General features: G+C 72.2%; 364 protein-coding genes and 5 pseudogenes (1 of these 369 only partly in view). 188 read left to right on the plus strand and 181 right to left on the minus strand.

All coding sequences use genetic code 11. From position 1 onward, the window contains the following. Positions 1-154 precede the first annotated feature (154 nt). Positions 155-313, minus strand: a pseudogene (locus ACH4ZA_RS03775) (TetR/AcrR family transcriptional regulator); the annotation flags it as partial. A 512-nt stretch (positions 314-825) separates the two neighbouring features. Here ACH4ZA_RS03775 and ACH4ZA_RS03780 point away from each other — a divergent pair. Then, complete coding sequence (locus ACH4ZA_RS03780) at positions 826-1779, plus strand: hypothetical protein (protein ID WP_398427846.1); 954 nt, start codon at positions 826-828, stop codon at positions 1777-1779. A 187-nt stretch (positions 1780-1966) separates the two neighbouring features. Here ACH4ZA_RS03780 and ACH4ZA_RS03785 read toward each other — a convergent pair whose 3' ends face one another. Further along, positions 1967-4165, minus strand: coding sequence for an MMPL family transporter (locus ACH4ZA_RS03785; RefSeq protein WP_319281370.1), 2199 nt, complete (start codon positions 4163-4165; stop codon positions 1967-1969). 347 nt (positions 4166-4512) lie between these two features. Here ACH4ZA_RS03785 and ACH4ZA_RS03790 point away from each other — a divergent pair, with 347 nt between their 5' ends. The 3 genes from ACH4ZA_RS03790 (at position 4513) to ACH4ZA_RS03800 (ending at position 7217) form a co-directional block, all read left to right on the plus strand. Further along, a complete protein-coding gene (locus ACH4ZA_RS03790) occupies positions 4513-5937 on the plus strand; it encodes an FAD-dependent oxidoreductase (RefSeq protein ID WP_319281369.1) in 1425 nt (474 codons plus the stop codon). Between the two features lie 35 nt (positions 5938-5972). Further along, positions 5973-6458: an SRPBCC family protein gene (locus ACH4ZA_RS03795; protein WP_319281368.1), complete on the plus strand. Its 486-nt coding sequence runs from the start codon at positions 5973-5975 to the stop codon at positions 6456-6458. A 171-nt stretch (positions 6459-6629) separates the two neighbouring features. Further along, entirely contained in the window at positions 6630-7217 is a 588-nt protein-coding gene (locus tag ACH4ZA_RS03800; RefSeq protein WP_319281367.1) for a TetR/AcrR family transcriptional regulator, read from the plus strand. A gap of 148 nt (positions 7218-7365) precedes the next feature. Here ACH4ZA_RS03800 and ACH4ZA_RS03805 read toward each other — a convergent pair whose 3' ends face one another. From ACH4ZA_RS03805 to ACH4ZA_RS03815, 3 genes are all read right to left on the minus strand, one after another. Next, the gene (locus tag ACH4ZA_RS03805; RefSeq protein ID WP_319281366.1) at positions 7366-8136 is read right to left on the minus strand and encodes a helix-turn-helix domain-containing protein; all 771 of its coding nucleotides are present in this window, start codon (positions 8134-8136) and stop codon (positions 7366-7368) included. A gap of 87 nt (positions 8137-8223) precedes the next feature. Continuing rightward, on the minus strand, positions 8224-9201 hold the full coding sequence (locus ACH4ZA_RS03810) for an alpha/beta hydrolase (protein ID WP_398427848.1): 978 nt from the start codon (positions 9199-9201) through the stop codon (positions 8224-8226). A 266-nt stretch (positions 9202-9467) separates the two neighbouring features. Next, positions 9468-12263, minus strand: a complete 2796-nt coding sequence (locus tag ACH4ZA_RS03815) for an AAA family ATPase (protein ID WP_398427850.1) — start codon at positions 12261-12263, stop codon at positions 9468-9470. Positions 12264-12650: 387 nt separating this feature from the next. On the opposite strand from ACH4ZA_RS03815, the gene ACH4ZA_RS03820 reads away from it, so the two are divergent. Then, positions 12651-13412 (plus strand): phosphatase PAP2 family protein, encoded by a 762-nt coding sequence (locus tag ACH4ZA_RS03820; protein ID WP_398427852.1) that lies wholly within the window; start codon positions 12651-12653, stop codon positions 13410-13412. A gap of 39 nt (positions 13413-13451) precedes the next feature. Here the strand turns inward: ACH4ZA_RS03820 and ACH4ZA_RS03825 are convergent, their stop codons facing one another. The 22 genes from ACH4ZA_RS03825 to ACH4ZA_RS03930 all read right to left on the minus strand — a co-directional run bounded on the left by ACH4ZA_RS03825 (position 13452) and on the right by ACH4ZA_RS03930 (position 42544). Next, the gene (locus tag ACH4ZA_RS03825; RefSeq protein WP_398427854.1) at positions 13452-14786 is read right to left on the minus strand and encodes a glutamate-1-semialdehyde 2,1-aminomutase; all 1335 of its coding nucleotides are present in this window, start codon (positions 14784-14786) and stop codon (positions 13452-13454) included. A 7-nt stretch (positions 14787-14793) separates the two neighbouring features. Continuing rightward, on the minus strand, positions 14794-15345 hold the full coding sequence (gene rfbC, locus ACH4ZA_RS03830; RefSeq protein WP_319281362.1) for a dTDP-4-dehydrorhamnose 3,5-epimerase: 552 nt from the start codon (positions 15343-15345) through the stop codon (positions 14794-14796). Further along, a complete protein-coding gene (locus ACH4ZA_RS03835; protein ID WP_398427855.1) occupies positions 15342-16628 on the minus strand; it encodes a polysaccharide pyruvyl transferase family protein in 1287 nt (428 codons plus the stop codon). Before ACH4ZA_RS03835 ends, rfbC begins: the two co-directional genes overlap by 4 nt. Further along, positions 16625-17572 (minus strand): glycosyltransferase family 2 protein, encoded by a 948-nt coding sequence (locus tag ACH4ZA_RS03840; RefSeq protein WP_319281360.1) that lies wholly within the window; start codon positions 17570-17572, stop codon positions 16625-16627. The genes ACH4ZA_RS03835 and ACH4ZA_RS03840 overlap by 4 nt, the downstream gene beginning before the upstream one ends. Continuing rightward, complete coding sequence (locus tag ACH4ZA_RS03845; protein WP_398427857.1) at positions 17569-18867, minus strand: hypothetical protein; 1299 nt, start codon at positions 18865-18867, stop codon at positions 17569-17571. Before ACH4ZA_RS03845 ends, ACH4ZA_RS03840 begins: the two co-directional genes overlap by 4 nt. After that, the gene (locus ACH4ZA_RS03850; protein ID WP_398427858.1) at positions 18864-20147 is read right to left on the minus strand and encodes a DUF4910 domain-containing protein; all 1284 of its coding nucleotides are present in this window, start codon (positions 20145-20147) and stop codon (positions 18864-18866) included. The genes ACH4ZA_RS03845 and ACH4ZA_RS03850 overlap by 4 nt, the downstream gene beginning before the upstream one ends. After that, positions 20135-21160: an SDR family oxidoreductase gene (locus ACH4ZA_RS03855; protein WP_319281579.1), complete on the minus strand. Its 1026-nt coding sequence runs from the start codon at positions 21158-21160 to the stop codon at positions 20135-20137. Before ACH4ZA_RS03855 ends, ACH4ZA_RS03850 begins: the two co-directional genes overlap by 13 nt. Positions 21161-21163: 3 nt before the next feature. Continuing rightward, the gene (locus tag ACH4ZA_RS03860; protein WP_319281581.1) at positions 21164-21811 is read right to left on the minus strand and encodes a PIG-L deacetylase family protein; all 648 of its coding nucleotides are present in this window, start codon (positions 21809-21811) and stop codon (positions 21164-21166) included. After that, the gene (locus ACH4ZA_RS03865) at positions 21808-22617 is read right to left on the minus strand and encodes a glucose-1-phosphate cytidylyltransferase (RefSeq protein ID WP_319281583.1); all 810 of its coding nucleotides are present in this window, start codon (positions 22615-22617) and stop codon (positions 21808-21810) included. The genes ACH4ZA_RS03860 and ACH4ZA_RS03865 overlap by 4 nt, the downstream gene beginning before the upstream one ends. Continuing rightward, positions 22614-23849 (minus strand): class I SAM-dependent methyltransferase, encoded by a 1236-nt coding sequence (locus ACH4ZA_RS03870; protein ID WP_319281585.1) that lies wholly within the window; start codon positions 23847-23849, stop codon positions 22614-22616. Before ACH4ZA_RS03870 ends, ACH4ZA_RS03865 begins: the two co-directional genes overlap by 4 nt. Beyond that, complete coding sequence (locus ACH4ZA_RS03875; RefSeq protein WP_319281587.1) at positions 23846-25054, minus strand: glycosyltransferase; 1209 nt, start codon at positions 25052-25054, stop codon at positions 23846-23848. The genes ACH4ZA_RS03870 and ACH4ZA_RS03875 overlap by 4 nt, the downstream gene beginning before the upstream one ends. Before the next feature lie 2 nt (positions 25055-25056). Next, a complete protein-coding gene (locus tag ACH4ZA_RS03880; RefSeq protein WP_319281589.1) occupies positions 25057-26304 on the minus strand; it encodes an O-antigen ligase domain-containing protein in 1248 nt (415 codons plus the stop codon). A 1-nt stretch (position 26305) separates the two neighbouring features. Beyond that, a complete protein-coding gene (locus ACH4ZA_RS03885; RefSeq protein ID WP_398427859.1) occupies positions 26306-27835 on the minus strand; it encodes a right-handed parallel beta-helix repeat-containing protein in 1530 nt (509 codons plus the stop codon). A gap of 14 nt (positions 27836-27849) precedes the next feature. After that, positions 27850-29790 (minus strand): alginate lyase family protein, encoded by a 1941-nt coding sequence (locus ACH4ZA_RS03890; RefSeq protein WP_398427860.1) that lies wholly within the window; start codon positions 29788-29790, stop codon positions 27850-27852. Continuing rightward, positions 29787-31991, minus strand: coding sequence for a bi-domain-containing oxidoreductase (locus tag ACH4ZA_RS03895; RefSeq protein WP_398427861.1), 2205 nt, complete (start codon positions 31989-31991; stop codon positions 29787-29789). The genes ACH4ZA_RS03890 and ACH4ZA_RS03895 overlap by 4 nt, the downstream gene beginning before the upstream one ends. A 28-nt stretch (positions 31992-32019) precedes the next feature. Then, a complete protein-coding gene (gene asnB / locus ACH4ZA_RS03900; RefSeq protein ID WP_319281597.1) occupies positions 32020-33945 on the minus strand; it encodes an asparagine synthase (glutamine-hydrolyzing) in 1926 nt (641 codons plus the stop codon). Positions 33946-33948: 3 nt separating this feature from the next. Then, entirely contained in the window at positions 33949-35469 is a 1521-nt protein-coding gene (locus ACH4ZA_RS03905; protein WP_398427862.1) for a Wzz/FepE/Etk N-terminal domain-containing protein, read from the minus strand. Beyond that, a complete protein-coding gene (locus tag ACH4ZA_RS03910; protein WP_319281601.1) occupies positions 35466-36842 on the minus strand; it encodes a Wzz/FepE/Etk N-terminal domain-containing protein in 1377 nt (458 codons plus the stop codon). Before ACH4ZA_RS03910 ends, ACH4ZA_RS03905 begins: the two co-directional genes overlap by 4 nt. After that, entirely contained in the window at positions 36832-38103 is a 1272-nt protein-coding gene (locus ACH4ZA_RS03915; RefSeq protein ID WP_398427863.1) for a glycosyltransferase family 4 protein, read from the minus strand. Before ACH4ZA_RS03915 ends, ACH4ZA_RS03910 begins: the two co-directional genes overlap by 11 nt. Beyond that, the gene (locus ACH4ZA_RS03920) at positions 38093-39409 is read right to left on the minus strand and encodes a nucleotide sugar dehydrogenase (RefSeq protein ID WP_319281605.1); all 1317 of its coding nucleotides are present in this window, start codon (positions 39407-39409) and stop codon (positions 38093-38095) included. Before ACH4ZA_RS03920 ends, ACH4ZA_RS03915 begins: the two co-directional genes overlap by 11 nt. Before the next feature lie 82 nt (positions 39410-39491). Continuing rightward, on the minus strand, positions 39492-40970 hold the full coding sequence (locus tag ACH4ZA_RS03925) for a sugar transferase (protein ID WP_398427865.1): 1479 nt from the start codon (positions 40968-40970) through the stop codon (positions 39492-39494). Between the two features lie 977 nt (positions 40971-41947). Continuing rightward, positions 41948-42544 carry a MarR family transcriptional regulator gene (locus tag ACH4ZA_RS03930; RefSeq protein ID WP_319281609.1) on the minus strand — a complete coding sequence of 199 codons (597 nt, stop codon included), beginning with the start codon at positions 42542-42544 and terminating at the stop codon, positions 41948-41950. A gap of 112 nt (positions 42545-42656) precedes the next feature. Between ACH4ZA_RS03930 and ACH4ZA_RS03935 the strand changes: the two genes are divergently transcribed. From ACH4ZA_RS03935 to ACH4ZA_RS03970, 8 genes are all read left to right on the plus strand, one after another. Next, positions 42657-43172 (plus strand): YceI family protein, encoded by a 516-nt coding sequence (locus ACH4ZA_RS03935; protein ID WP_319281611.1) that lies wholly within the window; start codon positions 42657-42659, stop codon positions 43170-43172. 149 nt (positions 43173-43321) lie between these two features. After that, positions 43322-43711, plus strand: coding sequence for a cell division protein SepF (locus ACH4ZA_RS03940; RefSeq protein ID WP_057575626.1), 390 nt, complete (start codon positions 43322-43324; stop codon positions 43709-43711). An 82-nt stretch (positions 43712-43793) separates the two neighbouring features. Further along, on the plus strand, positions 43794-45233 hold the full coding sequence (locus tag ACH4ZA_RS03945; RefSeq protein WP_398427867.1) for an ATP-binding protein: 1440 nt from the start codon (positions 43794-43796) through the stop codon (positions 45231-45233). Next, positions 45230-45559, plus strand: coding sequence for a nucleotide pyrophosphohydrolase (locus ACH4ZA_RS03950; RefSeq protein WP_398427868.1), 330 nt, complete (start codon positions 45230-45232; stop codon positions 45557-45559). Before ACH4ZA_RS03945 ends, ACH4ZA_RS03950 begins: the two co-directional genes overlap by 4 nt. Positions 45560-45838: 279 nt before the next feature. Next, positions 45839-46318: a DUF6099 family protein gene (locus ACH4ZA_RS03955; protein WP_398427870.1), complete on the plus strand. Its 480-nt coding sequence runs from the start codon at positions 45839-45841 to the stop codon at positions 46316-46318. A gap of 216 nt (positions 46319-46534) precedes the next feature. Beyond that, on the plus strand, positions 46535-47458 hold the full coding sequence (locus ACH4ZA_RS03960) for an LLM class F420-dependent oxidoreductase (protein WP_398427871.1): 924 nt from the start codon (positions 46535-46537) through the stop codon (positions 47456-47458). 344 nt (positions 47459-47802) lie between these two features. Then, positions 47803-49296: a 3' terminal RNA ribose 2'-O-methyltransferase Hen1 gene (locus ACH4ZA_RS03965; RefSeq protein WP_398427872.1), complete on the plus strand. Its 1494-nt coding sequence runs from the start codon at positions 47803-47805 to the stop codon at positions 49294-49296. Then, positions 49293-51863 (plus strand): polynucleotide kinase-phosphatase, encoded by a 2571-nt coding sequence (locus ACH4ZA_RS03970; RefSeq protein ID WP_398427873.1) that lies wholly within the window; start codon positions 49293-49295, stop codon positions 51861-51863. Before ACH4ZA_RS03965 ends, ACH4ZA_RS03970 begins: the two co-directional genes overlap by 4 nt. Positions 51864-52210: 347 nt before the next feature. Here ACH4ZA_RS03970 and ACH4ZA_RS03975 read toward each other — a convergent pair whose 3' ends face one another. Both ACH4ZA_RS03975 and ACH4ZA_RS03980 read right to left on the minus strand, forming a co-directional pair. Then, on the minus strand, positions 52211-53125 hold the full coding sequence (locus tag ACH4ZA_RS03975; RefSeq protein ID WP_398427874.1) for a hypothetical protein: 915 nt from the start codon (positions 53123-53125) through the stop codon (positions 52211-52213). Next, positions 53122-54285 carry an SPFH domain-containing protein gene (locus ACH4ZA_RS03980; RefSeq protein ID WP_398427875.1) on the minus strand — a complete coding sequence of 388 codons (1164 nt, stop codon included), beginning with the start codon at positions 54283-54285 and terminating at the stop codon, positions 53122-53124. The genes ACH4ZA_RS03975 and ACH4ZA_RS03980 overlap by 4 nt, the downstream gene beginning before the upstream one ends. A gap of 162 nt (positions 54286-54447) precedes the next feature. Between ACH4ZA_RS03980 and ACH4ZA_RS03985 the strand changes: the two genes are divergently transcribed. Then, the gene (locus ACH4ZA_RS03985) at positions 54448-55671 is read left to right on the plus strand and encodes an arginine deiminase (RefSeq protein ID WP_398427877.1); all 1224 of its coding nucleotides are present in this window, start codon (positions 54448-54450) and stop codon (positions 55669-55671) included. A 59-nt stretch (positions 55672-55730) separates the two neighbouring features. Continuing rightward, the gene (argF, locus tag ACH4ZA_RS03990; protein ID WP_398427879.1) at positions 55731-56756 is read left to right on the plus strand and encodes an ornithine carbamoyltransferase; all 1026 of its coding nucleotides are present in this window, start codon (positions 55731-55733) and stop codon (positions 56754-56756) included. Positions 56757-56933: 177 nt separating this feature from the next. Here the strand turns inward: argF and ACH4ZA_RS03995 are convergent, their stop codons facing one another. Beyond that, on the minus strand, positions 56934-57395 hold the full coding sequence (locus ACH4ZA_RS03995) for an ATP-binding protein (RefSeq protein ID WP_319278262.1): 462 nt from the start codon (positions 57393-57395) through the stop codon (positions 56934-56936). A 326-nt stretch (positions 57396-57721) separates the two neighbouring features. Between ACH4ZA_RS03995 and ACH4ZA_RS04000 the strand changes: the two genes are divergently transcribed. Together ACH4ZA_RS04000 and ACH4ZA_RS04005 are read left to right on the plus strand one after the other, a co-directional pair. After that, positions 57722-58549: an enoyl-CoA hydratase family protein gene (locus ACH4ZA_RS04000; RefSeq protein ID WP_319278260.1), complete on the plus strand. Its 828-nt coding sequence runs from the start codon at positions 57722-57724 to the stop codon at positions 58547-58549. Positions 58550-58848: 299 nt separating this feature from the next. Beyond that, complete coding sequence (locus ACH4ZA_RS04005; RefSeq protein WP_398427881.1) at positions 58849-61209, plus strand: bifunctional salicylyl-CoA 5-hydroxylase/oxidoreductase; 2361 nt, start codon at positions 58849-58851, stop codon at positions 61207-61209. Between the two features lie 232 nt (positions 61210-61441). Here ACH4ZA_RS04005 and ACH4ZA_RS04010 read toward each other — a convergent pair whose 3' ends face one another. Further along, positions 61442-62254: a PaaX family transcriptional regulator C-terminal domain-containing protein gene (locus tag ACH4ZA_RS04010; RefSeq protein ID WP_319278241.1), complete on the minus strand. Its 813-nt coding sequence runs from the start codon at positions 62252-62254 to the stop codon at positions 61442-61444. Between the two features lie 15 nt (positions 62255-62269). After that, positions 62270-63874 carry an AMP-binding protein gene (locus ACH4ZA_RS04015; protein WP_398427882.1) on the minus strand — a complete coding sequence of 535 codons (1605 nt, stop codon included), beginning with the start codon at positions 63872-63874 and terminating at the stop codon, positions 62270-62272. Between the two features lie 431 nt (positions 63875-64305). On the opposite strand from ACH4ZA_RS04015, the pseudogene ACH4ZA_RS04020 reads away from it, so the two are divergent. Further along, positions 64306-65433, plus strand: a pseudogene (locus ACH4ZA_RS04020) (acyl-CoA dehydrogenase family protein); the annotation flags it as partial. A gap of 272 nt (positions 65434-65705) precedes the next feature. Further along, positions 65706-66107, plus strand: coding sequence for a Rid family hydrolase (locus ACH4ZA_RS04025; protein WP_319278237.1), 402 nt, complete (start codon positions 65706-65708; stop codon positions 66105-66107). 286 nt (positions 66108-66393) lie between these two features. On the opposite strand, the gene ACH4ZA_RS04030 is transcribed toward ACH4ZA_RS04025, so the two are convergent. Beyond that, the gene (locus tag ACH4ZA_RS04030; protein ID WP_319278235.1) at positions 66394-66588 is read right to left on the minus strand and encodes a DUF5999 family protein; all 195 of its coding nucleotides are present in this window, start codon (positions 66586-66588) and stop codon (positions 66394-66396) included. A gap of 229 nt (positions 66589-66817) precedes the next feature. On the opposite strand from ACH4ZA_RS04030, the gene ACH4ZA_RS04035 reads away from it, so the two are divergent. Further along, positions 66818-67243, plus strand: a complete 426-nt coding sequence (locus ACH4ZA_RS04035) for a DUF6299 family protein (protein WP_319278233.1) — start codon at positions 66818-66820, stop codon at positions 67241-67243. A gap of 158 nt (positions 67244-67401) precedes the next feature. Here the strand turns inward: ACH4ZA_RS04035 and ACH4ZA_RS04040 are convergent, their stop codons facing one another. The 4 genes from ACH4ZA_RS04040 to ACH4ZA_RS04055 all read right to left on the minus strand — a co-directional run bounded on the left by ACH4ZA_RS04040 (position 67402) and on the right by ACH4ZA_RS04055 (position 71342). Continuing rightward, on the minus strand, positions 67402-68931 hold the full coding sequence (locus tag ACH4ZA_RS04040; protein WP_319278230.1) for a UDP-N-acetylglucosamine 1-carboxyvinyltransferase: 1530 nt from the start codon (positions 68929-68931) through the stop codon (positions 67402-67404). Positions 68932-68995: 64 nt separating this feature from the next. Next, complete coding sequence (locus ACH4ZA_RS04045; RefSeq protein ID WP_319278227.1) at positions 68996-69196, minus strand: DUF4236 domain-containing protein; 201 nt, start codon at positions 69194-69196, stop codon at positions 68996-68998. Between the two features lie 421 nt (positions 69197-69617). Next, entirely contained in the window at positions 69618-70415 is a 798-nt protein-coding gene (locus ACH4ZA_RS04050; protein WP_398427883.1) for a helix-turn-helix domain-containing protein, read from the minus strand. A gap of 93 nt (positions 70416-70508) precedes the next feature. After that, positions 70509-71342 carry an alpha/beta fold hydrolase gene (locus ACH4ZA_RS04055; RefSeq protein WP_398427884.1) on the minus strand — a complete coding sequence of 278 codons (834 nt, stop codon included), beginning with the start codon at positions 71340-71342 and terminating at the stop codon, positions 70509-70511. Between the two features lie 340 nt (positions 71343-71682). Between ACH4ZA_RS04055 and acnA the strand changes: the two genes are divergently transcribed. Together acnA and ACH4ZA_RS04065 are read left to right on the plus strand one after the other, a co-directional pair. Beyond that, positions 71683-74400 (plus strand): aconitate hydratase AcnA, encoded by a 2718-nt coding sequence (gene acnA / locus ACH4ZA_RS04060; RefSeq protein ID WP_319278223.1) that lies wholly within the window; start codon positions 71683-71685, stop codon positions 74398-74400. Positions 74401-75034: 634 nt separating this feature from the next. Continuing rightward, positions 75035-76111, plus strand: coding sequence for a lytic polysaccharide monooxygenase (locus tag ACH4ZA_RS04065; RefSeq protein WP_398427886.1), 1077 nt, complete (start codon positions 75035-75037; stop codon positions 76109-76111). A 398-nt stretch (positions 76112-76509) separates the two neighbouring features. Here the strand turns inward: ACH4ZA_RS04065 and ACH4ZA_RS04070 are convergent, their stop codons facing one another. Further along, positions 76510-77502 carry an acetylxylan esterase gene (locus ACH4ZA_RS04070; protein ID WP_398427887.1) on the minus strand — a complete coding sequence of 331 codons (993 nt, stop codon included), beginning with the start codon at positions 77500-77502 and terminating at the stop codon, positions 76510-76512. Between the two features lie 278 nt (positions 77503-77780). On the opposite strand from ACH4ZA_RS04070, the gene ACH4ZA_RS04075 reads away from it, so the two are divergent. From ACH4ZA_RS04075 to ACH4ZA_RS04100, 6 genes are read left to right on the plus strand one after another with little or no spacing between them, the layout of a single operon-like run. Beyond that, positions 77781-78776, plus strand: coding sequence for an ABC transporter permease (locus tag ACH4ZA_RS04075; RefSeq protein ID WP_398427889.1), 996 nt, complete (start codon positions 77781-77783; stop codon positions 78774-78776). After that, positions 78773-79687, plus strand: coding sequence for a carbohydrate ABC transporter permease (locus tag ACH4ZA_RS04080; protein ID WP_398427891.1), 915 nt, complete (start codon positions 78773-78775; stop codon positions 79685-79687). Before ACH4ZA_RS04075 ends, ACH4ZA_RS04080 begins: the two co-directional genes overlap by 4 nt. Positions 79688-79720: 33 nt before the next feature. After that, entirely contained in the window at positions 79721-81376 is a 1656-nt protein-coding gene (locus tag ACH4ZA_RS04085) for an extracellular solute-binding protein (RefSeq protein WP_398427893.1), read from the plus strand. After that, on the plus strand, positions 81373-83025 hold the full coding sequence (locus ACH4ZA_RS04090) for a xylan 1,4-beta-xylosidase (RefSeq protein ID WP_398427895.1): 1653 nt from the start codon (positions 81373-81375) through the stop codon (positions 83023-83025). The genes ACH4ZA_RS04085 and ACH4ZA_RS04090 overlap by 4 nt, the downstream gene beginning before the upstream one ends. Further along, positions 83022-83741, plus strand: coding sequence for a hypothetical protein (locus ACH4ZA_RS04095; protein ID WP_398427897.1), 720 nt, complete (start codon positions 83022-83024; stop codon positions 83739-83741). The genes ACH4ZA_RS04090 and ACH4ZA_RS04095 overlap by 4 nt, the downstream gene beginning before the upstream one ends. Beyond that, positions 83738-85783, plus strand: coding sequence for a beta-galactosidase (locus ACH4ZA_RS04100; protein WP_398427898.1), 2046 nt, complete (start codon positions 83738-83740; stop codon positions 85781-85783). Before ACH4ZA_RS04095 ends, ACH4ZA_RS04100 begins: the two co-directional genes overlap by 4 nt. On the opposite strand, the gene ACH4ZA_RS04105 is transcribed toward ACH4ZA_RS04100, so the two are convergent. From ACH4ZA_RS04105 to ACH4ZA_RS04115, 3 genes are all read right to left on the minus strand, one after another. Further along, on the minus strand, positions 85777-87831 hold the full coding sequence (locus tag ACH4ZA_RS04105; protein WP_398427899.1) for an alpha-glucuronidase: 2055 nt from the start codon (positions 87829-87831) through the stop codon (positions 85777-85779). The two genes, ACH4ZA_RS04100 and ACH4ZA_RS04105, sit on opposite strands and share 7 nt — an antisense overlap. Before the next feature lie 80 nt (positions 87832-87911). Continuing rightward, positions 87912-88436 carry a hypothetical protein gene (locus ACH4ZA_RS04110; RefSeq protein ID WP_319278207.1) on the minus strand — a complete coding sequence of 175 codons (525 nt, stop codon included), beginning with the start codon at positions 88434-88436 and terminating at the stop codon, positions 87912-87914. Between the two features lie 107 nt (positions 88437-88543). Further along, complete coding sequence (locus ACH4ZA_RS04115; protein ID WP_398427900.1) at positions 88544-92380, minus strand: GH92 family glycosyl hydrolase; 3837 nt, start codon at positions 92378-92380, stop codon at positions 88544-88546. A gap of 594 nt (positions 92381-92974) precedes the next feature. Between ACH4ZA_RS04115 and ngcE the strand changes: the two genes are divergently transcribed. From ngcE to ACH4ZA_RS04160, 9 genes are all read left to right on the plus strand, one after another. Next, on the plus strand, positions 92975-94375 hold the full coding sequence (gene ngcE / locus ACH4ZA_RS04120) for an N-acetylglucosamine/diacetylchitobiose ABC transporter substrate-binding protein (protein WP_319278255.1): 1401 nt from the start codon (positions 92975-92977) through the stop codon (positions 94373-94375). A 45-nt stretch (positions 94376-94420) separates the two neighbouring features. Continuing rightward, entirely contained in the window at positions 94421-95347 is a 927-nt protein-coding gene (locus ACH4ZA_RS04125) for a carbohydrate ABC transporter permease (RefSeq protein WP_398427901.1), read from the plus strand. A 2-nt stretch (positions 95348-95349) separates the two neighbouring features. After that, complete coding sequence (locus ACH4ZA_RS04130) at positions 95350-96282, plus strand: carbohydrate ABC transporter permease (protein WP_398427902.1); 933 nt, start codon at positions 95350-95352, stop codon at positions 96280-96282. 850 nt (positions 96283-97132) lie between these two features. After that, entirely contained in the window at positions 97133-98332 is a 1200-nt protein-coding gene (locus ACH4ZA_RS04135; RefSeq protein WP_319278254.1) for an ROK family transcriptional regulator, read from the plus strand. A gap of 134 nt (positions 98333-98466) precedes the next feature. After that, positions 98467-99555, plus strand: coding sequence for a sugar ABC transporter substrate-binding protein (locus ACH4ZA_RS04140; protein WP_398427904.1), 1089 nt, complete (start codon positions 98467-98469; stop codon positions 99553-99555). Positions 99556-99872: 317 nt separating this feature from the next. Next, positions 99873-100664: an ATP-binding cassette domain-containing protein gene (locus ACH4ZA_RS04145; protein ID WP_079041026.1), complete on the plus strand. Its 792-nt coding sequence runs from the start codon at positions 99873-99875 to the stop codon at positions 100662-100664. Then, on the plus strand, positions 100661-102034 hold the full coding sequence (locus tag ACH4ZA_RS04150) for a sugar ABC transporter permease (protein ID WP_398427905.1): 1374 nt from the start codon (positions 100661-100663) through the stop codon (positions 102032-102034). Before ACH4ZA_RS04145 ends, ACH4ZA_RS04150 begins: the two co-directional genes overlap by 4 nt. Positions 102035-102297: 263 nt before the next feature. Beyond that, positions 102298-104217, plus strand: a complete 1920-nt coding sequence (dxs, locus tag ACH4ZA_RS04155; RefSeq protein ID WP_398427906.1) for a 1-deoxy-D-xylulose-5-phosphate synthase — start codon at positions 102298-102300, stop codon at positions 104215-104217. 157 nt (positions 104218-104374) lie between these two features. After that, positions 104375-105895: an amino acid permease gene (locus ACH4ZA_RS04160; RefSeq protein WP_398427907.1), complete on the plus strand. Its 1521-nt coding sequence runs from the start codon at positions 104375-104377 to the stop codon at positions 105893-105895. 256 nt (positions 105896-106151) lie between these two features. On the opposite strand, the gene ACH4ZA_RS04165 is transcribed toward ACH4ZA_RS04160, so the two are convergent. Next, positions 106152-106523, minus strand: a complete 372-nt coding sequence (locus ACH4ZA_RS04165) for an NTP pyrophosphohydrolase (protein WP_398427908.1) — start codon at positions 106521-106523, stop codon at positions 106152-106154. Positions 106524-106772: 249 nt separating this feature from the next. On the opposite strand from ACH4ZA_RS04165, the pseudogene ACH4ZA_RS04170 reads away from it, so the two are divergent. Together ACH4ZA_RS04170 and ACH4ZA_RS04175 are read left to right on the plus strand one after the other, a co-directional pair. Then, positions 106773-107956, plus strand: a pseudogene (locus ACH4ZA_RS04170) (hypothetical protein). Between the two features lie 284 nt (positions 107957-108240). Further along, a complete protein-coding gene (locus tag ACH4ZA_RS04175) occupies positions 108241-108798 on the plus strand; it encodes a DUF3291 domain-containing protein (protein ID WP_398427909.1) in 558 nt (185 codons plus the stop codon). Positions 108799-109063: 265 nt separating this feature from the next. On the opposite strand, the gene ACH4ZA_RS04180 is transcribed toward ACH4ZA_RS04175, so the two are convergent. From ACH4ZA_RS04180 to ACH4ZA_RS04195, 4 genes are all read right to left on the minus strand, one after another. Then, complete coding sequence (locus ACH4ZA_RS04180; protein WP_398427911.1) at positions 109064-111196, minus strand: 3-hydroxyacyl-CoA dehydrogenase NAD-binding domain-containing protein; 2133 nt, start codon at positions 111194-111196, stop codon at positions 109064-109066. Then, positions 111193-112413, minus strand: coding sequence for an acetyl-CoA C-acyltransferase (locus ACH4ZA_RS04185; RefSeq protein WP_319278193.1), 1221 nt, complete (start codon positions 112411-112413; stop codon positions 111193-111195). The genes ACH4ZA_RS04180 and ACH4ZA_RS04185 overlap by 4 nt, the downstream gene beginning before the upstream one ends. Positions 112414-112570: 157 nt before the next feature. Further along, positions 112571-113608, minus strand: coding sequence for a LacI family DNA-binding transcriptional regulator (locus tag ACH4ZA_RS04190; protein WP_319278191.1), 1038 nt, complete (start codon positions 113606-113608; stop codon positions 112571-112573). Beyond that, entirely contained in the window at positions 113605-116025 is a 2421-nt protein-coding gene (locus tag ACH4ZA_RS04195; protein WP_398427913.1) for a glycoside hydrolase family 2 protein, read from the minus strand. Before ACH4ZA_RS04195 ends, ACH4ZA_RS04190 begins: the two co-directional genes overlap by 4 nt. Positions 116026-116195: 170 nt before the next feature. Here ACH4ZA_RS04195 and ACH4ZA_RS04200 point away from each other — a divergent pair, with 170 nt between their 5' ends. The 3 genes from ACH4ZA_RS04200 to ACH4ZA_RS04210 are packed head-to-tail and all read left to right on the plus strand — an operon-like array spanning position 116196 to position 119349. Continuing rightward, on the plus strand, positions 116196-117518 hold the full coding sequence (locus ACH4ZA_RS04200) for an extracellular solute-binding protein (RefSeq protein ID WP_398427914.1): 1323 nt from the start codon (positions 116196-116198) through the stop codon (positions 117516-117518). Between the two features lie 56 nt (positions 117519-117574). Beyond that, complete coding sequence (locus tag ACH4ZA_RS04205) at positions 117575-118522, plus strand: sugar ABC transporter permease (RefSeq protein ID WP_319278251.1); 948 nt, start codon at positions 117575-117577, stop codon at positions 118520-118522. Continuing rightward, entirely contained in the window at positions 118519-119349 is an 831-nt protein-coding gene (locus ACH4ZA_RS04210) for a carbohydrate ABC transporter permease (protein ID WP_319278186.1), read from the plus strand. The genes ACH4ZA_RS04205 and ACH4ZA_RS04210 overlap by 4 nt, the downstream gene beginning before the upstream one ends. 75 nt (positions 119350-119424) lie before the next feature. On the opposite strand, the gene ACH4ZA_RS04215 is transcribed toward ACH4ZA_RS04210, so the two are convergent. The 3 genes from ACH4ZA_RS04215 to ACH4ZA_RS04225 all read right to left on the minus strand — a co-directional run bounded on the left by ACH4ZA_RS04215 (position 119425) and on the right by ACH4ZA_RS04225 (position 122432). After that, entirely contained in the window at positions 119425-120711 is a 1287-nt protein-coding gene (locus tag ACH4ZA_RS04215; protein WP_398427915.1) for an HRDC domain-containing protein, read from the minus strand. Between the two features lie 191 nt (positions 120712-120902). Next, positions 120903-121562: a response regulator transcription factor gene (locus ACH4ZA_RS04220; protein ID WP_057575736.1), complete on the minus strand. Its 660-nt coding sequence runs from the start codon at positions 121560-121562 to the stop codon at positions 120903-120905. A gap of 243 nt (positions 121563-121805) precedes the next feature. Beyond that, the gene (locus ACH4ZA_RS04225; RefSeq protein WP_057575738.1) at positions 121806-122432 is read right to left on the minus strand and encodes a DUF3000 domain-containing protein; all 627 of its coding nucleotides are present in this window, start codon (positions 122430-122432) and stop codon (positions 121806-121808) included. Between the two features lie 282 nt (positions 122433-122714). Between ACH4ZA_RS04225 and hemE the strand changes: the two genes are divergently transcribed. Then, positions 122715-123782 carry a uroporphyrinogen decarboxylase gene (gene hemE, locus ACH4ZA_RS04230; RefSeq protein WP_319278184.1) on the plus strand — a complete coding sequence of 356 codons (1068 nt, stop codon included), beginning with the start codon at positions 122715-122717 and terminating at the stop codon, positions 123780-123782. A gap of 1 nt (position 123783) precedes the next feature. Here the strand turns inward: hemE and ACH4ZA_RS04235 are convergent, their stop codons facing one another. Then, positions 123784-124596, minus strand: a complete 813-nt coding sequence (locus tag ACH4ZA_RS04235) for a rhomboid family intramembrane serine protease (RefSeq protein WP_398427916.1) — start codon at positions 124594-124596, stop codon at positions 123784-123786. A gap of 124 nt (positions 124597-124720) precedes the next feature. On the opposite strand from ACH4ZA_RS04235, the gene ACH4ZA_RS04240 reads away from it, so the two are divergent. After that, on the plus strand, positions 124721-124990 hold the full coding sequence (locus ACH4ZA_RS04240; RefSeq protein ID WP_319278180.1) for a hypothetical protein: 270 nt from the start codon (positions 124721-124723) through the stop codon (positions 124988-124990). Between the two features lie 183 nt (positions 124991-125173). Here ACH4ZA_RS04240 and ACH4ZA_RS04245 read toward each other — a convergent pair whose 3' ends face one another. Next, complete coding sequence (locus tag ACH4ZA_RS04245) at positions 125174-126556, minus strand: FAD-dependent oxidoreductase (RefSeq protein ID WP_319278179.1); 1383 nt, start codon at positions 126554-126556, stop codon at positions 125174-125176. Positions 126557-126583: 27 nt separating this feature from the next. Continuing rightward, positions 126584-127747 (minus strand): DUF4349 domain-containing protein, encoded by a 1164-nt coding sequence (locus ACH4ZA_RS04250; RefSeq protein ID WP_398427917.1) that lies wholly within the window; start codon positions 127745-127747, stop codon positions 126584-126586. Positions 127748-127919: 172 nt separating this feature from the next. Here ACH4ZA_RS04250 and hemG point away from each other — a divergent pair, with 172 nt between their 5' ends. Further along, positions 127920-129377: a protoporphyrinogen oxidase gene (gene hemG / locus ACH4ZA_RS04255; RefSeq protein ID WP_398427919.1), complete on the plus strand. Its 1458-nt coding sequence runs from the start codon at positions 127920-127922 to the stop codon at positions 129375-129377. Positions 129378-129382: 5 nt separating this feature from the next. Continuing rightward, positions 129383-130114, plus strand: coding sequence for a hydrogen peroxide-dependent heme synthase (gene hemQ / locus ACH4ZA_RS04260; protein WP_319278172.1), 732 nt, complete (start codon positions 129383-129385; stop codon positions 130112-130114). 96 nt (positions 130115-130210) lie between these two features. On the opposite strand, the gene ACH4ZA_RS04265 is transcribed toward hemQ, so the two are convergent. From ACH4ZA_RS04265 to ACH4ZA_RS04285, 5 genes are all read right to left on the minus strand, one after another. Further along, positions 130211-131812 (minus strand): alpha/beta hydrolase, encoded by a 1602-nt coding sequence (locus tag ACH4ZA_RS04265; RefSeq protein WP_398427920.1) that lies wholly within the window; start codon positions 131810-131812, stop codon positions 130211-130213. A gap of 341 nt (positions 131813-132153) precedes the next feature. Beyond that, positions 132154-132930, minus strand: coding sequence for a DUF4142 domain-containing protein (locus ACH4ZA_RS04270; RefSeq protein ID WP_398427922.1), 777 nt, complete (start codon positions 132928-132930; stop codon positions 132154-132156). 478 nt (positions 132931-133408) lie between these two features. Then, entirely contained in the window at positions 133409-133729 is a 321-nt protein-coding gene (locus ACH4ZA_RS04275) for a hypothetical protein (protein ID WP_398427924.1), read from the minus strand. A 266-nt stretch (positions 133730-133995) separates the two neighbouring features. Next, on the minus strand, positions 133996-135570 hold the full coding sequence (locus tag ACH4ZA_RS04280) for a DUF692 domain-containing protein (protein ID WP_398427925.1): 1575 nt from the start codon (positions 135568-135570) through the stop codon (positions 133996-133998). A gap of 195 nt (positions 135571-135765) precedes the next feature. Further along, positions 135766-136467 (minus strand): peptidyl-tRNA hydrolase, encoded by a 702-nt coding sequence (locus tag ACH4ZA_RS04285; RefSeq protein WP_398427926.1) that lies wholly within the window; start codon positions 136465-136467, stop codon positions 135766-135768. Positions 136468-136504: 37 nt separating this feature from the next. Here ACH4ZA_RS04285 and ACH4ZA_RS04290 point away from each other — a divergent pair, with 37 nt between their 5' ends. Both ACH4ZA_RS04290 and ACH4ZA_RS04295 read left to right on the plus strand, forming a co-directional pair. Continuing rightward, entirely contained in the window at positions 136505-137368 is an 864-nt protein-coding gene (locus ACH4ZA_RS04290; RefSeq protein ID WP_398427928.1) for an ATP-binding cassette domain-containing protein, read from the plus strand. After that, positions 137365-138036 carry an ABC transporter gene (locus ACH4ZA_RS04295; protein ID WP_398427930.1) on the plus strand — a complete coding sequence of 224 codons (672 nt, stop codon included), beginning with the start codon at positions 137365-137367 and terminating at the stop codon, positions 138034-138036. Before ACH4ZA_RS04290 ends, ACH4ZA_RS04295 begins: the two co-directional genes overlap by 4 nt. Positions 138037-138191: 155 nt before the next feature. On the opposite strand, the gene ACH4ZA_RS04300 is transcribed toward ACH4ZA_RS04295, so the two are convergent. From ACH4ZA_RS04300 to zapE, 8 genes are all read right to left on the minus strand, one after another. Beyond that, a complete protein-coding gene (locus tag ACH4ZA_RS04300) occupies positions 138192-138380 on the minus strand; it encodes a hypothetical protein (protein WP_057575758.1) in 189 nt (62 codons plus the stop codon). 207 nt (positions 138381-138587) lie between these two features. Beyond that, the gene (locus ACH4ZA_RS04305; RefSeq protein WP_319278157.1) at positions 138588-139526 is read right to left on the minus strand and encodes a polysaccharide deacetylase family protein; all 939 of its coding nucleotides are present in this window, start codon (positions 139524-139526) and stop codon (positions 138588-138590) included. Between the two features lie 135 nt (positions 139527-139661). Next, positions 139662-141035: a PhoX family protein gene (locus tag ACH4ZA_RS04310; protein ID WP_319278155.1), complete on the minus strand. Its 1374-nt coding sequence runs from the start codon at positions 141033-141035 to the stop codon at positions 139662-139664. Positions 141036-141124: 89 nt separating this feature from the next. Beyond that, the gene (locus tag ACH4ZA_RS04315) at positions 141125-142102 is read right to left on the minus strand and encodes a slipin family protein (protein WP_398427932.1); all 978 of its coding nucleotides are present in this window, start codon (positions 142100-142102) and stop codon (positions 141125-141127) included. 146 nt (positions 142103-142248) lie between these two features. Then, positions 142249-143781 (minus strand): SulP family inorganic anion transporter, encoded by a 1533-nt coding sequence (locus ACH4ZA_RS04320; protein WP_398427934.1) that lies wholly within the window; start codon positions 143779-143781, stop codon positions 142249-142251. A gap of 8 nt (positions 143782-143789) precedes the next feature. Further along, a complete protein-coding gene (locus ACH4ZA_RS04325) occupies positions 143790-144371 on the minus strand; it encodes a carbonic anhydrase (protein ID WP_398427936.1) in 582 nt (193 codons plus the stop codon). Between the two features lie 90 nt (positions 144372-144461). After that, positions 144462-144869, minus strand: coding sequence for a hypothetical protein (locus ACH4ZA_RS04330; RefSeq protein ID WP_398427937.1), 408 nt, complete (start codon positions 144867-144869; stop codon positions 144462-144464). 184 nt (positions 144870-145053) lie between these two features. Continuing rightward, entirely contained in the window at positions 145054-146160 is a 1107-nt protein-coding gene (gene zapE / locus ACH4ZA_RS04335; RefSeq protein ID WP_319278144.1) for a cell division protein ZapE, read from the minus strand. A gap of 37 nt (positions 146161-146197) precedes the next feature. Between zapE and ACH4ZA_RS04340 the strand changes: the two genes are divergently transcribed. From ACH4ZA_RS04340 to msrB, 4 genes are all read left to right on the plus strand, one after another. Beyond that, positions 146198-147025 (plus strand): pyrimidine reductase family protein, encoded by an 828-nt coding sequence (locus ACH4ZA_RS04340; RefSeq protein ID WP_319278142.1) that lies wholly within the window; start codon positions 146198-146200, stop codon positions 147023-147025. Between the two features lie 191 nt (positions 147026-147216). Further along, positions 147217-147690, plus strand: coding sequence for an indole-3-glycerol phosphate synthase (locus ACH4ZA_RS04345; protein ID WP_319278140.1), 474 nt, complete (start codon positions 147217-147219; stop codon positions 147688-147690). A gap of 311 nt (positions 147691-148001) precedes the next feature. After that, on the plus strand, positions 148002-149387 hold the full coding sequence (gene murC / locus ACH4ZA_RS04350) for a UDP-N-acetylmuramate--L-alanine ligase (protein WP_398427938.1): 1386 nt from the start codon (positions 148002-148004) through the stop codon (positions 149385-149387). Positions 149388-149400: 13 nt separating this feature from the next. Beyond that, positions 149401-149805 carry a peptide-methionine (R)-S-oxide reductase MsrB gene (gene msrB / locus ACH4ZA_RS04355; protein ID WP_319278136.1) on the plus strand — a complete coding sequence of 135 codons (405 nt, stop codon included), beginning with the start codon at positions 149401-149403 and terminating at the stop codon, positions 149803-149805. A 237-nt stretch (positions 149806-150042) separates the two neighbouring features. On the opposite strand, the gene ACH4ZA_RS04360 is transcribed toward msrB, so the two are convergent. The 3 genes from ACH4ZA_RS04360 to ACH4ZA_RS04370 form a co-directional block, all read right to left on the minus strand. Beyond that, positions 150043-151071 (minus strand): YbhN family protein, encoded by a 1029-nt coding sequence (locus ACH4ZA_RS04360; protein WP_398427940.1) that lies wholly within the window; start codon positions 151069-151071, stop codon positions 150043-150045. 509 nt (positions 151072-151580) lie between these two features. After that, positions 151581-153086: a sensor histidine kinase gene (locus tag ACH4ZA_RS04365; RefSeq protein WP_398427941.1), complete on the minus strand. Its 1506-nt coding sequence runs from the start codon at positions 153084-153086 to the stop codon at positions 151581-151583. Continuing rightward, positions 153083-153835, minus strand: a complete 753-nt coding sequence (locus ACH4ZA_RS04370) for a response regulator transcription factor (protein ID WP_319278130.1) — start codon at positions 153833-153835, stop codon at positions 153083-153085. The genes ACH4ZA_RS04365 and ACH4ZA_RS04370 overlap by 4 nt, the downstream gene beginning before the upstream one ends. Before the next feature lie 92 nt (positions 153836-153927). On the opposite strand from ACH4ZA_RS04370, the gene ACH4ZA_RS04375 reads away from it, so the two are divergent. The 6 genes from ACH4ZA_RS04375 to ACH4ZA_RS04400 all read left to right on the plus strand — a co-directional run bounded on the left by ACH4ZA_RS04375 (position 153928) and on the right by ACH4ZA_RS04400 (position 159369). Further along, positions 153928-155265: a ferredoxin reductase family protein gene (locus tag ACH4ZA_RS04375; RefSeq protein WP_319278129.1), complete on the plus strand. Its 1338-nt coding sequence runs from the start codon at positions 153928-153930 to the stop codon at positions 155263-155265. 10 nt (positions 155266-155275) lie between these two features. Then, entirely contained in the window at positions 155276-155683 is a 408-nt protein-coding gene (locus ACH4ZA_RS04380) for an FMN-binding protein (RefSeq protein ID WP_319278127.1), read from the plus strand. A 1-nt stretch (position 155684) separates the two neighbouring features. Beyond that, complete coding sequence (locus ACH4ZA_RS04385) at positions 155685-156446, plus strand: FAD:protein FMN transferase (protein WP_398427942.1); 762 nt, start codon at positions 155685-155687, stop codon at positions 156444-156446. Between the two features lie 393 nt (positions 156447-156839). After that, positions 156840-158012 (plus strand): ABC transporter ATP-binding protein, encoded by a 1173-nt coding sequence (locus tag ACH4ZA_RS04390; protein ID WP_319278123.1) that lies wholly within the window; start codon positions 156840-156842, stop codon positions 158010-158012. Then, positions 158009-158704: an ABC transporter permease subunit gene (locus ACH4ZA_RS04395; RefSeq protein ID WP_319278121.1), complete on the plus strand. Its 696-nt coding sequence runs from the start codon at positions 158009-158011 to the stop codon at positions 158702-158704. The genes ACH4ZA_RS04390 and ACH4ZA_RS04395 overlap by 4 nt, the downstream gene beginning before the upstream one ends. Then, on the plus strand, positions 158701-159369 hold the full coding sequence (locus ACH4ZA_RS04400; protein WP_319278119.1) for an ABC transporter permease: 669 nt from the start codon (positions 158701-158703) through the stop codon (positions 159367-159369). Before ACH4ZA_RS04395 ends, ACH4ZA_RS04400 begins: the two co-directional genes overlap by 4 nt. A 412-nt stretch (positions 159370-159781) precedes the next feature. On the opposite strand, the gene ACH4ZA_RS04405 is transcribed toward ACH4ZA_RS04400, so the two are convergent. From ACH4ZA_RS04405 to ACH4ZA_RS04420, 4 genes are read right to left on the minus strand one after another with little or no spacing between them, the layout of a single operon-like run. Then, complete coding sequence (locus ACH4ZA_RS04405) at positions 159782-160381, minus strand: ATP/GTP-binding protein (RefSeq protein WP_319278117.1); 600 nt, start codon at positions 160379-160381, stop codon at positions 159782-159784. Continuing rightward, positions 160368-160811: a DUF742 domain-containing protein gene (locus ACH4ZA_RS04410; protein WP_319278116.1), complete on the minus strand. Its 444-nt coding sequence runs from the start codon at positions 160809-160811 to the stop codon at positions 160368-160370. Before ACH4ZA_RS04410 ends, ACH4ZA_RS04405 begins: the two co-directional genes overlap by 14 nt. A 31-nt stretch (positions 160812-160842) precedes the next feature. Next, on the minus strand, positions 160843-161319 hold the full coding sequence (locus ACH4ZA_RS04415; protein WP_057575808.1) for a roadblock/LC7 domain-containing protein: 477 nt from the start codon (positions 161317-161319) through the stop codon (positions 160843-160845). After that, positions 161316-164399 carry an ATP-binding protein gene (locus ACH4ZA_RS04420; protein ID WP_398427944.1) on the minus strand — a complete coding sequence of 1028 codons (3084 nt, stop codon included), beginning with the start codon at positions 164397-164399 and terminating at the stop codon, positions 161316-161318. Before ACH4ZA_RS04420 ends, ACH4ZA_RS04415 begins: the two co-directional genes overlap by 4 nt. Positions 164400-164785: 386 nt before the next feature. Here ACH4ZA_RS04420 and ACH4ZA_RS04425 point away from each other — a divergent pair, with 386 nt between their 5' ends. Both ACH4ZA_RS04425 and ACH4ZA_RS04430 read left to right on the plus strand, forming a co-directional pair. Then, a complete protein-coding gene (locus ACH4ZA_RS04425) occupies positions 164786-165745 on the plus strand; it encodes an ABC transporter substrate-binding protein (RefSeq protein WP_319282314.1) in 960 nt (319 codons plus the stop codon). Between the two features lie 40 nt (positions 165746-165785). Then, positions 165786-167900: an aromatic amino acid lyase gene (locus ACH4ZA_RS04430; RefSeq protein ID WP_398427945.1), complete on the plus strand. Its 2115-nt coding sequence runs from the start codon at positions 165786-165788 to the stop codon at positions 167898-167900. Between the two features lie 24 nt (positions 167901-167924). Here ACH4ZA_RS04430 and ACH4ZA_RS04435 read toward each other — a convergent pair whose 3' ends face one another. Next, a complete protein-coding gene (locus ACH4ZA_RS04435; RefSeq protein ID WP_319282308.1) occupies positions 167925-169295 on the minus strand; it encodes a glycoside hydrolase family 43 protein in 1371 nt (456 codons plus the stop codon). Positions 169296-169507: 212 nt separating this feature from the next. Here ACH4ZA_RS04435 and ACH4ZA_RS04440 point away from each other — a divergent pair, with 212 nt between their 5' ends. Further along, positions 169508-169924 (plus strand): ankyrin repeat domain-containing protein, encoded by a 417-nt coding sequence (locus tag ACH4ZA_RS04440; RefSeq protein ID WP_398427946.1) that lies wholly within the window; start codon positions 169508-169510, stop codon positions 169922-169924. A 32-nt stretch (positions 169925-169956) separates the two neighbouring features. Here ACH4ZA_RS04440 and ACH4ZA_RS04445 read toward each other — a convergent pair whose 3' ends face one another. From ACH4ZA_RS04445 to ACH4ZA_RS04475, 7 genes are all read right to left on the minus strand, one after another. Further along, positions 169957-170562, minus strand: coding sequence for an ATP/GTP-binding protein (locus ACH4ZA_RS04445; protein ID WP_319282302.1), 606 nt, complete (start codon positions 170560-170562; stop codon positions 169957-169959). Beyond that, positions 170549-170911, minus strand: a complete 363-nt coding sequence (locus tag ACH4ZA_RS04450; protein ID WP_319282299.1) for a DUF742 domain-containing protein — start codon at positions 170909-170911, stop codon at positions 170549-170551. The genes ACH4ZA_RS04445 and ACH4ZA_RS04450 overlap by 14 nt, the downstream gene beginning before the upstream one ends. Before the next feature lies 1 nt (position 170912). Continuing rightward, entirely contained in the window at positions 170913-171344 is a 432-nt protein-coding gene (locus tag ACH4ZA_RS04455; protein ID WP_319282297.1) for a roadblock/LC7 domain-containing protein, read from the minus strand. An 11-nt stretch (positions 171345-171355) separates the two neighbouring features. Next, on the minus strand, positions 171356-174169 hold the full coding sequence (locus ACH4ZA_RS04460) for a nitrate- and nitrite sensing domain-containing protein (RefSeq protein ID WP_398427947.1): 2814 nt from the start codon (positions 174167-174169) through the stop codon (positions 171356-171358). A 47-nt stretch (positions 174170-174216) separates the two neighbouring features. Then, positions 174217-175230, minus strand: coding sequence for a substrate-binding domain-containing protein (locus ACH4ZA_RS04465; RefSeq protein WP_398427948.1), 1014 nt, complete (start codon positions 175228-175230; stop codon positions 174217-174219). A gap of 620 nt (positions 175231-175850) precedes the next feature. Next, positions 175851-176312 carry a DUF6114 domain-containing protein gene (locus tag ACH4ZA_RS04470; RefSeq protein WP_319281406.1) on the minus strand — a complete coding sequence of 154 codons (462 nt, stop codon included), beginning with the start codon at positions 176310-176312 and terminating at the stop codon, positions 175851-175853. Further along, positions 176312-176977, minus strand: a complete 666-nt coding sequence (locus ACH4ZA_RS04475) for a DUF6230 family protein (protein WP_319281407.1) — start codon at positions 176975-176977, stop codon at positions 176312-176314. The genes ACH4ZA_RS04470 and ACH4ZA_RS04475 overlap by 1 nt, the downstream gene beginning before the upstream one ends. Before the next feature lie 682 nt (positions 176978-177659). Here ACH4ZA_RS04475 and ACH4ZA_RS04480 point away from each other — a divergent pair. Continuing rightward, on the plus strand, positions 177660-178301 hold the full coding sequence (locus ACH4ZA_RS04480; protein WP_319281405.1) for a Tat pathway signal sequence domain protein: 642 nt from the start codon (positions 177660-177662) through the stop codon (positions 178299-178301). A 40-nt stretch (positions 178302-178341) separates the two neighbouring features. Here the strand turns inward: ACH4ZA_RS04480 and ACH4ZA_RS04485 are convergent, their stop codons facing one another. Beyond that, positions 178342-179286, minus strand: a complete 945-nt coding sequence (locus tag ACH4ZA_RS04485; RefSeq protein WP_398427949.1) for a lytic polysaccharide monooxygenase — start codon at positions 179284-179286, stop codon at positions 178342-178344. 381 nt (positions 179287-179667) lie between these two features. On the opposite strand from ACH4ZA_RS04485, the gene ACH4ZA_RS04490 reads away from it, so the two are divergent. From ACH4ZA_RS04490 to cyc2, 4 genes are all read left to right on the plus strand, one after another. Then, positions 179668-181482, plus strand: a complete 1815-nt coding sequence (locus ACH4ZA_RS04490; RefSeq protein WP_319281403.1) for a S8 family serine peptidase — start codon at positions 179668-179670, stop codon at positions 181480-181482. A gap of 510 nt (positions 181483-181992) precedes the next feature. After that, positions 181993-182643, plus strand: coding sequence for a ScbR family autoregulator-binding transcription factor (locus ACH4ZA_RS04495; protein ID WP_319281402.1), 651 nt, complete (start codon positions 181993-181995; stop codon positions 182641-182643). A gap of 111 nt (positions 182644-182754) precedes the next feature. Then, a complete protein-coding gene (locus ACH4ZA_RS04500) occupies positions 182755-183957 on the plus strand; it encodes a damage-control phosphatase ARMT1 family protein (protein WP_319281401.1) in 1203 nt (400 codons plus the stop codon). A gap of 242 nt (positions 183958-184199) precedes the next feature. Continuing rightward, on the plus strand, positions 184200-186371 hold the full coding sequence (gene cyc2 / locus ACH4ZA_RS04505) for a germacradienol/geosmin synthase Cyc2 (protein WP_398427950.1): 2172 nt from the start codon (positions 184200-184202) through the stop codon (positions 186369-186371). Positions 186372-186406: 35 nt separating this feature from the next. Here the strand turns inward: cyc2 and ACH4ZA_RS04510 are convergent, their stop codons facing one another. Further along, complete coding sequence (locus ACH4ZA_RS04510) at positions 186407-187126, minus strand: hypothetical protein (RefSeq protein WP_319281399.1); 720 nt, start codon at positions 187124-187126, stop codon at positions 186407-186409. Positions 187127-187220: 94 nt separating this feature from the next. Here ACH4ZA_RS04510 and ACH4ZA_RS04515 point away from each other — a divergent pair, with 94 nt between their 5' ends. From ACH4ZA_RS04515 to ACH4ZA_RS04535, 5 genes are all read left to right on the plus strand, one after another. Next, on the plus strand, positions 187221-188093 hold the full coding sequence (locus ACH4ZA_RS04515) for a LysR family transcriptional regulator (protein WP_398427952.1): 873 nt from the start codon (positions 187221-187223) through the stop codon (positions 188091-188093). Positions 188094-188259: 166 nt separating this feature from the next. Continuing rightward, positions 188260-188985 carry a PDZ domain-containing protein gene (locus ACH4ZA_RS04520; RefSeq protein ID WP_319281397.1) on the plus strand — a complete coding sequence of 242 codons (726 nt, stop codon included), beginning with the start codon at positions 188260-188262 and terminating at the stop codon, positions 188983-188985. Positions 188986-189090: 105 nt separating this feature from the next. After that, complete coding sequence (locus ACH4ZA_RS04525) at positions 189091-189738, plus strand: LysE family translocator (RefSeq protein WP_319281396.1); 648 nt, start codon at positions 189091-189093, stop codon at positions 189736-189738. A gap of 173 nt (positions 189739-189911) precedes the next feature. Beyond that, entirely contained in the window at positions 189912-191039 is a 1128-nt protein-coding gene (locus tag ACH4ZA_RS04530) for an aminopeptidase P family protein (RefSeq protein WP_319281394.1), read from the plus strand. A gap of 47 nt (positions 191040-191086) precedes the next feature. Next, positions 191087-192061 carry an aminoglycoside phosphotransferase family protein gene (locus ACH4ZA_RS04535; protein WP_398427954.1) on the plus strand — a complete coding sequence of 325 codons (975 nt, stop codon included), beginning with the start codon at positions 191087-191089 and terminating at the stop codon, positions 192059-192061. 60 nt (positions 192062-192121) lie between these two features. Here ACH4ZA_RS04535 and treZ read toward each other — a convergent pair whose 3' ends face one another. Next, entirely contained in the window at positions 192122-193867 is a 1746-nt protein-coding gene (gene treZ, locus ACH4ZA_RS04540) for a malto-oligosyltrehalose trehalohydrolase (protein WP_319281392.1), read from the minus strand. Positions 193868-194031: 164 nt separating this feature from the next. On the opposite strand from treZ, the gene ACH4ZA_RS04545 reads away from it, so the two are divergent. The 3 genes from ACH4ZA_RS04545 to ACH4ZA_RS04555 all read left to right on the plus strand — a co-directional run bounded on the left by ACH4ZA_RS04545 (position 194032) and on the right by ACH4ZA_RS04555 (position 196483). Further along, positions 194032-194583, plus strand: coding sequence for a DUF1707 and FHA domain-containing protein (locus tag ACH4ZA_RS04545; RefSeq protein WP_319281391.1), 552 nt, complete (start codon positions 194032-194034; stop codon positions 194581-194583). A 140-nt stretch (positions 194584-194723) separates the two neighbouring features. Next, positions 194724-196028 (plus strand): M14 family zinc carboxypeptidase, encoded by a 1305-nt coding sequence (locus ACH4ZA_RS04550; protein ID WP_319281390.1) that lies wholly within the window; start codon positions 194724-194726, stop codon positions 196026-196028. Next, entirely contained in the window at positions 196025-196483 is a 459-nt protein-coding gene (locus ACH4ZA_RS04555) for an SSI family serine proteinase inhibitor (RefSeq protein WP_398427956.1), read from the plus strand. The genes ACH4ZA_RS04550 and ACH4ZA_RS04555 overlap by 4 nt, the downstream gene beginning before the upstream one ends. 166 nt (positions 196484-196649) lie before the next feature. On the opposite strand, the gene ACH4ZA_RS04560 is transcribed toward ACH4ZA_RS04555, so the two are convergent. The 3 genes from ACH4ZA_RS04560 to glgX all read right to left on the minus strand — a co-directional run bounded on the left by ACH4ZA_RS04560 (position 196650) and on the right by glgX (position 202856). Then, positions 196650-197900 (minus strand): M14 family zinc carboxypeptidase, encoded by a 1251-nt coding sequence (locus ACH4ZA_RS04560; RefSeq protein WP_398427957.1) that lies wholly within the window; start codon positions 197898-197900, stop codon positions 196650-196652. Between the two features lie 284 nt (positions 197901-198184). Next, positions 198185-200536: a malto-oligosyltrehalose synthase gene (gene treY / locus ACH4ZA_RS04565; protein WP_398427958.1), complete on the minus strand. Its 2352-nt coding sequence runs from the start codon at positions 200534-200536 to the stop codon at positions 198185-198187. A gap of 211 nt (positions 200537-200747) precedes the next feature. Further along, positions 200748-202856, minus strand: coding sequence for a glycogen debranching protein GlgX (gene glgX, locus ACH4ZA_RS04570; RefSeq protein ID WP_398427959.1), 2109 nt, complete (start codon positions 202854-202856; stop codon positions 200748-200750). Between the two features lie 193 nt (positions 202857-203049). Between glgX and ACH4ZA_RS04575 the strand changes: the two genes are divergently transcribed. The 4 genes from ACH4ZA_RS04575 to ACH4ZA_RS04590 all read left to right on the plus strand — a co-directional run bounded on the left by ACH4ZA_RS04575 (position 203050) and on the right by ACH4ZA_RS04590 (position 207501). Further along, positions 203050-203868 carry a Tat pathway signal sequence domain protein gene (locus tag ACH4ZA_RS04575; RefSeq protein WP_398427961.1) on the plus strand — a complete coding sequence of 273 codons (819 nt, stop codon included), beginning with the start codon at positions 203050-203052 and terminating at the stop codon, positions 203866-203868. Positions 203869-203986: 118 nt separating this feature from the next. Continuing rightward, positions 203987-205327 (plus strand): copper amine oxidase, encoded by a 1341-nt coding sequence (locus ACH4ZA_RS04580; protein ID WP_398427962.1) that lies wholly within the window; start codon positions 203987-203989, stop codon positions 205325-205327. 102 nt (positions 205328-205429) lie between these two features. Next, on the plus strand, positions 205430-206668 hold the full coding sequence (locus ACH4ZA_RS04585; RefSeq protein WP_398427963.1) for an SAV2148 family HEPN domain-containing protein: 1239 nt from the start codon (positions 205430-205432) through the stop codon (positions 206666-206668). 107 nt (positions 206669-206775) lie between these two features. Next, positions 206776-207501: a 3'-5' exonuclease gene (locus ACH4ZA_RS04590; RefSeq protein WP_398427964.1), complete on the plus strand. Its 726-nt coding sequence runs from the start codon at positions 206776-206778 to the stop codon at positions 207499-207501. 99 nt (positions 207502-207600) lie between these two features. Here the strand turns inward: ACH4ZA_RS04590 and ACH4ZA_RS04595 are convergent, their stop codons facing one another. After that, positions 207601-208464 carry a phosphotransferase enzyme family protein gene (locus ACH4ZA_RS04595; RefSeq protein ID WP_398427966.1) on the minus strand — a complete coding sequence of 288 codons (864 nt, stop codon included), beginning with the start codon at positions 208462-208464 and terminating at the stop codon, positions 207601-207603. 200 nt (positions 208465-208664) lie between these two features. Here ACH4ZA_RS04595 and mgt point away from each other — a divergent pair, with 200 nt between their 5' ends. After that, positions 208665-209870, plus strand: coding sequence for a macrolide-inactivating glycosyltransferase (mgt, locus tag ACH4ZA_RS04600; RefSeq protein WP_398427968.1), 1206 nt, complete (start codon positions 208665-208667; stop codon positions 209868-209870). An 82-nt stretch (positions 209871-209952) separates the two neighbouring features. On the opposite strand, the gene ACH4ZA_RS04605 is transcribed toward mgt, so the two are convergent. Continuing rightward, positions 209953-212220: an MMPL family transporter gene (locus tag ACH4ZA_RS04605; RefSeq protein ID WP_398427970.1), complete on the minus strand. Its 2268-nt coding sequence runs from the start codon at positions 212218-212220 to the stop codon at positions 209953-209955. 394 nt (positions 212221-212614) lie between these two features. Between ACH4ZA_RS04605 and ACH4ZA_RS04610 the strand changes: the two genes are divergently transcribed. The 3 genes from ACH4ZA_RS04610 (at position 212615) to ACH4ZA_RS04620 (ending at position 215370) form a co-directional block, all read left to right on the plus strand. Further along, the gene (locus tag ACH4ZA_RS04610) at positions 212615-213163 is read left to right on the plus strand and encodes a DUF1697 domain-containing protein (protein ID WP_398427971.1); all 549 of its coding nucleotides are present in this window, start codon (positions 212615-212617) and stop codon (positions 213161-213163) included. A gap of 559 nt (positions 213164-213722) precedes the next feature. Beyond that, positions 213723-214745 carry a ketopantoate reductase family protein gene (locus ACH4ZA_RS04615; protein ID WP_398427973.1) on the plus strand — a complete coding sequence of 341 codons (1023 nt, stop codon included), beginning with the start codon at positions 213723-213725 and terminating at the stop codon, positions 214743-214745. 25 nt (positions 214746-214770) lie between these two features. After that, complete coding sequence (locus tag ACH4ZA_RS04620; protein ID WP_398427974.1) at positions 214771-215370, plus strand: TIGR03086 family metal-binding protein; 600 nt, start codon at positions 214771-214773, stop codon at positions 215368-215370. A 172-nt stretch (positions 215371-215542) separates the two neighbouring features. Here the strand turns inward: ACH4ZA_RS04620 and ACH4ZA_RS04625 are convergent, their stop codons facing one another. From ACH4ZA_RS04625 to ACH4ZA_RS04695, 15 genes are all read right to left on the minus strand, one after another. Beyond that, on the minus strand, positions 215543-216298 hold the full coding sequence (locus ACH4ZA_RS04625; RefSeq protein WP_398427976.1) for a sirohydrochlorin chelatase: 756 nt from the start codon (positions 216296-216298) through the stop codon (positions 215543-215545). Positions 216299-216303: 5 nt separating this feature from the next. Further along, a complete protein-coding gene (locus ACH4ZA_RS04630; RefSeq protein ID WP_398427977.1) occupies positions 216304-217308 on the minus strand; it encodes an ABC transporter permease in 1005 nt (334 codons plus the stop codon). Beyond that, positions 217295-218107 (minus strand): ABC transporter ATP-binding protein, encoded by an 813-nt coding sequence (locus ACH4ZA_RS04635; RefSeq protein ID WP_398427979.1) that lies wholly within the window; start codon positions 218105-218107, stop codon positions 217295-217297. Before ACH4ZA_RS04635 ends, ACH4ZA_RS04630 begins: the two co-directional genes overlap by 14 nt. Next, entirely contained in the window at positions 218104-219234 is a 1131-nt protein-coding gene (locus ACH4ZA_RS04640; protein WP_398427980.1) for an ABC transporter substrate-binding protein, read from the minus strand. Before ACH4ZA_RS04640 ends, ACH4ZA_RS04635 begins: the two co-directional genes overlap by 4 nt. A gap of 236 nt (positions 219235-219470) precedes the next feature. Next, positions 219471-220805, minus strand: coding sequence for a sulfate adenylyltransferase subunit 1 (locus tag ACH4ZA_RS04645; protein WP_398427982.1), 1335 nt, complete (start codon positions 220803-220805; stop codon positions 219471-219473). Positions 220806-220807: 2 nt separating this feature from the next. After that, positions 220808-221746: a sulfate adenylyltransferase subunit CysD gene (gene cysD / locus ACH4ZA_RS04650; protein ID WP_398427984.1), complete on the minus strand. Its 939-nt coding sequence runs from the start codon at positions 221744-221746 to the stop codon at positions 220808-220810. Further along, positions 221743-222351 carry an adenylyl-sulfate kinase gene (gene cysC, locus ACH4ZA_RS04655; RefSeq protein WP_398427986.1) on the minus strand — a complete coding sequence of 203 codons (609 nt, stop codon included), beginning with the start codon at positions 222349-222351 and terminating at the stop codon, positions 221743-221745. Before cysC ends, cysD begins: the two co-directional genes overlap by 4 nt. A gap of 5 nt (positions 222352-222356) precedes the next feature. Then, complete coding sequence (locus ACH4ZA_RS04660; RefSeq protein ID WP_398427988.1) at positions 222357-223067, minus strand: phosphoadenylyl-sulfate reductase; 711 nt, start codon at positions 223065-223067, stop codon at positions 222357-222359. Beyond that, positions 223064-223252, minus strand: coding sequence for a hypothetical protein (locus ACH4ZA_RS04665; RefSeq protein ID WP_057575907.1), 189 nt, complete (start codon positions 223250-223252; stop codon positions 223064-223066). Before ACH4ZA_RS04665 ends, ACH4ZA_RS04660 begins: the two co-directional genes overlap by 4 nt. Next, positions 223249-224946 carry a nitrite/sulfite reductase gene (locus ACH4ZA_RS04670; RefSeq protein ID WP_398427989.1) on the minus strand — a complete coding sequence of 566 codons (1698 nt, stop codon included), beginning with the start codon at positions 224944-224946 and terminating at the stop codon, positions 223249-223251. The genes ACH4ZA_RS04665 and ACH4ZA_RS04670 overlap by 4 nt, the downstream gene beginning before the upstream one ends. 172 nt (positions 224947-225118) lie before the next feature. Next, positions 225119-225202, minus strand: a complete 84-nt coding sequence (locus tag ACH4ZA_RS04675) for a putative leader peptide (protein WP_309486338.1) — start codon at positions 225200-225202, stop codon at positions 225119-225121. Positions 225203-225353: 151 nt separating this feature from the next. Continuing rightward, entirely contained in the window at positions 225354-225926 is a 573-nt protein-coding gene (locus tag ACH4ZA_RS04680; protein ID WP_398427990.1) for a GNAT family N-acetyltransferase, read from the minus strand. Positions 225927-225942: 16 nt separating this feature from the next. Then, a complete protein-coding gene (locus ACH4ZA_RS04685) occupies positions 225943-227274 on the minus strand; it encodes a hypothetical protein (protein ID WP_398427991.1) in 1332 nt (443 codons plus the stop codon). 166 nt (positions 227275-227440) lie between these two features. Next, positions 227441-228718 carry a GAF domain-containing protein gene (locus ACH4ZA_RS04690; protein ID WP_398428241.1) on the minus strand — a complete coding sequence of 426 codons (1278 nt, stop codon included), beginning with the start codon at positions 228716-228718 and terminating at the stop codon, positions 227441-227443. Between the two features lie 333 nt (positions 228719-229051). Continuing rightward, positions 229052-230701, minus strand: a complete 1650-nt coding sequence (locus tag ACH4ZA_RS04695) for an acyl-CoA dehydrogenase family protein (RefSeq protein WP_398427993.1) — start codon at positions 230699-230701, stop codon at positions 229052-229054. 123 nt (positions 230702-230824) lie between these two features. Here ACH4ZA_RS04695 and ACH4ZA_RS04700 point away from each other — a divergent pair. Next, positions 230825-231949, plus strand: a pseudogene (locus ACH4ZA_RS04700) (YihY/virulence factor BrkB family protein); the annotation flags it as partial. 1031 nt (positions 231950-232980) lie between these two features. Beyond that, positions 232981-233757, plus strand: coding sequence for a helix-turn-helix domain-containing protein (locus tag ACH4ZA_RS04705; RefSeq protein ID WP_398427995.1), 777 nt, complete (start codon positions 232981-232983; stop codon positions 233755-233757). A 60-nt stretch (positions 233758-233817) separates the two neighbouring features. Here the strand turns inward: ACH4ZA_RS04705 and ACH4ZA_RS04710 are convergent, their stop codons facing one another. Beyond that, positions 233818-234213, minus strand: coding sequence for a VOC family protein (locus ACH4ZA_RS04710; protein WP_398427997.1), 396 nt, complete (start codon positions 234211-234213; stop codon positions 233818-233820). 378 nt (positions 234214-234591) lie between these two features. On the opposite strand from ACH4ZA_RS04710, the gene ACH4ZA_RS04715 reads away from it, so the two are divergent. After that, positions 234592-235242, plus strand: coding sequence for a ThuA domain-containing protein (locus ACH4ZA_RS04715; RefSeq protein WP_398427998.1), 651 nt, complete (start codon positions 234592-234594; stop codon positions 235240-235242). A gap of 264 nt (positions 235243-235506) precedes the next feature. Further along, positions 235507-236427, plus strand: a complete 921-nt coding sequence (locus ACH4ZA_RS04720) for an oxaloacetate decarboxylase (protein WP_398427999.1) — start codon at positions 235507-235509, stop codon at positions 236425-236427. Positions 236428-236618: 191 nt separating this feature from the next. Here ACH4ZA_RS04720 and ACH4ZA_RS04725 read toward each other — a convergent pair whose 3' ends face one another. From ACH4ZA_RS04725 to ACH4ZA_RS04735, 3 genes are all read right to left on the minus strand, one after another. Further along, complete coding sequence (locus tag ACH4ZA_RS04725; RefSeq protein ID WP_398428000.1) at positions 236619-237674, minus strand: LacI family DNA-binding transcriptional regulator; 1056 nt, start codon at positions 237672-237674, stop codon at positions 236619-236621. Positions 237675-237954: 280 nt separating this feature from the next. Beyond that, positions 237955-239079, minus strand: coding sequence for a LacI family DNA-binding transcriptional regulator (locus ACH4ZA_RS04730; protein ID WP_398428001.1), 1125 nt, complete (start codon positions 239077-239079; stop codon positions 237955-237957). A 181-nt stretch (positions 239080-239260) separates the two neighbouring features. Next, positions 239261-240274: a hydroxyacid dehydrogenase gene (locus ACH4ZA_RS04735; RefSeq protein WP_398428002.1), complete on the minus strand. Its 1014-nt coding sequence runs from the start codon at positions 240272-240274 to the stop codon at positions 239261-239263. Positions 240275-240866: 592 nt separating this feature from the next. Here ACH4ZA_RS04735 and ACH4ZA_RS04740 point away from each other — a divergent pair. Beyond that, positions 240867-242609, plus strand: coding sequence for a carboxylesterase/lipase family protein (locus ACH4ZA_RS04740; protein ID WP_398428003.1), 1743 nt, complete (start codon positions 240867-240869; stop codon positions 242607-242609). 301 nt (positions 242610-242910) lie between these two features. Here ACH4ZA_RS04740 and mmuM read toward each other — a convergent pair whose 3' ends face one another. Beyond that, positions 242911-243852, minus strand: coding sequence for a homocysteine S-methyltransferase (mmuM, locus tag ACH4ZA_RS04745; protein ID WP_398428004.1), 942 nt, complete (start codon positions 243850-243852; stop codon positions 242911-242913). 68 nt (positions 243853-243920) lie between these two features. Then, on the minus strand, positions 243921-246125 hold the full coding sequence (locus tag ACH4ZA_RS04750) for an autotransporter-associated beta strand repeat-containing protein (protein ID WP_398428006.1): 2205 nt from the start codon (positions 246123-246125) through the stop codon (positions 243921-243923). A gap of 369 nt (positions 246126-246494) precedes the next feature. Here ACH4ZA_RS04750 and ACH4ZA_RS04755 point away from each other — a divergent pair, with 369 nt between their 5' ends. Continuing rightward, a complete protein-coding gene (locus ACH4ZA_RS04755; protein ID WP_398428008.1) occupies positions 246495-247907 on the plus strand; it encodes an RICIN domain-containing protein in 1413 nt (470 codons plus the stop codon). Between the two features lie 7 nt (positions 247908-247914). On the opposite strand, the gene ACH4ZA_RS04760 is transcribed toward ACH4ZA_RS04755, so the two are convergent. Beyond that, positions 247915-249594 (minus strand): rhamnogalacturonan lyase B N-terminal domain-containing protein, encoded by a 1680-nt coding sequence (locus ACH4ZA_RS04760; protein WP_398428010.1) that lies wholly within the window; start codon positions 249592-249594, stop codon positions 247915-247917. Between the two features lie 188 nt (positions 249595-249782). Between ACH4ZA_RS04760 and ACH4ZA_RS04765 the strand changes: the two genes are divergently transcribed. The 4 genes from ACH4ZA_RS04765 to ACH4ZA_RS04780 all read left to right on the plus strand — a co-directional run bounded on the left by ACH4ZA_RS04765 (position 249783) and on the right by ACH4ZA_RS04780 (position 254466). Further along, a complete protein-coding gene (locus ACH4ZA_RS04765) occupies positions 249783-250829 on the plus strand; it encodes a rhamnogalacturonan acetylesterase (protein WP_398428012.1) in 1047 nt (348 codons plus the stop codon). A gap of 90 nt (positions 250830-250919) precedes the next feature. Then, positions 250920-252788, plus strand: coding sequence for a DUF2264 domain-containing protein (locus tag ACH4ZA_RS04770; RefSeq protein WP_398428013.1), 1869 nt, complete (start codon positions 250920-250922; stop codon positions 252786-252788). 341 nt (positions 252789-253129) lie between these two features. Beyond that, positions 253130-253501, plus strand: coding sequence for a VOC family protein (locus ACH4ZA_RS04775; RefSeq protein WP_398428014.1), 372 nt, complete (start codon positions 253130-253132; stop codon positions 253499-253501). 185 nt (positions 253502-253686) lie between these two features. Further along, complete coding sequence (locus ACH4ZA_RS04780) at positions 253687-254466, plus strand: isocitrate lyase/phosphoenolpyruvate mutase family protein (protein ID WP_398428015.1); 780 nt, start codon at positions 253687-253689, stop codon at positions 254464-254466. A 44-nt stretch (positions 254467-254510) separates the two neighbouring features. Here ACH4ZA_RS04780 and ACH4ZA_RS04785 read toward each other — a convergent pair whose 3' ends face one another. Next, positions 254511-255110 carry a TetR/AcrR family transcriptional regulator gene (locus ACH4ZA_RS04785; protein WP_398428016.1) on the minus strand — a complete coding sequence of 200 codons (600 nt, stop codon included), beginning with the start codon at positions 255108-255110 and terminating at the stop codon, positions 254511-254513. A gap of 865 nt (positions 255111-255975) precedes the next feature. Here ACH4ZA_RS04785 and ACH4ZA_RS04790 point away from each other — a divergent pair. Continuing rightward, entirely contained in the window at positions 255976-257103 is a 1128-nt protein-coding gene (locus ACH4ZA_RS04790) for a hypothetical protein (RefSeq protein WP_398428017.1), read from the plus strand. Between the two features lie 92 nt (positions 257104-257195). On the opposite strand, the gene ACH4ZA_RS04795 is transcribed toward ACH4ZA_RS04790, so the two are convergent. The 9 genes from ACH4ZA_RS04795 to ACH4ZA_RS04835 all read right to left on the minus strand — a co-directional run bounded on the left by ACH4ZA_RS04795 (position 257196) and on the right by ACH4ZA_RS04835 (position 269455). Beyond that, positions 257196-257996, minus strand: a complete 801-nt coding sequence (locus ACH4ZA_RS04795) for an ABC transporter permease (RefSeq protein ID WP_398428018.1) — start codon at positions 257994-257996, stop codon at positions 257196-257198. A gap of 6 nt (positions 257997-258002) precedes the next feature. Next, on the minus strand, positions 258003-258806 hold the full coding sequence (locus ACH4ZA_RS04800; protein ID WP_398428019.1) for an ABC transporter permease: 804 nt from the start codon (positions 258804-258806) through the stop codon (positions 258003-258005). Then, entirely contained in the window at positions 258806-259801 is a 996-nt protein-coding gene (locus tag ACH4ZA_RS04805; protein WP_398428020.1) for an ATP-binding cassette domain-containing protein, read from the minus strand. The genes ACH4ZA_RS04800 and ACH4ZA_RS04805 overlap by 1 nt, the downstream gene beginning before the upstream one ends. A 130-nt stretch (positions 259802-259931) precedes the next feature. Next, positions 259932-262808, minus strand: coding sequence for a glycoside hydrolase family 2 TIM barrel-domain containing protein (locus tag ACH4ZA_RS04810; RefSeq protein WP_398428021.1), 2877 nt, complete (start codon positions 262806-262808; stop codon positions 259932-259934). Between the two features lie 12 nt (positions 262809-262820). Then, positions 262821-263717 carry a carbohydrate ABC transporter permease gene (locus tag ACH4ZA_RS04815; RefSeq protein ID WP_398428022.1) on the minus strand — a complete coding sequence of 299 codons (897 nt, stop codon included), beginning with the start codon at positions 263715-263717 and terminating at the stop codon, positions 262821-262823. Further along, positions 263714-264679 carry a carbohydrate ABC transporter permease gene (locus ACH4ZA_RS04820; RefSeq protein WP_398428023.1) on the minus strand — a complete coding sequence of 322 codons (966 nt, stop codon included), beginning with the start codon at positions 264677-264679 and terminating at the stop codon, positions 263714-263716. Before ACH4ZA_RS04820 ends, ACH4ZA_RS04815 begins: the two co-directional genes overlap by 4 nt. Before the next feature lie 16 nt (positions 264680-264695). Continuing rightward, positions 264696-265961 (minus strand): ABC transporter substrate-binding protein, encoded by a 1266-nt coding sequence (locus tag ACH4ZA_RS04825; RefSeq protein WP_398428025.1) that lies wholly within the window; start codon positions 265959-265961, stop codon positions 264696-264698. A gap of 835 nt (positions 265962-266796) precedes the next feature. Beyond that, on the minus strand, positions 266797-268050 hold the full coding sequence (locus ACH4ZA_RS04830; RefSeq protein WP_398428026.1) for an ROK family transcriptional regulator: 1254 nt from the start codon (positions 268048-268050) through the stop codon (positions 266797-266799). A gap of 160 nt (positions 268051-268210) precedes the next feature. Then, a complete protein-coding gene (locus ACH4ZA_RS04835) occupies positions 268211-269455 on the minus strand; it encodes a D-arabinono-1,4-lactone oxidase (protein ID WP_398428027.1) in 1245 nt (414 codons plus the stop codon). 149 nt (positions 269456-269604) lie between these two features. Here ACH4ZA_RS04835 and ACH4ZA_RS04840 point away from each other — a divergent pair, with 149 nt between their 5' ends. From ACH4ZA_RS04840 to ACH4ZA_RS04860, 5 genes are all read left to right on the plus strand, one after another. Then, the gene (locus ACH4ZA_RS04840; RefSeq protein ID WP_398428028.1) at positions 269605-270924 is read left to right on the plus strand and encodes a radical SAM protein; all 1320 of its coding nucleotides are present in this window, start codon (positions 269605-269607) and stop codon (positions 270922-270924) included. A 247-nt stretch (positions 270925-271171) separates the two neighbouring features. Further along, entirely contained in the window at positions 271172-272653 is a 1482-nt protein-coding gene (locus ACH4ZA_RS04845; RefSeq protein WP_398428029.1) for a cellulose binding domain-containing protein, read from the plus strand. Positions 272654-273316: 663 nt separating this feature from the next. Continuing rightward, positions 273317-274429, plus strand: a complete 1113-nt coding sequence (gene rsgA, locus ACH4ZA_RS04850; RefSeq protein ID WP_398428030.1) for a ribosome small subunit-dependent GTPase A — start codon at positions 273317-273319, stop codon at positions 274427-274429. Between the two features lie 242 nt (positions 274430-274671). Then, positions 274672-276093, plus strand: coding sequence for a DNA-3-methyladenine glycosylase 2 family protein (locus ACH4ZA_RS04855; protein WP_398428031.1), 1422 nt, complete (start codon positions 274672-274674; stop codon positions 276091-276093). A 353-nt stretch (positions 276094-276446) separates the two neighbouring features. Next, positions 276447-276920 (plus strand): methylated-DNA--[protein]-cysteine S-methyltransferase, encoded by a 474-nt coding sequence (locus ACH4ZA_RS04860; RefSeq protein ID WP_398428032.1) that lies wholly within the window; start codon positions 276447-276449, stop codon positions 276918-276920. A 329-nt stretch (positions 276921-277249) separates the two neighbouring features. Here ACH4ZA_RS04860 and ACH4ZA_RS04865 read toward each other — a convergent pair whose 3' ends face one another. The 3 genes from ACH4ZA_RS04865 to ACH4ZA_RS04875 all read right to left on the minus strand — a co-directional run bounded on the left by ACH4ZA_RS04865 (position 277250) and on the right by ACH4ZA_RS04875 (position 279668). Beyond that, a complete protein-coding gene (locus tag ACH4ZA_RS04865; RefSeq protein ID WP_398428033.1) occupies positions 277250-277732 on the minus strand; it encodes a DUF456 domain-containing protein in 483 nt (160 codons plus the stop codon). 67 nt (positions 277733-277799) lie between these two features. After that, a complete protein-coding gene (locus tag ACH4ZA_RS04870; RefSeq protein WP_398428035.1) occupies positions 277800-278783 on the minus strand; it encodes a helix-turn-helix domain-containing protein in 984 nt (327 codons plus the stop codon). A gap of 702 nt (positions 278784-279485) precedes the next feature. Further along, positions 279486-279668: a hypothetical protein gene (locus ACH4ZA_RS04875; protein ID WP_398428037.1), complete on the minus strand. Its 183-nt coding sequence runs from the start codon at positions 279666-279668 to the stop codon at positions 279486-279488. 600 nt (positions 279669-280268) lie between these two features. On the opposite strand from ACH4ZA_RS04875, the gene ACH4ZA_RS04880 reads away from it, so the two are divergent. Next, positions 280269-281810, plus strand: a complete 1542-nt coding sequence (locus ACH4ZA_RS04880) for a protein phosphatase 2C domain-containing protein (RefSeq protein ID WP_398428243.1) — start codon at positions 280269-280271, stop codon at positions 281808-281810. A gap of 62 nt (positions 281811-281872) precedes the next feature. Further along, entirely contained in the window at positions 281873-283615 is a 1743-nt protein-coding gene (locus ACH4ZA_RS04885; protein ID WP_398428038.1) for a pyruvate dehydrogenase, read from the plus strand. Positions 283616-283762: 147 nt separating this feature from the next. Here ACH4ZA_RS04885 and ACH4ZA_RS04890 read toward each other — a convergent pair whose 3' ends face one another. Next, positions 283763-284743 (minus strand): hypothetical protein, encoded by a 981-nt coding sequence (locus tag ACH4ZA_RS04890; RefSeq protein ID WP_398428244.1) that lies wholly within the window; start codon positions 284741-284743, stop codon positions 283763-283765. Positions 284744-285055: 312 nt separating this feature from the next. Then, a pseudogene (locus tag ACH4ZA_RS04895) lies at positions 285056-285220 on the minus strand (helix-turn-helix domain-containing protein); the annotation flags it as partial. Positions 285221-285560: 340 nt separating this feature from the next. Here ACH4ZA_RS04895 and ACH4ZA_RS04900 point away from each other — a divergent pair. The 3 genes from ACH4ZA_RS04900 to ACH4ZA_RS04910 all read left to right on the plus strand — a co-directional run bounded on the left by ACH4ZA_RS04900 (position 285561) and on the right by ACH4ZA_RS04910 (position 288653). After that, a complete protein-coding gene (locus ACH4ZA_RS04900; protein WP_398428040.1) occupies positions 285561-286193 on the plus strand; it encodes a hypothetical protein in 633 nt (210 codons plus the stop codon). A gap of 364 nt (positions 286194-286557) precedes the next feature. After that, complete coding sequence (locus ACH4ZA_RS04905; protein WP_398428041.1) at positions 286558-287079, plus strand: hypothetical protein; 522 nt, start codon at positions 286558-286560, stop codon at positions 287077-287079. A 1091-nt stretch (positions 287080-288170) separates the two neighbouring features. Then, positions 288171-288653 carry an ATP-binding protein gene (locus ACH4ZA_RS04910; RefSeq protein WP_398428042.1) on the plus strand — a complete coding sequence of 161 codons (483 nt, stop codon included), beginning with the start codon at positions 288171-288173 and terminating at the stop codon, positions 288651-288653. Positions 288654-288867: 214 nt separating this feature from the next. Here the strand turns inward: ACH4ZA_RS04910 and ACH4ZA_RS04915 are convergent, their stop codons facing one another. Then, complete coding sequence (locus ACH4ZA_RS04915) at positions 288868-289935, minus strand: DUF2637 domain-containing protein (protein ID WP_398428043.1); 1068 nt, start codon at positions 289933-289935, stop codon at positions 288868-288870. Positions 289936-290258: 323 nt separating this feature from the next. Continuing rightward, positions 290259-291107 carry a (2Fe-2S)-binding protein gene (locus ACH4ZA_RS04920; RefSeq protein WP_398428045.1) on the minus strand — a complete coding sequence of 283 codons (849 nt, stop codon included), beginning with the start codon at positions 291105-291107 and terminating at the stop codon, positions 290259-290261. A 155-nt stretch (positions 291108-291262) separates the two neighbouring features. Between ACH4ZA_RS04920 and ACH4ZA_RS04925 the strand changes: the two genes are divergently transcribed. Further along, on the plus strand, positions 291263-292246 hold the full coding sequence (locus ACH4ZA_RS04925; protein WP_398428245.1) for a GntR family transcriptional regulator: 984 nt from the start codon (positions 291263-291265) through the stop codon (positions 292244-292246). 290 nt (positions 292247-292536) lie between these two features. On the opposite strand, the gene ACH4ZA_RS04930 is transcribed toward ACH4ZA_RS04925, so the two are convergent. Both ACH4ZA_RS04930 and ACH4ZA_RS04935 read right to left on the minus strand, forming a co-directional pair. Next, positions 292537-293316, minus strand: coding sequence for a hypothetical protein (locus tag ACH4ZA_RS04930; protein WP_398428046.1), 780 nt, complete (start codon positions 293314-293316; stop codon positions 292537-292539). Positions 293317-293503: 187 nt separating this feature from the next. Beyond that, the gene (locus tag ACH4ZA_RS04935) at positions 293504-295213 is read right to left on the minus strand and encodes a PucR family transcriptional regulator (protein WP_398428048.1); all 1710 of its coding nucleotides are present in this window, start codon (positions 295211-295213) and stop codon (positions 293504-293506) included. 379 nt (positions 295214-295592) lie between these two features. On the opposite strand from ACH4ZA_RS04935, the gene ACH4ZA_RS04940 reads away from it, so the two are divergent. The 5 genes from ACH4ZA_RS04940 (at position 295593) to ACH4ZA_RS04960 (ending at position 302369) form a co-directional block, all read left to right on the plus strand. Next, positions 295593-296483, plus strand: coding sequence for an FAD binding domain-containing protein (locus tag ACH4ZA_RS04940; protein ID WP_398428049.1), 891 nt, complete (start codon positions 295593-295595; stop codon positions 296481-296483). Next, on the plus strand, positions 296483-297085 hold the full coding sequence (locus tag ACH4ZA_RS04945) for a (2Fe-2S)-binding protein (RefSeq protein ID WP_398428050.1): 603 nt from the start codon (positions 296483-296485) through the stop codon (positions 297083-297085). The genes ACH4ZA_RS04940 and ACH4ZA_RS04945 overlap by 1 nt, the downstream gene beginning before the upstream one ends. Positions 297086-297090: 5 nt before the next feature. Continuing rightward, positions 297091-299475, plus strand: a complete 2385-nt coding sequence (locus ACH4ZA_RS04950; RefSeq protein WP_398428051.1) for a xanthine dehydrogenase family protein molybdopterin-binding subunit — start codon at positions 297091-297093, stop codon at positions 299473-299475. Between the two features lie 185 nt (positions 299476-299660). Next, complete coding sequence (locus ACH4ZA_RS04955) at positions 299661-301115, plus strand: NCS2 family permease (protein ID WP_398428052.1); 1455 nt, start codon at positions 299661-299663, stop codon at positions 301113-301115. 63 nt (positions 301116-301178) lie between these two features. Continuing rightward, entirely contained in the window at positions 301179-302369 is a 1191-nt protein-coding gene (locus ACH4ZA_RS04960) for an XdhC family protein (protein WP_398428053.1), read from the plus strand. A gap of 110 nt (positions 302370-302479) precedes the next feature. Here the strand turns inward: ACH4ZA_RS04960 and ACH4ZA_RS04965 are convergent, their stop codons facing one another. From ACH4ZA_RS04965 to ACH4ZA_RS04995, 7 genes are all read right to left on the minus strand, one after another. Further along, positions 302480-302920 (minus strand): SRPBCC family protein, encoded by a 441-nt coding sequence (locus ACH4ZA_RS04965; RefSeq protein ID WP_398428054.1) that lies wholly within the window; start codon positions 302918-302920, stop codon positions 302480-302482. A 95-nt stretch (positions 302921-303015) separates the two neighbouring features. Beyond that, positions 303016-303804 (minus strand): polysaccharide deacetylase family protein, encoded by a 789-nt coding sequence (locus tag ACH4ZA_RS04970; RefSeq protein WP_398428055.1) that lies wholly within the window; start codon positions 303802-303804, stop codon positions 303016-303018. A gap of 344 nt (positions 303805-304148) precedes the next feature. Beyond that, positions 304149-305570 (minus strand): family 43 glycosylhydrolase, encoded by a 1422-nt coding sequence (locus tag ACH4ZA_RS04975; RefSeq protein WP_398428246.1) that lies wholly within the window; start codon positions 305568-305570, stop codon positions 304149-304151. A gap of 68 nt (positions 305571-305638) precedes the next feature. Next, positions 305639-307129, minus strand: a complete 1491-nt coding sequence (locus ACH4ZA_RS04980; RefSeq protein WP_398428056.1) for a family 43 glycosylhydrolase — start codon at positions 307127-307129, stop codon at positions 305639-305641. 261 nt (positions 307130-307390) lie between these two features. After that, the gene (gene katG / locus ACH4ZA_RS04985) at positions 307391-309613 is read right to left on the minus strand and encodes a catalase/peroxidase HPI (RefSeq protein ID WP_319281928.1); all 2223 of its coding nucleotides are present in this window, start codon (positions 309611-309613) and stop codon (positions 307391-307393) included. A 128-nt stretch (positions 309614-309741) separates the two neighbouring features. Then, entirely contained in the window at positions 309742-310179 is a 438-nt protein-coding gene (locus ACH4ZA_RS04990; RefSeq protein ID WP_057576024.1) for a Fur family transcriptional regulator, read from the minus strand. Between the two features lie 172 nt (positions 310180-310351). Beyond that, positions 310352-311557, minus strand: a complete 1206-nt coding sequence (locus ACH4ZA_RS04995) for a cysteine desulfurase-like protein (protein ID WP_319281925.1) — start codon at positions 311555-311557, stop codon at positions 310352-310354. A gap of 660 nt (positions 311558-312217) precedes the next feature. Here ACH4ZA_RS04995 and ACH4ZA_RS05000 point away from each other — a divergent pair. Both ACH4ZA_RS05000 and ACH4ZA_RS05005 read left to right on the plus strand, forming a co-directional pair. Beyond that, positions 312218-313345 (plus strand): enoyl-CoA hydratase/isomerase family protein, encoded by a 1128-nt coding sequence (locus ACH4ZA_RS05000; RefSeq protein ID WP_398428248.1) that lies wholly within the window; start codon positions 312218-312220, stop codon positions 313343-313345. Positions 313346-313520: 175 nt separating this feature from the next. Further along, a complete protein-coding gene (locus ACH4ZA_RS05005) occupies positions 313521-314630 on the plus strand; it encodes a winged helix DNA-binding domain-containing protein (RefSeq protein ID WP_319281922.1) in 1110 nt (369 codons plus the stop codon). Positions 314631-314842: 212 nt separating this feature from the next. Here ACH4ZA_RS05005 and ACH4ZA_RS05010 read toward each other — a convergent pair whose 3' ends face one another. The 3 genes from ACH4ZA_RS05010 to ACH4ZA_RS05020 all read right to left on the minus strand — a co-directional run bounded on the left by ACH4ZA_RS05010 (position 314843) and on the right by ACH4ZA_RS05020 (position 319816). Then, positions 314843-315634, minus strand: coding sequence for a S1 family peptidase (locus ACH4ZA_RS05010; RefSeq protein ID WP_398428057.1), 792 nt, complete (start codon positions 315632-315634; stop codon positions 314843-314845). A gap of 261 nt (positions 315635-315895) precedes the next feature. Then, positions 315896-318712, minus strand: a complete 2817-nt coding sequence (locus tag ACH4ZA_RS05015) for an AAA family ATPase (protein WP_398428058.1) — start codon at positions 318710-318712, stop codon at positions 315896-315898. A 243-nt stretch (positions 318713-318955) separates the two neighbouring features. Continuing rightward, a complete protein-coding gene (locus tag ACH4ZA_RS05020; RefSeq protein ID WP_398428060.1) occupies positions 318956-319816 on the minus strand; it encodes a response regulator transcription factor in 861 nt (286 codons plus the stop codon). A 124-nt stretch (positions 319817-319940) separates the two neighbouring features. Here ACH4ZA_RS05020 and ACH4ZA_RS05025 point away from each other — a divergent pair, with 124 nt between their 5' ends. After that, positions 319941-321608: an AMP-binding protein gene (locus ACH4ZA_RS05025; protein ID WP_319281911.1), complete on the plus strand. Its 1668-nt coding sequence runs from the start codon at positions 319941-319943 to the stop codon at positions 321606-321608. Positions 321609-321730: 122 nt separating this feature from the next. After that, positions 321731-323296 (plus strand): AMP-binding protein, encoded by a 1566-nt coding sequence (locus tag ACH4ZA_RS05030; protein WP_398428250.1) that lies wholly within the window; start codon positions 321731-321733, stop codon positions 323294-323296. Positions 323297-323350: 54 nt separating this feature from the next. Here ACH4ZA_RS05030 and ACH4ZA_RS05035 read toward each other — a convergent pair whose 3' ends face one another. Then, positions 323351-324250, minus strand: coding sequence for a hypothetical protein (locus tag ACH4ZA_RS05035; protein ID WP_398428061.1), 900 nt, complete (start codon positions 324248-324250; stop codon positions 323351-323353). A gap of 289 nt (positions 324251-324539) precedes the next feature. Here ACH4ZA_RS05035 and gcl point away from each other — a divergent pair, with 289 nt between their 5' ends. Further along, positions 324540-326324: a glyoxylate carboligase gene (gene gcl, locus ACH4ZA_RS05040; protein ID WP_398428063.1), complete on the plus strand. Its 1785-nt coding sequence runs from the start codon at positions 324540-324542 to the stop codon at positions 326322-326324. 257 nt (positions 326325-326581) lie between these two features. On the opposite strand, the gene ACH4ZA_RS05045 is transcribed toward gcl, so the two are convergent. From ACH4ZA_RS05045 to ACH4ZA_RS05055, 3 genes are all read right to left on the minus strand, one after another. After that, the gene (locus tag ACH4ZA_RS05045; RefSeq protein WP_319280745.1) at positions 326582-326824 is read right to left on the minus strand and encodes a hypothetical protein; all 243 of its coding nucleotides are present in this window, start codon (positions 326822-326824) and stop codon (positions 326582-326584) included. A 772-nt stretch (positions 326825-327596) separates the two neighbouring features. Then, positions 327597-328487, minus strand: a complete 891-nt coding sequence (locus ACH4ZA_RS05050; RefSeq protein WP_398428064.1) for a 2-hydroxy-3-oxopropionate reductase — start codon at positions 328485-328487, stop codon at positions 327597-327599. 37 nt (positions 328488-328524) lie between these two features. Next, positions 328525-329355 carry a TIM barrel protein gene (locus tag ACH4ZA_RS05055; RefSeq protein ID WP_319280750.1) on the minus strand — a complete coding sequence of 277 codons (831 nt, stop codon included), beginning with the start codon at positions 329353-329355 and terminating at the stop codon, positions 328525-328527. Between the two features lie 275 nt (positions 329356-329630). On the opposite strand from ACH4ZA_RS05055, the gene ACH4ZA_RS05060 reads away from it, so the two are divergent. The 6 genes from ACH4ZA_RS05060 (at position 329631) to ACH4ZA_RS05085 (ending at position 333836) form a co-directional block, all read left to right on the plus strand. Further along, the gene (locus tag ACH4ZA_RS05060; RefSeq protein ID WP_319280752.1) at positions 329631-329912 is read left to right on the plus strand and encodes a hypothetical protein; all 282 of its coding nucleotides are present in this window, start codon (positions 329631-329633) and stop codon (positions 329910-329912) included. Continuing rightward, positions 329909-330280, plus strand: coding sequence for a helix-turn-helix domain-containing protein (locus ACH4ZA_RS05065; RefSeq protein WP_319280754.1), 372 nt, complete (start codon positions 329909-329911; stop codon positions 330278-330280). The genes ACH4ZA_RS05060 and ACH4ZA_RS05065 overlap by 4 nt, the downstream gene beginning before the upstream one ends. Positions 330281-330421: 141 nt before the next feature. Then, positions 330422-330931 carry a 2-oxo-4-hydroxy-4-carboxy-5-ureidoimidazoline decarboxylase gene (uraD, locus tag ACH4ZA_RS05070; RefSeq protein ID WP_398428065.1) on the plus strand — a complete coding sequence of 170 codons (510 nt, stop codon included), beginning with the start codon at positions 330422-330424 and terminating at the stop codon, positions 330929-330931. Between the two features lie 8 nt (positions 330932-330939). Beyond that, positions 330940-331338: a hydroxyisourate hydrolase gene (uraH, locus tag ACH4ZA_RS05075; protein WP_319280758.1), complete on the plus strand. Its 399-nt coding sequence runs from the start codon at positions 330940-330942 to the stop codon at positions 331336-331338. Positions 331339-331343: 5 nt separating this feature from the next. Beyond that, positions 331344-332333 (plus strand): factor-independent urate hydroxylase, encoded by a 990-nt coding sequence (gene pucL / locus ACH4ZA_RS05080; RefSeq protein WP_319280760.1) that lies wholly within the window; start codon positions 331344-331346, stop codon positions 332331-332333. A gap of 123 nt (positions 332334-332456) precedes the next feature. Further along, complete coding sequence (locus ACH4ZA_RS05085; RefSeq protein ID WP_398428066.1) at positions 332457-333836, plus strand: 8-oxoguanine deaminase; 1380 nt, start codon at positions 332457-332459, stop codon at positions 333834-333836. 208 nt (positions 333837-334044) lie between these two features. Here ACH4ZA_RS05085 and ACH4ZA_RS05090 read toward each other — a convergent pair whose 3' ends face one another. Next, positions 334045-334833: a helix-turn-helix domain-containing protein gene (locus ACH4ZA_RS05090; RefSeq protein WP_398428068.1), complete on the minus strand. Its 789-nt coding sequence runs from the start codon at positions 334831-334833 to the stop codon at positions 334045-334047. A 96-nt stretch (positions 334834-334929) separates the two neighbouring features. Here ACH4ZA_RS05090 and ACH4ZA_RS05095 point away from each other — a divergent pair, with 96 nt between their 5' ends. Continuing rightward, a complete protein-coding gene (locus ACH4ZA_RS05095) occupies positions 334930-335781 on the plus strand; it encodes an NAD(P)H-binding protein (protein WP_398428069.1) in 852 nt (283 codons plus the stop codon). 79 nt (positions 335782-335860) lie between these two features. On the opposite strand, the gene ACH4ZA_RS05100 is transcribed toward ACH4ZA_RS05095, so the two are convergent. The 3 genes from ACH4ZA_RS05100 to ACH4ZA_RS05110 all read right to left on the minus strand — a co-directional run bounded on the left by ACH4ZA_RS05100 (position 335861) and on the right by ACH4ZA_RS05110 (position 338388). Then, a complete protein-coding gene (locus tag ACH4ZA_RS05100) occupies positions 335861-336283 on the minus strand; it encodes an acyl-CoA thioesterase (RefSeq protein ID WP_319280767.1) in 423 nt (140 codons plus the stop codon). Between the two features lie 104 nt (positions 336284-336387). Next, a complete protein-coding gene (locus tag ACH4ZA_RS05105; protein WP_319280771.1) occupies positions 336388-337023 on the minus strand; it encodes a hypothetical protein in 636 nt (211 codons plus the stop codon). Between the two features lie 156 nt (positions 337024-337179). Beyond that, the gene (locus tag ACH4ZA_RS05110) at positions 337180-338388 is read right to left on the minus strand and encodes a pyridoxal phosphate-dependent aminotransferase (RefSeq protein WP_398428070.1); all 1209 of its coding nucleotides are present in this window, start codon (positions 338386-338388) and stop codon (positions 337180-337182) included. Between the two features lie 86 nt (positions 338389-338474). Here ACH4ZA_RS05110 and ACH4ZA_RS05115 point away from each other — a divergent pair, with 86 nt between their 5' ends. After that, positions 338475-339143 (plus strand): winged helix-turn-helix transcriptional regulator, encoded by a 669-nt coding sequence (locus ACH4ZA_RS05115; RefSeq protein ID WP_398428071.1) that lies wholly within the window; start codon positions 338475-338477, stop codon positions 339141-339143. A 55-nt stretch (positions 339144-339198) separates the two neighbouring features. Here the strand turns inward: ACH4ZA_RS05115 and ACH4ZA_RS05120 are convergent, their stop codons facing one another. From ACH4ZA_RS05120 to ACH4ZA_RS05130, 3 genes are read right to left on the minus strand one after another with little or no spacing between them, the layout of a single operon-like run. Next, positions 339199-340026, minus strand: a complete 828-nt coding sequence (locus ACH4ZA_RS05120) for a hypothetical protein (protein WP_398428072.1) — start codon at positions 340024-340026, stop codon at positions 339199-339201. After that, positions 340026-341288 carry a VWA domain-containing protein gene (locus tag ACH4ZA_RS05125; RefSeq protein WP_319280778.1) on the minus strand — a complete coding sequence of 421 codons (1263 nt, stop codon included), beginning with the start codon at positions 341286-341288 and terminating at the stop codon, positions 340026-340028. The genes ACH4ZA_RS05120 and ACH4ZA_RS05125 overlap by 1 nt, the downstream gene beginning before the upstream one ends. A 43-nt stretch (positions 341289-341331) precedes the next feature. Next, entirely contained in the window at positions 341332-342870 is a 1539-nt protein-coding gene (locus ACH4ZA_RS05130; protein WP_319280781.1) for an IucA/IucC family siderophore biosynthesis protein, read from the minus strand. Positions 342871-342973: 103 nt separating this feature from the next. Here ACH4ZA_RS05130 and ACH4ZA_RS05135 point away from each other — a divergent pair, with 103 nt between their 5' ends. From ACH4ZA_RS05135 to ACH4ZA_RS05145, 3 genes are read left to right on the plus strand one after another with little or no spacing between them, the layout of a single operon-like run. Further along, complete coding sequence (locus ACH4ZA_RS05135) at positions 342974-344605, plus strand: IucA/IucC family protein (protein WP_398428075.1); 1632 nt, start codon at positions 342974-342976, stop codon at positions 344603-344605. Between the two features lie 20 nt (positions 344606-344625). After that, a complete protein-coding gene (locus ACH4ZA_RS05140; RefSeq protein WP_398428077.1) occupies positions 344626-345540 on the plus strand; it encodes a HipA family kinase in 915 nt (304 codons plus the stop codon). Then, positions 345537-345821 carry a SelT/SelW/SelH family protein gene (locus ACH4ZA_RS05145; RefSeq protein ID WP_319280787.1) on the plus strand — a complete coding sequence of 95 codons (285 nt, stop codon included), beginning with the start codon at positions 345537-345539 and terminating at the stop codon, positions 345819-345821. Before ACH4ZA_RS05140 ends, ACH4ZA_RS05145 begins: the two co-directional genes overlap by 4 nt. On the opposite strand, the gene aceB is transcribed toward ACH4ZA_RS05145, so the two are convergent. Further along, a complete protein-coding gene (gene aceB, locus ACH4ZA_RS05150) occupies positions 345811-347436 on the minus strand; it encodes a malate synthase A (protein WP_398428078.1) in 1626 nt (541 codons plus the stop codon). The genes ACH4ZA_RS05145 and aceB overlap by 11 nt on opposite strands. 183 nt (positions 347437-347619) lie before the next feature. Continuing rightward, positions 347620-348270, minus strand: coding sequence for an NTP transferase domain-containing protein (locus ACH4ZA_RS05155; protein ID WP_398428080.1), 651 nt, complete (start codon positions 348268-348270; stop codon positions 347620-347622). A 192-nt stretch (positions 348271-348462) separates the two neighbouring features. On the opposite strand from ACH4ZA_RS05155, the gene ACH4ZA_RS05160 reads away from it, so the two are divergent. Beyond that, complete coding sequence (locus tag ACH4ZA_RS05160) at positions 348463-348777, plus strand: DUF5955 family protein (RefSeq protein ID WP_319280793.1); 315 nt, start codon at positions 348463-348465, stop codon at positions 348775-348777. A 36-nt stretch (positions 348778-348813) separates the two neighbouring features. Here the strand turns inward: ACH4ZA_RS05160 and ACH4ZA_RS05165 are convergent, their stop codons facing one another. Then, positions 348814-349614, minus strand: a complete 801-nt coding sequence (locus ACH4ZA_RS05165) for an IclR family transcriptional regulator (RefSeq protein WP_319280796.1) — start codon at positions 349612-349614, stop codon at positions 348814-348816. Positions 349615-349891: 277 nt separating this feature from the next. On the opposite strand from ACH4ZA_RS05165, the gene allB reads away from it, so the two are divergent. Next, positions 349892-351229, plus strand: coding sequence for an allantoinase AllB (gene allB / locus ACH4ZA_RS05170; protein WP_398428081.1), 1338 nt, complete (start codon positions 349892-349894; stop codon positions 351227-351229). 91 nt (positions 351230-351320) lie between these two features. Next, positions 351321-352436 (plus strand): allantoicase, encoded by a 1116-nt coding sequence (gene alc, locus ACH4ZA_RS05175; protein ID WP_319280800.1) that lies wholly within the window; start codon positions 351321-351323, stop codon positions 352434-352436. Positions 352437-352493: 57 nt separating this feature from the next. On the opposite strand, the gene ACH4ZA_RS05180 is transcribed toward alc, so the two are convergent. Beyond that, positions 352494-352694, minus strand: coding sequence for a hypothetical protein (locus tag ACH4ZA_RS05180; protein WP_319280802.1), 201 nt, complete (start codon positions 352692-352694; stop codon positions 352494-352496). A 202-nt stretch (positions 352695-352896) separates the two neighbouring features. Between ACH4ZA_RS05180 and ACH4ZA_RS05185 the strand changes: the two genes are divergently transcribed. Together ACH4ZA_RS05185 and ACH4ZA_RS05190 are read left to right on the plus strand one after the other, a co-directional pair. Next, positions 352897-354147 (plus strand): histidine kinase, encoded by a 1251-nt coding sequence (locus ACH4ZA_RS05185; protein ID WP_319280804.1) that lies wholly within the window; start codon positions 352897-352899, stop codon positions 354145-354147. A 49-nt stretch (positions 354148-354196) separates the two neighbouring features. Continuing rightward, positions 354197-354892: a response regulator transcription factor gene (locus ACH4ZA_RS05190; RefSeq protein ID WP_319280806.1), complete on the plus strand. Its 696-nt coding sequence runs from the start codon at positions 354197-354199 to the stop codon at positions 354890-354892. Between the two features lie 254 nt (positions 354893-355146). Here ACH4ZA_RS05190 and ACH4ZA_RS05195 read toward each other — a convergent pair whose 3' ends face one another. Beyond that, on the minus strand, positions 355147-356163 hold the full coding sequence (locus ACH4ZA_RS05195; protein ID WP_319280808.1) for a Gfo/Idh/MocA family oxidoreductase: 1017 nt from the start codon (positions 356161-356163) through the stop codon (positions 355147-355149). A gap of 128 nt (positions 356164-356291) precedes the next feature. Here ACH4ZA_RS05195 and ACH4ZA_RS05200 point away from each other — a divergent pair, with 128 nt between their 5' ends. The 6 genes from ACH4ZA_RS05200 to ACH4ZA_RS05225 all read left to right on the plus strand — a co-directional run bounded on the left by ACH4ZA_RS05200 (position 356292) and on the right by ACH4ZA_RS05225 (position 367096). Next, positions 356292-357029, plus strand: coding sequence for a GntR family transcriptional regulator (locus ACH4ZA_RS05200; RefSeq protein ID WP_319280812.1), 738 nt, complete (start codon positions 356292-356294; stop codon positions 357027-357029). 265 nt (positions 357030-357294) lie between these two features. Next, the gene (locus ACH4ZA_RS05205) at positions 357295-358443 is read left to right on the plus strand and encodes an ROK family glucokinase (protein WP_398428082.1); all 1149 of its coding nucleotides are present in this window, start codon (positions 357295-357297) and stop codon (positions 358441-358443) included. A 218-nt stretch (positions 358444-358661) separates the two neighbouring features. Beyond that, positions 358662-359255, plus strand: a complete 594-nt coding sequence (locus ACH4ZA_RS05210; protein ID WP_319280810.1) for a sugar kinase — start codon at positions 358662-358664, stop codon at positions 359253-359255. 135 nt (positions 359256-359390) lie between these two features. Further along, positions 359391-362243, plus strand: a complete 2853-nt coding sequence (locus ACH4ZA_RS05215; protein ID WP_398428252.1) for a DEAD/DEAH box helicase — start codon at positions 359391-359393, stop codon at positions 362241-362243. 620 nt (positions 362244-362863) lie between these two features. Next, positions 362864-364975, plus strand: coding sequence for an SWIM zinc finger family protein (locus ACH4ZA_RS05220; RefSeq protein WP_398428253.1), 2112 nt, complete (start codon positions 362864-362866; stop codon positions 364973-364975). 141 nt (positions 364976-365116) lie between these two features. Continuing rightward, on the plus strand, positions 365117-367096 hold the full coding sequence (locus ACH4ZA_RS05225) for an ABC transporter ATP-binding protein (protein ID WP_398428083.1): 1980 nt from the start codon (positions 365117-365119) through the stop codon (positions 367094-367096). 219 nt (positions 367097-367315) lie between these two features. Here ACH4ZA_RS05225 and ACH4ZA_RS05230 read toward each other — a convergent pair whose 3' ends face one another. The 3 genes from ACH4ZA_RS05230 to ACH4ZA_RS05240 all read right to left on the minus strand — a co-directional run bounded on the left by ACH4ZA_RS05230 (position 367316) and on the right by ACH4ZA_RS05240 (position 370943). After that, entirely contained in the window at positions 367316-369628 is a 2313-nt protein-coding gene (locus tag ACH4ZA_RS05230; protein WP_319281479.1) for an FtsX-like permease family protein, read from the minus strand. Positions 369629-369729: 101 nt separating this feature from the next. Then, complete coding sequence (locus ACH4ZA_RS05235) at positions 369730-370422, minus strand: ABC transporter ATP-binding protein (protein WP_319281477.1); 693 nt, start codon at positions 370420-370422, stop codon at positions 369730-369732. Further along, positions 370419-370943 carry a PadR family transcriptional regulator gene (locus tag ACH4ZA_RS05240; RefSeq protein WP_398428084.1) on the minus strand — a complete coding sequence of 175 codons (525 nt, stop codon included), beginning with the start codon at positions 370941-370943 and terminating at the stop codon, positions 370419-370421. Before ACH4ZA_RS05240 ends, ACH4ZA_RS05235 begins: the two co-directional genes overlap by 4 nt. A 69-nt stretch (positions 370944-371012) precedes the next feature. Here ACH4ZA_RS05240 and ACH4ZA_RS05245 point away from each other — a divergent pair, with 69 nt between their 5' ends. From ACH4ZA_RS05245 to ACH4ZA_RS05290, 10 genes are all read left to right on the plus strand, one after another. Beyond that, a complete protein-coding gene (locus ACH4ZA_RS05245; protein WP_398428085.1) occupies positions 371013-371222 on the plus strand; it encodes a hypothetical protein in 210 nt (69 codons plus the stop codon). Positions 371223-371448: 226 nt separating this feature from the next. After that, positions 371449-371538, plus strand: coding sequence for a K(+)-transporting ATPase subunit F (kdpF, locus tag ACH4ZA_RS05250; RefSeq protein WP_018566520.1), 90 nt, complete (start codon positions 371449-371451; stop codon positions 371536-371538). Positions 371539-371546: 8 nt separating this feature from the next. Next, the gene (gene kdpA, locus ACH4ZA_RS05255; RefSeq protein WP_398428086.1) at positions 371547-373211 is read left to right on the plus strand and encodes a potassium-transporting ATPase subunit KdpA; all 1665 of its coding nucleotides are present in this window, start codon (positions 371547-371549) and stop codon (positions 373209-373211) included. After that, positions 373208-375343 (plus strand): potassium-transporting ATPase subunit KdpB, encoded by a 2136-nt coding sequence (gene kdpB / locus ACH4ZA_RS05260; protein ID WP_398428087.1) that lies wholly within the window; start codon positions 373208-373210, stop codon positions 375341-375343. Before kdpA ends, kdpB begins: the two co-directional genes overlap by 4 nt. Before the next feature lie 5 nt (positions 375344-375348). Next, positions 375349-376017 carry a potassium-transporting ATPase subunit C gene (locus tag ACH4ZA_RS05265; RefSeq protein ID WP_398428088.1) on the plus strand — a complete coding sequence of 223 codons (669 nt, stop codon included), beginning with the start codon at positions 375349-375351 and terminating at the stop codon, positions 376015-376017. A 376-nt stretch (positions 376018-376393) separates the two neighbouring features. Continuing rightward, positions 376394-377722 (plus strand): alpha/beta fold hydrolase, encoded by a 1329-nt coding sequence (locus ACH4ZA_RS05270; protein ID WP_319281468.1) that lies wholly within the window; start codon positions 376394-376396, stop codon positions 377720-377722. A gap of 43 nt (positions 377723-377765) precedes the next feature. Then, positions 377766-378401 carry an MBL fold metallo-hydrolase gene (locus ACH4ZA_RS05275; protein ID WP_319281478.1) on the plus strand — a complete coding sequence of 212 codons (636 nt, stop codon included), beginning with the start codon at positions 377766-377768 and terminating at the stop codon, positions 378399-378401. A gap of 30 nt (positions 378402-378431) precedes the next feature. After that, positions 378432-379211: an exodeoxyribonuclease III gene (locus ACH4ZA_RS05280; RefSeq protein ID WP_319281467.1), complete on the plus strand. Its 780-nt coding sequence runs from the start codon at positions 378432-378434 to the stop codon at positions 379209-379211. 76 nt (positions 379212-379287) lie between these two features. Then, positions 379288-379707, plus strand: a complete 420-nt coding sequence (locus ACH4ZA_RS05285; protein ID WP_319281466.1) for a DUF6278 family protein — start codon at positions 379288-379290, stop codon at positions 379705-379707. A 172-nt stretch (positions 379708-379879) separates the two neighbouring features. Then, positions 379880-380623, plus strand: coding sequence for an amino acid ABC transporter ATP-binding protein (locus ACH4ZA_RS05290; RefSeq protein ID WP_319281465.1), 744 nt, complete (start codon positions 379880-379882; stop codon positions 380621-380623). A gap of 51 nt (positions 380624-380674) precedes the next feature. Here the strand turns inward: ACH4ZA_RS05290 and ACH4ZA_RS05295 are convergent, their stop codons facing one another. Both ACH4ZA_RS05295 and ACH4ZA_RS05300 read right to left on the minus strand, forming a co-directional pair. Then, positions 380675-382243 (minus strand): alpha/beta fold hydrolase, encoded by a 1569-nt coding sequence (locus ACH4ZA_RS05295; RefSeq protein WP_319281464.1) that lies wholly within the window; start codon positions 382241-382243, stop codon positions 380675-380677. Between the two features lie 79 nt (positions 382244-382322). Beyond that, positions 382323-383069, minus strand: coding sequence for a hypothetical protein (locus ACH4ZA_RS05300; RefSeq protein ID WP_319281463.1), 747 nt, complete (start codon positions 383067-383069; stop codon positions 382323-382325). 143 nt (positions 383070-383212) lie between these two features. Here ACH4ZA_RS05300 and ggt point away from each other — a divergent pair, with 143 nt between their 5' ends. Beyond that, the gene (ggt, locus tag ACH4ZA_RS05305; protein WP_398428092.1) at positions 383213-385024 is read left to right on the plus strand and encodes a gamma-glutamyltransferase; all 1812 of its coding nucleotides are present in this window, start codon (positions 383213-383215) and stop codon (positions 385022-385024) included. Between the two features lie 3 nt (positions 385025-385027). Here the strand turns inward: ggt and ACH4ZA_RS05310 are convergent, their stop codons facing one another. Next, on the minus strand, positions 385028-387577 hold the full coding sequence (locus ACH4ZA_RS05310; protein WP_398428093.1) for an ATP-dependent Clp protease ATP-binding subunit: 2550 nt from the start codon (positions 387575-387577) through the stop codon (positions 385028-385030). A gap of 204 nt (positions 387578-387781) precedes the next feature. After that, positions 387782-388552, minus strand: a complete 771-nt coding sequence (gene map, locus ACH4ZA_RS05315) for a type I methionyl aminopeptidase (protein WP_398428094.1) — start codon at positions 388550-388552, stop codon at positions 387782-387784. Between the two features lie 32 nt (positions 388553-388584). On the opposite strand from map, the gene ACH4ZA_RS05320 reads away from it, so the two are divergent. The 9 genes from ACH4ZA_RS05320 (at position 388585) to ACH4ZA_RS05360 (ending at position 399727) form a co-directional block, all read left to right on the plus strand. After that, positions 388585-388836 (plus strand): helix-turn-helix transcriptional regulator, encoded by a 252-nt coding sequence (locus ACH4ZA_RS05320; RefSeq protein ID WP_319281458.1) that lies wholly within the window; start codon positions 388585-388587, stop codon positions 388834-388836. 166 nt (positions 388837-389002) lie between these two features. Then, positions 389003-390574: a hypothetical protein gene (locus ACH4ZA_RS05325; RefSeq protein ID WP_398428096.1), complete on the plus strand. Its 1572-nt coding sequence runs from the start codon at positions 389003-389005 to the stop codon at positions 390572-390574. A gap of 181 nt (positions 390575-390755) precedes the next feature. Further along, positions 390756-391598: a nitrilase-related carbon-nitrogen hydrolase gene (locus tag ACH4ZA_RS05330; protein WP_319197005.1), complete on the plus strand. Its 843-nt coding sequence runs from the start codon at positions 390756-390758 to the stop codon at positions 391596-391598. Next, positions 391595-392878 (plus strand): aspartate aminotransferase family protein, encoded by a 1284-nt coding sequence (locus ACH4ZA_RS05335; RefSeq protein WP_398428098.1) that lies wholly within the window; start codon positions 391595-391597, stop codon positions 392876-392878. The genes ACH4ZA_RS05330 and ACH4ZA_RS05335 overlap by 4 nt, the downstream gene beginning before the upstream one ends. A 29-nt stretch (positions 392879-392907) precedes the next feature. Further along, a complete protein-coding gene (locus tag ACH4ZA_RS05340; RefSeq protein WP_398428099.1) occupies positions 392908-394491 on the plus strand; it encodes a PucR family transcriptional regulator in 1584 nt (527 codons plus the stop codon). A 189-nt stretch (positions 394492-394680) separates the two neighbouring features. Beyond that, the gene (locus tag ACH4ZA_RS05345; protein WP_398428100.1) at positions 394681-395523 is read left to right on the plus strand and encodes a nitrilase-related carbon-nitrogen hydrolase; all 843 of its coding nucleotides are present in this window, start codon (positions 394681-394683) and stop codon (positions 395521-395523) included. A gap of 94 nt (positions 395524-395617) precedes the next feature. Then, positions 395618-397021, plus strand: a complete 1404-nt coding sequence (gene hydA, locus ACH4ZA_RS05350) for a dihydropyrimidinase (RefSeq protein ID WP_398428102.1) — start codon at positions 395618-395620, stop codon at positions 397019-397021. Between the two features lie 11 nt (positions 397022-397032). Further along, a complete protein-coding gene (locus ACH4ZA_RS05355) occupies positions 397033-398052 on the plus strand; it encodes a TIGR03842 family LLM class F420-dependent oxidoreductase (RefSeq protein WP_398428103.1) in 1020 nt (339 codons plus the stop codon). Between the two features lie 145 nt (positions 398053-398197). Continuing rightward, a complete protein-coding gene (locus ACH4ZA_RS05360; RefSeq protein WP_398428104.1) occupies positions 398198-399727 on the plus strand; it encodes an NCS1 family nucleobase:cation symporter-1 in 1530 nt (509 codons plus the stop codon). 79 nt (positions 399728-399806) lie between these two features. Here the strand turns inward: ACH4ZA_RS05360 and ACH4ZA_RS05365 are convergent, their stop codons facing one another. Then, positions 399807-400475 carry a hypothetical protein gene (locus tag ACH4ZA_RS05365; RefSeq protein WP_398428106.1) on the minus strand — a complete coding sequence of 223 codons (669 nt, stop codon included), beginning with the start codon at positions 400473-400475 and terminating at the stop codon, positions 399807-399809. A gap of 326 nt (positions 400476-400801) precedes the next feature. Between ACH4ZA_RS05365 and ACH4ZA_RS05370 the strand changes: the two genes are divergently transcribed. The 4 genes from ACH4ZA_RS05370 (at position 400802) to ACH4ZA_RS05385 (ending at position 406052) form a co-directional block, all read left to right on the plus strand. Continuing rightward, positions 400802-402628, plus strand: a complete 1827-nt coding sequence (locus tag ACH4ZA_RS05370) for a gamma-glutamyltransferase family protein (RefSeq protein WP_398428108.1) — start codon at positions 400802-400804, stop codon at positions 402626-402628. A gap of 121 nt (positions 402629-402749) precedes the next feature. Continuing rightward, positions 402750-403637 carry an inositol monophosphatase family protein gene (locus ACH4ZA_RS05375; RefSeq protein WP_398428110.1) on the plus strand — a complete coding sequence of 296 codons (888 nt, stop codon included), beginning with the start codon at positions 402750-402752 and terminating at the stop codon, positions 403635-403637. A 458-nt stretch (positions 403638-404095) separates the two neighbouring features. Continuing rightward, entirely contained in the window at positions 404096-405508 is a 1413-nt protein-coding gene (locus ACH4ZA_RS05380) for a phytoene desaturase family protein (RefSeq protein ID WP_398428112.1), read from the plus strand. A gap of 34 nt (positions 405509-405542) precedes the next feature. After that, positions 405543-406052: an O-acetyl-ADP-ribose deacetylase gene (locus ACH4ZA_RS05385; RefSeq protein WP_398428114.1), complete on the plus strand. Its 510-nt coding sequence runs from the start codon at positions 405543-405545 to the stop codon at positions 406050-406052. 182 nt (positions 406053-406234) lie between these two features. Here ACH4ZA_RS05385 and ACH4ZA_RS05390 read toward each other — a convergent pair whose 3' ends face one another. Then, positions 406235-408181 carry a M1 family aminopeptidase gene (locus ACH4ZA_RS05390; RefSeq protein WP_398428116.1) on the minus strand — a complete coding sequence of 649 codons (1947 nt, stop codon included), beginning with the start codon at positions 408179-408181 and terminating at the stop codon, positions 406235-406237. Between the two features lie 527 nt (positions 408182-408708). Here ACH4ZA_RS05390 and ACH4ZA_RS05395 point away from each other — a divergent pair. Further along, the gene (locus ACH4ZA_RS05395; protein WP_398428255.1) at positions 408709-412941 is read left to right on the plus strand and encodes a molybdopterin-dependent oxidoreductase; all 4233 of its coding nucleotides are present in this window, start codon (positions 408709-408711) and stop codon (positions 412939-412941) included. Between the two features lie 178 nt (positions 412942-413119). Next, positions 413120-417067: a glycoside hydrolase family 2 TIM barrel-domain containing protein gene (locus tag ACH4ZA_RS05400; RefSeq protein ID WP_398428118.1), complete on the plus strand. Its 3948-nt coding sequence runs from the start codon at positions 413120-413122 to the stop codon at positions 417065-417067. A 135-nt stretch (positions 417068-417202) separates the two neighbouring features. Here ACH4ZA_RS05400 and ACH4ZA_RS05405 read toward each other — a convergent pair whose 3' ends face one another. Next, positions 417203-417529, minus strand: coding sequence for a DUF6980 family protein (locus tag ACH4ZA_RS05405; protein WP_319277860.1), 327 nt, complete (start codon positions 417527-417529; stop codon positions 417203-417205). 85 nt (positions 417530-417614) lie between these two features. Here ACH4ZA_RS05405 and lpdA point away from each other — a divergent pair, with 85 nt between their 5' ends. The 5 genes from lpdA to ACH4ZA_RS05430 all read left to right on the plus strand — a co-directional run bounded on the left by lpdA (position 417615) and on the right by ACH4ZA_RS05430 (position 422975). Continuing rightward, a complete protein-coding gene (lpdA, locus tag ACH4ZA_RS05410) occupies positions 417615-419027 on the plus strand; it encodes a dihydrolipoyl dehydrogenase (protein WP_319277859.1) in 1413 nt (470 codons plus the stop codon). Between the two features lie 132 nt (positions 419028-419159). Further along, positions 419160-420446, plus strand: coding sequence for a hypothetical protein (locus ACH4ZA_RS05415; protein WP_398428121.1), 1287 nt, complete (start codon positions 419160-419162; stop codon positions 420444-420446). Then, positions 420443-420928, plus strand: coding sequence for a hypothetical protein (locus ACH4ZA_RS05420; RefSeq protein WP_398428123.1), 486 nt, complete (start codon positions 420443-420445; stop codon positions 420926-420928). Before ACH4ZA_RS05415 ends, ACH4ZA_RS05420 begins: the two co-directional genes overlap by 4 nt. Before the next feature lie 49 nt (positions 420929-420977). Beyond that, positions 420978-422468 (plus strand): AlkA N-terminal domain-containing protein, encoded by a 1491-nt coding sequence (locus ACH4ZA_RS05425; protein WP_398428125.1) that lies wholly within the window; start codon positions 420978-420980, stop codon positions 422466-422468. Positions 422469-422477: 9 nt separating this feature from the next. Next, positions 422478-422975, plus strand: a complete 498-nt coding sequence (locus ACH4ZA_RS05430) for a methylated-DNA--[protein]-cysteine S-methyltransferase (protein WP_319277856.1) — start codon at positions 422478-422480, stop codon at positions 422973-422975. Between the two features lie 30 nt (positions 422976-423005). On the opposite strand, the gene ACH4ZA_RS05435 is transcribed toward ACH4ZA_RS05430, so the two are convergent. Next, entirely contained in the window at positions 423006-423740 is a 735-nt protein-coding gene (locus ACH4ZA_RS05435) for an SIR2 family NAD-dependent protein deacylase (protein ID WP_398428127.1), read from the minus strand. Positions 423741-423834: 94 nt separating this feature from the next. Continuing rightward, the gene (locus ACH4ZA_RS05440; protein WP_319277854.1) at positions 423835-424332 is read right to left on the minus strand and encodes an NUDIX hydrolase; all 498 of its coding nucleotides are present in this window, start codon (positions 424330-424332) and stop codon (positions 423835-423837) included. A gap of 179 nt (positions 424333-424511) precedes the next feature. Here ACH4ZA_RS05440 and ACH4ZA_RS05445 point away from each other — a divergent pair, with 179 nt between their 5' ends. Beyond that, positions 424512-425630, plus strand: coding sequence for a glycerate kinase (locus ACH4ZA_RS05445; protein ID WP_319277880.1), 1119 nt, complete (start codon positions 424512-424514; stop codon positions 425628-425630). 113 nt (positions 425631-425743) lie between these two features. On the opposite strand, the gene pssA is transcribed toward ACH4ZA_RS05445, so the two are convergent. From pssA to ACH4ZA_RS05490, 9 genes are all read right to left on the minus strand, one after another. Then, positions 425744-426562 (minus strand): CDP-diacylglycerol--serine O-phosphatidyltransferase, encoded by an 819-nt coding sequence (gene pssA, locus ACH4ZA_RS05450; RefSeq protein ID WP_319277877.1) that lies wholly within the window; start codon positions 426560-426562, stop codon positions 425744-425746. Positions 426563-426584: 22 nt separating this feature from the next. Further along, positions 426585-427241, minus strand: a complete 657-nt coding sequence (locus ACH4ZA_RS05455; protein ID WP_057582234.1) for a phosphatidylserine decarboxylase — start codon at positions 427239-427241, stop codon at positions 426585-426587. 170 nt (positions 427242-427411) lie between these two features. After that, entirely contained in the window at positions 427412-428617 is a 1206-nt protein-coding gene (locus ACH4ZA_RS05460) for an acyl-CoA dehydrogenase family protein (protein ID WP_398428129.1), read from the minus strand. 2 nt (positions 428618-428619) lie between these two features. Further along, the gene (locus ACH4ZA_RS05465; RefSeq protein WP_319277852.1) at positions 428620-429189 is read right to left on the minus strand and encodes a MaoC family dehydratase; all 570 of its coding nucleotides are present in this window, start codon (positions 429187-429189) and stop codon (positions 428620-428622) included. A 5-nt stretch (positions 429190-429194) separates the two neighbouring features. Next, positions 429195-430154, minus strand: coding sequence for a CoA ester lyase (locus ACH4ZA_RS05470; RefSeq protein ID WP_319277851.1), 960 nt, complete (start codon positions 430152-430154; stop codon positions 429195-429197). Then, a complete protein-coding gene (locus ACH4ZA_RS05475; protein ID WP_319277850.1) occupies positions 430151-432199 on the minus strand; it encodes a protein meaA in 2049 nt (682 codons plus the stop codon). Before ACH4ZA_RS05475 ends, ACH4ZA_RS05470 begins: the two co-directional genes overlap by 4 nt. A 17-nt stretch (positions 432200-432216) precedes the next feature. Continuing rightward, a complete protein-coding gene (ccrA, locus tag ACH4ZA_RS05480; RefSeq protein ID WP_319277874.1) occupies positions 432217-433554 on the minus strand; it encodes a crotonyl-CoA carboxylase/reductase in 1338 nt (445 codons plus the stop codon). A gap of 415 nt (positions 433555-433969) precedes the next feature. Beyond that, positions 433970-434788 (minus strand): TetR family transcriptional regulator, encoded by an 819-nt coding sequence (locus tag ACH4ZA_RS05485; protein ID WP_057582271.1) that lies wholly within the window; start codon positions 434786-434788, stop codon positions 433970-433972. Positions 434789-434924: 136 nt separating this feature from the next. Next, positions 434925-436730 carry a 3-hydroxyacyl-CoA dehydrogenase family protein gene (locus ACH4ZA_RS05490; protein ID WP_319277849.1) on the minus strand — a complete coding sequence of 602 codons (1806 nt, stop codon included), beginning with the start codon at positions 436728-436730 and terminating at the stop codon, positions 434925-434927. A gap of 382 nt (positions 436731-437112) precedes the next feature. On the opposite strand from ACH4ZA_RS05490, the gene ACH4ZA_RS05495 reads away from it, so the two are divergent. Beyond that, entirely contained in the window at positions 437113-437688 is a 576-nt protein-coding gene (locus ACH4ZA_RS05495) for an adenylosuccinate lyase (protein ID WP_319277848.1), read from the plus strand. A 154-nt stretch (positions 437689-437842) separates the two neighbouring features. Here ACH4ZA_RS05495 and ACH4ZA_RS05500 read toward each other — a convergent pair whose 3' ends face one another. Both ACH4ZA_RS05500 and ACH4ZA_RS05505 read right to left on the minus strand, forming a co-directional pair. Next, a complete protein-coding gene (locus tag ACH4ZA_RS05500) occupies positions 437843-439420 on the minus strand; it encodes an alpha/beta hydrolase (RefSeq protein WP_398428133.1) in 1578 nt (525 codons plus the stop codon). A 598-nt stretch (positions 439421-440018) separates the two neighbouring features. Next, positions 440019-440225, minus strand: coding sequence for a hypothetical protein (locus ACH4ZA_RS05505; RefSeq protein WP_319277846.1), 207 nt, complete (start codon positions 440223-440225; stop codon positions 440019-440021). 337 nt (positions 440226-440562) lie between these two features. Here ACH4ZA_RS05505 and ACH4ZA_RS05510 point away from each other — a divergent pair, with 337 nt between their 5' ends. The 4 genes from ACH4ZA_RS05510 to ACH4ZA_RS05525 all read left to right on the plus strand — a co-directional run bounded on the left by ACH4ZA_RS05510 (position 440563) and on the right by ACH4ZA_RS05525 (position 445437). Beyond that, positions 440563-441006, plus strand: a complete 444-nt coding sequence (locus ACH4ZA_RS05510; RefSeq protein ID WP_319277845.1) for an SRPBCC family protein — start codon at positions 440563-440565, stop codon at positions 441004-441006. A 571-nt stretch (positions 441007-441577) separates the two neighbouring features. Next, a complete protein-coding gene (locus ACH4ZA_RS05515; RefSeq protein ID WP_398428136.1) occupies positions 441578-444103 on the plus strand; it encodes a SpoIIE family protein phosphatase in 2526 nt (841 codons plus the stop codon). Between the two features lie 166 nt (positions 444104-444269). Next, a complete protein-coding gene (locus tag ACH4ZA_RS05520) occupies positions 444270-444995 on the plus strand; it encodes a class I SAM-dependent methyltransferase (protein WP_398428138.1) in 726 nt (241 codons plus the stop codon). A gap of 100 nt (positions 444996-445095) precedes the next feature. Then, the gene (locus ACH4ZA_RS05525; RefSeq protein WP_398428140.1) at positions 445096-445437 is read left to right on the plus strand and encodes a DoxX family protein; all 342 of its coding nucleotides are present in this window, start codon (positions 445096-445098) and stop codon (positions 445435-445437) included. Positions 445438-445487: 50 nt separating this feature from the next. Here ACH4ZA_RS05525 and ACH4ZA_RS05530 read toward each other — a convergent pair whose 3' ends face one another. Next, positions 445488-446411, minus strand: a complete 924-nt coding sequence (locus tag ACH4ZA_RS05530; protein WP_398428142.1) for a sigma-70 family RNA polymerase sigma factor — start codon at positions 446409-446411, stop codon at positions 445488-445490. A gap of 205 nt (positions 446412-446616) precedes the next feature. On the opposite strand from ACH4ZA_RS05530, the gene ACH4ZA_RS05535 reads away from it, so the two are divergent. The 6 genes from ACH4ZA_RS05535 (at position 446617) to ACH4ZA_RS05560 (ending at position 452638) form a co-directional block, all read left to right on the plus strand. After that, positions 446617-447450 (plus strand): M55 family metallopeptidase, encoded by an 834-nt coding sequence (locus tag ACH4ZA_RS05535; RefSeq protein ID WP_319277840.1) that lies wholly within the window; start codon positions 446617-446619, stop codon positions 447448-447450. Further along, a complete protein-coding gene (locus ACH4ZA_RS05540) occupies positions 447443-448747 on the plus strand; it encodes a M20/M25/M40 family metallo-hydrolase (RefSeq protein ID WP_398428144.1) in 1305 nt (434 codons plus the stop codon). Before ACH4ZA_RS05535 ends, ACH4ZA_RS05540 begins: the two co-directional genes overlap by 8 nt. Before the next feature lie 29 nt (positions 448748-448776). Beyond that, positions 448777-450771 carry a S9 family peptidase gene (locus tag ACH4ZA_RS05545; RefSeq protein ID WP_398428257.1) on the plus strand — a complete coding sequence of 665 codons (1995 nt, stop codon included), beginning with the start codon at positions 448777-448779 and terminating at the stop codon, positions 450769-450771. Next, positions 450768-451688 (plus strand): LD-carboxypeptidase, encoded by a 921-nt coding sequence (locus ACH4ZA_RS05550; protein ID WP_319277838.1) that lies wholly within the window; start codon positions 450768-450770, stop codon positions 451686-451688. The genes ACH4ZA_RS05545 and ACH4ZA_RS05550 overlap by 4 nt, the downstream gene beginning before the upstream one ends. Positions 451689-451799: 111 nt before the next feature. Further along, positions 451800-452054: a LapA family protein gene (locus tag ACH4ZA_RS05555; protein ID WP_319277837.1), complete on the plus strand. Its 255-nt coding sequence runs from the start codon at positions 451800-451802 to the stop codon at positions 452052-452054. Between the two features lie 20 nt (positions 452055-452074). Next, positions 452075-452638, plus strand: a complete 564-nt coding sequence (locus ACH4ZA_RS05560) for a GNAT family N-acetyltransferase (RefSeq protein WP_398428146.1) — start codon at positions 452075-452077, stop codon at positions 452636-452638. Here the strand turns inward: ACH4ZA_RS05560 and ACH4ZA_RS05565 are convergent. Beyond that, positions 452598-452957: a DUF6204 family protein gene (locus tag ACH4ZA_RS05565; protein WP_319277835.1), complete on the minus strand. Its 360-nt coding sequence runs from the start codon at positions 452955-452957 to the stop codon at positions 452598-452600. The genes ACH4ZA_RS05560 and ACH4ZA_RS05565 overlap by 41 nt on opposite strands. A gap of 106 nt (positions 452958-453063) precedes the next feature. Continuing rightward, positions 453064-454017 carry an LLM class F420-dependent oxidoreductase gene (locus ACH4ZA_RS05570; RefSeq protein ID WP_398428148.1) on the minus strand — a complete coding sequence of 318 codons (954 nt, stop codon included), beginning with the start codon at positions 454015-454017 and terminating at the stop codon, positions 453064-453066. Between the two features lie 316 nt (positions 454018-454333). Here ACH4ZA_RS05570 and ACH4ZA_RS05575 point away from each other — a divergent pair, with 316 nt between their 5' ends. From ACH4ZA_RS05575 to ACH4ZA_RS05615, 9 genes are all read left to right on the plus strand, one after another. Then, on the plus strand, positions 454334-454741 hold the full coding sequence (locus ACH4ZA_RS05575; protein ID WP_398428150.1) for a hypothetical protein: 408 nt from the start codon (positions 454334-454336) through the stop codon (positions 454739-454741). A gap of 4 nt (positions 454742-454745) precedes the next feature. Beyond that, positions 454746-456593 carry a transketolase gene (locus ACH4ZA_RS05580; RefSeq protein ID WP_398428152.1) on the plus strand — a complete coding sequence of 616 codons (1848 nt, stop codon included), beginning with the start codon at positions 454746-454748 and terminating at the stop codon, positions 456591-456593. Continuing rightward, positions 456590-457522 (plus strand): non-homologous end-joining DNA ligase, encoded by a 933-nt coding sequence (gene ligD, locus ACH4ZA_RS05585; protein WP_319277830.1) that lies wholly within the window; start codon positions 456590-456592, stop codon positions 457520-457522. The genes ACH4ZA_RS05580 and ligD overlap by 4 nt, the downstream gene beginning before the upstream one ends. A gap of 48 nt (positions 457523-457570) precedes the next feature. After that, the gene (locus tag ACH4ZA_RS05590; RefSeq protein ID WP_398428259.1) at positions 457571-458074 is read left to right on the plus strand and encodes a gas vesicle protein; all 504 of its coding nucleotides are present in this window, start codon (positions 457571-457573) and stop codon (positions 458072-458074) included. Between the two features lie 67 nt (positions 458075-458141). Continuing rightward, a complete protein-coding gene (locus ACH4ZA_RS05595; RefSeq protein WP_319277829.1) occupies positions 458142-458585 on the plus strand; it encodes a gas vesicle structural protein GvpA in 444 nt (147 codons plus the stop codon). After that, positions 458582-459340 carry a GvpL/GvpF family gas vesicle protein gene (locus tag ACH4ZA_RS05600; RefSeq protein WP_319277828.1) on the plus strand — a complete coding sequence of 253 codons (759 nt, stop codon included), beginning with the start codon at positions 458582-458584 and terminating at the stop codon, positions 459338-459340. Before ACH4ZA_RS05595 ends, ACH4ZA_RS05600 begins: the two co-directional genes overlap by 4 nt. Positions 459341-459347: 7 nt before the next feature. After that, positions 459348-459611 carry a gas vesicle protein GvpG gene (locus ACH4ZA_RS05605; protein WP_398428155.1) on the plus strand — a complete coding sequence of 88 codons (264 nt, stop codon included), beginning with the start codon at positions 459348-459350 and terminating at the stop codon, positions 459609-459611. Next, complete coding sequence (locus ACH4ZA_RS05610; RefSeq protein WP_398428157.1) at positions 459608-460321, plus strand: DNA primase; 714 nt, start codon at positions 459608-459610, stop codon at positions 460319-460321. Before ACH4ZA_RS05605 ends, ACH4ZA_RS05610 begins: the two co-directional genes overlap by 4 nt. After that, positions 460318-461373, plus strand: partial view of an SRPBCC family protein gene (locus tag ACH4ZA_RS05615; protein WP_319277826.1) — the 5' portion only. The gene runs 192 nt beyond the window's last position; 1056 of the gene's 1248 nt are visible here — the first part of the coding sequence; it begins with the start codon at positions 460318-460320; its stop codon lies beyond the right edge, outside the window. Before ACH4ZA_RS05610 ends, ACH4ZA_RS05615 begins: the two co-directional genes overlap by 4 nt.

Here is a 461373-nt window from a genome sequence, read left to right on the forward strand (position 1 = left end):
CTACACCATGGTCATCGGCTACCGACCAGCGTGAGTACTCGAGCCTTCACTCACACCAGACCCGTGACCTGCGCAATCACGATGCACGCAACTCATTGCGTCTGAGGGGGCGACAGAGGTTCCGCTCGGCGCGGTCATGACGTCGGACGCGGCAGCGCACGCCTGCCGCGTCGAGCAGGGTGGTCACGGTGGGGGCGATGAGCCCGGCCTGCGTTTCGGCTTCGGTGCCCGCACGGGCGCTCGCGCCGTCGAAGACCAGGATCCGCTGCCGGGCGAGCAGGTCCGGGTCGATCGCCCCGCCCGCTTCCTCGTCGCGGCCCGCTCGCGTACCCCGGGATCAAGGCGCCCGTCCACCTCGTCCACGGGGGAGAAGGACCGGTCCCGCCCCTCGGACCGGGAAGCCGACAGACGACTGCTTCCGGCCGCCGACTTCACACAGGTCGCCGGCGCCGGCCACTTCATCGCCCTGGAACGCCCCGACGTGCTGGCCGGCCTGCTCGACGCGGTGGCCTGACCCTCGCGACCGTCGGCCCGGGGAGCAGGGGCGCGGCTCCCGCACCCTGGGTTCGGCATTTCCGCAGCGATCACCGTCATCGGAGCCGGAGCGATCGGGCGCGACAGCCGCCCTCGGCCCTCGGCGCGGGCACTGCTCGGTCCGGGTGGGCGCCGGCGTGCCGTCGGACGGATCCGGTTCGGGGCGGAGGGTGCATCGGCGGTGACGATATGCTTACATGCCCGTTCGGAAACCCCGCCTGCCCTCGTCGAGGGCGTCGGAGGGGGAGTGGCAGCCGGTCGGGCCGGGCACGGCCAGGGGGAGGCGATGGGATGCGGCAGGCAGGCGTGCTCGACGTCGGGTGCCACAGCGCCCTGCTGACGGTGATGCGGCGGCGTCCGGGCACGGTGCTGGAGCCGGTGTACTCCCGCAAGGTCCGGCTGAGACTGCACGAGACCCTCGACCGCAAGGGGCGTGTGGGCAAGGTCGGCGTGCAGAGTGTCGAGCGGGCGGTGGCCGAGGCCGTCGCCGCCGATCCGGGTCTGTCCGGACCGGAGGTGTTCGCGTTCGCGACCTCCGTGATCCGGGACGCGCCCAACCGCGAGGAGATCATCGCGCAAGTGGCGCGCACCACCGGCACCCGGCTGCGCGTGCTGCCCGGCGAGGAAGAGGCGCGGCTGGCCTATGTGGCCGCACGCCGATGGGCCGGCCCGACGGCCGGGCAGTTGCTGGTCCTGGACATCGGCGGCGGCACCGTGGAGATCGCCGCCGGCACCGGGGACCAGCCCCGCCTCGTCCACTCGCTGCCGCTGGGCGCCCGCAGGATCACCCGCGACCGGCTGCCCGGCGGCACGGTGCCGTCCGGCCAGAGTCCGGCGGAGATCCTGCAACACCTCCGCCGGTCCCTGGCAGCCGTCCCCGACCTGCCGCAGGCCGAGCCGGGAGGGCGGGTGCTGGCCTGCTCCAAGACCTTCGAACAGCTGGGCCGGCTCGCCGCCGCGCAGGGCAGGAGGCAGCGGGCCCGAGGGCGGCTGACGCTGCCCCGACTGCGGACGGCGGTCTCCCTGCTGGCCGACACGGCGACGTCCCGACGTGCCGAGCTGCCGGGCATCTCCCGGCACCGCGCCGAGCAGTCCCTGGCCGGAGCCCTGATCGCGCAGGCGCTCATGGAGGCCTGCGGGGCCAGGAGTGTCGAGGTCTGCCCCTGGTCCACCCGGGAAGGGCTGCTGCTCGAACGCCTCGGCATGGTCCCCGCCCCGGCCGGCCGGCCCCGCCTCGCCGGCTGAGCGGGGCGGCGCGACTCCTGCGGCCCGTCCGACGGGCGGCCGCCCTCCCGTCGTGGCGCCGTCGTCCCGGTGACCTCGCCGGGCTGTGCCGGTACGGGGCGAGGCCCTGGCCCGGAGGTCGCGCCCCTCCGGGCCAGGGCCTCGCCCTGTGCGCGGCCGGCGCGTTCGCCGGGTGCGCCCTGCCGGTTCAGGAGACTCGCTCGGGTTCCCTGGGCTCCTCTTCCGGGGCCTTCTCCAGGCGCGTGCCCTCGACGTCGAGGTCGGGCAGGACGCGGTCCAGCCAGGCGGGGAGCCACCAGGCGTGCCGTCCGGCGAGGGCGAGGACCGCCGGGACGAGGGTCAGACGGACGGCGAAGGCGTCGATGGCCACGCCCACGGCGAGCGCGAAGGCGATGGGCTTGATCAGGGCGTCGTCGAGCGGGAAGAAGCCGGCGAAGACGGTGAACATGATCAGGGCGGCCGCGGTGACGACCCGGACGCTGTGCCGCGCGCCGTCGGTCACCGAGCGCCGGGCCTCGCCGCTGTGGACCCATTCCTCCCGCATCCCGGAGACGAGGAACACCTCGTAGTCCATGGCGAGGCCGAAGAGCACGCCGATCAGGATGATCGGCAGGAAGCTGACGACGGGGCCGGTGTGTGCGAGGCCGAGGACGTCCGCCAGCCAGCCCCACTGGAACAGGGCGACGACCGTGCCGAGCGAGGCGGCCACCGACAGCAGGAATCCGACGGCGGCCTTGAGCGGGATGACCAGCGAACGGAACACCATGGTCAGCAGGACCAGGCTCAGGCCGACGACGATCGCCATGAACGGCAGCAGGGAGTCGCTGAGACGGTTGGAGACGTCGATGTTGACGGCGGTGGCGCCGGTGACCGCGAGGGTCGCTCCCGTGGCGTGGTGGATGTGCGGGCCCGCGGAACGGATGTCACGGACGAGCCGGGCCGTGCCGGCCGTGTCGGGACCGGTCTCGGGCACGATCTGGATGACGGTCTGCGCGGGATCGTGGGTGGGCTGCGGCGGCAGCACCGCCTCGACCCCCTCGAGGTCTCGCAGCCGGCGTGCCACCTCGGCGCCGGCCTGAGCCCCGGACCGGCCGTCGGTCTCGGTCAGTACCAGCAGCGGACCGTTGAAGCCGGGACCGAACTTCTCGCCGACCGTGTCGTACGCCTTGCGTTCGGTGGAGGCGACCGGCGCCGAGCCGTTGTCCGGCAGCGCCAGGCGCAGGTCCGCCGCGGGGAGCGCGAGTGCGACGAGGACGCCGGCGACCGCCAGGACGGTGAGCAGGGGCTTGGCGACGACGGCCCGCACCCAGCGGGCGCCCAGGGTCGCCCTGCCCGAGGATCCGTCGGGATCCAGGGCCCGCCGGGCCTCCTTGCCGCCGGGCTTCGGGGTCAGCCGGGCGCCGGCGAAGCCGGCGAGGGCCGGGAGGAGGGTGATCGCGGCCAGGACCGCGACGAGCACGGCTCCGGCGGCACCGAGACCCATCACCGTCAGGAACGGGATGCCGATGACGCCGAGTGCGGCCAGGGCGATGATCACGGTGCTGCCGGCGAAGACGACCGCGCTGCCGGCCGTGCCGGTGGCCAGCGCGACGGACTCCTGCGGATCGATGCCGCGGGCGAGCTGCTGGCGGTGCCGGGACAGGATGAACAGGATGTAGTCGATGCCCACGGCCAGCCCCAGCATCAGCGCGAGCGTGACGGCGGTGGACGAGATGCCGACCGCCGGAGTGAGGGCGAGCAGCCCGGCGAGCCCCACGGCCACACCGAGCAGGGCGGGCAGCAGTGACATGCCTGCGGCGAGCAGGGAGCCGAAGGTGACGACCAGGACGAGCAGGGCGACGGCGACGCCGATGACCTCGGACGGCCCTATGTGCACGCCGTTGCTGCCGTAGGCGCTGCCGCCGACCGAGGTCCTGAGCCCGTTCCCCTCGGCGGCCTCGGCCGCCCCCTCGATCACGTCCAGGGACGACGGGCGTACCTCGGCCCGTTGCACGGAGTACCGCACCTGCACGATCGCCGTGCTCCGGTCGGCCGAGACGGCTCCCGTGGCCGCCGGGCCCATGACGGCCTTGACCTGGGGCGCCTTCGCGGCCGTCGCCTCGGCCCGGGCGATGGCCGCGGTGTAGCGGGCCTCGGTGACGCGGTGGCCCTCGGGTGCGACGAAGACGATCTGGGCGTCCGCTCCGGAGGCCTCGGGCAGTGTCCTGCCGAGCGTGTCCAGCGCGCGTTGCGACTCGGTGCCCGGCACGGTGAAGCGGTCGTCGAGCCTGCCGCCGAAGACGCCGACGCAGGTGATGAGCGCGGCGAGGACCACGAGCCAGATGCCGAGCACCAGTCGGCGATGGCGGTAGGCGCTTCGGCCCAGCCGGTGGAGCAGGACAGCCATGGCGAACTCCCAAGGTCGGTAAGGGATCTGCCGGACGTCTCGTCGCGTCGCGAGCGGACGCGGGACGAACGGCGCAACGGGTGGCCTGCGCCGCAACGGCTGCAGGCATGAGGCGTTCCGATGCCGTGGCCCGGCACCCGGCTGCTTCGGCAGCGACTTTATCACCTGCTCAAGTCGAGTGACCAAATCACTCAACCGAGACGTTCGACATTGTCACTCGACCATGTCGTCTGTATGGTGAGGTCACCGGAGCGCACAGCCCCGGGGAAGAGCCAGGTCATGGGCCTGTGCCGTCCCGCGGTGCAGGTCCTCGGCGCCCGGACCCACCCGCACGACAAGGAGTGATCATGAGCGGCACGATCGGCACGGACGGCGCGCAGAACCCGGGCGGCGCCACGTCGCACGCGGCGCGCCGGGCGGACGCGGTGGTGATCGGTGCGGGGCTGGCCGGTCTGACGGCGGCGCGGGAGCTCGTCGCGTCGGGCCGGTCGGTGGCCGTGCTGGAGGCCCGCGGCCGGGTCGGTGGCCGGCTGCTCAACCACCACCTCGGCGACGGTCGAGTGACCGAGATCGGCGGGCAGTTCGTGGGCCCCACCCAGGACCACATCCTGGCGCTGGCCAAGGAGGTCGGCGTGGACACGTACCAGGCCGCCGTGCCCGGCGACGCCGTCTACGTCCACGACGGCAAGGCCAAGCGGTTCACGGGACACACCCCTCCGGACCTGTTCGCGCTGCCCGACATCGGCATCGCCCTGGCCCGCATCGGCCGGGCCGCGGCCAAGGTGGACCCGGCCGCCCCCTGGCAGGCCCCGAACGCCCGTGAACTGGACGGAATGACCTATGAGACCTGGCTGCGCAAGGCCGAGATCACCGGCGACGCCGTCGACCTGGTCAACCTGTTCCTGAACTCCGCCTACGGCGGCGAGGCGCGCGACGCGTCCGCGCTGTTCAGCCTCTGGTACGTCTCGACGTTCGGCGACGAGACGCACCCCGGCACCATGGAACGCGGCACCGGCACCACGGGCGGCGCCCAGGACAGCCGATTCGTCGGCGGCTCACAGCTCGTCGCCCAGCGGCTCGCGGAGGAACTCGACGGCCGTGTCCATCTGTCGGCGCCGGTGCGAAGGGTCAGCCAGGACTCCTTCGGCGTCACCGTGGTCTCCGACGCCGGCGACTGGCGGGCCGACCGGGTGGTCGTCGCCGTCCCGCCGATGGTGGCGTCGCGGATCCGGTGGGACCCGCTGCTGCCGGCCCAGCAGGACCAGCTCCACCAGCGACTGCCGTTCGGCACGCTCATGAAGTGCGTGGCCGTCTACGACAAGCCGTTCTGGCGGGAGGACGGGTTGTCCGGCATGGGCCTGCTGCGCGGCGGCTCCCCCCTCCGCGAGATGTTCGACAACACCCCGCCCGACGGCGGCCCGGGCGTCCTCATGGGCTTCCTCGGCGGCACGGAGTGGCGCACGTGGGCGCACCGTCCGGCCGCCGAGCGTCGCGGCGCCGTCCTGCGCTGCTTCGCCCAGGTCGTCGGGGAGCGCGCCTTCGACACCGCCGACTACGTCGAGCAGGACTGGACCGCCGAGCAGTGGACCCTGGGCGGCCCCACCTCCGTCGCCGCACCCGGCGTGCTCAGCGAGTTCGGCCGGTGGATGGGCCGCCCCCACGGCCGCGTGCACTGGGCGGGCGCCGAGTTCTCCCCCTACTGGAACGGCTACATGGACGGCGCGGTCCGCTCCGGCCGGCACGCCGCCGCCGAACTCCTCCACCGGATCTGAGTGCGAGAAGCACCTTCGAACAAGGGATTCCTGTCATGAACCGTTTCGTCGTCGCCGAGACCGCCGTCATCGACGCCCCCCTAGGGCGGGTGTGGGACGTCGTCTCCCGCACCGACCGCTACGCCGAGTGGGTCGCCGGCGCCATCGAGGTCACCGACCACCACGGCGTCGCCACCGTCGGCAGGACCTACGCCGAGCGCAACCGCACCCTCGGCCCGCTCAGGACCGCATCGGTCTGGACCGTGAGGGAGATCGAGCCGTTCAAGCGCCGCGTCGACACCGGCACCGGCTTCGCCCCGCTCCAGGACATCACCAGCACCTTCGAGTTCCGCCCGGTCCAGAGCGCCGACGGCCGTGAGGTGACGGAGATGCTCTACCAGGTCGAGTACGCCATCGCCCTCGGCCCGCTGGGCCTGCTCCTCGACGCCGTACAGCAGCCCGCGATGCGCGCCGGCATGCGCACGTCCATGGCCAACCTGAGCACCCTGCTCCGTTCCGAGGCGCCGAGGAACGCACGCTGAGAGGCCGCGGACCCCACCCGGGCCGGTCGCCCGACCGGCCCGCATCATGTACGCGGGGTGCACCCGGCGCGCACCGGGGACATACCGGAGGCGTACCGGAGACCCACCAGCGACGTACCGAGCATTGTCGAGCGACCTGTTCGACAGACTGAGTCGGATAGGATCGATGACATGGCTCATGTGTCCGCGGCGGAGCGCCGTCCCCAACTGATCAAGGCGGCCATCGGGCTCATGGCCAGGGAGGGCGTCGCCGCCGGCAGCACCCGCGCCATCGCCGCGGAGCTCGGCGTGGCCCAGGCGACCGTGCACTACACCTTCGGCACGAAGGAGGAGCTGTACCGGGCCGTCATGGAACAGCTCACGCACGACCTGGTCGACCAGGTGACACGGGCCGCGCCCACGGACGCGAGCTTCGAGGAGACCGTCGTCGCCCTGGCCGAGGCGCTCTGGCGCACGGTGCTCGAACAGCCCGCCTCGCACCAGCTGCTCGGCGAGCTGAGCATGTTCGCGCTGCGCACGCCGCACCTGAAGGAGGCCCTGCAGAGCCACTACGGCGAGGTCCTTGCGGTGACGACGAAGCTGGTCGACGAGGCCGCCGCACGCACCGGTCACCGGCTCGCCACGCCCGCCGGGACCATCGCGAGGTTCTTCCTGGCCGGTTTCGACGGACTGACGATGCAGCACCTCTCCCTGCCGGACGAGGAGGCCGAGAGCGTCTGCCTGCGGGCCCTGGTCTCGTCCGTCCTGGCCATGGCCTGAGGCCGCCGGGTCGGCCGTCGAGTCGTCGTCGCCCGCGACGGCCGCCGGCCCCGCCGCCGGGCCCGCCGCCGGGCCCGTGCCCTCGCACGACCGGGCCCACGGCCCGGCACGCCGTTCGGCTCGCCGGCGGGTGACGGCGCGCTCCCGGTCAGAGCACCGAGTTCTGCCACTGCTTCGGGGACAGGCCGTAGGTCTGCCGGAAGACGCGGCTGAAATGGGAGGGGCTGGTGAACCCCCAGGACTGGGCCACCACGGCCACGCTGCGGCGGCGCCGGCGGAGTTCGAGACGGCAGGCGGCGAGCCGGTGCTGTCTGATCCAGGCGCCGACGGTGGTGCCGCTGGTCCGGAAGAGCTTGTGCAGGTAGCGCACGGAGATGTGGTGCGCCCGGGCTATGGAGTCCGGTGACATGCTGCTGTCCGCGAGGTTCTCCCGGATGTGCGTCTGGACCCGCGCCAGCAGCTCGTGAGCGGGATCGGCGAGAGCGCCGGCGCCGGCGCTCTCCTGGACTTCGGTGAGCAGCAGGGCGACCAGGTCGGCGGTGTTCAGGGCGAGCCGCCCGCCGACCGCCGGGACCCGGTGCCGCGAAGTCCTCGCGAGCGCCGACAGGAACAGCGAGACGCATTCCGCCAGGCCGTCCCCGCCGTCCACCCGGATCACGGGAGCACACCTCAGGGCTTCCTCCGGCACGTCGAGGAGGAAGCGCGGCACCCGGAAGAAGGCCACTTCCTCGGCGAGGTCGCCGGCAGGCGGGACCGTGCCCCAGACCACGAGGTCGCCCGGTCCCAGCACGTGCGGGGAGCCCGGACGCAGGGGCAGGCTGCTGTCGGACAGATTGACGCCCAGGTGCAGATGTCTGCCGTCGCCTCCGGCGGGCCAGGGCATCTCCACGAACGGGCGGGATCGTTCTCCTCGGGGCATCTGTGTCGTGGTGGCCTTCCTGTGCGGGACTGCCGCCGAAGGCGGCCTCACGCCTCTCACCCTCGCAAGCGGCCCCCGCCGGGCGCATCAGTAAGCTGACGGTCCGTCTTCGACGGGAGCCGAAGCCGGGTCGGCGAGCAGCCGTTTGAGGAACTGGCCGCCCTGCTCGATCGCCGCCACGGTCGGCGGACTGTCCCGCAGCACGCTCAAGGACACGAAGTCGTGCACGGTTCCGAGGTACCGGGTGGCGGTCACGGGGACGCCGGCCCGTCGCAGCAGCCGGGCGTACTGCTCGCCCTCGTCCCGGACGACGTCCGCCTCGGCCGTGACGATCAGGGCGGGCGGCAGTCCCGTGAGGTCCGCCGCGGTCGCGCGCATCGGCGAGGCCGTCGGCTCGGCGAGCGCGTCCGCGTCGTCGGCGTACTGGCGCCAGTACCGGTCCAGAGCCTCGCTCGGCAGCAGGTAGCCGGAGGCGAACTCGTCCCGCGACGGGGTGGCGGCGTGCGGATCGGTCATCGGGTAGTACAGCAGCTGCGCCCGGATGCGGGGGCCGCCCCGCCGTTTGGCCAGCATGGTGAGCGCCGTGGCCAGCGTCGCGCCCGTGCAGTCGCCGGCCAGCGCCAGCCTGCGGCCGTCCAGACCCAGTTCGTCGGCCTGCTGTGTCACCGCGTTCAGGAGCGCGTACGACTCCTCCAGCGCGACCGGGTACCGGGCCTCCGGGGCGCGGGTGAACTCGGGCACCACGAAGGCGGCGCCGCTCAGGTCCGACAGCTGCTCCGTCAGACGCGCGTGCGTCCGGGCGTCGCCCAGCATCCACCGTCCGCCGTGCAGGTACACGACGACGGGAAGCGGCCCTCTCTGCCGCGCCGGCCGGAACAGCCAGAAGCCGACGAGCCCGCGCGGGCCCACCGGCGCCACCCGGAACTCGGCCTCCGGGCCGGAGCCTTCGAACGCGTGCCCCTGCATCTCCAGCAGGGCCTGCCGCCCGTCGGCCGGTCCCAGCCCGTGCAGGTAGGGCGGGCCGGCGCAGGCGTCGACGAGTCGCTGCACGAGGGGGTCGAGCACGACGGAAGGGCGCTCCCGCCCGCCGCGGGGCCCTGCGGGTTCGGAGTTCAACGGCGCACGTCCTTCCTCGTCGTGACCGGCTGTCCGGAGCACACGCGCACCCGGCCTCGGCTACCCCACGGGGCGGCGACGACACCGGGGCCGCGACGACACCGGGCCCCGACGGCACCGGGGGGAGCGGGCCCGCCGGTGCGGCCCGCCGCGCATCACCGATCGTGGGTCACAGGTCTCACAGGTCTCACAGGTCATGGGTCACACGTCGTGGGTCACAGGTCGTCGAACAGGTCGCGGAGCTGGTTGCGGCTGCTGACACCCAGTTTCGGATACACGTTGTAGAGATGGGAGCTGACCGTGCGCGGCGAGAGCAGCAACCGCTCCGCTATCTCCCGGTTGCGCAGCCCCCGGGCCGCCAGCCTCACGATGTGGCGCTGCTGCGCGGTCAGTTCGGACAGCGGATCGGCCGGGGCGGGAGCGGTGGCCACGCCGCTCGCCCGCAGCTCGGCGCGTGCCTCCTCGGCCAGACCCGACGCGCCGAGCCGGGTGAACGTCTCCAGCGCCGTGGCCAGGAGCGGACGGGCGTCCAGGAGCCGCCGCTGTCTGCGCAGCCACTGCGCGTAGTGGAGCCGTGCCTGGGCCCGGGCGAGCGGCCACTGGTCGCCCACCGGGTTCACCGTGGCGAGCCGGAAGTGGTGTTCGGCGTCCTTCGCCTCGCCGGTCAGCGCGGCGGCGTGGTGCATCAGCAGCGTCATCCGGGTCGTCGGACGTTCCCCCGCCGCCGCGCGCACCGCGTCGAGGACCAGCCGGGCCTGCGCCTGGCGGCCCGTGCGCTGGGCCGCAGCGGCGAGATCGGCGACCGACCGGGGGGACAGGAAGTAGTGCAGCGCCGTGCCGTCCTCGTCGAACAGGGAGCGGAAGTGCCGGTACGCGGCGTCGAAGTCGCCGGCCGCCCCGGCGGCCGTGCCGGCGGCCCTCGACAGCCACGCGCGGGTGGCGCGGTTCTCCTCCAGCGCGACCGCCGTCCACGCCCCGTCCGCCGGCGGGGACCCGGGCTCGCCCCGCAGCGCCCGCAGGATCGCCTGAAGCGCCTCGACGTCGATCTGCATGTGCCGCCACTTGTGCACGGCCGCCAGCGTTCCTGTCGTCTCCAGATGCCGGTCGGCCTCCGCCCACCGTCCGGTGTCGATCAGCGTCGCGGCCATCGCCATGAGCGAGGGCGCGGCGGAGCCCATGGCGCCGTGGGCGCCGAGCGCGCGGTAGCCCCGGCGCAGGGACTCCACGCACAGGTCGGACTCGTCGGCGTACCAGGCCAGCGCGCCGACGCCGAGGATCCGGGTCGTCTCGGCGATGTCGGGCGACTGCCGCCCGGGCGACGCCGGCCGTCGGCGGACGTCCCGCAACAACGCGGCGGCATCGGCCGGATCGGCTCCGGCCAGGGTCGCTGCCACCACGGCGTCGGCGGCGTCGGTCGTCTTCAGCTCGGCGTACACGGTGTCCCGGCTCCCGCCCCGCACCCCGCGCAGCAGCGCCGCTATCGGCCGCCTGACCTCGGGCAGGCCCGACTGGTACGCCACCGCGTTCAGCACGCTGGTCAGGGCGAGCACCGTCATGGCGTCGCCGGGCGGGTTCGGCTCCAGCGCGTTCATCAGCACCTGGAAGGCCTCGCGCTGGCGGCCGAACAGGGACAGGGCCATGCCCGCGGCGCAGGCCGCCATGCCCAGCAGGTCCCGGTCCTCGGTCAGCGCGGTGATCCGGTCGTAGAGTTCGCCGACCCACGAGGGGTCGCCGGCGTTCTGGGCGGCTCGCAGCGCCTTCGCGTAGCGCCGCGCCCGGTCGGCGGCCGCGGGGCTGCACTCGGCGGACCGTTGCAGGGCCTCGCCCGCCGCGAAGAACCCGCCGAGCCGTGCGGCGAGTTCGGCGGTGTCCTCCAGAGCCGCCGCCACGGACTCGTCGTGACCGACGCAGGCGGCGGCCAGGTGCCACGCCCGCCGGGCCGGGTCGGCCGTGAGGGCGGCCGCGAGGTCCCGGTGCGCCTGCTGCCGGAGATAGGCCGGCGCCGCGTGGTAGGAGGCGGCGCGTGCCAGCGGATGGCGGAAGACCACCCGCCCGTCCAGGACGGTCACCAGGCCCGCCTCCTCGGCCGAGGCCCATGCCCACAGGTCCGGCCCGGCGCCCGCGGCCGCCATGATCGTGTCGAGGTCCTCGTACTGCGACGCCGCCGCGTAGAGGATCAGCCGCTGGGTCATGCCCGGCAGGTCGCGCAGACGGGCGGCGTACAGCTCCTGGATGCGCTCGGTCTGCGGCAGCCCGCCGCCGGGCAGCATGCCCGTGCCGCCGTCCGCCGCCGCGGCGCGGCACAGTTCGATGACGGCCAGCGGGTTCCCGCCGGCCTGTCGCAGCAGTTCGATCCGCGTCCGGCCGGTGGGCACGTGCGGCTGGGCGTCCGCGAGTTCGGCCGCGGCCCGTTCGGTCAGGGGCCCCAGCAGCACGGAGGGCAGGGCCTCAGGCACCCCCTCGGGCGGTGTCTGTCCGCGGGCCGCCAGCAGCACGTGGACGTCGGCGGTGGTGAGGCGGCGCATCACGAAGCCGAGGACGTCGAGGGAGTCCCGGTCGAAGTGCTGGACGTCGTCGATCGTCAGCAGGACGCGCCGCCGGCGTGCGACGTCGGTCAGCAGCGTGAGCACCGCGACGCGCAGCAGCATGGGGTCGGACGGTCCCTGCGCGGGAGCGACGCCGAACGCCGTCTCGAGCGCCGTGCGCAGATGTCCGGCCAGCGCGGCCGCCTCGGGCAGGACGGGGAGGAGCAACTGGTGCAGGGAGGCGAAGGACTGGCGCGACTCGGCCTCCGTGCCCTGGCAGGCCAGCACGAGCGTTCCGCTGTCCCGGGCGTGGCCGACGGCGACCGCGAGCAACCGTGACTTGCCCGTGCCGGCCTCGCCGAGCAGGATCAGCATCCGCTGTTCGCCGCCGCCCTCCACGCTCCGGAGCAGTCGGGCGATCTCCGCCTGCCGGCCCACGGGGGGCGCCTGCGGTCCGGGCGTGGTCCCGCCGCCGCTAGTTCTCATGCCGGGCCACGCTCGTCACGCATGCGCGGTGTAAGGGGGGAACGCCCCCGAACGGTTCGGCCACGATGATTCCTCGCCCTCATGTGCGGCACCCCGGCCGGTCAACGACGAGCGAGGCGGATGACGGTCATTTTGTCATCCTCGTGGCGCGGGGACGGTCCTGTCCGCCGCCGGGGCGGACGTGCCGACCGCGGTGCACGGCACGGCACATGGATGTTCCGGCCGCCGTGGGACGCGACCGCGTCGTTGTTAGGCTGGCGGCAAGGACTGGCTCCCGGGCGGGCCACGTCGGACACGACGGGGGGTTCGTCGGTGGGGAGTCGGCAGGAGGGACGCGCGGAACGCGGGGCACGCCCGCAACGCGTCGGGCCGGTGAACGACAGGCCGGTGAACGACGGGCCGGTGAACGCCCGGTCGTCGCACGCGGCGCTGCCCGCGTCACTGCGTTCGACGCTTCGGCCGGTCGCGGGGCTCGCCGCGCTGGTGGTCGTCGTTCTCGGGGTGCTGTACGCCGGCGCCGGCGTACCCGGCAGAGTGGACCGGTGGCTCGTGCGGCCGACGGCGGACAGCGTGCGGCCGCCATGGCGGACCGTCGCACTCGCCCTGGACTTCCTGGGGGAGCCCGTGGGGGCGGCACTGCTGCTCGTCGCCGTCGCGTCGGGCTGCCTGCTGTTTCGGCGTCCTCGCTCGGCGGTGCTCGTCGTCGTCGGCGCCGCCCTGACCGTGGGGGCGGCGACGCTGCTCAAGTCCCTGGTGGGACGCACCATCCACGGCGCCGACAACCTGTCCTACCCGAGCGGGCACACCGCCTTCGCCACCGCGCTCGCCCTGACGGCGGCGCTGCTCGCGGCCGGCCGGCTCGGCCTCGCCAGGGCGGCCGGCACGTCACTCGTGCTCACCGCGGCGCTGGTCGCGGGCGCGGCCATGGGCTGGGCGCAGGTCGCGCTGGGCGCGCACTATCCGACCGACGCCCTCGGCGGCTGGTGCACCGCGCTGACGGTGGTGCCGGCGACGGCGTGGCTGATCGACCGGACGGCCGACCGGTCGGCGAACCGGTCGGCGAACCGGTCGGCGGGCGGGCCGGCCGACCCGCCGGACGGTCCCGTCGCCGCTCCGCCGGCCGACGCCGGTCGGCGGGAGCGGCACTGACGTCACGGCCCGGCCGGGCCACACCGTGCCGGGCCCGTGTCACGCCTGGCGGCGGAACACGGGCTTGACCGGACGTCCGGCCATCCAGGGGCTGGGGTCACCGGCGTCCAGGGCCTTGCGGTACACCGCGCACGCCTGGGCCACCACGTCGACGGTGTGATCGATGTCGGCGTCGCTGACCGCGCTGCTGACCACGAAGGACGGGGCCAGCACACCGCCCGCGAGGAGCCGGCGCAGGAACAGGGTGCGGTACTCCTGCGACGGCCGCCCGTGCTCGTCCAGGGTGGCGAAGACCAGGTTGCTGGCCCGGCCCCGGACGACGACGTGGTCGCCGACGCCCATGCCGGCAGCGGCGTCGCGGACACCGGTGGCCAGCCGCTCGCCGAGGGAGTGCAGCCGCGCGGTGACACCCTCTTCGGCGTAGGTGTCGAGCACCGCCATCGCGGCCGCCAGGGAGTGCGTCTCCGCACCGTGCGTGGTGGACAGCAGGAACACGCGGTCGCCCGAGTGGCGCAGCCCGCCCTGCTCCATCAGGTCACGGCGTCCGGCCAGCGCGGAGACGGCGAACCCGTTGCCCAGGGCCTTGCCGAACGTGGAGAGGTCGGGGACGACGCCGTACAGGCCCTGGGCGCCCGCCTCGGACCAGCGGAAGCCGGTGATCATCTCGTCGAAGACGAGGACGCAGCCGTGCCGGTCGGCCAGTTCACGCAGACCTTCGAGGTACCCGGGCGGCGGCTCGGTGTGGGTCGCGGGCTCGAGGATCAGACAGGCGATGTCGTCGGGGTGGCGGGCCAGCAGCTCCTCGGTGGCGGCCAGGTCGCCGTAGGGGAACGCGACGGTGAGCTCGTTGGTGGCGTCCGGGATGCCGGCCGACATCGGCGTGGTGCCGATGAACCAGTCGTCGGTGGAGAAGAACGGGTGGTCGGCGCAGAGGGCCACCCGCCGGCGTCCGGTGGCGGCGCGGGCCAGGCGCACCGCGGCGGTGGTGGCGTCGGAGCCGTTCTTCGCGAACTTCACCATCTCGGCGGTCGGCACGGTGGCCAGGAAGCGCTCCGCGGCCTCGACCTCCACGACGGACGGCCGGACGAAGTTGCTGCCGCGGTCGAGTTGCCGTCGCACCGCCTCGACGACCCGGGGGTGGGCGTGGCCGAGGCTGACCGAGCGCAGTCCGGAGCCGTACTCGACGTACCGGTTGCCGTCGACGTCCCACACATGGGCGCCCCGGCCGTGGCTGATGACCGGGGCCAGGTTCTCGGGGTACTGGTCGTCGCCCTTGGCGTAGGTGTGCGCGCCCCCGGGGATCAGGGCGTGCAGTCGCTCGTTCGCCGCCCGCGACCGGGGCAGGAGGAGCTCTGCGGTGTCTTCGGTGTCCACGCCGGCCTCAACTCTCCTTGTGCTTCAGGACTTCGGCGAGGCTCGGCGCCTCCCGGTCCCGCTGGGACATCGATGTGACCGGCAGCGGCCAGGGAACGGCCAGCTCCGGGTCGTCGAAGGCGATCGTCACGTCCTCGGCCGGATCGTGCGGGCGGTCGATCCGGTACGAGGTGTCGGCGGTCTCGGTCAGCGCCTGGAAGCCGTGCGCGCACCCGGCCGGGATGTACAGGGTCGTCTGCGTGTCGCCGGACAGCTCGAAGGAGGCCACGTTGCGGAAGGTCGGCGAGTGGGGCCGCAGGTCCACGACGACGTCGAAGATCCTTCCGTACGAGCAGCGCACCAGCTTGGCCTCGCCGGCGCCGGAGCGCAGATGCAGGCCGCGCAGCACGCCGCCGGCCGAGCGGGACAGGCTGTCCTGGACGAAGGCGTCCGGGTCGAGGCCCACCGAGCGGAGCACGTCGGCGTCGAAGGTGCGGCAGAAGAAGCCGCGCTCGTCCGCGTACGGCGTCGGCTCGAACAGGTATGCGCCGGAGATCTCCGGGACTTCGATCGCTTTCACGGAGTCTCCTGCCGGGTGCGGGCCTGAGCCCGGGCGTGGTCGGGGTCGGTGTCGTGGTCGTCGTCGGTGTCGGGGGTGCGGCCGGGCGACGGGAACAGGGCCGCGGTCAGGGCGGTGAACTGGTCGTCGAGTCGCCGGGCGGCGGCCCGGTTCCGCTCGGCGAGCGTCTGCCGCAGTTTTGCCGATCGCCGCTCCAGCGACCGGAACTGCTCCAGCAGCCGGTCGGCGTCGACCTCGCGCGCCGGATGGCAGTACGCGCCGAGACCCATCTCCGCCATGAGCGCGTCGCTCTTGGCCGCATAGCTGAGTGCGAGCGTCGGGGCGCCGACCCTCAGTGCGCAGACCAGGTTGTGGTAGCGGGTGGCCACCACGGCGTCGGCAGCCGCCGTCTCCTTCATGAGATCGGCGAGCGAGGCCGTCTCCGCGGCGGTGACCAGCGGCGAGTCCACCGCGTCGAGGATCGCCGTGACCACCGGCGCGTCGCAGGCGTCGCCGGTGAGCAGCCGTACCGGCCTGCCGTCCTCGACCAGCGCGCGGACGAAACGGGTCGTCCCGTCCAGGTAGCGCCGGTGGATCTCCTCGGCGCGGTCGCGGTCGTCGTCGCCGCCGTGGAAGTCCATCACGCCGACGCAGACGAGCCCCGGCGGCCCCGAGGGCTCGTCCGCCGGCGGCGCCGGCAGGGCGAACGCGAGGTCCGGGTGGACCTCGTCGCGTGCGGTGTCCACGCCCATCGCCCTCATCGCGTCGCGCGACTGGACGTCCCGGTAGGACCGGTAGGCGGCGAGCCGCGCCGACCGGCGCACCAGCGCCCGGGTCGACCGGTTGGCGATCGGGGCGGCGCCGACGCCGACCAGCGCGACCCGGGCGCCGGACAGCCGGCCGCTCGCGCAGAGCAGGAACAGCGCGTACGGGAAGCCCCACGGCCGCAGCGGCAGCGTGGCCTCCAGGACGCCCATGCCCGGAACGATCACCACGTCGTGCCGGCGCACCCAGGCGGCGGTGCGGAAGGCGTCGACGAGTTTGCCCAGCCCCTTCCCGGCGATCGCGCCCGCACGCGACGCGGTCCGGTACTCCCCGCGGTACCAGTGCAGCCGCGTCGCGGGAATCCCGTACCGGTCCTCGACGACCTCGGGTCCCCCGCACAGCGCGTCCACGACCGCCTCCGGGTGCCGCGCGCGGAGGTACCCGAGCACCGCCTCGAGCGACCCGTCGTTGCCGAGGTTGCCGGAGCCGAGCAGCCCGAACACCCCGACACGCACCGGCGTTTCGCCCGCGGACGTCATGACCGCCGCCCCTCGCGGCCGGCGACGAGTGCGTCGACGGACACGGTGAGCCGGGCCGGATCGACCGGGGCGCGGTCCTCCACCCGCTCGCCGGCGCCCGGCCGGACCCGGCTGGTCATCCACGAGGCCAGGTGGCCGTAACAGGCACGCCGGTCGGCCGGGGACAGCGGCGCCCGCCGGATCGCCGAGACGAAGCCCCAGACGTACTCGGCGAGCAGCCGGGGCGTCGGGTGCAGCGGACCTGCCCGGCGGGGGTCCAGGTTGACGCACCGGGACCGCTTGGACGGGTTCGCCCGCTCGGCGCGGGTGGGATGGTCGCGGCGGAAGTACAGCAGCTCGGGCACCTGGTGGAAGGGCCCGTGCAGGGTGATCTCGGCGACGAACGTGCGGTCCGCGTGGTGGTAGCTGTCGTGCGGCTTCACCCGGCGAAGCATGTCGGCCCGCATCACCCCGTAGAAGTCGTCGCCGCCGGGCTCGAAGAGCAGGCTGCGGAAGCGCTCCGGCGCGTGCGGCGAGTCGGTGGCGAGCCCGTACTCGTAGGGGACCTTCACCCGGCCGTCGCCGTCGATGACCGCCTGGCCGCTGTGCGCGAGGACCACGTCCGGCCGTTCGTCCAGCGCCTCCACGCAGCGCAGCAGCAGGTCCCGCGCGTACAGGTCGTCGTGCGAGGCCCACTTGAACAGTTCGCCGCGGCACTCGGTGAACACGTAGTTGTGGTTCGGGGCTGCGCCGATGTTCCGGGGCAGCCGGATGTAGCGGATGCGCGAGTCCTTCGCGGCGTACCGGCGGCAGATGTCCTCGGTCCCGTCCGTCGAGGCGTTGTCGGAGACGACCAGCTCGAAGTCCTCGTAGGTCTGGCCGAGCAGGGCGTCGAACGACTCGGCCAGGTACTCCTCGCCGTTGTACACGGGCAGGCCGATGCTCAGCCTGGGGTGGGCGGTCATGAGGTCCTCACTTCGCTGGTGGTGTTCCGGTGGCGCTCGCGCGACGCCGAGTGCAGCTGCAGCCACCACACGGCCGAGCTGCCGACGGTCGCGGCGGCGACGCCCCAGGCCGAGCCGACCGTGCCGGCCACGGCCGCCCCGCCGAGTCCGCCGCCGACGTAGCAGGCGGAGGCGAACAGTTGACAGCGCAGGCTGCGCCGGGCCGCTGCGAGCGCCCGCAGCCCGGCCGCCGCGCCGGTGCCGAGGCCGGCGCCGGCGACGCCGAGCGTGGCGGGCACGATGAGCTGCGAGGCGGAGGGCCACACGTCGCCGAGCACGAACGCGCCGGCCCGGTCCGGCATCAGCAGCAGCGCCCCGCCCCAGAGCAGCGCGGCGGCCGCCTGCCCGCCTCCCAGCAGCAGACAGAACCGGCTCAGCCGGTGCGGCGCCCGCCGCAGCACGCGCGCCGCCTCCGCGACGGTGACCAGCGACAGGCCCATCAGCAGGGCGAGGAACGGGCCGAGCAGCAGCTCCGCGCCCCGCACCGCGCCCACCGCGCCGACGCCGACGATCGCGCCGAGCCCGTACGCCCGCAGCTGGCTCGCGCCGCTGAGGCTGACGTTCTCGACCAGGTACCGGTAGCCGAGGTCGCGCTGCTCGCGCAGCCAGCCGCGCGTCCTGCTCGTCCGGGGCCGGATCCCGGACTGGAGGCAGCCGTACCCCGCGGCCACCGCGGCGGACGCGCCCCAGGCGAGCACGAACGCGGCGACACTGTCCACGCGGGCCGCCACCACCATCGCCGGGACGAGCGCGACGCCCCACACGAGGTCGTTGACGAACGCCTTGCGTCCGGCGCCGGCGGCGAAGAACGCGAACCGCCAGGCGTCCTGCAGCAGCAGAGCCGGCAGCACCACGCCGAGGCAGGCGAACGCGGGCCCCACACGGCCGCCGAGGCCGAGCCCGACCAGCAGGCACACCGCGCCGAGGGCGGCGCCGACGCCGAGCGCGGCGCCCGACGACCGGGCGGCCGCCGCGCGCCACGTCGCCTCCGGCACGCCGCTGAAACGCACCACGAGCGGATCGGTGGCCAGCCCGCGGGCGACGTTCAGCACCACGCCGTAGGTCAGCCAGGCCAGGCTGAACACGCCGAACGCGGTCACGCCCAACGAGCGGGCCACATAGATCCCCACCGCGAAGTTGGTCATGCTGGAGGCGGCCTGGTCGGCCAGCCCCCAGGACAGCCGGCCGACGACGGCCCGTCTGGCGGACCCGGCCGGCGCCGTCGCCTCCTCCTCCCCGGCGGTCATCGGCGTCATGCCTTGATCAGCTCGGCGTCGTGCAGGGCGTCCGCCGCCGCGGCGACGGTGTCGAACGGCAGCCCGGACCGCTCGGCGACGTCCAGCAGACTGTGCCGGCCGTCGGAGAGGCTGAGCACCCAGAGCATGGCCATCTGGGCCTCTTTCGCGTCGCTGCGGCCGCCGAGCGAGTCGTACAGCCCGCGCCTGCCCAGCTGCGGCTCGCCGTAGGGGCTGAGGTTGACGTAACACCGGTTGCGGTCGAGGACGGCGAACGCCTCGCTGCACACGGCGAGGGTGTCCTCCATCGCCTCCGGGGTGACGAAGTCCGGGTTGTCCGCCGAGGTGTGGTACTCGGGGTAGCCCGCGTACGGGGTCCGGCTGAGCGAGCCCACGCCGAGATCGAATCCCGGCGAGCAGTACTGCCGCTCGTCGTAGCCGTACGGGGTGAACTCCTTGACGTCGTGCGGGCGTCCGGAGACGGCCAGCACATGGCGCAGCACCCGGTCGATCTCCGCGTCGCCGCGCCTGCTCTGCTTGTACGTCAGATGTCCCCGGTCGCCCGCGCAGGCCAGCACCAGCCCGTGCTTGACCCGCCGCACCCGTTCCGCGTTGCGGGCCAGCCAGGTGATCGCCCCGATGGTGCCGGGCGCGAAGATGAACCGGTAGGTGTAGTACGGGGTCCGCTCCGCCAGCGCCCGCGCGAGGAACACCGCCACCGCGACGCCGGCCAGGTTGTCGTTGGCCAGCGACGGGTGGCAGACGTGGCAGGACACGATCACCTCGTCGGCGACCTGCCCGGGGACCACGTGCTCGGCGTAGGTGAGGTGGCCGTCGGTGAGCGTGGAGTCGACGCGGACCTCGTACTCGCCGTCCGGCAGCGCGTCCAGGGTCTCCTGGGCCAGGCAGAACCCCCACTCCGGCTTGTAGTAACTGGTGCGGTAGGGCACCCAGGACGGGTGCTCCGGCAGCGTGTGCAGGTGGGCGCGCAGCTCGGCCAGCGGCATGGTCGCCGACACCGGCACGCTGTAGCCGAGCACGTGCAGGCTGGACGCGGCGAAGTCGACGACCCGCTTCCCGGCGGCGTCGGCGATGTACGCCTCCCGGATGTTCCACTCCTGCGGCACCGTCCAGTCGAGCACCTGCGTCCCCGTCGGCACCTCGTGCACCTGCAGCGGGACGTACTCGCCGACGATGTCCAAGGTGGCGCGCACACCGTCGCCGGTGATGCTCCGGCACAGCGGGTACAGCCGCTCCACCAGCGCGTGCATCTCCTCGCCGGCCACGGTCATCGGCGCCACCGCAGGGTGTCGTCGACGGCGCCGGCGTCGGAGGCCGCGCGCAGCACTGCGAGCCGGGTGAAACGCTGCTCGAAGGCCTCCCGGGTCAGCCCGTGCTCGCGGTAGGCGTCGGCGAGTTCGAGCGCGCCCCGCTTCACCGTCCACTCGCAGTCGAAGCCGGGAACAGCGGCGCGGAACCGGGAGAAGTCCACCCGGTAGGACCGCGGATCGGCCCCGTTCTCGCCGGTGATCACCACCTTGGAGCCGGCCACCGCCTCGGCGACCTGCTCGGCGATCTCGGCGACCGTGACGTTGTTGGTCTCGCTGCCGATGTTGAACGCCCGGTCGTGCACCGCCTCGCGCGGCGCGACCAGCGCGGCCGCGAAGGCCCGCGCGATGTCGGCGGCGTGCACCAGCGGGCGCCAGGGCGTGCCGTCGGAGAGCACGAGCACCTCCCCGGACAGCAGGGCGTGCCCCACCAGGTTGTTCAGCACGATGTCGGCGCGCAGCCGGGGCGAGAAGCCGAAGGCGGTGGCGTTGCGCATGAACACCGGGCTGAAGTCGCCGTCGGCGAGCGCGTGCAGGTCGTCCTCCACCCGCACCTTGGACTCCGCGTACGGGGTGACCGGGCGCAACGGGGCGTCCTCGGCCACGAGTTCGTCGCCGCCGGCGGCGCCGTACACGGAGCAGGTCGACGCGTACAGGAAGCGCCGCACCCCGGCCTCGCGGGCCAGCCGGGCCAGCCGCACGGACGCGTGGTGGTTGATGTCGTAGGTGAGGTCCGGCGCCAGCGCCCCCAGCGGGTCGTTGGACAGCGCGGCCAGGTGGATCACGGCGTCCACCCCGGCCACGTGCTCGGCCGTGACGTCGCGCAGGTCCACCCGGCGCCCCGGCGGGTCCTCGGGCGCCGGGCCGAGCACGCAGTCGGCGAACAGGCCGGCGTCGAGACCGACGACCTCGTGCCCGGCGGCCGCGAGCACGGGCGCCATCACGGTTCCCAGGTAGCCCTGGTGTCCGGTCAGCAGTACGCGCATGGTTCATTCCCCCAGGTCGAGAGTGAGTTTGGTGACGGCGAACGCCTCGGCGTAGCGCGTATGACATTCGATGCCGCGGATCCGGGCCAGCCCGAGGAAGGCCTCCCGGTCGTACCAGGGCCGGTGCCGCTGCGAGGGGTAGTGCTCCTGCAGCAGCCGCACCTTCTGCTCGGCGGTCTCCGTCGTCAGCGGCTGGTAGGCCGTCGGACGGCCGAGGTCGCCGTCCCACTTGACGATCTCGTAGCCGAGGACCAGGTGGTCGCGGAACGCGGTGGGTATCAGCTGCGCCAGGCCTCGGTGGTCCTGGTGCGCGTCGTCGGTGCGCGGGGCCAGGACCAGATCCGGGTCGCTCCCCAGACGCAGCTCCTCGACCGCGGCCTTGGCCTCCTCCCAGTACGCGGGCAGCCGGCCGTCCGGCAGCTTGTGCACGGTCAGCCGCAGATCGGCGCCCGGGCAGAAGGCGGCGAGCGCGGCCCGCTCCTCCTGCTCCCGGTCGGTCCCGCCGCCGGACAGCACCAGCGCGTCGACGCGGATGCCGGGCCGCGCGAGGCACAGCGTCAGCAGGGTGCCGCCGGCGCCGATGGCGATGTCGTCGCAGTGCGCGCCCACCGCGACGATCCGCTCCGGCCGCCGGGCGCCGAGCCGGATCACAGGGCCCCCGCCCCGGCGCTCGCCCCGGCGCCGTCCCGTTCCCACACGGCCCACGGACGCTCGCCCCGCGTGTAGGCGTCGTCGAGCGCCGCCCGCTCCTTCACCGTGTCGGTGGGCTTCCAGAAGCCGCGGTGCTGGTGCGCCACCAGCCGCCCGCGCTTGGCCAGTTGGGCGCAACCGTCGGCCACCAGGTCACCGCCCTGCGGGATGTGGTCGAAGACCTCCTGGCGGAGCACGAAATAGCCGCCGTTCTCCCACAGCGGCATGTCGCTCACCGCGGTGATGCCCCCCACCAGGCCGTCCTCGCCCAGATCCACGCAGTGGAACGAGGACTGCGGCGGCACCACCATCATCGACGCGCCGGCGTCACGCCGGGCGAAGTTGTCGATCATCTCCGGCAGCGGGGCGTCGGTCAGCACGTCGGCGTAGTTGGCGAGGAACATCTCGTCGCCGTCCAGGTGGTGCCGCACCCGGCGCAGCCGCTCCCCGATCGGCGACTCGATGCCGGTCTGCGCGAACGTGATCGTCCAGTCCGCGATGTCGGTGGACAGCAACTCGGTCCGCCCGCCCCGCAGCACGAAGTCGTTGGACGTCGTCTCCTCGTAGTTGAGGAAGAAGTCCTTGATGTGGTGGGCTCCGTAGCCGAGGCACAGGATGAACTCCTTGTGCCCGAAGTGCGCGTAGTAGCGCATGACGTGCCAGATCAGCGGCCGCGGGCCGACCATCGCCATCGGCTTGGGCACGTCGTCCGCGGCGCCGCTGCGCATCCGCATCCCGTATCCGCCGCAGAACAGTACGACCTTCATGACGTGACCTCGACGATGCTCAGTTCCGGTATGGGAAAGACGAGTCGGCCGCCCCAGGCGTGCACGAACGACAGCTGCTCGACCAGCTCGGCCCGCAGGTTCCACGGGAGGACGAGGACGTAGTCCGGCCGGTCGAGCGCGATCTGCTCGGGCGCCAGGATCGGGATGCGGGTGCCCGGGGTGAACCTGCCGTGCTTGTAGGGGTTGCGGTCGACCGTGTAGGGGAGCAGGTCGGGCCGGATGCCGCAGTGGTTGAGCAGGGTGTTGCCCTTGCCCGGGGCGCCGTAGCCGACGACCGTCTCGCCGCGCTCGGCCGCCTCGATGAGGAACTTGAGGAGGTCCCGGCGCACCTTGGCCACCCGGGCGGAGAACTCGGTGTACCCGGACAGCTCCTGCAGCCCGGCGGCCTTCTCCCGGTCCAGCACCTCCGCCACCCGCCGGGTCGGCTCGCCCGCCGCCTCCGCGGGCCTCGCCCACAGCCGGATGGAGCCGCCGTGCGTCGGCAGCAACTCGACGTCCACCAGCGTGAGTCCGCCGCTCGCCAGCGCCCGGATCGCGGACGCCACCGTGTAGTACTGGAAGTGCTCGTGGTAGATCGTGTCGTACTGGTTCTCCTCGATCAGGGTCAGCAGGTGCTGCACCTCGATCGAGACCCAGCCGTCGTCGGCGACCAGCGAGCGCAGCCCCTCGGTGAACCCGACCACGTCGGGGATGTGCGCGTACACGTTGTTGGCCACGACCAGGTCCGCCGGACCGTGCTCGGCGCGCACGGCCGCGCCGGTGGCCGGGTCCAGGAACGCGGTGAGCGTGGGCACCCCCGCGTCCCGTGCCGCGGCCCCCACGTTCACCGAGGGCTCGACGCCGAGGCAGCGGATCCCCCGGTCCACCACATGCCTCAGCAGGTATCCGTCGTTGCTCGCGACCTCGACCACGAAGGCGTCGGGGCGAAGGCCCACCCGCTCCACGGCGTCGGCGACGAACGTCCGCGCGTGCTCCACCCACGAGGTCGAGAACGAGGAGAAGTACGCGTACTCCTTGAACGTCTCCTCCGGCGTGATCAGCGGAGGGATCTGCGCGAGCCAGCAGTCGGTGCACACCCGCAGATGCAGCGGGTACGCCGGCTCCGGATCGTCCAGCCGGTCCGCGGCGAGGAAACTCTCGCACGGCGGGGTCGCCCCCAGATCGACGACGCTCGCCAGCGCCGCCGAGCCGCACAGTCGGCATCGTGTCATCTACTGCCCCCCATTGATTCCGTCCGACCCGCGATCGCGGTGCGGTACCCCTCCACCAGGCGCTCCAGGCCGACGGCCGGGCTGAAGCCCTGCTCGTACCGCCGCCGGGCCGCCCGGCCCATCTCCTGGTTGCGGACCGATCCGTCCGCGATCCGGCGCAGACACGACGCGAGCGAGGCCGCCTCGCCCGGCCGGTGCAGCAGCCCCGTCGTCCCCTCCTCGACGAGTTCGACGAAGGCGCCGTGCCCGGCGGCGACGACCGGGACCCCGGCCGCCATCGCCTCCACCACCACCAGGCCGAACGCCTCCAGCCACGTGGAGGGGGCCACCACGGCCACCGACCGGGCGACGGCCTTGCGGCACTCCGCCGAGTCGTACAGGCCGACGTACCGCACGTCGCCGCGGCCCGCCGCCCACGTGGCCACCTCCCGCTCCAGCGGACCCGTGCCGGCGATCACGAGCGGCACGCCCACCCCGCCGCCGGCGGCGACCTCGTCCCAGGCGGCCATCAGCAGCCGCACGCCCTTGGCCTCCGCGAGCCGGCCGAGGTAGAGCAGATGCTCGCCGTCGCCCACGCGGCGCTCGTCCGGATCGGGCACGAAGTTGTGCTTCACCGCCAGCCGCTCGGCCGGCATGCCGGCCCGCGCCAGCACGTCGCGCTGCGCCGCGGAGATGCAGAAGAACCGCTCCACGCCGGACCACCAGCGCCGCCGGTTGACGGACAGGCTGATCGCGAGCGGCGCCGTCGCCAGCCGGGAGCCCCGGTAGCAGCCGTGCCGGACGGCGGGCAGCGGCGCGGACCCGACGCACTCGGTGCACGGACGGCCGTCCCGCTGCAGCGTGCCGGGCGGGCAGACCTGCGTGTAGTTGTGCAGCGTGGCGACGGCGGGCACACCGGCGTCGGCGCAGGCCGCCAGCACCGCGGGCGACAGGAGCGGGAAGACGTTGTGGACGTGCACCACGTCCGGCCGCTCGGCACGCAGCCGCGCGGCGAGTTCCCTGCGGACCGCCGGATTCCACGGCACCAGCAGCGGTATCGCGGCCTTGCCCGGCAACGACCGGGCGGCGATGTCGTCGCTGCGCCGCTCGAACAGCCCGACCCGGTGTCCGGCCCCGCGCAGCAGCGCCACCTCCTGGTCGACGACCTTGTTCTCCCCGCTCGGCTGCGCCGAGGCGTAGCGGTTGTGCACCACGAGGACGTGCATGCTCAGGTCACCTCCGATGTACGGGCCCAGCGCGGGACGGAACGCCGGGGGACTTCGGGCCCCGGCGGGGGAGCGGGTTCGGCGGGCGCCGCCAGCAGTGAGGCGGCCACGGCCAGATGCAGGAGATACGGCGAGGCGTCCCCGAGACCGGCCTCGGTGTACGAGGCGATCGCGCAGTAGCTGATCAGGAAGATCGCGCAGGCCCTCGACAGCGACGGCGGCCGCAGCAACGCGACGCCGCCCAGCACGATGATGATCGCCGCCACCAGCGCGATGCCCGTCACGCCCTGCTCGTTGTAGACGGCCAGCCAGCTGTTGTCGATCGGCAGCCCGCCGAACGACTTGTCGCCCAGACCCGTGCCGAACAGGTGCTCCGAGGTCGTGCGGGGCGCCGCCAGCAGGGCGTGCCAGACCTTGGCCCGGCCGGTGAGGCTGGCGAAGTTCTCCTGGCTCTGCCCGCGCAGGAACCACGCCTGGACCGCGGAGCTGAACCCCACCGCGGCCACCGCGGCGCACAGCACCGCCCAGGAGAAGACCCGGCGGGCGGCGGCGCTGGTCAGCACGAGGGAGGTGATCGCCAGCACCAGCGCGATGATCAGCCCGAGTGTGGCCGTGCGGGTGTGGGTCAGCGCGAGCAGGGCGAGGGAGGGCACGACGACCACCGCCGCGCTCGTCCGGTCGGTCCGGCGACCCAGGAGGAGCAGCACGGTCAGCCCGGTGATCACCGCGGCGTACTGACCGATCTGCGGCGGGGTGAGCGGCCACAGCGCGCCCACCAACCGCCCGCCGTAGAGGTCGGGCATGGCGGCGCCCGGTGAGACGAGCAGGCCCGCGGCCACCGACCCGAGCACCGCGAAGTACATCCGGATGTGGTGCCGGACGAACGTCGGACCGCCGTCCCACCAGCGGCTGAGCAGCCACAGCGTGCACACGAAGAGAGCCAGCCGGAAGCAGCGGAACAGCGCGCCGAGTCCGGCCCCCTGGTGCACGCTGGAGATCAGGCTCGGCACCAGCAGCAGGGTGAGCAGGAACACGTAGGCGCTGGGCCGGATGCGCACCCGGGGGTTGACCAGGAGCGCCAGCGCGAACGCGGCGACCAGCGAGCCCATGGTGACCATCTGGATCAGGGAGCGGGGCAGCGGGACGATGGTCACGGCCCCGGCGGAGCCGAGGGTGTTGAGCACGAGCAGTCCCCAGACCGTCGCGACGATCTTCGACGTGGGGTCGGTGCGGGTCTTCGCGGACCTCATCTCACCCACCGTCCTTGGCGCGGAAGGCGCTGCCCGCGTCCTGCCGGTACGGCGCGGCCTGCCACTCCTTGACGTTCACCGTCCGGCTCGCGTCATGGACGACGAAGGTCCACGGTCCGACGTAGACGTTGTCGTGCCAGCGGTTGTGCTGCCGGTCGGTGATCGCCTCCGCCACCCGCTCGCCCTGGTACGGCGACCAGTCCGGATAGGTGCCGTAGTTGGAGAGCACCGCCATCAGGCCGCACTTCGCCGTGCAGCCGACGACGGACTTGTCCAGCACGAAGCGGTTGTCGTGGATGTCCACCCGCTGGGTCTTCCACCGGCAGTCGGAGTACAGCGGCTCCTCGGCGATCGCGGGCTGCACACAGCTGCCGGTGTTCTTCACCAGCAACGTGCAGTCACCGGACGAGGTGTTGGCCGGGCTGTTGCAGAACCGGTCGGCGTTCTCCCACAGGGTGATCCCGGACCAGTTGTCCTCCAGCACGTTCCGATAGATCTCGATCTTGTCCGTCCGGGCCCGGACCCGAGGCTCGCCCCCGGACTCGGAGACATAGACCGTCGCGAAGGGGAAGGTGTCGCCGGCCGCCGCGTAGGCGCGGCCCTCGACCCAGTTGTTCCGCCGGATCGTGTTGTTCCGGATGATCGCGTTGTAACTGATCTCGTAGATCAGCGCCGCACCGTCGTTGCCCTCGATCAGGTTGCCCTCGATGAGGAAGTCGTTGTTGTTGGTGTCCGCCCACAGCCCGGTCCCACGGTTGCCGTGCACCCAGTTGCCGCGTACGACCGCGCCGTTCACGGCCCAGAACTTGACGCCCCCGCTGCAGCCGCAGTCCGGCCGCTGCCGCTCCCAGTCGTCCGTGTTGTTGCCCACGATCTCGTTGCCCTCGACCACCAGGCCGCTGACATCGCCGGCCTTGTACGCGTTCATCCCGTACTGGCCGTTGTCGCGCAGGCAGCTGGCGCGGACCTGCTGGCGGGCTCCGGCCATCAGCCCGGCGCCCGAGTTGTTCCGGATCGTCGCGTGCTCGATCACCCATCCGTCGGCCGAGTCGTGATTGACCACGCCCTCGTCCCGGGGCGCGACGAAGTTCTGCACGGTCAGGGAGCGGATGGTGACGTCGACGGCGGCGCCGCCGAACGCGTAGTGGTTGCTCCGCCGTCCGTCGAGCACCGCGCCCGGCGCCCCCACGTAGACGTCGCCCTCCTTGGGGATCACCTGGTCGTAGCGGTTCGACAGGAGGGTGTGCCTGCCCGGCCGCAGCCAGAAGGTGGAGTGCGGGGGACTGCTCTCGGTCTTCGCGGCCAGGTCGCCGGGCACCGCGGGGTCGACCGTCACCGCGCCCGCCGGCGCCTTCGCCGGCCCGGCGACGGGCTCGGCGCACACGCGGGCCGCGGACGCCGGGGGCGCGGAGGGCGCGGCGGTCGGTCTCGGCGTCGCGTCCGTCGTCCCGCCGTCGCAGCCGGTCGCCGTCAGCAGCGCCAGCGCCAGCGATGCCGCCGGCAGAGCCCGGCGCCGCCACCTGATCCCCACGCGCCCTCCCCTCCCTAACCCTGGAACCTGAGCACGGTGGTGAAGCCCTCCGCGCCGTCGGTGAAGCCGGCGCCCACCAGCGCGGTGGCGGGCTCCTTGCGCCCGAAGCCGGCGGAATACCAGCCCAGCGGCGGCTCGCTCTCCCCGCGGTGCGCCTCCCACGTCAGCTCTCCGGGCAGGTCGAGCACCGCGGAGCGGTCCTCGCCGTCCCGGGTCCAGGTCAGCCGCGCCCGGTTCCCCGCCAGCTCCGCGGTGATCGCCGGACCGAGGTGGAACGCCAGACGCACGGCCCGCCGAGGGCCGCGCACCTCGTCGACCACCCGCAGCTCCCCGCTCGAGGGCGTCAGCTCCACCCGGCGGCGGTGCACGGAGCCCTCGTAGCCGTCGTGCTCGGCACTCCAGCGGGTCACGTCATCGCCGGAGTCCACGGTCAGGACACGCGTCCTGGCGTGTCGGGTCCACAGGAACGGCCCGCCGGAGACGGACTGGTCGGCGCCGTCCAGCTGGAGGGTGTTGTGACCGAGGGTCGAGCGGAAGTACCGCCGCCACTCGGGCTGGCCGTGGTAGCAGTACGTCCCCGGGTCGGCGAGGACGTCGATCCCGTCGTGCCGGACCTCCACGGACAGCGCGTCCGCGTGGGCGTGCGCGGCGATGGACAGGAAGCCGTGCGGACCACCGTCGCAGCGGCACCAGATCTCCCCGGGCCCGCGCAGGATGGTCATGCCCGCGTCGGCGAAGTGCGCCGGCCTCCGCGCCGGACGGCGCGTGGAGGGCTCGGTGCGTGCGACGAGCGCGGCCAGCAGCGGGGTGCGCACGTCGGTGCCGGTGACTTCGGGCCACCAGGCCAGCCGGCCGAACACGGCGTCCCCGGTGGCCAGCAGCGAACCCCAGCGGTCGGTGCCCGCGCCGTCCACGACCAGGCCGTGACCGTCGTCCGCGTCGCCCTGACGCGGCGGCCGCAGCCGGTTGTCGACGACGGCCGCGAGCGCGTCGCTCATCCGCAGCAGCACCAGACGGACAGACGCGGGGACCGGTACGCCGGCGGCGTCGGCCTCGGCCACGGCGGCCAGGCCGAGCTCGAGCACGAGCCCGTGGTACTCGGTCGCCAGCTCACGGTTGAGGCCGCAGACAAAGGTGTTGCCGCGCAGGTGCCGCTCCAACGACTTCAGCGCGTCGGCCCGCCAGCGCCCCGACGAGGGGAACCAGCCGAACGCGCAGGCCGCGGCGAACTGACCGGCGGCCTCCGCGATGACGTGGTTGTTGGCCGAGGATCCCCGGCTGGGGAAGGCCGCCAGCCAGCGCTGGTGGTGCCAGATCTGGTTGAGCGCCACCGGGTTGTCCTCGAACAGGGGGGCCGCGCCGGACCAGCCGTCCAGCAGCCGGCGGATCCACACCCAGGACAGCAGCCGGATGCCCAGCTCGATGCCGCTGATCCAGTGGACGCCGCGCAACGGCGGGTTGGTCTCCCACCAGGACCGCAGGTGCTCGGCCACGCGCTCGGCGTACCGCTCGTCCCCGGTGACCGCGTAGGCGGCCGCGAGCTGGGTGAGGTACTGGTGCCGGGACGGCTCCCAGATCTGCTTGATGTCCCCGACCGCGTCCTCGCTGCGGTACGGCACGTCGAAGGCGTACCCCCCGGGAGCCCGGCGCCCTGTTCTGGGGTCGCGCCACCAGTCGGGGGCGGTCAGGTCGTCGCGGACCACGCCGAAGTACTCGGCGTGCCCGTCCATGAGCCGGTCCGCCTCGGCGACGAGACGTTTCACGGCGTCGGCGGGCACGGCGGCGACCGTCCCGGCCGGCAGGACCGCGGTGAACCTGGCCCCGGTCACGCGCGGGCAGTCGGGCGGCGCCGACCGCCAACGGCGCCGGCGCACCGCGTCGCCCACCCTGCCCGCGACCTCCTGCGGCCCCATCCGGGACAGCCGCCGCAGGTACCAGCCCGCGCTCATGGTCATCGCGCGCCCGCCAGCGTCACCGGCGCGCCGCCGGCGATACCGGTCTGCACGGCGAGGGTGGCCGTCGTCGTGGCGACCAGCGACTCCAGCGGCACCGGCATCGGCCCGCCGGTCCGCACGGCCCGCACGAACGCGGCCAGTTCGGCGGACTGGCCCTTGTCCCGGGCCTTGGGCAGCCGCGAGCTGACCCACCGCTTGCGCCCGTAGACCGAGGCGCGGACGAAGTCGTCGAGCCGCAGCACCTTCCCGTCCGCGACCAGGTCCAGCGTCTCCTTGGGGAAGCCGGGCGCGCCGGTGGTGACATAGCTGACGGTGGCGGTGGACCCGTCCGGGTAGCGCAGCACGACCTGGAGGTCCTCGTTGCCGGGCGCGGCCGTCGCGTACACCGAGACCGGATCGGCGTCCAGCAGCCAGCTCGCCGTGTCGATGAAGTGGCCGCCCTCGCCGGCGAACCGCGAACCCTCGGTGCCCTGCCTCAGGTACCAGCTGCCGTGATCGAGACGGCCCGCGTTGACCAGGTAGCGCAGGCTCGCCGGTCCGGTCCGGGCCCCGAAACGCTTGCGGGCCTCCGTGAGCAGCGGCGCGAAGCGGCGGTTGAAGCCCACCTGCAGCCGGTCGTTGCCGGACTCCTCCACCGCGGCGAGCACACCGGCGAGTTCGTCCTCGGACAGCGCCAGCGGCTTCTCCACGAACACCGTCTTGCGGGCCAGCAGCGCCTTGCGGGTGAGTTCGGCGTGCGAGCTGTGGCGGGTGACCACGAACACCGCGTCGACGGACGGGTCGCCGAGCACCGCGTCGAGATCGGTGGTCGCCGCGGCGAAGCCGAACTTGCGCTGCGCGTTGGCCGCGGACAGCGCCGTCGTGGTGACGACCGTGGACAGCTCGACGCCCTCACGCTGCGCCAGATGCGGCAGCAGCATCGACGTCGCGTAGTTCCCCGCGCCGACGAACGCCAGCCGCACCGGCGCCCCCGCGGCCCGGGCCGGGGAGGACGCCGCCGTGCCCCGGCGCACCGCGGGCGCGGTCACCGCGGGCACGGTCACCGAGGGGACCGCCGCCGTGTGCGCCGCCTCCTCCTGCCCCGGGTACCGGAACAGCACGGCCACCGCCTTCAACTCGCCGTCCTTCAGGCGCTGATACGTCTGGACGGCGTCGTCGAAGTCGGCGATGTGGGAGATCAGGGGCTCCACGTCGACCCGGCCGCGGGCGGCGAGGTCGAGGAAGCACGCCAGGTTGCGGCGCTCGGTCCAGCGCACATAGCCGATCGGGTAGTCCCGCCCCTCCAGCTCGTACGCCGGGTCGTAGCGCCCGGGCCCGTACGAACGCGAGAACCGGACGTCGAGCTCCTTCTCGTAGTACGCGTTCCACGGCAGGTCCAGACGGCACTTGCCGATGTCGACGACCCGGCCGCGGTCCCGGCTCAGCCGGGCGGCCAGCTCGACGGGCTGGTTGCTGCCGCCGCCGGCGGCGAGGTACACCTGATCCACGCCGTGGCCGTCGGTGAGTTCGGCGACGGCGTTCTCCACGGCCGCCGAGGCGGGATCGCCGCAGGCCGCTGCGCCCAGACGCTCGGCGAGCTCGCAGCGCACCGGGTCGGGGTCGGCCCCGACGACGCGGACCCCCGAGGCGGCGAGGAGCTGCACCACCAGCTGCCCGATCAGCCCGAGACCGACGACCAGGGCCACTTCGCCGAGCCGCGACTCGCCCTGCCGCACACCCTGCATCGCGATCGACCCGACGGTGCCGAACGCCGCGTGCCGCGCCGCGAGGCCGTCGGGCACCGGCGCGTAGAGGTTCTTCGGCACCCAGTTCAGCTCGGCGTGCAACGCGTGCTCGTTGCCTGCGCAGGCCACGAGGTCGCCGACCTTCACGTCGTCGACACCGGCGCCGACCTGCTCGACCACCCCGCACAGCGAGTAGCCCAGCGGCGTGTACGAGTCCAGCTTGCCCATCACCTTGCGGTAGGTGGCGGGCACCCCGTTGGCGGCCACGCTCTGCACCACCTTGGCCACCTGGTCCGGCCGCGAGCGGGCCTTGCCCACCATCGACATGCCCGCCTCGGACACCTTCATCAGCTCGGTGCCCGTCGAGATCAGCGAGTAGGCGCTCCGGACCAGCACACCCCCCGGCTTGCACCCCGGCGCCGGCACGTCGAGCAGCGCCAGCTCACCGCTCTTGTAGTTCTGTACGACCTGTTTCACCCGAAGTCCTCTTGTCTCTACGCCGTCGTCAAAGGGAGGTCCGGCCGGACCCGGAGGTCGCGCCGCGATACCAGTGCTCGAGGGTCAGCACATGCCACAGATGCTTGGAGAAGTCCCGCTGCCCGGCGGCGTCCTCGGCGACCATGCGCGCCAGCGCGTCGCGGCGCAGGATCCCGGAACGCACCAGCTCGCCGTCGTTCACCACCTCGCGCACCAGCGGCGCCAGATCCCGGCTCATCCAGGCCCGCAGCGGTGCGCTGAACAGACCCTTGGGCCGGTAGACGATCTCCCGGGGCAGGACCGAGACGGCCGCCTCCTTCAGGACCGCCTTGCCCTGCCGTCCGACGATCTTGCGCGCACCGGGCACGGCGAACGCCGCCCTGACCACCTCGACGTCCACGTACGGCACCCGCACCTCCATCGACGCGGCCATGCTCGACCGGTCGGTGTAGGCGAGGTTCAGGCCCGGCAGGAACATGCGGGCGTCGCCCAGGCACATGCGGTTGACGAAATCGTCGAGGTCGTTGTCCCGGTAGACGTCCGCGTGCTCGGTCAGCACGTCGTCGACCGTCCCGGCCAGGTCCGGATCGATCAGGTCCAGCAACTCGCCACGGTCGTACATGGTGTAGCTGCGCCGGAACGCGGTCTCCTCCGGCAGGTCGGCGAAGGACAGGAACCGCTTCGCGAAACGCACCGACCGGTACCCGCGCCGGGCCGTGGCGACCGGCAGCCGGTCCACGGCCGCGGACAGGCCCCGCCGCAGCGGACGCGGGACGCGCTGGTAACGCAGCGCGATCAGGTTGGCCAGGTGCTTGCGGTAACCGGCGAACAGCTCGTCGGCGCCCATCCCCGAGAGCATCACCTTGACCCCGGCCTCCCGGGCGGCCGAACAGATCAGGAACGTGTTGATCGCGGCCGGGTCGCCGATCGGCTCGTCCAGGTGGTACGTCATCTGCGGCAGCAGGTCGAGCACGTTCGGGGCGATCTCGATCTCGTGCAGGTCGACCCCGTACCGCCCGGCCACCTGCCGGGCGTAGCGCAGGTCGTCCGGCATCGCCTCGAACCGGGCGTCCTCGGCGCGGAACCCGATCGTGTACGCGGAGATCCCGGGCCGGTCACGGGCCGCCAGCGCGGTCAGGTAGCTGGAGTCGAGCCCCCCGGACAGGAACGTCGCCACCGGCACGTCGGAGATCAGATGGCGCCGGGTCGACTCCTCGACGACGGCCGCCAGATCCGGCTGTTCGCCGCTGCGCGCACGCTCCTGCCCCTCGGCGGCGACGTCCTTCAGACGCCAGTACCGGCCGCGCTCCACCCGGCCGTCGGGCCGGCACCTCAGCCAGCTCCCCGGCGGCAGCTTCTCCGCCTCGCGGAACGCGCACCGCGAGTCCGGCACCCAGTAGTACAGCAGCGAGGCCACCAGCGCCGCGTGGTCCACCTCGAGCGATCCGCCCGTCACGGCGGCGAGCGCCTTGAGCTCGGAGGCGAACACCAGGCCCTCGCCCCGCCGGAGCAGGAACAGCGGCTTGATGCCGAGCTGGTCGCGGGCGAGGACCAGCTCACCGGTGCGCTCGTCGAAGACCCCGAACGCGAACATGCCGCGCAGCCGGGGCAGACAGTCCGTGCCCCAGCGCCGCCAGGCCTCCAGCAGCACCTCGGTGTCGGACGTCCCCCGGAAGCGCACCCCGGCCGCCGTCAGCTCGGCGCGCAGCTCGGGCGCGTTGTACAGCTCGCCGTTGTACGTCAGCACCAGGCCGTCCGAGACCATCGGCTGGGCGCCGGTCTCGGACAGGTCGATGATCGCCAGCCGGCGGTGCCCGAGGTGCACCTCGCCGTCGCCGACGGCGTGGCTGTAGCGGCCCGCCCCGTCCGGACCGCGGTGCGCGAGGGTGTCGGTGAGCCGGTCGGTCACGACCTTTCCGTCCGGCCATCGGTACGTTCCTGCGATGCCACACATGTGCTACTGAGCCTCCTGGTCGCTGTCCGGCACCCGTGCCGCCCACATCGGCTGCCGCTCCGCCCGCCGCGGGACCGTGCCCTTGTGCCGCACCGGCCGCTCGCTGCGGTCGCGCGGCGTGCCGGGCGGCCCGTCCCACAGCGTGCCGTCGGTCCGGTCCCGCGGGTCGGGGTCGATCAGCACCACGCCGATCACCCCGATGCGCTGGTCCGCGAGCTGCCGGGCCACCGTGTGCAGCCATGCGGCGCTGCCGTGCCCGGCCCGCACGACGAGCACGGCCCGCGTGCCGAGGTACTGCAGGTCGGTCCACGCCGTGCCGGGCGCCACCGAGCCGACGCCGATCCTGCGCCCCGGCGGCGACTCGGCCGCGGCACGCTCGCCGGTGACCACGGCCGGGTCCCCCGGCTTCGGGCGGCGATCGGCGAGCTGCCGGCCCGGCAGACCGTCGACGACGACCACCGGGCCCTCCGCCGCCAGCGCCCCCGCGAGGTCCAGGGCGATCGCGCTCGTGTTGCGCGCGCAGCCCAGTTCCAGCAGCGACACCGGCTCCCCGCCACCGCGCACGGCACGGGCCAGGGACGTCGTGAGCCGTTCGCGCGACGCCCGGACCCGGCGGCTCCGCCACCGCCCGCCCGGCCGGTGCGGCAGCTCCGCGATGACCGAGGCGCCGAGGTTCGTGGCGATCTCCCGGCGCAGCACGGGACGGTCCGCCACCACCGCGCCGACCGCGGCGAGCGCGAGCCCGAGGAACAGCCCGAGGAACAGCCCGATCGCGGCGTCCGTGGCGGCGGTCCTGGGCAGCGAGTGCCGCACCGCGTACGGCGCGTCCACGATCTGCGTGCCGGCGACGAGCCGGGGCGTGCCGATGCTCGCCTCCCCGGCGCGCTGACTGAAGTCGGTGATCTGCGAGGTGAGTTCGGCCCGGCGGGCGTACAGGGACTCCAGGTCCGCCGACGCCCCCGGACCGCGCGCCTCCGTCCCGTCCCCGATCGTCCTGTTGACCTGGGACAGCTGCTTCTTCAGTTCGTCACGCTGGTCGAGCAGGGCCTTGGCCTCGGCCTTCGAGGCCTCCTGTATCCGCCGCACGTGGTCCGCGACGAACGCGTCGGCCAGCGCCCCGGCACGGGCCACCGCCTCCGCGTCGCTGTCACCGGTCACGGTGATCTGCAGCATGTTGTTGGTGATGCCCATGCCGCTGTAGTCCTGCATGAAGTCCTCGGGCTTCTCCCCGGACCGCAGCGCCTTCAGGGCCTGCTCGGCGATCCGGGTGGTCTGCAGCAGCGCGACGTCGGTGCGGATCAGCGTTCCGGGGTCGTTCGGCTGGTCCTCCTCGTGCGCGACCAGCACCTTGGTCACCGCGGTCGGCGGCGGCGGCAGCAGGAACGCCACCGTCGCGCCGGCCAGCAGCCCCAGCAGGGCGAGGGAGCACCACAGGCGGCGCCGCCGGCGCACCGCCGCCACCAGCGCCTGCAGATCCAGCAGCGGAGCGGCGGCCGACGACTCCGCGGCCGTACTCGTCGTCACCCTGTGACTCCTGTCGCGTCGTCCCGTTCGCCCTCGAGGCCCGCACCCGCGGGTACGGCGGTGCGCCGCGGGCGGTCGGCCGGACGCGCCGCCCGGACCGGACCGGCGAGGACCACGCCGACGACCGCGTGCTTGGCGTCCGCACACGCCTCGGAGATGCCGGCGAGCTCCGCCGCGGTCCAGCTGCCGGCGCTGAGCACGACCAGGGCCCCCGACTCGCGTTCGCGGTCCGGCACCATCGGCCGGGACACCGGCACCGGCACCGCCCGCAGCAGGGGATCGGTCCCGGCCACGGCGACGAGCTGCCCCGCCGCCCGGCGGGCGATCTCGTCACCCTCGGGGAAGACGACCAGCAGCCGCTGCGGGGCCGGCAGCCGGTCCCGCAGCCGCGAGCACACCCGCCGGTAGCGGATCTGCCTGCTGGCCTCGTCGCCGGACATCTGCGGCGCCGGAATGTCCCACCGGACGTCGAGGCCCAGCAGCCGGCGCAACCACGACCGCGGGCCACGGCCCCCGGGCCGGTGCGTGGGCCGGTCGACGGCCACGTCGACGGTGCCCAGCAGCGCCGAGCCCAGCGCCGCGGTGATCTCGGACTCGCCGCGCAGCCGACGGCTCATCCGTCCGGCGGCGAGATGACCGATGACCGCGAAAAGGAGGAACAGCAGCGCCCCGCCGCCGACGAGCTGCGTCCTCGTCGGCGGCGCCTCGCCGGTCGGCCGGGCCGCCGACCCCATGACGACCATGTTCTTCGCCTCGTCGTCCACCGGGTCCGCCTGCTTGATGGTGCTGATGGCCTCCCGCAGCGCGGTGCGAAGCTTCTCCAGCTCCGTGCGGGTCTGCACGCTCTCGACCGTCTCTCCCGGGTCGGTCGCGTCGGCGAGCTTGCTGATACGGCGGCTGGTGTCCTCCACCGACTGCTGGAGCGCGGCGAGCTCCTCCGCCGCCCCCGGGTCGGCGGTCTCGCTCGCGATCCGGGTGGCGTAGGAGACGAACTCCTTCGCCACCTGGTCGGAGAGCCGCTGCGCGCGCTCCGGGGTGTCGGCCGTGCCGGAGATCTTGATGATGTTCCCGTCGGTGGCCTTGGCGGCGACCTGCTCCCGCAGGTCGCCGCCGCTCACGCCGGTCCAGCCGAGCGTCGCGGCCGCGCGGTCGACCACCACCGAACTGGTCGCCACCTCCGTCTGCGTCAGCAGCTCGCGCTCCTCCCACGTCCCCGGCAGCAGCACCGACGTCGAGGTCGTGTAGCGCGGCGGGAACAGCAGCGACGCGCCGTACCCGACGAGCGCGCCCAGCAGGGCGAACACGGTGAGCAGCCGCCAGCGCCGGCGGACAATCCGCCCGATGGTGACCAGGCGTATCGTGTCATCGCTCAAAGGTGCGGCCTTCCCCTGCCTCGTCAGGGTCGCGCGCCGTCACCGCAGCCCGGTCACCGCAGGCGGCCTCGTAGGCGGCGAGCAGCGATCGCTGGGAGTTCCGCCAGGACAGCGGACCGCCGATCCGTTCCTGGCCGATCTTGCCCATCAGGGCCCGCTTCTCCGGGTCGTCCAGCAGCAGGGCGACGAGCCGGGCGAACTCGCCCTCGTCGTCGGCGGCCGCGTACACGGCGGCCTCGCCGGCGGACACCCGCGCCTCCCGGAGGTCGAACGAGACCACAGGCCGGCCCATCACCATGTACTCGAGGACCTTGTTCATGGTCGACACGTCGTTGAGCGGATTGTTCGGGTCGGGGGAGAGGCACACGTCCGCGGTGGACAGGTAGCGCACCAGGTCGGCGTCCGGGATGCGCCCGGTGAACTGCACCTGGTCCGAGAGCCCGAGCCGTCCGGCGAGCTCCACCATCGCGTCGAACGTGTCGCCGCCGCCCACGAACACCGCGTGCCAGTCGGTCCGCCCGACCTCGTCGCGCAGCTTCGCCAGCGCCCGCAGGGCGTAGTCGACCCCGTCCTGCGGGCCCATCACGCCGAGGTAGCAGAGCAGATGAGGCTTGCCGCGCTTCAACTCCGGCTCGGGCGGCACCGGGTGGAACCGCTCGACGTCGGGCGCGCTGCGCACCACGAAGACGTCCGCCGGCCGCTTGCCGCCGCGGCGCACCGCGACGTCCCGGTAGCTCTCGTTCGTGGCGAGCACGACGTCGGCGGCCCGGTACGTCCGCCGCTCCAGCGCGCACACGGCGCGGTAGAGCAGGTCCTTGCCCCGGCCGAACCGTGAGAGGTACAGCTCGGGCACCAGGTCGTGCTGGTCGAAGACGAACCGCGCCCCGCGCCGCTTCAGCCACAGGGCCGGCAGGAACAGCAGGTCCGGCGGGTTGCAGGCGTGGACCACGTCGACCGGGCCGACCCTGCGGGCGAGCCGGACCGTGTGCCACAGCGCCGATCCGTACTCCCGCAGGTAGCCGGCCGGCCCCCCGGTCGCCGCCCGCAGCGGGTAGCGGTGGATCCGCACCCCGTCGATGACGGCCTCCGCCTCCGTGTCCCGCTTGCTGCCCTGCGGACAGATGACGTGCACCGTCCAGCCCGCGTCGCGCAGCGTCGTGCACTCCTGCCACACCCGCCGGTCGAACGGCACCGACAGGTTCTCCACCAGGATCAGCGCGCGTCGGCCCGGCCGGTCGCCGCTTCCCGCATCACCACGCAAGGCCCACGTACCCCTGTTCGGCCCGGCGCGCGTCCGCGTCGGGAAGGTGGACGAGATCGATGATCACCGGGGCGTCGCCGTGCGGCAGCGCCGCCAGCACGGCCGGATCCTTCGTCCCGACCAGACACACCTCGGCGTGCTCGAGCACCTCCTCGACGGAGTCCGCGAGCAGTTGCGCGAGGTGCGGCAGCCGGGTCTCGATGTACTCGCGGTTCGCGCCGAGCAGCCGGGACAGGCTCACGTTGGCGTCGTAGATCTTCAGGTCGTACCCCTTGCCGAAGAGCCGCTCCGCCAGCTCGACGAGCGGACTCTCGCGGAGGTCGTCGGTGCCGGGCTTGAAGGACAGCCCGAACAGGCCCGCCCGGCGTTTTCCGGTGCGCTCGACCAGCTCCACCGCGCGCTGCAGATGGTCGGCGTTGGACGGCAGCACATGGGACAGGATGGGCACCGAGACGTCGGCCCGCTGCGCGGCGTGGACCAGGCTGCGCAGGTCCTTGGGCAGGCACGAGCCGCCGAACGCGAAGCCGGGCCGCAGATAGGCGGGGCTGATGTTCAGCTTGCGGTCCGCCAGGAAGACGTCCATCACCTGGTGCGAGTCCACCCCGAGCGCCTGGCACACCGCGCCCAGCTCGTTCGCGAAGCCGATCTTCAGTCCGTGGAACGCGTTGTCCGCGTACTTGATGGCCTCGGCCGTCGGGACGGGCACCCGGAACACCTCGCCCGGCAGGTCCTCGTACAGCGCCGCCACCGCGTCGCCGCTCGCCGCGTCGAGCTCGCCGATGACGGTCTTCGGCGGGTCGAAGAAGTCCCGCACGCTCGTGCCCTCGCGCAGGAACTCGGGGTTGACCGCGACCCCGACGTCCACCCCCGCCGTGCCGCCGACGTACTTCTCCAGGATCGGCACCAGCAGGTTCAGGCAGGTGCCCGGCAGCATGGTGCTGCGGAACACCACCGTGTGCCGCCCGCCCCGCTCGGCCAGGGCCGCGCCGATCTCCTCGGTGACCCGCTCCAAGTACGTCGTGCACAGGCTGCCGTTGGGCTCCGACGGCGTGCCCACGCAGACCAGCGAGATCTCGCTGTCCATGATCGCCTCGCGGACGTCGCGGGTGGCGCGCAGCGCCCCGGTCCGCACCACGTCGGCGATGAGCTCGCCGATCCGCTCCTCGACCACCGGGGCCTTGCCGTCGTTGACCAGGTCGACCTTCACCTGGTTGACGTCGACCCCGATGACCTCGTGGCCCATGCTGGCAAGGCACGCGGCCGACACGCAGCCCACGTAGCCGAGCCCGAAAACGCTGACCTTCATGACCCGTTCCTCCCCCCGCGCAGGCCCTCGCGGCCTGCGGTCCGCACGTCGGCGGGACCGCTGGGTCCCGGCCCCCCGCGCATCAGTAGGCCCCCTGGCCGTAGAGCACCGCACGCAGCGTCTTCCACAAGATCACCGTGTCCAGGGCGAGCGACCAGTCCTCCACGTACCGCAGGTCCAGCCGTACCGCCTCCTCCCACGACAGGTCGCTGCGCCCGCTGATCTGCCACAGACCGGTGAGCCCGGGCTTGACCAGCAACCGCCGCCGGATGTCCGGGCCGTACGCGGCCGACTCCTCCGGCAGCGGAGGCCGCGGACCGACCAGCGACATCGATCCGGTGAGCACGTTGAACAGCTGCGGGAGTTCGTCGATCGAGTACCGGCGCAGCACCGCTCCCACCCGGGTCACCCGCGGATCCCGGCGGAGCTTGAACAACGGCCCGGCGCCCTCGTTGAGATCGGCCAGCTGGGCACGCGCCCGGTCGGCGTCGGCGACCATGGTGCGGAACTTGAGAATCGTGAACTCGCCGCCGTCCTTGCCGACTCTGCGCTGCCGGTAGAACACCCCGCCCCGGCTGTCCGTCAGCACCAGCAGCCCGACGACCGCCATCAGCGGTGCGAACAGGACCAGCAGGACCGCCGCGCCCATCCGGTCGACGACGCCCTTGACCGCCCTGCGCCCTCCGGTGAAGGTCGGCATGCTGACCCGGAGCAGCGGTATCCCGAGCACCGCGTCGATGTGCAGCCGCGGGCCGGCCACCTCCATCAGCACGGGGGCCACGACCATCTCGGCCTCGGTGCCCTCGAGGTTCCAGGCCAGCCGCTGCAGCCGATGCGGCGACCAGTGCGGATCCGGGGTGACGGCGACGACGCGGTAGCCGTCCCCGTGGACGTGCTTGGCGACGTCCCCCAGCGTGCCCACCACCGGCACTCCGTCCAGCAGGTCGCCGTCGACCCCGGGACCGTCCGTCGTGCACACCGCGTCGACCCGCCAGCCGAGGTGCGGGAACTTGCGGGTGCGGGTGATCAGGTCGTGCACGGTGGCCGGGCTGCCGGCGGCGAGCACCGGGCGCAGGCACAGGCCTTCCTTGCGCTGTTTGTGCAGCGAGAGCCGCAGCACATAGCGCGCGGTCATGGTGACGAGCGCGATCGCGGGAATCGCGACGAAGATCCAGAGCTTGATGTTGCGCGAGGTGAGCGCGATCCCGCCGAGTGCCAGGACGACGGTCGCCGCGAACAGCGAGCGTCCGAGCCGGCGGAACTCCTCGGCGCCCTGGCCGAGCACGGCCGGCGCCCACGACCGGCTGACCGCCAGCGCCCCCAGCACCAGCAGTTCGGTGCCGAACGCGAGAATGCCCCATTTCTCATGCCAGTTGGCCGCGTCCCGGGCCCCGAAGAAGTTGCCGATGCCCGCCACCACGAAGGCGGTTGTCACGGTGTCGCTGATGATCACGGTACGTCTGTACCGTTGTTCCCAGTCGAGCGCGGGCCGGCTGACCGTGTCGTTCTCCAGACGCCCGCGTGCCGACGGAAACGGGCTGACTAGCTCGCCTTGCCGCACAGAACCCCCCAGGTTCCCCAGTGGTTCGACGTGTTCGCCTAACACTGATCCCTCCCCCCGGGAGGCCCCCGCCCCCCGTACTGTCCCTCCCCTCGGGAGGCCCCCGCCCCCCGTGTCGCGCTGTTCCTCCCGCGGCAGGCCCCCGCCTCCCGCGCATGACTTCCCGGATTTCCAGCGCTACGTGAACACCCACCCCGGCGGCAAATGGACGCATGCGTCCTGCACGTCCTTCGAGGTGCGCGGCGACCCGGCGAAGACCTCGGATGCTCCCCGCATCCAAGCTCCTCCAGGGCCCGAAGAATTGATCACCCCCACGTCCGGCGTCGAGGACCGCTCACCGGCCTCGCGCAGTGCCAGACCAATAGATCATTACGGGTCGCCTCGTGTTCGAACGGCCGAAGCAAGGTCAATCTAGACCATGAAGAGCCGGTATGAAGAGAGGATGTGCGTAATTTGTGTTTAAGGTTTGGGGCTGATCAGTCGGCGGGTGACCGCCCACGGGTTCGTTGTGGCCGACGCGCGTTGCAGCAGCTCGTCCGGCCCTTGGCTGCGGCTTCCGCGCGTCGGCGGGCGGCGCGCCGCAACGGGGTTTCCCCGCGCCGGGGTTCGGAGGCGCCCGCAGCGCGTTCGCACGGCGTTCGCACAACTCGGCGTGCCGCCGCGGGTGTCCGAGGTGGCGGGCGATCGACCGGACGCCGCGACCGCAGATCAATTGATCACGAACGGACTGCGACGCCTTCCCCGACGGGGGCGAAACCCGTATGGGCCTTCCGTCCTACGGGCCGACGGCCGACGGGCGGCGAATCTCTCCGGACTTGCGTTTGGAATATGCCAAAGGCAATTCACTTCACTTATGTCGTCCCGGGAAGGCGGAGGCGCCAAGGGGGGTGACCGGCTTGCTTCACGGGCTGGGAAACCGCCGGCGATCGACCGGGCGACGGGGGCGTGTTCGAGGGCGCTCCGCGTGGGTGGGGTCGTCAGTCGCAGGGCGTCGGGTCCGGATCCGCGCCGGCCCGGGCAGCGGCCCCGGTGTCCGCCCTGGCGTGTGCTGCGGCGTGCGCTTCGCCAGGTGCTTCGACCCCGGCTCCGGCGTCGGGCAGCAGACCGCTCAGGGCGGCGCACTGCTCGGGGCCCATGACCTGGTCCAGCGCCGCGGTGACCGTCTCGGCGAGCGTCCCGGAGGCTTCCTGCAGCAGCCGGCGGGCCTTGTCGGTGAGGGCCACCTCGACCCCCCGCCTGTCGCCGCAGACCGACTGACGGGTGACGAGGCCGGCGTGCTGCAGGCAGGCGATCTGGTACGTCAGCCGGGTCTTGGGGCGTCCGAGCAGCTCGGCGACACGGGTCATGCGCAGGCCCTGTCCGGGCTGCTCGGCCAGCAGGCACAGGACCAGGAACTCGTCGTGCGAGACGTCCAGCCGGTCCTTGACCACGGAACGCAGCCGTTGCTCCACCGCTCCCGTCGCCGCCAGCAGCAGCATCCACCCGCGCAGTTCGGGAGGCAGCAGACCACCGCCGGAGCCCTGCGCGGACGGGCAGGCGGGCAGGTCGGCGGGGTGCTCAGCGGGTTCTGCCATGGGGCCCAGTGTATCCGTGGTCCAAATTTGCACGACTTTGTTGTTCAGATTTGGATTACCGGCTAGCGTGGTCGGCACGTCATCCAAATTTGGACCACCAAGGAGTACCGCCATGACCGTCGCCGTGGAAACCGGACTGTGGCAGCTCGACGCGGGCGCCTCCACCGTCGCCCTCGCGCACCGGACGATGTGGGGCCTGGTCACCGTCAAGGGCGTGTTCACCGCCGTCGACGGCGGGGGCGAGGTGGCGGCCGACGGCACCGCCACCGGCGCCCTGACCCTGAAGGCGGCGTCCCTCGACACGAAGAACGCCAAGCGGGACGCCCATCTGCGCGGCGCCGACTTCTTCGACGCCGACAACCACCCCGAGATCACCTTCGTGGTGCGTTCCGCCGAACTCGGCGCCGACGGGACGGCCGAGGTGACCGGTCAGCTCACCGTGCGCGGCATCAGCCGGCCCCAGTCCGTCACCGCGCGCGTGAGCGGAGCGGACGCCGACGCCGTCACCCTGGACACGGAGTTCGCCGTGGACCGCGCCGAGTTCGGCCTGGGCTGGAACCAGCTGGGCATGATCCGCGGAACGGCCGCCGTCACCGCCACCCTCCGCTTCACCCGCAGGCCGGCCTGACGAGAGCCGGACCCGGCGAGGCGGGGCGGACGGGGCCCGTGAGCGGACCGGTGCGGTGGCGGTCCGTGTCGCTGTTGGGCCGAACGGGTGACTTGGCGTAAGAATTGACTGGTGCACGCATTGAAGGCGAGTCAGTTCTGGGGGTGCCGGTGAACCGTTACGACGTCACCGATGAACAGTGGGAAGGGCTCGCACAGGTCGTTCCGCTGCGCGGCCGGGACGCGTGGCCCTCGGCGGTGGACCACCGCTCGCTCCCGGACGCCGAGACGGAGACCCGGCGCCGCTTCGTCGTCCTGCGGGTCAACGTCTTCGCGGACGCCCGCGAGGTCGCCGAGACGCTGATGGCGGGCATCCCGGTGCTGCTCGACCTGACCGGAGCGGAGACCGACACCGCCAAACGGGTGCTGGACTTCTCCACGGGGGTCGTCTTCGGCCTGGCCAGCGGCATGCATCGGGTCGACCGCAACGTCTTCCTGCTCACCCCGCCGGGCACCGAGGTCGGCGGGATCATGGAGGGGGCGGGCGCCCCGGGGGTCTGAGAGCGCGGGGCACGTCGCTCGATGGTGGGAAGCTCGTTCGGGCGTAACGGTTCGGCTGACGGCGGAGTCCTACCGTCCGGACATGCCCTCCTCGCTTCCCTCCTCCGCCCCCCGGCCGCACACCGCGCCCGCGCCGCACACCGCGCCCGCGCCGCACACCGCGCCCGCGCCGCACACCGCGCCCGCGCCGCACACCGCGCCCCGGCCGCACGCCGCGCCCGACAGGGCGCCGACCGGGGACGCGCCCCCCACCGTGCCCGCGCAGGCACAGGCCCACTGCGGGGCGGAGCAGCAGGCCGCGCCGTGCGGCGGCGTGCGGACGGCGACCGTCGGCGGGCTCGCACCGCCGCGCGCCCGCCCGGCGTCCGAGCCCGTCGAGACCACCCCCGCACCCGCGCGGTACCCACGGTCCTGCGTCACCGAACTGCGGCTCTCCGCCTTCGCCGGACATCGGCGCGCACGGTTCCAGCTGGGGGCCGTCACCTTGTTCACCGGCGCCAGCGGCAGCGGCAAGAGCACCGCGCTGCGGGCGTACGAGGCGCTGGCGCGGCTCGGGGGAGGGGCGCGGCTGGCCGCGGTGTTCCCCGATCCGGCCGCGTGCGTACCGCAGGGGGCGCGGCCGGACGCCCAGCGCCGTCGGGGGTTCCGCATCGGCTGCACGGCCGACGGCCCCGCGGGGCCGGTCAGGCTCGACGTCGCCGTGCAGGCCGAGCCGGAGCTGCGCATCGTGGGCGAGCGGCTGAGCGCGGGCGGCGTCGTGCTGCTGGAGACGGCGCTGCGCGATCCCGGACGGCGCACCGTGCAGGCCGCCTGGCACACCGGCGGCTCCGCGCCGGTGACGCGCGCCCCGCTGCCCGACGACCGGCTCGGCACCGCGCTGCTGCCGCTGCGGGTGGCGGGCAGGACCGAGGGCCAGCGGCAGGTGCTCGCCGCCGCCGAGCAGATGGTGGTCGCCCTGCGGTCGGTCTTCGCCTGCGACCCGCAGCCCGACTGGATGGGCGTCCCCGTCCCCACCGGCTCCGGCCGCCTGCTGACCGGCTGCGACAACCTCGCCGACGTCCTGTGGCGCACCCGCGAGGAGTGCGGGCGGCGGCACGCGGCGCTGGTGGCCGCGCTGTCCGCCGGATCCGCAGGACCCGCGGGGCCGGTGGTGGACCTGCGTGCCGAACCGCTGCCCGACGGCACGGTCCGCGCGGTGCTCGACCGCGCCGGCGGCGGGCGCACGGAACTCGCCCGGCTGGGATACGGCGAACTGCGCTACCTCGCCCTCGCCCTGGTGCTGCTCACCGGGCCGGGCGTCCTCGACGTGGACCCGGCCGGCGAGGTTCCGGCCGCGACGCAGACCCTCACCCTGCTCGCCGACGGCCTGGACCGCGGCCTCGACGTCCGGCAGCGCGCCGAACTGCTGCGCCTGGCGGTGCGGATGGCCGAACGCGGGCACATCCGCTGCGTCGGCGCGGTCGGCGACGGCTCCTGGGCCGCCCGTACGGACGGGGTGACAGTGGTAGACCTGGGTCCGTGACAGAACGACACCTGGATGTGGCGAAACTGCAGCGCAGACTGGCCGAGTTCGCGGCCGTGCGGAACTGGCAGCCCTTCCACACGCCCAAGAACCTCGTCGCCGCCCTCAGCGTGGAGGCGTCGGAACTCGTCGAGATCTTCCAGTGGCTGACGCCGGAGGAGTCGGCCCGCGTGATGGACGACCCGGACACCGCCCACCGGGTGACGGACGAGGTCGCCGACGTGCTCGCCTATCTGCTGCAACTGTGCGAGGTGCTCGGCATCGACCCGCTGGCGGCGCTGGACGCGAAGATCGACCGCAACGAGCGCAGATTTCCCGCTCCTTAGCGCCGCTCCGCCCGGCCGCTCCGCCCGGCCGCGCGGTCCGTCGACGCGGTCCGTCGACGCAGTTCCTCGGCGCGGTTCCTCGGCGGCGTGGGGACGTCAGCGGAGCTCCCCAATCCGCTTTCACTCTCCGCAGTCGAACGGCGGATCGAAATCGATTTGTTGTCCACAGATTTCCGTCATCCTCTGGCTTTTCGCCCCTTGCACCCTCACTCTGGGTAGTGGACAAGGGTGTTCGGGCGGACGTGCGATCCAGCACGTCGGGGACAGACGGGGCGGCGTATGGACGCGGTGCGGCTCATCCTGACGAGCAGACGCGAGCTGGCGGGCAGCGGCGAAGGTGCGGAGATCCTCACGCAGGTGTGGCAGGCGCAGGCCCTGGCGCAGGCGATCGGCAGTCGCCTCGCCGTCTCGGGTCCGCCCGAACTGCGCGGCGAGGCGCTGGGCCTGACCGAGCTGGCCGGCCGGGGCTGCGGTGTGCTGGGCGCTCCGGACCTCGATCCGGGTGACCTGCTCGCCGCCCGGCTGACCGAGCTGGAGGACGCCCGCCAGGCGCTGCTCGATCTGGCCGGCCTGCTCGGCGAGGTCGGCATCGCCCTGGTCGGCCTGGCGAGCTCGGCGGACGACCAGGGCACGTACTGGAAGTGCATGGAGGCCATCGACGCGGCGGACGAGTCCAGGGACCGGGTCCTGGAGATGCTGCGCAAGCTGACGGCGCGAGAGGAGCGCGAGGAGCGGGAGGCCGCCTTACCGGAGCGGTGAGAGCACATCGCCGGGACGGCTCGACCCGCGTCCTCGGCCCGCGTCCTCGACCCGCGTCCTCGGCCCCGGCCGGTCACAGGCCACGCACGCCGCAGACCGCAGACGATTCTCGACCTTCCCGAATCGGCGGCGGCCGGCGCGAATCGGCGGCGGCCGGACCGGCGGGGTCGACGGGCCGATGGCGTCGACGGGCCGGCCGGCGTGCAGGATGGGGACATGGATCTCCGCATCTTCACCGAGCCCCAGCAGGGGGCGACCTACGACACCCTCCTCACGGTGGCGAAAGCCACCGAGGACCTTGGGTTCGACGCCTTCTTCCGGTCCGACCACTATCTGAAGATGGGCGACGTGAGCGGTCTCCCGGGCCCCACGGACGCCTGGATCACCCTCGCCGGTCTCGCCCGGGAGACGAAGCGCATCCGCCTCGGCACCCTGATGACCGCCGGCACCTTCCGGCTGCCCGGCGTGCTCGCCATCCAGGTGGCGCAGGTGGACCAGATGTCCGGCGGACGCATCGAACTGGGCCTGGGCGCCGGCTGGTTCGAGGAGGAGCACACGGCGTACGGCATCCCCTTCCCGAAGGAGAAGATCGGCCGGCTGGAGGAGCAGCTGGAGATCGTCACGGGCCTGTGGGCCACCGAGCCCGGCAAGACCTTCGACTTCCACGGGACGTACTACGAGCTCACCGGTTCGCCCGCACTGCCCAAGCCCGCACAGGCGAAGGTCCCCGTGCTGATCGGCGGCAACGGCGCGACCCGCACCCCGCGGCTCGCCGCCCGGTTCGCCGACGAGTTCAACATGCCGTTCGGCACGGTCGAGGACAGCGAGCGGCAGTTCGGCCGGGTGCGGGCGGCCGCCGAGGAGATCGGACGCGACGCGGACACGATCACCCTGTCCAACGCCCTCGTCGTCTGCGTCGGCAGGGACGAGCAGGAGCTCGCCCGGCGGGCCGCCGCGATCGGCCGCGAGGTCGACGAGCTCCGCGCCAACGGGCTGGCCGGCTCCCCGGCCGAGGTCGTCGACAGGATCGGCCGCTTCGCCGAGGCCGGTTCCCGGCGGATGTACCTCCAGGTCCTGGACCTGCACGACCTGGACCACCTGGAACTGATCTCCGCCCAGGTGCAGACGCAGCTGCCGTAGGACCCCGCCTGAGCCCAGGCCCGGGACGCCGGTGGTCGGCGGTGGGCGGTCGGTGGTGGGCGGTCGGTGGTCGGCGGTGGGCGGTCGGCCGGTGGGCGGTCGGCCGGTGGGCGGCGGTCGGCGGGGTACGGACCGTCCCCGGTGACCGTCCCCCGCCGGGCCCGCGTCCCGATCCGCTTCCGTCTCCGAGGTGACCACGGCTGACCGGGCTGACCAGGGCCGACGGCCGCCGGGCGGCGCCGAAATTCCCGCGTGCCGACGAGGGGATGTCGATAGGTTGGAGGGCGCGTGAGCATGCGACAAGCGCCCCCGCACCCCATCCGCACTCTTCCGAGGCATCCACCGTGTTCCTGACGATCAGCACCACCGGCGTCCCCGAACGCCCCGCCACCGACCTGGGCTTCCTGCTGCACAAGCACCCCGAGAAAACGCAGGCGTTCGGGACCTCCTACGGCACGGCCCATGTCTTCTACCCACAGGCCGACGCCGAGCGCTGCACCGCGGCGCTGCTGCTGGAGGTCGACGCCGTGGCGCTCGTCCGGCGCGGCAAGGGCAAGGGCCGCGGCGGCGCCCCGGACGCGGCTCTCGCCCAGTACGTCAACGACCGCCCCTACGCGGCCTCCTCTCTGCTCGCGGTGGCGCTCAGCGGCGTGTTCTCCAGCGCGATGCGCGGCGTCTGCGCGGCAAAACCGGAACTCCCGTCGCAGAAGAGGCAGTTGCGTATCGAGGTGCCCGCGCTGCCCGCTCGCGGCGGCCCCGGCCTGGTTCGCGCCCTGTTCGAACCGCTCGGCTGGACCGTGAGCGCCGAACCGGTCCCCCTCGACACGGAGTTCCCGCAGTGGGGGGACTCCCGGTACGTGAGCCTGGTCATGGAGTCGCAGAGCCTGACCCTCGCCGAGGCCCTGCGCCACCTGTACGTCCTGCTGCCCGTCCTCGACGACGCCAAGCACTACTGGGTGTCCTCCGACGAGGTCGACAAACTGCTGCGCGCCGGCGAGGGCTGGCTGCCCGACCACCCCGAGCAGAAACTGATCACCAGCCGGTATCTCTCCCGCCGCTGGTCGCTGACCCGGCAGGCGATGGAGCGGCTGGAACTGGTCCGGCTCGCCGAGGCCGACGACAGCGAGGTCGACGAGATCGACAACGCGGTCGGCGCGGAGGCCGAGACGGAGGACAGGCCGACCCCGCTGGCCGTGCAGCGCCGCGACGCGATCGTCGCCGCGCTGACCGAGGCGGGCGCCGCCCGGGTCCTCGACCTCGGCTGCGGCCAGGGCCAGCTGGTGCAGGCGCTGCTCAAGGACCCGCGGTTCACCGAGATCGTCGGCGTCGACGTGTCGATGCGCGCGCTCACCATCGCCTCCCGCCGGCTGAAACTCGACCGCATGGGAGAGCGGCAGGCCTCGCGCGTGCGGCTCCTGCAGGGCTCCCTCGCGTACACCGACACCCGTCTCAAGGGCTACGACGCCGCCGTCCTCAGCGAGGTGATCGAACACCTCGACCTGCCCCGGCTGCCCGCCCTGGAGTACGCGGTGTTCGGCTCGGCCCGCCCGCGCACGGTCCTCGTGACCACCCCGAACGTCGAGTACAACGTGCGCTGGGAGAGCCTCCCTGCCGGTCACGTCCGGCACGGCGACCACCGCTTCGAGTGGACCCGCGAGGAGTTTCGCGGCTGGGCGTCCCAGGTCGCCGAGCGCCACGGGTACGACGTCCGGTTCACCCCCGTCGGACCGGACGACCCGGAGGTCGGCCCGCCCACCCAGATGGCCGTTTTCGAGATGAGCACCGCCGGCGCCGGCTCCGGCTCCGGCGACGAGAAGAAGGAGGCGAAGGCAGCATGACCGACACCGAGGCTCCCCCGAAGCAGGGCCGTACGCTGCCCGTCACCGACCTCTCCCTCGTCGTGCTCGTCGGCGCGTCCGGGGCCGGCAAGTCCACCTTCGCCCGCCGCCACTTCAAGCCCACCGAGATCATCTCCTCCGACTTCTGCCGGGGCCTCGTCTCCGACGACGAGAACGACCAGAGCGCCACCCGGGACGCCTTCGACGTCCTGCACTACATCGCAGGCAAACGGCTCGCGTCCGGCCGCCGCACGGTCGTCGACGCGACCAGCGTGCAGCCCGAGTCCCGACGCCAACTCGTCGACCTGGCACGGCAGTACGACGTACTGCCCATCGCCGTCGTGCTGGACGTGCCGGAAGAGGTGTGCGCCGCACGCAACGCCGCCCGCACCGACCGCGCCGACATGCCGCGCCGCGTCATCCAGCGCCACATCCGTGAACTCCGGCGCTCCCTGCGCGGCCTGGAGCGCGAAGGCTTCCGCAAGGTGCACATCCTGCGGGGCGTCGAGGACGTCGAGAACGCCACCGTCGTCACCGAGAAGCGCTTCAACGACCTGACCCACCTCACCGGGCCTTTCGACATCATCGGCGACATCCACGGCTGCGCCTGCGAACTGGAGTCGCTGCTCGGCAAGCTGGGGTACGCCGACGGCGTCCACCCGGAGGGCCGGCAGGCCGTGTTCGTCGGCGACCTCGTCGACCGGGGCCCGGACAGCCCGGCCGTGCTGCGCCGTGTGATGTCCATGGTCAAGTCGGGCAACGCCCTGTGCGTCCCCGGCAACCACGAGAACAAGTACGGCCGGTTCCTCAAGGGCCGCAACGTCCAGCACACCCACGGACTCGCCGAGACCATCGAGCAGATGGACGGCGAGAGCGACGAGTTCCGCGCCGAGGTACGGGAGTTCATCGACAAACTGGTCAGCCACTACGTCCTCGACGGCGGCCGGCTGGTGGTCTGCCACGCGGGTCTGCCGGAGAAGTACCACGGCCGTACCTCCGGGCGCGTCCGCTCGCACGCGCTCTACGGCGAAACGACCGGCGAGACCGACGAGTTCGGCCTGCCGGTGCGCTACCCGTGGGCCGAGGACTACCGGGGCCGCGCGGCCGTGGTGTACGGGCACACGCCCGTGCCCGAGGCCACCTGGCTGAACAACACCATCTGCCTGGACACCGGCGCCGTCTTCGGCGGCAAGCTGACCGCGCTGCGCTGGCCGGAGCGCGAGCTCGTCGACGTCCCGGCGGAGCAGGTCTGGTACGAGCCGGTGAAGCCGCTGAGGTCCGAGGCTCCGGGCGGCCACGACGGCCGTCCCCTGGACCTGGCGGACGTCCACGGCCGACGCATCGTCGAAACCCGTTACGACGGCCAGCGCCGCATATCGATCCGGGAGGAGAACGCCGCCGCGGCCCTCGAGGTGATGAGCCGGTTCGCCGTCGACCCGCGCCTGCTGCCCTACCTCCCGCCGACCATGGCCCCCACTGCCACCAGCCGGGTGGACGGCTACTTGGAGCACCCGGCGGAAGCGTTCGCACAGTACGCAAGCGACGGCGTCGCGCGGGTCGTGTGCGAGGAGAAGCACATGGGCTCGCGCGCGGTGGCCCTGGTCTGCCGGGACGAGGAAACGGCCCGCAAACGTTTCGGAACCGTCGGCGGCGGCCAGGGCCCGACCGGGTCTCTCTACACCCGCACCGGGCGCCCGTTCTTCGACGACGCGAAGGTCACCGAGCAGGTCCTCGGCCGGATACGGACGGCGGTGGACGCGGCCGGCCTCTGGACCGAGCTGGACACCGACTGGCTGCTGCTGGACGCCGAGCTGATGCCGTGGTCGCTGAAGGCGTCCGGCCTGCTGCGCTCGCAGTACGCGGCCGTGGGCGCCGCGTCCGGCGCGGTCTTCCCGGGTGCGCTCGCCGCGCTGGACGGCGCCGCCGCCCGGGGCGTCGACGTCGCGGACCTCCTCGCCCGCCAACGTGAACGCGCCTCGGACGCGGCGGCGTTCACCGAGGCCTACCGGCGCTACTGCTGGACGACGGACGGCCTCGACGGCGTGCGCCTCGCCCCGTTCCAGATCCTCGCCGTCCAGGGCCGCAGCCTCGCCGCCCTGCCGCACGACGAACAGCTGTCGCTCCTCGACCGGCTGGTGGAGCACGACACCACGGGCCTGCTCCGCACCACCCGCCGCCTCTACGTCGACACCGCCGACCCCGAGTCGGTCCGGGCCGGCGTCGACTGGTGGCTGGAGATGACCGGACGCGGCGGCGAGGGCATGGTCGTCAAACCGCTGGGCGCCCTGTGCCGGGACGGGGAGGGCCGTCTGGTGCAGCCCGGCATCAAGTGCCGGGGCCGCGAGTACCTCCGGATCATCTACGGCCCGGAGTACACCCGCCCCGACAACCTCGCCCGCCTGCGCGGCCGCTTCCTCAACCACAAGCGGTCGCTGGCGATCCGCGAGTACGCCCTCGGCCTGGAGGCCCTCTCCCGGATGGCGGAGGGCGAGCCCCTGTGGCGCGTCCACGAGGCGGTCTTCGGAGTCCTCGCCCTGGAGTCGGAACCTGTGGACCCCCGACTGTGAGCTCGTAGCCCACTTCGCCCGCCCCCGCCCCGGTCCACCGGGTCCGACCCGGTGGACCGGGGCAGCCCCGGTTCGCCTCGTCCGGCTGGGGCAGCCTAGGCCCGACCTTTTCGACCGGGCAGCCCGTCCGACCGGGTTCAACCCGTCCGGCTGGTTCAACCCGTACGGCCCGTCCCGCCCGTCCCGCCCGTCCCGCCCGTCCGGACGGTCCGGACCGTCCCGCGACGCACCGCGTGGGGTTGCGGTGGCGGCGTCGGGGCGGGCCGTGAGCGTGCCCCGCCCGAGCCGCGCGGTGGATCGCCCACTCCGGTCGGCCGGGCCACCGGCCCCGGAACGCCGACGCCCGGTCACCCCGCCAGCCGCAGCCGCTCCCCGCACACCCCCACCCGCACCCGCTGTCCCCACGTCAGTTCCAGCGCGTCGCTCTCGATGCCGTCGCCGAAGGCGATGAGGCGCTCCGACTCGACCGTCAGCGTCAGCCGGCCGTCGGCCGCGAGCTCTCCCGCGACCAGGGACGTTCCGGTCGCCGGCGACGGCCAGGCCTCCCGGACGAACCACACCAGCCGGTCCTCCGTCGGCCCCGGCAGCCGCAGGCGACCCTCGCCCCCGGCCCCGCCCCGCTCCTGCCACACGGAACGGAGCCAGCCGGTCGCCCCGGTACCCGTGCCCACCAGCACCCCGGAGGAGGCCTGGGCCTCGACGGCACCCCCGTCGCCGTCGAGGCCCAGGCGGTATCGGGCGGTCTGATGACCGGCGGCGCCCAGGTAGATCTCATTGAGCGCCAGCAGCCGCTGGGTGTCGTCTGCGACCGCCTCGACCATGGTCAGCTCGTCCGTGCCGGCGCCCGCAGCCGCCACCGACCGCAGGAGCGACGCGGCGTCCTGCGGCCGGTGCCGCACCAGGACGCCCGGGTTGCGGCCGGGGTCGCTGTCGATGCCCACCACCGGTTGCCCCGTCAGGTACTTGGCGACGTTCGCCACCAGGCCGTCCTGGCCGACCACGACCACCACGTCCTCCGGCGCGAACAGAAAACGGTCCAAGTCGCCCCGCTCGACCCGTGTCTGACGCCATGTCAGAGGAATGGCGGCCGTCACCTCAGCCAGCGCCCGCCGGGTGCGCCGATGCCGTTCGGCGACCTCCTCGATGTCCCGGCCCCGCGAGGAGAGGAAGAACGCGGCCTGGCCGTGCGTGCCGTGCCGGGCCGTCAACTCCTCGTACTCCGTGGTGCGATGGACCAGCACGGCCCGCGGGGCGAGACTCACCGGGCTGCTCCCAGCTTGGCGAGCAGCCCCGTGAGCACGTCCGGCGAGATCGTCACGCTGTCGATGTGCGGCAGGTTCTCCGCGAGCCGCGTCCCGGTGAGGGCGTGCAGCGTCGCCACGTCGACGTCCCCGTGCACCCGCAGCCACGCGGCCTGCGCCTGGGCGCGCGCCTCGCCGACCTCGCGTGCCGCCTCCGCCTCGGCGCGGGCGAGCCGCACCGAGCGCGCCGCCTCCGCCTCGGAGAGCCGGGCCAGGCGCACCGCCTCCGCCTGCGCCAGCCGCTCGGTGCGCAGCCCTTCGGCGTCCGCCAGCTGGATCTGCTTCGCCGCCTCCGCCTCCGCGAGCTTCACCGACCGGGCGGCCTCCGCCTCCGCGAGCCGCACGGTCCGCGTCGCCTCGGCCTCGGCCCGGACCTTGTCGGCGGCCGCGCTCTCCTCCGCCTCACGACGGGTGTTCGTGCCGCGCTGCTCGACCAGCTGCTCCTCGCGGCGGGCCAGCTCGATCTTGCTGGCCAGCTCGTTCTCGGCGATCGTCCGCTCCCGCTCGACGGCCACCGCCCGCCGCTCGTACGTCGCCCGGTCGGCCTCCTGCTGGATCAGCTCGCGCGCCGGAGTCCGCAGCGCCCGCTCCACCTCGGGCTCCGGGCGGAGCGCCACCACCCGGACGGCCACGATCTCGATGCCGGTGGCCGGCAGCCGCGGCTCCGCCGCCAGGCCCGCGGCGACCCGCTCCCGGACCGCTGTCGCACCGTCCACCAGCGCCGACGACAAAGAGGTGCGGGCGAGGACGTCCAGCGCGTGCTGCTGCGCCGTCTCGGTCAGCAGGGTGCCGAGCTGTTCGAGCGGCGCGCCGCGCCACGCCCCGGTGTCCGGGTCGATGGAGAAGTCCAGACGGGCGGCCGCCACGGCCGGGTCGCTGATCCGGTACGTCACCGTGGCCTGGACCGCCACGTCCTGGAAGTCGACGGTGCGGGCGTGGAACGTCATGGCCAGCTCGCGGTCGTCGACCGGGACCTCGGAGAGTGCGGCGCTCAGCGCGCGGTACCAGAAGCTGAGCCCCGGCCCGTCGTGCGCCAGCTTGCCGGAGCGGTGGTGGCGTACGTGCGCGGTCGGAGCGCCGCGCAGATGGCGCCAGCCCAGCCGCCGGGTGATGTCGGCCATGAGTGACCCCCCTCGGTCTCGATTCTCGTCAAAGCGACGATAAGAAAACGATAGTCCGCCCTCCCCTTGTCGTCAAGAGGACGAAAACAAGGAGTGGAACAAGCCCGCGCGGAAACGGTCCAGTAGCGGGTGAAGGCGGTCCTCGGTGGTCAGGATGGAGGCATGGGATTCCATGTCGACTCCGAGGCCGGGCGCCTGCGCCGCGTCATCCTGCACCGGCCGGATCTCGAGCTCAAAAGGCTCACACCCAGCAACAAGGACGCACTTCTCTTCGACGACGTGCTCTGGGTCCGCCGGGCGCGCGCCGAGCACGACGGGTTCGCCGACGTGCTGCGCGACCGCGGCGTCGCCGTCCACCTCTTCGGCGACCTGCTCACGGAGGCCCTGGCGATCCCGGCGGCCCGCGCGCTCGTCCTGGACCGCGTCTTCGACGAGAAGGAATACGGGGTGCTCGCCACCGACCACCTTCGCGCCGCCTTCGAGGACCTCCCCGCCCCGCAGCTGGCCGAGGCCCTCGTCGGCGGCATGACCAAACGGGAGTTCCTGCAAGCGCATCCCGAACCGACGTCCGTGCGCTTCCACGTCATGGAACTCGACGACTTCCTCCTCGACCCGCTCCCCAACCACCTCTTCACCCGCGACACCTCGGCCTGGATCTACGACGGCGTCGCCATCAACGCCATGCGCTGGCCGGCCCGGCAGCGCGAGACCGTCCACTTCGAGGCCATCTACCGGCACCACCCCCTGTTCCGCGGCGAGACGTTCCGCGTCTGGTCCGAGGGTCAGGCCGACTACCCCTCCACCATCGAGGGCGGGGACGTCCTCGTCATCGGCAACGGCGCCGTGCTGATCGGCATGAGCGAGCGCACCACCCCCCAGGCCGTCGAGATGCTCGCCCACAAGCTGTTCGCCGTCGGCTCGGCCCAGACCATCGTGGCGCTCGACATGCCCAAGCGGCGGGCCTTCATGCACCTGGACACCGTCATGACGATGGTCGACGGCGACACCTTCACCCAGTACGCGGGCCTCGGCATGCTGCGCTCCTACACCATCGAACCGGGCGTCGGCGAGAAGGAGCTGAAGGTCACCGACCACCCGCCGGAGCACATGCACCGCGCCATCGCCGCGGCCCTCGGCCTCAGCGAGATCCGCGTGCTCACCGCCACCCAGGACGTGCACGCCGCCGAACGTGAGCAGTGGGACGACGGCTGCAACGTGCTCGCCGTCGAACCAGGCGTCGTCATCGCCTACGAGCGCAACGTCACCACCAACACCCACCTGCGGAAACAGGGGATCGAGGTGATAGAGATCCCCGGCAGCGAACTCGGCCGGGGGCGAGGAGGCCCGCGCTGCATGAGCTGCCCGGTCGAACGCGGCCCTGTATAGAAATGCCAATCTTCGTATAGAGTTCCAGTGTCCTGTTCTCGTACCTCTGGAGCGCCCCCATGGCGACTGTCCCGACCGCCCTCGCCGGCCGCCACTTCCTCAAGGAGCTGGACTTCACGCGGGAGGAGTTCCGCGGCCTGGTCGAGCTGGCCGCCGAGCTGAAGGCCGCCAGGAAGGCCGGGACCGAGGTGCAGCACCTGCGCGGCAGGAACATCGCCCTCGTCTTCGAGAAGACCTCGACGCGCACCCGCTGCGCGTTCGAGGTCGCCGCCGCCGACCAGGGCGCCTCGACCACGTATCTGGACCCGGCCGGCTCGCAGATCGGCCACAAGGAGTCGGCGAAGGACACCGCGCGCGTGCTGGGCCGCATGTACGACGGCATCGAGTACCGCGGCGACAGCCAGCACAAGGTCGAGGAGCTCGCCGCCCACGCGGGCGTACCGGTCTTCAACGGGCTCACCGACGACTGGCACCCCACCCAGATGCTCGCCGACGTGCTGACGATGACCGAGCACTGCGCGAAGGGCCTGGACGGCCACATCGCCTTCGCCTACCTCGGCGACGCGCGCTTCAACATGGGCAACTCCTACCTGATCACCGGGGCGCTGCTCGGCATGGACGTCCGCATCGTCGCGCCGAAGGAGTACTGGCCCGCCGACGAGGTCGTCGCCAAGGCCCGCGAGCTCGCCGCGGACAGCGGGGCCGCCGTCCTGCTCACCGAGGACGTCGCCGAGGGCGTGCGCGGCGCCGACTTCGTCGCCACCGACGTCTGGGTCTCCATGGGCGAGCCCAAGGAGGTCTGGGGCGAGCGGATCGCCGCCCTCGGCCCCTACGCCGTCACCATGGACGTCCTGCGCGCCACCGGCAACCCGGACGTCCGGTTCCTGCACTGCCTGCCGGCCTTCCACGACCTGGGCACCGCGGTCGGCCAGGAGATATTCGAAAGCCACGGCCTCGACTGCCTCGAGGTGACCGACGAGGTCTTCGAATCGGAGCACTCCGTCGTCTTCGACGAGGCGGAGAACCGTCTGCACACCATCAAGGCCGTGCTGGTCGCCACCCTCGCAGGACACCCGCGTCGCTGAACCGGAACGCGTCGCTGAACCGGCACGCGTCGCTGAACCGGAACGCGGCGCTGAGCCGGGAGGCGGCCCTCACGCCGGACGCGCCGCTCACGCCGGACCAGGCGATCACGCTGGACCTGGCCCTCACGCCGGACGCGCCGCTCACGCCGGACCAGGCGATCACGCTGGACCTGGCCCTCACGCCGGACGCGGACCGCGCTGCGGCGGCACCGCGGCCAGCCTGAACCACACCGCCTTGCCCTGATCGGTGGGCCGGTGCCCGCAGGACGAGCTGAGCGCGCGGATCAGCAGCAGCCCGCGTCCGTGCTCCTGCCAGGGGTCGGGCTCCCTGCCGGACGGACGGGTGAGGTCGCCCGGCGGCTCCGGGTCGGCGTCGTGCACCTCGACCTGGCAGCCGCCCGGATGCAGCTCCACGACCAGCTCTATCGGCGCGTCCCCGGCGGTGTGCTCCACGGCGTTCGCCACCAGCTCGGCCGTGAGCAGCTCCGCCGTGTCGCTGTCCGCCCCGTGCTTCAGCTCGGCCAGCGCCGTACGGACCAGTGCACGCGCCACCGGCACGGCCGCGGCAGAGTGCGGCAGTGCGATTCGCCAGGAGGCGGCGGAGTCGGAGGGGCGTTCGTGCAAGGCGAGTCCGTTCATGGCGCAGGTTCCCGTGATCGACATCAGGCGGTCCTGCCTTCAATTTCAGGAATGGTACGGCGACCTCCGGCAGAGGCGCTCGGCGGGCACCGTGCGGGACGTTCAGACCCCGCTGTCGGGCGGCTTACCCGCGCCAACGCTCTCCCTCTCGCACCTGATCCGCTTGTTACCGCCTTATCGACGACCGGTGACGTGTGTGACGGGCGTACGCCGTGCGGTGACACGGCGGCACAGGGCGATTCTGCCCCCCTCGCATATCGCGCACTCATGACGACAGTCACAGGAGAGTGATAACTTCGAAGGCGACCGTCGAGGAGGCCGCCCTCATGAGTCCCTTCACCGGCTCCGCCGCACGCACCCCCGACTGGCGTCATCTGCACGTCGAGCACACCGACGGCGTCGCCACCGTCACCCTCGCCCGCCCGGAAAAACTCAACGCCCTCACCTTCGGCGCCTACGCCGACCTGCGCGACCTGCTCGCCGAGCTGTCCAGGGAGCGGTCGGTCCGCGCCCTGGTGCTGGCCGGCGAAGGCCGCGGCTTCTGCTCCGGCGGCGACGTCGACGAGATCATCGGCGCCACCCTCGGCATGGACACCGCCCAGCTCCTCGACTTCAACCGGATGACCGGCCACGTCGTACGGGCCCTGCGGGAGTGCCCGTTCCCGGTGATCGCGGCCGTGCACGGGGTGGCCGCCGGCGCCGGCGCGGTCCTCGCACTGGCCGCCGACTTCCGGGTCGCCGACCCCGGCGCCCGCTTCGCATTCCTCTTCACCCGCGTCGGCCTCTCCGGCGGCGACATGGGAGCCGCCTACCTGCTGCCCCGGATCGTCGGGCTCGGCCACGCCACCCGGCTCCTCATGCTCGGCGAACCCGTCCGCGCCCCCGAGGCCGAGCGGATCGGCCTGATCAGCGAACTGACCGAGGAAGGACAGGCCGACGAGGCCGCCCACGCCCTGGCCCGCCGCCTGGCCGACGGCCCGGCACTCGCCTACGCCCAGACGAAGGCGCTGCTCACAGCCGAACTGGACATGCCGCTCGCGGCCTCCGTGGAACTCGACGCCGCCACCCAGGCCCTGCTCATGAACGGCGAGGACTACGCCGAGTTCCACGAAGCGTTCACCCAGAAACGCCCCCCGAAGTGGCGAGGCCGATGAAACCGCCTTCGAGAACAACCCCTCCCGCGACACCGGTTTCCGAAACAACGCCTTCGGGGAAGCCGGTTTCCGAAACTACGCCTTCGGGGAAGCAGGTTTCGGAGACGGCAACGTCGAGGAAACCGCTTACGGAATCGGCAAGGGCAACGGCAACGGCAACCTTTGTGAAGCCGGTTTCCCCGACCACGGCTCCCGAGGCGGTGCACTCCGAGACACCGGTTTCAGAAACGGCAACCCCGGCGACACCGCTTTCCGGAACGGAGAGCGGCCGGACGTCGGCGTCGGCGGCGACGTCCTCCGTGCTGCGGAGAGACGCCGGCGCCGCGACCCGCCGCAGCCCGCGACGGGCCCCGTCCGGCCACCCGCAGCCGTCCGCCCCGGCCGGCCGTGCCCGGCGGATCGCGATCATCGGCGGCGGCCCCGGCGGCCTCTACGCGGCGGCCCTGCTCAAACGCCTCGACCCCGGCCGCGAGATCACCCTCTGGGAGCGCAACGCACCCGACGACACCTTCGGCTTCGGCGTCGTCCTCTCCGACGAGACCCTGGGCGGCATCGAGCACGCCGACCCCGTCGTGTACCGCTCCCTGCGGGAGGACTTCGTCCGGTGGGACGACATAGACATCGTCCACCGCGGCGTACGCCACACCTCCGGCGGACACGGCTTCGCCGCGCTCGGCCGCCGCAGACTGCTGGAGATCCTGCACGAGCGCTGCCGCTCCCTCGGCGTCGACCTGCGTTTCCGCACGCAGGCGCCCGCCCCGGCCCGCCTGGCCAAGGAGTACGACCTCGTCATCGCCGCGGACGGAGTGCACAGCGCCACCAGGGAGACCTACGCGGAGGTGTTCGAGCCGCGGGTGACCGGCCACCGCTGCCGTTACATCTGGCTCGCCGCGGACTTCGCCTTCGACGCCTTCCGTTTCGAGATCGCCGAGACCGAGCACGGCGTGATGCAACTGCACGGCTACCCCTACGCGACCGACGCCTCGACCGTGATCGTCGAGATGCGCGAGGAAGTGTGGCGAGCAAGCGGTTTCGACGAACTCGACGAATCCGAGTCCGTCGCGCGCTGCGCCAAGATCTTCGCCGACGCGCTCGGCGGACGGGCCCTGAGATCCAACAACTCCGCCTGGACCACCTTCCGCACGGTCGTCAACGCACGGTGGTCGCACCGCAACGTGGTCCTCCTGGGCGACGCCGCACACACCGCCCACTTCTCGATCGGCTCCGGCACCAAGCTGGCCGTCGAGGACGCGCTGGCGCTCGCCGCCTGCCTGGACGAACACCCCGACCTCCGCACGGCGGCAACCGCTTACGAGGAGGAACGCCGACCCGTCGTCGCCTCCACCCAGCGGGCTGCCCGCGCCAGCCTGGAATGGTTCGAGAACCTCGGGCTCTACCTCGGTCAGCCGCCCCGACGGTTCGCCTTCAACCTGCTCACCCGCAGCCGCCGCGTGACCCACGACAACCTGCGGCTGCGCGACCCTCGTTTCACCGGAGCCGTGGAGCGCGAGTTCGGCTGCCCGCCCGCGACGCCCCCGATGTTCACCCCGTTCCGGCTGCGCGGTCTGACCCTGCGCAACCGTGTCGTCGTGTCACCCATGGACATGTACTCGGCGGTGGACGGTCTTCCCGGCGACTTCCACCTCGTCCACCTCGGCGCCCGTGCCCTCGGCGGAGCCGGACTGGTGATGACGGAGATGGTGTGCGTGTCCGCGCCGGGGCGCATCACCCCCGGCTGCACCGGCCTCTACACCGACCGGCAGGCCGACGGCTGGCGGCGCGTCACCGACTTCGTGCACGAGCACGCACCGGGAGCCGCGATCGGCGTGCAGCTCGGCCACTCCGGACGCAAGGGTTCGACGAGGCTGATGTGGGAGGGCATGGACGAACCGCTGCCGGACGGCAACTGGCCGATCGTGGCCGCGTCCCCCCTGCCGTACAAGCCGGGCAGCCAGACACCGCGCGAACTCGGCCGCGACCAACTGCTCGAAGTGCGCGACCAGTTCACGGCGGCCGCTCGTCGGGCCGCACGAGCCGGCTTCGATCTTCTCGAACTGCACTGCGCGCACGGCTACCTGTTGTCCGGCTTCCTCTCCCCGCTCACCAACCGCCGCACGGACGCCTACGGAGGCTCTCTCGACGGCCGGCTGCGCTTCCCGCTCGAGGTCTTCGACGCGGTCCGGGAGGTCTGGCCCGGCCGGCGACCCATGACCGTCCGCATCTCCGCCGCCGACTGGGCCGAGGGCGGCACGTCGGCCGACGACGCCGTCGGCATCGCCCGAGCGTTCGCCGAGCACGGCGCCGACGCCGTCGACGTCTCCACGGGACAGGTGGTGGCCGAGGAGCGGCCCGACTACGGGCGTTCGTACCAGACGCCGTTCGCCGACCGGATCCGTCACGAGGTGGGCGTCCCGGTCATCGCGGTCGGCGCCATCTCTTCCTGGGACGACGTCAACTCACTTATCCTCGCGGGCCGTACCGACCTGTGCGCCCTCGCCCGGCCTCACCTCTACGACCCGAACTGGACCCTGCACGCGGCCGCGGAGCAGGGCTACACCGGCCCGGGCGCCGACTGGCCCGCGCCGTACCGTGCGGGCAGCAGACCCCCGCGCACCGGCCGCGCCGACGCCCCCAAACCCCGCCTGAACCTCGGAAGATGAAGTCGGCCCGCCCCGAGCGGGAAGAGGACTGTGCGGGATCGGACCGGGCTGCACCGGACAGTGCCGGCCCGGAGTATGCCGGCCTGGGCCGTGCCGGACCGTGCCGGAGCGTGGCCGGACCAGGCCGGGCTGGTCCGGCACGCAGGAGCACAGGCCGAAATCCGGCCGGCCCATTGCCGAGACAGGGCCGGGACAGGGCCGAACCCGGGCCGAACCCGGGTCGAGCCCGGGCTCAGACCCCGACGAACTCCGCGCCCGCGTCGCGCAGCCGCTCGTGCAGCCCCTGGAAGACGGCCGCCGAACGCGTGCCCGGCCAGTCCCGCGGCAGCAGCCGGGCGGGCAGGCCGGGGTCGACGTAGGGCAGATGACGCCAGGAGTCCAATGCGAGGAGGTAGTCGCGGTAGGCCTCCTCGGGCGGAGTGTCCGGCCGTCGACTCCAGTCCCGCAGCACCCGCTCGTGGCGGTCGAGGAACGTCTCGTGCTCCTTGGCGATGGCCGCCAGGTCCCACCAGCGGGCGACGGCCTCGACGGTAGGCGCAAAGCCGAGATGCTCGCCCCGGAACAGGTCGACGTACGAGTCCAGGTGCAGCCGTCGGAGCGTGTGCCGGGTCTCGTCGTGCAACCGTGCCGGTGCGATCCAGACCCCCGGAGCCGCCGTGCCGAACCCCAGCCCCGCCAGCCGCGAGCGCAGCACATGCCGTTTCTGCCGTTCCGACTCGGGCACCGAGAACACCGCCAGCACCCAGCCCTCGTCCGCGCCGGGCGTCGTGCCGTAGACGCGCCGGTCACCGTCCTCCAGCAACAGCCGTGCCTCGACGGACAGTTCGTAGCCCGCGGCGCCCTGCGCGGTACGCGCCGGCAACAGCAGTCCGCGGCGTTTCAGCCGCGAGACCGAAGAGCGCACAGACGGCGCGTCGACGCCGACCGCGGCGAGCAGCCGGATCAGCTCGGCGACGGGCACGGGCCCTGGGACGAAGCGGCCGTACGCCCCGTAGAGCGTGACGATGAGAGACCGAGGTGCGGGCTGGTCGGACACGTTGATCATCTTAGGTCTTCGGCATCACGGCTGGTCACCTTCGGTGAAACCGTTTGCGCGCAGCCGGAAACGCTGGAGCTTGCCGGTCGCCGTGCGCGGCAGCGCCTCCAGGAAGACCACCTCGCGCGGGCACTTGTAGGGCGCGAGCTCCTCCTTCAGGAAGGCGCGCAGGGTCTCGGCGTCGCGCCGCGCACCCTCCCGCAGGACGGTGAACGCGACCACCGACTGCCCGCGCCGCTCGTCGGGCCGCCCCACGACCGCCGCCTCGAGCACGTCGGGGTGACGCAGCAGCGCCTCCTCGACCTCGGGCCCGGAGATGTTGTACCCGGCCGAGATGATCATGTCGTCCGCTCGGGCCACGTACCGGAAATAGCCGTCGGACTCGCGGACATAGGTGTCACCGGTGACGTTCCAGCCGTCGCGGACGTACTGCTGCTGCCGTGGGTCGGCCAGGTACCGGCAGCCCACCGGGCCGCGCACGGCGAGCAGTCCGGGCTCGCCGTCGGGCACGGGCGCACCGGACGCGTCCTGCACGCGCGCGTGCCAGCCGGGCACCGGAACGCCGGTGGTGCCGGGCCGGATCCGCTCGTCCGCGGCGGAGATGAAGATGTGCAGCAGCTCCGTGGCCCCGATGCCGTTGATCAGCCGCAGACCGGTCCGCTCGTGCCAGGCGCGCCAGGTGGCAGCGGGCAGGTTCTCGCCGGCGGAGACGCAGCGGCGCAGGGACGACACGTCGTGGTCGTCGAGATCGTCGAGCATCGCGCGGTAGGCGGTAGGCGCGGTGAACAGCACGGACACGCGGTGCGCGGCGATCGCCGGCAACAGCTGCCGGGGACCCGCCTGCTCCAGCAGCAGCGCGCTCGCGCCGGCCCGCATGGGGAAGACGACGAGGCCGCCGAGGCCGAAGGTGAAGCCGAGCGGTGGGCTGCCCGCGAAGACATCGTCCGCAAGCGGTTTCAGTACGTGTTCCGAGAACGAGTCGGCTATCGCCAGCACATCCCGGTGAAAATGCAGGCACCCCTTGGGACGACCGGTGGTGCCGGACGTGAACGCGATGAGCGCAATGTCGTCGGAAGCGGTTTCGACAGCCCGAAAGGGCTCCGCCGACGACGGCCGGTTCAACAGATCGTCGGCGTCGTCGCCGCCGTATGTCGTGATCCGCAGACCCGGTGCCTCGGCCTTTGCGAGGTCGTCGACGGCCCGCACGTCGCACAGCGCGTGCCCGACCCGGGCGATCTCGCACATGGTGCGCAGTTCGTGCGGTCGCTGCTGGGCCAGGACGGTAACCGCGATCGCACCCGCTTTCAGCACGGCCAGCCAGCAGGCCGCCAACCACGGCGTGGTGGGCCCCCGCAGCAGCACCCGGTTGCCGGGGACGACCCCCAGGTCTCCGGTGAGCACATGCGCGATCCGGTCGACCCGGGCACGCAGACCGCCGTACGTCCACGACGGCCCGGACGCGGTGTGGAACACCGGTCGCTCCGGCGCGGCCCCGTCGAGCAGCTCGACGGCGCAGTTCACCCGGTCCGGGTAGTTCAGCCCGGGCAGGTCGAAGCGCAGGTCGGGCCAGTGGTCGGGCGGCGGGAGGTGGTCGCGCGCGAAGGTGTCGACGTGGGCCGAGACGTTCATGGGTGTTCGCCCCCTTGCCTGGATGGACTGTCCGGCTGGGCTGCCCCGGAGGGCGTCGTCATCGTCGTGGGACCGCGCAAGGAGCGTATCGCGTTGGTGACGACAGTCAACGGTACGCGATACGGTGGGGGAGGAGCGCGGACGGCGCGACCGTGCGGACCCCTCCCAGGGGCACCGCGCGGACGGTCGACAGGCCGCACGGTCGGCCCTCCCGGACACGGGAGGACTGCGCCGCAAGGACGAAGCCGCAGACCGTGGCGGCCGGCCGCCAGTTGCCGGCCGCCGGCAGTCAGCGGCCAGGGGACAAGGGAGGGCCGGTCCGCACGGACGGCAGCGGAAGGCCGCGACGGCCGTACGCGACCGCGCGGACCAGTCATGGCACAGGGGATCAGTCACGACTCAGGGGATCGTCACGGCACAGGGGAGAGGCGATGACCGCAGGGACGCCCGCGTTCTCGATCGATCCGGCACGGACCGCTTGGTGCGCCGAACTGCGCACGCTGGCCGCCGACCGGCTGCGCCCGCTCGCCGAGAAGGGCGAACCGGGCCGGGTCAACCGGCCGCTCGTCGCCGAACTCGGCCGACTGGGGCTGCTGTCCCGGCTCTTCACCTCCGGCGCGGTCGACCTCTGCCTGATGCGCGAATCCCTCGCGTACGCCTGCACCGAGGCCGAGACGGCACTCGCGCTGCAAGGCCTGGGCGCCCATCCGGTCCACGCGCACGGCACCCCCGCCCAACGCCGCCGCTGGCTGCCCGAGGTCGCCGCCGGCACCGTGGTGGCCGCGTTCGCGCTGAGCGAGCCCGGCGCGGGATCCGACGCGGCCGCGCTGTCACTGGCCGCCGAGCGCGACGGAGCGGACGGCTGGCGCCTGACCGGCGAGAAATGCTGGATCTCCAACGCGCCCGAAGCCGATTTCTACACCGTTTTCGCCCGCACCACGCCCGGGGCCGGCGCGCGGGGCGTCACCGCCTTCCTGCTCCCCGCCGACCGCCCCGGCCTGACCGGATCCGCCCTCGACATGCTCTCCCCGCACCCCATCGGCGCCCTCCGCCTCGACGCCGTCCCCGTCACCGCGGACGACGTGCTCGGCGAGCCCGACCGCGGCTTCCGCGTCGCCATGGGCACCCTCGACCTGTTCCGTCCGAGCGTCGGTGCGTTCGCCGTCGGCATGGCCCAGGCCGCGCTCGACGCCACCCTCGCCCACACCGCCCGGCGCGACGCGTTCGGCGGCAAGCTGCGGGATCTGCAAGCGGTTTCGCACCAGGTCGCCGAGATGGCGCTGCGTACGGAGGCGGCCCGGTTGATGGTCCACGCGGCGGCCACCGCGTACGACGCCGCCGCTCCGGACGTCCGCCGGCGCGCCGCGATGGCCAAGCTGCTCGCCACCGAGACGGCGCAGTACGTCGTCGACGCGGCCGTCCAGCTTCACGGCGCGCGCGCCCTGTGCCGTGGCCACCTGCTCGAACACCTCTACCGGGAGGTACGCGCACCACGGATCTACGAGGGCGCCAGCGAGGTGCAACGCGGCATCATCGCAAGGGAGTTGTACGCGGAACTCGCACAGTGGGCGGACCACGGGGAACCGCCCGCGCCCGCCGGGCAAGTGCGTCGGGACGCCCCCGCCGGTCCGCCTGACCGGATCGCCGGGACCGACCGGAGTGCGCAGTCGGACCGGGTCGCCCGGTCCGACAAGAGCGCGCAGTCGGACCGGAGTGCGCAGCCAGGTCGGTTCCTGGGGGCCGAGGAGACCGCGGGAGGCGGCCTGACGGGAGTGCGGACCGCACGGTCGCCACACGTCGCACAGCCCGAGCGAGCCGACCGGGAGGCCGAGTGACTGCGGAGCGCGTCAACCCGCCCGGGCTCTCGCCGCCCACCGGCTTCTCCCACGCCGTCGTCGCCACGGGCAGTCGCATCGTCTTCCTGGCCGGCCAGACCGCGCTGGACGCCGACGGGACGGTGGTGGGGGAGTCGTTGCCGGAACAGTTCTCGCGGGCGCTCACGAACCTGCTGGCCGCGCTGACGGCGGCCGGCGGCACGGCATCCGACCTGGCGCGCGTCACCGTCTACGTGACGGATGTCGCCGCCTATCGTGTGCACGCCGCGGAACTGGGCGCGATCTGGCGGCGGTCGGCCGGCCGTGACTACCCGGCCATGGCGGTCGTCGGAATCGTCCGCCTCTGGGACGAGCGGGCACTCGTCGAACTGGACGGATTCGCGGTGCTGGACCACTGACCGACCGGGTTCACGACCCGCGGCGCAGCCCCGCGATCACCGGACGCCCGACCGGCGATCCCCTCCCCGGACCGGCGATCCCCTCCCCGGACCGGCGACGCCCCCTCCCCGGACCGGCGGGCGCGACCGCCACCATGGTGGAACGCGGGTGACCGGGAGCGGATCGGCCGGGCGTTCTGATCAAGTGGGTCGGACCCGGCGGATCGGGTCGAGTGGGTCGGGCCGACTGGGTCGGACCCAGCGGGTCGGACCGGACGGGCCAGGTCGGGTGGGTCAGGTCGGCCGGTCAGGCCGCGACGGCGAGCTGGTGCACCGTCACGCGGTGCGGGGCCACGACACGCCCGTCGGGAAGCAGTTCGCCCGAGTCGTCGAAGACGATCGTGCCGTCGCACAGCAGGTTCCAGCCCTGCTCGGGGTGCGCGGCGACGACGTGCACGGGACGGACGTCGGCAGCAGCGCCGGGAAGCTGGTGGGAACACATCGTGCACCTCCACGTCGGCGGGGTCGGCCGTCCGGTCGGCCCGCATGGATAGACCATGCGCTCGGCCGGGCACCGCCGCCAGGGCGCGGCCGAAAGCGTGACAGCACCAGGACAACTCCCGGACGGTACGTCGACGACCGGTGCGGACTCGCCACCGAAGGAGTGACGATCACCGCCCCGGACGCGCGCGCCCGGTACCAGTGGAGCCCCCACAACAGGAGGTTCTGCCATGTTCTTGCGCCCCGCCCTGTCCGCGGCCGCCGGTGCCGCCCTGCTTCTGCTGGCCGCCCCCGCGGTCGTCGCCGTCGCCGACCCGACGGAGTCCGTCACGGTCGACCCGGTCGGCCGCATCGCCGCCGACGGCACCGTCACGCTCTCCGGCACCTACCGCTGCGTCGCCAACACGGGCCCGGTCTTCCTCAGCTCCTCGGTCGGCCAGGCCTCCGACGTCACGCACGGCATCGGCGGCACCCGTGCCGTGTGCGACGGCGCCGAGCACACCTGGAAGAACTCCGGCAAGGCGACCCCGAACGACCTCGCCCCCGGCACGGCACGCGTCGAGGCCACCCTGATGGAACTCCGATCCGACGGCGGCCTGCCCCTGCCCCGCTTCCACGCGTCACAGAAGCGGGACGTCACCCTGACCGGGAGCTGAGCCTCGCCCCTGCCGCGCGGCGGTCCCCGGAGCGGGCCGACGGTGCACACCGGCGGTCCGGGCGGCGACCGGGACCGCCGAACGCGGTGCCGACCTCACGGTCCGGTCCGCCCCCGTCGGCCGCGATCACCGTCCCTCGCGGTCGTCCCCCTGACCCCTCAGATGTCCCGGAAGATCTCGATCTGCGCGCCGATCGAGTTCAGCCGCTCGGCCAGATCCTCGTAACCGCGGTTGATCACGTACACGTTGCGCAGCACGGAGGTGCCGTCCGCCGCCATCATCGCCAGCAGGACGACCACCGCGGGCCGCAGGGCGGGAGGGCACATCATCTCGGCGGCGCGCCAACGCGTCGGACCTTCCACCAACACGCGGTGGGGGTCCAGGAGTTGCAGGCGTCCACCGAGCCGGTTGAGGTCCGTCAGGTAGATGGCGCGGTTGTCGTACACCCAGTCGTGGATGAGGGTCTTGCCCTGGGCGACGGCCGCGATGGCCGCGAAGAACGGGACGTTGTCGATGTTGAGGCCGGGGAACGGCATCGGATGGATCTTGTCGATCGGCGCCTCCAGCTTGGAGGGCCGGACCGTGAGGTCCACCAGCCGGGTGCGGCCGTTGTCGGCCGGGTACTCCGGCGTGCGGTCGTGGTCGAGGCCCATCTCCTCCAGGACCGCCAGCTCGATCTCCAGGAACTCGATGGGCACCCGCCGCACCGTCAGCTCCGACTCCGTGACGACGGCGGCGGCCAGCAGGCTCATCGCCTCGACCGGGTCCTCGGAGGGGGAGTAGTCCACGTCCACGTCGATGTCCGGGACGCCGTGCACGGTGAGCGTCGTGGTGCCGATGCCCTCGACCCGGACGCCGAGCGCCTCCAGGAAGAAGCACAGGTCCTGGACCATGTAGTTCGAAGAAGCGTTGCGGATGACGGTTACCCCGTCGTACCGGGCGGCCGCCAGCAGCGCGTTCTCGGTGACTGTGTCCCCGCGCTCGGTCAGCACGATCGGCCGGTCCGGACGGACGGAGCGGTCGACGACGGCGTGGTACTGCCCTTCCGTCGCCGCGACGTCCAGCCCGAACCGGCGCAGGGCGATCATGTGCGGCTCGATGGTCCGGGTGCCGAGGTCGCAGCCGCCCGCGTAGGGCAGCTTGAAGTGGGTCATCCGGTGCAGCAGCGGGCCGAGGAACATGATGATGGAGCGCGTGCGCACGGCGGCCTCGGCGTCGATCGCCGCCATGTCCAGCTCGGCCGGCGGCACGATCTCCAGGTCGACGCCGCCGTTGATCCAGCGGGTCCGTACGCCGATGGAGCCGAGGACCTCGAGCAGCCGGTAGACCTCCTCGATGCGGGCGACCCGACGCAGCACCGTGCGCCCCTGGTTGAGCAGCGAGGCGCACAGCAGGGCCACACACGCGTTCTTGCTGGTCTTCACGTCGATCGCGCCGGACAGCCGACGGCCGCCCACGACCCGCAGATGCATCGGCCCCGCGTAGCCCAGAGAGACGATCTCGCTGTCCAGGGCTTCACCGATTCGAGCGATCATCTCAAGGCTGATGTTCTGGTTGCCCCGCTCGATGCGGTTGACGGCACTCTGGCTGGTTCCGAGCGCCTCGGCCAGCTGTGCCTGTGTCCAGCCCCGGTGCTGCCGGGCGTCACGGATGAGCTTGCCGATGCGTACGAGGTAGTCGTCTGCCATGAGGCTGAGGTTATCTCACATATGAGATGGCGCCTCTTGAGGGGGCTGTTCGGGTGACATGCCGTCAACGCTGCCTGGCGCGACGGGTACGGCGCCACCCGAAAGGTCCGGGCAAATCCATTGATGTCGTGCGACGTCCGGTACTGCTGTGCGTGTGACGCGGCCCGTGCCGGCCGCCTCCGGTCGTGATCGACCAGGAGTGCCGGTTGATGTTCAGCCGCACCCCGGGAAGGATGCGGAAACTCTTGCGGAAGGTGAGGGGCATCGAGCCTCCTTCGTCGCGAAGCGTCCGTCGGTCGACGTCTACCCCGGCTCGGCGTACCCATGGCCGGGACGCTCGAGCGGCGCGCGTTCGGCACGCCTCCAACGCGCCCGTTGCGCACCCGACATGCCGCTGGAGGCGTCCACGGCGAGGAGCGGGTGCCGGCTTCCGTGCCTTCCGCTCGGTGCGTGGCGGAGATCACGGACGGTGCGCGCGCCACCGGCGGCAGACTCGTGTCCGCCCCTGACGGGAGGGGCCCGGCATGGTGGGCCGTGCGTGGAATGCGGCGTTCCCCGGCAAGGGGGCGGCGATGTCCTTTGACAGCCAAGTTAGTCCGGTGCGATGCCCTGACCTGGCGCGACTAGGTTGGATGTCAAAGGACAGTTATCGGTCGGGAGCAAAGTGCGGGCCGCGGCTGGGCGGTTCAGCGCTGGCCGGAACCGCGTGCGCCACCTGCCACGGGCCTCCCTGCCCGCCAGGAGGCCGGCCACGCGACGTCGTCGATCGCCAGCCACGGCGCGGCGGCGACGGCAGTCGGCGTGAGCCCCGTAAAGGCCTTCACTTCGCGGTGCAGATGGGACTGGTCGACGTAACCGCTCTCGGCCGCGACACCGGCGGGAGGGACACCCGCCGCGAGCAGATGGGCTGCATGGTCGAACCGCACCAGCTGGGCGGCCCGCTTGGGGGTGACGCCGAGCTGCGCCCGGAAACGCGCCCACAGACGCTTGCGGCTCCAGCCGACCTCGTCCGCCAGGCCGTCGATACGCATCCGGCCCCTGCTGGCGACCGTCCGCCCCCAGATGTGAACGACCTCCGGATCGACCCGCAGGCCGTCCCCGATCCGCCGGCGGACGGCGTCCGCCGCCATCGCGAACCGCTCGTCCCACGATCCGGCTGTACGCAGCCGCTCCTCGAAGCGCCCGGCGTCGCGGCCCCAGACGTCCGCCAAGGACTCCACGCTCCCGCTGCCCCCGGCCGACGAGCCGAGCACTGCGGCCGCCACAACCGGCTGCAGCCGGATCTGCAGGCACTCGCCCACCAGGCCGGACGCCCGCAGCTCCCCGGGGGCCAGGCCGATCACGACACTGCCGCGTCCGTGCCGCCCCTGCGTGTCGCAGACCAGACCGTCATCGCCGCTCAGATCGATGAGCAAGGTGACGGACGGATGCGCGACCATCGCGATGTCGACGGGCGCGGGGACACGGTGGCGGAATCCGGCCATGCTGATGCCCGGCAGCCGGTCCGAAGGCTCCGGTACTGCGATGTCAACGCCCGACCACGCGGGTGGCACGCCCTGCGACAACACGGCGCCAGTCTAGGCCGGGCCTGCCGGCGGGCTTCCGGCGCACAGGGTCGCGAAGTCCAGCAGCAGCCGGCCCACCGGCTCGGGCGCTTCCAGCATGGGCATGTGCCCAACGCCCGGCAGCATCTCGACCCGCACGCCCGGCACGACGTCGTACTGGCGCGCCGACGCCGGATCCCACCGGGGATCGGCGCCGCCGAAGACCACGAGCACCGGGAGCCCGAGGGTGGCGAGCCGCTCGGGCACGGACTGCTCGGCGAGGTACGCGGTGTTCTCGCGCAGCACCTTGCGGAACGCGCGGTACGTGGTGCTCCGCGCGTCGGCGACCATGCCGGGCGGAATGGGCGCAGGCCCGGCGAGCGTGGCGCCGATGCCTTTGCGGATCATCGCATCCGAACGCTGCCACCACAGCAGCGGCCCGAAGGGCGGTGCCAGCATCACGCGGAGGATGGCCGGCTGCGGCAGGAGCGCGTCGGGGTGCGGGCCGGTGCTGATCATCGCCAGCGAACCCACCAGGTCGGGGCGCTGCTCCGCGAGCGCGGTGGCGACGTATCCGCCGCTGGAGTGGCCGGCCACGGTGACGGCGCGCAGCCCGAGTTCGTCGAGCAGCGCCGCCACGCGGCCCGCCTGCGCCGGAACGTCGTAGGACGTGGCGCGCGGGGACTGGCCGCAGCCCGGGAGGTCTATCCGGACGACATGATGACGGTCGGCGAGGGCCGGGACCACCGGCCCCCAGGAGGCGCCCGAGGCTCCAGATCCGTGGATGAGCAGCACTGGCGGCGCGTCCCGCGGTCCGTCACGGTCCACATGCATCGGCTGCGCGTGCTGTGCGTCGTGGGCGTTCATGGAGCGATAGTGCGGGGGGCGGCGGCTGCCGGTCTTGTACGAATGTCGCCAATGGCCCGTGGCGGGCGCGCCCCGCACGACTAGGTTCGCTGCCAAAGAAGCCGAAACGGCTGGGTTCGCTGTCAAACGACTCGGTTGGATGACAAGGGACAGGCGAGCCCGGGCATGACCATTCCGCGCCCATGTACTAGAGTTATCTCGACATCGAGATATCTGCCGAGGCGCACCGCAGCCGCCACGCCAGTAAGGCTTGCCTAACTTAGCTTGCCCTGAGCTGATCGGCCAAGTCCGCGTGACGGCAGGATGCGGTGGTACGCGCACATCAATGAAGGAGACTGTCGTGTCGGCGAACAGCTTCGACGCCCGCAGCACGCTGCAGGTGGGCGACGAGTCGTACGAGATCTTCCGGCTGGACAAGGTGGAAGGCTCGGCTCGCCTTCCGTACAGCCTGAAGGTGCTGCTGGAGAACCTGCTCCGTACCGAGGACGGCGCGAACATCACCGCCGACCACATCCGTGCCCTCGGCAGCTGGGACTCGCAGGCCCAGCCGTCGCAGGAGATCCAGTTCACGCCGGCCCGCGTGATCATGCAGGACTTCACCGGCGTGCCCTGCGTCGTCGACCTCGCCACCATGCGTGAGGCCGTCAAGGAGCTCGGCGGCGACCCGGCGAAGGTCAACCCGCTCTCCCCGGCCGAGCTGGTCATCGACCACTCCGTCATCGCCGACAAGTTCGGCACCAACGACGCGTTCGCCCAGAACGTCGAGCTGGAGTACGGCCGCAACAAGGAGCGCTACCAGTTCCTGCGCTGGGGTCAGACCGCCTTCGACGACTTCAAGGTCGTCCCGCCGGGCACCGGCATCGTCCACCAGGTGAACATCGAGCACCTCGCTCGCACGGTCATGGTCCGCAACGGCCAGGCCTACCCCGACACCCTGGTCGGCACCGACTCGCACACCACCATGGTCAACGGTCTCGGCGTGCTGGGCTGGGGCGTCGGCGGCATCGAGGCCGAGGCCGCGATGCTCGGCCAGCCGGTCTCCATGCTCATCCCGCGCGTCGTCGGCTTCAAGCTCACCGGCGAACTTCCCGCCGGCACCACCGCCACCGACCTCGTCCTCACGATCACCGAGATGCTGCGCAAGCACGGCGTCGTCGGCAAGTTCGTCGAGTTCTACGGTGAGGGCGTCGCCGCCACTTCCCTCGCGAACCGCGCCACCATCGGCAACATGTCGCCGGAGTTCGGCTCCACCGCCGCGATCTTCCCGATCGACGACGAGACCCTGAAGTACCTCAAGCTCACCGGCCGCTCCGAGCAGCAGGTCGCGCTCGTCGAGACGTACGCCAAGGAGCAGGGCCTCTGGCTGGACCCGAAGGCCGAGCCGGACTTCTCCGAGAAGCTCGAGCTGGACCTGTCCACCGTCGTCCCCTCGATCGCCGGCCCGAAGCGCCCGCAGGACCGCATCGTCCTCGCGAACGCCGCCGAGCAGTTCAAGAACGACGTCCGCAACTACGTCGACACCGCCGACGAGGCCGGCAAGGAGTCCTTCCCGGCCTCCGACGCCCCGGCCAACCACCCCAACGGCTCCCCGTCCAACCCGGTCACCGTGACCGCCCCCGACGGCTCGACGTACGAGATCGACCACGGTGCGGTGACGGTCGCGGCCATCACCTCCTGCACCAACACCTCCAACCCGTACGTCATGGTCGCCGCCGCGCTCGTCGCGAAGAAGGCCGTGGAGAAGGGCCTGACCCGCAAGCCGTGGGTCAAGACCACCCTCGCCCCGGGTTCCAAGGTCGTCACCGACTACTTCGACAAGGCGGGCCTCACCCCGTACCTCGACAAGGTCGGCTTCAACCTCGTCGGCTACGGCTGCACCACCTGCATCGGCAACTCCGGCCCGCTGCCGGAGGAGGTCTCCAAGGCCGTCAACGACCATGATCTCGCGGTGACTTCGGTCCTCTCCGGCAACCGGAACTTCGAGGGCCGCATCAACCCCGACGTCAAGATGAACTACCTGGCCTCCCCGCCGCTGGTCGTCGCGTACGCCCTCGCCGGCTCCATGAAGGTGGACATCACCAAGGACGCCCTGGGCATCGACCAGGACGGCAACCCGGTCTTCCTCAAGGACATCTGGCCCTCCGAGGCCGAGGTCAACGACGTCGTGGCGAACGCCATCGGCGAGGACATGTTCAACAAGTCCTACCAGGACGTCTTCGCGGGCGACGCCCAGTGGCAGGCGCTGCCGATCCCGACCGGCAACACCTTCGAGTGGGACTCCGAGTCGACCTACGTCCGCAAGCCCCCGTACTTCGAGGGCATGACGATGGAGACCACCCCGGTCTCCGACATCACCGGCGCGCGCGTGCTGGCCAAGCTGGGCGACTCGGTCACCACCGACCACATCTCCCCGGCCGGCGCCATCAAGGCCGACACCCCGGCCGGCAAGTACCTCACCGAGCACGGTGTGGAGCGTCGTGACTTCAACTCCTACGGCTCGCGCCGAGGCAACCACGAGGTCATGATCCGCGGCACGTTCGCCAACATCCGCCTGCGCAACCAGATCGCGCCGGGGACGGAAGGCGGCTACACCCGCGACTTCACGCAGGACGGCGGTCCGGTGTCGTTCATCTACGACGCCTCCCGCAACTACATCGAGCAGGGCGTCCCGCTGGCCATCCTGGCCGGCAAGGAGTACGGCTCGGGCTCCTCGCGCGACTGGGCCGCAAAGGGCACCGCGCTGCTCGGCGTCAAGGCCGTCATCGCCGAGTCGTACGAGCGCATCCACCGCTCGAACCTCATCGGCATGGGCGTCCTCCCGCTGCAGTACCCGGAGGGCGCCTCCGCCGAGTCCCTCGGTCTGACCGGCGAGGAGACCTTCTCCTTCACCGGCGTCGAGGAGCTCAACAACGGCACCACGCCGCGCACGGTCAAGGTCACCACCGACACGGGCGTCGAGTTCGACGCGGTCGTCCGCATCGACACCCCCGGTGAGGCCGACTACTACCGCAACGGCGGCATCATGCAGTACGTGCTGCGCAGCCTGATCCGCAAGTAAGGAGCACGGCAAGCGGTTCGGAAACTGATCCGCACGTAGCAGGTACGGCAAGCGGTTCGGAAACTGATCCGCACGTAACTGGCACGGCAAGCGGTTGGGTAACCCGATCCGCAAGTAACGGGCACGGCAAGCGGTTCGGAAACGGAAATCGCTGACGAAGCGCGTGCGAAGTGCTGCTGGAGGGCCGCATCCCCGATGACGGGGGTGCGGCCCTCCGTCGTGTCCGGTACCGCTTCCATGGACCGGTTCGTGGGCGGAGCGCAGGATCTCGCGCCCGCTGGGGGCAGAATCCGGACAGGGCTGGCGTCCCCGGTCCGCGATGGTGCCGCTGAAAGTTTCTGCGTAGCCCACGAAATGTTGCGCCCACCGTTTACAAGTGAGCCGTACGGCGCTACCTTCCGCCACAGGTGGAGTGGGAGCGCTCCCATATGTTCGCGTCCGGCGGACCGGAACCTGCCGGACCGGGCCGGGGCGCTCCCGCTTCGCCGAGCCGACATGCCGGGACGGCGCTGCACGCAACCCGCAACGTCCTGGAACCCCTGTCGAACCGCGTCACCCGTCCCCGCATCCGCAGTGCACCCCTGCATGCACGGTCCGTACACGGAAGGCGGACTCATTGAGCATGAAAACTGTCATGATCGCGTCAAGCTCGAACGCGGGCGCAAGGTCGCGCCTGCGCACCAAAGCCCTCCTCTTGGTCCTCCTGGCCCTGCTGGCCACGGTGCCCGCTCTCGGCCTCATCGTGACCGCCGGCGGGGAGGCCCAGGCTCATGGAACCCCCATGAAACCCGGCAGCCGCACTTTCCTGTGCTGGCAGGACGCGCTGACCAACACCGGTGAGATCAAGCCGATCAATCCGGCCTGCAAGAACGCACAACAGGTAAGCGGTACCACACCGTTCTACAACTGGTTCTCGGTGCTGCGTTCCGACGGGGCGGGCCGCACCCGCGGCTTCGTACCGGACGGTCAGCTGTGCAGCGGTGGCAACACCAACTTCACCGGGTTCAACGCGGCCCGCAACGACTGGCCGCTCACCCATCTCACCTCGGGTGCGACCGTCGACTTCTCCTACAACGCCTGGGCGGCGCACCCGGGTTGGTTCCACGTCTACGTCACCAAGAACGGCTTCGACCCCACCCGGACGCTCGGCTGGAACGACATCGAGGACCAGCCCTTCCTCTCCGTCGACCACCCGCCCCTCCACGGCAGTCCCGGCACGGTCGAGGCCAACTACTCCTGGACCGGGAAGCTTCCGGCCAACAAGTCCGGCCGCCACATCATCTACATGGTCTGGCAGCGTTCCGACAGCGCCGAGACCTTCTACTCCTGCTCCGACGTCGTCTTCGACGGCGGGAACGGCGAAGTGACCGGCATCCACGAGCCCGGCAACCCCAGCGAGCCGGTCCCCGGGACCTGTACCGCGTCCCGCAGGACCACCACCACCTGGAGCGGCGGCTACCAGTCGGAGGTGACGGTCACCAACTCGGGTGATGTCCCGATGCTCGGCTGGATGGTGGACTGGACGCTGCCCGGCGGTCAGTCGGTGGTGAGCCTCTGGAGCGGCAACGCGACCTACAACGGCCAGGCGGTGATGGTCCACAACGCGGACTGGAACGGTTCGCTGAGTCCGGGCCAGAGCGCGACGTTCGGATACGTGGTCTCAGGCGCGGGAGGTGACACCGCCACGAGCCTCCCCTGCAGAGTCGGTTGAGCGACAGCAGCTCCGAGCGGACGCTCCGAGCGGAGCCGGTGGGCGCGCGAGCCGTGCCCACCGGCAGGCACCGTGGGCAGGAGGACCGCCCACGGTGCCTGCCGCACAGCTCGACGATGTGGCCGCGGCGCGCCGGACAGGACGTTCCCGGACTGCGGATCCGGTCATGGCCAGGGCTCCCCGGGCGAGCGGGGCCGGCAGGCCGACGGGGGCGTACAGCCTGCCGGCCGCTGTACTCGGGGCTGTGCGAACCGGGTCGCCGGGATGCGCCGGTGACCGAGTCGTCGTACGCGCGACGGCCGATGAAGCTCCCCTGTCCGGTGAGGCCGCCCGTGAACCTGCTTCGGCGGTGCCGCGGCCGGACGGCTTCGGCGGTGCCGCGGTCGTCCGGCGGTCGTTCAGCGGACCAACCAGGCTTCCAGCCAGCCCAGTTGTCGTCTCACCTGTTCGGCCTCACCCCCTTCGTGACCGTTGAACGGGTAGACGTGGATCTCCTTGTGAGGTTGCGCGCCGCCGCTCAGCTCGCCGTACCGGTTGAACGCCGCGTACACCCCGCTCGGCGGGCAGACCGTGTCGCGCAGGCCCGTGCCGAAGTGGGCGGGAGCCTGCGCACGACGCGCGAAGGACACGCCCTCCACATACGAAAGGGTTCGGTAGGCGGTTTCCTCGCTGCCGCGGCGGACGGAGAGGTAAGCGGAGATCTCGCCGTACGGTCCCGCGTCCGTGAGCTCCAGCGACCGCCGGATCCCGCACAGGAACGGAGCCGTGACGAGCACGGCCGTCAGGTCGCCGACCAGGCCCGCGACCGCCAGGGCCAGTCCGCCGCCCTGACTGTTGCCGACGACGGCCGTGCGCGCCGGGTCGACGCCGGGCAGCGACCGTACCGCCGTCACTGCGCGCACCGCGTCCGTGATCAGACGCCGATAGTGGTAGTCGGGCGGGGAGAGAAGGCCGCGGACGGCCGGCCCGGGGCCGCCGGACACGACGGTGTGCGGGTCGGGGGTGTCGCCCCCGCTGCCGTACTGGTCGCCCTGGCCGCGGTTGTCCATCAACAGATGGGCGTAGCCTGCGTTCACCCAGGTCAGCCGTTCATGGGGGAGACCGCGCCCACGCCCGTAACCGATGTACTCGACGACTGCGGGCAACGGTTCCTGAGCGTCCGCCGGGAGGCTGAACCAGGCCCGGATCGGATCGCTCGCGTAACCCCGGAACGTCACATCCCAGGTCCGCGTCAGTCGGAGACCGGTTTCGACAGGTCGTACCGACACCAGGGGGTCCCGCTGCGCGGCTTCCTTCCGGGCCGCAGCCCAGTAGGCGTCGAAGTCGTCGGGCTCGTCGGGTTCGGGGCGATGGCGCTCCAGATCCCGTAGCGGCAGGTCGAACGCAGGCACGAGGGCTCCTCACAGGGCGTGGGCCAACGATTGTTGCGCTGATCGTCCAGAAATTTGCGAAGGACCGTAGCGCTCGGCTCCTCGCACGCTCACTGGTTCTACCCCGTCCCGCAACGGATTCCACGCCGCGGAACTCCCATCAGTCCGCCGCGCAGCACCCATTGACAGCGCTTTCCGTGACCCCGTACGTTGCCGCAGAGTTACCGGTAAGGGCACGAAAGTTTCGAGATCCCGCGTTGAGATCCGAGTGTTTCGAGAACGCCCCGGGAGGCCCGAGCATGAGCACCTCCACCACATCGGCCCCACGCCCCGACACCCAGGACCCGGGCCCCGCTGCGAAGCCCCCGCACCGCGCGGCGCGCGCTGCGGCGCAGCGCGGCTGGCGGAGGGCGTTGCGCCGCGACTGGCAGCTGTACTCGCTGGCCGTCCTGCCTCTGCTGTTCTTCGTGGTCTTCCGCTACGTGCCGATGATCGGCAACGTGATCGCCTTCCGCCGCTTCGAGCCGGGCGGTTCGATCCTCGGGGAGCAGTGGGTGGGGCTGCGGTACGTGCGGATGTTCCTGACCGATCCCACCTTCTGGCAGGTCTTCCGCAACACCCTGTGGCTCGGCGGGCTGACGCTGCTCTTCTGTTTCCCCCTGCCCCTCGTCCTGGCGTTGCTGCTCAACGAGGTACGCCGGCGTTCCCTGCGACGTTTTGTGCAATCGGTTTCGTACCTCCCGCACTTCCTGTCGATCGTGATCGTCGCGGGCATCACCCTGCAGATGCTGGCCACGGACGGTCCGGTCAACCACGCGCTCGGCCTGCTCGGCCACGACCCGGTGCGGTTCATCCAGGAACCGGGCTGGTTCCGTACGGTCTACGTCGGATCGGAGATCTGGCAGACCGCCGGCTGGGGCACGATCCTCTACCTCGCCGCGCTCACCACGATCGACGAGGACCTCTACGAGGCGGCCCGCATCGACGGCGCGAGCCGCTGGCGGCAGATCTGGCACGTCACGCTGCCCGGAATCCGCCCCACCATGATCACCTTGCTCATCCTGAACATCGGCACGTTCATGGCGGTCGGGTTCGAGAAGGTCCTGCTCCTGTACAACCCCCTGACCTATCCGACGGCCGACGTGGTCTCCACCTACCTCTACCGTGCCGGCGTCGAGTCCAACAGCTTCAGTTATGCCGCCGCGATCGGGCTGTTCGAAGCGATCATCGGTCTCGTCCTGATCACGAGCGCGAACCAACTGTCGCGCCGCACGGTGGGGACGAGCCTGTGGTGAGCCTCCTGACGTCCCGCCCTCCGCGTCCGCGCACGTCCGTCAGCCAGCCCACGCGCGGATACCGCGTGTTCCAGGGCGTCAACGGGGTGATTCTCACCCTCGTCGTCCTGGTGACCCTGTATCCCTTCGTCAACATCATCGCCCGGTCCTTCAGCGGTGAAAGGCACATCCGGGCAGGCGAAGTGGCCCTGTGGCCGAAGGGATTCAACCTCACCACGTACAGGATCGTGTTCCAGGACTCGATGTTCTGGCGGAACTACGGGAACACCGTTTTCTACACGGTCGTCTCCACGGTCATCGCCATGGTTCTGACCACGTGCTACGCCTACGTGCTGTCGAAGCGGAACCTGAAGGGGCGCGGGCTGCTGGTCGGCGTCGCGGTGTTCACCATGTTCTTCACCGGCGGGCTGATCCCCAACTATGTTCTCGTCACCAGCCTCGGCCTGAAGAACTCCGTCTGGGCCATCGCCGTGCCGAACGCGATCAGCGTCTTCAACCTGCTGGTGATGAAGGCGTTCTTCGAGAGCCTGCCGACCGAGCTCGAGGAAGCAGCCGAGATCGACGGACTGAGCACGTACGGAATCCTGCTCAGGATCGTGTTACCGCTGTCCAAGGCCGTCGTCGCGACGATGGTCCTCTTCTACTCGGTGTCCTTCTGGAACTCCTGGTTCTCGGCCTACCTCTACATGGACCGCACCGAGCTCATGCCGGTCACCGTCTATCTGCGCAACCTCATCGCGGGGGCCACCACCGGGGGCAACGCCGGTGCCGCAACCGACCAGCTGAGCCAGGTCGGGGCGAACATCCAGGCGGTCACGATCGTGCTGACCTCGCTGCCGATCCTCTGCGTGTACCCGTTCGTCCAGCGCTTCTTCGTCTCGGGCGTGATGCTCGGCGCGGTCAAGGGCTGAGATCCGCACCCCCTACGGAACAAAGGAGCAACCGTGAAGAACGCCGGTCAGTTGTCTCGACGTCAGCTGCTCGCGGCCGCAGGCCTCGTCGGCCTCGCTTCTCTCACCGGCTGCGGGAGCGGCGACGAGGGTGAGGACGGCAAGGACCTGGCCAAGAAACAGAACGGGGCGATGAAGGAGTACCGGGCCGGCGAGCAGTTCAAGGCGTCGAAACCGCTGTCTTTCTCTCTTCTGCACAACAACAACCCCGTCTATCCGATGAAGGACGACTGGCTGTTCTGGAACGAACTGACCAGGGGCACCGGCGTCACCCTGAAGCCGATCGCCGTCCCGTTGAGCGACTACGAGAAGAAGCGCAGTGTCCTCATCGGCGCGGGGGACGCACCGTTCCTGATTCCCAAGACGTACCACCCCTCGGAGGTCGCCTTCGTCTCGTCGGGCGCGATTCTCCCGGTCAGCGAGTACACGCATCTCATGCCCAACTTCCGCGACAAGGTCAGAAAATGGAAGCTGGAGCCGGAACTCGACTCCATCCGGCAGTCCGACGGGAAGTACTACCTCCTGCCGGGCCTGCACGAGAAGGTGAAGTCCGGCTACTCGTTGTCGCTGCGCACCGACGTCCTGGGCAAGCTGGGACTGAGCCTGCCCACCACATGGGACGAGGTGTACGACGTCCTGAAGGCGATCAGGGCCGAGTATCCGGACCGGTACCCCTTCTCCGACCGGTGGAGCACCAACACCCCGTTTCCCGCAGCGGCGCTGTGCAGCTACCTCGGCCAGTCCTTCGGTGTGCGGGCCGGCTGGACCTACGACAACATCAGCTACGACGGCACGAAGGACGCGTTCGTCTTCACCGGCGCGACGGACGGCTACCGCCAGATGGTCGAGTACCTGCGGAAACTCGTTGCCGAAAACCTGATGGACCCGGAGAGCTTCACCCAGACCGACGACGACGCCTTGCAGAAACTGCTCGCTCAGAAGTCCTTCGCGATCAGTGCCAACCCGCAGGAGCTGGTCCAGAGCTACCGCTACAACCTGGAGAAACAGGTCAAGGGAGCGAAGATCGAGATGATCCCGGTTCCGCTCGGCCCGGCCGGACCCGTGCTGCTGGGCGGAGCCCGCCTGGAAAACGGTCTCATGATCTCCACCAAGGCCCTCAAGAGCGACAGCTTCGTCGCGATGATGCAGTTCGTCGACTGGCTGTGGTACTCGGACGAGGGGCAGCGGTTCGCCAAGTGGGGTGTGCAGGGCACCACCTACACCCTGGCCGGCGGGCGGTATCAGCCCAAGCCCGGGATCAGCCTCATGGGCTCGGCCCCGGACGCCCCGAAGGACCTGCAGAAGGACTACGGATTCTTCAACGGCGTATTCACCTACGGCGGGAGCTGGGCACTCGTCTCGTCCTCCTTCAGCCCGGACGAGAAGAAGTTCCAGGACGCGATGTCCCAACGCAGGCAACTGCCCGTCGGGCCGGCTCACCCGCTGCAGTCCGTGGAGCAGGAGCAGGCCTCCCTCTGGGACACGCCGCTGAGGGACCACGTCACCCAGAACACCCTCAAGTTCGCCCTCGGCAAGCGTCCGCTGTCCGAATGGGACGACTACGTGACCGAGCTCAAGGCGAAGAACATGGACCGCCTCGTCGAGCTTCACAACAAGGCGCGCGAGCGGTTCGAGAAGGAGAAGGCGTGATCCGGGTACCCGAGGAGCCCGTGGGCCGGCACACCGGTGCCTGGCGTCACTGTGTCGGCACCGGCCGCATCGAACTCGCCCTGCGCCGCGACTACCAGGACTCCCTCGCCCTGATACAGCGTGACATCGGTTTCCGGTATATCCGAGGCCACGGCCTGCTCAGTGACGGCATGGGCGTGCACCGGCCGTACGAGCACGAGGGCGCGCGCCGCGTGCATCATGCCTTCACCTACGTCGACCAGGTCGTCGACGCCTACCTCGAGGCCGGTCTGCGCCCCTTCGTCGAACTCGGTTTCATGCCGTACGAACTCGCCTCGGGTTCGCAGACGGTCTTCTGGTGGCGCGGCAACGTCACCCCGCCGCGCTCGTACCGCGAGTGGGCGGACCTGGTGCGGGCGGTCGTCGTCCATCTCGTGGACCGATACGGCATCGAGGAGGTCCGCACCTGGCCGATCGAGGTGTGGAACGAGCCCAACCTGCCCGACTTCTGGCAGGACGCGGATGAAAAGGCGTATCACCGTCTCTATGAGGTGACCGCGCACACCGTGAAGGACGTGGACGCCGGCCTCCAGGTGGGCGGTCCGGCGATCTCTCCGGGCGCCGACGACTGGCTGGAACGGTTCGCGGACTTCGTGGAACAGCGCGAGGCCCCTGTCGACTTCGTCTCGAAGCACGCCTACACCTCAGGGCCCTCGCAGCACGTCCCGTTCGGCGTTCACCAGACGCTGGCTCCGGCGTCCGAGCTGCTCGACCAGTTCGCCACACCGCGTGAACGCCTCGAAGGCACCCGGTTGGCCGGCCTGCCGGTGCACATCACCGAGTTCAACTCCTCCTACCGCCCGGACAACCTGATCCACGACACCGCTTTCCACGCCGCCTACCTGGCACCGGTCCTCGCGCACGGCGGTGACCTCGCGGACTCCTTCTCGTACTGGACGTTCAGCGACATGTTCGAGGAGGCCGGCGTCCCCACCGGCCTGTTCCACGGCGGCTTCGGGCTGCTGACCCACCGGCAGGTCAGGAAGCCCACGTACCACCTGTACGCGTTCATGGCCCGGACCGGTCCCGAACTGCTCGCCCGCGGCGACGACCACCTGGTCACCCGGCACCCCGACGGCAGGGTCGCGGTCCTGGCATGGGCGCCCGTCGACCCGACCGGCGAGACCGCGGGCCCCGACCGCCACGAGCTGCGTCTCTCCCTCCCCTTCACGACCCGAAATTCCTCCGGGGCGCCAGAGGCCGTCGGGACCGGCGAAGCCGACGCCGCCCGCCAGGCCCTGGAAACCCGGAGGAACGGTGTGCGAAAGCCCCTCGGCGCCGACGCCGACGCCGACGTGGGCCATGTGACCGGAGACGTCCAGGAAGTCTTCGTCCGCCGTTCCAGCGTCGACGAAGAACACGGAAACGCTTACACAACCTGGCGGCACCTGGGCAGCCCGCGCTCACCGAGGCTCGCGCAGCTGGACGTCCTGCACCAGGCGTCCGAACCCGGCCGCAGCCACCGCAGGCTGCCCGTGCGTCAGGGCAGGGCCGAGCTGGACCTCGTCCTGGCCCGCCACGAGATCACCCTCGTCGAACTCACGCCCGTCGTGGACGAGACGCCGCCCTGGTGGGACGAACGCCGCCTGCTCGGCCGGACGGCTCCATGACCCCCACGAGCCCCATGACCCCCAAGAGCCCCAGCGGCACGGTGCGCGCCGCAGGCTTCGGCACCGGTCCTCTCTCCCGGGCCGCCGCCCTGCTGCACACCCTCCTCGTCGTCGAGGCCCTGTTCCTCGCGGCGGCCGCCCCAGGGTTCGCCGGCCTGCTGCTCCTGGGCCCCGATCCGGCCAACCTCCCACTCGCCGCGGTCTGCCTGCTGCCCCTCGGCCCGGCCGGCTCGGCGGCGCTCTACGCCCTGCACCACCGCAGCAGTGACCTCACCGATCTCCACCCGGCCCGCGCCTACCTGCGGGGGTGGCGTCTCAACGCGCTGCCGGCGCTGCGGATCGAGGCGCCCCTGCTGGCCTGGCTGACGGTGATCGTCTTCACGCTCACGCATTTCACCGCCTCCGGACTGCCCGGCTGGTGGGCGGTACTGCTCGGGGCCGTCGGCGTGGCCTCGCTCCTGTGGGGGGCCCACGCGCTCGTCCTCACCTCGTTGTTCACGTTCCGCGCCCGCGACACCGCCCGCCTCGCCGCGTACTTCCTGCTGCGCCGGGGGAGCGCCACCGCAGCCGCGGCCTCCCTGTTCGTCCTGACGGGCTGCCTGACCGCGCTGTTCACGGAGGCCCTGCCCGCCCTGCTGGCCGCCCCGCTGCTGCTCTCCCTGCTGCGCTCCAGCCGCCCGGTGATCGTCGAGACCCAGGAGGACTTCACCGCATGACCGCGCCCCGCACCGGAGACGACGGCCGACTCCCGCACACCGGCAGAATCCCGTACGGCGGGGACTACAACCCCGAGCAGTGGCCCGACGAGATCCACGACGAGGACCACCGCCTGTTCACGCTGGCCGGCGTCGACACCCTCACCGTCGGGGTCTTCAGCTGGTCCCTCACGCAAACCGCCGAAAACGATTACGACTTCACGATCCTGGACCGTGTCCTCGACCGCGTCGCCGCCGAGGGACGCCAGGTCTGCCTGGCCACCGGCACGGCCGCGCTCCCGCCCTGGCTTGCGAAGAAGTATCCGGAGGTCAACCGAACCGACTTCGAAGGCCGCCGGCACCGCTACGGCCAGCGGCACAACTTCTGCCCCAGCTCGGCCGAGTACCGGAGGCTGTCCACGGCCCTGGCCGGCCGCCTCGCCGAACGGTACGCCGCACATCCGGCCCTGCTCGCCTGGCACATCAACAACGAGTACGGAGGCGCTTGTTACTGCGAGCGCTGCGGTGACGCGTTCCGCGTCTGGCTGCGCGCCCGGCACGGCACGCTCGACGCCCTCAACGACGCCTGGTGGACCGCTTTCTGGTCCCACCGTTTCACCGACTGGGACGAGATCGAGCCCCCCAGCGCACTCACCGAGCACTGGCGCGGCCCCGACCACACTGCCTTCCAGGGCATCACCCTCGACTACCGGCGCTTCATGACCGACGCCCTGCTCGGCTGCTTCACCGCGGAGAAGGAGGCCATCCGCGCCCACGACCCGGACACACCGGTGACCACCAACCTCATGGGCGCCTACCAGCCCCTCGACTACCACCGCTGGGCGCCCCAGCTGGACTTCGCCTCCTGGGACAACTACCCGCCCCTGGACGCCCCGCCCACCCGTCCCGCACTGGGCCACGACCTGATGCGCGGTCTCAAGGGCGGCGCGCCCTTCTGGCTGATGGAGCAGACCCCGTCGACCACGGCCTGCCGCGACGTCAACCCCCTGCGCCGCCCCGGCGAACTCCGCCTCGCCACCTGGCAGGCCATCGCCCACGGCGCGGACGCCGCCCTCTATTTCCAGATGCGCGCCCCACGCGGAGCGTGCGAGAAGTACCACGGCGCGGTCATCGGCCACGCGGGCCGCGACGACACCCGGGTGTTCCGCGAGGTGGCCTCACTCGGCGAGGAGCTGCGCGCACTGGGCCCGCTCACCCTGGGCGGCCGGACCCCCGCCCGCACCGCCCTGCTGTTCGACTGGGCCAGCTGGTGGGCCCTGGAGATCTCCGACGGACCCTCCCGCCTCGTCCGCTACACGGACGTCGTACACGCTTACTACCGGGCGGCGCGCGAGGCCGGCGTCGACGTGGACGTCGTGGCCGTGACCGCGGACCTCACGCCGTACGACGTGGTCCTCGCCCCGGTGCTGCACCTCGTCGGGGCGGATCTCGCATCCCGCCTCGAGGAGGTGGCGCGCCGCGGCGGAACCGTGCTCGCCACCTTCCTCACCGCCCGCTCCGACGCGCACGACCGGGCCTTCCTCACCGACGTCCCCGGGCCGCTGGCCCCGCTCCTGGGCATCCGCGTCGACGAGTGGGACGCACGGCCCGCGGACGTCGAGAACCCGGTGCGGTTCACCAGGTTCACCGCACGGGCCCGCCTGGTCTTCGAGATCGTCCGGCTGCGCGGAGCCGAAGCGGTGGCCCGCTACGAGAGCGACTTCTACGCAGGGGCCCCGGCCGTGACCCGCAACGGTCACGGCGCCGGTCAGGCCTGGTACGTGGCGACCGCCCTCGACCAGCCGGGCGTCGACCACGTCGTCCGCAGCGTCCTCGCCCGCCACGATCTGATCGGCCCCCACGCAGCCCACCGCGACGTGGAGAGCGCCACCCGGATCACCCCGGACGGCACGCGCCTCCTCTTCCTGCTCAATCACGGCGCCGAGCACGCCCGTCTCACCGCTCACGCCGCAGCCACCGACGTCCTCACCGGCAAGCGGCACGACCGGGGCGGAACGCTGGTGCTGGACCCGCGGGGCGTGGCCGTTCTTCGGCTTCAGTAGATCGTGCGACCCCGTTCGTCGGGGACCCCGGACTTCCGCAGGAAGTAACTGTTCACCTGGTCGCGCCACTCGCGCGCGCAGCGCACCTGCTCCTCGTACCGTTCGGCCACCCGCGCATGGCGCCCCGGCTCGACCAGGTCCGCGAGGCCCGCCCACACCCGGCGGGCCTCTTCGGCCTCCTCCACACCCTCGAAATGGGTGTCGTAGATGTGTTGCACAACCGTCTTCCCGCTTTTCAGCACATGCCCGTACGGCACGTGATGGAAGAACAGCAGCAGCTCGTCCGGACAGGAGTCGGGGGACTCGTACAGCCCGGCCCACGGCTCGGCGTACTGCGCCGCGTACCCGGTGCCGGTGGCGGCGCTCCGGTCGACGCCGATCCCGTCCCGGTCCGCGAAGTGGTACGTCCCCCAGGGGCTGTACTCGTACCCGTCGACGCCGGGCCCGTAGTGGTGCCCCGGCTGCACCATGAAGCCCACGCCCAGCGGCGCGGTGTACTTCTCGTACGTTCGCCACGAGCCGTGCAGCACCGTGCGCAGCCCGTCCACCAGGCGCTCGGCGGCCGCCGGGAAGGTCAGCGCGATCCATTCGTCCAGGACCCGGCGGGGGTCGGCGTCCGGTTGCCAGGCCAGCCGGCCGAAGGTGTAGAGGTTGGCCTGCGCCAGCGGATGCCCGGTCCAGAACCGGTCGTCCCCCGCGTTGGACACGGCGACCATGCCACCCCGCGTCAACTCGCCGACGGAGAAGCCGTGTTCGCCCTCGGGCCGGAACCGCAGCACCTCGCTCCACATCGGTCCGAGCCAGCACACATGCCGCTGCTGCCCGGTGTACTCCTGCGTGGCCTGCACCTCCACGGCGACCCGGGTGCGGGGCAGCGCGCCCAGCACCGGCGAGACCGGCTCGCGCACCTGGAAGTCCATAGGCCCGTGCTTCACCTGCAGCACGGCGTTGTCCGCGAACTGCCCGTCCAGCGGGGCGAAGTGGTCATGGGCGGCACGCGCCCGGTCCGAGGAACGGTCCCGCCAGTCCTGCCGGTGGTCGTACACGAACGCCCGCCAGTGGACGGTGCCGCCGTGCGGCGCGAGCGCCGCGGCCAGCATGTTCGCGCCGTCCGCGTGGGATCGGCCGTAGGTGAACGGACCCGGCTGCCCCTCGGAGTCCGCCTTCACCACGAACCCCCCGAAGTCCGGGACGACTGCGTACACCCCGCGCGCCGCCTCCGCCCACCACTCGCACACCGCCTCGTCCAGCGGATCGGCGCTGGGCAGCCCCCCGAGCAGGACCGGTGAGGCGAAGTTCACCGACAGATGCGTGCGGACGCCGTAGGACCGCAACGCGTCGGCGATGCGGGCCACTTCGCCGACGCGGTCGGTGAGCAGGTGCGCCTCGGCCTCGTGCACGTTGACGTTGTTGACCGAGACGGCGTTGACGCCGCAGGCGGCGAGCAGCCTCCCGTACGCCCGGACGCGGTCCGTGTCCGCACGGGCCCGCCCGTCCTGCCAGAACAGCGAGCCGCCCGCGTACCCGCGCTCCACCTGGCCCATGACCGGGTGCACGGCGACGTTGTCCCAGTGGTCCAGCATCCGCAGGTCCGTCGCGGGGCGATGCGCCTCGGACGGGCGCTCACCCCGGAAGGCGTCCTCACCGAGCCGCACGAGGTGGAACAGCCCGTACAGCAGGCCCCGTTGACCGCACGCCGTGACCCTGGTCGTACCGTCTGCCCGCTCGTGGACGAATCCCTCCTCGCCCAGGCCGTCGAGGAGAGCGCGGTCCGTGCGCCCGCCGGCGCCCCCGTCGTCGTGGAGCACACGCAGCACGAGATCGTACGAGCCGTCCGGGCCGCCCGGAACATCGGGCGCGCCCCCCATGCCGCGCACGACCGTCCCGCCGTGGAGGGCGCACCCCCGGGCCACCTCGCCGTGGACCGTCTCCACCAGCGGCCCCGAGCCGTCCACCAGCGTGCGACGGGCACCCAACGGGCGCCACACCTCCCACGGCAGCCAGGCGGGGTCGACCTCCGCCGGCAGCACGGGCACGGTGATCGGCATGGTTCCTCCGTTCTGCGCGGGCACGCCCGGGATCTGCCCCGATACGGCTCGAACGCGCTTTCAGGACCCCGGAATGGGCTCTAGGCGACGGCTGCTCCGGAGCCGCGGGCGGCTCCGATGAGGTCCGTGAGTCCGGCGTCGTCGTACACCGAAATGTCGACGTAAGCGCCTTCGGGCAGATCGAAGTCCTCCACCTCGTAGTCGAGCACCGCGGAGGTCCCGGGCGGGCTGAACGTGCCCAGGGTGTGCGTCGTGCCGCCGAAGGTGTAGCTGACGCGCACGTAGTACGTGTCACCGTCGTTGGCGGTGTCGTACACCCACAGCTTCTCGTCGTTCGGGTGGAACTCCACCTTGCCGACGAACGCTCCGGAGTCGGTCAGCTCCATCTTCACCGCGTAGCCGCCCGCGTCGTTCGCGAAGTACGTGTTGTCGAACGGGTCCGTGAGGTTGCCGCCGCTGCAGGGGCAGGCGTCGGTGTCGTAGTAGTACGCGCGGAACGTCGGGTTCGGGCTGTAGGCCTGCGCCGGAGCCGCTGTCGCGAACAGGGCCCCCGCCCCCAGCACCGCGCCCGCCAGCAGTCCCGTGCACCGCTTGACGAAGTCCATCGTCGCCTGCCCCTCCATGAAGGACCGCCCGCTGCCCGGGGCGGCCCGTCCACCGTGGGGCACGGGTGACGGCCCGGCACGGTGGGCGATCGCTGTCCGTCACCACATCATGACAGCAACTCCACCTCGGACAAGCGCACTTGACCCACTGCGCCGCTCCTTTTGCTCGGCTCCCGCCCGCCGCCTGCATCGTCCAGGACCAGCCGGTAGGACGTGTACGTCCCCGGGCGGGCGACGGTGAACGGGCGGGTCTGGCGGTCCCAGCGGAAGGACTCCGCCGACCGTCGGTCCAGATCGGTCCACGTCACTGCGTCATTGGAACCCTGAAGGCTCCAACTCCGCGGAGCCGAGGCGTGGTCGGCGGACGTCAGCGTGTACTGCACCGCCCTGGCGCCGGAGGGGACCGGCAGTGCGAGCGCGCCCCTGACCGATTCCTGTGTCGCCGAGGTGTCGTCGAACAGGGCGCCGTCGCCCTTCAGCACGTCCGTGCGCGGCGCCGGCGCGCTGTCGTCCCGGGTGATCGAGACGGGACCCGCGTTCCCGCCCGATCCCCATGCCGAGGGCCGCGGCCCCATCGCGAACTCCAGGACCCCGCCCCCGGCGAGCAGCGCGTGGGGGAGCGATGTCGACGCCCAGCGGCGTCCGTCGACCTTCAGGCCCTGCACGTAGACGTTCCTCGCGCTGTTCCCGGGCGCCCTGACCACCAGGTCCCTGCCGTTCTCCAGGTGCACGGTCGCCTTCGTGAACAGGGGGGAGCCGACGGCGTACTCGCCGCTGCCCATCACCAGCGGATAGAAGCCGAGCGCGGAGAACAGGTACCAGGCCGACTGCTCGCCGTTGTCCTCGTCGCCGTGGTACCCCTGCCCGATCGAACTGCCGGTGTAGAGCCGCGCGAGTACCTCGCGGGCCTTCGCCTGGGCCTTCCAGGGCTGCCCCGCCGCGTCGTACATGTAGATCGCGTGATGGGCGACCTGGTTGGAGTGCCCGTACATGCCCATCCGCACGTCCCGTGCCTCCGTCATCTCGTGGATGACTCCGCCGTACGATCCCGCAAACTCGGGGGAAGCGGTTTCCGGGGTGGCGAAGTAGGCGTCGAGCTTCTTCGCCAGACCGCCGCGGCCGCCGTACAGGTTCGCCAGGCCCCGGCTGTCCTGCGGGACGCTGAAGGCGTAGCCCCAGCCGTTGGTCTCGGTGTAGTCGTAGCCCCAGATGCGCGGGTCGTAGCTCTCAGGCGCCACCCGCCAGGCGCCCCTGTCGTCCTTGCCCTGGAAGAAGCCGGCCCTCGGGTCGAAGAGGTGGACATAGCCCTGTGCGCGGTTGAGGAAGTACGCGGACTCCTCCCGGTAGCGGCGCTCTCCGGTCCGCCGGTGCAGGGCCTGGGCCATACGGGCGATGCCGTAGTCGTTGAGGAAGCCCTCGAGCGCCCATGACAGTCCCTCGTGGGTGGCCGTGCTCGTGTACCCGAGGAAGGGGGAGGTCGCCATGCCCTTGCGGCCCACCCCGGAGGCCGGCGGCACGACCGTCGCGTTCTTGACGGCCGCCTCGTACGCGGCCCTCGCGTCGAACCCGACGCCCTTGACGAACGCGTCCGCGAAGGCCACGTCCGACGACGTGCCGGTCATCAGGTCGGCGTACCCGGGGGAGGACCAGCGGGAGGTCCAGCCGCCGTCCTTGTACTGCTGCACGAAGCCGTCGGTCAGCACGCCCGCCCGAGTGGGGGTGAGGAGCGCGTAGGCGGGCCAGCTGGTTCGGTAGGTGTCCCAGAAACCGTTGTTGACGTACACCTTGCCGTCCACGATCTTCGCGCCGGTGTGGGTCGGTGTGTCCGGCCCCGGCCTCGGCGAGAAGGGGGACGCGTACCGGTACGCCGGGCCGACCCTCTCGAAACCGGAGTTGGGATACAGAAACAGCCGGTAGAGGCTGGAGTAGAGCGTGGTCAGCTGGTCCTGACTCGCGCCCTCCACCTCGACAGTGCCGAGCAGCCTGTCCCACTGCTGCCGGGCGCGCGCTTTCACCGTCTCGAAAGCGGTGTCCTCCGGGATTTCCCGGCGGAGGTTGTCACGGGCCTGGTCGATGCTGATCAGGGAGGTCGCCAGCCGCAGGGTGACGGTGCGGTCGGCACCCGCGTCGAAGCGCAGGTAACCCTTTACTCCGCTGGACGCCGCCTTCGTCACGGGCGCGTCGAAGGCGCCGTACACGAAGAGCCGGGTCGCGCCGGCCGACACTCCCGACCTGACGTCGGACCAGCCGGTCACGACACCGGCTTCTGCGTCGAGGGTCAGACCCGCCTGGTCCGTGACGTTGTCGAAGACGACGCTCGCGTCCGGTCCGGGATAGGTGAACCGCAGCGCTGCCGCATGATCGGTGGGGGCCATCTCGGCCGTGAGACCGTTTTGGAAACGCACTCCGTAGAAGTACGGGCGGGCCGTTTCGTCGGAGTGGCGGAACGCCAGGGCGCGGGCGGTGCGGCCGGTGTCGGGGACCCCGGCCGCGGCGGACGGCATCACCTGGAACGTCTGACGGTCGCCCATCCACGGACTCGGCTCGTGGCTCGCGCTGAACGCCTGGATGGTCGGCAGGTTGTCCGCGTTGGCGGCCCGTGCGTAGTCGTACAGCCAGCCCAGTGAGGACGCGTTCGTCACAGGCGTCCAGAAGTTGAAGCCATGCGGGACAGCCGTTGCGGGAAACGTGTTTCCGCGCGAGAAGCCGCTGCTGGAGTTCGTGCCGCGGGTGGTCACCGCGTAGTCCGAAAGATGTGCTTTCCTTGTTTCCGGCGCGACGGTGCGCAGCGCGATGTCGTCCACCCAGCCCCGGAACCGCGCCGGTCCGCCCGCGGAGTCGTAGGCGACGAGAATCCGGTCGACCGTCCTGCCCGCCGCCACCGCCCCGATCCCGGACATCACGTCGTTCCACTGGTTGACGTACAGGATCTTCGCCGCGCCCTGGCCGTGAGGCGACAGCGGGAAGCCGTGCTGGTCGCTCGCCCCGAGATCGCTCAGATACGTTCCGTCGGTGAAGGCCAGGTCCACGGAGACGTTCGTGGCGGCGTAGTCGCGGTCGCCGTCCGCCATGGACGGGAAGATCCGGTACGAGAGCCGGGTACGCGCGCCGACCCGTACGTTCACGTCGAAGATCTTGTTGTACGAGTAGGCCCGCCCCGACACGGTGTGCCGGCCCGCGTAGCGCAGAGCCCGCCGCCCGGTGAATCCGGCGCCGGCCTTCGCGGTGGGCGAACCGCCGGGACCGCGGTCGACGACCGTGAGCATGTCCGGCGGCACGGGCCCGTCACCGCCGCCCGTGCCGAACCGGACGTCGGCGAGCTGCAGGATCGCCGCGCCGTGGTTCCTGGTGAGGTCCAGCCGGAAATGCCGGTACGCGGCCGGGGCGGTGAGACGGAAGGCGCGGGTCTGCAACCGTTGTGAGAACGCTTCCCCGGTGCGTCTGTCGAGGGGCGTCCAGTCGGCGCCGTCCACGGAGCCGGAGAGGGTCCAGTCGGCCGGGTCGCGTTCGGCTGCGTCGTTCGCCGAGGTGAGGGCGTAGGCGTTGACGGACGCGGGTTCGCCGAGGTCGAACTCGACCCATCCGGTGGTGGCGAAGGCCAGCCACTTGGTGCTCGCCTCGCCGTCGGCGAGGTTCTCCTTCACTTCGCCGCCGGCGGTGTTCTCGGCGCTCGCCCGGACGTCCGTCACCCGGTCGGTCACGTCGCCGGGGAGCCCGCCACCGTATCCGCCGTCCACCCCCGAGGCGCGGCGGCTGCCGCCGGGCGTGGTGTCGACGGTGCTCCGCCAGTCGGGGGCTGCCTCCCCCGTCTCGAAGGACGAGGCGAACTCCCGGCCGGGGAGCGGGACGGGAGGCGGCAGCGCCGTGGCCGTTCCCGGTGCGCCGACCGCCATGACCACCGCGACCGTGACCACGGCCGTCCGCAACCGCCTCAACCGCTGCATGCGTGAGCACCCTCCCGCCTGCGGACAACGCCCCGGACAACGTTGTCCTCCTGCCGCGCTGGAGTCAGTAGGGGGCCAAGTGGACAGCGATGTCAAGGGCGTTGATTGCGTCGAACGGGGTTCATATCGTGCAGTTCTCCGGAAAGGCGTCCATCCGTCTTTCATATTTCCGTGAGGTCTCAACTCGGAAAAGACCCATGGCCGACCCTGCATTCGATCTTGCCTTGCCGGTAAGGAATGGACTATACCTGTCGGCACTTCACTGTCGATCCGGCGATCCGGCGATCCGTCGGTACGCCGAATCCGCGCAAACTGCCGAATCCGTGACGGCCGTCGAATCTTTCGAGACCTGTGCGCGCCACGCGATGTCCGCACGACCCTGCTTGACCTGATCGCGGTGCCGGGAAGGATCCGGTTCACCGCCTGAGTCCTGGAGAAGGCGAGGACTTGAGCATGGGATCCCCCTCCGAGAATCACGGCTTTGAGACCAACGGCTCCGAGACCAACGGCTCCGAGACCGACCGCTCCGAGACCGACGGATTCAAGACAAGCGGTTACGGGAACAACGGCGCCGCGGGCGTCGGCCGCCGGGAGATGTTGCGGAGATCGGCGGCGCTCGGCCTGATCTCCGTTCCTGCCATCGGTTTTCTGTCCGCCTGCGCCAGCAGCGGCGGCGGGGGCGGTGAGGACAAGGCCAAGGCGGGAAAGAAGACCGGAAAGAATCCTCTTGCGGTCAACGAGACGGCTCAGATGGAATTCGTCGTGTTCGACGGCGGTTTCGGCAAGGAGTACGCCGAGGACGCGGTGAGGATCTACGAGAAGAACCTCCCCCGGGTGAAGGTGAAGTTCTCGGCCACCCAGAAGATCCAGTCCACGCTCCAGCCCCGGTTCAACCAGGGCGCCCCGCCGGACCTGATCGACAACTCCGGCGCCGAGCAGATGGACATGGGCGTCCTGGTCGGCAAGAACCAGCTCGCCGACCTCACCCCCCTGCTGGACGCTCCGTCGTACGACGATCCGGGCAAGAAGGTGCGCGACACCCTGCGTCCCGGAATCGTCGAGATGGGCCAGTTCGACGGCGACCCGGTCTGGATCATGTACTACGCCTACACGGTCTACGGCGTCTGGTACTCGCAGAAGGCCCTGGACTCGCTCGACGCCGCGTACCCGCAGACCTGGGACGAGATGCTCGCGGTCTGCGGGAAGGCGAAGAAGAAGGGCATTGCGGGCTGGACGTACGCGGGTAAATACCCCTATTACCTACCCTTCTCGCTGTACGCGATGATCGGCAAGGTGGGCGGTCGCGAGGTCCTCGACGCCATCGACGACCTGGAGCCGAACGCCTGGAAGCACCCTGCCGTGAAAGCCTGTTTCGACGCCTATTACGAGCTCTACCGCAAGGGTTACGTCCTCAGGGGCACCCCGGGGCTGGACCACATCCAGTCGCAGACCGCCTGGGCCAAGGGCAAGGCCCTGTTCATCCCGAACGGTTCCTGGGTGGAGAACGAGTCGGCGGACGTCATCCCCGCCGACTTCGACCTCGCGGTCTCCGCGCCCACCGGCGTCGACTCCTCCGACAAGATGCCCTTCGGCACCATCTGGGCCTCAGGGGGCGAGCCGTTCGTCGTCCCGGCGAAGGCGAGGAACGTGCCGGGCGGCATGGAGCAGTTGCGCATCATGCTCAGCGAGGGGTCCTCGAAGAACTTCACCTCCAAGGTCAAGTCGCTGACCGCCTACAACGGCGGCACCGACGGCATCAACCTCACCCCCGGTCTGAGGTCGGGTGTTGCCGCCCTCGAGAAGGCGGGCGGCAACGTGGTGAATCCACGGCTGCAGGACTGGTACGTCCAGTTGCAGAAGGAGAAGATCGGGGTGTCCGGACTCGGCGAGATGATGGCCGGCCGGCTGACTCCGGCCGAGGCGATCAAGAAAATCCAGGGATACGCCGACGCGGCGGCCAAGGACACGTCGATCAAGCACTACAAGCACCAGTGACGGCGAGAATCACGGGGAAGCGTCCATGAAAGCACCGGAGTGGCGATGCAGCACGGCAAGTACCGGTTCATCGTGGGGTTCCTGGCGGCGCCCCTCGGTCTGTACGCGCTCTTCGTGGTGTGGCCGTTCGTCCAGTCGATCTACTACTCGTTCACGGACTGGACCGGCCTGAGCCCCGAATTCAGAACGGTCGGCCTGGCCAATTACCGCAGGATGCTGGACGACGACATCTTCTGGAAGGCCTTGCAGCACAGCCTGCTGTTCGCGCTCGTGGTGCCCCTGGTGACGATCGGGCTGGCGCTGTTCTTCGCCTTCATGATCAATGTCGGTGGACGGAGGAGGAAAGGCGGCCCGGTCGTCTCCGGCGTCCGGGGCTCCTCCTTCTACAAGATCGTGTATTTCTTTCCGCAGGTGCTCTCGATCGCCATCGTCGCGCTGCTGTTCGCCTTCGCCTACAACCCGGACAGCGGCGCCGTCAACTCGTTCCTGCGGGGAATCGGACTGGGCGGCGTCCAGCCCCTCTGGCTCGGCGATCCGGACCTCGCCCTGTGGTGCGTGATGGCCGTGCTCGTCTGGTCCACGGTCGGCTTCTTCGTGGTGCTGTTCTCGGCGGGAATGGCGTCCATCCCGGCGGATCTGTACGAGGCCGCCCTGTTGGACGGCGCGACCCGGGCCACGACCTTCTTCCGCATCACCCTGCCGCTGCTGTGGGACACGGTGCAGTCGGGCTGGGTCTACATGGGCATCCTCGCGCTCGGCGCCGAGTCGTTCGCGGTCGTGCAGATCATGACGACCGGGCCGGGCGGCCCCGACTACTCGACCACCGTCATGGTCCTGTACGTGTACCAGAAGGCGTTCCGGGACGGTCAGGCCGCCTACGCCACCACCATCGGCGTCGCCCTGCTCGTCGTGACGCTGGCCTTCGCCGCGGTCGTGATGCGGATCGGGCGACGCGAGCGGCTGGAGTACTGACGATGAAGACGACCGAAAGCCCCGCACCCCGGCCGGCCGAGTCCGGCTCCGGCCTCGTCGTCACCAAGGTCGACGTGCGGTCCGGGAAACCGCCCACCAGGAAGAAAAAGGAAGGAAAGGTCCTCAACGTCTTTTCTCATGGCGTTCTGGTCATCTGGGCGGTGATGGTCGTGTTGCCGTTGCTCTGGGCGGTGATGACCTCCTTCAAGGACGACAGTTCCATCTTCGGTTCGCCCTGGTCGCTGCCGGACCGGCTGCACTTCGACAACTGGTCGCGGGCCTGGACCGAGGCCGACATGGGCGACTACTTCCTCAACACCGTCCTGGTGGTGGGAGGTTCGCTCGTCGGCACACTGGCGCTCGGCTCCATGGCCGCCTACGTGCTGGCCCGTTTCGACTTCCCCGGCAACCGGTTCATCTATTTTCTGTTCGTCGGGGGCATGAGTTTCCCGATCATGCTGGCGCTGGTGCCGCTGTTCTTCGTCGTGAACAACATGGGACTGCTGAACACCATCCACGGCCTGATCCTCGTCTACATCGCGTACTCGCTGCCGTTCACGGTCTTCTTCCTGACGGCCTTCTTCCGCACGCTGCCCTCGTCGGTCGCGGAGGCGGCCTTCGTGGACGGCGCCTCGCACAGCCGTACGTTCTTCCAGATCATGCTGCCGATGGCCAGGCCCGCCCTGATCAGCGTCGGCATCTTCAATTTCCTGGGCCAGTGGAACCAGTACATGCTGCCGACGGTCCTCAACACGGACCCCGACAAGCGCGTCCTCACCCAGGGCCTGGTGCAACTCGCCGTCAGCCAGGGTTACAAGGGTGACTGGTCGGGTCTCTTCGCGGGCCTGGTGATGGCCATGCTGCCCGTGCTGGCCGCCTACGTCGTCTTCCAGCGTCAGGTGGTGCAGGGCTTGACCGCGGGCGCGCTGAAGTAGGGCCTGTCCGGAGCCGACGGCACACCACCGCCACCGCCACCGCCACCGGACGACCGACGCCCCGCCCCGGCGCCGCGACCGCCCCGCCCCGGCGCCGACCCCCCGCCCACTGCCGCGACCGCCCCGCCGTGCCACCCGCTGCTCGCGACCGCTCCGCCCCCTGCCGCGGCCCGGGGCCACCCGCCGCCCTTCGCCCCGGGCCTGCCACACCGCACCGCGACCTACTGCACCGCACCGCACGTCAACGCGGCCCGCCCGCCGGCTTCCAGGGTGACGCCACCTCGCGGACCCCGCGAAGGAGCCGTCGCGCCAGCCACGCCCCACCCGGGGACGCCCCATCCGGGGCGCTCCATCCGGGGCGCTCCGCCCGGGACACTTCACCCGAGACGCTCCACCTGGCACGCTCCACCCGGCGATGTCGCGCGTCACCGTCCGGCCGATCCATCCGGCGGGTCCGCCCTCCTGGCACTCCCGCCCCCGTCCCTCCCGCCCCCGCTTCTTCCGCCCCCGTTCCTCCCGCCCCCGCTCCTCCTGCCCGGTCCACCTACCCGCCTCACCCGGCGGCCGCCCGGCCACCCGCTCGTCATGTCATCGGCGCTCGCCCGGCGGCGGCCGCCCCGGGGCGCACTCCGGACTTTCACACCCCGGCGCGCGATCCCTTGCGCAACCCCCTGCGCCCGCCTCCGTACCGTCCGTTACCGATCGTTTCGCCACACTCCGTGTCTCTCTGCAACCGGGCGGATACTGTTCAACCTCTTGACGGGAGGCAACGCGAACGGCTCAGCTTAGAGTTCACTAGTTGGACATAGACGGGGTCTCATCGCTGCGGCCCCGCGCGCAGGAGGTCGTCGTGGAGACTCCGGGGTCGCAGTCGTCGCTGCACCGAGCCAACCTGGAGCGGGTCGTACGCGCCGTGCGTCTGGCCGGGTCCCTCACACAGGCGGAGATCGCCCGGGCGACGGGCCTGTCCGCCGCGACCGTCTCCAACATCGTGCGTGAGTTGAAGGACGGCGGCACCGTGGAGGTGACGCCCACCTCGGCCGGTGGGCGAAGGGCCCGCAGTGTCAGTCTGAGCGGCGACGCAGGCATCGTCATAGGGGTCGATTTCGGGCACACGCACCTCCGGGTGGCCGTGGGCAACCTGGCCCATCAGGTCCTCGCGGAGGAGTCCGAGCCGCTGGACGTGGACGCCTCGTCGACGCAGGGCTTCGACCGGGCGGAACAGCTGGTCAGCCGGTTGATCGAGGCCACCGGGGTGGATCGCTCGAAGATCGCGGGCGTCGGTCTGGGCGTGCCCGGCCCGATCGATCTGGAGTCCGGCACGCTCGGCTCGTCCGCCATCCTGCCCGGCTGGATCGGCACCAGGCCGGCGGAGGAGATGAGGGGCCGGCTCGGGGTGCCCGTGCACGTGGACAACGACGCCAACCTCGGGGCCCTCGGCGAGATGGTCTGGGGCAGCGGCCGGGGGGTGCGCGACCTCGCGTACATCAAGGTCGCCAGCGGTGTCGGAGCCGGTCTGGTGATCGAGGGGAAGATCTACCGCGGGCCCGGCGGAACCGCAGGGGAAATCGGACATATTACACTTGACGAGTCCGGCCCGGTCTGCCGCTGCGGAAACCGGGGCTGCCTGGAGACCTTCGCGGCCGCGCGCTACGTGCTCCCGCTCCTCCAGTCCAGCCACGGCACGGATCTGACGATGGAAGGCGTGGTGCGGCTGGCCAGGGACGGTGATCCGGGCTGCCGTCGGGTGATCGCCGACGTCGGCCGACACGTCGGCAGTGGAGTGGCCAATCTCTGCAATCTGCTGAACCCGAGCCGGGTGGTCCTGGGCGGTGATCTCGCCGAGGCGGGAGAGCTGGTGCTCGGTCCGATAAGGGAGTCCGTCGGCCGCTATGCGATCCCGAGTGCGGCGCGTCAACTCTCCGTTCTCCCGGGGGCACTTGGTGGCCGTGCGGAGGTGCTCGGAGCGCTCGCTCTCGCGCTGAGCGAGATGGGCGATTCGACCCTTTTGGACGGCACTCTGACTGCAGCGACACCTGCCTTCACTTAGAGAACGAATGACGCTGTTGCCATCTCGTTAAGTATTTACTTCTTGACGCCGAACTTGCGGCCGAGTTGACTTCGAGCCACCTCGGCCGCAGCGCTGCGGCCCTGTCAGGGAGGCACACCCCAATGAACGCAACGATGCGTAGAGTCGTGATCGGCGCCACCGCCGTGTCCATGGCCCTGTCGATTGCCGCGTGCGGCAAGGCGGGCGACGACAAGGACAGCGACTCCGGCAGCAGCAGCTCGGGCGACAAGTCCATCGGCCTGCTGCTTCCCGACAGCGTCACCGCGCGGTACGAGAAGTTCGACAAGCCGTACTTCGACGCCAAGGTCAAGGCGCTCTGCTCCGACTGCAAGCTCGAGTACGCCAACGCCGCGGCCGACCCGGCCAAGCAGGCGCAGCAGGTCAGCAGCATGGTGACCAAGGGCGTGAAGGTCATCGTGATCTCCGCCCAGGACTCCGCCGCGATCAAGTCCTCGATCCAGTCCGCGGTCAACAAGGGCGTCAAGGTCGTCGCGTACGACCGTCTCGCCCAGGGCCCGGTCAGCGCCTACGTCTCGTTCGACAACGTCAAGGTCGGCGAACTCCAGGGCCAGGCCCTGCTCGACGCCCTCGGCGCGAAGGCGACCCCCGCCTCCAAGATCGTCATGATCAACGGTGACGACGCCGACCCGAACGCCGGCCAGTTCAAGCAGGGCGCGCACAAGGTCCTCGACGGCAAGGTCGACATCGCCTACGAGCAGTCCGGCCTGTGGAAGGACACCGTCGCCGCCCAGAAGATGTCCGCGGCCATCACCCAGCTGGGCGCCAAGAACATCGCGGGCGTCTACGCCGCCAACGACGGCATGGCCGGTGGCATCGCCAACACCCTCAAGGGCGCGAAGATCAGCGGCATCCCGCTGACCGGCCAGGACGCGGAGCTCGCGGGCATCCAGCGCATCGTCGCCGGCACCCAGTCCTCCACCGTCTACAAGGCCTTCAAGCCGGAGGCCGAGGCCGCCGCCCAGCTCGCGGTCGACCTGCTCAACGGCAAGGACATCAAGGGCACCGCCTCCGAGACGCTCACCAGCGGCTCCGGCGACAAGGTCCCCTCGCAGCTGCTGACCCCGGTGTCCGTCACCAAGGCCAACATCAAGGACACGGTCGTCAAGGACGGTCTCTACACCGTCGCCGACATCTGCACCGCCGAGTACGCCGCCGCCTGCAAGGCCGCCGGCCTCCAGTAGCGGCTCCCGGTCCCGAGGGCCCCGCCCGGGACGCGCCGCACACGAGCGCCGCTCCCCGGAACCGGCCTTCGGGACCGCCGACCGCCCCGCGGTCCCATGAGACCTGTCCGACGCCTGCCCCACTTTCACACCCCGCTGCCGGGGCGGGCGTCGGACGGAACCGCTGCCCAGCGAGAGAACCGTTGCCAAGCGCAGCGGATTCACGCATGTTCATCTTGTAAACCTCGTGCGTCGACGTCGCGTCCCGCGCCGTCGTCCACATCCCTCCGCGCCTGTTCTTTGCGCGCGGCATCCCCGCCGGTCAGGCGGCGAAGGAGATGGTTCACGTGTCCGCTACGCCCGTGCTGGCGTTGCGCGGAGTCTCCAAGCGATTCGGTGCGGTGCAGGCACTCACCGACGTCGAGCTGGAGGTCCACGCCGGAGAAGTGGTCGCCCTGGTGGGCGACAACGGCGCAGGGAAGTCGACCCTGGTCAAAACGATCGCCGGTGTCCACCCCATCGATGAGGGCGTCATCGAGTGGGAGGGCCGGCCGGTCAGCATCGACAAGCCGCACGACGCCCAGGGACTCGGCGTCGCGACGGTCTACCAGGACCTCGCGCTGTGCGACAACCTCGACGTCGTGGGCAACCTGTACCTCGGGCGCGAGCTGCTGCGCCGCGGCGTCATCGACGAGGTGTCGATGGAGAAGAACGCCCGCGAGCTGCTCTCCACGCTCTCCATCCGCATCCCCAGCGTCCGCATCCCGATCGCGAGCCTCTCGGGCGGTCAGCGCCAGGTCGTCGCGATCGCCCGTGCGCTGATCGGCGACCCGAAGGTCGTCATCCTCGACGAGCCCACCGCGGCGCTCGGCGTCGAGCAGACGGCGCAGGTCCTCGACCTGGTAGAGCGGCTGCGCGAGCGCAACCTCGGCGTCATCCTCATCAGCCACAACATGGCCGACGTCAAGGCGGTCGCGGACACCGTCGCCGTCCTGCGTCTGGGCAAGAACAACGGCTCCTTCCCCGTGAAGGACACCAGCCACGAAGAGATCATCGCCGCGATCACCGGTGCCACGGACAACGCCGTGACCCGTCGTGCGGGGCGTCGCACCGCGGAGGCGGCCAAGTGAGCGACACGTCGAAGACCGTGAAGAGCGACTCCACAGAGCCCGGTAGGACCGAGACGGACGCCAAGCTCGAGAAGACCCGGGGCGTCGTCGAGGAGCAGACGACCGTCGCGCCCGCCGACGACCCCACGGCCGCGCCCGTCTCCGTCGTCGACCCGCGCCTGCTGGTCCGCGAGGAGGGCCTCAAGGGCTACGTCACCGAGTTCAAGCGCAAGGTCAAGAGCGGGGAACTCGGGCAGCTCCCCGTCGTCCTCGGCCTGATCGTCATCTGGACGATCTTCCAGCTGAAGAACGACCGCTTCCTCAGCGCAGACAACCTCTCCAACATCAGCTACTTCCTGTCGGCCACCGGCATGCTCGCCATCGGCCTGGTGTTCGTGCTGCTGCTCGGCGAGATCGACCTGTCGGTCGGCTCCGTCAGCGGTCTGGCGTCCGCGGTGTTCGCCGTGTTCGTGGTGGACCACAGCATGAACCCATGGCTGGCGCTCGCCCTGACCGTCATCACGGGCATCGCCATCGGCGCGCTGCACGGATGGTTCTTCGCGAAGATCGGCGTACCGGCCTTCGTGGTCACCCTGGCCGGTCTCCTCGCCTGGAACGGTCTGATGCTGTGGCTGCTGGGTTCCAACGGCACGATCAACCTGCCGTCGGACTCCGGCCCGATCCACCTGCTCGGCCAGAACTCCTTCTTCATGGACCAGGCCATCATCGGGGCCTACCTGCTGGCCGGCCTGGCCGTCGTGCTGTCCCTCGTCGGCAACTTCGGCGAGCAGCGCCGCCGCCGGGCCGCGGGCGTCCCGCACCGTGCGACCGGTGAGATCCTGCTGCGCGTGGGCGCTCTCGCCGTCGCGGCCTTCGCCTCCGCCGCGGTGCTGAACAACGCCTCCGGCGTCTCCAACGCACTGGTCATCTTCCTGGCCGCGCTGGTGGTCGTGGACTTCGTGCTGCGTCGCACCACGTACGGCCGCAAGGTGTTCGCGGTCGGCGGCGGCATCGAGGCCGCCCGCCGGGCCGGCATCAACGTGCCGATGGTCCGGATCACCGTGTTCGCCATCTCCGGCGGATTCGCGGCGGTCGGCGGCATGTTCTTCGCCGGCCAGACCGCGGGCGCGTCGCTGAGCGCCGGCGCCGGCGACACCCTGATGCTCGCCATCGCGGCGGCCGTCATCGGCGGCACCAGCCTCTTCGGCGGCCGCGGCACCGTCTGGTCCGCCCTCCTCGGCATGCTGGTCATCCAGTCGATCCGGACCGGTCTCGACCTGCTGAACATGAACACCTCGATCCAGTACATGATCACCGGTGGTGTTCTGCTCGGCGCCGTCGTCATCGACTCGGTGTCCCGCAAGAGCCAGAAGGCGGCCGGCCGAGGCTAGTCCCTCGGCACGACCAGTACGACCAGTACGACCCGTATAGCGCTTACGGTCCGTACGACCCGTACCCGCATGACCCGCACGACCCCCTGTGCCCGGCGTCCGTTCAGATGCCGGGCACAGTCGTGTCATGGGGACGGCCGATCGTGGGTACGGCCGTTCGGGTGACGTATGACGCACGGGCCGGACTCCGGCCGCCCCGGCGGAACATTAGACTCGACAAGCCCGGCAACAGCTCGATCAGCTTTTACTGCAAGGAGGCACGGGTGCCGCTGCTGACCCGCATCAGGGGACCGCGCGATCTGGACCGGCTCAGCCTGGAGGAGCTGGACCAGCTGGCAGGGGAGATCCGCACCTTCCTCGTGGACGCCGTCTCCAAGACCGGCGGCCACCTCGGCCCCAACCTCGGCGTGGTCGAGCTCACCCTCGCCCTGCACCGGGTCTTCGAGTCGCCCAAGGACAAGGTCCTGTGGGACACCGGACACCAGTCCTACGTGCACAAGCTGCTCACCGGCCGGCAGGACTTCTCCCGGCTGAAGATGAAGGGCGGCCTGTCCGGCTACCCCTCGCAGGCCGAGTCCGAGCACGACGTCATCGAGAACAGCCACGCCTCCACGGTGCTCGGCTGGGCCGACGGCATCGCCAAGGCCAACCAGATCCTCGAACGCGACAGCCACGTCGTGGCGGTCATCGGCGACGGCGCGCTCACCGGCGGCATGGCCTGGGAGGCCCTGAACAACATCGCCGACGGGGACCGCCCGCTGGTCATCGTCGTCAACGACAACGAGCGCTCGTACGCGCCGACCATCGGCGGCCTCGCCAACCACCTCGCCACCCTGCGCACGACAGACGGTTACGAGCGTTTCCTCGCCCGCGGCAAGGACCTCCTGGAGCGCACGCCCGTCGTCGGCAAGCCGCTCTACGAGACCCTGCACGGCGCCAAGAAGGGCCTGAAGGACTTCATCGCCCCCCAGGGCATGTTCGAGGACCTCGGCCTCAAGTACGTCGGACCGATCGACGGCCACGACATCGAGGCGCTCGAGTCCGCGCTGGCCCGCGCCAAGCGCTTCGGCGGCCCCGTGATCGTGCACTGCCTGACCGAGAAGGGCCGCGGCTACCAGCCCGCCCTCCAGGACGAGGCCGACCGCTTCCACGCCGTCGGCAAGATCCACCCCGACACCGGCCTGCCGATCGCCACCTCCGGCGCCGACTGGACGTCCGTCTTCGGCGACGAGATGGTCAGGCTCGGCGAGGAGCGCACGGACATCGTCGCGATCACCGCCGCCATGCTCCAGCCGGTCGGACTCGACAAGTTCGCCAAGGCCTTCCCCGACCGGGTCTACGACGTCGGCATCGCCGAGCAGCACGGCGCGGTCTCCGCCGCGGGCCTGGCCCACGGCGGGGTGCATCCGGTGTTCGCGGTGTACGCCACATTCCTCAATCGTGCCTTCGACCAGGTCCTCATGGACGTCGCCCTCCACAAGTGCGGTGTGACATTCGTACTGGACCGGGCGGGCGTCACCGGCACCGACGGCGCCTCCCACAACGGCATGTGGGACATGTCGATCCTCCAGGTCGTTCCCGGTCTGCGGCTCGCCGCCCCGCGCGACGCCGACCAGGTCCGCGCCCAGCTGCGCGAGGCCGTCGCCGTCGACGACGCGCCGACCGTCGTCCGCTTCTCCAAGGGCGCCGTCGGCCCCGCCGTGCCCGCCGTGGGCCGCGTCGGCGGGATGGACGTGCTGCGCGAGAGCGGCGTCGACACCCCCGACGTGCTGCTGGTCTCCGTGGGCGCACTCGCCCCGATGTGCCTGGAGATCGCCACCCTCCTCGACCGGCAGGGCATCACCACCACCGTCGTCGACCCGCGCTGGGTCAAGCCCGTCGACGAGGCCATGGCCCCGCTCGCCGAGCGGCACCGCGTGGTCGTCACCGTCGAGGACAACTCCCGCGTGGGCGGCGTCGGATCGGCGATCTCCCAGGCCCTGCGCGACGCGGGCGTCGACGTCCCGCTGCGCGACTTCGGCATCCCGCCCCGCTTCCTCGACCACGCCTCCCGCGCCGAGGTCATGGCCGAGATCGGCCTCACCGCGCCCGACATCGCACGTCAGGTCACCGGCCTCGTCTCCCGGCTCGACGGACGGTACGGCAGCGCGGCGGCCGAGTCCGTGGAGCCCGCCCGCGACTGACGCGGGCGCAGGCGACCCGAGCCGCCCGGATGGACCGGTTCCACCACTGTGAAGAGTGGTGGAACCGGTCCATTCGCGTTAACCGGCCCGCGGCGGGGCATACGGTCTACGCCCCCTCTCGATCATGTCGAGGACGACACAGCGTGGGAGGTACCCCGTGAGCAGCACCCTCTTCCGGACGAAGAAGGTCGAGCAGTCCATCCTCGATACCGAGGAGCCCGAGCACGCGCTCAAGAAATCCTTGTCCGCGCTCGACCTGACCGTCTTCGGCGTCGGCGTCATCATCGGCACCGGCATCTTCGTCCTCACCGGCACGGTCGCCAAGAACAACGCCGGACCGGCCGTGGCCCTGGCCTTCGTGGTGGCCGGAGTCGTCTGCGCGCTCGCCGCGCTCTGCTACGCCGAGTTCGCCTCCACCGTCCCGGTGGCGGGCTCCGCGTACACCTTCTCCTACGCCTCGCTCGGCGAACTGCCCGCCTGGATCATCGGCTGGGACCTGGTCCTGGAGTTCGCGCTCGGCACCGCGGTGGTCGCCGTCGGCTGGTCCGGCTACATCGCCTCCCTGCTCGACAACGCCGGCTGGCACCTGCCGGCGGCGCTCGGCAGCCGCGACGGGGCCGACGGCTTCGGCTTCGACATCCTCGCCGCCGCGCTGGTCCTGGTGCTCACCGCCATCCTCGTACTCGGCACCAAGCTCTCCGCGCGCGTGACCTCGATCGTGGTCGCCATCAAGGTGACGGTCGTGCTGACGGTGATCATCGCCGGCGCCTTCTTCATCAAGGGCGACAACTACGACCCGTTCATCCCCAAGGCGCAGGCCGTGGAGGCCGGCGGGGGCCTGAACTCCCCGCTCATCCAGCTGATGTTCGGCTGGGCCCCCTCCAACTTCGGCGTCATGGGCATCTTCACCGCCGCCTCGGTGGTGTTCTTCGCCTTCATCGGCTTCGACGTGGTCGCCACGGCCGCGGAGGAGACCAAGCACCCGCAGCGGGACATGCCCCGCGGCATCATCGGCTCCCTCATCATCTGCACCACGCTGTACGTGCTGGTGTCGATCGTCGTCACGGGCATGGAGCACTACACCAGGCTGTCCATCACCGCCCCGCTCGCCGACGCCTTCAAGGCCACCGGGCACCCCTGGTTCGCGGGCTTCATCAGCTTCGGCGCCGCCGTCGGCCTCACCACCGTCTGCATGATCCTGCTGCTGGGCCAGACCCGCGTCTTCTTCGCGATGAGCCGCGACGGACTGCTGCCCCGCTTCTTCTCCCACGTCCACCCGCGCTACAAGACCCCGCACCGGCCCACCATCCTGCTCGGCGTGATCATCGCGATCGTCGCCGGCTTCACCCCGCTGAGCGAACTCGCCGAGCTGGTCAACATCGGCACCCTGTTCGCCTTCGTGGTCGTCGCGATCGGCGTGGTCCTCCTGCGCAGGTCCCGCCCCGACCTGCACCGGGCCTTCCGCACCCCGTGGGTGCCGTTCGTCCCGATCCTGTCGGTGCTCGCCTCGCTCTGGCTGATGCTCAACCTGCCCGCCGAGACCTGGCTGCGGTTCGGCATCTGGATGGTCATCGGATGCGTCGTCTACTTCCTCTACGGCCGCTCGCACAGCCGCCTCGCACGACGCGAGTCGTCCACCGCCCCCATCCCGGGCCCCGGCGGCGCCGGCCCCGTCTGACGCACCCCCCGAGCCCGGCCCCGGCGGCGACCCGCCCGGCGCCGGGCTCGCGGCTGCACCGCTCCCGCCGCGAGACGTGCGTCGGCGGTGTCGTCGGTGTCGGCGGTCTCGTCGGTTTTGACGCACCGGCGGCATGTCGTGCGGGCACCCGGCCGCACGCGGGTGAGGTCCCCGTCCATGCGGCCCCGGGGCAGCACCCTCGCGGTCTGCGGTCTGCACCCGTCGCGCATCGCGCGGTGTCCGGCCCGCCGTCGTCTCAGCCGCGTACCGCGCGCGGGCCCGTGACGTCCGCGCCGAGGTCCGTCACACGGCGGCGCAGTTCGCGGTCGGCGGTGACGACCAGACGGGGGCGGCCGGCGGCCTCGGCGACCAGTTCGACGATACGGTCGTCCCCGCTCCCGGGGGCCGCCTCCACCCGTACCCCGGGCGCCGGTTCCACACCGCGGGCCGTGCCCTCGACGACGAGGACGATGTCCACGGGCCCGGAGTGCCCCGGCAGGCCGTCCGCGGCCAGCCGGTCGCGCAAACGCTCCGCCGCGCCCCGCCGGTCCCGCCACCATCCGTCGGGGACCGATCCGACGACGTTCGCGGCGTCGACGATCACGAGCAGCGCGGTGGTGTCGTCCATGCGGACCAGCGTCGCACGGACGGCCCCGCGACCGGGACCCGCGAGCAGCACCCGCGCCCGTGACGCGGGTCCGAGTCCCGAGGGCAGGACCCGCGCACGAGGGCCTGCGGCCTGCCCCGCGGACCTGCCCCGCGGAGGGGGACCGGCGGACGAGATCGACGGACGAGATCGACGGACGAGATCGACGGACGAGATCGACGGACGCGATCCGCGACGGGCGTCGTCGGGGCCCCGACATAAAGTGATCGGGTGAACGGCGACTGGCTCATACGCGGCCGCGACGGGCGGCTGGCTGTCTATCTGATGTCGGACGACGCCGTCCTGTGCCGGGCGGAACACGTCCCGGGCGGCCCCTGGGAGGCCCCGCGCCGGATAGGCGGGGACCGGGGACCGCGCCAGGTCCTCGCCGTCGGCCAGGGCGTCAACGGTTACGCCCACCTGGCTTCCTGGCGGCCCACCGCGGGGGAGGCGGCGACGCTGGTGCACTCGACGCACTTCCGGCCCCTGCTCGCCCCGCTGGACTGGTCTCCCGTCGGCCATCCCGACAAGAAGGGCGGCCGGACCGGGACGCCCGCGGTGGCGGTGGACGCCCAGGGACGCGCGCACGTCTTCGTCCGCAACGCCGGCGCCGGACTGTCCATGGTCGCCCAGAAGGAGAAGGGCGGCTGGGACCCCTGGCGCGACCTGAAGGGACAGGGCGTCGAGGGGACGCCCGCCGCGGCGGCGGGGGACTCCGGCCGGGTGGAGGCGTTCGCCGTCGGGTCCGAGGGTCTGCTGCACTGGCGGCAGGAGGAACCGGGGGCCCAGCCGGTGCTGCGGGAGCCGGTCAGGACGCCCGTCCGGCCCGGCACGCTGCGGGCACTTCCCACCTCGGCGGACCACGTCACGCTCTTCTACACGGACGGCACCGGCGACCTGTGCGCCTGGCGTCCCGGATCCGGGCCCGTCGCCCTGCTGTCCGCCGCCGGACCCGGCCCCGGGGGGGGGGGCCCCCCCCCCCCCCCCGGCCCCCCCCGCCCCCACCCAGCCCCCCGCCCCCCGCGCCGGCGCCCCCGGGGGGGGCCCGCCCCGCCCCCGGCGACGTGGCCGCCGGGCGTCCGGGACCGGGGCCCGGCGCCCGGGGGCCCCCCGCCGCCCCCGCCCCGGGGCCCGCGACCCCCCCCCGTACCGCCGCCCACGACTGCACACTGCTCGCCCAGCGCTCCGCGAGCGGCCGCGTCGCGTTCGCCGCCTACCCGACCGAACAGGAGTCGGCCGGCGCCTGGTGGGCCGAGTCCGGCCCCCAACTGCCCGCCGACGCAGGCGTGGCGCTCGCGAAGGACCACGAGGACCGGGTGGTCGCGGCCGCCCTGTCCCCGTCGACCGGCCTGTTGCAGCTCACCCGACGCAAGGACGAGCCGGGCCTGGCCCTCACGGCCTGGCAGACGGTCTGAGCCGGCCGGACACCGCCCCCTCGGCGCCCACCCCCCGCACCAACCTGTGCGGGAGGCCACGCCGACAGGGAGAACGCAACTTCGACATGGCCCTGGCGAGGCGGCTACCTTCACCTGGCCTCCGGCGGCCGCCCACGGTCGTCCATGGGATTCCCCAGGGACAAGCCGCCCGAGACGGAACGAGCCGGCACCTCCCATGAGCACGCCCCGCGCAATCTCGGCCCCCCCGGCGCAGGCCACCGACGCAGGTCTGCACCCGGGCACCTCCGACCAGGAAGAGACACATGCCTCGTCTCGCTCTGTACACCTTCGGCGTCCTGAAGTCGCCTCTCGCCGATCCCGCACCTCTCACACGCGAGTTCTACGACGTCGGTGAGGCCGTCTACCGGAAGATCGGTCGGCACCCCGGCCACCTCGAGCATGCCGAAGCGCCCGCCGGTGACCGGGGCGCGCTCTTCGACGCGGACTGGGGCGCATGGGGGGAGTTCGCCGTACCGGCCTGGTACGGCAAGGGCCGGACGCGGGACACCACCGCCCTGGCCGCGACCCTCTCCCTCTGGACCGGCGTGCGCCCCGCCTTCGACGCCGTCCACACCGGGCCGCACCGCGACGCGCTGAAAAGGCGTGCCGACTGGTTCGAGAGGACGGCACACCCGAATCACGTGTGCTGGTGGGTCCTTGACGGAGTGACGCCCACCTGGCGGGACGGGGTCTCCCGGCTGGAGCACCTCGACGCCCACGGCTCCGCGCCGCAGGCTTTCACCTTCCACCGCTCGTTCGCCCCGGACGGAACGCCGACCAGGATCAGCGACATCGGGCCGAAGAGCGACCAGGTTCAGTGACTCGGTGTCAGGCCGCCGGCCGTCCGGGGCCTCGGCCGGCCGTCCAGCCGTCCAGCCGTCCGGCCGTCCGGCCGGACCCTCGGCGAGTGCGAGTGCGAGTGCGCGTGGGAGCACGAGTGCCAGTGTGAGGGCTGTACGAGAGAGGGCCCCCGCCATGAGCGGAGGCCCTCGTCACGTCGCCCTGCCCCCGAAGGCCGGGGGCAGGTCGTTTGCCGCTACGACCGCGTGACGACCGTTTCGGCGGCAGCAACTCTTACGGCAACCGTTACGCCGGCACCGACGCGACACCCGGCGCCAGGAACTTCCTGCCGTTCACCCGCTCGGAGACGCCCTCGCGGTCCAGGTACGGCGTGATGCCGCCCAGGTGGAAGGGCCAGCCGGCGCCGGTGATGAGGCACAGGTCGATGTCCTGGGCCTCGGCGACGACGCCCTCGTCGAGCATGAGCCCGATCTCCTGCGCCACCGCGTCCAGGACGCGCGCCCGCACCTGCTCCTCGGTCAGGACGCTGTCGCCCTGCTGCAGGAGCGCCGAGACCTCGGGGTCCAGCTCCGGCTTGCCGCTGTCGTAGACGTAGAAGCCGCGCTTGCCCGCCTTGACGACGGCCGCGAGGTTCGGGGAGACCGTGAAACGGTCCGGGAACGCGCGGTTGAGCGTTTCCGAGACGTGCAGACCGATCGCGGGACCCACCAGCTCGAGCAGCACCAGCGGGGACATCGGCAGGCCGAGCGGCTCCACCGCCTTCTCCGCGACCTCGACGGGGGTGCCCTCGTCGATGACGTTCTGCACCTCGCCCATGAAACGGGTGAGAATGCGGTTCACGACGAACGCCGGGGCGTCCTTCACCAGAACCGCGGTCTTCTTCAGCTTCTTGGCGACGGCGAAGGCCGTGGCCAGCGAGGCGTCGTCGGTCTGCTCACCGCGCACGATCTCCAGCAGCGGCAGGATCGCGACCGGGTTGAAGAAGTGGAAGCCCACGACCCGCTCGGGGTGCTTCAGCTTCGACGCCATCTCGGAGACCGACAGCGAGGAGGTGTTCGTCGCGAAGATCGCGTGCGCCGGGGCGACGGCCTCGACCTCCGCGAACACCTGCTGCTTGACGCCGATCTCCTCGAACACGGCCTCGATGACGAAGTCCGCGTCGGAGAAGCCCTCGGCCTTGTCCAGGACGCCGGACACCAGCGCCTTGAGGCGGTTGGCCTTGTCCTGGTTGACCCGGCCCTTGGCGAGCAGCTTGTCGATCTCGGCGTGGACGTAGCCCACGCCCTTGTCGACGCGCTCCTGGTCGATGTCGGTCAGCACGACCGGCACCTCCAGGCGGCGCAGGAACAGCAGCGCGAGCTGCGAGGCCATCAGGCCCGCGCCCACGACGCCGACCTTGGTGACCGGACGGGCCAGGGACTTGTCCGGGGCGCCGGCCGGACGCTTGCCGCGCTTCTGCACCAGGTTGAACGCGTAGATGCCGGAGCGCAGTTCACCGCCCATGATCAGGTCGGCGAGCGCGACGTCCTCGGCGTCGTAGCCCTGCTGGAGATCGCCGTTCTTGGCGGCGGCGATGATGTCCAGCGCGCGGTAGGCGGCCGGGGCGGCGCCGTGCACCTTGCCGTCCGCGACGAACCGGCCGCGTGCGACGGCCTGGTCCCAGGCCTCGCCGCGGTCGATCACCGGGCGCTCGACGACGATCTCACCCTTGAGGACGGACGCCGTCCAGATCAGCGACTGCTCCAGGAAGTCGGCGCCCTCGAACAGGGCGTCGGCGATGCCCAGTTCGTAGACCTGCACGCCCTTGAGCTGCTTGTTCTGGTTGAGCGAGTTCTCGATGATCACCGAGACGGCCTTGTCGGCGCCGATCAGGTTCGGCAGGAGCGTGCAGCCGCCCCAGCCGGGGACCAGGCCGAGGAAGACCTCGGGCAGCGAGAACGCGGGCAGCGCCGCGGACACCGTGCGGTACCGGCAGTGCAGACCGACCTCGACGCCGCCGCCCATCGCCGCGCCGTTGTAGTACGCGAACGTCGGGACAGCGAGGCCCGCGAGGCGCTTGAAGACCTCGTGCCCGCCCTTGCCGATGGCGAGCGCGTCCTTGTGCTCCTTGAGGAGCTCGACGCCCTTGAGGTCCGCGCCGACGGCGAAGATGAACGGCTTGCCGGTGACGCCGACGCCGACGATCTCGCCCGCCGCGGCCTCCTTCTCGACCTGGTCGATCGCGAGGTCGAGGTTGGCGAGGGACTGCGGGCCGAAGGTGGTCGGCTTGGTGTGGTCGAAACCGTTGTCCAGCGTGATCAGGGCGAAGCGCCCCGCGCCGAACGGCAGGTCCAGGTGGCGTACGTGCGCCTGCGTGACGACCTCGTCCGGGAACAGCTCGGCCGCGCCCTTCAGAAGCTCAGCGGTGGTGGTGCTCACTTGTCGCCTCCGTCGAAGTGCGGGTTCTCCCAGATGACCGTCGCGCCCATGCCGAAGCCGACGCACATCGTGGTCAGGCCGTAGCGGACCCCGGGCTGCTCCTCGAACTGGCGGGCCAGCTGCGTCATCAGACGGACGCCGGAGGAGGCGAGCGGGTGGCCGAAGGCGATCGCGCCGCCGTACTGGTTGACGCGCTCGTCGTCGTCGGCGATGCCGTAGTGGTCGAGGAAGGCCAGCACCTGGACGGCGAAGGCCTCGTTGATCTCGAACAGACCGATGTCGGAGATGGACAGACCCGCCTGCGCGAGAGCCTTCTCCGTGGCCGGGATCGGGCCGTAGCCCATGACCTCCGGCTCGACGCCCGCGAAGGAGTACGCGACGAGACGCATCTTGACCGGCAGGCCGTTCTCGCGCGCGAAGTCCTCGGAAGCGATCAGGGAAGCGGTTGCGCCGTCGTTCAGACCGGCCGCGTTTCCGGCGGTGACCCGGCCGTGCACACGGAACGGGGTCTTGAGACCGGAGAGGTTCTCCAGCGTCGTCCCCGGACGCATCGGCTCGTCGGCGGTGACCAGGCCCCAGCCCGTCTCACCGGCCTCCGGGTTGGTGCGGCGCACCGAGACCGGCACCAGGTCGGCCTGGATCTTGCCGTTGGCGTACGCCTTGGCGGCCTTCTCCTGGGAGCGCACCGCGTACTCGTCGGCGCGCTGCTTGGTGATCTGGGGGTAGCGGTCGTGCAGGTTCTCCGCGGTCATGCCCATGAACAGGGCGGACTCGTCGACCAGCTTCTCGCTGACGAACCGCGGGTTCGGGTCCACGCCCTCGCCCATCGGGTGGCGGCCCATGTGCTCGACGCCGCCGGCGACGGCGACGTCGTACGCGCCGAAGGCCACCGAGCCGGCGACCGAGGTGACGGCCGTCAGGGCGCCGGCGCACATACGGTCGATGGAGTAACCGGGCACCGAGGTCGGCAGGCCGGCCAGGATGCCGGCGGTGCGGCCGATGGTCAGGCCCTGGTCGCCGATCTGCGTGGTCGCGGCGATGGCGACCTCGTCGATCTTCGCGGGGTCCAGGCCGGGGTTGCGGCGCAGCAGCTCCCGGATCGCCTTGACGACGAGGTCGTCGGCGCGGGTCTCGTGGTAGATGCCCTTCGGGCCCGCCTTGCCGAACGGGGTACGGACGCCGTCTACGAAGACGACGTCCCTGACGGTACGAGGCACGATGGCTCTCCTCCAGGGTGCGGGATGGCACTGCTGCGACACGCAAGCGCTGAGCACGCGCTCAGGGCCCATGCTACTTGTGGGTAACGTAGCTGCACACCCCTCCCGGGAGGAGCGGCGAACGTCACACCCCGAGAGTCTGCGCGATCACCGCGGCTCAGGCCCGCGGCGGGGCCGTCGACCCCCTCGGAGTGAGCACCGGCGTCGGCACCGGATGCGACCCGGGAGCCGACCCCGTGAGCACCCCGAACAGCGTCCGCGCGGCCTCCGCGCCGAATCCGTGCACGTCATGGCTCATCGCGGAGAGCGTCGGATGGGTGAGCCGGCACAGCTGCGAGTCGTCCCAGGCGAGCAGGGAGACGTCACCCGGCACGGCGAGCCCCATCTCGGCCGCCACCGCCAGCCCCGCCACCGCCATGATGTCGTTGTCGTAAACGATTGCGGTAGGGCGGTCCGACGGGGCGGCGGTCAGCATCGACCGGGTGGCCCGCGCCCCCGCCTCCCCGGAGTAGTCCGTCGCGACCTGCCGGGCGCCGGCCAGCCCGAGACGGCGCGCCGCCGCGTCGAACGCGGCCGTCCGCATCACCGTGTGCCCGAGCGAGGCCGCGCCCCCCACCCGGGCGATCCGCCGGTGACCGAGCGCCGCGAGATAGCGCACCGCCTCCGTCACGGCCGTCGCGTCGTCGGTCCACACCGAGGTCAGCCCCCCGGTCAGCGACGGATGGCCTACGGCGACCACCGGCATTCCGAGCCGTTCGACCGTCGCCACCCGGGGATCGTCCGCCCGGAAGTCCACCAGGATCGACCCGCCGATCTGCCGGCCCCGCCACCACGACTCCTGGAGCCCCGCCTCCTCCTCGACGCTGCGCACCAGCCGCAGCAGCAACGAGCAGGAGTGCTCGGTCAGCACGCTCTCCACCCCGGAGACGAAGTCCATGTAGAACGGCTCCAGGCCCAGCATCCGGGCCGGCCGGCAGATCGCGAGCCCCACCACGTCCACCCGCGAGATCGACAGCGACCGGGCCGCCAGGTTCGGCTCCCAGCCCAGCTCCCGCGCCGCGGCGAAGATCCGGTCCCGGGTCGCGTCCGACAGCCCCGGCTTGCGGTTGAAGGCGAGGGACACCGCGCCCTTGGACACCCCCGCACGCGCGGCGACGTCCTTGATGGTGACCCGGGACGCCGGGGAGGCGGTCATCGCGGTGGCTCCTGGCAGCGGAGCGCGGCCCGGGCGGCGGCGACGTCCGGATTCCCCCAGCCCCGCACGCCGATGGTGACCCTTTCGCCGGGGAGCAGCGTGACGAGACCGCGGTCGGCCCGTGCCCCCGGGTCGAGCCGGTCGGCCTGCAGCAGCAGGTCCCGCACCAGGGTCCGCGCGACGACGGTGACGCCGTCCGGGCCCACGGACACCTCGAACTCGGGCTGCGGCCAGGGGATCTCCCGGTCCGGCGCCGGGAAGTGCACGGCCCGCAACGCGCCCCGGCCCGCACGCCCCGCGTCGACCCCGCCGGTGCGCAACGGCGCCGACGCGTCGGCCACCAGGAACTCCTTCGGCCCGTCGGGCTCCAGCCCGGCCGGCACCGGCACCAGCCCCACCTCCCGTGCGCGCGCCACCAGGTGGAGCTCGGCGGAGCCGATCACCTCGCCCTCGACGGACAGCCGGCGCAGCACCAGCGTGCCCGCCCAGCGGTCCCCGCACTGGTTGACGGCGGCCACCACCAGCCGCCCCTCGTGCACCTGCACCGTGAGCAACCGGTCCGCGTACAGCCGGCGCAACTCGTGGTAGAGCGGTTTCTCCCGCCCATCCCCGTCGATCGCCGCCCAGGACGTCACCGGCCAGCAGTCGTTGAGCTGCCAGACGATCGTGCCCGCGCACACCGGCCAGTGCGACCGCCAGTGCTCGATCCCGGCCGCCACCGCCCGCGCCTGGTTGACCTGGGTCAGGTAGTGCCACCGGTCGAAGTCCCCGTCGGGCAGGGTGAAATGCCGGGCGAGCCCTCGCTCCAGCTTGCCGTTGCCGTCCTCCGCCTTCTGGTGGTGGAGCATGCCGGGGGAGTCCGCCGCGAGCTCCTCGTCCGGCAGCGCCCGCCGCAGCGTGGCGTACGCGGGCGGCGCCTGCCAGCCGAACTCGGCCACGAACCGCGGCACTTCACTGCGGTACTCGGCGTAGTCCTGCCGGTTCCACACCTCCCACGAGTGGTGCGTGCCGTGCGCCGGATCGTTCGGATGGCGCTCCCAGGACCCCGACCACGGGCTCCCCGCCGTGTACGGCCGCGTCGGATCCAGCTCGGCGACCACTCTCGGCAGCATCCCCAGGTAGTAGCCCTCGCCCCAGGAATCCCCGCCGAGGCGCTCCTCCCAGCCCCAGTCCCGGAAACCCCACAGATTCTCGTTGTTGCCGTTCCACAGCACGAGCGAGGGATGCGGCATCAGCCGTACGACGTTCTCGCGGGCCTCCGCCTCCACCTCCGACCGCAACGGCTGCTCCTCGGGGTAGGCCGCGCACGCGAACGGGAAGTCCTGCCAGACCAGCAGCCCCAGTTCGTCGCAGGCGTCGTAGAAGTCCTCGCTCTCGTAGATGCCGCCGCCCCACACCCGGACCAGGTCGACCCCCGCGTCGGCCGCCTGTCGCAACCGCTTCCGGTAACGCTCCCGGGTCACCCGGGAGGGAAACACGTCGTCCGGAATCCAGTTCACCCCCCGCGCGAAGAGCCGCTCCCCGTTGACGACGAGGGTGAACCCGCTCCCGTGCGCATCGGCGGAGGTGTCCAGCCCCACGCTGCGAAAACCGACCCGCCGCCGCCAGACGTCGAGCGGAGCGCTTCCGTGATGCAGCGTCAACTCCACCTCGTGAAGAGCCTGTTCGCCGTACCCCCGGGGCCACCACAGCTCGGCGTCCGGCACCTCCACCCGCACCACGCCGTGCGTCCCCGTCACCTCGGCGCGCGCCCGCCGCCCCGCCACCCGGGCCTCCAGCACGAGACCGGCCTCCACCCGGGTCCGCTCCACGTCCACCCGCAACTCGACGACGCCGACGCCCTCCTCCACCGTCACCAGCGGGCGCACCCGGGCGAGCCGCGCCGTCGACCAGCGCTCCACCCGCACCGGCCGCCAGATCCCGGCCGTCACCAGCGTGGGCCCCCAGTCCCAGCCGAACGAGCAGGCCATCTTGCGCACGTACTGGTAGGGCTCCGGGTAGGCGCCGGGCCGGTCGCCGACCTTCCCCCGCACGGCCTCCGCCTCGGCGTAGGCGGAGACGAACCGGACGGCCAGGTCGCCGCTGAGGCCCGTCACGTCGAAGCGGTACGCACGGTGCATGTTGCGTACCCGGCCGAGGAGGCGACCGTTCAGGGTGATCTCGGCGACCGTGTCGAGCCCGTCGAAGACCAGATCGGTCTGCTCGTGCCCGGAAGACACGGACGGCACCTGCGTCTCGTACGTCCACTCCCGCCGGCCCACCCACGCGACCTCGGTCTCGGCCCGCCCCAGGAACGGGTCCGGGATCACCCCGGCGGCGAGCAGATCGGTGTGCACACACCCCGGCACCACGGCCGGCAGCCTCCCGCCCCCGTGCCGCAACTGCCATCCGTCGTCGAGTGACGAGGCCTCCAGCATGCGCACTCCCTAAACCGGTCAAGCCCACAAATGAACGCTGTTTCGACCTCGTTGGCGGGAATCTGACTTTACCGGTTGAGAAAGCGCTGTCAGAGTGCCGAATCAGCCAACCCACTCTCCTCGCCCCACCCGCACGTGCTCATCCGTCCCCACGAACGGAAGTGACGCACATGAACCGCCGCACCGTCCACGTCCTCGCCACGACCGCCGCGGCCGCCCTGCTGCTCCCCGGGTGCACCGGCACCGGAGCAAGCACGAAGGGCGCGGACGCCAACGCGCCCGACGACCCGGCCAAGGTCAGCGGATCCATCACGGTCCTCACCGTGCGGACCGATCTCGTGCAGGACGGCACGATGAAGAAGTACGCCGCCGAGTTCAACAGGACCTATCCCAAGGTCAAGGTGGAGTTCCAGGCCCTCACCAACTACGAGGCCGAGATCAAGATCCGCATGAACACCGACGACTACGGCGACGTCCTGCTGATCCCCGCGGTCATCAAGAAGAACGACTACCCGAAGTTCTTCGCCTCGCTCGGCACCGCCGCCGAGCGCAGCAGGAAATACCGTTTCACCGACTTCACCACCGTCGGCGGCAAGGTCTACGGCCAGAGCCCGGTCGGCGTGATGCCCGGCTTCGTCTACAACAAGCGGATCTGGAAGGAGGCCGGGGTCACCGCGTGGCCCACCAACCCGGCCGAGTTCCTCGCCGGCCTCAAGGCGATCAAGGCGAAGACCGACGCGGTGCCGTACTACACCAACTTCGCCGCACAGTGGCCGCTCACCTCGTGGACCTACGTCGACGGCGCGGTGCACTGCGACCCGCAGGCGACCACGAAGCTGGCCGAGGGCGACCCGTGGGCACAGGGCTCCGACCTGCGCGTCGCCGACACGCTGCTGTACGACATCGTCAAGCAGGGCCTCGCCGAGAAGGACCCGACCACCAGCAACTGGGAGGAGTCCAAGCCCCGCACGGCCAAGGGCGAGATCGCCACCCAGTGGCTCGGCACCTGGGCGATCATCCAGTTCCAGGACGCCGCGAAGAAGGCGGGCGTGAACCCGGACGACATCGGTTTCATGCCGTTTCCCGCGCAGACGGGCGGGGCGTACTGCGCGACCGTCGGCCCCGACTACAACCAGGCCGTCAACGTGCACTCGAAGCACAAGGAGGCGGCCCGCGCCTGGATCGACTGGTTCACCGACAAGTCCGGCTACGACAAGGACAACCTGGCCATCTCCCCGCTCAAGGACGCGGCCATGCCCACGGTGCTGAAGCCCTACGAGGAGGCCGGCGTCAAGCTCATCGAGCTGGACGACTCCGCGGGCGCGAAGGTCAAGCTCATCGACGACAGGTCCGAGGTCGGCGTCTTCAAGCCCGAGTACCGCCAGGACCTGGTCGACCTCGCGCGCGGCGCGAAGAAGGGCAGCCTGGACGACTTCCTCTCCGGGCTCGGCAAGAAATGGACGGACGCACAGGCGAACGTGGGCGACCGATGACGCACACGGGCGCCCACACCCCGGCGCAGGGCGTGGGGAAGGCCCCCGCCGGGGCTATGGCCGGGGCCGAGACGGCCGGGTCCGAGGCCGTGGCGCGGGCTCCGTGGCGCGCCGCCCCGCCGGCGGCGCCGCGCCGCACGCGCACCTGGCGGCAGCTGACCCCCTGGCTGTTCCTGCTCGCTCCGCTCACCCTGCTGATCACGTTCACCTACGCGCCGATCGCCAACATGGTCGCCTACAGCTTCACCGACTGGGACGGCGTGAGTCCCGAACTGCACTACACCGGCGCGGAGAACTACGCGGAGATCTTCACCAGGGAGGACCTCTTCCAGGTGTTCTGGGTGAGCGGTTACTACCTGGCGGCCTCGGTGATCCAGATCGTCGCCGCGCTGTACTTCGCGACCGTGTTGAGTTTCAGCATCCGTTTCCGGAACTTCTTCAAGGGTGTGCTCTTCTTCCCGTCCCTGGTCAACGGCGTGGCCATCGGTTTCGTCTTCCTCTACTTCTTCCAGGACGGCGGGACCCTCGACACGGTGCTGGGCCTCCTCGGCCACCCCACCGACCACGCCTGGCTGGGCACGCCCGCGTCGGCGAACGTCTCGCTCGCCGGCGTCTCGGTCTGGCGCTACCTCGGCATGAACTTCGTGCTGTTCCTCGGCGCGATCCAGTCCATCCCGGGGGAGCTGTACGAGGCGGCCGAGCTGGACGGCGCGGGCCGGTGGCACCAGTTCCGTTACGTCATCCTCCCCGGCATCAAGCCGGTGCTGACCCTGACGGTGATCCTCTCCGTCTCCGGGTCCCTGTCGGCCTTCGAGATCCCGTACATCATGACCGGCGGGGCGACCGGCACCGAGACCTTCGTGATCCAGACCGTCAAGCTGGCCTTCCAGTTCAACAAGACGGGGCTCGCCTCGGCGGCGGCCGTCGTGCTGTTGCTGATCATCCTGCTCGTCACCTGGGTGCAGCGACGCCTCGTCCCCGACGACAGGGTGGACCTCGTATGACACGCCGAGCCGTTGCCCGCGCCCTGGTGTACCTGTCGCTGATCGGGGCGGCGTCGGTGGTGCTGCTCCCGTTGGGCGTCGTCGTCCTGACGTCCCTGAAGACCGAGAACGAGACGGCGTCCGGCAGCGGAGCGCTCACGCTCCCGCACGACCCGCTCAACTTCGACAACTACGTGACGGCGTTCCGGGACGGCGGGATGCTCACGGCGTTCGGCAACACCGCCTTCATCCTGCTGGTCTCCGTCGGCGGAACCGTTCTCATCGGTTCGATGACGGCGTATGCGATCGACCGTTTCACCTTCCGTTTCCGGAAACTGGTGATCGCCCTGTTCCTGGTCGCCGCACTGGTTCCCGGGGTGACCACCCAGGTGGCCACCTTCCAGATCGTCCACAGCCTCGGCTTGTTCGACACCCGCTGGGCCCCGATCGCCCTCTACATGGGCACGGACATCGTTTCGATCTACATTTTCCTGCAGTTCGTGCGATCGATCCCGATCTCCCTGGACGAGGCGGCCCGCCTCGACGGCGCCAACGCGTTCACGATCTACCGAAAGATCATCTTTCCGTTGCTGAAACCGGCGATCGCGACGGTCGTGATCGTGAAGGGAATCGCCGTCTACAACGACTTCTACATCCCTTTCCTCTACATGCCGTCACAAGATCTTGGCGTGATCTCGACGTCGCTCTTCCGCTTCAAGGGCCCCTATGCCGCCCACTGGGAAACGATCTCGGCAGGAGCGGTGCTCGTCATCCTGCCGACCCTGATCGTCTTCCTCGCCCTGCAGAAATACATCTACAACGGTTTCACGAGGGGAGCGACGAGGTGACCCGCCCACGGCCGCGGGACGGGCGGCTGTACCGCCCGCCTGTGGCCGGCGTGCCGTGCACGGCGTCCGCCGCGGTCACTCGTCCTTGTCCGACAGCGCTGCGGCCAGCACCGGCGCGACCTGTTCCACCTGCCAGGGACGCGCTCCGTACCCGGCCAGCGCCCTCGTCACCGCTTCCGGGTCGGCCGCCGGGGGCTCCCAGCAGACCCGCCGCACCGCGTCCGGCGCGATGAGGTTCTCCTGCGGCATGTTCAGCTCCTCGGCCAGCGCCGACACCGCCGACCTCGCCGCGCTGAGCCGCGCGGCGGCCGCGGGGTCCTTGTCGGCCCAGGCGCGCGGCGGCGGCGGCCCCGTCACCGGCTGTCCCGGCTGGGGAAGCTGCGACTCGCTCAGCGCCTTCGCCCGGTCGACCGCGGCCTGCCACTGCTCCAGCTGCCGCCGCCCCATCCGGTGCCCGAATCCGGCCAGCGCGGCCAGCGCGTGCGCGTTCGCCGGGAGGGAGAGCGCGGCCTCCACGATGGCCGCGTCCGACAGCACCTTGCCCGGCGACACGTCGCGCCGCCGCGCGATCCGGTCCCGGGTCTCCCACAGCTCCCGCACGACGCCCAGCTGCCGCCGCCTGCGCACCTTGTGCATGCCGGACGTGCGCCGCCAGGGGTCCTTGCGGGGCTCGGGCGGCGGGGCGGAGGCGATCGCGTGGAACTCCTGGTGGGCCCAGTCGAGCTTGCCCTGCCGGTCCAGCTCCTTCTCCAGCGCGTCGCGCAGGTCGACCAGGAGCTCCACGTCGAGGGCCGCGTAGCGCAGCCAGGGCTCGGGAAGCGGCCGGGTCGACCAGTCCACCGCGGAGTGACCCTTCTCGAGGACGAAGCCGAGCACGCCCTCCACCATCGCGCCGAGGCCGACCCGCGGGAACCCGGCGAGCCGTCCGGCCAGCTCGGTGTCGAACAGCCGCGTCGGCACCATGCCTATCTCCCGCAGGCACGGCAGGTCCTGGGTGGCCGCGTGCAGCACCCACTCCGCGTCGGACAGCGCCGCGCCGAGCGCGGAGAGGTCGGGGCAGGCCACCGGGTCGATCAGCGCGCTGCCGGCGCCCTCGCGGCGCAGCTGCACCAGATAGGCGCGCTGTCCGTAGCGGTACCCGGAGGCGCGTTCGGCGTCGACGGCGACCGGTCCGGAGCCCGCGGCGAAGGCGGCGACGGCCGCGGCGAGGGAGGCCTCGTCGGCGATCACGTCGGGGATGCCCTCGCGAGGCTCGAGCAGAGGTGTCGGCGCCCCGGAAGCAGTGGATCCGCCTTCGTCCGGAGGGGCGCCTCCGGTGGTTCGCAGTGAACTGGCTGCTGCGGTTTCTTGGGCGTCGGTCACCTGTCAAGGGTATCGGTGTATCGACGCCGCCCGCCGACGGAACGTTCCGTCGGCGGGCGGCGCAGGGTCGTGAACCGGTCAGGCCGGGGCGCGGCGGGGAGGGGACGAGAGGGGCCGGCGGGGACGCGGCGGGCCTCCCGGCGGTCGTGGGGATCGGGGGGAAGTCCAGGACGCCGGGGCGGGGCGGGGACTCAGTGGATGATGCCGGTCCGCAGGGCGACCGCGACCATGCCGGCGCGGTCGCCCGTGCCGAGCTTGCGGGCGATGCGGGCGAGGTGGCTCTTGACGGTCAGCGCGGACAGGCCCATCGAGACGCCGATGGCCTTGTTCGACTGGCCCTCCGCGACCAGCCGCAGCACCTCGACCTCACGGCCGGAGAGCTCGCGGTAGCCGCCCGGGTGGCTCGGGGCACCCGGGGGGCGGCGGTGCATACGGGCGGCCGAGCCCATGGGGGCGGCGCCCGGACGGCCGGGGAGGCCGAGGTTGGTGCGGGTGCCGGTGACCACGTAGCCCTTGACGCCGCCGGCGAGGGCGTTGCGCACCGCGCCGATGTCGTCGGCGGCGGAGAGGGCGAGCCCGTTGGGCCAGCCCGCGGCGCGGGTCTCCGACAGCAGGGTGAGGCCGGAGCCGTCGGGCAGGTGGACGTCGGCGACGCAGATGTCGCGGGGGTTGCCGATGCGGGGACGAGCCTCCGCGACGGACGAGGCCTCGATGACGTCGCGCACACCGAGCGCCCACAGGTGACGGGTGACGGTGGAGCGGACGCGCGGGTCGGCCACGACCACCATGGCGGTGGGCTTGTTCGGGCGGTAGGCGACCAGGCTTGCGGGCTGCTCGAGGAGAACGGACACCAGGCCTCCTGGATGGGGGACGGGAGCCGGTTCGCGGGGGCTCGTGGGGAGGAAGCCGGGACGAACCGTGCTTTCAAGGTCACAGTCGTCTTCGGCAGCGAACCCGGGGTCCTTTAGAGAATGATCACGATCTAGTGAGTAACAATCTGTGCAATTCGGACACGCGATCGATCATCCGAAGATCGAGTCGGTTTAAGTGGGTGTCGGACGGGATCGAAAATGGCCGTATCGACAAAGAGATGGTCAACGTGAGTGTGGCCCCCGACGCTGCGGGAGTGTCACCACGGACGCGTCGCCGGGTCCGGCCGGCGGCAGCCCGGCCACCTGTGCCAGCAGGTCGCACCAGGACGACAGGTGCGCCCCGGTGTCCGGGACTCCGCCGAGGCCCTCGCGAGGCGTCCAGGACGCCCGGATCTCGATCTGCGAGGCCGCCGGACGCTCCGCCAGCCCCCCGAAGTAGTGCGAACTCGCCCGCGTGACGGTCCCGCTCGGCTCCCCGTACGTCAGACCGCGCGCCTGGAGCGCGCCGGTCAGCCACGACCAGCACACCTCGGGCAGCAGCGGGTCGGCGGCCATCTCCGGCTCCAGCTCCGCCCGCACCAGGGTCACCAGGCGGAACGTTCCGCGCCAGGCGTCGTGCCCGGCCGGATCGTGCAGCAACACCAGCCGGCCGTCCGCCAGGTCCTGCTCGCCGTCCACGACCGTCGCCTCCAGCGCGTGGGCGAAGGGGGCGAGCCGCTTCGGGGCCGGCGTCGGCTCGATCTCGATCTGCGGCCGCAGCCGGGCCGCTCTCAGCCCGTCGACTGCGGACCGGAACGGCAACGGAGCCGACCTGCCCCCGTCCCGGTCCCCCTCGTTCGCGTCATCCATCCCGCCAGCGTCGTCCGACAGTCGTCCCTGAGCCGCAGCCATGCGGGGAAGATTAAGGGGAACGGGGGCTTCGCGCAGGGCAAGACACCCGCGCGGGACCTGCGGACGGGTGCGCGCTGGGCGAACAGGCGCACGGACCGCGCACGCCCGCGACCCGCACGGGGCGGCCGCACGAGGACGTCCGCCCGCGCCGGACACCCTCCCCGCACGCCGAGCGGAGGCGGCGGGCGGGCGCCGAGGGGGCGGCCGCAGGGCCTCCCGCGCCGTGCGAGACTTGCCGTCGTGAGTGCGAACGAGAGCCCGGCGGGCCGGCAGCCGACAGCGACCTACGACAGCGCCTTCATGAAGGCGTGCAGGCGCGAGCCCGTGCCGCACACGCCCGTGTGGTTCATGCGGCAGGCCGGACGCTCGCTGCCCGAGTACCGCAAGGTCCGCGAGGGCGTCCCGATGCTCGAGTCCTGCATGCGGCCCGAGCTGGTCACGGAGATCACCCTGCAGCCCGTGCGCCGGCACGACGTCGACGCGGCGATCTTCTTCAGCGACATCGTCGTCCCCCTCAAGGCCATCGGCATCGACCTCGACATCAAGCCCGGCGTCGGCCCGGTCGTCGAACGCCCCGTCCGCACCCGCGCCGACCTCGCCCGGCTGCGCGACCTCGCCCCCGAGGACGTCTCCTACGTCACCGAGGCCATCGGACTGCTCACCGCCGAGCTCGGCGCCACCCCGCTGATCGGTTTCGCGGGCGCCCCTTTCACTCTCGCGAGCTATCTCGTCGAGGGCGGACCGTCGCGCACCTACGAGAACGCCAAGGCGATGATGTACGGCGACCCCGAGCTCTGGGCCGACCTGCTGGACCGCCTCGCCGAGATCACCGCCGCCTTCCTCAAGGTGCAGATCGAGGCGGGCGCGAGCGCCGTCCAGCTCTTCGACTCCTGGGCCGGCGCACTCGCCCCGGACGACTACCGCCGCTGCGTGCTGCCCGCCTCCGCGAAGGTGTTCAGCGCGGTCGAGGGCTACGGCGTCCCGCGCATCCACTTCGGGGTGGGCACCGGTGAGCTGCTGCGGCTCATGGGCGAGGCCGGCGCGGACGTCGTCGGCGTCGACTGGCGCGTCCCGCTCGACGAGGCCGCCCGCCGGGTCGGCCCCGGCAAGGCGCTCCAGGGCAACCTCGACCCGACGGTCCTGTTCGCCGGCGCCGAAGCCGTCGAGGCCAAGGCCGGCGAGGTCCTGGACGCGGCCGCCGGACTCGAGGGCCACGTCTTCAACCTCGGCCACGGCGTCATGCCGTCCACCGACCCGGACGCGCTGACCCGTCTCGTCGAGTACGTCCACACGCGGACGGCCCGCTGAGTCACCAGGTGTGCCGGGGACGCGCCCGCCTGCCGAACAGCAGGCCGCGCGGCTCCGGCGGCGCCGGCGTGCCGGGCTTGAGCGGCCAGGCGAGCAGCATGCCCGCGAGGAAGCCGACGACGTGCGCGGCGTACGCCACGGTCCCGGCGTCCGAGACGCCCTCGCCGGAGGAGTACACCGCCTGCAGCCCGAACCAGAAGCCCAGCACCAGCCAGGCCGGCAGACGCAGCGGCAGGAACACCAGGAACGGCACCAGAACCCACACCCGGGCCTTCGGATACAGCACCAGGTACGCGCCGAGCACGCCCGCGATCGCCCCGGACGCGCCGATCAGCGGATCGGTGGAGTCGGAGTTGACCAGGGCGAAACCGTACGAGGCGGCATAGCCGCACACGACGTAGAAGACCGCGAAGCGGACGTGCCCCATGCGGTCCTCGATGTTGTTGCCGAAAATCAGCAGAAACAGCATGTTGCCCAGCAGATGCAGCCAGCCGCCGTGCAGGAACATCGCCGTGAACACGCTCAGCGCCGGTGACTTCGTGTAGTCCGGCGGCCCCAGCTGACAGGACGCGCCCCGCACCTCGCCGGTGGGGACCAGCTGCGGGAACTGATGGTCGATCAACTCCCGCGGCACGGCCGCCCAGTGGTCGAGGAAGGCGTGCAGATGGCACGTCTGGGCCAGGCTGCTGTCGCCCGCCACGGAGCCGGACAGGCCCGGCATGAACCAGAACACGAGGACGTTCGCGGCGATCAGCGCGTACGTCACCACCGGGGTGCGGCGCACGGGGTTCACGTCATGCACGGGGATGACCACAAGGAAGTACTGCCCCCGATCCGTTCGGCGAATCGGTGAACGCCGCTTCCCAGCAGTGCGTATGAACCGGCAACCGCTCGCGGCACGAGGAAGGCGAGTCGCGGGGACGACGTGAGGAACAGCGATGAACGACCAAGTGACCCCCGCGATGCACGCCACGCCCGACGGCGAGGCGGAGATCTCGCTGGTGATCCGGCTGCCCTGGGAGGACGTGGCGAGACTGGGCCAGGAGGCCGGGCGGCTCGCTGCGCAGATGCAGCGCCCGGTGACACTGGACGAAGCGGTCAGCAACCGGCTGCGGTCGCGGGCCGCGGCGGCCGCGCACGCGAAGCCGGCGGAGCAGCCCCCCGCCGCGGCGGTCTCCGCCCTGCCGCGCCTGACCGGAACGGCCTGAGGAACACCGGGAACCGCTGGAGAAACGCCTCAGCTGAACGGTTTCAGAAACGCCTGACCGGAACCGCGTGAGAAACAGGGGAACAGGGGCGCGCGGCAGCGGGCCCGTGGGGCCCGTCGCGCGCATCACGCGGCAGGTCCGAGGCGGCGCGGTCCGGTCCCGCGCCGCCCGGTCCGCGCCGCCCTACTCCCGTCCGCTGCCGTGCACCTTGGCCGTGGCCTTCCTGGCAGCCACCAGCACCGGATCCCACACCGGACTGAACGGCGGCGCGTAGCCGAGGTCGAGAGCCGTCATCTGCTCCACCGTCATCCCGGCGGTCAGGGCCACCGCCGCGACGTCGACCCGTTTGCCGGCGCCCTCCCGCCCGACGATCTGGACGCCCAGCAGACGGCCGGTCCTGCGCTCGGCGAGCATCTTGACCGTCATCGGGGACGCGCCCGGGTAGTAACCGGCTCGACTGGTCGACTCGACGGTGACCGACTCGAAGCGCAGGCCCGCCCTGGCCGCGTCCTTCTCGCGCAGCCCGGTACGGGCGATCTCCAGATCGCAGACCTTGCTCACGGCGGTTCCGACCACGCCCGGAAACGTGGCGTAACCGCCTGCGACATTGGCGCCGATGACCTGCCCGTGCTTGTTGGCGTGGGTGCCCAGGGCGATGTGGCGCTCCTGGCCCGAGACCAGGTCGAGGACCTCGACGCAGTCGCCGCCGGCCCAGACGTCCTCGTGGCCGCGCACCCGCATCGCCATGTCGGTGAGCAGCCCGCCGTGCCCGCCCACCGGTAGACCGGCGGCCTGCGCGAGCGCCGTCTCCGGCCGCACGCCGATGCCCAGCACCACCACGTCCGCCGGATACTCGGCGTCCTCGGTGCGCACCGCCCGCACCCGGCCGTCGTGCGTCGTGCACACCTCGGTGACCTCGGCGTCGTTCACCATGGCGATGCCCATCCCCTCCATCGCCCGGTGCACCAGCCGGCCCATGTCCGGGTCGAGGGTCGACATCGGCTCGCTGCCCCGGTTGACGACCGTCACCTCGTAGCCGCGGTTGATGAGCGCCTCGGCCATCTCCACGCCGATGTAACCGGCCCCCACGACCACGGCCCGTCGTCCCCGCGCGCGGGACAGCGTGTCGATCAGCGCCTGCCCGTCGTCCAGGGTCTGCACCCCGTGCACGCCCGCCGCGTCCGCACCGGGCAGGTCCGGCCGGATCGGGCGGGCCCCGGTCGCGACGACGAGCTTGTCGTACGACGTCCAGGACTGCTCCCCGGAATCCACCGCACGCGCGCGTACCCGCCGTCCGGCCACGTCGATCTCGGTGACCTCGGTGCGCAGCCGCAGATCGATCCCCCGCGCGCGGTGCTCCTCGGGGGTGCGGGCGACGAGATCGTCCCGCCCGGCGACGTCGCCGCCCACCCAGTAGGGGATGCCGCACGCCGAGTAGGACGTGAAGTGCCCGCGTTCGAAGGCCACGATCTCCAGCTCCTCGGGCCCTTTCAGACGCCGGGCCCGGGACGCCGCGGACATCCCCGCGGCGTCGCCGCCGATCACGACCAGTCGCTCGATGCTCATGCGAACACGCTACGGGGGGAGTGCAGTTCAGTCCTGCCCGGGCTCGCCCGCCCCGGCCCCGGCCTGTCCGGCCCCGCTCTGCTCGGCCCCGCTCTGCTCGGCCCCGCTCTGCCCGGCCCCGGCCTGTCCGGCGGCGGCCTGCCCGGTCTCCGGCTGTCCGCTGCCGCTCCGCGGGGCGCCCGCCAGGCCCGCTGCGGTCCGCGGGGCGGCCCCGGACTGCCCCGGAACGCCCAGCTGCGCCCAGCGCGCCTCCGCCGCCCGGCGGCGCGGCCGCACCACCCGCAGCCACACCAGCAGGAGCAGCAGACCCGCCGCGAGGAAGGGCAGCGTCGCGCCGAACGCCACCGCGATCCAGCGCAGCACCGTCACGAACGCGCCCCAGCCGCCCGTCACCGCGTCCACGAAGCCCGGGTCGTCGTCCTCGGCGGCCTCCACCACCGGCTTCTCCGCCAGCGTCAGCGTGACGGTCGCAAGGCTCGTGCGGTCCTTGAGGGAGGCCTGCTGCGCGAGCAGGGCCTCCAGCGCCGCCTCACGGTTGCTCAGCTCGCCCTCCAGCGTCACCACGTCGCTCAACTTGACGGCCCGGTCCATCAGCTCACGGACCCGGGCGACGCTGACGCGCTGCGAGGCGATCCGGCTCTCGACGTCGACGACCTGGTCCGTCACGTCCTGGGCCTTCGCCGTGCGCTCCAGCAGCTTGCCCGCGCCCTGGAGGTCGGCGAGCACCTCGTCGTACTTCCCGACGGGGATCCGCAGCACCACGCGGGTCCGCTCGGCGTCGTCCTCGTCCCGGACGGTCGTCTCGTCGCCGACGTAGCCGCCGGCGTTCTCGGTCGTCGTACGCGCCTCGTCGAGGGCCTTGGAGACGTCCTTGACCTGCACGGTCAGGGTGGCCGTGCGGATGATGCGGTTCGCGGCGGGCCTCGGCGCCGCAGTGGCCCCGGAGCCGCTCGCGCCCGCCCCCTCCTTCGCATCCGTCCCCTCCTTCGCGTCCGAGTCCGAGGCGGCGCCCGTGTCCCGGGCGGCCGCGTCACCGACGGCGGCCTTGTCGGACGCGGTGCTCCCGCTGTCGTCCGCGCTGCCGCTGCAGCCGGTCAGCGCGAGGCCCGCGGCCAGCAGGAGGCCGGCCAGGGCGTGCGCGGGCCGTGCGCAACGGCGCGCGGGGCGTCCTGCTGAACGTCGTGTGCGCATGTGGGTGTCCCCCCGAGGGTGTGAACGGCTGATGACTGGCCACTGACGCTTCTTCGACGCCGGGGCGGCCCCGGACGTTTGCGGTGATCGGTTCCGAACAGGTCACGGTCGGGACGCGAGGAGGACACCGGGGCCCGGCGGCGGTGTCGGTGGGGTCTGAGAGAGTGGGGTCATGAGCGCAACGGGTACGGGCACCGGGCAGCACGTCGTCGTCGTGGGAGCCGGAATCGCCGGACTGGCCGCGGCCCACCGGCTGCTCGGGCGCGGGGCCAGGGTCACCGTGCTGGAGGCGTCCGACCGGGTCGGCGGCAAGCTGCTGCCCGGCGAGATCGCGGGCGTGCGCGTGGACCTCGGCGCCGAGTCGATGCTGGCGCGCCGCCCCGAGGCGGTCGCCCTCGCGCGCGAGGCGGGCCTCGCCGACCGCCTGCAGCCGCCGGCCACCGCCACCGCCTCGATCTGGACCCGCGGCGCCCTGCGCCCCATGCCCAAGGGCCACGTCATGGGCGTCCCCGGCACGGGCGGCGCCCTGTCCGGCGTCCTGTCCGAGGAGGGCGTCGCCCGGATCGAGCGCGACGCCGACCTGCCCCGCACCCCGCTCGGGGAGGACGTGGCGGTCGGCGAGTACGTGGCCGCCCGGATGGGCCGCGAGGTGGTCGACCGCCTCGTCGAACCGCTGCTGGGCGGGGTGTACGCCGGGGACGCCTACCGGATCTCGATGCGGTCCGCCGTCCCCCAGCTCTTCCGGGCGGCGCGCGAGCACCCCTCCCTGACGGAGGCCGTCCGCGGCATCCAGGCCACGGCCGCCGCGAACCAGCAGAGCGGGCCGGTCTTCATGGGGATCGAGGGCGGCGTGGGCTCCCTCCCGCTCGCGGTCGCCGCGTCCGTCGAGGCCCGCGGCGGAAGGATCCACACGCGCGTGCCGGTGAGCGGCCTGCACCGCGACGCCGCAGGCGGCTGGCGCGTCACCGCCGGGGAGCGGGTGCTGCACGCCGACGCCGTGATCGTCGCCGTCCCCGCTCCGGCCGCCGCCCGGCTGCTGGCCGCCGAGGCCCCCGGAGCCGCGGCCGAACTGCGCACGGTGGAGTACGCCTCCATGGCGCTGATCACCCTGGCCTACCGGCGCGCCGGGACCACCCTGCCCGAAGGCAGCGGCTTCCTCGTCCCGCCCGTCGACGGGCACACCATCAAGGCGTCCACGTTCGCCTCCCGGAAATGGGGCTGGATCGCCGACGAGGACCCGGGCACCCTCGTGCTGCGCACCTCGGTGGGGCGCCACGGCGAGACGGACATCCTGGGACGCGACGACGCCGACCTGGTCGCCGTCTCCCGCCACGACCTGCGCGAGGCCACGGGCCTGGCCGCCGCACCCGTCGAGACCCGTGTCACCCGCTGGACGGACGGCCTGCCCCAGTACCCGGTCGGCCACCACGCGCGCGTGGCCCGCATCCGTGAGCACGTCGCGAAACTCCCCGGCCTCGCCGTGTGCGGCGCGCAGTACGACGGCGTGGGCATCCCGGCCTGCATCGCGAGCGCGTACGCCGCGGCCGACCAGGTCGGCGGCGACCTGAGCGCCGCACGACGCCTCGCGGCCGACCCGGTGCAGAGCCTGCACGGCGGAGCGGGAGAATGAGAACCATGAGTGACGACGCCTCCACCACCGAGCCCGGCAGGATCCCGAACAAGGGCAAGCTGGCCAAGGACCTCAACGAGGTCATCCGTTACACCCTGTGGTCCGTCTTCAGGCTGAAGGACGCGCTGCCCGAGGACCGCACCGGCCTCGCCGACGAGGTGCAGGAGCTGTTCGACCAGCTCGCCGCCAAGGACGTGACCATCCGCGGCACGTACGACCTGTCCGGGCTGCGCGCCGACGCCGACCTCATGATCTGGTGGCACGCCGAGACCGCCGACCAGCTGCAGGAGGCGTACAACCTCTTCCGCCGCACGAAGCTGGGCCGCGCCCTCGAGCCGGTCTGGTCGAACATGGCGCTGCACCGCCCCGCCGAGTTCAACCGCTCGCACATCCCGGCGTTCCTCGCCGACGAGACGGCCCGCGACTACGTGAGCGTCTACCCCTTCGTGCGCTCCTACGACTGGTACCTCCTGCCCGACGAGGACCGCCGCCGCATGCTCGCCGACCACGGCAAGATGGCCCGCGGCTACCCCGACGTCCGCGCCAACACGGTCGCCTCGTTCTCGCTCGGCGACTACGAGTGGATCCTGGCCTTCGAGGCCGACGAGCTGCACCGCATCGTCGACCTCATGCGTCACCTGCGTGCCTCGGAGGCCCGTATGCACGTCCGCGAGGAGGTCCCGTTCTACACGGGCCGCCGCAAGTCCGTGGCGGACCTGGTCGCCGGGCTGGCCTGACGCCCTCGAGGAGCGCGGCGCGGCACCTGCCCGCATGCGGAAGGGCCGCGTGGGAGCGACAGCTCCACGCGGCCCCTGCGTCGCTGCGACGGCGTCTCAGCGCGACGCGATCGGTTTCGGCTCCGGATGCGCCGCGCAGGCGGAGCGCCGGGCCGGGAGCCTCCCCTCCAGCAGATACGCCTCGAGATGCCCGTTGACGCAGCGGTTGGGACCGCCCGCGATGCCGTGGGTGCCGGCGTCCCGCTCCGTCACCAGCACCGACCCCGACAGGCGGCGGTGCATCTCCAGCGCCCCGTCATAGGGCGCGGCGGCGTCGCGCTCGGCGGCCAGGATCAGCGTCGGCGGCAGCTCGCCCGGCCCCGTCCGCACGTCGAGCGGCCGCTGCCGGGGCGCCGGCCAGTACGCGCAGGGCAGATTCGCCCACACGTTGTCCCAGGTCTCGAACGGCGCGACCCGCGCGAGGCGCGTGTTGTCGCGGTCCCACACCTTCCAGTCCGTCGGCCACGGCGCGTCGTTGCACTCCACGGCCGTGTACACGGCGTTCGCGTTCTCCGCCTCCGCCGCCGCCCCCTGCACCGGACCGGCCTGCGCGATCAGCTGCTTCGGATCGCCCTTCAGGTACTCCGACAACGCCTTCGCGCGCGCGGGCCAGTAGTCGTCGTAGTACCCGGCCTGCAGGAACGCACCCTGGAGCTGGCCCGGCCCGACCTTGCCGCCGGCCGGCTCCGCGGCCAGCCGGGCCCGCGCCCGCTCGTAGCTGAGGAGGACCTCCTCCGTGGTGTCGCCGAGGCCGTACACGTCGTCGTGGGCGGCGATCCACTCGCGGAAGTCCGTCCAGCGGCTCTCGAACGCCATCGACTGGTCGAGGTTGTTGCGGTACCAGATCTGCGCCGGGTCCGGGTTCACGGCCGCGTCGAACACCATGCGCCGCACGTGGGACGGGAACAGCGTCGCGTACACCGCCCCGAAGTACGTGCCGTACGACGCGCCCATGAACGTCAGCCGATCCTCGCCGAGCGCGGCCCGCAGCACGTCCAGGTCGCGGGCGTTGTTGAGCGAGTTGTAGTGCCGCAGGGCGCCGCCCGCCCGCTTCGCGCAGCCCTGTGCGTACGCCTTGGCCTGCGCGATGCGCTCCCGCTTGTACGACTCCGAGGGATGCGTCGGCGCGGGGGAGGGGCCCTTGAAGAAGCGCTTGGGGTCCTGGCAGGACAGCGGCGCCGAACGTCCGACTCCGCGCGGGTCGTAGCCGACGAGGTCGTAGGCCGCTCCGATGCGCTTCCACTCCGGGAGGAGCCCGATCAGCGGGAAGTACAGCCCCGAGCCGCCGGGACCGCCCGGGTTGAAGACCAGGGCGCCCTGCCGGGGCACCCGGTGTTTGCTGTTGTGCGGGTCCCGGTGGGTGGCCGACACCCGGCTGACGGTCAGTTTGATCTGACTGCCGTCCGGACGGGCGTAGTCCAGCGGTACGGCGACCGTGCCGCACTGCATGGCCGCAGGCAGCTCCTCCGCCTCGGCGCAGGCCCCGAAGACCACGCCCTTCGCCGCGGCCCGTGCGGCGGCGAGCGCCACCCCGGACGCCGGGGACCGTGGGGCGGCCGCGTCCGGGACGCCGCTCGCCGGGAGGCCGCCTGCCGGGACGGCGGAGAGGGCGGTCAGCAGCAGGGCTCCTGCGGCCGAGTGGAGGGCGGCGGCTCTCATCGGGGGTCCCTTCGATGCACGGCGGCGACAGAAGGGATGTTTGGTGCGGTTGTGGGGGAAGGCAAGCACCGGTGACGGGTGTCGCCGCCAATGCCCCTTGTGCGCCCCCGGCTGGTGCAGCGCGCCCCCACCTGGCGGGCGGCCGTGCGTGTGGAGCCGGGTGCCGGGGGCGGCTCGTCACCGAGCGGGCCTCCGTGGACGCGGCTGGGACCTCGTCCCTCGCCCCAGGTTCTGGAGGCCGTGGGTGATGTTCCGTGACCGGGGGTGCGGGGGTGCGGGGGTGCGGGCCCGGGGAGTGGTGGGCGGGCCCGTGGCGCTGGGTGCGGGGGGCCGGCGAGGGCTCAGCCGACGGGCGGTGGACTGGCCGCGGCGGGCGGGAGCGGGTAGGTGGGGTCGGGCGACGCGGTGAGCGGCACGACCGGTCCGGGGTCGGTCGTGGGGCCCGGCGGGGCGGGTGAGCGGTCGAGGGGCGGCGTGACGTCGGCGGCCATGTCCCGGGCGAGGGCGTCGAAATCGACGTACCCGGTGGCCTCCAGCACCCTGATGTGGTCCAGCACGGTGGTGTTGGCGTCGTCGGCGAGGGCCCGGACCAGGGAGTTGCGGGTACTCGCCCGTACCTGGGCGACGACGGAGAACACCCGGCCGTGCGCGAGGCGCAGGATGTTGGCGAACTTCCAGTCGTACTGGCGGCCCTGCGCCGCCGTCAGCTCTCCGAGCCAGCCCTGCTGCTGGTCGTTGGGCACGTTCGGCAGCGGAAGGCCCAGCTGGGAGGCGACGGCGCGGACCCGCTCGTCCAGGAAGGTGTGCCCCTCGACAAGGTGCCGGCCCGCCGTGCGCACCGCCTCGGTGGTGCCCTTCGTCTCCGCCTGCCGGCCGGCGGGGAGCTCCCACAGCCCCGCCAGGCGGACCTTGGTGACGAACTCGCGGTCCAGCGCGGACAGCGGCCCGTACTGCGTCGACACGGTCTGCGCGTTGAGCACGTTCACACCCGTGTCCGCCCGGTCGGCGTACGACCAGATCGGGAAGACCAGCGCTGCGAGAGTGGCGGCCAGGCACGTGATGATGAGCCCGGTACCGCTGAAGATGCCTCTGCCCTGGACCGGGGGTCGCGGTCGCATGGCGCCTCCTGCTCGCGGCACTGCACGCAAGTGCGCTTCGGTAGCGGAACTGGATGTTCTGGAATGTTACTGCGCCGGTTGTGTGCATTTCCGCTCACCGGTGAACAGTTGGATCCTTGGGCATATCAGGCGAAAGTGAGGGTGTGGAGGGGCGGTGAAAGTGGGGGAAACGGGCGGTAAACGGTTGTGGGTGCGTCGAGCGGCAGGCCGGTGTTAACCCCGGCACACTCCGAGCCTCCGCCCGAGGGCGACGCCGGCGGCGACAGGCCGGGAGGCCGGGGGCGTCGGCGGTCGTTCGTGTCCGACAGGTCGAGTGATGTTCCGCTGGTGAATCGTTCCGTGGGACATGGGGCGGGGTGATCTTTCGAGGACTTTCGAGCCGTCGCCACACGCTTCGACAAGCGGGCTTCTGTCTTCTACGGCACGGCCACCGTGGCGGCGATCCGCCGATGGCTCCGTCAGGCGTGTTCCGCCCCGTTCAGAGGTCACGGGCACCCGGGTAGTGGCGGCGAAGGTCGCTGAGTACCCGCTCGTCGGCAGCCCTGACGCCCCATGAGGAGCCGTCGAATGCGGTGAGGACGAGCACCAGTTCGCCGTCGGCGAACCCCCGTGCTTCGGCGTCGATCAACTGGAGGAAGGGTGTCGTCAGCGACAACAGCGTCAACGTGTCCATCCACGCGTCAGCGGACCTTCTCTCCCTCTCGACACAGCGAGGATCGACGATCTCGGCGCATTGGATGTGCCGTGTCAGGTCCAGGCCGAAGCTACCGAGGCGAACCACTACCTCGGCCAGGGTCACGTAGTGCTTTCCGTGCCAGGCAGGAAACGTGATCCCCTTCATCCCCGCCTCTGCTGCGGCTGTATGGCGCGGCATGCGCACCCTTCGTCCAGCGAACACCGGGCCACGGCGTTGATCAGCTCACACGACCCATCGGGCAGGCCCCATGGTGGCACCGGCCCGGCAGACGGCGGCGTCGGCGGCGGACGGGCGGCGGCAGTGCGGGCGGCCCGGGAAGTTCCGGCGATCAGGCGAACGGCGATCCCGGACGCCGTGTCAGCGGCGGATCAGCGTCGTCCTGCCTGACCGAGGCCGAGACCGAGGCCGAGGCCGAGTCGCCTCCTCCGGCGCGGGGCGGGACCCGAACGGTCCAGCCACCAGCGGCGCAGCTCACGGCGGGCTCGCCCATCCGCCGGGCGGCCCTCCTCCAGGAGCCGCGCGGCGAAGTCGAGGGCGTCCTGCCGGTAGCCGGCGTGCATCGGATGCCCCTGGGCATAGGCGACGAAAGCCGCTCGGTAACCGCTTCCCAGGATCAGCGGCAGCTCCGGCGCCACCTTCGCCACCACGTCAGCCCGCTTCGCTGCCAACGCCCGTGCCTGGACGCCGAGTCGCACCCGGTCGAAACCTTCGGGAACCGGTGTCCCGGCGACCAGCGCGGACAGCAGGGCCGTCTGGGCGAGGCCGAGACGCTGACGGGTCGCCTCGCCGGCAGCGGTGCCGGGGGCGGCCCCGGCCGCGACGGCAACTTGTGTGTGACCGGTTGCGGTATCGACCGCAGCCACAACTTCTGCGTAACCGTTTGCTGCCCCAGCCGCAACGGCGTCCGCAACGGCATCCACAACTGTTGCGTAAGAGGTCGCAGTCGCGCTTCCTGCGGCGGGTTCCGTTGTAACGGCCACGGCCACGGCCGCGTTCATCGGTTCGGCAGCTCCGGTCCGAGCCGTTCGAGCCGGGACGGCGATCCGCGCGACCGGAGTCGCGGTCGGGACCGCCGGCGTGAGGCCCGCCCCGGCCGACGCGGTCGCGCCGCGGAGGACCGCGCCGAGCTCCACGGCCGTCCGGATCGCGCCCAGCTCCCTTTCCAGCTCGGCCGGCTCGGGAAAATTGTCGTCCCGCTCCAACAGCACTCCCGGCGGCGACACCCGGGACGCGAGGTCGGTGAGGAGGTCGAGGACCGGGCGGGGCACCGGGTGGGCGTGGCTGTCGTGCCAGACGCCGTCCCGCTCGAAACCCCCCGCGACATGGACGTAGGCCAAGGCCTCCAACGGGAGATCGGCGAGCGCCTCGGCGGGGTCCTCACCCCGGTTGACGTGGTTGGTGTGCAGGTTGGCCACGTCGATGAGCAGGCGCACACCGGTGCGGTCGGCCAGCTCGTAGAGGAACTGCCCTTCGGTCATCTCCTCGCCGGGCCACGACACGAGCGCGGCGATGTTCTCGACGGCCAGCGGGACGGGCAGCGCCGACTGCGCGATGCGCACGTTCTCACACAGCACGTCGAGCGCGTCCCGGGTACGCGGCACGGGCAGCAGATGCCCGGCCTCCAGCCGCACGGACGCCGTCAGCGGGCCGCCCGCGCGGACGAACGCGATGTGCTCGGTGACCAGCGGGGAGCCGAGGGCTTCGGCCCGTTCGGCGAGCGCGGTCAGCCGGCCCGCGTCGGGGCGCTCGGCGTCGCCGAGCCCGAGGGAGACGCCGTGCGGGATCACCGTGACCCCGCGCTCGCGCAGCCGCAGCAGCGAGTCGGGCAGGTGGCCGGGGCACAGGTTCTCGGCGACGGCCTCGACCCAGTCGATGCCCTGCATGCGCTCCACGGCCTCCGCGATCTCCGGCCGCCAGCCGATCCCCGTTCCCAGTCGCATCATGGTCACCGCCTCCTTCGTCCCCCTGCACGGTGACGGTGGTATGACCCAGCAGTCCGCGCCCGAACCGCACCCCGCCCCGCTTCAGAGCAACATTTGAGGTTCGCGACCGCGGACGCCGCCGGCAGGGCCACGACAGGGGCCGCAGACGCGCCGCAGACATCCCGGCACCGCGCGGGGCGCCAAGGCCGGGAGGGGTCAGCGGGCGCGTAGCGCCGGATGGTCCGCGACGACCGTGCTGCTGCCCGGCGCGATCTCGGTGAACCCCGCGTCCCGCACCACCGGCAGTCCGCTCGCCGTCAGCTCTCGCCAGCGCTGCGGCGGCGCGGTCCGCACGGCGAGCGGGAAGCCCGCCTCGCGCCACACGGTCCGCTCCGCCTCCGACAGCTCCCACCAGGCGAGCTGCGCGCCGTGTCCGGCCTGTGCCATGGCCTTCCCCGCCGACATGTCCACCTCGGGGCTCATCCACAGCACGACCGTCCCCGGCTCCACGGCGCCGGGCGGCTCGGGGTCGTCGAGCTCGGTTCCCGAGACCTGCAGCTTCGCCAGCTCCTTCGGCCAGCCGTCCAGCGGCACGGGCGGGAACACCCGCACCTCCGCGGACTTCCCGGTGACGGTGATGCCCGGCAGCTCCGCCGCCCGACGCCACTCCGCGCCCCGGGCCCGCCGCACCACCTTGCGGATCCGGGCGTCCTGCCAGTCCCGCATGACCTGCGCCCACTCGCCGTCCCCGACGGACCGCTCGTCGCCGAGCATCACGAGCACGGCGCGGGCGGCGGTCTCCAGGGCGTCCACGCGCGCGGGGGGAGCGGACTTCTCCATCCGCACGACGAGGGGCAGCACGAACTGCGGCGCTCGGTCACGGGGGTTCGGCTCGGTCTGGAACGGACTCTCACTCACCCGCGCAGGCTACTTGACCTACGAGAGGATGCTCTCCATGGAACGCGATCTCCACCTCGAGGGCGTGGGCCGCCGCTACGGATTACGCGGCCCCTGGGTGCTGCGCCACGTGACCCTGCGGCCGGCCCCCGCCACGCTCACCCGTGTCGCGGGCGCCAACGGGAGCGGGAAGTCCACCCTGCTGCGCCTGCTCGCCCGCGTCGACGCCCCTACCGAAGGCCGGATCACGGGCCGTCCCCGCACCGCCTACGTCCCCGAACGGTTCCCTGCCGCCCTGCCGTTCACCGCCGCCGGCTACCTCACCCGCCTCGGCGCCGTGCACGGTCTGTCCCGTCCGGCCGCCGAGCGCGCCGCGGACCACTGGCTGGACCGCTTCGGCGCCGCCGCGCACGCCGACACCCCCATGAACCGTCTGTCGAAGGGCACCAGTCAGAAGGTCGCCGTGGCGCAGGCGCTCCTCGCCGAACCCGAACTGCTGATCCTGGACGAGGCGTGGACCGGCCTGGACGCCGACGCCCGCACCGAACTCGAACGGGCCGTCGCCGAGCGGACGGCCGCCGGCGCGGCGGTCGTCTTCGTCGATCACGACCCCCGCCGGTTCGCGGACGCCACCGACGCCGTGCTCACCGTCAGGGACGGCGGTCTGCACGCGCGCGTGGACGCGGACGACGGCCAGGACACCGCACCCACCGGCCCGCACACGACGGTCGAGGTGCACGGGACGGCCGCGGCCCTGCCGCCCGAGGCGCTCCGCCTGGCCACCTCGGCGAAGCAGACGGCCGAGCGCCGTCACCGGCTCACCGTCCCCGCCTCGCACTCCGACGTCCTGCTCCGCGCCCTGCTCACCGCCGAGCCGCCCTGGCACGTGGTGAGCGTCCTCCAAGAGGAGAGCCGCCCGTGACCGCCCTGCTGCGCTATCACGGCGCCCTGCTCGTCCGCTCGCAGCGCTGGCTGCCGCCGTTCCTGCTGTACGCGGTGTTCCTCGGCGTCGGGGTGCAGGGCGGCCAGCCGCTGCTGGACTCGCTCGGCTACACGGCAGCGTTCCTGCTGCCCGTGGCCGCCTGGCTGGTGCGGATCTGCGTCGCCAACGAACCGCCGGCCGCCCGCACCGTCGTCGCAGCGGCGGTCGGGCCGGCGCGTGCCCATCTGGCCTGTGTGCTGGTCGCGCTGTCCGCGGCCGCCGCGTTCGGCGTGGCGGCGACCGCGCTCGTCACCTTCGTCAGCGACCCCGTCGGCAGCGATCACCAGCGGCGCGTCCCGGTCCCCGAGGCGGCCGGCGCGGGCCTGCTCGCCGTCCTGACCTGCGCGCTGCTCGGCGCGGCCGTGGGCGCGCTCACCGCCTGGCCGGTGCTGCGCTCGCCGGGCCGGGCGGTCCCCTCGCTGCTGCTGGCGGCCCTGCTGTCGCTGGTGGTGAGCGGGTCCCCGGCGCACGCGGCCGTCAGCGGACTGGTCGGCGGCTCCCGGACGGCCACCGTCCACCTGCCGCTGTGGCCGACAGCGGCGGCAGCCCTGCTGAGCGCGGCGGCCGTCGCCGCCGCCTGCGCGCTGACGTCCCGCCGGACGCCCTGAGCAGGCCCACCGCACGGCCCGCACCCCACCGCACGGCCCGTACTCCATCGCACGGCCCGCGCCCTACCGGTCGGCCTGCGACCTATCGCGCGGAGGCGCCGCCGGCCTACCGCACGGGGGCGCGGCCGGCGGGTGCTCGGCGGGCCCGGGGGCCGTCATCCCGAGCACGCCGTCCGCTGCGCCTCCTGCCATTCGCACACCGGGCACAGCGTGATGCCCCTGTACGACTCCGGATATTCCGTCGGTTTGCGGCACTGCACGCACTCCGCGTACGGCGGTCCCTCCGCCCTGGGCGGGCGGGTGGCGTCGATCAGGCAGTAGTCACGCTCGCTGTCGTCGCTCATGACTCCAGCGTACGAAAGGCCTGCCGACCGCCGATGTGGAGCCAGGGGTCGGGTCGTCGGCGGGCATGGCCGAAGCCGATCCCGCGTCGGGGAGACGGGACGGGAACGCCCGGCCCTCGGGGTGGAGCGCGAAGAGGCGGCGGCGCTGTGGCGCATTCGAGTGCCTGCCCGCAGCCCGGCAGCCCCGCAGCTCCGCCGCCCCGGCGGTCACCGTCGTCCGCTCGCCGCCGCGATCAGCTCGGAAACCTTTACGAATCGGTATCCCCTGCGGCGCAGTTCCGGGACGATCGTCCGCACCGCGCGCTCGGTCGTCGGGGCCGCGCTGCGGGTGCAGTGCATGACGACGACCGAGCCGGGCCGCACACCGTCCAGCACCTGCCGGGCGACGGCACCCGCGTCGGTGGCGAACGCGTCCCCGCTCACCACGTCCCACTGCACCGCGGTCACGCCGGTGCCGCTCACCGCACGCAGCGCCCGGCTGTCGTAGCAACCGCCGGGGAAACGGAAGTAGGGCATCGCGTCCGGCACTCCGGCCTTGCGGAACGCTGTGTAAGCGCGTTCGACGTCCGCTCTCATCCGGTCCTCGGCGACGGTCGGCAGCCCGTAGCAGTCGCCGGTGAAGGCGTAGTGGCTGTAGGAGTGGTTGGCGATCTCGAAACGGGGGTCCCGGCCGATCGAGCGGGCCTGGTCGGGGTACTCCTCGGCCCAACGGCCGGTCATGAACACGGTGGACGGCACCTCGAGCTCGCGCAGCGCCGCGATCAGCGCGGGGTTGTCGAAGTGCTCGCCGGCCGCCGCCCGGGCCCCCTGGTCGGCGGTCATGTCGGCGTCGAAGGTGAGCGCGACCGTTTTGCCGGCGGCGCGGGGCGCGTTGCGGAAGACGGGGGTCAGCCCGGCTGGGCCCGGGGCCAGGGTCGGGGGCCGGGAAGGGGTGGTGGGAGCGGCGGGCGTGGAAGCCGGGTGGGCGGCGTCGGAGGACCGGGGCAAGGCGGGAGCCGTGACGGGCGTGGATGCCGTGGGGGAGGCGGGCGAGGCCGGACGCTCCGCCACCGGGCGCTCGGACGTGCCGCAGCCGGCGAGGGCGGTGAGGGCGGCGGTGAGGACGCAGAGAGCGGCGGCCTGACGACGGCGCGCAGGAAGGATCATCGCATGAACCTACGGGAACGCCCACTGGTCGATACGTCAATATGACCGCAGCTTCGCCGTCGTCACCCGCCCGTGCGCCCGTGTGCTCCGTCCGGCCGCGCCGCCGCCCCTCCCCGGCGACTCACGGGAGCGAGGTCAGCGCCGCCAGGGACCCGTCACCGCGAACGTCGTCCCGGGGGTGTAGCAGTTGACGTACATCGTGTCGCCGTCGGGGGAGAAGGTGACTCCGGCGAACTCGCCCCACTCGGGCGCCTCGGGCGTGCCGATGTTCTGGCGTCCGCGCGCCATCGCGTAGACCTCGCCGCCCCTGGTCACGCCGAAGACGTGCTGCGCGCCGTTGCCGTCCTCGCACACCATCAGGCCGCCGCTGGGCGCGAGGCAGATGTTGTCCGGGGATTCGCCGGGCAGCTGCACGTCCGTGTCCGGGCCGAAGACGATGACGAGGGTGAGACGGCGGCGCTGCGGGTCGTAGCGCCAGATCTGCCCGAAGTGGTCGGCCGCCGAGCCGTCCTCCCCGCGCGCGAACGACGACACGAAGTACACGCACCGCCCGCCCCAGTAACACCCCTCCAGCTTCTGGGCGTGGGTGATGCCCTTCGGGCCGAAGTCCTGCAGCCGGATCGGGGTTTCGGCGGCGAGGGGGTCCGGCACGTCGACCCATTCGATGCCCTCGAAGACACGGCCCGTCTCCTGGATGGAGGACAGGTCCGGCACCCCCGGCACCCGCATCGCCTGCAGTCGGCCGCCCGCCCGCAGCGAGCCCACGCCGCCCAACGGCTTCTCCGGCAGAAAACGATAGAAAAGGCCGAACGGCTTGAGAAACGCGTCTTCCGTCTCGTAAACGATTCCACGCTGCGGGTCGACGGCGATCGCCTCGTGTTGGAAGCGGCCCATCGCGGTCAGCGGCACGGCTCCGGTGCGGCGCGGGTCGGACGGGTGGACCTCGAAGATGAAGCCGTGATCCTTGGTGTAACCGTTTGTGCCGGCTTTGTCCTCGGTCTCCTCGCAGGTCAGCCAGGTATGCCACGGGGTGGGTCCCCCCGCGCAGTTGACGGCCGTGCCCGCGATCGCGACCCGCTCGGAGAGCACCCTGCCCCGCGAGTCCAGCGTCAGGGCCGTACAGCCGCCCTTGCCGGCCGGGTCGTAGGTCAGGCCCTTGACCGTGGGGACGGGATGAGCGGCGGTGGGACGGTTCTCGTGGTTGCGGACCAGGTGCACGCGGCCGCCCGGCCCGGGGAGCGCCGTCATGCCGTCGTGGTTCGAGGGCACCGGGCCCTCACCGGAGCGCAGCGGTTCGCCCTCGCGGGACAGGACCCGGTAGCGGAAGCCCTTGGGGAGGTCGAGGAGGCCGTGCGGGTCGGGGACGAGGGGGCCGTACCCCTCGTGGCCGAGGTTCTGCGCGGCCGCGGTGCCCGCGAAGAGGTCGGAGAGGGCGCCGGTGAACGCGATGCTCGCGCCCACCCCCAGCGCACCGGTGCCGGCGAGGATCTGACGTCGTGTCGCGGACATGGGACAACCTTCCTGCTGGCGGACAGGACTGTGATCCCGCTGTGTCTATCACCCGAGGTGCGCCCCGGGAACCACGCGCGGCGCAGGTGTCACTCGTCGGCGGCCTCCGGAGGGGAGGGGGGAGGCGAAGCGGACGGCGGTTGCTGATTCTGTTGCGGAAGCGGTTGCCGCTGCGACGGTTGCGTAAATGCTTGCTGCTGACGCTGTTGTGTAAACGGTTGCTGATCGGAATGTTGTGGAATCGGTTTCCGCTGCTCAGCCTGTTGTGAAGGCGGTTGCCGTTGCTCGAGCTGTTGTGAGGGCGGTTGCTGCTGGGCTTTCTCCAGGAACCGCAGCAGCTCCACGGGAAACGGCAGCACGAGCGTGGAGTTCTTCTCCGCGGCGACCGCCACCACCGTCTGCAGCAGCCGAAGTTGGAGTGCCGCGGGTTGCTCGGACATCTGCGCGGCCGCCTCGGCGAGCTTCTTCGACGCCTGGAGTTCCGCGTCGGCGTTGATGATCCGCGCCCGGCGTTCGCGGTCGGCCTCCGCCTGACGGGCCATCGAACGCTTCATGGCGTCCGGCAGCGACACGTCCTTGATTTCGACCCGGTCGATCTGCACACCCCAGCCGATGGCCGGACTGTCGATCATCAGCTCCAGGCCCTCGTTGAGCTTCTCGCGGTTGGACAGCAGGTCGTCCAGCTCGCTCTTGCCGATGATCGAGCGCAGCGACGTCTGCGCCATCTGGGAGACGGCGAACCGGTAGTCCTCGACGTTGATGATCGCGGCCGGCGCGTCCACCACGCGGAAGTACACGACCGCGTCGACCCGCACGGTCACGTTGTCGCGGGTGATGCCCTCCTGGGCCGGAATGGGCATCGTCACGATCTGCATGTTCACCTTGCGCAGCCGGTCCACCATCGGGATGACCACGGTGAAACCGGGCCGGCGGACGTCGCCGTGCAGACGGCCGAGTCGCAGGACCACCCCGCGCTCGTACTGCTTGACGACCCGTGCGGCGGCGCCGAGGTACACGAGGCCTCCCGCGGCGAGTGCCGCGGCCGCACCCAGCAGCTCCTCGAGCATGTCGACCTCCTCGACCAGAGGTCCCGATTGAGCCGTACTGCCTACTCCTGCAACGATATGCCCGCCGTCCGGTCCGGGGCCACGCCCCCGGACCCCGGACCGGACGGCGGGCCGGGCCCCGGACCGGACGGCGGGTACGTAGGGCGTCAGCCGGCGCGGGCCGGCTCGGTCGCCGCCTCCTCGGTCTGCGGCGTCTTCACCGGCTCGGTGACCTTCACCGGCTCCGTGCCGTGGGCGCTGTGGCGTTGCGCCCAGTTCTCCAGGGCCGTCCGGCAGGCGTGGTCGAGGTGGTGCAGGCCCGAGAGGTCCAGCTCGACCGGCCGGTCCTGCGGGAGGGCCTCCAGGCTGTCGAGGATCTTCGGCAGGCGCAGGAAGGTCGCGTTGCCCGACAGGTACGCCTGCACCGGGCCCGCCCCCTTGTCGACGACCTCGAGCCGGATGTGCGAGGCCTCCCAGGCCGTCTTGACGACCGCCAGCGCGAGACCGACGAGGACGCCCTCGAACATGCTGACCGCGACGATCGACACGGCCGTGACGACCAGGACGAGCGCCTCGCCCGGATGCTCGCGCCACAGCGCCACGAGCGACCGCGCCGGCACGAGCTTGGCGCCCGCGTGGAGGAGGATGCCGGCCAGCGCCGGGATCGGGATGTACGCCAGCAGATCCGGCAGCAGGGCCGCGAACAGCAGCAGCCACACGCCGTGCAGCACACGGGACGCCTTGGTCCGCGCACCGGCCTGCACGTTGGCCGCGCTGCGCACGATCACCGCGGTCATCGGCAGCGCGCCGAGCACGCCGCAGACGGCGTTGCCGGCGCCCTGCGCCATGAGCTCCTTGTCGTACGCGGTGCGCGGGCCGTCGTGCAGCCGGTCCACCGCCGCCGCGCTGAACAGGGACTCGGCGGACGCGATCAGGGTGAACGCGACGATCGTGCCGAGCAGACCGACGCTCGCCAGGTCGCCGAAGGCGCCGAGCGGCGGAGGCTGGACGGACTCGAGCAGGCCCCGCACCTCGACGGTGGCCACGGGCAGGTCGAGCAGCAGGGCGGCGATCGTGGCCAGGCCGACCGCGGCGAGCGGTCCTGGCACCGTGCGGATCATCGCCGGCAACCGCTTCCACAACACCAGCACCGCGACGGTGCCCGCGCCGAGTGCGAGCGAGGCGGACCCGGCGGCGCTGCCGAACGCGTCCGCGACCGCCTCGGGCAGCCCGGCGATCTTCTGCGGACCGGACTCCGGCGCCTTGGCGCCGACCGCCGAGTACAGCTGACCGGCGATCAGCACCAGGCCGATCCCGGCCAGCATGCCCTCGACGACGGAGACCGAGATGGCGCGGAAGTAGCGGCCCAGTCGCAGCGCGCCCATGGCGAGCTGCAGGACGCCCGTGGTCAGGACGATCACCCCGAGGGCGGGCAGGCCGAACTCCCGCACCGCCTCGAAGACCAGCACGGTGAGTCCGGCGGCGGGACCGGACACCTGCAGGCTGCTGCCCCGCATGAGTCCGGTGACCAGGCCGCCGACGATGCCGGTGACGAGCCCGAGCTCGGCCGGCACGCCGGAGGCCACGGCGACGCCGACGCACAGCGGCAGCGCGACCAGGAAGACGACGAGTGAGGCGGCGAAGTCCTGCTTCAGGTGCGGGAAGCGCGATATTCGCCCGGTGGGCTTCTGGTTCGTCACGGCGGCGCTCACAGGGCTTCGAAGCGGTCGGTGTCGACGCGGTGTTCGCGTACGGCGCCGGTGTGCACCTCGTAGTACCAGCCGCGCACCCGCAGCCGGCCGTCGGCCAGCCGCTTCTCCACGCACGGGTACGAGCGCAGCCTCAGCACCTGGGCGAGCACGTGGTGCTGGACCGCGCGCATGACCGTCGGGTCGTCGGGATCGGCGGCGCCGGGCTCGTCGGCCGCGTGCGCGAGCCAGTCGCGCACGGCGGGCACGCCGTCGAGGTCGTCTCCGCGCACCAGCGCGCCGACGGCGCCGCAGTGCGAGTGGCCGCAGACCACGACGTCCTGGACGCCGAGCACCTCCACGGCGTACTCGATGGTGGCGGCCTCGCCGGTGGGGCGGTCGGAGCCGTAGGGGGGCACGATGTTGCCCGCGGTGCGCAGCTCGAAGAGCTCGCCGGGCCGGGCGCCCGTGATCAGCGCGGGAACGACCCGCGAATCGGAGCAGGTGATGAAGAGAACCTGCGGAGACTGGCCTTCGGCAAGCCGGGCGAACTCCTCAGGGCGCTGTCCGAAGGTACGGGCGTTGTCGATGAGGGGCTGCATGACGTGGTGACTCCTCCTGGCGCGCCGTGGGGGCGCGTCGGACGTGCAGGACACAGGACAGGTGGGGGACTGTTGCTCTGTTCTGCCCGCTCAGCAGCGGAAGACCTGGAGTGCCGCGGGGGAGTGGGACGTCGATGATCTCGACGTCCGGTGCCGGGGATCGCCGGGCCGGGCCTGCCGGTGCGCGGCCGCGGGGTCCTGCGCCGACGACGCCCGCTCGGGCTCGTGGGGGGCCGAGGCGGCGCAGGCGGTGACGCGGTGGCGGTCGCGGGTGCGGCGGGGGTCGGCGGGGCCGCCGGGAAGCTCGCAGTCGCGTGCGGTGACCTTGTCGTGACGCGTCGTCTTGGCGGACAGGGTGATTCCAGGCTCGGCCTTGGCCTCGGCGTGGCGCGCCGTGTGCGCGGTTGCGAAGGAAGGCGTCGGCGCGAAGAACGCCAGGGCGAGCAGGACGGCGGTGAGGAGCGAGACGGCGGCGCGAGCCGACGTACCTCGGAACATGCGCCTCCCTCCGGCCATCGAGCACATCTAGTCCGGACCAACGATTGGTCAATGACTGGTCAAGAAACAAGGTAACCCTGCAAAGTTGTTTGCAGGGTTAACTCGACGTTTCCAGATGAAGTGCGCCTGAAAAGAGCGGGAGGCGTGGCGCGAACCGGCTCTTGACCCGGACGGCCGAGATCGTCTAGTCGGGCTTGACGAGCGACTTGGCGTCGCGGGCCAGCGCGGTCAGTCGGGATATCGCGCGGAAGTACTTCTTGCGGTACCCGCCGTTCAGCATCTCCTCGCTGAAGAGCCGGTCGAAGGGGGCGCCCGAGGCCAGCACCGGGACCTCGCGGTCGTAGAGCCGGTCGGCGAGAACGACCAGCCGCAGTGCCGTGGACTGGTCGGGCACCGGCTGCACGTCCGTGAGGCAGACCGCCTTCAGGCCGTCCGTCAGCGCCCCGTAACGGCTCGGGTGGACCTTCGCGAGATGCGCCAGCAGGTGCGGGAAGTCGTCGAGCGAGGCGCCCTCCGTGGCGTACGCGGCCTTCGCCACCTGCTCGTCGGAGTACGGCGCCGGAGCCTCCGGCAGACCGCGGTGGCGGTAGTCCTCGCCGTCGATGCGCAAGGCGCGGAACTGCGCCGACAGGCCCTGGATCTCGCGCAGGAAGTCGGCCGCCGCGAACCGGCCCTCGCCCAGCTTGCCGGGCAGCGTGTTGGAGGTCGCGGCGAGCGCCACACCGGCCTCGACCAACTTGCCGAGCAGCGTGGAGACGAGAACGGTGTCGCCCGGGTCGTCCAGCTCGAACTCGTCGATGCACAGCAGCCGGTGCCCGGAGAGCGTGCGCACCGTCTGCTGGAAGCCCAGGGCGCCGACGAGGTTGGTCAGCTCGACGAACGTGCCGAACGCCTTCAGGGAGGGCTCGGCCGGGGTCGCGTGCCACAGGGACGCCAGGAGGTGGGTCTTGCCGACGCCGTAGCCGCCGTCGAGGTAGACGCCGCGCGGCCCGGCGGGCGTGCGGGGCGCCTTCGACCGGCCGAAGCCGAGGAACCCCCGGCGGGCGGCGCCTGTGGCGTGCGCCCCGCCGAGCCCGGCCGCGAAGCTCTCGAGGACGCCGACCGCCTGCGTCTGGCTCGGCTGGTTCGGGTCCGGGAGGTAGGTGCCGAAGCGGACCGCGTCGAACCGGGGCGGCGGCACCATCTCGGCGACCAGCCGGTCCGCGGGAACGTGCGGCTGCCGGGCGCAGAGGGAGACCGGCGACGCGTCGGTGGTCGGGCTGAGGCCGGGGGCGGCGGAGGAGGACGACACGGTTCCCCATGCTACGGGGCGTGCCAGACTGCCTGGCATGCGACGGCTGTTCCCTGTGACCGACCAGACAGCGACGACCGGCTCCGGCGGCGGCCCGCTCGGCGCCCGCGGCGAGGGGGGTGCGGGCGCCGAGGACCGTGAGTGGAGCCTCGACGAGCTCGCCGAGGCCTACGCCTACCCGCAGGCCCCTCCCGGCGAGCCGAGGCCCTGGCTGCGGGCCAACATGGTGTCCACCCTCGACGGCGCGGCCCAGCACGACGGGCGTTCCCAGCCCATCTCCACCGCCGCCGACATGCGGATCTTCGGCACGCTGCGCGGCCTCGCGGACGTGGTGGTCGTGGGCGCGGAGACGGTCCGGCTCGAGGGGTACCGCCCGGCACGCGCGCGTGCGGAGTTCGCGGCGCGGCGGGCGGCGGCCGGGCAGGCGCCCGCCCCCGCGGTCGCGGTGGTCACCGCCGGCCTCGATCTCGACTTCTCCCTCCCGCTCTTCTCGTCGCCGCTGGTCCCGACGCTGGTCCTGACCGGAACGGCGGCCGCGCCCGACCGGGTGGCGGCCGCTCGGAAGGCGGGGGTGCGGGTGGTGACCGCCGGCGACGGCACGGGCGTGGACCCGGCCCGGGCCGTGCAGGCCCTCGCCGCGCTGGGCCACACCCGGCTGCTGACGGAGGGCGGGCCGAGGCTGCTCGGGCAGTTCGTGGCCGCCGGGGTGCTGGACGAGCTGTGCCTGACCGTCGCCCCGATGCTCACCGCCGGAGACGCCCAGCGGATCGCGGGCGGGCCGTCGGTCGCCGTTCCGCAGCGGTTCGCCCTGGCGTCCCTGCTGGAGGAGGACGGTTTCCTGTTCGGCAGGTACCGGCGGCCGTGAGCGACGCGAACGGGTTCGATCGCCGCCGACGGCCCGAATGGGTGGAGCCATCCGTTCCGTTTGGCCTCCGGCGGGCACACTGAATCTCGCGGTACCCGTGCGATCACGGGGAAGGATGGTTTCCGCAGGGGCCGCCATCGGCCCACGGAGGACAGAGGGCCACGGGGGTCCTCGCAGAGAATGGGGCGCCGGTGTTCACAAGCGTTTTGATGATCGAGAAAGCCCTGACGTCCGCCGACGTGGAGTTCGTCACCACCTTGCACGGGGACGAGCGGGTCTCCTTCCACGTACTGCTCCAGCCGCGCGGCGACCAGGCGGACCGTCTGCTGAGGGCCATCGACGACGTCGCCCTCGGCGAGCTGGACGAGGCCGCCCGGGAGCGCGAGACACCGGAGGGGGAGGAGGCGAAGGGCTTCGGCGTGCGCGCGCTGGAGGTGTCGCTCCAGGCGCTGCAGGCCTCCGGCAGCCCGGCGGTGGGACGCCTGGTGGAGGACCATCCGCTCGACGCGCTGAAGTCCCTGGTGGCGGAGGTGCGAGCGGACGAGGTCATCGTGCTGACGGATCCGCACTACGTGGAGGAGTTCTTCCACCGGGACTGGGCCTCCCGGGCCCGGCACAAGGTGGGCGTCCCCGTGCTGAAGCTGTTCTCGCACAGCAAGGCGTAGCGGACACGGTCACGGCCGCCCTCGGGGACGCGGTCGGCGAGGTGTGCGCCGTCCGTGCCGTGAGGGTCCACGGCGTCAGGAGCGGCGGCGGCGCCATGGGCACTGCGGCAGCGCCGGATGCGCCGGATGCGGCGGGTGCGGCGGGCCGCGGGTGCGGGCGGCGCGGTGACGGTCCTGGCCGCGGGCCCGCGGGCCCGCGGGCCGTGGGAGGGGCGGGCGCGGGGTTCTCCGCGCCCCTGGGGCGGTGCGGCCGGTCCGACCCCCTAGGCTGGGGCGCGTTCACCGTCGCAGCGCACCCTGGAGACACGCACATGGCACCCGGCCTTCCTACCGCCATGGACCGACCGCACTTCATCGGCATCGGCGGGGCCGGGATGTCGGGCATCGCCAAGATCCTCGCGCAGCGCGGGGCGAAGGTCGCCGGCAGCGACGCCAAGGAGTCGGAGACCGCGGAGGCACTGCGGGCGCTCGGGGCGACCGTGCACATCGGGCACGCCGCCGGCCACCTGGCCGACGACGCGAGCTGCGTCGTCGTGTCGTCGGCGATCCGCGCCGACAACCCGGAGCTCGCCCGGGCGGCCGAGCTCGGCATCCCGGTCGTCCACCGTTCGGACGCGCTCGCCCGGCTGATGGACGGACTGCGTCCGATCGCCGTCGCCGGCACCCACGGCAAGACGACCACCACGTCCATGCTGGCGGTGTCGCTGTCCGAGCTCGGGCTGGACCCCTCCTACGCCATCGGCGGCGACCTGGACGCCCCCGGCTCCAACGCGCTGCACGGCGAGGGCGAGATCTTCGTGGCCGAGGCGGACGAATCCGACCGCAGCTTCCACAAGTACGCGCCCGAGGTCGCCATCGTCCTCAACGTCGAGCTCGACCACCACGCCAACTACGCGTCGATGGACGAGATCTACGCGTCCTTCGAGACGTTCGCCGGACGGATCGTGCCCGGCGGCACCCTGGTGATCAACGCCGACCACGAGGGCGCCCGGGAGCTGACCCGGCGCGTCGAGGGCGTGCGCACGGTGACCTACGGCGAGGCCGAGGACGCCGACGTGCGTGTCCTGTCCGTCGTCCCGCAGGGGCTGAAGAGCGAGGTGACCGTTGTGCTCGACGGGCGGCAGCTCACCTTCACCGTCTCCGTTCCCGGCCGGCACTACGCCCACAACGCCGTCGCCGCGCTGGCGGCGGGCGTCGCGCTGGGAGTTCCGGCAGCCGAGCTCGCCACCGCCCTCGCGGCCTACACGGGCGTCAAGCGCCGGCTGCAGCTCAAGGGCGAGGCGGCGGGCGTGCAGGTCGTCGACTCCTACGCCCACCACCCGACCGAGATGACGGCCGACCTGGAAGCGATGCGCGCGGCGGTCGGCGACGCCCGCATCCTCGTCCTCTTCCAGCCGCACCTGTTCTCCCGCACGCAGGAACTGGGCACGGAGATGGGGCAGGCGCTGGCCCTGGCGGACGCCTCCGTCGTCCTGGACGTCTACCCGGCCCGCGAGGACCCGATCCCGGGCGTCACCAGCGAGCTGATCATCGACGCAGCGCGGGCCGCGGGCGCCGACGTGAGGGCCGTCCACGACAAGGACGCGGCGCCCGCCGTGATCTCGGGAATGGCGAAGGCCGGTGATCTCGTTCTCACCATGGGCGCGGGTGACGTGACGGACCTGGGCCCGCGCATTCTGGACCGTCTTTCCCAGTGAGGGGCTGAGGCTCATGTCGTACGACGTCGAAAAGCCGGACGAGCAGTGGCGGGCGGAGCTGACGCCGGCCGAGTACGCCGTCCTGCGCCAGGCCGCGACCGAGCCCGCGTTCACCGGCGAGTACACCGACACCAAGACCCGGGGCGTCTACTCCTGCCGGGCCTGCGGCGCCGAACTGTTCACCTCCGACACCAAGTTCGACTCCCACTGCGGCTGGCCGTCGTTCTTCGACCCGAAGGACACCGACGCCGTGGAGCTGATCGAGGACCGCTCGCACGGGATGCTGCGCACCGAGGTGCGGTGCGCCCGGTGCGGATCCCACCTCGGCCACGTGTTCGCGGGCGAGGGCTACCAGACCCCGACCGATCAGCGGTACTGCATCAACAGCATCTCCCTGCAGCTGAAGCCGCAGGACTGACACCGCCGTCGCCGGGAGCGGGCGCGGCAGGCGTGACAGACGCGGCAGGCGTGACACGGGTGGTGCCGTGACACGGGTCGTGTCGGCGCGCCGGATGCGGGACGGCCGGGGGCCGGGCGCCGAGTGCGGTGTACGAGGGGTTCGGCGCCGCTTCGGCCCTTCGGCGCCGTTTCGCCCCCTGGCGCCCTGCGGCGGCGTGTCGACGGCAGCCCGGCGCACGGTGGAGGCCGACGAGGCTCACAGCCGTCCGCGCTGCACCATCGCCGACAGCACCAGCATCCCCGGCGGCAGGGGCGCCCAGACCGTGAGCACCCGGTAGCCGATGACGGTCGCCGTGGCGGCGGGCAGCGGGGTGCCGTATCCGGCCAGGGCGAGAACCAGCGCCGCGTCGATCGGACCGATTCCGCCCGGCGCGGGCACCACACCGGCCGCGGTGCTCGCCGCGAGGAACGCGAAGAGCAGCTGCGACCAGGACAGCGGCAGGCCCAGCGCGGTTCCCACGCAGGCCACCACACACGCCTGGAGCAGGGGAGCCGCGGCCGCTCCGCCCCACAGGGGCAGAAGGCGGGCGGGCCGGGTGTGCAGGCGCCGCGCGTCGGTGAGGGCCGTCCGGACGAAGTCCAGGGCGGGACGGCGCAGCGGCCGGGCCACGGCGAACAGCGCCGCGACCGCCACCGGGGCCAGCAGCAGGCAAGCGGCGGTCAGAAACAGCGCCCGCCCTTGCGGAAACAGTTCCGCAACGGGCGGCACGGCGGTGGGGGCCGCGAACACGAAGACCAGCAACAGGGGGACTTTCGCCACTGCCCTGACCAGGGAGTACAGGGCGATCGACGCCGTGGCCCGGTTCAGCGGGACACCCTCGCGCCGCAGAAACCGCAGCGTCACCGCATGGGCGCCGACGCTCGCGGGCAGCACGTGGTTGGCGGCGCCGGCGGCGATCTGCGAGGCGAGCAGCGCGCCCGGCGGCAGCCGGTCCGTGATCGCGCCCTGCCGGACGCAGGCCGCGGCGACCACCCCCAGATAGGTGAACAGCAGCCCGGCCAGCAGCCACCAGGGATCGGCGGTGGTCAGCCGGGCGACGCCGTCGCGGACGGTGTGCCAGTCGAGCGCCGCCCACACCCCGAGGAACAGCAGGGGCAGCAGGGCGAGGGCGCGGCGGGTGGCGGCGGAGGCCGACGGGCGGCGGCGCTCGTCCGAGGCCCGGGCCGCGGCCGGGGGCGTCGACGGCGGCGGGGCCGCGGGGTCGTCGAGGGGCAACAGGGACACGGCGCACGTCGTCCTTCCTCGTCGTGACCGCGCCCGGCGGTGTGACGGATAAGGGGCGAGCTCGGGGAGGGGTGCTGAGGAACGCTTTCCCGTTCGGAGTGGCGGTGCGATGTCCGCAAGCCGGCGGAGTGCGGGCCTACGGGCGACCGCGGTGCGGTGGGGCTGGGCTGGGGTGAGGTGGGGCAGGGGTGGCGGGGGACCGGGGTGGCGTGGGGCTGGGGTGCGGTCGAACCGGCGGTGCGGCCGACGGGGCGGGTGCGGTGGGTCCGGTGTGCGGTGGGGCTGGTGCCCGGCCCGACCGGGTGCGGTCGAGCCGCGGTGAGCGACGGCAGTTGGGCTGCCGTGAGGCGGGGTGCGATGTTGCCGGGGTGCCGTGGGGCGTGCTGCCGTCGGGCGGGGTGCCGTGGGGCGGGGTGCGATGAAGCCGAAGTGCGATGGAGCCGGGTGTGCTGCGGCTGGGGGATTTCTGCCCGTGCGCCTCCCCGTTCATCCCGGCCGCCCGCCAGGGTTCACCCGGACTGAGGGTCCGGATCCCTTCCCGCGCTCTCCCGGGTCCCCGCCACGTCTGTGCCGCCGACGGGGGACCGGGCCGACCCCAGGGGCAGCGTCATCGTGAAGACCGTGGCGGTCGTCGTGTCGTCCAGCTCCAGCGAGCCGCCGTGGGCGCGCACCAGGGAGCGGGCGACCGAGAGGCCGAGCCCGCTGCCCCCTCGGTTGCGGCTGCGGGCCTTGTCGACGCGGTAGAAACGGTCGAAGACGCTTTCCCGCTCTTCGGGCGGGATACCGGGCCCCTCGTCGGTGACATGGACCCGGGCCGTGTCCGCCGAGGCGGACACCTCGAGCGAGACCGGCGTGCCGGCCGGGGTGTGCACGGCCGCATTGGTGAGGAGGTTGTCCAGGACCTGCCGGATGCGATGCGGATCGATCCTCATCCGAACGGCCGCAGGGCCGGGAAACACCGTTACCGGATGCCCGGGATGACTCGCCCGGAACGCGTCGACCGCCTGCTCGGCCAGTTCGACGAGGTCGGCTTCCTCCATCCGCAGGGGCGTCTCCACCTCGGCGGCGTCGAGGCGGGCCAGCAGGAGCAGGTCGTCCAGAAGGACGCCCATCCGTGCCGCCTCGGCGCGCAGCCGGGCAAGGTGCTTGTCGCGCTCCTCGGGCGCGTTGGCGGCCGCGTACTGGAAAAGGTCCGCGTAACCGCGTACCGACATCAGCGGCGTGCGCAGCTCGTGCGAGGCGTCGGCGACGAAGCGGCGCAGCCGCTGCTCGGCCTCCGCCCGCACGGCGAGGGAGTCGTCGATGTGCTCCAGCATCGTGTTGAAAGCCGTCCGCAGCTCCTCGACCTCGGGCCCGCCGCCGGGGGCGTCCGCCCGCAGGTGCAGCCGCGACGCCGACTCGCTCAGGTCGTGCGAGGCGATCCCGTGCGCGGTGTGCGCCATGTCGCTGAGCGGCTTCAGACCGTTCTTCAGCATCCGGCGGCCGAACACCACCAGTGCCAGCAGGGCCAGACCGAACGCGGCCACCTGCACGGTGATCAGCTGGCGCATGGTGCCGTCGATGTCCTCGGTCGGCGCGGCGCTGACCAGCACCACGCCGGGCGACACCTCGCAGGCGCGCAGCAGATACGTGCCCGCGCCGATCCGCACCGTGCGGGTGAGGTCGACGTCCGAGCCGGACATCCGCCGGGCCAGGGCGGTCAGCGCCGTGGTGTCGGCGGGCACGTCGGCCGGCTTGCGCAGTACGGCCGACTCCGCCGACACGTCGTAGACGGCCGTGTACCAGCCGTAGTAGGGCTGGCGCTCCACGACGCCGTGCGCCTTGGCGTCCTTGGACTGCACCACCTGGACGAGCTTGATCTGGTCGCCCAGCTGACGGTCGAGATAGCCCCGCATGTACATGGTCAGCATGGCGCCGACCACCGCGAACACCACCAGCGACAGCGCGCCCAGGCCGAGTGCCAGCCGGGTGCCCAGCCGGAGCCTGCGGTAGGACCGGAGGAACCGGGCGATCACTCGGCCGCCTGCCGGAGCACATAGCCGAAACCGCGTACCGTCTGGATCAGCGGGTCGTCGCCCGTCGCGTCGAGCTTGCGGCGCAGTCGGCTGACGACCAGCTCGACGACGTTGGAACGGCCGCCGAAACCGTACTCCCACACATGGTCGAGGATCTGCGCCTTGGTGAGCACGGTGGGGGATTTGCGCATCAGGTAACGCAGCACCTCGTACTCGGTGGGCGTCAGGGTGAGAAGTCTCCCGTCGCGCCGCACCTCACGGGTGTCCTCGTCCATGGTGAGGTCCGCCACCTGCAGGACGGAACGCTGGAAACCGGGACCCGCGCTGCGCCGCAGCACGGTGCGCAGCCGCGCCATCAGCTCCTCCACCGCAAACGGTTTCACGAGATAGTCGTCCCCGCCCCGGGTCAGCCCCGCGACCCGGTCGGCGACCCCGTCGCGCGCCGTCAGAAACACGACGGGAACCATCGTGCCGGTGTTCCGCAACCGGTCGAGCACGCCGAAGCCGTCGATGTCGGGCAGCATCAGGTCGAGCACCACGATGTCCGGGTGGAAGTCGGCGGCGCGGCGCAGCGCCTCGTCACCCGAATTGGCGGTCACCGCGTCCCAGCCCTCGTAACGGGCGACCGTCGCCACGAGATCGGCGATCGGCGGGTCGTCGTCCACGACGAGGAGTCGTACTTTTTCCACCCGCCCATAGTGCGCCACTCGTCCCGCAGCGCCAGAGCCGCGTCGCACGGATGCACACATCGATAAGATCTTGAAAGTTGTACGACAGGAGAATGACAGCAAAGCACGGAGAAGCTCTGTGTTCTGAGGACCCGATCTAGGAGTTTCCGTCCGTGACGACCGTCCAATCGCCCCCCACGCCCCCCACGGCGATCCGACCCAAAGTGGTGGCCCGCACCGGCCTGTACGCCGTGCTGGCCGCCAACGCGGCCGTCGTGACCCTGTTCGCCGTCCAGGCCGGCTTCGCCTCCAACGCACTGGTCGTGATCGGCCGCTTCGCCGGCCTGTACGGCGCCCTGCTGATGGCGTTCCAGCTGCTGCTGGTGGCCCGGCTGCCCTGGCTCGACCGCCGGATCGGCATGGACCGGCTGACCAACTGGCACCGCTGGACCGGCTTCGGGCTGCTGTGGACGCTGGTCGGGCACGTGGTGTTCATCGCCTTCGGCTACGCCGAGTCGTCCTCGATGAACCCGGTGGACCAGCTCGTCGACCTCGCCGAAACCGTCGAAGGCGTTTTCCGCGCCGTGGTCGCCATGGCGCTGATCCTCGTCGTCGGCGGCGTCTCCGCCCGCTGGGCGCGTCGTCGGCTGGCCTACGAGACCTGGCACTTCGTCCACCTGTACGCCTATGTCGCCGTGGTGCTGGCCTTCACGCACCAGGTCGCCGTCGGCACCACCTTCACGACGTCGTCCGCCGCCACCGCCTACTGGTACGGCGTGTGGGGCGTCGCTCTCGGCTCGGTGTTCCTCGGCCGTCTCGTGCTGCCGCTGTGGCGGAACTGGCGTCACCAGCTGCGCGTCGAGGCGGTCGTCCCCGAGGCCGACAACGTCGTCTCCGTCTACATCACCGGACGCGACCTGGACCGGATGCCCGCGCGGGCCGGCCAGTTCTTTCTCTGGCGGTTCATGACCAAGGACCGCTGGTGGCAGGCGAACCCCTTCTCCCTGTCGGCCGCGCCCGACGGCTCCCGCCTGCGGCTGACCGCGAAGGCCGCCGGTGACGGCTCCGCGGGCCTGCGCCACGTCAAGCCCGGCACGCGCGTCTTCGCCGAGGGCCCCTACGGCGCGTTCACGGCGATGCACCGCACCCGTCCGCAAGCGCTGCTCATCGCGGGCGGCGTCGGCGTCACCCCGATCCGTGCGCTCCTCGAGGAGATCCACGGGCACGCAGTCGTCATCTACCGGGTGGCCGGCGAACGCGACGCCGTCCTCTACGACGAGCTGCACCGACTCGCCCTCGCCAAGGGCGCGGAGCTGCACCTGGTGACCGGGCCGCCGGTGCCCGACCGGCTGGCGCCGCGCGAACTGTCCGCCCTCGTGCCGGACATCGCGCAGCGGGACGTCTTCCTGTGCGGGCCGCCGCCGATGATGAACGCGGTCCTCGGCACCCTCCGCGATCTCGGCGTGCCGAGGCCGCAGATCCACTTCGAGCGCTTCAGCCTGGCGGGATGAGAGAGACATCGTGAAGCGAGCCATACCTGTTCTGATCCTGTCCGTCGCGGGACTCATCCCGGTCTGGCGTTACGAGCCGTCCGCCGGCACGTCGACCGCCGTGTCCACCCCCGCCGTGCCACCCGCGCCCGCCACCTCGTCGACGTCCTCCTCGGGTGCGCGGACCTCCACCGGAACGACGGTCGCCACGGAGAAGGGCGACGTCCAGGTCCGGATCACCTACGACGGCAGTCGGATCACGGCCGTCGAGATGCTCAAGCAGCCGAATCATCCGCAGACGACGGCGGCGGTGCCGAAGCTGATTGCGGAAACGCTTACGGCGCAGAGCGCGGACATCGACACCGTTTCCGGAGCGACCGTCACCAGTGACGGCTACAAGGAGTCGCTGCAGGCGGCGATCGACGCCAAGGGCTCCTGACGTGCACCGCGTCGAACACGTCATGGGGTTTCCCGTCTCCTTGCGGGTCGACGACGGCGCCGACCCGCAGGTCCACCCGTCGGCGCCCGAAGCCGCCGTGGACGCCGTCTTCGCCTGGCTGCGGGAGGCCGACGAGCGGTTCAGCCCCTACCGGGAGGACAGCGAGGTGTCCCGGCTGGACCGGGGCGAGCTGTCCGCCGGCGCGCTGAGCGACGACCTCACCGAGGTGCTCGGCCTGTGCGAGGAGTACCGCATCGCCACCGGCGGCGCCTTCGACGTCCGGCTGCCCGGCCGTGGCCTCGACCCCTGCGCGGTCGTCAAGGGCTGGTCGGTGCAGCGGGCCGCGGACCTGCTGGCGGCGGCCGGACTGACCCGGTTCTGCCTCAACGCCGGCGGTGACGTCGTCGTGGCGGGCGGTCCCTGGCGGGTCGGCGTGCGGCACCCCTTCGCCGCGGACAAGGTGTGCGCCGTCCTCGGCGTCACCGACGCGGCGGTCGCCACCTCCGCCCGCTACGAGCGCGGCGACCACATCCTCGACGGCCGCACCGGCCTCCCGGCGGCCGGTCTCGACAGCGTCACCGTCGTCGCCCCGGACCTGACCGTGGCCGACACCGTCGCCACCGCCGCCTTCGCGCTGGGCCGCGAGGGCGTGGAGTGGGCGGCCTCGCAGACGGACTGCGAGGTCTACGCCGTGGTCGCCGGGGGCGGCGTGCTGCGCACCCCGGGCTTCCCCACGGCCGGAGCGGGGACGGCGGCGGCCTGACGGCCTTTTCGCCCGGCGGCCCCTACGCCCCTCCGGCGCCCCGCCCCTCCGGCGCCCCGCCCCTCCGGCGCCCCGCCCCTCCGGCGCCCCGCCCCTCCGGCGCCCCGCCCCTCCGGCGCCATCCCCTCTGACGCCCCGGCGTGGGGGAGAAGCCCCGCGAAACGCGGAGAAACGCAGCGGCGGCGGGCTGGTCGCCGGCCACGAAATGGCGTCAGGAGACTCATCGGCAGTGCGAGCGGAAGCGCTCTCACGCGTTTCCCCAAGAGCCTCCGGTGCTTGCCGTGCCCTCGAATACCCTCGAAACACAAGAGGTCTAGACTCTCCCCGCAATGACCTGAACTCGTGTGGTCGAGTACGGGCGGAAACGGCCAGACCCGAAGGGTATTCGGCGTTTTGATACGGATAGATTCAGTCACCAAGCGGTATCCGGACGGCACGGTGGCGGTCGACCGGCTCTCCCTCGACATACCGGACCGCTCGATCACCGTCCTCGTCGGCCCGTCCGGCTGCGGCAAGACGACCACCCTGCGCATGATCAACCGCATGGTCGAGCCCACCGAGGGCACGATTCTCATCGACGGCGTCGACAGCCGTCAGCAGCCGGTCAACTCGCTGCGCCGGTCGATGGGTTACGTCATCCAGAACGCCGGGCTCTTCCAGCACCGCACGATCGTCGACAACATCGCCACCGTCCCCCGGCTGCTGGGCTGGAGCAAGGACAAGGCCCGCGCGCGAGCCAGGGAGCTGATGGAACGGGTGGGGCTCGACGCCTCGTTCGCCAAGCGCTACCCCTATCAGCTCTCCGGCGGTCAGCAACAGCGCGTCGGCGTGGCGCGGGCGCTCGCCGCAGACCCGCCGGTGCTGCTGATGGACGAGCCGTTCTCCGCGGTCGACCCGGTCGTCCGCAAGGGCCTCCAGGACGAACTGCTGCGCATCCAGGAAGAGTTGGGCAAGACCATCGTCTTCGTCACCCACGACATCGACGAGGCCGTCAAGCTCGGCACCATGGTCGCCGTACTGCGCACCGGCGGCAGGCTCGCCCAGTTCGCGCCGCCCGCCGAGCTGTTGTCCGACCCCGCCGACGCGTTCGTCGAGGACTTCCTCGGCGCCGACCGGGGCATCCGCCGTCTGTCGTTCTTCTCCTCAGCGGAACTGGAGTTGCTCACCGCCCCGATCGTCGCGGTCGACTCCACCGCCGAACAGATCGGCGCCCGGGCCACGGCCGACGTCCCCTACCTGCTCGTCACGGACCTCGACGGCCGCCCGCTCGGCTGGAGCGAGCCGGACGCGCTGACCGCGGGACAGATCGACGCCGGCCGACTGCTGTCGTACGGGCGGCCGTTCGTCGCCGGACAGGACTCGCTGCGGGCCGCGCTCGACTGCGCCGTCCTGTCGCCCACCGGCTGGGCCGTCGCCGTGGACGCGGAGGGCCGGGCCGCCGGAGTCGTCCCGCAGGCGGCGATCGCCGAGGCGATCCGCGGCGCCCACGCGGCCGGCCGACAGGAGCAGCGGGAACGGCAGGACGAGCGGCCCGCCGCGGAAACCGTTTCGAAGGCCGTCCGGTGAACCGCTTCTTCGACATCCCCAGCGACCTCCAGCACGACTGGCTCGGACTGATCGGGCTGCATCTGCGCGAGGCCCTGCTGCCGGTGCTGGGCGGGCTGCTGCTCGCCCTTCCGCTGGCCCAGCTGTGCGTGCGGCTTCGCTGGCTGTACCCGCCGGTGCTGTGGGTGACGACCGTGCTCTACGCCATCCCGTCCCTGGCCTTCTTCGTCGTCCTCATCGACTACACGGGGCAGACGGAGCTCACCGTCATGATCCCGCTCACCGTCTACACCCTGGTCGTGCTCGTCCCGGCGATCGTGGACGGCGTGCGCTCGGTGCCGCAGGAGACCCTCGCCGCGGCGACCGCCATGGGCTTCGGACCCGTGCGCCGGTATGTGCAGGTGCAGTTGCCGATCGCGGTGCCCGCGATCATCGCCGGTCTGCGGGTCGCGACCGTGTCCAGCATCAGCCTCGTCAGCGTCGGCATGCTGATCGGCAACCAGGGCGCGCTCGGCAACCTGCTGCACGACGCGCAGATCTACAACCGGCCCGAACTGGCCTGGAACTCCGTGATCACCACGGCCGTCCTCGCGGTGCTCGTGGACGCCGCGCTGGTCCTCGTACGGCTCCTGCTGACCCCGTGGATGCCGCGCGCCGGCGGCCGCCGGCGGGCCGCGCAGGCGGCGCCCGTCCTGGAGGGGGCAGTCCGGTGAACGTACTGAACTTCGTCAACGCCTTCTTCGGCGACGGCGCCCACTGGCACGGTTACGACGGCATCCCCACCCGCCTGCTGGAACACGTCCAGTACTCGCTCGAGGCGCTCGCCCTCGCCGCCCTCGTCGGGCTGCCCGTCGGACTCGTCACCGGCCACTACGGCAAGGGCGGCAACACCCTCACGCTGATCGCGACCGCGGGCCGCGCACTGCCCACCTTCGGTCTGCTGGTGCTCATCACCATCAGCACCGGCTTCGGCATGATGCCGGTGATGATCCCGCTGGTCGTCCTCGCCGTGCCGCCGATCCTGGTCACCACCTACGAGGCGGTGCGCTCCGTCGACCCGTCCCCGGTGGACGCGGCGCGGGGTATCGGCATGGCCGAACCGCGCATCCTGCTCCAGGTGGAACTGCCCGTCGCGCTGCCGCTCATCCTCGGCGGACTGCGCTCGGCGGCCATCCAGATCGTGTCCACCGCCACCATCGCCGCGTACGTGGGCCTCGGCGGGCTCGGCCGCTTCATCGTGGACGGCCTCTACCAGCACGACTACGAGAAGGTCGTCGGCGGGGCCACCCTGGTCGCCGGCATGGCCCTCGCGACCCTGGGCATCTTCTGGGCCCTCGCCCGCGCGACGGTCTCGCCGGGAGTGCGGCGCGCCCACTAGGCCCCGGCCCCACGCCCACCAGGCCCCGGCCCCACGCCCACCAGGCCTCGGCCCCACGCCCACCAGGCCTCGGCCCCACGCCCACCAGGCCTCGGCCCCACGCCCACCAGGCCCCGGCCCCACGCCCACCAGGCCCCGGCCCCACGCCCACCAGGTCCCGGACGTACACCCACCAAAACCCGGACTCGCGCAGCAGACGTCACCCAGTGACGGCAACGCGGGTCCGCGGTGTTTCAGCGGGTCGTTCCATGTCCTGAAGCCGGTTGTGAGACGGGACCGGACCCCTGGTGTGCCTGAAACCGGTTGTGGAACAGGACCGGACCCCTGGCGTGCCTGAAACCGGTTGTGGAATGGAACAGGACCGGACCCCCCGGTGCGCCTGAAAGCGGTTGTGGAACAGGAGTCGGGTTTCTCAGCCCTCCGTGCGGGCCAGGGCCTGTTCCAGGACGACGAGCAGGGCGTCCCGGACCGAGCCGCGTTCACGCGCGTCGAAGACGAGGAGCGGCACGCCGTCCGACACGTCGAGGGCCCAGCGGACCTCGTCCAGCGAGTGCGCCACCTGACCGTCGAAGGCGTTCACGGCAACGGCGAACGGGATCCGCTTGTGCTCGAAGTAGTCGACGGCGGCGTAACAGTCGTCGAGACGGCGGGTGTCCACGATGACGAGCCCGCCGACCGCGCCCTCCACGATGTCGTCCCACATGAACCCGAACCGCTCCTGGCCGGGCGTGCCGAACAGGTACAGCTTGAGCGTCGGGTCGATGGTGATGCAGCCGAAGTCCATCGCCACCGTGGTGGTGGTCTTGCGCGGGGTGTGACTGAGGTCGTCCACACCAGCCGCGACCTCGGTGATGGCCGCCTCGGTGGTCAGCGGCTCGATCTCGGAGATCGAGCCGACGGCGGTGGTCTTGCCCACGCCGAAGCCGCCCGCGATCACCAGTTTCACCGGCAGCGGCGGCCGTACGGCGGCCTGTCCGGCCGAGGTGCGGACCAGCGGTTCAGTCGGTGTCACGGAGTACCCCCCGGGAGTCGGGGATGGCCCGCAGGCCATCGATAACCCTGCGCAGTACGGACGCGTCGTGGGTGGCGCCGGAGTCGGGCACGTGCACCGACAGCTGCCCCGCCGCCCGCAGGTCCTCGGCGAGGACCCGCACCACGTTCAGATGCAGCCGCAGCCGCGCCGCGATCTCCGCGATGGACTGCGGCACGCGGCAGGCGGCGACGATGTCGTGCTGCTCGAAGGAGAGCCGGTGCAGCGCGTCGAGCCCGTCGGCCGTGGCGACCAGTTGGGTCTCCACGGGCATCGTCCGGCCGGACGACGCCTCGCCCGGGCGGCCGGCGACCCGTCCGGCGGTCACGAGGAAGGGCCGTACGGCGGGCGCGGGCCCGACGGGGGCGACGCCGTCCTCGCCGGCCCCGCGCGGGGTGCGGCCGTCCGCCATCGGTGTTCGCTTTCTCTGCGGTGGCGCGCGCTCAGCGCGTCCGTGTGGCGCCGACGCTGTTCTTCAGTTCCAGGACGAGCTGCGGGTTGAGCGCGCTGCCGGCGCGGTTGGCGAACACCGTCATCTCGTAGGCGATGTTGCCCAGCTTGGCCTCCTTGTCGGTGACCACGCCGAGCACGGCGCCGCTGCCGATCGCGGAGACCAGCACGTGACCGCCCTCCAGATCGATGATGACCTTGTTCAGGCCGCCCAGGCCGTAGTTGCCGGAGGCGCCGGCGGCCAGGCTGGTGATGCCCGACACGATCGCGGCCAGCCGCTCGGAGTCGGCGTGCTCGCGCAGCTCCGACACGGCGATCAGCAGTCCGTCGGAGGACACCGCGATGGCGTCCACGACCCCTGCGGTCTCGGTGGCGAAACGATTGAGCAGCCAGGTGAAGTCGGCTGCGGCGGCCCGCAGATCGGTGGGCGTGGCGTCTCCGGCGGGAGTCTCACCTGTCGACGTGCTCACTGCTCGGCTCCTTCCGGAAGGTGGTTCTGGTGGTGCGTGTGGTCCCGGCCCGACGGATCGGACGTCACTGTCCGGTCGGTCCGGTCGGTCCGGTCGGCCCGGTCGGCCCGGTCGGCCCGGTCGGGGTCACCGTCGCGACGGTGGTCGCGTCCGTGGTCGTCGCGGCCGTCGTGCCCGTGCTCGCCGCGGTGTGCGGGCGGGGTGACGGGACGCGGGTGTTCGCCGGTGTCGCGGTGTGCGCGCGCCACGGCCGCCTCGAACTCCTCGAGCGCACTGCGCACGGCGTCCGCGTCCGCCGGGCGGGCGGCCTGTCTGGCCGTCTGCTGCGCGGCGGCGTCCACGTCCGTGCGCAGCGTGGCGCCGCGCACGCGACGGCGCAGGGGCCGGGCGCCGTCGGGTTCGCCGGCCGCCGAGGCGGGCGCGGGTGCGCCGACGCCTCGCGGCCCACCGGGCGGCGGTGAGGCGTCCGCGGCCGACGTCGGACGCGAGGCCGGCGTCGCTCCCGCCGTCGCGGTCGGGGCGGTCGGTGCTTGCGGGGTGGTCGGGGCCGTCGGCGCCGGCGGCGGTGTCACGGCGTCGGGCTCGGGGGCCGGACCGGACGAGTGGGCCGCCGGAGCGGTCCGTGCCGTGCCGGAGGCCGGGGGTTGCGCCGAAGCGATGTGCGGCTCCGCCTCGGCGTGGGGGCGCATCGCGCGCTCCGCCGTGCGGGGCGCGGGGATGCCCGGCGCGCCGACGTGGGTGGGAGGCTCGGCCTCCGTCGTGCGGGGGCGCGCCGCGGGGAACGTCCCGGACGCGACCGCTCCCGGCTCGTCCCTCGTGTCCGGGACGGCGGAGTCGGAGCCGGAGGGGGGCGTGCGGTTCTCGGCGACGCCGTCGGCGCCCGCGGCGCTGCCGGAGCCCTGCTGCACCGCCGACGCGGCCTGGTCCCGCCGGGGGACCCGGCGGGGGAGCGCCGCCGGGTCGTCGTCGCGCGCGGCCCAGGAGGGGACCGAGGCGGACGGGGACGGACCCGCCGCGGGAGCCGACGGAGCGCTCTGCCCGGCGGAGTCGGGACGCGTCGACGAACCCGGGGCGGCGGACCTGACCGACGCGCCGACCTCGCTCATCGTCAACAGCAGCGTGGAGGGGATCATCACTTCGGCCGTCACGCCGCCGCCCGGGGTGCGGGTGAGGGTGACGTCGACGTCCCAGCGGCGGGCGAGGGCGCCGACCACGAACAGGCCGAGCACCTTCGTCGGCACGAGGTCGAGGCGCTCGCGGCGCACCAGACGCGCGTTCTCCTCGGCGAGGCGCTCCGCGCTCATGCCCAGACCGTGGTCGGAGACGGTGACGGACGCGCCGTCCTCGTCGGAGCCGACCACCACCTCGACGGGGCTGTCCTCCGGTGAGAACGAGACGGCGTTCTCCAGGAGTTCGGCGATCATCAGCGTCAGGTCGCCGATGATGTCCGGCTCCACGACGGCCTCGGTCGCGGCGCGCAGCCGAACCCGCTGGAAGCCCTCGATCTGACCCAGCGCGGCGCGTACGACGTTGGTGAGCGCGGTCGGGCCCGCGTCCAGGACGGTCTCGCGGATGCCGGCGAGCAGCATCAGGCTGTCGGCGTTGCGGCGCAGCCGGACGGCGATGTGGTCGATGGAGTAGAGGCGCTCCAGCAGCGCGGGGTCGGTCTCCCCGCGCTCCACCGCGTCGATCAGGGCGAGTTGACGAGTCGTCAGGTTGCTGACGCGGCGGCCGACGTTGCCGAACATCTCGGCGACGTTGCGCCGGCTCAGCACCTGGCGCTCCAGCAGCGCGGCCGCGGTGGTCTGGACGTTGTTGAAGGCCTCGGCGAGTTCCCCGATCTCGTCGTCGGCGGTGACCGGCAGTTCGCGCAGCCGGGGGGAGCCGGACTCCTCGGCGTCGTCGTCGGCGACACGGGCGAGTTCGCGGCCCGCGACGTCGGCGACCTCCTGCGCGGCCCCGGTCAGTGCCAGCACCGGACGGACCACGGAGCGGCGGACCAGGACGGAGAGGGTGATCCACAGGGCGAAGCAGAGCAGCGCGAGGCTCAGCAGCAGGACCGCGCGCCACCGGGCGCCGGAAGCCGTGTCGTCGGCGCGGTCGGCGATCTGGCCGATGAGCGACGCCGTGATCGCGAGCCGGGACCCGGCCTGCGCGCTGTAGTCGGGGTAGCGGGCGATGGCCGCCCGCAGCGCCGCCCGGATGTCGGCCTTCGAATCGGCCTGCAACGCGCTCGGGTCCACCGCCAGGTCGGCGTAGTGCCGGCTGATCGAGGCCTGCGAGGTGTTGTGCTCGATGCCGCCGAACTCGTCGGACTGCGCGGGGCTCGCGAATCGCTCGAACCGCGCGGCCTGGTAGGTGAACAGCTCGTAGGAGCCGACCGCGCCGGTGAACTCGATGAGCGCGTTGCTGTCACCGGTCCCCGCGGAGAACACGCCGGTCTCGTAGGCGCCGTGGGCGGCGTCCGCGCGCAGCAGCGAGTCGAGGAGGTTGCCGGTGAAGGTCGAGGCGAGCGCGGAGTTGTGCTCCAGACCGAGGCCCTCGATGAGGCCGTCGGCGGCGCCCGAGTACGCGGGGTCGATGTTGTCGGCGGGCAGATAGCCCTGCTCGATGGTCTGCCGCAGCCCGGCGAGTCCCTGGACCTGCCTCAGTGCCTGGGCCTCGGTGTCCGGCAGCCGGTCGCCGAAGGCGTCGACCACCTTCTGCACCTGCTCGTCGACGGCGGCCTGGGTCTGCCGGTAGCTCTCGGCGGAGGGGGCGTCGACGCCGGAGGCCGCCTCGTACCGAACGGAGAGCAGGATCGCCTGCTGGTGCTCGGCCTGCAGCCGGGCGACGAGCTGGGCGACCTGTGTGCTGTCGCGGACCAGTCGGGCGGCGTTCTCCGCGCGGTCGGACTCCTGCACCAGGTCGACGATGAGATATGTCAGGAGCAGGGCGATCACTGCCAGCGGGATGCCGACGAGCACGTTCAGCTTGCGCTGGAAGGGCCATCGGTCGGCGAAAGCCCGCAGACCCCGGGGTGCGGACGGCGATGCCGAGGACGCCGAGCCGGCGGACGCGTCCACCTCTTTCGTGGACACCGGGCCTCCTTCAAGAGGGTGTTGCAGGCGCGCAACGGGTGCTTGTGCGGTGTTCTGTCCCATTTGTATGCGCATGTGCCCGTACGGCTATGACGCATGCGCGGCCCCCGTATGCCGCTGTGGCTGACGCCGACTGCTGTGGCGGACGTCAACTGCGGCGACACTATCGCTAATTCGAACGGTCACGTGCGTCGCCCCGCGTCAAGAATCCATTACGAAGAGAGATCTCCGAAGGTGCGCGGACCGTCTCCCCGTGCGCCGGGTGCCGATCACGGATCGACGCCGATCGGTAACACGGCTGCTCTTGACCGATCGAGAAGCGGATGGATTGGATCAGGACACAAGTGTTTGAGTTCTCATCAACCCCCCAGCTCGGAACGGGAACCGTGACTTCCAACGCTCACAGCAGCAGGTCCCTGAGGAACCACCCCGGCACGGCGGCCGTCGCCCTGGCCGCGACGACGCTCCTGCTGGCGGGATGTGGCTCCTCGTCCGGCGACACCGACGACCCGCTCGCAGGCGACAAGGCGGCCGGTGACACGGTGGTCGTCGGCTCCAACAACTTCGCCGAGAGCGTCCTGCTCGCCGACATCTACGGCGAGGCCCTGAAGGCCAAGGGCGTGAAGGTGTCCTACAAGCCCAACATCGGCAGCCGCGAGACCACGTACGGGCTGCTCAAGAACGGTTCCATCACCGTCCTGCCGGAGTACAACGGCTCCCTGCTGGCGTACCTGGACAAGGACGCCGCGCAGACCTCGCTCGCGACGGTGAACGCCTCGGTCAAGACGAAGCTCGACTCCAAGCTGACGCTGCTGGAGTCGTCGCCCGCCGAGAACAAGGACTCCGTCACGATCAACGCGGAGACCGCGAAGAAGTACAACCTCACCTCGGCGTCCACGCTCGACGACCTCAAGGACGTCGCGCCCGAGCTGGTCCTCGGCGGTTCGCCCGAGTTCCAGACCAGGCAGCAGGGCATGGTCGGCCTGGAGTCGGTGTACGGGCTGAAGTTCAAGAACTTCAAGGCGCTCGACGCGGGCGGTCCGCTGACCCAGGCGGCGCTGAAGAAGAACACCGTGCAGGCCGCGGACATCTTCACCGCGGACCCCACCATCGCCAAGGAGAAGTTCGTCGTCCTCCAGGACCCGAAGAACCTCTTCGGGTTCGCGAACGTGACGCCCCTCGTCTACAAGAGCGGCCTCTCCAAGGAGGGCGTCGACGCGCTCAACGCCGTCTCCGCCAAGCTCGACACGAAGACGCTGCTCGACCTGGACTTCCAGGTGCAGCTCGAGAGCAAGGACCCGCTGGACGTCGCCAAGGCCTGGCTGAAGTCCGCAGGCCTCGGCTGAGCCCGGCCCCACCCGTCCGAACCACCGGAGCACCGAACCGTTGGACGCGCCGGCTGACGCAACGCCCCGGGTCCCCCCGCACCGCGAGGGCGCCCGGGTCGTCCTGAACGGAAACGCCCTCACCGTCGGCGAGCTGATCGCGCTCGCCGACGGCGCGGCCGTGCCCTCGGCGGCCCCCGAGGCCCGGGAGCGGGCCGTCCGTTCCTGGCGGACGGCCCAGCGGCTCGCCGCCGCCGGGCGGCTGTACGGCCGCGGCACCGGCGTGGGCGCGCAGCGCTCCGTGGCGGTCGACGAGGACGACGAGGTCGCGCACGGACTGCGCCTGCTGCGCAGTCACGCCGGCGGGGCCGGCGACCTGCTGCCCGGCCGCCAGGTCCGGGCGATGCTGGCGATCCGCGCCAACCAACTCCTCGCCGGCGGCTCCGGCATCCAGCCGGCCTTCGTCGACGCCCTCGTCGAGGCCCTGAGGCTTCGCGTCCACCCGGCCGTCAACGAGTACGGCGGCGTCGGCACCGGCGACCTGACGGCGCTGGCCCAGACGGGTCTCACCCTCCTGGGGGAACGGCCGTGGACAGGTGAGGGGGCGGGGGCGACGGACGCGACCGGTCGGCCCGCGGCGCCCGAGGCGCCGACAGCGCCTGAGAGGCCCGATGCGACCGTCGCGCCCACTGCGCGCGCCGCGCCGGCGGAGCCCGCCGTGGCGATCACCGCAAGCGATACGGGCGATGCGGGCGATGCGGATGGGGGTGCGGTGGCGCGCGGCGGCAGGGATGCTGGGCCGAGCGCCGGACCGTCCGGCCCAGGTCCGGTCTTCCCGGACGCCTCCATCCGTGCCGTCGCGGCCACCGGCACCGAGGCATTCACCGGCACCGACGCATTCACCGGCACCGGCACCGACGCCGGGGCACCCACCGGCACTGGTACCGGCGCGGTCACGGGCGCCGGGGCGTCCACGGGCGTCGGCGCACGCACCGGTACCGGCGCACCCGGCGGGACTGCCGTCGCCGCCGACGACTCCGCCGTCGCCGCCGTCCACGTCGTCTCCGGCGTCCGGTCCGCCGACGGCGCCCGACTCGCCTTCGTGACCGTCCCGTCGGCTGCCGCACCGTCCGGCCGGGCCGCCCCGCCCGATCACGCTGACCTCGACCTCGACCTCGACCTCGACCTCGCCCCCGTGCCGGGCCGGCCCCGCGCGGCGCTTCCCGGCCGAGTCCCGGTTCCCGTCGTCCTGCAGGCCGGAGACGCCCTCGCGCTGCTCAGCAGCAACGCCCTGGCGCTGGCGCAGGCGGCTCTGGCGCAGGGGGAGGCCGGGATGCTGCTGCGGGCCACGCACGCCGTCGCCGCGCTCTCGCTCGTCGCGGTGTCCGGGTCGCCGGAGGCGTACGCGGCGCCGGTGCACGCACTGCGGCCCTATCCCGGCGCGGCCCACGCGGCGGGCGAGGTGCGGCGGTTGCTCGGACTGCCCGGCCGGCCGTCGTCCCGTCCGGGGGGCCGGGTCCAGGATCCCTTCGCCTTCCGTGCCTTCCCCCAGGTGCACGGCTGCGCCCTGGACGCCTCCGAACGGCTGCGCGAGATCGTCGAGGTGGAGATCAACTGCCCTTCGGAGAATCCCCTCATGGATCCCGACGGCGCGGCGGCCTACCACCACGGCGGTTTCTTCGCCGCCCCGCTGGGCCTCGCCCTGGACGCGGCCGGGCTCGCGCTGCTGCAGACCGCGCAGCTCTCCGCCGCCCGCCTGGCCGCGCTCGGCGACCCCGGACTGACCGGACTGCCCGCCTTCCTCGGCGGCGGGCCCGCGAGCAGCTCGGGCGCGATGATCCTCGAGTACACCGCCAACTCGGCGCTCGCGGAGCTGCGTTCCTGCGCGACGCCCGCGTCGGCGGGGCACGCGGTCCTGTCACGGGGCCTGGAGGAGGCCGCCAGCTTCGCCGGTCAGGCCGCCCGTCAGGCCCTGCGCGCGGCGGACGCCTACGCTGTCGTCCTCGCCTGCGAACTCGTGGCCGCCGTGCGGGCGTTGAGGATGCTGCCCGGATCTCCGCCGGTCGCCGCGTTCGCCGTGGCGGCGGCCGCCCTGCCCGAGGGCACGGACGACCGCCCCCTGACCGACGACGTGGCGGCGGCCGCCGAACTGCTGCCGGTTCTCGCTCGGTTGTGAGTGAGGCCGCCGAAGCGGCCCGGCTCAGTACCCCACGTAGAACGTGGCGTCCTGCTTGTCTGTCGCCGTCGAGACCGGATCGATGCGCAGGACGTAGTTGGAGTGCCGGATGTACCGGGTCGGGTTGTTGTACGAGCGGAACGACGACCAGCCAGCGTCCGCCAGTCCCGCCGTCCGGTAGAACGTCGCGTCCCCGGCGAACGTCGACGTGCCGTCGTTGACGTCGAGCTGGAGCGCGTAGTTGTAGTGCCGCAGGTACCGGGTGGGGTAGTTCACGGACCGGAAGGAGACGCCGGAGCTGTCCGCGAGGCCCGGCACCAGGGTCCACTGCGAGTCCTTGTACGGCTCGACGGGGTACTCGTCGATCCGGCCGGCGTAGTCGGAGTGGCGCACGTAACGGGCGGGGAAGTTGTAGGACTTCAGCCGGTTCCAGGCCGGGGCGCCCCACTTGGCCACCAGGTTGTCGTACTGGGTCGACGTGATCGTCGTGATGCCGCAGTGCTTGGAGTTGACGGGCTGGGTGTAGGTCTTCTGGTCCAGTGCGGTCCAGGTGCCGGCCGACAGGTCGGTGGACTGCCAGGCGTAGAAGACCCCGTTGGGGGTGTAGGTGTCGCCCCACAGGTACCAGGTGCCGGAGGTGAGGGACTTGACCAGCGTCGGGGCCTCGGTGCCGCCGTGGGAGACGGCGGTGCTGAAGGGGGTGAAGCTGCCCGGGTTCAGTGAGGTGGACCGGGCGCCGAGAAGGGTGCCGTTCTTCTTGAAGTAGAGATAGTTGACGCCGTTCACGCCGACGGCCATGTCACCGTCGATCACGTCGTAGCCGGGGTCGAAGAAGACCTGGGGGGCCGAGGCGGTGACGAAGTCGGTCGTGTAGTTGACCATGATGACGTTGTGGCCGCTGCTGTTGACGGCCGAGTAGATGAGGGCGTACTGGCCGCGGCCCGCGTCCCAGAAGGCCTCCGGCGCCCAGCTGTGGGTGTTCATGTCGTGCAGCTTCAGCCGGTGGTATCCGGTGAAGGTGCGCAGGTCGGTGGAGTTCCAGACGTGGACGTACTGGCTGACGTAGTTCCAGTCGGTCCCCTTCAGGTCGGTGGCGAGCACGACGAAGGTGCCGTCCTGCTTGCGCAGGATGAACGGGTCGCGCAGTCCGAGCGCACCCTCGGTGGGGGTGACCACGGGGTTGTTCTGGTTCAGCGGCATCCAGCGCAGCCCGTCCGTGCTGACGGCCAGGTGCAGGCCGTAGTCGGTGCCGTCGCCGAGATTCGTCGATTCGGTGAAATAGGCCATCACGTACGCGGAGTCGGCCGCGCGGGCGGAGGGGACGCCGAGAGTGAGGGCCAGGGGGACGGACGCGGCGGCGCCGAGGAAGAGGCGGCGGGACGGGTTGGGGGTCATGTGCGCTCCAGGGGGATGCAGCGGGGTGCCCGGATACAGCCGACATGATTCGATATTTCGAACCGAGTTCGGTGAGTCGGTCAGAAGGTAGGGGCGGGAGGGACGCAGGTCAATCACCGGGACACGCTTGGCGGTTTCCCGCCGCTTTCCTGTGTGCCGCTCATGGGAAATGCCGGCGACGTCCGCACCGCGCCGGACTAGGGTCCTCACCCGTGAACAGGAGACGGCAGAAGAAACTGACGGCGCGTCTGATCCGGGCGGCCCGCTTCGAGGACGGCAAGAGCGTCGACCGGTTGCTCGAAGCCGGCGCCGACCCTGCGGCGGCCGACGCCGAGGGGACGACTCCGTTGTACGCGGCCTGCGTTCAGGGCGAAGCCGACACGGCCCGCAGACTCCTCGAGGCCGGAGCGCCGCCCGACGCGGAGAGCGCCGGTCTGGGCGCCGAGGGAACTCCCCTGTGCGCCGCGGCCTGTTGGGGGTACGTCGACACCGTCCGCGTCCTCCTCGCAAATGGCGCCGACCCCAACCTCCGCGAGGACCACGGCACGGGCCTGACGCCCCTTCAGTGGGCGACCGCGGGCCCCCACCCGGAGACGATCGACGTGCTGCGCGAGGCCGGAGCCCGCTGAGCGCGGCGGCGCCGGCGGGACGTCCCGACGTCCTAACCCTGCACCGCCCCGGCGGTGACGTCGTCGATCAGATGGTCGATCAGCGCGATGAGCACGTCACGGCACGACTCCCGTTCGCGCGCGTCGCAGAGCAGCACCGGAACGTGCGCCGGCAGCGCAAGCGACTCCCTGATGTCCTGCGCGGGGTAGGGGTGCAGGCCGTGGAAGCCGTTCACGGCGATGACGAACGGGATGCCCCGGCGTTCGAAGAAGTCGACGGCGGCGAAACTGCACTCTGGCCGGCGCACGTCGAGGAGGACCACCGCCCCGAGCGCCCCGATCGCCAGGTCGTTCCACATGAACCAGAACCGTTGCTGGCCCGGTGTGCCGAAGAGGTACAGCACCAGGTCCTCACCCATGGTGATCCGCCCGAAGTCGAGGGCCACGGTGGTGGACCGCTTCGCCTCGATGCCCTTCAGGTCGTCGACGTCCAGCCCGGCGACCGTCAGCGGTTCCTCCGTGCGCAGCGGCGCGATCTCGCTGACCGCCCCGACCATGGTCGTCTTGCCGACGCCGAAGCCGCCGGCGACGAGGATCTTCACGGTCTCGGGCGCCGCCGCCGAACCGGTGGCGGGAGCGGCGCCGTCAGATCCGGCCAAGGCCGTCCCTCACTTTCTGCAGCAGGTCCAGGTCCAGGTCCGCGGAGCCGGTCACCGAGCGGGGCGGCCGGGCCGTGATCAGACCCGCCTCCAGCAGGTCGCAGAGCATGATGACGACCACGCTCACCGGCAGGTCGAGATGGGCCGCGAGCTCCGCCACGGCGACGGGACGGGCGCACAGCCGCAGGATCCGGGCGTACTCCGGCTGCGGCCGAGCCACCCGGGCGGGTGGTGGATGCACCGCCGTCACCGTCGTGATGAGCGTGAAGTCGGCGCGGCTGGGCCGGGTCCGTCCACCGGTCAGGGCGAACGGCCGGACGAGCCGGCCCGCTTCGTCGCCTCCGCTCACCTCACCCGCCGTGGGTGCGCACGGCGGGACCGACATGGGCCCGCGGCGCCGCGCTGAGGTGCTCGCCGATCTTCTTCACCAACATGTTCATCTGGTACGCCACCACACCGACGTCCGCGTTCTTGCCGGCCAGCACGACGAGATGGGCGCCCGGACCGGCCGAGGTCAGGATCAGGTAGGTGTGGGCCATCTCGATGAGGGCCTGACGCACCGGGCCGCCCCGGAAGTCCATGCTGACGCCCTTGCTGAGACTCATCAGCCCGGACGCCGTCGCCGCCAGCCGTTCGGCGTCCTCGCGCAGGAAGCCGGTGGACTTGCTGACCACGAGCCCGTCCTCGGAGAGGACCACGGCCTGGTTGACGTCGGCGACGCGGTCCACGAGGCCGGTGAGCAACTGGTCGAGCTGGGTGTTGGTGCCGGGGAGGGATGTCATCGCGGTGTCCTTCATGAGCGGTCGGCGGGCGGTGTCGGGGTCTTTGCGGCGCCCGCGGCGGTGACCGGCGGGCCGGGGGCCTCCTCGGCGGTCGTGTCCTGCGGGCCGGACGGCGGCTCGTCGGCGTCGGCGTGGGCCCGCAGCGTGCCGCGCTGGAACCCGGCGAGGGACGACGCGGCGCGCTCGGCGGTGAAGTCGTCCAGGACGCGGTCGTCCTCGAATGCTCCGGCGGACGAGGGGTCCTCGCGCAGTTCGCCGGCGAGGCTGGTCTGCGGGACCCGGCGCGGCAGCGGCGTGAGGCCGCCGAGAGGGGAGCCGGCCCCCACGGGCACGCCCACCGCGGGCACGCCCACCGCGGGCGCGCCCGGGGAGGGCGACCCGTGTGCCGGGGCGGAGGCGTTGCGGACCGGGAGAGGGGGCGGGGTCCGGTGTTCGGGCCCGCCGTCCTCCCGGCCATCCTCCTGGCCGGGGTCCTGTTCCGTGTCCCGGCCCGGGTCCCGGCCCGGGTTCCGGTCCCGGTCAGGGTCGAGGGACACGCCCTCGTCGGGGCGGGGCCGGCCGTGCTCGTGCTTCTGCGTGCCGGACTCGTGCCGCGCGTCGCGGAGGGCGGCGCCCGCCGCACCGAGCCCCTCCCGCGGCGCACCGGGGGCGGCATGCGCCTCGCCGGGAGCGGCGGCCGCCGGGCCGGGGGAGTCCTGCCGCGCCTCGCCGACGGTCTCCCGCGCGCCGACGGGCTCCCCGCGCGCCGCGTCCGCGGCACCCGGCGCATCGGGCGCGGCCGGTCCCGGGGACGGGACGTCGGACGCTCCCCGCCCCGCGACGGCCGCGGCGGCGGGTCCGGCGGGCGCCGCCGTACGGGAGATCCCGGCGGCCGGGTCCTCGCCGTCCGGCGATTCGCGGACCACGACCTCGTGCGGAAGCAGCACGATCGCGGTGGTGCCGCCGTACGGCGAGGAACGCAGGGTCACGCCGATGCCGTGCCGGGTCGCCAGCCGGGCGATCACGAACATGCCGAGCCGCAGGTCGTCGGCGAGCGCCACCACGTCGAACTGGGGAGGCACCGCCAGCTGCGCGTTGAACGAGGCGTAGTCCTCCTCGGACATGCCGAGGCCGCGGTCCTCGACCTCGATCGCGAGCCCCTTGGCGACCAGCGTGGCGCGTACCCCGACCGGGCCGGGCGCCGGCGAGTAGGCGGTCGCGTTGTCGATGAGTTCGGCGAGCAGATGGATCACGTCCGCCACGGCGGGCGGCGCGATGCACACCTCCTCCTCCGTGTGCACCTCCACCCGCTGGTACTCGGCGACCTCGCCGACGGCGCTGCGCAGGATGTCGATCAGCGCCACCGGCTCGGACCAGCTGCGTCCGGGCCGGCCGCCGCTGATGATGACGAGGTTCTCCTCGTAGCGGCGCAACTGGCTGGCCGTGGAGTCGAGTTCGTACAGACCGGCGAGGACGTCCGGGTCCTGGTGCCGGCGTTCCAGTGCGTCGAGCTTGCTGAGCTGGAGGTTGACCAGGTTCTGGCTCTGCCGGGCGATGCCGAGGATGACCTTCTCGAAACCGCGCCGGGTGTCGGCGAGTTCCACCGCGGTGAGCACCGCGGTGCGCTGTGCGGTGTTGAACGCCGCCGCCACCTGGCCGAGTTCGTCGCCGCCGTAGTCCAGCGGCGGGGTCTCCGCGTCCACGTCGACGGTCTCTCCGCGATCCAGCCGGGCCACCACGTCCGGGAGCCGCTCGTGCGCGAGTCCCAGCGTGGCCATGCGCAGTCCGCGCAGCCGCCGCGACAGCGAGCGGGTGATCCGCCAGGACATGCCGACGCACAGCAGCAGGGCGACGAGGCCGCCGGCGCTCAGCGAGGCGGCCGTGATCAGCAGGCCGCGCGCTTCGTCCGCGCTGCGCCCCAGCAGGTCCACGGTCTGCTGCCGGATCAGCTTCTCGTACTGGGCGGAGACGTCGATGAGGGCGGCGCGCCATTCCTTCTGCACGTCCGGCAGCGCGATGTCGCCGTTCCCGCCCTGTCTGGCCCGGGCCGCGAGCACCTTGTCCTCGACGGCCTCCAGGGTCTGCCACTGGTAACTCGTCAGGATCTGCTCGGTCTGCGTCTTCGCAGGGCCGGTGAGCGAGGGCACGATCTGGTCCTGCACCAGCCAGCGCCGGCTGTTCACCAACTGCGCGAACTGGGCCCACGTCTTGTCGTCCATCCGCCCCGAGGGCCCGGCCAGCGTCAGGTTCAGGTCCTCCTCGGAGACCAGCTCGGCCGCGTGCTCGAGGGCGACGAGCGGTCCGGCCTGCGAGGTGAGGTCGCCGTCGTCGACCTGGGACAGCTCCTGGAAGGCGTGGATCTGGTCGTCGATGATCGAGGTGTACTGGTCCAGGGCCTGCGCGGCGGTGATGTCGACCGGGGCGTCCACCTGACCACGGTAGTACTCCAGACTGCCCACGGAGGCGACGACCGAGTAAAGCCGGTCCCGGACGCGGGCCGGCGCCCGCTGGATGTCTTCCGCGCGGGCGACCAGTTTGGCGACCGCCACGTCCGTCTTCTGGCGCTGCGCCTCCAGCGCGGCCCGGGAGCCGGCCGGTCCGGAGGCCAGCCACACGGCCGACAGACTGCGTTCCTGCTGCAGTGCGAGGGTCGCCTCGGTGCCCATGGCGCCGGTGGAGCGGCTGAGTTGGGTCTGCGCGCGCAGACGCAGACCCTCCGAGAACATCTGCGTCGTCGTCACACCCCACATGGCGGCCAGGGTGACGCTGGGCACCAGCGCGAGGAGGAACAGCGAGAGACGTATGGAGCCGAGTCGGCGGCGCCGGGCACCTGTCCGTGGAGACATAGGTCGTCCTAGGGCGATCAGCGGGGGTGGGGGCGGTCGAAGACGGGTCAGCGGGTCCCGGCGGCGGCCAGGCGTGCGACATCGGAGACGTTGGTCTTCGTGACGAAGGCCGGCCCCGTCAGCACGGGCGCGACGCCGCCGCCACTGACGTTGCCGTTGGTCTTGTGGAGCCACAGCGCGTCCACGGCCAGATATCCCTGCAGATAGGGCTGCTGGTCCACCGCGAACTGCACCCGGCCGTCGCGGACGGCGGTGACCAGGTCCTTGTCGAGGTCGAAGGTGGCGACCCCGGCCTTGCTGCCGGCCTTGTCGGCCGCCTGCACCGCGGCGAGCGCGAACTGCGCGCCCAGAGTGACGACTTCGTCGATGTCGGGATCCTGCCGCAGCCGGGTCGTGAGTGCGGCGGTCATGGCGTCCATGTCCGTTCCGTCGACGTAGAGCATCCGGGTCTCACCGTCGAAGGTCTTCTTCACGCCCGCGCAGCGCGCCTCCAGCGCGACGTTGCCCTGCTCGTGGATGACGCACAGGGCGTGTCTCACGCGCAGAGCGTCGAGCTTGTCCCCGACGGCGCGTCCCGCCACGCTCTCGTCCTGGCCGAAGTACTCCAGTATGCCCAGCGAACGCCAGGCGTCGATACCGGAGTTGAAGCCGACGACGGGTATGCCGGCCGCCTTGGCCTCGGCCACCGGACTGCGCATGGCCTGCGGCTTGGCCAGGGTCACCGCGATGCCGTCGACGTGGTCGCGGACCGCCTCCCGCACCAGTTCGGCCTGTCCGGCGGGGTCGGAGTCGCTGGCGTAGGTCAGGTCGATGCCGTCCTTGGCGGCCGCCGCCTGCGCGCCCTTGCGCACCAGCTCCCAGAAGGGGTCCGTCGCGGCGCCGTGGGTGACCAGGGCGACCTTGAGACGGCCGCCCGCGGCTCCCGCCCCGTCCGCGTCCGCACCGGACGAGGCGGCGCCGGTGCAGCCGGCGAGCAGGAGGCAGCAGGCCGCGGCGAGGGCGGCCAGACGCAGGGACCCGCGGGGACACGGAACGACAGGTGCGGGGATCGGAGTGTTCATGGGGGGCTGCACCTCGCTGTGCGGCAGAGCAGGAGGACGGGGCGAGCACCGCCGGAACGCAGGGGTGTGCACCGGCGGAGAGGACATGCGTTGGCTCGGAGCCAACCGTGTGTGACCACTGGTAGTCAAGTGAGCACCCACCAGGTGTGAGGAGACGGTGCCGCATTGTGATCCGGAACGCGGTGAACAGGGGTGTCCGGACGTAAGAGCGCAGGTGGGTTGACCGTTGGTCAGTCCAGGCGGAATCCGTTTCCGCGCGCCGTGTCCGGGTCGCCCGGCACGTCACGCGCCCCCGGGCAGGCGTGCCGCCCTTCGCGTGACGGGCCGCTTCGCGCCCTCGTGGCGGGACCGTCGGCATCACCCCGCGCGCCGACGGCAGGGTGTGCGGGGCGGGTCCGTATCGACCGCGTCGCCACGGCGGGGGCCCCGGACACGCGGCGCCCCGGGGCGGGCGGGACGGACGGCCCGGGGCCCGGTGCGGGGCCGCGGGCGGTGACCGCGCGGGCGCGGATCCGGCGGTGATTCCGGCGGCCTGGCCGGCGCACGACCGGCGGGGCCGGAGGCGGCCTGCTGTGCGCAGGTCGTCCCGGCCCCGCCGGTGAGGTGAGGTGCGGCCGTCGTCAGGCGGTCTTGCCCGCGTCGGGCAGCGGTCCGCTCTTCATGAACGTCTGCGTCGCCGACGGTTCCTGGCCCTCCTCGCGCCGCTTGCGGCGGCTCACGCGAGGCTCCTGGTCGGGCAGCCAGCCGAAGGCCACGGAACTGCCCACGACGCCCAGCGCCAGACCCACGACGAAGCCGCCGATGTTGGAGGTGAGCCAGGTGCCCAGGGAGAGCAGGATGGCGATGATCGAGTAGAACAGCCGCTGAGTCGGGTTGAACAGGATCAGCAGGCCGCACAGCACCATCAGGGTCGGCAGGAGGTAGCCCGCCAGACCCTGCATGCCGACGTGCAGGATGACCGGAAGGGGCGCCTTCATGGTCACCAGGATCTCGGTGCCGCCCAGGACCAGCATCAGGCCGCCCGCGAAGGGCCGTTGGCCTCTCCACCTGCGGAAGCGGTCCCGCCACTGGGTGGAGGTCATTACTTGCAGCCCTCGCTGGAGAAGCTCATCTTCAGTCCGGGGAGCTTGAAGACGGCGGCGGTGGCCGCGTAGTTGTGCTGGTACAGGTTCTTGATGACGACCGTGTCGGCCTGCTGGCCGTAGACGCCCGCGGGGCCCTGGATCGGGACCTTGTCGAACGTGCTCGAGTCGCGGCCGATCTCGATGTTGTTGAACTCGGCGTCGCCGGAGATCTCGTCCGAGTCGATGGCCAGGTTCTTCACGCTGACCGGGGTGGAGCCGCCGCCCGCCTTGAGCACGAGCTGGATGCCGCCGAGGTCGACGCTCTGGCACATGTTGGTGATCTTGCCGTTCTTCACGACCGAGGTGACGACCAGGACCTGACCGCCGGTGTCGCCCTGGTTGGGGCTGTTCTCGATCATGCTGTCGAGTCCGCCGAACTGCGCGAACCCCTCACCGTCGAGCCGGTCGGCGGTCACCACGAACGGCATCCCGGAGATCGCGAACTGCACGCCCAGGGCGCCCTGTGCGGTGAGGACGGCGAGCCCCGCGGCGACGAAGGTGGCGGGCACCGCCATGACGGCGGCCCGGCGCAGCCGGACCCGGCCGCGTCTTTCTGCGGAACCGCTTTCGGGGTTCTCGGGGGTGTTGTCGGCGGACGAACTGACGTCCGGGGACGAGGCCATTTCTGCTCCCATGCGCTAAGTCGTGCGGGTTGGGCTTCAGCGGCACGTTGTCCTGGCGCGGACAGCGGCTGCTGCGCACGCCTCCTCGCAACTCCCGGAAACCGCAAGGGCTTTCTCGTTACGCAGCAGTAGCCTTCGAGGAAGTTACCGATGGTTACACTGGTGGGTCAAGGGAGATGTGGAAAAACAGTGTTCATTATGTGCCATCCCCTGACCAGGTGGATCGCCGGGGACGTTCACATGACCTGCCGGAGCGTCAACTTTGTTTCAGTGTCTTGACGTTGACGGAACATCAGGTCTACAACTGCCCTGGCTCAGCCCGGATCCGTGGCGCCGGATCCGCAGCGCGACGACATCGTTCGCGCTCCCGGACTCATTCAGCCAGTACGGGCCCTCGGTCCCGCGCTCGATCCCTTCATGGCCGCCGGCACGGCCGCTTCCCCCAGCGGCCCGTGACCGGCGGCCCTCTCCCGCCCGGTCCGTGCGGAGTCACCCACCAGTGACCTCCGGACGGTCACCGGCCGCCTGCCGTTGCCGGTCCGTCGCGTACGGAGAAGGCGTCACGGGCCGGCAGCGGTGGACGCCTCCCGGCGTTCCCCCACGTCGCCACCAGCGACACGCCGGTTCACACCCCACCGAGCAACTCCCCCAGTACAGCCCCACTTCCGAAAGAGGCACTCGAATGCGCACCCGCTCCCGCTCCCTCCTCGCCCTCGCCGGAACCGTCGCCGCGCTCTCCCTCACGGCCGTCACCCCGGCCTCCGCCGCGGGCGCCGTGCTGACGACGCCGGCCGGCGACGTCGCCGTCGGCGACGTCCTCAACGCCTCCCTGGCCAGCGGCACGACCGCCACCCTCTACTCCAGCGCGACCGGCACCAGCGGCCTGTCCTGCGCCGCCTCCGGCTTCACCGCCACCGTCACCGACAACCCCACCGCGCCCGGCACCGCCGTCGAGTCGCTCAGCAACCACACGTTCGGCAACTGCACCGCCAACGTGCTCGGCGTTCTCGGCGTCACCAGCATCACGGTCAACGCGCTCCCCTACACCAGCAGCGTGGCCTCCGACGGCACCGTCACCGTGACCCCGGCGTCCGGCTCCGTCATCCAGACCACGGTCGTGCTGCGCACCCTGCTCGGCAGCATCAACTGCGTCTACCAGGCGCCCAGCCTGTCCGGCACGGCGAGCAACACCGACAACAGCATCTCCTTCGTCAAGCAGCAGTTCACCAAGTCGTCCGGCTCGGGGCTCTGCTTCGCCAACGGCTTCTTCACCGCGAAGTACGCCCCGGTGACCGACGGGGACCAGGCCGTCACCGTCAACTGACGACCTGAGCAGGACCACTGAACGCCGTGCGACCCGAGTCTCAGCGCCGACGCAGGCGCACGGCCAGGGCGGCGCCGCCGGTGAGCAACAGCACCGCCGCGGCGCCGCCCGCCAACAAGGGCGCGGACGGCCCCGAGCCGTCCGTGTCCGCGGCCACCGGAGTGCTCTGCGGCGCCGCGACGGCCCGGGCCGGCGCGCCGTCGGAGGCCACCGACGCCGAAGGGGCGGCGGACACCGCGCTCGCCGTCGGACTGGGGCTCGCACTCGGGGACGCCGTGCGCGCCGCCGCCGTGGCGGGCGTCCCGGTCCGGGGCGTGCTGTCCGTCTTGCCTTCCGCAACCGCTTGCGGGAACACCACGTCCGAGCACGAGTAGTACGTGTCGGGCGTGCTGCTGTTCTGCCAGATCGTGTACAGCACCTGACGTCCCGTCCGGTCTGCGGGCAGCTTCGCGGTGAAACGGTAGGCGCCGTTCGTCAACTTCGGGTTCCGTACCTGCGCGAACGGGCGCTCCGGCAGATCGGACCAGGTGAGCGGCTTCGACGGGTCGTACCCCGGCTTGGTCAGATACAGCTTGAAGGTGCCCTCGTGAGCGATCGTCGAGGCGTACGTCATCCGCAGCGTGCCCCCCGGCTCCAGCCGCGTGGACGGCCAGTCGGCGCGGGCCAGGTCGAGCCCCCGGTACGCGGCCAGACCCCCGCTGCACAACCGCCCGTCGGGGACGGTCTGCCGGTCACGGCCGTTCACGCCGGCCACCCGCAGGTTGTCCCAGGCGGCGAAGGACGTGCCGTTGGCCCTGACGGCCGCACGGCAGGCCGCCGAGCCGGCATCGGCGCCGCCCTCGGGCGAGCAGGCGTACACCCGGCTGACCGGGTCGGTCGGCGCGCCGTGCGCCTGGGCCGGTCCGGCGGCCCACAGGCCCAGCAGGAACGGTGCTGCGACGGCGCTGGCCAGCGCCGCGGTGCGGTGTGCGGTGGTGCGGGGCATCGGGGACGTCTCCTCGGCCGGCGCGGGAACGGTCTGCCGTCAGTACGGGAAGGCGGCCGCCCGCGTTCAACCCGCGCGCACAGGGGCCATTGGCCTGTACCACCACGCCAAAACGGTCGATCACCGGCCGATCGCGCGCGCCGCGGGGGAGCGGCAGGCCGGGTCGAGGGTTTCCCCTGTATCCGCCTGACTGTTCCTTTGCCTATCGTTCGTTCACAGCCGAACCACAGGTGACCCCGGGCGGATCGGCTCCCCGCGCGCGGCCGGCCTTCTGCGCTGCTCTTCGACGCACCCCCCGCCGATTCACCCTGCCGCTTCGACGCCGAAGCGAATCGACCGCCGCTCCGCCCTGTCCGGAGCCGGCCACCGAAAGGCACGCTCTTGCGCACCTCCCCTGCCTTGAGACGGAAGCTCATATCCGTCGCCGCGGTCTCCGCGGCCCTGCTCACCGCCGCCTCGACCGCCTCGGCCGTCGCCGTCCAGGCCCCCGCCTCCGCGGCGGCCGACGTCCCCGCCGCGCAGACCGAGGCCGCGCCCGGCGCCCCCGCCGAGCGTCTCATCGTCGGCTACAAGTCCGGCGTCGCCGAGGCCACGTCCAACCCGGCCGCCGAGGCCGACGCCGCCGCCAAGGGCAAGGAGGCCGGCGAGGACGTCGACTTCCAGCGCCGCCTCGGCACCGGCGCCGCCCTGGTCGACCTGGGCGACGACCTCACGAAGACGGACGTCGCCGACGTCGTCGCCCGCTACAAGGCCGACCCGCAGGTCGCCTACGTGGTCCCGGACCGGCTGAACAAGCCCCGGGCCGTCGACCCGAACGACACCGAGTACGCCAAGCAGTGGGACCTCTTCGAGTCCACCGCGGGCATGAACGTGCCGGGCGCCTGGGGCACTTCGACGGGCGCCGGCGTCACCGTCGCCGTCATCGACACCGGTTATGTCGCGCACTCCGACCTCGCCGCGAACATCGTCGGCGGCTACGACTTCGTCTCCGACACCGCCGTCTCCGTCGACGGCGACGGCCGTGACTCCAACCCGGCCGACCCGGGCGACTGGTACAACGCCAACGAGTGCGGCTCGGGCATCCCCGCCAGCACCTCCTCCTGGCACGGCACGCACGTGGCCGGCACCATCGCCGCCGTCACGAACAACGGCAAGGGCGTCGCGGGCATCGCGTACGGCGCGAAGATCTCCCCGCTCCGCGTGCTCGGCAAGTGCGGCGGCTACGACTCCGACATCATCGACGCCATCACCTGGGCGTCCGGCGGAACCGTTTCCGGTGTTCCCGCCAACTCCAACGTCGCCAAGGTCATCAACATGAGCCTCGGCGGCGACGGAGCCTGCTCCGCGGCGACCCAGAGCGCCATCACCGGCGCCGTGAACCGCGGCACCACCGTCGTCGTGGCCGCGGGCAACGAGGGCGACAACGTCGCGAACCACAACCCGGGCAACTGCAACAACGTCATCTCGGTCGCCGCGACCAACCGCAGCGGCGCCAAGGCGTCGTACTCCAACTTCGGCTCCCTCGTGGACATCTCGGCGCCCGGCGGCCAGACCAGCACCGGCACCGCGAACGGCATCCTCTCCACGCTGAACTCCGGCACGAAGACGCCGTCGAGCGAGTCGTACGCCTACTACCAGGGCACCAGCATGGCCACCCCGCACATCGCGGGCCTGGTCGCGCTCATGAAGTCGGCGAACCCCTCGCTGACCCCGGCGCAGATCGAGACGGCCATCAAGAGCAACGCCCGCCCCCTGCCCGGCGCCTGCTCCGGCGGCTGCGGCGCAGGTCTGGCCGACGCGGCCAAGACGGTGCAGGCGGTGAGCGGATCCGGCGGCGGCTCCACGGGGGGAACGGTCTTCTCCAACACGACCGCGCTGGCGATCCCGGACAACGGCTCCGCCGTCGAGTCCTCCATCGCCGTCACCGGCCGCACGGGCAACGCCCCGTCCGCCCTCCAGGTCGGCGTCGACATCACCCACACCTACCGCGGTGACCTGGTGATCGACCTCGTCGCGCCCGACGGCACGGCCTACCGGCTGAAGGCCGCCAGCTCCTCCGACTCGGCGGACGACGTCGTGACCACCTTCACCGTGAACGCCTCCGGCGAGACCGCCAACGGCACATGGAAGCTGCGCGTGCAGGACACGGCGGCCCAGGACACGGGCAGGCTCAACAGCTGGAAGCTGACCTTCTAGGGGCGACCCCGACGTCGCCACGGGCGGCGAACGGACCTGCGGGCGGGCCGGCGGTTGTGAGAGACCCCGGCCGGCCCGCCCTGCTTTCTGTTTCCACACGGGTTTCCCCCTCCGCAACCGTTTGCCGACCTGTTGCCCTGAGCGGGCGCACGCCCGACGATGCGGATACGCCTCCTCACGACGGAGGTTCGTCCGGAACGGTTGACACGTGTCACGCCTGCCCTCGGCCATGTCGCCCCACTTGCACCCTCCGGCACCCACCGTGAAACAGTGTCAGAAACCGCACACCCCGTCTTTTTCGATCCTCTCCACGACCGTGTCCCGAGCGTGTCCGCTGTGGCAGGCTGTTGCCGGTGATGCCCGTCGCGGTAGGGCAAGTGGGGGGCGCACAAGGCGAGTCGACGACACGACGCCGCCCTGCCGGCTCCCTCGCAGGGTGAGCTATGGTGTACACGGAGTAAGAAAAAACGGCATGACCCGTTCTTTACCGGCCCGGGGGAGTACCAGTCGATGGCGAGGCAGTTACGCGCCGAACAGACCCGCACGACGATCATCACGGCTGCCGCCGACCTGTTCGACCGGTACGGCTACGAGTCGACCAGCCTCAGTGACATCGTCGCGCACGCCCATGTCACCAAGGGAGCCCTCTACTTCCACTTCGCGGCGAAGGAGGACCTGGCCCACGCCATCATGGAGCTGCAGTCCAGGGCCGCCCGCCGGATCGCCGGGGAGATCGACGACCGCGGCGGCACCTCCCTCGAAGCCCTGATGCGCCTGACGTTCGGCCTGACACGGCTCTCCGTGGAGGGACCGATCGCCCGTGCCGGCCTGCGCCTGGCCACCGGAGGCGTCGCGGTCCGGCCCCCACTGCCGCACCCCTTCACGGAGTTGCTGGACCTGATCTCCCGACGGCTCGGCGGCGCGGTGAAGGAGTCCGACATCCACGCCGACGTCGACCTCGACGCCGTCGCCCACTCGCTGGTCTGCTTCTTCGTCGGCACCCGCGTCGTCGGCCGCTCCCGCGAACCCACCGGCCGGCTGCCCCGCCGGATGGCCGAGATGTGGCACGTACTGATCCGGGGCCTGGTGCCGGTGCCGCGTCGCCCGCGCTATGTGAGCCTCGCCGCCCGGCTCGAACGGGAGACCATGGCCGCCGTGTGACGCCGCCCGCCGCCGAGAACGGGGGCGAGCGGCGGGCGGTCACGCACCGCAGGACGCGGCGGGGGTGTGGCCACCGGGTGCGGTGCGCGGCCGCGCGATACGGTGAGCCGCATGCCCCACGCCGCCGCTCCGCCCGTGATCCTCGGCAATGAGCCGGGCTCGTTCCCTCACAGCGTCCTGGCCGAACGGCATCCGGCGATCATCCGGCAGGTGCGGGACGCCTTCCCCTACGGCCCGGGCCCCCGGCGAGGACTGGACGCGCTGCTGGCCGCCTGCACCGACGGTGTGATCGAACCGCTGCCCGCCGACGCGCACGACCACGACAGGTGGCGCGACTGGGACCTCGACGCCCACCGGGGCCGCCCCTGGTTCGACGTGCCGTGGCTGTGGTCGGAGAGCTACTTCTACCGTCGCCTCCTCGAAGCGGTCGGCTACTTCGGGCCCGGGCCGTGGCAGGGCATCGACCCGTTCCGCCCGTTCAAGCTGGCCGAGCTCGACGCGCCCGAGACCGACGAGGAACTGGCCGCGCTGGACGCCCTGGAGGGCCGCCCGGCCGACGAACGGGCCCGCGCCCTGCTGCACGGTTCCCTCTGGGGCAACCGCGCCGACCTCGGCTTCCGGCTCTCCGACGCCGGGGCCGAGCAGCGTGCCGCCGTGCCGGCGCTCGTCGCCGACGACAGCGAGGCGCTCTGGGAGCTCCTGCCGCAGACCGGGGCCGGCGGCGGCGCCGGCCCGGCCGCCGGCACCCTGTGCCTCGTCGCCGACAACGCCGGACGCGAACTGGTGCCCGACCTGCTCCTGGCCGCGCATCTGCTCGCACACCGGCGATGCGGGCGGGTCGTCCTGCACGTCAAGCCGTACCCGTACTACGTCTCGGACGCCACGACCGCCGACGTCGTCGACGCGGTGCGGAAGCTGTCGGGTGCACGGGGAGCGGCCGCCGATCACGGCCGCCGGCTGTGGCGGGCCATGGCGGACGGCACGCTCACCGTCCGCGCGCACCCGTTCTCCGCCGCCCCGCTGCCCTACGCGCGCATGCCGGACGATCTGCGGGCCGAGTTCGCCGCGGCCACGCTGACGATCGTGAAAGGCGACCTCAACTACCGCCGGCTGGTGGGCGACAGCCGTTGGCCCCCCACCACCCCCTTCGCCGACGTCACCGCGTACTTCCCCGGCCCGGTCGCGGCGCTGCGCACACTGAAGTCCGACGTGGTCACCGGCCTCGACGCCGGTACGGAGGCCGCCCTGGTCGCCGCCGAGGGACAGCGCTGGCGCACCGGCGGCACGCATGCGCTGATCCAGGTGCGGGCGTGAGGCGACGCACGGCCCCCCGTCCTCGTCCCGCGCTCGAACTCCCGTGCCGGCACGGCGGGATCGCCACCCGGAGCGGGCCGACGTGCGGCCCGACGTGCACGGGAATCGGCAGGCCGTTCCCGGGGACGAGGGCGCGGCGCAGGGCCGCTCGCCGCGCTGCCCGCTTCGCGCCGATTCACGCGATGGTGTGATCATCCGTCCCCCGGCGGATGGCCGCCCGGGCCCCCGGGTAGGGCCCGGCCATGACGCAACCGTTCGAACTCCCGCACTTCTACCTGCCGCACCCCGCGCGGCTCAACCCGCACGTCGACGGCGCGCGGGCGCACTCCACGCAGTGGGCGCGGGACATGGGCATGCTGGAGGGGTCCGGGATCTGGGAGCAGGCCGACCTGGAGGCGCACGACTACGGCCTGCTCTGCGCCTACACCCACCCCGACTGCGACGGGCCCGCACTGTCGCTGATCACCGACTGGTACGTGTGGGTGTTCTTCTTCGACGACCACTTCCTCGACATGTTCAAGCGCACCCCGGACCGCGTCGCGGGCAAGGCCCATCTGGACCGCCTCCCGCTGTTCATGCCGCTCGACCTGTCGACGCCGGCGCCCGAGCCGCGCAACCCGGTGGAGGCCGGGCTGAAGGACCTGTGGGCGCGCACGGTGCCGGCCATGTCGCAGGACTGGCGCCGGCGTTTCGCCCTGGCCACGGAGCACCTGCTCAACGAGTCGATGTGGGAGCTGTCCAACATCGACGAGGGGCGGATCGCCAACCCCGTCGAGTACATCGAGATGCGCCGCAAGGTGGGCGGCGCGCCCTGGTCGGCGGGGCTCGTGGAGTACGCGACCGCCGAGGTCCCCGCCGCCGTCGCCGGGACCAGGCCGCTCAGGGTGCTGATGGAGACGTTCTCGGACGCCGTGCACCTGCGCAACGACCTGTTCTCCTACCAGCGCGAGGTCGAGGACGAGGGCGAGAACAGCAACGGCGTGCTCGTCCTGGAGACGTTCTTCGGCTGCACCACCCAGGAGGCAGCCGACACCGTCAACGACATCCTCACCTCCCGGCTCCACCAGTTCGAGCACACCGCGTTCACCGAAGTCCCCGCGGTCGCCCTGGACAAGGGGCTCGGCCCGGACGGCGTGGCCGCCGTCGCCGCCTACGCCAAGGGCCTGCAGGACTGGCAGTCCGGCGGCCACGAATGGCACATGCGCTCCAGCCGCTACATGAACCAGGGAGCCTCGTCCACCGCCCCCTGGCAGAAGCTGACCGGCCCCGGCACCTCGGCCGCCGACGTGGGCGCGCTGCTGGCCTCCGCCGCCGCCGAGCGCCTGCGCGCGTACACGCACACGCCCTACCGGAAGGTCGGCCCCTCGCAACTGCCCGACTTCCACATGCCGTTCGAGGTCGGGCTCAGCCCGCACCTGGCGGCCTGCCGCCCGCGGCTGCTGGCGTGGACGCACCGGATGGGCATGCTGGAGGAGGGCGTGTGGGACGAGGACAAGCTCGCCTCCTGCGATCTCGCCCTGTGCTCGGCCGGCATCGACCCCGACGCCACCGCGGAGGCGCTCGACCTCAGCTCCCAGTGGCTCGCCTGGGGCACCTACGGCGACGACTACTACCCCCTCGTCTTCGGCAACCGCCGTGATCTCGCGGCCGCCCGCCTGACCACGGCCCGCCTGTCCGCCTGCATGCCCGTCGAGGGCGAGCCCGTCCCGGTCGTCCCCGTCGACGCGATGGAACGCGGCCTGATCGACCTCTGGGCGCGCACCACCCGCGACATGACCCCGGGTCAGCGCAGCACCCTGCGCGACGCCGTCGACGCCATGACCGAGGCCTGGCTGTGGGAGCTGTCCAACCAGCTGCTGAACCGCGTTCCCGACCCGGTCGACTATCTCGAGATGCGCCGCGCCACCTTCGGCTCCGACCTCACCCTGAGCCTGTGCCGCATGGGCCACGGCCCCGTGGTCCCGCCGGAGGTCTACCGCACCGGCGTCGTGCGCGCGCTGGAGAACGCGGCGATGGACTACGCGTGCCTGACCAATGACGTCTTCTCGTACCAGAAGGAGATCGAGTACGAGGGCGAGGTGCACAACGCGATCCTCGTCGTGCAGAACTTCTTCGGCTGCGACTACCCGGCCGCCCTCGGCGTCGTCCACGACCTGATGACCCGGCGCATGCAGCAGTTCGAGCACATCGTCGCCCGCGAACTGCCCGTCCTGTGCGACGACTTCGCCCTGTCCTCCGACGCCCGTTCGGCGCTGGGGGACTACGTGGCCGACCTGCAGAACTGGCTGGCGGGCATCCTCAACTGGCATCGCGAGGTCGACCGGTACAAGGCCGCGTACCTGGCCCGGCGCACCCACGGCTTCCGGCCCGACCTCGCGCCGCGGTCGCCGCTCCCGCAGTTCTCGCTCTCCTGACTCACCTCGCCCGCCTCACCGGCCTCATCCGCCTCTCACCGCCGGGCCGCGTGCCCGATCGCGGCCCGCGCCAGCGCCCGCACGACCGGGTGCGGGCGCGAGCCGTCGCCGGACAGCTCGGGCTGGAAGAGGGAGGCCAGGAAGAAGGGGTGGTCCGCGAGCTCGGCGATCCGGGGCCGGCCCTCCTCGTCGTGGCCGGAGAAGCGCAGGCCGTGGGCGCGCAGGACGTCCAGGTGACGGGACGGCCCGTACGCGCAGAAGTAGCGTTCCACCGTGCGCTCCGAGCCGATCACCGCGTGGGCGAGCGACCCCGGCTCGAGCGTCACCGTGCCCTCGTGGCCCGCCAGCGAACAGGCCAGCGGCTCGATGAGCAGGTCGTCGGCGTCGGGATCGTTCTCGGCGTGGGCCGCGCGCGACAGCCCGCAGACCGTTCGGGCGTACTCCAGGAGCGCGTGCTGGAAGCCGCCGCACGTGCCGAGGAACGGGATGCCGTCCTCGCGCGCCGTGCGGATCGCCGACAGCACGCCCGCCTCGCTCCGGTACGGGCTGCCCGGGACCGCCCACACCGCGTCGAAGCCCCGCACCGCGTTCTCCGACTCCGCCTCCTCGGAGGAAATCCAGTAGGCGTCCAGGACCAGCCGGTCCCGGGCGGCGAGGGCCTCCAGCAGGAGCGGTATCCGCGTGTGGGAGACGACGTTGGAGGAGCGGTCGCCCACCAGGGCGAGCCGTGCGGGCTGAGCTGCGATGCCGGTCATGCGCCTCATCCTGGGCGCGGCCGCCGGTTCACGTCCAACGATGATTACTGCACGGTCGATAAGCAGATCCGATGCACCCTGGGATCCTGGACGCATGGACCCGCACCTCCTGCGCACCTACGTCACCGTCGCCCGGCTCGCCTCCTTCTCCGAGGCCGCCCGGGAACTCGGCTACACCCAGTCCGCCGTCTCCCAGCACATCGCGGCCCTCGAACAGGACCTCGGATCGCCGCTGCTCACCCGCCGCCCCGTGGCCCCCACCCCGGCCGGCGAACGTCTCCTCGAACACGCGGGACCGCTGCTGCTGCGCCTCGCCGCGGCCCGCGCGGACGTCGTCCGGCTGGCCCGTGCGCCCTCCCACGGGCTGACGCTGGCCGTCTCGCCGACCGCGCTCGGCCCCGCCGCCCTCGCCGCGCTCCCGCCCGCCGGAGTGACGCTGCGCGTCCTCGGCCGCGACCACGTCGTCGCCGCCGTCGCCGAGGGCACGGCCGACCTGGGGCTCGTCGACGGCCTGGCAGCGCCCAGCGACCCGCTGCGGCTGCCCGACGTGGCACCGCTGACCACACAGGGCGTCGGCGAGGAGCCCGTCAGCGTCCTGCTGCCGACCGCTCATCCGCTCGCCCGCCGCAGCGGTCTGCGCCTCGGCGACCTCGTCGACGCGCGCTGGCTGGACGCACCCGACGCCGGGCTGCCGCTGCCCCAGCTGCGCGCCGCGGCCGGCGGCGGCCACGGCTTCCGCGCCGCCCTGCGCTACGACGGCTGCGACGTCAGGCTGCTGACCGCGCTGGCCGCCGCCGGCCACGGCCTGACCCTGCTGCCCCGCTCGGCCGCCGAAGGGGTTCCGGGGACGGTCGCCGTCCCGGTCGTCGAGCCGCGGGTCGTGCACCGGGTCGAGATCGTGCACGCCGCGACGCCGCCGGGCGGCGCGGCCCGCGCCCTGACGCAGGCGTTGGCCCCGCGCGCGTGAGACACGCCAGCCGTGGACGTCGTCCCCGGGGCTGGTGCGCGTCGTCCCCGCGCGGGATGCGGGACGCGTGACGCGCCCGTACCTCGTCCGCGCCCGGGTCAGTCTCACTCGTTCGTGGCTCGTGGTGCGCAGGTGCGGCGGGTAGAGCACCAGCCGGAGGCGATCCATGGAACAGACAGCGTTGCGTCCCAAGCCCCTGCCGGGCCAGGACCCCGACGGCGCCGCCCCGCCGAGCGGCCAGGGGCGGCGTCCGCACATCCCACGCCGTGGCGGACGAGGTCCGACGACCCTGGTGGCCGGCCTGCTCGCCGGCACGGTCCTCGTCCTGTCCGGCGTCGGCCTGGGCGCGGCGGGAGCGACCGTGGTCGGCATGAGCAGACTGGCCGAGCTGCAGCGCCAGGCGGAGCTCGCAGGCCGGGCAGGGCCGCAGGTGCCGGCGGTCCGGCCCCGGGCGCCGGGCCGTGCGCGGGACGCGGGGACGGAGGGCACGCAGGGCACGGCGGGGGCGGCGACGGGCTCCGGGGCGGGCGGAACGCCGGCGCGGGACCGGCCGGGCACCTTTGCGCCCTCTGCGGCAGCCGCGGGGACCGGGGCGCCCGCCGGCGCCGGAGCGTCGTCGCGCGACGCCGGGGCGAGCCTGGGGCTCGAGGCGGTGGACGCCGGGGGCACGGGCGCCGAGATCGTCGCCGTCCACGTCCCCGGTCCCGGATTCACGGCCGGTCTGGTCCGCGGCGACGTCCTGCTGACGTTCGGCGGCGCCGAGGTCGGCTCGGCGGCCGACCTCGCCCGGGCGGTCGACCGGGCGCGCCCCGGAGCGCGGGTCGAGGTGACGGTCCGCCATCGCGGCGGCGGACACCGGAAGGCGACGGTCGTCCCCGGGATCGTCACCTGAGGCCCCGGGCGGCCGCGACGACCCGCGGCCGCCGACGCGCCACGCGCGCACACGGTCCCGCGGAAAAGTGGCGCCCGCCGCCCGTGCCACGCCACCATGAACGCCATGCCGACCTCCCTCCTGGCCTTCCTGGGCGCCTGCACCCTGATCGCGGCCTCGCCCGGACCCAGCACCGTGCTGATCGTGAAGCAGTCGCTGCGCAGCCGCCGCAGCGGCTTCCTGACCGTCCTCGGCAACGAGACCGGGGTGTTCGTGTGGGGCGTGGTCGCCGCCTTCGGGCTGACGGCCCTGCTGACCGCCTCCGAGGCGGCCTACGCCGTGCTGCGCTTCGGCGGCGCCGCCGTGCTCGTCTGGTTCGGCGTCCAGGCGCTGCGGCAGGCCCGCAGGACGAAGCAGGCCCACGGCCTCGACGACGGCGACGAGGGCGGCGGCGAGGGCCGGGGGAGCGCGGAACGCGGCGGCCTGGCCGCCTACCGGGGCGGCCTGCTGCTGAACCTCGCCAACCCCAAGGCGGCCGTGTTCGCCCTGTCCTTCCTGCCGCAGTTCGTGCCCGAGGGCGCCCCGCATCTGCCCGCCATGGTGGGGCTCGCCGCGCTCTGGGCGGTCTACGAGGTCGGCTACTACAGCCTGTACGTGTGGTTCGTGGGGCGGATGCGGCGCGTGCTCTCCCGGGCCGGCGCGCGCCGCCGCCTGGAGCAGGTCTCCGGCGGAGTGCTGCTGCTCCTCGGCCTGCGCCTGGCCCTGGACGGCTGACCTGGGCGGCCCGTCGGCCTGAAACTCCTGCCGACCGGCTCGCGCGACCCCCGCCGGACGGGCAGGATGCTGCCCGTGGTCATCTCGCCGGCGTCACCTCGTCCGGCGCCTGTCCACAGCAGCATCGGCACCAGCAGTCACCTCAGTCGCCACGTCCCTCCTGGGAGGCCCGGATGACCGGCACCGCCCCCGCGCCCTTCACCGCCGACGACTACCGGGCGCGCATGGAACGCGCCGCGCGGGAGGCCGCCGACGCCGGACTCGCCGGACTCCTCGTGGCGCCCGGACCCGACCTCGTCTGGCTCACCGGCTACGCGCCCCCCGCCGCCACCGAACGGCTCACCCTGCTCGTCCTCGCCGCCGGCCGGGACCCGGTCCTCGTCGTGCCGACCCTCGAGGCCCCCGACGCCGCGAAGGCGGCCGGCGCGCCCGCGCTCACGCTGCGGGACTGGACCGACGGCAAGGACCCCTACGCCGCCACCGCCGCCCTCCTCGACGACCGGGGACGGTTCGGGATCAGCGACAACGCCTGGGCGATGCACCTGCTGGCCCTGCAGCAGGCACTGCCCGAAACCTCCTACGCCTCCCTCACCGAGGCCCTGCCCATGCTGCGCGCCGTCAAGGACGCCGCCGAGCTGGAGCTGATGGCGGCGGCGGGCGCGGCCGCGGACCGGGCGTTCGAGGAGATCCGCAAGGTCGCCTTCGGCGGGCGCAGGGAGACGGAGGTCGGCGCCGAGCTCGCGGCCCTCCTGCGCCGGTTCGGCCACTCCCAGGTCGACTTCACCATCGTCGCCTCGGGGCCGAACGGCGCCGACCCGCACCACGAGGTCGGCGACCGCGTCATCGAGCAGGGCGACATGGTCGTCCTCGACTTCGGCGGCCTCAAGGACGGCTACGGCTCCGACACCTCCCGCACCGTGCACGTCGGCGAGCCCACCGAGGAGGAGCGCCGGGTGCACGACCTGGTGCGCGAGGCGCAGGAGGCCGGTTTCCGGGCGGTCCGGCCCGGCGTCGCCTGCCAGGAGGTCGACCGGGCCGCCCGCGCCGTCATCGCCGCCGCCGGATACGGCGCGCACTTCATCCACCGCACCGGCCACGGCATCGGCGTCACCACCCACGAGCCGCCGTACATGATCGAGGGCGAGGAGCAGCCCCTCGTGCCCGGCATGTGCTTCTCCGTGGAGCCCGGCGTGTACCTGCCCGGCCGGTTCGGCGTGCGCATCGAGGACATCGTCACCGTCACCGAGGACGGCGGGCGCCGCCTCAACGACACCACCCGCGAGCTGGTCATAGTGGACTGACCGCCCCAGGAGTCCCCGGCACCCACCCGAACGGCAACGGCGCGACCATGACCCAGGCACCGACACCCACCGCGGACACCGTCCGCCGACTGGTCCGTGCGCTCCTCGAGGAGAACGGGGCGAGCGGCCCCGGACCGGAGGTACGGCCCGTCACCGAGGGCGGCGCGCCCACCACCTGGTGGGTCGGCGCCCGCCATGTGCTGAGGCTCGCCGCCGACCGCGAGGCGACCGTGCGCCGCCGCCGCGAACTGCGGCTGCGCGACCTGGTCCGGCAGCACGTCCCGATCGCCGTGCCGACCGGTGTCGCGCACGGCGAGTGGTCGCCGGGGCTGGCCTACACCCTCGACGCCAGGCTGCCCGGCGGCACGGCCGAGGAGCACGACGTCTCGGCCGTCGGCGAGGCCGACCTCGCCGCGCTGCTCAGCGGGCTGCGCGAGGTGCCGGCCCGGCAGGCGGACGCGCTCGGCGTGCCGCGGGCCGCCCCGCGCTCCCTGGAGGCGCTGCGCCGGATGGCCGTGGCCGCCGCCGAACGACTGGGCCGGGCCGACGAGTTCGACCCCGCCCGGCTGCACCAGCTCACCCCGGCGGGCGCCGCCCAGCTCGCCGCCCAGGCCGCTCCCGCGGTACTCGTCCACCACGCGTTGCGCGGCGAGCATCTCGTGGTGAGCGCCGACGGCCGGGTGCGCGGCGTCCTCGACTGGACCGACGCGGTCCTCGGGGACCCCGCCGAGGACATCGCGGGCCTTGCCCTCGCCGTCGGCGCCGGGGCCGCGGTGCGGGCCGCCACCCTCGCCGGCTACGGCGCCCGGCCCTGCCTGCGCGGCCTGTGGCTCGCCCGCTGCGACACCGTCGTCCACCTGGCCCGGCGCATCCAGGGCCCGGGGGCCGGCCCGCGGGACGCCGACGCCCTCGCCCTCCCGCGGACCCGGCTGCGGCGCGCCTGGGAGGCGATCCTGCTCGAACGGGTCACGGAGTTCCGCGAGGACGGGGAGGGCGGGGACGCACCGGAGGAGGACGCGTAGGGCGGCGTGCGGCGTGCGGCGGGCGGGGTCTCGCGGTTCGCGCTCGTCGGGCCGCCCGGCTCACTCCTGCTCCAGGACCACGCAGGCCTCCCCGGGCAGATGCAGCAGGCCGTCCGGGCCCGGGACGTCCACCGGCTCCCAGGCGGCCAGCACGCGCGCGGGGCGCGGGCCCAGCGGGATGGCGGCCGGCTCCTCGCCGAGGTTGACGGCCACGCGGACGTCGCCGCGCCGGAAGGCCAGCCAACGGCCCCCGACGTCGTGGGCGACCTTGATGTCGGCCAGATCGGGATCGGTGAGATCGGGCTGGGCGTGCCGAAGGGCGATCAGCTCGCGGTACCAGGCCAGCACGCGTGCGTGCGGCTCGCGCCGCGGCTCGGACCAGTCCAGGCAGGAGCGCTCGCGGGTCGCCGCGTCCTGCGGGTCGGGCACGTCCTCCTCGGCCCAGCCGTGCGCCGCGAACTCCCGCCGCCGGCCCCGTCGCACGGCCTCGGCCAGCTCCGGGTCGGTGTGGTCGGTGAAGTACTGCCAGGGCGTGCCCGCCGCCCACTCCTCTCCCATGAACAGCATCGGCGTGAACGGCGCGGTCAGCGTCAGCGCCGCAGCGCACGCCAGCAGACCCGGCGAGAGGGACGCCGAGAGACGGTCGCCCTGGGCGCGGTTGCCGACCTGGTCGTGGGTCTGGGCGTACCCGAGCAGCCGGTGCGCGGGCACCCGGGCCCGGTCCAGCGGCCGGCCGTGGCGCCGGCCCCGGAAACCGGAGTGGACGCCGTCGTGGAAGTAGCCGCCGGTCAGCGTCTTGGCGAGGGCGGCGAACGGGTCGCGCGCGAAGTCGGCGTAGTAGCCCTGGGACTCGCCGGTGAGCGCGGTGTGCAGGGCGTGATGGAAGTCGTCGTTCCACTGCGCGTGCAGGCCCAGGCCGCCCTGCCGGCGGGGGGTGATGAGCCGCGGGTCGTTCAGGTCGGACTCGGCGATCAGGAACAGTGGGCGGCCCGTCTCGGCGGCGAGCGCGTCCACCGCCGCCGACAGCTCCTCCAGGAAGGGGTACGCGCGCGTGTCCGCCAGCGCGTGCACCGCGTCCAGGCGCAGCCCGTCGAGCCGGTAGTCGTGCAGCCACGCCAGCGCGCTGCCCAGCAGATAGGCGCGCACCTCGTCGGAGCCGGGGGCGTCCAGGTTCACGGCCGCGCCCCACGGCGTGTGGTGCGTCTCGGTGAAGTACGGCCCGAAGGAGGGCAGGTGATTGCCGGACGGGCCCAGATGGTTGTGCACCACGTCCAGGACCACGCCCAGACCGAGCGCATGGGCCCGGTCGACGAATCGCTTCAGTCCCTCGGGGCCGCCGTACGGCTCGTGCACCGCCCACGGGGACACCCCGTCGTACCCCCAGCCGTGCCGGCCCGGGAACGGGCACAGGGGCATCAACTCCACGTGGGTGATGCCGAGTTCGGCGAGATGCCCGAGCCGCTCGGCGGCCGCGTCCAGCGTCCCCCCGGGGGTGTAGGTGCCCACGTGCAGCTCGTACAGGACGGCCCCGGGCAGCGGGCGTCCCGGCCACGGCGTGCGCCACTCGTACAGGCTCTGGTCGACGACGGCGCTCAGCCCGTCCGGCCCGTCCGGCTGGCGGCGCGAGCGGGGATCGGGCCGCAAGGGGCCGTCGTCGACCGCGAAGCCGTACCGGGCGCCGTCCGAGGCCTGCGCCTCGCCCGTCCACCACCCTTCACGCTCCGGATCGCGCTCCAACGCGCGCGTGGCGCCGTCGCACTGCAGCGTCACGCGCTCGGCCTGCGGCGCCCACACCTCGAACTGCACGGACGGCTCCCCTTCGTCTGCTCACCGTGATGTAGCCCGTCCCGTCCATCGTGCTCCACCGGAGATCGATCCGGCTCGCGAACACTCCCATTGACGCCCCGGTCGTGCGGGGCCGTTCCCTCGTCTTCTGGACACCCGGAGCCCGCTGACCGACAATCACCACCGTGACGTCGTCCTTCGAGTTCAACACGTACCCCGCGCGGTTGTCCGACGCGGAGCGCGACCGGGCGCTGAAGGTGCTGCGCGACGGCGTCGCCCTGGGGCGCCTGTCGCACGACACGTTCATCCGGCGCATGGAACTGGCCCTGGCCGCCCGCCGCCCGGACGAGCTCGCCGTCCTCACCGCCGACCTGTCCGAGGAGAACCGCTTCTCGCGGGTCGTCTTCGGCGCCGTCGAGGCGGTCTCCGGCTTCACCGTGCGACTGCGCCGCGCCTGGCAGGCCGAGCGGCTGCCGAAGCTGCTGCTGCCGCACCCGGGAACCGCACACGCGCTGCGCATCGGCCGCGACCCCGTCAACGGTCTGCGGCTGACCCACGAGAGCGTCTCGCGGGTGCACGCCGAACTCATCCGCCAGGGCGGGGTGTGGGTGCTGCGCGACCTCGGCTCCACGAACGGCACGACCGTCAACGGGCGGCGCGTCATCGGCGCGGCCGTGGTGCGCGAGGGCGACCAGGTCGCCTTCGGCCGCACGGGATTCCGTCTCTCGGCGAGCTGAGGACGCTCAAGTCCATTGCGGGAAGGCGGTGTTGACGCAACCCGGGCCGATGACTCACTGTGCGTACACGGGATACGCCCCGTGCATCGACGCCGCCCCCGTGGAGGTGTGCCCTGCCGCCCCTCCCGCGCTACCCGACCGTGGACGAACTCGCCGCCCGCGCGGCCGCGTTCGCCGCTCGCCACTGCGGGGACGTCCGGCTGCGCCGCGTCGGGGTCTCCCGTGCGGGCACACCGCTGCAGTTGCTCTCCGTCGGCCGGGGCGCGCGGCAGGTCCTCGTCGTCGCGGGACCGCACGCCAACGAGCCCGTGGGCGGCGCCACCGTGCTCCGGCTGGCCGAACGGGCCGTGGCCGACCCACGGCTCACCGCGGGGGCGGACGCCACCTGGAACCTGCTGCTCTGTCTCGATCCGGACGGCCTGCGCCGCAACGAAGGCTGGCTGACCGGCCCCTACACCCTCGGCCGCCACTTCCGGCACTTCTTCCGGCCCGGCTTCCTGGAACAGCCCGAGTGGCTGCCCGACGGCGCGGACGGCGCCGCCCTGCCGGAGACCCGTGCGCTGCTCCGCCTCCAGGACGAACTGAAACCCTTCCTCCAGTGCTCGCTGCACGGCGTCGACGTCGGCGGCGCCTTCGTGGAAGTCACCCGCGACCTGCCCGGACTGAGCCGGCGCGTCGCCCACGCCGGCGCCCGCCTCGGCATCCCCCTCGAGCTCGGTCCGTACGACACCCTGTACTGGCCGCGCCTCGGGCCGGCCGTCCACCGGATCCCGCCGCCCCGCCCGCGCGACCTCGCCGCGGCCGTCACCGAGGGGGCCGTCGACTCCACCTGGCACCACCCGCAGCGGCACGGCACGGTCACCGCGGTCGTCGAAGCGCCCATGTGGGGCGTCGCCGCCGTGGCGGACGGCTCCCCGCCCGCCGACCCGGACACGGCGCTGCGCACCGTGAGCCGCGCCCTGCGCCACGACGCGACGGTGCTGGCACGCATCCTCGCGCGCGTGCGGCCCCACCTCGACGGCGTGCCGGGAGCGGCCCTTCTGCTCGCCCCGGTCGAGGACCATCTGCTGCTCTGCCCCGGCCTCGCGGACGCCTGGGACCCGGACACCGCCGATCCGCTCCGCCCGCTGCCGCCGCTGAGCACCGCCCATCTGACGGCCCTGCGGATCGCCGGCGGCCGGATCGCCGTCCGCACCGCCGGGCTGCTCCACCAGCTCGTCACCGGCGCCGGACACGACCCGGCCGGCGTGCTGCCGGAACTGGACGCGCTCATCGACGCGTGGTGCGCCGGCTACCGGGACGACTGCGGGGCGCGCTGGATCCCGGTGGCGCGTCAGGCCGAGTTCCAGGCGCGGGTCGTCCTCGCCGCGTTCCGTCTGGCCGGTGCCCGTTCGGGTGAGTCGCACTGGGGTACCCGGCCCGCCGTGCCGATGCACCGGGAATGAAGCACTTCCTCAACGCTCTCCGGCCGGCCGGGGCGGCACGGCGCGTCCTGCCGGCCGCGGCCGCCCTCCTCCTCGCCGCCGGCGCCGCTCCCGCGGCCCTGGCCGCCTCCCACGACGCCCTCCCCGGCAACTGGCTCCAGCTGACCGTCACCCGCGGCGACGCCCGCTCCAGCGACACGCGCGGCACCCTGCTGCTGTGCGACCCGCCCCAGGGCCACTCGCGGGCCGCGGAGGCCTGCGACGCGCTGGCCAGGTCCGGCGGCGACGTCGAGGCCGTCCCGCGCGACGGCAGCCGCGTCTGTCCGCTCGTCTACGCCCCGGTGACGGTCCGCGCCCAGGGACGCTGGAACGGCCGCCCGGTCGACTTCAGCCACACCTACAGCAACGACTGCGAGAGGGAGGCGCTGACGGGCCCGGTCTTCGCCCTCGACGACGAACAGGTCCCCGAGGTCTGAGCATCGGTCCGGCCGGCCCCGGGAGCCGCGCTCCCGGGGCCGCCCCGTCTGCGGGCCGGTCGCCGTCGGGCCCGCACCGCCCCTCACCACGTCCCTCGGGCCTCATCGCGTCCGCCGGGCCTCGCCACGTCCGCGGGGCCTTGCCGCGTCCGCAGGCCGTGCGCGGCTACGCCGGCCGGTCCCGGGCGTGCAGGGCGGCGGCGACGACCGTCCGGGACTGGTGCTCGACCTGGTGCTCCAGGGGGACCCAGCGGGCGCGGAAACGGTCGGCGAAGGCGTCGCTCCAGGTCGCGACGAGCCGCTCCAGGCGCGGGGCCGCGTCGTCGTCGTACTCCTGCAGGACCCGCCACAGCATCGCGGCCGCCCGCAGCGGCAGCCTGCGGGCGAACGCGTCCACGCTGCCGACGTAGGCCATCGTCGTGTCGGCCGGCGGGGTGTGGGTCCAGTCCGAGGCCAGCCCGGGCGCCAGCTCCAGCGCCCATCTGGCCGCCCGCAGCAGCGGCCCGTCGACGCCCTCCAGCCGCGGCAGCACCTCGACGAGCACCCGCTCCACCTCCGTCGCGTCCCGCAGCAGCCGCCGCGCCAGCCGCCGGATCGCCGCGGCCGGTGCGGGGTGCGGGGCGGGGTCGTCCACCATGTCGCTCGCCCACATCGGGACCTCCACCACCGCCGTCAGACCGCCGTAGCGGTGGGCGTGGTACCAGGTGCTGTGCCGGGCGTCGTCGGGCATGCTCGGGTAGGCGGCCGCCGCGCCGGCGGCGGGCATCACGTGCACGCCGGGCCCGGACGCCGGCCACCCCGCGGCGTCGGAGGCGCCCGTCTCGACCGGGATGTGCAGCTGCGCGGCGGACTTGGCGAAGGGCTCGGCCAGCCCGGGGATGTCCTTGGTCAGCTGCACCCAGCTGCCGCCCAGGTCGGTCCCGTGCAGGGTCACCTGGAGGTAGGGGCGCAGCTCGTCGATGACGCGGGTCAGCGCGCGCGTCTCGGGCGGCAGCCGGTCCGGCGGCAGGACTGCCGGGGACCACTCGGGCTGCTCCGGGCCCGCCGGACGGAAGAAGCCGAGGTGGTACTCCAGCAGGCTGCGGGGCGCGGGCGTGACGTGCAGACTCGCCCCGTCGGGGTCCGCGCAGAGCAGGAAGTGCCAGGACGTGCCGTCGCGCAGCTCGCGTTCGTGGAGCACCCGTTCGGCGAGCGCCAGCAGCGTGCACCCTCCGGTCGGCTCGTTGGCGTGGGCGCCCGCGACGACCAGCACGGCCCGCCGGGCGTGGCCCACGGACAGCAGGTGCAGCGGCCGGCCCGCACGGGACACCCCCACCTGTCGCAGCGTGCACGTGCCGGGCTGGCGCGCGGCCAGCGCCCGGGCAGAAGAGGTCAATTCGGTCACCGTGGGGTAGCGCAGCTCCGGCAGGAGACTCACCCCCGTATTCGTCCGCCCGGCCTTCGCCCCCGCAGTACCCCACGGTCCTTGTCAACTGTCAAGAACGCCCGCGGGCAGGCTCCGGGGGCGCTCGAAGCGCGTGCCGGCGGAGAGCGGCGAGCCGACGGCCGGGCCGCGAGAGCGGGTGTTCGATGCCCGCGCGGACGTACGCGCCTTTCGCCGCCGCCCGGCCCCCGGTCCCGCCGCCGGGCGGCGCGCCCCGGCCGTCCGGCCGCCCGTCGCGAAGGCCGCCCGTTCCGCCGTCGGCGCACCGTCCCGCCGGGTCAGCCGATCCGCTCCAGCAGCGCCACCGGCAGCCGTTCGAACAGGTCGGCCACGCGCGCGTGGCCGCTGAACTCCCGCTCCCCGGCCAGCGCGTCGGCCCAGCGTCCCGGAGGCAACGCCAGCCGCGTCTCCCGCCAGCCTCCCGTCTCGGCCAGCCGCAGCGACAGCCGGGTGACGGCCGTGACCGCCCGGCCCGAGCGCGCGAACGCCAGACAGTGGTCCGCCGCCGCCCCTTCGGCGGGCAGCGGCTCGTACGTCGCCGACTCCCCGAAGACGTCCGGGCGCCGCCGGCGCAGCCACAGCGCCGCCTCGGTCACGGCCGCCTTGGTGTCGGGCTCCTCGGGCGGGAAGCGCACCGGGCGCCGGTTGTCCGGGTCGACCAGCGTCCGGGACTCGCACTCCGCGCCCTGGTAGACGTCCGGCACGCCCGGCATCGTCAGATGCACCAGCGCCGTGCCGAGCACGTTCGCCCGGATGTGCGGCGCCAGCACGCGGCGCAGCGCGGCCACCCGCTCACCGGGCGGCCCGCACGGTCCCGTCGCCGTGAACGCGGCCACCGCGTCCTCGTACGGCGGCTCCTGCTCCGTCCAGCTCGTGTGCAGGCCCGCCTCGCGCGCGTGCTTGAGCACGGCCTCCTGCACGCGCTCCGCCGCCGCCGGGCCGAGCCCGAAGACCGTCTGCCAGGCCGCCCACGCCAGCTGCCCGTCCACCGTGCCCCCCTGCGCACGGGTGACCTCCTCCAGGACACCGGACCAGCGCCCGGGGCACTCGGTGAGCACGGCGAGCGCCGCGCGCACGTCGGCGCTGCGCTTGGTGTCGTGCGTCGACACGACCGTCCCGGTGGCGGGCCAGTCGCGCTGCACGCGCGCGCAGTACGCGTGGAAGGCGGCCGGCGACACGCCGGGGGAGCCGGGGTCGCCGCCCACCTCGTTCGCCGCGGGCAGCGGCACGTACCGGTAGAACGCCGTGTCCTCCACCGACTTGGCGCGCAGCGCGGACGACGTCTGCGCGAACCGCGCCCGCAACTCCGCCCCCGCCCGGTCCCGTCCGCCGAGCACCAGGCCCCGCACCACGTCGACCGCGCCCGCCTCCTCGGGCACCGCGAACGTCTGCCGCGCCTCCCGGGCCGCCGTCTCGGTGACGACGGCCGCCGGGTCGCCCGAGGCGTAGGGCCGGTAGACCTCCATCCGGACCAGCAGCTCCACCAGGGCTTTGCGCAGCGCCCAGGGTGCGCGGTCGCGCAGCGCGGGGTCGGGCGACGCGGCGCACACCCGCGAGGCGGTGCGCGTCAGCCGGTCCGTCTCGGCCGCCAGCTCGTGCGAGATCACCTCGTGGGCGGCCCGCCGCACGGTCGCCGCCCAGTCACCGCCCCGGTCCGTCCGCGGGGCCGCGAAGCGCCGGTAGCGGGTCAGGAGTTCGGCGGCCCCGGCCGGGTCCGTGAACAGGCCGTCGACGCGGCGCAGGGCGTCGTAGCCGGTCGTGCCGGCGACGGGCCACGAGTCCGGCAGCCGCTCCCCGTCCGCGAGGATCTTCTCGACGACCGTCCACCGGCCGCCGCTCGCCTCGTGCAGCCGCTCCAGATAGCCGTCCGGGTCGGCGAGACCGTCCGGATGGTCCACGCGCAGGCCGTCGAGCACGCCCTCGTGCAGCAGCCGCAGGATCGTGCCGTGGGTGGCCTCGAACACCACCGGGTCCTCCACCCGCACCCCGATGAGCTCCGAGATGCTGAAGAAGCGCCGGTAGTTCAGCTCGGTGCGGGCCAGCCGCCACCAGGAGAGCCGGTACCACTGGGCGTCCAGCAACTGCGGCAGCGGCAGCCCGCCGGTGTCCTCGCGCAGCGGGAAGACGTGCTCGTGGTAGCGCAGGACGTCGCCGTCCACTCGCAGGTGCTCCAGCTCCCCGCCGACGGGACCGCCGAGCACGGGCAGCAGGACCCGGCCGTCCTGCGCCTCCCAGTCGATGTCGAACCAGCGTGCGTACGGCGAGTCGGGGCCCTCCCGCAGCACCTCCCACAGGGGCCGGTTGTGGCGCGGGGACATCGCCATGTGGTTCGGGACGATGTCCGCGACCAGGCCGAGGCCGTGCTCCCGCGCGGCGCCCGCCAGCGCCCGCAGTCCCTCCTCCCCGCCCAGCTCCGCACGCACGCGCGTGGGGTCGGTGACGTCGTAGCCGTGCAGGGAGCCCGGCACGGCCTCCAGGACGGGGGAGAGATGCAGATGCGAGACGCCGAGCGAGGCCAGGTACGGCACGGCCGCCGCCGCGGCCCCGAAGGGGAACCCGGGCTGAAGCTGCAGCCGGTAGGTCGCCGTGGGCGGCACGGGAACGGGGGCGTCACGTCGCTCAGGGGTCATGACACCCTACGTACCCGCCCCGCCGCGATTCGTGTCACCGCCGTCCTCCACCGGAGCGGGCCGGGTCCGTCCCTCCGCCGGCGTCGGCCGCCCCCGCGCCGGTGCACCGTCCCCGCCCCGGCACCGCCGTCCCCGCCCCGGCACCGCCGTCCCCGCGCCGGTCCGGCGCCGCTCCCGTGCCGGGCCGCCGCCCCCGTGCCGCGGGGGCGGCTCACGTCGGCCGCTGCAGCACCGTCATGCTCCGGTCGGGCAGCGTCAGCCGCGCTCCGGCCTGCACCTTGGCGCCCGCTCCGGCCGCCACGGACGCCGGGTCCGCCGTGTCCACGACCACCTGCCACTGCCGTCCGTGTTCGGCCGGCACCACGAACTCCAGGGTCTTGGCGGTCGCGTTGAACATCAGCAGGAAGGAGTCGTCGGTGATCCGTTCGCCGCGCGGACCCGGCTCGGAGATCGCGTTGCCGTTGAGGAACACCGACAGCGCGGACGCCTGCGCCCGGTCCCAGTCCCGCTGCGCCATCTCCGTCCCGCCGGGCGTGAACCAGGCGATGTCCGACAGCTCGTCATGGGTGCCCTCCACCGGCCGGCCGTGGAAGAAACGGCGCCGCCGGAAGACCGGATGCTCCCTGCGCAGCCGCACCAGCGCGCGCGTGAAGTCCAGCAGCTCGCTGCCGTCCTGCGGCCACTCGACCCAGGCCAGCTCGCTGTCCTGGCAGTAGGCGTTGTTGTTGCCCTTCTGGGTGCGCCCGAACTCGTCCCCGTGGCTGAGCATCGGCACGCCCTGGGAGAGCATCAGCGTGGCGATGAAGTTGCGCATCTGCCGGGCCCGCAGCCCCAGCACCGCGGGATCGTCGGTGTCGCCCTCCACGCCGCAGTTCCAGGACCGGTTGTGGCTCTCGCCGTCCCGGTTGTCCTCCCCGTTGGCCTCGTTGTGCTTGTCGTCGTAGGACACCAGGTCGTGCAGGGTGAACCCGTCGTGGCAGGTCACGAAGTTGATGGAGGCCAGCGGGCGCCGTCCGTCGTCCTGGTACAGGTCGGACGAGCCGGTCAGCCGGGACGCGAACTCGCCCACCGCCCGCGCCTCGCCCCGCCACACGTCCCGCACGGTGTCGCGGTACTTGCCGTTCCACTCGGTCCACAGCGGCGGGAAGTTCCCCACCTGGTATCCGCCCTCGCCCACGTCCCACGGCTCCGCGATCAGCTTCACCTGGGACACCACCGGGTCCTGCTGGACCAGGTCGAAGAACGACGACAGCCGGTCCACCTCGTGGAACTGGCGCGCCAGGGTCGCCGCGAGGTCGAAGCGGAACCCGTCGACGTGCATCTCCAGGACCCAGTACCGCAACGAGTCCATGATCATCTGCAGCACGTGCGGAGACCGCATGAGCAGCGAGTTCCCGGTGCCGGTGGTGTCCGTGTAGTAGCGGGGGTCTTCCGACAGCCGGTAGTAGGAGGGGTTGTCGATGCCCCGGAAGGACAGCGTGGGCCCCAGGTGGTTGCCCTCGGCGGTGTGGTTGTAGACCACGTCGAGGATGACCTCGATGCCCGCCTCGTGCAGCGCCCGCACCGCCGACTTGAACTCCAGCACCTGCTGGCCGCGGTCGCCCCAGGAGGCGTACGCGTTGTGCGGGGCGAAGAAGCCGATCGTGTTGTAGCCCCAGTAGTTGTTCAGCCCCATGTCGACCAGCCGGTGGTCGTTGACGAACTGGTGCACCGGCATCAGCTCCAGGGCCGTCACCCCGAGCTCCGTCAGGTGTTCGAGGACCGCCGGATGGGCCAGCGCCGCGTAGGTGCCGCGCAGCTCCTCGGGCAGCCCCGGGTGGCGCATCGTCAGACCCTTGACGTGCGCCTCGTAGATCACCGTCTGGTGGTAGTCGGTGCGCGGCCTGCGGTCGTCGCCCCAGTCGAAGTACGGGTTGACCACCACCGACGTCATCGTGTGCGGAGCCGAGTCGAGGTCGTTGCGCCGCTCGGGCGCGCCGAAGTGGTAGCCGTACACCTCCTCCCCCCACCGGATCGCGCCGGCGACCGCCTTCGCGTAGGGGTCGAGCAGCAGCTTCGCCGAGTTGCAGCGCTGCCCGCGACCGGGGTCGTGGGGGCCGTGCACCCGGAAGCCGTACCGCTGCCCCGGCATGATGCCCGGCACGTACGCGTGCCGGACGAACGCGTCGCTCTCCCGTAGTTCCACCGCCGTCTCCGAGCCGTCGTCGTGCAGCAGACACAGCTCTACTCGGTCCGCGGCCTCCGTGAAGACCGCGAAGTTCGTGCCGGCGCCGTCGTACGTGGCACCGAGGGGATACGCCTCTCCAGGCCAGACCTGCATGGATACGACTCTTTCAGGTGTGCCGCCGCGGCGGGGTCGCCTTGCCGCCCGAGTCTCCCGGAATCTGAGGGAACCACCCGTGACTTACGCCCCTCTTACCCAATGACCGGTGCATGCGGAGACAAACGAACGCCGCGTGCACGACCTTTGGGGCAGACGTACTCCCGGGCAGCAGGGGGAGTAGGGGGAGATTGTGCGCACGACGGTGCGCCGCCACCTGGGCAAGGTGGTGGCGGGTACGGCCATAGCGGTGGCCGCGACGGCCGTGATGGTCGGGATCACCCTCCCGGGCACGGCGGGGGCGGACGACACGGCAGGCGGGAAGAACGGACAGAGCGCCGGGCAGGCGGCCGACGGGCGGCAGGGGGACGCCGCGGCGGTGCGGCCCGGCGTCGTCGAGGATGCGCCCGCCGAGGGCGCCAAGGGCACCGGGCGGGACCCGCTGACCGACGACGAGATCGCGCGCGTCGAGAAGATCGCGCTCAACCAGCAGCCGCTCGCCGCGGCCAGGGACGTGGACGGCGACCGCGGCCCCCAGCGCCTCGGCGTGGACCTCGCCGACCCCGAGGCGGTAGAGGTGGACGACCCCGACGCGCCCCGGCGCGCGGAGGTGTCCTTCTACGACTACGGGACCGACACGCTCGTCACCAAGACCGTCAACCTCGCCACCGGCAAGGTCGAGGCCACCGGCTCCCAGCACGGCGTCCAGCCGCCGCTCGGCACCGCCGAACAGAACGAGGCGGCCGCCCTGCTGATCGCCGACCCGCTGGGCGCCGGCCTCAAGGCCGACTTCAAGGACGCCACCGGCAAGGCCCTCACCTCCCCCGGCCAGCTGCAGCTCGCCAGCATGGTGTACCGGGCGACGCCGGGCGCGGGCCCGGCCGCCCTCGCCGAGTGCGGCGAACACCGCTGTGTGCGGCTGCTGTCGAAGGTCAAGAACGGACCGTGGATCGACACCCGGAGCCTGGTGATCGACCTCAGCGCCCGCAAGGTGGCCCGCCTCACCGGCTGAGCCGGCCCCGCACCGTCCCGAACCTGCGCGTGGGCTCCACGCCCGCCCACGCCCGTCCGTCCGTTCACCTGTCGCCCCGCCTGCCTCCTGCAGAGGGATGCAAAGGAGTCATGTCGTCATGCGCGTTCCGTTTCTGAAGCGCGGCCCACGGTCGCAGCGCGCCGCCCGCACCGGCGCGGCCGTCGGCCTCTGTGCGGCGACGCTCGCCGCCGGCGCGGTCGCCGGCGCCGGCCCGGCCGCCGCCCGGCCGAAGGCCGCCCCCGCGGCCGCCGCCGCCGACTGCAGCGCCGCCTACCGCATCGAACAGAAGCTGTCCACCGGCACCACCTGGCGCATGTGCTGGCGCTTCGAGTCCAAGTCCGGGCTCGTCCTCGAGAAGGTCTCCTACCAGCCGCCCGGCGAGGCCAAGCCGATCCGCGTCCTCAACAGCGCCAAGATCGCCCAGATCCACGTGCCGTACGACGACGGCAAGAACGAGTACAACGACATCACCGACTACAACTTCGGCTCGGGCCTGGTCAACATGACCCCCGCCGAGTGCCCCGGCGGCACCATCAGGACGGTGAAGGTCCCCGACTCGTTCACCGGCAGCCCCAACGTCAAGGGCCTGTGCACGACGACCCGTTCGCGCGGACACGCCTACCGCATGCAGGCCGACACGGGCAACAAGGTCTTCCAGGCCCAGGGCAAGGACCTGCTGATCTACACCGTCAACAAGGTGGGCTGGTACGAGTACATCACCGAGTGGCGCTTCTCCGACGACGGCGCGATCAACATGAACGTCGGCGCCACCGGCAGCCTCTCGCCCTTCGACTACGACGCGGGCGACGGCCGCGGCTGGCCCCTGGGCAAGGGCGCCAAGGCCTACGCCACCAGCCACAACCACAACGTGTTCTGGCGGCTCGACTTCGGTCTCGACGGCTCCTCGACCGGCAGGGTGGAGCAGTACGACTCGGTGGTCAGCCCGCCCGCCGGCGCACAGGGCCCGACCACCAGGACCACCCGCACCGCCGTCACCAAGGAACTCGCCGGCGACGCCGCCAACCTGCGCTGGTGGCGGGTGGTCAGCGCGACCGGCAAGAACAAGGACGGCCACCCCCGCTCCTACGAGTTCGTCCCCGGCGCCACCTCCAAGTACCCCGGACGCCCCTTCACCCAGCACGACGTGTACTTCACGCAGTACAACAAGTGCGAGCAGTACGCCAGCAACAACGTGCGCGCCTGCGGCAGCCCGCTGCACGGGTACTCGGTCGACAAGTGGGTGAACGGCCAGGCCCTCACCCACCCCGTGGCCTGGGTGAACGTGGGCTTCCACCATGTCGCCCGGGACGAGGACCAGCAGCCCATGCCGGTCCACTGGCAGGGCTTCTCGCTCGCCCCCAGGGACGTCACCGCCATGAACCCGCTCACTCCCTCCGCCCTCGCGGGACAGAACGGACAGCCGAACAACGGTAGTTGAGAAACGACCTGTCCATCCGGCTGCACCGCCCGCCGCTCCCGGAGTACCCTTCCTTGATCGTTGGGACGGGGAGAGCTCGGGGGAGCGGAAGGCGGTGCGCGGGTGGGCTCGGGAGGGCTGGAGCTGCCCCCTGGTGACGAGGGTCACGAGGGGGGCTCCGCAGACGTCCCGCCCGGCACGGTGTCCCTGGCCCGGCCGATGGAGACGAACGCCATCGGACCGGAGCTGGACTGGGACACCGAAGCCTGGCGGGAGGTACGCACCCGCGCCCAGCGGGCCGGACGGGCCTACATCTGGCTGAACCTCGTCGAGCAACGGCTGCGCGCGGTCGTGGCCGCCGTGCTGCGCCCCGTCTACGAACCCGTCCACGGCGACGAGTGGGTGGTCGCCGCGGCCGGGCCCGCCGGCCAGGAATGGGTGCAGCGCGCCGTCGCGGTACGCGAAGTCAGCCGCCGCAAGGGCTACTTGCTCGACCCGGCCGACGACAACGTCGTCTCCTTCCTCACCCTGCCCCAGCTGCGCGAGCTGATGGTGCAGCACTGGCCCTGCTTCGAGCCGTACTTCGACGACCGCCGCGACGTCGAACTCGCCCTCGACGAGCTGGAGGTGACCCGCAACGTCGTCTCCCGCAACCGGGCGCTGTCCGAGGCCGTCCTCAACCAGGCCGAACGGGCCTCCGCACGCCTGCTGGAGATGCTCGGCACCAGCGGCGACGTGCCCTCGGCGCGCCGGCTGCCCGTCGACGCCGTCGAGGACCTGGTCGGCGACCGGTACGCGGACGTCGTCGCCGTCCACTCCGACCGGGTGCGGCTGCTGCGCCAGTTCCCCGCCGAGGACATCTTCGACGGCTCCCGCCGGATCGACGCCATCGGCATCGGCCTCAACCTGCTGGTGCAGAACTTCTCCGGCCGCCGCCTCGTCCGCCTCGCCGAGGGCGGCGCCCGCGTCCGGCTGCTCTTCCTCAACCCCGCGTCCAGCGCAGTCAAGCGCCGCGAACGCGAACTCGGCATGAAACGCGGCGAGCTGAGCCGCGCCGTGGAGATGAACATCCTGCACATGCGCCGGGTCCGCTCCCGGCTGCGCGACCCCGGCGCCTTCCAGATCCAGGTGTACGACGAGACGCCCCGCTTCACCGCCTACCTCGTCGACGGCGACGGCGCCGACGGCATCGCGGTGATCCAGTCCTATCTGCGGCGCATGCGCGGCATGGAGGCGCCGGTGCTGGTGCTGCGGGGCGGCAGCCGGGTGGTCAAGCCGGGCGAGGCGGACGAGGCCGGACTCTTCTCGGCCTACCGCGAGGAGTTCGAGCTGGCCTGGGCGGACTCGCGGCCGGTGTCCTGAAACGTCCGGTTCTCTCCCCGGGAAGCGGAGTGCGCCCCTCTGGTTGTCAGTGGGCCATGGGAAGGTGGGGACCACTGGGGGAAGCACCACCGAGAAGGGGGGCCGAGATGGCCTGGCACCAGGAGCTGCTGATCGGCTTCGACCTGGAGACCACCGGGACGGACCCGCGCGAGGCGCGCATCGTCACAGCAGCCGTGATCGAGGTCCGCGGCGGGCAGGTCCTGGGACACCGCGAGTGGCTGGCGGACCCGGGCGTGGAGATCCCGGCGGACGCGGTGGCGGTGCACGGGATCAGCAACGAGCGGGCGGCCGCCGAAGGCGCTCCCGCCGACCGGGTCGCGGACGCGATAGCCGACGTCCTCGCGGGCTACTGGCGCACCGGAGTCCCGGTCGTCGCCTACAACGCGGCCTTCGACCTCACGCTGCTGTCGGCCGAACTGCGCCGCCACCGGCTGCCCTCGCTGCGCGCCCGCCTCGGCGGCCTCGACCCCGCGCCGGTGGTCGACCCGTACACCATCGACCGCTCGGTCGACCGCTACCGGCGCGGCAAGCGCAACCTCGAAGCGGTCTGCGCCGAGTACGGCGTCCGCCTCGACTCCGCGCACGACGCCTCCGCCGACGCCCTCGCCGCCGCCCGGCTGGCCGGGGCGATAGCGGACCGCCACCCCAAGGTCGCGGGCCTCGGCCCGGCGGAACTGCACCGCCGTCAGATCGAGTGGTACGCCGCGTGGGCGGCCGACTTCCAGAGCTTCCTGCGCCGCAAGGGCGACGCGGAAGCGGTGGTGGACGGCTCCTGGCCGGTGCGGGAGCCGGCCGACAGCCCCAGGGTGTGAGGCGCGGCCGGGCTCAGGGCGGGAGTTCCGCCGCCCTCGCCGGGGTCCCCGGCAGGAGGAGCGTCCTTCGGCGTCCCGTTCCGGCAGGGGGCGCCGTCCTCAGAACGGGTGCCAGCGCACCGTCTCGTCCCCGTCGCGCAGCGACGCCACCCGGCGCCGGAACTCCGCGGCGGCGTCCGGGTTCGTCGGCGCGTGCTGGGCGACCCAGGCACAGCTCGCCGTCTCGCGCGCGCCCCGCAGCACCGCACAGCCCTCCCACTCCCGCACGTCCCACCCGTAGGCCTCGGTGAAGGCGGCGTAGTCCTCGGCGGGCAGGCCGTACCGGTCGCGGGAGAGCGCCATGACGACGAGGTCGTGCTCGCGCAGATCGGCGGAGAAGGTCTCCAGATCGACGAGGACCGGACCGTCGGGGCCGATGTGCACATTGCGCGCCAGCGCGTCGCCGTGGATCGGGCCGGGTCGCAGCCGCGGGGTGAGCGCCGAGGCGGCCCCGGCGAAGCCGTCGCGCCGTGTGCGCAGAAAGGCCGCGTCGGCCGGGTCGATCGCGTCGCCCGCGAGCCGCAGCCAGCGTTCGACTCCCGACAGCAGATCCCGTGGGGGCAGGGCGAACGCGGGCGCGGGCAGAGCGTGCACCAGACGCAGCAGCCCGGCCAGGTCCCGTGGACCGGCCGGCCGTACCGGGTCCGGCAGCCGGTGCCACACCGTCACCGGATGCCCCTCGGCCAGCAGGGGCTCCGGCTCGGCCGCCCGCACCGCGGGCACACCCGCCTCGGCCAGCCAGAGTGCGACGTCCAGCTCGCGGCGGGCCCGCTCGAGGAGTTCGGCGTCCCGGCCCACCTTCACCACCAGGCCGCCGGCGGCGAACACCGCGTTCTCCCCCAGGGCGAGCAGCCGCGCGTGTGCCGCCGGGCCGGCGAGCACCCCCGCTGCGGCCAGTACGTCCCGCGCCCGCGCCTCGTCCATCGTCCGCCTCCGTGCCGTCGCCGTCCGGCCCCGCCGGCGGCGTGATCAGACCGTCCGACGGCCAGTGTCGCATTCGGCCGGCGGCCCGTTCCGGCAGGTCGGGGCCGCGCGTACGGTCCGCGTGCACGGCCTGCGTTCCGGCGGGGAGCACACCTCGATTTCGATTGCACGATACGTATCGTCTCGTCTACGGTCGGCGCATGACCACTCGCCCCGCTCATATCGCCATGTTCTCCATCGCCGCCCACGGCCACGTGAACCCCAGCCTCGAGGTGATCCGCGAACTCGTCGCCCGCGGGCACCGCGTGACGTACGCGATACCGCCCGACCTCGCCGAGAAGGCCGCCGGCGTCGGAGCCGAGGTCAAGCCCTGGCACTCCGTCCTGCCCTCACCGAACGACGACCCCGCCGCCTGGGGAACCACCCTCCTCGACCACGTCGAGCTCTTCCTGGCCGACGCCGTCCAGGCACTGCCCCAGCTGACAGAGGCCTACGACGGCGACGAACCCGACCTCGTGCTGCACGACATCACCTCCTATCCGGCCCGCGTCCTCGCCCACCGCTGGGGCGTCCCCGCCGTCTCCCTCTCGCCGAACCTCGTCGCCTGGGACGGGTACGAGGAGGAAGTCGCCGAACCGATGTGGGCCGAACCGAGAAAGACAGCACGCGGAAAGGCTTACTACGCCCGTTTCCAGGCCTGGTTGGAGGAGAACGGGATCGACCGGCACCCGGACCCCTTCGTGGGCCGTCCGGACCGCTCCCTCGTCCTGATCCCCAGGGCGCTGCAGCCGCACGCCGACCGGGTCGACGAGAAGGTGCACACGTTCGTCAGCGGCTGCCAGGGCGACCGGGCCGCCGAAGGCGAGTGGACCCGGCCCCCGGACGCCGAGAAGGTGGTGCTCGTCTCGCTCGGCTCGGCCTTCACCGACCGGCCGGAGTTCTACCGGGAGTGCGTACGGGCCTTCGGCGGCCTGCCCGGCTGGCGCCTCGTGCTCCAGATCGGCGCGCGCGTCGACCCGGCAGTGCTGGGCGAGGTGCCCGACTCCGTCGAAGTGCGGTCCTGGATCCCGCAGTTGGCGGTACTGAGGCAGGCCGACCTGTTCGTCACCCACGCCGGCGCCGGCGGCAGCCAGGAAGGGCTGGCCACCGCCACACCGATGATCGCCGTCCCGCAGGCCGTGGACCAGTTCGGCAACGCGGACGTCCTCCAGGGGCTCGGCGTGGCCCGGCGGATCGACACGGCGCACGCCACGGCCGAGGCCCTGCGCGAAGCCGCCCTCGCACTGGTCGACGATCCCGAGGTCGCCCGCCGGCTCACGGCGCTCCAGGCGGACATGGCCGCGGAGGGCGGCACACCGCGGGCCGCCGACCTCGTCGAGACCGAACTCGCCAGGACGCGCGGCTGAACCGGGCACGGCGAAGGCCCGCCGACTCCCGGGGGAGCCGACGGGCCTTCAGGACGAGCGATTCACCTGGCCCGGCAGGGCGTCAGACCCGCACCGGCCGGCCCTCGTCGTCCCGCGCCACCGGCGCGAGGGCCTCGGGCGACTCGTCGTGCGTGAGGTCCGGCAGCCAGTGCAGCCACTTCGGCAGATACCAGTTGCGCTCGCCGAGCAGCGCCATCACGGCCGGCAGCAGCACACCGCGGATGATCGTCGCGTCGATCAGTACCGCCGCCGCGAGACCCACGCCCATCTGCTTCATCGACTGCATGGACAGCGTGCCGAAGATCGCGAACACGGCGACCATGATGACGGCGGCGCTGGTGACCACACCCGCCGTGGTGACCACGCCGTGCTCGATGGCCTCGTTCGTCGAACGCCCCCGCAGCCGCGCCTCGCGGATCCGGGACACGACGAACACGTGGTAGTCCATCGACAGACCGAACAGGATCACGAACAGGAACAGCGGCAGCCAGGTGATGATCGCGCCGACGCCCTCCGCGCCCACCAGCGACGCTCCCCAGCCGTGCTGGAACACCGCGACGAGAATGCCGTAGGCCGCGCCCACCGACAGCAGGTTGAGCACGATCGAGGTGATCGCGACCGTGAGCGAGCGGAACGACAGCAGCATCAGCAGGAACGCGAAGACCACGACGAACGCGAAGACCGGGGTGACCGCTCCGGCCAGCTGGTCGTTGAAGTCCTGCGAACCGGCCACCTGTCCGGTGATCGGCGCCTGGACGCCGTCCACCGTGCCGAGCGTGGCGGGCCGCACCTCGTCGCGCAGCTTCGCAAGGCTCGCACCCGCCTTGTCCAGATCCGAGCCGCCGACCAGCGGCACGTACACGTACGCGATGTTCTGCGCGTCGTGCAGCTTGATCTCGACCGGACCCCGGGAGGCGCCCGACGTCACGGCCCGCTCCTTGAACGCCTGGAGCGCGGCCTGCACGTCCGGGGCGTTGATGTCGTCCGCCTTGACGATCACCTCGGCCGGCTCGGAGCCGCCCGGGAAGGCCTCGTTGACCCGGTTGTACGTCTGCACGATGGGCAGCGAGTCGCCGAACTCCTGGTCCAGGGTGAGGTTCTGCGTCTTCATGCCGACCGCCGGAGCGGCGATCGCGAGCAGTGCGCCGGCCGCGACGACCAGCGAGACGCCGGGCTTGGCGAGGACGACCTTGAGCACCGCGCTCCAGAACCGGCTGCCCTGCGCGGCACGGCCGCCATTGCCGTTCCTGCGGCGCTTGTCCGGGTGCAGGAACGGGATCCGGCCCTTCTCCACCCGGTGGCCCAGCAGCGACAGAAGCGCCGGCAGCACGGTCACCGAGCCGACCATGGCGACCGCGACCACCATCAAGGAGGCCAGACCCATCGCCTCGAACGTGGCGAGCCCCGTGAACAGCATGCCCGCCATCGCCACGCACACGGTGACACCGGAGACGATCACGGCGCGGCCGCTGGTCGCCGCGGCGATCCTGAGAGCGGTTTCCGGATCACGTCCCGCAGCCCGCTCCTCGCGCTCCCGGCGGAGGTAGAACAGGCAGTAGTCGACGCCCACGGCCAGACCGACCAGCAGCATCACCGAGCTCGCGGTGTCGTCCATCGGCTGGAAGTGGCTGACGATGCTCATCAGACCCATCGTCGCCATGATCGCGGTGACCGCGAGGGCCACCGGCAGCAGCGCCGCCACCAGCGCGCCGAAGGCGATCAGCAGGATGCCCAGCGCCACCGGCACCGCGGAGTACTCGGCCTGCTGGAAGTCGTCGCCGAACGCGTCGTCGAACGTCTTCATCATGCTGGCGCCGCCGATCTCCTCGATCCGCAGCGAGGAGTGCTCCTTCTGCACGTCCGCGACGGCGTCGAGAACCGGCTGGACCCGCTCGCCCGCGGTGTCGGAGTCGCCGCGCATGTCGAACTGCACGAGCGCGCTGCGGCCGTCCTTGGAGATCGTCCGCGTGTCGTAGGGCGAGGTCACGTCGGTGACCCGGCCGGTCTTGCCGACGGCCGAGACGATCGCGGTGACCGCGGCCTTGAACTCCGGGTCGGTGGCCTTGAGCGAGCCGTCCTTCGCCTGGACGAGCACGGTCTCACTGGCCGGCTCCTCGATCCCGGCGTCCTCGATGATCTTGGCGGCCGTATGCGTCTCGCCCCCGAGCTGGTCGCTCTCCTTGACCTCGACGGTGCCGGCCGCCGAGCCGATCCCCATGGCCAGGACGACGAACAGCACCCATATGCCCACGGCGGCCCATCGGTGCCGGGCGCTCCAGCCGCCGGCCCGCGCGGCGAAGCCCCGCACCCTTGTATCTCCGTTCCCCATGACGGGCCTGCCCTCTTGTGATGCGGTGGAAGCCCCCTGCCGCCACCTTCCGATTCGAAGGTATGGCCTGGATAAAGCCGTCTCGTCGTACTGTCCGGTGAAGTGCCGGGCACGGGAGTCCTCCCCTCGGACCGCGACCTCTCACCGCTGAGGAGGACAGTGACCCCTTACACCTATCGGCGGATCTCGGGGGCGGCGATCAGGGTGCAGTCGCCGGTGAAGAGCGGATATGTCGTTTCGGAAATTTGCTCAACACGTCACAGGCCTGTGGAGAAGTCGGTAAGAGGTTGCTCCGCGGGCCGTCGATCGGCGAGAGTTTCGCTCGGCCCCTCGTCCGGGCCGCGGTCGTCGTGCTCACCCCCACGGGGCACGGCGGCCGCATAGTCTGAAGCGTATGACGACGACGTACGCGGCCCTGCTGCGCGGCATCAACGTGGGCGGCAACAGGAAGCTCCCCATGGCCGAACTGCGCGCCCTGCTGGAGGAGCTCGGCCACGGCGACGTGCGCACCTACCTCCAGAGCGGCCAGGCCGTCTTCTCCAGCGCCCACGGCGACGAGGAGAGCCTCGCCGCGGGGCTCACGGCGGCCATCGAGAAACGCTTCGGCTTCACCGTGGGCGTCCTCGTGCGCGACCACGCCTATCTGCGGACCGTCGTCGACGCCTGCCCGTTCCCGGCCGCCGAACTCCAGGCCAAGCAGCTCCACGCCACCTACTTCTCCGGGCCCGTCGACGAGGAGCGCTTCGCCGGCATCGACCGCGCCGCCCACCTCCCCGCGGACTTCCGCCTCGGCGACCGCGTCCTGTACCTGTACGCCCCCGACGGCCTCGGCCGCTCCGCCCTCGCCGAGCAGCTCGCGAGGCCCCGCGTGACCAAGGGGCTGATCGCCACCACCCGCAACTGGAACACCGTCCTCAAGCTGGTGGAGATGACACGGCCCTGACGCGGGCCGACGGCGGACCCGCAGCCGGGCGGGACGCGGCGGCCGTGTCGGCGCGTGCGCGGGGGGACTGCGTCTCCGCCCGCGTGGCTGCACCCGGCTCGCGCACAGCGGAGCTGCCTGGCTCGCGCAAGGCCCCGGCCGGCCCGGCCGGCGCGGAGCCCGTGCGCGGCGCGCACCCGGCGCGCCCCGCGCAGGCCGGTCGGCCGGTCGCCGGTACGGCGGAGCCGCCCGGCGGAGCGGGGGAAACAGCGGGCGGTGCGTGGAAACATCGGGCGGCGCGGGGGGAATCAGCGGGCGGTGCTGCGGAAACATCCGGCGGTGTGACAGAAACACCCAGCGCTGCTGCGGAAACAGCCGGCGGTGCGGCGGAAACAGCCGGCGGTGTTGCGGAAACACCCGGCGGTGCGGCGGATACACCTGGTGGTGCGCGGAAACACCCGGTGGTGCCGGTTTCTCCACTGGTTTCTCCGCCCACCGGGCGGGCCTCTCTCACCGGGAGTCGCCGCTCCGGCCGACGAATTCCGCCCGCCGACCCGGACGGCTGTGCGAGGCTCGAACCATGCGCTACGTGATCATCGGAGCAGGGGCCGTCGGGGGCACGATCGCCGGGCGGCTGGCGGAGGCCGGGCAGCAGGTCGTGCTCGTCGCGCGCGGCGCGCACCGGGCGGCGCTCGCAGAAGGCGGACTGCGGCTGCGCGTACCTGAGGGCCTGCTGACGTTCCGGCTGCCCGTGGTCGAGAGCCCGGCCGAACTCGGCGTCCTGCGTGCCGACGACGTCCTCGTCCTCGCCGTCAAGACCCAGGACGCCGAGCAGGCCCTGCGGACGTGGGGGCGGGCCCCGGTCGAGGGCGGCGGCACCGCGGCCGAGCGGCTCCCGCTGTTCTGCGCGCAGAACGGCGTCGAGGGCCCGCGTCTGGCCCTGCGCCGCTTCCGGCACGTCTACGGCGTGTGCGTCTGGCTGCCGTCCACCCACGTCGACCCCGGCACGATCGCCGCAGCGGGCGCGCCGCTCACCGGCATCCTGCACCTCGGCCGCCACCCGCACGGCGTCGACGACACCGTCCGCCGTGTCGCCGCCGACCTGGAGAAAGCGCGCTTCGAGGCACCCGTGGTCCCGGACGTCTCCCGCTGGCAGTACGCCAAACTCCTGTCCAACCTCGCCAACGCCCTGGAAGCGGTGAGCGGGCCGGTCGACGACCCCCGCGCCGAGGCGCTGTACGCGCGCGTGCGGGCGGAGGGCGAGAGCGTGCTGCTCGCCGCCGGCATCCCGTACGCGAGCGCCGACGAACAGCGGGCCGCACGCGGCGACAAGATCACCCTCGTCCCGCTCGACGGCGCTCCCCGGGGCGGCGGCTCCTCCTGGCAGTCCCTCAGCCGTGGCACCGGGACCATCGAGGCCGACCACCTCAACGGCGAGATCGTGCTCCTCGGCCGCCTGCACGGCGTGCCCACCCCGCTGAACGAGTTGCTGCAACGGCTTGCGAACGAGTTCGCCCAGGAGCGGCGGGCCCCCGGTTCGCTGCCGCTGACGGACCTGCTCGGGCAGGCCGACGCCGCTGTCGCGTTCCTTCAAGACTCCTGAGGATCCCGCTCCGTAGCGTGACGGCATGACACACGAGGAGACCCACCGGTACCTGTCCGAATGTGCCGCCGAGGCGTCGCGCGTCGCCCGCGGCGTCCCCGCGGAAAGGCTGAACGACCCCACGCACTGCCCCGGTTGGACCCTGCGCGCGCTGGTCGGCCACTGGGTCCTGTACACCTCCCACGGCCTCGAGCACCGCGCCCTGCGCAAGCCGCTGCCCGACGAGCTGACCGGCCGTGACTTCACCGCCGACCCGCAGTGGGCGAAGGCGTATGCCGAGCAGCTCGACCGGGCCGTCGCCGCCTGGGCGGACCCGGAGGTGTGGGAGGGCGAGATCGACCTCGGGACGGCCGCGACGCCCGCCGCCGAGGTGGCGTCGCTGATCGTCGCGGAGACGGCGCTGCACGGATGGGACGTGGCCGTCGCCACGGGGCAGGAGTTCCGGCTCTCCGACGACGCGGCCCGCTTCGTGCTCGACGTCGTCGAACGGCACGGCGACCTCTACCGCCGCTACGACGGTTTCGCCCCCGCCGTGCCGGTGGCACAGGACGCGCCGGTGTTCGAACGGGCGCTCGCGGCGAGCGGCCGCGACCCGCGCCTGGACGTCGTCGGAACGCAGGGCTGACAGCCGGTTCGTCCCGCAGGCCGTGTGCGGCGAGGCGTGGCAGCGGCAGGGTGTGGCAGCGGCAGAGTGCGGCAGCCGGTGGCCGGGGCGGCGGTGGCACGGCGGGAAGCACCCGGCCCGCCCGCCCCCGTCGGGCCGGCTCGCCCCGTCGGCCTGTGCGGCCCCGCCTCCCTCACGCCCCCAAAGCCGCCAGCGCCGGTGTCAGGGCTGTTTCGTAACGTTCCAGAAGCACCCGGGCCACCTCCGGCGCCGGCCCCAGCACGTCGGCAAGGACGTCGGCCTCGGCCTCGGCCGCTCCGCGGGCGATGCGGTCCGGCAGGAAACCGGGGGCCAGGACGTACGGCGCGACGGCGACCCGCGCACACCCCAGCGCCCGCAGCTCGCGGACCGCGTCCTCGGTGCGCGGCAGAGAAGCGGAGGCGAACGCAGGCCGCACGGCACACCAACCGGTGCGCCGCCACTCCCGCGCGATTTCTGCGATCACTGCGATCGCCTCCGGGTCCGAGGACCCCGCCGAGGCCAGTACGACCCCGGTCGAGGACCTGTCGGCGGGCGTCAGCCCCGCCTCGTACAGCCGCCGTTCCAGTGCGGAGAGCAGCAGCGGCGAGGGGCCGAGCACGTCGGCCTGCCTGATCCGCAGCTGCGGCGGCGCGTCCCGCAGCACCGCCGGGACGTCCGCCTTCGCATGGAACGCGCGCGTCAGCAGCAGCGGCAGCGCCACGACGTCTCGGACGCCGTCCGCCGCCAGCGATTCCAGCACCCCGCGCACGGACGGCACGTTGAACTCGAGGAAACCGGTCTCTACGCGCAATCCCGGCCGCAGCGACCGCACCCGCCGCACCAGGGCGTGGACGGTCGCGGCATGCCGCGGGTCACGGCTGCCGTGGGCGATCACCACCAGGGCGGGGAGAACCGGCTTCCTGTGCATGGGCGTCAGCTCTTCACCAGCAGGCCGCGGCTGCGCAGCACCCACCGCTCCAGCGGACTGAAGATCAGCAGGTCGATCGCGATGCCGACGAACAGGATGAGCAGGATCGCCTCGAACACCATCGACATGTCACTGGCGTTGCGCCCGTTCTCCAGCAACTGCCCGAGGCCGACGCCGAGATCGGGGAACGACGCGATGATCTCCGCCGCCATCAGCGAACGCCACGAGAACGCCCAGCCCTGCTTCAGACCCGCCACATACCCGGGCAGGGCGGCCGGCAAGGTGATGTACACGGTGCCCTTCAGCCCCGTCGCGCCCATCGTGCGGCCGGCCCGCAGGAACAGCGGCGACACCTGGTCGACCCCGGAGACCAGCCCGTTGGCGATGGACGGCACCGCGCCCAGCAGGATCACCGCGTACATCATCGAGTTGTTCAGGCCCAGCCACAGCACTGCCGGCGGCACCCACGCCACCGACGGCAGCGACTGGAGGCCGGACAGGATCGGCCCGATGGCAGCCCGTACGAACTTCACCCGCGCCACCAGCAGACCGAGCGGGGTGCCGATCGCCAGGGCGAACGCGAAGCCGAGCAGTCCGCGGGAGACGCTCGTCCAGATGTAGCCGAGCAGCTCGCCCTGGAGCCAGGCCTGGCGGAGCGTGTGCCACACGTCCAGCGGGGAGACCAGCTTGGTCGGGTCGTCGACCGTCTTGAAGGTGATCTGCCAGACGGCCAGCAGCAGCGCCGTCGCGACCATCGGCGGCAGGATCTTGTCGACGAAGGTCCGCCGGAAGGGCGTCCGCGCGGTGGGCGCGACGACGTCCAGCGCGTCGAGACCCGCCTCCACACCGGCCAGCCCGGTGGCGTCCGCCGCCGTCGAGCCGGCCGCCGTCGCCGCGTCCTGCGGCACCGTTGGCTTCGTCACGGTCGTCCCGTCCACGGTCGTCCCGTCCACGGTCGTGCTCGTTCCCGTCGGCTTCGCTCCCGCCGACGTCGTCTCAGTGCTGGCCATGACGGCGGATCTCCCCACGCAGGACTTCGGTGATCTCGAGGGACAGTTCCGCCACCGGGGCGTCCTCGATGCGGCGCGGCTGCGGGATGTCCACCGTCCACTCGCGCGCCACCCGGCCGGGCCGGGAGGACAGCAGGACGACCCGCTGGGCGAGCCGCACCGCCTCCCGCACGTTGTGCGTCACGAACAGGACGGACAGCCCCGTCTCCTCCCAGATCCGGGTGAGCTCGTCGTGCAGCACGTCCCGCGTGATGGCGTCCAGCGCCGCGAACGGCTCGTCCATCAGCAGCAGTTGACTCTCCTGCGCCAGTGCGCGGGCCATCGCCACCCGCTGCCGCATACCGCCGGAAAGCTCGTGAACACGCTTTCCGTACGCGCCCTTCAACCGGACCAGCTCGAGCAGTTCCTCGGCCTTGCCGCGCCGCTCGGGCTTCGCGACCCCTCGCAGCTTCAGGGCGAGTTCGATGTTCTTGCCCGCCGTCAGCCACGGGAACAGCGCGTGTTCCTGGAACATCAGCGCCGGGCGGCCGTTCGTGGTGATGGACCCGACGGTGGGCCGGTCGAGCCCCGCCACCAGGTTCAGCAGAGTGGACTTGCCGCAGCCCGACGCCCCGAGCAGGGTGACGAACTCGCCGGGCGCCACGTCGAGGGTGATGTCGTCCAGGACGAGCTGCTGCCCGCCCGGACCCGCGAAGGACTTCGAGACGTGGTCGAGGCGTGCCGCGTACGCCACGGAATCGGTGGGCTCGGCGGCCTTGGCGAAGGTCGTGGCCATGGTCGTCACCTCCTGGGAACTCATCGGGACTTCGGTCGGTCGACACCCAGACCGGCGTCGTCGACAGCGGGCTCGCCCTCGGCCTCGAGGACCTTGTTCAGGATCGTCAGGTCGTAGATGCCCTGCAGGTCGGGCTTCTCCAGCAGTCCCGCCTCGGCCGCGTGCGCCGCCTCGGCGCCGAGGGTGGCCGCCAGTGGGTCGTCGGTGAACCGGATGGACCGCCACGCCGGGTCCAGCACGTCGGCGGGCAGCGCCTTGCCGGAGTCCGTCTCCAGCTGCCTGTTCGCCGCGGCCTTCGCCTTTGCCGGGTTGGCGCCGATCCACCTGTTGGTCTGCACCGAGCCCTTCAGCACGGCCTCCACCACCTTCGGGTGCTGCTCGAGGAACTTCTGCGACACGACGACGTTCGTGATCACGAACTTCTTCCCGGGCCACAGCGACGCCTCGTCCAGCAGCACCTTGCCGCCCTCGGCGAGCAGCTTCGAGGCGGTCGGCTCCGGCACCCAGGCCCCGTCGATCGAGCCCGACCTGAACGCGTCAGGCGTCACCTTGTTGTCGCTGCGCACGACGGTCACGTCACCCCTGCCGCTCTGCGCGTCGACCTTCCAGCCCTGTTGCGCGATCCAGTTCAAGAACGCCACGTCCTGCGTGTTTCCGAGCTGGGGGGTGGCGATCCTGCTGCCCTTGACGTCCGCGAGCGAGGTGATCTTGTCCGGGTTCACCACCAGCTTCACCCCGCCGGACGCCGAACCCGCCACGATCCGCAGGCTCTGACCGTCGGACTTGGCGTATCCGTTGATCGCAGGGGAGGGACCGATCCAGCCGATGTCGAGGGAGCCCGCGTTCAACGCCTCGATCTCCGAGGGTCCCGCGTTGAACGTCGCGTACGACGCCCTGGTGGCGCCCAGCGCCTTCTGCAGGATGCCCTGCTCACGGCCGACGAGCGCGGTCGCGTGCGTCAGGTTGCCGAAGTAACCGATCCGCACGGTGTCGAGCCCGTCGATTCTCTGCGCCCCCGCGGCGACCTGCTCGTTGGCGTTGCCGTCCTTGGCCTGCGAACCGTAGCCGCAGGCCGCGAGGGCGAGCAGGGGCAGGGCCGCCAGGATCGCGACGCCGCGGCGAAGCCGTGACAGGGGGAGAGTGGCAGGCACCGGGAGGGGTTCCTCTCGTCGGCCGGGCGGTCACGGTCTCTCAGGTCGTGGCCGGGAGCTCGGCAAAGGGCTTTCGTCGTGTCCACGACGGCAGGCGGGGCGAGGGGGCGCGCAGGCTGAGCGCGGACGTCAGCCCGCACATCGCGCGACTCCGCCCTGCCCGCTGCCGAGGGCGCCGCTGCCGACCCGGCCGCCCTCCTTCGCGAACGTCGCGTAGACGTCGGTCGCGGCCACGGTCAGAAGTCCCAGCCGTCGTCGTCGGCCGCGTCCTTGACCGGCTCCGGCGACGCGAACGACTCGCCGACCATGCCTGCGGTGAGGGTCGTGCCGTCGGCCGGGTCGATCAGGATGAACGAGCCCGTACGGCGGGAGTCGGCGTAGGAATCCACCGGAAGCGGTTGCGCGGTGCGGATCTTCACCCGTCCGATGTCGTTGGCGACGAGCTGTCCCGGGTGCGGGTGCAGGGACAGGTCGTCGAGCGTGAGACGGGACGGGATGTCCTTCACGATCGCCTTGACGGTGCGGGTGCCGTGCTTGATCAGCACCCGGTGCCCGACCGTCAACGGCTGGTCGGCGACATGGCACACGGTCGCCTCGACGTCCTGGGTGGTCGCCGGCGCGTCCTTGGTGGGCACGATCAGATCCCCGCGCGAGACGTCGACGTCGTCCGTGAGCAGCACGGTCACCGACTGCGTCGTCCACGCCGCGTCCACCGGCTCCCCCAGCAGGTCGATGCCGGAGATCGTCGACGTGCGACCGGACGGCAGCACGGTCACCGGATCGCCGACCCGGAAGGTGCCCGCCGCGATCTGGCCCGCGTAGCCCCGGTAGTCCGGGTGCTCGGCGGTCTGCGGCCGGATCACGTACTGGACGGGCAGCCGGGCGTGGCAGTGCGCGAGGTCGTGACTGACCGGAACCGTTTCCAGGTGTTCCAGGAACGTCGGGCCGCCGTACCAGTCCATGTTCGCCGACGGATCGACCACGTTGTCGCCGGCCAGCGCCGAGATCGGGATCGCGGTCACCTCGGGCACGCCCAGCTCGCTCGCGTACGCCGTGAACTCCTCGGCGATCGCCGCGAACACCGGCTCCCGGTACTCGACCAGGTCCATCTTGTTGACGGCGAGGACGACGTGCGGAACCCGGAGCAGGGCCGCGATCGCCGCGTGCCGGCGGGTCTGTTCGACGACGCCGTTGCGGGCGTCGACCAGGATCACCGTGAGCTCCGCGGTGGAGGCGCCCGTCACCATGTTGCGGGTGTACTGCACATGTCCCGGGGTGTCGGCCAGGATGAACCGCCGCCGGGGCGTGGCGAAGTAGCGGTACGCCACGTCGATGGTGATGCCCTGCTCGCGCTCGGCGCGCAGCCCGTCGGTGAGGAGCGCCAGGTCGGGCGCGTCCTGACCGCGGCTCGCCGAGGCGCGCTCGACGGCCTCCAGCTGGTCGCTCAGGATCGACTTGGAGTCGTGCAGCAGCCGGCCCACCAGGGTGGACTTGCCGTCGTCGACGGAGCCCGCGGTGGCGAACCGCAACAGGGTCGTGGCCGAGAGTTCCTCGGCGGTGATGGTGCTCATGCTTAGAAGTACCCCTCGCGCTTGCGGTCTTCCATCGCGGCCTCGGACATCTTGTCGTCGGCGCGGGTCGCGCCGCGCTCGGTCAGCCGGGAGGCGGCGATCTCGGCGATCACGTCGTCCAGCGTCACCGCGTCGGAGTCGACGGCGCCGGTGCAGGACATGTCACCGACGGTGCGGTAACGCACGAGACGCTTTTCGACCGTTTCCCCAGCCTTGGGACCGCCCCACTCGCCGGCGGTCAGCCACATGCCGGCCCGCTGGAACACCTCGCGCTCGTGCGCGAAGTAGATCTCCGGCAGTTCGATGCCCTCGCGGGCGATGTACTGCCAGACGTCCAGCTCGGTCCAGTTGGAGAGCGGGAAGACCCGGACGTGCTCACCGGGGGCGTGGCGGCCGTTGTACAGGTTCCACAGCTCGGGACGCTGGCGGCGCGGGTCCCACTGCGAGAACTCGTCGCGCAGGGAGAACACCCGCTCCTTGGCGCGCGCCTTCTCCTCGTCGCGCCGGCCCCCGCCGAAGACCGCGTCGAACCTCTCGGCCTGGATCTTCTCCGTGAGCGGCAGCGTCTGGAGCGGGTTGCGGGTCCCGTCCGGACGCTCCTTGAGCACGCCGCGGTCGATGTACTCCTGCACGGAGGCCACATGCAGGCGCAGCCCGTGCTCGGCGACCACACGGTCGCGGTACTCCAGGACCTCGGGGAAGTTGTGTCCGGTGTCCACGTGCAGCAGCGAGAAGGGGACGGCGGCCGGGGCGAACGCCTTCAGCGCCAGGTGCAGCATGACGATGGAGTCCTTGCCGCCGGAGAACAGGATCACCGGCCGCTCGAACTCGCCCGCCACCTCGCGGAAGATGTGCACCGCCTCGGACTCCAGCGAGTCCAGGTGGCTGAGGGCGTACGGGCTGACCGTGCCCTCCTCGGTCGCGGCGACGGTCGTCGTCATGCCAGTCCCCTCTCGCTGAGCAGGGCGTACACCGACGCCGCGGACTCCTGCACGGTCTGGTCCTGGGACTCGATCCGCAGATCGGGCGACTCGGGCGCCTCGTAGGGATCGTCGACCCCGGTGAGCCCGGTCAGCTCGCCCGCGGCCTGCTTGGCGTACAGGCCCTTCACGTCACGGACCGAGCACACCTCGACCGGAGTCGCCACGTGCACCTCCAGGTAACCGGTTGCGCTCTCCTGGTGGCGCTTGCGCACGGCCGCACGGCTGTCCGCGTACGGCGCGATCACCGGGACGAGCACCTTGACTCCGTTACGGGCCAGCAGCTCCGCCAGGAATCCGATGCGCTGCACGTTGGCGTGCCGGTCCTCGCGGCTGAAACCGAGGCCCGCGGAGATGAACTCGCGGATCTCGTCGCCGTCGAGCACCTCCACGAGGTGGCCCTCCTCGCGAAGCCGGCCGGCCAGCTCGTACGCGATGGTGGTCTTGCCGGCGCTCGGCAGACCCGTGAGCCAGACGGTGGCTCCGGTCGTCACGTGGTTCTCCCGGTTCGTAGGGGGATGGGGGGTGTCGCCGGGGGCGGCGTTCTTCGGGGCGGTCGCGGTCATGGCGGTCAGCCGTGCAGTCCGCACTCGGTCTTCCCACGTCCCGCCCAGCGCCCGGCGCGCGCGTCCTCGCCCTCGAGGACCCGGCGGGTGCACGGGGCGCAGCCGACGGACGTGTAGCCGTCCATCAGCAGCGGGTTGGACAGCACGCCGTGCTCCGTGATGTAGGCGTCGACGTCGTCCTGGGTCCAGCGGGCGATCGGCGAGATCTTGACCTTCTGGCGCTTGTCGTCCCAGCCGACGACCGGGGTGTCGGCCCGGGTCGGCGACTCGTCGCGCCGCAGCCCGGTGGCCCAGGCGCGGTAACCGCGCAGTCCTTCCTCCAGCGGCTGCACCTTGCGCATCTTGCAGCACAGGTCGGGATCGCGGTCGTGCAGCTTCGGCCCGAACTCGGCGTCCTGCTCGGCGACCGTCCGACGCGGGGTGAGCGTGATGACGTTGACGTCCATCACGGCCTCGACCGCGTCCCGGGTGCCGATGGTCTCGGGGAAGTGGTAACCGGTGTCGAGGAACACCACGTCCACGCCCTTGAGGACGCGGGACGCGAGGTGGGCGACCACGGCGTCCTCCATGGAGGAGGTCACACAGAACTGCCGGCCGAAGGTGTCCACCGCCCACTGCAGGATCTCGAGCGCCGAGGCGTCCTCGAGGTCGCGGCCCGCCTGCTCGGCCAGCGCCTTCAACTCGTCGGTGGTACGGCCTTCCTGAAGCGTCGTCATATCCGGTCCCCTCCCGTTTCGGTGCGCTGAACGCCCCGGGACAGCAGCCCGAGGAACTTCAGCTGGAATGCGCGATTGCACGCCGCGCATTCCCAGGCGCCGTGACCGCCCTCCAGGGCCTCGCTCGGACGCAGGTCCTCGTCGCCGCAGTAGGGGCAGTAGAAAGGGGCGGCCCGCTCGCTCATGAAAGGGCCTCCTCGCTGGCGCGCGAGGCCCAGGCGGCGAACCGCTCGCCGTCCTCGCGCTCTTCCTGGAACCGCTTGAGAACGCGTTCCACGTAGTCCGGCAGCTCGTCCGAGGTGACCTTCAGACCGCGGACCTTGCGGCCGAAACCGGCTTCGAGTCCGAGCGCGCCGCCCAGGTGCACCTGGTAGCCCTCGACCTGCTCGCCCCGTTCGTCGAGGACGAGCTGGCCCTTGAGACCGATGTCCGCGACCTGGATGCGGGCGCAGGCGTTCGGGCAGCCGTTGAGATTGATGGTGAGGGGCTCGTCGAAGTCCGGCAGGCGGCGCTCCAGCTCGTCGATCAGCTGGGAGCCGCGCTGCTTGGTCTCGACGATGGCCAGCTTGCAGAACTCGATGCCGGTGCACGCCATGGTGCCGCGCCGGAAGGTCGAGGGCCGGGCGGTGAGGTCCAGCGCCTCGAGGCCCTCGACGAGCGAGGCGACCTGCGCCTCCTCGACATCGAGGACGATCATCTTCTGCTCGACGGTGGTCCGGACGCGGCCCGAGCCGTGTGCCTCCGCGAGCTCCGCGATCTTCGTCAGGGTGGTGCCGTCCACCCGGCCGACACGTGGTGCGAAACCGACGTAGAAACGGCCGTCCTTCTGCCGGTGTACGCCGACGTGGTCGCGCCACCGGCCCACCGGCTGCTCCGGGGCCGGGCCGTCGACCAGCTTGCGCTGCAGGTACTCGTCCTCCAGCACCTGACGGAACTTCTCCGGTCCCCAGTCCGCGACCAGGAACTTCAGCCGGGCGCGGGTGCGCAGCCGCCGGTAACCGTAGTCACGGAAGATCGACAGCACGCCCTCGTAGACGTCCGGGACCTCGTCCAGCGGCACCCAGGCGCCCAGCCGCACGCCCAGCTTGGGGTTGGTGGACAGCCCGCCGCCGACCCACAGGTCGAAGCCCGGCCCGTGCTCGGGGTGGCGGACGCCGACGAACGCGACGTCGTTGATCTCGTGGACCACGTCCAGCACGGGGGAGCCCGAGATCGCCGTCTTGAATTTCCGCGGCAGGTTCGAGTACGCCTTGTTGCCGAGGACGCGGCGCTTGATCTCCTCCAGCGCCGGGGTGCCGTCGATGATCTCGTCCTCGGAGATGCCGGCGACGGGGGAGCCGATCATCACACGGGGGGTGTCGCCGCACGCGGTGACCGTGGACAGGCCCACCGCCTCCAGACGGTTCCAGATCTCGGGCACGTCCTCGATGCGGATCCAGTGGTACTGCACGTTCTGCCGGTCGGTGAGGTCGGCGGTGCCTCGCGCGAACTCCTGCGAGATCTCGCCGACGACCCTCAGCTGCTGCGTGGTCAGCGCACCGCCGTCGATGCGCACGCGCAGCATGAAGTACTTGTCGTCCAGCTCCTCCGGCTCCAGGATCGCGGTCTTGCCGCCGTCGATGCCGGGCTTGCGCTGGGTGTACAGACCCCACCAGCGCATCCGGCCGCGAAGATCATTGGGGTCGATGGAGTCGAAGCCCCGCTTGGAGTAGATCGTCTCAATGCGTGTCCGCACATTGAGACCGTCGTCGTCCTTCTTGAACTGCTCGTTGCCGTTGAGCGGGGTGTGGTGCCCCGCGGCCCACTGGCCCTCGCCGCGGTGACGGCTCACCTTGCGGCGGGGAGTCGCGGCTGCAGGCTTCTGCGGGGTGGCGGCCATGGTTGATACGTCCTTCGGGACAGCAGCGGAAGGTGTCGGCGCGCAGCGCCGTCCGGCGGTGGTCGGGTGAGGGGGGAGAGGCTCCGACCTGCGCGTACGAGCGCACAGGAGCCGTGCGCTTCGTTGCGCAGGCGGGAGGCTGTACTCGGATGTCGGGCGGAGCTGCGGCTCGTCAGCTCGCCGGACAGATGGCGCTGGACATGCGGCCGAGGTCGACGTGCCGCCGACTCACCAAGGCAATTCCAGTTCCGGACATGGCGAAAGCGTGTCACGGCGATCTGGACACAGTCCAGCTTCGTCCGCGATGCGGACATCCTTGTCCCGGAATGTGAGACAAGGGTGTCGTCTGTCACATGACGTGCGGGTTCTCTTGTCCGCGCAGGTCACCACGGGTAGGGAAGAGCGGTTCAGACGGGGAACGCCCCCGGCCAGGGGCCCGGCGTCGACACCTCGGCCCGTTCCTCGACCTTCGTGTCGAACAGGGTGAAACCACGCCGCTGGTAGTTCTCCATCGCGTGCTCGCCGTCCAGACTGCAGGTGTGCAGCCACACCCGCTTGGTCTGCGGCAGCCCCGGCCAGCGCTCGGCCAGGTCCCACGCCCGGGCGGCGCCGTACGACAGCAGGTGCCCGCCGATCCGCCGCCCGCGGAAAGCCGGCAGCAAACCGAAGTAGACGATTTCGACGATCCCGTCGTCCTGCGGCTCCAGCTCCACGTACCCGGCCGGCGTGCCCCGCTCGTAGGCCACCCACGTCTCGACCCCGGGACGCTCCAGTTGATCCCGCCACTGCGCGTACGTCCAGCGCAGCCGGTCGATCCAGCGAATGTCCCCGCCGACGGACGCGTACAGGAAACGGCTGAACTCGGGGGAGGGGACCTCGGAGCGGACGACCCGGACGTCGCCCTCGGGCGCGACGGCCGTGAGGAGGTCGCCGGGATCGGTCTGCTCCAGAGACCAGGTGGTCACGGGGATGTTCGTCATGCCCGCCAGGGAACCATCACCGCGACGTTCTGTCGATCGAGGCCAGCGGCATCGCGAACAGCGCACGGCCCGACTGCGTCCAGACCTCGCCGGTCGCCGCCCAGTAGGACAGGGACTCCGTCTGCGGGCTCCAGCAGCTGTGCCGGCCGGCCGCGCCGCACACCGCTGCGCCCGAGCCGCCGTCCTCGCCGTCGGCCCTGCGCTCACGGTCCGTCCCGCCGGAGCTCTGCCGCCACAGCGTCCCGTGCTCGTCGTCAGGGCCGGCCGCGCGGGTCACGTACCACTGAGCGTCGTACGACAGCACGCCGCGCACCCCGGTGATCTTCGTCGTGTAGGCCTCGGACGCCGTCACCCGCCCGTTCGGGCCGGTGGCGAGCAGACCCGCGTGGCCGGGCGCGGTGCTGAACGGGTAGCGCCACAGACGGGCGCCGCGGTCGCCGTCGTCGAGCGTCCACTCCCCGGCGACCAGGCTGTCCGGCGCGGTGCTGCGGTCGAGGGAGACGGTCGAGGGATGCGGCGCGCCCGGGCCGCCGCTCAGCTCGTAGGAGCCGACGGCCGGCAGCACGAAACCGTATCCGTGCGCCGACCAGCCGCCCGGCACCCGGCCCACCGCGTCGGCGGCGACCGTGGCGCGCTGGACGCGGTTCATGTCGTACACGTACAGCGCGGACCGGTCCCCGTCGTCCGCGGTGACCAGCAGCTTGTCCTGGTACCAGACCATGCCGGAGACGTGCGAGACCAGCCCGCGGTAGTCCCGGCCGCCGTCCACGGGGACGGCGAGCAGCGCCCAGGTGTAGGAGAGGCGGCCGAGATCGGCGGCGTTCACGAAGCCGACCCGGGCCAGGCCCCGGTCCGCGGCTCCGCCGCTGCGCGACCAGCCGGAGAGGATCACCCGGTTCGTGCCCCACACGCCGTCGTCGTCCGCGTCCCCCGACGTGGTGACCGCGCCGGGACGCCAGCCTGCCGTGTCGTCGGTGTTCCAGCAGTACGCGCGCGTGGCCGTGGGGGCCACCGGCAGGGCCCGCCGCTCGGCGGGCGAGCAGTCGATGGCGTCCCGCAGGGTGCGGTCGGCGCCCTCCAGCACCGCGCTGACGCCGACCGGCCGGCCCATCCCGGCCGCGAGCCGGTCCAGGGAGGCCTGCGGCACCATGTTCTCCGTCAGCCGCAGCCCGGCGACCTCGGACGCGGCGGTGAGCGGCTTCAGCTCCCCCGGGCCGTCATGGGGGACCGTCGCCTGAGAAGCGCTGATCACAGTGGCGGCAGCGGTGAGGGCGAGGGCGGTTCCGGACAGAAACGCCCGCAGTGCCCTGCCGCGCCTGCGCCGGCGGTGTCGGCCGCGCTGTCTCATTCGCCCTCCCGAGGCGGGCCAACTGCGCCTGATGATCCATACGTTGACAGAGGAGCAGGTGGGGTGACCCGTAGGGCGATGCTACGGCAGTCAGCCGCCCCGGAGGACGAAGTCCGCGCAAATATGCGGAAGACGCTGTAGGAAGAACGCGGATGAATCACCGTTGCTACGGTGACGACGTTCTGTTTCTGACCACCGCCGGCGCGGTCGAATGGGGCAACAGCCCCCCGGGGTCCGCGGGCAGAAGCACGTCTACCTCGGCGTCCTCGCAGAAACGATACGGCCTGTGTTCCAGAAATCCCCCCAGGTAACGCCGTACCCGGGACATCTCGGCCCGCACGGTCACCGTGCGTTCCGCGTCGCCGAACATGTCCCGCGCGAGCTCCGCCGCACTGCGCCCACCGCGCTGCGCCGCCAGCAGATACAGCAGTTCCGCATGCCGGGGACTGAGTTCGTGGGACCACGAGCCCGCGTCCCCCGACACTGTCACCGACCACCGCCGGGATCTGCTCAGGTCCAGCACGATCCGGCTCCGACCGCTCGAAGGCCGCCCCGCCGCCTCGTCCACCGACCGCACCAGCCAACCCCCCGCCAGCGGCTCGAGAGTGCACAGCCCCAGCGCCGGAAGCCACCGACGCCCCGGGGACGGCGACTTGGGCAGCGCGATCCGGCTCGTGTACGGCATCCCGGTCACCGCGGCCGTCCAGCCCTCGCCGTCCACGGCCGCCGCCCGCCCGCCGATCCGGGCCAGCGCCGGAGCCGCCACCGCACGCAACCGCTCCAGCGAACCGAGATGCTTCTCGCGCAGTCCTGACTCGGCGAGCTTCGCCACCGAGTCGACCCATGCGAGGGTCGCCGGATGCATCGTCTCCAGCGGCCCGCTGACGTCGACGACGCCCAGCAGGCGGCCGTTGCGCGGATCGGTGATCGGCGCGCCCGCGCAGGTCCAGGCGGCGTGCGAACGCACGAAATGCTCGGCGGCGAACACCTGCACGGGCCGGCGCACCACCGCCGGCGTGCCCACGCCGTTGGTGCCCACCACCGCCTCGCCCCAGTCCGCGCCCAGCTCGAAGCCGAGCCCGTCGGCCTTGCGCAGCACCGGGCCGCAGCCCTCGCGCCACAGCACCCGGCCCTCCCCGTCGGCGACCACCATGATGTGGTGGGCGACGTCCGCGACCGACAGCAACCCCTCCCGCAGCACCGGCAGCACCTCGCGCAGCGGCGACTCCTCACGCCGCCGCCGGACCTCGTCGGCGCTCAGCAGCCCCGCCCGGACATCCCGCTCCGGATCGACGCCACTGCGCAGCAGGCGCTCCCACGACTGCGCGATCACCGGACGCGGCGCGACGCGCACCCGCTGGCCGGCCAGCCGGGCGTCACGGACCTCGTTGAGCACCCGCGCCGCCCGTGCGGCGTCGACGGCCGCGAGCTGCGGCACGTTCATCGGCGGCATCGCCACTGGGCCTCCCGGGGCCGGACACAAGCCGAGAACCGGATGTCAAGCGCCTGCGCCGACTGTTTCCGGTCTTACTGAGACATCCCATCTTGCCGTCCATCGGTGACGGAGGGACACACTCCGGTCACAACCACCGAAAGTTGCAACCCCCTGCAACCCTGGTGAACATCCACCCGGTGTTTGAAACTTGAGCCACGCCGTCCCGAGCGGCGATCCTGGCCTCGCAGGGCCATTGCGGCGGGGGTGGTGCCGTGTCGGCGCAGCACCACCCCCGCTTCCTGTTTCCCACATTTTCTCGCCCGCCATTCCCGGGCCCCGACGTCACACCCGGGGAGCGGCCCGCTCGACGAGCGCCGCCAGGTCCAGGCTGTGCGGCAACGTCCCGAAGGCCGCGCCCCCGTCCCCGCCCAGCCGCGAGGCGCAGAACGCGTCCGCAACGGCCGGCGGCGCGAACCGCACCAGCAGCGACCCCTGGAGCACCAGAGCGAACCGCTCCGCCAGCCGTCGGGCCCGCCCCTCGACCCCCTCCAGATCCGCCAGGTCGGTCAGCAGATCCTTGATCGCGCCGTCCAGCCGATGGTCGGCCCCCCGCGCCCGGCCCACCTCGTGGAGGTAGGCGTTCAACGCCTGCGGCTCCCGCTGCAGCGCGCGCAGCACGTCCAGAGCCTGGACGTTGCCCGCGCCCTCCCAGATCGAGTTCAGCGGCGACTCCCGCACCAGTCGGGGCATCCCCGACTCCTCCACGTAACCGTTTCCGCCGAGGCATTCGGACGCCTCCACCGCCACCGGAGCACAGCGCTTGGCCACCCAGTACTTGGCCGCCGGAACAGCGATCCGCAGAAAAGCCTGCTCCTGCTCGCCCCCGTCGTCACAGGCCGCCGCGAGCCGCAGGGCGAGCGTGGTCGCAGCCTCCGACTCCAGCGCCAGATCCGCCAGCACATTGCGCATCAAGGGCTTGTCGACGAGCTTCCCGCCGAACGCCGCACGATGGGAGCAGTGGTGGACCGCCTGCGCCACCGCCTGCCGCATCAGCCCCGCCGACCCCAGCACGCAGTCCAGCCGGGTCGCCGCCACCATGCCGATGATGGTCCGCACCCCGCGCCCCTCCTCGCCGACCCGGCGCGCCCACGTCCCGTCGAACTCGACCTCGGCGGAGGCGTTGGACCGATTGCCCAGCTTGTCCTTCAACCGCTGGAGGCGAAAAACGTTCCTGGAACCGTCTTCGAGAACGCGCGGAACGAGGAAGCACGTCAGCCCGTCGTCGCCCCCGCCGGACGCCGTCCGCGCCAGCACCAGGAATCCGTCCGACATCGGAGCCGAACAGAACCACTTGTGCCCGGTCAGCTCGTACGCACCGTCCTCCGCGAGAGGAGCGGCGACCGTCGTGATCGCCCGGACGTCACTGCCACCCTGTTTCTCCGTCATCCCCATGCCGAACAACGCACCGGCCTTCGATCCGGCCGGCCGCAGCTCTCGATCGTAGATCGTGGACGCCAGCCGGGGCTCCCACTCGGCGGCCAGTGCCGTATCGGCGCGCAGCGCGGGCACCGCCGCGTGGGTCATCGACAGCGGACAGCAGGTGCCCGCGTCGACCTGCGTCCACACCAGGAACCCCGCCGCCCGTCGCACATGCCCGCCAGGCCGCCCCCAGGCGCCGGTCAGCCCGGCCCCGACACCCTTGCCGAGCAGCCGATGCCAGGCCGGGTGGAAGTCGACCTCGTCGACCCGGTGCCCATGACGGTCATACGCACGAAGTTTCGGAGGATGGACGTCCGCCTGCGTCGCCCACTCCTGCAGCTGCGCGGATCCCGCCGCCCGCCCGAGCGCCGACAACTCGCCGCGCGCCTCGTCGAGCAGCCCCGGGTCCAGGTGCCGTTCCACAGCCGCCACCAGCGCACGGTCTGCGCCGTAGACGTCGTATCCGGTCAGGGGCGGGGGCTGGTTGGTCACCGTGTGCGTACTGCCTGCCATGGCCCGAACCTACCCCCGGGTACCGCGGTCATGACCGTCAGCGGCCCGCGTGCCGCTCCCCGACCCGGTGAAGAGGCCTTGCCGGGGGTGAGTGCAGCCCCGAACGGCGGATACCTTTAGGGCGTGCAGCCAGCAAGTCAGTCATCCGAGCAACCCGGGAGCCCCGCAGGGCGTCTCCACCGGGCGCGTGCCCTATACCGGAACGTCTCCAAACGGCGGACCGCCTGGCTGCTGTTGAAGGACACCGTCAACTCCTGCATCGAGTACCGCATCCTCGGTCTTGCTGCGGAAGCCGCTTTCTTCACGCTGCTCTCGGTCCCTCCGCTGCTCCTCAGCCTCATCGGCCTGCTCGGATACGTCGACGACTGGACCGGCACCGACACCATCACCAGCCTGGAGGCCAACCTCCTCGACGCCTCCCGCACGGTCCTGTCCGACAAGGGCGTGCGGCAGATCGCGCAGCCGATCCTCGACGACGTGATGACGGGCGGCCGCCCCGACGTCATCTCCATAGGCTTCCTGTTCGCCCTGTGGTCCGGCTCGCGCGCGGTGAACGTCTTCATCGACACCATCACCGTCATGTACGGCCTCGACGGCGTCCGCGGCATCGTCAAGACCCGGCTGGTGGCCTTCCTGCTGTTCGTCGGAGCCCTGCTGATCGGCTCGGTCGCGCTGCCGTTGATGGTCGCCGGCCCGGACGCGGTGGTCCGCGTCGTCCCCTGGTCGACCACCGTCGTGCAGGTCCTGTACTGGCCGGTCGTGATGGTCCTGTCCATCGCGTTCCTGACCACGCTCTACCACGTCTCCGTGCCCGTCCGATCGCCGTGGATCGAAGACGTCCCGGGCGCGCTCGTCGCCCTCGCCATGTGGGTGCTCGGCAGTTTCCTGCTGCGCATCTACCTGACGAGCACCATCGAGGGCGCCACCATCTACGGCTCCCTCGCCGCGGCCGTCGCCGTCCTGCTGTGGATCGGCGTGTCCGCGTTCGCGGTACTGGTGGGGGCCGCCGTCAACGCGGCCATCGACCGGGTCTGGCCGGCAGCCGCGACCGCCGCCGCCCGCGCCGCCAACGAACGGCTGCGCCAGGAGGAGGCGGCGGAGTACGTCGCCCGCATGGCCGCGGCCCGCTCCTTCGAGGACGACGACCCGGACGATCCCGACATGCCCTCCGAGTTCCCCGAGCGCTGGTCCCGCTTCCTTCCCCCGGAGGACGTGACGGGACGCTTCCGGAGCCATGTGAAGAGCGCCGCGAAGGGCAATGGCGTGAACGGGGTGAACGGCGCGAACAGGGGAAACGACAGCAACGACGCGGACTGCGCGGGCAGTGGCGGAAACAGGCCGGGCACCGGGAACAGCGTGAATACTGGAAACATCGTTACCAGCGGAAACGGCGTGAGCCGCGGAAACAGCGTGAGCCACGGAAACAGTGGGAATCCGGGCGGTAGCAGCGGGGTCGGCGGCAACGACGGAAACAGCGGTGTCGGAGGAACCGGAGGAAACGGTGAGGAACAGTTTCCCGGACAGTGAGCCGGGAGAAATTCGTCACGGTTTCCAGAAGCCCGTCTCCACCACCTTCCTCGGGAACTCCGCGAAGTGGAGTGGTGCGCGACCGAGCACTTCTTGTACGCCCGCCGAAAGGCAGGCGTTGCGTGTCAGTCCGGCAGCGACCCGAACAGCTCCCGTAACTCCCGTAGCTCTTAAGGAACGTAGCTTCCTCCGGCGGGAGCCGGAACCGGTCGACGCTTGCCGTCGTGACGCGCGGACAGACACCTGCGCGTAGGTCACGCCCTGCCCGGCCGCGCAGCCGATCTTCGCAACCGTTTCCCGGAACGTCAGCAGCCCGGGGCCATGACACGTCCAGCGACGGCCCCGGGCCCCCGGATACCGGTCGTCTCCGTAGGAGCCTTCACCGTCGCATCCGCTCCTCAGCCGCCTGCCGGACCTTCCCGTGATCGCGGCGTCTCCCAGGCGGCCATGGCCCGCCGATTCACCCACTTGGTCGGCCAACCCCGATGACCCACCTCGCCGGCCGGCGCGTCGCCCTCGCCGATACCCGACCGACTTGCCGACAGGGATGACACCATTGTCGCGATCGCTCGCCAGATGGGGGTTACGGGAGCGCATTCTCCCTGTCCAGCGACCTCAAGCGGGTTTTGGCGTCAGCCCTGCAGGGACCCCGGACGAGGGCGGTTCGGAGAGCCGGGGGACGGGGGAGGCGTGGTCGGGTGACGGCGATGACGGCGACGTACCCGCCCCTCCCCGCGGCGTAGGCTGGCGGCGTGTACGAGGAGCGAGCCTCCCGGCTGGACGGGGCGGTGGTGTGGACCAACCCGCCGTCGGCCTCGCCCCGTGCGTTTCCCGTGCTGCCCGACGGCTGCATGGACCTGCTGTACAGCGAGGGCAGACTGCTGGTCGCGGGCCCGGACACCCGGGCCTACCTGCCCGACGGTCCGCCGGTGCCCTGGTCGGGCATCCGCTTCTTTCCGGGCGCCGCGCCCGCTCTCCTCGGTGTACCGGCCCACGAACTGCGCGACCGACGCGTGGGGTTGGCGGATGTGTGGCCGGCGTCCGAGGTGCGGCGACTGACCGACCGGGTCGCCGCCGCGGTCCAACCTGCGGCGGAGCTGGAATCGTTGGCGCTGGAACGAGCGGCTCCCCCCGACCCGGAAATGCGCCGTCTCGTCACCCTCCTCGCCGCAGGCCGCGCGGTCGCTGCGACAGCCTACGAACTCGGCATCGGAGCACGCCAACTGCACCGCCGTTCGCTCGTCGCCTTCGGCTACGGACCCAAGACACTGGCCCGGATCCTGCGTCTGCAACGAGCTCTCGCGCTGGCCCGCGAGGGCGTGCCGCATGCGGACACGGCGGCTCGCACCGGCTACGCGGACCAAGCCCATCTCGCCCGCGAGGTGCGGGAGTTCACGGGCTTCACGCTCGGCGACTTGCTCCTGCACCGGCGGCCACCGACGCCAACGCCGCAGACCGGCCCTGTCGACCCGGCGCATCGGTCGCGGTCGGCCGAACCGCCGGGCGGCCCATCCGCACGGGCACATTGATCCAGCTGGGCGGGCTCGGCGAGCCGCCCTGCACGGCACCGACCGTCGAGCGTCCGGAGCCTATTGACCCAGCGGCGCGAAGAGGTCGACGCCGTTGCCGTCAGGGTCGTGCACGACGGCGTACCGCTGGCCCCAGAAGGCGTCCCAGGGCTTCAGCTCGCCCGGGTGCCCGGCGCCCACCAGGTCCGCATACACCGTGTCGACCTCGCCAGGTGTCTCACAACGCAGCGCGAGCGAGGCCCGTCCGCCGCCTGACGGCGCTCGCCACCCAGGGTGGAACGAACGGATCGTGTTCTCGGTGTCCAGCAGCAGACGCAGCCCGCCCGGCAGTTCGGCCTCGGCGTGCGGCTGTTCCTCTGAGCCTTCGGGGAAGTCGAACCCCAGCCGGCGGTAGAAGGCGACGGAGGCGGCCATGTCGGAGACGACCAGGCCGATGGCATCGAATCGTGGACTCATGAGGCCACGGTAGGCAAGGTCTCCCGAAACGGTCTTGAAAGAAACGGACACGCCCACGACTGACACGCCATGCCACGACCGACACGGCACGAACGGATACGTCCGAACGTTGTGGCTGGTCGGCCAGGGACGTCGATCCCGGGCGACCTGTCACAGAAAGCGGTTCCTGGACGTGCCGACCGCAGAATGCCGTTCCTCGCTGTTTCCGTGAGCGCCAGGTGACCGGATGGGAACTCGTCGTCCGCTGAGAGTTCCTCGGCCGCGGAGAAGTGACCTGGAAACGGATTCGACGCCTCGCCGCTTGTCCTGCCCCAACCTGCGGAAACCCTGCCGGGACCATCTCCTGAAACGGATACCCGCCGCTCTAGGCTCGTTGTCATGAACGCCCGTCTGCTCGTCTACAGCCGCACGGCCGGCTACCGCCATGACTCGATCCCGGATGCCGTCGCCGCGCTACGCGATATGGGTGAGTTCACCGTTGCGCACACGGAGGACCCTGCGGCCCTGGAGACCCCGCTGGACGGGTACGCGGCCGTGGTCTTCGTCTCCACCAGCGGTGAGGTGCTCACCCCGGGAGGGCGGGACCGGCTCTGCGGGTACATCGAGTCGGGCGGCGGCTTCGTCGGGGTACACGCGGCGGCGTGCACGGAGTACGACTGGCCGTACTACGGCGAGCTCCTTGGAACCCGGTTCGCCCGGCATCCCGACCATCAGCCCGGCAAGGCGCTGGTCGAGGACCACGACCACCCCGCCACCCGTTCTCTGCCGGCCGTCTGGGACTTCACCGACGAGTGGTACGACTTTTGCTCCAACCCACGCGGGCGGGTGCGCGTCCTCGTCACCGCCGACGAGACGTCGTACGAGGGCGGGAGCATGGGCCCCGACCATCCGCTGGTGTGGTGCCGCGACCAGGGTCGAGGGAGGGTCTTCTACACCGCGCTCGGCCACGCGGCCGAGGCCTACCGGAACCCCGACTTCCTGGCACACCTGCAAGGCGGCCTCCTGTGGGCCGCCGGGCTGCGTAACTGAGTTCCCAGCCGAAGCGAACCGGACCGGACCGAACTTCGGGATCGGACCGGACCGGACCGCGACGAATCGAGTGCCGAGGAGCGAGTTTCCAGTGACGTTTCTTCGGTGAACCGCTTGCGCCATCGGAGTGAGAGAGGACGGCACGGAGGAGAGAGTTCGTGCCCGACACGGACATCCTCGTGTTTCGGAAATCTGTTCCGGAAGCCTTTCCGGAACGGCTTGCGGAGATCGTTCCGGAAATGGGATGTCAGGAGGAGCCGTACGTTGACTCACGGGACCAAGCTGCGGGACCGGATCGCCGACCCGGGAACGACTCCGCTGATCGGCGTGTACGACATGTACTCGGCGTCGATCGCGGCGCAGCACTACGACGGGATGTTCGTCTCGGGTTTCGGCTTCGCCGCCTCGTACTACGGACTGCCGGACATCGGTTTCATCGCCTGGCCGGACATGATGGCGTTCGTACAACGGTTGCGAGGCGCGTTTCCGACCCACCATCTGCTTGTCGACATCGACGACGGTTACGTGGACCCGGAGGTCGCCTGCCACGTGGTGGAGGGGCTGGAGCGGATCGGAGCATCCGGCGTCATCCTGGAGGACCAGAAACGGCCGCGCCGGTGCGGTCACGCCGACGGCAAGCAGGTGCTGCCGTTGCGCGAGTACCTCGCCAAGCTGGAGATGGTGCTGGCCACCCGGCAGGACCTGGTGGTGGTCGCCCGCACCGACGCCACCGACGAGGACGACATCCTGCACCGGGCCGCGTCCCTGGCGGCCACGGACGCGGACGTGGTCCTGGTCGACGGTGTCCGCAGTGTGGAGTGGATCCGCCGGATCCGCGCCGTGGTCGGGGACAAGCCGCTGCTGTTCAACCAGATCGCCGGCGGCAAGTCGCCCCGGCTCTCCCTGGGCGAGCTCTCCGACCTCGGTGTGAACGTCGCCATTTACAGCACCCCATGTCTTTTCGCAGCCCACGAGGCCGTGCACTCCGCCCTCGCCGAGTTGAAGCGGACGGACGGCCGACTGCCGGTGTCGGACGCGGCGAACGGCGTGGGCGTGGCGACTGCCACCCGCCTGTTGGAGGGCAACATCGCCCATCGCCGCCCCGCCTCCAAAGACATGGCACACAGCCGGGAGTCGGCGAGGACCCAGGGCGACCTGCGGGACGGGGTGAACGCGGGGGTGTGAGGGCGGAGCCCGGACGCGGGCATCGGGCCGACCGGTGTACGGGCCGGGATGCGCGTGTGAACGCGCCACTTGCGGGGCGGGGGAGGGGGGCGCGAAGACCGGGATTAGCGCGAGGGCACCGGGCGGGGGCGGCGCGAGGATCGGGAGGGGCGGGAGGGCGCCGGACGGGGGCGGCGCGCCGGGCGAGTCCGTCAGTCCGGCGGCGGTGCCGTACTCGCTCGTGGGACCAGTCGCGTGGACAGTTCCGTCCGGGTTCCCTCCGGATGCTCTCCGTCCATCATCCGCACCAGTAACCGCAGTGCTGTCGCCGCCATTTCCCCCAGCGGCTGTCGAACGGTGGTGAGGGCGGGGGTCGTCCAGCGGGACTCCGGCAGATCGTCGAAACCGACCACGCTGACGTCGTACGGAACCCGCAACCCGCGTTCGGCCAGCGCCTGGTACACCCCGAGAGCCATCCGGTCGGAACAGACGAAGACGGCCGTCGGCGGCACGGGCAGGTTCAGCAGTTCGTGCATGCGGCGGTGGGCGACGGACTCGTCGAAGTCGCCGTTGCGAAGCAACTCGGGGCGGTGGGCGACTCCGGCGGACGTCAGCGCCGAGCGGTAGCCGGCGATTCTGGCGTTGCTGCACATCCTGCGGCGCGGCCCGGCGATCACGGCGATGTGCTCGTGCCCGAGTTCCAGCAGGTGCTGGGTCGCCGTCACCCCGCCCTGCCAGTTCGCCGCGCCGACGGAGACCACCCCGGGCGGTGGCTCGACCACCGGGTCGATCATCACGAACGGGATGCGGTGCTGCTCCAGCCAGGCGTACTGAGAACCCGTCAACTCGGCCAGGTTGAACAGGACTCCGGCGGATCCTCTGACAGTGAGCTTGTCGAGCCAGCCGCGCCGCGGACGGCCGGCGCGAGTGCGGGACAACGCCGCCGAGACGACGACGTCCAGGTCCGCGTCGTGCGCCGCCTCCTCCACGCCGTGCAGCACCGCGCCCGACCATGAGCTGTCCAGCGAGTGGACGACGAGGTCGATCAGCCTGGCCGGCTTCGCCGCGTCGAAGCGCGGTCTGCGCACGTAACCGAGCCTGTCGAGCGCCTCGGTGACCCGGCGTCGGGTCTCCGGAGCGACGTCTTCCCTGCCGTTCACCACCTTGGACGCGGTCGGCACCGACACCCCGGCCTCACGGGCGACGACCGCCAGGGTCGGCCCGGCCGGCACGCCAGGACTCGTGCTCGCACCCGCCGTGCGCACCATCGGGAACCACCTCTCCGGCCCGCCCGTGGGCCAGTGAAAGTTCGACCAGCGCCGTTTCGGAGCCGATCCCGAAACAGACGACCCAGCAGAAAGCGCTTGCTATCCTAGGTGTGCCTCAGCGCGGCGTGAAGACACCTGGGGACGGGAGATCATTCCGAGCGCATTCTTCGGGCCGTAGGCCCGGATGGGCATCTGCGCTTCGGCGACGCTGAACTGCAGAGGGCTCGAAGCCCGATGATGCGAGTGTCGGACGGTGCCGACACGCGGCGTTGCGACGGTTTCAGCGACCGTGTTGCGGCGGTCGCACCGAGTCCCGTACGACGACGTGGGTGCCCAGTACCAGGTGCTCGACCTCCCCGCCCTTGCGTCGGGCGAACGCTCCTGAGCCCTCCCGCCGATCGGCCACCGCGCGCAGGGCGACCCGGCCCATCTCCTCGTACGGCACGTGCACCGTGGTGAGTCGGGGCGTGAGCCGGGAGGCCAGGGGGGTGTCGTCATAGCCCGTGACCGACACGTCGTCCGGCACTCGCAGCCCGGCTGCCCGCACCGCTTGCATGGCCCCTGCGGCGACGATGTCGGTACCGGCGAGGACAGCGGTGAAGTCCGGAGTCTCGTGCAGGGCGGCCTCCACCGCCGCGTACCCGTGCACGTCGTCGTACGGGCCGTGCCGCACCAGCCCCGGGTCGAACGGCGCGCCGTAGGCCTCGAAGGCCCGCCGTGCCCCGTGCAATCTGCCCTGCGCCGTGGTCAGTTCGGCGGGGCCCGGCAGGACTAGGACGCGCCGGTGGCCGGCCGACAGCAGGTGGCTCGCCATGGCGTAGGCGCCGGACTCGTTGTCGTAGCCGACCGTTGTCGCCGGGACGTCGCTCTCCAGCGGCGGCCTGCCGACCAGGACCAGATGAGAGCCGGCCGCGTCCAGGGACCGTGCGAAACGGGCCATGCGCAACTGGTACGCGTCGTGGTCGTGGGCGCCGCCGAGCAGGACCACCGCCGCGACGCCCTGTTGGCGCATCATATTGACCAGGGCGAGCTCACGTTCGGGATCGTCGCCCGTCGTGCCGACGAGCGAGAGCCAGCCCCGCAGTGCGGCCGCGCCCTCGACGCCCTTCGCCACATGGGCGAACGCCGCGCCGGTGATGTCGTTGACGAGTATCGCCACCGTCGGAGTCCCGCCCCCGGCCAGGGATCGTGCATGCGCGTTGGTGACGTAGTCCAGGTCGCCGACCACCTGCATCACGCGGCTGCGGATGTCGTTCGAGACGGGGTAGTTGCCGGAAAGGACCCGGGAAACGCTTGCCACCGACACCCCCGCTCGATGCGCGACGTCCCTTATCGTCACCCGGCCGGCTGTCCCGGTCGTCCTGCTCTGACTCACGTTGCCGCTCCTTACCGTCGTGGGCACCATGACGGACGCAGTGGAGGCCCTGGTCGTGGAGACCCTCGTGGCCTGTTCACCGGACGAGCGATGCCCGGCCCCCAGGTGGGTGCGGGAAACGTATCCCACTGCTCGTCACAGGGGACGGGCCTGTGGATAACCCCAGGGACCCCTGGCGACGACTGTGCGGAAACGGGAAGAAGCCCAGCTGTCACGCCACCCTGGCCAGGTCTGCGCGGCGAACCTCGTGGGCGAGCGGAAGCCCCTCGGCCAGCCGTTCCAGCTCTTCGACGACGATCCGGCCGAGTCGCTCCAGTTCGTTGCCGAGCGATCCGGCGATATGCGGCGTGAGGAACGCGTTCGGCAATCGGTACAGCGGGGAGTCGGCGGGCAGCGGCTCGGGGTCGGTCACGTCCAGGACCGCGTGAAGGCGCCCCGCGACCAGTTCGTCGGTGAGGGCGACATGGTCGACGAGGGCCCCTCGCGAGGTGTTGATCAGGACACCGCCGTCGCGGATCAGGGCGAGCCGGTCACGGTCGAGCATGTGCCGGGTCTCCGGAATGTCGGGCGCATGCAGGCTGACGATGTCGCTCCGCCGCAGCAGTTCCTCCAGGGAGAACAACTGCGTGCCGAGTGCTGCGGCCTCGGCCGCGTTCACGTAGGGGTCGTGCAGGAGAAGGTCGAAGTCGAACGGGCGGAGCAGCTCCAGCAGGCGACGTCCCACACGGGAGGCTCCGATGACGCCGACGCGGCGGCCGAGGTTGCCGGTGGCGGCGGTTTCCTCGTGTGCCGGGTGAGCGTGGGTGCGACGGAAGCGCTCACGGTGGGCGAAGGCGTCCTTCCCTGCGAGGAGGATCATCGCCAGGGTGTATTCGGCGACGGGAAGGGCGTTCCCGGTCACCGCGCTGGACACCGAGACCCCTTGACCCCACAGGGCCTCGCCGACCAGTGAACGGACCGAGCCCGCGGCATGCAGGACGGTGCGCAGCCGGGGGGCTCCGGCCAGCGCGCCCGCATCGAGACGGGGACACCCCCAGCCGGTGATCAGGACGTCCGCTTCGGCCAGCAGTGACGCGGCGGCGGCATCGCCGAAGTCCCGCACGACCACCCCGGGGTCGATGTCTGCCGTCCGCTGCAGTCGGTCCAGGAGCGGTGCGGGGAACAGCAGGGGGAGGTGCACCGGATCCATGGCGAACACGGCCCTGGGCAGCTGCGTGCTGGGCATGACTCTCCTGAGGTGCTGGGGAAACGTTTGTGAAAGCGTTTTCTACGCTAGTTCTGGCGTCCGGGGGCGGTCAATCCGTAGGACGGGGGCACGTCGGGTGGGAAAGTTTCCGTGAGTTTCGGAGCGGCACGCCACCTCGGTGAGGCGCTCATCGGCAACCGGGCGACGTATCGGCTGTCTGTGGCCTGGGCGCACACCAGGATCCCGACCGCCGGGCAACCTGATTCAGCAACCGTTTCCTACCTGTTGCTGCGGTGCAGAGTGCAGTGGTCTGCACGTCGCTCCGAGTGCTCGCAGGCCCTGAGCCCTTTCGGAAACGCCCTTGCTTCGGTGCTACCGCCACCCGGACGTTCTCTCCTGCGATCCCCGGTCACCGAGGAAGGCAGGCACCGCAGGGGATCACCCGGCCGACTGCGACTGCGACTGCGACTGCGACTGCGACCGCGACGGTGAGTGCGGCTATGACCGTCGGCTCAGGCATGCCGGGGTACGCCGAACGGAGCTCTCACCGGCTCGTGCTGCGGAATACCGGCCGTTGTTGTGGTGCTCTGGTCATACCCGGTGCGCGAGCGCGGCGAAGGGCTGGTGACAGATGGCGGCAGACCGGACGAACCCTGCGGGCCCGGCAGGGCAGGGCCCTGACCCCGCCCGTGCCCCCGATCCTGGCGTCCGTCCCCTCGCCACCACTCCGTACGGGGTGGTGCGCGGCAGATACGAGCACGGCGTCGCCGTCTTCAAGGGCATCCCCTACGCGTCGCCGCCCTTCGGCGTCCGCCGGTTCAGGCCACCGGCGCCGCCCGCACCGTGGAACGGCGTGCGCGACGCCGGCTCCTTCGGCCCGACGCCGCCGAAACCGCCGTACTCCGACGCCTTCGCCAAATATCTGTCCGACCCCGTCGTGCCGGGCGACGACTGCCTCAATCTCAACGTCTGGACCCCCGAGCCCGGCCCCGGCACACGGCTGCCCGTCGTCGTATGGCTGCACGGAGGTGCCCTGACCAGGGGCTCTTCGGCCATCCCGGTCTACGACGGGCACCGTTTCGCACGCAACGGAACCGTTTTCGTATCGATCAACTACCGACTGGGTGTGGAAGGCTACGGACTTTTCCCCGACGCCCCCGCCAACCTCGGTCTTCGTGACCAGCTGGCCGCGCTGGAATGGGTCCACCGCTCGATCAGGGCTTTCGGCGGCGACCCCGACAGGATCACCCTGGCAGGGCAGTCCGCCGGGGCCATCAGCGTCGGCGCACTGATCGCGGCCCCGCAGACGCAGGGCCTGTTCCGGCGCGCCGTCCTGCAGAGCGGACCGCCGGAGGCCCTCGACCGGGACAAGGTCCGCCGTATGGTGCGACGCATGGCCGCCCGGCTGAAGATCCCCGCCACTGCGGAGGCCTTCGCCGCCGTGGACCGGGCCCTGCTGCTGCGCACCCAGGCCGAGGTCGGCAGACTCAGCAGCCCGGTCCTCGGAGGTCCCGCCTTCGGCATCGTCGTCGACGGCGATCTCGTGCCGCGTGACCCCCTGTCGGCACTGGTGGACGGGGACGTCGCCGTCGGCGTCGACCTGCTGTTGGGCTGGACGCGCGACGAGTACCGGCTCTGGCTGGTGCCAGGCGGACTCCTCGAGCGCGTCGACCGGCTGGGCGCCGTCGCCCTCGCCGGCGCGATGGCCCGTTGTCACTGCGGGCCCGAGGTGCCGCGCGGCTATCGAGCCCTGCACCCCGAGGCCGGTCCCGCCGAGATCGTCGGTCAGATGGTCACCGACAGCCTGCTGCGGCTGCCCCTACGACGCCTGGCGGACGCCCGCCCCGGCAGGTCATACGTCTACGAGTTCGCCTGGCCCTCGCGCCGGCCCGGCCTCGGTGCCTGCCACGCCCTCGAACTGGGCTTCGTCTTCGACACGGGCGAGGCCCCGGAGTCCGCGAAACTCGCCGGGGACACAGGCCCCCAGGAACTCGCCGACGCGATGCACGGGGCGTGGACGCGCTTCGCGGCGACCGGAGATCCCGGGTGGGAGGCGTGGAACGCGGCGCATCCGGTGCGGATCTTCGGGGAGGCGGACGGCGTTCGCGGACCGCGGGAACGCGATCGGGCGCCGTCCGGGGCCGACGCGGAGCCGTCCGGGACCGGCGGCTGGGCGTACACCGCTCACGGTGTGCGCGACCGTGAGCTGGCGCTGTGGGCGACGCCGTCGCCCACAGCCACCCTCTTTGAGGAGCCCGACGACAAGATGCCCACGGCGGACCAGTCGTCGGCCGGTTTCACCGCACGCGGCACAGAGCTGAGGTCGGCCGTGCGCCGACTGCGCCGGGCCACCGGGGGGACGCGGGAAAGCTGACGGAGGGGATACCTGAGCGGGTCGGGAGGGGAACGGAATGTCGTCGTAACCGGTCGGCGAAACACCGCCGGGCATGACCGCGACAGCGGACATGGGTGCAGGGCCGTCACCGTGCCGTGCCGAGTTGCTGCACCTCTGCACGGGCCCTCGTGTCCCGAACGGTGTCGCACAGTGTTTCCGCAGATTCTCGGACTTCCCGCTCCCTGCGCCACTTCTCTTCGGGATCCGGGGCAGCACCACCCGCCCTTCCGAGCGGGGGCGACGCCGGCAGAAACGGGTTGCCGCCGGGAAAACCGAAGACCTAAGCGGAGGCCAGTGTCCGGGCGATGGAGGCGACCGCCTCCGGGCCGACCCGGCAGCAGCCTCCGATCAGCCGGGCCCCTGACTGTCGCCAGGCCAAAACCTGCTCGGGGGCGAAGGTGGAGCGTCCGACCCAGGCGCGTGCCGTGGCGTCCCAGGCCTCACCGCTGTTCGGGTACACGACGACCGGCTTGCCGGTCACCCGTGCCGCCGTCGCCACGGCGGCGTCGACGTCCCCCGGAACGCAGCAGTTCACGCCGACCGCGATCACCTCGTCCATCTCGGCGGCCGGCGCGAACGCCTCCTCCAACGGCTGCCCGGCCCGTGTACGGTCACCGTCGATCGAGTACGACAGCCAGGCGGGCACGCCGATCCCGCGCACCACTCGCAACAGGGCTTCGGCCTCGTCGGCGTCGGGAACCGTTTCGAGAGCGAGTACGTCAGGCGCCGCGGCGGCCAGGACCTCCAGACGCGGCCGGTGGAAACGTTCCAGCTCGGCGACGCTCAGCCCGTAACGGCCCCGGTACTCGGAACCGTCCGCGAGCATCGCGCCGTACGGCCCGACCGACGCCGCCACCCACAGCGGGTGCGTCACTCCCTGAACCCGGGCCTGCCGAGCCGCGTCCCGGGCCAGCTCCACGCTCAGCCCGAGCAGCCGGGCCGCTTCCTCGTGATCGATCCCCCGTTTGGCGAAGCCCTCGAACGTGGCCTGGTAACTGGACGTGATCGCCACGTTCGCGCCCGCCGCGAAGTAGGCGAGATGCGCCTCGGCGATCGCTTCGGGTTGTTCCGCCAGGAGTCGCGCCGACCACAGTTCGTCGCTGAGGTCGTGCCCGGCGGACTCCAGCTGGTTCGACATGCCGCCGTCGAGGACGACGGCTCCGGCGGCGAGTGCGGTGGCGAGGGTGGTCTCCGCGTGCGGGGCAGGGGTGTCGCTGGTCATGTCACGACGCTAGTCGAAGAGCCGGCGGAAGGCCCGACGGGTCCAGTCCATGAACAGATCGCCCTCACTCACCGCCCGTGCGCCGCGCGCCGGCCGCCCCGACGGCGTCCCCTGCCCCGCGTGCGCCTGGTCGCCGGAAACAGCAGCGCGCCGAGCAGGCCTGCTGCCAGCACATAGGGCCACCAGCCGAACGCGCCGCCCTCGGCGGAGCCGGTACCGCGGGTGTCGCCCGACGCGACTCCGGACGAGGCCTGCCCGCGCACATCCGCCGAGGCGCTCGCGGCGGTCGCGGTCAGGACGACGTCGTTCCCGTCGCCGCCCTTGTAGCTGATCCGGTAAACGGTGTCGGCCAGTTTCACCTCGGTGCCCTCGCGCAGTCCGTCGAACGTGCCGGTGGTCGGCCCGTCGCCGGTGTGTTCCAGGACGCGGATCTCTCGGCGAGGGGTTGCACGGGACGCGGCGGACGACGGTCCGGCTACGCCGTCGGTCTGTGGGGAAGCGGCTTGCGGGGTCTTCGCCGGGGTGATCGCCCCGGCGGCCGACAGATCGAGTCCGCCCTGCAGGCTCACCTTTCCGCCGACCTTCAACGGCGTTCCCGTGAGGACCAGTTGGCCCTTGTCGGTCTGTGTGTAGCCGGCGGTGACCGTCAGCCCGCACGTGACGACGCCCTCGTTCGTCACGGCCCCTTTCACGGTGCCCGTGCCGCTGAGGGCGCTCATCACCCGCAGTGGCGAGCCTCCGGTGTCCAGACGTGCCGCGGCCGACGTCAGCCGTACCGCCCTGCTGTTGGCGAGGTTTGCACCGTCCGCGAGCGCGAGCGTTCCCTGCTTGATCGTCGTCGTCCCCGTGTAGGTCACAGCGGGGCCCGTGAGGGTCGTCGTCGCGGGTCCTGACTGGACGAGTGAGCCGCTGCCTCCGAGCCGGGACAGCGAGAACGCTCTCTTTGCGTTACTCACGACGAGCGTGCCGTCGTTCACGATACGGCGCCGGTCCGTGCCGGTGAGCAGCGAGCCGTCGCCCTGTGCCGATCCGAGCCGCAGGACCGCACCCTTGTGCACTGTTGTGGAACCGTCGTAGTACTGATCCGCGGCGAATGTGACGTCGTTTCCCTTCGTTCCCGCGATGACGACGTCCCCGGCGCCGGGCGCGGCCAGGGTGTCGTGGTATCTGCCGCCGCCGATCGGCGCGCCGAGAGTGACCGGCCCGTTGTAGTCGAAGGTCAGCAGGGACCGCCGTCCGCTGGCCTCGTGCATGTTGATGTAGACGGTGTCCTTGGTCCCCGGCATGAAGATCTTGTGCGTGGTGCCGTCACCCCACTGCACGTTCGCGCCCTCGATGTTGGTGCCGCGCTTGTTCAACTGGTGTGCCACCGGACGCCAGTTGATGCCCGGGTCGCTGAGCGAGGGGTGCGCGTCGCCGCCCTGGTCGCTGTAGCTGTACTGCCCGGAGAGGATGACCTTGCTGCCGGGCCGCGTGTGGACGTTGACGTCGCTGCCGTACTCCCGCTGGTAGAAGTTCTGGCGCAGGGTGATCGTCTGGTTCAGCGGGGTGTCGATGATCCAGGAGCCCTGGTTGACGATCGCTCGGGCGTCGGGCAGTGATACCGGGAACTCGGGACGGCCCACCGCGGCGCCCGTGCCGTTGTCGATGACTCCCGAGAACGGGTGGGTGCCCGCCAGATCGAGCGTGCCCCACATGTTCCGGGGCTGGGTGACCAGACCGGACCCGCTGATCGTGCCGATGTTGAACGTGCGGGTCAACGACAGCCGGAGCGTGCCGTCGACGCGGACGTTGAGCTGGTTGAGCCGGTAGCCGGGCGTGTCGTAGGGAAAGTGCCCGATCAGACCGGTGCCTTTACCGGTTCCGTACTGCAGGGTCGCCCCGCGTGCGACGGTGATCGCCGGCGGGTCGGGGTTGCTGACCGTGGTGTACGGGTGGTTCCCGCCCTGGGTGCGCACCACCTGTCTGCGCCGGGACTCCGGCAGGGTGAAGTCGCTGTCCCTGGTCAGGACGAGCGTTCCGCCACCTCGTACGGTGAGCGTCCCCTGGCCGCGGAAAGCGCCGTCGTACGTCGTTGTCCCCGCGGGCACGGTGACCACCGTGTCGCCGGCGAGGGTGACGTCCCGGTCCGCGAGGACGTCGGCGGTGACGTCACGGGGGCCGGCGGCCACCGCGGGGGGAGCGGCGACCAGGAGTGCGGCCGCGACCGTCATGAGGACGCCGAGGCCTGCTGCTGAGGTGGGGTAAGGGCTGCGCACACATCGGAGACGCATGGGCCCGACAGCGATAACACAAATTTTCTCCTGGGATCGTCCGCAGGTTTCCCCGGCCCGGAGGGGGATGCGGCGGCAGCGTGGAGAAACGTCGCGGAAAGGGCTTTCTGGCAAGTCACGTCAGACCCGTTGACCTCCTCGTAACACGCCCTTACCTTTTCGGCGTTCGTCACTCCACTTCTTGTTCGCAGTTCCGGACGCCCCTTTGGCGTCGAGAGGAGCTGCGCGGCCCGCATTTCCGTCCTCCCCCCACCGCGCCGACCCACAGGCCCTGCGCCGCACCCGGACCCCTGCCCCGCGCCGGACCTGGACGGCAACCCCCGGAGTCGGGTGCCCCGGTCGCCGACACCATGAAAGAGAGCCCGTGAGATGAGACGTGCGTACACAACCCTGCTCGCCCTGTGTCTGGCCCTGACCGGCGCGCTTGCCATGGCCGGACCTGCCCAGGCGGCGCCCGTGTCGATCGCCAACGGCACGCAGTTCAAGGACACCTCGGGCGATCCGCTGCACGCTCACGGCGGCGGAGTCCTCAAAGTCGGCTCCTACTACTACTGGTTCGGCGAGGACCGCAACGCCGACAACACGTTCCGGTACGTGGACGCCTACCGTTCCACCGACCTCAAGAACTGGGAGTTCCGCAACCATGTGCTGACCCAGTCGAGCGCGCCCGAGCTGGCCACCGCCAACATCGAACGCCCGAAGGTCGTCTACAACGCGGCCACCGGCAAGTTCGTGATGTGGATGCACAAGGAGAACGGGACCGACTACAGCGAGGCGCGAGCCGCCGTCGCCGTGTCGGACACCGTCGACGGCGACTACGCCTGGCAGGGCAGCTTCCGGCCGCTCGACCAGCACATGTCGCGCGACATCACGGTCTTTGTGGACAGCGACGGCGCGGGGTACATGGTCTCGGCGGCGCGCGAGAACTACGACCTGCAGATCTACCGGCTGACCGCCGACTACACCGGTGTCGCAAGCCTTGTCGCCGACCCCTGGCACAACGGCCACCGCGAGGCGCCGGCGCTGTTCAAGCGCAACGGCGTGTACTTCATGCTCACCTCGGGCGCCACCGGGTGGAGCCCCAACCAGCAGCAGTACGCGACGGCCACCTCTCTCGCCGGTCCCTGGACGGCCATGACGAACGTCGGCGACGCGACCGCGTACGGCTCGCAGACCGCGTACGTCCTTCCCGTCCAGGGGACCTCGGGTACCTCCTACCTGTATCTGGGCGACCGCTGGGGCGACTCCTTCGGCGGCACCGTCAACGACTCCCGCTACGTCTGGCTGCCGTTGGCCTTCCCCACATCCACCTCGCTGTCGATGTCATGGACCCCCGAGGTGACGGTCGACACCGTCACCGGGACGGTCACGGGCACGAGCGCCGCCTACAACACGCTCGTCGCCCGACACAGCGGCAAGTGCGCGGACGTCCCCGGCCAGTCGCTCTGGGCGGGAGTCCAGATCAAGCAGTACGACTGCAACGGCGGCAACAACCAGAAGTACTGGTTCAAGCCGGTCGGAAGCGATTACTACCAGTTGGTCGTCCGCAGCAGTTCCCTGTGCGTGCGGGAGAACGCGGGCACGGTGAGCCAGGAGGACTGCAATGTCTCGTCCACCGCTCAGCAGTGGTCGCTGAAGACGTCGGGGAGCTACGTGAACATCACGTCGCGCGCGAGCGGAAAGTGCCTGGACGTGAACGGCGCGTCCACCGCCAACTCCGCCGCGATCATCACGTACGCGTGCAACGGAGGTGCCAACCAGCAGTGGACACGCGGCTCTTGATCATCTGTCATGCGAGCAGGTCGATCGCGTCGATCGAGGTGCCCGCGCTCTGGTAGGAGGTCGTCCCGGACCCGCTCACCACGTTGATCTTCAGTACGTTGTACTGGCCGGGGTCCGTGAGCCACGCGCTCGCGGGGACGTTGTAGGTGAACGTGTGGTTGTTGCCCCGGTAGGACCCGTTGGTCAGGGACCGGGTGCTCGGCTGGGTGGGCGGGGACGGAACGGTGGAGGTCCAGGCGTCGTTCACGACGACCTGCGGCCGGCCGTTGGCGTAGGCCGTCGTCACGCCGATGCGCAGTGTGTGCGCGGCGGCGGCCTGGGCGGCGGTTAGCTTGAAGTACACGAGCAGGCCGCTGTTGACGTCCTTCCAGAGGTAACAAGGGAACGCCGAGGTCTCGTTGCCGCTGCCGATGACGACGTTTCCGGTCCACGCCGAGGCGCGGACGTCCGAAGGGTGCGCGTACGTCATGAGGTCGGCGTTCTTGAAGCCGCTCGGTGTGCCGGTCCAGTCGTTGATCCGCCAGATCGCGCTCGCGTTGCTCGGATCGTTCGAGGAAGGGACAGCGAACGAGTTCAGCGTGGTCGTCGTGCCGGCGCTCACCGTCACCTGCGTGGTGTACACGGCCAGCTCGCTCTTGTGGACGGTGAGCGTGTACGTCCCCGGAAGCACGCCTGCGATCGAGAAGTAGCCGTCGGACGCACGCGCCGAACCCCAGTACTGCGCGTTCGCGTTGGCCAGGCCTACCGTGTAGGGGTGGGCCGTGTTCCGCCCCGTGATGCCCACCCCCGCGACCCGGCCGCGGCCGCTCGCGCCGACGTACCCCGCGATGCCGAGCGAGTCCGCCCACGAGGTGCTCAGCGTCCCCGGGAACAGCGAGGAGGCGGGAGCGCCGCCGTTGGTGAAAGCGATCACGTACGGGCCCTGGAGGCCGAAGCGCTGTGCCTCCGTCTGGTTCTGGCCGTAGTAGAGGATCTCGTACAGGCCGCCGCCGTCGGCGCTCTGATGGCGCAGGAGAGAGCGGTAGAAAGGGCCTCCGGAGGCTTTCTCGTGGTTGCTGCGCACGATCCACAGACCGACGCCGCCGGCCGACCAGCCGATGTAGTCGTAGTCCATGACGCGCAGCCTGGAGTAGTGCTTGGAACGGGTCTGGCCGTTGGACTTCGCGAAGACGTCCGACGCCTCGATGGTGCTGGTCGTGTATGTGTATGAGTCCGGCTCGTCGTTGAGGAAGAGGCCGGCCCTGACCCGCACGATGTAACGGGTTGCCGAAACGGACGTGTCGGCCTTGTTGGTCCACAGGTAGATGTTGTTCTCGCCGCTGCGTGCCGCGTAGTAGTGCCGGAGCGTGCCGTGCGTGACGGAGATCAGAATCGTCGCGCCGGACCGCGCGATCGTCACGGTGGAGCTGCCGAGGCCGGACTCGATGTGCGAGTTCTTGCCGCCGTAGCCCTGGTACTCGGTGCCCCGGTAGAGCAGCGAGGTCAGATCGCCGGTGGACTTGCTGACCTTGAAGACGAGGTCCGCACCGGTGTCGACGACGTAGTGCGAGCCGTCGTCGGTGTAACCGAAGGCCGCGGCGAGGGCGGGGGCGGCGAGCGGCCCGGCCAGGGCGGCGGAGCCGGCGGCGACCGCGGCGCCGAGGACGAAGGTGCGGCGTCGGACCGGGTGATCAGCGGATCCGGACATGGGGGTGCCTCCTTCGGGAGGTGGGGGTGCGGATGTCTGAGAGGGTGACAGTTGAAACGATTTCGCGAAAGGGCTTTCACGCTCACGAGGTCGACAGTTCTACGAAATCTGCGCAAGGTCTAGAAAGCGCTTGCCGGAGGCGGTACGGTCCAGCCGCCAGCCCCTGTGCCATGACGGAGGAAACGCACGTGAGACGTTTCAATACCGCCGTGCTGGCGGCCCTGACCTTGGCCGCCGGCCTGACGGCCGCGCCGACCGCCCACGCCCACGGCGGTCGCGCCCCCCTCGGCATCGACAACTGCTCGGCCACCGCCTGCCACTTCGACGTCGCACCAGGCAGCTATGACGTGACGGTCGTACTCGGCGGCGGCGTCGCGTCCGCCACCGGCGTCACCGCGGAGACCCGGCGAACCCTGCTTCCCGAGACCGCCGTCCCCGCGGCCGGACACGTCGTCCGCAGCTTCACCGTCGACGTCCGAACCCCCGAGGGGGAGCCCACCGGGCCCGCCGGGACCGCCGGCCTGGACCTGGTCCTCGGCGGATCCGCTCCGGCCCTGGCGGACATCCGGGTCACCCCCGCCCGGCACGCCCGGCAGATGTTCCTCGTCGGCGACTCCACCGTCTGCGACCAGCCCGCCGAGCCGTACACGGGGTGGGGCCAGCAGCTGCCGCAGTATCTGCGGCAAGGTGTTTCCGTCGCCAACTACGCGGACTCGGGGGAGAGTACGGTCACGTACCTGGGGAACCCGCAACTCTGGGCCACGGTCCGGCCGCTGATCCGCCACGGCGACCTCGTCCTGGTCCAGCTCGCCCACAACGACAAGACGACCGACGAGGCGACGTACCGCGCGAACCTCGAGGCACTGGTGGCGGGGGTGAGGGAGAAGGGCGGCCGGCCGGTCCTGGTGACACCCATCGTGCGCCGCTGGTTCAACGCCGACGGCACACTGAACAACGGAACGGCTCTGCTGGTCAACGGACTCGGCGTCGACCACCCGGCGGTCATCCGCTCGGTCGCCGCCGCACAGGACGTCCCGCTGATCGACCTCACCGCCAGGACCAAGGCGGTGGTGGAGTCCCTCGGCGTCGAGGGCTCCAAGGCGCTCTACCTGTACAACGAGAAAAGGGACAACACGCACACCTCCGTGCACGGGGCCACCGTCTACGCGGGCCTGGTGCGCGACGAACTCCTCGCCCGGCATCTGGTGCCCGAAGGCACCGTGCGGGTGGGATGAACGCCTGGGGGCGCCCCGACCGGAACCGGGACGCCCCCAGGTCCTGACATCCCTGTGCCCGGACCCGGCAGCGAAGGAAAGAAACACACCATGCACCTGCCCCCGCCCGACCTCGCCCGCAGCCCCCGCACGGGATACACCCGCGCCCACTGGGAAGCCGCCGCCGACGCCCTGCTCGCCGCGGTGGAGCCGTACGCCACCGAAGACCGCGCTCTCTATTACTTTCCCGGAAGCCACGGGAGCTGGTCCGGCCGGCTCTCCGACGGCCTGGAGGGATACGCCCGCACGCTTCTGCTCGCCGCGTTCCGCCGGGACGAAACCGCGCTGGAACGTTACGCGAGCGGTCTCTCGGCCGGCGTCCGCGGTGTCTGGCCCCGCATCGAGGACCGAGGGCAGCCCCTCGTCGAAGCCGCGTCCATCGCCCTCGCGCTGCGGCTGACCCGCCCGATGCTCTGGGACCGGCTCGACGACGACACCCGGCAACGCACGGCGGCCTGGCTCGGTGACTCGCTCACCGCGGATCCCTGGCCCTGCAACTGGGAGCTGTTTCCCGTCACCGTGGGCGGATTCCTGGAATCGGTCGGCCATGAGCCGGAGGCTTCCCGCAAGGCGATCGACCGGGGCCTCGAGCGCATCGAGCAGTGGTACGTCGGCGACGGCTGGTACACCGACGGCCCCGGCCGGGCCTTCGACTACTACAACGGCTGGGCCATGCACCTCTACCCGGTCCTGCACGCCTGGCTTGCCGACGACGCCGACCTGCTGGCCCGCTACGGCGGCCGGCTGGCCACCCATCTCGCCGACTACGCCCGCCTGTTCGGCGCCGACGGGGCCCCGATGCACCAGGGGCGCTCCCTCACCTACCGCTTCGCGACCACCGCTCCCCTGTGGCTGGGCGCCCTGACCGGCCACACGCCGCTGCCTGCGGGCGAGACCCGCCGCCTCGCCTCGGGCGCGCTCAAATACTTCCTGGACCGGGACGCGGTCGACGCGCACGGACTGCTGACCCTCGGCTGGCACGGCGCCGACGAGTCGGTCCTGCAGGGATACTCGGGCCCGGCTTCCCCCTACTGGGCCAGCAAGGGTTTCCTCGGGCTGCTCCTTCCACCGGAACACGACGTGTGGACCGCTCGGGAAGAAGCGGCACCGGCCGAGCGGGAAAACGCGATCACGCCGCTTGCCGCACCCAACTGGCTCATTCAGTCGACCAGTTCGGACGGCCTGGTCCGCCTGCACAACCACGGCAGCGAGGACGTCCGTTACGACCCGTACTACACCCGTTTCGCGTACTCCACCGTCACCCGGCCGTTGGGCTCACCGCCGGACAACACCGTCACGGTCGGCGGCGACCCGCAGCGTGAAGGCATCGTCCCGCTCGGCGCCGGAGAGGGCTGGGCGGCCTCACGGCACCTCCAGAGCTCCGGCGCCGAGGTCACGAGCCTGGTGGTCGCCGACGGCGCCGTGGAGGTGCGCGCCCACCTGGTCGCGGGCGTCGCCCCGGGTACGGACGTCCTCGTCACGGGCTGGGCGACCGTGGAGGGCGGGGCGGAGCGAGCCGAGCTGCTGCCCGTGCACGGGCTCACGGGCCACGCTCCTGCGCTCTCGGGCGTGGTGGACGAAGGCCCCGCGACGCTCTTCGTCGCGCTGGCCCGGCTCACCGCGGAGCCGGACCCGCTGCCCCTCCAGGACCTCGCGGCCGTGAAGGTGCACAGGACGGCGGCAGCCGACGACGCGCACGGTGCGTACGACCTGAGCATCCGCTGGCGGACGGGCCCGGAGCGCCGCTTCCGCTTCCTGGCATCGGGTGGCAGGCCCACAGCGTTGACCGACGCGGCTGACGCCGGCGGGCGCGGCGCTCCGGACGAGGTCACGACGCCGGACGCGGCCACCGCTCCCGGCGGTCCCACGGTTTCGGACGAGCGATCCGCAACGCCGTCGTGGTCGGTGAAGCCCTGGTGAGCGTGCCGTTGCGTCCGGCGGCGTCACCGGAGTGAGCGACGACAGACGGCGGACCGTCCATGCGTCGCGATGACGCGGGACGCGATGCCGCCGACGACGCGGGTGCTCCACACGTGGTCCGGCTTAGGCGGTCCGCGCACCGGCTTACGCCGTTCCGATTGACGAGCCTGAGGTGGGCGCCCTGCGAACGCACCGGTGCAGGTGCCGACGGCGCACACCTCGCGTTCGTTCGGAACTCCCAAGTGCCGTGACCGAGGGAAACATTGCCGACCCGGGGACACGTTCCTCGGACCGCGAAAACTGCGTTGCTGTGCGTAAGCGGTTTCGAGAAGAATCCGCGCATGACTTCTGCCATACGCCATGTGACGATCGCCTGTTCTGACCCCTACGCCCTCGGCAGCTTCTGGTCCGAGGTGCTCGGCCAGCCGCTCCAGGAGGACGACCAGCCCGGCGACGAGGAGGCGCTCATCGCCGGGGCGGGCCTGCTGTTCGTCACCGTCCCGGAGACCAAGAACCAGAGGAACCGCGTCCACCTCGACATCCAGCCGCAGGACCGCACCCGTGATGAGGAAGTGGAGCGCCTGCTCAAGCTCGGCGCCACGCTGTTCGACGACCGTCGTATGCCCGACGGCAGGGGATGGGCCGTCCTCAGGGATCCGGAGGGCAACGAGTTCTGCGTGGAGCGCAGCGAGCGGGAGCGTGCCGCCGACTGACACCTCGGCGGCAGCGTCGACGGCGGAGCCGAGACGGCCCGGGGAAGTGGCAGCGCCGGGCCCGACGCGGCTGCCGCATGCGCTGCGGCCGCGGTGCCGCGTGTGCCATGGCAGCGTCGGGCGGCTGCCGTCGGGCCTCGACAGTTCGGCGGTGGCCGCAGCGACACGCCTCTAGCGTGACGCGTATGCGCGCACCCCGAGCGACCTCCACGTCGGCCTCTTTCGCGGACCTTCATCGCACCGACGCTCCCCTCCTTCTGCCCAACGCCTGGGACCACGCCTCCGCGGCCGCCATGGCGGGGCAGGGCTTCCGGGCGATCGGTACGACGAGTCTGGCCGTGGCCGCGGCGGTGGGACGGCCCGACGGCGCTTCCGCGACCCGCGACGAGACACTGCGCCTAGCGCTGACATTGGGTTCACAACCGTTTCTTCTGTCCGTCGACGCCGAAACAGGTTTCAGTGACGATCCGGACGAGGTGGCGGAGCTGGCGCGGCAGCTTGCGGCCGTGGGTGCCGTGGGCATCAACCTGGAGGACGGCTTCGGCCGGGTGGCCCGGCACGCGGCGAAGATCGCCGCCGTCAAGTCGGCCGTGCCGGGCCTGTTCGTGAACGCCCGCACGGACACGTACTGGCTCGGCGAGCACGGCGCCACCGAGACGCTTGCCCGCCTCGACGCCTACCAACAGGCGGGAGCCGACGGCGTGTTCGTGCCCGGGCTGACCGATGCGAAAGAGATCTCGGTGCTCGTCGCACGAATTGACGTGCCGCTCAACATCCTCTACTCACCGGCCGGCCTCACCGTCGCGCACCTCGCCGAGCTCGGTGTGAGCCGCATCAGTCTCGGTTCGTTGCTGTACCGGCGGGCTCTGGGCGCCGTGCTGGAGGCCGTCGACGCCGTCCGTGCAGGGCGCACTCCTGGTGGCCGCACACCGACCTACCAAGAGGTGGCAAGCCTGGCGCCCTGACCGGAGAGTTCACTGTTTGCTGTCAGGTTTGCTGTCAGGCGTCGTCATCCGTGATCGCCGGCCGCCTCCCGCGGCCAGTGGGTGAGGGCCGCGTGCAGGGCGTCGACCGCCTTGTCCCACGACTGCCGTACGTCCCGGGGCGCGCCGAAGCCGCCGCCCGCCTCCAGCATGCAGTACCCGTGGAACGTGCTGCGCAACAGGCGGACGGCGTCCGTGAGGTCGGGCTCATCGAGGCCGTACCCCCGGAGCATCCCGTAGGTGATCTCGGCGGTGCGGCGCAGGACGGGGGAGTCCGCGGTCAGTTCCCGGTCCCGCTCCGGGTCGATACGGATCTGTGTGGCGGCGTACCTGCCCGGGTGCTGCAGCGCGTACCGCCGGTAGGCCCCCGCGAAGGCGACCAGCGCGTCCTTGCCCGCGAGTCCGACGACGGCGGAGCCGATCGCGTCGATCATCTCGCCGCCGACGAACAGCGCGAGTCTGGTGCGCAGTTCCCCGAGGCTCCTGACGTGCGAGTACAGACTCGCGTCCTTCACGCCGAAGCGCCGGGCCAGCGCCGAGATGCTGACGTGGTCGAAGCCGGCCTCGTCGGCCAGTTCGGCGGCGGCTTCGACCAGGCGGTCGGTGGTGAGGCCGACTCTTGGCATGGGCAACCGCCTTGTGCGCGCTCGAAGGACCCGGGGTGTCGGCGAAATCCTAAGTGCTCCGCAGGCGAAAGGCCGGAGCGCATGGACCGGGTGAATGACCCGTACCTGCACCAGGGCGGCTGCGGGGCACTCTGATACTGTGCCGCGACGCATGCAGGGGGGCCGGTGTGCAGCGGGGTGCAGGGGGATGACGGGCCGCGGAAACCGATGTCGCAACGATCGGTACCTCGAGCCGCCTTCAGCTTCACCACTGTCGAACTCGACAACCCCTCGGTGCCGAGAACTCGGAGAATCCGGACAACCGTTTCCAGGGGTGGAGATGTCACGTGCGTCGCTGATGTCGGCGTGGGTGACGCTGTCGTTCCGCGCCGTGTGCGCTTCCGTGTGCTCGACCGGGAGCAACGACGGTTCCGCATCGGGCGCGAGTGTTGCCGAAACGCCGTTCTCGACGCTTTCCGTCCCTCACACGGCCACCGGGTCTCCTTCACCGAACGCCACCGCGGGTGGCCGCGCGTCTCTTCGCTCTACGCGTCGACGGCTGTGCCGTGCACGGAGTCGAGCGGCACGAGAGCGCGCCGCCGCGCAGCGCCGTTCGCCAAGCAGAAGCGCGACCGCAAGAGGCGCGACGGCGACGGCGGTTCCGCATCCGGGAGCCGGCACCCCGGAAGCGGCGGCAGGCCGGGAGCGTTCGACTCCGTTCCGCAGAATCCCCATCGGGGACCGCACGCCCCGCCGGCTCCCCGGCGCCCTGTCCCCACGCCAAAGTGGAGTTGCGCAGAACGGCGGCCCGAAGGCCCCGTCGGGCCGGCGCACACGGCAGGTTCCTGAAACAACCTGAAAGCAAGAGAAAGAAGGTACGCACCCCGTGGTCGGCAAACCCTCTGATGAGGCGGGAGACAACCCGTCCATATCCGACGAGGAATGGCAGGCCTTCCTCCGGGACAGCGAGCTCGGCGCGGCCTCCGCTCCGAAGGAGCCCTCCGCCAGGGCCCGCATGGTCACCGAACGGCTGCGGCACCAGGGCGAGCCCGAGGGCTGGCGGACCGGTCCGACCCCGCGGGACATGAACGGCAGAACGAGGCGGCGGCAGGTGTGGTCGGCGCTCGGCGTGCTCCTGGCGCTCGGTGTGGTCGCCGTGGCGCTCAGACCGTCCCTGCTGCCCGGTGACCCCTTCGGAACAGGCGAACCCAGGGCCGCCGCCGTGTCTCCGTTGCCCGCGGAGACCGCAGCCCCCACCGCCGCACCGGGGTCCGTGCCCGACCAGGTGCCGACCATCGACAGGCCCTTCGCCGGTTCCCCCGCCCTCGCCTGGGCCGACGGCCAGGCCGGTGTGGTCCTGCCGGCCGCCCATGCCGTCGGGCCGGCGCCGAAGGAACGTGTGTCGAAAGCGCTGGAACTGACCAGGAAACTGCTGATCGGCGCGAACCTGGAGCCGAAGACGCTGCGCGGCGAACGTCCGGCCGCCGCTCTCTCGGTGCTCGATCCCAAGCAGCCGCATCTGCTCGACGACCTCGACGCATTCCTTCGCTCGCCGGACAGGACGCACGACCCGCTGACCCTGTTCAGTCGGTTCGACCCCGACGAGACCAGGGTCGTGGGCGACGTGGTCAAGACGCGCGGACGCATGACCTACAAGAAGAGCAAGCACGACGGTGTGATCGTGCACGCCGACTACACCTTCGTCTATCCCGTCCGGCCCGCCGAGGGCCCACCGGAGGTCACCCGGACGATCGTGCGGCGCGTCGTCGACGTCGAGATCCCCGACCCCGCGCACTACGACGTCACGCCGGGGCGGTTGCTCCTCGTCCGGTACGACGAGGAGCTCTTCAACTCGGCCTGTGACGTCCACGACGGTTTCCTGCACCCGCGGTTCAGGTCGGCGGAGCCGACGGGTCCGGCGCAGACCGGCCCGACCGCGGACCCGTACGACCGGAGCAAGGGCATCGGCGAGGGCAGCACGTCCGACAGTTGCGGAACCGCTTCCCGCATCTGAGCGGATCGAAGAAACGAGTTACTGCCCGGGACGGGCGTGAGGGCCTCGCCGGCCGGCGCGCCCGTCCCGGGTGTGAGCCGCTCGTCCGCCGGTCATCCGTTCACCCCCGTGTAGTGCCGCAGGCTCCATCGCCACAGCAGCCGTGAGCCGAGGTACGCCAGCAGGCCCAGCAGCGGGGAGACCGCCGCCAGCCAGTACGGGACGCCCGTGCCGTGCGCGTGGCCGGTCAGGACGGCGGCGGGGAAGTACGCGACGAAGGCGAGCGGGAGGCCGTACGTCAGGAAGCCGCCCACCGCCTTGGGCAGCACGTTGAGGGGGTAGCTTCCGAACGTGCCGAGAAGCTCCTCCAGCCAGCGCCCCCAGTAGTCGGCGGCCGGGAACCGCAGCGCCGCGGAGGCCACCGCCGTGAACAGGGCGGCCTCCAGGAACATGCCGCCGACGACGGCCGCGATCAGATACGACGTCCGGCCCGCCGTCCAGTCGAGTCCGCTGCGGCCGAGCGCGCCCGCCATCAGTGCCACCGCGACCGTCAGGTCGCCGATCGCGTTCGTCGGGAACACGCGCAGCTGCACCTGGAGGTGCACGGACATCGGACGCACCAGGCAGACGTCGATCTGGCCCTCCTGGATGAAGTGTCCGATGCCGTGCACGCGCCCCAGGAACAGCACGAACAGACCGTGGGCGAGCATCCGGTTCGCGGGAATGAGGAGGACGTCCGAGCTGTCCCAGCCGCCCATCCCGCTGAACCGGGTCAGCAGCACGGTCGCGAAGACGATGACCGAGACCTGCCAGACGGCGCCGATCGCGATCATCATCAGGAACTCGGAACGGTATTCCAGCTGCGCGCGGAAGTTGAGACGCGTGATCCGCCACGCCAGGCGCACGGTCTTCAACGGAGATCAGCCTCCCTGCGAGATGACCCGCCGGGCGGCGAGTCGCCACACCAGTCGGGTGAACAGCGCCAGCACGATCACCCAGGCGGCCTGGACCAGCAGGGCGGGCCCGGCGTCCGACAGCGGGATGCGGCCGACGTAGAGCGACAACGGCACGCTCAGCGTCGCCTGGAACGGCAGGAAGGCGCTCAGCGTGACGAACCAGTCAGGGAAGAACCACAAGGGTGCGTACACCCCGGAGAGCAGGTTCTGGGCGAAGATGAGGATGAGCATGGCGGCGTTGTTGCGCAACGTGAAGAAACAGAGCTGGTCGATGGCCAGCATGACGTAGTACAGGATCCACTGGCCGAGCAGCAGGCTCAGCGCGAACACCCCCGCCACGGCCGCGGAACCGGGAGGACTCACCGTCCCGGTCCACAGGCAGACGGCGTATCCGGCCAGCGCCCATGCCAGACCGTACAGCTGCTCGCCGAGCGCCCGCAGGGCGTAGTAGCGCTGCGGCGGCAGCGGCCGCAGGTACCAGTACACGATGGTGCCGAAGTGCATGTGCTGGATGACGGTGTCCCGGCCCGTGTACTGGTCCAACGCCCGCAGCCGGGACGCGAGTACGGCCAGCACCGCGTAGGTGACCGCCTGGTCGCGGGTGAGTCCCCCGGTGGTGCCCGTGTGGGCGTACAGACCGCGCCACAGGGACGCCACCAGCACCACCTGCACGGCGAGCCGCAGCAGGGCGGCGGTCATCCGGGGCGGGGTGCGCAGCTCCCCGAGCGGGGTGACCCGGGCGGCGCGCCAGCCGGTCGGCACCGCCATCACGCGGTCCCGGCCTGGGCGTACGCGGCGCGCATCACGTCCTCCAAATCCGCCTCGTCCACGGCGACGTCCGTCACCTCGTACCGCTCGATGACGGCCTTCAGCGCCTGGTGGACGGTGGGCGCGCCCGCACCGTCCGGGCCGAACACCACCCGTGCGCCCTCGCGGCGCAGGACCGTGATGCCCGGCGGCGCCACGACCTCGGCGTGCGGGTCGGCGAGAGTGGCCCGCACCTGCCAGGTGGAGCCGAAGGTGCGGCGGATCTCGTCGAGGGTGCCGTCCAGCACCAGCCTGCCGTGGTTGACCAGCACCACGCGCTCGGCGAGGCGCTCGACCTCCGTCATGTCGTGCGTGGTCAACAGGACCGTGCGGCCGCGCTGTTCGACCTGGTGGCGCAGGAACTCGCGGACCTGCTCCTTCACCACCACGTCCATCCCGATGGTGGGCTCGTCGAGGAAGACCACGGGCGGGTCGTGCAGCAGCGCCGCCGCGAGGTCGCAGCGCACCCGCTGGCCGAGCGACAGGTGGCGCACCCGGGTGTCCCAGAACGAGGACAGCTCGAGGAGATCGTCGAACTCCCTCAGCCGCAGCGCGTGTTCGGTGCCGGACACCTCGTAGATGTCGCGCAGGATCGCGAACGACTCGCGCACCGGAAGGTCCCACCACAGCTGCGTGCGCTGCCCGAAGACGGCTCCGATGTTGCGGGCGTTGCGTTCCCTCTCCCGGTACGGCACGACGCCCGCGACCCGCGCCTCACCGGACGTAGGGGTGAGGATGCCGGTGAGCATCTTGATGGCGGTGGACTTGCCGGCGCCGTTCGGGCCGAGGAGGGCGAGGAGTTCGCCCGGGGCCACGTCGAAGGTGATGTCGCGGACGGCGTGCTTGGCGATCCGTTCCGGGTCGACCAGGGACCGCAGACCGCCGATGAGGCCGGGGCGGCGGACGGTGGTGTGGAAGGTGCGGGACAGACCGCGCACCTCGATGCTGCCCTTCATTCGTTCAACCTCCACTGCGGCGCGGCGCGGCGCGGCCGGCCCGAGGGGCCGGCCGGCCGCGGGAGGGAGTCGGTCCGTGCCCGGACGTCGCCCGGCCGACAGCCGGGACGGCGTGCGGGCGGTCGGCCGGTCAGTCGGTCTCCGAGAACACGAAGGAGAACTCGACGGGTTCGGCGTTCAGGAAGTACTGCGGGAGCGGGCCGGGACCGCAGGACTGGGAGCCGATGCCGTGCTGGCCGTGGTCGAGGTTGACCCAGACCGTGTCGCCGGGGGTGAGGTCGGTCAGGTGCCGCGCGGCGTCCAGCTGCTCGGTCGTCCAGCGCCTGGCGGAGAACCAGAACGCCGGGTCCCCCTCGATGCGCAGGCCGCCGAGCTCCGCCCAGCGGACGTCGGCCCTGGCCCCGTTCTCCTGCGGGCGCACGTACGGGGTCTGCAGCTCCTCGATGCTCGCGTCCCACCGGCCGAGCAGCGACGCGGCCCTGGTGTCCGGGTACGCCTCGCCGGGACCGCCGCCGAACCACCGTGCGTGTCCGGCGGACTCTCCCGCCAGCCCGAAGCGGACGCCGATCCTGGGCAGCGGCATCGTCCAGTCGCCCTCGGGTCCCACGGAGACGGTCAGCTTCAGCCGGGTCCCGTCGGACGTCCAGCGGTACACCGTGCGCAGGCCCAGCTCGCGGCCGGCCGGCGCCACCCGGGTCCGTACGGTCAGCGCGTCGTCGGCCGGCTCGACGCCGTCCAGGCGGTGCCGCATGCGGTGCAGGCCGTACGTGCGCCACACCTGGCCGTAGCGCGTGTCGTCCTGCCATGACGCGCCGTCGTCGTTGTCGGTCGTCGCCCGCCACACGTCCAGACGCAGCTCCCGCACGTCGACGCCGCCGATCGACCTCGGCGCGCCGGTACGGGCGTCGAAGACGCCGGGCCCCAGCGTGAGCAGCCGTCCGCCGGGGACGGGTCGACGCGAGGCGGCGACGGTCACCGGCGCCCTCGGGACGACGGTCTCCTGACCCCAGGCCACCGGGTGGTCCCTGGGCGCCCACGACGTGTCCTCGGCGAGCAGCGCGCGAACCGTCCACTGGACCTCGCCGCCCTCGCCGACCGGACCCGACGGCAGCTTCACCTCGGCCGACTCCCCGGGTGCGAGGGGCCCGACGGTGAGAGCCCCCGAGCCGGCGGGAGAGCCGTCCACCTGGTGGAAGAACTCGAATTTCAGGTGGGAGAGGTCGCAGAAGTCGTAGCTGTTGGTGATCCGCACGGTCCCGCCCGTGCCGTCGCCCTCGATGCGGACCGGCTCGATCACCTTCTTGAACTCGACCAGGCCGGGGGAGGGCGTGCGGTCCGGGAAGAGCAGGCCGTCGCAGACGAAGTTGCCGTCGTGCAGCTCCTCGCCGAAGTCGCCGCCGTAGGCGTAGCCCAGCTCCGGGTGCAGGATGCCGTGGTCGATCCACTCCCAGACGAACGCGCCCTGGAGCCGGTCGTGCGCCTCGAAGACACGCTGGTAATCGGCCAGGCCGCCGGGGCCGTTGCCCATCGCGTGGGCGTACTCGCAGAGAATGAACGGCAGTTCACGCCGACCGAGTGTGCCGCCGTCCAGTCCCCGGCCGATCCGCTCGACCTCCTCGTGAGAGGCGTACATGCGGGAATAGACGTCCGTGTCACGGCAGTCGACGTCGCCCTCGTAGTGCACGAGGCGCGAGGCGTCACGGCCGTGGATCCACTCGGCCATCGCGGTCAGTCCGCGCCCGGTACCGGCCTCGTTGCCGAGGGACCAGATGACGACCGACGGATGGTTCTTGTCCCGTTCGACCATGCGGGCGGCGCGGTCGAGCAGCGCGGGGGTCCAGCGCTCGTCGTCGACGGGGTTGTCCCGCCAGTCCTGCTCGACGAACCCGTGGGTCTCCAGGTCGCACTCGTCGATGACCCACAGGCCGTACTCGTCGCACAGGTCGAGGAAGGCGGGGTGCGGCGGGTAGTGCGAGGTGCGGACGGCGTTGACGTTGTGCCGCTTCATCAGCAGCACGTCCGCGCGCATCGTCTCCAGGTCGAGGGCGCGGCCCGTCTCCGGGTGCCACTCGTGCCGGTTGACGCCCTTGAACAGGATCGGCCGGCCGTTGACCTTGATCAGACCGTCCGCCAGCTCGACGGTACGGAAACCGATGCGCAACGGCACCCGTTCGCCCTCGGTCACCAGCTCGCCGTCGTACAGCGTGGGCGTCTCCGCCGTCCAGGGCCGAACCGGCGTCGTGACGGTCTCCCCGGTCGCGGTGTCGATGCCCAGGGCCGGGACGACGACCCGCCCGTCGACGTCGGAGTCGACGCGCAGCGCGCCCTCGCCCGTGACGTGGTCGTAGGAGGCGTGCACGAAGAAGTCGAGCACGCTGCCCACGGGCCGGTGCAGCAGGGTGACGTCACGGAAGATGCCCGGCAGCCACCACTGGTCCTGGTCCTCCAGGTACGACCCCGCCGACCACTGGTGGACGCGCACCGCAAGGACGTTGCCGCGCTGCTTGAGCAGATGTCCCACCGCGAACTCGTGCGGCAGTCGGGACCCCTTGAACTCGCCGAGGTCCGTCCCGTTCAGCCAGAGACGGGCACAGGACTCCACACCGTCGAAACGGAGGACGAAACCGCCTTCGGAAAGGTCAGGCCACCCCTCGGGCAGGTCGAAGACCCGTCGATGGTCGCCGGTCGGGTTCTCGGTGGGAACGCGGGGCGGGTCCACCGGGAAGGGGTAGAGGTGGTTGGTGTAGATCGGTGAGCCGAAGACGCCGTCCCCCTGCAGCACCCAGTGGCCCGGCACCGTGACCTCGGCCCAGTCCTGCGCGTCGTAACCCTCCTCGGCGAACGCGTCGTCCTCGGCGTCGGCTGTGGCCGACACGCGAAGTCTCCAACGCCCGTTCAAAGAAAGGGACTTCGCGTCGGACGACGCGTACCAGGCGCGGGGCGCAAGGGCTCCGCTGCCGGGAGAGACGCTCTCGACGTAGTCGACGGCCGGGGTGCGCAAGGACATGGGTCTCCTAGGTCAGCCCTTGATGCCGGTCTGTGCGATCCCCTGGACCAGCCAGCGCTGGAGGAAGAGGAACACGAACACCAGGGGCAGGATGGAAAAGGCGGTGGCCATGAAGATCAGGTGGAAGACGACGGTCTGGTTGGTCATGTAGTTGGAGAGCGCGACCTGGACCGTCCACGACCCCGGGTCCTGGCCGATGACCAGCGGCCACAGGAACGAGTTCCAGCCGTTGATGAAGGTGATGGTCGCCATCGCCGCGAAGAAGTTCAGCGAGTTGGGCACCACGATGCGCCAGTACGCACCCCAGTAACCCAGTCCGTCCACGCGCGCGGCCTCCTCCAGCTCCTTGGGGAAGCCCAGGAAGTACTGCCGGAACAGGAAACAGGTGAAACCGCTGAACAGGCCCGGGATGATGAGACCCCGGTAGGTGTCCACCCAGCCGAGCGACGACACCAGGACGAAGCTGGGGACGAAGGTGACCGCCGTCGGGACCATCAGGGTACCGAGGACGGCGTAGAAGACCTTGTTGGCGTGCCGGTACGGGATGCGGGCGAGGCCGTAGCCCGCGAGCGAGCACACCAGCAGGACGCCGACGGTGTGCAGGGTGGCCACCACCGCCGAGTTCCACAGCGACTGGGCGAAGGGAACCGTCTCGTCCGTGAACAGTTCCTTGACGTTGCCCCACTGGATGTCCGTGGGGAAGAACTTCCAGTTCTCTCCGGTGATGTCGGTGTCGGTGGACAGGGCGTTGCGGACGAGCAGGTAGAAGGGGACGAGGAAGAAGAAGCCGGCGACACCGGTGGCGATGTAGAGGCCGGTGGAGCTCATCACGCCGCCGCCGCGCCCGCCTCGGCGGGGCTTTCGGGACGGCGGTGCGGTTTTGTGCACCTCGGGCGTCGTGGTGGTCACTTGGACTCGTCCCCCCTTCCGAAGCCCATGAACTTGCCCTGGAGCAGGGTCACGGCGCAGATCAGCACGGTCAGGATGACCGCTCCGGCGCTGCCGGCGCCGTAGTCCTGGCTCTCGCCGAGGGCCTTGTAGTACAGCTCGACCAGCGGCGGACGGCCCCACGTGGTCTTCGACAGCAGGTTGAAGAACTCGTCGAACGCCTGGTAGGCGGCGATGAGCAGCAGCAGGATCACCGCGGTGGAGGTGGCGCGCAGCTGGGGCAGGGTGATGTGGCGGAAGGTCTGCCAGCCCGGCTTGGCGCCGTCGATGGCGGCCGCCTCGTACAGTTCGCCCGGGATGTTCTGCAGCGCGGCGAGGAAGAGGATCATGTAGAAGCCGGACTGCAGCCACAGGCGCGCCGTGACGATGACGAGCCAGTACCAGGGCGGGTTGGGGTCGACCAGCCAGGCGATGTTGTCGATGCCGAACCAGGCGAGGACCGTGTTCATGAGGCCGAAGCGGACCCCGCTGAAGATCGACATCTTCCAGATGAGCGCGGCGGCGACGTAACTGCACGCGGTCGGCAGGAAGAACACCGAACGGAAGAACGCCCGCATGAAGCGGAGCCGGTTCACAGCCAGGGCCAGGCTCAGCGACAGCGCCCACGTGGTGGGCACGATGAACGCGGCGAAGACGGTGAAGGTGACGAGGGAGCCGACGAAGTCGTCGTTCGTCAGCATGTAGGTGTAGTTCTCGAAGCCGATGAACTTGTCCGGCGTGACGGTGAAGCGGGCCTCGAAGAAGCTGAGCCAGATGCTCCACACGATCGGCGCGTAGACGAAGATCGCCAGACCGATCAGGAACGGCCCCGTGAAGAGCCAGAAGTTGAAGGTGGGGCTGCCCCGCAGCCCCCGCCGCGGCTTGGCCGGTGAGGGCTTCGCCGGGGCGGGGTGCGCGAGGTCGCGCGTCGTGGTCGTCGACATGTCGAGGTCCCGCGGCCTATCCGAACAGCTTCTTGAGCTCGCGGTTGACGGCCGCGTCGGCCTTGTCCAGCGCGGCCTCCGGGTCCATGTCCTTGCGGACGGAGTTGGCGAAGACGTCCTCGAGCGAGGTGATCATGGCCTGGGTCCAGCCGATGTTGTCGAAGTGCCCGAACTCGTTGAAGAGCCTGACGCCCTCGGCGGCGTTGCCCGACTTGAGCTTGGTGGCGGACTGCGCGATCGACGTGCGCGGCGGGATGTGGAAGCCGTACGAGGTGGCCCAGTCCTCCTGGTACTTCTTCTGGTCGATCCACAGCCACTTGACGTATTCCTTGGCCGCGTCGACGTTCTTGCCCTTGGCGTTCACGAACATCGACCAGCCGCCGTTGTAGACGGACTGCTTGCCGGAGTCGACGGTCTTCGGGAAGGGGAAGACGCCCCAGTCGTCGCCGAGCGCCTTCTGGATGCCGGGCATCGCCCACATGCCGCAGAACTGGATCGCGCACAGGCCCTGGTTGAGCGACGAGGGGTCCCAGGACGCGGTCGGCGCGCCGAGCAGAAGGTGGCCGCTGGTGAACAGCTTGCGCATCTTCTTGATGCCCTCGATGACGCCCGGGGTGTGGTAGGCGATCTCGTTCTTCTCGTTCAGGGTGTCGGCGCCGGCCGACCAGATCATCGGGTTGATGACGCTGTGCAGGTCGTCGCCCATGTACAGGCCCTTGACCTTGCCCGTGGTGAGCTTGGCGGCGGCCTCCATCAGCTCGTCGAGCGTGGTCGGCACCTCGACCTTCGCCTTCTCCAGCATCGACTTGCGGTAGAAGAAGAACTGCGGGTCGTCGATCATGCGGACGCCGTATATCTTCCCGTCGACCGTGTGGGACTTGATGTCGGCCGGGTTGAAGTCGCTCTTGACCGGATCGATGATGTCGGTCAGATCCGCCACCTGACCGCTCTTGACCATCTGGATCTGCGGGTGGAACTCGAAGAGGTCGGGCGCGTTCTTGGTGAGCAGGGTGGCGAACAGCTTGCTCTCGAAGTCGGCGCTGGTGATCCACTGCGTGGTCACGTTCGCCTTGTCATAGGCCTTCGCGTACTTCTTGATCGCCTGCTCGGTGCCCGGCTCGCCGTACGCGTGGAAGTACTGCGTCAGGTCGACGCCCGAACCGGCACCGCCGCTGCGGCCGTTGTTGCCGCCGCAGGCCGCGAGGCTGCCGGCGGCGGCCATCCCCGCCGCGGCCCGGAAGAGGGACCTGCGGGACCAGTTGCTGTTGCTCAGTGCCGACATGGTGACGTCCTTGTCTCGGAGTACGGCTGGGGCTCTTCGCTCGGCGCAGGTGGCTCAATTCCTGTCGCGGAGCGGGACGTTAACCTTCGGCTAAGGCTTCGGCAAGGGGTTGGACGAAGTCTGTTCGAAGCGTTGTGATCGGTTCGGGATCGCGAACGGCAATGGCGTGGGCGTTGTTCGAAAGCGCTTGCGGCGGAGCTTGTGCAAGCGCTTTCAAAACGGGCGTCGTGGGCGTCGGGAAGGAAGGAGAGGGCCGCCGGTGTCAGGGCCGGCGGCCCTCGGTCTCAGGGGAGGGACGGTCGGCGCCCGCCGGGCCGTCGAGACGCCGTGGGCGCACCCGCCGAGGGGGCGCGGCAGCGTCTGCGCACCCGCCGGGCGTCACGTCTGCCGTCGTCACGGCGGCGGTCGTCATGACTGCGGTCGTCATGGCGGCGGTCGTCATGGCGGTGGCCGTCACGCACGCGCTCGCCGACCGGAGTGCCGCGGCGCGTGCGGGAGCCCGGGGCGCCGGAATCGCGGTACGCGGGGGTGTGCGACGCCGGCGACGTCCTGGCCCCGGGCCGGGCGCCGGTTCCTGCTCCGGGCCGGGCGCCGGCTCCGCGCGGGGTTCCGGTCGGGTGACCGTGCGGAGCCGGGCGAGCGGTGATGCCGGTGCTCGCGGGGACGGCGGGCATCGCGGCGCTCGTACGCGCCGTGCTCGCGGCTCTCGTGCGCGGCGTACTCGGGGCGGGCGCCGTGGCTGAGCGCGGCGCGCTCGCGGTGCCGGCGGCCAAGACGGCCTCCCTTTCCTCGTCGTGTGGTCGATGCGATGTGATGCGATGCGGTGTGCCGGGCGTCAGGGGGCCGGTGCGATGCGGCTCCTCACCCGGGCCGGCGCGGTGCGCTTGACGCTCCGCTGTCCGACCGACTGCAGCGCCCCTTCGAGCGCGAACGTCGCGGCCCCCAGGCACGCCGGGTCGGAGGGAATGGGCGACAGGACGATCCTGCTGGCGGCCAGCGGACGCTGCAGCGCATGCCGGGCGACGGCCTCGCGCACCTCATTCAGAAGGGGCTCGCCGAGCCGGGCGGCCACCCAGCTGCTCAGGACGACCACCCCGGGATTGAGGAGGTTGACCAGGTTGGCGATGCCGGCTCCGAGGTACCGGGCGGTCTCCCGGACCGCCTCGACGGCGTCGGGGTCCTGCGCGGCGAGCCCGGCGGCCAGCGCGTCGATCGTGGCGGTCTGGTCCTCCGGGTGCAACAGCGTGCTGTGCGGGCTGAGTTCACGCAGGTTCTGCATGATGCCGGGCGCGCCGACGTACGTCTCGACGCAACCGCGGTTGCCGCAACGGCACGGTCGGCCGTCGAGCACGAGCGTCGTGTGCCCCCACTCGCCGGCGCTGTTGCTGCCCCCGCGGTGCAGCCCGCCGCCCAGCACCAGACCGGCGCCCACTCCGGTCCCCAGGTTCACCACCACGGCGTCGCCGTGCCCGCGCGCCGCCCCGAACCACAGCTCGGCGACGGCGCCCGCGCGCAGCGGGTTGTCCAGGTACAACGGGTAGGCGATGTGCTCCGAGAGCAGGTCGAGCAACGGTACGTCGTGCCAGTCCCAGTTCGGCGCGTACGCGGAGACGCCGGTGGCGCGGTCCACCTGTCCCGGCACGCTCACCCCGACGCCGAGCACCCGGGCGGCCTCGACCCCGGCCTGGGCGACCACCGAGCCCGCGGCGGCGGCGACGTGACCGACGACCTGCTCGGGGCGGCTCTCGCCGGGCCGCATGTCCTCCGCGGCGCGGGCGAGCACGTTCAGGGCCAGATCGAACAGCTCGACATGAACGTAGGTCTCCGCGATGTCCACGCCGATCAACGCGCCCCCCGACGCGTTGACGGCCACGAGGCCCCGGGGGCGACCGCCCGCCGAATCCTCGAACCCGACCTCTGTGATCATGCGGAGGTCGAGCAGCTCGCCGACGAGCGTGGCGACGGTGGCGAGCGACAGACCGGTGGCTGCCGCGAGCTCCTGCCGGGACGTGGGCGAGGCGGCGATGATCTGACGCAGCACCTCGTAGCGGTTCGCGGTGCGGATGTCCCGTGACGTGCCGCGCTTCATGGAGCGTGCCCCCTCATCACTTCCGTCGGTCCCGCCCCTTCGGGCCGGGCGGGTCCGCCCGGCGACGGCACCGGCGCCGCGCCAGGCTATGGGGTGCCGCAGCGTTCGACAAGGGGTTAGGAAAGGGGCTTTATAAAGTCGCGCCGGTAACAGCGTGACATCAGTTTCCCAGGACGTCCCGTACGAAGTCGTTGGCGAACTTCCCGGCCGGATCCAGCTCGCGTGCCAGAGCCTTGAAGTCGTCCATCCGTGGGTAGCGCCCGCGCAGCGCCGCGGCGGGAGTCTCGAACACCTTGCCCCAGTGAGGGCGGGGCTCGAACGGCTCGAGCGCCGCTTCCACCGCGCGCACGACGGGGAGCACGGACGTCGTGTCCTCGATCCAGGTGAAGTGGAGGGCCACGGTGTCCCGCCCGTAGGAGGGGCTCAGCCACTGCTCGTCGGCGGCCACCGTCCGCACTTCGCAGATCTGCAGGACGGGGGAGACCGTCCGCCGGATCCCGTCGATCGCCCGCAGCGCCTCCACGGCGTGCCGGCGCGGCAGCAGGTACTCGCTCTGCAGCTCGTTCCCGCTGCTCGGGGTGAACTCCGCCCTGAAGTGCGGCAGCCGCTCGTGCCAGGGCCCCGGCACGCCCAGCTGTTCGGTGCAGTTGACGGCCGGCATCCCCGGCACCGGGTGCAGGGGACGCTCTGCCGGGGCGGCCCACGGGAAGTCGGCGAGCGGTTCGTCCGTGCGCCGCTTCAGCCACACCTGCCGGAACCCGGGCACGTCCCAGTCGGTGAACAGACTGACGCTGTACGCGGCCCCGGCCACCGTCTCGAAGTCCAGCCCTTCCAGCGGGAGTTCGGTGAACAGATGCTGTTCGACGCGGAAGGCGGGCTCCAGGTCGAGGACCAGCGAGGTCACCACGCCGAGGGCGCCCAGCGAGGTGACGGCCCCGCCGAACCGCTCGTCGCCGCGCCCGAGGACGACGGTGGAGCCGTCCGCGGTGACGATCTCCACCTCCCGCACCGACGAGGCGAGCGAGCCGTTGCCCACCCCCGAGCCGTGCGTGCCGGTCGCCACGGACCCGGCGACCGAGATGTGCGGCAGGGAGGCCATGTTCGCCAGCGCGAGGCCGTGCTCGTGGACGCGGCGCGCCAGCTCGGCGTACCGCACTCCGCCCCCGACCCGCACGGTCCGCGCCGCCGTGTCCACCTCGACGTCGCCGGTCAGGGAGTCCAGCAACAGCAGCACTCCGTCGCCGCCGGGCTCGGCGATCCGGTTGAACGAGTGCCCGCTGCCCAGCACCCGCACCCGTCCGGACGCCGCGACGAGCGACCGGAGCGCGTCGAGCGAGTGCGGACGGTGCAGCTCCTTGGCGGCGAAGGTGATGTTGCCGGCCCAGTTCGCAACGGTTTCGGTCATACGACTTTCGCCCCTTCGGAGGAGATCGAGAACCCGGAATTCCCCAGGTGGAACCTACCCTGCCCGCAACACGGGCCCCCCGCCCCCGCCTCCGCGCCGGCCTGGGCATACCGTGAGGAGTCGTACGCCTGAGCCGGGAGGAGAGACGGATGGGCAGCCGTACCGCGCTGGTCGAGGATCTGATGGAGCGGTTTCCGCATGTTCCGCGGGAGGCCGTCTTCAAGGAGGACCTGCTGCGCGGAGGCGTGGCCTTCGACCCCTCGGCGCTCAGCGACAACGAGTCGGGCGAGGTCAAGCCGAAGTCCTACTTCATCTTCTCCTTCGACCACGGCACCCTGCCCGAGCTCGGCGAGGCCGCGCTGCGTCGCCCGCCGGAGGAGATCATCCTCACCGGAGGCCCGTACGACCTGCGGCGCACGGTCGTCTCGGTCCGGGTGAACCCGTCCTCGCCCTACCGCGTCGCCGCGGACGGCGAAGGGCTGCTCGGGCTCTACCTCGACGGCCGTCGCATCGCCGACGTCGGGGCGCCGCCGATGCCGGAGTACTACCGGCACAAACTCTCCAGCGGGAAGTCCGTCATGGAGGTCGCGCCCACCATCCAGTGGGGCTATCTCATCTATCTGACCGTTTTCCGGGTGTGTCAGTACTTCGGCGCCAAGGAGGAGTGCCAGTACTGCGACATCAACCACAACTGGCGTCAGCACAAGGCGGCCGGCCGCCCCTACACGGGCGTCAAGGACGTCGACGAGGTCCTCGAGGCACTGGAGATCATCGACCGCTACGACACCCAGAAGACCTCCACCGCCTACACGCTCACCGGCGGCGCCATCACCAAGACCGTCGGCGGGCGCGACGAGGCCGACTTCTACGGCCGCTACGCCAAGGCCATCGAGGAGCGCTTCCCGGGCCGCTGGATCGGCAAGGTCGTCGCCCAGGCGCTGCCCCGCGACGACGTCCAGCGCTTCAAGGACTACGGGGTGCAGATCTACCACCCCAACTACGAGGTGTGGGACCGCCGTCTGTTCGAGCTGTACTGCCCGGGCAAGGAACGCTACGTCGGCCGCGACGAGTGGCACCGGCGGATCCTCGACTCGGCGGACGTCTTCGGCGCGCGCAACGTCATCCCCAACTTCGTCGCGGGGGTCGAGATGGCCGAGCCGTTCGGCTTCACGACCGTCGACGAGGCCATCGCCTCCACGACCGAGGGGCTGCGCTTCTTCATGTCGCACGGCATCACGCCCCGCTTCACCACCTGGTGCCCGGAGCCCACGACGCCGCTCGGCAAGGCCAACCCGCAGGGCGCGCCGCTGGAGTACCACATCCGGTTGCTGCAGGCCTACCGTGCCGCCATGGACGAGTTCGGGCTCTCGTCGCCTCCCGGCTACGGCCCGCCCGGACCCGGCCGCGCCGTCTTCTCCGTGAGTTCCTTCATGGACAGTCTTCCGGCTCAGGACGCGGCGACCGTATAGTCCGCGCAGCCGATGGAGAAAAAACACCGCTCGGCGTTGAACACACGGCCGCCCGCGTCCGTACCACTGACCGGAGTGACGGGCGCGGCCGCCTTCTTCTCCCTGTCCTACTGTCTTCACATGACATCTGAACAGGGCGCTTGTCAGTTGTGTCGGTAACGTGAAAAGCTCTGCCCCTGCCGCGAGGTTCCCCCCAACTCCATTGCCGTCATGGTGAGTTGACCTTGCTTGTGGATGCAGGAGACCCATGCCCGACCTGCCGACCCCGAAGGACGCCGCTGAGGCCGCACTGTTCTCCGAGTGCTGGGACGCCGTCCTGTCGTACGCGGACCTGTGCACGTCCGGCTCGACCGCGGCGAACCAACTGGCCCGTGAGGCGTTCGCACTCGGCATACGCGAGGCCCGCGCCGCCGAGTCCGGCACCGCGCGAGGCGCCGGCCGCCGCTCGTCCAGGCTGCCCAGGATCCCCCTGCTGCTGACCGCCGTGCGCGCCACGGCGGCCGCCTGGGAGGCCCAGGGCCAGGGCCACAAACTCGACCCCGACCTGCGCCTGTGGCTCAACTCCGACAAGGCCGCACGGTACGTCGGGCCGCCGCTGAGCCGTCCCATCGCCCTGCGCGGCCTGCGCGACATGCAAGAGCCCGACGCCGCGCTGCTGTGGCTGGCGGAGGTGGAGGCGCTGCCGCTGCAGGCCGTCGTCCGCCGCCAGGGCCTGGACCAGTCCGGCGCGGTGGAAGAGCTCAACGAGGTTCGCGGTCTGTTTCGAGACCGCTGTCACCGCAACCATCTCGACACCCCGATGGACGCGGAGTGCCGCAGCTACGTGCGGCTCCTGGACGCCGTCACCCGCTCACCCGCCGCCGACACGCCGCCCGACCTCTCCCGGCACCTCGCCACCTGCGTGGAATGCGCGGAGGCCGCGGCCTGTCTGCGGTTGCACGGCGGAGGACTGCCCGCCGCCCTCGCCCAGGGCGTGATCGGCTGGGGCGGCCTCGCCTACCTGGAACGCCGCCGACGCGCCGCCGAAGTGCGCCTCGGCGGCGGCCCGGCCGCGCCGGACCCCGAGGGAGCGGCCGCCCGGGCCGCCGCGAACAAGGCACGGGTGCGGCGCAACGGACTTCTCGTCACCGCCGTCCTCGTCTCCGGGCTCGCGCTCGCCGTGTCGATGATGCCCGGCGACAGCGGCGGCGACAGCATCGTCAAGGCAGGCCCTACGGACAGCACGCCGGTCGCCGGTCCGGGTGCGCGGGTGCCGTCCGCCGCGCCCGCCAGCTCGGCGGCGCCGTCCTCGTCCGGCCCGAAGGCCTCGGCCAGCGCCTCGCCGACGAAGGGGAAGGACGACGACGCCAAGCCCGACCCCGAGCCGCAGGGCACCTCCTCGGCCACTGCCGGAGCGGGGGGCGACGCGGGAGACCCGGCGTGCGAGGTCCAGTACGACCTGGTCAACCAGTGGCCGGACGGATTCCAGGCCACCGTCACCGTCACCACGGCCCATGCCCTCGACGCCTGGCAGGTGGCCTGGTCCTTCCGCGACGGTCAGCGGGTCGACCAGATGTGGGACGCGAGCCTCGCCCAGGACGGCTCCCGCGTCACCGCCACCGCGGCCGACTACAACCGGACGGTCGGGGCGAACGGCACCCTCACCTTCGGGTTCCTCGCCTCGTGGAAGGGGAAGAACACCGCGCCGTACGCGTTCGCCCTCAACGGGCAGGAGTGCGCGGGGAAGTGAGCGCAGGCGGCCGGCGCGCAGGCGCCGGCCGCGGCTGCGGTGACCGTGCCGACTGCCGGGCGCGCCGGTCGGTCGCTGGGGGTGACCGTGCCGGCTGCGGAGTGACGGGTGAGCGCGGCCGGGGGGCCACCCGGTCGCAGGGCGGCGGCTGGACTCCGCGCCCTGCCGGGGCCGGTGGGACGGGAGCCGGACGGCCGACGGGGCGACCGCGGGCGCGGCGCCCGTGGAAGGCCGCCGAAAAAATGAGTGGCTCCGGCCCGGGGGCGTCCCTATCCTGAGTGAGCCTTGCGCGCGGCCGGCCGCCGCCGCTGCCCCACGGACATGAAACGGAGGTGTGACCCATGACTGTCGCCTCGAAGGACGCTGCCCGCAGCGACCAGACGATCGTTCACACCACCTCCGTGGTCTCCGGCTGACATCCTTCCGCTCCGCTTCGCGCGGGTAAGCGTTTTCGCAACGCGGACACGGCCGGGACCGTCCTGTGAAGGGTTTTCCTTGTCTTTCCCCGTTTCTCCGGCTTCCTCCGCATCTGCGTCCGGCTCCGGCTCCGGCTCCGAGGTGTCCCCTACGTCGACTTCCGCACATCCGGGTTCCGCACCCGCGGCCTCTTCTGCGGTGACCGGTTCTTCGGAATCTGTTTCTTCCTTGCCGGCGGTTTCCGTTGTGACAGCGGTTGCACCGCATCCGCTCGCCCCGTACGGCTGGGACGAGGACTGGGCGGCCGCGTTCGCTCCGCACGCCGCACAGGGGCTCCTGCCGGGCCGTGTCGTACGCGTCGACCGCGGTCTGTGCGACGTCGTCACCGAGGCCGGCGTCGTCCGAGCCGACACCGAGTTCGTCGTTCCTCACGACCCGATGAAGGTCGTGTGCACGGGGGACTGGGCCGCCGTCGATCCCGAGGGCAGGGATCCGCGGTATGTCCGCACGCTCCTGCCGCGCCGTACCGCCTTCGTGCGCTCCACCTCCTCCAAGCGGTCCGAGGGGCAGATCCTCGCCGCCAACGTCGACCACGCCGTCGTCGCGATGTCGCTCGCCGTCGAGCTCGACCTCGGCCGGATCGAACGCTTCCTGGCGCTGGCCTGGGAGTCGGGCGCGCAGCCCGTCGTCGTGCTCACCAAAGCCGACCTGGTGCCCGACCCGGTAGCGCTGTCCCACCTCGTCGAGGACGTCACGGCCGGCGCTCCCGGAGTGCCCGTGCTCACCGTGTGCGCCCGCGCGGGCGAGGGCGTCGAGGAGCTGGCCGACCTCCTGGGGCACGGCACCTCCGTGCTGCTCGGGGCGTCCGGAGCGGGCAAGTCGACGCTCGCGAACGCTCTGGTGGGCGCCGACGTGATGGGCGTTCAGGCCATTCGTGACCAGGACGGCAAGGGGCGGCACACCACCACGACCCGCAACCTGCTGCCGCTGCCCGGCGGGGGCGTCCTCATCGACACGCCCGGTCTGCGCGGCGTCGGCCTCTTCGACGCCGGCACCGGGGTCGGCCGCGTCTTCTCGGAGATCGAGGAGTTCGCACGGGGCTGCCGCTTCCACGACTGTGCGCACGAGTCCGAGCCGGGGTGCGCGGTGCGGGCGGCCGTCGACGACGGGGAACTCTCCCAACGGCGGCTGGAGAGTTACCGCAAACTCGTCCGTGAGAACCAGTGGATCGTCGCCAAGTCCGACGCCCGGCTGCGCGCCGACTTCCGGCACGACTGGAAGCGCAGGCAGGCCGAGGGCCGGGCGGCCGCGGATGCCAAACGCGGCCGCGGTCCGTGGCGTCCGGCTCCCCCTCGGTGACGGCGCGCTTGGAGGCGCCGGACGTCCGGCCTTCGGTGGGGGCGACGGCAGGACGATGCCGGACGTGAGGGCTGGCGGTAACGGGATTTCCATGGCCGAAACAGGTTTCCCGTCTCGGTGCGAGACGTCTGTCCGCGTCGGCCGACCAGCCGACCGGTGACTGTTTCCGCCGTTTCCTGTCCTCCAGTGCCACGTCCGATTTCCGCTAGCAGGGTCGCCGTCAGGGGCGAAGACTGGGACCCATGACGGACCAGGAAAACCGTTACGAGGCGGTTCGCAGCAGGGACGCCCGGTTCGACGGCGAGTTCTTCTTCGCCGTCGAGACCACCGGCATCTACTGCCGGCCCAGCTGCCCCGCCGTGACGCCGAAACGCCGTAACGTGCGTTTCTTCGCGACGGCCGCCGCCGCGCAGGGCTCCGGCTTCCGGGCCTGCCGGCGGTGCCGGCCGGACGCCGTCCCGGGATCGGCGGACTGGAACGTGCGTGCCGACGTCGTCGGCCGGGCCATGCGGCTGATCGGTGACGGAGTCGTCGACCGGGAAGGAGTCACCGGGCTCGCCGCACGGCTCGGCTACAGCGCACGTCAGATCCAGCGTCAGCTCACCGCCGAACTGGGCGCGGGACCGGTCGCCCTCGCCCGGGCGCAGCGCGCACACACCGCGCGGATCCTGCTGCAGACGACCGGCCTGCCGATCACCGAGATCGCCTTCGCGTCCGGCTTCGCCAGTGTGCGCCAGTTCAACGACACCGTTCGGGCCGTGTACGCGTCCACTCCGACCGAACTGCGGGCCGCGGGGCGCACGACCGGTCACGGCATCGACCCGTCCGCCGCCACCCCTTCCGCCGGGATTCCGCTGCGGCTCGCCCACCGCGGGCCGTACCACTCCGCCGCCGTGTTCGACCTGCTGCACCGGCAGGCGGTGGCCGGGGTGGAGGAGGTGAGCGGCCCGGCGGGCCGCCGCACGTACCGCCGTACGCTGCGGCTGCCGTACGGCACCGGGATCGCCGCCTTGAACGAGCGGTCGGGCGGGCTCGCGGGAGGCGCGGGAAACCCCGGCCGGGCGTCGGCCGTGCACCCCGGCGGCTGGCTCGACGCGCGGCTGCACCTCACCGACCTCCGCGATCTCACCACCGCCGTACAGCGGCTGCGGCGGCTGTTCGATCTGGACGCCGACCCCTACGCCGTCGACGAGCGGCTGGGCGCGGATCCACGACTCGCCCCGCTGGTCGCCGCGCGGCCCGGGCTGCGTGCGCCGGGAGCGGCGGACCCGGAGGAGTACGCGATGCGGGCCCTCGTGGGACGAACGGAGTCCGAAAGACTCGCACACGCTTACGGCAAAGTTCTCGACGCACCCTGCGGATCCCTCACCCGACTCTTTCCCGAGCCCGCCGTCGTGGCGGAGGCCGAGCCCGGAGGCCGTCTGGGCGCGCTCGCCGCCGCCCTCGCCCACGGCACCGTACGCCTCGACGCCGGCGCGGACCGGGACGACGTGCAGCAAGCGCTGTCCGCCCTTCCCGGCCTGGAGGTGGGCACGGTCGCGGAGATCCGGGCCCGTGCCCTCGGCGACCCCGACGTGGCACCACCCGCTGTGGAGGCGCCCGACACCTGGCGCCCCTGGCGCACGTACGCCGTGCACCACCTGCGCGCCGCGGAGGAACGATGACCCGTTCGACCGTCTCGGCCGAACCGACATACTCGACGGAGCCGACGTACCCGATGGAACCGACCCACCCGATGAATCCGTCGCCCTCGCTGTTTCCGGCGAGAACCGGACGCCTCCGGCAAACCACAGAAACCTCAGAAACCGTAGAGACCGTGGAAAACATGGAATCGGCAGAAACTGCAGAAAACGTAGAAACCGCCAACGATGTCGAGAATGCACGAAACGCAGAAAGCGTAGAAACCGTGCGGCCGGCAGGGCGGTCAAATCGGGTGAATGGGGCAGGCCGGGCAGGCCGGGCAGGACGGGCAGGCCGACCGGGCTCGACGACGAACGGTCCGACGTACTGGGCGCGGGTGGAGAGCCCGCTCGGCTCCCTGTTGCTCACCGCGGACGCCGACGGCGCGCTGACCAGCCTCTCCGTGCCCGGGCAGAAGGGCGGACGAACCGTCCAGGAGGACTGGCGGAACGACCGCGGGCCCTTCCGTTCGGCCGAGGAACAGCTTGCCGCCTACTTCGCCGCGGAGCTGACGGAGTTCCGGCTGCCGCTGCGCGCTGAGGGCACCGCGTTCCGCGAGCGCGTGTGGGCCGCGCTCGACTCCGTCCCGTACGGCGCGATCACGACATACGGCGATGTCGCCGCCCGGCTCGGTGCGTCGCGGATGGCTGTACGGGCCGTCGGAGGGGCAGTCGGGGCGAACCCGCTGCTCATCGTGCGCCCGTGCCACCGGGTCATCGGCGCCGACGGCTCCCTGACCGGCTACGCCGGAGGCCTCGACCGCAAGGTGCGCTTGCTGACGCTGGAGCGTTCGCTCCCGGCGCGGCTCTGACCCCCTGGGGTCTGCCGGTTGACGCCGCCGAGGGGTGACGACCGGGTCGTGCCCGCCGGGTCGTGTCCGCCGTGCCGGCGTCGCGAGTCCGCCCGTCCAGGCCGGCGAAGCGAGGTCGCGCCCTCGGTGCGGTCCGCAGGGCTGTTGCGCAGCAACTGCGGGGGCGTCGAGCCCAGGACCGTCCGAGGTCTCGCGTCGGACGGCGCGCTGCGACAGCGTGGTCCGCACGGTGCGCTGCGCACAGCGTGGTCCGCACGGTGCGGTTCGCGCGGCGTGGTCCGCACGGTGCGGCCTTGTGGACCGCGTGGCGCGGGCACCGGGCCGGGGCGTCAACCCCACAGCACCGCGCCCAACCATGCGCCCATGATCAGCAGGCAGGTGAACAGTTCCACGAGGACGCTGGAGCCGCCCGAGCGCATCGCTCGGCGCAGGGCGGCCCGCGCTTCGCCGTGACGGCCCAGGCGAAGGCGTTCGGAGAGATAGATGCCGCCGATGAAGCCCGGGACGGCACCGAGCACGGGGATCAGGAAGAAGCCGAGGAACGCGCCGAGTCCGGCGTACACCGCCATCCGGGGGGTCGCGCCGCTCTCGCGCAGCCGACGCGGAGGCAGGGACCAGCGCACCACCTGAGACACGAAGAGGGCCACCGTGGCGCCCACCAGCACGGCCCAGGCCACCGGCTGCGGATCCTCCAGCGCCCACCACCAGATCGCGGCCCACACCAGCCACGACCCCGGCACGCCGGGCACCAGCACTCCGCACAGGCCGAGCAGAACAACCAGTCCGACCAGCAGGAGTTCCCACACTCCCATCTGCCCAGAGTGCCCGAGGCCGAAAGAACGCGCAGGTCAAGAGGTGGTGCGGGGAGCGTTGCCGCGGTCAGCGCTCGCGGGTCACCCAGCCGCGCTCGTAGGCGTGCCAGCCCAGCTGCAGCCGCGTCGACGCCCCGGTCAGCTCCATCAGCCCCTTCACACGGCGTTGCACCGTCCGCAGTCCCAGGTCGAGCTGCTTGGCCACGCTGGCATCGGTCATCCCGGCGAGCAGCAGGGAGAGGATCTCCAGGTCGGCGGCGTCGGGACCGTCCGGCGCCTGCTCGGCGACACCGAGCGCACCGCAGCGCAGCGGCAACGCGACCTGCCACACCGACTCGAACAGGCCGGACAGCAGCTCGAGCAGCCCGCTGGCGTGGACCACCAGTGCGGCGGGCTCGGCCGAACCGGCGTTCAACGGCACGAGCGCGAGCGAACGATCGGCGACGACCAGTTTCGTCGGCACCTCGTCCACCACCCGCACCTGCTCGTCCCGGTCCAGCGCCGCGGTCACCTCCGTCATGCCGTTGGGCTGGTCGAGCACGGCCCGCTCCAGGACGACGCGGTAGCGCACCCCGCGGGCGGTGGCCTGTTTCTCCGCGTCGTTCTCACTGCCGGGCACGGCCACCGTGGTGCCGGTGACCAGGGCGCACACCTCGTGGCTCGCCCCCAGCTGGATCTGCAGGAAGCGCTGGGCGACGGCGGCTGCGCCCGTCACCACCTCGACCAGATCGTGCGCCGCCGGCTCGGTCGAGGTCGCCCGGTACTCCTCGGCGAGCTGCGCCGCCGTCAGCTCGGCCTTCTCCAGTTCGTGACGCTGCTGGGTGAGCAGGGCGCCCAGGGCGACGCCCGGGGGAGCGGCGACCCAGCGTCCGGGACGGCCCGAGGACTGGGCGGCCAGGCCGTGCCGCTCCAGCCTGCGCAGTGCGCGTTCGGTGTCGTGCTCGCCGAGGGTCAGTCGGCGTGCGAGGTGGGGTACGTCGGCCGCGCCGACGGACACCAGCTCCCGGTATGCCGACTCGTGCGTCTCGTCGAGCCCTATCGCTCTCAGCATCAGGTGCCGGCCCTCCCTCTCGTTTCCCGCGTTTCTTGAGTGTTTCTGGCGGTCTCTGTGCGATGCGCGCCCCCGTGAGTGGCGGGAAACGGCCACGGCGTAAACCCGCCGTCGTACATCATCGCCGTACCGTCGGTCACTCTGCCAAGGTGTGGGCGACGGCGGAATCCCGTGATCATCCACTGAATCCACAGAGGAGTTCCGGAAACGCCGTGCAGACCCGGAACGGCCGGTCGTCGAACCGTGCTCCGAGGTCTCCGACAAGCGTGATCCGGACTCTTGACGCGCGCAGGGGCGCACAGGGGATACGAGCCCGGGTCACCCATGTCGCCGGACGGTTCTCCCGTGGGGGGTGGAACCGTCCGGCGACTTCTGCCCCCATCGGTCGCACTGGTGTGCAGAGCTTCGCCCGGCGTGCCGGTCGACTCGATCGGCCGGGACGGATTTTGCGGATGCCCCGTTTTCCTACGGCCCGCGCGGTGGACAATCGGGGGCATGAGTCAGCAGGGGGGAAGGCCCACCGGTCACGAGGACGACTGGTGGGGGCAGCTGTACGACGACGCCACCGAGGACACCGGACCCGCACCCGCCGCCGACTCCCTGGACGACCGTTTCGCCTCGGCTGCGGGAGCGGTGCGCTCCGCGGGCGCGGCGGAGGGGGCGGACAGGGGAGAGGGCGGGGGCACGGGCGGCGGAGGCTCCTCAGGCGGTGAGGGCGCCGCTCGCGGCGCCGGTCGTCCGGGCGATACGGGAGACGCGGGCGAGGGGAGCCGTACGGGCGGTGCCGGCCGTGCGGCGGACGGCGCGGACGCGGTGTACAGCGCGGACGCGGTGTACGGCGGCGGGTACGGGAGCGCGCACGGAGCCGGGCCCGGGAAGGTGCACGGGGCCGGGCCTGGCGGCGGGTTCTCGTCCGGGTCCCGCAGTGTGAGCCCCGTGCCGGCTCCGCGTGACGGACGCAGTGGCCCCGGTGGGGGAGTCGACTGGTGGACGTCGCCGGATGACGGCGGAACGGCGGGAACGCCGTCGGCAACCGGTTCCCCGGTGCCGCCGCCGCGAGGTCGACCTGTCGCCCGGCCCGTTGCGGAGTCTCTTTCCGACCCGCGGGCCGACCTGGTCCCTGAGCAGCCAGATGGACAAGCGGGTTCTCCGCCTGGTGCGAGTCCCGTTTCTGAGCACGGTTGCGAACCGGTTTCCCACCCGGGTGCCGACCCAGCCGACGAATCCGTTGCCGAAACCACTTCCGGACCCGGCGCCCCACCCGATTCAGGGCAGGCGGCCGTGCGAGGCGGTGCCGAGGGGGACGAAGGCGGTACAGGCCGCGATCCGCGGAAGCTGCCGGGGCGGGGAACCGCTGTCGAAACAGGTCCGGCCGTCGACAACGCGGAAAGGCCTTTCGACCCGCGTACGGCACCCGGAGCGACCTCATTCCATGCGGAAACGGTTGCCGACGCAGCTGCAGCCCCTGGTGGGGAAACTGCCCAGATCGTTTCGGAAGCCGCTTCCCCTGGTCGGCACCGGGCTCCCTGGGAACCGCCGTCCGACGTCCCGCCCCGTCCCTCGAACCTTCCGTCCGGCCCGCTGCCGCCGGGATTCGCCGAGCGGCCATCCCCAGGGCACGGACCCTCCGTGACCGGCGCTCCCACGTCGCCGGACACGGCGTCCGCCGAGGCCGGACCCCCGACGCCGGTCCCGCCGCCTGCGCCCGCCACCCCGCCGCCGCCCACCGGCCCGGCACCGGCCTCCACCGCCGAACCGCTCGGCGCACGCGGCGCCCCCGCGCCGCCCACGGTGCCGCCCCGTCCCGCACACGTCCCGCCGCCTCCGACCGCCCCGACCGTCCACGCCGACGGCACGGCAGCGCCCCCGGCGGTCAGCGACCCGCCGGCTGCCTCAGGTGCCCAGAGCACCCCGGCCACGCCCTCCTCGCAGGCGCTGCCGACACCCGAGCGCGCACCCGGCGTCGACGGCGCCCCCCGATCCCGAGCCGATTTCGGGCCCGAACCCGGTCATCCGCCCACCGTTCCCGCACTCCCCGACATGCCTCCTCCACCCCCCGTCGCCCTCAAGGACTACGTCGGTTCCGGGCCGCCCACGTACGACTCCGAGCCCACCGCTCTGCCGCCCGCCGATCCGGACGAACTGGACGATCTGGTCGCCGACACCGTCCTGGACGGGGCCCACTACGGGACCTGCACGTTGCGGGCGGTGTCCGTGCGGGGGGATTCGGCGCGCTATCGGGGGGAGCCGCGCCGCGACTTTCTTCTCACCGCCCGCTTCGGCACGGGTGATCATGCGCTGATCCTCGTCGCGATGGCGACCGGCGCGAGGGCGACGCCGGGAGCGCACCGGGCGGCCGCCGAGGCGTGTCAGTGGATCGGTCGGGCGGTGGGCCGCAGTCACGTCCGGCTGGCGGAGGACATCCGCGCGGCCCGGCGCGGCGACCTGAAGTCGGGCCTGCACCGCCTCACCGACCGCAGTCTCGGCCGGCTCCGGGCCAGCGCCGCAGAACAGGGGCTGGCCCCGGAGGAGTACGCGGCGACACTGCGCTGCCTCCTCCTGCCCGCCGACCCCGAATGCCGTACGCGCGTGTTCTTCGGCGTCGGCGGCGGCGGACTGTTCCGGCTGCGCGGCGGTGTGTGGCGGGACATCGAGCCACGGGTCGGCGAGGTCGCAGGCGAGCCCGTCGTCGGGTTCGGTTCACCGCCGGCCGAGACGCCCGAGGGCGACCGGCTCACCATGGACCTCGGCGTCGCGACGCCCCCGAGTCCGTACGACCCGGCCCCCGAGCCGCCTCGGGAGCCGTTCCGCTTCCGTGCCTCGGTAGCCCGTCCGGGTGACACGCTCCTGATGTGCACCGCGGGCTTCGCCGACCCCCTGCGCGGTGAGCCGGACCTGTCCGCCCACCTGACGGGACGCTGGTCGGGCCCCACTCCGCCCGGTCTGGCGGCCTTCCTCGCCGACATCCAGGTGAGGGTGAAGGGCTACGCCGACGACCGGACCGCGGCGGCCGTCTGGGAGGCGTGAGCGGGACGCCGAGGCCACTGTGGAGGGGAGAGCCCGGCAGTGACGGAAGGGTGCGTCCATCCATGGCCAAGCAGAACGTCGCCGAGCAGTTCGTGGACATCCTCGCCCGTGCGGGCGTGCGACGCCTCTACGGCGTGGTGGGCGACAGCCTCAACCCTGTGGTGGACGCGGTGCGCCGCAACCGTGCCGTCGAGTGGGTCCACGTCCGCCACGAGGAGACGGCTGCGTTCGCCGCCGGCGCGGAAGCGCAGATCACCGGAAGGCTCGCCGCGTGCGCGGGCTCCTGCGGGCCCGGCAACCTCCACCTCGTCAACGGTCTCTACGACGCTCACCGCTCGATGGCGCCCGTCCTCGCCCTCGCCTCCCACATCCCCTCCAGCGAGATCGGCCTCGGCTACTTCCAGGAAACGCACCCGGACCAGTTGTTCCGCGAATGCAGCCACTACAGCGAGATGATCTCCAGTCCGAAACAGATGCCGCGTCTGTTGCACACCGCTGTTCAGCACGCGGTCGGCCGCAGTGGCGTCAGTGTGGTGTCGCTTCCGGGCGACATCGCCGATCAGCCCGCACCCGAGAAGGCCGTCGAAACCGCTCTCGTCACATCCCGGCCCACCGTCCGGCCCGGCGATGCCGAGATCGACGCGCTCGTCGAGATGATCGACGCCGCCGACAAGGTGACCCTCTTCTGCGGAAGCGGCACGGCCGGCGCGCACGCCGAGGTCATGGAGTTCGCCGGAAAGATCAAGTCCCCGGTGGGGCACGCCCTGCGCGGCAAGGAATGGATCCAGTACGACAACCCGTACGACGTCGGCATGAGCGGCCTCCTCGGCTACGGCGCCGCATACGAGGCCACGCACGAGTGCGACCTGCTGATCCTGCTCGGAACCGATTTCCCGTACAACGCCTTTCTCCCCGACGACGTGAAGATCGCTCAGGTCGACGTACGGCCCGAACATCTCGGCCGCCGCTCCAGACTGGACCTGGCGGTGTGGGGCGACGTACGCGAGACGCTGCGCTGCCTCATTCCGCGCGTTCGGGCCAAGGAGAGCCGGCGTTTCCTCGACCGGATGCTGAAGAAACATGCCGATGCGCTGGAGGGGGTGGTGAAGGCGTACACACGGAAAGTGGAGAAGCACGTTCCCATCCACCCGGAGTACGTCGCCGCCGTCCTCGACGAAATGGCTGCCGATGACGCCGTGTTCACGGTCGACACGGGCATGTGCAACGTGTGGGCAGCGCGTTACCTCACGCCCAACGGCCGCCGTCGGGTCATCGGCTCCTTCACCCACGGCTCGATGGCGAACGCCCTGCCGATGGCGATCGGCGCACAGTTCACCGACCGCCGCCGCCAGGTGGTCGCGATGTCCGGGGACGGTGGCTTCTCCATGCTCATGGGCGACTTCCTGACCCTCGTCCAGTACGACCTGCCGGTGAAGATCGTCCTCTTCAACAACTCCTCACTCGGGATGGTGGAGTTGGAGATGCTGGTCGCCGGTCTGCCCTCGTACGGAACCACCAACAAGAACCCCGACTTCGCGTCCGTGGCACGCGCCTGCGGAGCTCACGGCGTGCGGGTCGAGAAGCCCAAACAGCTGGCCGGAGCCCTGCGGGACGCCTTCCGGCACAAGGGTCCGGCCCTCGTCGACGTCGTCACCGACCCCAACGCCCTGTCCATCCCGCCGAAGATCAGCGCCGACATGGTGACCGGGTTCGCCCTGTCCGCCTCGAAGATCGTCCTCGACGGCGGAGTGGGCCGGATGCTGCAGATGGCCCGCTCCAACCTGCGCAACGTGCCGCGTCTCTGACGGCGCACCCGGGCGGGGCGGCGAGCCGCCGGCGCGTGGGCGGCGCCGCCCACCGCGTTCCGTAGGGTCACGCGGTCCGTCGGGCCGTCGGTCCGCCGGTCCCCTCCGGCGGTGCTCTCGATGCTCACGGCGACGCCGCCGACAGGGTCAGTCGGTCGCCGGGACCCATCGGCGCTCGCCCTCGTCCGAGCCGTACCAGTAGCGGGGCAGCCCCTTGATGCCGCTCGTGCGGAACGGGCGGCCGTGGTCGTCGACGCGCACCGTGCCGGTGCGGCCCTGGGAGGACCAGTCCAGCTCGAGGTACCAGTTGCAGTCGCAGTTCTCGGTCCGCGCCGTGACGAGCAGCACCTCCGGGTCCTTGTCCGACACGCGGTAGGGCAGGCTCACCGCGGGGATCGGCGTGCCCGCGTCGTTGCCGGCGACCGAGTGCGCCACGGGACGGTCCTTGTCCAGGTCGACCGCGAAGAAACGCTTGCTGAGCGAGCCGCCGCAACCCTGGTCCATGGCGTACACCGTGCCCGGCGCGGGTGCGGCACGACCGACCACCCGTACGCGCAGCGCCGTCAGCACGACCGCCGTGGAGCTGCGGCCCTGCACCGAGATCTCCACGTTGGTCTCCCGCCCGTGCACCGCGCCCTGGGCCGTCGCCCACGGTCCGGCGTCCTGTTCCGTCGGAGGCGGGGGAACCTGCGCGGTCGGCTTGTCGATGACGTAGTCATGACCGCAGCCGAGCGCCCAGACCTGGGAGTCGGCCGTCCAGGCGAGCGGCACCCCGGTGTCCGCGGGCGCCTTCCTGCCGCCGGTCTGGGCTGCGCCGTGTGACGGAAGGGGGCTGCCGGACGCGGAGACGGGCGAGATCGCGGCGGGCGTCGGCGAAGCGGAGGAAGAGGCAGTGGGAGTGGGGGACCGGTGGGGATCGGCCGCCCCGGTCGGCGTGACGGAGGCCGGCGCGGTGGAGCGGGCCGCATCGACGGAACCCGGGTGGCGACCGCCGTCCGGCAGCGCGGAGAGCGTGCCCAAAGTGGCGAGAAGCGCACAGACGACGCCGACGAGGACCGTGGCACGCCGATTGCGGTACCAGCGGCGGGAGGACGCTTGCTGCTCGCGCTGCTTTCGGATCTGCACCACGGGGGAAGCCGGGGCAACCGGTTGCGATCGGGTTTCCGCGCTTCCCGCTGCGCCTGCTGCTTCCGCGTTTTTCCTCGCTGTGCCTCGGCCGAGGGTTTCCGCTGTTTCCCGAGGCGTCTGGGGTGTCCGGTTTCCCGGCTGTACGTCGGTTGACCCAGCGTCCGGAGTTGCCGGCGTTTCCCTTGATTCCGCTTCCACCCCCGTGCTCCGGGGCCGCTGTCGTGCCGCCACCGCTCGCAGCCACCGCCGGTGCAGTTCGAGGCGTTCCTCCTGCGTCGCCCCGCAGAACTCCGCGAGCCGCTCGACGGGAGCGAAATCCTGTGGAACCGCTTCCCCCGCGCAGTAGCGGTGCAGAGTCGACGTGTTCATGCCCAGCCGGCGGGCGAGGGAGCCGTAGCTGCGCTCCGTGCGCTCCTTTAACTCTGTCAGGAGCGCCGCGAACGCGGTCACTTCGCCTGCACTGTCGTCGATCGACACTGTTCCCCCGTGCTCGTCCGGCCCGGGCGGTCATCCCAGGCACCCGTATACCTGCACGTCAGATGGGCTGGAATGGTTCCACCACAGCCGATCGGGCGAAGACCGTTGCGGTCGGCCGGGGAGACGGCCGATGCTCTTGGTGTCGCACCGACCAGGGCCGACCCGACCGGATCGGCCTCGCAGCGACACCGCACCAGCGTTTCACGACCGCGCATTCACGACCGCGCATTCCACTCAGGCATTCACCGATCGGCGTGCACACGATCCACGTACTCGTCGATCGTGCACTCGCCGAGTCACGGCACTCATCGATCCAGGCACTCACCCACGGGGGACATCCATGGCCAAGCGCACCCGAGCGAACATGCTCATCCGTCTTGCCGCAGTATCCGCGGCAGCCCTCGCCCTCGGCGGTGCGCTCGCCGCACCGGCGAGCGCAGCCGCACCGAAGCGGCCCGGCTTCCTCTCCGCCGCGAACCTTCCGCCGCACCCCAGCTCCACCTGGACGGCGGGCAGGATCACCGCCGGCGTCTCGCCCCAGGGCGAGCTGGACTTCTGCCTCGGCAGGGCGCTGGGCGACGGCCGCAACTCCTGGTACCGGGACTTCCGTACGGACCTCGACGCGAGTGCCCGTCAGGTCAGCGTCAGGCACGCCACGGTCAGCGCGGCGAAGAGCCGGTATGCGCGCATCAACCAGGACATCAAGTCCTGCCCCGTCCGTATCGAGCGGGCCGACCCCGAGGTCGAGGCAGCTCTCAAGGACTACGGGAAGCTGAACGTCGAGGAGGGCGCCCACGTCTACGGCCTGCACACCGAGACGTCCTGGGGCGCGACGGACATCCGCCTCATCTCCGTGGGCCGGGACGGCGCCACGGTCACGGTCGTGGACTGGGGCCAGATGGGCGACTTCGACGACGCCCCGGTGAAGGCCTTCAAGAAGACGACCGTCACGGCCGTCAACAAGCTGCACTGACCGCGGCACGTCACGTCACTGGGAGGAACGGCGAGGCACGGGACGGCGAGGCACGTCCCGCCCGCCACGCACGGCCCGAACTGCCGGTCCCGTGAGAGTCGGCGTCACATCACTGGCCACCGAGAATGCCGGGGCCGTCGCCGCTCCCGCCACGGGGGTCGGGAGCGGCGACGGCCCGGCACAACCACCGGCCACCAGGCACACCGCATCGTGCCGTCGGACAGACCACCCGATCAGCACGCGCAAGAACCATAGGGCAACTGAAAGACACAAAATTGGCAGGGCGCGCAAAACATCCAAGACGCGCACGTCATGCCGACATGCAAGACATATGAGACACGCGAGATATACGGGGATCATGAACATGGGCACCAAGACCGACAAGACCGTTCAGACCGTTGAGGCCGCCGCGGGAGTCAAGAGCTCGACCCGGCTGCGCGCCACGCGCCGCACGGCCGTCGCCGCCGGGCTTGCCCTGGCCCTCGGACTCGGAGTGACGGCACAGGCGTCCGCCGGCGGCTCGCGCATCGTCAGCGGGAAGCCGTCCGACAACATCACGCGCATCGCCGACTTCTACGGCGCCTACATCGACGCGGTGACCGACGAGGACGGCAAGCTCGCCGACGATCTCCGCAAGCACTACCTCACCCCCGCGTTCCAGAAGGAGTTGAAGGCCTGGGAGGTCGCGAACCACGCCAACGGAGTCCTCAGGGCGCAGAACGTCCCGCTCGCGTGGAAGGTCACCGACACCGGAACGGCGAACTACACGGAGGCTGTGGTCACGCTCACCTGGGGCGGCGGCGACACCACCAGGCTCATCGTCGACATGACCCGCGACAGTCGCAAGATCTTCCACATCGGCACGACGGGGGTCGAGGTCGGTTAGGGCCAGGCCCACGGCAACCCACCCGGGAGTTTGGGGACCCGTCAAGACCCACCGGGTTCAGGCCAACCTCGCGCCCGGCCTCAGCTGTCACTCGCCTTCCCCGACTACGGCCAGGTCGGCAGAGGTGTGTGGGCCCACATGCCGAGGGCCGGCGGTCAGCCGTCTCCGAGGCGCGTAGTCCTGATGCCGGAGAGGGCGGGTGGCGGGTGGCCGTACGGATGAACGGACGGGCCGGCGGGACACCGGTCGTGGGGGGGGGGGGGCGGGCCGGGGCGCCCCCCCCCCCCCCCCCCCGCCCCCCCGGGGGGGGGGGCCGCCGGGGGCCGGGCCGCGGCCGGGGGGGGGGGGGGGGGGGGGGGGGGTCGGGTTGTCGGGCGGGGCGGGGGGGACCGGGGGGGGGGGGGGGCGCCCCCGCGCGGCACCCCCCCCCCACCGCCGTTCAGTCCTCCTCGGCCGGAGAGCGCGGCGGGCCGTCGCCCGTTCCCGGGGCGGCGAGGACGGTTCAGCCGACATCGCACCGCATTCCGTAACCGCCTTCCCGTCAACCGCAGTGGCCTTTCCGGCAATCGGAGCCGACGCGTCGACCAGGTGCTTTGGCATACGACACCGCTTTCGAACCGTACGTCCGCCGACGTCCGTTCGAGGTCCGGGCCGCGGCGCGACAGGCTGTACCGGTCTTACGGTGCGTGTTCGTCCGGCATGTGCGGGTCCGGCGACGGTCCCCGCTCCATGGTTCGGCCCTGCGCGAGCACGGGGCCCGTCGGTGCGTGCGGCCGCGGTTTCTCGCAGGGCACGGCCGCGAGATGTCCGCCCCCGGGGACGGGTGGGATGCCCGGCCGGTGTTCCGGCGGGACGGACCGCCTCGTCGTTCCGGCCGTGGCGCGGGGAATCCTGCCGGAGCCCCCGTTCCGTCGCGCGAACATGGCCGAACACCTGGTCGTTGACAATTCGACATGACTGGCCCGTTGTCGATCGGGCATGGATCCCCGTGAACGTGTTCGAGCAGGAGGGGAACCGACATCGACACGCGGGCGGGGGTCATGGAAAGGCAGGCACGAGGAAGCGGTCCGGCAACGATCGCGGGCACCTCGATGACGAGAAGGACGAGAGGGGCGAGAGGGACGGGGGAGGCGGAGAGCACCGGAGAGACCGGCCAGGACTCTGTCGAGACCACGACGGAACCGGGCCGGGGATCGCAGCTCAGGCGCCGACTCGGACGGGCCGACCTGCGGGCGGTGCCCGAGGCGCGCCGGGCGGTGCGGGAGCTGCTTCGGGGCTGGGGCAAGCCCGGCCGTTCCGAGACCGCGGAACTGCTCACCAGCGAACTCGTCACCAACGCGCTCGTGCACACCGACGACGACGCGGTCCTGACGGCCACCGTGTCGCCGTCCGGCCTGCGCGTCGAGGTCCGGGACGGCGCGGCCGGCCGACCCCGCCCGGGTGCTCCGACGCCCGACGAGGGGACCCACGGGCGTGGGCTGATCCTGGTGGAGTCCCTCGCGGACACCTGGGGGGTACGGGCGCAGGGCGGGGGCAAGGTCGTCTGGTTCGAGCTGGCAGCCGGAGTCGCCTGAAACGTCGAGCCTCGAAGCGGGGACGGCCGTCCCGCAACAGCAGTAACAGCAGTAAGGCCAGAAGCGGCGCAACGGCGGAAACGGGGAACGTGAAACGGCAGGAATCGGCGCAGGGGTCGACGGGCTCAGGCGGCGTCGAGGCACCGGTCGTCCGGCACGGGAAGGGGGCGCGACCGTCGCGGTCGCGCCCCCTTCCCGGAAATCTGGCTGCCCGTCAGCCGAACTGCTGCTCCAGGTCCTTGAGCTTGCGCTCCAGGGAGTCCAGGCGCGGCAGGGCCATGGTGTCGTCCTCCGCGGTGAGGTCGACGGTGGCCGACGCCTCAGAACCGTGACGGACGGGCTGCAGGGAGGGCCGCGAGCGCAGGGGCAGCTGCTCCGCCGAGTTCGCTATTGCAGGCTCCGCGGCGACCCGCTCGGCCGTGGCCGGCTCCAGAGCCGCCGGGGCCTCGACCTGACGGCCGCCGCCACCGCCGCCACCGCGGCCGGGGAAGCGGCCGTGACCGCGGCTGATCGCCTTGAGCTGCGCCCGCTCGACCCGCTGCTGCTCACGGCGGCGCAGCTTGGTCTCCTCCTTGCGGGCCTTGTCCTCGCGGACCTCCTCGACGGCCTCGTCCAGGCTGCGCACGCCCTCGAGGAGCATCAGCGACCAGGCCCTGTACGTCTCACGGGGGGCGCGCACCCAGCGCACGACGCGGATCTGCGGCAGCGGGCGGGGCACCAGACCCTGCTCGCGCAGCGCGGCCCGGCGGGTCTGCTTCAGCGCACGGTCGAAGAGCACGGCCGCCGACAGGGACATGCCGGAGAAGAACTGCGGGGCTCCGTCGTGACCCAGGCCCCGGGGCGCGTGCACCCAGTTGAACCAGGCCGCGGCGCCGGCGAACGTCCACACGAGTATCCGGGAGCCGAGCGCCGCGTCACCGTGGCTGGCCTCGCGCACCGCGAGCACGGAGCAGAACATGGCGGCGCCGTCCAGGCCGAACGGAACCAGGTATTCCCAGCCGTTGGTGAGGCCGAGGTTCTGCTGGCCGAAGCCGACCAGTCCGTGGAAGGAGAGCGCCGCGGCGACAGCCGCACAGCAGAACAGAAGGACGTAGGAGGCGGTGCCGTATATGGCTTCCTTGCGCCTGCGGCGCTCCTCGGTACGCTCCCACGAATCGTCCGCGCTCGCGCTTGCCCCCGAGGAGCGCTTGCCGCGCGCGAGTACCGCAACCGCCGCCAGCATGCCCAGGAGCAGTACGGCGCCCGGAAGCAACCAGTTCAGCGATATGTCGGTCAGTCTCATCTGGGGTCCCTTGCATTGGGATAGGGCGTAACGCCCGCCATAGTGGCCCAATCCCGCCGTCCCTCAGGGGGTTTCGGGGCAAGAGGCCGCCAAGGAGGTGCAAGGGAATGCCCAGGGCGACGTTCTGCTCGAACTGCCGCTTGAGGGGCGGGAGTTGAGTTCGAATAAGACTACCCGTACGGGTGGTTCAACGGAAAGTTCCCGTGGCGAGTGAGAAAGTTGTGAATCGCTCGTAACCGTAGGGCGGTCTCGTCCGGGTGATCTTACGGGACGTCCCGCGGCGGCTCGTCGGCGGGGCATCCTCGCGGGCGTCTGAGGGGTGGTCAACCGGCTTCGGCAGCAGTGAGCTTGGTGACGCGGCCCGCGTCGCAGGTGCGCGGACAGGTGGCGCAGGTGTCCTCGGGGCGCACCGTGTGGAACGGGCAGCAGCTCGCCCGGTCGCGGGTCGGCACGGACGTGCCGCCCGGGCCGGTCAGATCGCGGAAGGCCGCAGAGCCGACGTAGGGGCGGGTGGCGCCCGGGAGCAGGAGTTCCAGTTCCCGTCTCGCCCGCTCGCGCTCGCCGGGACCGAGCAGCCGGGCGACATGCCAGAGGCCCTCGACGACCCCGTCCGTCAGCAGGCCCCACAGGGCACGGCCACGGCGCCGCGCGCGGGGCCCGAAGGCGGCGAGCACCGGCTCGTGGTGTTCGGCCAGCGCCGCTCGTACCTCGGTCCGCAGCGCCTCCTCGTCCGGCACGGCCCGGGCGCCCGGCAACGATGCCGCAGGGTCGCCGGGCAGGCAGGCGAAGGAAGCCGGTAGGCGGACGGCCATCCGCATGCCGCCGTCGGAGCGGTCGTACGAGACGTGCGTCACGGGGAGACGGGGCACCCGGCGGTGCAGGAACCAGGGGACGGTGATCAGCAGGCAGGCGGGCCAGGCGTACCGGTGCAGTCCGAAGGCCGCGATCACGTCCGGGCGGGCCCGGTGACCGTGGTCACGGACGACCTGTTCGTCGTCCCGGGCGAGAAAGGCGTCGAGCGCCGGTCCGCCCTCCGCCGGCTGTGCCGCGCGCACCCGGCCGGCGCCCTCGGGAAACGGTTCCGCGTGGCCGAGTTCCGTGACGGTCAGCTGTGGCAGCGCCTCCGTGAGGCGGGCGTAGGCCGCGGTCATGACCGACGAGGCCGGGGGCATGACGGACCACCGTTTCGAAAGCGATTTCAGGTAAGCCTAACCTAAATCACTGTCGTCGGGATTTGAACTGACGGCCACTGCGCCTAAGGTGCTTGACGGACGAGTAACAACCGCCCGCAATGACCGCAAGTACCGACAAGGCCGGAGGAGGCACCGTGGAGCACAGCGCGCAGGGCTCCACGGGAACGGGGAGACCGGTTTCGGCGCCGGGCGACGACCGTGCCCGGGTGCCGGTGCAGTCGCGGGCCGGGTCTGCGGGGCCTGCCGGATCCGGCAGGCCCGTCGGGTCTGCCGGGTCTGCCGGGTACGGCGACAGGGGAGAGCGGGAGCGGTGCGGTCCCGCGGGCGCGGCGCGCGGGGAACACACGCACGGCGAGGCCTCCGCCCCGGGTCCGGCCGCGGCCCCCGCGCCGGCGCCCGTTCCCGGGCCCGCCCCCGTCTCGGCTCCGGCGCCGGCCTTGGTTCCCGGCTCCGCCCGGCAGGAGCGGCCGCCGGAGCAGCGGCCCCGGCCGGTCGTCCAGCGCGCCTCGGTACGCGGCCAGATCCTCGACGCGCTGCGCACCGCGCTCGTGACGGGGGAGCTGCTGCCGGGCGAGGTCTACTCGGCGCCGGTGCTCGGCGAACGCTTCGGGGTGTCCGCGACGCCGGTGCGGGAGGCGATGCAGCAGCTCGCGCTGGAGGGCGCCGTCGAGGTGGTGCCGAACCGAGGCTTCAGGGTCATCGTGCGGGGAGCCCGTGAACTGGCCGAGCTGGCGGAGGTGCGGGCACTGCTCGAGGTGCCCGTGCTGACGCGGCTCGCCCGGACCGTGCCCGCCGAGCGGTGGGCCGAGCTGCGGCCCCTCGCGGAGGCCGGCGTGCGGGCGGCGGCCACCGGCTGCCGGGCGACGTACGCGGAGGCCGACCGCGTCTTCCACAGCGCGGTGCTCGCGCTGTCGGGCAACGAGCAGCTGGTCGGCATCGCCGAAGACCTGCACCGGCGGTCGCAGTGGCCGTTGGTCGGCGGGCCGACGGGGCGCGGCCGGGCCGCTCTCGTCGCGGACGCGGCCGACCACCTGGCGTTGCTCGAGGCGCTGGCGGCGGGGGAGCCGGATGCGGTGCAGACGTTGATGCGGAACCACTTCGCCGGTGCGGGCGGGTGACGAGCGGTTCGTTGTGAGACCGCTTTCCACCCTCAGGCTTTCCGCGCATTCTGTCCGCGTTTCTGTCCTTGTTTCCGGTCCGCCTTTCCGGCTTGCGCTTTCGCAACGTTTCCGGGTTCTGGAGCCGTTTCCGTCACCGCGCTGTGCGTTTCCGACCCGTCTCCCGGTAGCCGACCTGACCTGACCTGACCTGACCTGCCCTGGCCTGCCCCGCTCCCGGACTCCGGGATCCCGGGACTCCCGGACTCCGGGACTCCCGTTTCGGTCCTGAACGGACCCCGTCAGCCGGGTCAGGCGCCGGAGGGGCTGGGCGCCGCCGGGGTCGTCGGGAGGGACAACTGGCGTGCCAGCCAGGTGGGTACGCCGCCCAGAAGGCGGAACAGGCGGCGGGCTTCCTCCCGCAGGCGGGCGGCCTCCGGCTCGGTCTCCGCGTCGGCGAGCGAAGCGAGAGCCGGGGCGGTGCCCACGAGGTAGCCCAACTCCTCGCGGATGCGCAGGGATTCGGTAAACCCGTGCCGGGCCTCCGCCAACTCGCCTTCACGCAGGGCCAGTCCGGCAAGGTGACGCCAGGTGAAGGACAGCAGCAGCGAGTCCGAGTGCGCGGCGGCAGCGGTGTGGGCGCGCCGGTACGCGGCCCTCGCGGCCTGCGGGGAGCGGGCGATGTTCTCCGCGAGCAGACCCCTGCGGAAGTCCAGCAGCGCCCGTCCGGGGGCGTCCGGCGGGATCAGCGCCGCCGCCCGTCCGAGTGCGGCCCGGGCCTCGTCCACCCGGTCGCGCACCTTGTGCACGGTCGCTGCGTAGGCAAGGTGCCCGCGTTCACAAGCGGCCGCGCCGCGCTCCTCGTCGTCGTGGGCGAGGGCCTCCGCCGTGCGCAGGGCGTCCTCGGCGTCCTGCCAGCCCTGCTCGGTGTACAGGCACCGCTCCACCATCAGGGAGGCCCGCTGGATCGCCCCCGTGGCGGTGTCGGCCGGCAGCAGAGCCGCCGCGTCCGCCCAGCAGGCGCGTGAACGCAGCCGCCACACCGCGGTCTGGACAGGATCGTCACTTGAGGTCGTTCCGGTACCAGACATGGCGGAATGCGCCACGTTGCCCTCCCCGAGCGCGCCGTCGAGCTGTGAGTGGTGGGCGCATCTCAGCACGAATGGAGGCACCGGGCCAAGGGGGCGGGTGAAAGATTTCACAAAGTCGTGGGACGTTTCCGGCCCTCCGGTTTCGCCCGGCGCCGGCCGACGGGCCGCCGCCGGCGCCGGTCGGGGCTCAGCTCATGCGCAGGGCCAGGAAGAAGTCCAGTTTGTCTTCCAGTCGCGACAGGTCACGGCCCGTCAACTGCTCGATACGCCCGACCCGGTAGCGCAGCGTGTTGACGTGCAGGTGCAGACGGGAGGCGCAGCGCGTCCACGAGCCGTCGCAGTCGAGAAACGCCTCCAGGGTCGGGATCAGCTCGGCGCGGTGCCGCCGGTCGTAGTCGCGCAGGGGGTCCAGCAGGCGGGCGGTGAACGCCCGGCGCACGTCGTCCGGGACGAACGGCAGCAGGAGCACGTGCGAGGCCAGCTCCTGATGCCCCGCGGCACAGACCCGGCCGGGACGGGCGGCGGCCACCCGCCGCGCGTGCCGGGCCTCCTCCAGGGCCCCGCGCAGCCCCTCCGCCGAGTGCACTGCCGCGCTGACCCCCAGCGTGAGCCGCCCGTCGTCGTCGAGGCCGGCCGACAGCGGCTCGCGCACGGCCGCGAGCAGCGCGTCGGCGAGGAGGCCGGTCTCGGATCCGTCGGCCTCGCCGGACAGCGCAGGCAGCGGGACCAGGGCGACGGCCTCGTCCTCCGTGTGGGCGACGGCGATGCGGTCGGAGGGATCGGGGCCGCCGGCGAGCGGGTCGACGAGGATCTCCTCGAGGAGCGACTGGGCCACCGGGCCGGCGTCCGGGCCGTTGCCGGCCCACTCGACGCGCGCCACGACCACCTGCCAGTGCGGGGCGGCCCCCAGACCCGGCAGCAGCACCGGCGCGGCCACCCGCAGGCGCGCCGCGATCTCCGCGGGGGCCGCGCCCGTCTGCACCAGCTCCAGCACCTCCTGCGCGAGCCGCCGGCGGACCGTGCGCGCCGCGTCCCGGCGCTCCCGTTCGACGGCGATCAGCTGGGTGACGCCCTGCAGCAGGTCGAGGCGCTCGTCCGCCCATTCCCCGGCGTCCGCCTCGACGACCAGCAGCCAGTCCGACAGGACGCTCTCGCGCACGTCCCGCACGTCCCGCACGTCCCGTACGACCTGGGAGGGCTGAGCGGCCTGGGGCGCGCGCCCGCCGCCGCGGACCGGGAACAGCGAGTACGTCACCGGCCCCACGTTCACCCGGTGCGGTCCGCGCCGGGTCGTGCGGACGGCCGCCAGGTGCTCCGCCGCGAGCTTCGCGCACACCTCGGCGGGCAGGCCCGGGCCCGCCGCCTTCGGACCCGCGACGAGCCGGCCCGTGGGGGACAGGACCCATGCGCGCAGGTCCAGGTCGGAGCCGAGCAGGTCCAGGACGACGTCCGGGCCGCCGCCGGCCGGGCCCGAGATCATCATCCGGCGGTGCCGGTCGACGACGGCCGCGAGGTCGCCGGCGCGCTCGCCGGACACCTGCCGCACGACATGCTCGGTGATCGTCGCGAAGGCAACCGACTCGTGCACCGCGAAAAGCGGCAGCCGGTGCCGGGCACAGGCTGCTGCCAGGTCTTCCGGGATGTCGCCGAGCTCCGCCTCGCCGGCCGCGAGAGCGGCCACGCCGGCCTGCACCAGGAGTCGCACGAACGGCTCGGCGTCCGCCGCGTCCCGGCGCCAGGCCAGACCCGTCAGCACCAGCTCGCCGCCGGAGAGATACCGGCTGGGATCCCTCAGATCGGTGGTCATGACGCCCCGCACCGAGCGGTCCAGCTCGTCCTCGCCGCCGAGGAGCCTGAGGCCCAGCGCGTCGGTGTCCAGAAGTGCGCGCAGCCGCATCTCGTCGCCGCCGTTCTCTGTCTCGAAATCTACGATGAATCCTGAAGGGTGCGGTGGGCGGCGACCCGTCCCGGCCCCGTCTTCGGGGCCCGAGGCCGCGACGTCCGTCCGTCAGCCGCATTCTTCGATCGCCAGGCTGTTTCCCACGTTTCCACAGGAAAACGAGGAGGTTACCGAGGGCCTGCGTTCATACGAATCTACAAGATGCCCGTACCGACCAGCCAACTCCTTCATGGTTTCCGTGACTGACCCGGTCGGAGCAAGGCGCTGTGTACTGGGGTCATTCCGCGAGAACAGCACATGAACGAGCCGGTCCCGCCGCACCCGATTCTGGCTCGAACCGAACGACTCACGAGACAGACGAAGAAGAGAGCCGGTCATGGACTTCCTTCGCCCCGCCAGCTGGGAGGAGGCGCTCGCCGCCAAGGCCGAGCACCCCACCGCTGTGCCGATTGCGGGTGGCACCGATGTGATGGTCGAGATCAACTTCGACCACCGGAGGCCCGAGTACCTGCTCGACCTCAACCGTGTCGGCGACCTGTACGAGTGGGAGACCGGCGAGGACAGCGTGCGGCTCGGCGCCTCGGTGCCGTACGCGAGGATCATGGAGAGCCTGCGCACCGAGCTGCCCGGCCTCGCGCTCGCCTCGCACACCGTGGCCTCACCGCAGATCCGCAACCGCGGCGGCGTCGGCGGCAACCTCGGCACCGCGTCCCCGGCCGGCGACGCCCACCCGGCACTGCTCGCGGCGGGTGCCGAGGTCGAGGCCGAGTCCGTGCGCGGCGTGCGCCGCATCCCGATCGACGCGTTCTACACCGGCGTGAAGCGCAACGCGCTCGCCCCCGACGAACTGATCCGTGCCGTCCACGTCAAGAAGGCCGACGGCCCTCAGCAGTACTCCAAGGTCGGCACCCGCAACGCCATGGTCATCGCCGTCTGCGCGTTCGGTCTCGCCCTGCACCCCGAGACCCGGACCGTGCGCACCGGCATCGGCTCCGCCGCACCGACCCCCGTGCGGGCGAAGACCGCCGAGGACTTCCTGAACGCCGCGCTCGAAGAAGGCGGTTTCTGGGACAACGGAAAAATCATCGCGACGTCCGTGGCCAAGCAGTTCGCCCAGCTGTGCGCGGCCGCCTGCAACCCCATCGACGACGTCCGGGGCACCGCGGGCTACCGCCGCCACGCGGTCGGCGTCATGGCCCGCCGGACACTCACCTGGACCTGGGAGTCGTACCGCGGCGCCCGTCGCCTCTCGGAGGGAGCCGCGTGATGCGCGTCAACTTCACGGTCAACGGACGGCCCCAGGAGGCCGACGACGTGTGGGAGGGCGAGAGCCTGCTGTACGTGCTGCGCGAGCGGCTCGGACTGCCCGGCTCGAAGAACGCCTGCGAACAGGGCGAGTGCGGCTCGTGCACCGTCCGGCTGGACGGCGTGCCCGTCTGCTCGTGCCTGGTCGCCGCCGGTCAGGTGGAAGGCCGCGACGTCGTCACCGTCGAGGGACTCGCGGACTACGCCAAGCAGCGCGCCGGACACGGTGGCTGCGCGACCGGCGGCTGCGGTACGGACGGGAAGGCCGGGACCTCGCTCGACGAGGCGAAGCACTGGGCGGCCGAGGGCCAGGACTCGCAGACCGGCGAGGGCGCCGAACTCTCCCCGATCCAGCAGGCGTTCATCGACGCCGGCGCCGTCCAGTGCGGCTTCTGCACCCCGGGCCTGCTGGTCGCCGCCGACGAGATGCTCGAACACAACCCCAACCCGACCGACGCGGACATCCGCGAGGCCCTGTCGGGCAACCTGTGCCGCTGCACGGGCTACGAGAAGATCATGGACGCGGTCCGCCTCGCGGCCGCCCGGCAGGGAGAGGCGGTCTGAGCGACATGCCCACGAACGGCGCTCCCACCAAGATCACCCAGGGCTCCCACACCAGGGGCGGCATCGGCGAGTCGACGCTCCGCCCGGACGGCGTCCTCAAGGTCACGGGCGAGTTCGCGTACTCGTCCGACATGTGGCACGAGGACATGCTCTGGGGGCAGATCCTGCGCTCGACCGTCGCGCACGCCGAGATCGTGTCCATCGACACCGGCGAGGCGCTGGCCATGGCGGGCGTCTACGCCGTCATGACCTACGACGACCTGCCGACCGACGTGCGCAACTACGGCCTGGAGATCCAGGACACCCCCGTCCTCGCCCACGGCAGGGTCCGCCACCACGGCGAGCCGGTCGCGATCGTGGCCGCCGACCACCCCGAGACCGCCCGCCGCGCGGCCGCCAAGATCAAGGTCGAGTACCGCGAGCTGCCCGTCATCACCGACGAGGCGTCCGCGACGGCGCCGGACGCGCTCCTGATCCACGCGGGCCGCGACGACCACCACAGCGCTCACGTCGCGCACCCCAACATCGTCCACCGCCAGCCCATCGTCCGCGGCGACGCCGCGGGGGCCGCCGCACGGGCCGACTTCGTCGTCCGGGGCGAGTACACCTTCGGCATGCAGGACCAGGCCTTCCTCGGCCCCGAGTCGGGACTCGCCGTGCCGGAGGAGGACGGCGGCGTCCACCTCTACATCGCCACCCAGTGGCTCCACTCCGACCTGCGCCAGATCGCCCCCGTCCTCGGCCTGCCCGAGAGCAAGGTGCGGATGACGCTGTCGGGTGTCGGCGGCGCGTTCGGCGGCCGCGAGGACCTGTCGATGCAGATCCACGCCTGCCTGCTGGCCCTGCGCACCGGAAAACCCGTCAAAATCGTTTACAACCGTTTCGAGTCCTTCTTCGGACACGTCCACCGTCATCCCGCCAGGCTCACCTACGAACACGGCGCCACCAAGGACGGCAGGCTCACCCATGTGAAGTGCCGCATCGTCCTGGACGGCGGCGCGTACGCCTCCGCGTCCCCCGCGGTCGTCGGCAACGCCGCCTCGCTGTCGATCGGCCCCTACGTCGTCGACGACGTCGACATCGAGGCCGTCGCCCTCTACACCAACAACCCGCCCTGCGGCGCCATGCGCGGCTTCGGCGCGGTCCAGGCGTGCTTCGCCTACGAGGCGCAGATGGACAAGCTCGCCGACGCGGTGGGCATGGACCGGGTGGAGTTCCGCCGGCTCAACGCCATGGAGCAGGGCACGATCATGCCCACCGGCCAGCAGGTCGACTCCCCGGCGCCGGTCGCCGAACTCCTGCGGCGCGTCAAGGCGATGCCACTGCCGCCGGAACGCCAGTGGGAGAGCAGCGAGGGCGCGGACGTACGGCAGTTGCCCGGCGGTCTGTCCAACACCACGCACGGCGAGAGCGTCGTCCGAGGAATCGGTTACGCGGTGGGCATCAAGAACGTCGGGTTCTCCGAGGGCTTCGACGACTACTCGACCGCCAGGGTCCGCATGGAGGTGATCGCCGGCGAGCCCGTCGCGACCGTCCACACGGCGATGGCGGAGGTCGGCCAGGGCGGTGTCACCGTCCACGCCCAGATCGCCCGCACCGAGCTGGGGGTCGCGCAGGTGACCATCCAGCCGGCGGACACCCGGGTGGGCAGCGCCGGCTCCACCTCGGCCTCCCGGCAGACGTACGTCACCGGCGGCGCCGTCAAGAACTCCTGCGAGCTGGTCCGGGAGAAGGTCCTGGAGATGGGGCGCCGCAGGTTCGGCTCCTACCATCCCGCCTGGGCCACCGCCGAGCTGCTCCTGGAGGGCGGCAAGGTCGTCACCGACGGCGGCGAGGCCCTCGCCGACCTGGTCGACGTGCTCGGGGACGAGGCCGTCGAGGTCGAGGCCCAGTGGCGGCACCGGCCGACCGAGCCCTTCGACCTGCGCACCGGACAGGGCTTCGGACACGTCCAGTACTCCTTCGCCGCGCACCGCGCCGTCGTCGAGGTCGACACCGAGCTCGGCCTGGTGAAGGTGATCGAGCTGGCCTGCGCCCAGGACGTCGGCAAAGCGCTGAACCCGCTTTCCGTCATCGGTCAGATCCAGGGCGGCACCGTCCAGGGACTGGGCATCGCGGTCATGGAGGAGATCGTCGTCGACCCGAAGACCGCGAAGGTCAGGAACCCTTCCTTCACGGACTATCTGATCCCCACGATTCTCGACACGCCGACCATCCCGGTCGACGTGCTCGAACTCGCCGACGACCACGCGCCGTACGGGCTGCGCGGCATCGGTGAGGCGCCCACCCTGTCGTCGACCCCGGCCGTCCTCGCGGCGATCCGGAACGCGACCGGGCTGGAGCTCAATCGCACGCCGGTCCGTCCGGAGCATCTGACCGGCACGGCGTGACAGTCCCTCCGGGCGGCGCACGGAACGTCACACCCTCCGCGCCGCCCGGAGCCGGCAGATCGTTCGCCTCGGGCCGTCCCCCGGGTCGTGCGGCCGACGCACCTTCCCAAATCCCGCAAACGCAGGTGAGCGCCGCGAGGAGCGGCGCGCGCGGGTGCCCCTTTGAACCTTGGGAGCAGGCCCACATGACCCAGTCACTCGAACCACGGACCGTCTCGGACGAGGCGAGCACGGGACCCCGCGTCCCCGCCGGACGCTCTCGGCTCGACCGGTACTTCCACATATCCCGGCGAGGATCCACGGTCGCGCGCGAAGTGCGCGGCGGCGTCACCACCTTCATGGCGATGGCGTACATCCTCCTGCTGAACCCGCTGATCCTGTCCGGCAAGGACGCGGCCGGGGGCGTCCTCGGCCAGCAGGCCCTGATCACCGCGACGGCTTTCGCAGCCGCTTTCACCACGTTGCTGATGGGCCTTTTCGGCAAGGCGCCGCTCGCGCTCGCCGCCGGACTGTCCGTCTCCGGCGTGCTGTCCTCCCAGGTGGCGCCGCAGATGACCTGGCCGCAGGCGATGGGTATGTGCGTGATGTACGGCGCTGTCATCATGCTGCTGGTCGTGACCGGCCTGCGCGAGATGATCATGAACGCCATTCCGCTGGCCCTCAAGCACGCCATCACCATGGGCATCGGCCTGTTCATCGCACTCATCGGGTTCTACAAGTCCGGCTTCGTGCACCAGGGCAAGGCCACCCCGGTGACCCTCGGACCGGCCGGCGAACTGGCGGGCTGGCCGGTGCTGTTGTTCGCCGGCACCCTGCTGCTGATCTTCATGCTCCAGGCCCGCAACGTCCCCGGCGCCATCCTCGTCGGCATCGCCGGCGGCACGGCCGTCGCCGCGATCCTCAACGCCGCCGGGGTCGTCGACCCGAAGCAGTGGGCGGCCGGCGCTCCCGAACTGCACGGCAGCGCCGTCTCGATGCCCGACTTCTCGCTCTTCGGGGACGTGGAGTTCGGCGGCTGGGGCGAGGTCGGCGCGATGACCGTCGGCATGATCGTCTTCACGCTGGTCCTCGCCGGGTTCTTCGACGCGATGGCCACCATCATCGGCGTCGGCGCCGAGGCGGGACTCGCCGACGACAAGGGCAGGATGCCGGGCCTGTCCAAGGCGCTGTTCATCGACGGGGCCGGCGGGGCGATCGGCGGAGTGACGGGCGGCTCGGGCCAGACCGTGTTCATCGAGTCGGCGACGGGCGTCGGCGAGGGCGCCCGCACGGGACTCGCGTCGGTCGTCACCGGCCTGTTCTTCGCGGCCTGCCTGTTCTTCACCCCGCTCACCGCGATCGTCCCGCAGGAGGTCGCCTCCGCAGCGCTGGTGGTCATCGGCGCGATGATGCTGATGAACGCCCGGCACGTCGACTGGGCGGACCGGGCAACCGCTGTCCCGGTGTTTCTGACCGTCGTGCTGATGCCGTTCACGTACAGCATCACCGCCGGTGTCGCCGCGGGCGTCCTCTCCTACGTCGCCATCAAGGCCGCGCAGGGCAGGGCACGCGAGATCGGCGCCTTCATGTGGGGGCTGACGGCGGTCTTCCTCGTCTACTTCTCCCTGCACCCGATCGAGAGCTGGCTGGGCGTGCACTAGGGCCGGCCGGGCCCCTCACCGGGCGCACTTTCGTCACACGACCGCAGTCAAGGAGACCGAGAGATGCTGGACATCGCCGCAGAGCTCGACCGGTGGGTCGAGCAGGGCCGCGACTTCGCCGTCGCCACCGTGGTGGCCGTCGGCGGCAGCGCGCCCCGCCAGGCAGGCGCGGCCCTCGCGGTGGACGCCGACGGCACGGCGATCGGCTCGGTCTCCGGCGGCTGCGTGGAGGGCGCGGTGTACGAGCTCTGCCGGCAGGCGCTGGAGGACGGGCAGCCGGTCCGCGAACGCTTCGGCTACAGCGACGACGACGCCTTCGCGGTGGGACTCACCTGCGGGGGAGTCATCGACGTGCTCGTCACGCCGGTGCGGGTCGGCGATCCCGTCCGCCCGGTGATCGCGGCGGGCGTCCGGGCCGCGGCCGCCGGTGAGGCGGCGGCGCTGGCGAGGATCGTGAACGGACCCGCTCACCTCGTCGGCCGCGCGCTGCTGGTGCACGCGGACGGCGGTCGCGGCGGCGACACCGCGTCCGGGCGCCGCGCCGTCGCCCACCGCGGCGGTTTCGGCGCCCACCCCGAACTCGACCGCACCGTCGCGGCCGAGGCCGCCGCTTTGCTGGACGCCGGGCGCACCGGCACGGTGGAGATCGGCGAGCAGGGCGCACGCTGCGGGGCGCCGCTCACGGTCCTCGTGGAGTCGTCGACGCCCCCGCCCCGGATGATCGTGTTCGGGGCGATCGACTTCGCGTCGGCGCTGGTGCGGGTCGGCAGGTTCCTCAACTACCACGTGACGGTCTGCGACGCCCGGCCCGTCTTCGCGACCGCGGCCCGTTTCCCCGAGGCCGACGAGATCGTCGTCGACTGGCCGCACAGGTACCTCGAGCGCACGCAGGTGGACGCGCGGACCGTCCTGTGCGTCCTCACCCACGACGCCAAGTTCGACGTACCCCTGCTCCGGCTGGCCTTGCGGCTGCCGGTCGCCTACGTCGGCGCGATGGGATCCCGGCGCACCCACCTCGACCGCAACGCCCGGCTGCGCGAAGTCGGCCTCACGGAACTGGAGTTGGCGCGGCTGCGGTCGCCCATCGGCCTCGACCTGGGGGCCCGGACGCCCGAGGAGACGGCCCTGTCGATCGCCGCGGAGATCGTCGCCCAACGGCGTGGCGGCAGCGGGCTCCCGCTCACCGGGGCGCACACCCCGATCCATCACGACGCGACGTCGCCGCCGACCGGCCGGATCGGGTCCGTGGCCTGAGCCGCGGTGCCCGGCCCGCCCGGAGGCCGGACGCCGGGCGGGTGGAGGGCCGCCCCGGCGCAGCCCGAGCCGCCCGGTGCCCGGCGGCCGTACGTCCGGCGTCCGGCGCCTCAAGGTGTGCGCAGGAGGCGGTCGGCCGCGCGTCCGAAGACCATGCCCGCCGAGGCTTTGACGAGAGGATCGAAGAGGGACGGCAGAAAGCGCAACCGCAACTCCTCCCGCCAGATCACCCGGGTCCGGCCGCCGGGGGCGGGCCGCACCTCGATCTCGGCCCAGCCGAGCACGACCCTGCCGCGCTTGTCCAGCCGGCACCGCCCCGGCCCGTCGGCGTCGGGCGGCTGCCACCCGGTCACCTCCATACGGTCGTCGAAGGCGAGCGGGCCGACACCCGAACGGGCCACGAGCACCGTGCCCTCGCGGGTCGGCGGGGGAGTGAGGACGTGTACGCGGGTGAAGGGCACCGCGTCGCCGTGCCGGGACCACTGCGTCAGACGCCGCCAGGCGTCCTGCGGGGACAGCGGGACCGTGCGTTCCAGCTGGAAGATGACCACGTGCCCGATCGTAGGGAACCCGGCCCGTTCCGCGGAGTGTCACGCACCGGTTCGCCGGTCCGTGGCGCGGGCGGGGCGGGCGGCGGTGCTCCGGGTCAGCGGTAGACCTTTCCCGGCTCGGCCTTGCCGGGCGCCAGCAGCTGAGGAACGGTCACGAAAACGAATCCCCGCCCTTTCAGCGCGTCGATGATCCCCGGCACCGCCGGTACCGTCCCGTCGTAGATGTCGTGCAGCAGGATGATGCCGTCCCGGTCGGCCTGCGCGAGCACCCGGCGCTGGATCAGCGCGGGGTCGGTGGTCGTGTAGTCCTTGGCGGTCACCGTCCACAGCACCTCGGCGAGCCCGAGCTCACGGCAGATCTCGTGCACCGTCTCGTCGGTGCGGCCCTGCGGCGGACGCATCAGGGTGGGGCGCCGGCCGGTGAGGCGCTCTATCTCGTCGTTGGGGCGCTGGAGTTCCTCGCGTATCTTCTCCGGCTCGATCCGCGTCAGGATCTTGTGGTCCCAGGTGTGGCTCGCGACCTCGTGCCCCTCGGCGGCCATGCGCCTGACGAGCTCGGGGTGTTCGTCGATGTGTCCCTTGCCCAACAGGAAGAAGGTCGCCGGGACCTGTCTCTCCTTGAGTACGTCGAGCAGCCGGGCGGAGTTCTCACTCGGTCCCGCGTCGAAGGTGAGGGCGATGCACTTCGCCACCCGGCAGTCGACGGAGCCGAAGCGGGCGGCCTGCGCGGTGACCGCGGGAACGGCCCGGACGGCGCTCGGACGGGTGGCGTCGAGGCCGCCGCAGCCCGTGAGCATGACCGTCAGGCAGGCGGCCGCCACCGCGACGGCGACGCCGCGCAACCCGGACCCGGTGTTCTTCGTCTTCCTCGTCAGTGAACGCATGCCGAGACTATACATAAAGCGTATACATGCGACGTATAGTGCCCCACCTGCGCATTGTGTACCGATCGCCGTTGGTGATGAGGGATGGATTGTGTCGTTTCGCGCGTCGTGACCGGTGCCGAAACTCTGTCCTGAACGGTGTCGAAGCTCCGCCGCAAGCGGTGTCGAAACTCCGTCGCCGGCTGTACCCGAGGCACTGTCGTAACCGGTGCGGGAACTGCTTCGCCGGACGCCGTCGGCCCCGGCCGGAAACAGCGCGGCGCCCCGACGGCGCCGCTGTCCGCGGGCTGTCGGAGCGCCGTCGTCACCTCGAGCGGAGTGTCACGGGGCGGTCGAGAGGCGTGTCACTGGGCGTAGAAGGTCGCGTCCGCCCGGTCGGTGGCCGTGCTCGGCGTCTGCACGTACAGCAGGTAGTTGTAGTGGCGGAGGTAGCGGCCGGCGTTGCTGGACGACTCGTAGCTGACGCCCGCCGGGTCGGCGAGCCCGGACCGGCGGAGGAAGCTGGCGTCGGAGGCGAAGGCCGACGTGCCGTCGTTCTTCTCCAGCCACACCTCGGAGTTCTTGTTCCGCAGGTAGTAGCCGGGGAAGTTCGCGGCCTCCAGCGAGACCGTGCCGGTTCCGGCCAGCCCGGTCACCACCCGGAACTGCGAGTCGGCGAGCGGGCTGACGTTCGCCTCGATGCGGGCGCGGTACTCCCAGTGGCGGATGAACCGGTCGGCGTAGTTGTACGAGGAGAAGCGCTGCGGGGTGACCCCGTCGGCCACCGGGATGCCGAAGTCGGGCGTGCCGTCGGCCTTCCAGTACAGCTTCTGCACCCGGGTGCGGCGGTTGGGGTCGTTCAGGGGGTCGCCGGAGATGTCCTTGTAGCTGCGGTCGTGGTAGACGAGGATGTCGGACCTGCCGTCCTCGGAGACGGTGAACGAGTTGTGGCCCGGGCCGTACTGCGAGGTCGCGGCGTTGGTGGTGAAGACGGGCTGCGAACCCTTGCTCCAGGACGCCGGGTTCGTGAGGTCGGCGGTCGCCGAGGCGGTCAGCATGCCGAGGCAGTAGTTGGCGTCGGTGGCGCTCGCCGAGTAGGTCATGAAGACCTTGCCGCCGTGCTGGATGAGCGCCGGACCCTCGTTGACCTTGAAGCCGATCGTCTCCCAGGACAGCGTCGGCTGTGAGATCTCCGCCGGCGTGCCGGTGATCGTCCAGGGGTTGGCCATCTTCGCGATGAACAGGCTGGTGTTGTTGTTCTCGGCCGGGTTGCGCTGCGCCCAGGCGAGATAGCGGACGCCGTTCACGACGAAGGTCGTCGCGTCGAGCGAGAAGCTCTCCCATGTGGTCTTGATCTGGCCCTTCTCGGTCCAGGTCGCGGTGAGCGGGTTGGCGCCGGCGCCTTCCAGGACGTACATCCGGATCGCCCACACGTCGGAGGTCGACCCGGCTGCGAAGTACACGTACCACTTGCCGCCGATGAAGTGGATCTCCGGCGCCCAGATGTGCGCACCCATGACCCCGCTGGCGTGCTTGGTCCAGATGGTGACCTCCGGGGCCGTCGACAGGCCCTGGAGGGTCGTCGCCCGGCGCAGCACGATGCGGTCGTACTCGGGGACCGTCGCGGTGAAGTAGTAGTAGCCGTCGGTGTGCTTGAAGATGTGCGGGTCGGCACGCTTCTCGGCGATCGGGTTGGTGTACGTCACGGCGGGGGAGTCGGGCGCGGCGGCCTGGGCCGGCGCGCCGAGGCCGGTGAAGGCGGCCGCGAGGGCGACGAGGACGGCCATGAGCAGCCGAACGGCGTTGCGTCTCAAGGGGGTTCTCCAAATGGGGGGATGGCTGGGGCGGGCGGAGGTCAGGTGGTCGGCACGAGGCGCCATTGCTGGCAGTTGTTGTTCAGCCAGGTCCACTGCCGTACGTCGGCGCCGTTCGTGGTCTGGCAGTTCGCGACGTCGGCGACCTTGCCGCTGTTCTCGTTGACGATCCGGACGTAGTCGCCGGTCGCGGTGAAGACGAGCCGGAAACGCTGGCACTTGTTGTTGAGCCAGGACCACTGGCGCAGGTCCGCTCCGTCGGCGGCGGAGCAGTCGGCGGTGTCCATCACCCCGCCGCCGGCGACGTTGACCAGCCGGCTGGTGTCGTCGCCCTGGTCCTCGACGCGCCACTTCTGGTTGGCCCCGCCGTTGCAGGTCCACTGGAGGATGTTCGTGCCGTTGGCGGCGGAACCGCCGTCGAGGTCGAGGCACTTGCCGCTGTTGCGGTTGACGAGGGTGTACGCGGTCGGCGTTGTCGCCGTCTCGCCGGACGGGCCGGGAAGCGACGTGCCGAGCGGGACCGGCGTGCCGAAGTTCGGCGTGCCGTCGGCATTCCAGGTGAACTTCTGGGCGCGGGTCGTCCGGCCGTTTCCGCAGCCGCCGCCGGAGGTGCTGTTGGCGTGGTACACGATCCAGTTCTCCGTGCCGTCCGGCGAGCTGAAGAAACCGTTGTGTCCGGGCCCGTACACGCCGTTCGCATCGCTGCGCTGGAACACCGGGGTCTGTTTCTTCGTCCAGGACGCAGGATTGAGCGGGTCGGAGCCGGTCAGCTCCAGCAGACCCAGCTTGTAGTCCGGGGTCTGGCAGTAACTCGCGGAAAACGTCAGAAACGTTCGGCCGTCGTGGTACAGCGGTTCGGGCCCCTCGTTGACCGGCATGCCCGAGGTCTCCCAGCTCAGTGTCGGGCTGGAAATGACGGTGAACGTGTTGCTGGACAGGGTGTACGGGTTGCTCATCGGCGCGATGACAAGGCTCTGCCTGCCGCCGTTCACAAAACCGCTGCCCACGAGAAACAGCTTTCCGTCCGCCTGCAGCACGCTCGCGTCGATCAGCCAGCCGCCCGGGGTGAGGTTGGAGCCGGTGAGCGAGCCCTTGTAGGTGTAGGGGCCCAGCGGGTCGGCGCCGGCGCTCTCCAGCACATGGGTGCGCTGCGAGTCGCAGCAGGCGACGCCGCCCTGTCCGGCCGAGTAGTACAGGTACCAGTGGCCGTTGAACTGGTGGAGTTCGGGCGCCCAGATGTTGGTGTTGCGGGTCGGGGTGGTGTCCGACCACACCTGCACGGTGGGCGCGGTGGCAAGGCCGGCGAGCGTCGGCGACTTGCGGATGCCGAGGACGCCCGTGAAAGTCGTCGTGACCAGGTAGTAGTCGCCGTCGTGGTACTCCAGCCAGGGGTCGGCGCCCTTGGCCGTCTTCAGCGGGTTGGCGTACGGGCGGCCGTCGGCCGCGGACACCGGCTGGGTCGCCGCCACCAGGGCGACGAGGAGTGCCAGCACGCAGACGAGCAGGGGTGCGCGGCGATACATCCGAGGCATACGGGACCGTCCCTTGTCCATGAAGCAGCCTGTTCGTCATATCGAACTAAGTTCGTAACTTCGGCCAGAACATAAGGGTCGTGTATGTCCGCGTCAATGGTTTCTGCAGCCCCGCCGTCCTCGTGGGCAACTCGGTGCACCGGAGCGACACCTGTCACGGCGCCGCCGGTTCGCGGCGGAACGGGCCAGGGCGTCCGGCCCGGCCCCTGAGGGCCGGGCCGGACGCCCTGGTGGTGCTGTGCTGCCGGAGAGCCGGGTCCGTCAGACCAGGTCGAACCGGTCGAGGTCGCTGACCTTGGCCCACGCCGCGACGAAGTCCGTCACGAACTTCTCCTTCGCGTCGTCGCTCGCGTAGACCTCGGCGACCGCGCGCAGCTCGGAGTTCGAGCCGAAGACCAGGTCGGCGCGGGTGCCGGTCCACTTCACCTCGCCGGTGGCCGCGTCGCGGCCCTCGAAGAGGGACTGGTCCGAGGACGTCGACGACCAGGTCGTGCCCAGGTCGAGCAGGTTGACGAAGAAGTCGTTCGTCAGCGTGCCGGGGGCGTCGGTGAGGACGCCGTGCGAGGACTGCCCGTGGTTCGCGCCCAGGACGCGCAGGCCGCCGATGAGGACCGTCAGCTCCGGAGCGCTCAGGTTGAGCAGGTTCGCGCGGTCGAGGAGCAGGTACTCGGCCGGCAGGCGGTTGCCCTTGCCGAGGTAGTTGCGGAACCCGTCGGCGGTCGGCTCGAGCGCGGCGAACGACTCGACGTCCGTCTGCTCCTGCGAGGCGTCCACCCGGCCCGGCGTGAACGGGACCTGCACATCGTGTCCGGCGTCCTTGGCGGCCTTCTCCACCGCGGCGGCGCCGCCGAGGACGATCAAGTCGGCCAGCGAGACCTTCTTCGCGCCGGAGTTGAACTCCGCCTGCACGCCCTCGAGGACGCGCAGCACCTGCGCCAGCTCGTCGGGCTCGTTGACCTCCCAGCCGCGCTGCGGCTCGAGACGGATGCGCGCACCGTTGGCGCCGCCGCGCTTGTCGCTGCCGCGGAAGGTGGAGGCGGAGGCCCACGCGGTGGACACGAGCTGCGAGACGGTCAGGCCCGAGGCGAGGAGGCGGGCCTTGAGAGCCGCGATGTCCCCGGCGTCGATGACCTCGCCGTCGGCGGCCGGCAGCGGGTCCTGCCACAGCAGGGTCTCCGCCGGGACCTCCGGGCCGAGGTAGAGGGACTTCGGGCCCAGGTCGCGGTGGGTGAGCTTGTACCAGGCGCGGGCGAAGGCGTCCGCGAACTGGTCGGGGTTCTCGTGGAAGCGGCGCGAGATCGGCCCGTAGATCGGGTCGAAGCGCAGCGACAGGTCGGTCGTCAGCATGGTCGGGGCGTGCCGCTTCGACGCGTCGTGCGCGTCCGGGATGGTGCCGGCGCCCGCGCCGTCCTTGGCCACCCACTGCTTCGCGCCGGCCGGGCTCTCCGTCAGCTCCCACTCGAAGCCGAACAGGTTGTCGAAGAAGCCGTTGCCCCACTGCGTCGGCGTGGCGGTCCAGGTGACCTCGAGGCCGCTGGTGATGGTGTCGCCGCCCTTGCCGGTGCCGTAGCTGCTCTTCCAGCCGAGGCCCTGCTCGGCCAGCGGGGCGGCCTCGGGGTCGGCGCCGACGTTGTCCGCCGGGCCCGCGCCGTGGGTCTTGCCGAAGGTGTGACCGCCCGCGATCAGGGCGACCGTCTCCTCGTCGTTCATCGCCATCCGGCGGAACGTCTCACGGATGTCGCGGGCCGCGGCCAGCGGGTCCGGGTTGCCGTTCGGGCCCTCGGGGTTGACGTAGATGAGGCCCATCTGGACGGCGCCGAGCGGGTTCTCCAGCTCGCGGTCGCCGGTGTAGCGCTGGTCGTCGAGCCAGGTGGTCTCGGGGCCCCAGTAGACGTCCTCCTCCGCCTCCCAGACGTCCTCGCGGCCGCCGGCGAAGCCGAACGTCGCGAAGCCCATCTGCTCGAGCGCGACGTTGCCGGTGAGGATCATCAGGTCGGCCCAGGAGATGGACTGGCCGTACTTCTTCTTGACCGGCCACAGCAGACGGCGGGCCTTGTCCAGGTTGGCGTTGTCCGGCCAGCTGTTGAGCGGGGCGAACCGCTGCTGACCGGCGCCGGCGCCGCCGCGGCCGTCACTGATGCGGTAGGTGCCCGCGCTGTGCCAGGCCATGCGGATCATGAGCGGGCCGTAGTTGCCGAAGTCGGCCGGCCACCAGTCCTGCGAGGTGGTGAGCACCTCGGCGATGTCCGCCTTCACGGCGGCCAGGTCGAGCGCCTTGAACGCCTCGGCGTAGTCGAAGCCCTCGCCGAGCGGGTTCGCCACGGCGGGGTTCTTCGCGAGGATCCGCACATTGAGCCGCTCCGGCCACCACTGGCGGTTGCCGCCGCCCTGGGTCGGGTGCGCGGCACGGCCGTGCGCGACCGGGCAGCCGCCTGCCTCCGCCGCCTTCGAGTCGGTCACGATCGCGTCATGGTTCTCGGTCATGGGGGAATCCTTCTGGGCTGGTCGGATCACATGCTCAGGCACCGCAGGGAGTCCGGGTGCTCGGACGCCCGGGTCCCGGCTCCTGCGAAGGCGCGTGGGGTCCTGCGGATGAACGGTGCTGCGGATGCTCAGGTGCTGCGAACGGTCGAACAGTCGGGGCACAGGCCCCAGTAGATGACCTCGGCCTCGTCTATGGAGAAGCCGCGGTCGTCGGAGGCGGTCAGACAGGGGGCGTGGCCGACGGCGCAGTCGACGTCGACGACGGCGCCGCACGACCGGCACACCAGGTGGTGGTGGTTGTCGCCGACGCGTCCCTCGAACCGGGCGGGGCTGCCCGGCGGCTCGATGCGGCGCACCAGCCCGGCCGTGGTCAGCGCGTGCAGGGCGTCGTAGACGGCCTGCAGCGAGATGTGGCCGACGCGGTCGCGCACCCCGGAGGCGATGGCCTCGACACCGAGGTGGTCGCCCGCCCGGACGGTCTGGAGCAGTGCGACCCGGGCAGCCGTCACCCGCAGGCCGGCACCGCGCAGCTCTTCTGCGGTGGTCGGTGTACCGGGTGCTGTCATGCGTCCGAACCTACGGCATAAACACGAACGGTTCAAGAAAACGAACTGTACAAGTCTGAAAGTCGCGGGTGGCTCAGAAGAAGCAGAGGGAGCAGAGGGAGCGAGGGAGCAGAAGAAGCAGAGGGGGCGCAGGAGGCACAGGAAGTACGGGAGGCGAGGAAGCAGGGGAAGCTCAGAGGAAGGAGGCGAGACCTCCGAGCAGTCGGTCGACGTCCTCCTCGTCGTTGTACGGGGCCAGCCCCACCCGCAACGCGGGATCGTCGAGCTTCAGCGCGGCGAAGGTCTCGTGGGCGTAGAAGGAGCCGGCCGGGGCCACCACCTTCCGCGCGGCCAGGTGCGTCTGCGCCTCGCCCGCGCCGCGGCCCGGGAAGGACATGAGGACGGTCGGCGTGCGCTCCGCGGCCTTGGTGTGGACGGTGACGGCGTCGCCCAGCGCGTGCAGTCCGGCCGTCAGCCTGGAGCGCAGCGCGTTCTCGTGCTCGTGCAGGGACCGCAGTGAACGCGCCAGCCGCTGCCTGCGCGACTCCCCGGCCACGTCTGCCGTGTCCATGTCGGCGAGGAAGTCCACGGCGGCGGTGGCGCCCGCGAGGAGCTCGTAGGGCAGCGTCCCGAACTCGAACCGCTCGGGCACGGCGTTCGTGGACGGCAGCAGCTTGTCCGGCACGAGACCCTCGAGCGTCTCGGGCATGCCGGCGAGCACCGCGCAGTGGGGCCCGAGGAACTTGTAGGGCGAGCACACGAACAGGTCGGCACCGAGCGCGGGCACGTCCACCAGGTGGTGGGCGGCGTAGTGCACCCCGTCCACGTACACCAGGGCGCCCACGTCGTGCGCCCGGTCGGCGATGCGGCGCAGCGGCGGCACGGTGCCCAGCACGTTTGAGGCCGCGGTCACCGCCACCAGCCGGGTGCGCGGAGACAGCGCCCGCTCGTAGGAGTCGAGGTCGAGTTCGGTGGTGGCCGGATCGATCCCGATCCAGCGGACGGCGACGCCGGCGCGCTCGGCCGCCTGGATCCAGGGGCGCACGTTGGCGTCGTGGTCGAGCCTGCTGAGGACGATCTCGTCGCCGGCCCGCCAGTCCTTGGCCAGGTGACGCGAGAAGTCGTAGGTGAGCTGGGTGGCGCTGCGCCCGTGCACGATGCCGCTCGGGGGCACGGCCAGGAGGTCGGCGTAGGCGGCGCGGAAGTCGGCGACCGCCTGCTCGGCGTTGCGCTCGGAGGCGCTGACGAGCCCCCGGTTGGACAGCGGGCCGGTCATCGTCCGGGCGACGGCCTCGGCCACCGGCGTCGGGGTCTGGGTCCCGCCGGGGCCGTCGAAGAAGGCGAGGCCCTCTGCGAGGGCGGGGAAACGGGTGCGCAGCGCGGCGACGTCCAGAGCCATGCCCCGACTCTGGCACCCGCCGCCGGGCGTCACCACCGGGTCGGGGAAGTCGGCGGCGCCGGGTGGGGTCGGGGGTCCGGGGGCGGGGTCCGGTGGCCGCGGGGGCACCGGGAGCGGCCACCGGGCGCCGGAACTCCGCCCCCGGGCGTCCGGCGGGCGCCGCCGACCCGGGGCGTCCCGCGGGGCACCGGCGACCCGCTGTGTCCCGCCGGGTACGGCGAACCGGGGGTGCCGGGGGGTGCGGGTGGGGCGGCGACGCGGGAGGGCCGGCTCGGCGGGAGCCGACAGCGGGCGCATGACCCGGTCGGCGTACGCTGCACCCTGCTGAGAAGATCGTTCGTGAACCGCGTCCACCGGACCACCCCGGAAGGGGATCGACGAGATCATGTGTGTCACCGCGTCCTGCGGCCCGACGGATTCCTGCCCCGGCACGGCAACCCGTTTCAGCGCGGCAACCCGTTCCTGCACGAGAACCTCTTCCCGCAAGGCAACCCGTTCCTGCACGGAAACCCGTTTCAGTGCGGCAACCTGTTCCTGCACGGAATCCCGCTTCTGCAAGGCAACCCGTTCCTGCACGGAAACCCGTTTCAGCGCGGCAACCTCTTCCCGCACGGAAACCTGTTCCGGCACAGGCGCCCGGTCCAGGACGGGGGCGGGCGGATGAGCGGCGTCGAAGAGCCCGTCCTGCTGCAGACCGCCGGCCGGGCGGCCCGCCTCGTCCTCAACCGGCCGCGCGCTCTGAACGCCCTGAACCATGCGATGGTGCGCCGCATCGACGAAGCGCTGACCGCGTGGGAGCACGATCTCGCCGTCGAGACCGTCGTGCTCACCGGCGCGGGCGAGCGCGGCCTGTGCGCGGGCGGCGACATCCGCGCCGTCCACGACGACGCCCGCGACGGCGACGGGACGGCATCGGCGGCCTTCTGGCGTGACGAGTACCGTCTCAACGCCCGCATCGCCCGCTATCCCAAGCCGTACGTCGCCGTCATGGACGGCATCGTCATGGGCGGCGGCGTCGGCGTCTCGGCGCACGGCGGCGTGCGGGTGGTCACCGAGCGCTCCCGGATCGCCATGCCCGAGACCGGCATCGGCTTCGTGCCCGACGTGGGCGGCACGCACCTGCTCGGCCGCGCCCCGGGTGAACTCGGCGTCCACCTCGCCCTGACGGGTGCGCAGATCGGCGCGGGGGACGCCGTTGCGTGCGGACTCGCCGACCACTACGTGCCGTCCGCCTCGCTTGCGACGTTCCTCGCCGAACTCACCGAGCTGCCGGTGCGCGAGGCCCTCGCCCGTCACGAGCAGCCGCCGCCGCAAGGGGAGTTGGCCGCGGCGCGCGGGTGGATCGACGCCTGTTACGCCGCGGGCACGGTCGAGGAGATCGTCCGGCGTCTGCTCGCCCACGGCGATCCCGCAGCCGCGGCGGCCGGGCAGACCCTGCTCACGAGGTCGCCCACCGCGCTGAAGGTCACCCTGGCCGCCCTGCACCGGGCCCGGCGGCTCGGCTCGCTGGAGGAGGTGCTGGACCAGGAGTACCGCGTCTCCTGCGCCGCCCTGACCTGCCCCGACCTCGTCGAGGGCGTCCGCGCACAGATCATCGACAAGGACCGCACGCCACGCTGGTCGCCGGCCACGCTCGACGAGGTCGCAGTAACCGATGTGGAACGTTTCTTCGCCCCGCTCGGCGCCCGGGAGCTCGGTCTCGCCGGACCGCCGTCCCTCCGACCCGACCGCTCAGCCTCCCCCGACCGCTCAGCTTCCCCTGACCCCTCGGTTTCACTCCGCCGCTGAGCCCGGCGCGACCGCTCGAATCCACCCGCGCACCCACCCGTAGCCGGGACTCGCCCGCCCCACGTCGCCCGGCTCGCCTCGTGTCCCCGTCCCGCCCCGCGCCGACCGGCCCCGCGTAGCCCCTCCCGCCGCGTCACGGACAGAGGCTGTCCGCAAGTCCGACTAGCTTGCACGTATGACGAAGACGACGTCCCCGGTCGGCCCCGTGCTCGACGTCCGGGCTCTCAACCGCGCCACCCTCGCCCGGCAACTGCTGCTGAGCCCGGCCGAGTTGTCCGCCAAGGCCGCGGTGGAGCATCTCCTCGGACTGCAGGCGCAGAACGTCAAGCCGCCGTACTACGCGCTCGCCGCCCGCCTCGACGGGTTCGCCCCGGAGGAGCTGTCGGGGCTGATGGCCGACCGCGAGGTCGTCCGCATCGTCAGCATGCGCTCCACCATCCACACCCACACCGCGGACGACTGCCTGACGCTGCGGCCGCTCGTCCAGCCCGCCCGCGACCGGGAACTGACGAACTTCCGCAAGGGGCTCGTCGGGGTCGACCTCGACAGGCTCGCCGCCCTCGCCCGCGAGCTGGTCGAGGACGAGCCGCGCACCATGGGGCAACTGCGCGAGGCGCTCACCGAGGAGTGGCCGGACGCCGACCCGCAGTCCCTCGCCGTGGCCGCCCGCTGCCGACTTCCCCTGGTCCAGGTCACTCCGCGCGGGCTGTGGGGCCGCAGCGGACAGGTCGCCCTCACCACCGCCGAGCACTGGCTGGGCCGCCCCGCCCAGGAGGCGCCGGCCGTGGACGCCGTCGTCCTGCGCTATCTGGCGGCCTTCGGCCCGGCCTCCGTCAAGGACATGCAGACCTGGGCCGGCCTGACCCGGCTGCGCGAGGCCTTCGAACGTCTGCGCCCGCAGCTGTCGGTCTTCCGGGACGAGCACGGCGTCGAACTGTTCGACCTGCCCGAGGCCCCGCGCCCCGACCCCGAAACCCCTGCCCCGCCGCGGTTCCTCCCCGAGTTCGACAACCTCCTCCTCTCCCACGCCGACCGCGGCCGCGTCGTCCCGCCCGAGTACTGGGGGCGCTCCTGGCAGGGCAACCAGGCGTACTGCACCCTCCTGGTCGACGGTTTCCTGGCGGGCGTGTGGCGACTGGAGCGGGACGCCCTGGTCGTCGAGCCGTTCGGTCGTCTCACCGGCACGCAGAAGCGGGACGTGCTCGCCGAGGGCGAGCGCGTGCTGGCCGTGATGCACCCCGGGGATCCCCACGACGTCCGGTTCGGCCCGGTCCTCCGGCCCTGACAGCCGCAGCGCCGCAGCGCCCGCATGTTTCGCAACGTCCGAAACGCCCCGGCCGTGCCGTGCGCACATCGCGCGGGAACGCCCCCACCGGTGACCGGTGGGGGCGTGGACGGATTGGACAGGGGGCGCTGCGGGCCGCTCGTGGAGGCTCGCAGCGCCCCCTGGTCTTTCCCTGAGGGATCCTCAGGAGTTTCTCGGGGGCTGCCCGGTGATTACGAGTTGACCTGTGCGGTCACCAGGCTGGAGAAGGTGGTCAGCCGGGTGTAAACACCCGGGTAACCGGCTTCCGCGCAGCCCTCGCCCCAAGAAGTGATCCCTGCCAGGACGCCCCCGATGAGCAGGGGACCGCCGCTGTCGCCCTGGCAGGTGTCTGTGCCGCCGGAGGGATATCCGGCGCAAACCATGTCGGTCTGGACGAAGTCCGAACCGTAGGAGCTCTTGCAGCTGGAGTCGGACACGACCGGGACGGTCGCGGTCCGCAGCTGGTTGGAGGAGCTGCCGTTCTCCGAGGTGGTGCCCCAGCCGATGATGCGGGCGGTGGTGCCGGCCGCGTACACCCCGGTCTGGGACGAGGAGACGTACGACGCCTTGGTGTACGGCATCGACGTCGACAGGGTCAGGACGGCCACGTCGTCGCCGTTGGTGGCGTCCGTGTAGCCCGGGTTGATCCAGATCCTGCTCACCCGGCTGACCGTGCCGTTGGTGCCGTTGAGGTAGGTGCGGCCCCCGACGACGCGCACGCTGCTCGTGGTCTCGCCGACCATGCAGTGCGCGGCGGTGACGACCTTGGTCGCCGAGACGAGGGTGCCGCCGCAGAACTGGTTCTGCGAGGCGTCCGTGATCTGCATCATGAACGGATACGCCGTGGTCGTGGTCGTCGTGCCGCCGACGATCGGCTGCGGGGCTGCGACGGCGGTGGGGGCGCCGAGCAGTACGGTCGCCGCCGTGGCGGCCGTCGCCGCGACGACGGCGGCGGTTCTCTTCACGCGGTTGAGCCCGAACATGGAACTCCTCGAGGGGTTGCCGGTGGGGGGTCGCGCGGGTGTGGGGTGTGCACGGGGGTCGCGGGACCGACCCCCGTGTGCCCGGGCGAGCGGCACGTCCCTTACGCTAGGACCCGGTGCCCGGCGTCCCCAATGAGGGAACCCCCTAAGGGAGTTGGGGCAGGGAAAACCCTCGGTCCGGCAGCGCCGTCGCAGCACCCTCGCTCCGGGGGACGTCCTGCGCGCGGGTCGCCCCCGAGGGGCAGTTAACCCGCGCGGTCCTCACTTCGCGTGACGCCCCGCCGCCAGCCGGACGATGTCCACCCGCGAGCGGATCCCCAGCTTGCGGTAGACGCGGGTCAGGGTCGCTTCGACGGTCTTCACGCTGATGAACAGCCGCGCGGCGATCTCCCGGTTGGTCGCCCCCTCCATGACGAGCGCCGCGACCTGACGCTCCATCGCGGCCAGTCCCGCCAGCGCGTCGGAGGGCGGGGTCTGCGCGGTGACGGCGGGCGGCTCGCCCGCGCCCCGTGCGGCGGCCTCGTCCACCTGACGCAGCCAGGGCAGCGCCCGGCACCTGCGGAACAGCCGTGCCGCCTCGTCGTACGACGTCGGCCCCGGCCGCCCGGTGCGCAGCCGGGCCAGCGCGAACGCGGCCCGCGCCTCCTCCAGCCCGTAGCCGAGCTTGGCGAGCCGGTCCTGCACGGACGTCAGCCGCGCCAGCGCCCCCTCGTGGTCGCCGAGCGCCGCGCGTACCAGGGCCTCCGCCCGGTCCAGCACGGCCAGCACGCTCTCCCGGTCCAGCCGCAGCGCGTGTTCGCGCGTCACGGCGATGACGTCCTGCGCCTCGCCCGGCTCGCCGACCTGTACCAGCGCCTCGGCCAGGTCGCCCTGCCAGCGGCCGCGCGCCGGGTCGGTGATGCCCAGGCCCTGCTCCAGCTCGCGCACCCGGCGCAGCGAGCCGACCGCGCCCGCCGCGTCGCCGGCCACGAACTGGGCGTGGCCCAGCGCGGCCAGGGCGCGCGAGAGGTACATCTGGTCGCCGTCCTCCTCGGCCCGCCCCGCCGCCTCCCGGGCCAGCGCCAGCGCCTGTCCGACGTCGCCGCCCGAGGCCTCCGCGAGAGAGGCCAGCATCGCGGAGGCGCCGAGGCCGATGCCCGAGTCGCGGGCCAGCCTGAGGCTTTCGCGGGCCAGGTCGAGGGCGCGTCCGCAGTGCCCGGAGCGCAGTTCGGTCTCGGCGAGGAAGCGCTGGAAGTGCACCTCGCTCTCGACCATGCCGCGCCGGCGGACCTCGCGCAGCAGCGCGGTGATGGTCGACCGGGCCTCGGGCAGCTGGTCGCTCATCATCAGCCAGCGGAACCTGGCCGCGCCGACGCCGTTGTGGTGGCAGGCCACGTAGGGGTCCTGAGGCTCCCTCATGGCCTGCTTGATGGTCGCGGGCGCGTTCGGATGGCCCATCAGGGTCTCGGTGGACGACTGGAACGACAGCGCCATCAGCTCGGTGCGCCGGTCGCCGCCGCGCGCCGCCAGCTCCGCCGCGTGCGCGGCCTCCTGCCGGGCCTCGGAGAAGTCGCCCTCGACGATCAGCTTGCGCCAGGCGAGGTGGTAGTGGACCAGGGCGAGCAGCCGGGGGTCCTCGCCCGCGTCGGCGAGGGCCTGCGGGAAGACGGCGTCGACGTCCCCGAGGGCCTGCCCGGCGGCCTCGATGACCACCTCCCAGGCGCGGATCCGGTCGGCGGGCACGGTCGCCCGGGTCAGCACCTCGCGCGCGATGTCCCGCGCAAGGTCCACCTCGCCGGCGGTGATGGCGTCCTCGGCGGCGTACAGCCGGTGCCCGTCCGGGCCGGGGACGCCGTCCGGCGGGGTGTGCCGGGCGGCGAGCAGCCCGAGCGCGGCGGCCACCGACGGCGCCCCCCGGTCGCGGGCCAGGGCCGCGGCCTCGGCGAGCCGGGCGGCGACCTCCGGGTCGGTGCCGGTGGTGGCCATGGCGAGGTTGCGGGCCCGCTCGATCGGGTCGGAGGCGGCGGTGGACAGCGCGGCGTGCGCGGCCCGGCGCTCCTGCGCGGGCGCCTCCGCGTACAGCGCGGCGGAGATCAGCGGATGCGCGAACCGGACGGCCGGGCCCTCCGGCTCGGTGGCGAGCAGTCCGAGGGCCGCCGCCTGCGCGGTCTCCGCCTCGGCGTTCTCCCGGCCGGCCGCGTGCAGCAGGGCCAGTGTGGGGCGGGCGCCGGCGCTGGCCACCAGCAGGGTGCGCCGGGCCTCGTCGGAGAGCATGTCCAGCCGGCTGAGGACCAGGGCGCGCAGCGAGGTCGGCACCGGCAGCGGCTCGCCCGGGCGGGGCGGCGTGGGGTTCTCGCCGAGGGCGCGGCCGAGCTCCAGCGCGAACAGCGGGTTGCCGCCGCTGGTGCGGTGGATCTCCCGCACCGTGGAGCGGGGCAGGTCGGTGTAGCCGCGGTGGTCGAGCAGCGCGGAGACCTGGTTGCGGGAGAGCGGGTTGAGGCGGACGGCGAGGGTGTCGGGCGGGGACGCGCGTAGATGCCGGTCGTACTCCTGGCCCTCCGTGCGGACGGCGCAGAGCAGCTGGACGGGGGTGTCGCCGAGCCGGCGGGCGGCGAAGCCGAGGAGCTCGGCGCTGGCCGAGTCCAGCCACTGAAGGTCGTCCGCGACGAGCAGGACGGGGCCGGCGGCGGCGAGGACGCGCAGCGCCGACAGGACGGCCAGCCGCAGGGCGAGGCCGTCGCGCTGCAGCGTCGACTCGCCGCGGCCGGTGAGCGCCGACTCCAGGGCGGTGCGCTGGGCGGCGGGCAACTTGTCCGAGACCTCGTCCAGGACGAGGCCGAAGAGGTCCGCCAGGGCCAGGAACGGGAGGTGGGATTCGGACTCGGTCGCCGAGCAGCGCAGGACGGTGCGCGCCGCGTCGCCGTAATCCGCGGCCAATGCCCGCAGCACGGTCGACTTTCCTATTCCGGCCGGGCCGTGCAGCAGCACACTGCCGCCGCGCGTCAGCTGGTCACGGGCTGCCGTGACCAGCTCCTCCCTGCCGATGACCAGGTCGGGGCGGCATCGGGCAGGCTCCTTGAAGTCCCGTCGCACGGTCACCGCTCCCCTCCGAGTGTCGTGTCCGGGCCAAATTCTAGGCAACGACTCTTTGAAATTCGGAGGCGGATCGTGGTGAGGGATATAACAACGTGACGCATACGGAAATTCACAGCAACGGTGAGTGAATGATTACTTGTCGTGACGGGCCTCCTTGGCCGGATGTGATCGCTGCCTCCGCCGTGCTCCGGCCGCCGCGCCAGGTGCCTGCCGCGCCCCGGTCGAAGGGCGCGCCGGATACCCGCGCTACGGCAGCAGACCCGCCCTGCGGGCCGCGACCACCGCCTCCCCCCGGGTGTGCGCGCCCAGTCTGCGCATCGCCGACCTCAGGTAGCCCTTGACCGTCTCCGGCCGCAGCCCCAGCCGCTCGGCGGTCGCCCCGTTCGTCGCCCCCGCCGCCACGCACGCCAGCACGTCCAGCTCACGCGGGGCCAGCACCACCGGCCGACCCGACGGCTCCTGCGGGGCGCCCGTGGCCAGCAGCCCGCACGCGTCGAGGAGCTCGGCGCGCAGCGCGGGGTCCGCGATCCGCGGCGCCAGGGCCCGCAGGGCCGCGTGCGCCTCGCGCACCTGCTCCCGGCGGGCGGCCCTGCCCGGCCCCGCGGCGTCCCCCTCGCTCACGGCGTCCGGCCCGGCCGCCGCGAGCAGCCCGCGCACCTCGTCCTCGACGACCAGCGCCTGCTCCACGTCCCGTGCCGCCTGCGCCGCCGCGGTCAGCGTGCGGTCGCCGAGCGGCTGCGCCGTGCGCAGGGCCCCGTACAGCACCCCGCGCACCCGGCGCCGCACCACCACCGGGATCGCCAGCACCGAGCGCAGCCCCTCCTCGGCGACGGCGGCGTCGTACTCGTGACTGATCTGCCGGGAGAGCGAGTAGTCGGTCACCGCACACGGGCGGGCCAGCGCCACCGCCCTGCCGCCGAGCCCGTTGCCCGACGTCACCGCCAGCCCGCGCAGCGCGACCCCGGCCGCGCCGCTGAACTCGCTGATCCGCATCCGCTGCCGGCCGGGCTCCACCAGACCGCCGAAGGCGACCGGCAGCCCGGTCTCCCGGCGCAGCCGCATCAGCGCACCGCGAATCTCCACCGTTCCGGCCGCGTCTGCTGCCACGTTCTCGCCCTTTCCGCGCGGCGTGGTGCCGCACACCCCCGTTCGGGGGTAGTGAGACCTGCATCACGGATTACACGATGGCGGAGAGCCGCCCGGCAATGGTCCGGCACCGAGGAGGACACAGATGACGGCGACGGAGCTCTTCCGCAGAGCCCGCGACTTCCTGCTGGAACACCGCGAGGACTACACAACCGCTTACGAGCGTTTCGAGTGGCCCCGCCCCGAACGGTTCAACTGGGCCCTCGACTGGTTCGACGCCATCGCCGACGGCAACGAGCGCACCGCCCTGCACATCGTGGAGGAAGACGGTTCCGAAACGCGCCGCACCTTCGCCGAGCTGTCGGAGCGCTCCGACCGGGTCGCGAACTGGCTGCGCGGCCGCGGCGTGGTCGCCGAGGACCGCATCCTCGTCATGCTCGGCAACCAGGCCGAACTCTGGGAGACCGCGCTGGCCGCGATGAAACTGCGCGCCGTCGTCATCCCGGCGACGCCGTTGCTCGGCCCCGCCGACCTGGCCGACCGTGTGGAACGCGGCCGGGTCAGGCACGTTCTCGTCCGGTCCGCGGACGCCGTCAAGTTCGACGAGGTCCCCGGCGACTACACCCGCATCGCGGTCGGCGGCGCGCCGGAGGGCTGGCAGCCGTACGAGGAGGCCTACGGCGCCCCGGCCGGCTTCACGCCGGACGGCCCGACGCTCGCCGACGACCCGCTGATGCTCTACTTCACCTCCGGCACGACCGCCCGGCCCAAGCTGGTGGAACACACCCACACCTCGTACCCGGTCGGCCACCTGTCGACGATGTACTGGATCGGGCTGCGGCCCGGCGACGTCCACCTCAACATCTCCTCGCCCGGCTGGGCCAAGCACGCCTGGTCCAATCTCTTCGCCCCGTGGAACGCCGAGGCAACCGTTTTCATCCACAATTACACGCGTTTCGACCCGGCCCGGCTGATGGCGGAGATGGACCGGGCGGGCGTGACGACTTTCTGCGCCCCGCCCACCGTCTGGCGCATGCTCATCCAGGCCGACCTCACCCAGCTGCGCACCCCGCCCCGCGAGGCGGTGGCCGCGGGCGAGCCCCTCAACCCCGAGGTCGTCGAGCAGGTCCGCCGCGCCTGGGGAGTGACCGTCCGGGACGGCTTCGGCCAGACCGAGACGGCCGTGCAGATCGCCAACAGCCCCGGCCAGGGACTGAAGACCGGCTCGATGGGCAGGCCGGCCCCGGGATACCGGGTGGAGCTGCTCGACCCGGTGTCGGGCGCGCCCGGCGCGACGGAGGGCGAGATCGCGCTCGACCTGTCCGAACGGCCGGTGGGCCTGATGACCGGCTACCACGGCGATCCCGACCGCAGCGCCGAGGCGATGGCCGGCGGCTACTACCGCACCGGTGACGTCGGAAGCCGTGACGAGAGCGGTTACATCACCTACGTCGGCCGCTCCGACGACGTCTTCAAGGCGTCCGACTACAAGATCAGCCCCTTCGAGCTGGAGAGCGCGCTGCTGGAGCACGCGGCGGTGGCGGAGGCGGCCGTGGTCCCCGCCCCCGACGAGCTGCGCCTCGCCGTCCCCAAGGCGTACGTCGTCCTCGCCGAGGGCTGGGAGCCGGGCCCCGACACGGCGAAGGTGCTCTTCGAGCACTCCCGCGAGGTGCTCGCCGCGTACAAGCGGATCCGCCGTCTGGAGTTCGCGCCGCTGCCCAAGACCGTCAGCGGCAAGATCCGCCGCATCGAGCTGCGCGAGGCCACGGCGGCGGGCTCCGCGGACGAGTACCGCGAGGAGGACTTCCGGTGAGCGGCCCGTCCTCGACCCCCGAGTCCCCTTCGGCGCCCGGCTCGCCGTCCGCGCCCAGGACCGCGTCCGCCCCCGCCCCCGCCCCTGCCTCCTCGTACGCCCACGGGACCAGCACGACCGCGCTGCTCGGGGACACCGTCGGGCAGAACCTGGACCGGGCGGTGGCGGCATGGCCGGACCGCGAGGCGCTGGTCGACGTGCCGTCCGGGCGGCGCTGGACCTACGCCCGGTTCGGCGCGGACGTCGACCGGCTGGCCTGCGCGCTGCTGGCGAGCGGGGTCGCCAAGGGCGACCGGGTGGGCAGCTGGGCGGTCAACTGCGCGGAGTGGGTGCTGGTGCAGTACGCCACCGCCCGGGTCGGCGCGATCATGGTGAACGTCAACCCGGCCTATCGCACGCACGAGGTCGAGTACGTTCTGAAACAGGCCGGGATCTCCTTGCTGTTCGCCTCCCTCAGCCACCGGACGAGCGACTACCGCGCGATGGTCGAGCAGGTCCGCGGCCGATGCCCGGACCTGCGGGAGACGGTGTACATCGGTGATCCGAGCTGGACGGCGTTCCTCGGGCGCGGCGGCTCGGACCGGAGCGCGGAACTGGCGGCCCGGGCGGGCGAGCTGTCCTGCGACGACCCCGTCAACATCCAGTACACCTCGGGCACGACGGGCTTCCCCAAGGGAGCCACCCTCTCCCACCACAACATTCTCAACAACGGTTACTCCGTGGGGGAGGCGATCGCCTACACCGAGCAGGACCGGATCTGCGTTCCGGTGCCCTTCTACCACTGTTTCGGCATGGTGATGGGGAACCTGGCGGCCACGTCGCACGGCGCGTGCATCGTCGTCCCGGCCGCGTCCTTCGACCCGAAGGCCACGCTGGAGGCGGTCCAGCAGGAGCGGTGCACCTCCCTGTACGGCGTGCCGACCATGTTCATCGCCGAGCTGAACCTGCCCGACTTCGGGGCGTACGACCTGTCGTCGCTGCGCACCGGCATCATGGCGGGCTCGCCGTGCCCGGCGGAGGTGATGAAGAGGGTGGTCGCCGAGATGAACATGGCGCAGGTGTCGATCTGTTACGGCATGACCGAGACCTCGCCCGTCTCCACCCAGACCCACCGGGACGACGATCTGGAGCATCGCACCGGCACCGTCGGCCGCGCCCTGCCGCACATCGAGGTGAAGGTCGTCGACCCGGTGGACGGCGTGACCCGGCCGCGCGGCGTCGCCGGTGAACTCTGCACCCGCGGATACAGCGTGATGCTCGGTTACTGGAACGAACCCGAGAAGACCGCCGAGGTGATCGACGCGGGACGCTGGATGCACACCGGGGACCTGGCGGTGATGCGGGAGGACGGTTACGTGGAGATCGTCGGCCGCATCAAGGACATGATCATTCGGGGCGGGGAGAACATCTACCCGCGCGAGATCGAGGAGTTCCTGTACGGCCACCCCGGGATCAGGGACGTCCAGGTCGTCGGCGTCCCGCACGAGAGGTACGGCGAGGAGGTCCTCGCCTGCGTGATCCCGGCGGACCCGGCGGCCCCCCTGACGCTGGAGGAGCTGCGCACGTACTGCGAGGGCCGCTTGGCGCACTACAAGATCCCCAGCAGGCTGCAGATCCTGGACGCCTTCCCCATGACCGTGTCGGGCAAGGTGCGCAAGATCGAGCTGCGCGAGAAGTACGCCCTCTGAGGGCGCGTCGCGAACAGAGCGCGCGCCCGGACCGCCCTCGCCGCCCCGGCCGTGTCAGCCGCCCCGGGCGTCGAGGGCGTCGGCCGTCGGGTTGACCGGCTGCGGGGTGCCGGTGAGGTCCAGCACGAACAGCGGTACGCGCAGCTGGTCGGCCCGGGCGCGGGCGTCGTCCGCGTACCCGGCGAGCGAGAAGTAGACGCACTCCGCCGACTCGGTCATGGCCGTCAGCCACAGGCACTCCACGTCCCGCAGCGAGGCGGGCCGCACGCTCGGGTCCACCTGGGCCAGGAGCCCGCGCGAGGCGAGGCCGATGCCGGAGGTGGGGCGCTGGTCGGCCCGCCGGACGTCCCGGTGCCCGAGCCAGTTCAGATAGAGCGCCGCCGAGGTGACCGCGTCGCGGGCCGTGCGGATGGCGACGGGACGGAAGGCGCTGCGCGGCGCGGCAGGCGGTGGGGCCGCCGGCGTCCGCGAGGCCGGGGTGTGCGGCTGCGGCGTCTGCGGGCGGGGCTGCGGCGCCGGGGTCCGCGAGGTCGCGGTACGCGTGGTCGACGTCGGCCCGGGGCCGGGCGGTGCGGGATCCGGCGCGGGCGCCGGTGCGGGTGACGCCGGCTCGGGGCCCGGCCCGGCGGCGGCGTCCGCGCAGGAGCGGCCCCCGGAGGGGTCCGCGGCCGGCTCGGCGGCCGGCTCGGCGTGCGGGTCGCTCAGGGCGAGGCGCAGCACCGTCCCGCAGGCGCAGCCCAGTTCCGGGTGCGGCCACTGGTCCCGGCGCCCGCACACGGGACACCGCAGGGCGATCCACTCGTCGTCCCACGACCGGTGCGCGACGGCGTCCGGGGCCGCACGCCGGTCGATCGCCGGCGTGACGGGGGCGCCGCAGGCGCACGGATAGGACGGCGCGGTGTAGTGGTGCTGCCGCCGGCAGGCCGGGCAGCGCACCGGCACGCTCTCGGACATGACCCCCATCGTCCTCCTCCGGCACCCGCCTGTCCTTCTCTTGACGACCTTCGCGCCCCCCTTTACATTGCTTCCAGATAGCAGAAAAAGTTTTCCGCATTACGGAATGCTCGCTCAAGCGAGCGATGACGCGCGCTGCAGGGCGCCGCGAAACAAAGCCGGAACGAACGGAAGCAAGCGGAAACAGGCAGAAACAAGCGGAAACACAGGGAAGGGCTCACCGCGGGGCGCGACGGGAGAGCGAATCCGACAGCTGAACCATCTGAAGCAGTCGAAGCAGGAGTACTCCATGGCTCGTATGACCGCTGCCCGTGCGGCAGTCGAGATCCTCAAGCTCGAGGGCGTCACCAGCGCGTTCGGTGTCCCCGGCGCGGCGATCAACCCCTTCTATGCGGCGCTCGGGGCCGCCGGGGGCGTCGAGCACACGCTGGCCCGCCACGTCGAGGGCGCCTCGCACATGGCCGAGGGCTACACCCGCACCCACCCGGGCAACATCGGGGTCTGCGTCGGCACGTCGGGCCCTGCGGGCACCGACATGATCACGGGGCTGTACTCCGCCATCGGCGACTCGATCCCGATCCTGTGCATCACCGGCCAGGCGCCGACCGCCGTGATCCACAAGGAGGACTTCCAGGCCGTCGACATCGCCGCGATCGCCGCTCCGGTGACCAAGATGGCGGTCACCGTCCTGGAGGCCGCACAGGTTCCCGGCGTCTTCCAGCAGGCGTTCCATCTGATGCGTTCCGGACGGCCGGGGCCGGTCCTGATCGACCTGCCCGTCGACGTCCAGCAGACGGAGATCGAGTTCGACCCGGACACCTACGCGCCGCTGCCCGTGTACAAGCCGGCCGCGACCCGCCCGCAGATCGAGAAGGCCCTGCGGATGCTGAACGCGTCCGAGCGGCCGCTGATCGTCGCGGGCGGTGGCGTCATCTCGGCCGACGCCACCGAACTCCTTGTGGAGTTCGCCGAGTTGACGGGAACTCCGGTGGTGCCGACGCTGATGGGCTGGGGTGCGATCCCGGACGACCACGAGCTGAACGCCGGCATGGTCGGCCTGCAGACCTCGCACCGTTTCGGCAACGCGACCTTCCTGGAGTCCGACTTCGTCCTCGGCATCGGCAACCGCTGGGCCAACCGCCACACCGGCCGCCTCGACGTCTACACGGCCGGCCGCACCTTCGTGCACATCGACGTCGAGCCCACCCAGATCGGCAGGATCTTCGCCCCCGACTACGGGATCGCGTCGGACGCGAAGGCGGCGCTCGTGCTCCTCGTCGAGGCGGCGCGGGAGGCGGTGGCGGCGGGCACGCTGCCCGACCGCTCCGCGTGGGCGGCGGACGCGCAGCACAGGCGGGCGACCCTCCAGCGCCGTACGCACTTCGACGACGTCCCGATGAAGCCGCAGCGCGTCTACGAGGAGATGAACAAGGCCTTCGGGCCCGAGACGCGGTACGTCAGCACCATCGGTCTGTCGCAGATCGCGGGCGCCCAGATGCTGCACGTGCACCGCCCGCGGCACTGGATCAACTGCGGCCAGGCGGGGCCGCTCGGCTGGACGATCCCGGCGGCACTCGGCGTCGCCAGGGCGGACCCGCGGGCGCAGGTCGTCGCCCTGTCCGGGGACTACGACTTCCAGTTCATGATCGAGGAGCTGGCGGTCGGCGCCCAGCACCGGATCCCGTACGTCCATGTGCTCGTCAACAACGCCTACTTGGGGCTGATCCGGCAGGCGCAGCGGGCGTTCGACATCGACTTCCAGGTCAAGCTGGAGTTCGAGAACGTCAACGCGCCGGAACTGGGCGTGTACGGCGTCGACCACGTGAAGGTCGCCGAGGGTATGGGCTGCAAGGCGATCCGGGTCACGGACCCGGCCGAGCTCGGAGCCGCCTTCGAGCGGGCGAAGAAGCTCGCGGCCGAGTTCCGGGTGCCGGTCGTCGTCGAGGCGATCCTGGAGCGCGTCACCGACATCGCGATGAGCGTCACCAACGACATCGGCGACGTCGTGGAGTTCGGGGAGCTCGCCACCGAGCCCGGGCACGCGCCCACCGCGATCAGGACGCTGAAGGTCTGACCGCACGCACGGGGTGAAAGAAGGGGCGGCCCGTCCTCAGGACGGGCCGCCCCTTCCGTGTCCGTCCCCCTCGGACGGGCGGGGTCCGCCGCCCCCGTGCCGGCGGACCCCGCATGCACACAATGTGCCCCGTCCGGGGGGCGGCCGAAGCCTGCTGAGCACCGTTCAGAGGTTGATTTGAGGTTACGGACCGCGTCGCGCCCGGGCGGGGGTCCCGGGAGCGCCTGTGCGGCCGCCCGCGAGCCGTCGCCCGCGACTCACCTTTCGTGGTGTTCCTCCGACAGGCCCGGCCAGTCGTCGGGGCCGCCGCCCTGCCATTCGACGAGGTCGCCGCGCTCCACCGCGGTCCGGTCGAGGAGGTCGGCCAGGCGCAGGAGCTCGACGACGTCGTCGAGATGCGAGGCGACCCCGAGCACGGCGTCGCCCGAGGTGACCCGGCGCGACCCGTCCAGCGCCGGGGGATGAACCACGATGTGCGGATGCCGCGTCGGATCGCCCATGCCTTCAGCGTCCTGCGGCAGGGGCCGATCCGCATGTCGGCGGCAGGCACGGCACGACGCGTCGCGGCACGGCGGGACACACCACGGTGCGGTCGGCGGACGGCGTCCCGGTGCGGGCGGGGCTCGGCCGACGGGGGCCACCGCGCGTCGGCGGACGGCGGCCCCGGCACGACAAGGGGGCGGCGGCCCGCATGGCACCGTGCGGCGAACCGCGCGCCCACGGCACGGCAAGGGACACCGCGGGCGCCGCCGTCACGGCGGGAGGGCGGGACAGCGCGGCACGGAGGAGCGGGCACGCCACGACGTGCAGCGCTCCTCGTCCGGCGCGGTGCCGGCGGGGGAGCGCTGGGCTGTCGTGCTCGGCCGCCCGGGCGGCGCGGGACCGGACGCGACAGGACGTTCGCGCCGCCGGACGCGACAGTGCGTTCGCGCCGACGGGCGGGGCTTCGGCGACGAACCGGGACCGCGGCGGGTGTGACGGAACCGGGTCGCCCTTCCCTCAGGTCGGAGAGGGCGGACCGGGTCCTTCACCACCGCACTGGCTCACACGCCGCCGCGGTCCTCGTGGCGCCCGCACGATGCCGGCCGGTAGCCCCTCATCCGGGCCGGCCGGCCGGTGCGGGCCGTTTCGGGGGCTCTGCGGCGGCGGTGTCCGCCGCCGGAGAAACCGGTGTCGAGTGGGTTCGGTGGATTCCGGGCGGCGCCGACGCCTGGGCGCGACAGGACAGATGTCGGCGGCGGCGCCGCCCGGAAGCAGAGGGGGCGGGGAGGGTCACACCCGTGCGCCGGAGAGCCGCTCCACCGCCCGCAGCAGGGCGGAGTGGTCCAGCCCGCCGTCGCCCTGTGCCCGCAGGCTCGCGATCAGCTGGGCGACCACGGCGCCCACCGGCAGGGCCGCGCCCACGCCGCGGGCGGCGTCGGTGACGATGCCCATGTCCTTGTGGTGCAGGTCGATCCGGAAGCCCGGCGTGAAGTCCCGGCCGAGGAAGTTGTCCTTCTTGCGCGTCAGGACGGTCGAGCCGGCCAGGCCGCCGCCCAGGACGTCGAGGGCCGCCGCGAGGTCCACGCCCGACTTCTCCAGGAAGACCACGGCCTCCGCGCACGCCTGGATGTTGACGGCGACGATCAGCTGGTTGGCGGCCTTCACGGTCTGGCCCGAGCCGTGCGGGCCGCACAGCACGACCGTCGTGCCGAGGGCGTCGAAGAGCGGCCGGGCCTCGTCGAAGTCGGCCTGCTCGCCGCCGACCATGATGGACAGCACCGCCTCGATCGCGCCGGCCTCGCCGCCGGACACCGGGGCGTCGAGCACGCGGATGCCCTTGTCGGCCGCCGCCTTCGCCAGGTCGACGGAGGTCTGCGGGGTGATCGAGGACATGTCGATGAGGAGCGCGCCGGACCGGGCGTTCTCGAGGATGCCGTCCGGGCCGTGGGCGACGGCCTCGACCTGCGGCGAGGCGGGCACCATCGTGATGATCACGTCGGCGTCCCGCACGGCCTCGGCGAGAGACCCGGCCGCGGTGCCGCCGGCGCGCGCCAGACGGTCCAGCTTGTCCTGTTCCAGGGTGAAGCCGGTGATGTCGTAACCCGCCTTGAGCAGGTTCTCGGACATGGGGGAGCCCATGATGCCGAGGCCGATCCAGGCGATCTTGGGGAGGGTGGTCATGCGGATCCTCTCTGACTGCGGTGCGGGGGCGGGACGTTCAGCGGGCGGCGCGCGGGAGCCACTCGAAGGCCTCGGAACTCGGCCTGTCGCCGGGCTTGTACTCGAGGCCGGTCCAGCCGTCGTAGCCGGCCCTGCGCAGCAGGCCGAGCAGCTCCTCCAGCGGGAGCGAACCCGTGCCCGGCGCGCCGCGGCCCGGATCGTCGGCGATCTGCACGTGCCCCGTCGACGAGGCGTACCGCTCGATCACCGACGGCAGGTCCTCGCCGTTCCTGGACAGGTGGTAGAGGTCCATCAGGAACTTCGCGTTGCCCAGTCCGCTCGCCTCGTTGACCCTGTCGACGACGCCGACCGCGGCCGCCGCGCTCACCAGGGGGTAGTGCGGCGACTCGGGCCGGTTCAGCGCCTCGATCAGCAGGATCGCGCCGATCCGGTGGGCAGCGCGGGCGGCGAGCAACAGGTTCTCCAGCGCGAGCGCGTCCTGCTCGGCCGGGTCGACGCCGTCGACCCGGTTGCCGTAGAGCGCGTTGAGCGCCGTGCAGCCGAGGGAGCCGGCGAAGTCGGCGGCCACGTCGACGTTGGCGCGGAAGCGGTCCGATTCCGCGCCGGGGATCGACAGCGCGCCGCGGTCCGGGCCCGGGAGCCGTCCGGCGTAGAAGTTGAGGCCCGTGAGCCGGACGCCCGCCGCCTCGATCGCCTTCCCGAGCGCGTCGAGCTCGGACCGGTCGGGGGTGGGGGAGTCGATCCAGGGCCACCACAGCTCGACCGCGGTGAAGCCGGCCGCGGCGGCTGCCGCGGGGCGCTCGAGGAGCGGGAGTTCCGTGAAGAGGATCGACAGGTTGACGTTGAAGCGCTGCTCATCGAAGCCCATGGGGTTCCGCGCTCCCTTCCGTGCCGAGATGTCCGTCAGAATTTCCATAATGCGGAAATTGATTTCTACTTATTGGAAGATTGCCGCCGGGCTGCGGGACTTGTCAAGGGGGTGGCGGAGTGCGGGGGCCCGCCGGGCCCTCGGGCGGGGGCGCTCCCGTGGGCGGTCGGCCGCCGGGGGCCTGCCCGACTCCCGGGTGCGTGTCGGCCGGGTCCGTTAGGGTCGGGGTCCGGGCGTCGTCGGCCCGGTCCCGTTCGGAGAGGTGTGGGGGCGCGATGCGACTGAAAGTGGAGTTCACCACCGAGCCCTTCGATCTCGACGAGGCGCCGGCGCACGCGCTGGCCGCCCGTGCGGTGATCGAGGAGGCGGCCCTGGACGCGGTGGACGTCGGCCCCTTCGGCAACACCGCGGAGGGCGCCGCCGACGCCGTGCTCGCCGCGGTGGGCGACCTGCTGCGCACGTCCCTCGGCGCGGGCGCCACCCGGATCTCGCTGCAGGTCAACGTCATCGGCGACGCGCCGGACGCGACCGGCGGCGTGGGCGGGGCGGCCCGATGAGCGCCGCCGCGGACGACGACGCCTTCATCGCGGCCGTGAAGCCGCTGGTCGACGCGATGGGCGGCGAGATGCTCCCGCCGGACGAGGCCGGGGCCGAGGACGTCGTGCTGACCTGGCAGGGCGTCGAGGCCGTCGCCGTGCGTCTGCCCCAGCTCGCCGACTCCCTCGACCACATCCTGGCCGCCATGGAGCGCAGGAAGGGCAAGCCGCTCGCCGATCTGGACCGCAAGGCCAAGCAGGAGGTCGTGCGGATACTCGAGGCGCGCGGCGCCTTTTCTGTGCGGCACGGCGTGGAGACGGTGGCGAGCGCGCTCGGGGTGAGCCGCTTCACCGTCTACAACTACCTCAACCGGGACAAGGGCGTCTGAGCGGCCCGCGACCGCTCCGGCGCGGCAGGGTTCGTCACCCAGAATTTTCAACAAAGTGTTGACGTGGGGTCGTCGGGGGGCGTTAGCTGGCGACAGCCCGCTCACGTACGAAGGCCGCCCGCCGCGGCCACGGAGGCTTCCGTGACGTCGACTTCCCCGCCCCCGGGCCTCGCCCGGTTCAACCATCTCGAGGAGGCCGCGGCCCTCGCCGCGCTCCATGAGGTGTGCGCCTCCTCGGCGTGGGCCGACCGGCTCCTCGCGGCCCGCCCGTACACCGCCGCCGACGACCTCTACGCGGTGAGCGACGCCGCCACGGCCGCTCTGGACGCCGCCGGCCTCGCGGAGGCGATGGCCGGGCACCCGCCGATCGGCCGCCCCCTGCCGGGTGACGCGACGTCGGCCCGCGAACAGCGCGGCATGGCCTCCGCCTCCGAGCAGCTCAAGGCGGAGATGCTCGAACTCAACCTGGCCTACCAGGAGAAGTTCGGCCACGTCTTCCTGATCTGCGCCACCGGTCGCACCGGCGAGCAGATGCGCGACGCGGTGCGCGAGCGCCTCGGCAACGCGCCGGAGCGCGAGCGCGAGATCGTCCGCACCGAACTGGGCAGGATCAACCGCATCCGCCTCGCCCGACTCGTCGAAGAGGACTGAAGGCCGCCATGAGCACCAGCACCACCGCCTCGGTGTCCACCCACATCCTGGACACCTCCGCAGGCCGCCCCGCCGAGGGCGTCGCCGTCCGGCTCCTCGCCCGCCCGGGCCGGGACGCCGACTGGCAGGCGCTCGGCGGGTCCGCGACCGACGCGGACGGACGGTGCAGGGACCTGCCGGCGCTGCCGGAAGGGACCGCCCACGTACGGCTCGACTTCGCCGTGGAGCCGTACTTCGAGAACAAGCGAGCCGATCCGCAGCAGGACGCCCCCGCGCATCGGGACAGCGGCGCCCCGGCGGTGTTCTTCCCGGAGGTGGCGATCACGTTCGCCGTCGTGCCGGGCGAGCACTACCACGTGCCGCTGCTGCTCAACCCGTTCGGCTACTCCGTATACCGAGGGAGCTAGCAGACATGGCAGACCACCCCCGCCCGGGGCGCCCCGTGCTTCTGGGGCAGAACCAGTACGGCAAGGCCGAGAACCGCGTCGTGAGGATCACGCGGGACGGCGCCACCCACCACATCAAGGACCTCAACGTCTCCGTCGCGCTGAGCGGCGACATGGACGAGGTCCACTACTCCGGCTCGAACGCCAACGTCCTGCCGACCGACACCACCAAGAACACGGTGTACGCGTTCGCCAAGGAGCACGGCATCGAGTCCGCCGAGCAGTTCGGCATCCACCTCGCCCGGCACTTCGTCACCTCGCAGGACCCCATAGAGAAGGCCCGGATCCGCGTCGAGGAGTACGCTTGGGAGCGGATCGACACCTCCGCCACAGCCTCCCGATCCGGTGACACCTCCTCCCGGTCCGGCGGCGCGGCACCCCGATCCTCCGGCGCGGACGAGCCCCGGCACTCGTTCGTGCGCAAGGGCCAGGAGACACGGCTCACCCAGATCACCTACGACGGTTCGTCGTGGGAGGTCGTCTCCGGGCTCAAGGACCTGGTCGTGATGAACTCGACGGACTCCGAGTTCTGGGGTTACGTCAAGGACAAGTACACGACGCTCCCCGAGGCACACGACCGCATCCTGGCCACCCAGGTCTCGGCCCGCTGGCGCTTTCGCTGGTCGGACGACGAGCAGCCGGCGCCGGACTGGGAGACGTCCTACGAGCAGGTGAGGAAGCACATGCTGCAGGCCTTCGCCGAGACGTACTCGCTGTCCCTCCAGCAGACCCTGTACGAGATGGGCTCGCGCATCATCGACCGGCGCGACGAGATCGACGAGGTCCGCTTCTCGCTGCCGAACAAGCACCACTTCCTCGTCGATCTGCAGCCGTTCGGGCTGAAGAACGACAACGAGGTGTACTTCGCGGCCGACCGGCCCTACGGCCTGATCGAGGCGACGGTCCTGCGGGACGGCTGCGAGGCGAGGATCCCGGCCGACCTCACCAACCTCTGACCCTCCCTCACCTCTTCGGCACCCGCGGCCGGGGGAGCCCGCCTCCGCCCGGCCGCGGCACTCAAAGCTCCCGGGTCCTGCCGTGCCCGCTCCCCACAGTCCGCCGAGCGAGAAGGACGCACCATGGCAGCAGTCCAGCGCATCGTCATCGAGAACGCCGCGATCGCGACCGTAGACGCCCAGGACACCGAGTACGCGGACGGCCATGTCGTCCTCGCCGGCAACCGCATCGAGTCGGTCGGCGCGGGCCCAGCCCCCGAGGGCCTGGAGAACGTCGTACGCCGCATCGACGCGGCCGGGCACCTGGTCACGCCCGGCCTGGTCAACACCCACCACCACTTCTACCAGTGGATCACCCGCGGGCTGGCCACCGACCACAACCTCTTCGACTGGCTCGTCGCGCTCTACCCCACGTGGGCGCGCATCGACGAGCAGATGGTCCTGGCGGCCGCCCAGGGCTCCCTCGCGATGATGGCCCGCGGCGGCGTCACCACCGCCATGGACCACCACTACGTCTTCCCGCGGGGCTCCGGCGACCTCTCCGGCGCGATCATCGGCGCCGCGCGGGACATGGGCGTCCGGTTCACCCTCGCCCGCGGTTCCATGGACCGCAGCGAGAAGGACGGCGGGCTGCCCCCGGACTTCGCGGTGGAGACGCTGGACGGCGCCCTCGCCGCCACCGAGGAGACCGTCGCCCAGCACCACGACGCCTCCTTCGACGCGATGACCCAGGTCGCCGTCGCCCCGTGCTCGCCCTTCTCCGTCTCCACCGAACTCATGAGCCAAGGAGCCGAGTTGGCCCGCCGGCTCGGGGTGCGCCTGCACACCCACGGCTCGGAGACGGTCGAGGAGGAGAAGTTCTGCCACGAGTTGTTCGGGATGGGCCCGACCGACTACTTCGAGTCCACCGGCTGGCTCGGCGAGGACGTGTGGATGGCGCACTGCGTCCACATGAACGACTCCGACATCGACGCCTTCGCCCGCACGGGGACGGGCGTCGCCCACTGTCCGTCGTCCAACGCCCGGCTGGCGGCCGGCATCGCCCGCGTCCCCGACATGCTGGCGGCCGGCGTCCCGGTGGGCCTCGGCGTCGACGGCACGGCGTCCAACGAGTCCGGCGAACTGCACACCGAACTGCGCAACGCCCTTCTCGTCAACCGCCTCGGAGCGCACCGCGAGGCCGCGCTGAACGCCCGTCAGGCGCTGCGTCTCGGCACCTTCGGCGGGGCCCGGGTGCTGGGCCGCGCGACGCAGATCGGCTCCCTGGAGCCGGGCAAGCTCGCCGACGTGGTCCTGTGGAGGCTGGACACCCTCGCGCACGCCTCGATCGCCGACCCGGTGACGGCGCTGGTCTTCGGCGCGGCAGCCCCGGTCACCGCCTCCTTCGTGAACGGCCGTCAGATCGTCGAGGACGGACGGCTGACGACCGTCGACGAGGACGCCGTCGCCCGCTCGACCCGCGAAGAGGCCCGGCGGCTGGCACGGATCGCCGCGCAGGGCTGACCCGCCGAGGACTCCGGCCGAGGGGGACGGCCCTCGGCCGGATGCCGTGCACCCGCGTGGTGCACGGCGGCCGTGACCGGGGCGTGCGCTCGACGCGCGCGCCCCGGAACGGTCTGTGGGCCGCGCTCGTCCCCGGGCGGCCGCCCGCACACCGTCTCCGGCCGCGGGGTCACCGGCGGCTCGCGGTCGCGTCCGGGGCGTCCGGGCTTCAGGGCCGCGGCGCCCGGCAGGGCGTGGCCCGGGGCAGCCGGCCGGTGAAGAACGCCGTCGGCGGGACGCCCATGAGGCTGCGGAAGTCGGCGGTCATGTGCGATTGGTCGTAGTAGCCGGCGTCGGCGGCGAGTTGCGCCCACGGGGCGGAGGCCGCGTGCGTGAGGAGGTGACGGACGCGGTCGATGCGGGCGTAGTGCTTGGGGGAGACCCCGACGCCGACGGCGAAGAGGGTGCGCAACTGGCGTTCGCTCACGGCGAGTTCGCGCGCGACGTCGCGCACGGCGGCGGGGGCGCGGTCCGGGCGGGTGGACAGCGCGTCGACGGCGGCCCGCAAGAGGCGTTCGCGCGGGCCGTGCACGGGTGGCGGCAGCAGGTCGGCGAGGCGGGCGGTGATGTCCTGCGGTTCCCCGACGGTCAGTTCGCGGACCAGGCGGCGAGCGGCCGGGGCCGGCAGATCGTCGGCCGGCACCGCCCGGCCCACGAGAGCGCCCGCGGGCACCCCGAGCAGCGGCCCCACCGCCCCCGGCGCCAGCCGCAGTTGCGTGCACGACACCAGGCGCTCGTCCGGATCGGCGTGATACGTGGCGCGCGTGCGCGGCCCGACGATCAGCGCGTCGCGGCGGCCGTTTCCCGCGACGCGGACCACGACCTTGGTCGCCGTGTCCGGCACGTGCGTGTAGGCGTCCTCGGGCGCGCGGTCGACGACGACGTCTTGGATGCCGTCGATCCAGGTGTGCAGCGCTGAGGGAGCGGGCAGGGGCTGCTCGGCCAGGGCGTTCGTCACGCCTCCACCGTAAACGCGCGGCAGCGATGCGCGGGCGGCCGAAGCGTGCCGGAATCTCCTAGAGCCGGGAGGGCGGCGGCCGCCACCGTGGTGGCCATGATTCTTGTGACCGGTGCTACGGGCACCATCGGCGGCGCACTCGTACGACACCTGGCGGCGCGCGGCGAGAAGGTGCGCGCCCTGACCCGCGATCCGGCGAAAGCCCGGATGCCCGCGGGCGTCGAGGCGGTGCGCGGCGACTACCTCGACCCCGCTTCCCTGGAGGCCGCGATGTCCGGGGCGGCGGCCGCCTTCCTGGTGGGGCTGCCCGGGCCGTCCGCGCAGCACGACGGGCCGCTGGTGGCGGCGGCCCGCGCGGCCGGCGTGGGCCGGCTGGTCAAGCTGTCCGCGATCGGCACCGGTGATCCCGGGCTGGGGCCCACCGGGCAGTGGCACGTCGAGGGCGAGCGGGCGGTCCGGGAGAGCGGCGCCGAGTGGGTCGTCCTGCGCCCCTCCTCCTTCGCCTCGAACACGCTGAGCTGGGCGGAGGCCGTCCGGGCGGGGGAGCCGGTGCCGAACATGAGCGGCGACGGACTCCAGGGGGTCGTCGATCCGCGCGACGTCGCCGAGGCGGCCGCCGTGGCCCTCCTCGACGAGCGCCGGGCGGGCCGGACGTACACGCTGACCGGGCCCGAGACGATCAGCGTGCCCGGCCAGGCCGCCGTGCTCGCCGGGCTGCTGGGGCGGCCGGTGACGACCCGTGACCTCGCGCAGCACGAGGTGCGCGCGTTCGTCCTGGACCGCTGGCAGGACGAGGCCGTCGCCGACGGCGTCGCGACGGGTTCCGCGTACGTCCGGCGGGGAGGCAACGCGGTCGTCACCGAGGACGTGGCCCTGTTGCTGGGGCGGCCGGCGCGGACGTACCGCGCGTGGGCGAGGGATCACCGGGAGGCGTTCGGGGCGCGGTGACGGGGCGGGGCTGCGGGCGCCCCTTCGGAGGCCGGCGGGGACCGTGGGAGACCGGGGGAGACCACGGGGGGCGCGGACCCTAGAGTCCGAACAGGGCCGGTTCGGTGGCCAGTTCCTTGAAGTAGTCCTGCGGGTTCGCGACCATCCGGCGCTTCTTCAGGTCCAGCAGGCCGCCGACCGCGCTCAGTTCGGCGGCGACCGTGCCGTCCGCCCGGGTGATGGTCTGCTCGATGCGGAACGTCTTGCCGCCGCCCCACTCGAAGACGCAGGACACGTCGACCTCGTCCCCGGCGAGCAGTTCGCGCCGGTAGCGGATGGTGGTCTCCAGGGCGACCGGGCCCACGCCCCTGCCGATCAGGCCGGCCTGGCTGACGCCCGCCGCCTGCAGCAACGACCAGCGAGCGTGTTCCGCGTAGTTGATGTACACGCTCTGGTTGAGGTGTCCCTGCACGTCGGTCTCGTATCCGCGGACGGTGACCCGGACGGAAAACGGCTCGCTCACTGCTTCCCCTTCTCGTCGACGAGCACGCGATGCCCTGTTCATCGGTGCCGTGTTCATCGGTGCACCGACCACCGATGCACCGGGAACCGATCTTGGCATGCACCTCACACCCGGCGGGGGGAAGCCAGCAGATACCGCGCTCTCGTCCGGGGATCGGTGTGCTCGCCGACCTGCCAGCCAGTCTCTTCCAGCGTCGCCGCGCACGCGCTCAGCGTCGCGCCGTCCGGCCCGTGCACCGCGACCGCGTCCGGCTGCGGGGTGGCCCGCACCCGGTAGCCGTCCGTTCCCCCGGGGCCGGCGGGGCGGTGTCCGGCCGCTTCCAGGGCCAGCGCGGCCGCGCGCACCAGGTGCGCGCGCTCCCAGCCGCAGGGGCGGTCCGTGCCGCCGTCCGTGTTGGTCATGCGGCGCAGCTCCAGCAGGCCCTGCCAGGCGCTGTGCACCTCACGGACCCGGGCGGGGCCCGCCGGCCCGGCCGCCTCCTCGCCGCCGACGCGTGCGGCGAACACCTCCGTGCCGCCGTCCGCCTTCGGCGGGACTGCTGCCGGCGGTTCGGGCACGGCCTCGCGGACGCGGTGGCCCGCCGGGGTGAGGAAGTGGTCGTGCGGCGGCCGCGGGTGCCGGAACGCCAGCCCGTGCCGCACCAGGGCCGTCAGCTGCGCCGGCGTGCCCCGCAGCCGCCCGGTGACCGGTTCGGCGGCGTCGATCACCCGCCGCTGGGCAGCGGTCGGCGGTCGCGTCACGGTCTGCTCCCTCCCGGCGACGGGCCGGGCCCCGGTGGGCCCACTGCGTCTCCTCGCGTCGTCCTCACGTCGTCCCTCGTGCGTCCGAGGCTACGACGCGGGTCTGACATTCACGGCGGCGATCGCCGGCCGCCCCTGCTCCCGCTCGCGCCGCCGCTACTGCCGGTATCCGCCCAGGAAGCGTCCGATCCGGCCGATGGCGGCCTCCAGGTCGTCCGCGTGGGGGAGGGTGAGGATGCGGAAGTGGTCGGGGGTCGGCCAGTTGAAGCCGGTGCCCTGGACGACCTGGATCTTCTCCCGCAGCAGCAGGTCCAGGACGAACTTCTCGTCGTCGTGGATCTTGTGCACCTTGGGGTCGAGGCGGGGGAACGCGTACAGCGACCCCTTCGGCTTCACGCAGGACACGCCGGGGATCTCGTTGAGCTTCTCCCAGGCCACGGTGCGCTGCTCGTGCAGCCGGCCGCCGGGCGCGGTGAGCTCGTGGATGGACTGGCGGCCGCCGAGCGCGGCCTGGATGGCGTACTGGGCGGGCGCGTTGGCGCACAGCCGCATGGACGCCAGCATGGTCAGGCCTTCCAGATAGTTCCTGGCGTGCTGTTTCGGGCCGGTGACCACCAGCCAGCCCGACCGGAAGCCGGCCACCCGGTAGGTCTTCGACAGGCCGCAGAAGGTCAGCACGACCAGATCGGGGGCGAGCGCGGCGACCGAGTGGTGCACGGCGTCGTCGTACAGGATCTGATCGTAGATCTCGTCGGCGAAGACCATCAGGCCGTGCCGGCGGGCGAGGTCGAGGATGCCCTCGATGATCTCCTTCGGGTAGACCGCGCCGGTGGGGTTGTTGGGGTTGATGATGACGACGGCCTTGGTGCGCGCGGTGATCTTCGACGCCATGTCGTCCAGGTCCGGGTACCAGTCGGCCTGCTCGTCGCAGAGGTAGTGGACCGCCTTGCCGCCGGCGAGGGTGGTGACGGCCGTCCAGAGGGGGAAGTCGGGGGCCGGGATGAGGATCTCGTCGCCGTCCTCGACCAGCGCCTGCACGGCCATGGAGATCAGTTCGGAGATGCCGTTGCCGAGGAAGACGTCGTCGACGCCGACCTCCAGGCCCAGGCTCTGGTAGCGCCCCGCCACCGCGCGGCGGGCCGACAGGACGCCGCGCGAGTCGGTGTAGCCGTGCGCCTGCGGGAGCATCCGGATCATGTCCTGGAGGATCTCCTCCGGCGCCTCGAACCCGAAGAGCGCGGGGTTGCCGGTGTTCAGGCGCAGGACGCTGTGGCCGGCCGCCTCGAGTGCGTCGGCGTGCTCGATCACCGGGCCGCGGATCTCGTAACAGACCTCGCTCAACTTGTTCGACTGCCGGAACTCCATGCGCGCTCGCCCCTCCGGTTGGTGTGTTGCTTGGTTTTACCAAGTCCCCGCTTGGAAAGTCCAACGACATGTCTAGACTGCGTGCCATGTCACCTCGCCGAAGCTACGACCAGTACTGCTCCGCCGCGCGCGCCCTCGACGTCGTCGGCGACCGCTGGACCCTGCTGATCGTCCGGGAGCTGCTCGCCGGCCCGCGCCGTTACACGGACCTGCACGCCGACCTGCCGGGTGTCAGCACGGACGTACTCGCCTCACGGCTGAAGGACATGGAGCGGGACGGGCTGACCACCCGGCGAAGACTGCCCCCGCCGGGAGCGGTGTACGTCTACGAAATCACCGGCCGCGGAGCTGAGTTGCTGCCCGTGCTGCAGGCCCTCGGGGCCTGGGGGGAGGGTGAGCTCGGCGAGCGGCGGCCCACGGACGCCCTGCGCGCCCACTGGTTCGCGCTGCCGCTGCTGCGCGGCCTGCGCCGCGCCGGGGTGGACGAGGGGCTGGTCGAAGTACGCCTGGAGGAAGGCGCGTTCCACCTCCACGTCGGGGACGGGCCCGGGCCGGTCTACGGCGACGGCCGTGCCCCCCGTGAGCCCGACGCCCTGCTCACCCTGGACGCGGACGCCGCCGCGGCCGTCGCCCGGGGGGATTCGGGCGTGCTGGACGCCGTGCGCGCCGGCCGGATCGAGGTGGCAGGCGACGGCCCGCCGGCCAAGGCGCTGCGGGCGGCACGAGACGGCATGAGACGGCATGAGACGGCATGAGACGGCATGAGAAAGAGCCCACCGCGCCGTGCGGTGGGCCCTTCCCGAAGAGGCGTCAGGCGCCCGGGGGCACCTGACGCGGTCGTCCCGAGCCGCGGGTCAGCGTGTATCCGCCGATCCCGGCGAGGGCGGCGAGCACCGCGCCGACGGCGGTCCACACCCACCGGTCGGACCACCAGCCGGACGCCCAGCCGTCGTCCGGCTCGATGCTCGACAGCACGGCCGAGGCCGAGGAATCGTCCTTCTTCGCCTCGGAGGTGACCGCGATGCCCGGAACGAGCGGCTTCGCCAGCGAACCGTCGACGGCCGCGGCGCCGCCGACGTCCTTGGAGTCCACCCGCAGCTGCGCGCCGACCGGCAGGCCCAGGTCGGCCGTCGCCAGCTCGAGGACCGTCAGCCGGACGTAGTACGTGCCCGGCAGCGGGTCGCCGTCCCACGGCTCCGACCAGGCGCGCACCGTGCGCAGCACGCAGGCCAGTTCGACGGAGCCCGCGCCCGCCGCGGCGGTGCGCGTCTGCGCGCCGTACTGGCAGGCCTGACGGCGTCGCAGACCGTCGTACACGTCGATCTGCCAGGTCTGCGCCGCATGGGTCCCGGGCAGCTTCACCGTCGCCTTGACGGTGGGGCGCTGACCGGTGTCCGCCGGGAACGACCAGTACAGGTAGTCGCCCGCGGAGCCGTTCGCCGTCGCCGTCTGCCCCTGTTCGATCTCCGTCGCCGTACGGAACGAGGTGCCCGCCTCGGTCGGCGCGGAAGAGCCGCCGGACGGACTCGCCGACGGCGTGGAGTCGGCCGCGGCCGGTGCGGCCGCGGGGCCGAGCGCCAGCCCCGCCAGCGGCCCGAGCACCAGCGCCACGCTGCTCAGCACACGTGTGATCCGCATCAGTTGGTCCTCCAGACCGCGATCCGCCAGCGAGAGGCCCAGCCCCACAGCACACCCGCGAGGAAGCCCACCAGCACCAGGACGCCCAGCAGCCACCAGCCCCGGCCGAGGCCGAAGGCGGCCACGTCGCTCGCCTGCGACGGGCCGTCGACCACGTCCACGGTCAGTTCCAGCGGCATGCCCGGCGTGCTCTTCACACCGGCCGCCGCCGAGTAGGAGTGGGTCACCTGGACGCACACCGTCTCGGCCGGAGCGTCGTCCTCGTCGCTCTCCGCCTTCGGGTAGCGCAGACCCGTCGAGACGACGTCGGTCCGGCCGATGCCCGCGGCCTCGCCGCGCACGATCTCCCGGCCGTGCACGGTGACCGCCCGCAGCAGCACCCCGTAGTCGGGGTTCACGGCCCGGTCCGCCGACACGCTCACCGAGGCGCGCAGTTCCTGCCCCGGCTCGACGTCGACCCGGTACCAGCGCTCCTGGCCGAACTCCTCGCGGTCGGTGTACAGACCCGACTTCAGCGTGGGCGCCTTGGCACAGGAGGCCGCGCCCTCGGCGGCCACCGGAGTGACCACCGGGTCCGCGGCCCGGTCGACCAACTGGTTCACCCGGTCGGTGAGTTCGTCGGTGTGCTCCACGGAGGTGTAGGTGCCGCCGGTCGCCTCCGCGATGCAGCTGAGCTGCCGGCGCATCTTGACGTTCGGCACCAGACCGAGCGTGTCGATGGTCAGGCCGATGCCCTTGGCCGCGATCTCGCGGGCGACCTCGCACGGGTCGAGCGGAGGACAGGTGTCCTCGCCGTCGCTGATCAGCACGATGCGCTTGGAGCCGGTGCCGCCCTCGAGGTCGTCGGCGGCCTTCAGCAGGGCGGGACCGATCGGCGTCCAGCCGGTCGGCGACAGCGTCGCCACCGCCGTCTTCGCCTCGGTCCGGTCCAGCGGGCCGACCGGGTAGAGCTGCGCGGTGTCCTTGCAGCCCGTCTTGCGGTCGTCGCCCGGGTAGTTGGCGCCGAGGGTGCGGATGCCGAGAAGGACGTTCTCCGGGGTCGCGTCCAGCACCTCGTTGAACGCCTGCTTGGCCGCGGCCATCCGCGTCCCGCCGTCCATGTCCTTCGTCCGCATCGAACCGCTGACGTCGAGGACCAGGTCGACCTTGGGTGCGGCGGCGGTGGTCTCGTCGGCTGTCGCCCCGGCCGGGAACGCGATCCCGGCCGCGAGCGCGGCGAGCAGGGCGCAGACGCCCGCCGCCAGCCGTTGTGTTCTGATCATCGGCGGATCCTATTGATCGGAGGCGGCCCGCCACAAAGCGGGGTCAGTCCGCCTGCCCCCGCAACGGGTTGGGCAGTTCGGCCCACCGGTCCCCGGGCGCCCCCGGTGACAGCCGCATCAGCGTCAGAGCCTTCGCGGGCAGCGGTTCCCCGCACAGCGCCACGAGGTCGGGGGTGCGCGGCAGATCCCGTACCGCGCTCTCCAGGGCCGCGCCCAGCGCCCGGCCGCTTCCGGCCGTCCCCGCCAGCGCGCCCGCCACCAGCGAGCCGAACAGCTTGCGGCGCAGCACCGTCACGTCGTCCGTGACGATCCGTGCGGGCAGGCCGTCGGGCAGCGGGACGCCGTGCCGGGCCAGCCGCGCCGGACTGACCCGGATGTCGGCCAGGTCGCGGTAGACCAGCCGCAGCGGCTCGCCCGACGGCGACAGCACCACCAGCAGGTTCTGGCCGTGCGCCTCCAACGCCACGCCCAGCTCCAGCATGCGCAGGCCGACGGTGAGGCCGAGCCGCGCCAGGCGGCCCAACCAAGCGCTGTCGCGCGGCAGTTCGGTGCCGGCCAGGGCGGCCACCGGGACGACGTGCTCGCCCGGCCCCCCGTACACCCGCGGCGACTCGCGCAGCACGGCCGCCAGGTCCGGCGAGCAGGCGGTCGCGGCGCCCAGCGTCCGGGTCATGTGCAGCAGACCGTGCGCGTGCGGCTCCAGAGTCTCCGCGAACGCCGACAGGACCGCGGAAGCGGCCACCGAGCCGACGGAGATGTCCCGCACCGAGGAGGTCAGCCGGGTGCTCAACGCGGTCTTCACGTGCAGGCCGTCGGCCAGGGCGAGCGTGCGCAGCGACATCAGCGGATGCGCCGCCATCCCCTCCCGGCCGGTCCGGTGGAGCACATGCGCCGCCTGCCACGGATGCACCGGGATCAACAGCCGCCCGCCGTCGCGCAGTCGCTGCGGCCACTCGCCCGACACCAGACAGTCGGCGGCGGGCGCGGGCAGCAGCTCCAGCCGCACCGGCGGCCGGTGCTCGGGACCGTACGCCAGCTGCTCGGCCACCGAGAAGCCCGGCCGCGCACGGCAGTTGGGGTGATAAGGGTGCCCGTCGACGACCCGCTGCTCCCACTCCCAGTCCTGCTCCGGCCACTCCTTCGGGTCCCTCAGGCAGGCGTCGCCGGGGTCCTGGCCGGCCCGGGACAACGCCAACGACGCCACGCTGTGGCCGAGTTCGGCGGCGAAGCCCGCTCCGTGCGGGACCGCCAGCTCCGCCAGCAGCCGGGCGGGGTCGTCGTACGCCGTGCCGTCCAGGAGCAGCTCCGTCACACCGGGGGCGGTCGTGTACGGGTCCGCGGGCGGGCCGAGCAGACGGCGGCCGTCCCGCAGCCGCAGCAGCAGCCCCTCCCGGCCCCGCGGACCGCACCCCTCGCGGCCGGCCACCCAGGGCAGCGGCTCGTGGGCGAGCGCCCGCCACAGCCGGGTCAGCACGGCCGCCCGCGCCCCGGGCAGCGAGGCCGCGAACCGCGGGCCGAGATCGGGACGTACGGCGGCCAGTTCTTCGGCCAGGTCGGTCTCGACGCTGAGGGGACGGTGCACGGGGGAGCTCCTGGGGGTACGGGTACGGCGTCGCGGACGGCTCGTGACGACAGCGATACTTGATCGTCTCCGCCCAGCAGAACCGTAGGGAACCAGGGAACCAGTGGATCGCGTGGACCTCATCCCCCCGCCCCCCGGGGCGACGCCGCCCCCGCGGCCGCCTGCCGACGACGCCGCGGCACCGGCGTCATCGGGCGGGACGCCGTCGCCCGGCGACGGCGTCGCCGGGCGGGCCGACGCGTACGCCGCCGCGCCGCTGCTGAACTGCCTGCTGCGGGAGCTCGCCGAGCCGCTGCCCCGCCCGTCGGACGACGACGGCCTGCGGGTCCACCGGCTGCCCGGCGGCCGTCTGCTGCGCGTGCGCGGCGACCGCCGCCCGGCCGGACCCCAGGTGTACGAGGCCGGCGCCTGGCGCACGCTGGACCACCGCGGGCTCGTCGCCCTGACCGCCGAGGCGCTGCGGCTGCGCACCGGAGTGGACAACCCCGACCTGCCCGTCGAGATGACCGACAGCAGGGACGTGGTGGCGGCGCTGCTCCCGGCCCGCGCGCGTGCCACCCCGCCGGCCGGCCCCTACCTGCGCTCCGAGCAGTCCCTCGTCACCGGCCACCCCCACCATCCTGCCCCCAAGGCGCGCGGCGGCGGGTCCGCGGCGGGATGGCTGCCGTACGCCCCCGAGGCGCACGCCCGCTTCCCGCTCGTCCTGCTGGGGCTGCGCGAGGACGCCGTCGTCGAGGAGGGCGACACCGGCGCGCTGGACGCCCTCGGCGAGGCCCCGCCCGGGTACCGGCTGCTGCCCGCCCATCCCTGGCAGCTCGACCTCGCGGCCCGGGAGCTCGCGCCCGCCTTCGCCGACGGCCGCCTGCTCCGGCTGGGCACGACCGCCTTCGACGCCTGGCCGACCGCCGCCGTGCGCACGGTGTACGCACCCGAGCGGGACCTGTGTCTGAAGTTCAGCCTGGACGTGCGCATCACCAACGACATCCGCCGGCTGTGGCGCCACGACCTGCTGAGACTGCGCCGGACCGACGCGGCGGCGGCCCGGGCCCTCGCGGCCTTCGACGGCCCGGCGGCCTGGCTGAGCGACCGCGGCTACCGCACCGCCGCCTTCGCCTTCGAGGCGCTCGCCGTCCTGGTCCGCGACGGGCTGGACGCCGCGGTGCTGCCCGGCGCGACCCCGCTGCTCGCCGCGGGCCTCGTCGAGGGCTTCGACGGCAGCCCCCTGACGGCCACGAGAGACCCGGCGAGGTGGTGGGAGGCGTACCTGTCGGCCGTCGTCCCGCCGGCCCTGGAGGCGTTCGCCGGCCACGGCGTCGTCCTCGAGGCGCATCTGCAGAACACGCTCGTCGCCGTCGACGCCGACGGCATCCCGGTGCAGGCCCTGTTCCGGGACGCCGAGGGAGTCAAGCTCCTGCCGGACGTGGAGCGGGCGGCCGGCTGGGAGCGGCTGGTGTACTGCCTGGTGGTGAACCACCTGTGCGAGGTCGCCGCGGCCCTCGTCGCACACCACCGGGGATTCGACCCGTGGCCCGCGGCACGCCGCGCACTGACCCGCCGCGACCTCCCCGAGACGGCGGCCCTGCTCACCGCGCCCACCCTGCCCGGCAAGACGAACCTGCTGCTGCGCTGGACGGGCGCGGACGGCGCGGACGCCCGTTATCTGCCGCTGCCCAACCCGCTGGCAGTTGCGCCGGCCGATCCGCCGGCCGTCGACTCCGACGCCCGCCGCACATGATCTGAACTACGCTGACCGGTGTGCTGCGCGAAGTGAGGGCCGTCCGCTACGTGAACCCGCTGAGGTCGGGCGGCTCTGTGCCCGGGGTCGTGGAGGCCGACGACCTCGGCGTCTACGTGGTGAAGTTCACCGGCTCCGCGCAGGGCCGCAAGGCGCTGGTCGCCGAGGTGATCGTCGGCGAACTGGCGCGCGCGCTCGGACTGCGCTTCCCCGAGCTGGTCCTGGTGCACTTCGACCCGGCGCTCGGGGCGCACGAACCGCACCAGGAGGTGCGCGACCTCCTCGACGCCAGCCACGGCGTCAACCTAGGCATGGATTTGCTGCCGGGAGCGAAGGACTTCACCCCGCAGGTCGCCGAGTCCTTCGCCGTGGACCCGCTGGAGGCCGGCCGGATCGTCTGGCTCGACGCCCTGACCGTCAACGTCGACCGGACGGTCCACAGTTCCAACCTGATGGTGTGGCCGACGTCCGGGACCGTGCCGCCGCGGCTGTGGCTGATCGACCACGGGGCCGCCCTCGTCTTCCACCACCGCTGGGACGCGTCCGCGCCGGAGCGGGCCTACGACTTCCGCCACCACGCCCTCGGCCACTACGCCCCCGACACCCGCGCGGCCGACGCCGAACTCGCCCCCCGGGTCACCGAGGAGCTGCTGCGCACGGTCGTGGCGGAGGTCCCGGACGCCTGGCTGGACGGCGAGGCGGGCTTCGCGACGCCGGACGCCGTCCGGGAGGCGTACGTGCGCTATCTGTACGCGCGCGTGAAGGCCTCGGCGGCCTGGCTGCCCACCGGCTTCCCCACCCGGGAGGAGCGCGCCGCCGAGGAGGCCCGGCGCGCGGAGAAGACCCGTCAGGGCCGCCCGAGTTGGCTCAAACAGGTCCCCGACCTGCACGGCGAGCCGGCGGCGGAACAGGATTGGTCGGTGCACCTCGGATGAGTCACGCCGTGGAGATCGAGTACTGCACCCAGTGCCGCTGGCTGCCCCGCGCGGCCTGGCTGGCGCAGGAGTTGCTGACCACCTTCGAGGTGGAGCTCGCGCAGCTGTCGCTGAAGCCGGGCACGGGCGGCGTGTTCGTCGTCCGGGTCGACGGCGAGGTCGTCTGGGACCGCCGTGCGCAGGGCTTCCCGGAGCCCACGGCGGTGAAGCGGCTGGTGCGCGACCGAGTGGCCCCGGGACGGACCCTGGGCCACTCGGACCGTCCCGAGGTCAGCCCCTGAGCTGCTCGTAGGCCGGCAGGGTGAGGAAATCCGCGTAGTCCTCGTCGAGGGCGACCGTCAGCAGCAGGTCGTGCGCCTGCTGCCAGTGACCGGCCGCGAACGCCTCCTCGCCGATCTCGTCGCGGATCGCGGCGAGTTCCCCGGCGGCGACCTTGCGGGCCAGCTCGGGCGTGGCCTTCTCGCCGTTCTCGAACTCCACCCCGGCGTTGATCCACTGCCAGATCTGCGAGCGGGAGATCTCGGCGGTCGCGGCGTCCTCCATGAGGTTGAAGATGGCGACCGCGCCCAGGCCGCGCAGCCACGCCTCGATGTAACGGATGCCCACCTGCACGGCGTTGACCAGCCCCGGGTAGGTGGGCCTGGCGTCGAGCGAGTCGACGGCGATGAGGTCGGCGGCCTCGACGCGGACGTCCTCGCGCAGCCGGTGCTTCTGGTTCGGCCGGTCGCCGAGGACCCTGTCGAAGGACTCCATGGCGATCGGCACCAGGTCCGGGTGGGCCACCCACGAGCCGTCGAACCCGTCGTTCGCCTCGCGGTCCTTGTCGGCCTTGACCTTCTCGAAGGCGACCTTGTTGACCTCGGCGTCGCGACGGGAGGGGATGAACGCGGCCATGCCGCCGATGGCGTGCGCGCCGCGCCGGTGGCAGGTGCGCACGAGCAGTTCGGTGTAGGCGCGCATGAACGGGGCGGTCATCGTCACGGCGTTGCGGTCCGGCAGGACGAATTTGGGCCCGCCGTCACGGAAGTTCTTGACGATCGAGAACAGGTAGTCCCAGCGGCCCGCGTTCAGCCCCGAGGCGTGGTCGCGCAGTTCGTAGAGGATCTCCTCCATCTCGTACGCGGCCGTGATCGTCTCGATGAGCACGGTGGCGCGGACGGTGCCCTGCGGGATGCCGACGTGGTCCTGGGCGAAGACGAACACGTCGTTCCACAGGCGGGCCTCCAGGTGCGACTCCGTCTTCGGGAGGTAGAAGTACGGGCCCTTGCCGAGGTCGAGGAGACGCCGGGCGTTGTGGAAGAAGTACAGGCCGAAGTCGACGAGGGCGCCGGGCACGGAGCGGCCGTCGGCGTCGACGAGGTGACGCTCGTCGAGGTGCCAGCCGCGCGGCCGCATCACGACGGTGGCGAGCTCGCCGTTCTCCTTCAGCGCGTACGACTTGCCGGAGACCGGGTCGGTGAAGTCGATGGCGCGCGTGTAGGCGTCGGCCAGGTTGACCTGACCGAGGACGACGTTCTCCCAGGTCGGCGCGGAGGCGTCCTCGAAGTCGGCGAGCCAGACCCGGGCCCCGGAGTTCAGGGCGTTGATCGTCATCTTGCGGTCGGTGGGGCCGGTGATCTCGACCCGGCGGTCGTCCAGGGCCGCGGGGGCGGGCGCCACCCGCCAGGAGTCGTCGGCACGGATCGCGGCGGTCTCCGGGAGGAAGTCGAGGGTGCACGTGCGGGCGATCTCGGCGCGGCGCTCCGTGCGGCGGGCGAGGAGCTCGTCGCGGCGCGGTGTGAACCGCCGGTGCAGTTCGGCCACGAAGGCGAGCGCCGGCTCGGTGAGGACCTCCTCCTGCCGCGGCAGGGGCTCGGCGTCGACGATGGCCAGCGGGGACGGCGCTGGTGCGGACATGAGCGGTCACTTCCTTCAGCGGTGGCACCGGGTGCCAGTCGAACCGGGTACGGCGGGCGAGGCGCCGGACGGGCCAAGCCCTTCTGAACAGTGGATACTAGTTTCCTCATCGTGGAAGTTCAATGGTTTGTTGACGTCGAGAGTCTTCCTGTCGAGGCAACGTGGCGCTCGGTGCCAGGGGGCTCACTCAAGGTGGGCGAGATCGTCCGGGGTGTCGATGTCGAACGGCCGGGCCACGTCACCGCACTCGACGAGGGTGAGCGCCTCCCGGTGCGCGCTCAGATAGGCGCGCGCCCCCCGGTCGCCGGTCGCGGCCGCGGCGACGCCCGTCCAGTGGCGGGAGCCGAGCAGGACCGGATGGCCGCGCTCGCCGTCGTAGGCGGCCGACACGAGCGAGGACTCGCCCTCGTAGGCCGCGAGCACCCGCGCCACCGCCTGCGGACCGATGCCGGGCTGGTCGACGAGGAGGACCAGCGCCCCGCGCGCGCCGGCCGCCGGAGCGCCTGCGGGGGAGGCCGGACGGGGCAGCGAGGCGAGGCCGGCGCGCAGTGACGTGCCCATCCCCTGGGCCCAGTCGGGGTTGTCCACCAGCACGCACCCGTCGAGCCGGGCTTGTTCGCGTACGGCGTCGGCGCCGGCTCCGAGCACCACGTGCACGCGCGTGCAGCCCGCCGAGCGCAGCGTGCGCACCACATGCTCCACGAGAGGGCGCCCCCGGTGTTCGAGCAGGGCCTTGGGCCGCCCTCCGAGCCTTCGTCCCCCACCCGCCGCGAGGACCAGGCCGAAGACCTGGTCCCCGGCGTCGCTCGTGCTCCCGTGTTCCGTGTGCGTCATGCGTCCTGCATACCTGACGCGGCGTCGGACACATGGTCTCCGGAGGCTGAATTTCGGTCCGCGCTGTGGCGCACCCGGCAGGGGGTGGCGTTTACTGGCCCGCGCGTCCCCCGGCGCACGACCGGCGCCACGGGGAGGCGGGGGCGGGAAGGCGCGTACTCGTGCCCGGCGGGGTGCGAGGGGGGGAGAGCTGTGTTGCGGAGCTTGGGGCAAAGGGCAGTGACCGGCAGCGACGAGGATCCGAGGGTGACGGAACTGCGGGCGGCGGTGTCCCGGCTCCGCCGCGAACTCGCCGCGCATCCGGCGGAGTTCCCCGACCGGGTCATCGCCGAGGACGAACTCGCCGCGCTCGCCGCGATGGCGGCCCACGGCACCCCCGAGGTTGTGCGGTTACGCCGTTCCCTGCTGCTGATCGCCGGCGCCATCGGCTCGGTGAGCGCGCTGGCCCGCGGCCTGGCCGACGTGCGCTGTGCCGTGGAACGCTTCGGGCGGAGCCCGCGCGGCTGAACCGCGGCCGCAGCGCCCGGTGCGGCGTGGCGTGGGTCAGCCGATCGCGGCGCCGGAGTCGGCCAGGGCCCGCGACAGTTCGGCCGCCACCTGCTGGAGCACCGGCACGATCCTCTCGGTCGCCTCCTCCGTGACGCGGCCCGCGGGGCCGGAGATGGAGACGGCCGCGGCGGTGGGGGAGTCGGGCACGGACACCGCCAGGCAGCGCACGCCGATCTCCTGTTCGTTGTCGTCGACGGCGAATCCGGCCCGCCGGACGTCCGCCAGCGCTGCCAGGAAGCCCTCCGGCGTGGTGATCGTCCTGTTCGTGGCGGCGGGCATGCCGGTGCGGGCGAGCAGGGCGCGCACCTCGCCGTCGGGGAAGCCCGCCAGCAGGGCCTTGCCGACGCCGGTGCTGTGCGGCAGGACCCGGCGTCCGACCTCGGTGAACATCCGCATCGAGTGCTTGGACGGCACCTGCGCCACGTACACGATCTCGTCGCCGTCGAGCAGTGCCATGTTCGCCGTCTCGCCGGTCTCCTCGACGAGACGGGCCAGATAGGGCCGGGCCCAGGTGCCCAGCAGCCGGGAGGCCGACTCGCCGAGCCGGATCAGCCGGGGGCCCAGCGCGTAGCGGCGGTTGGACTGCTGACGCACGTAGCCGCAGGCCACCAGGGTGCGCATGAGGCGGTGGATGGTGGGCAGCGGCAGCCCGCTGCTCGCGGACAGCTCGCTCAGGCCGACCTCGCCTCCCGCGTCCGCCATCCGCTCGAGCAGATCGAAGGCGCGCTCGAGTGACTGGACCCCTCCGCCTGCGGACCTGGCGGAGTCGGTGGTGCTGGCGCTCGACGTCGGCACGGCGCGTCCTTTCGCTACGGGCGGGCGGGGCTGAAGCCTACCCGTCGGTCGGTTGACTCCCGGCTTGTGCGTAGCTACGTTCTGCTGCATGGAATTGTCATTCCGCTTTGTGGAAACATCCAGGAGGGGTGGCGGCGGGTGCACTGTGGGGGAGTGCGCCCTTGACGGCGCGGAGGCGGGAGTGAAGACTCCTTCAACAGAACGTTGAATTCCGTTACGTGAAAGTTTCCGAGCGTTTCTGACAGTTGACCGGAGTGCACGGAAGAGAGGGGTCCGGGTGTCCGAGGCCGAACTGGTGCTGCGCTCGACGCGCGTCGTCACTCCCGACGGGACGCGCCCCGCGGCGGTCGCGGTGGCGGGCGGCGCGATCACGGCCGTCCTGCCGTACGACGCCCCCGTCCCCGAGGGGGCCCGCCTGGAGGACTTCGGCGACGACGTCCTGCTGCCCGGCCTGGTCGACACGCATGTGCACGTCAACGATCCCGGCCGCACCCACTGGGAGGGCTTCTGGACCGCCACCCGCGCGGCGGCGGCCGGCGGCATCACCACCCTCGTCGACATGCCCCTGAACTCCCTGCCGCCGACCACGACGGTCGGACACCTGCGCGTCAAGCGGGAGGTCGCCGCGGACAAGGCGCACATCGACGTCGGCTTCTGGGGCGGCGCCCTGCCCGACAACGTCAAGGACCTGCGGCCGCTGCACGACCGCGGAGTCTTCGGCTTCAAGGCGTTCCTCTCCCCGTCGGGCGTGGACGAGTTCCCGCACCTCGACCAGGACGGCCTGGCCCGCTCCCTGGCCGAGATCGCCGGCTTCGACGGCCTGCTGATCGTGCACGCGGAGGACCCGCACCACCTGGACGCGGCCCCGCAGCAGGGCGGTCCCCGGTACGCCGACTTCCTCGCGAGCCGGCCGCGCGGCGCCGAGGACACCGCCGTCGCGCACCTCGTCGACCAGGCCCGGCGGCTCGACGCGCGCGTGCACGTCCTGCACCTCTCCTCCAGCGACGCGCTCCCGCTGATCGCCGCCGCCAAGGCCGACGGCGTCCGGATCACCGTCGAGACCTGCCCGCACTATCTGACCCTGACCGCCGAGGAAGTGCCGGACGGGGCAAGCGAGTTCAAGTGCTGCCCGCCCATCCGTGAGTCCGCCAACCAGGACCTGCTCTGGCAGGCCCTCGCCGACGGCACGATCGACTGCGTGGTCACCGACCACTCGCCGTCCACGGCCGACCTGAAGACCGACGACTTCGCGACCGCGTGGGGCGGCATCTCCGGACTGCAGCTCAGCCTCCCGGCGGTCTGGACCGAGGCGCGCCGACGGGGGCACGGCATCGAGGACGTCGTGAGGTGGATGTCCACGCGCACGGCCGCCCTCGTGGGCCTCGACCGCAAGGGCGCGATCGAGGCGGGCCGCGACGCCGACTTCGCCGTCCTCGCCCCCGACGAGACCTTCACCGTCGACCCGGCGGCCCTCCAGCACCGCAACCGCGTCACGGCGTACGCCGGGAGAACCCTCCACGGCGTCGTGAAGTCCACCTGGCTGCGCGGCGAACGCATCGTCGCCGGCGGCGAGTTCACCGAACCGAAGGGCCGGCTGCTCACCCGCAGCCCCTGACGCCGGCGCGGCAGGACGCCCGCTCCCGCACCGCGACCCCCGCACCCGCGACCCCGCGGCGGCCGACTCCCGAAAGGCAGATCTGATCACCGTGACGGCGACGACCAGTTTCACCGGCGACGCGAACCCCTACGGAGGCGGCGACCCGTACGCGGACTACCGCACCGCCGCCTTCCCCTTCAGCCGGTACGTCGACCTGGCCGACCGGCGGCTCGGCGGCGCGGTCGTCGCCGCCAACGACGAGTTCTTCGCCCAGCGCGAGAACCTTCTGCTGCCCGGGCGGGCCGAGTTCGACCCGGAGCACTTCGGGCACAAGGGCAAGATCATGGACGGCTGGGAGACCCGCCGCCGCCGCGGCGCCTCCGCCGAACACCCCTGGCCCACCGACGACGACCACGACTGGGCGCTCGTCCGTCTCGGCGCACCCGGCGTGATCCGGGGCATCGTCGTCGACACGGCCCACTTCCGCGGCAACTACCCGCAGGCGGTGTCGGTCGAGGGCGCGTCCGTGGCGGGCTCGCCGTCGCCGGAGGAGCTCCTCGGGGACGACGTGAAGTGGTCGACGCTGGTCCCGCGCACGCCGGTCGGCGGCCACGCGGCGAACGGCTTCGCCGTGGCGACCGAGCAGCGCTTCACGCACCTGCGGGTCAACCAGCATCCCGACGGCGGCATCGCCCGCCTGCGCGTGTACGGCGAGGTCGTCCCCGACCCCGGATGGCTGGCGGTGCTGGGCGCGTTCGACGTGGTCGCCCTGGAGAACGGCGGCCGGGTCGAGGACGCCTCCGACCTCTTCTACTCGCCGGCCTCCCACACCATCCAGCCGGGCCGCTCCCGCAAGATGGACGACGGCTGGGAGACCCGCCGCCGCCGCGACCGGGGCCACGACTGGATCCGCTACCGGCTGGCCGCCCAGGCGCGGATCCGCGCGCTGGAGATCGACACCGCGTACCTCAAGGGCAACAGCGCGGGCTGGGCCTCGGTGTCGGTCAAGGACGGCGACGACGGCGCATGGACGGAGATCCTGCCGCGCACCCGCCTGCAGCCCGACGCCAACCACCGCTTCGTCCTGCCCGAACCCGCGGTCGGGACGCACGCGCGCGTGGACATCTATCCGGACGGCGGCATCTCCCGTCTGCGCCTGTTCGGTTCGCTGACGGAGGAGGGCGCGAGCCGCCTCACGGCCCGCCACCAGGAGCTGGGCGGCTGACCGGGCCGTCCTCGCGGGAACCCGCGGAGCCGCAGGGCCGCCGCCGGGGACGCCCGGTCAGCCGGATCCCCGGCTCTCCCCTGCGGCGAACAGCGCGAACGCCAGCACGAGCAGCGCGACGCTCGCGTACACCTCGTGGCCGTCGAGGAAGCCGATCCGCTGCACGAGGCCCACATGCCAGCGGGCGAACTCGTGCAGCAGCCCGAGGACGCCCTGCACCAGGGCGAAGAATCCGAGCAGACCCAGCAGTTCCTTCATGTCCCCGACCCTCGCCCCGCGGATCCCGCCCACGCCATCGGCCGCGGGACGGCGCCCGCGCGACGGAAGGCGCAGCACCGGCCGGCCGCCGCCGCCGAAAGGAGGCGGCGGCGCGACTTAGGTCGACCGTCGTCGTCCATCGGTGGGCGATCGCCGTCGGCGGGGAGGTCACCGGGCCTCTTCCTGCGTAGATTCTCGGTCCATGAGGGCAGACGAGGGCAGCGCGCCGGCACCCGGTTTCACGGGCCCCCGGTGGCTGTGGCCGTCGGCGGTGGTCGCCGAGCTCGACCCGGACGCCGAGGGCCGCGGACCACGGCACCGGCGCACCGCACGCGACTGGATCGTCGACTTCTCCTGCTTCCTCCTGGCCGTCCTCGTCGGCCTGGCGGTCGTGGACTCGATGCCGGGCGAGCGCGAGCTGCCGCCCGCCGTCGCGGTGGCGGACCAGCTGCTGGGCGCCCTCGCCTGCGCGGCGGTGTGGCTGCGCCGCCGGTGGCCGCTCGCCCTGTCCGTCGTGCTGGTCCCGCTCGGAATCCTGTCGACCTCCTCGTCCGGCGCGCTCGTCGTCGCCCTCTTCACGCTCGCCGTGCACCGGCCGTTCCGGTACGCGGCCTGGGTGGGCGGCGTCGAGCTCGCGCTGACCCCGCTGGTCGTGCTGGTGCGTCCGGACCCGGACCTGGCGTACACGCCGTCGGTGGTGTGGAGCGTGCTGATCACCGTCACGATTCTCGGCTGGGGCATGTTCGTACGGTCGAAGCGGCAGCTGGTGCTGAGCCTGCGCGACCGGGCGCAGCGCGCCGAGACGGAGGCCCGGCTGCGCGCCGAGCAGGCGCAGCGGCTGGCCCGCGAGGCCATCGCCCGGGAGATGCACGACGTGCTCGCCCATCGGCTCACGCTGCTCAGCGTGCACGCGGGCGGACTGGAGTTCCGTCCCGACGCGTCCCGTGAGGAGATCGCCCGGGCGGCCGGCGTCATCCGGGAGAGCGCCCACGAGGCCCTCCAGGACCTGCGGGAGATCATCGGCGTCCTGCGGGCCGGGGAGCACGACGACGGGGGCCGGCCCCAGCCCACGCTCGCCGCGCTGGAGACGCTGGTCGCCGAGTCGCGCGAGGCGGGCATGAAGGTCGCCCTCGACCAGCGGGTCGCCGAGGCCGCCGCGGTCCCCGCCTCCGTCGGCCGCACCGCCTACCGCATCGTCCAGGAGGGGCTGACCAACGCCCGCAAGCACGCCCCCGGCGCGCAGGTCGCGGTCACCGTTTCCGGCGGCCCCGGCGAGGGCATCGCCGTGAGCGTGCGCAACCCCGCGCCGGAGGGCGACGTCCCGCCCGTCCCCGGTTCCGGCCAGGGCCTGATCGGCCTGACCGAACGGGCGACGCTGGCCGGGGGACGCCTGGAGCACGGTGCGCGCACCGACGGAGGCTTCGAGGTGCGGGCGCGGCTGCCGTGGGGGTGAATCGGCGCACCGCGCAACCCGCGGGCCCCCACCGTGATTTCGTGGGCCCATGACTGCGATCAGACTCCTCCTCGTCGACGACGATCCCCTGGTGCGAGCCGGTCTGACCTTCATGATGGGAGGCGCCGACGACATCGAGATCGTCGGTGAGGCCGCCGACGGCGGCGAGGCCGAGGAACTGGTGGAGCGCACCCGCCCCGACGTCGTCCTGATGGACATTCGGATGCCGGCGGTGGACGGACTGACCGCCACCGAACGGCTGCGGGCGCGCGAGGACGCCCCGCAGGTGGTCGTCCTCACCACCTTCCACGCCGACGAACAGGTGCTGCGGGCGCTGCGCGCGGGGGCCGCAGGATTCGTCCTCAAGGACACCCCGCCCGCCGAGATCCTCGACGCCGTGCGCAAGGTGGCGGCCGGCGACCCGGTCCTGTCGCCGACGGTCACCCGGCAGTTGATGGACCACGCGGCCGGCGCCGCCGCCGACACCCGGCGCGCCCACGCGCGCGTGCGGCTCGCGGCCCTCGGCGAACGCGAACGCGAGGTGGCCGTCGCCGTGGGCCGGGGGCTGTCCAACGCGGACATCGCCGCCGGGCTGTTCATGAGCGTGGCCACCGTCAAGGCGCACGTCTCGCGCATCCTCGCCCGGCTCGGGCTCAACAACCGTGTGCAGATCGCCCTGCTCGCCCACGAAGCGGACCTGCTGGACGACGGACCGGACACGGCGGGACGGGCGGGGATCGTCTAGTGCCGTGACCGGGCGAAGACTGCGGGCGGCGGATCCGGGGAGAGCGGATCGGGGCGGCGGATCCGGGGGAAGGGCCGGGCGGCGGATCCTGGAGCGGATCCGGACGGCGGCAGGACCCGCGGCCCTTCGCCGCGCAGGCCCGCCGTGTCCGCTCACGCCGTCCCGAGGGCTCCGTCCGCCGTCCCGGGGCACCGTCCGCCGTCCCGGTGGCTCCCCGTCCCGGCTCACGGCGTCCCGAGGGGCAGCGTCCCGGCTCACGCCGTCCCGAGGGCGGCCGGGATCTCCGCGAGCCGTACCGCCCGGCGTTCGCGGCGGGACACCTCGCACGCCTCGGCTATGCGCAGGGCCTGCAGGGCCTCCCGGCCGTCGCACGGATTGGCGCGCTTCCCGCGGACGACGTCCACGAAGGCGTTCAGTTCCGCCGTGTAGGCGGGTTCGAAGCGTTCCAGGAATCCCGTCCACGGCTTGTCCGCGGCAGGCGGACCGGTGGGCTCGGTGGACGCGATCGGCGTGCGGTCGTCCAGGCCCACGACGATCTGGTCCAGCTCCCCGGCCAGCTCCATGCGGACGTCGTAGCCCGCCCCGTTCAGCCGGGTCGCCGTCGCGGTGGCGAGGGCGCCGTCGTCGAGGGTGAGGACCGCGGCAGCCGTGTCCACGTCCCCCGCCTCGCGGAACATCGCCGGACCGGCGTCGGACCCGGCCGCGTACACGTCCACCACCTCGCGCCCGGTCACCCAGCGCAGGCAGTCGAAGTCGTGGATGAGCGCGTCCCGGTAGATCCCGCCGGACACCGGAAGCCAGGCGGCCGGCGGCGCCGACTCGTCGGAGGTCAGCGCCCGCACCGTGTGCAGCCGTCCGAGCCGTCCCGAGCGCACCGCCTCCCGGGCGCCCGAGTACCCGGCGTCGAAGCGGCGCTGGAAGCCCATCTGGAGGACGGTCCCGGCGTTCTCGACCTCGGCTATCGCCTGTAAGGTCCCCGCCAGGTCCAGGGCGATCGGCTTCTCGCAGAAGACCGGCAGTCCGGAGCGCGCTGCCCGACCGATCAGTTCGGCGTGGGCCGAGGTGGCCGTCGTGATGACCACGGCGTCCACGCCCCAGCGGAAGATCTCGTCCACCCCGGGGGCGGCCGTCTCGCCCAGCCGCAGGGCGAGCTCCTGGGCCCGCGCCTGGTCCGCGTCCGTCAGGATGAGGGATCCGACCTCGCGGTGACGGCTGAGTGTGTTCGCATGAATGGTGCCTATGCGGCCCGTCCCGATGACCCCGATGCGCATGAAACCAAAGTGACGTCGCAGACCGCACCTGTCAATGTGCATGTCCGGACAATCGGACTACACAACTTCCCGTCAACCGGTCGCGGAGCTACGCTCGGGCCGTGCCGAAACCAGGAGTGGACCCGACCGTGCAGCTGGAACTACGTGTGGACCGCAGTTCGCCGGTGCCGTTGTACTTCCAGCTCGCCCAGCAGCTGGAGGCCGCGATCGAGCACGGATCGCTCACCCCCGGCAGCCTGCTGGGCAACGAGATCGAGCTCGCCGCACGGCTCGGCCTGTCCCGGCCGACCGTCCGCCAGGCGATCCAGTCGCTCGTCGACAAGGGGCTCCTGGTGCGCCGCCGGGGCGTCGGCACGCAGGTCGTGCACAGCCAGGTCAAGCGCCCGCTGGAGCTCAGCAGCCTCTACGACGACCTGGAGGCGGCCGGGCAGCGTCCGGCGACGACGGTCCTGGCCAACACGGTGCTGCCGGCGTCCGCCGAGGTGGCGGCCGCGCTCGGGGTGGCCGAGGGCAGCGACGTCCACCGGGTGGAGCGGCTGCGCCTGGCGCACGGCGAACCGATGGCGTACCTGTGCAACCACCTGCCCTCCGGCCTGCTCGACCTCGACACGGAACAGCTCCAGGCCACCGGCCTGTACCGCCTGATGCGGGCCGCCGGCATCACCCTGCACAGCGCCCGCCAGTCCATCGGCGCCCGCGCCGCCACCGAGGACGAGGCCGAGCGGCTCGCCGAGGACCGGGGCGCCCCGCTGCTGACCATGCAGCGCACCACCTTCGACGACACCGGCCGCGCGGTGGAGTTCGGCGATCACATCTACCGCCCGACCCGCTACTCCTTCGAGTTCCAGCTGCTCGTGCGCCCCTGAGCGCCACGGCGACCGCGGGCCGGCCCGCGGGCGACATGAGCGGAGCGCGTGACATCCGTGACGCTGTGACCCCCGTCACCCTGGCAGGCCGACGGCGGGGACGCCGACCAGAGCCGCCCCGGCGACCCCCGCCACGAGCTGCGGCGTCGCGCGGGAGCCCGTGGCCGAGCCGTCGCGTTCGCCGGGCGTCCGCCGTCGTCAAAGGCCGCGCGCCGTCGTCGCCCGGCTCGGCACCCGAGGTGAGGGTGAGGCAGAATCGGCGACGATGAGCACCTACGGCAACTTCAGCGCCCCCATCGGCTCCCGCCGCGCCCCCGCACTCCGCACGGTGGGCACCAGGGAGCGCCGCTCGCTCCTCACCGCGCCACGGGTGCCCACCGTCGGCATCGACATCGGCGGCACCAAGGTGATGGCGGGCGTCGTCGACGCCGACGGCAACATCCTGGAGAAGGTCCGCACCGAGACGCCGGACAAGTCGAAGAGCCCGAAGGTCGTCGAGGACACGATCGTCGAACTGGTCCTGGACCTGTCCGACCGCCACGACGTGCACGCCGTCGGCGTCGGCGCGGCGGGCTGGGTCGACGCCGACCGCAACCGTGTGCTGTTCGCGCCCCATCTGTCCTGGCGCAACGAACCCCTTCGGGACCGCCTCTCCGGCCGTCTCGCGGTGCCCGTCCTCGTCGACAACGACGCCAACACCGCCGCCTGGGCGGAGTGGCGCTTCGGCGCGGGCCGCGGCGAGGACCACCTCGTCATGATCACCCTCGGCACCGGCATCGGCGGCGCGATCCTCGAGGACGGCCAGGTCAAGCGCGGCAAGTACGGCGTCGCCGGCGAGTTCGGCCATATGCAGGTCGTGCCCGGCGGCCACCGCTGCCCGTGCGGCAACCGCGGCTGCTGGGAGCAGTACAGCTCGGGCAACGCCCTGGTCAGAGAGGCCAAGGAGCTGGCCGCCGCCGACTCTCCGGTGGCCTACGGGATCATCGAGCACGTCAAGGGGCAGATCGGGGACATCAGCGGCCCCATGATCACCGAGCTGGCCCGCGAGGGCGACGCGATGTGCATCGAGCTGCTCCAGGACATCGGTCAGTGGCTGGGCGTCGGCATCGCCAACCTCGCCGCCGCCCTCGACCCGTCCTGCTTCGTGATCGGCGGCGGCGTCTCGGCCGCCGACGACCTGCTGATCAGCCCCGCGCGGGACGCGTTCAAGCGCCAGCTCACCGGTCGCGGCTACCGCCCCGAGGCCCGGATCGTGCGCGCCCAGCTCGGCCCCGAGGCCGGCATGGTCGGCGCCGCGGACCTGGCCCGTCTGGTGGCCCGCCGCTTCCGGCGCGCCAAGCGCCGCCGCGTGGAGCGCTACGAGCGCTTCGAGCGGTTCACGGAGGCGGCCCGCCGCACCCAGGACACGGCGTGACACGCGGGTGCCGCGTCCGCCCGGACCACGGCCCCACGTCCGTGCCGCCCTCTCCCCGCGACACGGCCATGGCGTCCGTGCCGCCCCCCGTCCGCGACACGGCGTGACCTCCGTGCCGCCCTCCGCCCGAGCCACGGTCCTCGCGCCCGTGCCGCCCTCCGCCCAGGACATCGCATGACCCCGGTACCGCCGCCGCCCCGCACCACCTCGGACACCGCATGACAGCACCGCTGCCCCACCAGGCCGCGCCCTCCGGCGAGCCGCCCCGCCCGCCGGAGGACCGCCGGCACATGATCCGCCGCAGGGCCCTCACCCTGCTGATCATCGTGCTGCTCATCGGCGTCCCGGCCGGCTACCTGGTGATCTCCGCCAACCAGAGCCGCAGCAGCGGCAAGGACAAAGAGGCGAAGTACTCGGCGACCGGCCTGACCGAGGGCTGGCCCTCGAAGGTGCAGCGCCGCCTCTACCAGGTGCCGGTCCCGCACCCCGCCAACAAGGTCGCCTACTACGAGACGAACAACTGGAAGACCAGCCGGCTCTATGTGCAGTTCCAGACCACACAGGCCGGCCTCGACCAGTTCCTCGCGGAGATCGGCGTCGGCCGGGACGACCTGAAGAAGAGCGACATCGCCATCAGCGACCGCGACCAGGAGATCACCGGCTGGAAGTTCAGCGGCCCCGGCTCGCGCCCGGGGGACGACTTCGGCGTCGTCCTCGAGCGCAAGAACCCGCAGCCGACCTTGGACATCGTCGTGAACACCGGAAACGCGGTCTTCCCGTTCGTGTACGTCGTCTCCCGCACGGTCCCCTGACCCGGCTCCCGGAGCGCCCCGGACGGACCCGGCGGGGTGACCGGCCGGCCGCCCGGGACCGATTGTCGGACCCCGCCCGTAGAGTCGAAGACGACTGATCCGAGACGGCGGGAGGTGGACACCGGCATGAGCGTCATGGCCGACAGGGCGGCTGCCGCCGAGCCAGGTTCCGCGTCCTCCTGCGTGCGCCTCGCCGCCGTCTTCCTGCCCGCCCCCCTCCCGCGCGAGGGCCGCGTCGCCTTCTGGGACCCGGCGGACGGCGCGCTGCCCGACACGGCGGAAGCCGAACGCATGGAGCTCACCGTCGTCCGGCGCCACGGCGCCACGATCCGCCGCAGGCGGACCCCCGCCCTGTCCCTGCCGCTCGACGCGGCGCTCCCGCTGCTCGTGCGCGCCCGCCACGACCCCGCAGCCCACCCGGCGACCGCCTGCTGGGGCGCGGCCGCGCTGCACGCGCTGCGGCTCGCCGCCCGCGGCCGCCTGCTCCCCGGCCTCACCCCCACCGGACACGACGCCTGGCGCGCGGGCCCGCTGGACCCGCAGGACATCGCGCATCTGCGCGCGGTCGCCGCCGCCCTCCCGCACGAGGGCCACGCCGTGCCGCTCGACGGTCCCGGCCCGCTCCTGCTGCCCCGGCCCGAGCCCCTGATGCGCTCCTTCCTCGACGCGGTGGCGGACACCCTGCCGCGCACCCCGGCGGCGCCGCACGCCTGCGGCAGGCCCTTCGCGGACCGCCGTCCCCAGCGGCTGCCCGGCGCCCACGACTGGGCCGCGGAGGTCGCCGCCGGCATGGACGCGGGCGTGCGGATCTCGCTCCGCCTCGACCTGTCGGCGTACGACATGTTCGACGCGCCCGATGACGACGGCCACGGCGGGGCGCGGGTGCGCAGCGCCGGCGCGGCGATCGTCCAGGTGCACAGCCTCGCCGACCCGACCCTGGTGACGGACGCGGCGGCTCTGTGGGCGGGCGAGGCCGACGCGGCCTTCGGTGCACGCGCCCGCGTGGACGCGGCCCTCGCCGTGCGGCGCGCGGCCCGTGTGTGGGCGCCGCTCGCCCGGCTCGCCGACCAGGACGCGCCGGACGTCCTGGCCCTCTCCGAGGACGAGCTGGGCGACCTGCTCGGCGTGGCCGCCGCCCGGCTCGCCGCGGCCGGGGTCGCCGTGCACTGGCCCCGGGACCTCGCGCAGGACCTCAGCGCGGCCGCCGTGGTCCGTCCCGCGCCCGGCTCCGCGACCGACGGCGCGGGCTTCTTCGAGGGCGAGGAACTGCTGCAGTTCCGCTGGCAGCTGGCGCTCGGCGGCGACCCGCTCAGCGAGGCGGAGATGGACGCGCTGGCGGAGGCCCACCGCCCGGTCGTGCGGCTGCGCGACCAGTGGGTGCTGGTCGATCCGGCGCTGGTGCGCAAGGCCCGCAAACGCGAACTGGGCCTGCTGGACCCGGTCGACGCCCTGTCCGTCGCCCTCTCGGGCGTGGCCGAGGTCGACGGCGAGACCGTCGAGGCGGTGCCCGTCGGCGCCCTGGCCGCCCTGCGCGACCGCCTCACCGCCGGGGTGCGGCCCGCCGAGCCGCCCGCCGGTCTGCACGCCGTCCTGCGCGACTACCAGCTGCGCGGTCTGGCCTGGCTGGACCTGATGACCTCGCTCGGCCTCGGCGGCTGTCTCGCCGACGACATGGGCCTCGGCAAGACGATCACCGTCATCGCCCTGCACCTCAAGCGCGCCCGCACCGAGCCCACCCTGGTGGTGTGCCCGGCCTCGCTGCTGGGCAACTGGCAGCGCGAGATCAACCGCTTCGCGCCCGGGGCGCCCGTCCGCCGCTTCCACGGACCGGGCCGCAGCCTGGCCGAGCTGTCCGGCGGTTTCGTCCTCACCACGTACGGCACGATGCGCTCGGCGGCCCCGGCCCTGGCCGAACAGCCGTGGGGCATGGTCGTCGCGGACGAGGCGCAACACGTCAAGAACCCCTACTCGGCGACGGCGAAGGCGCTGCGCACGATCCCCACGCCCGCGCGCGTGGCCCTGACCGGCACCCCCGTCGAGAACAACCTGTCCGAGCTCTGGGCGCTGCTCGACTGGACGACACCCGGTCTCCTCGGCCCCCTGAAGTCCTTCCGCGCCCGGCACGCGCGCGCGGTGGAGAACGGCGAGGACGACCAGGCGGTGGAGCGACTCGCCCGGCTGGTCCGCCCGTTCCTCCTGCGCCGCAAGAAGTCCGACCCCGGCATCGTGCCCGAGCTGCCGCCCAAGACGGAGACCGACCACCCGGTCCCGCTCACCCGCGAACAGGCCGCCCTCTACGAGGCGGTGGTCCGCGAATCACTGCTGGCCATCGAGACGGCGGACGGCATCGCCCGCCGCGGCCTGGTGCTGAAGCTCCTCGGCGCGCTGAAGCAGATCTGCGACCACCCCGCCCTCTACCTCAAGGAGGACGCGGCCTCCGTCGGCGACGCCCTCGCCGCCCGCTCCGGCAAACTCGCCCTGCTGGACGAACTGTTGGACACCCTCCTCGCGGAGGACGGCTCGGCCCTCGTCTTCACCCAGTACGTCGGCATGGCCCGTCTGATCACCGCCCACCTCGCCGCCCGCGCCGTCCCCGTGGACCTGCTGCACGGGGGGACTCCCGTGCCGGAGCGGGAACGGATGGTGGACCGCTTCCAGAGCGGCGCGACCCCGGTCCTCGTGCTGTCCCTGAAGGCCGCCGGCACCGGCCTCAACCTGACGCGCGCGGGACACGTCGTGCACTTCGACCGCTGGTGGAACCCGGCGGTGGAGGAGCAGGCCACCGACCGCGCCTACCGCATCGGCCAGACCCAGCCGGTTCAGGTGCACCGCCTCATCACCGAGGGCACGGTCGAGGACCGCATCGCCGAGATGCTCCAGGCCAAGCGCGCCCTGGCCGACGCGATCCTCGGCTCGGGCGAGTCGGCCCTGACCGAACTGACGGACCGTGAGCTCACCGACCTGGTCAGGCTGCGGAGGGAGGCGTGATGAGCGAACCGCACAAGAGTCCGGGGCCGGCCGACGAGGCGCGCCGAGCACTGCGGGCGGCGCGTGAGCGGCAGCAGGAACAGAGCGCGCAGCAGACCGCGCCGGAGCAGCGCGCCGAGCGGCGGACCGACCGGTCCGACCATCCCCCGGCCCCAGCGGCCCCCCGGCCCGGGGACGTCGCCCGCGCGGCCCTGCGCCGGCCCCCGCAGCCCGCTCCCGCCATGGCCGAACCGGGCTCCGCGGTGGACCCCGGTCCCGTCGACGCGCCTGGTGCCGCGGCGGACTCCGCGGCCGCCGAAGCCCAGGGCGCGGCGGCCGGCATCGGTCCGGTGACCGACGCCGGCCCGGCGCCCACGGCCGGGGCCCGCCTCGGGGCCGACTCCGGGGCCGACCCCGATCCGGGGGCCGGCCCGGTTCTCCCGTCCGGCAGCGGTCCTGCGGGCGGCTCCGCTCCGGTGGTCGACGCAGCCGCCGGCGCCGCGGCGACGGCCTCCGCCGGCACCGAGACCGTCCCCGTGGCCCGTTCCCGGTCCACGGCGGACGCCGCGCCGCCCGCCGCAGGGCAGGCCGCCGCGGATCCGGCGGAGGCGACGGCCTCCGCCGGCACCGAGACCGTCCCCGTGGCCCGTTCCCGGTCCACGGCGGACGCCGCGCCGCCCGCCGCAGGGCAGGCCGCCGCCGCGCCGCCCGCCGCAGGGCAGGCCGCCGCGGATCCGGCGGGGGCCGGCGCCCCGCCGTCCGACACGCCGCCCACCGCGCCCACCCCGTCCTCCCCGCGCCTGACGGGCGTCCGGAACACCGCGCACCCAGGGACCGGGCCCGTCCCGGACGCCGCGACCGTTGCGCCCGCGACGGCCGGCCCGCGTCCCGGGGACGTCGCCCGTGAAGCCCTGCGCGCGGCCCGGGCCCAGGCGCGCCGCGGCCCGTCCGCAACCGAGCCGCGGACACCTGACGGGGCGCCCGCGGAGACAGCCGCACAGCCGGCCCCCGAGACGGCCCTGCGCCGGCCACGTCACCGTCCCGACCGGAGCCCCGGGACGCGCTCGGCCGCGCCGCCCGCCTCGCGCTCCGCCGACGTCCGGCGAGCGGACCGCCGACACGATCGGATCGCCGACGAACGCGCCCGCGCGGTAAGGGAGTTGCTGGCCGACTCCTTCCGCATGCCGTCGGACGACAGCGCCGAGCCCGCACCCGATTCCGCAGCACCCGGTTCCGATTCCGCATCCGATTTCTCAGCCGCACCCGATTCCACCCCTGCACCCGATCGCGAATCCGCACCCGAGCCCCGGTTCGAGCCCGGCCCCGGACCGGAGCGCGTGCGAGGGAATCGCCGGGACCGCGCGGAGAGCCGCCCGGACGGCCTCGACGGCCTCGACGGCCTCGACGGCCTCGACGGTTTCGACGGTCCCGAAGGCCCGGACGGCCGCGCCGTCTCCCTGGCGCTCGACGACGTCCCGCCCCCCGCTCCCCGTTCCATGGCCGCCCCCTCCCGGGACGGCGATCACCGCCGCACCTTTCCGGCCTTCCCTCCCCGCACCGGCGAGGCCTTCGCCGGGACCTGGTGGGGGAACGCATGGGTCGCCGCGCTCGAGGAGGGCGCCCTCGACCCCCGGCGCGTGGTCCGCGGGCGCGGTTACGCCGAACAGGGGAACGTGGACGCGATCACGGTCACGCCGGGACACGTCCTCGCCTACGTGCAGGGCAGCCGCCCCCGCCCGTACCGCGTCCAGGTCCGGCTGCGCACCCTCGGCGAGGAGGACTGGGAGCGCTTCCTGGCCGCCGCCGTCGAGCACCCCGGGCACATCGCCGCACTGCTCGACAAGGAGATGCCGGAGTCGCTGGCCGCCTGCGGGGTGCCGCTGCTGCCCGGCCCCGGCGACCTGGAACCGCAGTGCAGCTGTCCCGACCGCGGTCACCCCTGCAAGCACGCGGCCGCGCTCTGCTACCAGACCGCACGGCTGCTCGACGCCGACCCGTTCGTGCTGCTCCTGTTGCGCGGGCGGGGCGAGCGCGAGCTGCTGGACGCGCTGTCCCGGCGCAACGCCGCCCGGGCTGCCCGCGCCGCACAGGAGCGGCAACCGCGGCCGCTGCCGGGCGTGCGGGCCGCGGAGGCCCTCGCCGAGCGCCGGCTGCCGCCCCTGCCGGCCCCGCTGCCCCCGCCCGCGCACCCCGAGCAGCCTCCGGTGTACCCGTCCGCGCCGAACGGCCCGGACTCCTTCGCGCTGGACCATCTCGCGACCGACGCGGCCGCCCGCGCCCACGCCCTGCTGACCAGCGGCCACGACGCGATCGGCGCACTGACCCTCTGGCAGGACGCCGTACGGCTCGCCGCCTCCCGTCCCGGCTCCGGGCTCACCGTCGCCACCCGGGCCCTCTACGCCTCGCTGGCCTCCGCCGCCGGCCGCACCCCGTCCGAACTGGCGCGCGCGGTGGCCGCCTGGCGACAGGGCGGACCGGACGGGCTCGCCGTCCTGGAGGAGTCCTGGGACCCGCCCGCGGGCCGCTTCGACCGGGCCAGGCCCCTCCTTCTGGCCGCCGACCTGCCCGCCTTCCGCCCGCGCCGCAACCACCTCACCCACCCCCGCGGCCATGTGCAACTCCGCTTCGGCCGGGACGGGTTGTGGTACGCGTACGAGTCCGAACCGGGCCGTGACGACTGGTGGCCGCGCGGCACCCCCGACCCGGACCCGGTGGGCGCGCTCACCGGACTGGGCGGCACGGGCGAGTTCTGATCACGGGCCGCCGCGATCGGACAGGTCCGGTAGGTATCGGGAAGTGCGCTGGTGTCCGATTGTCGCCGTTCCGCAGTAAATGCCTGGACTGCGGCCCTTCCTGAACGGGACACTTCCGACTTCCGAACCACCGGGAGTGTGATGGGAACAACAGATACGCCAGCGTCGACGCCGGGCAGGAGCGCCGTCGTCCTGGCGCTGCGCCGCTACGGCCTGGAACTGCTGCGACTACGACGACTGGCCCTGCCCGCGCTGCTGTTGCCGGCCGTGGGCAACATCGGCATCCGCTACGTCGCCCCCCTGCTGATCGCCAAACTGGCGGGACGGGCCGCGGACGACAGCGGTCTCGACCTCCCCTCGGCGCTGCCGTACGTGCTGGGCTTCGGCGCGACGCTGCTGCTGGCCGAGGCCGTGTGGCGGGTCGGGCAGCACTGCCTGAACCGGGTGGGCGCCCTCGGCATGGAGCACCTGTACGTGAGCGGCATGGACGAACTCCTCGCCAAGGACGCGGCGTTCTTCCACGACAACTTCGCCGGCTCCCTGACCAAACGGGTGCTGAGCTTCGGCAAGCGCTTCGAGGACTTCGTCGACACGATGACGTACCGGATCGTGGGCAGTCTCGTCCCCCTGGTGTTCGGGGCCGTGGTGCTGTGGAGCTACGAACCGATGCTCGTCGCCGGACTGCTCGTGATGATCGCGCTCACCGCGCTGGCCGCGACACCGCTGATCCGCCGTCGGCAGAGGCTCGTCCACGACCGTGAGGCGGCGATCGCCCGGGTCTCCGGACACGTCGCGGACAGTCTCGCCAACATGGAGACCATCCGGGCGTTCGCGGCCGAGCGGCGGGAGGCCGACGAACACCGCAGGCGCGTCGCGGAATCCCGGCGTCTGACGCTGAGGTCGTGGGACTACGGCAATCTGCGCGTCGACACCCTGATCGCCCCGCTGTCCGTGCTGACCAACGTGCTGGGCCTGGTGGTCGCCATCGCCTTCGGCGGCCCGGGACGAGGAGTGGAGGAGGTCGTCATCGCCTTCACCTACTACTCCAACGCGACCCAGATCATGTTCGAGTTCAACCAGATCTACCGTCGGCTGGAAAGCTCGATGACCGAGGCCGCGCAGTTCACGGAACTGCTGCTGGATCCGCCCACCGTGCTCGATCCGGCGCAACCCGAACCGCTCGCGGTGCGGGACACCGGCATCCGCTTCGAGGCGGTGACGTTCGCCCACGCGGGCGCGAAGCCGATCTTCCGGAGACTCGAACTGGACGTGCCCGCGGGGGCGAGGATCGGGCTGGTCGGCAGGTCCGGCGGCGGCAAGACCACGCTGACCCGGCTCCTGCTGCGGATGTCGGACATCGACGGCGGGCGCATCCTGATCGGCGGTCAGGACATCAGCCGGCTGCGCCAGAGCGACCTGCGCTCCCTGATCGCCTACGTTCCGCAGGAACCCGCCATGTTCCACCGAAGCCTGCGGGACAACATCGCCTTCGCCCGGCCCGGCGCCACCGACGACGAGATCCGCGCCGCGGCCCTGGCCGCGCACGTCACGGAGTTCGCCGACCAACTCCCGGAAGGATTCGGCACCTTGGTGGGGGAGCGGGGAGTGAAGCTCTCGGGCGGCCAGCGTCAGCGCGTCGCCCTCGCCCGGGCCATTCTGCGCGACGCCCCGATCCTGCTGCTCGACGAGGCGACCAGTGCGCTGGACTCGGAGAGCGAGCTTCTCGTCCAGGACGCCCTGTGGCGGTTGATGGACGGGCGCACGGCCCTGGTGGTCGCCCACCGTCTGAGCACCGTCGCCGGCATGGACCGTCTGGTCGTCCTCGACCGCGGAAGCGTCGTCGAGGAGGGATCCCACGCCGAGCTGCTGACGGCGGACGGCGCGTACGCCAAGCTGTGGCAGCACCAGTCGGGCGGCTTCCTGGGCGAGAGCACCGAGCCCGCCGAGGGAAGCCCGGCGCAGGAAAGCCCGGCGCAGGAAAGCCAGGCCCCGGTAGGCCCGGCCCGGGAAAGCGCGGCCTCGGGAGGAGGCCTCGGCGGGCTGCCCGGACCCGCCGACCCGGCGCCGGACGAGGACCACAGGGCCTCGTCGCCCGTCCCCACGGGCACCGGGTCCACGTGACCGGGTCCGGCGGGCGCCGTCCTGCGGCGGCGTCCGGCGTCTGACGCCGCCGCCCGGTCGCGCCGTCGTCCTCACCGGCCGGACCGGGCGGGGCGCCCCCGGTTCGGCCGGTCAGCGACGCGAACCCGGCCGGCTCCGACCGGACCGGCCCCCATGCGGGAGCGGGCCCCTCCCGGCGGGAGGAGCCCGACTCCGTCGGACGGGTGCGGCCCGGGGGGCCTACTCCGTGCGCAGGCCCCCAGGCCGCATCATGCGCAGCAGCGGCGGCAGGCTCAGCAGCGTGACCACGCAGACCACGGCCGCGCCCACGCCGGTCATGGCGAGCACGCTCGTCCAGTCCATCGTGACCGGTGTCCGGGTCATCTTCAGCAGCACGACGCCGAGGGTCACCCCCACCGTCGTGGCCAGGACGAGGCCGAGCCCGACCGGGAGGGCCGTCTGCCACAGCACCGACATGCTCAGCGTGCGGCGCCGGGTGCCGAAGGCGACCAGCGCGGAGAGCAGCTTGCGGCGCTCGCGCAGCTGCTCCAGCTGGGAGACCAGCAGGCTCGCGCCGATCAGCGCCAGCACGAAGGCGGTGCCGATGAACAATCCGGTGCGGATGGAGGTGTACCGGGAGTTCTCCTGGGTCGCCGTCCACCCGTAGGTCTGTGCCAGCGGGTCGATGCGTGCGGCGACGTTGCGCACGTACTCCCGTGAGTCCGGCACCGAGGGGTCCAGGCGCAGGTAGACGCCGTCCGAGAACACCGCGGGCGCGGCCGCGGGGGGCAGGGCGGCGGTGGTGACCAGCAGGCTGGTGTAGTTCAGGAGCGAGTCCTTGCGCGCGTCCACCACCCTGACGCCCGCCGGAACGGTCCAGGGCACTTCGCGGCCGCGGCCGCCGCCGTCGTACGACGGGTCGATGTAGAGCTGTCGGCCGGGCTTGATCAGGGCGATCTCGGATGCGTTGCCGGGGTCCGCGTAGCCGCTCCGCGTTCTCGTGACGAACACGTCGCCGTCCTTGCAGGAAGGCAGCGTGGCGAGTTCGCGCAGGGCGGTGCAGTCGCCCACGGTCAGGCCTTCGCTGTTCTCCGGGTTGAGCCGGGCGTCCCCGTACTGGGAGCGGGCCAGGGCCACCGCGGCCCGGACGCCCTTGGCGCCGGCGAATTCGCGCTCGACGCCGGACAGCTGCCGTGGGCCGCTGAAGTCGACCTGCATCTGGACCCGGTCGGGGTCCTGGCCGGTGCTCTCGGTGTACTGGTCCTGCGTGCCCGTGAAGAGCATCTGCAGCGCGATGGCGCCGGCCACCGCCACGGCGATGCCGTTGACCATGCGGGCGGCGGTGCCGCTGCTCAGCTGCAGCCGTCGCACGGCAAGCTGCCAGGACAGCGGGCCCTTGCCGAGCCGTGCGACGACCGCCTCCACGACCCAGGGCAGCAGGGCGGTGATGCCGATCAGCAGCATCAGGACGCCGCCGATGACGAGGTACTGGTTGAAGTCCCCGTTCTTGTGGCCCTGGCCGATCATCGGGTAGAGCATCGCGAGGCCGGCCAGCGGGGGCAGCAGCCGCCACCACAGCCGGCGGCGGCGCTGCTTGGCCGCGCGCACCACGCCGAGGGGCTCGACGACCACGCCGCGCATCGCGAGCAGCGTGACCAGCACCGCGGCGACCGGCACCGCCACCGCGACCAGCGCGGCGAGGGCCGGAGCGGGGTCGAGGTAGCTGGGCCACACGCTCACGCCGAGCAACTCGCTGGTGCCCAGTTTCTGCCGGCCGAGCAGGAAGAGACCGGTGCCCACGGCCAGGCCCAGCAGGGATCCGGCCAGCGCCTCTCCCGCCGCGATCCGCCGGGTCATGCCCCGGTCGGAGCCGACCAGGCGCAGCGCGGCGAGGCGGCGGTCGCGGCGTTCGCCGCCGAAGCGGACGGCGGCCGCGATGAACACGGCGACCGGCGCCAGCAGCGCGACGAACACGACCGCGATCATGAGCAGCAGCACCGGGTCGGTCTTCTCGGGCGTCGCGTCGGGTTTTCCGAACGCGGTCAGCCGCGTCGCCAGGGCGCCGTCCGACAGCGTCAGCCCCGCGGCTCCCGCGTAGTAGGCCAGTTCGTGCGAGCCGATCAGCCCGCGCTCGCCGATCGTGCCGATGATCCTGTACGGCAGACGCTCGCGCAGCAGTTGCGCGTCGCCCGAGTCGAGCAGCTTCCCGAGTGCGGGGGAGACCACCATCTCGCCCTTGGCCGGGAAGCGGTCGACCCCCGGGGGCAGCGGCGCCCGCGCGCCCTCGGGTTCGAGGAACCGGCCCCGGACGTCGTCGTCGTGCCAGGTGGTGTCGGCGTCGGCGACCAGCAGGGTGTTATCGGCCTTGGCCGGGACATCGCGGGAGTACACGTCGGCGTAGCGGGCGTCCTCCACCCTGGTGCGGGAGGCCATCACGTTGGGCATCGCAGTGCACAGCAGGAGCAGAACCACGCCGAGGCCGACGCCGACCGCCGTCAGCGTCGTGCGGACCCAGCCCTCGCGGCCGCCGGTGACCGCGAAGCGGGCTCCCATGGCCAGGTCCGCGGTCCTTCCCCACACCCGGCCCGTCCCCGGCCCCCGGCTTCGCCCGAGCAGGCCGGCCCGCGTGCCTGCCGAGCGCTCCTTGCGCGCACTCATACGGCGCGCTCCATGTCCCGGGACCTGCCGTCGCGTACGACGACCTCGCGGTCGGAGTAGGCGGCCACCCGTGCCTCGTGGGTGACGAGGACGACGGCGGCGTTGGCGGACCGGGCCGCCTCGGTGAGCAGGCCCATCACCCGTTCGCCGTTGGAGGAGTCGAGCGCGCCGGTCGGTTCGTCGGCGAACAGCACCCGGGGGCCGGTGACCAGTGCGCGCGCCACGGCGACGCGCTGGCCCTGCCCGCCGGAGACCTCGCCGGGCCGCTGGTCCTTCAGGTCGTCGACCTCCAGGCGTTCCATCCAGCCGAGCGCCGCCCGTTCGGCCTCCTTGCGGGAGGTGCCGTTCAGCCTGAGCGGCAGGGCGACGTTCTCCACGCAGGTCAGTTCCGGGACGAGCTGGCCGAACTGGAACACGAAGCCGAACTCGGAGCGGCGCAGCGCGCTGCGCCCGGCGTCGCTCATCGTCGTCACCTCGCGGCCGTTGTAGAGGATGGACCCGGAGTCGGGCGGCAGGATGCCGGCGAGGCAGTGCAGCAGCGTCGACTTGCCGGAGCCGGAGGGGCCCATGACGGCGACGACCTCGCCGGGGTGGATGGAGAACGCGGCGCCGTCGAGGGCGTGGGTGGGCCCGTAGGTCTTGCGCAGGTCCTGCGCGGTGAGCAGGGCGCCGGGGGGAGAAGTCGTCATCGGGCCAGGGCCTCACGGAGTTTGTCGAGTCGGACGGCGGTCAGCTCCAGCCAGCGCAGGTCCGCCTCGAGGTGGAAGAGGGCGTGGTCGCAGATCAGTTGGTCCGCCAGGCCGCCCCTGCGCTTGCGGTCGGTCAGGATGCGCATGCTGTGCAGGTGCTCGGAGCGCTGGGCGTCCAGGATGTCGGCGGCGTCCCGGTGGGTGAGCAGCGCGAGGACGACCTTGGTGTAGAGCTCCGACTGGAGGTATTCCTCCGGCTTCTGCGGGGTCGCGAGCCACTGCGCCACGTCGGTGACGCCGGCGTCGGTGATCGCGTAGCGCTTGCGCTCCGGGCCGGACCCGGCCTCCACGCCGTCGACTTCGACGAGGCCGTTCTTCAGCAGCCGGGACATCGTCGAGTAGACCTGGCCGTAGTGCAGCGGCCGGTCGTGACCGAACGTCTCGTCGAAGGCCCGCTTCAGGTCGTAGCCGTGGCGCGGGCCGGACTCCAGGAGCCCTAAAAGGGTGTGACCGATGGACATGGAGACCACTCTACACGCGGTGTATACGCCGCATGTATACATCACGTGTATACGGGGAGTGCTCTGCGTATGACGGGGCGTACGGCCCCGCAGGTGAGCGGGGTGAGCCGGCCCCTCGTCACGATCCGGAAACGGAGTTTCGGCGCGCCGCCGACCGGCATGGCGGCGGTCGTCGTCACGGCGGGCTGGTTCGAGGAGGGCGCCTGGCTGGTCGTGGTCGTGCTGCCGCTGCCGGTGGCCGCTTCCCGGAGACGCCGGCTGCGCCTGCGCCTGCTGTGAGGGCCGGTACGGACGGGGGCCGTAAGAGTCCCGTCAAAGGTGCGGGGGCCGCCGTACGGGACTCGTCAACGCCGACCGATTCCGGCCGGAGCGGGGGTTTGCTCTGTCTGTCCGTTCTCTTCCGAACCTCTTCCTAGGAGTTCGCGATGGCCGATGCGGCCTTCGTCGTCACCACGATCGCGCTGTTCGCGCTGGTGGTCCTCGTCGCCAAGGGGGTGACGAAGCTGTGACCGCCGAGAACGTCGTCGGCCTGATCGTGGCCGTCGCCCTGCTGGGCTATCTCGTCCTCGCCCTGATCTTCCCGGAGAGGTTCTGAGGTCCGACATGGGTCCCGTAATCGCCGGCGTCCTCCAGCTGCTGGCACTCACAGGCGCCCTGGCGCTCTGCTACATCCCCCTCGGCGACCACATGGCCAGGGTCTACTCCTCCGACCGGCACTGGCGGGTCGAGAAGTGGATCTACAAGGGCATCGGCGCCGACCCCGACACCGAGATGCGCTGGCCCGCCTACCTGCGCGGCGTCCTCGCCTTCTCGGCCGTCGGCGTGCTGTTCCTGTACCTGCTCCAGCGGCTGCAGGGCGTGCTGCCGGGCTCCCTCGGCTTCTCCTCGATCGACCCGGACCAGGCGTTCAACACCGCCGCGTCCTTCGTCACCAACACCAACTGGCAGTCGTACTACGGCGAGCAGGCCATGGGCCACGTCGTGCAGACGGCCGGGCTCGCGGTGCAGAACTTCGTGTCGGCGGCCGTCGGCATCGCGGTGGCGGTGGCTCTGGTGCGCGGCTTCGCCCGGTCCCGCACGGGTGAACTGGGCAACTTCTGGTCGGACATGGTGCGCGGTGTCACCCGCATCCTGCTGCCGGGCGCCTTCATCGCGGCGATCGTCCTGGTGGCCTGCGGCGCCATCCAGAACTTCTCCGGCATCCACGAGGTCGGCCAGTTCACGGGCGGCTCGCAGCAGTGGAACGGCGGCGCGGTGGCCTCACAGGAGGCCATAAAGGAGCTCGGCACCAACGGCGGCGGCTACTTCAACGCCAACAGTGCCCACCCCTTCGAGAACCCGACCCCCTTCACCAACCTCTTCGAGATCTTCCTGCTGCTGGTCGTCCCGCTCTCCCTGACCCGCACGTTCGGTGTGATGGTCGCCAGCGTGAAGCAGGGGTACGCCCTCCTCGCCACCATGGTCACCATCTGGATCGGCTTCACCGCCCTGATGATGTGGACCGAGTTCGCCCACCACGGCCCCGCGCCGCAGATCGCGGGCGGCGCGTACGAGGGCAAGGAGGTCCGCTTCGGCGTCGGCTCGTCCTCGATCTTCGCCGTCGCGACCACCCTCACCTCGACCGGCGCGGTGGACTCCTTCCACTCCTCCTTCACCGGCCTCGGCGGCGGCATCACCATGCTCGGCATGATGCTGGGCGAGATCGCCCCCGGCGGCACCGGCTCCGGCCTCTACGGCATGCTGATCATGGCGGTCATCGCGGTGTTCATCGCCGGTCTGATGGTCGGCCGCACGCCTGAATACCTGGGCAAGAAGATCGGCACCCGCGAGATCAAGCTGGCCGCCTGCTACATCCTCGTCACCCCGGCGCTGGTGCTCGTCCTCGCGGCCGCCGCGATGGCCCTGCCCACCCCGGCGCACTCCATGACCAACAGCGGAGCGCACGGATTCTCCGAGATCCTCTACGCCTACACGTCCGCCGCCAACAACAACGGCTCGGCCTTCGCCGGGCTGAACGCGGACACCCAGTGGTTCAACAGCACCCTGGGCCTGGCCATGGTCCTCGGCCGCTTCCTGCCGATGGTGTTCGTCCTGGCGCTGGCGGGTTCGCTGGCGGAACAGAAGCCCGTGCCGGTGACGGCGGGCACCCTGCGCACCGAGAAGCCGCTGTTCACGGGGCTGCTGGTGGGCGCGATCCTGATCATCACCGGTCTGACGTACTTCCCGGCCCTCGCGCTGGGTCCGCTGGCCGAGGGGCTGGCGTCATGACGACCGACGCAACGAAGCAAGAGGACGCGATGTCCCCAGTCACCCCGACCCAGGCGCCGCACAGCGACGTACCCACCGGGCGCAGGCCCGCCGAGGGCCGCGTGGGCGCGGGCCTCTTCGACCCCGAACAGCTCGTCAAGTCCGTCCCGGACGCCTTGCGCAAGCTCGATCCGCGGGTGATGGTCAAGTCCCCCGTGATGTTCGTGGTGTGGGTGGGGTCCGTCCTGACCACCGTCTTCTCCTTCAAGGACCCCGGCGACTGGTTCGGCTGGACCATCAGCGCCTGGCTGTGGCTCACGGTCGTCTTCGCCAACCTGGCGGAGGCGGTCGCCGAGGGCCGCGGCAAGGCGCAGGCGGACACCCTGCGCAAGGCCAAGACCGACACCGTCGCCCGCCGGCTGCTCGAGGACGGCGCCGAGGAACGGGTGCCGGGTACGGACCTGAAGATCGGTGAGCTGGTCGTCTGCGAGGCCGGTGACGTCATCCCCGGCGACGGTGACGTCGTCGAGGGCGTCGCCTCGGTCGACGAGTCCGCGATCACGGGTGAATCGGCGCCCGTCATCCGTGAGTCCGGCGGCGACCGTTCGGCCGTCACCGGCGGTACGAAGGTCCTCTCCGACCGGATCGTCGTCAAGATCACCTCCAAGCCGGGCGAGACCTTCATCGACCGGATGATCAACCTGGTCGAGGGCGCGTCCCGGCAGAAGACGCCGAACGAGATCGCGCTGAACATCCTGCTCGCCTCGCTCACGATCGTCTTCCTGCTCGCGGTCGCCACCCTGCCGCCGTTCGCGGACTACGCGGGCACCCACCTGACGACGGTCGTGCTGGTGGCGCTGCTGGTATGCCTGATCCCGACCACGATCGGTGCGCTCCTGTCCGCGATCGGCATCGCCGGCATGGACCGCCTGGTGCAGCGCAACGTCCTGGCCATGTCCGGCCGCGCGGTCGAGGCCGCCGGTGACGTGTCGACCCTGCTGCTCGACAAGACCGGCACCATCACCCTGGGCAACCGCCGGGCGTCCGGGTTCGTGCCGGTGTCGGGAACCACGCAGGCCGAGGTCGCCGACGCCGCCCACCTGTCGTCGCTGACCGACGAGACGCCCGAGGGCCGCTCGATCGTCGTACTGGCGAAGGAGAAGTACGGCCTGCGCGAGCGGCATCAGGGCGAACTGGCCGGAGCCGAGTGGATCGCCTTCACCGCCCAGACCCGGATGTCCGGCGTCGACGTCGACGGCAGGAAGATCCGCAAGGGCGCCGCGGGATCGGTCGTCGCGTGGGTGAGGGAACAGGGCGGTGAAGTCGCCGGGGACGCCTCGCAGTTGACGGACCGCATCTCCGAGGCCGGCGGCACCCCGCTGCTCGTCGCCGTCGAGGACGCCGGCGGAGCCCGTGTCCTGGGCGTCATCCACCTGAAGGACGTCGTCAAGGACGGCATGCGGGAGCGGTTCGACGAACTGCGCCGGATGGGCATCAGGACCGTCATGATCACCGGTGACAACCCGCTGACGGCCAAGGCGATCGCGGAGGAGGCAGGCGTCGACGACTTCCTGGCGGAGGCCACTCCCGAGGACAAGATGGCCCTGATCAAGCGGGAGCAGGCGGGCGGCAAGCTCGTCGCGATGACGGGTGACGGTACGAACGACGCGCCCGCGTTGGCCCAGGCGGACGTCGGCGTCGCGATGAACACGGGCACGTCGGCCGCCAAGGAGGCCGGCAACATGGTCGACCTCGACTCCAACCCGACCAAGCTCATCGAGATCGTCGAGATCGGCAAGCAACTCCTCATCACCCGGGGCGCGTTGACGACTTTCTCGATCGCCAACGACGTGGCGAAGTACTTCGCGATCATCCCGGCGCTGTTCGCGGCGGTCTACCCGGGCCTGGACAGGCTCAACGTCATGGGCCTGTCCTCGCCCGACTCCGCGATCCTGTCCGCCGTCGTCTTCAACGCGCTGGTCATCATCGCGCTGGTCCCGCTGTCCCTGAGGGGCGTGCAGTACCGGCCGGTCAGCGCCGACAGGATGCTGCGGCGCAACCTCACGATCTACGGTGTCGGCGGCCTGATCGCGCCGTTCATCGGCATCAAGCTCATCGACCTGCTCGTCTCCCTCATCCCCGGGATCGGCTGAAGGCCATGAACAACTCGGTAACCAACACCCTCCGCCTGCTCGGGGCGGGCCTGCGCGCCCTCCTCGTGCTGACCCTGGTGACCGGCGCCATCTATCCGCTCGTCGTCACCGGCATCGCCCAGGCACTATTCAGCGACACGGCGAACGGTTCCGAGATCAAGGCGGACGGCAAGGTCGTCGGCTCCTCCCTGATCGGGCAGCCGTACAACCTGCCGCTGAAGAAGGGGGAGCAGACCCCGGAGCCCGACCTGCGGTGGTTCCAGGGCCGCCCGCAGAACGGCCTCGGCGTCAATGGCGTCAACACCCGGTACAAGCTGATCCTGTCCGGCGCCACCAACCGGTCCGCCGACAACAGGGACCTGATCGACTGGGTGACCGCCGCCAAGGCCGCCGTCGTCAGGGACAACTCGACCGCCGACCACAAGGTCGAGCCGTCCGAGGTCCCCGCCGACGCCGTCACCTCCTCCGGCTCCGGCCTGGACCCGGACATCTCCCCGCAGTACGCGGAGATCCAGGTGCACCGGGTCGCCGAGAGGAACGGCCTGTCCGTCGCCCGGGTGGAGAAGCTGCTCAAGGAGCACACCGAGAGCCGCACCCTCGGCTTCATCGGCGAGCCTCGCGTGAACGTCCTCGAGCTCAACATCGCGCTCAAGGACCTGGTGGCGAAGAGCTGAAGAGCGCAGGAGCCGAAGAGCGCGGAAGCCGAGAAGAGCGCAAGCCGACAGGCCGATGAGCCGACGGCTTCACGCGTTCACGCGACCCGCGCGGAAGCCGGCGGCCCGGGGGAATCCGGGCCGCCGGTCGGCCGGGCGCCGTCAAGGGCCCGCGCGGCTGGACCCGCGTCCCGGTCCCGGTGCTGTCCGCCCGGCAGGCGTCCCACGAGAACGCGGTGAAGTACAGCGCGGGTGGTCACGGGGAGGACAGGACCCGACGTGAATCGTCCGCTTTCCCGCACGCTACGCGACATGCGAGGTCTTCCACCTGGTCGAAACAGCTACAGTCGGCACCCTGCTCATAGGGGCTGCCGTGACAGATGAAAGGCTCAGGCGGGTGAGTGAGACACCGATGAACACCCTGCAATACCGCTTCGACGGGCCGGAAGACGCCCCGGTCCTGATCCTCGGTCCCTCACTGGGCACCACCTGGCACATGTGGGACCGCCAGGTTCCCGAGCTGGCCCAGCAGTGGCGGGTGTTCCGCTTCGACCTGCCGGGCCACGGCGGCGCACCCGCCCACCCGGCGGGCTCGGTCACGGACCTCGCCGCACGGCTGCTCGTCACACTGGACGGGCTCGGGGTGCAGCGCTTCGGCTACGCGGGCTGCGCCTTCGGCGGGGCGGTGGGCCTGGAACTGGCCCTGCGCCACCCCGAGCGCGTCGCCTCGCTCGCGCTGATCGCGGCGTCGCCCCGGTTCGGCACGGCCGACGAGTTCCGCCAGCGCGGCGTGATCGTGCGCACGAACGGCCTGGACCCCATCGCCCGCACCTCGCCCGACCGCTGGTTCACCGGCGGATTCGCGGCCGCGCAGCCGGCGATCACCGAGTGGGCCGTGCAGATGGTGCGCACCACCGACCCCGGTTGCTACATAGCCGCCTGCGAGGCGCTCGCCGCGTTCGACGTACGGGCCGAGATCGGCCTCGTCGGCGTCCCGACGCTGGTCCTCGCCGGCTCGGACGACCAGGTCACCGGCCCCGCCGAGGCCCGCACCCTGGTCGCCGGCATCCCGGACGCCCGGCTCGCGGTCGTACCGGGCGCCTCCCACCTCGTCCCGGTGGAGCAGCCGGCCGCCGTCACCGACCTGCTGGTCCGCCACTTCTCCACCGCGTGGCAGCCCGCCTACGACTCGGTCACCGGGCAGACGGCGGTCCCGGGCATCCCGGTCCGCGCGATGCCCACCATGCCGCCGCAGCCCTTGCAGCCCCTGCAGTCCCAGCAGCCGGTGGCCGTCGCGGAGATCGCGGCCGCCCCGGTCCTGCAGCCGCCGCAGGTCATGGGCCGGCCCGACCCCTACGACGCCGGACTCAAGGCGCGCCGGGAGGTCCTCGGCGACGCCCATGTGGACCGGACGCTGGCGCAGGCCGACGACTTCGCGGCGCACTTCCAGGAGTTCGTCACCCGCTACGCCTGGGGCGAGGTCTGGGACCGTCCCGGCCTCGACCGGCGCACCCGCTCCTGCGTCACGCTCACCGCGCTGGTCGCCGGCGGCCACCTCGAGGAGCTCGCCGTGCACACCCGGGCCGCGCTGCGCAACGGCCTCACCCCGGACGAGATCGGCGAGGTGCTGCTCCAGGCGGCCGTCTACTGCGGTCTGCCGGCGGCGAGCGGCGCGTTCAGGGTCGCGCAGCAGGTCGTCCGCGAGGAGACCACCCCCGGCGAGTGAGCCGGGCGGACGGCGTGGGGGCAGGATGGGACGCATGACGGCACTGAAGCTCACGAAGATGTCGCACGCGTGCGTGCGCCTGGAGAAGGACGGGCGCACGCTCGTCGTCGACCCGGGCGGGTTCAGCGAGGCGGACGCCGCACTCGGCGCGGACGCGATCCTCGTCACCCACGAGCACCCCGACCACTTCGACGAGGAGCGGCTGCGCACCGCCCTGGAGGCCGACCCGGCGGCCGAGATCTGGACCCTGAGGTCGGTGGCCGAGAAGATCTCCGCGGCCTTCCCCGGCCGCGTCCACACCGTCGGCCACGGCGACGCGTTCACCGCGGCGGGCTTCGACGTCCAGGTGCACGGCGAACTGCACGCCGTCATCCACCCGGACATCCCGCGCATCACCAACGTCGGCTATCTGATCGACGGCGGCCGGGTCTTCCACCCCGGCGACGCCCTCACCGTCCCCGGCCACCCCGTGCAGACGCTGATGCTTCCGGTGATGGCTCCCTGGAGCAAGATCTCCGAGGTCATCGACTACGTCCGCGAGGTCCGCCCGCAGCGCGCCTACGACGTCCACGACGCCCTGCTGACCGACCTCGCCCGGCCGATCTACGACCGGCAGATCGGCGGTCTCGCGGACGCGGAACACCTGAGGCTGGCGCCGGGGGAGAGCGCGGCACTGTGAGTGTCGGTGGCGCCCGGTAGGTTGTGGGACATGCGTATCGCGACCTGGAACGTGAACTCGATCACCGCCCGCCTGCCGAGGCTCCTGGCCTGGCTGGAGAGCAGCGGCACCGACGTGCTGTGCCTCCAGGAGGCCAAGGTCGCCGAGGAGCAGTTCCCGTTCGAGCAGCTGCGCGAACTGGGCTACGAGGCGGCGGTCCACGCCACCGGCCGGTGGAACGGCGTGGCGGTGGTCTCCCGCGTCGGCCTGGCGGACGTCGTCAAGGGCCTGCCCGGCGATCCCGGCTACGACGGCGCGCCTGAGCCGCGCGCGATCTCGGCGACCTGCGGTCCGGTCCGCGTGTGGTCGGTCTACGTGCCCAACGGCCGCGAGGTCGACCACCCGCACTACGCCTACAAGCTCCAGTGGTTCGAGGCCCTCAAGGCGGCCGTCGCCCAGGACGCGGCGGGCGGCAGGCCCTTCGCGGTCATGGGCGACTACAACGTGGCGCCCACCGACGACGACGTGTACGACCGGGCCGCGTTCGAGGGCCTCACCCATGTCACCCCGGCCGAGCGGGCCGCCCTGGCGTCCCTGCGCGAGGCCGGGCTGTCGGACGTCGTCCCGCGCCCCCTGAAGTACGACCACCCGTTCACGTACTGGGACTACCGTCAGCTCGCCTTCCCCAAGAACCGCGGCATGCGCATCGACCTGGTGTACGGCAACGAGCCGTTCGCCAAGGCGGTCAAGGACTCCTACGTCGACCGCGAGGAACGCAAGGGCAAGGGGGCCTCGGACCACGCGCCCGTCGTGGTCGACCTCGAGGTCTAGGCGCGTCCGGCCGCCGGGGCGCGCGGGCCAGCGCGCCCTGTGGTGTGCACGCCGGTGCGAATGTCACGCTGGGTCCATGAACATCCCTTTCCTGGGCAGCAGGAGCAAGAAGTACCGTGCGGCGGTCCTGGCCGAGGACCCCGAAGGGATCGCCGAACTCCTCGCCGAGTGCGAGCTGTTGCGCTCGCACGCGGCCCGGCAGGGGATCGGGCTGGACGACACGGCGGGCTCGCTGGAGGCGCTCGACCAGCTGGCGCCCCGCTGGCGCGACGACGAGGAGAACCTGCCCTGGTTCGGCCATGACGCGGGGCTCTACCTGGGGACGGTCGTCGTGCGGACCGTGCCCGGCGCGGCCTGGGCGATCCGGCCCGGCGGCGAGGTGGTCGTCCGGCTGTCGTCGGGCCGGGAGGTCGACGTGGTCGCCGCCGGGCGCGAGTGGGCCGTGAGCGGGACGCCCGAGCTGTCCCAGCTGTACGGCGAGGTGGCCGAGAACTGACCCCCCCACCGCGGGGCCGGACGCCCGAGCCGGCGCCGCGGCGAGCGGCGTACGGGCGACGGGCGATGTAAATACGGCTAATGCCCGCAGGGTGCGTGTCGCCTCCTCCCCCTGCTCTTTCGCGGATAGTTTGCGGCGACCACGACACAGCTGAGAGTGAGTAGGGCTGCGCATGGCCGTCGATCCGTTGATCGAGCTGCGTGACGTCAACAAGTACTTCGGGGAGCTGCATGTCCTGCAGGACGTCGACCTCACGGTCGGCAGGGGGGAGGTGGTCGTGGTGATCGGCCCTTCGGGGTCGGGGAAGTCGACGCTGTGCCGTGTGATCAACCGGCTGGAGCCCATCCGGTCCGGCTCGATCACGCTCGACGGTCAGCCGCTGCCCGAGGAGGGCAAGGGGCTGGCCCGCCTGCGTTCCGAGGTCGGCATGGTCTTCCAGTCGTTCAACCTCTTCGCCCACAAGACGGTTCTGCAGAACATCTCGCTGGGGCAGGTGAAGGTCCGCCGGCGCAAGAAGGACGAAGCCGACCGGCGCTCGCGCGAACTGCTGGAGCGCGTGGGCCTCGCCGACCAGGCCGACAAGTTCCCGGCGCAGCTCTCCGGCGGCCAGCAGCAGCGCGTGGCCATCGCCCGCGCCCTGGCCATGGACCCCAAGGCGCTCCTGTTCGACGAGCCGACCTCCGCACTCGACCCCGAGATGATCAACGAGGTCCTCGAGGTGATGCAGCAGCTGGCGCGCGAGGGCATGACCATGATCGTCGTCACCCACGAGATGGGCTTCGCGCGCTCGGCCGCCAACCGCGTGATCTTCATGGCGGACGGCCGCATCGTGGAGGACCGCACTCCGGAGGAGTTCTTCACCGCCCCGAGCAGCGACCGCGCCAAGGACTTCCTCTCCAAGATCCTCAAGCACTGACTCCGGACGGCGCCAGCCCTGGGGCGCACCCGCCCCGGCAGCGGCCGGAGATCACTGCTCGCGCAGCGGGACCGACACGTACGACGGGTCGTTCGCCGGCGAGGAGAAGGTCAGCCGCGCGCCGGACGGGTTGTGCTCCAGGTAGAGCGGGTCGACGGTGTCGACGACCAGGGCGAGCCGGTGTCCCGCCGGGACGTCGTAGGCGGTGGAGCCCAGCTCCAGGTCGAGGCCGAACGGCTTGCCGGGCGTGCGCCCGTGGAAGGTGTACGGCGCGTTGCCGACCAGCTTGCCGAGGCCGAGCGGCCCCACGTCGTACAGGTAGGCGACGAGGGTGCCGCTCTGCGCGGTCGGGGTCACCGTGGTGTGCAGCAGGGCCGTGCCGCGCACCCGCTGGGGCGTGGCGTACTTCTCCGACTGCCACACGGCGGCCCAGCGGCGCGGGAGCAGGGGGATCGCGGCGACCGGGGGCAGCTGCGCGACCTGGTCGAGGATGCTGGAGAGGAAGACGATCCCGCCGTCCGCGCCGGAGTCCACGTTGGCGTGGATCGTGGTGGAGCCGGCCAGGGCGATCTTCCTGCGCGTCGCGTTCACCGACTTCCAGTCCGGATAGCCCTCGTAGCCGCCCCCGGTACGGGACTTGAGCCGCACGGGCTGTTCCCGGTCGACGCCGTTGTCCGCGCCCCGGAGGTAGTGGTCGAACCAGCGGCGGGTGTCCGTCCACACGTCGCCCGGCAGTCCGAAAAGGCCGGTCAGTTCGGCGGTGGCGTGGTCGCCCGGGCGGAACTCCATCCGCTTGGGGCCGGTCAGCCGCTCGTACAGTGCGGCGGACTGGTTGGGCGGGAAGACGGTGTCGCCCCAGGAGCCGGCGAGCATCACCGCTGCGCCGTTGCGGTTGAGCTGGTCGACGTAGGTCGAGGGGGAACGTTTCTTCCCCCAGGCGACGAGGTCCTTCTCCTTCGACAGGTCGCCCTCGTAGAAGGCCGAGAAGACCTCCCGCGACTCGGCGCTCTGCCGGCCGGTGACCGTGCCCACGGTGTCCAGCACGGCGGCGGCCTGGAGGTGCTGGGTGCGGCCGGAGTAGATCGAGTCGATCAGGTCGCCCCAGCCGCTGAGCGAGGCGACGGCCCTGACGCGGGGGTCGTGGGCGGCGGCCAGGACGCTGATCCCGGCGCCGTAGGAGACGCCCGCCATGCCGATGTGCGCGGCGTCGGCCGGGGTGTTGGCGAGTGCCCAGTCGATGACGTCGGAGGCGTCGGCGACGTCACGCGGGCCCGCCACGTCGATCTCCCCGCCGGACTGCCAGAAGCCCCGCACGTTGTAACTGAGCACGACGAAACCGGAGTCGGCGAGTCTCTGCGCCTGGGCCAGGTACTCGACCTGGGGGAAGCCCCAGCTCGTGGGGAGCACGATCAGCGGGTAGCGGCGCGTGCCGTCCGCGCCGGCGGGGGTGACGACGTTCGCCTTGAGGACGGTCGCGCCGTCCCCGGCGATGTCGACGTACCGCACGGTGTTCCCGGCGGCCTGCGCCGAGGGCGCCAGGGCGAGGACGGCGCCGGCCGTCAGCGACAGGGAGACGGCGCCCACGGCGGTCGTGCGCAGAGCCCTGCGGTGCTGTCCCACGGTTCACTCCTCAACGAGCCGCATTGCAAAGTGACCCGACGGTAACCGCATCCCGTACCGTAGGTAACCCGCCGGTAAGTTACGTGCCAGTAACGATTGTCGGCTCCGGCAGCGGAGTCTGGGCCTGCCGCGTCACGTCCGCCACCAGCTCGACCACGTCCGGCCCGTACGCATGGGAGTTGACGACCTTCAGCAGCAGCACGAAGGAGCCGTCCCCGTACTTGCGCGCCAGCCGCTCGTGATGGCGGACGAGATACCGGGTGGCGGCCTGGTTGTTGATGGCCCGTTGGCCGCAGAACAGGAACACCGGCCGGGCCCCGCGCCGCCGCCCCGCGGTGAGCCGCGCCAGCAGGACGTACTCGACGACCCCCGACTCCATCCGGTAGTCCTCGTCGCCGATCCGGAACGCCAGCCGCTCCGGCCCCGGTTCCCGGTCGGTGTTGACCCGCACCCCCGGGAGTAGGGCCTGGACGTGGGCCGCCATGCGCCGGTTGGAGCCCGGACCGCCGACGCAGAACTCCGTCCGCTCCCCGAAACCCTGCCGTGCCGCGTCCTGCGTGACCACCTCGGCGCCCGCGCCGCAGTCCTTGATCAGCGCGGCGAGTTCCAGGAGCGCGAACACGTCGTACCGGTGCACCGCGAGGTCGGCGCTGCCCGCGTCGCGGTTGACGACGAGCAGGCATTCCGAGTTCTCGGGCAGCCCGAAGAACGCCTGCTTGCGCCGCAGTCTGCGGCGCCACAGAAAGGTCCGGGCGACCCAGCCGAGCGCGGCGCTGACGCCGGCCGCGATGACGCCGAGGACGATATTGCGCACGTCGTCGTTCATGGGCGCGCATGGTAGCGGTCGAGCACGCCTGAGGCGTACCCGTGTTCGAGGTGTGGCAGTCGTATGACAGTGCCCGGAAGGTGTCTGTCGAGGCCCCGCGAATGTGGTTACGCTGCGCGGACGGTCCCGCACTGGAGGTACGGATGCGTCGCCCTGTCGCGCGGAAACTGTCGGTCCTGGCGGTCTCGGCCGCCGTGGTCACGGTGGGGGCCGCCGCGCCACCCGCCCCCCCAAGAGCCCCTGTCGCCAAGGTCCCGGTCGCCGTCGGCTACGGCGGAGCCGTCGCCAGCGTCGACGCGGACGCCTCGGCGGCCGGCATCGAGGTGCTGCGCGGGGGCGGCAACGCCGTCGACGCGGCCGTCGCCACCGCCGCCGCCCTCGGCGTCACCGAGCCCTACTCGTCCGGTGTCGGCGGAGGCGGCTACTTCGTCTACTACGACGCCAAGTCCCGTGCCGTGCACACCATCGACGGCCGCGAGACGGCTCCGCTGACCGCGGACTCCGGCCTCTTCCTGGAGAACGGCAAGCCGCTCGCCTTCGCCGACGCCGTCACCAGCGGCCTCGGCGTCGGCACGCCGGGCACGCCCGCCACCTGGGCCACCGCCCTGTCCCGCTGGGGCAGCGAACGCCTCGGCACGGTCCTCAGGCCCGCCGAGCGGCTGGCCCGCGACGGCTTCACCGTCGACGACACCTTCCGTTCCCAGACCGCGGCCAACGAGACGCGTTTTCGCTACTTCCCGGACTCCGCGGAGCTGTTCCTGCCCGGCGGACGGCTGCCGGTCGTCGGCTCCACGTTCAAGAACCCCGATCTCGCCCGCACCTACCAGGAGTTGGGCAGGAAAGGCGTCGACGCGATCTACCGAGGCGACCTCGGCGAGGACATCGTCGCCACGGTGAACCACCCGCCCGTGGACCCGGCCTCCGGCTGGAACGCACGGCCGGGCGACCTGTCCGTCAAGGACCTCGCGGCCTACCGCGCCAAGCTGCAGGCGCCCACCAGGACGTCGTACCGCGGCCTCGGCGTCTACTCCATCGCCCCCTCCTCCTCGGGCGGCACGACCGTCGGCGAGGCCCTCAACATCCTCGAGCGGACGAACCTGTCGAAGGCGAGCGAGGTGCAGTACCTGCACCACTACATCGAGGCCAGCAGGATCGCGTTCGCGGACCGCGGGCGCTGGGTCGGCGACCCCGCCTTCGAGAACGTCCCGACGAAGCAGCTTCTGTCGCAGCGGTACGCCGACTCGCGCGCCTGCCTCATCAAGGACGACGCCGTCCTCACCAGCCCCGTCGCGCCCGGAGACCCGCGCAACCCGGCCGCCTGCCCCACCGGCGGCACGGCCGCCCCGACGACGTACGAGGGCGAGAACACCACCCACCTCACCGTCGCCGACAAGTGGGGCAACGTCGTCTCTTACACACTCACCATCGAGCAGACCGGCGGCAGCGGCATCACCGTCCCCGGCCGCGGCTTCCTCCTCAACAACGAGCTGACCGACTTCTCCTTCGCCCCGGCCAACCCGGCCGTGCACGACCCGAACCTGCCCGGCCCCGGCAAGCGGCCGCGTTCGTCGATCTCGCCGACGATCGTCCTGGACAAGCAGGCCAGGCCGGTCGTGGCACTGGGGTCGCCCGGCGGCGCGACGATCATCACCACCGTGCTGCAGACCCTGACCGAGTTCCTCGACCGCCGCCTGCCGCTCGTCGACGCGATCGCGGCCCCGCGCGCCAGCCAGCGCAACGCCGCCCAGACGGAGCTGGAGCCCGCCCTCTACGGCGACACCTCCCCGGGCGGCCTGCGGGCCCGGCTCGAGGCCATCGGCCACTCCTTCAAGCTCAACCCCGAGATCGGCGCGGCGACGGCCGTGCAGCGGCTGCCCGACGGCAGGTGGCTGGCCGCCGCCGAGACCGTCCGGCGCGGCGGCGGCTCGGCGCAGGTGGTGCGCCCCGCGCGGTAGGGGTCACAGCTCGGCGGCCGGGACGGGCGGCGGGGTGCGGAACGCGAGCCGCCCGTCCTCGACCTCCACCCGCACCCGGTCGCCCTGGCCGACCTGGCCGTCTAGCAGCAGCCGTGAGAGCTCGTTGTCGACCTCGCGCTGGATGGTGCGCCGCAGCGGACGGGCCCCGTACTCGGGCTGGTAGCCGCGCTCGGCGAGCCAGTCGACGGCTTTGGCGGCGAACTCCACCGTGACGCCCTGCGCCCGCGCCAGCCGGCGCGTGCCCTCCAGCAACAGGTCGGTGATCTGCCGCAGTTGCCCGTCGGTGAGCTGCCGGAAGACCACCACCTCGTCGATCCGGTTCAGGAACTCCGGCCGGAAGTGCTCGCGCAGCGGCCGCAGGATCCGCTCCCGCCGCGCCTCCTCGTCGGCCTCGCCGCCGCCCGGCCCGAAGCCGATGGCGGCGCCGCGGCGGGTGATCTCCTCCGAGCCCAGATTGCTGGTCATCACGACGACGGTGTGGGTGAAGTCGACCCTGCGGCCCTGGGAGTCGGTGAGGCGGCCGTCGTCGAGGACCTGCAGCAGGACGTTGAAGACGTCCGGGTGGGCCTTCTCCACCTCGTCGAGCAGCAGCAGCGAGTACGGGTGCCGGCGCACCACCTCGGTGAGCTGCCCGGCCTCCTCGTGGCCGACGTAGCCGGGCGGTGCGCCCACCAGCCGGCTGACGGTGTGCCGTTCCTGGTACTCGCTCATGTCGAGCCGGACCATCCGCTCCTCGCTGCCGAACAGCGCTTCGGCGAGCGCCCGGGCCAGCTCCGTCTTGCCGACGCCGGTCGGGCCGAGGAACAGGAAGCTGCCGATCGGCCGGGCGGGGCTCGCGAGGCCGGCACGGGAGCGCAGCACCGCGTCGGAGACGACCCGTACGGCCTCCTCCTGGCCGACCACCCGTTCGTGCAGATGCTCCTCGAGCGCGAGCAGCCGGTCCTTCTCCTCCTGGGTGAGGCGGGCGACGGGGATGCCGGTCTGCCGGGACACGACCTCGGCGACGGCCTCCGCGGTGACCTCCAGATGCCGGCCGTCGTCGGAGGCGTCCTCGCCGCCGGTGTCCGCGACGCGCTGCCTCAGCTCGACGATGCGGTCCCGCAGACGGGTGGCCTCCTCGTACTGCTCGTCCGCGACCGCCCGCTCCTTGTCGCGGGCGAGGTCCTCGATCTCGCGCTCCATCGCCCGCACGTCGCTGCCCTTGGTGCGGGCGCCGAGCCGCACCCGGGCGCCGGCCTGGTCGATGAGGTCGATGGCCTTGTCGGGGAGCCGACGCTCGCTGAGGTGGCGGTCGGACAGCTCCACGGCCGCGACCAGCGCCTCGTCGGCGTAACGGACCTGGTGGTGCGCCTCGTAGCGGTCGCGCAGCCCGCGCAGGATCTCCAGCGCGTCCGCGACGGACGGCTCCGGGACGAGGATGGGCTGGAAGCGGCGGGCGAGCGCCGCGTCCTTCTCGACGCGCCGGAACTCCTCCAGCGTCGTCGCGCCCACGATGTGCAGCTCGCCGCGGGCCAGGGGCGGCTTGAGGATGTTGGCGGCGTCCATCGCCCCGCTCTCGCCGCCGCCGCCCGCGCCGACGACGGTGTGCAGCTCGTCGATGAAGACGATCAGCCGGTCGGAGTGCGCGCGGATCTCGTCGACGACGGTGTTCAGCCGTTCCTCGAAGTCGCCGCGGAAGCGGGTGCCCGCGACCACGCCCGGCAGGTCGAGGGCGACCACGCGCCGGGAGGCGAGCACGTCCGGCACGTCCCCCTCGGCGATCCGCTGGGCGAGACCCTCCACGACGGCGGTCTTGCCGACGCCGGCGTCGCCGATCAGCACCGGGTTGTTCTTGCCGCGCCGGGAGAGGACCTCGATGGTCTGCTCGATCTCGTCGTCCCGGCCGATCACCGGGTCGATGCGCCCCTGCCGGGCCAGCTCGGTGAGGTCGCTGCCGTACTTGTCCAGGGTGGGCGTGGCCGTGGGCCGCTGCCCGTCCGCGGCGCCGGCCGGGCCGGCGGCGTCCGTGGCGTCGGCGGGCAGGCCGGCGGCGGCGAAGCGGGCCGCGTTCAGGATGTGCCCGGCCGCGGAGTCCGGATTGGAGGCGAGGGCGCCGAGCACGTGCTCCGGGCCGATGTGGCCCGCGCCGCGGCTGCGCGCCAGATCGTGCGCGTCCAGCAGGGCGCGCTTGGCGGCGGGCGTCAGGGACAGCGAGGTGGGCGGCGGCGCCTCGCCCGGCGGATACTGCGCCGGCCCCGACCGCTCGTCGATCTCCGTCGCGAGGGAGTCGGGGTCGGCGCCCGCCCGGCTGAGCAGCGAGCGGGTGGGCTCCGCGGAGAGGGCCGCCCGCAGCAGGTGCTCGGTGTCCAGGTCGCGGCTGCCGTGCTCGGCGGCGTACTGGGCGGCGCCGCGGACCAGATCGCGCGCGGGCCTGCTGAGGAGCTGGCCGATGTTGATCTGGCGGGGGCCGGGGCGCGGCCCGCCGAAGAAGCGGGCCAGAAACTCGCCGAAGGGGTCGCCGTAGCCCTCCGGGCCGTTGAAGCCGCTGGTCATGGCGTTCCGTTCGATCGACGTGCGATGCGGTGCCGGGTGCCCTCGGCTGGGGCTTTACCCCCACCTTCGCACGGTCGCCGACCGCGGGCACGCCCAGCGAAGCCCCCGGATCGGGGCCCGGCGCCACCCCGCGGACGGGCCCCCTCGTGCACCCACCCCCGCGCCCCCGGGCCCGCCCGGGCCGCGGACGGACCGCCGTCGTGGCTATCTTCGCTCGGTCAGGACCCGCGGGCCGCCGGCGGTGATCGCCACCGTGTGCTCGGCGTGGGCCGCGCGCGAGCCGTCGTTCGTGCGCAGGGTCCAGCCGTCGGGGGCCGCGTGGTAGCCGTCCGTGCCGCCCGCGATGAGCATCGGCTCGATGGCGATGACCATGCCGTGGCGGAGCGGCAGGCCCCGGCCCGGGCGCCCCTCGTTGGGGACCGCCGGGTCCTCGTGCATATGGCGGCCGATGCCGTGGCCTCCGAAGCCGGCCGGGATGCCGTAGCCGGCCGCCCTGCACACCGTGCCGATGGCGTGCGCGATGTCGCCGATGCGGTTGCCGACGACCGCCGCCTCGATGCCGGCCGCCAGGGCCCGTTCGGCCGTCTCGATCAGCCGGACGTCCGCCGGGCGCGCCCTGCCCACGGTGAAGCTGACGGCCGAGTCGCCGGCCCAGCCGCCCAGCTGCGCGCCGAAGTCGAGCGAGACCAGGTCGCCGTCGCGCAGCCGGTAGCGGGTGGGGATGCCGTGCACGATCGCCTCGTTCACCGACGCGCAGAGCACCGCCGGGAACGGCGTGGGCGCGAACTCCGGGCGGTAGCCGAGGAACGGCGACGTGGCGCCCTCGGCCCGCAGCACGTCGTGGGCCAGCTCGTCCAGCTCCAGCAGACGCACGCCCACGTCGGCGGCCTCCCGCACGGCTGTCAGGGCCCGGGCGACCACCTGGCCCGCCTCGTACATGGCGTCGATCGATGTGTCCGTCTTGAGTTCCACCATGCCAATTACTATACCGGTATTAGAATGACGGCATGGTGCGTACCCCCCTCACCCCGGAAGAGCGCGAGCGCGGCGAGCGGCTCGGCCGGCTGCTGCGCGAGGCGCGCGGCGGCCGGAGCATGGCCGAGATCGCGGCGAGCGCCGGGATCTCCGCCGAGACCCTCCGCAAGATCGAGACCGGCCGGGCGCCCACCCCGGCCTTCTTCACCGTCGCCGCGCTCGCCCGCGTGCTCGGGCTGTCGATGGACGAGCTGGCCGGGCTGTGCTCGCCGGCCGTGGTGTGATCGGCGCGGCCGTCGGCCGGGGGCGGGCCCGATCCGCCCGGAGGTCCTGGGGCGGGATTGCGCCATGTCGCCGCCGCGTCCGCTTTGAAAACTGGCCGTAGCCGCGCTGTAACACGGCTGGTGTTTTCTACGAACCGGAGTGTTCCGGTCGGGCGGGAGACGAACGATGGCTGTGGAACAACTCCCGGGCAGGGTGCGGGAGTTCGCGAGCTACCTGAACGCGCTGCTGGCGCGCCTCGACCAGGGCGCCGGCTGGTGCGCGGTCTTCTGGCAACGCGATCCCGACGGTATGCGGGCCTGCCTCGAAGGACACGAGGTACCGCCCTGGGACGTCATGGAGGCGGTGCTGCAGGACCTGGCCGCCGCGTACGGCCCCGCGGCCGCCGGGCAGGAGACGTCACGGGCCCGGTCCCTGCATGCCGCCGCGCTCGCCGCGCACGACGCCCGTCCCGGCGGCCGTGACGCCCTCGCAGACCGGCTCGACGTCATGCTCCGCGAACAGCGCTACGCCGCCGAACGCCAGGCCGACCTGGGGCACCGGCTCGCCTCGGCGTCCTCCCGGGAGCAGGCCGACGCGTTCCGTCTGGACCTGGCCTGGGCCCACGACGACCATGAGCGGGCCACCGCCCGGTGCGCCGAGCTGCGTCGCCGGATCGCCGAGGCGGACCGTCTCCCGGCAGCCGGCGCGCCCCCGCGCCGGGCCGGACCCACGGCCGACCGGCACGACGCACAGCACGCGCACCGCGCGGGCCCCGGCCACGAGGCGGGCCGAGGGCGCGAGGCGGGCCGCGACGACGACGCACGGATCGCATACGACGCCGGGACGGCCTTCGACGCGCGCGCTGCCGAAGCGCCCGGGGAGTGGGCCGCGCCCGACCCGCCGCCCGCCCAGGAGCCCGCCCCCGCCCCGGACTCCGCCCCCGCCTCGGACTCCGCCCCCGCACCGGTCTCCGATCCGGCCCCCGTGCCCAAGCAGCGCAAACGCCGCCGCGGCAGCGCGCGGTTCGCCGGCATGGCCGAGGAGGCCGACGTCGCCCCCCTCGCCGTTCCCCCCACCTCTTCCGCCTCCGTCCCCGGGCCGGACACGCCCGCGCCCGCCGCGCCCGCCCGCCGCACGCTGCGCGGCGCCCGCTTCGCCGGAGCGGCCGAGACGCCGGCCGCACGGTCGACCGGACGGCCGTCCGCACCGCCGCGCGAGCCGCTGGACGCGACGGCCCGCGAGGAGACCGTCGACGCGGTCCGGCGACTGGTGCGACTGCGTGCCGAAGGGCGCAGCGGCGAGGCGCACGCCCTGCTCGTCGAGCTGGCCGCGCTGCCCGCCGCGCGCATGCCGCTGCTCGCGGCCGAGCTACGGAGCGCCGGGCTCACCGCGGACTGGACGACCCTGCTCTGGGAGGCCGCCTCCCTCCCCGCCGACCGGCTGGTCGCCGCGGCCGACGCGCTGGTCGCGGTGGGGCGCACGGCCGACGGCGAGCAGATCCTGCGGCAGGGGGTGGCCCGGCCGGCCGAGGAGATCGGCCAGGGCGTCCTCGGCCTGGTCCGGGAGGGCCGGCGGCGCGAGGCCCGCGCGCTGCTCGACGCCTACGTCCGGGTCCGCACCCCGGAGGAGGCGGCCCGCAGCGCCGCGCCCCACCCGCAGACCCTCGTCCCGCTGCTGCTCGAGGCGGCTCGGTCGGCCTCGGAGCAACGCCACTGGGACCTGGTGCACGCCCTGCGGGTGGCCGGGTTCACCGCCTGACCGGCGCCGCGCCCGTTGCGCCGAACGCACCGCGACTCACCCACAGGGGTGTGAAACGCGATCGACTCCGCGGGTTGACGACGATGGTCTTGGCAAGCCCGTCCAGGAGGCTTACGTTCGTCCCTCTACGACCTTCGTCTACGGGCGTAGAGGCTCTGACGTCCCGTCGAAGGAGCAGCTCATGGCCAACGTCGTACGTGCCGCACTGGTCCAGGCCACCTGGACCGGCGACACCGAGTCCATGGTGGCGAAACACGAGGAGCACGCCCGGGAGGCGGCCCGCCGGGGCGCGAAGATCATCGGCTTCCAGGAGGTGTTCAACGCTCCCTACTTCTGTCAGGTCCAGGAGCCCGAGCACTATCGCTGGGCGGAGCCGGTCCCGGACGGGCCGACCGTGCGCCGCATGCAGGACCTCGCCCGCGAGACGGGCATGGTGATCGTCGTGCCGGTCTTCGAGGTCGAGCAGTCCGGCTTCTACTACAACACCGCTGCCGTGATCGACGCCGACGGTTCCTACCTCGGCAAGTACCGCAAGCACCACATCCCCCAGGTGAAGGGCTTCTGGGAGAAGTACTACTTCCGGCCGGGGAACATCGGCTGGCCGGTGTTCGACACGGCCGTCGGCCGGGTCGGCGTGTACATCTGCTACGACCGCCACTTCCCCGAGGGGTGGCGGCAGCTGGGCCTCGGGGGCGCCCAGCTGGTCTACAACCCGTCCGCCACCCACCGCGGTCTCTCCGCCCACCTGTGGCAGCTGGAGCAGCCCGCGGCCGCCGTCGCCAACGAGTACTTCGTCGCCGCGATCAACCGGGTCGGCGTCGAGGAGTACGGGGACAACGACTTCTACGGGACGTCGTACTTCGTCGACCCGCGCGGCAAGTTCGTCGGCGACGTCGCGAGCGACCGGGACGAGGAACTCGTCGTCCGCGACCTCGACTTCGACCTCGTCGAGGAGGTCCGGCAGCAGTGGGCGTTCTACCGCGACCGCCGCCCCGACGCCTACGAAGGGCTGGTGCAGCCGTGAGCGACCTCTACGCCCGGCACCGGAGCGTCCTGCCGGACTGGCTCGCCCTCTACTACGAGGAGCCACTGGAGATCACCCACGGCGAGGGCAGGCACGTCTGGGACTCCGACGGCAACAAGTACCTCGACTTCTTCGGCGGCATCCTCACCACCATGACCGCGCACGCGCTGCCCGAGGTCACCAAGGCGGTCGCCGAGCAGGCCGGTCGGATCGTCCACTCCTCGACGCTGTACCTCAACCGGCCCATGGTCGAACTCGCCGAGCGCATCGCCCACATCAGCGGCATCCCCGACGCCCGGGTCTTCTTCACCACCTCGGGCACCGAGGCCAACGACACCGCGCTGCTGCTCGCCACCGCCCACCGGCGCAGCAACACCGTGCTGGCGATGCGCAACAGTTACCACGGCCGTTCCTTCAGCACGGTCGGCATCACCGGCAATCGCGGCTGGTCCCCGACGTCGCTGTCACCGTTGCAGACGGTGTACGTGCACGGCGGGGTCCGCGGACGAGGACCGTTCGCCGGTCTCGACGACGCGGCCTTCGTCGACGCCTGCGTCGCCGACCTCAAGGACCTGCTCGGCCACACCCGTCCGCCCGCCGCGCTGATCGCCGAGCCCATCCAGGGGGTCGGCGGTTTCACCTCGCCGCCCGACGGCCTGTACGCGGCCTTCCGCGAGGTGCTGGACGAACGCGGCATCCTGTGGATCGCCGACGAGGTGCAGACCGGCTGGGGCCGCACCGGCGAGCACTTCTGGGGCTGGCAGGCACACGGCCGAAACGGTCCGCCGGACATCGTCACCTTCGCCAAGGGCATCGGCAACGGCATGTCCGTGGGCGGCGTCATCGCCCGCTCCGAGATCATGAACTGCCTGGACGCCAACAGCATCTCCACCTTCGGCGGCACCCAGATCACCATGGCGGCCGCCCTCGCCAACCTCTCCTACCTGCTGGAACACGACCTCCAGGGCAACGCCCGGCGGGTCGGCGGCATGCTCATCGAGCGGCTGCGGGCCGCCGCCGCCCAGGATCCGGGCGTACGGGAGGTGCGCGGGCGCGGCCTCATGATCGGCGTCGAGCTGACCCGGCCGGGCACCGGACTGGCCGACCCGGACCGGGCGTCCGCGGTGCTGGAGGCGGCCCGCGCCGGCGGGCTGCTGATCGGCAAGGGCGGCGGCCACGACACCAGCGCCCTGCGCGTCGCACCGCCCCTGTCGCTGACCGTGGCGGAGGCCGAAGAGGGCGCCGCGATCCTCGAGAGCGCGCTGAGGAGCACGCGATAGCGCAGTCCTGAGCCAAGGGAAACATCGCCATGACCATTGCCCTGGAGCCCTGGGGGCCCGTGGAGCCGCTGGAACCCGCCCTGTCGGTCCGTCAGGTCCTGTCCCTGGAAAGGGTCCTGGCCGGAGAGCCCGAAGTGGTGGCGGGAGCCGGCCAGCTCGACCGCCCGGTGCGCTGGGTGCACGTCGCCGAGGCGGCCGACGTCGGCGTGATGCTGACCGGCGGCGAGATGGTGCTCACCACCGGGGTGCTGCTCGCCGGCGACGAGAGCGCGCAGACGGAGTACGTCCGCTCCCTGCACCGCGCCGAGGCCGCGGCCGTGGTGCTGGGCCTCGGACGGGCGTTCCCGACCACGCCCGACGCGATGCGGCGGGCCGCCGAACGGTGCGGGCTGCCGATGGTCGTGCTCCATCGCCCCTTCCCCTTCGCCGAGTTGACGGAGGAGGTGCAGTCCCGGCTGGTGCGGCGCAAGTTCGCCGCCGTCAGCCTCTCGGAGGCCGTGCGGACCGCGCTCACCACGCTGATCACCGCCGGAGCCCCGCTGCAGCCGCTGCTCGACGAGATCGCCCAGCACGCCGGCTGTCCCGTCGTCGTCACCAACCTCGCCCACCGGGTGCTGGCCACGGCGGGGGAGCGGCCGGCGGTCGACGACGTGCTGCGGGACTGGGAACGCATCGCCCGCCAGGCCGGCGGCACCGAGGGGGACGGCTGGATCCGCGCCGAGCTCGGCGGTCGCGGCGAACGCTGGGGACAGATCATGCTCTGCGGGTACCGCGGCGACACCGCGGGCGGACGGCTGCTCGCCGACCGGGCCGCCGAGGCGCTCGTGCTGCACCGCATGCTCGGCGGCGCCTCCGCCCACAGCTGGGAGGAACAGTCCGCGCAGAGCCTGCTCACGGACCTGATCTCCGGCGTCGTCCCGGCACGCCATCTGCTGCCCAGGGCGCGGGCGGCCGGTCTGCCGGTCAACCGGCGCACCTTCGTGCCGCTCGTCGTGCGGGACGTCGCCCTCGACCGACTCGAACGGGTCCTGAGGTTGCTGGGGCTCGCGGGACTGGTCGCGGAACTCGCGGACGGGGCGACGGCGGTGCTGCTCAGCCTCGCCCGCGACCAGGACGCCGAGGCGCTCGCCGCCCACTTCGCGACCCGGCTGCGCACCGAGTCGGGCCAGGCTCGCACCGTCGTCGCGGCGGCCGCCCCGCGGACCGTCTGGGACGAGACGCCCGCCGGGCTGCGCGAGGCCCAGCACGTGGCGGACGCCGTGGCAGACTCGGCCGCCGTCCTCGACCTGCCGCCCGTCGTGCGGCTCAAGGACGTCCATCTGCGCGGACTGATCCGGCTGCTGCGGGACGACCCGCACGTGCAGTCGTTCGCCGAGCGGGAGCTGGACGGACTGCTCTGCGCGGCCGGGGACGACCTGCTCGCCGTCCTGCGGACGTATCTGGCCACCGGCCGCAACAAGTCCCGCACCGCCCAGCTCCACCACGTCTCCCGGCCGGCGCTGTACCGCCGGCTGGAGGCGATAGAGGGCCGGCTCGGCGTGGACCTCGACGACTTCGAACAGGCCGCCTCGGTGCACATCGCGCTGCTCGCGCATGACGCGCAGCAGGGCTGAACAGCGCGCGGCCGGCACGCGGAAACAGCTGAGAAACATGGAACGACCTGGGAAAACGGTGGTGAAACATGGGTCCGGGAAGACGTGACACGATGCCACGCCACCCGTGCGCAGGCGTGACACCGTGCAACTCAAAGCAGGCCGGTCGGCTTCCTAGGCTCCTCGTACACCGAGCGACCGGAGGTCCCGATGAGCAGAGTGATCCGTGCCGCCGTCTTCCAGACGGCCTGGACCGGCGACAAGGAATCGATGATCCGGGTGCACGAGCAGGCGGTCCGCGACGCGGCCGCGCAGGGCGCCCAGGTCCTGTGCTTCCAGGAACTGTTCTACGGTCCCTACTTCTGCCAGGTCCAGGACCCGCAGTTCTACGAGTACGCCGAGCAGATCCCCGACGGCCCGATCGTCAAGCGTTTCCAGGCGCTCGCCAGGGAGCACGGCATCGTCCTGGTGCTGCCGATGTACGAGGAGGAGCAGCCCGGCGTCCTCTACAACACCGCTGCCGTGATCGACGCGGACGGCTCCTACCTCGGCAAGTACCGCAAGCACCACATCCCCCAGGTGAAGGGCTTCTGGGAGAAGTTCTACTTCCGCCCCGGGAACGCCGGCTGGCCGGTGTTCGACACGGCCGTCGGCCGGGTCGGCGTGTACATCTGCTACGACCGCCACTTCCCCGAGGGCTGGCGTGCGCTGGGGCTCGAGGGAGCCGAGATCGTCTTCAACCCGTCGGCGACCTCCCGGGGTCTGTCCGCGTACCTGTGGCAGCTGGAGCAGCCGGCGGCGGCCGTCGCCAACGAGTACTTCGTCGGCGCGATCAACCGGGTCGGCGTCGAGGAACTCGGCGACAACGACTTCTACGGGACCTCGTACTTCGTGGACCCGGAGGCCCAGTTCGTCGGGGAGGTGGCCAGCGACAAGGAGCCCGAACTCGTCGTCCGCGACCTCGACATGGCGAAGCTGCGCGCGGTCCGCGACCGCTGGCAGTTCTACCGCGACCGCCGTCCGGACGCCTACGGCCCGCTGACCGCACCGTAACCGGCCGCGACCGCCGCCGGTCCGGTGCACGGGGGCCGGACCGGCGGCGCCCCTCAGACACGACGACAGCGTTGAACACGGCAGGAGAGGGAGAATGAGCAGCCGAACCGTCATCCGGGGTGGTCTCGTCATCACCGCGTCCGACGAGATCCACGCCGACGTCCTCATCGAGGACGGCCGCATCGCCGCCCTCGCCGCCTCCGGCACCCCGGCCGCCGGGGCCTGGACCGCCGAGCGCGTCATCGACGCCACCGGGAAGTACGTGATCCCGGGCGGGGTGGACGTCCACACCCACATGGAGCTGCCGTTCGGCGGCACCTCGGCCTCCGACACCTTCGAGACCGGCACCCGCGCCGCCGCCTGGGGCGGCACGACGACCATCGTCGACTTCGCCGTGCAGAGCGTCGGGCACAGCCTGCGCGAAGGCCTCGACGCCTGGCACGCGAAGGCCGAGGGCAACTGCGCGATCGACTACGGCTTCCACATGATCGTCTCCGACGTGAACCAGGACACGCTCAAGGAGATGGACCACCTGGTGGCGGAGGGCGTCACCTCCTTCAAGCAGTTCATGGCCTACCCCGGCGTCTTCTACAGCGACGACGGCCAGATCCTGCGCGCCATGCAGCGCTCCGCCGAGAACGGCGGACTGATCATGATGCACGCGGAGAACGGCATCGCCATCGACGTCCTCGTCGAACAGGCGCTCGCACGCGGCGAGACGGACCCGAGGTACCACGGCGAGGTGCGCAAGGCCCTCCTGGAGGCCGAGGCCACGCATCGCGCGATCAAGCTCGCGCAGGTCGCCGGGGCGCCGCTGTACGTCGTGCACGTATCGGCGATGGAAGCGGTTGCGGAACTCGCCAGGGCGCGCGACGACGGGCTGAACGTCTTCGGCGAGACCTGTCCGCAGTACCTGTTCCTGTCGACCGACAACCTCGCCGAACCCGGCTTCGAGGGCTCGAAGTACGTGTGCAGCACTCCGCTCAGGCCGAAGGAGCACCAGGCCAAGCTGTGGCAGGGGCTGCGGACCAACGACCTCCAGGTCGTCTCCACCGACCACTGCCCCTTCTGCTTCGAGGGCCAGAAGGAGCTCGGCCGGGGCGACTTCTCGAAGATCCCCAACGGCCTCCCGGGCGTCGAGAACCGCATGGACCTCCTCCACCAGGCCGTCGTCGACGGGCACATCAGCCGCCGGCGCTGGATCGAGATCGCCTGCGCCACCCCCGCCCGCATGTTCGGCATGTACCCCAAGAAGGGCACCATCGCCCCGGGCGCCGACGCCGACGTCGTGATCTACGACCCGCAGGCCGAGCAGACCGTCTCCGCCGCGACCCACCACATGAACGTCGACTACTCGGCCTACGAGGGCAAGCGGATCACCGGCCGCGTCGAGACGGTGCTGTCGCGGGGCGAGCCCGTCATCACCGAGCGGGAGTACACCGGACACGCCGGACACGGCGTCTACACCCCGCGCTCCACCTGTCAGTACCTCAACTAGGAGCAGCGCCCATGGACTTCGGACTCGTCCTGCAGACCGACCCGCCGGCCTCCAAGGTCGTCAGCCTGATGCAGCGCGCCGAACGGAACGGCTTCACCTACGGCTGGACCTTCGACTCCGCCGTGCTGTGGCAGGAACCGTTCGTGATCTACAGTCAGATCCTCGCGAACACCGACCGGCTGACCGTCGGTCCCATGGTCACCAACCCCGGCACCCGCACCTGGGAGGTCACCGCCTCCACCTTCGCCACCCTCAACGACATGTTCGGCAACCGCACCGTCTGCGGCATCGGACGCGGCGACTCCGCGATGCGCGTCGCCGGCCGCGCGCCCAACACCCTCGCCCGGATCAGCGAGGCCATGAAGGTCATCCGGGCGCTCGGCTCCGGCCGGGAGGCGGACCTCGGCGGGACGGTCGTGCGGTTCCCCTGGATCAAGGACGACGCCCGGCTGCCCGTCTGGATGGCCGCGTACGGGCCCAAGGCGCTGAAGATGACCGGCGAGGAGGCCGACGGCTTCATCCTCCAGCTCGCCGACCTGTACCTCACCGAGTACATGGTGAAGGCGGTGAAGGACGCCGCGGCCGCCGCCGGACGCGACCCGGGCGAGGTCAAGATCTGCGTCGCCGCCCCCGCGTACGTCACGGACGACGACTCCCCGCAGGCGCTGGCCCACGCCCGAGAGCAGTGCCGGTGGTTCGGCGGCATGGTCGGCAACCACGTGGCCGACCTGGTGTCGAAGTACGGCGAGCACTCCTCCCAGGTCCCCGAGGAGCTCACCGACTACATCAAGGCCCGGCAGGGGTACGACTACTCGCACCACGGCCGCAGCGACAACCCCGACACCGCGTTCGTGCCCGACGAGATCGTCGACCGGTTCTGCCTCGTCGGACCGGTCGAGAAGCACATCGAGAAGCTGAACGCCCTGCGCGACCTCGGCGTCGACCAGTTCGCCGTCTACGACATGCACGACGCGCAGGAGAAGGTCATCGACGCCTACGGCGCGACGGTGATCCCCGCCGTCAACGGCTGACCCCTCTCCTCCCGCGCGCGGCTCCCCACCGCCGCCCTCCCCGTCCCCCCACTCCAGTTCTCCCCTCCTCCACCGTCCGGGGAGGAGGGGGCCGGAGACCCCGCACGGCCTTTCCGGATCCGCCCCTCGTTTGATTGGCCTGCCCATGACCGACACCGCTCCCACGGCCATACCGCCGACCGCCCAAGTCACCCTCGCCGACGGCCGGGTGGAGATCGCCCCCGGTTCGCCGCAGCCCAGCGGCCCCTACGCCAACGAGGACCTGCTCCCGGTCCCGGTGCACAAGCGCACCTGGACCACCTACAACTTCTCCGCGCTGTGGGTCGGCATGGCCCACAACACGGCGTCGTGGACGCTGGCCTCCGGTCTGATCGCCGTCGGCATGGACTGGAAGCAGGCGGTGCTCACCATCGCCCTGGCCAATGTGATCGTGCTGGTGCCGATGCTGCTCACCGGGCACGCGGGACCCAAGTACGGCATTCCCTTCCCGGTCTTCGCCCGTGCCTCCTTCGGCATACGCGGCGCCAACCTCCCCGCCGTGGTACGGGCGTTGGTGGCGTGCGGCTGGTTCGGCATCCAGACGTGGATCGGCGGCGAGGCGATCTACTTCCTCGCCGGCAAGCTGATCGGCGGCGGCTGGAGCGACGCCGGGAAGATCGGCGGCTACGCCTGGACCATGTGGCTGTCGTTCGCGATCTTCTGGGCGATCCAGGTCGCGATCATCTACCGGGGCATGGAGACGATCCGCCGCTTCGAGAACTGGGCGGCTCCCTTCGTCCTCGTCGGCGCGCTCGTGATGCTGATCTGGATGAGCAACAAAGCAGGCGGTTTCGGCCCGTTGCTGGACCAGCCCTCCAAGCTCGGCTGGGGCGGCGGCTTCTGGAAGCTCTTCTGGCCGTCCCTCATGGGCATGATCGGCTTCTGGTCGACGCTGTCGCTGAACATCCCCGACTTCACCCGCTACGGGAAGTCGCAGCGGGCGCAGACCTGGGGACAGGCTCTCGGTCTTCCCACGACGATGACGCTGTTCGCGCTGCTGTCGGTGATGGTCACCTCCGGCTCGCAGGCCGTCTACGGCGAGACGATCTGGGACCCGGTACAGCTCGCCGCGAAGACGGACAACGCCGTCGGGCTGCTCTTCGCGCTGGTGACCGTGCTGGTGGCGACCCTGTCGGTGAACATCGCGGCCAACCTGGTGTCGCCCGCCTTCGACTTCTCCAACGTCGCGCCCCGGAAGGTCAGCTTCCGCACCGGCGCACTCGTCACCTGCGTGCTCGGCGTGCTGATCTTCCCGTGGAAGCTGTACTCCGACCCGCAGGGCTACATCTTCACGTGGCTCGGTCTGGTCGGCGGTCTGCTGGGCACGGTCGCCGGCATCCTCATCGCCGACTACTGGATCCTGCGCCGCGGCAGACTCGACCTGACCGACCTGTACCGGGCCGGCGGCCGCTACTGGTACGACGGCGGCTGGAACTGGCGGGCCGTGGCCGCGTTCGTGGCCGGCGGCGTCCTCGCGATCGGCGGCGCCAGCTTCAAGCCGCTGTTCGACGGCCGTCCCGTCCCGGCGCTTGAACCTCTCGCCGACTACGGCTGGGCCGTCGGCCTGGGCACCTCGATCGTGGTGTACCTGGCCCTGATGCTGCCGCGCGGCCGGCAGGAGGAGAGCGCCGTCTGAGACGGGCGCCCGCGGCACGTGCGCATCACCGCGCGCGTGCCGCAGGCGCGCCGGACGGGACGAACGGCGCGCGCGGCCCTCAGGTCCTGCCGCCGCTCCGCAGGGCGGCCACCGCTTCCTTCGCGGCCCTGATCGCGCCCTTGTTGATCTCGTCCGTGGCGGGCGCCTTCTTCGTCTCGAAGTCGCTGCCGTTGTAGTTGACGATCACCAGCGCGTTGGCGACCCGGGCGATCACGACGCCCTCGCGGGTCTGCTGCTTGTCCTCGGTCGTGAGGTTCACCACCGAGTAGCCCTCGTCGCCGAGCCCCGGCACCGCCCCGCCGCCGCTCTTCTCCGTGGTGCGCTCCTTGTACGAGCTGCCTGCCGCCTCGTCCGAGTCGGCGATCTCGAAGGAGACGTCGAGCCAGCGGTAGTCGTAGCCCTTGAGCGCGTTCCAGGAGCAGGTGCGGCGCAGCGCGGTGTCCGTGGACGGGATCTCCTTGCCCGCCGGCTTGGCGCCCGGCACGAGGGAGGCGACCGTCTTGACGGTCACGCCGGTGCACGGAGCGGGCGCGGCCGCGTACGTCTTGGGGGCGGCGCTGGAGGACTGTCCGGACGACGCGTCGGACTGGGCCTTGCGCGTGTCCTTGCTCGCCGTGTCCTGCGGTTCGTCGGAGGGGCCGGACGACATCGCCCAGCCGGCACAGGCGAGCACGACCACCGGGGTCAGACGCGCGGTGAGGGCGAGCGGCAGTGGGAGAGAGCGCACGGAGCACTTTCGTGGGGGACGGTGTGGACGGGGTCCGCTGTGCGGACGGCAGACGCCAGTGTCACACGACTCCCTGTGGGGCGGAAGTGCGAACTCGCTCCGTGGCCGCGCGATGACGAAGGGGCCCGGATCTACCGGGACATCACTGCCCTTCACGCGCATAGGGGACGCCGGGCGTGGTGCGGGGGCGGGTGCGTCGTCCGGGGCGGGACCGCGACGGCGGACGCCGCGATCCCGCGACGGCGGGGACCGCGGTCTCCGGGGCCCGGGCGGAGGGTGGATGCGTACGATCGCGAGGTCGGCCGCACGCGCAGTGAGGAGCCCCGGTGTTCACCACCCGCCCCACCCTCCAGGGCACCTTCGGCATGGTCTCCTCCACGCACTGGCTGGCCTCGCAGTCGGCGATGGCCGTGCTGGAGGACGGCGGCAACGCCTATGACGCGGCCGTGGCCGGGGCGTTCGTGCTGCACGTCGTCGAGCCGCACCTCAACGGGCCCGCGGGCGAGGTCCCGATCCTGCTCGCCCCGGCCGGCGGCGAGGTGCGGGTGCTGTGCGGGCAGGGTGTGGCGCCGGCCGGGGCGACGGTCGCGCACTACCGCGGTCTCGGCCTGGACCTCGTGCCCGGCACGGGCCCCCTCGCCGCCGCCGTCCCCGGTGCGGTCGACGCGTGGCTGCTCCTCCTGCGGGACCACGGCACCAAGTCCCTCGATCACGTGCTGAAGTACGCGATCGGGTACGCCGAGCACGGGCACGCGCCCGTGGAGAACGTCGGCGCGACCGTCGAGACGGTACGGGAGCTGTTCGAGACGGAGTGGACCTCGTCGGCGGAGGTGTACCTGCCCGGCGGGCGGTCGCCGCGCCCCGGTGAGCTGCTGCGCAACCCGGCGCTCGCGGCCACCTGGAAGCGGCTGCTCGCCGAGACGGCGCCGGCGGGCGACCGGGAGGCCCGCATCGAGGCGGCGCGGGAGGTGTGGCGTTCGGGGTTCGTCGCCGAGGCGCTCGTGCGGCAGTCCGAGCGGCCCACCCTGGACACCAGCGGCGAGCGTCACACGGGCACGCTCACGGCCGCCGACCTCGCCGGCTGGTCCGCGTCCTACGAGACGCCGTCGACGTACGACTGGAACGGCTGGACCGTGTGCAAGGCCGGCCCCTGGAGCCAGGGCCCGGCCCTCCTGCAGCAGCTCGCCCTCCTCCCGCCCGAGCTCCCCGAGTACGGCTCGGCCGCCTACGTCCATCTCCTGGTGGAGGGCTGCAAGCTCGCCATGGCCGACCGCGAGGCCTGGTACGGCGACGCGGCCGAGGTCCCGCTGGAGGCCCTGCTCGCCCCCGGCTACAACGCGTCTCGCCGACGGCTGATCGGCGAGGAGGCGTCGTACGGGCTGCGGCCCGGCAGCCCCGGCGGGCGCACCCCGCGGCTGAGCGCGCTCGCGCATCTGATCGCCGTGGACGACCCCGCCGCCGGCCCCCTCGGCGTCGGCGAGCCGACCGTCGCCAAAGGGCCCGCGTCGCCCGTGTCCGGCGAGCCGGCGGTCGGCGTCGACGGGGCCGTCCGCGGCGACACCTGTCACCTCGACGTCGTCGACCGCTGGGGCAACATGGTCGCGGCGACGCCCAGCGGGGGCTGGCTGCAGTCCAACCCGGTCGTGCCCGAGCTGGGCTTCCCGCTCGGCACGCGGCTGCAGATGACCTGGCTGGAGGAGGGCCTGCCGAACTCCCTCACGCCGGGGCGCCGTCCCCGCACCACCCTCACGCCCTCGCTCGCGCTGCGCGACGGGGTCCCGGTCCTGGCGTTCGGCACGCCCGGCGGCGACCAGCAGGACCAGTGGCAGCTGCACTTCCTCCTGGGGGTCGCCCTGCGCGCGCGGGTGCGCGGCGGTCTCGACCTGCAGGGTGCGATCGACGCGCCCAACTGGCACACCGACGGCTTCCCCGGCTCCTTCTTCCCGCGCGGCATGCGGCCCGGCAGTCTCACCGTGGAGTCCCGGATGCCGGCGGCGGTGGTGGAGGGGCTGCGGCGGCGCGGCCACCGGGTGACCGTCGGCGACGCCTGGTCCGAGGGCCGTCTGTGCGCGGTCGCCCGCGATCCGGCGACCGGGATCCTGTCGGCGGCCGCCAACCCGCGCGGGATGCAGGGGTATGCGGTGGGCCGCTGACGGGCCCGCGCCGTCCGCGCCCGACGGGCCGGGACGTGCGGGCCCCCGTTCTTCATCCCGATTCCACCCGTGATGCACCGGGCGGGCGGGGATTGTCAGTGCGGCGTGCTGTCATGGAGGCATGATCGAAGACACGGAAACCATCGACGAGTTTCTCGTCCGCCACTCGGCCGACGTGGAGGAGGCGGTCCGCCGGGCCGCCGCAGCCGAGATCATGCCGCGCTTCCGGCAGCTCGCCGCGCACGAGGTCGACCAGAAGAACGGCCCCCACGACCTGGTCACGGACGCCGACCGCAACGCGGAGCTGTACCTCACCAAGGCGCTGGGCGCCCTCCTGCCGGGTTCGGTCGTCGTCGGCGAGGAGGCGGTGCACGCCGACCCGTCGACGTACGAGGCGATACAGGGCGGGACACCGGTCTGGATCGTCGACCCGGTCGACGGCACACGGCAGTTCGTGCACGGGGACGACGGCTTCTGCACCCTCGTCGCGCTCGTCCGGCACGGCGTCCTGCACGCCTCCTGGACCTACGCTCCCGCCCGTGGCCAGCTGGCCACGGCCGTCCGCGGCGGCGGCGCCTTCCTCGACGGCGAGCGGCTGTTCGCCGGCCCGCCCGAGCCCGGCCGTGATCTCACCGTGGCCACCTCGCACCCCGACTACACGACCGACGAACAGAAGCACGCCCTGCTGGGGCTCTGGGCGGACGGCGTCGCGCCGCGCCCCTGCGGCTCGGCCGGCCTCGAGTACCTCGCCATCGCCCGGGGCGAGTTGGACGCCACAGCCTTCTCCTGGGAGGCGGCCTGGGACCACGCGGCCGGGCTGCTCCTGGTCGAGGAGGCGGGCGGCGCCCACCTCACCCTCACCGGCGAGCCGTTCCGCGTCAGGGGCGGCAACTCCCTGCCGTTCACGGCAGCCAGGGACGCGGCCACGGCCCGTCGTGTGGCGGCGCTGCTCGCGGGCGGCGAACCCCGCCGCCTGCCCGGCGCGGACCCGCGCCGCCGCACCGCCTGAACCGGCGGGGCCGTGCCGCGGCCGGTACGTGACGCCGCCGGGCGGCCTCCGGTCGCGCGCTGCCCCTGCACCGCGCGAGCGCAGCGGTCGGCCCGGCTCCGGCCGGTGCGTCATGCCGCCGGGCCTTCGGCAGCGCGCTGCCCCTGCGGCCCGGTCGACCGCAGGGTGCGGCCCCGGGCAGCCCTCGCGAGCCGTCCCGGCGCGAGTCCGCGCGGCGCGAGCCAGCCGTTCGGGCACGGGTGCCCGGGCCCGGGGGTCGGCGGGCGTCCCCGTCGGCCCGCCGCCCGTCCCAGGGCCCGCCGACCGCTGCCCGCCGGGCGGCGGACGGCCCGCGCCCGCGCGGCCCGGCCGGTTTCGTGCCCCGCGCCGCAGGTCTCGCATCGCCCCCGGCATATCCTGACTGCGGGGGCCACCGATGTCGGAGGTCACCGGCTGACGAAGGGGTCGAAGTGCCGTCGATGCTCGATGCGGTCGTGGTGGGAGCGGGGCCCAACGGGCTGACCGCGGCGGTGGAGCTGGCCAGACGCGGCTTCTCCGTGGCGCTCTTCGAGGCGCGGGACACCGTGGGCGGGGGCGCCCGCACCGAGGAGCTCACCCTGCCGGGCTTCCGCCACGACCCGTGCGCCGCAGCCCACCCGCTCGGGATCAACTCGCCCGCCTTCCGCGCCCTGCCCTTGGAGCGCTACGGCCTGGAGTGGCTGCACCCCGAGCTGCCCATGGCCCACCCCTTCCTGGACGGCAGCGCCGCCGTGCTGTCCCGGTCGGTGGCGGAGACGGCCGCTTCCTTCGGCACACGCGACGCGGGCGCCTACCGCCGCCTCGTCGAGCCCTTCCTGCCCAAGTGGGACGCCCTGGTCCGCGACTTCATGTCGCTGCCGCTGACCGCCCTTCCACGCGACCCGCTCACCCTGGCCCGTTTCGGTCTGGTCGGCCTGCCCCCGTCCACCTGGCTCACCCGCCGCTTCCACGACGAGCGGGCCAAGACCCTCTTCGCCGGCCTCGTCGCCCATGTCATGGCGCCGCTCGGCGGACTCGCCACCGGCGCCGTCGGGCTGGTCTTCGCCCTCGCGGCGCACGCCCGCGGCTGGCCGGTGGTCCGCGGCGGCTCCCAGTCCCTCTCCGACGCCCTCGCCGCGTACCTCGAGGATCTCGGCGGCAGCGTCCACACGGACTACGAGGTCAAGCGCCTCGACGACCTGCCGCCCGCCCGCGCGTACGTCTTCGACACCTCGCCCACCGCCCTCGGCCGGATCGCCGGCTTCGGCGACTACTACGCGGGGTACAAGTACGGCCCCGGCGTCTTCAAGATCGACTACGCCCTCGACGGCCCCGTCCCCTGGACCGCGCAGGACGCCCGGCGGGCCGGCACCGTGCAGATCGGGGCGGACAGCGCGGAGATCGGCGCCGCGCTGCGCGCGCCCGCCCGTGAGGGCCGCGCGCCCGACCGCCCCTTCCTGATCACCGTGCAGCCCGGCGTCGTCGACCCGACGCGCGCCCCCGAGGGCAAGCACGTGTTCTGGGCGTACGGGCATGTGCCCAACGGCTGGACCGGCGACCTGACCGACGCCATGGAACGCCAACTGGAGCGCTTCGCACCGGGGTTCCGCGACCGGGTCCTGGCCCGGGCCACCGCCGGCCCCGCCGAACTCGCCGCCCGCAACGCCAACTACGTCGGCGGGGACATCGCCGCCGGAGCCGTCTCCGGTCTGCAGATCCTGCTGCGTCCCAAGCTGACGGCCTTCCCGTACGCCACCCCGCACCCGGCCGTCTTCCTGTGCTCGTCGGCCACCCCGCCCGGCCCCGGTGTGCACGGCATGTCGGGCCACAACGCGGCGAAGGCCGTCTGGCGGAGGCTGCGGCAGGAAAGGTGAGCCAGGGCCGCCGCGCGTTGGTATACACACCGGCATGACCACGATCACGCTCGTCCAGGGCGACATCACCCGGCAGTCGGTGGACGCCATCGTCAACGCGGCCAACTCCTCGCTGCTCGGCGGGGGCGGCGTCGACGGCGCCGTCCACCGGCGCGGCGGCCCCGAGATCCTCGCCGACTGCCGCCGTCTGCGCGCCTCGCACTACGGAAAGGGCCTGCCCACCGGTCAAGCGGTCGCCACCACCGCGGGCGACCTGGACGCGCGCTGGGTGATCCACACCGTGGGACCCGTCCACAGCGCCACCGAGGACCGCTCGGACCTGCTGGCCTCCTGCTACCGGGAGTCGCTGCGCGTCGCGGACGAGCTGGGCGCCCGCACGGTGGCCTTCCCGGCGGTCTCCGCGGGCGTCTACGGCTGGCCGATGGACGACGCCGCCCGCATCGCCGTGGAGACGGTACGGGCGGCGCGCACGAACGTGGCCGAGGTGAGGTTCGTGCTCTTCGACGAGCAGGCGTACGGCGCCTTCGCCGGCCAGGTCGGCTGACGCCCCGCACGCCGTCGAGCGGGACGCCCGCCCGGCCGACCGGACGCGCCCCAGGCGCGGTTCGCGGGCCGCGCACCGAGGGCGGCGGCCGACGCAGGCTCCGGTCGGCCACCGCCTCTGCCACTGCCGCCACTTCCGCCTCTGCCGTCGTTCGCCGCCCGAGCCGCCGCCCGGCCGCCGTCTCAGCCGTCGATGCGGTGCGTGGTCCAGAACGACGTCAGGTCCGTGGCCGTGGCGGCCTGTGCGGCCGCCTTGAACGCGGCCGTGGTCGACACGCCGTACCAGTGCGAAGTGGCGTAGTCCTTCAGCAGCTTGGCCATCGCGGTGTCGCCGATCAGCCGCCGCAGGTCGTGCAGCGCGCACTTGCCGTAGCCGTAGACGACGGTGGAGTACCGCGAGGAGTGGGCGTCCCAGTAGGCCATCGAGTTGGTGATCTTCTCCGCCGAGGAGGCCCAGGACACGCTGCTCCAGCAGCCGCTGCCGGTCTTGCCCAGCGCCAGGTCGGTGGCGTAGTCGGTGAACGACTCGTCCAGCCACGGGCTGGTGTACTCGTCGTCGCCGACGATCCCGTACCACCACTGGTGGCCGATCTCATGGGTCAGCGCCGTGGTGCTGACCAGGTCGAGGACGAAGCCGGGGTACTCCATGCCGCCGAACCAGAAGCTGTTGTCGATGACGGCGTCCAACTCGCCGTAGGGGTAGGCGCCGAAGCGGGACGAGTGGGCGTCCACCGCGGTCTTCGCCGTGGTGAGCATCGACTGGGCGTTGGCCGAGCTGATGCCGGAGACCGAGTAGACGTTGATCGGGGTGCCGGCGGCCGAGGTGCCGGAGATCTTGCTGAACGGGCCGGCGGCCCAGGCGAAGTCCCGCACCTGGGAGGCGGTCGCCGTGGTGACGGTGCGGCCGCTGGAGCCGGCGGTGTCGACGGAGGCGCCGGTGGCCGGCACGAGCAGGGTGGTCGGGTGGTCGAGGGTCACCCGGAAGTCGGCGGCCAGGGAGTAGAACGACTCGCCGTTGTTCGTGTACGGGTCCAGATGCCAGCCGGCGCCGTCCTTCACCGCCAGCACGGGCAGCGCGTTGCCGATGAAGCTGAACGCCCCGTCGTGGCCGAACCGGTCGGCGCCGCTGGGCACCGTGATGCCGAGGTCGAAGGCGATCGTGGCGCTCTGTCCCTGGGCCAGGGGTGCGGCGAGGGTGATCTGGAGGGCCGTGCAGCCGACCGAGAGGGCGCCCGCGGTGCCGCCGGTGAGGTTGCCGACCGTGATCGGCATCGCGGCGCAGGTGCCGTGGTAGTTGTCCCAGAGCCGCAGGTACACCTCGGTGAGCGCGGTCGCGGAGGCGTTGGTGAAGGTCGCGCTCTCGTGTCCGTTCCACACCGTGCCGGCGGCGTCGCTGGTCAGGCTGACGGTGTACGACGGGGCCGCCGGGGTGCGGACGGAGTCGGCGGGCGGTGCGGTGTCGCCGGAGGTGTCGAGCGCGATGTCGTCGAGGACGAAGTTCGACGTGAGGCTGGAGTCCTCGGTGCCGGTGAAGGCGAGACTCACGGTCTGGCCCGCGAACGCGGACACGTCGAACGACTTGCGGACGTAGCCGGTGTTCTTGTCGAGGTTGGAGTACGTGGCCAGGGTCGTCGTGCCGATCTTGGCGGTGAGCTTGTCGTACGCGGTGGACGAGGTCGTCTCCGTCGTGTCGATGTGCAGCCAGAACGTGAGGGTGGCGGAGGAACACCCGGAGGGGATGGCGACGCTCTGCGCGAGGGTGTCGGTGTGCGTGCTGCCGACCCCGCCCAGCCAGGCGAAGGCGGTGCCGCCGTGGGCGGTCTGCCCGGCGCGGCTGGTGATCACGGTGGTCGAGGACTGGGTCCACGAGGACGCGCCGCTCTCGAAGCCGCCGTTGACGACGACCTGGGCCGGGGTGCAGACGGCGGCCGACGGGACCGCGCCGCCGCCCGCGGTGCGCACGGACGCGCCCGGCGCGGATGCGACGCCCCGCGACGCGGCGCCGGCGCCCGCGGGTGCGGCCCCGTTCGGCGCGGCGGCTGCCGGGGGTGCGGCGGGGAGCGAGACGGCGGCCAGGGCGGCCAGGGCGAGCGCGCCTGCGGCGAGCGCCTTGCGGGGGGTGGGTCTCACGCGTTGCTCCTTTGCGACGGCCGGGTTTCCGGCCTGCTCGGTGGCTGTCCCCCGACGGCGTGGGTGTGCCGCGGGGCGGTGCGCGACGGTTGCCGGAAGCCTGACAGATCTGACGCGGGCATGCCATCCGCGGCGGGCAAAGGGTCGGTACCGGAAGCGGACGCGGCGCCCCCGCTCACCGGCGGGGACCACGCCCTCGGCCGGGCCCGTCGCCTGCCGGGGCTCGGCCGTCCCACCGTCCGCCCGCCCGCTGCGCCGTCCGCTTCGTCGTTCTCGTGCGCCCCTCGTCCGCCGTACGCTCACATCGGGCCGCCCCATGGTGTGCGCCGGGCTTAACTCCCGGCGGCCGGTCCGGGAGACACCTGCGTAATGCACGGTTCGTACCGTCGCAGAGGCTTGGAGAGGCTCTCGCCGGGCCGATCGTCACAAGGAAGGGGGCGCCCGTGGCCGTGCCGGACCCGCGGACCGACAGCGCGACCGAGACGAAGGTGCGCACGGTCTGCTCGTACTGCGGCGTCGGCTGCGGCATGGTCCTCGACATCGGCCTCGGGCCGGACGGACGCCGGACGGTGCTGAAGGCCTCCGGCGACAAGCGGCACCCGGCGAACTCCGGACGGCTGTGCACCAAGGGCGCGACCACCGCCGACATGCTCGCCGCGCCCGGCCGGCTCACCACCGCCCTCGTCCGCCAGGACCGCGGCGAGGAGCCGGCGCCCGCCTCCGTGGACGCGGCGGTCGCCGAGACGGCACGGCGGCTGCGGGCCGTCGTCGACGAGCACGGCCCCGACGCGGTCGCGCTCTACGTGTCCGGCCAGATGAGCCTCGAAGCGCAGTACCTGGCCAACAAACTTGCCAAGGGTTTCCTGCGGACCAACCAGATCGAGTCCAACTCCCGACTGTGCATGGCAAGCGCCGGAACCGGTTACAAGCTGTCTCTGGGCGCCGACGGCCCGCCCGGTTCCTACGACGACCTCGACCGCGCGGACGTCTTCCTCGTCATCGGCTCCAACATGGCCGACTGCCACCCCATCCTCTTCCTGCGCATGATGGAACGGGTGAAAGCGGGTGCGAAACTGATCGTCGTCGACCCGCGGCGCACCGCCACCGCCGCGAAGGCCGACCTGTTCCTGCAGATCAGGCCGGGCACCGACCTCGCCCTGCTCAACGGCCTGCTGCACCTCCTGCACGAGAACGGCCACACCGACCCCGCGTTCATCGCCGCGTACACCGAGGGCTGGGAGGACATGCCCCGGTTCCTCGCCGACCACCCGCCCGCGGCCGTCGCGCGGCTCACCGGCATACCGGAGGCCGACCTGCGCGAGGCGGCCCGCACCATCGGCGAGGCGGGGGAGTGGACCAGCTGCTGGACCATGGGCCTCAACCAGTCCACGCACGGCACCTGGAACACCAACGCGCTCATCAACCTCCACCTCGCCACCGGCGCGATCTGCCGCCCGGGCAGCGGCCCCTTCTCCCTCACCGGCCAGCCCAACGCCATGGGCGGGCGCGAGATGGGGTACATGGGGCCGGGGCTGCCCGGTCAGCGCTCCGTCCTCGTCGACGCCGACCGCGCCTTCGCCGAGGAGCTGTGGGGTCTGCCGGCGGGCACGGTCCGGGCGGACGGCGTCGGCAAGGGCACCGTGGAGATGTTCCGGAAGATGGCCGACGGCGAGATCAGGGCCTGCTGGATCATCTGCACCAACCCCGTCGCCTCCGTGGCCAACCGCAGGACGGTCATCGAGGGTCTGGAGGCGGCCGAGTTCGTCGTCGCGCAGGACGTCTTCGCCGACACCGAGACCAACGCCTACGCCGACGTGGTCCTGCCCGGCGCCCTGTGGACCGAGACCGAGGGCGTGCTCATCAACAGCGAGCGCAACCTCACCCTCGCCCGTCCCGCCGTCGACCCGCCCGGTGAGGCGACGGCCGACTGGCGGCTCATCGCCGCCGTCGCCCGTGCCATGGGTTACGAGAGCGGTTTCTCGTACGACAGCGCCGAGGAGGTCTTCGAGGAGATCAAGCGGGCGTACAACCCGGCAACCGGTTACGACCTGCGGGGAGTGACGTACGAGCGGCTGCGCGCCGCCCCGGTCCAGTGGCCCGCGGCCGCCGTCGACGGCGCCGACCGCAACCCGATCCGGTACGTGAACGACGACGGCACACTCACCTTCCCCACGGCTTCCGGCCGTGCCGTCTTCCATCCGCGTCCGCACGTGGCGCCCGCCGAGATGCCGGACGACGACTACCCGTTCGTCCTCAACACCGGCCGACTGCAGCACCAGTGGCACACCCTGACGAAGACCGCCAAGGTGGCCAAGCTGAACAAGCTCGACCCCGGTCCGTTCGTCGAGGTGCACCCCGAGGACGCGGCCGCGCTCGGTCTCGCCGACGGCGACTCCGTGGAGGTCGCCTCACGGCGCGGGCGGGCCGTCCTGCCGGCCGTCGTCACCGACCGGGTGCTGCCCGGATCCTGTTTCGCCCCGTTCCACTGGAACGACCTGTTCGGCGAATACCTCAGCGTCAACGCGGTCACCAGCGACGCCGTCGACCCGCTGTCCTTCCAGCCCGAACTGAAGGTGTGCGCGGTCTCGCTGACGAAGGTCTCGACACCGGTTACCGTGCTTCCTCCGGCGACCGGGGCCCCGGTCGACCGGTCACCGCGACCCGCCGCCCTCGTGCCCGGCGCGCCCCCGGCCTTCGCCGCCGCCTGCGCGACCGGCGCACCCGCGGACCCTTCCGCCGCGGTCGTCCCCGCCGCGGTCGTCCCCGGCGCGATCCAGCCCTCCTCCGCCGCCGCCGTCTTCGGCCTCGATCCCGCACCGCCGCCGGTGCTGACCGAACACGAACGGCGCTATCTGGTCGGCTTCCTCGCCGGCATCCCGGCCGGCGCCCCGGGCGTGCCGGTCCTGCCGCCGGACGCCCCTTTCAGCCCCGAGCACGCGCTGTGGGTCAACGGCACCCTCGCGGGCATGTACTCCCGCACCGCCGCCGTCCCGGCCACGCCCGCCCCGTCCCCGGACCCGGCGCGACGGGTCGTGATCCTGTGGGCCTCCCAGACCGGCACCGCCGAGGACTTCGCCGCCGCCACCGCCGCGCGGCTCTCCGCCGGCGGCCACCAGGCCGCCCTGGTCGCCATGGACGAGGCCGACCCCGCCGCCCTTCCCTCCGACGCCGACCTGCTGCTGATCACCAGCACCTTCGGCGACGGCGACGCGCCCGACAACGGCGCCGGCTTCTGGGACGGCCTGGACGCCCTGGACACCGGGCGCCTGGAGGGCCGCCGCTACGCCGTCCTCGCCTTCGGGGACTCCTCCTACGACGACTTCTGCGGACACGGCCGGCGCCTGGACCGTCGTATGGACGAGCTCGGCGCGGTCCGGCTGGCCCCGCGCACCGACTGCGAACCGGACTACGAGACGGAGGCCGAGCTCTGGCTGGACCAGGTGCTCACCGCCCTGAAGGACGCGACGGAGCTCCTGCCCGCGCCCCCCGGCGCCACACGCGCGGCGGCTGCGGCCCCCGCACCCTTCCCCGCCTCCACGGGTTCGCCGGACGCCGCCCTCGCCGTCCCGTCCGTCGCCGCGGCGCCCGCGGCCCCGTCCGTCGTCACGGCCCCGTCCGCCGCCCCCGCCCGCTCCAGGCGGCCCGCGCCGGTCACGGCCCGGCTCACCGGCAACCGGTTGCTGAGCCTGCCCGGTTCCGGCAAGGAGGTCCGGCGCTTCACCTTCGACACACGCGACAGCGAGACCCCGCTCGTCTACGAGGCGGGCGACGCGCTCGCGGTGCGGCCCCTCAACTCCTTGGACCTGGTGGGGGAGTGGCTGGCCGTCACCGGACTCGACGCGCACGCGCGCGTGCAGGTGAACGGCGTCGGGGAGACGGCGCTCGGCGAGGCCCTGCTGCGCCACCTCGACATCACCCGGATCACCCCGGCCCTGCTGCGCTTCACGGCCGACCGCACCCGCGACCCGCGCGAGCTGCGCAAACTGCTGCGCCCGGACAACAAGGACGAGCTGGCGAAGTGGTCCTGGGGCCGGCAGGCCGTCGACCTGGCGGCCGAGTCCGGCGTCCGCGCCGGGGCCCAGGAATGGGCGGACGTCCTCGGGCGGCTGCAGCCGCGCCTGTACTCCATCTCCTCCAGCCCGCTGACCGACCCCCACCTCGTCTCGCTCACCGTCTCCGTGGTGCGCTACGAGAACCTGGCCGGCCGCCCCCGGCAGGGCGTCTGCTCGCCCTTCCTCGCGGATGCCGCGGCCGGCGCGGAGGTCCCGGTCCACGTGCAGCGCTCCCCGCACTTCCGGCCGCCCGCGGGCGCCTCGACGCCGATGGTGATGGTCGGTCCGGGGACCGGAGTGGCGCCGTTCGTCGGCTTCCTCGAGGAACGCCGCGCGCGCGGTCACCGGGCGCCCAACTGGCTCTTCTTCGGCGAGCAGCACCGGGCGACGGACTTCTACTACGAGGAGGAGCTCACCGCGCTGCGGGCCGACGGCGTCCTCACCCGCCTGGACACGGCCTTCTCCCGCGACCAGCGCGCCAAGGTCTACGTCCAGGACCGGATCCGCGAGCACGGTTCCCACCTGTGGTCCTGGCTGCGGGACGGCGCGCACTTCTACGTCTGCGGCGACGCCTCCCGGATGGCCAAGGACGTCGACCAGGCGCTGCGCGACGTCGCGGTCGTGCACGGCGGTCTGAGCGAGCCGGAGGCGGCGGCGTATGTGAAGCAGCTCGCCGCCGACAAGCGGTACGTGCGCGACGTCTATTGACGCAAGTCACCAGAAGAGCGCGTGTGCCGTGGGTGCACCAAGTGACGTTGCGCCGAAGAGAGTTGAAATTCGGCCATCGCGGCGCGCCTGTGTTCGTTTTATCAACAGGATTGGACACGATCTGACACACCTCGGTCCGTGCACAGCCGCATGGATCGCCCCGAGGAAGGTCGTGGTCATGTCGCACCCGCACGTGTCACCCATGGACCGGCCGGACCGCCCCCGGTGGGCGGAGCCGGACCATCTCCCGCGGACGGCCGTCAGCCGCCGGCGGCTGCTCGAGGGGTCGGCCGCCGTGCTCGGCGCGCTCGCCCTGTCCACGCCCGCCGCCGCCCGCGCGGCCGTGGCGTCCGACGAGGCGGGGCCGGCCGACGGCGCCCCCGAATGGAACGGCCGCATCGACGTCTTCCGTCTCGGCGCCGAGGCCCCGCACACCACCCTGATGCCCTACGCGGACCTCGCCCAGGCCCTGGCGGCCGACCGTACGCGCTCGCCGTACCGGCTGAGCCTCGACGGCGTCTGGAAGTTCGCCCACGCCGAACGCCCCGACGACCGCGACGCCGATTTCCACCGGACCGACCTGGACGACCGCGGCTGGGACACCCTTCCCGTGCCCTCCGCCTGGCAGCTGCACGGCTACGACCGTCCGATCTACGTCAACATCACCTACCCCTGGTGGGGCCCGAACGGCCTGGGCGAGGAGGCGCAGCCGCCCGCCGCGCCCACCCGCCACAACCCCGTCGGCCAGTACCGCCGCACCTTCACCGTCCCGCGCGGCTGGTCCGGACGGCGGACCTTCCTCCACTTCGAGGGCGTCAAGTCCGCCCACTACGTGTGGATCAACGGGGCGCTCGTCGGCTACCACGAGGACTCCTACGACCCGGCCGAGTACGACATCACCGCGCATCTGAAGGAGGGCGTCAACCAGATCGCCGTGGAGGTCTACCGCTACTCAGACGGAGACTGGCTGGAGGACCAGGACATGATCCGGCTGAGCGGCATCTTCCGCTCGGTCTACCTCTTCTCCACACCCGCCGTCCACCTGCGCGACTTCCGGCTGGACACCCCGCTGAGCGACGACTACCGGGCGGCCGAGCTGTCGGTCACCGCGAGCGTGCGGGACTACGGCGGACAGGGCGCCGGCCGGTACGCCGTCGAGACCCAGCTGTACGACGAGAAGGGCCACCCGGTGTGGCCGAGACCGCTGGTCCAGCCCGTCGCCCTCGCCGCCGGCGACGAGAGCACCGTCCGGGCCGCGAAGGCCGTGCCCGCGCCGCGCCTGTGGTCGGCCGAACAGCCGAACCTCTACACCGCCGTCCTCCGGCTGCGCGACCCCGCCGGCAAGGTGATCGAAACCCTTTCCCACCGTGTCGGCTTCCGTGAGTTCGCCCTGCGGGACGGCCTGATGCGCATCAACGGCCGGCCCGTCTCGTTCCGCGGCACCAACCGTCACGAGATGCATCCCCGGCACGGTTCGGCACTCACCCGCGCCGACATGGTCGAGGACATCGGGATCATCAAGCGCCTGAACATCAACAGCGTCCGCACCTCGCACTATCCCAACAACCCGCAGTGGCTCGAACTCGCCGACGAGTACGGCCTGTACCTCGTCGACGAGACCAACCTCGAGACCCACGGCATCCGCGGCCAGTACCCCGGCGACCACGCCGAGTGGACGACGGCCTGCGTGGCCCGCGCCCAGAACATGGTCCACCGCGACAAGAACCACGCCTCGGTCGTCATCTGGTCGCTGGGCAACGAGGCCGGCGGCGGCACCACGTTCAACGCCATGCACGACTGGATCCGCTCGTACGACACCACGCGCGTCATCCAGTACGAGGGCGACGACCGGCCGGGGATCAGCGACATCCGCTCCGAGATGTACGACAGCCCCTCCCGCGTCGAGGCGAGGGCGAAGGACACCGCCGACACCCGGCCGTACGTGATGATCGAGTACTCCCATGCGATGGGCAACTCCAGCGGAAACTTCAAGAAGTACTGGGACCTCGTGCGCCGTCACGACGTGCTGCAGGGCGGCTGGATCTGGGACTTCGTCGACCAGGCCCTGGACTGGCCCACCCCCACCCGCAAGCTGTTCGCCGAGTCCGGCCCCGCCGCGCTGCGCGGTGAGGTCATCGCGCCCGGCGGCGGGTTCAGCCGCGAGAAGGGCGTCTTCGGCGGCACCGTCTTCGCCCGCGACGCCGGGCTCGACCTGACCGGCTCCCTCACCCTGGAAGCCTGGGCAACACCCCACGTAACCGGTTACCACCAGCCGATCCTCGCCAAGGGCGACACCCACTACGCGCTGAAACAGACCGACAGGACACTGGAGTTCTTCATCTACGGCAGCGGCCAGTGGGCCGCCGTGAGCTGGGCGCTGCCGGCCGGCTGGACGGGCGCGGAACACCACGTCGCGGGCGTCTTCGACGCGGCGGCGGGCACCCTGACGCTGTACGTCGACGGCTCGGTCCGGGCCACCCGGACGACCTCGGTGCGCCCCGCCGTCAACACCGCGCCGCTGTCCCTGGCGACCGACGTCGACAACCCCACCCGGGAGTTCAGCGGAACCGTGCGACGGGCCCGCGTGTACGCCCGGGCGCTGAGCGCGGCCGAGCTGGCCTCCGAGAGCCGCGGACCCGGCGACGACGGGGTGCGCTTCTGGTTCGACGCCGCCACCGTCGGCCTCGAGGAGAAGCGGCCGCGGCACCGGACGTTCTACGCCTACGGCGGCGACTGGGGCGACAACCCCAACGACGGCGCGTTCTCCGGCGACGGGATCGTCACCGCCGACCGCGGGCTCACCGGCAAGTCCGCCGAGGTCAAACGGATCTACCAGACGATCGGCGCGGCCCCCGCGAGCGGCGCCCGGCTCGCCCCGGGCGGGGCGGTCACCCTCACCAACGAGAACCTCTTCACCGACCTGCGCGAGTACGACGGACGGTGGGAGCTGGTGGCGGACGGCAAGGTGGTGCAGCACGGCAGGCTGAGCCGCGCCCAGCTGGACGTGGCGCCGCTGTCGAGCAAGGAGATCACCGTGCCGTTCCGGCTGCCGGCCCGGCCGGCGGCGGGCGCGGAATACTTCCTGCAGCTGTCGTTCACCACCAGCCGGCCCACCAAGTGGGCGAAGGCCGGGTTCGAGGCGGCCCGCGTGCAGATCGCCGTGGACGCGGGCAGCCCCGCGGTCACCCCCGTGCCGCTGGGCTCCGTCCCGGCCCTCGCCCATGAGGACGGCGCGGCGTCGGTCACCGTCAGGGGCCGGGGCTTCTCGGTCGTCGTCGACAAGGGAACCGGCCTGATCAGCTCCTACCGGGCCGGCGGCGTACGGCTGCTGACCTCGGGGCCGGCCCCCAACTTCTGGCGGGCGCCCACCGACAACGACCGCGGCAACGGCCAGCACACCCGCAACCAGACCTGGCGCGACGCCGGCGCCCGCCGCCGGGTGAGCGGCGTCGGCGTGCGCGCGCTGCGCGACCGGGCCGTCGAGATCAAGGTCACCGGGACCCTGCCCACCACGACGGAGTCGACGTACACCACCACGTACACCGTGTTCGGAAACGGCGAGATCAAGGTCGACAACACCCTGCACCCGGGCGCGGCCTCGCTGCCCTACATCCCCGAGGTCGGCACCCTGCTCCTGCTGCCCGGCAGCCTGGAGAACCTGCACTACTACGGCCGCGGCCCCGAGGAGAACCACTGGGACCGCAACGACGCCACCGACGTCGGTCTGTACTCCGGCACCGTCAGCGGGCAGTGGACGTCCTATCTGCGGCCGCAGGAGAACGGCAACAGGACGGACGTCCGCTGGGTCGCCCTCACCGACGACGACGGCAACGGACTGCTCGTCTCCGGCGAGCCGCTCCTGGAGGTCAACGCCTCGCACTTCACCCCGGAGGACCTGTCGGTCGGGGCCCGGCACGACTACCAGCTCACGCCGCGCAAGGAGGTCGTCCTGCGCCTCGCGCACCGGCAGATGGGCGTCGGGGGCGACAACAGCTGGGGCGCGCACACCCACGACGAGTACAAGCTGTTCGCCGACCACGACTACGCGTACACCTACCGGCTGCGGCCGCTGACGGACGTCACCGAGGCGACGAAGGCCTCGCGACGGCCCACGGCAACGTCGTAGCAATCGGTTTCAGCACCACCGCCGCCCCGGAACGGCCCGGAAACGCCGGCAAGGCCCGGTAACGCCGGACCCGACGGAGCAGCAGTGTGGGCACGGTCGCCGCGCGCCGGACGGTGACCGTGCCCACCGGCACGCTCACCCGGCCGCGGCACCGCCGCCGTCCGCCCGCAGCCACCGTTCGTCCTCGAACTCCGGAGGAACCTCGTCCTCCCACGGGTCGATCCCCCGTGCCTCCAGCTCGTCGAACCACCGGTCCCGCTGCGACGCGGGCAGCCGCACCCCGCACCACGGACAGTGGGCGATCCCGACCGACGCCGTGCCCCCGTCGTGCACGATCAGCCCGTACTCCCGGAACCGGGGCACGAACCGCACCAGCGCGTCCGGACACGCGAAGGGGTCGGGGTGCGCCTCGCACCGCTGGTTCACCTGGCTGTTCATCGCGTCACAACAGTGTTCGATCACGCACGCATTCTCCCCGGCGACACGGAAGAATCGGCAGGGAACGACGTATCACCCGTCACGCACTCCACGGAAAAGGAAACCTCCCATGGCCGAGCAGGACGAACGCTTCGACGTCGTGGTCCTCGGCGCCGGTCCCGGCGGCTACGTCGCCGCGGTCCGCGCCGCCCAACTGGGCAAGCGCGTCGCCGTAGTCGAGGAGAAGTACTGGGGAGGCGTCTGTCTCAACGTGGGCTGCATCCCCACCAAGGCGCTCCTGCGCAACGCGGAACTCGCCCACATCTTCACCCGCGAGGCGAAGACCTTCGGCATCAAGGTCGACGGACAGGTCTCCTTCGACTACGGCGAGGCCTACCGCCGCAGCCGCAAGGTCGCCGACGGCAGGGTCAAGGGCGTCCACTACCTGATGAAGAAGAACAAGATCACCGAGTTCGACGGCCGCGGCACGTTCGTGGACGACCACACCCTCACGGTGACCGGCGGCGACGGGGAAACCCGCACCATCGGTTTCGACGCCTGCGTCATCGCCACCGGAGCCACCCCGAAACTGCTGCCCGGCACCAGGCGCACCTCCCGCGTGGTGACGTACGAGGAGCAGATCCTCGCCGACGACCTCCCGCAGTCGATCGTCGTCGCGGGCGCCGGCGCCATCGGCATCGAGTTCGCCTACGTCCTGCACAACTACGGCGTGAAGGTCACGATCGTCGAGTTCCTGGACCGGGTCGCGCCCCTGGAGGACGCCGAGGTCTCCGCCGAACTGGCCAGGCAGTACCGGAAGCTGGGCATCGACGTGCTCACCTCCACCCGGGTGGAGTCCATCGACGACTCCGGCCCGCAGGTGCGGGTGACCGTCACCGGCAAGGACGGCGCCCAGCAGGTCCTCGAGGCCGACAAGGTGCTGCAGGCGATCGGCTTCGCCCCGAACGTCACCGGCTACGGCCTGGAGAACACCGGGGTCGCGGTCACCGGACGCGGCGCGATCGACGTCGACGGCCGCTGCCGCACCTCGGTCCCGCACATCTACGCCATCGGCGACGTCACCGCCAAGCTCATGCTCGCGCACACCGCCGAGGCGATGGGCGTGGTCGCCGCCGAGACGATCGCCGGCGCGGAGACCATGGAGCTGGACTACGCCATGATCCCGCGCGCCACCTACTGCCAGCCGCAGATCGCCAGCTTCGGGTACACCGAGGCCCAGGCCCGGGAGCTCGGCCACGACGTCAAGGTGGCGAAGTTCCCGTTCACCGCGAACGGCAAGGCGCACGGCCTCGGCGACGTCACCGGTTTCGTGAAACTGATCAGCGACGCCCGGTACGGCGAGCTGCTCGGCGGCCACCTGATCGGCCCCGACGTCACCGAGCTCCTGCCCGAGCTGACGCTGGCCCAGCAGTGGGACCTCACCGTCCACGAGGTCGCCCGCAACGTCCACGCCCACCCGACGCTGGGCGAGGCCGTCAAGGAGGCCGTGCACGGCCTGGCCGGTCACATGATCAACATGTAGCGGGCCGGGAGCGGGCGGCGGGGTCGTTCACCCGGACGGCCCGGCCGTACTCGCCGCCGCCCCACGCGCGGGGTGTGCTGGCACCTACCGGACCCACCCGGGGCCGGCAGAGCCGACGGCGAGGAGTGCGGCATGGCGGAGAGCGGTGTTCCCGCCGACGCGGAGCTGGAGATGCTCCGGGCGCGCGTCGTGGCACTGGAGGCGGAGCGCAGCCGTCCGCCCGCCCACCACCGGGTCCGCTCGGTCCTGGCGGTCCTCCTCATCGTCCTCGGCTGCGTCCTCGCCCCCCTGGGGCTGGTGGCGGCATGGACGTCCAGCATCGTGGGCGACACCGACCGCTACGTCGCCACCGTGCGCCCGCTGGCCGCCGACAAGGACGTCCAGAACGCCGTCGCCGACCGCGTCACGGACGCCCTGATGGAGCGCATCGACCTCACCGCGCTCCTCCAGGACGCCGCCCCCGCCCAGCGGCCCCTGCTGGAGAAGGCCCTCGGCAGACTCGGCCCCTCGCTCGAGGACGCCGTCCGCAGCTTCGTGCACGACAAGGCACAGGCGATCGTCGCCTCCGACGCCTTCCAGACGATCTGGTCCGACGCCAACCGCAGGATCCACAGCTCCGTGGAGAAGGCGCTCACCGGCAGCGGCGGCGGCGCGGTGAAGATCAAGAACGACACGGTGACGCTGGACCTCGCGCCGGTCGTCGACCAGGTCAAACAGCGTCTCGTCGACTCCGGCCTGACGATCGCGGGGAAGATCCCGGAGATCCACACCGATTTCACCGTCGTCAGGTCCGAGGACATCGGAAAGGTCAAGACGTACTTCCGGGTGCTGCAACTGGCGGGTTTCTGGCTGCCCGTCGTCGCGGTCCTGCTGATCGCGGCCGGCGTCCTGCTGTCGGCGCACCGCCGCCGCGTCCTGATCGTCGCCGCGCTCTGCTTCGCCTTCGCCACGCTCCTCCTGGGCGTCGCGCTGACCGTCTTCCGGGTCGTCTACCTGGACGCCCTGCCGGCCGGCGTCTCCCAGCCGGCCGCCGGGTCCGTGTACGACACGCTCGTGAGGTTCCTGCGCACCTCGGTGCGGTCGGCGGTGGCCCTCGGCGTGGTGATCGCCCTCGCCGCGTGGCTGACCGGGCCCGGCCGGCACGCCGAGCTCGTACGGCGGCTGTGGCACTCGGGCATCGGCGCCGTGCGCGCCACCGCCGATCACGCCGGACTGCGCACCGGCCCCGTCGGGCCGTTCGTGGACCGCTACCGCACCTGGATCACATGGATCCTGGCCGGGGGAGCCGTCCTGGCCTTCCTCCTGTGGCCCTACCCGACGGGCTGGGTCGTCGTCGGTCTCGCCCTCGCCCTGCTCTTCGCGCTGGCCGTCGTCGACTTCCTCGCCACCCGGCCCCGCCGAAAGGACCTCCCCGCATGAGCGCGCACCCCCCGGCCGGCGGCCCGCACGGCGAGATCGGCACCGCCTGGTCCGCGCCGCGCGGCGGACCGCACCCGCCCGGCCCGGGGCGCCGGCGGCTCGGCGACGGCATCGTCTTCGCCGGCGTCCTGATGCTCTGCAGCGGCGTGCTGGCCGTCCTCCAGGGCATCGCGGCCATCGCCGAGGACGACGTCTACGCCCGTATCGGCTCCTACGTCTACGAGCTCAGCCTCACCGGCTGGGGCTGGATCCACCTCGCGCTCGGCGTCCTCGCCGCCGTGACCGGCGCGGCCCTGCTGAGGGGGATGGCCTGGGCGCGCTTCACGGGCCTGTTCCTCGCCGCGCTGAGCCTCGTGCTGCAGTTCCTGTTCCTGCCGTACGAGCCGCTCTGGTCGGTCGTCGTCATGGCGGTCGACGCCTTCGTGATCTGGGCGCTGGTGTCCTGGCAGGAGCGCGCGGCGGCCCAGGGCACACGAGGTTGATGTCGGATTCCCGCCAGCGCCGCCGCGTTTCCCCGACGATGCTGGACCCATGCAGAACGGGATGCACACGGACCGCGAACGCTGTGTGCGCGCTGTCCGGTCCAAGGACGCGCGCTTCGACGGCTGGTTCTTCACGGCGGTCGTGACCACCGGAATCTACTGCCGGCCCAGCTGCCCGGCGGTGCCGCCGAAACCGGAGAACATGGTGTTCCGGCCGAGCGCCGCCGCCTGCCAGCAGGCCGGCTTCCGAGCCTGCAAGCGCTGCCGGCCCGACACCAGCCCCGGCTCCCCGGAGTGGAACCGGCGGGCCGACCTGGTCGCGCGGGCCATGCGGCTGATCGCGGACGGCGTCGTCGACCGCGAGGGCGTGCCCGGACTCGCCTCCCGGCTGGGATACAGCACCCGCCAGATCGAACGCCAACTCCTCGGCGAGCTCGGCGCGGGGCCGCTCGCGCTGGCCCGCGCCCAGCGCGCCCAGACCGCCCGGCTGCTCATCGAGACCACCTCGCTCCCCATGGCGGACATCGCGTTCGCCGCCGGCTTCGCCTCCGTGCGCACCTTCAACGACACCGTGCGCGAGGTCTTCGCCCTCGCGCCGAGCGACCTGCGCGCCCGCGTTCCGCGCCAGGACGCCCCGGCCCGCCCGGCGGCGCCCGGAACGCTGTCGCTGCGCCTCCCCTTCCGCGCCCCCCTCAACCCCGACAACCTGTTCGGCCATCTCGCCGCGACCGGCGTCCCGGGCGTGGAGGAGTGGCGGGACGGCGCGTTCCGGCGCACGCTGCGGCTGCCGTACGGGCACGGCGTGGTGGCGCTCACCCCGAACCCCGACCACATCGGCTGCCGGCTCACCCTCAGCGACCTGCGCGATCTCACCGTGGCCATCAGTCGCTGCCGGCGGATGCTGGATCTGGACGCCGACCCGGTCGCCGTCGACGACCAGCTGCGCGCGGACCCGCTGCTCGCGCCCCTGGTGGACAAGGCGCCCGGACGGCGGGTGCCGCGCACGGTCGACGAGGCGGAGTTCGCCGTGCGCGCCGTGCTGGGCCAGCAGGTGTCCACCGCGGCCGCCCGCACCCACGCCGCCCGCCTGGTCACCGCCCACGGCGATCCGGTGGACGATCCCGAAGGCGGCCTCACCCACCTCTTCCCGACCCCCGAGGCGCTGGCCGAGCTCGATCCGGAGTCCCTCGCCATGCCGCGCAGCCGCCGCACCACCTTCACGACCCTCGTGCGGGAACTCGCCGCCGGCACCCTGCGCCTCGGCGCGGAGAGCGACTGGCCCGAGGCCCGGGCCAGGCTCCTGGCGCTGCCCGGCTTCGGTCCCTGGACCACCGACGTCATCGCGATGCGCGCCCTCGGCGACCCCGACGCGTTCCTGCCCACCGACCTCGGAATCCGGCGCGCGGCACAGGAGCTGGGCCTGCCCTCGACACCGGCGGCGCTCACCGCGCGGGCGGCCTCCTGGCGCCCCTGGCGCGCGTACGCCGTCCAGTACCTCTGGGCGACGGACAGCCACCCGATCAACTTCCTTCCGGTATAAGGACGTTCCGTGAAGCACCACACGATCTTCGACAGTCCGTACGGCCCGCTCACTCTCGTCGCCGACGACGGCGTCCTGTGCGGCCTCTACATGACCGATCAGCGTCACCGGCCGCCCGAGGAGGACTTCGGCGCCCGCGACGACACGGGCTTCGGCGCCGCCGAGGAGCAGCTGACGGCCTATTTCGCGGGCGAGCTGACCGAGTTCACCCTCGAACTGCGCCTGCACGGAACCCCGTTCCAGCGCAGTGTCTGGGCCGGGCTGCGCGCGATCCCCTACGGCGAGACCCGCACCTACGGCGAACTCGCCGAAGCCCTCGGCAGTCCGGGCGCCTCCCGCGCGGTGGGCCTCGCCAACGGCAAGAACCCCATCGGCATCATCGTGCCGTGCCACCGCGTGATCGGGGCCGGCGGCGGCCTGACCGGCTACGGCGGCGGCCTGCACCGCAAACGCCGGCTGCTGGACTTCGAGAGCGGCGCCGCCGCGGTCGGACGGACCCTGTTCTAGGACGTGTCGCGCGGTCCGTCCGCAAGGGCCCTACGCGCTCTCCCTCTCCAGGCCCCGCAGGAGCCGGGGCAGGGCGGTGCCGATGGGCTCGCGGATCACTTCGCCTGCGATGTCGTCGTACGGCGTCGGCTCGGCGTTGACGATGATCAGGCGGGCTCCGTGGTCGGCGGCGACGCCCGCGAGCCCGGCGGCGGGCTGGACGCGCAGGCTGGTGCCGACGGCGATGAACACGGTGCAGGCCTTGCTGATCGCGAGCGCCTGGCCGAGGACGACCGGGTCGAGCCGCTCGCCGAACATGACGGTGGCCGACTTGAGTATGCCGCCGCATTCCGGGCAGTGCGGGTCCTCCTCGCCGGCCTCCAGGCGGGCGAGGGCGTCTTCCATCGGCCCGCGGGCACGGCAGCTCGTGCACACGACGCTGCGGGCGCTGCCGTGCAGCTCCAGGACCTTGCGGCCGGGCAGGCCGGCGAGCTGATGGAGCCCGTCCACGTTCTGGGTGATCACCCGCACGGGGACCCCGGACTTCGCCAGCTCGGCGACGGCCAGGTGCGCGGCGTTCGGCTCGGCCTTCAGCGCCTGGCTCGTGCGTCGCATCTGCCATGAGCGCCGCCGGATCTCCGGGGCGCCCATGTAGTGCTCGTAGGTGACGAGCTTCTCCGCCTCCGGGTCGCGTCGCCACAGCCCGTTCGGGCCTCGGTAGTCGGGGATGCCGGAATCGGTGGAGATGCCCGCACCGCTGAGGATGGCGACAAGGGGCTTGTTCATGTGTTCGAGCGTAGGGCGGGCCTCCGGCAGCCGCGAGCGCATTACCCGTCCGGGCGCCCGGCGCGATGCCGGGGGGTGAGCGGCGACGCGCCGGTCAGCGCGCGGGGCGGCCGTCCTCGAGCTCGGCCACGGAACCGTCGTCCAGGGCGTCCAGCGCGGCCAGCACCCGGTGGCCCAGCTCTCCCAGCAGATGGCCCGTGAGCTCCTCGCGCGGCACCAGCCGCCAGGACAGCAGCTCCGACTCCTGCAGCCGGATCGCCCCGAGGTCGTCCTCGTCGAGGACCCCGCCGTCGTACACGTACGCCACCAGCGGCGGACGGTCCGGGCCGAGCACCCAGTCCACCGCGAGCAGCCGGCCGAGCTCGCGGTCGAGCCCGATCTCCTCGAGCGTCTCGCGCCGCGCGCCCTGCCGCGGGCTCTCGCCCTCGTCGGACTCGATGGTGCCACCCGGAAGGGCCCAGCCGGCCCGGTAGTTCGGCTCGACCAGCAGGACCCGCCCCTGCGCGTCGCGGAACAGTGCGGCGGCTCCGGCCAGGACGCGGGGCAGGGAGGCGACGTACGCGGCGAAGCCGGGCGGGCTGGAGGCAGTCATCCCGGAAGCGTACGCGGCGGGGCGGGCCCGGGCACGGGTCCGCCGGGACGGTCACCGCATGACGGCGCGGGCCTGCTGCGGTTAAGGTCACATCGGCGCGACCGGCCCTGACGTGCGCGGGGCCCGGAGAGCAAGGGGATGGCAAGGTGGCGGACGCTGCACGGCAGGGCACCCGACGGGTGCTCGTGGCCGCGGACAAGTTCAAGGGCTCGCTGACGGCCGTGGAGGTCGCCGAGCGGGTGACGGCCGGGCTGCGCCGGGCCGTGCCGGACGTCGAGGTGGAGGCCCTGCCCGTCGCGGACGGCGGTGACGGGACGGTGGCCGCGGCGGTCGCGGCCGGGTTCGCCCGCCGTGAGGTGCGGGTCGCCGGGCCGCTCGGCCAGGAGGTGACGGCCGCGTTCGCGGTGCGCGGCGACACCGCGGTGGTGGAGATGGCGGAGGCGAGCGGACTGCAACGGCTCCCGGCCGGCGTCCTCGCCCCGCTCACGGCGTCGACGTACGGCTCGGGCGAGCTGCTGCGGGCCGCGCTCGACACGGGCGTGCGGACGATCGTGTTCGGCGTCGGCGGCAGTGCGACCACGGACGGCGGCGCGGGCATGCTCTCGGCGCTCGGCGCGCGGTTCCTCGACGAGGACGGCGAGCCGGTCGCCCCGGGCGGCGGCGGCCTCGCGCGGCTGGCCCGCGCGGACCTCTCGGCGCTGGACCCCCGCCTCGCCGCCGTGGAGCTGGTGCTGGCGAGCGACGTCGACAACCCGCTGACCGGTCCCAAGGGCGCGGCGGCGGTGTACGGGCCGCAGAAGGGCGCCTCGCCGGACGACGTCGGGACGCTGGACGCGGCGCTCGCGCACTACGCGCGCGTGCTGGAGGCGTCGGCCGGCCCGCGTGCCGCCGAGTACGCCGACGCGCCGGGGGCCGGCGCCGCGGGCGGCATCGGCTACGGGGCACTGCTGGTCGGCGCACGCTTCCGCGCCGGCATCGAGGTGATGCTCGACGTGCTGGGCTTCGCGCCGGCGCTCGAGCGCGCCGAGCTGGTGATCACCGGCGAGGGCTCGCTGGACGAGCAGACCCTGCACGGCAAGGCGCCCGCGGGCGTCGCCGCGGCCGCCCGGGCCGCCGGCAAGGACGTCGTCGCCGTCTGCGGCCGCCTCGCGCTGCAGCCGGCGGAGCTGGGACGGGCGGGGATCCGCAGGGCGTATCCGCTGACCGACGCCGAGCCGGACGTCGCGACGTGCATCGCGGAGGCCGGGCCGATCCTGGAACGCGTCGCCGAGCGGATCGGCCGCGACTTCCTGAGCTGACGGCCGGGCCGCGCCCAACGGCAGAAACAGCAGGAACGGCAGAAACAGCAGGAACGGCGAAGGGCCCGAACCGTCAGGTTCGGGCCCTTCGCCGTCGTACGACCGCGGATGCGCTACGGCAGCTGACCCGCGCGGGCCTCGCGCCGGTTGTCGCGGAAGTTGTTCACCCGGCGGGCCGTGGCGAACAGCGGGATGACCGCGCCCATGACCAGCTGCAGCGCGCAGCCCGTCTGGAGCAGGAGCTGACCGCTCGGGGCGTCGAACGCCCAGGCCGCCAGCAGGCCCATCGACAGCACGATCCACAGGAGCACCGCGCCGGCGAGGCGGCCCCGCGGCTTCGGGTACTCGACCCGGCTCACCATCAGCCAGGCGGTGCCCAGGATGGCCATCAGCGTCGCCTCGAACGGCAGGCCGAGCAGCACGATGGAGACGACCGTGAGCGCGCCGAACGGCGACGGCATGCCCTGGAAGGTGCCGTCCTTGACGGTGACGCACGAGAATCTCGCAAGCCTGAGCACCACCGCCAACAGGACCACGATCGCGCCGACCGCCGCCACCCGCTGGTGGGCGTCGTCGGCGACCATGCCGTAGACCAGGACGAAGTACGCCGGCGCCAGACCGAAGCTGATCAGGTCCGACAGGTTGTCCAGCTCCGCGCCCATCGGGGAGGAGCGCAGCTTGCGCGCGACCAGGCCGTCGAAGAGGTCGAAGATCGCCGCGCAGAGCATCAGGATGACCGCCGTGGCCGCGCTGTGGCGGGCCATGCCGGATTCCTGGCTGCCGGTGAGGTGCGGGATCAGGATGCCGGTGGTGGTGAAGTACACCGCCATGAAGCCGCACGTCGCGTTGCCGAGGGTGAGGGTGTCCGCTATCGACAGACGCAGGGAGAGCGGCATCTCCTCCTCGTCGTCCACCTCGTCGGCCTCGGGCACCCAGCCCGCCTGGGTCTCCGGGTCAATCACGGTCAATGCGAGTCACCCCTGCCACGGTCTTCTGCCCCACCTCGACCGCGACGTCCACGCCCTCGGGCAGGTAGATGTCGACGCGCGAGCCGAAGCGGATCAGGCCGATCCGCTCGCCCTGCTCGACCTTCGTGCCCTCGGGGATGTAGGGGACGATGCGGCGGGCCACGGCTCCGGCGATCTGGATCATCTCGATGTCACCGAGCTCGGTGTCGAAGTGCCAGACGACGCGCTCGTTGTTCTCGCTCTCCTTGTTGAACGCCGGCACGAATCCGCCGGGGATGTGCTCGACCGACGTCACGGTGCCGGCCAGCGGCGCGCGGTTGACGTGGACGTTGAGCGGGCTCATGAAGATCGCGACCCGGGTGCGCCCGTCCTTCCACGGCATGATGCTCTGCACCACACCGTCGGCGGGGGAGATGACCCGGCCCTCCGCGATCTCTCGCTCGGGGTCGCGGAAGAACCACAGCATGCCCGCCGCGAGAGCGGTGGCGGGCACGGCGACGGCCTTGGCAGCGCCCGAGCGGCGGGCGCGCAGCAGGCTGACGGCTGCGGTGGCGACGGTCGGCAGAAGCCACGGCGATGCTCCGCGCGCGAGGCGTGCGCCTACCAGGCTGTCGCGGTGTGCAGAGGTTTGGCTGTGGGGCATGGATGACCTTCGTAGCGGATGATGCCGCGCTTCGACGGGGGGACGGCGGCTTTCCGCGATCGTAGCGGTTCGGGGCCGCAACTGGGTAAGTCAGGAAGCCGAGTCGACGGCACAGGGAAGTTGACGGGGTGTGATCTTCTTCTCGAAGAAAACACCCCCAACTCGGACAATCAGCCCTGGAACCGATACTCCTCGAGCAACCGGCGCCCGATGATCATTTTCTGGATTTCGGCAGTGCCTTCACCGATCAGCAACATCGGGGCCTCCCGGTAGAGGCGCTCGATCTCGTACTCCTTGGAGAAGCCGTAGCCGCCATGGATACGGAAGGAGTCCTCCACGACCTCCTTGCAGTACTCGGAGGCGAGGTACTTCGCCATCCCTGCCTCGAGGTCGTTTCGTTCTCCGGAGTCCTTTTTGCGTGCGGCGTTCACCATCATCGCATGCGCGGCCTCGACCTTGGTAGCCATCTCGGCCAGCTTGAACTGAATCGCCTGGTGCTGGGCGATCGGCTTGCCGAAGGTGTGGCGCTGCTGGGCGTACCGGACGCCGAGTTCGAAGGCACGCTGTGCGACACCGCAGCCACGCGCCGCGACGTTCACGCGCCCAACCTCGACGCCGTCCATCATTTGGTAAAAACCTCGGCCGGTGGCCCCGCCGAGCACCTGATCGGCGGAAAGCCGCAGGCCGTCCATGATGAGCTCGGTGGTGTCGACGCCCTTGTAGCCCATCTTGTCGATCTTGCCCGGGATGGTCAGGCCGGGGCGGACCTCGCCGAAGCCGGGCTCCTTCTCGATCAGGAAGGTCGTCATCGACTTGTGGGGGGCCGTGCCCTCGGGGTGTCCTTCGTCACTTCGCACGAGAACGGCCACCAAGGACGACGTACCGCCGTTCGTCAGCCACATCTTCTGGCCGTTGAGGACGTACTCGTCGCCGTCCTTCACCGCCTTCGACGTGATCGCCGACACGTCCGAGCCGAGCCCCGGCTCCGACATCGAGAAGGCGCCCCGGACGTCGCCGGCCGCCATCCGCGGCAGGTAGTGGTCCTTCTGCTCCTGCGTGCCGTGCTGCTTGAGCATGTACGCCACGATGAAGTGGGTGTTGATGATGCCGGAGACCGACATCCAGCCGCGGGCGATCTCCTCGACGCACAGGGCGTAGGTGAGGAGCGACTCGCCCAGACCGCCGTACTCCTCGGGGATCATCAGACCGAACAGGCCCAACTCCTTGAGGCCGTCGACGATCTGCTGCGGGTACTCGTCGCGGTGCTCCAGCTCGGTGGCGACCGGGATGATCTCCTTGTCCACGAAGTCGCGGACGGTGGAGAGGATCTCCTGCTGGATGTCGGTCAGACCGGCGGTCTGGGCGAGTCGCGCCATGGCTACTTCTCCTGCTCGCTGAGCTCGGGACCGGGGGTGTCGCCCCGCGGGGGCGTCGGTTGAGGGTGGTGGTGGGAGACGGGCGGGCGGCCGGGCTGCTCGCCGCCGCGCTCCTTGATGTACGTCTCGGTCGGCACCATCACCTTGCGGCGGAACACGCAGACGAGCGTGCCGTCCTGCTTGTAGCCCTTGGTCTCGACGTAGACGATGCCGCGGTCGTTCTTCGACTTCGACGGCCACTTGTCCAGCACGGTCGTCTGGCCGTACAGCGTGTCGCCGTGGAAGGTCGGCGCCACGTGCCGCAGCGACTCGATCTCCAGGTTGGCGATCGCCTTGCCGGAGATGTCCGGCACGGACATGCCGAGCAGCAGCGAGTAGATGTAGTTGCCCACGACGACGTTCTTGCCGAAGTCGGTCGTCTTCTCGGCGTAGTTCGTGTCCATGTGGAGCGGGTGGTGGTTCATGGTGAGCAGACAGAACAGGTGGTCGTCGTACTCCGTGACCGTCTTCCCCGGCCAGTGCTTGTACGTCGCCCCGACCTCGAACTCCTCGTACGTGCGTCCGAACTGCATGGCGCTCAGCCCTCCGGGATCTCGAACTTGCCGGTGCGCTGCATGCCGGCCGCACGCCCCTTGCCGGAGATGACCAGCGCCATCTTGCGGCTGGCCTCGTCGATCATCTCGTCGCCGAGCATCGCCGAGCCCTTCTTGCCGCCCGCCTCGGACGTGTAGTAGTCGTAGGCGTCCAGGATCAGCTCGGCGTGGTCGAAGTCCTCCTGCGACGGCGAGAAGATCTCGTTGGACGCCTCGACCTGGCCGGGGTGCAGCACCCACTTGCCGTCGAAGCCGAGGGCCGCGGCGCGCCCGGCGACCTCGCGGTAGCCGTCGACGTTGCGGATCTGCAGGTAGGGGCCGTCGATCGCCTGGAGGTCGTTGGCGCGGGCGGCCATCAGGATCTTCATCAGGATGTAGTGGTAGGCGTCCGCCGGGTAGCCGGGCGGCTGCTCGCCCACGACCAGCGACTTCATGTTGATCGACGCCATGAAGTCGGCCGGGCCGAAGATGATCGTCTCGACGCGCGAGGAGGCCTGCGCGATCTCGTTGACGTTGTTGAGGCCCTGGGCGTTCTCGATCTGGGCCTCGATGCCGATGCGGCCGACCTCGAAGCCCATGGTCTTCTCGATCTGCGTCAGCAACAGGTCGAGGGCGACGATCTGCTGGGCGTTCTGCACCTTCGGCAGCATGATGCAGTCGAGGTTCGGGCCGGCGCCCTCGACCACCGTCACGACGTCGCGGTACGTCCACTCGGTCGTCCAGTCGTTGACGCGCACGACCCTCGTCTTGCCCGTCCAGTCGCCCTCGTTGAGGAACTTGACGATGGTGTGGCGGGCCTCGGGCTTGGCGAGCGGCGCGCACGCGTCCTCGAGGTCCAGGAAGACCTGGTCCGCCGGCAGACCCTGCGCCTTCTCCAGGAAGCGGGGGTTGCTGCCCGGAACGGCGAGACAGGAGCGCCGCGGACGAAGACGGTTGACGGTCATGCGGGGACCTCCAGGGGGTCGAGCTTGTTCGCTTTGCGGATCTCGTCGACGATGCGGCCGATGATTCCGGTGATGTCGAAGTCCTTCGGGGTGAAGACCGCGGCCACGCCGGCGGCCCTGAGCTGCTCGGCGTCTCCATTCGGGATGATGCCACCGGCGATCACCGGGATGTCTGTGGCACCGGCCACACGCAGCCGTTCGAGGACGTCCGGCACCAGTTGGGCGTGCGATCCGGAGAGGATGGACAGGCCGACGGCGTGCACGTCCTCCTCGAGCGCCGCGTCCACGATCTGTTCGGGCGTCAGCCGGATGCCCTGGTAGACCACCTCGAAGCCGGCGTCGCGGGCCCGCACGGCGATCTGCTCGGCGCCGTTGGAGTGGCCGTCCAAGCCGGGCTTGCCGACCAGGAAGCGCAGCTTGCCGACGCCCATGTCCTTCGCGGTGAGGTCGACCCGGCGGCGGACGTCGGCCATGGCCGAGCCCTCCTCCGCGGGGACCGCCACCGGCGCGGACGACACGCCGGTCGGCGCCCGGAACTCGCCGAACACCTCGCGCAGCGCCCCGGCCCACTCGCCGGTGGTGACGCCGGCGCGGGCGCACTCCAGGGTCGCCTCCATGAGGTTGGCGGTGCCCTTGGCGGCCTCCTTCAGCCGCTCCAGCGCCTTGCACGGACGCGGGTGGTTGAAGGGCGGCTGGTACCGCGTGTCGCGCCAGTTCTCCAGGGAGGCGACGACACGGGCCTCGATCGCCGGGTCGACCGTCTGGATCGCGGTGTCGAGGTCGGCGGTGAGCGGGTTGGGCTCGGTCGTCCGGAAGACGTTGACCCCGATGATCTTCTCCTCGCCCGACTCGATGCGGGCGCGTCGCTCCGCGTGGGAGGAGACCAGCTGCGACTTCAGGTATCCGGACTCGACGGCGGCCATCGCGCCGCCCATCTCCTGGATCCGCTCGATCTCCGCGAGGGACGCCCCGACGAGCTCGGCGACCTTCGCCTCGACGACGTGCGAGCCCGCGAAGATGTCCTCGTACTCCAGCAGGTCGCTCTCCAGGGCGAGGACCTGCTGGATGCGCAGGCTCCACTGCTGGTCCCAGGGCCGGGGCAGGCCCAGGGCCTCGTTCCACGCGGGCAGCTGCACGGCACGCGCGCGGGCGTCCTTCGACAGCGTCACGGCGAGCATCTCCAGCACGATGCGCTGGACGTTGTTCTCCGGCTGCGCCTCCGTCAGGCCCAGGGAGTTGACCTGGACGCCGTAGCGGAAACGGCGCTGCTTGGGGTTCTCGATGCCGTAGCGCTCGCGGGTGATCTGGTCCCAGATGCGGCCGAAGGCGCGCATCTTGCACATCTCCTCGATGAAGCGGACGCCCGCGTTCACGAAGAAGGAGATGCGGGCGACGACGTCGCCGAACTTCTCGGCCGGCACCTGCCCGGAGTCCCGGACGGCGTCCAGCACGGCGATCGCCGTGGACATCGCGTATGCGATCTCCTGCACCGGCGTGGCCCCGGCCTCCTGCAGGTGGTAGCTGCAGATGTTGATCGGGTTCCACTTCGGCATGTGGGAGACCGTGTACGCGATCATGTCGGTCGTCAGCCGCAGACTCGGCCCCGGCGGGAAGACGTGCGTCCCCCGGGAGAGGTACTCCTTGACGATGTCGTTCTGGGTCGTGCCCTGGAGCAGGGTGACGTCCGCGCCCTGCTCCTCGGCGACGACCTGGTAGAGCGCCAGCAGCCACATGGCGGTGGCGTTGATCGTCATCGAGGTGTTCATCTGCTCCAGGGGGATGTCCTGGAACAGCCTGCGCATGTCGCCGAGATGGGCCACCGGCACGCCGACCCGGCCGACCTCGCCGCGGGCGAGGACGTGGTCGGAGTCGTAGCCGGTCTGGGTCGGCAGGTCGAACGCGACCGACAGACCCGTCTGCCCCTTGGCGAGGTTGCGCCGGTACAGCTCGTTGGACGCCTCGGCCGTGGAGTGACCGGCGTACGTGCGCATGAGCCACGGCCGGTCCTTCTCCCGCAGTCCTTCGGCGGGCTGACGCTCAGTCATCTATGACCCCGGGTGTCTCAGATGTTGCGGAAGCGGTTGATGGCGTCGATGTGCTGGGCGCGCTTGGCCTCGTCGCGCACGCCCAGGCCCTCCTGGGGGGCCAGCGCGAGGACGCCGACCTTGCCCTGGTGGAGGTTGCGGTGCACGTCGTAGGCGGCCTGGCCGGTCTCCTCCAGGGAGTAGACCTTCGACAGCGTCGGGTGGATCTTGCCCTTCGCGATCAGCCGGTTGGCCTCCCAGGCCTCGCGGTAGTTGGCGAAGTGCGAGCCGATGATGCGCTTCAGCGACATCCACAGGTAGCGGTTGTCGTACTGGTGCATGTAGCCCGAGGTCGAGGCGCAGGTGGTGATGGTGCCGCCCTTGCGGGTGACGTACACGGAGGCGCCGAAGGTCTCGCGGCCCGGGTGCTCGAAGACGATGTCGATGTCCTCGCCGCCGGTGAGCTCGCGGATGCGCTTGCCGAAGCGCTTCCACTCCTTGGGGTCCTGGGTGTTCTCGTCCTTCCAGAACCGGTAGTCCTCGGCGGTGCGGTCGATGATCGCCTCGGCGCCCATGGACCGGCAGATCTCCGCCTTCTGCGCCGAGGAGACGACGCAGATCGGGTTGGCGCCGCCGGCCAGCGCGAACTGCGTGGCGTAGCTGCCGAGTCCGCCGCTGGCGCCCCAGATCAGGACGTTGTCGCCCTGCTTCATGCCGGCGCCGTTGCGGGAGACCAGCTGCCGGTAGGCGGTGGAGTTGACGAGACCGGGGGCCGCCGCCTCCTCCCAGCTCAGGTGGTCCGGCTTCGGCATCAGCTGGTTGGACTTGACCAGAGCGATCTCGGCCAGGCCGCCGAAGTTGGTCTCGAAGCCCCAGATGCGCTGCTCGGGGTCGAGCATCGTGTCGTTGTGGCCGTCCGAGGACTCCAGCTCGACGGAGAGACAGTGCGCGACGACCTCGTCGCCCGGCTTCCAGGAGTTGACGCCCGGGCCGGTGCGCAGCACGACGCCCGCGAGGTCGGAGCCGATGACGTGGTACGGCAGGTCGTGCCGCTTGGTGAGCTCGCTGAGCCTGCCGTAGCGCTCCAGGAAGGAGAACGTCGACACCGGCTCGAAGATCGAGGTCCACACGGAGTTGTAGTTGACCGAGGAGGCCATGACGGCCACCAGGGCCTCGCCCGGTCCGAGCTCGGGCAGGGCCACCTCGTCCAGGTGGAGGGACTTGCGCGGGTCCTTGTCACGGGTCTCCAGGCCCGCGAACATCTCCGTCTCGTCCTTGTGCACGGTGATCGCGCGGTAGGACTCGGGGAGCGGCAGAGCGGCGAAGTCGTCCGGGGTGGACTCCGGCGACTGGATCGCGTCCAGGATCTTGTTCATGGTCACGGTGTTGCCTCCGGCGGTGAGCGCCCTGAGGGAGGGGCGCTGGGGTTTGCGTCGGTGCTGCTGAGGGTTCGGGGAGGTGCCGTCGGTTCGGCGGTGTGGTCCGGCAGCGCTTTGTGGCGCGGGAGGTTGCCTGTGACGCAGGCGTCCGGGCGCGCAATCCATGCGGTTGCGGGGACAGCCGGCGTACGCATGGTCTCTGCACGCCGGCCGCCCGGACATCTTCAACGTATGACACCGCGTGTCACCTCGCAAGGCACTGAGTGCCAGAACTTCATCTCAGCTGAAATCTTTGCGTAACAGATGAGCGATGATCGATCGAACGGGCGCGCAATTCCGCGCGAAAAGGTGCTCTGACATGCCAAAACGGCCACCCCCGAGGGGTGGCCGTCATCACAGCGGACGCGAGGGCTCAGCGCTCCTTGAGCGCCTGCTCGATGGTCCGCATGACCTCGTCCAGCGAGGCGTCGGTCCGGGCGACGGTCACCAGCACCTCGCCCTGGGCGGAGGAGACCGCCGCCGCGACCGGCTGCGGGGCGCCGGCGCTGCCGCGGCCGGCTCCGATGCCCGTCCCGAACGTCTTGCGCACGATGGCGAAGGCGTGGTCGAGCTGGCTCTCGACGTCGCCCTGGCCGCCGGCTCTCAGCCAGCGCCGCAGGACGTGGTTGTGGGCGGTGACCACCGCGGAGGCGGCGACCTCGGCGAGCAGCGGGTCGTCGTTGGCGTCGTCGTCGTGCGCGTGCTCGTCGAAGTGGCCGAGGAGGTAGCGGGTGAACAGCCGCTCGTAGCGGGCCACCGACGCGATCTCGGCCTCGCGCAGGGTGGGCACCTCGCGCGTGAGCTGGTAGCGGGCGACCGAGATCTCCGGGCGCGCCGCGTACATCCGCATGACCTCCTTGATGCCCCGGCACACCGTGTCCAGCGGGTGCTCGTGCGCGGGGGCCGCGTTCAGCACCGCCTCCGCCCGGATCAGGGTGTCGTCGTGGTCGGGGAAGATCGCCTCTTCCTTCGAGCGGAAGTGACGGAAGAACGTGCGGCGGGCGACGCCGGCCGCCGCCGCGATCTCGTCGACGGTGGTCGCCTCGTACCCCTTGGTCGAGAACAGCTCCATGGCCGCGGCCGCCAGTTCTCGGCGCATCTTGAGCCGCTGGGCGGCCGCGCGGCTGCCTGCGGCGCTCTCCGGCGCGTCGGGCGTGGCTGGTGTACGTGAGGACCTGGCGGGCTGGGACATGACCCGAACGTACTGCATGTGCGCAGCTCGGTGCGCGTGTCCGGGGTTCCCCCCGCCTTTGGCGGGCGGGGGCGGCCCGGTGGGATCGAGCAGGCCGCCCCAGTCCTCCGTCGCTTCCAGCCAGTCGCCGGCGCCGTCAGCGGCGGGCATATTCGCGGAAGCCGCGGCCGGTCTTGCGGCCGAGGCAGCCCGCGGCCACCAGGTGCTCCAGCAGCGGCGCCGGCGCCAGTCCGGGGTCGCGGAACTCGCGGTGCAGGACCTTCTCGATGGCCAGGGAGACGTCCAGCCCGACCACGTCCAGCAGTTCGAAGGGGCCCATCGGGTAGCCGCCGCCCAGCTTCATCGCGGCGTCGATGTCGTCCAGGGTCGCGTAGTGCTCCTGCACCATCTTGATCGCGTTGTTGAGGTAGGGGAACAGCAGGGCGTTCACGATGAAGCCCGCCCGGTCCCCGCAGTCGACGGCGTGCTTCTTGATCCGCGCGCACACCTCGCGGACCGTGGCGTGGACGTCCTCGCCCGTCAGCACCGTGCGGACGACCTCGACCAGCTTCATCGCGGGCGCCGGGTTGAAGAAGTGCATCCCGATGACGTCCTGCGGGCGCGAGGTGGCGCGGGCGCAGGCGACGACCGGCAGCGAGGAGGTCGTCGTGGCGAGGACCGCGCCGGGCTTGCACACCTTGTCGAGGGTCGCGAAGAGCTGCCGCTTGACCTCGAGGTCCTCGGCGACCGCCTCCAGCGCCAGGTCGACGTCGGCGAAGGCGTCGTAGGAGCCGGCCGGGGTGATCCGGTCCAGGATCTGCGCGGCGGCCTCGGCGGTCAGCCGGCCCTTGTCGACGGAGCGCGTGAGCGACTTGCCGATGCGGGCCTTGGCGGTCTGCGCCTTCTCCTCGCTGCGGGCGGCGAGGACGACGTCGTAGCCGGCCTTGGCGAACACCTCGGCGATGCCGGAGGCCATGGTGCCGGAGCCGGCGACGCCGACCGAGGACACCGCACGTCCCGCCGCCCCGGCCCCGCCCGACAGCGGGGTCAGTGCGTCCGGGACGACCGTCGCACTGCCCGGCGCCTCGTAGGTGTAGAAGCCGCGTCCCGACTTACGGCCCGTCAGGCCGGCCTCGCTGAGCTGCTTGAGGATCGGCGCGGGGGCGTGCAGCCGGTCGTGGGACTCGGCGTACATGGCCTCCAGGACCGTGCGGGCCGTGTCGACGCCGATCAGATCGAGCAGCGCGAGCGGGCCCATCGGCAGGCCGCAGCCGAGCCGCATCGCCGCGTCGATGTCCTCGCGGGAGGCGTACCGGGCCTCGTACATCGCGGCGGCCTGGTTGAGGTAGCCGAACAGCAGCCCGTCGGCGACGAAGCCGGGACGGTCGCCGACCGCGACGGGCTCCTTGCCCAGGTCGAGCGCGAGGTCGGTGACGGCGGCGACGGCGGCCGGGGCGGTCAGCACCGAGGAGACCACCTCGACCAGCTTCATCGCCGGGGCCGGGTTGAAGAAGTGCAGGCCCAGCACCCGCTCCGGGTGGGCCGAGTCGGCGGCGAGACGGGTCACGGAGAGCGCGTTGGTGCCGGTGGCGAGGATGGTCCCGGGACGGACGATCCCGTCCAGCTCGCGGAAGATCTGCTGCTTGACCTCGTACGACTCCGGCGCCACCTCGATCACGAGGTCGGCGTCGGCCGCGGTGCGCAGGTCGGCGGAGACCCGGACCCGGGCCAGGACGTCCGCGCGCTGCTGCTCGGTGAGCCGCCCGCGCTGCACGGAGCGGGCGGTGGAGGCCTCCAGCGCGGCGACGGCGCGCGCGGTCTGGGCCTCGCTGACGTCGACGCCGATCACGTCGCGGCCGGCCGTGGCCAGGACCTCGGCGATGCCGGAGCCCATGGTGCCGAGGCCGATGACGGCGATCGTCTGGAGCGGGGACAGAGGGGTGTCGGACAGGGGAGCGGCCATCGCGGGACTCCAGTAATGAGGTGACGACTGGGAACGCCCCGGGTGCGCCGGGGCCTCGAGAGGGCCGGGCGCACCGGGTGCGGAGAAAAGGAGTGCGGGTGTTGCCGGGCTGCATGCGCACACGCCCGGTGCCGTCAGTGCGGGCGTGCACACGCCCACCGACGAACGGGATTCCGACCGGCCCTGTCCCGTGGCCGGGTCGTACAGCGGTACACGCGGTACCGAACCGACATCTCGCGGCGACTGCGTCACCAGGCCGCCACGAGGAGGTGCTGCGAGTGGGTGACTCGCTCTAATGAGCTTAACCAGTCGGTAACGAGCGCGCCAGCCCTTTGGCTGTGATGCACCTCCCTTCCGCGGTGTGGCCCCTAGGCTCGACCGCATGGACGAAGAGTTGCGATCGCTCACGGAGCGCTTACGGCGGGAGTCGGGAGGCACGGCACTGCACGAGCGGCTCGTCGTCACCGCCGACCACGACGCGCTGGCACGGGTTCTCACCGAGCCGGGGCAGCCGCTGTGGGCCCGCGAACTGGCCGCGTTCCGGCTGGGGGTGGCCGGGGACCGCCGCGCCTTCGAGGCGCTCGTCCTGCTGCTCAACCACCGGGACCCGCCGCGCTGCGCCTCCGCCGCCCATGCGCTGGCCCGCCTCGGCGACCCGCGCACCGCCCGCGCGGCCGCCGCCCTGGCCACCAACGAACTGCGCGTGGCCTACGCCCTGCAGCCCGTCCGGCTGCTGGTGGAACTCCGCGCCCCCGAGTCCGTGCCCGCGCTGATCACGACGCTGCGGCGCCGCCTGCGGCCGCACGACCCCCACCGGCGGGTGGCGCTCGCCTGCGTGGAGGGGCTCGGCGCGCTGGGCGACGGCCGCGCCCGGCCGGTGCTGAACGACGCCCTCGCGCACCCGGTCCTCGCCGAGGCGGCCGTGCACGCGCTGGCGCGGATCCCCCGCCAGCGCTGAGCACGCACGGACGGCACGGGACGGCTCGCGTCCGGACAGGCGGGCCTGAGCGGGCGTGCCGAGTGGCGGTGCGCACCCCACCCTCGCGGCAGGCGCCCCGGGCGCCCCGGCGGGCCCCCGCGCCCGACCCGCCCGAAGGGCCGGCCGGGACCGCTCAGCCGCGGAACCCCAGCAGTCCGTGCAGCGTGGAGCCGCGGGCCGAGGACTGGGTGACCTTCGAGCCGAGCGGCTTCGGGTCGGGCTGTGCCGCGCAGACCGCGTCGGCCTCGCCGCTCCCGCGCGGCACCGTGCCGTCGGTCAGGTACGCCGCCAGGTGTTTGTCCAGGCAGGCGTTGCCGCTCAGCGTGATGCCGTGGTTCTGGCCGCCGTCCTCGACCACCAGGCTGGAGCCGTGCAGCAGCGCGTGGACCGTCGCGCCGCCCTCGAACGGGGTCGCCGCGTCGTCCGTCGCCTGGAACAGCAGGACCGGCGGCAGCGCGCCGTTGGTCACGTTCACCGGGATCCGCGGCCGGGTCGGCCAGAACGCGCACGGGGCGTTGTACCAGGCGTTGTTCCATGTCATGAACGGCGCCTTCGCGTACGCCGCCCAGTTGTCCGAACGCCACTGGTCCCAGTCGCCCGGCCAGGAGGCGTCACGGCACTGCACCGAGGTGTAGACGCTGTAGCCGTTGTCCCCGGCGGCGTCGACGGCCGCGAGGTTCTTGTACGCCTTGACCAGCGGGCCGGTCTTCCCGTCCTTGACGTAGGCGGCGAACGCCTCGGCCAGGTGGGGCCAGTAGCCGTTGTAGTAGCCGCCGGGCAGGAAGGTGTCCTCCAGCTCCGAGGCGCCCACCGTGCCCTCGGCCGGCTTCTTGCCGAGGGCCGCACGCATCGCGTACCACTTCGTCTCGACCTCGGCGGGATCGGCGCCCAGCCGGTAGGTCGCGTCGTGCTTGGCGATCCACGCCATCAGGGCGCGATGGCGGTCGTTGAAGGCGAGGTCCTGCGTCAGGTTGTCCTCGTACCAGACGCCGGTGGGGTCCACGACCGAGTCCAGCACGAGGCGCCGCACCCGCCCCGGGTACAGCCTGGCGTACACGACGCCGAGGTAGGTGCCGTACGAGTAGCCGAAGTAGTTCAGCCGCGGTGCGCCCACCGCCTCGCGGATGGCGTCCATGTCCCGTACCGCGCCGAGCGTGTCGATGTACGGCAGGACGTCGGCGTACTTCGCGGCGCAGGCCTCGGCGAAGGACCGGGCGCGTGTGAGGTTGGCCTGTTCGATCGCCTCGGTGAGGGGCACCGAGTCCGGTCGGACGGGGGCGAAGTGGCCCGGCCGGCAGTTCAGGGCCGGTGTGCTCCTGCCCACCCCGCGCGGGTCGAAGCCGATGACGTCGTACTGCGCCGACACCGCCTTCGGCAGCGCCGAGGCGACGAAGCCGGCGAGGCTCAGCCCCCGGCCGCCGGGGCCGCCCGGGTTGACCAGCAGCGGACCCTGATAGGTCTTCGCGGTGTGCGGGACGCGGGACAGCGCCAGCGTGATCTGCTTCCCGTCGGGCCGCGTGTGGTCGAGCGGAACCTTCAGCGAGGCGCACTGGAGCCGCGGCTGGTCGGTGGTGCCGCAGCTCTTCCACGCGAGCTTCGCCGCGGGGGCGGGCGCCGAAGGGCGTGTCGGGCTCGCGTCGGCGGGCACGGCCGTGACCGTCGCGGCCACGACGGCGACGGCGGCGCACAGCGCGGCTGCGCGTGGGTTCATGGAGCGCTCCCAGGGCGGAGGTGGTCGGACCGCGCAGGTCACGGCCCCTGCCGGATCGTCCCGGAAAGTCCGCCCCGATGAACCTGTTCCGGCGTCGGCCCACCCGTTCGGGTCGCCGGATGCGCTCGAACGCGCTCAGGCCGGCGTCGGTCGGGTCGGCCCGGACGCGGCCGGCTCCTCGGCCGGCACGGGCTGCGGGATCCGGCGGGGCGCCCCCGCGAGACGCTCAACCAGAACCCGGTCCTCGCCATCGGCACCATGGCCGGCGACGACCTGGTGCACGGCACGGCGCGGGCCCTGGGCTCGGAGCAGGCCTCCTGGCACGGAAAGGCCGCCGGGGTCTTCCGCGGCCTGATCGAGCAGCTGCACAAGAACTACGCGGGTTATGCGGATCAGCTGGGAGGCAAGGGCTGTGCGGGCCCGCACCTCACGGTCGACGGATACGGGCCCACGTCCAAACCCGGCCACGCGGGCACGGTCAAGAGTTGGGGGCCTGTCCCCGAGCGGTGGTCCCGACCGCGGTCGGCCGGTGCGGGACCACGGCGACGGCGTCCTGGGCGGCCGACGCGTTCCTCAAGTGTGGCTGCTGGTGTGTCGGTCACCGGCGCTTCGCCGTGCGGTCGCGCAGCAGCAGCCACTGGCTCGCGTCGGCGTCGCCCGGGCGCGCAGCCGGTCCGTGCAGCAGCACGGCGTAAGCCGTCCTCTCCGCCTTGCTCGGGGCGGCATACCGGCCTGGCGCCTCCGGGGTCGGGAACGACCTCGTCATGGCTTTCCAGGCCTTGTCCGCGTTCGGAGTGCTGAGCATCGGCCCTCCCGGGCTCAATAGGGTCAGGCGGTGAAGTGGACGCAGGCGTGGGTGCAGCCCCGGCAGGGGTTCGTCGAACAGCGCGGCGCAGGCCGGCCGTTCGTGGCGGGTCTCACGGTGAGGTACTCCCAGCGCATGACGCCTCCTCGGTAGCACGGCCCCCACAATAGAACATGTGTTCCCATGATCGTGAGAAGGGCGCTCGGCGGCGTTTTTCGATCGCCCCACGATCGCTGCAGGACCCCCGATTTGGGCGGCCGAGGACCGGGGTGGTTGGCTTGCCCCGAAGTCGCAGAACCCTGAGCAACCCTGAGCAACACGGACCTGGAGGAACCCCATGGCGCAGGTCGAGGCCACCACCGAGCGGGTCGTCGCGGCAGACCCGGAGAAGGTGTTCGACACGATCGCCGACTACAGCGGCGTGCGCGCGAAGCTGCTGCCCGAGCACTTCAGCGAGTACGAGGTGCGCGAGGGCGGCGACGGCGAGGGCTCCCTCGTCCACTGGAAGCTCCAGGCCACCAGCAAGCGCGTGCGCGACTGCCTCCTGGACGTCACCGAACCGACCGACGGCGAACTCGTGGAGAAGGACCGCAACTCCTCGATGGTCACCGTCTGGCGCGTCACCCCGGCCGGCGAGGGCAGGTCCCGCGTCGTGGTCACCACCACCTGGGACGGCGCCGGCGGCATCGGCGGCTTCTTCGAGCGGACCTTCGCCCCCAAGGGCCTCGGCCGCATCTACGACGCGATCCTCGCCAACCTCGCCGCCGAGGTCGAGAAGTAGCCCGACACGCCTGCGTTCCCCGCGCGTTGACGACGCCTCGCCGCTGGGGGGTCCTTCCTCGCGACCGGGACGGCGCGGTGACCCGTCGCACCCGTCCACGGTGGCCGCTCCGCGCGGCGACCGTGCGACAGGCGCGAAGAGGAGAGCCGCGCGTGCGCGGGGCCGGCGCGTGAGCGGGACCGCTTCGGTGAAGGGCGGGCCCCTCGCCGCGTCTGTGCGCAGGACCCGCCGGCCGGGACCGTCGAGGGCGACGGCGGCCGGTTGCGCGTGCGACCGGGGTCCCCTTCGCCACGGAGGTGACGGGGTCTCCCGCGGCGCGTGCATCGCCGCCGCCGGTCACCCGGCGGGTCGCCGCCGTTCTCCAGGCGGCCGACGGCGGCCGCACGGGACGCGATCCGCCGCCCGGCCACGAGTTCCGGGGCCCGTCCCGGGGACCGCGCGACCTGCGGCTTACCCAGGCGGGCACCAGGGGAAACCAATTCCGCCATTGCCGCACATGCCCACCGGCGTGGCCGTACGGTGGTGCTGCGGGACAGATCTTGCACAGCTCTGGGGAGAGAGGGCCTGGGCCATGGACCGTGGCACCGAGAGGGACGCGCCTCCCAGCCGCGGAGCCGGCGGCGAGCCGGCGGACCACGCGAAGCGGGAGCCCGTACGGGCCAAGGACGACACGCCCGTCGACGCCGGGCGCGTCCCGCTGGCGGTGGTCGTCGTGGACCGCGAAGGCCTCGTCTCCCACTGGAGCACCGGCGCACGCCGGCTCTTCGGCGTCGGCAAGGACGAGGCGATCGGCCGCCCGGCGATCGATCTGCTGCCCGTCGCCGGCGCCCTCCCCGAACCCGACGACGACCTCCCCTACGGCGACTTCCCGGGCGGCGCCTACAGCGAGTACGGCGCCTACGACGGCCTCGGGCCCGGACTGGACTCCTCCCTGGACCGCGGGCTCGGCTACCCGGCGGCCGGCCGGGCCAGGCTGACCGTGCCGGAGCGGGATCGCGTCGACGTCCTGTGGTGGGCCTACCCGCTGGTCGGACCGGGGACGGAACGGCTGCTGGTGCTGGCCGCCGACGCGACGGTCCTGCGTCACGAGGGGGAACCGGCGAACCTCTCGGCCGTGGAACGCGTCGCGCCCGGATTCGCCGTGCACACCGACTTCCCCGGCGCGGACGAACTCGCCCGCCGGCTGCCCGAGATCATGCCCAGCATGAGCGTCGGCGACAGCGCCCGCATCGTCGGACAGATCCTCGAACTCGGCTACCCGGTACTGGAGTTCAGCCACAACGACCGGGTGCCCGTCACCCCCGACTGGGGCGTCGCCCGGCGCGTCGAGCGCAGAGAGCGGCGCGAGCACGCCGCCCGCGCCGCCGCCGAAGGGCTGCCGATACCCGACCAGCCCGGCGACGACGGCGAGGACCTGGAGTACGTCGCCGTCCGCGAGCGCCTGGAGTTCCTCAACGAGGTCAGCGGGCGGATCGGCACCTCCCTCGACCTCTCCCGCACCATCGTCGAGGTCAGCAGAGCCGTCGTGCCGCGCTTCACCGACGTGGCCGGCACCTATCTGCGCGAACAGGTCGTCGCCGGCGAGGGCTTCCCCGACGGCGTGCCGGACACCACCACGATGTGGCACCGGGTCGCCCTCGAGCACACCGACGAACCCGGCCGCTGGGACGACGTCGTGCCCGTCGGCGAGGCCATGCCGTTCCCCGCGCACACCCCGTTCTTCCAGTGCATGACCACGGGCGAGCCGGTCCTCGTGCCGCGCATCGGCGAACAGCTGGGGCACGCCATCGCCTCCCAGTTCGACAAGCGCGACATCCGGCCCCTCATCACCGGCCGCTCCATGCTGGTCGTGCCGCTGAAAGCCCGCAACGTCGTCCTCGGGTTCATGATCCTGCTGCGCCACCCCGAGCGCGTCGAGTTCAACGACATGGACCGGGTCACAGGGGCCGAACTCGCCGCCCGCGCGGGCCTCGTGCTCGACAACGCCCGCATGTACACCTACCAGGAGTCCGTCGCCGAGACCCTCCAGGACAGCATGCTGCCGCACATCCCGCGCCGGATGGCGGGCTGTGACATCGCCACCCGCTATCTGCCGGGCACCCTGCTCGGGCGGGTCGGCGGCGACTGGTTCGACGCGGTGAAACTGCACGGCGCGCGCACCGCCCTCGTGGTCGGCGACGTCATGGGCCACGGACTCAACTCCGCCGCCATGATGGGCCAGTTGCGCACCGCCGTGCAGACGATGGCCGCCCTGGACCTGCCGCCCGCGCAACTGCTGCGCAACCTCGACGACCTCGCCCAGCGGCTCGGCGACGGCTATCTGGCGACCTGCCTGTACGCCGTGTACGACCCGATCGCCGGCGAACTGCACCTCGCGAACGCGGGCCACATCCCGCCCGTGCTGGTGCGCGCCGCCGACGGCCGCAGTGAGCTCCTCGAACTCCCCACCGGCGCGCCCATCGGCGTCGGCGGCGTGCCGTTCGAGGCGGTGCGGGTGCGCGTGGCGCCGGGCGACCGGCTGGTGATGTGCACCGACGGGCTCGTGGAGATGCGGGGCGAGGACATCGGCGTCGGTCTGGCGACCCTGTGCGAGTCCGCGGCCCATCCGGCCGCCTCGATGGACGACGCCTGCGACACCATCGTCCGCGCCCTCAACACCCGCGGCGGCCGCAAGGACGACGTCGCCCTGCTGATGGCCCGGCTCGGCGGCATCGCCCCGCACGACGTCGCCGAATGGCGGTTCCTCCCGGACCCGGCGGAGGTCGGCCGGGCGCGGGCGGCGGTCCGCGAGCAACTGCACGACTGGGGGCTCGGCGAGTCGGCCGACCCCGCCGAGCTGCTGGTGAGCGAGCTCGTCACCAACGCCGTACGGCACTCCCGGCGCAACCCCGTGGCCGTGCGCCTGGTCCGCGGCGACACCCTGCTGTGCGAGGTCGACGACGACGATCACGAGCTGCCCACCCTGCTGAGCGCCGGTCCCGGCGACGAGGTCGGGCGGGGACTGCGCGTGGTGGGCACGCTGGCCCGCGAGTGGGGCGCCAGCCGTACGCGCACGGGCAAGTCCGTGTGGTTCGAACTGACGCTTCCACGGCGCTGACCCGCCCCGGCCCGCACCGGGGAGCGGGGCGGCGCGCCACGCCCCGCGGATCGCGAACGCGGCGTGAAGGAACGTGCACCGTGCTTGTCGCGGTCTCACGGGGGACGGTAGACCGTACTCGCCCGTCGCTTACGGCGGATCGGCTGTGCACCCTGGGGAGTTGGGCATGAGCGTGGCGAGTCGGTACCGGCAGGCGTGGGAGGGCTTCTGGCGGGAGGCCCCCAAGGAGCCGGGCGAAGTGTTCTGGGACGCGGACCCGAAGGTCACCGCCGCGCTCCACCTGGCCCTCTTCGAGCCCTATCTCCTCGATCCGGAGCTGGCGTTGGTGGACCTCGGCTGCGGCAACGGCACCCAGACCAGGTATCTCGCGGAGCGTTTCCCTCGGGTGATCGGCGCCGACCTGTCCGCGGCCGCCCTCGACCACGCACGGCGCGCCGACCCCGCCGGGCAGGCCGGGTACCGGGAGCTGGACGCGACCGACCGGGGCGCGGCCGAGGCGCTGCACGCCGAACTCGGGGACGCCAACGTCTATGTGCGGGGCGTTCTGCACCAGTGCGAGCCCGCCGACCGCCAGCCGCTGGTGGACGGCATCGCCGCGCTGGCGGGGGAGCGCGGCAGGGTCTTCCTCGTCGAGCCGGCGGAGGCCGCGCGTCCCGTCCTCGGCGCGCTGGCGCAGAGTCCGTCCGGTCCGCCGCCGAAGCTCGCGCCCGTCTTCCGGCACGGCATCGCCCCCGGCGAGGTCGCCGACGCCGCGGTGCCCGTCCATCTGCGGGACGCCGGGCTCGTCGTGCTGGCGTCGGGCGAACTGCCGCTGTTCACCACCGAGTCCACTGCCGACGGCACCAGGATCGAGCTGCCGTCCAGGTGGCTGGTGGCCGCCCGGAGCATATGACGGCCATCACACGGCAACGGCCTCTCGTGCTGTCACATCCCCGCCGCGAACGGTGTCAGGGGGGTGAGGAGCACAAGGAACCCCAAGAGGAGCTGTTGAAATGTCCACTGCCTATGTCGTCGTCACCGTCGTCGCCGCAGCCATGGCGGGCTTCTCGGCCGCCTCGGTCCTGCTCGGCGCCGAATGGGTGCTGAAGCCGTTGGCCGACTACGGAGTGCCGCGCGCCTGGGGTCCGTGGCTCGGCGCGGCCAAGGCCGCCGGAGCGGCCGGTCTGCTGGCCGGACTGTTCGTGCCCGGAGTCGGCGTGGCCGCCGCGACCGGTCTCGTCCTGTACTTCCTCGGGGCGGCGGTCACCGTGCTGCGGGCCCGCTGGTTCTCGCACGTGCCGTTCCCGCTGCTGTACGCGGCGCCGGCGGCGGCCTCGCTGATCCTGGCGTTCTGACCCCGCGCGAGGCGGCGGCCGCACACCACGGCCGCCGCCTCGCGGGTGCGTCAGTCGTCGAGCGAGGGGGCGGCGCTGGCCGCGGCGTCGAGCGCCGCCACCTCGATCCCGGCCAGCCGCTCCCGGTCCGCCACGACGTCGATCGCGGTGATCCCGTCCTCGGCGAACGTGAAGACGAGCACGAGCCGCAGCCTTCCGTGCGGCGCCATCACGAGGCCCACCGTGCCGTCCAGCAGGGCGGGGCCGGTGAACCGGGCCCGCCCCGTCGCCGCCATCGCGCCCTCGGCCACCGGGCGGGCGCCGCTCACGGAGACCGGCCCGGGCGTCGGGATCACGAAACGGTCGGCGGTGAGGACCACGTCCGGGTGCAGCAGCGCCAGGAGCGCCTCGAAGTCGCCGCCGCGAGTGGCGGCGAGGAAGGCGTCGACGACCTCGCGCTGCCTGACCCGGTCGACGGCGGGAGCGCCCCCGCCCCGCACGCGGCGACGGGCCCGCCCGGCCAGTTGGCGGGTGGCGGCCGGTGTGCGCTCGATCAGCGGGGCGATGTCGTCGAACGGCACGGAGAACAGGTCGTGCAGGACGAACGCCAGCCGCTCGGCGGGGGCCAGCGTGTCCAGGACGACCAGGAGCGCCACCCCGACCTCGTCGGCGAGGAGCGCCTCCTCCTCGGGGTCGCCGCCCTCCGCCGGTGCGGCGGCCGCCCCGGCGGCGTCGGCGGACCAGACGTCGAGCGGCGTCTCGGGTCGCCGCCCACGGGAGCGCAGCATGTTCAGGCACACCCGGCCCGCCACCGTGGTCAGCCACCCGCTGAGGTTCGTCACGTCGCCGACGTCGGCCCGGCTCGCCCGGAGCCATGTCTCCTGCACGGCGTCGTCCGCCTCGCCGAGCGAGCCGAGCATCCGGTGGGCGACGGCGCGCAGCCGTGGCCGGTCGGCCTCGAAACGCTCCGCCGACAGCGTGGTGTGTGCGGTCATGGCCGATCCCCTCGTGGTCACCGCGGCGCGGACACGCGATCACCGCGGTGCGGATGTGTACGCGACAGATCACAGCACGTCAGCCCGCGGCGGTGCCAACGGCGGTGCCGACGGCTGTGCCCGGGAGCGTTGCGGCCTTTCTCCACCGTGATCGACCGCAGAGGTCCTAGGCTCGGACTTCCTGGACCGGACGGGGGCCGCGGACGTGAAGATCCTGATCAGTGCCGACATGGAGGGCGCCACCGGCGTCACCTGGCCCGCCGACGTGCTGCCGGGGACCGCGCAGTGGGAACGCTGCCGCACGATGTTCACCTCCGACGTGAACGCCGCCGTGCGGGGGTTCTTCACCGGCGGGGCCGACGAGGTTCTGATCAACGAGGCCCACTGGACCATGCGCAACCTGCTCCTGGAGCAGCTCGACGAGCGGGCTCAGATGCTCACCGGGCGGCACAAGTCGCTGTCCATGGTGGAGGGCGTCCAGCACGGCGACGTCGACGGCATCGCGTTCGTGGGCTACCACGCGGGCGCCGGGATGGAGGGCGTCCTCGCCCACACCTACCTCGCCAACTCCATCACCGGCGTCTGGCTCGACGACGTGCGGGCCAGCGAGGGGCTGCTGAACGCACGGGTGGCCGCCGAGTTCGGCGTGCCGGTCGTCCTCGTCACCGGCGACGACGTGGCCTGCGAGGACGCGCTCGGCTACGCGCCCGAGGCGCTGAAGGTGGCGGTCAAGGACCATGTCTCACGCTACGCGGCGGTGTGCCGCCCCCCGGCCCGCACCGCGGCCGACATCCGGGCGGCGGCACAGGAGGCGGCAGTGCTGGCGGTCCGTCAGGAGCCGTTGAGCGCAGGCCCGTTCACCGTCGCCGTGGAGTTCGACGCCGAGCACCTGGCGATGGCGGCCACCGTGGTGCCCGGCGTCGCCCGCGCCGGCGAGCGCAAGGTCGCGTACACCAGCGGCACCATGTACGAGGGCATCCGCACCTTCAAGGCGGTCACCACGATCGTCTCGGCCGCGATCGAGGAGCAGTATGGCTGACGCACGTGCGCTGGACGAGGTCGTCCGCTTCACCTCCGACCTGATCCGCCTCGACACCGCGAACCGGGGCGGCGGCGACTGCCGTGAACGCCCCGCCGCCGAGTACGCGGCCGCGCTGCTCGCCGAGGCGGGCGTCGAGCCGACGCTGCTCGAACGCACCCCGGGCCGCACCAACGTGGTGGCCCGGATCGAGGGCCTGGACCCCGGCGCGGACGCCCTGCTCGTCCACGGCCATCTGGACGTCGTCCCGGCCGAGCCCGCCGAGTGGAGCGTGCACCCGTTCTCCGGCGAGGTGCGCGACGGCGTGGTGTGGGGCCGCGGCGCCGTCGACATGAAGAACATGGACGCGATGATCCTCGCCGTGCTGCGGGCCTGGTCCCGGCAGGGCGTGCGGCCCCGGCGCGACCTGGTCGTCGCCTTCACCGCCGACGAGGAGGCCAGCGCCGTGGACGGCTCCGGGTTCCTCGCCGACCGGCATCCGGAGCTGTTCGAGGGCTGCACCGAGGCCATCGGCGAATCCGGTGCCTTCACCTTCCACGACGGCGCCGGACGCGAGATCTATCCCGTCGCCGCGGGCGAGCGCGGCACCGGCTGGCTGAAGCTCACCGCGCACGGGCGCGCCGGACACGGCTCCAAGGTCAACCGGGAGAACGCGGTGACCCGGCTGGCCGCGGCCGTCACCCGGATCGGCGAGCACGAGTGGCCGCTGCGGCTCACCCCCACCGTCCGGGCCGCGCTGACCGAACTCGCCGCGCTGTACGGCATCGAGACCGACCTGAGCGACGTCGACGGTCTGCTGGAGAAGCTCGGGCCGGCCGCCTCCCTCGTCGAGGCCACCGTCCGCAACAGCGCCAACCCCACGATGCTGGAGGCCGGTTACAAGCTCAACGTGATCCCGGGGACGGCCGTCGGGTACGTCGACGGACGGTATCTGCACGGCGGCGAGGAGGAGTTCCGGGCGACGCTCGACGCACTGACCGGGCCCGACGTCGACTGGGAGTTCGCCCACCGCGAGCTCGCCCTGCAGGCGCCGGTGGACGCGCCGCTCTTCGCCCGGATGCGGGCCGCGGTCGAGGAGTTCGCGCCGGAGGGGCACGTGGTGCCGTACTGCATGTCCGGCGGCACGGACGCCAAGCAGTTCTCGCGGCTCGGCATCACCGGCTACGGCTTCGCCCCGCTGAAGCTGCCGCCCGGCTTCGACTACCAGGCCCTCTTCCACGGGGTCGACGAACGGGTGCCCGTGGACGCGCTGCACTTCGGCGTCCGCGTCCTCGACCGGCTCCTGCGGACGGCGTGAACCGCGTCGTGGGCGCCCCGGAGCGCGAGGTGCGCGTCCTGCCGTACGGATCCTGGCCGTCCCCCGTCGACGCGTCCCTCGCGGCCGCCCACGACGGGCGCCCCGAGTACGTGGGCTTCGTCGGCGACGAGGTGTGGTGGACCGCGCCCCGGCCGGCCGAGGACGGCCGCCGCACCCTCGTCCGGCGGCGTGTGGACGGCACGCAGGAGCCGGTGCTCGCGCCGCCCTGGAACGTGCGCAGCCGGGTCGTCGAGTACGGCGGGCAGCCCTGGGCGGCCACGGTGCGCGACGGCGGCGTCCTGGTGGTGTTCGCGCACTTCGCCGACCAGCGGCTCTACGCGTACGAGCCCGGGTCAGGCGGCGCGCCGAGACCGCTCACCCCCCTCTCCACGGTGGGCGGCGGACTGCGCTGGGCCGAGCCGCAGCTGCTGCTCGACCGGGGTGAAGTGTGGTGCGTGCTGGAGGAGTTCACCGGCGAGGGGCCCGGCGACGTGCGCCGGGTGCTCGCGGCCGTTCCGCTGGACGGCTCGGCCGCCGCCGACCGCGCCGCGGTGCGCGAACTCACCGACGACGGCCACCGGTTCGTCACCGGTCTCCGGCTGACCCGGGACGGCCGCCGGGCCGCCTGGCTGGTCTGGGACCATCCCCGGATGCCGTGGGAGGGCACGGAGGTCCTGGTCGCCGACGTCACGCGGGACGGCGTCCTGCGCGGGGCGCGGGTCGTGGCGGGCGGCCCGCGGGAGTCGGTCGCGCAGGTCGACTGGGCGAGGGCGGGGGGCGACCGGGCGGCAACGGCGGGCGAGGGGGGACAGCCGGCGCACGACGCGCTGCTGTACGTCAGCGACCGCAGCGGCTGGTGGAACCTGTATCGCGGCCACGAGCCGCTGTGCCCACGGCAGGAGGAGTTCGGCGGGGCCCTGTGGAAGCCGGGACTGCGCTGGTTCGCGCCGCTGGACGACGGGCGCGTGGCCGTCGTCCACGGCCGGGGGACCGCCGCGCTCGGCATCCTCGACCCGCAGACCGGCGAACTCGCCGACGCGGCCGGCCCGTGGACGGAGTTCGCCCCCACCCTCGCGGTGCGCGGCGAACGCGTGGTATCCGTCGCGGCGAGTCCCCGCAGCGGGTACGAGGTGGTCGAGATCGACGCCCGCACCGGCAGGGCCGGCGTCGTGGGCGCCGCGCACCACGACCCGGTGGATCCCGCCCACTACTCCGAGCCCCGGGTGCGGACCTTCGCCGGACCCGGCGGGCGCGACGTCCACGCGCACGTCCACCCGCCCCGCCACCCCGGCGTCGTCGGCCCCGACGACGAGCTGCCGCCGTACGTGGTGTGGGCGCACGGCGGCCCGACCGACCGCTCCCCGCTCGTGCTGGACCTGGAGATCGCCTACTTCACCTCCCGCGGCATCGGGGTCGCCGAGGTCGACTACGGCGGCTCCACCGGGTACGGCCGGGAGTACCGGGAGCGGCTGCGCGAACAGTGGGGTGTCGTCGACGTCGAGGACTGCGCGGCCGTCGCCCTGGCCCTCGCCGACGAGGGCCTCGCGGACCGGGCACGGCTGGCGATCCGCGGCGGCAGCGCGGGCGGTTGGACCGCCGCCGTGTCGCTGACCCGGGGCGGCGTCTACGCCTGCGGCGTCATCCGCTACCCGGTGCTCGATCTCGTCGGGTGGGCGACGGGCGGAACCCACGACTTCGAGTCGCGCTATCTGGACTGGCTCGTCGGAACGCCCGACCGGTACGCGGAGCGCTCGCCCGTGGAGCACGCCGACCGGATCACCGTGCCGTTCCTGCTGCTGCAGGGCCTGGACGACGTGATCTGCCCGCCCGCCCAGTGCGAGCGGTTCCTTCGACGGCTGGCGGGGCGGCCCGTGCCGCACGCGTACCTCACGTTCGAGGGAGAGGGGCACGGGTTCCGGCGGGCCGCCACGACGGTGCGCGCGCTGGAGGCCGAGCTCTCGCTGTACGCTCAGGTGTTCGGGCTGAAGGCGCCCGGCGTTCCCAGGCTGGAGCTCGCACCGTGAAGGAACTCGTACGGCCCTCCCGGCTCGCCCCCGGCGCCCGGGTCGCGGTCGTCGCCCCCAGCGGACCGGTGGCGGAGGAAAGGCTGCAGGCCGGTCTCGACGTGCTGCGCAGCTGGGATCTCGACCCCGTGGCCGCCCCTCACGTACTGGACCGGCACCCCGACCTGCCGCACCTCGCGGGCACCGACGCCGACCGGGCCGCCGACCTCCAACGCGCCTGGTGCGATCCAGGCGTCGACGCGGTGCTGTGCGCCCGCGGCGGCTACGGCGCCCAGCGCGTCGTCGACCTGCTCGACTGGGACGCGATGCGGGCCGCAGGCCCGAAGGTGTTCGTCGGCTTCAGCGACAGCACCGCCCTGCAGGAGGCGTTCGCGCTCCGGTTGGGCCTGGTCACGCTGTACGGGCCGGTGGCCGCGGGCATCGACTTCATCAAGAACGCCCGGGCGCAGGACCACCTGCGGGCCACCTTGTTCGCCCCCGAGACCGTCCGCGTCGTCGGCGCCGGCTCGGCCCTCGCCCCGGGCCGGGCGCGGGGCGTCACGCTGGGCGGCTGCCTGACGCTGCTCGCCACCGGGTACGGCACCCCGCACACCCGGGCCGGCGCCCGCGGCGGGCTGCTCCTGATCGAGGACGTGGCCGAGCCGCCGTACAGCGTCGACCGGGCCCTCACCCAACTGCTGCGCACCGGATGGCTGGACGGCGTCGCGGGCGTCGCCCTCGGTTCCTGGGACCGGTGCGGCCCCTACGAGGAACTCCGTCCGGTCCTCGCCGACCGGCTCGGCGGACTCGGCGTCCCCGTCGTGGAGGACCTCGGGTTCGGGCACTGCGAGGGAGCGCTGACCGTGCCCTTCGGCGTGAGCGCCGTGCTCGACGCCGACGAGGGCACGCTCGCGCTCGACACCCCGGCCCTGCGCTGACCTCGCCCGCCGACACCGGCGGGCCCCGGCGAGAGCGGTCCTCGCCGCCGCGTCACCCGAAGGGCAGCCCTCACCGTGCGTGAGCGGGCCGCCGGGCCCGACCCTGGAGGCATGAGTCCGAAGACCTCGAAGAGCGCCAGCACCTCCGGGAGCCGGGGGAGGACGGCGATGACGCCCGGCCGGATCGCCGTCCTGGTGCTCGCCGTCCTCGCCCTGGTCTTCATCTTCGAGAACACCCAGGACACGGAGATCCGGCTGCTGATCCCGGTGGTGACCATGCCGTTGTGGGCCGCCCTGCTGGCCACGGGGATCGTCGGCGCGCTGTGCGGGTCGTACTTCGCCTACTCCCGGACCCGGCGCCGGTGACCCGGCCGTAGGCTGGCCGGATGCCGCACACCGCATCGCGCTACCTCGCCGAGGGCCCCCGCGTGGGCATACGCCACTTCACCTACGAGGACGGACCGGAGTTCACCTCGCGTGTGCGCGAGAGCGAGGAATTGCACCGTCCGTGGCTGTTCCCGCCCGCCACCGCCGACGCCTACACGGCCTATGCGGGGCGGCTCATCGAGGATCCGTCCAAGGCCGGCTTCCTGGTGTGCACCCGGGAGGACGACGCCATCGCCGGGTTCGTCAACGTCAACAACATCGTCCAGGGCGCGTTCCAGAGCGGCGCACTGGGCTACGGCGCCTTCGCGCACGCCGCCGGACGGGGGCTGATGCGCGAGGCGCTCGGCCTCGTGGTGCGGTACGCGTTCGGACCGCTGCGGCTGCACCGGCTGGAGATCAACGTGCAGCCCGGCAACGCCGCCTCGATCGCCCTCGCCCGCGCCTGCGGCTTCCGGCTGGAGGGATTCTCCCCGGAGATGATCCACATCGACGGGGAGTGGCGTGACCACGAACGGTGGGCGATCACCGCCGGGCCGCGGACCGGGCCGCGGACTTCTGGTTGATCTTCATGGTGTCGAGGTCCGTGACCGTCGACCTCAGCCCGGTGAAGCCGTGACCGAGCTCCCGCAGCGTCGTCTCGGCGCGCTCCTCGGCGAGCGCGGCCGCCATCTCGTCGCCGTCCGCCGCGTCCGACACCACCACGTAGCGCATCGAGAAGTGCTTCAGCGGCGACGGCTCGTACGTCAGCGTGCCCTCCTCGGTGAACCGCATGCTCGTCAGCCCGTGGTCGGCCGCCTCGGCGATCAGCCGCGCACGGTCCTCCTCCCGCAGGCCCTCCCACGTGCCCCGGACGATCACCCGGTAGGTGTGCTGCTCACTCACTGCCGCTCCTTCGCAAAGGCCCGCGACGCCGTCGACGCCGTCGAAAGGTGCGACTCTACGGGCGAGGGGCGGCCGCCCACCGGGAATTTCCGCGGCGTCGGGCCGCTCACGGCAGGCCCGGCAGCACCTTGGTGCGGTAGAAGTCGAAGAAGCCGCGCTGGTCGGGGCCGATCTGGCCGACATAGACACGGTCGAAGCCGGCGTCGGAGAACGCGGTGAGAGCGGCGACGTGCTCGTCCGGGTCGTCGCCGCACACCGTGTTCCCGGCGACCATCTCCTCGCTGACCAGCGGATCCAGCTGCTCGAAGTGGCTGGGGGTGGGCAGGATCTGGCCCATCTCACCGGGCAGCAGCTGGTTGGCCCACAGGCGCCGGACCGTGCGGACGGCCTCCGCCCGGTCCGGGCCATAGCAGACCTTCGTGCCGCCGCTGACCGGTTTCGCGCCCCCGCCGCCCTTGCGGAACTGCTCGACCATCGGCCCGTCCGGCATCATCGTGATGTAGCCGTCGCCCACCCGGGACGCGAGCGAGGTGGCCTTCGGGCCGAATCCGGAGACGTCGATGGGGACCGGCTCGTCGGGGACCGTGTACAGACGGGCGTTCTCCACCGTGTAGTGGGACCCGTAGTGGCTGACCTCCTCGCCGGTGAACAGCCGGCGCATCACCTGGACCGCCTCCTCCAGCATCTCCAGGCGCACGTTCGCGGGCGGCCAGGCGTCGCCGAGGATGTGCTCGTTCAGCGCCTCGCCCGAGCCGACGCCGAGACGGAAGCGGCCCTGCGTCATCACCGAGGCCGTGGCGGCGGCCTGCGCCACCACCGCCGGATGCATGCGGACCGTCGGACAGGTCACGGCCGTCTCGATGGGCAGCGACACCGCCTCCGACAGCGCGCCGAGCACCGACCAGACGAACGGGCTCTGGCCCTGCTCGCCGTTCCACGGGTGGTAGTGGTCGGAGATCCACAGCGCCTGGAATCCGGCCTGCTCGGCCATGCGCGCCTGCTCGACGAGGTCCGCGGGAGCGAACTCCTCGCAGGCCAGGAAGTAGCCGTACTCGGCCATGGGGGCACCTCCGCGACTGGGCGATTCGTCGTCGCCGCCCGGGTACCCGGGGCCCGGACGGGAAACCGGCGCACGTTTGGCGGCCCCTGCCCGGGGGACGCGGAAACCCTCGTACGGCACCCGCGTACGACACCCGCCGGGACACCGCCCGAGCCGGCCTCGGCGGCGCCGCCCGGCCCGGCAGGGCGGAGCGGTCCGGCCCCGGCGCGGCGAGGCGAACGCCGCGCCGGGCCCGCGTGCCGCATCGCGCCGACGCGGGCGGGCACACCGACGGCGGCGGCCGGTACGGCGCCGGCCACGATGAGAGGGGAACGACGTGAACGACCAGAATCCCGCGACCGCCCGGTCCGGCGCACCGCATCCCTCCCCGGAGGACGACTCCCAGTCGATCACCGCGCCGACGCCCGGGGTGGGGCGGCACGGCGACGGCGCCCCCGGATCCGCCGCCGGCCGCTCGTCGCCGTCCCCGGAGGACGGCTCCCAGTCGATCGACGTGCCGACGCCCGAGGTGGGACGGCACAGCTCAGGACCGGCCAGGACGTCGCGCGACGACCGCGACGGCGAGTCCGTCGAGGAGCCCGCGAAGAACCAGCCCGGCGGGGAGCCCGCGAAGAACCAGCCCGGCGGGGAGCCCGCGAAGAACCAGCCCGGCGGGGAGCCCGCGAAGAACCGGCCCGTCCCCGGGGCCGCCCAGCGCGACGACCGCGCGGAAGGAGACCGCTGACCCGATGGAATCCGCCGAACTCGTCGAACTCGGACAGCAGCTGAGGGTGGACAGCGTGCGCGCGTCCGCCGCCGCGGGGTCCGGGCACCCGACGTCCTCGATGTCGGCCGCGGACCTGATGGCCGTCCTCCTCGCCCACCACCTCCGCTACGACTTCGACCGCCCGGCCCACCCCGGCAACGACCGCTTCATCCTCTCCAAGGGCCACGCCTCCCCGCTGCTGTACTCCGCCTACAAGGCCGCCGGAGCCGTCGACGACGAGGAACTGCTGACCTTCCGGAAGCTCGGCAGCCGGCTCGAGGGGCACCCCACCCCGCAGCGGTTGCCGTGGGTGGAGACCGCCACCGGATCGCTCGGCCAGGGCCTGCCGGTCGGTGTCGGCATCGCGCTGGCCGGGAAGCGGCTGGAGCACATCGGGTACCGCGTCTGGGTGCTGTGCGGGGACAGCGAGCTCGCCGAGGGCTCGGTGTGGGAGGCCGCCGAACACGCGGGCCACGAGCACCTGGACAACCTCACCGTCGTCGTGGACGTGAACCGGCTCGGCCAGCGCGGCCCCACCCGGCACGGCCACGACCTGGACGCCTACGCCCGCCGCTTCCAGGCCTTCGGCTGGCACACGGTCGAGGTCGACGGGCACGACGTGGACGCGATAGACCGCGCGTACGGCGAGGCCGTCTCCACCAGCGGGCAGCCCACCGCGATCCTCGCGCGCACCCTCAAGGGCCGCGGAGTGGCCTCCGTCGAGGACCGTGAGGGCCTGCACGGCAAGCCGCTGCCGGACGCCGACGAGGCGATCGAGGAACTGGGCGGCGTCCGCGACCTGCGGGTCCGCGTGCACGAGCCGGCCGACGCCCGGACACTGCACTCCGTCCCCTCGGGGCAGCCCGACCTGCCGCGCTGGCAGAAGGGCGATCAGGCGGCTACCCGGGACGCGTTCGGCAAGGCCCTCGCCGCTCTCGGCGCCACCCGCGAGGACGTCGTCGCCCTCGACGGCGAGGTCGGCGACTCCACCCGCGCCGAGGACTTCGCCAAGGAGCACCCCGACCGCTACTTCGAGTGCTACATCGCCGAACAGCAGCTGGTCGCCGCCGCGGTCGGCCTCGCGGCGCGCGGCCTCACGCCGTACGCCTCCACCTTCGCGGCCTTCCTGAGCCGCGCCCACGACTTCATCCGCATGGCGGCCGTCAGCGGCGCCGGCGTCAACCTGGTCGGCTCCCACGCGGGGGTCGCCATCGGGCAGGACGGCCCCTCGCAGATGGGCCTGGAGGACCTGGCGATGATGCGGGCGGTGCACGGTTCCACCGTGCTGTACCCGTGCGACGCCAACCAGACCGCCCGGCTCGTGGCCACCATGGCGGGCCTGGACGGCGTGCGCTACCTGCGCACCTCGCGCGGCGCCGCGCCGGTCCTCTACGGGCCGGACGAGGAGTTCCCGGTCGGCGGCAGCAAGGTGCTGCGCTCCTCGGAGCGGGACCGGTTGTCGATCGTCGCGGCCGGCGTCACCGTGCACGAGGCGCTGAAGGCCGCCGAGGCGCTGGACGGCGAGGGCATCGCGGTCCGGGTCGTCGACCTGTACTCCGTCAAGCCGGTCGACCGGGCCACGCTGCGGCGGGCCGCCGAGGAGACCGGCTGCCTGCTGACGGTGGAGGACCACCACGCCGAGGGCGGCCTCGGGGACGCGGTCCTCGACGCCTTCCTCGACGGCCGCCCGGTGCCCCGCCTGGTGCGGCTCGCCGTCCGGACGATGCCCGGTTCGGCGAGCCCGGCGGAGCAGCTGCACGCCGCCGGCATCGACGCCGAGTCGATCGCCGCGTCCGCACGGCTGCTGGTGGAGCAGGCGATCACGCCGTGAGCGGCGACCGGGTGCACACGGTGCGCGCCGGCCGCCGCACCCTCGAGGTGCACCGGCCGGACAAGGTGCTCTTCCCGGGCGACGGGGACGCGAAGGAGTACACGAAGGGCGACCTCGTCGCCTATTACCGGGACGTCGCCCCGTTTCTGCTTCCGCAGTTGCGCGGCCGCCCCCTGATGCTGGAGCGGCATCCGGACGGCGTCGACGGGCCGCGGTTCATGCAGAAGAACACGCCCGAGCACTACCCGGAGTGGATCACGCGGGTGGAGCTGGCGAAGGAGGGCGGCACGGTCTGTCACACCGTGTGCGACGACACCGCCACGCTGGCCTTCCTCGCCGACCAGGCCTGTCTCACCCTGCACCGCTGGCTGTCGCGGTCCGACCGGGCCGACCGCCCCGACCTGATGGTCTTCGACCTCGACCCGGCGGACGGCTCCTCCTTCGCCGCCGTCCGCGAGGCGGCCGTCCGGCTGCGCGAGCTCCTCGACGAGCTGCGGCTGCCCGCCGACCTGATGACGACGGGCTCGCGGGGGCTGCACGTCGTGGTCGCGGTCGACGGGCAGGACGACTTCGACGGGGTCCGCGGATTCGCCCGGGAGGTCGCCGAGCTGCTCGCCGCCGAGCATCCCGACCGGCTGACCACGGCAGCCCGCAAGAAGGACCGCGGGGAGCGGCTCTACCTGGACGTCCAGCGCAACGGGTACGCACAGACCGCCGTGGCCCCCTACACGGTCCGCGCGCTGCCGGGGGCGCCCGTGGCCACGCCGATCAGCTGGGGGCAGCTCGACGACCCCGAGCTCGGCCCGCGCCGCTGGACCATCGCCGACGCCGTCGAGCAGGCCGGCACGCGGCCCTGGTCCGGGACGTCTGGGCGGGGGCGGGCGCTGGGTCCCGCCCGGCGCCGCCTCGACGCACTGCGGGGCTCGTGAAGGTTTGGCCAGGGGAGTTCCGGCCACCCGGAGGAAGAGGTGGCCATCGTGAACACGAAAAACACATCACCGGCACACAGACACAGATCTCGTGATCCCGAAGGCTCGCGCGATCGGGACGATACGGATACTTCACGCTCTTCAGGTGATTCACGCAGTTCACACAGCTCACGCAGCTCACACAGCTCACAGAGTTCGAACAGTTCTGACGGTTCGAGGAGCCCGGACAGGCCGAAGGCTCCTCGGCACGGGAAAGGCGGAGACGACGTGGCAGACGACCGGCCGGGCCCCATGGACGTGCTGCGCCAGGCGCGCGCCCAGCTCGCGGAGCTGACCGGCATGACCGCCGAGAGCGTCTCGTCCTTCGAGCAGACCGAGGACGGCTGGGCCCTGGAGATCGAGGTCATGGAGCTGGCCCGGGTGCCCGACACGATGAGCCTGATGGCGAGCTACCAGGTCGACCTCGATTCCGCAGGACAGCTCACCGGCTACCGACGGGTCCGCCGCTACGAGCGCGGGCGGGCCGACGCACATCGGCAGGGCGGTCGCTAGGCCGCCCGCCCGAACTGCTGTCCGACCATCCACTTCAAGATCTTCCAGACAAGGAGGCGCGGTAGACATGACCGTTGTCCCGGCACAACAGACCGGCGGTGGGGGCGGCTCCAGCGGCCTCTACGACGTGCTGGAGCTCGTCCTCGACAGGGGTCTCGTCATCGACGCGTTCGTGCGGGTGTCCCTGGTCGGCATCGAGATCCTCAAGATCGACGTCAGGGTCGTGGTGGCCAGCGTCGACACCTATCTGCGCTTCGCCGAGGCGTGCAACCGGCTCGACCTCGAGGCAGGGCCGCGCAAGGACCCGGGCCTGCCCGACCTGGTCGGCGAGATGACCGAGTCCGGGGCGCGCGGCAAGTCCAAGGGCGCGCTGTCCGGCGCGGCGGAGACCATATCCGACGCGTTCAAGCAGGCCCGTGGCGACGACTCCGCACCGGAGCGCGAGCGCGAGGCCAGGCCCCGGGCCCGTAAGAGCACCTCCTCCACGCGCCGGAAGGAGGAGCAGGAGTGAGCACCTACGTCTACGGCATCGTCGCGCGGTCACACCCCGCCCTTCCCGACGGGCTGGCCGGTGTCGGCGAGCCGCCGCTGCCGGTGCGCGTCCTGACCGAGGGCGAGCTGGCGGCGATCGTCAGCGACGCCCCCGAGGGGCTGCGGCCCAAGCGCAGGGAGCTGCTCGCCCACCAGACCGTGCTCGCCGAGGCGGGCGCCGGCGGCTGCGTGCTGCCCATGCGGTTCGGCAGCGTGGCGCCCGACGACAGCTCCGTCACCGGGGTCCTCGCCGAGCGCGCCGGGCACTACAAGGAGCGGCTGGACGTCCTCGAGGGCCGGGTGGAGTACAACGTCAAGGCCTCGCACGTCGAGGAGGCGGTGCTGCACCAGGTGATGGCCGAGAGCCCCGAGCTGCGGGGCCTTGCCGAGGCCAACCGCCAGTCCGGCGGCGGCAGTTACGAACAGCGGCTGCAGCTCGGCGAGATGGTGGCCGCAGCCGTCAAGGCCAAGGAGGCCGAGGACGCGGCGGACGTGCGGCAGCAGCTCGAGCCGCTCGCCGCGCACGTCAGCGTGGGCCCCGAGTCCACGGGCTGGCTGGTCAACGTGTCCTTCCTGGTGGACCGCGACGCGGCGGCCGGGTTCCTGGAGGCAGCCGAGGAACTCCGCAAGGGCCGCCCGCATCTCGAGGTGCGGGTCAACGGACCGCTGCCGCCGTACAGCTTCGTGGAGCCCGGTCCGGCCGAACCCGAACCCGCGGGCGCCACCGGGGAGTAGGCGTGTCATGGGACTCATCTCAGAGGTGCTCCTTCTTCCGTTCGCCCCGGTCCGCGGCAGCGGCTGGGTGATCGGCCAGGTGTTGAAGGAGGCCGAGCGGATCTACTACGACCCGAGCACCGTTCGGGCTGAACTCGCCCGGCTGGAGGAGCGGTTGGACGCCGGTGAGATCACGGAGGAGGAGTTCGACCGGCAGGAGGACGAACTCCTCGACCGGATGGAGATCGCGACGCGCAGAAGCGCGGGAACGGACGACGGGTGGGCAGGATGAACCGAACGGGAATGGGCCTCGCGATAGGGGCCGGGTATCTCCTCGGACGTACCAGGAAGCTGAAACTCGCCCTGGCGGTGGGCTCGCTGGTGGCGGGCAAGAAGCTGAACCTCACACCTAAGGGCATCGCCGACCTGGTGTCCCAGCAGTTGCGGGACAACCCGCAGTTCAAGGAGATCGGCGACCAGCTCCGCACCGACCTGCGCGGCGTCGGCAAGGCCGCCTCCGGGGCGATGGTCGAGCGGCAGATGGAGGCTCTGGCCGACCGTCTGCACGGGCGCACCGCCGAGGTGCGCGACCAGCTCGAGGGCGTCGTGCCGGGCGCGGACGACGAGGCGGACGACGAGAACGACGAGCCTCAGGACGCCCACGAGGACGACGAGGACGGCACCGGCGCCGCCGGGGACGAGGACGCGGAGGACACGGCTGCGGACGACGAAGCCGAGGACCACGAAGAGGACGACGAGGACGAGGAGGAGGCGCCGCCGAGGAGGACCGCGGCCAGGAAGGCGCCGGCCAAGAAGACGGCGAAGAAGGCGCCGGCGAAGAAGGCACCGGCCAAGAAGGCGCCCGCCAGGAAGGCCCCGGCCCGCACGTCGGCCGCGAAGAAGACCGCGTCGTCCGGGAAGACGGGCACGCGGACCGCAGCGAAGACCGCCTCGGGCGCCACGTCCCGGTCCCGGCGGCCGAAGGGAGGCGGTGACCGATGACCGAGACCCTCGGATCCGCCAGGTCCGCGACGTCCGCGGGTTCCGACGCCGCGGGCGAGGCGGCGGGCGGCAACGGCGGCCCGCTCTCCGGCATCGCGCACAGCGAGGCCGCCGACCGGCTCAAGGAAGAGGTGCAGGAATACCTCGCCGCCCAGGCCACCCGCCTGCTGACCGGCGTCGGCCACAAGCTCGGCGACACCACGTCCAAGCTCAACGACATCGCCGAGGGCAACAGCCCCGGCTTCGCCAAACTCGCCCTCGACGGCGGTAAGAAGCTCGCCGAGGGCAAGGGGCCGTTGCGCTCCGCGCTGGAACTGGGCGCCTCACGGGCCAAGGACAAGGTCACCGGCGCCTTCAAGAGCCTCGGTGGCGGCAAGGGCGGCAAGGGCAAGAAGAGCGCGGGCAAGAAGCCGACCGTGATCATGGAGACGATCGATGTCGGTGTGCCGCTGCGCACCGCCTACGACCAGTGGACGCAGTACCAGGACTTCAGCACCTTCGCCAAGGGCGTCAAGAGCGCGAACCGCGCCGACGACACCACGAGCGACTGGCAGGCGAAGGTCTTCTGGTCCAACCGCAGCTGGAAGGCGAAGACCACCGAACAGGTGCCGGACGACCGGATCGCCTGGACGTCGGAGGGCGCCAAGGGCACCACGAAGGGTGTCGTCTCCTTCCACGAGCTCGCCGAGAACCTCACCCGGATTCTGCTGATCATCGAGTACTACCCCACGGGCCTGTTCGAGAAGACCGGCAACATCTGGCGTGCCCAGGGCCGCCGTGCGCGTCTCGACCTGAAGAACTTCGCCCGCTTCATCACCATCAAGGGGGAGGCCGAGGACAGCTGGCGCGGGGAGATCCGCGACGGCGAGGTCGTCACCTCCCACGAGGACGCGATGGCCGAGGAGGAGGAGAACCGGGACGACGACGAGAACGAGGACGCCGAGGCCCGGGCCGACGACGGCGACGTCGAGGACGACGACGAGCCGCGGGATGCCGAGGACGCCCGCCGGGAGGACGATGAGGAGGGCGACGAGGACGCCCCGTACGCCGAG

It is taken from the genome of Streptomyces sp. NPDC020597, from assembly GCF_044335095.1.
GTDB lineage: Bacteria > Actinomycetota > Actinomycetes > Streptomycetales > Streptomycetaceae > Streptomyces.

Coding starts and splice junctions, on each gene's coding strand:
- ACH4ZA_RS03780 (WP_398427846.1), top strand. CDS start 826: ATGCGGCAGGCAGGCGTGCTCGACGTCGGGTGCCACAGCGCCCTGCTG.
- ACH4ZA_RS03785 (WP_319281370.1), bottom strand. CDS start 4,165: ATGGCTGTCCTGCTCCACCGGCTGGGCCGAAGCGCCTACCGCCATCGC.
- ACH4ZA_RS03790 (WP_319281369.1), top strand. CDS start 4,513: ATGAGCGGCACGATCGGCACGGACGGCGCGCAGAACCCGGGCGGCGCC.
- ACH4ZA_RS03795 (WP_319281368.1), top strand. CDS start 5,973: ATGAACCGTTTCGTCGTCGCCGAGACCGCCGTCATCGACGCCCCCCTA.
- ACH4ZA_RS03800 (WP_319281367.1), top strand. CDS start 6,630: ATGGCTCATGTGTCCGCGGCGGAGCGCCGTCCCCAACTGATCAAGGCG.
- ACH4ZA_RS03805 (WP_319281366.1), bottom strand. CDS start 8,136: ATGCCCCGAGGAGAACGATCCCGCCCGTTCGTGGAGATGCCCTGGCCC.
- ACH4ZA_RS03815 (WP_398427850.1), bottom strand. CDS start 12,263: ATGAGAACTAGCGGCGGCGGGACCACGCCCGGACCGCAGGCGCCCCCC.
- ACH4ZA_RS03835 (WP_398427855.1), bottom strand. CDS start 16,628: ATGACGTCCGCGGGCGAAACGCCGGTGCGTGTCGGGGTGTTCGGGCTG.
- ACH4ZA_RS03840 (WP_319281360.1), bottom strand. CDS start 17,572: ATGACCGCCCACCCCAGGCTGAGCATCGGCCTGCCCGTGTACAACGGC.
- ACH4ZA_RS03845 (WP_398427857.1), bottom strand. CDS start 18,867: ATGACGCCGATGACCGCCGGGGAGGAGGAGGCGACGGCGCCGGCCGGG.
- ACH4ZA_RS03855 (WP_319281579.1), bottom strand. CDS start 21,160: ATGCGCGTACTGCTGACCGGACACCAGGGCTACCTGGGAACCGTGATG.
- ACH4ZA_RS03865 (WP_319281583.1), bottom strand. CDS start 22,617: ATGAAGGTCGTACTGTTCTGCGGCGGATACGGGATGCGGATGCGCAGC.
- ACH4ZA_RS03870 (WP_319281585.1), bottom strand. CDS start 23,849: ATGACACGATGCCGACTGTGCGGCTCGGCGGCGCTGGCGAGCGTCGTC.
- ACH4ZA_RS03875 (WP_319281587.1), bottom strand. CDS start 25,054: ATGCACGTCCTCGTGGTGCACAACCGCTACGCCTCGGCGCAGCCGAGC.
- ACH4ZA_RS03880 (WP_319281589.1), bottom strand. CDS start 26,304: ATGAGGTCCGCGAAGACCCGCACCGACCCCACGTCGAAGATCGTCGCG.
- ACH4ZA_RS03890 (WP_398427860.1), bottom strand. CDS start 29,790: ATGACCATGAGCGCGGGCTGGTACCTGCGGCGGCTGTCCCGGATGGGG.
- asnB (WP_319281597.1), bottom strand. CDS start 33,945: ATGTGTGGCATCGCAGGAACGTACCGATGGCCGGACGGAAAGGTCGTG.
- ACH4ZA_RS03920 (WP_319281605.1), bottom strand. CDS start 39,409: ATGAAGGTCAGCGTTTTCGGGCTCGGCTACGTGGGCTGCGTGTCGGCC.
- ACH4ZA_RS03930 (WP_319281609.1), bottom strand. CDS start 42,544: ATGGCAGAACCCGCTGAGCACCCCGCCGACCTGCCCGCCTGCCCGTCC.
- ACH4ZA_RS03935 (WP_319281611.1), top strand. CDS start 42,657: ATGACCGTCGCCGTGGAAACCGGACTGTGGCAGCTCGACGCGGGCGCC.
- ACH4ZA_RS03945 (WP_398427867.1), top strand. CDS start 43,794: ATGCCCTCCTCGCTTCCCTCCTCCGCCCCCCGGCCGCACACCGCGCCC.
- ACH4ZA_RS03955 (WP_398427870.1), top strand. CDS start 45,839: ATGGACGCGGTGCGGCTCATCCTGACGAGCAGACGCGAGCTGGCGGGC.
- ACH4ZA_RS03960 (WP_398427871.1), top strand. CDS start 46,535: ATGGATCTCCGCATCTTCACCGAGCCCCAGCAGGGGGCGACCTACGAC.
- ACH4ZA_RS03970 (WP_398427873.1), top strand. CDS start 49,293: ATGACCGACACCGAGGCTCCCCCGAAGCAGGGCCGTACGCTGCCCGTC.
- ACH4ZA_RS03980 (WP_398427875.1), bottom strand. CDS start 54,285: ATGGCCGACATCACCCGGCGGCTGGGCTGGCGCCATCTGCGCGGCGCT.
- ACH4ZA_RS03985 (WP_398427877.1), top strand. CDS start 54,448: ATGGGATTCCATGTCGACTCCGAGGCCGGGCGCCTGCGCCGCGTCATC.
- argF (WP_398427879.1), top strand. CDS start 55,731: ATGGCGACTGTCCCGACCGCCCTCGCCGGCCGCCACTTCCTCAAGGAG.
- ACH4ZA_RS03995 (WP_319278262.1), bottom strand. CDS start 57,395: ATGAACGGACTCGCCTTGCACGAACGCCCCTCCGACTCCGCCGCCTCC.
- ACH4ZA_RS04000 (WP_319278260.1), top strand. CDS start 57,722: ATGAGTCCCTTCACCGGCTCCGCCGCACGCACCCCCGACTGGCGTCAT.
- ACH4ZA_RS04010 (WP_319278241.1), bottom strand. CDS start 62,254: ATGATCAACGTGTCCGACCAGCCCGCACCTCGGTCTCTCATCGTCACG.
- ACH4ZA_RS04015 (WP_398427882.1), bottom strand. CDS start 63,874: ATGAACGTCTCGGCCCACGTCGACACCTTCGCGCGCGACCACCTCCCG.
- ACH4ZA_RS04030 (WP_319278235.1), bottom strand. CDS start 66,588: ATGTGTTCCCACCAGCTTCCCGGCGCTGCTGCCGACGTCCGTCCCGTG.
- ACH4ZA_RS04035 (WP_319278233.1), top strand. CDS start 66,818: ATGTTCTTGCGCCCCGCCCTGTCCGCGGCCGCCGGTGCCGCCCTGCTT.
- ACH4ZA_RS04040 (WP_319278230.1), bottom strand. CDS start 68,931: ATGGCAGACGACTACCTCGTACGCATCGGCAAGCTCATCCGTGACGCC.
- ACH4ZA_RS04045 (WP_319278227.1), bottom strand. CDS start 69,196: ATGCCCCTCACCTTCCGCAAGAGTTTCCGCATCCTTCCCGGGGTGCGG.
- ACH4ZA_RS04050 (WP_398427883.1), bottom strand. CDS start 70,415: ATGGCCGGATTCCGCCACCGTGTCCCCGCGCCCGTCGACATCGCGATG.
- ACH4ZA_RS04055 (WP_398427884.1), bottom strand. CDS start 71,342: ATGAACGCCCACGACGCACAGCACGCGCAGCCGATGCATGTGGACCGT.
- ACH4ZA_RS04065 (WP_398427886.1), top strand. CDS start 75,035: ATGATCGCGTCAAGCTCGAACGCGGGCGCAAGGTCGCGCCTGCGCACC.
- ACH4ZA_RS04075 (WP_398427889.1), top strand. CDS start 77,781: ATGAGCACCTCCACCACATCGGCCCCACGCCCCGACACCCAGGACCCG.
- ACH4ZA_RS04095 (WP_398427897.1), top strand. CDS start 83,022: ATGACCCCCACGAGCCCCATGACCCCCAAGAGCCCCAGCGGCACGGTG.
- ACH4ZA_RS04100 (WP_398427898.1), top strand. CDS start 83,738: ATGACCGCGCCCCGCACCGGAGACGACGGCCGACTCCCGCACACCGGC.
- ACH4ZA_RS04105 (WP_398427899.1), bottom strand. CDS start 87,831: ATGCCGATCACCGTGCCCGTGCTGCCGGCGGAGGTCGACCCCGCCTGG.
- ACH4ZA_RS04110 (WP_319278207.1), bottom strand. CDS start 88,436: ATGGACTTCGTCAAGCGGTGCACGGGACTGCTGGCGGGCGCGGTGCTG.
- ACH4ZA_RS04115 (WP_398427900.1), bottom strand. CDS start 92,380: ATGCAGCGGTTGAGGCGGTTGCGGACGGCCGTGGTCACGGTCGCGGTG.
- ngcE (WP_319278255.1), top strand. CDS start 92,975: ATGTTGCGGAGATCGGCGGCGCTCGGCCTGATCTCCGTTCCTGCCATC.
- ACH4ZA_RS04125 (WP_398427901.1), top strand. CDS start 94,421: ATGCAGCACGGCAAGTACCGGTTCATCGTGGGGTTCCTGGCGGCGCCC.
- ACH4ZA_RS04130 (WP_398427902.1), top strand. CDS start 95,350: ATGAAGACGACCGAAAGCCCCGCACCCCGGCCGGCCGAGTCCGGCTCC.
- ACH4ZA_RS04140 (WP_398427904.1), top strand. CDS start 98,467: ATGCGTAGAGTCGTGATCGGCGCCACCGCCGTGTCCATGGCCCTGTCG.
- ACH4ZA_RS04145 (WP_079041026.1), top strand. CDS start 99,873: ATGGTTCACGTGTCCGCTACGCCCGTGCTGGCGTTGCGCGGAGTCTCC.
- ACH4ZA_RS04165 (WP_398427908.1), bottom strand. CDS start 106,523: ATGGACGACACCACCGCGCTGCTCGTGATCGTCGACGCCGCGAACGTC.
- ACH4ZA_RS04175 (WP_398427909.1), top strand. CDS start 108,241: ATGCCTCGTCTCGCTCTGTACACCTTCGGCGTCCTGAAGTCGCCTCTC.
- ACH4ZA_RS04190 (WP_319278191.1), bottom strand. CDS start 113,608: ATGACCGCCTCCCCGGCGTCCCGGGTCACCATCAAGGACGTCGCCGCG.
- ACH4ZA_RS04195 (WP_398427913.1), bottom strand. CDS start 116,025: ATGCTGGAGGCCTCGTCACTCGACGACGGATGGCAGTTGCGGCACGGG.
- ACH4ZA_RS04200 (WP_398427914.1), top strand. CDS start 116,196: ATGAACCGCCGCACCGTCCACGTCCTCGCCACGACCGCCGCGGCCGCC.
- ACH4ZA_RS04205 (WP_319278251.1), top strand. CDS start 117,575: ATGGCCGGGGCCGAGACGGCCGGGTCCGAGGCCGTGGCGCGGGCTCCG.
- ACH4ZA_RS04210 (WP_319278186.1), top strand. CDS start 118,519: ATGACACGCCGAGCCGTTGCCCGCGCCCTGGTGTACCTGTCGCTGATC.
- ACH4ZA_RS04225 (WP_057575738.1), bottom strand. CDS start 122,432: ATGGATGACGCGAACGAGGGGGACCGGGACGGGGGCAGGTCGGCTCCG.
- ACH4ZA_RS04240 (WP_319278180.1), top strand. CDS start 124,721: ATGAACGACCAAGTGACCCCCGCGATGCACGCCACGCCCGACGGCGAG.
- ACH4ZA_RS04245 (WP_319278179.1), bottom strand. CDS start 126,556: ATGAGCATCGAGCGACTGGTCGTGATCGGCGGCGACGCCGCGGGGATG.
- ACH4ZA_RS04250 (WP_398427917.1), bottom strand. CDS start 127,747: ATGCGCACACGACGTTCAGCAGGACGCCCCGCGCGCCGTTGCGCACGG.
- hemG (WP_398427919.1), top strand. CDS start 127,920: ATGAGCGCAACGGGTACGGGCACCGGGCAGCACGTCGTCGTCGTGGGA.
- hemQ (WP_319278172.1), top strand. CDS start 129,383: ATGAGTGACGACGCCTCCACCACCGAGCCCGGCAGGATCCCGAACAAG.
- ACH4ZA_RS04265 (WP_398427920.1), bottom strand. CDS start 131,812: ATGAGAGCCGCCGCCCTCCACTCGGCCGCAGGAGCCCTGCTGCTGACC.
- ACH4ZA_RS04270 (WP_398427922.1), bottom strand. CDS start 132,930: ATGCGACCGCGACCCCCGGTCCAGGGCAGAGGCATCTTCAGCGGTACC.
- ACH4ZA_RS04280 (WP_398427925.1), bottom strand. CDS start 135,570: ATGATGCGACTGGGAACGGGGATCGGCTGGCGGCCGGAGATCGCGGAG.
- ACH4ZA_RS04290 (WP_398427928.1), top strand. CDS start 136,505: ATGGAACGCGATCTCCACCTCGAGGGCGTGGGCCGCCGCTACGGATTA.
- ACH4ZA_RS04300 (WP_057575758.1), bottom strand. CDS start 138,380: ATGAGCGACGACAGCGAGCGTGACTACTGCCTGATCGACGCCACCCGC.
- ACH4ZA_RS04305 (WP_319278157.1), bottom strand. CDS start 139,526: ATGATCCTTCCTGCGCGCCGTCGTCAGGCCGCCGCTCTCTGCGTCCTC.
- ACH4ZA_RS04310 (WP_319278155.1), bottom strand. CDS start 141,035: ATGTCCGCGACACGACGTCAGATCCTCGCCGGCACCGGTGCGCTGGGG.
- ACH4ZA_RS04315 (WP_398427932.1), bottom strand. CDS start 142,102: ATGCTCGAGGAGCTGCTGGGTGCGGCCGCGGCACTCGCCGCGGGAGGC.
- ACH4ZA_RS04325 (WP_398427936.1), bottom strand. CDS start 144,371: ATGCAGCCCCTCATCGACAACGCCCGTACCTTCGGACAGCGCCCTGAG.
- ACH4ZA_RS04330 (WP_398427937.1), bottom strand. CDS start 144,869: ATGTTCCGAGGTACGTCGGCTCGCGCCGCCGTCTCGCTCCTCACCGCC.
- ACH4ZA_RS04340 (WP_319278142.1), top strand. CDS start 146,198: ATGCGACGGCTGTTCCCTGTGACCGACCAGACAGCGACGACCGGCTCC.
- murC (WP_398427938.1), top strand. CDS start 148,002: ATGGCACCCGGCCTTCCTACCGCCATGGACCGACCGCACTTCATCGGC.
- msrB (WP_319278136.1), top strand. CDS start 149,401: ATGTCGTACGACGTCGAAAAGCCGGACGAGCAGTGGCGGGCGGAGCTG.
- ACH4ZA_RS04370 (WP_319278130.1), bottom strand. CDS start 153,835: ATGTGTGCATCCGTGCGACGCGGCTCTGGCGCTGCGGGACGAGTGGCG.
- ACH4ZA_RS04410 (WP_319278116.1), bottom strand. CDS start 160,811: ATGGCGGACGGCCGCACCCCGCGCGGGGCCGGCGAGGACGGCGTCGCC.
- ACH4ZA_RS04435 (WP_319282308.1), bottom strand. CDS start 169,295: ATGACCCCCAACCCGTCCCGCCGCCTCTTCCTCGGCGCCGCCGCGTCC.
- ACH4ZA_RS04455 (WP_319282297.1), bottom strand. CDS start 171,344: ATGACATCCCTCCCCGGCACCAACACCCAGCTCGACCAGTTGCTCACC.
- ACH4ZA_RS04460 (WP_398427947.1), bottom strand. CDS start 174,169: ATGTCTCCACGGACAGGTGCCCGGCGCCGCCGACTCGGCTCCATACGT.
- ACH4ZA_RS04465 (WP_398427948.1), bottom strand. CDS start 175,230: ATGAACACTCCGATCCCCGCACCTGTCGTTCCGTGTCCCCGCGGGTCC.
- ACH4ZA_RS04470 (WP_319281406.1), bottom strand. CDS start 176,312: ATGACCTCCACCCAGTGGCGGGACCGCTTCCGCAGGTGGAGAGGCCAA.
- ACH4ZA_RS04475 (WP_319281407.1), bottom strand. CDS start 176,977: ATGGCCTCGTCCCCGGACGTCAGTTCGTCCGCCGACAACACCCCCGAG.
- ACH4ZA_RS04480 (WP_319281405.1), top strand. CDS start 177,660: ATGCGCACCCGCTCCCGCTCCCTCCTCGCCCTCGCCGGAACCGTCGCC.
- ACH4ZA_RS04485 (WP_398427949.1), bottom strand. CDS start 179,286: ATGCCCCGCACCACCGCACACCGCACCGCGGCGCTGGCCAGCGCCGTC.
- ACH4ZA_RS04495 (WP_319281402.1), top strand. CDS start 181,993: ATGGCGAGGCAGTTACGCGCCGAACAGACCCGCACGACGATCATCACG.
- ACH4ZA_RS04500 (WP_319281401.1), top strand. CDS start 182,755: ATGCCCCACGCCGCCGCTCCGCCCGTGATCCTCGGCAATGAGCCGGGC.
- cyc2 (WP_398427950.1), top strand. CDS start 184,200: ATGACGCAACCGTTCGAACTCCCGCACTTCTACCTGCCGCACCCCGCG.
- ACH4ZA_RS04510 (WP_319281399.1), bottom strand. CDS start 187,126: ATGACCGGCATCGCAGCTCAGCCCGCACGGCTCGCCCTGGTGGGCGAC.
- ACH4ZA_RS04515 (WP_398427952.1), top strand. CDS start 187,221: ATGGACCCGCACCTCCTGCGCACCTACGTCACCGTCGCCCGGCTCGCC.
- ACH4ZA_RS04520 (WP_319281397.1), top strand. CDS start 188,260: ATGGAACAGACAGCGTTGCGTCCCAAGCCCCTGCCGGGCCAGGACCCC.
- ACH4ZA_RS04525 (WP_319281396.1), top strand. CDS start 189,091: ATGCCGACCTCCCTCCTGGCCTTCCTGGGCGCCTGCACCCTGATCGCG.
- ACH4ZA_RS04530 (WP_319281394.1), top strand. CDS start 189,912: ATGACCGGCACCGCCCCCGCGCCCTTCACCGCCGACGACTACCGGGCG.
- ACH4ZA_RS04535 (WP_398427954.1), top strand. CDS start 191,087: ATGACCCAGGCACCGACACCCACCGCGGACACCGTCCGCCGACTGGTC.
- ACH4ZA_RS04555 (WP_398427956.1), top strand. CDS start 196,025: ATGAAGCACTTCCTCAACGCTCTCCGGCCGGCCGGGGCGGCACGGCGC.
- treY (WP_398427958.1), bottom strand. CDS start 200,536: ATGACCCCTGAGCGACGTGACGCCCCCGTTCCCGTGCCGCCCACGGCG.
- glgX (WP_398427959.1), bottom strand. CDS start 202,856: ATGCAGGTCTGGCCTGGAGAGGCGTATCCCCTCGGTGCCACGTACGAC.
- ACH4ZA_RS04580 (WP_398427962.1), top strand. CDS start 203,987: ATGCGCGTTCCGTTTCTGAAGCGCGGCCCACGGTCGCAGCGCGCCGCC.
- ACH4ZA_RS04590 (WP_398427964.1), top strand. CDS start 206,776: ATGGCCTGGCACCAGGAGCTGCTGATCGGCTTCGACCTGGAGACCACC.
- ACH4ZA_RS04595 (WP_398427966.1), bottom strand. CDS start 208,464: ATGGACGAGGCGCGGGCGCGGGACGTACTGGCCGCAGCGGGGGTGCTC.
- mgt (WP_398427968.1), top strand. CDS start 208,665: ATGACCACTCGCCCCGCTCATATCGCCATGTTCTCCATCGCCGCCCAC.
- ACH4ZA_RS04605 (WP_398427970.1), bottom strand. CDS start 212,220: ATGGGGAACGGAGATACAAGGGTGCGGGGCTTCGCCGCGCGGGCCGGC.
- ACH4ZA_RS04610 (WP_398427971.1), top strand. CDS start 212,615: ATGACGACGACGTACGCGGCCCTGCTGCGCGGCATCAACGTGGGCGGC.
- ACH4ZA_RS04615 (WP_398427973.1), top strand. CDS start 213,723: ATGCGCTACGTGATCATCGGAGCAGGGGCCGTCGGGGGCACGATCGCC.
- ACH4ZA_RS04620 (WP_398427974.1), top strand. CDS start 214,771: ATGACACACGAGGAGACCCACCGGTACCTGTCCGAATGTGCCGCCGAG.
- ACH4ZA_RS04625 (WP_398427976.1), bottom strand. CDS start 216,298: ATGCACAGGAAGCCGGTTCTCCCCGCCCTGGTGGTGATCGCCCACGGC.
- ACH4ZA_RS04630 (WP_398427977.1), bottom strand. CDS start 217,308: ATGGCCAGCACTGAGACGACGTCGGCGGGAGCGAAGCCGACGGGAACG.
- ACH4ZA_RS04635 (WP_398427979.1), bottom strand. CDS start 218,107: ATGAGTTCCCAGGAGGTGACGACCATGGCCACGACCTTCGCCAAGGCC.
- ACH4ZA_RS04645 (WP_398427982.1), bottom strand. CDS start 220,805: ATGAGCACCATCACCGCCGAGGAACTCTCGGCCACGACCCTGTTGCGG.
- cysD (WP_398427984.1), bottom strand. CDS start 221,746: ATGACGACGACCGTCGCCGCGACCGAGGAGGGCACGGTCAGCCCGTAC.
- cysC (WP_398427986.1), bottom strand. CDS start 222,351: ATGACCGCGACCGCCCCGAAGAACGCCGCCCCCGGCGACACCCCCCAT.
- ACH4ZA_RS04660 (WP_398427988.1), bottom strand. CDS start 223,067: ATGACGACGCTTCAGGAAGGCCGTACCACCGACGAGTTGAAGGCGCTG.
- ACH4ZA_RS04665 (WP_057575907.1), bottom strand. CDS start 223,252: ATGAGCGAGCGGGCCGCCCCTTTCTACTGCCCCTACTGCGGCGACGAG.
- ACH4ZA_RS04670 (WP_398427989.1), bottom strand. CDS start 224,946: ATGGCCGCCACCCCGCAGAAGCCTGCAGCCGCGACTCCCCGCCGCAAG.
- ACH4ZA_RS04675 (WP_309486338.1), bottom strand. CDS start 225,202: ATGTCCGGAACTGGAATTGCCTTGGTGAGTCGGCGGCACGTCGACCTC.
- ACH4ZA_RS04680 (WP_398427990.1), bottom strand. CDS start 225,926: ATGACGAACATCCCCGTGACCACCTGGTCTCTGGAGCAGACCGATCCC.
- ACH4ZA_RS04685 (WP_398427991.1), bottom strand. CDS start 227,274: ATGAGACAGCGCGGCCGACACCGCCGGCGCAGGCGCGGCAGGGCACTG.
- ACH4ZA_RS04690 (WP_398428241.1), bottom strand. CDS start 228,718: ATGAACGTGCCGCAGCTCGCGGCCGTCGACGCCGCACGGGCGGCGCGG.
- ACH4ZA_RS04695 (WP_398427993.1), bottom strand. CDS start 230,701: ATGGCAGGCAGTACGCACACGGTGACCAACCAGCCCCCGCCCCTGACC.
- ACH4ZA_RS04710 (WP_398427997.1), bottom strand. CDS start 234,213: ATGAGTCCACGATTCGATGCCATCGGCCTGGTCGTCTCCGACATGGCC.
- ACH4ZA_RS04715 (WP_398427998.1), top strand. CDS start 234,592: ATGAACGCCCGTCTGCTCGTCTACAGCCGCACGGCCGGCTACCGCCAT.
- ACH4ZA_RS04725 (WP_398428000.1), bottom strand. CDS start 237,674: ATGGTGCGCACGGCGGGTGCGAGCACGAGTCCTGGCGTGCCGGCCGGG.
- ACH4ZA_RS04730 (WP_398428001.1), bottom strand. CDS start 239,079: ATGGTGCCCACGACGGTAAGGAGCGGCAACGTGAGTCAGAGCAGGACG.
- ACH4ZA_RS04735 (WP_398428002.1), bottom strand. CDS start 240,274: ATGCCCAGCACGCAGCTGCCCAGGGCCGTGTTCGCCATGGATCCGGTG.
- ACH4ZA_RS04740 (WP_398428003.1), top strand. CDS start 240,867: ATGGCGGCAGACCGGACGAACCCTGCGGGCCCGGCAGGGCAGGGCCCT.
- mmuM (WP_398428004.1), bottom strand. CDS start 243,852: ATGACCAGCGACACCCCTGCCCCGCACGCGGAGACCACCCTCGCCACC.
- ACH4ZA_RS04750 (WP_398428006.1), bottom strand. CDS start 246,125: ATGCGTCTCCGATGTGTGCGCAGCCCTTACCCCACCTCAGCAGCAGGC.
- ACH4ZA_RS04755 (WP_398428008.1), top strand. CDS start 246,495: ATGAGACGTGCGTACACAACCCTGCTCGCCCTGTGTCTGGCCCTGACC.
- ACH4ZA_RS04760 (WP_398428010.1), bottom strand. CDS start 249,594: ATGTCCGGATCCGCTGATCACCCGGTCCGACGCCGCACCTTCGTCCTC.
- ACH4ZA_RS04770 (WP_398428013.1), top strand. CDS start 250,920: ATGCACCTGCCCCCGCCCGACCTCGCCCGCAGCCCCCGCACGGGATAC.
- ACH4ZA_RS04775 (WP_398428014.1), top strand. CDS start 253,130: ATGACTTCTGCCATACGCCATGTGACGATCGCCTGTTCTGACCCCTAC.
- ACH4ZA_RS04780 (WP_398428015.1), top strand. CDS start 253,687: ATGCGCGCACCCCGAGCGACCTCCACGTCGGCCTCTTTCGCGGACCTT.
- ACH4ZA_RS04785 (WP_398428016.1), bottom strand. CDS start 255,110: ATGCCAAGAGTCGGCCTCACCACCGACCGCCTGGTCGAAGCCGCCGCC.
- ACH4ZA_RS04800 (WP_398428019.1), bottom strand. CDS start 258,806: ATGGCGGTGCCGACCGGCTGGCGCGCCGCCCGGGTCACCCCGCTCGGG.
- ACH4ZA_RS04805 (WP_398428020.1), bottom strand. CDS start 259,801: ATGAAGGGCAGCATCGAGGTGCGCGGTCTGTCCCGCACCTTCCACACC.
- ACH4ZA_RS04810 (WP_398428021.1), bottom strand. CDS start 262,808: ATGTCCTTGCGCACCCCGGCCGTCGACTACGTCGAGAGCGTCTCTCCC.
- ACH4ZA_RS04820 (WP_398428023.1), bottom strand. CDS start 264,679: ATGTCGACGACCACGACGCGCGACCTCGCGCACCCCGCCCCGGCGAAG.
- ACH4ZA_RS04825 (WP_398428025.1), bottom strand. CDS start 265,961: ATGTCGGCACTGAGCAACAGCAACTGGTCCCGCAGGTCCCTCTTCCGG.
- ACH4ZA_RS04830 (WP_398428026.1), bottom strand. CDS start 268,050: ATGAAGCGCGGCACGTCACGGGACATCCGCACCGCGAACCGCTACGAG.
- ACH4ZA_RS04835 (WP_398428027.1), bottom strand. CDS start 269,455: ATGACCGAAACCGTTGCGAACTGGGCCGGCAACATCACCTTCGCCGCC.
- ACH4ZA_RS04840 (WP_398428028.1), top strand. CDS start 269,605: ATGGGCAGCCGTACCGCGCTGGTCGAGGATCTGATGGAGCGGTTTCCG.
- ACH4ZA_RS04845 (WP_398428029.1), top strand. CDS start 271,172: ATGCCCGACCTGCCGACCCCGAAGGACGCCGCTGAGGCCGCACTGTTC.
- ACH4ZA_RS04855 (WP_398428031.1), top strand. CDS start 274,672: ATGACGGACCAGGAAAACCGTTACGAGGCGGTTCGCAGCAGGGACGCC.
- ACH4ZA_RS04865 (WP_398428033.1), bottom strand. CDS start 277,732: ATGGGAGTGTGGGAACTCCTGCTGGTCGGACTGGTTGTTCTGCTCGGC.
- ACH4ZA_RS04870 (WP_398428035.1), bottom strand. CDS start 278,783: ATGCTGAGAGCGATAGGGCTCGACGAGACGCACGAGTCGGCATACCGG.
- ACH4ZA_RS04885 (WP_398428038.1), top strand. CDS start 281,873: ATGGCCAAGCAGAACGTCGCCGAGCAGTTCGTGGACATCCTCGCCCGT.
- ACH4ZA_RS04900 (WP_398428040.1), top strand. CDS start 285,561: ATGGCCAAGCGCACCCGAGCGAACATGCTCATCCGTCTTGCCGCAGTA.
- ACH4ZA_RS04905 (WP_398428041.1), top strand. CDS start 286,558: ATGGGCACCAAGACCGACAAGACCGTTCAGACCGTTGAGGCCGCCGCG.
- ACH4ZA_RS04910 (WP_398428042.1), top strand. CDS start 288,171: ATGACGAGAAGGACGAGAGGGGCGAGAGGGACGGGGGAGGCGGAGAGC.
- ACH4ZA_RS04915 (WP_398428043.1), bottom strand. CDS start 289,935: ATGAGACTGACCGACATATCGCTGAACTGGTTGCTTCCGGGCGCCGTA.
- ACH4ZA_RS04920 (WP_398428045.1), bottom strand. CDS start 291,107: ATGCCCCCGGCCTCGTCGGTCATGACCGCGGCCTACGCCCGCCTCACG.
- ACH4ZA_RS04930 (WP_398428046.1), bottom strand. CDS start 293,316: ATGTCTGGTACCGGAACGACCTCAAGTGACGATCCTGTCCAGACCGCG.
- ACH4ZA_RS04935 (WP_398428048.1), bottom strand. CDS start 295,213: ATGCGGCTGCGCGCACTTCTGGACACCGACGCGCTGGGCCTCAGGCTC.
- ACH4ZA_RS04940 (WP_398428049.1), top strand. CDS start 295,593: ATGGACTTCCTTCGCCCCGCCAGCTGGGAGGAGGCGCTCGCCGCCAAG.
- ACH4ZA_RS04945 (WP_398428050.1), top strand. CDS start 296,483: ATGCGCGTCAACTTCACGGTCAACGGACGGCCCCAGGAGGCCGACGAC.
- ACH4ZA_RS04950 (WP_398428051.1), top strand. CDS start 297,091: ATGCCCACGAACGGCGCTCCCACCAAGATCACCCAGGGCTCCCACACC.
- ACH4ZA_RS04955 (WP_398428052.1), top strand. CDS start 299,661: ATGACCCAGTCACTCGAACCACGGACCGTCTCGGACGAGGCGAGCACG.
- ACH4ZA_RS04960 (WP_398428053.1), top strand. CDS start 301,179: ATGCTGGACATCGCCGCAGAGCTCGACCGGTGGGTCGAGCAGGGCCGC.
- ACH4ZA_RS04970 (WP_398428055.1), bottom strand. CDS start 303,804: ATGCGTTCACTGACGAGGAAGACGAAGAACACCGGGTCCGGGTTGCGC.
- ACH4ZA_RS04975 (WP_398428246.1), bottom strand. CDS start 305,570: ATGGCCGTCCTCGTCGCCCTCGCGGCCGCCTTCACCGGCCTCGGCGCG.
- ACH4ZA_RS04980 (WP_398428056.1), bottom strand. CDS start 307,129: ATGCCTCGGATGTATCGCCGCGCACCCCTGCTCGTCTGCGTGCTGGCA.
- katG (WP_319281928.1), bottom strand. CDS start 309,613: ATGACCGAGAACCATGACGCGATCGTGACCGACTCGAAGGCGGCGGAG.
- ACH4ZA_RS04990 (WP_057576024.1), bottom strand. CDS start 310,179: ATGACAGCACCCGGTACACCGACCACCGCAGAAGAGCTGCGCGGTGCC.
- ACH4ZA_RS04995 (WP_319281925.1), bottom strand. CDS start 311,557: ATGGCTCTGGACGTCGCCGCGCTGCGCACCCGTTTCCCCGCCCTCGCA.
- ACH4ZA_RS05000 (WP_398428248.1), top strand. CDS start 312,218: ATGAGCGGCGTCGAAGAGCCCGTCCTGCTGCAGACCGCCGGCCGGGCG.
- ACH4ZA_RS05005 (WP_319281922.1), top strand. CDS start 313,521: ATGACGAAGACGACGTCCCCGGTCGGCCCCGTGCTCGACGTCCGGGCT.
- ACH4ZA_RS05010 (WP_398428057.1), bottom strand. CDS start 315,634: ATGTTCGGGCTCAACCGCGTGAAGAGAACCGCCGCCGTCGTCGCGGCG.
- ACH4ZA_RS05025 (WP_319281911.1), top strand. CDS start 319,941: ATGACGGCGACGGAGCTCTTCCGCAGAGCCCGCGACTTCCTGCTGGAA.
- ACH4ZA_RS05035 (WP_398428061.1), bottom strand. CDS start 324,250: ATGTCCGAGAGCGTGCCGGTGCGCTGCCCGGCCTGCCGGCGGCAGCAC.
- gcl (WP_398428063.1), top strand. CDS start 324,540: ATGGCTCGTATGACCGCTGCCCGTGCGGCAGTCGAGATCCTCAAGCTC.
- ACH4ZA_RS05045 (WP_319280745.1), bottom strand. CDS start 326,824: ATGGGCGATCCGACGCGGCATCCGCACATCGTGGTTCATCCCCCGGCG.
- ACH4ZA_RS05050 (WP_398428064.1), bottom strand. CDS start 328,487: ATGACCACCCTCCCCAAGATCGCCTGGATCGGCCTCGGCATCATGGGC.
- ACH4ZA_RS05055 (WP_319280750.1), bottom strand. CDS start 329,355: ATGGGCTTCGATGAGCAGCGCTTCAACGTCAACCTGTCGATCCTCTTC.
- ACH4ZA_RS05060 (WP_319280752.1), top strand. CDS start 329,631: ATGCGACTGAAAGTGGAGTTCACCACCGAGCCCTTCGATCTCGACGAG.
- ACH4ZA_RS05065 (WP_319280754.1), top strand. CDS start 329,909: ATGAGCGCCGCCGCGGACGACGACGCCTTCATCGCGGCCGTGAAGCCG.
- uraH (WP_319280758.1), top strand. CDS start 330,940: ATGAGCACCAGCACCACCGCCTCGGTGTCCACCCACATCCTGGACACC.
- pucL (WP_319280760.1), top strand. CDS start 331,344: ATGGCAGACCACCCCCGCCCGGGGCGCCCCGTGCTTCTGGGGCAGAAC.
- ACH4ZA_RS05085 (WP_398428066.1), top strand. CDS start 332,457: ATGGCAGCAGTCCAGCGCATCGTCATCGAGAACGCCGCGATCGCGACC.
- ACH4ZA_RS05095 (WP_398428069.1), top strand. CDS start 334,930: ATGATTCTTGTGACCGGTGCTACGGGCACCATCGGCGGCGCACTCGTA.
- ACH4ZA_RS05110 (WP_398428070.1), bottom strand. CDS start 338,388: ATGGAGTTCCGGCAGTCGAACAAGTTGAGCGAGGTCTGTTACGAGATC.
- ACH4ZA_RS05115 (WP_398428071.1), top strand. CDS start 338,475: ATGTCACCTCGCCGAAGCTACGACCAGTACTGCTCCGCCGCGCGCGCC.
- ACH4ZA_RS05120 (WP_398428072.1), bottom strand. CDS start 340,026: ATGCGGATCACACGTGTGCTGAGCAGCGTGGCGCTGGTGCTCGGGCCG.
- ACH4ZA_RS05125 (WP_319280778.1), bottom strand. CDS start 341,288: ATGATCAGAACACAACGGCTGGCGGCGGGCGTCTGCGCCCTGCTCGCC.
- ACH4ZA_RS05145 (WP_319280787.1), top strand. CDS start 345,537: ATGAGTCACGCCGTGGAGATCGAGTACTGCACCCAGTGCCGCTGGCTG.
- aceB (WP_398428078.1), bottom strand. CDS start 347,436: ATGTCCGCACCAGCGCCGTCCCCGCTGGCCATCGTCGACGCCGAGCCC.
- ACH4ZA_RS05155 (WP_398428080.1), bottom strand. CDS start 348,270: ATGACGCACACGGAACACGGGAGCACGAGCGACGCCGGGGACCAGGTC.
- ACH4ZA_RS05180 (WP_319280802.1), bottom strand. CDS start 352,694: ATGAAGGAACTGCTGGGTCTGCTCGGATTCTTCGCCCTGGTGCAGGGC.
- ACH4ZA_RS05185 (WP_319280804.1), top strand. CDS start 352,897: ATGAGGGCAGACGAGGGCAGCGCGCCGGCACCCGGTTTCACGGGCCCC.
- ACH4ZA_RS05190 (WP_319280806.1), top strand. CDS start 354,197: ATGACTGCGATCAGACTCCTCCTCGTCGACGACGATCCCCTGGTGCGA.
- ACH4ZA_RS05195 (WP_319280808.1), bottom strand. CDS start 356,163: ATGCGCATCGGGGTCATCGGGACGGGCCGCATAGGCACCATTCATGCG.
- ACH4ZA_RS05205 (WP_398428082.1), top strand. CDS start 357,295: ATGAGCACCTACGGCAACTTCAGCGCCCCCATCGGCTCCCGCCGCGCC.
- ACH4ZA_RS05210 (WP_319280810.1), top strand. CDS start 358,662: ATGACAGCACCGCTGCCCCACCAGGCCGCGCCCTCCGGCGAGCCGCCC.
- ACH4ZA_RS05215 (WP_398428252.1), top strand. CDS start 359,391: ATGGCCGACAGGGCGGCTGCCGCCGAGCCAGGTTCCGCGTCCTCCTGC.
- ACH4ZA_RS05225 (WP_398428083.1), top strand. CDS start 365,117: ATGGGAACAACAGATACGCCAGCGTCGACGCCGGGCAGGAGCGCCGTC.
- ACH4ZA_RS05230 (WP_319281479.1), bottom strand. CDS start 369,628: ATGGGAGCCCGCTTCGCGGTCACCGGCGGCCGCGAGGGCTGGGTCCGC.
- ACH4ZA_RS05235 (WP_319281477.1), bottom strand. CDS start 370,422: ATGACGACTTCTCCCCCCGGCGCCCTGCTCACCGCGCAGGACCTGCGC.
- ACH4ZA_RS05240 (WP_398428084.1), bottom strand. CDS start 370,943: ATGTCCATCGGTCACACCCTTTTAGGGCTCCTGGAGTCCGGCCCGCGC.
- ACH4ZA_RS05245 (WP_398428085.1), top strand. CDS start 371,013: ATGACGGGGCGTACGGCCCCGCAGGTGAGCGGGGTGAGCCGGCCCCTC.
- kdpA (WP_398428086.1), top strand. CDS start 371,547: ATGGGTCCCGTAATCGCCGGCGTCCTCCAGCTGCTGGCACTCACAGGC.
- kdpB (WP_398428087.1), top strand. CDS start 373,208: ATGACGACCGACGCAACGAAGCAAGAGGACGCGATGTCCCCAGTCACC.
- ACH4ZA_RS05265 (WP_398428088.1), top strand. CDS start 375,349: ATGAACAACTCGGTAACCAACACCCTCCGCCTGCTCGGGGCGGGCCTG.
- ACH4ZA_RS05280 (WP_319281467.1), top strand. CDS start 378,432: ATGCGTATCGCGACCTGGAACGTGAACTCGATCACCGCCCGCCTGCCG.
- ACH4ZA_RS05285 (WP_319281466.1), top strand. CDS start 379,288: ATGAACATCCCTTTCCTGGGCAGCAGGAGCAAGAAGTACCGTGCGGCG.
- ACH4ZA_RS05290 (WP_319281465.1), top strand. CDS start 379,880: ATGGCCGTCGATCCGTTGATCGAGCTGCGTGACGTCAACAAGTACTTC.
- ACH4ZA_RS05300 (WP_319281463.1), bottom strand. CDS start 383,069: ATGAACGACGACGTGCGCAATATCGTCCTCGGCGTCATCGCGGCCGGC.
- ggt (WP_398428092.1), top strand. CDS start 383,213: ATGCGTCGCCCTGTCGCGCGGAAACTGTCGGTCCTGGCGGTCTCGGCC.
- ACH4ZA_RS05310 (WP_398428093.1), bottom strand. CDS start 387,577: ATGACCAGCGGCTTCAACGGCCCGGAGGGCTACGGCGACCCCTTCGGC.
- map (WP_398428094.1), bottom strand. CDS start 388,552: ATGGTGGAACTCAAGACGGACACATCGATCGACGCCATGTACGAGGCG.
- ACH4ZA_RS05320 (WP_319281458.1), top strand. CDS start 388,585: ATGGTGCGTACCCCCCTCACCCCGGAAGAGCGCGAGCGCGGCGAGCGG.
- ACH4ZA_RS05325 (WP_398428096.1), top strand. CDS start 389,003: ATGGCTGTGGAACAACTCCCGGGCAGGGTGCGGGAGTTCGCGAGCTAC.
- ACH4ZA_RS05330 (WP_319197005.1), top strand. CDS start 390,756: ATGGCCAACGTCGTACGTGCCGCACTGGTCCAGGCCACCTGGACCGGC.
- ACH4ZA_RS05340 (WP_398428099.1), top strand. CDS start 392,908: ATGACCATTGCCCTGGAGCCCTGGGGGCCCGTGGAGCCGCTGGAACCC.
- ACH4ZA_RS05345 (WP_398428100.1), top strand. CDS start 394,681: ATGAGCAGAGTGATCCGTGCCGCCGTCTTCCAGACGGCCTGGACCGGC.
- hydA (WP_398428102.1), top strand. CDS start 395,618: ATGAGCAGCCGAACCGTCATCCGGGGTGGTCTCGTCATCACCGCGTCC.
- ACH4ZA_RS05355 (WP_398428103.1), top strand. CDS start 397,033: ATGGACTTCGGACTCGTCCTGCAGACCGACCCGCCGGCCTCCAAGGTC.
- ACH4ZA_RS05360 (WP_398428104.1), top strand. CDS start 398,198: ATGACCGACACCGCTCCCACGGCCATACCGCCGACCGCCCAAGTCACC.
- ACH4ZA_RS05375 (WP_398428110.1), top strand. CDS start 402,750: ATGATCGAAGACACGGAAACCATCGACGAGTTTCTCGTCCGCCACTCG.
- ACH4ZA_RS05380 (WP_398428112.1), top strand. CDS start 404,096: ATGCTCGATGCGGTCGTGGTGGGAGCGGGGCCCAACGGGCTGACCGCG.
- ACH4ZA_RS05385 (WP_398428114.1), top strand. CDS start 405,543: ATGACCACGATCACGCTCGTCCAGGGCGACATCACCCGGCAGTCGGTG.
- ACH4ZA_RS05395 (WP_398428255.1), top strand. CDS start 408,709: ATGGTCCTCGACATCGGCCTCGGGCCGGACGGACGCCGGACGGTGCTG.
- ACH4ZA_RS05400 (WP_398428118.1), top strand. CDS start 413,120: ATGTCGCACCCGCACGTGTCACCCATGGACCGGCCGGACCGCCCCCGG.
- lpdA (WP_319277859.1), top strand. CDS start 417,615: ATGGCCGAGCAGGACGAACGCTTCGACGTCGTGGTCCTCGGCGCCGGT.
- ACH4ZA_RS05415 (WP_398428121.1), top strand. CDS start 419,160: ATGGCGGAGAGCGGTGTTCCCGCCGACGCGGAGCTGGAGATGCTCCGG.
- ACH4ZA_RS05420 (WP_398428123.1), top strand. CDS start 420,443: ATGAGCGCGCACCCCCCGGCCGGCGGCCCGCACGGCGAGATCGGCACC.
- ACH4ZA_RS05425 (WP_398428125.1), top strand. CDS start 420,978: ATGCAGAACGGGATGCACACGGACCGCGAACGCTGTGTGCGCGCTGTC.
- ACH4ZA_RS05435 (WP_398428127.1), bottom strand. CDS start 423,740: ATGAACAAGCCCCTTGTCGCCATCCTCAGCGGTGCGGGCATCTCCACC.
- ACH4ZA_RS05440 (WP_319277854.1), bottom strand. CDS start 424,332: ATGACTGCCTCCAGCCCGCCCGGCTTCGCCGCGTACGTCGCCTCCCTG.
- ACH4ZA_RS05455 (WP_057582234.1), bottom strand. CDS start 427,241: ATGCCCCACAGCCAAACCTCTGCACACCGCGACAGCCTGGTAGGCGCA.
- ACH4ZA_RS05460 (WP_398428129.1), bottom strand. CDS start 428,617: ATGGCGCGACTCGCCCAGACCGCCGGTCTGACCGACATCCAGCAGGAG.
- ACH4ZA_RS05465 (WP_319277852.1), bottom strand. CDS start 429,189: ATGCAGTTCGGACGCACGTACGAGGAGTTCGAGGTCGGGGCGACGTAC.
- ACH4ZA_RS05470 (WP_319277851.1), bottom strand. CDS start 430,154: ATGACCGTCAACCGTCTTCGTCCGCGGCGCTCCTGTCTCGCCGTTCCG.
- ACH4ZA_RS05475 (WP_319277850.1), bottom strand. CDS start 432,199: ATGACTGAGCGTCAGCCCGCCGAAGGACTGCGGGAGAAGGACCGGCCG.
- ccrA (WP_319277874.1), bottom strand. CDS start 433,554: ATGAACAAGATCCTGGACGCGATCCAGTCGCCGGAGTCCACCCCGGAC.
- ACH4ZA_RS05485 (WP_057582271.1), bottom strand. CDS start 434,788: ATGTCCCAGCCCGCCAGGTCCTCACGTACACCAGCCACGCCCGACGCG.
- ACH4ZA_RS05490 (WP_319277849.1), bottom strand. CDS start 436,730: ATGGCCGCTCCCCTGTCCGACACCCCTCTGTCCCCGCTCCAGACGATC.
- ACH4ZA_RS05495 (WP_319277848.1), top strand. CDS start 437,113: ATGGACGAAGAGTTGCGATCGCTCACGGAGCGCTTACGGCGGGAGTCG.
- ACH4ZA_RS05500 (WP_398428133.1), bottom strand. CDS start 439,420: ATGAACCCACGCGCAGCCGCGCTGTGCGCCGCCGTCGCCGTCGTGGCC.
- ACH4ZA_RS05505 (WP_319277846.1), bottom strand. CDS start 440,225: ATGCTCAGCACTCCGAACGCGGACAAGGCCTGGAAAGCCATGACGAGG.
- ACH4ZA_RS05510 (WP_319277845.1), top strand. CDS start 440,563: ATGGCGCAGGTCGAGGCCACCACCGAGCGGGTCGTCGCGGCAGACCCG.
- ACH4ZA_RS05515 (WP_398428136.1), top strand. CDS start 441,578: ATGGACCGTGGCACCGAGAGGGACGCGCCTCCCAGCCGCGGAGCCGGC.
- ACH4ZA_RS05520 (WP_398428138.1), top strand. CDS start 444,270: ATGAGCGTGGCGAGTCGGTACCGGCAGGCGTGGGAGGGCTTCTGGCGG.
- ACH4ZA_RS05525 (WP_398428140.1), top strand. CDS start 445,096: ATGTCCACTGCCTATGTCGTCGTCACCGTCGTCGCCGCAGCCATGGCG.
- ACH4ZA_RS05530 (WP_398428142.1), bottom strand. CDS start 446,411: ATGACCGCACACACCACGCTGTCGGCGGAGCGTTTCGAGGCCGACCGG.
- ACH4ZA_RS05540 (WP_398428144.1), top strand. CDS start 447,443: ATGGCTGACGCACGTGCGCTGGACGAGGTCGTCCGCTTCACCTCCGAC.
- ACH4ZA_RS05555 (WP_319277837.1), top strand. CDS start 451,800: ATGAGTCCGAAGACCTCGAAGAGCGCCAGCACCTCCGGGAGCCGGGGG.
- ACH4ZA_RS05560 (WP_398428146.1), top strand. CDS start 452,075: ATGCCGCACACCGCATCGCGCTACCTCGCCGAGGGCCCCCGCGTGGGC.
- ACH4ZA_RS05570 (WP_398428148.1), bottom strand. CDS start 454,017: ATGGCCGAGTACGGCTACTTCCTGGCCTGCGAGGAGTTCGCTCCCGCG.
- ACH4ZA_RS05580 (WP_398428152.1), top strand. CDS start 454,746: ATGGAATCCGCCGAACTCGTCGAACTCGGACAGCAGCTGAGGGTGGAC.
- ACH4ZA_RS05595 (WP_319277829.1), top strand. CDS start 458,142: ATGACCGTTGTCCCGGCACAACAGACCGGCGGTGGGGGCGGCTCCAGC.
- ACH4ZA_RS05605 (WP_398428155.1), top strand. CDS start 459,348: ATGGGACTCATCTCAGAGGTGCTCCTTCTTCCGTTCGCCCCGGTCCGC.
- ACH4ZA_RS05610 (WP_398428157.1), top strand. CDS start 459,608: ATGAACCGAACGGGAATGGGCCTCGCGATAGGGGCCGGGTATCTCCTC.